We start from the raw sequence: 453,597 nt of genomic DNA on the forward strand, positions 1-453,597 counted from the left end.
AGTTTATGCCTGATGACCATAGCAAGTTGGTACCACTCCTTCCCATCCCGAACAGGACAGTGAAACGACTTTGCGCCGATGATAGTGCGGGTTCCCGTGTGAAAGTAGGTCATCGTCAGGCTCTTACAGTGAAAACCCCGTAGTCGAAAGATTACGGGGTTTTTTATTGGGTGCTTCAAAACGAGGAGCGCCTGCCGCAAGTTGTCAAAGCATTACAGCTGCAAAAATACCGGAAACCCATAAAAAGAGAGCGCTAGGCGCTCTCTTTTTTCATTCGGTGACGGATCTGATGCGCATCAGTAGGGCGCAGCCTGGCCATGCACGAACACCCTCAGCTCGCCATTCTGGAAGGGGACCCATTGCTCGTTCTGGGTCAGAGGGGCGGTGACGATGATGGCGACCTTGTCCTGGGGCGTGGTTTCGCGGGAGAAGTCCACGCTGAGATCCTCGTCGGACAGCTGTGCCTGGGTGAAGGGGTGGCGGCGCTCGACATAGCAGAGGTGGGTGGTCGCATGGGCCCAGAGCGCTTCGCCGTTGGAGAGCAGGAAGTTGAACGTGCCGTGCGGTGCGATCTTGGCAGCCAGCTCGCGCAGGGTGTGGGTCAGCTCTTCGATGCTGGGCACGCCTGCATGGGACTTCCACAGCTCCTGCATGATCCAGCAGAAGGCCCGCTCGCTGTCCGTGTTGCCAATGGGCTGGAAGTGGGCGTGCAGCTTGGGGGCGAAGTTCTTGAGGTCGCCGTTGTGCGCGAAGACCCAGTTGCGTCCCCAGAGCTCGCGCACGAAGGGGTGGCAGTTCTGCAGGCTGACCACGCCTTGGGTGGCCTTGCGGATATGGGCGATGACGTTGGTGCTCTTGATCGGGTATTCGCGGATGAGCTTGGCGATCTGGGAGTCGATGGCGCGTTCGTGATCGACGAAGTGGCGCAGGCCCTTGTCTTCGAAGAAGGCGATGCCCCAGCCGTCGGTGTGGTCGCCGGTATTGCCTGCGCGCTGTGTGAAGCCTGAGAAGCTAAAGCGCACATCGGTGGGCGTGTTGCAGTTCATTCCAAGCAGCTGGCACATGGCTTCGTCATATCTTTCAAGCAAAAAAGCTTTATAGCCTAAGAATCTATGGATGATTTCGTCAATGATGGTGCTGTATGGCAGAGATCGTCAACTGCCGCCAGGCCAGCATGAAAAAAGCAGCCGAAGCTGCTTTGCGCAAGAGGGCTGCGATGGCCTATTCGCGGTCCAGCCAGAGCTTGCCGCCGGTGGCCCAGTCGTGACGCTTGATGTCGGTGATGATGATGTCCACCGATTCGGGCGAGCCGCCCAGTACTTCAACGCTGACGCGGGTGATTTCTTCGACCAGCTTGCGCTTTTGTTCGACGGTACGGCCTTCCATCATTTCGACATGGTAGGTGGGCATGTGCAGGTTTCCTTGCTGGCTTGAGGTTGACAAAGGCCCATCATAAGGGCGTGCGCGGCCGGACTCAGTTCTGCTCCGACCAGAGCTTGCCACCGGTGGCCCAGTTGTGGCGCGGTACGTCGGTGATGATGATGTCTACGGACTCGGGGGCGCTGCCCAGCACCTCGGTGGTCACGCGGGTGATTTCTTCGGCCAGCTTGCGCTTTTGTTCAACGCTGCGGCCTTCAAACAGTTCAATGCGATAGGTGGGCATCAAGGTCTCCTTGCTGATGTGGAATGCCCGAGCTGCAAGGCGGTGAGCGCAGGATCAGGCAGGGTTGGAATCGTCGGCAGCCGGCCGCGCACAGGCTGGGCAGATGCAGGCCTTGCCACGTGCGCCTGTGGGCAGTCGCTCCAGCGCGTCCCGGGAAACCGGGGTCTGCATGCACCAGCAGCTCTGTGGCGGCAGGCCGGCGCTGATGGCGCACTGGTTGGGCTGGCCGCACAGAGGGCAGCGGCTGGCGTCTATGAGGGGATCGGTAGGCATGGCCGCAGTGTAGAAGCCATCCCGCACCGCGAGTGGCGAGGTCAAGAAAAATGCACTCGATGTGCGGACATGGAGTGCATTTTCGATAGCTGCTTGCGTACTTGAATCAATGGATCCAGATAGGAAAACCTTTCAAATCCATTGATATCAAGCGAGAGCAGCTCCTTGTTCAGGAGCGGCCTTGCCCGGCAACAATCAAGCGCCGGCCTTGACCTTCAGGCGCCAGGCGTGCAGCAGAGGCTCGGTGTAGCCGGAAGGCTGTTCCTTGCCCTTGAACACCAGGTCCAGAGCGGCCTGGTAGGCCGCACCATCGGGGTTGGCCACCAGGCTCTTGTAGGCGGCGTCGCCGGCGTTCTGCTCGTCCACGATCTTGGCCATGCGGGCATAGCTGTCGCGCACCATGGCTTCGGTGACGATGCCGTGCTGCAGCCAGTTGGCGATGTGCTGGCTGGAGATGCGCAGCGTGGCGCGGTCTTCCATCAGGCCCACGTTGTGGATGTCGGGCACCTTGGAGCAGCCCACGCCCTGGTCGATCCAGCGCACCACATAGCCCAGGATGCCTTGCACGTTGTTGTCCACTTCCTGCTGCTTTTCCGCATCGCTCCAGTTGGGGTTGGTGGACACGGGCACTTGCAGGATGGCGTTCAGCAGCTCGTCGCACTCGGCGTCGGCGTTGGGGCTTTCCAGACCCTTTTGCACGTCGGCCACATTGATCTGGTGATAGTGCAGGGCGTGCAGGGTGGCGCCAGTGGGCGAGGGCACCCAGGCGGTGTTGGCACCGGCCTTGGGCTGGGCAATCTTCTGCTCCAGCATGGCCTTCATCAGGTCGGGCATGGCCCACATGCCCTTGCCGATCTGGGCGCGGCCGCGCAGGCCCATGTTCAGGCCGACCAGCACGTTGTTCTTTTCATAGGCGGGCAGCCAGGCGCAGGTCTTCATGTCGGCCTTGCGTACCATGGGGCCGGCATACATGGCGGTGTGCATTTCATCGCCAGTGCGGTCCAGGAAGCCGGTGTTGATGAAGGCTACGCGTGCCGGGGCAGCTGCAATGGCGGCCTTCAGATTGGTCGAGGTGCGGCGCTCTTCGTCCATGATGCCGAGCTTGACGGTGTTCTCGGGCAGGCCCAGAACCTGTTCCACGCGGCCGAACAGCTCGTTGGCAAAAGCAGCTTCGGCGGGGCCGTGCATCTTGGGCTTGACGATGTAGACGCTGCCGGTGCGGCTGTTCTTGATGCCGTTGGCACCGTTGCCCTTGATATCGTGGATGGCAATGGCGGTGGTCACCAGCGCGTCCATGATGCCTTCGGGAATTTCCTTCTGCTCGGGGCCCCACAGCACGGCGGGGTTGGTCATCAGGTGGCCCACGTTGCGCACGAACATCAGCGAGCGGCCGTGCAGCTTCACGGGCTTGCCGTCGGCGCCGGTGTATTCGCGGTCGGGGTTCAGACCACGGGTCACGGTTTTGCCGCCCTTTTCAAAGGACTCTGTCAGTGTGCCCTTCAGAATGCCCAGCCAGTTGGCGTAGCCGTTGACCTTGTCTTCGGCATCCACGGCGGCCACGGAGTCTTCCAGATCCAGAATGGTGGACAGGGCGGCTTCGACCACCACATCGGCCACGCCGGCAGCATCGGTGCTGCCGATGGGGGTGGACTTGTTGACGATGATGTCGATGTGGATGCCGTTGTTCTTGAGCAGCACCGACTTGGGAGCCGCAGCATCGCCCTGGTAGCCGATGAACTTGGCCTCTTCCTTCAGGCCGGTCTTGCTACCGTCCTTCAGGGACACGACCAGCTTGCCGCCTTCGACGGCGTAGCCGGTGGAATCCTTGTGCGAGCCCGAGGCGAGCGGCACGGCCTGATCCAGGAAGTTGCGTGCGAACTCGATGACCTTGGCGCCGCGCACGGGGTTGTAGCCCTTGCCCTTCTCAGCACCGCCAGCTTCGCTGATGGCGTCGGTGCCATACAGCGCGTCGTACAGCGAACCCCAGCGGGCGTTGGCGGCGTTCAGGGCGTAACGGGCGTTCAGGATGGGCACCACCAGCTGGGGGCCGGCCTGGATGGCCAGCTCGGCATCCACGTTTTCGGTCGTGGCCTTGGCGTCCTTGGGGGACTCGACCAGATAGCCGATGGTCGTCAGAAACTTGCGGTAGGCCACCATGTCGGTGATGGGGCCGGGGTTGGCTTTGTGCCAGGTATCGAGCTCCGTCTGCAGGCGATCGCGCTCGGCCAGCAGTGCTGCGTTCTTGGGTGCCAGATCAGCCACGATGGCGTCGAAGCCCTTCCAGTAGGTGTCCTGGTCAACGCCCGTGCCAGGCAGCACTTGCGTGTTCACAAAGTTGTACAGCTCGGTGGCGACTTGCAGGCCGTGGACTTGGGTGCGATCAGTCATTGGAAACCTCTGGTTGATGTCTCTGGATTCAGGAGTCGTTGCCCATCACGGGCAGCATGTGGGGAGACTGTATTTGAATTCTTTGAGTACATAAATAGCCTAAATAGTTCAAAACTCATGATGTTTTTATATGGAGTCTGCGGGATTTATGCGTTTTATGCACCTCAGCTGCCAGCCTTCGTCAGTTCTGAGCGGTCTGTGCAACGACTTCAGTGACGGCCGCCCCGGCGGTCGCCCAAAGCGCCGCGCGAAGGCGTTGCAGGATCTCTCCTGAAGCGATAGCTGTGATCGCTCGCCTGGTCTGGCGCAGCAGTGGATTGGACGGTTTTTTCGGGTGCAAGAATCTGTCTTGAAGTGAGTGCATGCCATCAAATGACAGGGCTTTGTCTGTCATAAGTGGATGACCGCGCTCAGAAATGATTCGTTAAGCTTGAAACAAATTGAGCAACTTCCGATATCGGCCAGCCAATCTTTACCAAGGAGCTCCTGATGGCGAATCTGAACGAAAGCCTGCAAGACCTGATGACCCTGGATGGCGCCATGTGCGCGGCAGTGGTCGATTACAACAGCGGCATGCTGCTGGGCAGCATCGGCTCGGGCGTGGACCTGGAGCTGGCTGCAGCGGGCAATACCGAGGTGGTGCGGGCCAAGATGAAGACCATGCAGTCCCTGGGCCTGAACGACAGCATCGAAGACATTCTCATCACCCTGGGCAAGCAATATCACATCCTGCGCCCGGCCGAGAAGATCAACGGCATCTTCATCTACTACGTGCTGGACAACGGCCGCGCCAACCTGGCCTTGGCCAGGCGCAAGGTGTCGGACGTGGAGTCCAGGTTCGTGATGTGACTCAGCCGCTCTGAAGACACGCAACGGGCCTGCGGGCCCGTTTTTGTTTTGCGGTCCGAGCCGGCCTGCTCAGGCTGCGATCAGCGGAGCGCGGAACTGGTAGCCCACCTTCTGCTGTGACTGCAGCGGCACGGCCACGGGGGTTGCCTTTTCGATGCGGCGGCGCAGCCGGTAGATGGTGGCGTGCAGGCTGTTGTCGGACTCGGCTGCGCTGGTGTGGGCCAGCAGGCTGCGAATGTGGTCCCGGCTGACGGTGTCGCCCCGGGCCTGCAAAAAGCACTCCATCAGCATCAGGTCGGTAGCGCCCAGTTCCACGCTCTGGCCGTCGGGCGCGGTCAGCAGGCTGCGGCGGCTGTCCAGCTTCCAGGCGGTGGCCGTACGCGCCGTGGTCATGATGCGCCGGTGCACGGCGCGCACGGCCAGCTCCACCTGTTCGAAGGTCACGGGCTTGGTCAGATACATATCTGCACCGGCGTTGATGACCTCGGCAAACACCTCCGGTCCCAGGCGCCCCGAGACGATGAGCACGCCGGCCTGGGTGCGCTTGCGGATGATGCGCAGCAGCTCGGTGCCGGCCACGCCGGGCAGCATCAGATCCAGCACATAGAAATCGAAGCGATAGGGCGCGTCGTCGGCCAGCAGGTCGCTGCTGTCGCCGTATGCCGTGACATCCACCCCCTGGCTGCGCAGGTGCTGAGCCAGGAATTCGCAGTAATCGGTGTCGTCGTCAACCAGGGCAAGAGTGGCAGGCAGCATAGGCGGCGGACCTTATTCGGCAAGACCTTGGGGAATGACCAGACGCATGACCGTGCCATGCGGGCTGTGCGGCAGAGCTTGCACTGTACCCTGGTGCAACTGCAGGACCGAGCGCACGATGAACAGGCCCAGGCCAGCCCCGGGGCGGCTGTGGCTGTGATGGCCGCGCGCACCTTTTTCGAACAGGTGCGCAAGCAGCTCCTCGGGGATGCCCGGGCCCTGGTCGATGACTTCCAGGATCAGCGCCAGTGGTTCGTCGGACTCGGAGATGCGCAGCTGCACCGGGCTGTCGGTGGGCGCATAGGCCAGGGCGTTGTTGAGCAGATTGCGAATCGTCAGCCGCATCAGTGCCGGGTGCAATTGCACGGTGCGGGGCGTGGTCAGCCATTGCACCTCGATGCGCGGGCGCAGGTCGGCCGCAATATCGTGCAGCACCAGCTTGATCAGCGTGGGTAGATCGGTTTCGCTGGAAGCGCCGGCCTTGCCTCCGGCCGCCAGGATTGTGCCGGCGGCCAGGGTGTTGTCCAGCGTGCCCATCACCTGCTGCAGCACATGTTCGGCGCGCAGCAAGGCCCTGGTGGCCGGCGCGGCATCGGCCATATGCAGGTCTTCTATGGCCTTAAGCGTGGCCTGCATGGCGGCCGAGGCATTGTTCAGCGGCTGGCGGATTTCGTGCGACAGCAGCTGCAGCATCTCGTTGTGCTCGCTGAGCATGGCCGTGCGCCAGTCCAGCAGGGTGCGCAGCCGGTCCAGCTCGCCCGCGTCCTGGCGGTGGCTGCGCAGCTGTTCATGCACGGCCTGCAACTGCTCGCGCTGGCGGGCCATGACTTCGCCGCGCGCATATTCGCGGTCGATGTTGCTGAGCTGCATCAGCACCTCATGTCGGCCCTGGGCATCGGCGGCTCCTGGCGTGAGCTGTATGCGGCGGTGGCGCTGCGCACCGAAGTCGCCGCTGCGGCTGTCGTCGTATTCCTGGCGCAGGCCCCGGGCGGCGGCGGCGAAGCGCTGGCCATGGGTGTGCCAGATGCTGGCGGGCAGCAGGCCCTGCAGCGGCTGGCCGACAGGGCTTGCGCTCTCATCCACCTCCAGCCATTGGCACCAGGCGGGAGTGGCCATGAGCAGCACTCCCTCGGCACTCCAGAGCGCGCAGCCCTGGTTGGAGCGGCCCAGTAGATCGGCCAGTTGGGCAGCAGAAACGGGTGAAAAGCTCATGACGGCGGGCGGCAGCTGATTTGTAAATGTGTTTTGCAAATCATAGGTTTAACGCCTGACGCTGCCCACAAGCTCATGGCGCTGGCGAATAAGCGATATTCCTGCCTCAGGGAAAACGGTAAATTTTGATATAAACATATATAAACATCAAAGATTCACTGGCAACTTGTGACTTCTAAGTAAGATATATCGCACTGAAGTCACATGCGGGACAGGCATGCGGCGCTGATTGATGACTTTTATAGTGATAGCAGTCAGCGCTCTTGTTTAAAGAACTTTCGATAAAAACATTTGAGAAATCAAGACTGCTTGTGCGGTATGTGCTCTTGTATTAATAGTGCACGCTACCGCAGCAGGAGACAACACGGACCAGACAGGAGCAGCGGTCATGGACAAACTCAAGGCATTTGAGTCTTTTGTATCGGTAGCGACCAGGGGCAGCTTGACGGCTGCCGCCAAGGCCGAAGGTGTGGCGCCCGCCATCATGGGGCGCCGTCTGGATGCTCTGGAAGAGCATCTGGGGGTCAAGCTCATGGTGCGCACCACGCGCCGCATCTCGCTGACCCACGAAGGCAGCGCCTTCCTGGAAGATTGCCAGCGCCTGCTCTCCGATGTGTGCAATGCAGAGGCCAGCGTGTCGGCCGGCGGCGTCAAAGCCACGGGCCATCTGCGCATCACGGCGCCCGCCGGTTTCGGCCGCCGCCATGTGGCGCCTCTGGTGCCGCGTTTCCGCGACCTGCACCCCGATGTCACCATCTCGCTGAACCTCAGCGACCGCGTGGTCGACCTGGCGGGCGAGGGTTTCGATTGCGCAGTGCGCGTGGGGGATCTGCCGGACTCGGCCCTGGTCAGCGTGCGCATCGCCGACAACCGCCGTCTGTGCGTGGCCACGCCCGGCTATCTGGAGCGCCGCGGCACGCCCAAGCATCCCAGCGAGCTGACCCAGCATGACTGCCTGACGCTGTCGTCGGATGCCTCGCAGACGCGCGGCTGGGCCTTCCGCATCCCGCATCCTGAAAGCGGCACCAGCGAGGTTGTGCACTTCAAGCCGGGCGGCCCGCTGGACTGCTCCGACGGTCAGGTGCTGCACGACTGGTGCCTGGGTGGCTGGGGCATTGCCTGGCGCAGCACCTGGGAGGTGGAGGCCGAAATCGCTGCCGGTCGCCTCGTGCCCGTGCTGGAAGAGTTTGCGGCGCCGCCCAACGGCATCTTCGTGGTCTTCCCCCAGCGCAAGCACATGCCGCTGCGCGTGCGCATGTGGATCGACTATCTCAAGCACCACTACAACCAGCCGGACTTCTTTCGACTTGGCGTGGATCTCTGAGCGGGCCTGAAACGGTAGACAATGGTCCGGCCGCCGTGGCCCGATCAGGGCCGCTGAACCCGTCCTTTTTTCTACGATGAAGCCATGACCTTTGAAGCTGTTCTTGCCAGCGCCCATCTGCTGGCAATCCTGACCTTGGTGGTGTTTCTGACCAGCCAGGCCGCCCTGTGCCGTGTGGAGTGGATGAATGCCGCCGTGGTGCAGCGTTTGGCCAGACTGGACATGATTTATGGCATTGCCGCCATCGTCCTGCTGCTGACCGGTATTGCGCGCCTGCTCTGGGGCGTCAAGGGCATGGGAGCCTATACGGCCTCGCCGCTGTTCCATCTCAAGATGACGTTGTTCGTCATCGCCTTTTTGCTCTCCCTCAAGCCCACACTGACCTTCCGCCGCTGGAAGAAGACGCTGGATGCGAGCGGTCAGCTGCCGGCGCCCGATGAGATCAAGCAGACCCGCAAATGGGTGATGTGGCAGGGCCATGTGGTGCCGGTGATTGCCGTGGTTGCCATCTTCTGGGCGCGCGGCATGTAGTCTGCGCCAGACCCGGCAAAAGGCAAAGGCCGCTGCAAAGCGGCCTTTTTTCATGTCTGCGGCATTCAGAATGTGCCGCGCAGCGTCAGCATCACATTGCGCGGATCGCCGTAGTGGCTGCTGTTGACCAGGTTGCCGATCGAGGTGTAGTAGCGCTTGTCGAACATATTGTTGAAGTTCAACGAGGCCTGCCACTGTCGGTTGATCTGGTAGCGCACATAGCTGCTCCAGACGGCACGCCCGGGGGCGGTGATGTCCACCGTGCCGATCTTGCGGTAGGAGGCGCTCTGGGTGTTCACGCCACCGCCTAGCGTGAAGGCACTCCAGGCGCCGGGCAGCTGGTAGGTGGTCCACAGGCGCAGCATGTGCTTGGGCGTGTAGGTATTGAAGTCCAGACCCTGGTTGTTGATGTCGCGCTCGTAGGTGTTGCGGTTGAAGGTATAGCCGGCAAACAGGTTCCAGCCGCGGCTGAGCTCGCCGCTGATCTCGGCGTCCAGGCCCTGGCTGCGCACGCGGCCGTCGTCGCTGTAGCAGTAGTAACCGTCGCGGCAGTTCGGGCCCGAGGCCAGATCTTCGGTGGCGCGGTTTTTCTGATCCACGCGATACAGGGCAAAGGCCGTGTTGGCACGACCGCCCAGGATCTCGCCCTTGAGGCCGACCTCATAGGTGGCGCCCTGGATGGGCTTGAGGTTCTGGCCCGCAGCGTTCAGCGACCACTGGGGATTGAAGATATTGGCATAGCTGGCGTAGGCCGACCAGCTGGGGTTGATTGCATAGATCAGGCCGGCAAACGGCATGAAGCGGTTGTTGTCCTGCAGGGTGGACGAAGGGGTGGCGGTGCCCAGCGTGGTGACGGTCGTGTCCCAGATGGTCTTGTAGGAGGCCGCACGGCCGCCGACCACCAGCTTGAGCGGGTCGCTCAGTTGCAGGCGCAGCGCACCATAGGCGCCCAGCTGGCGGGTGGTAGCCAGGCGGTTCTCGGTGTTGGCGTAGCGAATCTCGGCATCGCTGGGCTCGGCCCTGTAGGGGTTGGGTGCGAATACGTCGATGGGGGTGAACGGGGTCTTGGAGCTGTAGTCGGTGTTGACGCGCGTGTGGTTGTAGCTGGCGCCCAGCACCAGCTCGTGCTGGCGGCCGAAAGCCGTGAATTCGCCGGTCAGGTTGGCATCGATGCCCGAGGCTTTCTGGCTGGCATCGGTGATATTGGCCACGGTGCCGCCCAGGCCGGTGGCCGGGTTGACGGCGCGCTGTGAGGAGGCGTACTTGAGATAGACATCTTCCTGCACCTGGATGGCCGAAACCTTGGCGCGCCAATGATCGTTGAACTGGTGCGTCAGGTCGGCGTAGAGGGTTCGGGTGCTGTTGTCCTGGCGGTTCCAGTTGGCGCCCAGGTAGGTGGAGCGCGGCAGGGCGATGTCGCGCCCGTCGCTGTAGCGTGGCAGGCCCGAGATGAAGGGCCTGCCCTTGAAGGATTCGTAGCTGGCGCCGATGCTGACCTGGGTCTGGGGCGATAGGTCGTACTCCAGCGTGCCGTACAGCGTGTTGTTGCGGCGGTTGACGTAGTCGATGAAGGAATGCTCATCCTCCACGTCCAGCACGGCCCGGCCGCGCAGCGTGCCTTCGGCATTCAGCGCGCGGCTGCCATCGACCTGGGCCGCATAGCGGTCCCAGGAGCCGGCCTTGGCCGTGACGCTGACGCCGCCCTCTTTCAGCGGGCGCTTGCGTGCCAGGTTGACGGCACCGCTGGGATCGCCGCCGCCCTGCAGCAGCCCAGCCGAGCCGCGCAGAATCTCGGCACGGTCATAGATGGCGGTGCTGCCGCCGTAATTGCTGGAACGCCCGTACAGGCGCTGCACATTGACCCCGTCGTACTGGAGGGTGGCGATGTCGAAGCCGCGCGAGTAGATGTATTTGCCGCCCTGCGGGCTTTGCAGCAAGGTGATGCCCGTGGTGCTGGCCAGGGCGTCGTAGACCGAGGTGGCGTTCTGCTCGTCCATGAGCTGGCGCGTGACCACGCTGATGGACTGCGGAATGTCCTTCATGGCCTGTTCGCCCTTGCCTATGGTGACGGCGCGGCTGGTGTAGGAGCCCGTCTGTTCCGTGGTGGCATGGCGTTCTGCCTGCGCGGTCACGCGCACTTCTGCCAGGGTCGCGCCACTGCCTTGCTGTGGCTCGGCGGCGGATGCCGGTCTGCCGGCTGGCGCTGCACGCAGACTCCAGTTGCCGCTGGCGGTGTGCACCAGCTCCAGCCCGCTGCCGGCCAGGGCGGCGCGCGCGGCCTGCTCCGCGGTGTAGCTGCCGTGCAGGGCAGGGGCCGTGTGGCCGCGCACCAGCTCGGCATCCAGGCTGAGTTGCTGGCCGTTATCGGCTGCGATGCGTGCCAGGGTGCTGCCCAGGGGCTGGGCCGGCATATCGTAGTGGCGTTGTGCGGTCGGGGATGGGGTCTGGGCCTGGGCACTCATGGCGCAGGCCAGGGCCAGGGCGCTCAGGTGCAGGGAACGGTGGTGCAGCATGCATTGCTTTCGACAAGAGAAACAGGGTGCTCGATCAGGAGCTGTCCATGGCTTGTCGAGCCGCGGAGAAAAAGTGTTCAATTTTTTGCAAGCGGTAACGAGGCAACCGCTGTCTCGAAGGTTTGCTGCCGTTTGAGCGGCTTCACCATCGGGCGATGCGGTTCAGGCTGGCACTACTCGATCATCACCAGTGCACCACCGGAGTAGCTGCGCAGCCGGATGGGCAGGGTCTCGGCGAGTGCCGCCAGGGCGCGGTCGGTGTCCTCCAGTGAATAGGTGCCGTAGACCTGAAGCGCGGCTGCATGCGCCGAGACCCGAATCCATCCGCGACGATAGGCGCGCAGTGCCTGCACGACCTCGCCCAGCGGCAGGTCATGTGCTTCCAGCATGCCCTGCTGCCAGGCCGCCATACTGTTGGGCGCGCTGGCATCGGCCCAGATGCCCTGGGTGTCGAAGCGGGCGCTATGCCCTTCGGCTAGCACTTGCTGCTCACCGCCTGCGGTCGTGATGAGCACGCTGTGCTCCAGCATGCCGACGCTGCTGAACTGCGGATTCAGGCGCACGCTGAAACGCGTGCCTAGGGCGCGTATCTGTCCATGCATGGTTTGCACCACAAAAGCGGGTCCGCCCGGTGCCTGAGGCGCAGCCAGGGCCACCAGCGCCCCCTGGCGCAGAATGACGCGGCGCTGGCCTGCGTCGAATGCCAGATCGGCGGCCGAGCGTGCATCCAGTATCACCGTGCTGCCATCGGGCAGGGTGAATTCACGGCGCTGTCCGGTGTCGGTGCGCAGGCTGGCGCTCCATTGGGCAAGCGGGGTTTGGCGGTCCAGCAGCCAGCCGCAGCCGGCCGTTATGCCGCCCAGGGCAAGGGCACCGCGCAGGATCTTGCGCCGCCGACGCGTGCCGGCCTCGGCGCGGGCCAGGGTCTGACCCAGCAGCTGGCCCATGTGCTCGGTGCCCGAGCTGCGCAAGGGCTGCAGCAGATTCTGCAGCGGTGCTTGCAGCTGCTGCCAGGCCGCCCTGTGGGCGGGGGCGGCTTCCAGCCACTGTTCAAAGCCCCGGTGTTGCTCCTGGCTCATCTGGCCCGAATGCAGGCAGACCAGCCACTCGATGGCGGCCTCGGTGGCCGGATTGAGCGACGGGTTCATACCTGGCCTGCCCTGGCCGGTGCCAGACCGGCCTGCTGATGAAGCTGGGCGATCGCGATGCGGCGAAATGCTTCGGTCATATGGCGGCGCACGGTGCTGTGCGAGATGTCCAGCTGCTCGGCAATGGCGTGATAAGTCAGGCCATCGAGCTGGCTCAGCAAAAAGGTCTGGCGGGCCTTGAGGCTCAGGCCGTCGAGCGCATGGGCAATCGTGTCCAGCGTCTCCAGTAGCAGCGCCCGCTCCTCGGGTGAGGGGGCCAGCTCCGGAGGGCTCTCGCTCAAGGCCTGCAGATAGGCCTGCTCCAGCTCACGCCGCCGCCACAGCGTGAACAGCAGGCGCTTGGCGATCGTGGTCAGAAATGCGCGCGGTTCATCGATGGGCACCGGGTTGGGCGCTGCGACCACGCGCAAGAAGGTCTCGGAAGCCACATCCTGTGCCTCTGCCGTATTGCGCAGCCTGGCCTTCAGTCTTGACAGCAACCAGGCGTGATGGCCGGTAAACAGCTGTTGCGCCTGCTGCATGGGGTCGAGAGAGGGGCGGGGCGTGGGCATGGGCCGCATTCTAGTTTTAAATGAGAATGATTGCCATTTGATTGACCACTTGGTGTTGCTGGCAGGGCATGGGCAGACAGGAGATGCGGATCTGGGCTCGGTGCTCAGGCGCGTGAACCGGCCCTGGAACAAGGGTGTGGCGCCAGCGATTCGGCAGGACTTGAATCCGGCACGTAAAATCCCGCGATGCTCTCCGTCAAACAGGAATTGCTCGCAGCCCTGGCTGCTGAGCTCGAAACACTCTCGCCCGGCGCCGGCGCACGCGCTGCGTTTGAAAACCCCAAAGTGGCAGCCCATGGCGACTTCGCCTGCACGGCGGCCATGCAGCTGGCCAAGCCTCTGAAGGCCAACCCCCGGGCCCTGGGCGAGCAGCTCAAGACCGCACTGGAGGCTACTGCCGCCTTCCAGCAATGGGTGGATGCGATTGAAATTGCAGGCCCGGGATTTCTCAATATCCGCCTCAAGCCTGCTGCCAAGCAGGAGGTGGTGCGCGAGGTGCTGGCGCAGGCCGGGAAGTTCGGCTACCAGGCTGATCGCGGCGAGAACATCCTCGTCGAGTTCGTTTCCGCCAACCCCACCGGCCCTCTGCATGTGGGCCATGGCCGCCAGGCAGCGATCGGCGATGCGATCAGCAATCTGTATTCCACCCAGGGCTGGAAAGTTCACCGCGAGTTCTATTACAACGACGCGGGCGTGCAGATCGACACCCTGACCAAGAGCACCCAGCTGCGTGCCAAGGGTTTCAAGCCCGGTGACGAATGCTGGCCCACCGACAGTGACAACCCGCTGGCCAAGAATTTCTACAACGGCGACTACATTGCCGACATCGCCAAGGCCTTCCTGAACAAGGAAACCATCAAGGCTGATGACCGCGAGTTCACTGCCAATGGCGATGTCGAGGATTACGACAATATTCGCCAGTTCGCCGTGGCCTACCTGCGCAACGAACAGGACAAGGACCTGCAGGCGTTCAACCTGAAGTTCGACGAGTACTACCTGGAGTCCAGCCTCTATGAAAACGGTCATGTCGAGGCAACGGTCAACCGCCTGATCGCCAACGGCAAGACCTATGAGCAGGACGGCGCGCTGTGGCTCAGGTCCACCGACTACGGCGACGACAAAGACCGCGTGATGCGCAAGACCGACGGCGGCTACACCTACTTTGTCCCCGATGTGGCCTATCACATCCAGAAGTTCAAGCGCGGCTTCACCAAGGTGGTGAACATTCAGGGCACGGACCACCATGGCACTATCGCCCGCGTGCGCGCCGGCCTGCAGGCTGCCGATGTGGGCATCCCTGAGGGCTACCCCGACTACGTGCTGCACACCATGGTGCGCGTGGTGCGCAACGGCGAAGAGGTCAAGATCAGCAAGCGCGCCGGCTCGTACGTCACGCTGCGCGATCTGATCGAGTGGACCAGCAAGGACGCCGTGCGTTTCTTCCTGCTCTCGCGCAAGCCCGACACCGAGTACACCTTCGACGTGGATCTGGCCGTGGCCCAGAACAACGACAACCCCGTGTACTACGTGCAGTACGCCCATGCGCGTATCCAGTCCGTTCTGCGTGCCTGGCAGGAAGCCGGCGGTGCCGGCCTGGCGGCACTCAAGGATGTGGATCTGTCCGCGCTGGAAGGCCCGCAGGCCCAGGCCCTGATGCTGCTGCTGGCCAAGTACCCCGAAATGCTGACCGCTGCTGCCGAAGGCAACGCGCCGCACGACGTGACCTTCTACCTGCGCGATCTGGCCTCCAGCTATCACAGCTACTACGATGCCGAGCGCATTCTGGTGGACGACGAAAAGGTCAAGCTTGCACGTCTGGCCCTGGTCGCCGCCACGGCCCAGGTATTGCACAATGGTCTGGCTGTGCTGGGCGTGAGCGCGCCCGAGCGCATGTAATCCCGGTTTTCTGCCTATCGCTCCCTGCGGGTTGTAACGCGCGGGGCGATGGATCTGAGAACGGAACAATCGAAGCAGAAAGCGTTAAGCGACTGATATGAAGAACCAGCAACGCGGTGGAACCATCCTGGGGCTTATCTTTGGCATGGTCATCGGTCTGGCTGCGGCACTGGCCGTGGCCATCTATGTGACCAAGGTACCGGTGCCCTTCCTCAACAAGGGTGGCAACAACACTCAGCGCGATGCGGCTGAGGCCGAGCGCAACAAGAACTGGGACCCCAACGCACCGTTGCAAAGCCGCCAGCCCGCACCGGCGCCGGTGACACCGCCCGTCCCGCCCAGCGATGTGACGGTGACACCGCCCACGCCTGCTGTGCAGCCCACCGCAACCGGCGGAGTCACCACCCCGCCGGCACCCGCCACGCCGGACAAGACGGCCAAGCCCGGATCGGGCGATCCGCTGGGTGATCTGGTCAAGGAGCGCTCTGCGGCCGCCGACAAGGCCGAAAAGGCGCGCGCCGACAAGGAAAAGGCTGCGGCCCAGGCGGCATCGTCCTCGGACTCTGCATTCAACTACTTCGTGCAGGCCGGCGCTTTCCGCGGCCAGAGCGAAGCGGAAGCGCAGCGTGCCAAGCTGGCCATGCTGGGCTGGGAGTCGCGTATCAGCGAGCGTGAGCAAAACGGAATCACCGTTTTCCGTGTGCGCGTGGGACCGTTCAGCAAGCGTGACGACGCCGAGCAGCTCAAGGGCAAGCTCGACGGCGCGGGCGTGGACTCGACCCTGGTGCGCGCGGCGCGATAATCGGCCTTGCGAGGCGTTGTGCAGCCTCTCTCTGTGGTGCCCTCAGGCTGCGGCCCGAGGCGTCCCAGGCAGAGGGTGCGAGATTTAGGACTTTGCTGAACTTTTTGGGGCCGCTGGGCTCTGATACTGCAGACCTGATACAGGAGTTTGTTTAGATGAAACGTCGCGAATTCTCTCTGGCTGCCTCGGCAGCTGCCGCCGGTGCCCTGACTCTGGGCACCTCCTCCAGCTGGGCCCAGGGCGCCGCGCCCAAGGAAGGCAAGGACTACATCAAGCTGGGCAAGCCCGCCAGCGTGAGCGCGCCGGCCGGCAAGGTCGAGGTGATCGAGTTCTTCTGGTACAGCTGCCCGCATTGCAATGCCTTCGAGCCCCAGTTCGAAGCCTGGGCCAAGACCCAGCCCGCCGATGTGGTGGTGCGTCAGGTGCCCGTGGCCTTCAATGCCTCTTTCGTGCCCCAGCAAAAGCTGTACTACGCACTGGAAGGCATGAACCTGCTGCCCCAGCTGAACGCCAAGGTGTTCCGTACCATTCACGTGGACCGCAACCCGCTCAAGAACGACGACGCCATCTTTGACTGGATCGGCAAGCAGGGCGTGGATCTGGCCAAGTTCAAGGAAGTCTACAACTCCTTCACCGTGGCCAACCAGGTGCGCAAGGCCACCCAGCTGCAAAACGAGTATGACGTGGAAGGCGTGCCCGCCATGGGTGTGGCCGGCCGCTATTACACGGACGGCACCAAGGCTGGCAATATGGACAATGTGCTGCGCGTGGTCAATGCACTGATCGCCTCCAGCCGCAAGGCCTGACGCCAGGTTTCAGACGCCAACGACGTTTGATGCCCCGCAAGCCCGCCGTAGCGCGGGCTTTTTTGTGGGTGGTTTTTACGCAAGTTGCAAAAAGGGAATGACTACAATGGATGCAAGAAACGTGCCTTCCATGAAAAAAACACTCCTACCTCTCGCGCTGGCCTGCGCCCTGGCAGCAGCGACCGGCATTGCCCATGCCGAAAAGGCCGACAGCGCCAAGCCCATGAATATCGAGGCGGATGCGCTGCGTCACGACGAGCTGCAGCAGACCAGCGTCTTCACCGGCAATGTGGTGATGACCAAGGGTTCCATCGTGCTGCGCGGCGCCCAGCTTGATGTGCGTCAGGATGCCGAGGGCTATCAGTACGGGGTGATCAAGGCCGAGCCCGGCAAGCGCGCCTTCTTCCGCCAGAAGCGCGACACCGTGGCCGGTCAGCCCGAAGAGTTCATCGAAGGCGAAGGCGAAGTCATCGAATACGACGGCAAGGCCGATATCGTCAAGTTCATCCGCCGTGGCGAGATGCGCCGCTACCGTGGCGGCCAGCTCAGCGACCAGGTCACGGGCTCCATCATCGTCTACAACAACATCACCGACGTCTATACCGTCGATGGCCAGAAGACCAGCGGCGGCCTGCCTAGCTCCTCCGTGGGCCAGGGCGGTCGCGTGCGCGCCATCATGGCGCCCAAGGACGGTACGCCGGGCGCACAGCCCAAGCCCGCCACTCCTGCCACCCAATTGCGCCCGAGCATGACGCTGGGCGGCGAGAAAGCCGACGAGAAGAAATGAGTGAGCCGACCTTCTCCAGCAGCCGCAGCGGCGAGTCCGACAGCCGCCTGGAGGCCAAGCATCTGGCCAAGTCCTATGGCAGCCGCAAGGTGGTCAAGGATGTGTCGCTGTCCGTGCAAAAAGGCGAGGTGGTCGGTCTGCTCGGCCCCAACGGTGCGGGCAAGACCACATCGTTCTACATGATCGTGGGCCTGGTGCGTAGCGACGGCGGCGAGATCTTCATCGACGGCCAGCCGGTGGGCGGCATGCCGATTCACCAGCGCTCGCGCCTGGGCCTGTCCTATCTGCCCCAGGAAGCCTCCATCTTCCGCAAGCTCAGCGTGGAAGACAATGTGCGCGCCGTGCTGGAGCTGCAAAAGGACGAGCAAGGCAAGGCGCTGACGCAGGGCGAGATCGAAAAGCGCCTCACGGGCTTGCTGCAGGAGCTGCGCGTCGAGCATCTGCGCCAGTCGCCGGCGCTGGCGCTGTCCGGCGGTGAACGTCGGCGCGTGGAAATCGCGCGTGCCCTGGCCACGCAGCCGCGCTTCATCCTGCTTGACGAGCCGTTTGCCGGTATCGATCCGATTGCGGTGATCGAGATCCAGCGCATCATCGGCTTTCTCAAGGAGCGCGGCATCGGTGTGCTGATTACCGACCATAACGTGCGCGAGACGCTGGGCATCTGCGACCACGCCTTCATCATCAGCGACGGCCATGTGCTGGCCGAAGGCACGCCCGAGGAGATCGTGGAGAACGCCGATGTGCGCCGCGTCTATCTGGGCGAACATTTCAGAATGTGATGACCCCCACGCTCCCTCACTTTGTGTGGTCGCCGCCTGCAGAAGGGGCCCTGACCGGCTGCGCCGCGGTCTGCCTTGGGGCAGCCCTGCGGCAAACCCACTGCACTGTGCGCGTTTGCAATGATTGTCTGGGAGCCGCGCCTCGATGAAGCCAGGTCTCTCGCTACGCGTTTCGCAGCATTTATCGCTGACGCCGCAGCTGCAGCAATCCATCCAGCTGCTGCAACTCTCCACTCTGGAGCTGGCGCAGGAAGTCGAGCAGATGCTGGTCGACAACCCCTTTCTGGAGCGTGCGGGCGATGAGGCCGAAACTGCGGGAGATGCTCCTGTAGATGTAGCTGCTAGCGCCAATGAATACAGCACTTCAGATGGTATTCATGCTGAAAAAGAAGCATCGCAAGCGCAATTAGCTACTGAAACCGTAGCGGAAACACCGAGCCCTGAAACTCCAGAAACGCTGAACTGGGAGGCCGACGGCATGGACGGCCAGGACGGGGAGTGGGGCGGCGAATCCAGCAGCGAGTGGGAGACGCCCTCGGCCAGCAGCTCCACGCGCAACCGCGATGGCGATGATGAAACCGATGCCATCGATCTGGCGCGCGAGCACCAGAGCCTGACCGACTTTCTCCATCGCCAGGCCTTAAGCCTGCATCTGGGTGCGGCAGACACGGCGGCGCTGCGCTTTCTCATCGAGTCGCTCAGCGACGACGGTTATCTCGAGGATTCCCTGCAGGAGCTGGCGCAGAGCCTGGCCGGCGACGATCTGGAGGAGCGCGAGGAGCTGGAGCAGCACTTTGCCATTGCGCTGAAGCTGCTGCAAAGCCTGGAGCCGGTGGGCGTGGGCGCGCGTGATCTGGCCGAGTGCCTGCAACTGCAGCTGCGCGATCTGATCCGCACGGCCGAGGACGAGGGTACGACCGAGGCGCATATGAGCCGGCTGCTGCTGGCACAGGCCATCTGTTCCCAGCCCATGGACTTGCTGGCGCGGCGCGATCTGCGCAAGCTCACCAGCCTGTGCGGCGCGCGCGAGGAACAGCTGCGCGAGGCCATGGCCCTGATCGCCAGGCTGGAGCCGCGTCCGGGTCGGCGCTTTGTCGACGTGGAGCGCCATATCGTGGTGCCCGATGTCATCGTGCGTCCGGTGCGGGCCGGCTCGGGCCGGTCGGACTTTTCCGTGCAGCTCAACCCCGAGGTCATGCCGCGTCTACGCGTGCACGACATCTATGCCGGCGTGCTGCGTCGCCACAAGAACAGCGACGGTCATGCGGCGCTGCAGCAGCAGCTGCAGGAGGCGCGCTGGTTCATCAAGAACATCCAGCAGCGCTTCGACACCATCTTGCGTGTTTCCGAAGCCATCGTGGAGCGGCAGAAGAACTTCTTTGTGCATGGCGAGCTGGCCATGCGCCCGCTGGTGCTGCGCGATATCGCAGACACGCTGGGCCTGCACGAGTCCACTATCAGCCGCGTGACCACGGCCAAGTACATGGCCACGCCCCAGGGTACTTTCGAGCTCAAGTATTTCTTCGGTTCGGGCCTGGGCACGGAAACCGGTGGCAGTGCCTCCAGCACGGCCGTGCGTGCGCTGATCAAGCAGTTTGTCGATGCCGAAGATGCGAGAAAGCCGCTGTCGGACGCCAAGCTGGCCGACATGCTCAAGGAGCAGGGCATTGAGTGTGCGCGCCGTACTGTCGCCAAATACCGCGAGCAGCTCAAGATACCGACGACCACGCTGCGCAAGGCGCTGTAGCGAATCGCCGCGCGGCTCGGAGCGAAAAAAGGCAAGCGGCCTGATGAAGACCGCTTGCCTTGGGCTGGATGAGCGTCGTCGCTTATGGGGCCAGCGTTGCGGAGTACTTGCCGTTCTGGGCGTTCTTGCTCACCACGACATTGAACATGGCATAGACCGGGTTGTCGCCTGTGGCCGCGCCCAGGGTGACAGACTTGGTGCCCAGCACGCCGTCATCCCAGGATGCAACCTGTACCGTGGCGACTCTGCCGGCGGCTCTGGCGTAGTTGGCGATGGCGACCCGATAGGTGCCTTCCTGCAGTCTTGCTGAATCGCAGGATGCATAGTAGTGCTCAGGTCCGTAGGCGACGGTGTTGTCCACATCGAGATAGCCGCTGGCGCCGCGCATGTAGCGGTAGTAGACATGCGAGCCTCCGGGCTCATAGGTGTGCAGATCGACGTCACCGCTGCCGTCCCAGGTCAGCGTGGTGGTGAAAAAGCCGGATGTCGCTCGCGCCGGCGGGGCCACGAGTGTGGACAGTGCAGTCGTGATGTGGCTCTTCACGCGGTTGGAGATCTCCAGGCCGGGGTTGATGTAAATCTCGAGCAGACCGTGGCCGAGCAGGTCTTTTCCACCATTGATACCGGCAGGACGCTGCTGATAGGCGGGAATGCTGTCCGTGATGTCGGCCACGGTGCCTACGGCGCGCAGACCATTGATGACCAGATCCTTGTCAGCGAGAGTGTGCTCGCCGTTGAGCGTGGGTGAGGCCGGCGCAATATGCACTACCTTCACCGAGCCTACGGCGGCCTTGGGCGCAGCATAGGCATAGGCTGCGTTCGCGAACAGATTGCCCTGGGAGTGGGCGACCAAGAGAATCTTCTTGCCTTCGAGAATCCAGTTGTCGATGCGTGATTGATGCTCCATATAGTTGGCAAGCGTCGGCGGATTGCCCAGCATGGCCGTGAGATAGCGAATGGTTGCCGCGTTGCGCCAGTCGTTGAATCCATTGAGCAACTCTGCGGCCGCCGGCACGGAGTTGGTGATGTTGTCCCACCATGAACCGCCTCCATTCAGGGCTTCGAAGAAGAGCTCCAGGCGGCCTGCCAGCAAACCATCTTGCTCTTGCAGGCGCTGCTCGAAGGTCTCGACAAAATCTTCGAAGCCGTTTGAATAGTTGTACAGGGTTTCATACTTGATCTGATCGCCGCCGGGGGCGCTCTGACCGTGAATGCCTATAAGGACCCCCAAGGCCTGCGCAGCCTGTAGTTTCGTGGTTTGAACACCGTTCAGGAAGGCGAATTCAATACCGGTTTCCCGGCATAGATTCGTATCGGGATTGATGACTTGCGCGCCACCGGTAAGCGGAGCGCTGATGAATACGAGCGACAGCAATAAGCATGTGCATTGTTTGAAAAACTTATTCACAGGTATCTCCCTCTGGCCAAGCGGAGGACGTTCCATCGAGCGCCTTGTTGTATTTGAGATAGGCCAAGAGTCTGTCTTTGGTATTGGCCGTCATTGACTCCAGTTCTTGCCCGACTCTTGCCGGCTGCTTGGAACCTTCCGCTCCATTAAATTTTGAGAATATGCAACTGATTCCGCGAGAAATATCGCGATCAACGGCCTTAACTGCGTTGATGTCCTCGGTGTCGACGAGCAAGGCCTTTTGAAGGGCTTTTGCGGTTTGCAGCACGGCGGCAAGCTGGGCTCCGGTGTACTCGGCTGTCAAAATAGATTCAATATCGTCGCGAACACCGCTGGTATTGCTGTCGGGGCCGCTGATATCAGGGCCACGTTCCAACTTGGGAATCTCTCCGGACGACTCAAGTGCCGCGATTTTTTCAGCAGGAGTTTGAGTGACGCCAGGGCCTGGCGGAGTGCCACCGCCGCCTCCTCCGCCGCCACTGCTGTTACCGTCGCCACCGCCGCAGGCAACGATTGATCCCACGAGGGATGCAATCAATACCATTTTTATGGTTTTTAGCATTGCCACTCTCCTTGACGGATAGTTAATGGCTTTCGCGATTGAAAATGCATAAATTTCACTCCCTGCTGTTGTTTAATAAAAGGCCAATTCCTGTGATTTTTAACAGGTGAAGAAATTTTATCGACCTCCTTTTGAGTAAAATCTCTTATTAAGGGTAAACCCCATTATTGAAATAAGAGAGGTTTACGATTAATCAATACTCATGCCGGCTTGACAATTGTTTTCATGCTTAAAATGCTCTTTGACTGTGAGTAAAGGTTTTTAATGCCATATTTTGTAACCTGAGCTTAATTAATTTGAATTGAGGTTTCTCTAGGTAATGGCGGATATTGAGCGGCAGGCAACCGGCCAGGCATTGGGATGCTTTTGCTGTCTTTTGGACAGGAATACGCACGCTCCATAGGAGCGGAGTTTGAGACGGGATTTTTGAGAGGGTCCGCCGAGAAGGCGAAAAAAAGCCGCTGGACATGCGTCAGCGGCTTTTGGGAGGCTTTGCCTTCAGTGCAGGCCTATTGGGACGGAATCAACCACCAGATAAACCAGGCCAGCACGCCGATCATCAGTCCGAACTTGAGGATCTTGTAGAAGGTCGGATTCCAGTCGCGGAAGGCACGGCGGTACTTGCCCGCATAGAACGAGATCTTGAACAGCTTGCTGATCATGCCGCGCGGGTCGCCTTCGTTGTTGGGCGAACTGGCGGCGGCCACCACATTCTTGCCCAGCCAGTGGTTGAGCCATTGCGCAAAGCCATTGGTCATGGGGCGCTCCACATCGCAAAACAGCACGATGCGGTTGCCTTCGCTGCGGTTCTCTGCCCAGTGCATAAAGGTCTCGTCGAAGATCACGCCTTCGCCTTCACGCCAGCTATAGGGCTGGCCGTCGACCTCGATCATGCAGCGGTCGTCGTTGGGCGCCAGCACGGCCAGGTGATAGCGCAGAGAGCCTGCATAGGGGTCGCGGTGCAGGTTGAGCTTGGCGCCGGGCGGCAGCTCGGCAAACATGGCGGCCTTGACGCTGGGAATCGACTTCACCAGGGCCGTGGTCTTGGGGCACAGCTCCATGGCCGAAGGGTGGGCGTCGCCGTACCACTTGAGGTAGAAGCGCTTCCAGCCGGTCTTGAAGAAGGAGTTGAAGCCTGCGTCGTCGTTGTTGGCAGCAGCCTTGATCTGCATGTTCTTTTGCAGATTGACGGCTTCCTCGCGGATCTCGCGCCAATTGGCCTGCAGCGGCGCCAGTTCGGGAAAGGTGCTGGTGGGCAGATAGGGCGTGCGCGGCACCTTGCTGAACATCAGCATGAAGACGTTGAACGGCGCTGTGAACGTGGAGTGGTCAAACAATTGCTTGACCACCTTGTGGCGCACCTTGCCGCGCAGATGCATGTACAGCCCGCAGCCAAAGAAAAGCAGCACCAGTGCCAGAACGATAATTTTTGCCATAAGGATCAATTTTACCGGGGGCACCCCGGCTGCCACCATGGGGTTCTGTCAAACAGAACCGGGGTAGGGGAATATCAAAAGCAATAGCTGTCGGCACTTGGCTGTCAGGCGCGGCAGCCGGTCGGGATCGATATTCAGGGCAGGGCCAGCACGGCGCAGTTGCAAAGGTCAGCGCTTTCGAAGGCTGTTCTGTCGCCGGCTTTGAGCCCCGGCACGGGGAACAGTCGCACCGTCAGCGGCTTGTTGAGGCGAAAAGCCATGGTGCCCGTATCGCGCATGACGGCGGCGATCTGCTCGGCGCTGCTGTCGCCCGGTACAGGCACGGTATCGAGGCCGATGCCGCAGACGCTGCTGTAGGTCAGCAGGGCGCGGATATCGAATTCGTCATTCAGACTGGCCTGGGCCAGGCCTTGGTCCTCGGTCACGGCCAGCATCAGGCCGCTGAAGCCGATCTGCGTTACGCCGCTTACCGATTTGAAGACGCGGGTCAGCAGTGCCGAGGCTTCCACCGTACCGCTGGCTCCGAAACAGGGCACGCCCAGCAGTTGGTAGACATCGACCATGGAGGCGCAGGACTTGGATGGCGCGGCAGAGGTGTCCATGCCCGCGATATGCCAGCCCTCGGCCAGTTTCACGCCGTCGGCGCAGCGCTGGATGGCAGTCGCGTGTTCGGTCAGCGACTGGCTCAGACGGTCAAAGGCCAGCTTGAGCCAGGCTGAGTGATCGAGCTGCTGGCGCTGAGCTTGTAACGCCTGGAGGTCGGCCACCATGAGGTCTGGCGTTTCCAGACCCAGCACCAGGGCGCCGTGGTGCTGGCCGCGGTGGTAGCTGGCCGGGAAATAGGGAATGCCGGGTGCGCAGTTGAAGTTGACCGTGAAGTTGAAGTTGCCTTCGCCGCGCGGCGTGGTGCGTGCGATTTGCTGAATGGCCTGGACGCTGTGGGCCAGCAAGTCGGTCTGCAGAAAGCCATGTTCATCCAGATCGATATTCACGCAGGCGTTGCACAGGTCGCCATAGGCCGCAATCAGCTGCGGCAGCAGGGCGACTTCCTGCGCATTGCGCGCTTCGCCCACGGCAAAGCGGATGCGGCGTTTGCCGGTGTTGATGGCCTTGAGCGTTTCGGCAATGTGCCGCAGGCCGGCGAGGGCGCTGACTATGCCGCTGACGTCCAGGTATTCGCCGAACGGGTTGCTCACGATGCGGATGGACTGTACCTGGTAGCCCCGCGCTTCGATGGCATCGGCCAAGGCATCGCATTGCTGCTTGGCCTGGGTCAGGCCGGCCTGCCACTGTGCCTTATCGGCGCTCAGGTTGACAAAGGCGGTGACGGTGCGCACGCGCACCAGCGGGTTGAAGCTGATATTCATAGCAGTATCCGTAGGCAGGAGAATGGCTGGCGGCCATTTTGCATCTGAATATGCCGATCAAAGCAAGCGCGTTCCCAGCGGCACCTCCCTGTCGGGTACGCACAGGGCCACGGCTCCCGTGGCATCGTGAAAGCCGGTCACAAGACATTCGCTCATCAAGGGCCCAATCTGCTTCTTCGGAAAGTTGACCACGGCCACCACCAGCCGTCCTATCAGCTCCTCAGGCTGATAGTGAGTGATGATCTGCGCGCTGGACTTGCGCTGGCCCAGCTCGGGCCCCAGGTCTACCAGCAGCTTGTAGGCGGGTTTGCGGGCCTCGGCAAAGACCTCGGCCTGCAGCACGCGGCCCACGCGCAGCTCCACCTTCATAAAGTCGTTCCAGCTGATTTCTTCCATGTCGTCATTCCTCCTTGGCCTGGCATCATGCCTGGGGCCCTGGGTGCATCTGTAGAGCAACGCTTGTCGTGCGCGGGCATCGGAAAAGGCCTAGCGCGTATGCTTATGCCCTGTAAAGCGCACAACAGGCTCCCGTGAGCGTCCGGCGCCTGCGCCGTTGCTGGCGCGCACTGATTTCTATGAACCAACTGCATTTGTTTCTGCCCTGCGCCGCCGGCGTCGAGGGCTTTCTGGCCGACGAGGTCCACGCCATCACCGGCGCCAGCGGGCAGGATCTGCTCGTGGGCCGGGGCGGCGTCATGCTGCGCGGCATGTGGCGCGATGCCATGCTGCTCAATCTGCACAGCCGTCTGGCCCAGCGCGTGCTGATCGAGCTGTCGCACACCATGTACCGCAGCGAGAACGATCTGTACCGTGCCGCCAGCGAGGTGGCCTGGGAGATCTGGTTCAGCCCCAAGGAAACCTTCAAGATCGAGGTCACGGCCCAGCACAGCCCGCTGACCAGCCTGAACTTCGCGGCGCTCAAGGTCAAGGACGCGATTGCCGACCGTTTCCGCGCCAAGCGCAACGGCGTGCGCCCTAGCGTGGAGACCCATCACCCCGATGTGCGTGTGCATCTGCACCTGACGACCGACGGTGCCACCATCTATATCGACACCTCGGGCGAGGCGCTGTTCAAGCGCGGCTGGCGCGAAGACAAGGGCGACGCCCCGCTCAAGGAAACCCTGGCCGCGGCCATGATTGCGGCCTCGGGCTGGAATCCGCATGGCGACAATCCCCAGCCGCTGTACGACCCCTGCTGCGGCAGCGGTACCGTGGTGATCGAGGCTGCACAGATTGCGCGCAAGATCCCGGCGGGCATTCTGCGCCGCTTTGCCTTCGAGAAGCTGATCCCGTTCCAGCGCCATGTCTGGGAAGCCATGCTGGACGAGGCCGAGGCTGCCATCCTGCCCGAGCCTCCCGTGGGCATTTACGGCTCGGACATCGCCTTCCGCATGGTGGACTTTGCCCAGCGCAATGCCGAGCGCGCCGGCGTGGCCGATTCGGTCAGCCTGCGCGGTGGCGATGCGCTGCAGCGCATGCCGCCCAGCGAGCAGCCCGGCATGATGATCCTGAACCCGCCCTATGGGGAGCGTATTGCCGCTGCTGGCGCGTCCGGCCGCAATGCCGCAGAGCGCATGGGCCAGGTCGAACGGGCAGGCCGCGAAACCGCGCAGACCGAGGACGGCGGCGAATTCTTCAACCAACTGGCCAGCCACTGGAAGAAGAACTACAGCGGCTGGAGCGCCTGGATGCTGACGCCCGACCTCAAGCTGCCCAGCAAGATGCGTCTCAAGGAATCGCGCCGCACGCCCATGTGGAACGGCCCCATCGAGTGCCGTCTGTTCTGCTTTGACATGGTCAAGGGATCGACCAAGCCGCGCAAAGCCGCTGATGGCGATGCTCCGGAAGGCCGGGCCCAATGAAGATTGCGCCTCTGCGCTGGCCGGCTTGCAACACCGGCTATGACGGCCCGTTGCCGCGTCCCATGATTCTGGACACCAATGTGGTGCTGGACATGCTGATCTTTGACGACCCGGATATCCCCGTCATCCGCGAGCTGGTCGCCCGTGGCGACGTGCGCTGGATTGCCGACGAAGCCCAGCGCATCGAGCTGGGTCGCGTGCTGCACTACAGCCAGATTGCGCCGCGCGTCAGCTACTACGGCAAGACACCCGAAGGCGTGATGGCCGCTTTTGACGCAGCCGTCGAATATGTGTCCGCGGCACCCAAGATCCGCTTTACCTGCACCGATCCCGACGACCAGCATTTCCTCGATCTGGCCAGCCAGCACAAGGCCTTGCTGGTCAGCAAGGACAGGGCCGTGCTCAAGCAGCGCAAGCGCGTGGCAACGCACTATGGCGCGACGGTTGGCAATGTGGTGGTGATGGACGAGGAAATCGCTGCGCTTGAGGCGTAGTCAGTCAAAAAATCGCATGCCCGCGTAGGGCCGCAAGCGGCATTGCGCCAGGCGGCTTTCCAGCGAACCGACATGGGCTTCGAGCTGGTGGTCGTCCGGGTCCAGAAAGTAGAAGGAATCGCCCTCGCTGCGGTTGCTCTTCCACTCTTGGACACCGCATGACCTGGCATGCTCCACAAAGTGCGCGAAGTCCTGCTGGGCAAGGGTGAATGCGTAGTGGGTGTAGTCAGCGCTGCAGGCCTGGCTTCGCTGTTCGTCTGACGACAGGCACAGCCACAGATCGCCGAGCCCCAGATAGGCGCCCGTATCCCACTGCGCGCGTGGACGAAAGCCCAGTACGCGCACGTAGAAGTCCATGCTGCGCTGGAGGTTCGTAACGGCCAGAGTGAGGTGGTTCAATCCTGAAAGCATGATGGCAATGGGCGGGCATGGCACAAGCCGTTCAGTGTGCCATTGCCCTGCATCAGCTCTGTCCCTGCATGGCGCAGTCCTAGCGGGTCAGCAGGAGTTGAGCACCGTCTGTGTTGCACACGGGGCATCCATAAGCGCCATGGCGCCGCTTCTGCCGGCGTCGGGCCCGCTAAGTCCGTCGCAGTCTGTCAAACCTCGCACTGCACTATGGAGTCCGCAGGCACCGCCGGCCGGATCCAACGATACGCCGGCCCATGGTTGTGGCGGCAGAACCACCCATGGCTGGCCCGGATTTGCGCATGCGGATTAGGATTCATGTCGCAGGGACGACCTTGCCGGGTCATGCGATGCATGGCCTGTATTCCTGCCGGGACGGCCTGGCCATTCAATCTTCAAAGAGGTTTTCTATGGCTTGGGTTTATCTGCTGGTGGCCGGCGTTCTGGAAGTGGTCTGGGCCTTCACCATGAAGCAGTCCCATGGTTTCACCAACCTCAAATACAGCGCCATCACCATCGTGGCGATGATCGCCAGCTTCGGTCTGCTGTCGGTGGCCATGCGCTCGCTGCCCCTGGGCACGGCGTATACGATCTGGACCGGTATCGGTGCCGTGGGCGCATTCCTGGTGGGCGTTACGGTGCTGGGCGAGCAGCTCAGTGCCATGCGCGTGGGAGCAGCGGTCCTGATCGTCAGCGGCCTGGTGCTGATGAAGCTTTCGGCCGGGGAATAAGGCACCGCCCGTACGTGCTGAATCAGCGCTCCATGGCGGCTGGCGTCTCCGGTGTCATCGGGCATTTGCTCAGCCACAGTGCCAATCCCTGCCGGTAGGCGGCCGGGTCCATGGCATCGCTGTGGCGGGGGATATGGTAGGCCTTGCCCTCGGCCGCGAGCCGGGCGCAGGCCACCTTGTAGAAGTCGGGCGTGGCCTGCAGGAGCGCGATCTGCGCCCATTCGAGGCGCTCTCGCGCACCCCGGTCGTGGATCAGCGTGAAGCCTTGATCGTCCAGCTGCAGGCGGTAGCCGCCCTCCAGGCGCCGCAGGCCTGCGCGCACCAGCTTCCGGTGCAGGCCTTGCAGCGGCGCCTGGCGCATGGCTTGGTGCTGACGTAAAGCGCCGAGCAGGCGCGCTGAGTAGCGCTTCCACAGCAGGATGCAGAGAACGGCCGAGACCAGCATGGCGATGATTTTTTCAGGGCTCAGCGGCTGGCCCGGCCGAGCGATGGCCAGCAGGCCGCCGCCCAGGCCCAGGCAGAGCAGCAGCGGGGCAAGCCAGCGCTCCTGCCAGCCCGCCATCCGGGCCTGCAGGGAGGCCTGTTGTCGCGCGTGCTGCTGCATCTCGCGCTGCATCGCGGCCTGCAGCCGGCAGTCGGTGTGGGCCGGGGTGATGGTGAACAGCAGTTCCATGGGCGGTGGTGTCCGGTCTTCTAGGGGCCGCCAGTCTACCGGGGCTGGGCGCCGTCCAGCCTTGCCTGACTGGCGGCTGCAGGTCGCTTACCGCAGCCACCGATGGGGGCGAGCGCGCGGGTTAAGGCGCATGGCGCGACAATAGCGGGATGACATCCTCCACGACGCCCCTGCATCCCGGCGCAGCTTCGGCCCGCAAGGCCCAGCCCAAACTGACCACGCTGGACAAGACCCGCATTGACGACACACGCATCAAGATCGTGCGCCCGCTGCTGACTCCGGCACTGCTGGAGGAGTGGCTGCCCGTGACCGAAGAGGCGCAGCAGCTGGTCGAATCCAGCCGTGCCGCCATTTCGCGCGTGCTGCATGGCCAGGATGACCGGCTGGTGGTGGTGGTCGGACCCTGCTCCATTCACGATCACGACCAAGCCATGGATTACGCGCGCCAGCTCAAGGTCCAGGCCGATGCGCTCAAGGACGATCTGCTGATCGTGATGCGGGTCTACTTCGAGAAGCCGCGCACCACTGTGGGCTGGAAGGGCTATATCAACGATCCTTACCGCGACGGCAGCTTTGCCGTCAACGAAGGGCTGGAGCTGGCACGCCGCCTGCTGCTCGATGTGCTGGCGCTGGGTCTGCCTGCCGGCACGGAATTCCTGGATCTGCTGTCGCCGCAGTTCATCAGCGACCTGGTCAGCTGGGGCGCGATTGGCGCGCGCACCACGGAGAGCCAGAGCCATCGCCAGCTGGCCAGCGGTCTGAGCTGCCCCGTGGGCTTCAAGAACGGCACGGACGGCGGCGTGAAGGTGGCCAGCGATGCCATTCTGGCCGCCCAGTCTTCGCATGCATTCATGGGCATGACCAAGATGGGCCAGAGTGCGATCTTCGAGACGCGCGGCAATCAGGACTGCCACATCATCCTGCGCGGCGGCAAGGCTCCCAACTACGACGCAGCCCATGTCCAGGCCGCGTGCGAAGTGCTGGAAAAAGCCGGTCTGCACCCGCAGGTGATGATCGATTTCTCGCATGCCAACAGCAGCAAGCAGCATCGTCGCCAGATCGATGTATCGGCGGATGTGGCCCAGCAGATTGCCGGCGGCGACATGCGCATTACCGGCGTGATGATCGAAAGCCATCTTCACGAAGGCCGTCAGGACATCGTGGAGGGTGAGGAGCTGCAATATGGCGTCTCGCTCACCGATGCCTGCATCAGCATGGAGCAGACCACCCCGGTGCTGGAGCAACTGGCCGCTGCCGTGTGCGCGCGTCGCCTCAAGGCGGACTGAGGCCGCCAGGACGAGGCTGGATGAGCAAGAGGCGCCGCGGCGCCTCTTGCTCTTTGTGCTTTTCAGGCACCCGGCCTTTCGGATCTAGGGCTGGGCGCCCATGCTTTCAGAGATCCAGCGTCAGCTTGAGCATGTCCTTGTGCTGCACGCCGCGCTCCCACAGTGGGGTGGTGTAGTTCTGCAAAAAGAAGTCGCGCTCGATGTCGGTGACGCGAAAGCCCAGGCGTTGATAGAACAGCAGCTGATCGCCAAAGCTGCCAGTTCCCACGTCCAGCTGCTGCACGCCGCGTTCGCGCATTTCGCGGATGGCTCGCAGCAGCAGGGCCGAGCCTATGCCCTTGCTCTGCCAAGCCGTTGACACGGCCATATTCATCAGCTCCCATCGGTGAAGGCCGTCGCCCTCGGGGATCAACACGCACACGCCGATCAAGGCACCGAGGCCGCTGGGTGTGAACTGCTCCGTCTGGCGCGCTGCAAAGCAGGTGGAGCCGGGCAGGTAGCGCTTGACTCGCTCGCGCGAGGGGTCGGCCAGCAGCAGCAGATGCCAGGGGGCTTCTGCGGGATTCATGGTGGTGATGTGCCAGGCGGCAGGCGTGCCCGGGCCGGACGGCGTAGAGGTCATGCGTGCGCTCCGCTGCGGTGGAAGGCGGGCGCTGCACATTGGCCGGGCTGGATGTCGGCATTCATTCGATGGGACGCAAGCCCGCCCATCTGCTGCAAACCACAATCTCGCGCCATTTCCACTTTCCGACTGCGGGAGTTGTGAGCCCGCCACAAATGTTGTCAACAGGCCATAGCGTAGCAGTCGGCGGGCAAGTTCAGTGACGTACTGGTGAAAAGTACAGCGTTCTGCGGCAATTTTGATGCAGGAATATCGCGAATATTGATCTGCTCAGGCCTAGCAACTGCGTGAGCAAGCACTTCAGGGCAGTGCACTGACGAGCCTGACGCCCTTTGCGCAGGACGGGCTTTGCAAAAACGAAGATAGTGGTTTATACTTAGCCGCAAGGGTTAACCCTTAAGGTTTAACCCGCGAATGACAGTACATGAGATGCGTGCTGTCCATCGCTTGAAGTGCATCTCTTGATTTCATAGAAAGCTCATCATGCGCCAAGCTATCAACTCTCTGATCGAATTCATCCAAGAAGCTCGCGAGTTCCATCTGGATCTGGCCAACCAGTAATCACGCACTGGTTAGAGAAACAGCCGCCGCTCAAGGCGGCTTTTTTTCGTCCCGAAAAAGGTGCTCAGGCCGCCAGCAGGCCCTGTTTCTCTATGAAGGCCACCACCTCGTCCAGACCTTCCAGTGTCTTGAGGTTGGTCATCACAAAGGGCTTGAGACCCTTGGGCGTGGTGCGCTGCTTGATGGTGTCGCTGCGCATGATGTCCAGATTGGCGCCCACATGGGGAGCCAGGTCGGTCTTGTTGATGACGAAGAGATCGCTCTTGGTGATGCCGGGACCGCCCTTGCGCGGAATCTTCTCGCCTGCTGCCACGTCAATCACGTAGATGGTCAGATCCGACAGCTCGGGGCTGAAGGTGGCAGCCAGGTTGTCGCCGCCCGATTCGATGAAGACGATGTCGGCATCGGGGAAGTCCTTGAGCATGCGGTCAATGGCTTCCAGGTTGATGGAGGCATCCTCGCGAATCGCCGTGTGCGGGCAGCCGCCGGTTTCCACACCCATAATGCGCTCGGCGGGCAGGGCGCCGCTGATGGTCAGCAGGCGCTGGTCCTCCTTGGTGTAGATGTCGTTGGTGATGGCGACCAGGTCCCATTTGCCGCGCATGGCCTTGCAGAGCATCTCCAGAATCGTGGTCTTGCCCGAGCCCACGGGCCCGCCTATGCCCACGCGCAGCGGCGGCAGCTTCTTGGTGCGGTTGGGGATATGGTGCAGTGCGGTGGACATGGTGAGTTCTTTAGTGAATGAGAGGGTTGCGATCAGCGGGCCTTGCCGTAGGCACGCTCCACCTTGGCAATGCGCAGCTCGAAATACTGGTACCAGGTGGTGTGGCCTTTTTCCTGGGCGATCTGGTGCTCGGCGTTGTGCTTCCATTGACGGATGGCTTGCTCGCTTTCCCAGTAAGACACGGTGATGCCGAAGCCTTCGGCATCGCGGGTGCTTTCAGCGCCCAGATAGCCTGCCTGCTGGCCGGCCAGCTCCACCATGCGGTCGGCCATCTCGCCATAGCCCTGGTCCGTCTGGGTGCGCAAGGAGGTGAAGATGGCGGCGTAGTACGGTGGATGGGGCGTGGCGGCAAACAGTGCAGACATGGCGGATGGAGGTTCAGCTACGGAAAAGTCGAGAATACTGGTGTTCATGCTGGGCCGAGAGAATGGCCAGCATGGGCGAGAAAGCCTGTCTTGCGCTGTCCGGCAACGCCAGCGCGTATTCGACGGCGGCGGGAATCTCTGAAGTCAGTCGTGCAAGGATGCGCTGGCCGGCGCTCTGGCCCAGGGGCACGGTCTTGATGGCGGCCTGAACCATGTTCTCGGCCCAGCCAAAGGCATAGGCCAGCAGCGCATCACGCGGCGTGGCGCCGGTGCATTGGGCCGCCAACGAGAAGGCGATGGGGTAACTGGCATCCTGCACAGCCAGCCAGTGGACGGAGGCCAGCGGGACTGCTTCGTTGGCGTAGCGGTTTTTCAGCCACTCGGTCAGCGAGCGGCCCATCTGCTCGGTCTGCAAGCGCAGCTCGCTGGTTTCGCGCGTGACTCTTACCCACAGGTTGAGGCTGGCGATGCGCGCCAGATCCTCGCTTTTCCAGGCCGGCATGGCCTGCGCGATCACGGCCATGTCCCCGCGCGACTGGGTCAGATGCAGCTGCTGCACCAGCCAGCTGGCAGCCTCTGCTTCCGTTGTGACCAGCGCCGCATTGATGGCTGCTTCAAGTCCTTCCGAGTAGGAAAAACCGCCGATGGGCAGGGCCGGCGAGGCCAGCCACATCAGCTGCAGAAAGCTCTGCGCGCCAAGAGCCAGCAGTGGCTCAGTGGGCGTGGTCATGCGAGTGTCCATGGCCATGATGATGGTGGCTGTGGCCATCGTTGGTCACATGGCCGCCATAGGCGCCTCCTTCGGGTTCGAAAGGCAGATCGGCTTCGACCACTGTCATGTGCATGCTGCGCAGCATATCGGCCAGCACATGGTCGGGTTCGATTTTCAGATGGTCAGGCTGTAGCTCGATCGGCACATGACGGTTGCCCAGATGGTAGGCCGCGCGCATCAGGTCAAACGGCGTGCCATGCTCGGCGCAAGCCGTGATGTGCAGCACTTTTTGCGGTGCGGCCAGCACGCGGATCAGGCTGCCGTCTTCGGCCACCAGCACATCGCCGCCGCGCACGGCCTGGCCGCGTGGCAGAAAGACGGCCAGTTCGCGACCCTGGCTGTCGGTAGCGGCAAAGCGGCTCTTCTGACGCACGTCCCAGTCCAGTTCCACGGACGCGGCGCGTTTGAGGATGACGGTGGAAAGGCCCTGGCCCTGGAGCAGCAGTTTGTTGGCAGTCAGCATGGTGAATTCACAATGAAATAAAAGGCCCGGACCAGATTGGCGCGCATGTTGCATGTCCTGCGCATCTCAGTGATTTTGATGGACCACTCTTTTGGAAACTTCGACAGAAATGGCAGCCCCGACCTCTTTGCATGATGCGCCTGCTGACTGGCAGGGCTGTGGCGCAGCCTATGTGGCGGTGTATGGCACTTTGCGTGCCGGTGGCATCAACGATATTGCCCGGCTCCAGCCAGGCATCGCCTGTGTCGGCAGGACCCAGCTGACCGGCACTTTGCATGACCTCGGCTGGTACCCGGGCCTGAGCCTGAAAGGCACGCAGACCGTGCTGGCCGAGGTCTACCCCATGGACGCAGCGCTGGAGCAGGCCATGGATCGCATCGAAGGCCTGTGGCCCGAAGACCTGGGCGAATACGCCAAGCGCATTCTGACCCTGCCCGTGATGCTGACCCAGGGCGGTCAGCAGTCCATCACGGTGCTGGTGTACGAGGCCTTGCCCGCCACCGTGAGCGCTGCGCCGCAGCTCGCCGTCAGTGACTGGCTGGCCTGGTTTGAGGGCAAGGGCATGCAGCATCCGGATTCGGAGTTTCAGCTCAACACCGTTCAGAACAGGAAGTAGCGCTGTGCCATGGGCAGACTGACCGCGGGCTCGCAGGTCAGCAGATCGCCATTGGCGCGCACGGCATAGGTCTGCGCATCCACCTCCATATGCGGCGCCAGATCGTTGTGGATCATGTGCTGCTTCTTCACATTGCGTATGCCCTTCACCGCCGACAAGGTCTTGTGCAGCCCGAAGCGCTGGCCGATGCCCGCGGCAAGCCCTGCCTGGGAGACAAAGGTCAGCGAAGTTCTGGCAACCGCCCCGCCAAAGCTTGCAAACATGGGGCGGTAATGCACGGGCTGAGGCGTGGGAATGGAGGCGTTCGGATCGCCCATGGCCGCCATGGCGATGCTGCCGCCCTTGAGGATGCAAAAAGGCTTGACGCCAAAGAAGGCGGGCTTCCAGATCACGATATCGGCCCACTTGCCCACCTCGATGCTGCCCACCTCGTGGCTGATGCCGTGGGCAATGGCCGGATTGATGGTGTATTTGGCGATATAGCGCTTGACGCGGAAGTTGTCGTTGCGCGCGCCGTCCCCACTCAGGGCGCCGCGCTGCAGCTTCATCTTGTGCGCTGTCTGCCACGTGCGCAGTATGACCTCGCCCACGCGGCCCATGGCCTGGCTGTCGGAGCTGAACATGCTGATCGCGCCGATGTCGTGCAGGATGTCCTCGGCCGCAATCGTTTCCTTGCGGATGCGGCTTTCGGCAAAAGCCAGGTCTTCGGCAATGCCGGCATCCAGGTGGTGGCAGACCATGAGCATGTCCACATGCTCGTCCAGCGTGTTGATGGTGTAGGGGCGCGTGGGGTTGGTGGAGCTGGGCAGCACATTGGCCTCGCCCACCACTTTCAGAATGTCGGGCGCATGGCCGCCGCCCGCGCCTTCGGTATGGAAGGTGTGAATGGTGCGGCCCTTGAAGGCTGCCACGGTGTCCTCCACAAAGCCGGACTCGTTGAGCGTGTCGGTGTGGATGGCGACCTGGGTGTCGGTGTCCTCGGCCACATCCAGGCAGTTGCTGATCGCTGCCGGCGTGCTGCCCCAGTCCTCGTGCAGCTTCAGGCCGATGGCGCCGGCACTGATCTGCTCGTGCAGGCCGCCTGGCAGGCTGGCATTGCCCTTGCCCAGAAAACCCAGATTCATGGGGAAAGCGTCGGCGGCCTGCAGCATGCGTTCCATATGCCAGGGGCCTGGCGTGCAGGTGGTGGCGAAGGTGCCGGTGGCCGGGCCGGTACCGCCGCCGATCATGGTGGTCACGCCGCTGGTCAGTGCTTCTTCGATCTGCTGTGGGGCAATGAAATGGATATGGGTGTCGATGCCGCCTGCGGTGACGATATTGCCTTCGCAGGAGATGATCTCCGTGCCCGGGCCGATGATGATGTTCACACCCGGCTGGGTGTCTGGGTTGCCGGCCTTGCCTATGGCCGCGATGCGGCCGTCCCTGAGGCCGATGTCGGCCTTGACGATGCCCCAGTGGTCCAGGATCAGTGCATTGGTCAGCACGGTATCGACCGCGCCGCCTCCGTCGGGCCCTGTGCCCGTCCCGTCGCGTGTGCGCTGGCTTTGCGCCATGCCGTCGCGAATGGTCTTGCCGCCGCCGAACTTCACTTCCTCACCATAGCCGCCAGCGGCCAGGGTGTAGTCTTTTTCGACCTCGACGATGAGTTCGGTATCGGCCAGGCGCAGGCGGTCACCCACGGTGGGGCCAAAGGTTTCTGCGTAGGCTCGTCGGTCCATGGTGGCCATTGAGGAATCTCCGATTCAGGTGTTCAGCGCAGGGACTGCTGCTGGGCTACTGGTGGCAGGGTGGCGGGGCTTGTGCCGAGCAGGTCACGCAATGTGCCCAGTGCCAGGGCCAGCAGCAGAGCGGCGCAGCAGCCGTAGGTAAAGCGGCTCCAGTGCGCGGCGGCGCGGCGGAAAAGCCGGTCCACCAAGGCTGCGCAGACAAAGCACCAGAGCAGGGACGAAGTCATGAATCCCGCGAAGAACAGCCCGTAATCGCTGGCGCCGGGCTGGGTCACTCCCACGGCTCCGAGGGCGCCGCCCATGGCGGCCCAGTAGGCCAGGTTCTGCGGGTTGGTCAGCGACAGGGCCATGCCACGGCGCAGGGCCTGCTTCTGCGTGGCGGCGGCGGTGGCCGAGGTATCGAGTTGGTATTCGGTGCGCCCGGCCTTCCAGCTGTCCCAGGACAGCCAGAGCAGGTAGGCGGTGCCCGCCAGACCAAGCGGCCAGCGCAAGGCGTCGACCTGCATGACCAGACCAATGCCGGCCAGGCCCAGCAAGGCCCAGCTTGCATCGCCCACCAGGGAGCCCAGCTGCACCGCCAGCGCAGGGCGATAGCCGCCGCGCAGACCTTGGCGCACGGTCTCTGCAAACATCGCGCCGGGCGCGGCATTGAACACCAGGCCCAGCACGAAAGCGGAAGCAAACAGCATCAGCATGCCGGTCAGTCCCTGACAACTGCGGGCAACACACCCTGGACCAGACCGCGAAAGCCATAGATCTGGCGCTCGCCGCCGATCTCCACCAGCTCCACCGTGCGCTGCTGGCCCGGCTCGAAGCGCACGGCCATGCCGCTCGCAATATTCAGGCGCATGCCGTGGGCGGCGGCGCGGTCGAAATCCAGACCCGCATTGGTTTCGGCGAAGTGGTAGTGCGAGCCGACCTGAATCGGCCGGTCGCTGGCATTTTTCACCACCAGCGTGAGCGTGCGGCGGCCGGGGTTGAGTGCGTGGCTGCCCTCGTCAAGAATCAGTTCGCCGGGGATCATTTTTCGCCTCCTTGCGCAAAGGCCTTGTGCTGCGCTGTGCCGGGGTGTTTCATATCACGCCAGTTTCGTCAGCATGAAAGCGCCAAGCGCGGCGGTGGCTGCACCGCCGAACCGGGCCGCCCACTGGTGGCGCTGCATGAGGGCATGGCCGAGCACCATGCCTGCGATATGCAGCGTGGCCGAGCCCAGAGCAATGCCCAGCAGTGCGCCGACGGCAGCCAGGCCGCTGTCTCCGGCCAGCTCAAAGCCGTGCGCAGCGCCATGGAAGAAGGCAAACACAGCAGCCAGGGCGGCGGCGGCACCCCAGGGCATTCGTTGCTGAACCAGCACCAGCAGGCCCAGCACCAGCACGGATGCGGCAATCATGGGCTCCACGCCCGGCACCCACAGGCCGGCAAAGCCGGCCACGGCACCCGCCACCAGCAGGGCCACAAAGGCCGCAGGTGCACGCCAGGCCGTGCGCAGGTCGGGCATGGTCAGTGCACTCCAGGCGCCCACGGCCAGCATGGCGGCCAGATGGTCGGCACCGGTAAATGGGTGGGCAAAGGCATGGCCCAGGCTGTCGAGAAAGTGGTGATGGCCGCCAGCATCGGTGCCCATATGGGCGAGAGCGGACAGGGGCAGTGCGGTCGCCGCGGCGGCGGTGGTGGCAAGGAGCTTGTTGAATTTCATAGCTGTCTGCGCTTGATGGGTAATGGTTTGAAGGCTAAAAAACTTGAATTTTCGAGCGCCAGATCAGGCGATGGGTTCGTGCACGGTGACCAGCTTGGTGCCATCGGGGAAGGTGGCCTCGATCTGGATGTCGGGAATCATCTCGGGGATGCCGTCCATCACATCGGCGCGGGTCAGCACGCTGCGGCCTTCACTCATGAGCTGGGCGACGGTCTTGCCGTCGCGTGCACCTTCCATCACGAAGGCGCTGATCAGTGCCACGGCCTCGGGGTAGTTGAGCTTGAGGCCGCGGGCCATGCGCCGCTCGGCCAGCAGGGCCGCAGTGAAGATCAGCAGTTTGTCTTTTTCGCGCGGTGTCAATTCCATCGTCTTCAATCCCTCAGTCAGCTCGCGCAGCCGGTGGCACCGGCAGAACGCGCGCTGGGAGTTTCATGCCCATTTATGTAGCAAGTGCTATGCCAATGGCAAGCCCTTGTTGCCGGTGGATGGAGGCCAGGTTGCTGTGATTCGGCACTTTGTTGGTGCATGGAGACGACGGGTGTGCACCATGGCGTTCCCTTGATGCGGTGGCGGACACTTCTTGGTGCATTGCGGGGCTATGACGGTGCAGTGGGTGGCACGGACCTTGCTTTTCTGGTGCATGTATCAAGGACTGTTGAACAGGAAAGGCATGCCGCTTTTGCGGGCTGCAGCAAGGCAGGGTTTGTTGACCTGGGGATGTGCCGCCCTTTGTACGGGCACAGTGTGGGCGAGAGCGGGTCAGGACGGTGACAAGACACTGCCTGAGATCCAGGTGAGCGCCATGGTCAAGGGACAGGCCCTGGATGAGGCACAACGCGCGTTTTCCGTCACCGAGTTAAGGCGCGACGAAATTCGCGAGCAGCCCAGACAGGATGTGGAATCGCTGTGGAGTGCGGTGCCCGGCATGCATGTCAATCACTACCAGCTCAGCGGTGTGGCCAACGGGCTGGTGCTGCGCGGCTTTGGCGGCGGTGGCCATGGCGGCGATGTGGCCGCTACCCTGGATGGCATCCCGCTCAACGAAGCCATGTCGCATGCCGATGGCTATTTCGATCTCAATGTGGTGGTGCCGCTGGAGCTGGATCAGCTCAATGTCTATCGCGGTCCCGTGTCGGTGCTGCAGGGCAATTACAACCGCGCCGGACTGCTGGAGCTGCGCACGCGGCGCAGCGGCAGCTATACGGAGTTCGATGTCAGCGCCGGTTCGCACGGCATGTTCGATACACAGGTCGCTCTCGGGCGCGAGCTGGAGGGGGGCGATCAGCTCAACCTGGCGGCCCAGCATTCGCGCGGAGATGGAGACCGGCCCAGCTCGGGCTTTGAGCGCAGCACCATCAGCGGCACCTGGAAGCACCATGTGCATGAAAAACTCGATATCTCGCTGTCCGGTCGCTGGCACGAGGCGCGTGGCGACTCGCCCGGCTATCTGACCGAAGCGCAATGGCGGGAGAATCCTCAGGGCAAGGACAGCCGTGTGGTGGGTGATGGTGCCGACAAGCACTTTGGTACGTTGCGCTTGGATGCGCAGTACGCACTCGATGCAGATACCCGTCTGCTGGGGTTTGTCTACGGCACGCAGCAGGATTTTGTGCGCTGGTTCACCCGCCCGCGCAGCGCCACCTGGATGCAGCGCGAGGAGCGCTACGACCGCCGCGTGCTGGGAGCGGGGCTGAATCTCAGCGGCAAGTCCCTTCTTTCGGCGCGCGAGCTGAACTGGATGCTGGGCCTGGAACAGGTGCGCGAGTCCACCGACTATGGCTACTGGGATGGATTGCTCGACCGCCGGCGCACCGGCCCTGCATTGAATGATCGCAATACACGGCTCGGCAACACGGCGATCTACGGCCAGGCTGGCTGGCAGCCCACGGCCTGGTTGCAGACCACGGCGGCCCTGCGCTGGGACCACTTTGACGGCCGCTGCCGTCTGCTGGGGGCGGAGGCCGGTGGCAATGAATGCAATCGCATGCAGGGCCGCAGCCATGCCAGCCCCAAGCTGGGAGCACTGGCGCGGCTCAATGCGCGCACGGCCGTGCGTGCCAGCTGGTCGCAGGGCTTTGCCCTGCCCAGCGACTTTGCCAAATACGCGCTGCGCAACAGTGACCTGCATGCCAATATCTTTCGCCAGAGCGAGCTGGGCGTGGAGTGGAAGCCATCGGTCCATTGGCTGATCGATGCCTCGCTCTACCGCATCAGCTCCAGCGATGAAATACGCAACACGGCACCCGGCGATTATGAAAACCTGGGGGCGACCGTACGCAAGGGCGCCGAGCTGCAGCTGCACTGGCTGCCCAGCCGCAACTGGCATGTGGAATGGGCTTATGGCCACAATCGCTCCGAAGTCACGCAGAACGCGAACGCCGCACTGCTTGGCAGGCGTGTGGTGGCTGTGCCCGAGTACACCAGCACCTTGCATGCGCGTTGGATGCCGCGCAGCGATGTCACCGTGCATGGATTGCTGCGCCATGTGGGCCGCGCGCCCATCAACACCGGCAATACCGAATGGGCAGGCAGCTATCGCTGGCTGGACCTGGGCCTGCAATACCGCTTGCCTGCGAGCCTGGCACGCAATGCCAACCTGAGCCTGTGGCTGCGCAACGCCACCAACACCCGCTATGCCAGTACCACCACCATGATTGCCGGCCAGCGTCTGGTCGCGCCCGGCGCGCCACGCAGCGTGCAGCTGGGCCTGCAGTTTTCCTTGTGATTTTTCGGAGCTTCCATGTCTGTTTGCAGCACACGTAAAAACATCATCGCGCGCATTCTGTGCACCACGGCCGCTGCCTGGTTGCTATGCGCCCATCCGGTCTCTGCTCATAACGTCTGGCTGGAGCCCGATGCGCAGGGCGGATATGTCATGCAGTTTGGCGGTCATGAAGGCCGGACAGAGGCCTTCGACCCGGCCAAGCTGCAGCGTGTGCATGCCTATGACCTGCGCGGCCGTGAAGTGCCCAGCGCCGTGCAGAATGTGCAGGGCGGCATGCGCATCAAGCCCGATGCCAGGGCGGCGCTGATTGCTGTGGAACTCGATAACGGCTATTTCAGCAGTACTGGAGCCGAGGGCGCCATGCTGCCTTTGCCCATGGACCAGAACCCCGGTGCGGTGCGCGGCGTGCATGCGCGCAAGTTCCACAAGACCGTGGTGCGCTGGGGTGCCGTCATGCAAAAGCCGCTGGGTCAGATGTTCGAGGTGGTGCCTCTGCAGGGGCAGTCTCCCCATGCCGGTCAGCCGTTCAGGCTGCAGGTGTTGCTGCATGGCAAGCCGCAGCCTGGCGTCAGACTGTCCTGGGGAGAGAATGGCTCTCCCACGATGACGGATGCGCAGGGTCAGGCGAGCATGACGCCAGTTGTCGGCAGCAATACGTTGCAGGCCATATTGCGTCAGCCGGTGCAGGGCGATCCCAAAACCACCGAGAACAGCTACGAGTATCTGCTGCGCTTTGCCGTGCATTGATGAAGCTGCATTCCGCCAGTTCAAGACCCGTTTCACAGCCTGCCGCCATGACTGATTCCACGCCAGTTGCCCGCCGCACCCGAGAGCAGATTCTTCAAGCCATCCGCGAGGCGGCGATTGCGGAGTTCAGCAGCCATGGTTTCAAGGGCGCATCCACGCAGGCGATCGCAGAAAGAGCGGGTCTGACCAAGCCCCAGCTGCATTACTACATCGAGAGCAAACAGGCCTTGTATGACGAGTTGCTCTATGCGCTGCTGGAGGCCTGGTCGGCGGCATTTGCGTTCGATCCGGCACTCGACGATCCGGCGCAGATCATCGGCAACTATGTGCGGCGCAAGCTGGACTATGCGCTGGACAATCCGGCCCTGTCGCGCATCTTCACCAACGAGGTGCTGGGTGGCGGCTTGCGCCTGCATCAATACTGGCCTGTCGCGCTGAGCTCCACGGCGCAGAAGGTGGATCTGATCAACGCCTGGATTGCGCAGGGCCGCATGCGCAGCCTCGATGCGCGCGTGCTGCTGATGCAGATCTGGGGCATGACACAGCACTATGCGGACTATGCGGTGCAGGCCAGGGTCATGCTGGAGTGCGCCGACGATCAGCCGCTGGATCGCGAGCACATCGCGCGGGAGCTCACCACTTCCGTGCTGCTGAGCTGCGGTCTGGCACCAATTTGAAGACGGTCTGCGCAAGCCTGGTGCAGATGGCAGGGGCGGAGGGCCCGTAGCTCTCCCAGGCGTGTTCTGGCACACCGTTTGCTTAGATTTGACCAGTCGATCAAATCGGATGGTCAATCATGCCCAACACTGCCCCGGATACTCTGGAAACGCCCGTAGAACAAGGCTTTGAGCTGGTATTGCTGCGTCAGGGATTGCGCTTGCCGGTGGAGCCCGGAGAGCGCATCACCGATGTGCTGCAACTGGCCGGTGTGGCCATAGAGACGGTGTGCGAGCAAGGCATTTGCGGTACTTGCGTCACGCGCTGGACGGCCGGTGATCCCGAGCACCATGACCGCTGCCTGACCGACGAGGAGCGCAGCACGCATGTGGCTTTGTGCTGCGCAAGCAATCGCGGCGCAGCTCTGACCCTGGATCTTTGAGGGGCCGTCATGCGAGTGCTTGTGATCTTTTCCCATCCCGTGGAAACCAGCTACCAGGCCGCATTGCATGCCGAGGTGGTGCAGCAGTTGCGCGGCGCCGGGCATGAGGTCGATGACTGCGACCTGTACGCGGAAGAATTCAATCCCGTGATGTCCCGCGAGGAACGCCTGGGCTATCACGAGGTGCCGCAGAACCGACTGCCGGTGCAGCGCTATGTGGACCGTCTGCTGTGGGCCGAGGCGGTGGTCTTCTGCTTCCCGACCTGGTGCTTCGGTCTGCCGGCCATGCTCAAGGGGTTCTTCGACCGCGTGCTGATGCCCGGTGTGGCCTTCGACATCAGCGATCCGCAGAACGTCAAGCCGGCGCTAACCCATCTCAAGCGCATTGCGGCGGTGGTGACTTACGGGCGTCCGCGCTGGACCGCGCTGTTCATGGGCGATCCACCGCGCAAATGCATCACGCGTTATCTGCGCATCCTCACGGGCGGCAAGGCGCGTATCGACTATCACGCCTGCTACCACATGAACGTGGCAACGCCGTCCCGGCTGCAGTCCTTCAAGGCTCATGTCGGCCGGGCCATGCGCCGCTTTGCCTAGGAGAGCTCTCCATGTCCTCACATCTGACACTCTGCAATGCACGGCTGCCGTGCTGGTTGCTCGCAGCCCTGGGGCAGCGCAGCGATATGACGCTGTCGCGCCTGGAGATCGCCAACGGGCGCATTGCGGCCATAGCCGCCGAAGCCCCAGGTCTGCCGCGCAGCTTCGGCTCCCAGGTCTGGGATCTGCAAGGAGCGCTGGTGTTGCCGACCATGGTGGACGCACATCTGCATCTGGACAAGGCATTCACGCTGGAGCGCATGGGGCCGGTGAAGCCGGGCCTGCTGGCCGCGATAGAGGCCATGATGGTGGACAAGCAGAACTGGACGGCGACCGATGTGCGCCGCCGTGCGGGTCAGGGCCTGCAATGGGCCTATGAAGCCGGTGTTTCGCATGCACGCAGTCATTGCGACTGGTGGGAGCCGGACTCGGTGCCCGTGGCCTGGGAAGTGCTGCGCGAGCTGGCGCAGGAGTGGGCGGGGCGCGTGCTGCTCGAGCGCGTCAGCCTGATTCCCCTGCATCTGTATGAGGAACGCGGCATGGCGATGCGTCTGGCCAAGCAGGTGGCGCTCAGTGGCGCGGGCGCCTTGCTCGGCGGCTTTGTCCATTCCACCAACTGGAGCCCGCAGGCCTTGCGCAATCTGCTTGAGGCTGCGCAGCAGCACGGCCTGGACGTGGACCTTCATGTGGATGAGGAACTCAACCCCGCGGCTCAGGGACTGGCCACCACGGCCGCGCTGCTCAAGGAGCTGCGCTTCGAAGCCCGTGTGGTCTGCGGCCATACCTGCGCGCTGGCGGCGCAACCGCTGGAGCAGGCGCTGCGCACGCTGGATGCCGTGGCCGGCACTCCCATCACCATGGTCAGCCTGCCGGTGACGAACCTGCTGCTGCAGGACGCACAAACCGGAGTCACGCCGCGGCAGCGAGGTCTGACGCTGGTCAAGGAGGCCAGGGCGCGCGGCATACCGCTGATGATCTCCAGCGACAACGTGCAGGACCCTTTCTGTCCGCTGGGCAGTTTCGATCCGCTGGAGGCGCTGAGTACTGCAGTCGCGGCCGCGCAGCTGACTTCGGCCTTCGACGAGTGGAGCGACAGTGTCTGTCGCCGCGACTGGCTGGGTCATGGTGTCGGCCGTATGCCGCTGCAGCCAGGCTCGACAGCCGATCTGGTGATCCTTCCTCAGTCCAGCGTCAGCGGCTTTCCCTCCCGCAGCCACCGCCGTGTGGTGATGCGCGAGGGGCGCGTCAGCAACGGCGAGCCGCTGGCTGCCTGGTTCACACCTTGTATTGAACGGAGCGTTGCATGAGCACAGATACCACAGGCATTGCCCAGCCCCTGGCACGTTATGCGGCCTGGCGACGGGCGGGCGACCTGGTGTTCCTGTCGGGCGTGATCGCCGTGGACCCGGGTGCCAATCGCATCGTGCGCGGCTATGCGGACATCCCCGCTGAAGCGGCGGCGTTGATCGGGCGTACCGGTGAATTCAGCACCGACATCAAGGAGGGCCCCATCCTGGCGCAGAGCTGGTGGGTGCTGGACCGCATCCGCCAGACGGTGGAGGCCGCCGGCGGCCAGATGTCGGATGTCTTCAAGCTGGTGCAGTACTTCCGCAATCTGGACCAGTTCCCGCAGTACAGCCGTGTGCGCAAGCTGTTTTTTCCTGGCGAATCACCGGCTTCCACGGTGGTCGAGGTGACGGGCATGTTGCCCACGCCGGACATTCTGATCGAGGTGGAGGCCACGGCCTATCTGCCCTTGCGTTGACCCATTCATCACTCACCCCGGAGAACCCATGCTGCACGGATACACACCTGCCGAGCGCTTTCTGCCCTATCTGAGCTGGACCGAGGTTGCGGCCCTGCCGGACAAGGCCAATACCGTGATCGTGCTGCCTGTGGGCGCCATGGAGCAGCATGGTCCGCATCTGCCCTGCTCGGTGGACGCAACGATTGCGGCGGGTGTGGTCGGCGCCGCCATGGCGCAGTTGCCCGCAGCTGTGCCTGCGTTCGCCATGTCACCCATCGTCTATGGCAAGTCGGAGGAGCACCTGCACTTTCCCGGCACGGTGACCTTGAGCGGCGAAACCCTGCTGGCCACGATCAATGAAATCGGCGAGTCGGTGTATCGCGCAGGGTTTCGAAAGCTGCTGTTCGTCAACGGCCACGGCGGCCAGCCCCAGGTGTTGGAGATCGCGGCGCGCGAGCTGCGACTGCGCCATGGCGACTTCATCGTGGTGCCGAGCTTTACCTGGCGCGTGCCCCATGTCGCAGGCCAGTACCTGTCGAACCTGGAGAAGAAGCTGGCCATGCATGCAGGCCATGCCGAGACCGCGCTGATGCTGGCGCTGGCACCGCAGACCGTGCACATGGAGCGGGCCGTCATCAACTACCCGCCCGTGTTCCCCTCCAGCCTGCTGTCACCCGATGGCCGCCCCGCCTGTGCCTGGACCGCACGGGACTTCGGACCCAGCGGCGTGATCGGTGATCCGACCCCCGCAACCGCCGAGCAGGGGCAGGAGATTCTGCAATCCCTGGCCCGCAGCTGGGCCGCCGCCATTGCCGAGTTGCACGAGCTGCAATGGGCCAGCCGCGACGAAGCCACCTGGGGCCGGGCCCAGCATCAGGGGCATGTGGAGTCTGCCCTGGCCTGACGCCTTTTCACGCCTTGCCTGTTTCAAACCTTCGGAGATCCGCCATGATGAAGACTGCCAAACTCCTCAAACCTCTGACCTGCGCGGCCATGCTGGCATGCGGTCTGAGCGGCCTCGGCCATGCCGAGGAAAAATTCGTCTACATGACCAACTGGTATGCCCAGGCCGAGCATGGCGGCTTCTACCAGGCCGTGGCCACAGGGCTGTACAAAAAGCACGGCCTGGATGTCAGCATCAAGATGGGCGGCCCCCAGGTCAATATCACGCAGATGATGGCCGCCGGTCAGGCCGACTGTGTCATGGGCTCCAGCGATCTGCAGATGGTGCAGATGCGCGAGGGCGGTGTTCCCGTGACCACGGTGGCTGCGGTGTTTCAGAAAGATCCGCAGGTGCTGATCGCTCACGAGGATGTGAAGCGGTTCGAGGATCTCAAGGGCAAGACCATTCTGATCGCCGCCTCCGCGCAGCGTGGCTACTGGCCCTGGCTCAAGGCCAAATATGGTTTCACCGACTCCCAGACCCGGCCCTATACCTTCAATATCCAGCCGTTTCTGGTGGACAAGAATTCGGCCCAGCAAGGCTATCTGACTTCCGAGCCCTTTGCGATTCAGAAGGCCGGCGTCAAGGCGAACACGCTGATGTTCAGCGATCAGGGCTTCCCGGCCTATGCCACCACCATCTCCTGCATGGACAAGACGGTCAAGGAGCGCAGCAAGGCGGTGCAGGCCTTTGTCACCGCCTCCATGGAAGGCTGGAAGAGCTATCTGGCCGATCCCGCGCCGGCCAATGCCCTGATCAAGAAAGACAACCCCAACATGACCGATGAACAGCTGGCCTACAGCGTGGGCAAGCTCAAGGAAATGAATATGGTCGCCGGCGGAGATGCCGCCAGGCTGGGCATCGGCGTGATGACCGATGTGCGGGTCAAGGCCAGCTATGACTTCCTGGTCAGCGCCAAGTTGATCGATCCGGCCAAGGTCAAGCAGGCCGATGCCTACAACCTGAGCCTGATTCAAAACATCAAGGTTCTGCCCTGATGGCATGGGCTGGAAGCAGCAGCGAAAGGTGACTATGAGCGGCTCTGAAATTCCCGCAGCAGCAATTCCCGCAGTGGAGGTGTTGTCTGCAGAGAAAACCTATCCCGGCGGCACGCAGGCCTTGCTGCCCGTCGATCTCCGCATCGAAGAGGGTGAGTTCGTGACCTTGCTCGGCCCCTCGGGCTGCGGCAAGAGCACCTTGCTCAAGATGGTGGCGGGTCTGCTGGAGCCCAGCGACGGCAGACTTCTGCTTTGGCGCAAACCGGTGCCGCAGCTGCATGCCGGCGGCAAGAAGATGGCGTTTGTCTTTCAGCAGCCCACGCTCATGCCCTGGTCCAGCGTGCATACCAATGTGCGGCTGCCGCTGGATCTGGCTGGCGTGCCGCGCGCCGAGGCTGATGCGCGCGTGACTGAGGCACTGCAACTGGTGGGCCTGGCACGCTTTGCCAAGGCCCTGCCGCGCGAGTTGTCCGGAGGCATGCAGATGCGGGTCTCGATTGCCCGCGGCCTGGTGACCGAGCCCGATCTGCTGCTGATGGACGAGCCCTTCGGCGCGCTCGACGAGATCACGCGCCACAAGCTGGACGCGGAGTTGCTGGAGCTTTGGAGCAAGAAGAAGCTGACGGTGATCTTTGTCACCCACTCCATCCATGAGGCCGTCTTTCTGTCCAGCCGGGTGGTGATGATGGCGGCCAGACCGGGACGGGTGGTGGAGGAGTTTCGCATCGATGCTCCCTATCCGCGGCCTGCCGATTTCATGCTCGGCCCCGAGTTCGCCCGCCATGCGCAGCAGTTGCAATCGAGCCTGCTGCGCGCCAGTGCCATTGTGGAGGAGAGTCTGTCATGAGCGCCTTGCCCGCTTCCATTCCCGATGATGCGGCCAGGGCGGCCGACAACAGGCCAGCCGCGACCGGCGCGCGTGCGGCGGCTGCCGCCAAGCCCACTAAGGCGGACACCCCCTGGCTGCTGCAGCCCAGGGTGCAGCGCGTGCTTTTGCCGGCGCTGGTGGGCCTTGTGCTGCTGCTGGTCTGGCAGGCCCTGGTGACGGGGCTGGAGTTGCCGCCTTATCTGGTGCCTTCACCTCTGCTGATGCTGCAGACCCTGATGACGGACTGGGCGGCACTCGGCCTGTCCCTGTGGGTCACCGTCAAGATCACCTTGCTGGCTTTTGCCCTGGCCACCGTGGCGGGCGTGCTGATCAGCTTTTTGTTCGTGCAGAGCAAGCTGATCGAGACGGCCTTGTTTCCCTATGCCGTGCTGCTGCAGGTGACGCCTATCGTGGCAGTCGCTCCGCTGATCATCATCTGGGTCAAGGACCCGGTGCTGTCCATGGTGATCTGTGCGGCGCTGGTGGCGCTGTTTCCCATCATCAGCAACACCACGCTGGGCCTGCGCAGTGTGGAGCCGGATCTGCTGGCCTACTTCAAGCTCAATCGGGCCACGCGCCTACAGGTGCTGATGCGCTTGCGCATTCCCAGTGCCTTGCCCTATTTCTTCGGAGGGCTGCGCATCTCCAGCGGCCTGGCACTGATAGGTGCCGTGGTGGCCGAGTTCGTGGCCGGTACCGGCGGGCAGGGGGCGGGTCTTGCCTACCAGATCCTGCAAGCGGGCTTTCAGCTCAACATCCCGCGCATGTTCGCTGCGCTGCTGCTGATTTCGCTGACCGGCGTGGCGCTGTTCGTGCTCATGGCCTGGTGCACACGCCGGGCGCTGGGCGGCTGGCATGCCAGCGAATCCGGTAGCGACTAGCGCTCTAGCCCTTTCTTCATTTCTGCTCCCGTCATGCCCGCAATGCGCGGCATGTGGGCCGACTCATGCCTTGCATTTTTGCGACACGACCATGAACACCAATCCGATTGCCGAGAACAGCAGCCAGCTGGCCAGCGCTTTGCCTGCGCTGGACTGGATCACCGACTCCCTGAAAGTGTCGCGCCTATCCCAGGATTTTTCCTGGTTCAGTCCGGTTCTGAAGCAGGCCCTGCAGGGTAAGCGCGGGGACATTGCGGTGCGTCCGCGCACCGAGGCCGAGATTGCCCAGGTCGTGGCCCATTGCGCGCGTCGGGGCGTTCCCATCACGCTGCGCGGCAGCGGCACCGGCAATTACGGCCAGAGCACGCCGCTGCACGGCGGCCTGATCCTGGATCTGAGCGGCTACAACAGCCTGTGCTGGGTGCGCGGCAGTGTGGGCCGGGCACAGGCCGGCATACGTCTGGCGGACTTCGACCAGCTGGCGCGCGAGCAGGGGCAGGAGCTGCGCTGGCTGCCGTCCACCTACCGCAGCGCCACCCTGGGTGGCCTGTTCGGCGGAGGCTTCGGCGGCGCAGGCTCCATCACCTATGGGCCGCTCGCCTCTGCGGGCAATGTGCTGGCTGCGCGCGTGATGACGGCGGAGGCCGAGCCGCGCATTCTGGAACTGCGCGGTGCCGACGCCATGCGCCTGCACCATACCTATGGCACGACCGGCATCGTTCTCGAGCTTGAAGTGGCGCTGGCAGATGCCACGAACTGGACGGAATGCATTGCTACGTTCACGGGTTTTGATGAGGCGCTGGGCTTTGCGCAGCAGCTGGGCAATGCGCCTGGCATCCGCAAGAAGGAGCTGAGCCTGATGGCGGCTCCGGTACCGGCCTATTTCACCAGTCTGGCCGAACATCTGCCCCCGGGCTGCCACGCGGTCATTGCGCTGGTGGCACCCGAAGCCGAGGAGGCCATGCAGCTGTTGCTGGAGCGTCACGGCGGCACCCTCAGCTACTGCGAGCGCGGGCGCTGGTCTGCGCAGCCGGCTGCGGGCTACAAGTCGCTGATCGAGTATTGCTGGAACCATACGACCTTGCATGCGCTGAAGCTGGACCGGGAGCTGACTTATCTGCAGACCGGCTACAACCCCGCAAGGTTTGGCGAGCAGCTCAAGGCCTTGCGCAGCGAGCTCGGTGATGAGGTCCTGTTCCATCTGGAGTTTCTGCGCACCAAGGAGGGACTGTTCAACTGCAGCGGGCTGGAGCTGGTGCGCTTCAGCTCGGCCGAGCGGCTCAACGCGATCATGGACATCTATCGCAAGCATGGCGTGCAGATCAACAATCCGCATGTCTATGTGGTGGAAGACGGCAAGGCCAGCAACCAGCTCGATCCCGCGCTGTTGCAGACCAAGGCCGATCTCGACCCGCTGAACCTGCTCAATCCCGGCAAGCTGCGCAGCGCAGCGCTGCCGGCCTGCATTCAGGCCGACTGAGGCGTTCATGCACTTCAATAGTGCCTGCGGATCGGCGCGGTCTGCATCTGGTGCACGGGGCACTGCAATGGTGCTCGCTGACGGCCGTTGCTGAGCGCAGGAAGACGCATTCGGCCCGTGCCTGCCCCAAAAGAGGCAGCGGCGCCGATTCCGGTGGCTTCCTGGCCATGCTGCGAGGGACTGGCACGGTAATTGCACTTCAGGTTCTGCGGTCAATGTGACCGAACAAAACCTCCTGGGAGTGCTGAAATGAATCGTCGCGGAACCCTCACAACACTGGCCGCATCCATGGCTCTGGGCCTGGGATTGACTTCTCAGGTGCTGGCTGCAGACACCATCAAGGTGGGTGTGTTGCACAGCCTCTCGGGCACCATGGCCATCTCCGAGACCGTGCTCAAGGACACGGTGCTGATGGCCATCGACGACATCAATGCCAAGGGCGGCGTGATGGGCAAGAAGCTGGAGCCCGTGGTGGTGGACCCGGCCTCCAACTGGCCGCTGTTTGCCGAAAAAGCCAAGCAGCTGATCACCCAGGACAAGGTGGCCGTGGTCTTCGGCTGCTGGACCAGCGTGTCGCGCAAATCCGTGCTGCCGGTGTTCGAGCAGAACAACGGCCTGCTGTTCTACCCCGTGCAGTACGAGGGCGAGGAACTCTCCAAGAACGTCTTCTACACCGGTGCCGCGCCCAACCAGCAGGCGATTCCCGCTGTCGAGTACCTGATGAGCAAAGAAGGCGGCGGTGCCAAGCGCTTTGTGCTGCTGGGCACGGACTATGTGTACCCGCGCACCACCAACAAGATTCTGCGTGCCTTCCTCAAGTCCAAGGGCGTGAAGGATTCCGACATCATGGAAACCTACACTCCCTTCGGCCACAGCGACTACCAGACCATCGTGGCCGATGTGAAGAAGTTCTCCACCGGTGGCAAGACCGCCGTGATCTCCACCATCAACGGCGACTCCAATGTGCCCTTCTACAAGGAGCTGGGCAATGCCGGCCTCAAGGCCAAGGATGTACCGGTCGTGGCCTTCAGCGTGGGTGAGGAAGAGCTGCGTGGTGTGGACACCAAGCCTCTGGTCGGTCACCTGGCGGCATGGAACTACTTCATGAGCGTGAAGAACCCGACCAACACGGCCTTCATCAAGCAGTGGGGCGATTACGCCAAGGCCAAGAACATCGCCGGGCACAAGGACAAGCCGCTGACCAACGACCCGATGGAAGCCACCTGGGTCGGCATCCACATGTGGAAGCAGGCCGTGGAGAAAGCCAAGAGCACGGATACCGACAAGGTGATCGCCGCCATGGCCGGCCAGACCTTTACAGCACCCAGCGGCTTCACCCTGAAGATGGACGAGAAGAATCACCATCTGCACAAGCCCGTGATGGTCGGCGAGATCAAGGCAGACGGCCAGTTCAGCGTGGTCTGGAAGACCAAGGGCCCGATCAAGGCCCAGCCCTGGAGCCCGTATATCGAAGGTAACGACAAGAAGAAGGATGAGCCCAACGGCAAGAGCTCCTGATTCGCTCCCTCGGACTGGAGAGGTCTGGTGGGCTCTCCAGTCCTGAAGAGATAGCTGTTTGCCCTTTATTGACAAGGGCTGCAGCGCTAGAAACCTGAAATTCCTATGAACATACTGCGCAAGTCATTGAGGCTGGCATTGGCCGCCGGGCTGGGCTCGTTGCTGAGCTTTGCCAGTCACGCACTGACGACCGAACAGGCCTATGCCATGGCTGCGGCAGACGACTCCGAGCAGCGCGTGCTGGCGATCAATCAGGCCGTGCTGGCGCCGGATGCACAGACCGACGGTGGTCGCCTGTCGGCCTATCTGGGCGCGCTCGCCAACGATGAAGTGCGCGTGTCTCAGGGCAAGGTCTATGTGATGAGCGGCGACGCGGTCACCGACCCGGTGACCGGCCAGGCCGCCCAACTCCCGGCGGATGCCGAGGAGGTCGTCAGCAACAATTACCTGCGCTCGGTCATCGATACGGCGCAGGCCGCGCTGGCGTTGGGCAGCAGCGATGTGCAGGCGCGCCGCAAGGCCGCCGAGCAACTGGCCTCCGAGCCTGATGCCGGGCGGCTTCCCCTGATCGAAAAAGCGCTGGCTGCCGAGCAGGACGGGCAGGTCAGAGCCCTGCTGGAGCGCAGCCAGGCTGCCAGCCTGCTGGGCAGCGACGAGGTGCAGCAGCGTCTGAAGGCTGTGGAGCAGCTGTCGCGCCAGCAGACGCCGGAGACGCAGCTGCTGTTGAACCAGCGTCTGTCCGAAGAGTCCGATCCCGGTGTGCAAAGAGCCATCAAGGCCGCGCTGGCCGGCATTGCGGAAGGCCTGGCCTGGGGCGACAGGCTGGGGGCGATCTTCAGCGGCATCAGCCTGGGCTCGGTGCTGCTGCTGGCGGCGCTGGGTCTGGCTATCACTTATGGCCTGATGGGCGTCATCAATATGGCGCACGGCGAGCTGATCATGATCGGAGCCTATGCGACCTATCTGGTGCAGGTCGCATTCCAGCGCTGGCTGCCCGAGGCCTGGTTTGGCTGGTATCTGGTGGTGGCCGTTCCCGTGGCCTTTCTGGCCTCGGCGCTGGTTGGTGCGGTGCTGGAGCGCGGCGTGATCCGCTTTCTCTACGGTCGCCCGCTGGAGACCCTGCTGGCCACCTTCGGCATCAGCCTGGTGCTGCAGCAAACCGTGCGCAGCCTTTTCGGGGCGCAGAACGTGGGCGTGGAAAACCCCGTCTGGATGAGCGGCGGGATCGCGCTGCTGCCCAATCTGACCCTGCCCTGGAATCGCATCGCCATCATCGTCTTTGCGTTCGCCGTGCTGGCGGGCGTGGCCTTCATGATCGCCAGAACGCGGCTGGGCCTGTTCGTGCGCGGCGTGACGCAGAACCGCGCCATGGCTTCCTGTGTGGGCGTCAACACGGCACGCACTGACACCTATGCGTTTGCACTGGGCTCCGGTATCGCCGGTCTTGCAGGCTGCGCCTTGAGCCAGATCGGCAATGTGGGCCCGGATCTGGGGCAGAACTACATCGTGGACAGTTTCCTGGTGGTGGTGCTGGGCGGTGTGGGGCAGCTGGCGGGCACCGTCTATGCGGCTCTGGGACTGGGCGTGCTCAGCAAGCTGCTGGAAGGCTGGACCGGGGCCGTGCTGGCCAAGATCGCCGTGCTGCTGTTCATCGTGGTCTTCATTCAAAAGCGTCCGCAAGGCATCTTTGCCTTGAAGGGCCGCAGTGCGGAAACATGACCCCCCTGAGTCGCTTCGCGCCTTCCCCCTCAAGGGGGACGACAGCCCCGCTGCGGGGCAGCGCGGCCGGCGTAGGCCCTTGCTCGCTGTTCCTTGCGAAGGCTGGCTTTCTCAAACATTGCGTTCTGGACCGGAGCTATGAGCGTGTCAAACTCTTCATCCCCTGCATCCGCACCACCGCTGGTGCTTCCTGCTCCTGAGTCCTTGCTCAGCGGCAAGGGCTGGACGGCATTTCTGCTGGCCCTGACCATGGTCTGCGCCGTGGCTCCCGCACTCAATCTGTGGGTGCCCGAGGACAGTGCGCTGCACCTCTCCGACTACATGCTGGGCCTGCTGGGCAAGTTCATGTGCTATGCCATCTGCGCGCTGGCGATTGACCTGATCTGGGGCTATACCGGCATCCTGAGCCTGGGCCACGGCCTGTTCTTCGCACTGGGCGGCTATGTGATGGGCATGTACCTGATGCGCGAGGCCGCAGGCCCCGATGCGTTGCCCGCCTTCATGGGCTTTCTGGACTGGAAGGAGCTGCCTTGGCACTGGGCGCTGTCGGGCAGCTTTGCCGCCACCGTGCTGCTGGTGTTTCTGGTGCCGGGCCTGATCGGCGGGCTGTTCGGCTACTTCGCCTTTCGCTCGCGCATCAAGGGCGTGTATTTCTCGATCATCACCCAGGCCCTGACCTATGCCGCCATGCTGCTGTTCTTCCGCAACGAGACCGGCTTTGGCGGCAACAACGGCTTCACGGGTTTCAAGACCCTGCTGGGTTTTTCCGTCAACTCGCAAGCCATGCATGTGCTGCTGTTCGCGTTGTCGGGTCTGGCGCTGCTGGGCTGCTTTCTGTTCTCGCGCTGGCTGATGCGCAGCAAGTACGGGCGCGTGCTGCAGGCCGTGCGCGATGCCGAATCGCGCACCATGTTCTGTGGCTATAACCCGCTGCCCTACAAGCTGTCGATCTGGGTCATCTCGGCCATGATGTGCGGCCTGGCAGGCGCGCTCTATGTGCCCCAGGTGGGCATCATCAACCCCAGCGAGATGAGCGTGGGCAATTCCATCGAAATGGCGGTGTGGACAGCCGTGGGCGGACGTGCCTCGCTGGTCGGCCCCATCATCGGTGCGTTTGCCGTCAATGGCGGCAAGAGCTGGCTCACCGTGGCCGCACCCGAATACTGGCTGTACGTGCTGGGTGCGCTGTTCATCGTCGTGACGCTGTTCATGCCGGGAGGACTGATCCGGCTGCCGCAGCAGTTTCGCCAGTGGCGTGAGAAGCGCAAGGCGCAGGCCCCGGCGCCGTTGAACCAGACTGCAGCCACAGCTGCCCAAACCGCTGCCGAGCCGGCTTCTGCCGATGCCATCGAAGGAGTGCGCGCATGACCCCCGATCTGATGCAGGAAGGCGAGCAGCGCCTGGCTTCCTACCAGCAGCGCGAAGCCGCGCTGCGCACCGAATCTGGCGGTCGCAATGCCAGTCTGGCGCGCCCCGTGATTGCAGGCGAAGTGGATGTGACCCATGGCCGAATCCTCTATCTCGAAGACGTGCATGTGAGCTTCGACGGCTTCAAGGCCATCAACGGTCTGAGTCTCGATATCGCGCCCGGCGAGCTGCGCTGCATCATCGGCCCCAATGGCGCGGGCAAGACCACGATGATGGACATCATCACCGGCAAGACCCGACCCGACAGCGGCACGGTGTTCTTCGGCTCCACCATCGATCTGCTGCGCTACAAGGAACCCGAGATTGCGGCCATGGGCATTGGCCGCAAGTTCCAGAAGCCCACGGTGTTCGAGCAGCTCAGCGTGTTCGAGAACCTGGAGCTGGCGCTCAAGACCCACAAGGGCATTGCCTCCTCCATGCTGTTCAAGCTCAACGGCGCGCAGAAGGACCGCATTGCCGAGGTGCTGCACACCATTCATCTGGCAGGCAGCGTAACGCGCCAAGCCGGGCTGCTCAGTCACGGACAGAAGCAGTGGCTGGAGATCGGCATGCTGCTGGTGCAGGAGCCCAAGCTGCTGTTGCTCGACGAGCCTGTGGCCGGCATGACAGACGAGGAAACGGTGCGCACGGCCGAGCTGTTTCTGACGCTCAAGGGCAAGCATTCGCTGATGGTGGTGGAGCACGACATGAGCTTTATCGACACCATCAGCGAGAAGGTCACGGTGCTTTGCGATGGCTCGGTACTGGCCGAGGGAACGCTGGCCGAGGTCCAGGGCGACGAGCGCGTGATCGAGGTGTACCTTGGTCGATGACCCCCTGAGACACTTTGCCTGGGCGGCCCCGCGCCTTCCCCCTCTCTCTACGCGCTTCGCGCTAAGGGAGGGGGACGACTGCTTCGGTGCGCGGCGGCGCTTCCTCGCTGTCTCGTTGATTGGACAGCGCCAGTTTCAAACGTCATGCGCTCCGCGGATAGTCAAATTAGATAGCTGCTTGCGCAAGCTGCGTAAGCGTTTGAGGTCGAAAATGCTTAAAGTTCAGAACCTGCATCAGTACTACGGCGGCTCGCACATCCTGCGTGACGTGAATTTCACGGCCGAGATCGGCAAGGTCACGGTGCTGCTGGGCCGCAACGGCGTGGGCAAGACCACCTTGCTCAAAAGCCTGATGGGGCTGGTTCCCATCAGAAGCGGAGGTATTGAATGGCAGGGCCGCGATATCGCGCGCAGGACGCCCTATGAGCGCGCGCGCAGCGGCATCGGCTATGTGCCCCAGGGGCGCGAAATCTTCTCGCGCCTGTCGGTGGAAGACAATCTGCGCATGGGTCTGTCCTATTGTTCGGCAGGCACCCGGATTCCGGGCGAGCTGTACGAGCTGTTCCCCGTGCTCAAGCAGATGCTGCACCGCCGTGGCGGCGATCTCTCGGGCGGGCAGCAGCAGCAGCTGGCCATTGCGCGCGCGCTGGCGCCGCAGCCCAAGATCCTGATCCTGGATGAGCCCACCGAGGGCATACAGCCCAGCATCATCAAGGACATCGGCCGCGTGATCCGCATGCTGGCCAATCGCGGCGACATGGCCATCCTGCTGTGCGAGCAGTACTACGACTTTGCCGAGGAGCTGGCCGATCACTATGTGGTGATGGAGCGCGGCGAGGTGATCGCGTCGGGCCCGGGCAGCGAGATGCAGGAGAAGAATGTGCGCTCGCTGGTGGCGATTTGAATATCGGGCGAAGAAAAAAAGGTGCCGCAAGCGGCACCCCAAAGCCTCAGGCCATGCCCGGAGGACAACTCATTTCGTCAATACGCTGCGCCGTGCGCGGCCAGCACCGGATTGCCCTGTATGGCAGTGCTGGAGCGGCCGTCCGCACCTCGGGGTACTTCGCCCACCAGCGTGGTGCGGTAGAGCTGGCGATCGAACTCCAGCGCAAAGATATCCTGTGGCGCCACATGGGCCGTGGAGCGGTTGTCCCAGAAGGCCAGCGAGCCGGTTTCCCACTTGAAGCGCACGGTGAACTCGCTGCTGACGGCGTGCTCCCAAAGCAGCTCCAGCAGCACGCGCGATTCGCGGGTGGAGAGTTCCACGATGGACTTGAGAAAGCCGGGGCTGATGTAGAGCACCTTCTCGCCGGTCTCGGGATGAATCGTGACCAGCGGGTGTTCGCTGATCAGGGTGTTGTCGCGCACCAGATCCAGATATTCCTGCGATGCCGTGGCTCCCTGCGGGGCGCTGAAGCGGTGCTCGCCACGCAGGCCCTGCAAGAAGGCCTGCAGCGGTTTGGAGAGCGCTTCGTAGGCAGCGGCGAGATTGGTCCATTGCGTGTCGCCGCCATAGGGCGGAATCGTCACGCCGCGCAGAATCGATGCGGCAGGCGGGTTGTGTGCGGCCGTCACATCGGCATGCCAGCCGGTCCAGGGGCGCTGCTCGGCCTGGCCGCTGTGGCGGTTGGCCTTGCGGTGCTTGGCAATCGAATACAGCTCGGGAAAACCTTCGACATGACCGAAGACGGGGTGGCCGGGCGTCAGCTCGCCAAACTGGCGCGAAAAGGCGATCTGCTGCTCGTGGCTGAGGTGCTGGTCGCGAAAGAAGATAACCTTCCAGCGCAGCAATGCCGAGCGGATGGTGTGCACTTCGGCGGCACTCAAGGCCTGCTTCAGATTGACGCCGCTGATCAGCGCGCCGATATGCGCCGACTGCGGCGTGATACGGATATGCGGAGTGATGTTGCTTGCGGAGCTCAGGCGTTCGTCCAGATGCTGCAGCGGAGCGTGGGGCAGGGGCATGTTCATGGTTTTTCCTGATGAGAGCGAGGCTTCAACGGGCCTGGGCAACACGGGAGGCGCTGGCCGGCAGCAGGCCCATCTCGGTGAGAAGCGCATGGCTGCGTTCGACCTGTGCACTCAGGGCGCGGGCGGTGTCCTGCGGGCCAAGGAAGATGGGCTCCCACTGGTTCAGCGCCGCAAACTCTTTCCATTCCCGGGTTTCGGAAACCTTGCGCAGCGCGTTCACCCAATACGCCTGTTGCGCGGTGCTGGCACCGGGTGCCGTCATCACGCCCTGAAACGAATCGCTGACATAGTCGATGCCTTGCTCCTTCCAGGTGGGCGACTGGGTGAACACGCCTTCAAGCCGCTTGTCGGCGGCAATCGCCAGCACGCGCACGCGGCCCGACTGCAGATAGGGCAGCAGGTTCGGCGTGGTGGCCGAAACCACATCGAGATGGCCGCCGGCCAGCGCCACCATGGATTCGGCGGAGGACTTGTAGGGCACGATGCGCAGCTTCTGGATATTCACGCCGCCCTGCTGCAAGGGCTGGGCCACGCCCAGATGGATGTGATTGCCCAAGGTGGTGGCAATGCCGATGGAGTATTTCTCGGGGTCCTTGCGCAGCTGGGCGATCAGGTCCTGGGCATTGCGCAGCGGCGAATCCGCACGCACGACCACCGTGGTGAACTCGCGCAGCAAGGTCACCAGCGGCGTGCCTTTCTGCAGGTGTGCGGGCAGGGCATTCTGCGCCAGGCTGTTTCCGTAGCTGGTGCTCAGCGTCATCAGCGTATGGGCGTCGCCAGGGTGGCGGTGCAGGCTTTCCAGCGCGGCGATCGCATGCGCGCCGGACTTGTTGCTGACCACGAACTGCGGTGCATAGCCATCGCGTGCCAGCAGCTCGGTGAGCTTGCGTGCCGCCTGATCCAGCGCCGCGCCAGCTCCGCTGGGGACAATGAATTCCGTGGACTTGCTGGGCTTCCAGGCCGGTGCCGCTGCACCGCCGGATTGCGCGGCAACAGGGCCGGTTGCCAGCGTGCAGCACAGCACCGCCATCGATGTCAGCCATGAGGCCAGAGTGCGATGCAGGCGGGAATGAGTTACGGTACTGGCCGACATGAATGCTCCTGAAATCAATCGCCATGCGCTTTTCGGGCTGGCGTGCTGAAGACTGTAGAAGCGTGCCAGCCTTGCAACAACGAATGAATTTTCATGAGTTAGTAAGCAAAAGAGCTGAGCTACCCGGGCCTGAGCGGCAGGCCTGCTTGAAGAGGCAAGAAAGACAATGACCTGGCATGCGCAACTGGCGCTGAACTATTCCCTGCAGGCCGGCAAGACCTCGGTGCATTTCGCGCACGATGGTCCGCTGCGCGTTCTCAAAAGTCTGTATCCCGAGGGGCCGGCCATCTGCCACAACGTGCTGGTGCACCCGCCGGGCGGGCTGGTGGGCGGCGATGTGCTGGACATTGATGTCCATGTCGCAGAAGGTGCGCATGCGCTGGTCACCACACCTGGTGCCACGCGCTTTTACAAAAGCAACGGCAAGCAGGCCATGCAGCGCACCCGGCTGCGCCTGGACCCCGGTGCAAGGCTGGAGTGGCTGCCGCTGGAGGCAATTGCGTACAACGCCTGCGATGCCGTCAACCACCTGGAGTTCGAGCTTGCCGAGGACGCGCAGCTGCTGACCTGGGATGTGACGGCACTGGGCCTGCCGCTGGCCGCCCAGCCCTATGAGTCCGGCAGGTTCGAGCAGCACATCGAATGGCCGGGCCGGTTCCTGGAGCGCGGCGTGGTCAACGCGCAGGATGAGCTGCTGCTCAACGGCGATCTGGGGCTGGCCGGGCATCGATGCCTGGGCAGTCTGATCTTTGCCAGCGGCTCACCGATTGCGCGCCATCAGCGCGAGGCTTTGCTGGAAGGCACGCAGGGGCTGCTTGCCAAGGCCGCCCCGGCAGTGTTGAGCGGGGTCACTGCGCCCAATGAAAACATGCTGATTCTGCGCAGTGCATCACCTGTGGTTGAGCCTGTGATGATGCTGTGGAAAACCGTGTGGAGTTTCTGGAGGAAAGAACTCTGGGGTCTGCAGGGGGGCGCTCCCAGGATCTGGTCCATGTGATCGCTGTTAGGCGGGCCCCGGCTCCGTTTCAACGCACCAGCTGCTTTCTGCATCGGGCCAGCTCGGCCTGGGTCCAGTTCAGGCGCTCGCGCAGCTGGGAGCAAGCCGCACCGGCGTTCTGCGGATCGCGTTCCGTGCAGTGCTCTTCGACCATGGATATCAGGGTGCGCGTGTGGCGGTTCTGCTCCAGGGCGCAGGCGCGCGTGCCCGCTTCGGCTCGCGTTCCGCCTTGCGCGCGCGTGCCGGGCAGCACGGCCGTCCAGCCCCGGTTGTGCCAGGGAGAGAAGGAGGTTGAAGGCTTGACCTCTATGCCGCCCACGCGCCCTTCAAGGCCGGGAAATGTGGACAGCATGGCGGCTGCCACCAGGGCCGGGTCGCTCATGCGGCCCAGGGCCGTATCGCAGTCCATGACATCGGGATTCAGGCCCGGCGGCAACAGCCTCAGCACGCCATAGATGCGGGTGGCATCGGTCTCCAGCTCCTTGACGCTGCGCCCGTTGAGGCCCGGCACCAGGCCCATGCCGACCAGCTGGTAGTGCGTGTCGCGCAGTGCGGTACCGGGGGCGGTGTGGATCTCGACCTTGCCCGCGGCCCGGCCCGCGAACATGAGCAGCCTGAAGGCATCCGTGGAGAACAGCGCCTGCACCTCCAGATGGCAGCGGGCAGGTGCGGCGGTGCGCAGCACGCTTGACAAGTCCTTGGCAGCGTCGCGATGGACCAGCATGGCGGTGCGCGGCAGCATCTCCACGGCTATCCGCTCCTTGGCCAGGCTTACGGTTGCCGGCACGCTGGCGTCAATCGAGCTGGCTGTGGGAAATTGCGCCAGTGCCATGAAGCCATGCTGCATCGCGGACAGCCGGTCGCTGCTGACGATGCCACCTGTGGCGATCTCCAGGTGCCCGTTCTCGAAGCGGTAGTGGCTGGGTACTTCGTCGGTTTCGGTGTAGCTGCCATGGCGGGTGGAGACCCGGTAGCGGATATCGCGCCCGCCCATCTCCATGAAGGAGCTCAGCGTCTCCAGCAAGGCCTGGCGTGTGGCGGCATCGTCCTGACGCAGCGTGATCTCCACGCGTGTGGAGCCATAGCCCAGCAGTTTGCCGAACGCATGCTGCATGACAGCCTGGTTCGGAAAGGTGATAACCGCTCCCACCAATCCCGCGAGGGCCGCCACGCCGCCCAGCAGCAGCGGCCAGGTCGAGCGCTCGTCAGCGCGAGTGCCAGCCATGGTGCTCCAGATGGCTTGAGCACCATGGCCCAGCCAGCTGGTGAGTACGAAGGCGATGAGCGCCACAGCCGGTGCCCACACAAGAATCAGCAGTATTTGCAACAGGCCCATATGGGCAGTGATTCTAGGCACAAGCCATATTTGGCCTGGCGGCGGTAGCCGGCCAGGTGCTGTCCGCCAGGTGCTGTCCGCCTGGAACTGCCCGCCCGGGACGCTACAGCGCCAGAACGATTCTGGACTCCTGCGTCCTGGCGCGCGAGCAGCAGCTCATCATCTTGGTGCAGGCCGTGCGCTCGGCACGGGTCAGCACCATGTCGCGATGATCGATATCGCCTTCCAGCACTGGCACCTCGCAGGAGCCGCACAGGCCTTCGCGGCAGTCGCACTCGATATCGATATTGGCGCTGCGCAGCGCATCGAGCAGGGTTTCATCGTTGCGCACTTGCAGCGTGATGCCGGATTCGCGCAACTCGACTTCAAAGCCGTGCTCCTTGTCCGGGTCCAGCGCGCCTAGAGTGCTGGAGAAATGCTCCACGCGCAGGCTGTCCTCAGGCCAGTGCTGGCAGGCCTCAGCCAGCCCGTCGAGCATGCGCTGCGGACCGCAGGCATAGATCTGTGCGCCGGGCCTGACCTGGTTCAGCAGCGCCTGATAATCGGCTCGCCGGCCTTCTGCGCCCACATAGATCTGCAGACGCTCGCAATGCCGTGCCTGCAATGCAGTAAGCAGCGCCATGCGCTCGCGCTGACTGCAGCTGTAGTGAATTTCATAGGGGATGCCCAAGGTCTGGGCGCGCGCTGCCATGGCCGCAACCGGCGTGATGCCTATGCCGCCGGCGACGAGAATCAGCTGCTGCGCGCTTTCGTCGAGCTTGAAGTGATTGCGCGGGCCGCGCATCTGCACCTTCATGCCGGCCTGCAGCGCACCATGTACCCAGGCCGAGCCGCCACGGCTTTGCTCCTCGCGCAGCACGGCGATCTCGTAGGTATCCGCTTGCTGCGGGTCGCCGCATAGCGAGTACTGGCGCGAGATGCCGGTGTCGCCGCAGTGCAGGTCGATATGCGAGCCCGGGGTCCAGCGCGGCAGGTCGCGCCCGTCGGGCGCCTTCAGGCGCACGCGCAGCACGTCCTGCGCAATCAGCTCGGTGCTTTCCACCAGCATGCTGCGGCTGACGCCGCCTTGCGAGGATTCGCCGATGCGCACGGGCTGCTGCTCGGCCAGCACGGCGGGATTGCCGCGCTCGGGGTTGCGGTTCACATCCCATTGCACCCACAGGTGTTCGGGGCCGCGGAACGAGGTGTTGGGCACATAGGTGAAGCGTTGCTCGGCCAGCTGCATGTGAGGCAGGCGGCGCGTGAATTCCTCAAGGAAGATCTGCATTTCCATGCGCGCCAGATTCTTGCCCATGCACTGGTGGGAGCCGTAGCCGAAGGTCAGGTGATCGCTGGCATTGTCTCGGTGGATGTCGAACAGGTCGGCATCGACAAAATGCTGCTCGTCGTGGTTGGCCGAAGAGGTGACGATGAGCAGCTTGCTGCCGGCCGGAATGGCCTGTCCGCCGATCACCACATCCTTGGTGGCCAGGCGCCGCCAGGCGGCCACTGAGCCGTTGTGACGCAGGCATTCCTCCACGGCGTTGGGGATCAGCGAGGGATCGGCGCAGATTTCCTGCCAGACCTTGGGGTGCTGCAGCAGCAGCTTGACCGCATTGGCCGTGGCGTTGGCCGTGGTCTCGTGGGCGGCGACGAGGCCGGCCATCATCATGGAGTGCAGATAGGAATCGGTGACGACTTCGGGCAGCTCTTTTTGCTTGCGAATGCCGTACTGCATCCAGCCCTCGGCGTCGGGATTTGCACGCATCTTGTCGAGAATCCGGCCCGCGTGCTGCCAGAAGTTGCCCACGGCATGAGCCACGGCAAGCTGCTCCTCGGCCTGGGGCCGTCCCCAGGTGTTGACGGTGTGGGCGATGCTGTACTGGCGCAGCGTGTCCATATCGTCTGCGGGCACGCCCAGAAAATGCATGGCCACCGTCAGCGGTACTTCCCACAACATCTGATCGACGAGATCGGCACGGCCGTCATCGATGAAACGGTCCACATATTCGCGGGCCAGCTGACGCACCATGGGCTCGTGGTGCTTGAGCTCCTCGGGCGTGAAGGGCTGCATCAACGCGCGGCGGCGCGGCATGTGGGCGGGCTCGTCCTCGTTGACCAGAGTGCGGTTCAGTGCAAAGCCATAGCTGGCGAGCACGGCATTGGCCTCATCGCCTGTCGGCGTGATCTTCTCCAGTGCGATCGAGGGGCTGAAGGTCAGGTTGTCGCGGAAGATGGCCTTGATGTCGTCAAAGCGAGTGACCACCCAGTAGCCCAGCTGCGGGCTGTAGAACACCGGCTCCTGCTCGCGTGCCCAGCGCACATATTCGGGCGGGTCCTGCTGGTAGCCGTCGGCAAAGGGATCGAAGCTGGCGGCCCCGTGGCTGATGGGGCAGCCCGTAGGGCCGTTCTGGCCGCTGGGCTTGCCGAACTGGCTGTGATCGATGGGGCAACGGCTGGGGGTGGAAACGGTCATGGCTCGCTCGCAAACGCAAAGAGGCAGGAGATGGCTTGCGCCATCGAACGAGAGCGCAGAGGCGGCCTGCCGCCAGCCTCTGCGGCATGGATCAGCGGGGCAATCAGTCCAGCGTGATGTTCAGATCCTTGATCAGCTTTTGCCAGCGTGTGCTTTCGCTGTGGATCAGCGCCTGGAACTGCTCGGGCGTGTTGCCCACCGGCTCAACGCCGAAGTCGATGAGCTTTTGCTTGACAGCAGGCTCGTTGATGGCGGCGACCACCTGCTTGTTCAGCGCCGTGACGACATTGGCCGGTGTCTTGGCCGGGGCCACCATGCCGACCAGGGCCGCAGCCTGCACGCCGGGCAGGCCCAGCTCGCCGAAGGTGGGCACATCGGGCAGCTGGGGCAGACGCGTTGCATTGGCCACGGCCAGGGGGCGCACCTTGCCGCCCTTGATGAAGCCGGCGCCGGCGGCCAGGTCCACCATCATCACGGGAATCTGACCGCCCGCCACATCGGCCAGCGCCGGAGCCGCACCGCGATAGGGCGCATGGGCGAGCTTGAGGCCGGCCTCGGACTTCAGCAGTTCCATGGCCAGGTGATGGGGGCTGCCCGCGCCGGCGGAGCCATAGTTCACGCCCTCGGCGCTGGCCTTGGCGGCAGCAATGAACTCCTTGGCGGTCTTGGCCTTCTCGGCGGGGCCGGCCACCAGAATCATGGGAAAGCGACCCATGAGCGTGACGGGCATGAGGTCCTTGCCGGGGTTGTAGCTCAGGCTCTTGTAGAGCACCGGGTTGAAGATCAGCGTGCCGTTGTCGGCCGACAGCACCGTATAGCCGTCGGCCGCTGCGCGCGCGGTCTCCGAGGCGCCGATGGCCGTGTTGCCGCCCGGGCGGTTGTCCACGACGATGGGTTGATGGGCCTGGGCGCCCCAGGCCTGGCCTATGGTGCGAGCCAGGAAGTCCGAGCCGCCGCCCGCGGCGTAGGGCACGATCCAGCGCACGCTCTTGCTCGGGAACTTGTCCTGGGCCATTACGGTGCCGGGGGCTGCGGCCAGCCAGAGCATGCTGGTGGCCAGAACCGAGGCGGTGAAGAGGCGTTTTTTCATTGGGGGTGTCTCCTGGGCTGTGGTGTTGTTTGCCTGCGGGTTAACCAAGCTTCACTCCGCCTGCGGTTCCGCTTTAATACGGAAATTGTTTTGCGTAATTTTTATACGCATTGCGTAAATTGAGCCCAAGGGATTTCCATGACTTGAGTCATGAATTTGACTCAGAATGCCGATCCAAGCCCTGCCATCAATCGCTACAGACATGAAAAAAGACAAGAAGACTGCGGACGCCGTGCTGCCGACCACTGCAGTGCAAGCGCCGCGCGCCACAAAGCTGCGCCAGTCTGGCGCTGCCGCAGAAGCCGCGGACGGGCGCGAGCGTCGCCAGCGCGTGCAGGCCGCAGAGACCTGTCTGGCCGTGCTCAAGGCGCTGGCTGGTCTGGGCGGGCGTGCCAGCCTCACGGCCATCGGTACTGCCGTCGATGAAAGCCCGGCCAAGGTGCATCGCTATCTGGCCAGCCTCATGGCCGAGGGTCTGGTGGAGCAGGACCGTGGCGGCACCCAGTACGCGCTGGGGCGCGAGGCCATCCATATCGGCCTGGCCGCGATGCGCCAGAACGATCCGGTGCGCATGGCCGAGCCCGCTTTGCAGCATTTGCGCGAGTCCCTGCAGGTCACGAGCTTTGTAGCGGTGATGGGCAATATGGGCCCCACCATCGTGCGCTTCGAGGAGCCCAGCCTGCCCATCACCGTCAATGTGCGCGTGGGCTCGGTCATGTCCATGCTGTGGTCGGCCACGGGGCGCGCATTCTTTGCCTTCATGGAGCCGCAGCCCGAGGTCGAGGCGCTGCTGGCGCGTGAGCTGGGTGCCGCCAACCCCGAGCATCGCCGTCTGCTGCATGCCAGCAAGCCCCTGGAGCAACTGCGCAGCGAGATTCGCGCAGCCGGCTGTGCAGCGATCCGGGATCTGAATCTGCCCGGCATCAGCGCCGTGGCTGCGCCCTTGTTCGACTACAACGGCCATGTGGTGGCCGTGCTCTGCGCGCTGGGTGCCAGCGGCGGCTTCGACCCTGATCCGCAGGGCAGGATTGCCCAGGCCGTGTGCGAGCAGGCACGCGCCATAAGCGCTTCGCTGGGCTACCGGGCCTAGGCCTAGGTCAGCTCCACCGGCGCCCCTAGGCGCTGGGACAGCGCACGCGCCTGGGCCTGCAGCTTGCGGGCCGGCAGACCGTCGGGGTCCAGCGTCAGCGTGACCGAAGGGCCGATGGCGGCAATCGCCAGCACCAACTGGCCGAAGCCGTCGAACACCGGTACGGCCAGCGCGCTCACGCCCGACAGCAGCTGGTTCTCGACCACGCTCAGATGGCTGGCGCGGATGATTTCCAGCTCCCGGGCGAAGTCCGGCTCTTCGAGGCTGTGGCCTTCGGCCGCCAGCAGCGGCGCGATCCGCTGCGGCGCACCGAAGGCCGCGAAGATCTTGCCCGTGGCCGTGTGGCGCAGCGAGGCCGGCGTGCCGTGGCGCATGGCCACATAAACATGGGTCGGGCCTTCCTCGACGCGGATGATGGTCGGTCCCTGGCCGCTCCACATGGACACCGACACGGTGTAGCCCACCTCCTGCGCGAGGGCGGGCAGCTCGGCAATCGCCATGCGCACGGGGTCGGCCTGTTGCAGGCTGATCAGCCCCATCTGTATGGCCAGCGGACCCAGGCCGTAGTGGCCGCTGACGCGATCCTGTTCCATCAGGCCCAGCTTGCAAAAGCTCACCAGATAGGGGTGGGCCTTGGCGGCCGTCATCTCGGCCTCGCGCGCCAGATCCTTGAGCGCCATGCGCCGGCCCGTGCGCGCCAGCACCTTGAGCAGCTGGCCGCCGACCTCCACGCTCTGTATGCCGCGCGGTGCGCGCGTGGGCTCGTCGTCACAGGAGTCGAGTGGCAAGCGGGCGTCGGTCGAAGAGGTGTTGGCGTGAGGCATGACGGCATTGTGACGGGGGAATGGCGGTTGGAAATCCTCCAGGGTTTTTCACTATGACAAATCAATTGTGCAATGTTGAATTTATATCTAGCATTCAGAAATTCGATAAAGATGAATGCATTTGTTTAAAACAAAGAGACTGCAACGATGAGCACAAAGACCTTTGCCTCCGCCGCCGACCTCGAAGTCAAGAAGGTGAGCTTCGACAAGCTCTCCGAACATGCCTATGCCTACACTGCCGAAGGCGACCCCAATACCGGCATCATCATCGGCGACGATGCCGTGATGGTCATCGATACCCAGGCCACGCCCGTCATGGCCGAGGACGTGATCCGCCGCATCCGCGAGGTCACGGACAAGCCCATCAAATACGTCACGCTGTCGCATTACCACGCGGTGCGCGTGCTGGGTGCCTCGGCCTACGGCGCCGAGCACATCATTGCCAGCCAGGACACCTACGACCTCATCGTCGAGCGCGGCGAGCAGGACAAGGCCAGCGAGATCGGCCGCTTTCCGCGCCTGTTCCAGAACGTCGAGAGCGTGCCCGAGGGCATGACCTGGCCGACCATGACCTTCACCGGCAAGATGACGCTGTGGCTGGGCAAGCTCGAGGTGCAGATCCTGCAGCTGGGGCGCGGCCACACCAAGGGCGATACCGTGGTCTGGCTGCCCCAGGACAAGGTGTTGTTCAGCGGCGATCTGGTTGAGTTCGATGCCACGCCCTATGCCGGCGACGCCTACTTCCAGGACTGGCCGCAGACGCTGGACGCCATCGCCGCCCTCCAGCCCGAAAAGCTGGTGCCCGGCCGCGGTGCGGCGCTGCAGAATGCGGCCGAAGTGCAGGCCGGCCTGGCGGGCACGCGCAACTTCATCAGCGACCTGTGGGCCGAGGTCAAGGCCGGCGCCGATGCCAAGAAGGACCTGCGCAAGGTCTACGAGGCAGCCTTTGCCAAGCTGCAGCCCAAATACGGCCATTGGGTGATCTTCAACCACTGCATGCCCTTCGACGTGACGCGCGCCTATGACGAGGCATCGGGCCATGCCGACCCGCGCATCTGGACTGCCGAGCGCGACCGCGAGATGTGGCTGGCGCTGGAAGGCTGATCGCCCCCGGGCCGCCCGGCTGGCAGTCTCCTGCGCTTAGCGCGGCGGTCTGCTGCGAGGCTATCTAAAACAGGAGCTGCTTGAGCTTTGAATGCAATGAATTCAAATAGAAAAGACATTGAATTCTTTGACTGACAAGCGGAAGTAGCTATCAAAAGAACAGAGTTTGAATCCGGCCGCAAAGAGCCGGAGGGGCGGCTTTTGCCCCAGGAAACAGATCCACGCTTTTCAAGGTTTGCGCACCGATGAACGCCATGTCCAACCCAGCCATTGCTCCTGACGCTCTGCGCGGCAGCGCCGCCGATATCCAGTCCATCCAGATTCCCTATCGGCGGCATGCGGACCAGGATGCCGATGCGCCGGCTCGCCACCCCGTGGTTGTCGTCGGCGCCGGGCCTGTGGGCTTGTCTCTGGCCATCGATCTGGCGCAGCGCGGTCAGCCGGTGGTGGTGCTCGACAACGATTGCAAGCTGTCCACGGGATCGCGCGCCATCTGCTTTTCCAAGCGCACGCTTGAGATCTGGGATCGCCTGGGCGTGGGTCAGCCCATGGTGGACAAGGGCGTCTCCTGGAATCTGGGCAAGGTGTTTGCCAGGGATCAGTCGCTCTACCAGTTCGATCTGCTGCCCGAGGCCGGCCACGAGCGCCCGGCCTTCATCAATCTGCAGCAGTACTACGCCGAAGCCTATCTGGTCGAACGCGCACTGCAGCTGCCGCTGATCGATCTGCGCTGGCACAACAAGGTCACGGCGCTGGCGCCGCGCGCCGATGGGGCGGAGCTGACAGTGGAAACGCCCGAGGGCGACTACCGGATCGACGCCCAGTGGGTGCTGGCCTGCGACGGCTCGCGCTCGCCCTTGCGCGGACTGCTGGGCCAGGAAAGCCATGGCCGCATCTTCCGCGACCGCTTTCTGATTGCCGATGTGAAGATGCATGCGGATTTCCCGACCGAGCGCTGGTTCTGGTTCGATCCGCCGTTTCATCCGGGCCAGAGCGTGCTGCTGCACCGCCAGCCCGACGATGTCTGGCGCATTGACTTCCAGCTGGGCTGGGAGGCCGATCCCGAGGAGGAGAAAAAGCCCGAGAACATCCTGCCGCGCATCCGCGCATTGCTGGGCAAGGACGCGGACTTCGAGCTTGAATGGGCCAGCGTCTACACCTTTGCCTGCCTGCGCATGGACCGTTTTGTCCACGGTCGCGTGGTCTTCGCAGGCGACAGCGCGCACGGCGTCTCGCCCTTTGGCGCGCGAGGCGCCAACAGCGGTGTGCAGGATGCTGAAAACCTGGCCTGGAAGCTCGACCGCGTGCTGCGCGGCCAGGCCGACTCTGGGCTGATCGCGACCTACGGCGCAGAGCGCGAATACGCGGCCGACGAGAACATCTGCAACTCCACGCGTGCCACCGACTTCATCACACCTAAGAGCGAGATCAGCCGCCTGTTTCGCGATGCGGCGCTGGAGCTGGCGCGCGAGCACGAGTTTGCGCGGCGCATCGTCAACAGCGGGCGTCTGTCGGTGCCGGCCACGCTGCATCACTCGCCGCTCAACACACCGGACAGCGAGGCGTTCGCGGGTTCGCAACTGCCCGGCGCCGTGCTCAGCGACGCGCCCATGCGCCGCCCCGGCGACAGCCAGACCACATGGCTGCTGCGCGCACTGGGCCCTGACTTCACGCTGCTGCATTTCGGTCCCATGCCGACCTGGGCGCGCGAGCTGACTGGTGTGCTCAATCTCTCGATAGCCGCCGAGGGCGATGTGCATGCCGACCAGGCCGATCTGCTGGATGCGCAGGGTCTGGCCGCACAGCGTCTGGATGCGCGCCCCGGCACCAGCTATCTGCTGCGCCCCGATCAGCATGTCTGCGCGCGCTGGCGCTGTCCCGACGAAGCCGCCGTGCGTGCCGCGCTGCAGCGTGCCGGCGGCTGACATGACGGCACCACCTGAGGCGCTGCACGTCTTCCCCCCTCGCGAGGGGGACGACAGCCTCGCTGTCTCTGGTGGAGTTCGCACCCAGAGGATTTCCCTTTTTTCAGGAGACTGCCATGCTGCTGTCCACCCTCCCGAACCTGCAGGCCTGCGACGATTTCTATGAAGCCCTGATCGCCACGCATCAGGGCCTGGAAACGGCGCAAAGCCACGCCCTCAATGCTCGCCTGGTGCTGCTGCTGGCCAATCACATTGGCCATCAGGAGACCTTGCTGCATGCGCTCGAACTGGCCCGTGCCAGCGCAGGATTCGCTCCTGCCAGCGCAGACCCGGCCGAGCGCGGTGCCGTGACGCCGGTTGCCCCGGTACACGCTGTCGCTTGAGAAGCAGCGCGCCGCCGCTCTGGCGGCAGCTGCGCCATCCCCTAAAGGCCCCGTCACCAAAATCTATTCCAGGGGCCATGAATCAAGGAGACAAGGATGATGCAACGCAAACAGTTTCTGGCCGCACTGGCCTGCTCGACGTTGGCCTGGGCTGCAGGGCCGGCCGCCATGGCCCAGGAAAAGCCACTGGAATGGGTCATCGGCTACGCCGCAGGCGGGGGCTCCGACGTGGTGGCCCGCGTGATTGCGGAATCCATGGGCCGCAATCTGGAGCGGCCCATCGTCATCAATAACAAGCCCGGTGCCGGCACCAATATCGCGGCCGAGTACAGCGCGCGCTCGCATGACTATGGCAACCTGATGTTCACGGCCGACTTCGCCACGCTGGCGGCCAACCCGTTTCTGTTCCGCAAGCTCAACTACAACGCCGAGAAGGACTTCAAGCCCGTGGGCATGCTGGTGCGCTTTCCCATGCTGCTGGTTGTCAACAACGATGTGCCGGTCAGCAATCTGACCGAGTTTGTCGCCTGGGCCAAGCAGCAGAAGGCTGGCGTGAGCTGGGGCTCGGCCGGACTGGGCAGCCCCCATCACCTGGTCGGGGAATTGTTCCGCGAAGAAGTGGGCCTGGGCAATATGACCCATGTTCCCTACCGCGGTGCCGCGCCCGCAGTGCAGGATGTGATCGGCGGCCAGATTCCCGCCATGTGGGCCGACAGCGCCACCATTGTTCCCTTCCTAGGCGAGAAAAAGCTCAAGGCCATAGGCGTGGCCAGCCCGGCCCGCATCGATGTGCTGCCCAAGGTTGCCACCTTGCAGGAGCAAGGCCTCAAGGGCTTCGAGGGCTATGCCTGGCAGGGCATCGTCGTGCCCAAGGGCAGCTCGGCCGAGGTGGTCAAGAAGTTCAGCCAGTCGCTGCAGTTTGCACTGGCCGACACGCGAACCAAAGCCCGTCTGGCAGCCATGGGGGTCGAACCCATGCCCGGCAGCTCCGAGCAGATGGAGAAATTCGTGAGCACCGAGCGCAGCAAATGGGGTCGCGTGATCACGGCCAACAACATCAAGCTCGATTGAGATACGGACTCGATGAGTCGGAGCCTGGATGACGGACAGGCACGGGCGCTGCGGGATATGCGTTTTTGCAGATGCAGCGCCGTGCCAGCCGTGGCAGACTGCGGCCCATGTCCGAGCCCACTCTTCTCGTTGCCGACGATCATCCGCTGTTTCGCGCAGCGTTGATCCAGGTGCTGCACGACCGCTTCCCGCAATCCCGCATTGTGGAGGCGGCCAGCGCCCAGACCCTGGGCGCAGCGATGCAGGAGCATCCCGAGATCGAGCTGGTGCTGCTGGATCTGGCCATGCCCGGCGCAAGGGGCTTTTCGTCGTTGCTGCATCTGCGTGGCGAATATGCGCAGGTGCCGGTGATCATCATCTCGTCCAACGACGATCCGCGAATCATCCGCCGCGCCCAGCAGTTCGGGGCGGCGGGTTTTATCTCCAAGTCTGCGGCTGCAGACGATATGAGTGCCGCCATTGACGAGGTGCTTAACGGCGATATCAGCTTCCCGTCCATGGTGGCCGAGCGCTCGGAGGCCGATGCGGCCCTGGCCGCTCGTCTGGCCCAGCTCACGCCCCAGCAGTTTCGCGTGCTGCTGTGCATTGCCGACGGGCTACTCAACAAGCAGATCGCGCACGAACTGGGCCTGGCTGAGAACACGGTCAAGGTCCATGTGACGGCGATTCTCAAGAAGCTCGAATGCTATTCACGCACTCAGGCGGCCGTGTTGGTCAAGAGTCTGGAAAACGATCACGAGGTCTGATTGCCCAGACGCTTCAAGCTTTTTTGATAGCTTGCCGCGCTTTGAGGGCAAGGATTTGAGGGCTGCCGCATGGCATGCCTTGGCATCGGCAGCCGGGGTGAGCCTGCATCGACGCGAGCGCAGTCTCATGCTGTGCCGATGCGTCCCCCCAGGGATGACAGCACCGCAGGCGCTATCAATCGGTGCATGGGTTTGACGGGCAGCATGTAGAGGCGCCCCAGTGTGTTCTTGACATGCACAACGGTGGTGACGGTGATGATGGCTTCACGGGAGCCGATGTCGTTCTGGCGATGGATGCTGAGCACGACACTCAGGTGCTTGTCGTCGTCGCCGATCAGGGCTTCATCAAAGGTGTTCTCGAATACCGTGAAGATGCCGACCCGATCGCCCAACCGGTAGTTGGCTGCGGTCTTGCCGGGCGTCAAGGCCGACAGGCTGCCCAGATCCTTGAGCCCCACCAGGCCACCTGCCAGATTGCGCGCGCGCATGCAGACTTCTATCCAGCGCGGCGTTTTGCGCGCGGCGAGCAGGAAGTGGTCCAGCGCCGAAAGGCCGGTTGCGTCCGAGGCGATGCTCCAGGAGTCGTGAAAGCTGGCCCCGGCCAGTCGTTCGGCGATGCGGCTGCCGGGCGGAACGGCGGATTCAACGGGATGATGGTGCATGCGGTCTGGCCTGAGTGGCGTGAGCTGCGGGCCGGAAATACCGCAGAGGCTGCAGCAGCATATCGAAGAATCCGCCGCTCGGCTTGCACAGCCACGGCGTGCAGGCCGGCACCTATCCTGAAGTCATAGCGAGAGTGCAATGCGCTGAAAGCGCCGCTGCTGGAAATGACTTTGTTTCTCAGGCGCTGCCGCCATCTCGTCCGCGCAAGAATGTCTGGCTCATCAGCGCTCGCAGCGCCGGCGGCCTTACCGGTTTGGCGAGAAAGCCCCAGCCGCGTTCGGCTGCCTGGCGGCGCAGGGTGCTGTCGCCTTCTGCGGTCAGCAGGATGACGGGAGGCTGCCGGCCCCAGCGCTCGCAGAGCTGGGCGTAGACATCGGGGCCGTAGAGCTGGCCCAGGTGCACATCGAGCAGCACCAGTTGCGGGGCATTGCCGGGCGCGGCATAGGTCAGGGCTTCGGGGGCATTGGCGGCCAGCGGCACATCGCAGCCCCAGCGTTCCAGCAAGGCGCAGGTGGCGTCGCGGGTGGCGGGATCGTCCTCCACATACCAGACCGTGCCGCCCTGCAGCGGACTGTCCACGCGAGCGCTGGGAGATGGCTCCTGGGAGACCGGTGTCAATGCTGCGGCCTGGCCCAGTGGCACCTTGACCCAGAAGACGCTTCCCTTGCCCAGGGTGGAGCGCAGGCCGATCTCATGGTCCAGCAATCTGCCCAGGCGCTCCACGATGGCCAGGCCCAGGCCGGTGCCGCGGTCGTCGGCGTGGCCTTCGTCGAGGCGGCGGAATTCCTCGAAGATTTCCTTTTGCAGGCTCTGGGGAATGCCCGGCCCCTGGTCATGCACCTCGATAAGCACCTGGTCGCCCTGGCGGCGACAGCCCACGACGATACGGCCCTTGCGCGTATAGCGGATGGCGTTGGAGACAAAGTTCTGCAGTATGCGACGCAGCAGGGCCTCGTCGCTGCGCACGATCAGCCGGCTGGGCATGCAGTGCAGACTCAGGCCCTCGTTCTCGGCCTGCAGCGCAAAATTGTTGTGCACCACTTCCAGCAAGGAGCTGAGCGCGAAATCGCGCACACGGACTTCGAGCTGCCCCGATTCCATGCGCGAGATATCGAGCAGGCTGGTGAGGATGGCGTCCTGCGAGGCCAGGGCCTTGTCCACCCGCTGGGCCAGCTGGCGGCCCGCATCATCGTGCAGATAGGTGGGCAGCAGGCTGGTGAAGATGCGTGCCGCATTCAGCGGCTGCAGCAGGTCATGCACGGCCGAGGCGACAAAGCGGGTCTTGTAGCGATTGGCGCGCTCGGCTTCCTGTTTGGCCTTGGCCAGGTCCCGCGTGCGATCGGCAATGCGCTTTTCCAGCGTATCGGCCAGATTGCGCAGCTCGCGCGCCGTGTTCTTGTAGCTGGTGATGTCGGCATAACTGGTGACAAAGCCGCCGTCGGGCAAGGGGTTACCGCGGATCTCCAGCACCGTGCCGTCGCCCTTGGCGCTTTCGTGCAGATGGGGGCTGCCGCTGCGCAGGTGTTCCAGGCGGCGCTGTATGGCTTGCTCCACATTGCCCTTGCCCAGCAGGCCGCGCCGGGCGTTGTGGCGTATCAGGGCCTCGATGGGCTGGCCCACATGCATCAGCTCTGGCGGGTAGCGGAACAGCTCCACATAGCGTGAGTTCCAGGCCACCAGCCGCAGCTGCGGGTCCACCACCACCACGCCTTGCGGCAGATGCTGCAGGCTGCGCGAAAGCCCTGTGTCGGCCTGCTTGGCGGCCTGGACAATGCCGTCCTGTGCGGTGCGCAGCTCCTGCGCATGCTGGTGCAGCACGGTCTCCAGTTCCTTGCGGCTGCGCTGTCTCAGGGCCGCCAGGCGCTGGCGCTGGCGGATATAGAGCACCAGCAGCGATGCGGCCAGCCACAGGCCGCCAGCGGCCACTGCCGCCCAGTGGCTGGTCGTCTGGCTATGGACGATGTCGTGCAGCAGGTGCAGCTGCCATTGGCTTTCGGGGAGCTCCATGCGCAGCCAGAGCATGGGGTCGACCAGTGGCGGCTGGCTGAAGTGAGCCAGCATGCCGATGCCCGCAGGCTGGCGGCTGGTGCGATAGCCGAGCGGCATCAGGGCCTGGCCTGCGTATTGGTGTGTGTCCCGCACCTCCCGCTCGTCGCTGGCGGACAGCGGCTCCAGCAGGCGGTAGCGCCATTCGTCGCGGTTGGAGAGAAAGACCACGCCATGCTCGTCCGAGGCGAAGACGATGTCGGGCGACTGACTCCACTCGCCTTCGAGTTCCTGAAACAGGATCTTGATGGCGATGAGCCCAAGCACCGAGCCGTCTTCATCATGGATGGCCTGGGAAAGAAAGTAGCCGGGCAGCCCAGTGGTCATGCCTATGCCGTAGAAGCGGCCGCTGCCCCGGCTCAGCGCCTGGGTCACATAGGGGCGAAAGCTGTAGTCCTCGCCCACGTTGCTGTGCGAGTCGCGCCAGTTGCTGGCGGCCAGGGCCTTGCCCGTTTTGTCGATGAGAGTCAGCGTGGAAGCCTGGCTGGCGCCGTTGGCCTGCTCCAGCTTGTGGTTGAGCCTGTCTACCTCGGCGGCGCTGAGTGGGTGGCTGAGCGCGCTCTTGAGTTCGGCATCGAGCGCAAGCACCTCCGGCAGGGTGCGGTAGCGATCCACGCGCTGCACCATGGCCTGGGCATAGAGCGTGAGCTGGCGCTGCACGCTCTCGCTTTCATCATGCAAAGAGGTCTGCAGCGCGACGCGACTGGCCGCCCACATGCTCAGCAGCATGCCGCTGAGCACGATGACAAGGGTCAAAAACAGTCGGTTTCGGGCAAGGTTTCGCGCAAGACGCATGACGAGGGCGGGTGATCAAGGAGCCCAGTGTGGCTCTGGAGCAGGTTCAGTGCGGATTTTGGCGCCTAGGGATTTCCCTAAGTTGGTGCATGCTCTCCCTAGGAGCGCTTCTCGACCTAATACCAATGGGTTATCGGCACAAAAAGGGCGCGGGAGTACAAACGGCAGCAATTCGGCGCACCACGGTGGTGCGCCCGCAATTTTGGAGATGCAGCGTGCACACTCTGCCCACAGAATCCGCTCCGCGCGAGCACTTGCCGTTCTACCGTCAGCTCTACTTCCAGGTGGTGTTCGCCATCATCGTGGGCGTGCTGCTGGGGCACTTCGAACCCGCCTATGGCGAGGCCATGAAGCCTTTTGGCGATGCCTTCATCAAGCTCATCAAGATGATCATCGCGCCGGTGATCTTCCTGACCATCGTCACAGGCATTGCCAGCATGACGCACCTGAGCGCCGTGGGTCGTGTGTTCGGCAAGGCCATGGCGTACTTCCTGACCTTCTCCACACTGGCGCTGGTCGTGGGCCTGATCGTGGCCAATGTCATGCAGCCCGGTGCCGGCATGCACATCAACCCCGCCGATCTGGACCAGACAGCCGTCAAGGGCTATGTGGCCAAGTCGCACGAGATGACGCTGACCGGCTTCGTCATGGACATCATCCCCAAGACGCTGATCAGTCCGTTCGTGGGTGACAACATCTTGCAGGTGCTGCTGGTGGCGGTGCTGTTCGGCGTGTCCCTGGCCATGGTCGGCGAGGCCGGCAAGCCCGTGCTGAACTTCTTTGAAGCCCTGACCAAGCCCGTGTTCAAGCTGGTCAACATCGTGATGAAGTTCGCCCCCATCGGCGCGTTTGGTGCCATGGCCTTCACCATCGGCAAGTTCGGCCTGGGCTCGCTGGTCAATCTGGCCGAGTTGGTGCTGACCTTCTACATCACCTCGGCTCTGTTCGTGCTGGTGATCCTGGGTGCAGTGGCGCGCTTTTGCGGCTTCTCTGTGCTCAAGCTGATCAAGTACCTCAAGGACGAACTGCTGCTGGTTCTGGGTACATCGTCTTCCGAGTCGGCACTGCCTTCGCTGATGCACAAGATGGAAAAGGCCGGCTGCAGCAAGTCCGTCGTCGGTCTGGTCGTGCCTACCGGCTACTCCTTCAACCTGGACGGCACCAATATCTACATGACGCTGGCTGCGCTGTTCATTGCCCAGGCGACCGATACGCATCTGACCCTGGGCCACCAGATCGCGCTGTTGCTGGTTGCCATGCTGTCGTCCAAGGGCGCGGCGGGCGTGACGGGTGCTGGCTTCATCACGCTGGCAGCCACCCTGGCCGTGGTGCCCGAGGTGCCCGTGGCCGGCATGGCACTGATTCTGGGTGTGGACCGCTTCATGTCCGAATGCCGTTCCCTGACCAACTTCATCGGTAACGCCGTCGCCACCGTGGTGGTTTCCAAGTGGGAAAACGCGCTGGATCACGAAAAGCTGGATGCGGCGCTGGCTGGCAAGGAAGAAAACGAGGCGGTGTCCGCTCACGCCTGAGAGAGCACAGGCCTCATGCCAAAAAGCCTCGACCATCAGGTCGGGGCTTTTTTCATGGGTTTCAGACTTTAGGCTCGGCCGGGGAAGGTGCTGGTAGCTATCGCTCTTATGGCATTCAAGGGGAGAGCGAGGTCGCTGTCAGCAAGTCATGGGCAGCCAGCACGCGCAAGGTGTCGCGCCCCAGGCGCTTGCTGCGGGGCAGAAAGCGCACCCAGCTCAGTTTGTTGACGGTGCGCTCCAGCACCTGGCGGGTCTCGGCGGGAAGTTGCTGCACAAACTGCTGCCAGGCCTCGCGGGCCGGCTCCAGCGCACCTGCCTGTTGCAGAAACAGCGCCGTGGACTGGGCGTAGTTGAGCGCATCGCGCGCCATGCAGACGGCTTGCGGCAAATGGGCCGCAGGGTCGTCTTCAAAGTCGATGAAGCCTATGACGCCGTCGGCGCAGACCACCATATTGCGCGCCACGGCCTGGCTCAGCACCTCGCCGCGGGCATGTGCCTGCTGTATGGCCTCCAGGCCTTTTAGCCAGAGCTCCAGCGTGGGCTGTGCGCCCCGAGCAATCGCTTCTTCGATGGCATTGCTCAGCGATGGAGCCTCTTCACCCGGGCGCCCCAGGTGACGCATCACAAAGGCCTGATCGGTCGTAGCCAGCACCTGAGGTACGCGCAGCCCCTTGGCCTTGAAACTGCGCAGGCGGCGCACCTCGGTTTGCAGGGATTCGGGTCCGCCGGGGTTGGGCACGGGCTGCAGCACGGAGGCTCTGAACAGCTTGGCCAGCGTGCTCAGCAGCCAGTAGTTGAGGGCCGGGTTGCCCTTGTTGGCGCGCTTGACCCAAAGGGTTTCATGCGCCAGTTCATAGCGCATGATGCTGTGAGGCTGGTCCAGATGCTCGCGCAGGAATGCCTGGTAATCGATGGCGTTCTGCGCAGAGGGCATCTGCTCTGGGGCGGAAATATCCTGAGATGGCACGGCGTGGGGTCTGTCGGGCGCGGGGCTCTGGCTTCTCAGGTCCAGATGCCGCTGCGCTGGGGAAAAGCTTGCGATTGTGCCGCGTTGTCGGCACTGCCCGCAGCAGATGGGCGCAACACAGGCTCATGCAGAGGCTGAAAGCTCTGGGCCGTGGCCAGCGGCCAGTAGTTCTGGAAGACCTTGTGCTGGCGCTCCAGGCTCTTGAGCAGGCAGCCTGGCTCCACGCGCAGTATCAGGTTGGACAGCAGGCTGACCTGGGTGTCGTCCAGCCGGCGCACGATATGGTGGGCCGTGATCTCGTTGGGATGCCTGAGACCGGCGGCCTGCACCAGCTCCTGCAGCGCATGCAGAGTGTTGCGGTGAAAGTTGGCGACGCGCGTGGCCTTGTCGGGCACGACCAGCGCCTGCTGGCGCACGGCATCTTGCGTGGTGACGCCCGTGGGGCAGGTGCCGGTGTGGCAGCTCTGGGCCTGGATACAGCCCAGCGCCATCATGAAGCCGCGCCCCGAATTGCACCAGTCGGCACCCAGGGCCATCATGCGGGCAATGTCGAAGGCGGTGATGACCTTGCCGGCCGCGCCGATCTTGATGCGCTGGCGCAGGTTCACGCCCAGCAGGGTGTTGTGCACCAGCAGCAAGCCTTCCTGCAGCGGCACACCCACATGGTCGACAAACTCCACAGGGGCTGCACCCGTTCCGCCTTCGGCCCCGTCGACAACAATGAAGTCGGGCGTGATATTGGTTTCCAGCATGGCCTTGACCATGGCAAACCATTCCCAGGGATGACCGACGCAGAACTTGAAGCCCGTGGGCTTGCCGCCGGAAAGACGACGCAGCCTGGCGATGAACTGCATCAGCTCCACAGGGGTGGAAAATGCGCTGTGGCTGGACGGTGAGATGCAGTCCACGCCAATCGGTATACCGCGTGCTGCTGCAATTTCGGGAGTGACCTTGGCGCCGGGAAGCATGCCGCCATGACCGGGCTTGGCGCCCTGGCTGAGCTTGACCTCGATCATCTTGACTTGCGGATCGGTGGCGTTGGCGATGAATTTCTCTTCGCTGAACGTGCCGTCCGCATTGCGGCAGCCGAAATAGCCCGAAGCCACTTCCCAGATCAGATCGCCGCCATGCATGCGGTGGTACTGGCTGATCGAGCCTTCTCCCGTATCGTGGATGAAGCCGCCCATCTTTGCTCCCTGGTTGAGCGCCTGGATGGCATTGCCCGATAGCGCGCCAAAGCTCATGGCAGAGATGTTGAAGACGCTGGCGTGATAGGGGCGGGTGCAGGGGTCAACCCCTTCGGCCGGTTGCTCCTGCGTGCCGCCAATCCAGAGACGAAAGTCATGCGAGCTGAGCTTGGTGGGTTGCAGGGAATGGTTGACCCACTCATAGCCCTGCTGACTGACATCGAGCTGGGTGCCGAATGGCCGGTTGTCGACCTGGCCCTTGGCGCGCTGATAGACCAGCGAGCGCTGGGCTCGAGAGAAAGGCTGGGCCTCGGTATCGCCTTCGATGAAGTACTGGCGAATCTCGGGGCGTATGAATTCGAAGATGAAGCGCAAATGGCCCATGACGGGGTAGTTGCGCAAGATGGCATGCTGTTTCTGCAGCAGGTCCCAGATGCCCAGCAGCACCAGCAGGGTCGACGCAATCAGCCACCCAAGCCCCTTGCCTGCCGTCGTCAGCGTGTACAGCGAGATCGCCAGCACGAGCGCAGAAATGAAGAGGGCGCCATAGCGCAGGGGCAGACTATTGAAGAAGCGATGCACTGCAGATACTCCCATGGCAGGGTGTGTTGATGGCGGCCCGCTAAAATTCAGCCTGTACGGGGGCATCCGTCCTGGATGCTTTCTCCCCTTGATCCATCGCCCGGCCCTGCACTTCGATAGTGATGAAATGGTTCCGGGCCATCATAAAAGCCTTTCCCTATGCAAGAACAAGCACCTAACTCCGCAGCAGAAGACGCGGCCCTCGCCGACATGCCCGAGGGCGCACTGAGCAATGATCAGCTCGAAGAGCTGGACGCGCTGCTCGACGAGCTGCGCACCCGTGGCGACGAAATTCCCCAGTGGGAATTCTGTGACGGTTTCCTGACCGCTCTGGTCTGCACACGTCGCCCCATCGCCGCCGCCGAATACATGCCCATGCTCCTGGGCGATGGCGAAGCCCTGCAAGTGGCCGAAGGCCAGCCGCTGCCCAAGCTGGAAGCCTTCAAGGACGAGGCCCAGCAGGCTCGTTTCATGGAGCTGTTCGAGCTGCGCCTGGCCGAAGTGCGCGAGCAGCTGGATGCCGACATCAAGTCGCTGGCCGATGACGCGGCCTTCCAGCCCGAGGCTCTGGACACGCGTGGCGCCATCGCCATCCTCCCCGAAGCCGAACAGGCCGAACTGGCCGGCGAAGAAGTGCCGTCGTTCTCGCAGGTCTGGGCGCTGGGCTTTATGTTCGTGGTGGAAAACTGGGCCGATGAATGGGCGGCACCCCGCGACAAGGACGCGGCCCAGTTGCTGGACGCGGCCATGGAGTTCATCGTCAACCTGACCGAAGACGACACGGACGAGCCGGCTCTGAACCTGTATGACGAAGCAGGCCCTGCCTCGACCAGCCAGGAGCGTGTGGATGCCTTTGGCGAAGCCATCTGGGCCGTGTACGACCTGTACCGTCTGTGGAAGAGCATGGGTCCACGCCAGGAAACCATCGTCAAGGGCGAGCAGCCCGGCCGTAACGACCCTTGCCCCTGCGGTAGCGGCAAGAAGTTCAAGAAATGCCACGGGGCTTGACCAGAGCGTCCCCCTGAAGGCCCTTTGCAGGGCCGCAGCGTCCCCTGCAGGGCGGCTTGCTGGCTGCTCCGGCTTGGTCGCTGCTGCGATGAAGAGGCTTTCTATAAAGCGTCTCGGTTGTGGGGCCCAAACACAAAGGCTGCGTGATATTTGCGCAGCCATTGGCGTGTAGTGTGAGTTAGTGGGATAGATGACGCATTTAGGTGAGCGCATACGGGCCAGGCGACAAGCGCTGGGTTTGAGTCAAGGACGGCTGGCGCAGATGGCGGATGTCACTGCATCCGCCATTTCGCAGATCGAGTCGGGAGCCATTCGCACTCTCAAGAATGACACCCTGGCAAGACTGGCTATCGCCCTGCAGACCACGGCACTGGAGTTGATGGCCGGTCTGCATTCTGAAACCCTGTCGCTTCCCAACGATGAACAGCGCTTGCTCGACTGCTATAGAAAACTGCAGCCACCGCTGCAGGATATCGCTCTCAAACTGATTAAAGCTCTGCAGTGATTTCCGAGTCGCTGTATTGAGCGATCTCTTTTGTTTCAAAAAGGCCTGATAACCACAGGCCTTTTTGTTTTTTCATTTAAGAACAAGGGTTAACCCGATTATTAAATGTAGGATGAAATCCAATAGCCTGTAGGAAATGAATGAAGATTGCGTAGATTGAACCGGAAGCCACACGTGAGGGATTCGTCAGAAAAATTACAGATGATCTCTTCCGTCCTGTGAAGTGATTGTTTTTATTGGATTTTTTGGTGCGGGAGTGCTTGCTTACCCGAGGATTGAAATTGCTGAGGGCTATGCTGCGTATTTGTTGATAGCTATTTCAAATATTTCAAGATGTTTCTTGCTTCGTAAGATGGACTCCGCGGTGGTCGAAAACAGCCACAGCGATCTACAAACCTGATTGTTGAAGGAGCTAGTCATGAAAGACCAAATCATCAAATTCTGGCGTGATGAAGAAGGTGCAACGGCGATTGAGTACGGCCTGATCGCGGGGTTGATTGCCGCTGTCATTGTGGGTGCTGTTACCGGCCTTGGAACTCAGATTAGAACGCTCTTGAATAATATTCTTACTGCGATCGGAGGAACAGCCGCAACATGAGCATGTTATTTCTGGCATGGCTGTGCATTTCGGCAGTCTGTGATGCCAGATATAGAAAATGTTTCAATTATTTATCTGTTTCAGGATTAGGGTTGGCATTTATTACTGCTTTCCTTTTTCCTGAAGCAAGCCCCGTTAAGATTTCTGTTGAGGGTGCTTTTCTTGGTTGTTTTTTTGCATTTTCAGTTCTCTTGGTGTTTTATTTCTTTGGGATGATGGCTGCCGGAGATGTGAAGTTCGCGGTAGCACTTGGTGCTTGGCTGGGTTGGGAATTGTTATTGCTTGTCTGGGCGTTGAGTTGCGGTTTTGCGGTGGCTCATGGATTCATTGTTCGAAGTCATTTGAAGTATTTTTTCTCTGCAGCTATAGATTGGAACGACGGTACTCAAAAAAACAAGAGACGGTTCATTCCATATGTGACCTATCTCTCCATGGCAACAGTGATTGTTCTGATGCTGAATAAATAGCAAGAGGAAAGGAGGGGATCATGCAATTCAAAAGACAGCAAGGTGCAGCAGCCATTGAATTTGCCATTCTCTTTCCCATCTTCTTTCTGATCTTCTACGCCATCATCACCTATGGCCTGATTTTTGCCGCACAGCAGACCTTGACCTTGGCAGCCGCCGAAGGGGCAAGAGCCGCAGTGCGATATCCCTCCGCTCCCACGGGCGCCGCGATGACCAAGACCGCCCAGTTGCAGGCACGTTTGACTGCAGCCTGTGCCACTGCGGCCTTGGCGACGGATTGGCTTTCCAGAATGGGTGCAGGCTTGGGTTCTGCGGGCTGCAGCGCGGGTGTCAGCGATGCTGCGGGCTTGCATGCCACGCCTGGTCTCTGTGGTACAGGCTCAGCATCTTTCACTGCCTCCAACGATGCCAGCTTGGTGAACTGCGTGACCATGCAGGTGAACTACAACTATGCCTCTGCGCCGCTGATCCCAAGGTTGCTGGGGCCTGTGTTGAGCTTGCCCACTCCCAATCTCTTGCGGGGGAGAGCTGTCGCACAAATAAGCTTGATTGACTGAAAACGATAAAGCCTTGCTCTTTGAGGCCCAGTAAGAAGAGGGAATTTATGGTGAATGTCGCAAAGATCGCGGTCGGGGTTTTGCTGGCAGTGGCATTGGCTCTGGGTGTTTATGGGTGGATGCTTGCCAGGGCTCCTCAGGCACCGGACCCTCAGGCTCAAGCTTCTGCCAGCAACAGCCAACCCAATGCCAGCCTGAGCGTGGTGGTGGCTGCGCAGGCCATTCCCGCGGGTCAGGCACTCAAGGCCGAGGATCTGCAGCTCATGCAGTTGCCGGCCAAGCCCGATGGTGCATATGTGGAGGTTCAGGCCGCCATTGGCTCCGTTCCTGCGGTGGACATTCCAAAGGGTGCACCCGTGCTCCAAGGGCAAATGGTCACCGGCCTGGCGCTCAAGTTGTCGGAGGGGGAGCGTGCGGTCGCGGTCAAGGTCGATGAAAGCATTGGCGCTGGTAATCGCATCAGACCCGGTGACTTTGTCGATGTGTTCTTTGCACTGCGGCGCGACGGCAATGAAATTGACCAGAGCCAGGCGCGTTTGCTGCTGTCGCGCAAGCGCGTGCTGGCCTACGGTTCGGCTTCGGTGGATGCTCTGAGCTCGCCGGAGAAAACAGAGGGCAAGCAGCAGGCCAATGCTCCCGACAGCGCCAGAACTGCAGTGCTTGCGGTACCGGTGGCCGAGGTCAATCAGTTGCTGCTGGGAGGCTCCAATGGCAGTCTGCTGCTGGCACTGCGCAATCCCACGGACATGACCGAGCCGGATAGCGAGAAGTTTGCTCCACTGCCTGGTGTATTGACCGTCGCCATGACCAAGGGATCCGTTGCAGTTCCGTTGGAAGGCGCTGACGCAGCGCAGGCGGGTGTGGCCATGAGCAGCCTGGCCGGTTCCGCAGGCACTTCGGCAGCGCGCATGAGTGTGGCCAAGCCCATGACAGCCGGGGTGACCAAGCCTGCCGTGGCGCGCACGCGCACCGCTTCCGCGGACTCTTCCCTGCCCGTTGAATTCGTGCGTGGCGCCAACTCCCAAACCGTGCGGTATTGAGCTATGAATAACAAGACTTTTTTGATTTCGCCCCGCACCCTGTCAATGAAGCCGCTGTATCTGCTCTGCAGCCTGTCTTTGAGTGCAGTCACTGTCCCGGCCATTGCGCAGCAAGTGCCCACTGTGAGCGAAAACAGAGCGCAGCAAGCAACAGCAGCCAGGGAAATCAAGCTCGTGATGGGCGCTCAGCATGAGTTGAATCTGCCTGGCGGTGTGGAACGCATTGCAATCGGTGACGACACGATTGCGGCGGTGCATATCAAGCGTGCGGGCAAGGGGGCTGCCGCCAAGATCCTGCTGAGCCCGCTCAAGCCTGGCAGTACATCGTTCATGGTCTGGCCGCGTGGTGAAGCGCAGGCGCAGACCTATATGCTCAACGTGCAGCAGCGCGTGGAACTGCGCACGGCCAAGGCCTCCAGCCTGATAGAGCAGCAATTTGCCGGTGAGCTGGCGAGCGCGCAGTCCGCCGACAAGGCCAAGACCGTCGATCTCTCCAGCGTTCAGCTCAAGAGCAATGTGGTGCAGGTCGATGTCAAGGTGGTCGAGTTCAACAAGACTCAGATGAAGAAGGTGGGTCTCAATCTGTTCAGCACGTCCCCCAACAGCTCGGGCTTCAGCTTTGGCATTTTTGGACGCGGCTCCTATGGCGCAAGCGGTGGGAGCTCCACGACGGGCGCGACCGCCAATCCTTTGACTCAGGCCTTCAACTTGCTGATGCAGTTCGACAAGGCAGGCATCGGTGTCAATATAGGCATGCTCGAAGGCAATAATCTGGCGCGGGTGCTGGCGGCACCGACCCTGGTGGCATTGTCTGGTCAGAGCGCCAACTTTCTGTCGGGCGGCGAAGTGCCGGTTCCCGTGCCAGCGGGCACGGGCATGGTGGCGATTCAGTACAAGCCTTACGGCATCGGCTTGACGGTCTCTCCCACGGTGCTGTCCAACGATCGCATCGTGCTCAAGGTGGCGCCCGAGGCCAGCGAACTGGACTATGCCAACACCATTGTTCTGAACAGCGCGACCATTCCGTCCATCACCACACGCCGTGCCGACACGACGGTGGAGCTGGGCGACGGCGAAAGCTTTGTGATTGGTGGCCTGGTCAGCCGCAACACCACATCAGGCACCGACAAGGTTCCTTTGCTGGGCGATATCCCGATTCTGGGCGTGCTGTTCAAGCGTCAGGAGTTTCAGCAAAAGGAGAGCGAACTGGCGATTGTGGTGACGCCACGTCTTGTCAAGCCGCTGGCTCGCGATGTGAATGTGGAGCCGCTGCTGCCAGGGCGCACCGAGCAGCGTGATCCTGCGGTGTGGGGTCCATGGGTGGCGGGCGGTCTGTCGTCCAGCGTGGCGCCGGGCTTCTCGCGCTGACTACCAGAGTAGAGACATGAATATGCGCATGGACTCATCCCAGCTCAATACCGCGCAGCCAGGGGCGGTGAGCGGCAATGCACGCGTGGTGCTGGTGACGCAGTCCTCATCGCACGCTTTCTGGCTGGCGAGTGCTCTGGGCAGCGATGCGGAAGTGATACCGGTGGCCGGCGATCTGGCAACGCTTCACACTGCGATTTCGGCGTCGGGGCTTGGCGTGGTGGTGGTGGATTTCTCGGCTCCCATGACGGACGCCGCCGTCGCCCTGGTCAGCGATCTGCGCGCCAGTTTCCCTGGTGTGGTGATCATGGGATCCGGCTCTGCTGCCGAGCCCACTTCAATGCGTGCGGCTCTGCGCTGCGGCGTGGTTGAATTTATTGACTGGGATGCGTCCGAAGGCGAGGCCAATGCGGCCATCAGGCATCAGATGCATGCACGCAGTCAGCTGCCTGCGGCGGTGGCGCTGGAGCCGCAAACTAAAGGTTTCTCCCTGCCTTTGCTGGGAGCCCGTGTAGGGATGGGTGTGACTACGCTGGCAACGCATCTGGCCGTGATGTTCCAGGAAATGCATGCCTATGACGTGCGAGGCACCAAGAATAGAAAGCAGGTTGCCAGGCCTTTTGGCGCAAGTCAGTTGCCGCTGGAAGAGTCCGCACATGCGGCGTTGCTGGATCTGGGCCTGCCTGCACGCGATGGCTTGCTGTATCTGGGTATCGCGGGTGACTTCAGTTTTGTGGATGCGGTTCAGAATACGCGCCGCCTGGACGCTACATTGATTGAATCGGCCTTTGCCAAGCACTCCACGGGCACTGTGACTCTGGCTTGGCCCTCCGATCTGGGCATGCTGCGCGAAGTCAGTCCAGCCGCTGCAGCGGGCGTAGTCAACACGCTAAAGAGCCTGCTTGGGGTGCAGGTGATTGATCTGGGTGGCATGGCGCAGGCAGATTTTCTGGCGCCGTTGCTGCGCGAGAGCGGACAGGGATGGGTGATTTGTGACCAGTCGCTTGGAGGCATTGTGTCTACGGCGCAGATGCTCAAGGAACTCGATGCCAAGGGCGTGAATCGCGGCATGCTCAAGCTGGTGCTCAACCGCTTCAATGCGCAAGCCGGCCTGCCCGCCAAAGAGGTCGCACAGCGCCTTGGTCTGGAATTGCTGCACGTGGTTCCGGATCGGTCCACGGTTTTGCTGAATGCGGCCAGCTGCGGCCAGCTGTTGTCGCAATCGTTGCGCGGTGATCCCTATGTGACCTGTGTCAGAAGCATGGCCAGAGCATTGCTGAGCGGAGCGCTTGCGGCCGACAAGGTCGCGGCGCCGGCGTCGGGCGTTCTCGGGCAATGGGCCAAGCGATGGAGGAAAGGCGAATGAGCATGGACATCGTTTTCGCCGAAAAAAGCAGTCATTTTTCGGACTCCAAGCAGCTGCTGCTGATCAAGAATGTCGCACACGAGCATTTGCTGACGCGTGTGGAGGAACTGGGGGCGGTGTTTGCCAAATGGTCAACCAGTCGTGTGCGCCAGTTTGTGCATCAGGAGCTTGAGCAGTTTGTGCGTCAGCAGCGCTTTCCCGTCAACGACGAGGAGGTGCAATGGATTGCGCAGGCCCTGAACAAGGAACTGTCGGGGCTGGGGCCACTTGACGATCTGATGGCCGACCCGGAGGTCGAGGACATTCTGATCAACGGCTATCAGCGCGTCTTTGTCTCGCGAAAGGGCATTTTGCAGCAGGAGGCCCTGCACTTCACCGACAACGCCCATGTGCTGCGCATCGTGCGCCGCATCATCTCCCCGCTGGGCCGCCGCCTTGATGAATCCACGCCCATGGTCGATGCGCGTTTGCCGGACGGCGGGCGTATCAATGTGGTGATAGAGCCGCTGTCGCTGGACGGGCCGGCGGTTTCGATACGCAAGTTTCGCAATGATCCGCTGCGGGTTCAGGATCTGGTCGATTTCGGCACCATGGACGAAGGCATGGCCCGCCTGCTGGAGCTGGCGGTGCGCGAGCGCTGCAATATCCTCATAAGCGGCGGCACCAGTTGCGGCAAGACCTCCATGCTCAATGCGATTGCAGGCTTCATCCCCGGCAATGAGCGGGTGGTGACGATTGAGGATACAGCCGAGCTGACACTGCCTCATCCGCATGTGGTACGCATGGAAAGCCGCCCCGGTGGTTTTGAAGGCGCCGGAGTGGTTTCCATACGGGATCTGCTGCGCAACAGCTTGCGCATGCGCCCGGATCGCATTGTGGTGGGCGAGGTGCGCGGTGCGGAAGTGCTGGAGATGCTACAGGCCATGAATACCGGTCACGACGGCTCCATGGCCACGATCCACGCCAGTTCTCCTCGGGAGTGTCTGCACCGCATGGAGATGCTTGCGGGCTTTGCGGGTTTTCAGGGCAGCGAGGTCAGCCTGCGCCGCCAGATTGCCAATGCGCTCGATTTCATCGTGCAGATCAGCCGCCTGCCCAATGGCAAGCGGCGCATCACATCTATCACCGAAGTCACAGGCATCATCGATAGCGTGATTGCCACCCAGGAGCTCTATCGCCACGAGTTGCTGCCGCAGCCCGACGGGGAGGATCTGGAGCGCTGGACCACGCTGGGCATGGTGCCGCATACGCCCAAGCTGGCGCGCTATCGTGCGGTGCTGCAGCACGCGGGTGGCAACGGCGCAAACCATGCGGGGCTGCGCCATGGCTAGCCATGCATTCCTACTCCTGAGTCTGGCGCTGCTGATTGCTGCAGCCGCCATGGGGCTGTGGATGCTTGTCGGCCGGCAGCAGAGGACGCACCGTATGACCAGGCATCTGGAGCAGAGCCTGGAGAAGAGTGCCGCCGCTGCGGCCGGGTTTGCCGCCAAGGATGCAGCGGCATCGGCTTTTGATGGTTCGGTAGCGGATGCTTTGCTGGGCAATGAGAGAAGAACAGGCTGGCCGGTTCCCGCAATCTTGTTGGGGACTGTGGGTGCCAGACTTTTCTATGGCGGGCTGGTCCTGATTGCTGCGACGTTTCTGGCCGTTGGTCTTGCGGTCGGCTGGCTGGCGGCCAGTGCCGCGCTGGTGCTGCTGGGGATTGGCTTTTTCTTTTGGCTTTACTCGCGGGCTCAGAAGTTTCGCGCCAGGCTCACGCAGCAGCTGCCTGGTTTTCTCGACAACACGGTGCGCTTGGTGACGATTGGAAACTCCGTTCAGGCGGCCTTCCAGATGGCAGCGGCCAGCACCAAAGACCCTTTGCAGTCGGTCATGGAAAAAGCCGCCAGTCTGGCTCGTGCGGGTATGGATCTGGAGAATGCGGTGGCCCATGTGGCCAGGCAGACAAGGCTGGATGAGTTGCACCTACTGGCAGCCATCTTGCGCATCAGCGTGCGTTATGGAGGCCGGGTCGATCTGCTGCTGGAGCGTGTGGCCCACTTCATGCGTGACCGCGAGCAGGCCGAGCAGGACCTGTCTGCCATGACGGCCGAAACGCGCATGTCCGCCTGGGTGTTGAGCCTGCTGCCGGTGGCCGTGTGTTGTCTGATCATTTCTTTCAATGCGAGCTATTTCCTGAATATGTGGAATGACGCCGGTGGCCGCAACATCATCTGGGCGGCGGCGGCTCTGCAGGTCTTTGGTGTTGTGTTGCTCTACCGCATGGCCAAGCTCGATGAGGGGGCTGACTGATGGAGACATCCCGTCTTTTGCTGATGCTGAGCGTGGCGTTTCTGGCCCTGGCTGCGCTGATAGGTGCGGTTTTGATTGCCTACGCACATCAGCGCCGTGAACGCAGCAGCAAGGTGGTTCAGGATGCGCTGAGCCGCAGCGGTGCTGCTGCGGCGAGCGCGACAGCAGTGCCTTCCAAGCCTGCAGATCTGCTGCGCTCGCTTAATGGCGATGGCGACCTGCCTGCGCACTGGCTCAATACCTCGTTGGGCAAGTCATTGGTTGCACAGGAAGACCGCATTTTGCTGAGCAAATGCGGCTGGGGATCGACTCGCGCACAGCTGCAATATCTGTTAGCACGCTGCGTGGTTTCCGTATTGCTTTTACTGCTGGCTGCCTTTGTTTTTTCGGGCAGCAAGCATTTTCTGCTTTACCTGTTTGCAGCATTCACCATAGGCTTTCTGCTTCCCAAATGGGTGCTGCGCAGCGTGGCGCGCCGCCGCAGGGCCAGCGTCGCCCGCGAGCTGCCTTTGCTCGTCGACTTGCTGGGCTTGCTGCAAGGCACGGGCATGAGCCTGGATCAGACTCTGCAGGTGATTGGCTCCGATTTCGGCAATGTCATGCCCGTACTCTCCAAGGAAATACAGCTGGCCAACCAGCAATACAGCCGAGGCAGCACACGCGAGCGTTCCTTTGCCCGCATGAGCGAGGTCTATCAGAGCGACAACTTGACCAATCTGACATCGCTGATGATTCAGATCGACAGATACGGCGGAGCCGTGCAGGAGCCGCTGCGCATTTTTGGCGAACGTCTGCGCGAGGAGCGCAAGGCCAAGATGAAGGAGTTGATAGGAAAGATCTCGGTCAAGATGACGGGCGTCATGGTCCTGACGCTGCTGCCGGCCCTGATCATCGTTACTGCCGGACCCGGCTTTCTGGCCGTGATGAAGGCATTGGGGGGGATAAACAAATGAAAAAAGAAAGCCGATATCTGATGCTGCCATTGGCGGCTACAACCATGGCCCTGCTGTCGGGCTGCTCCAGCATGGGCAATCTGCTGGGGCAGAGCCAGCCCGTGCTGTCGCCCGCGGCCAAGGCCGCGGCAGACAGGCCGCTGGAGAAGGAGGCGGTGGTCGACACGCAGGACACCTACCTCTCTCTGGTCAAACAGATGCAGTCCAAGTCGCTCTGGTATGCCTCCATCGCGCACCTGGACGCACTGGACAAACAATGGGGCGCTTCCAGCGATTCGCGGCTGCTGCGCGCCGATGCATTGCGTCAGGTGGGGCAGCTCAGTGCAGCCATCCCCATCTACCAGGGCCTGCTGGGCAGTGCCAAGGATGGGGCCGCACGCTACGGCCTGGGCCGTGTGGCCGCAGAGCAGGGCGACTTTCGCAGTGCCGCACAGCAGATGGAGCAGGCGCGCATGAGCAACCCTGTGGATTCGCGCTTGTTGACCGATCTGGGCTATGCCTATCTGCGTGCGCATGATCTGAACGCAGCGCGCATTCCGCTGATGCAGGCGGCGCAGCTCAACCCCGAGGATGCGCAGGTCAACGTCAATCTGAGCCTGTTCATGATGGTCAGCGGCCAGAACGCGCAGGCCGAGGAATTCATGCGCCAGCGCAAGCTGGACGCACAGACCCAGCAACTGGTCAAGGAGCAGGCCGGGGAGTGGTCGAGGACTGCAAGCCTGGCAGCAGCAAAGCCTGCCGCAGCTGCGACCGGAAAGGTCGTCAACCTCTCCCGTCCGGAAGTGAAGACTGCAACCGAGGCCGTGGCCAGCTCCGGGAAATCCGCCGAAGCGCCGGAGCCTGCTGCGGTGCAGGAGGTACCCGCCGCAAAAAAGCCCGTACCGGAGCCTGAAGCTGCAAAGGCTCCGGTAGTGGTAGTCAAGGCAGCGGAGTCTGTGCCATCTCGTACCGCTTCGTTGCCGTTGCTGCTGCCCCAAGCGCAGCCCATGGTGGCGCGGAATGTGGAGCGGGCGCCCAGCGGTGGTCAGTGGATGGTCTCTGGCGGCAGCTTTGATGCAGGAAGACCGCGTCACCCCGGTCAGGGAGCGAGCCAGTTTGTGCCGGCGGCTCAGCAAACCTATGCCTACGCGCCGCCTGTGCCTATGCAGGCAATAGCTGCTCCTGTCGATGTAGCGGCTACCGCTCCATTGGAAAGGATTTCAGAGTCAAAGCAGTCTGAAGCATCCATATTTAAAGCGCAATCAGCTCCTGCATCGATAGCGATAGTGGCGCCGCCGCTGGAGGCGGCCGTGGCGACGGCTTCTCAGTCCGCGAAGCAGGAGACGCCCAAGCCTGCACAGCCTCTGCTTACCGAGGCGATGCCCGCAAAACCGCAGCAGACGCAGCCAGAGTCGGCTTCGCAAGCCGAGCCTGCGGTGCAGCCCGTGATCGCGCGCCAGCCTGTGCGCCCGACAAGATCGATGCCGGAGGCTGCGGTGGTGATGGCGGCAGCACATCCTGCCGCCGTTCGCCAGGCCGGTGAATCCGGTGGCAAGCAGGCCGTGCAAGCCATGCTGCCCCAGCGCACCGCGGCGGGCGGCTTGTTTTTCGAGACCCCCGATGAAGATGCCGGCAGCAAGCCTGCAGCTTCTGCCAAGAAGAGTGCGCCCGAGCGTGCCTGGCCCTGAACCTTCAAGGAGTCCCCATGAATACGCAGACAGCATTCACCCAACGGGCCCGCGCATTCACCCTGGCGTTGATGGGACTGGGCACGGCCTCGGTCGCCATGGCGCAGGCCGGCAGCAGTACCGGCGCCGGCACGGGAGTGACCAATATGAGTGCGCCTCGAAGTGCGGCAGCGATGCCCGCAGCACCTGCACAGGCAGCAGTGACGCAGACACCAGCTCCCGGCAATGCTTCCCTGACACCACCGGCAAGCAATCGGGTAGGCGACGCCTCCAGCTATCTGCTGGCATTGCAGGCCAGCGGCCAGTATGCATCGCGCAATGCCTATCCCGTGACAAGCGATGTGGCACAGCGTACCTATCAGCGCTATCTGGAGAGCTTTACCCACAAGATCCCGGAAAGCACGGAAACACAGGTGAGCAGTAAAACCGGCGGCAACCGCTAGGCGGCCACAGAGGTTCTCTGCATGCAGTCTTTTGCCAAAGGCCTGAGCCGTGCTCGCATGCGTCGCCAATCGGGTTCCGTAGCGACGCTGGGGGCGCTGTGGCTGATGATTGCCGTGATCTGCCTGGCAACCATCGATATCGGCAATGTGTTCTGGCAGAAGCGTGAGCTGCAGAAGATCGCCGATCTGGCGGCGCTGGCGGGGGCCCAGGGCGAAACCCCGGCAGACTGCCAGGCGAATGCGGCTCGTATCGCGACCTTGAACGGGATGACGGGTGCGCCGCAGGTTGAATGCGGGAACTGGACCCCAAGTCCCGGGGTGGCCGATACCAGGACCTATTTTGTGAATGGGGCCAGCCCCTTGAATGCTTCCCGTGTGACCGTTGCCCGAACGGTGCCGTATTTGTTCCTGTTTTCAGTGACTGCTGCGAATGGCCGTCAGGTCGAAGCCGTTGCAACCGCGGCGCGAAGCAGGCCGTTGGCACAGCTGAGAATCAGAAGCACCTTGCTTGTCATCGACGATAAGAAATCGGCCATTTTGAATCCGATCATTGGCGGTTTGCTGGGGGGGAATTTGAATATTCAGGCAGTGGGCTGGAACGGTCTGGCCAATGCCCATGTTTCCCTGCTCGATTTCTTCAAGGAATTGGGTGGAAAAAAAGGACTCATAGATATCAATGCGACCGTGATTGATTACGAGAAGATATTGGATGCGCCTATTTCGGCTCTCGATGTGGTCAACGTCATGCTGACGCTTTTCCAAAGGCCGATTTCCAATGGAGACTCAGCCTCCGCAGTCAATGCAGCGATTACTGCACTGAATGCCGTGATTGCCGCCAATATATCCAATGTGCAGATCACACTTAGACAAATATTGAACGTCAGTTCAGGCTTGCCGGAAGCTGCACTGCAGACGCAATTGAACGCCTTGAACATCATCCAGTTGCTGGCTCAGGTTTCAGGACAGAAGAACGGAGTGGCTGTCAAGGGAAATGCACTGGATATTCCTGGAGTGGCTGGCGTAAAGCTCAACCTGAAGGTGATTGAGCCGCCTCAGGCATCGGTGATTGCCGCATTGCCCACCACCAGCGCATCCTCTTATGCCAACGCTGCAGTAGCGGTGAAAACCGCCCAGATTCAAGCACTGATATCGGTAGATCTCAAGGTGCTGGACGGCTTGTCCGGGCTTGTCAATGCATTGGGAGGTTTGATTGGCTTGCTGACCAGTGTCTCGCCTCAGCTGACAACGTTGCCCACCCGGTTTGATGTGCAGGTCGAAGGGGTTGGGGCGCAGGCCTGGGTGGAGAATGGTCAATGCTTGCCCACCAGGAGGATGAGGGTCCATGCCGAAACCTCGGTGGCCAAGATCCGGTTCGGGCGGTTCGGCAACTCTGCTGATGAGGCATTCACGAACGCCTTCAGCAAGAACCCATCGAGCTATCTGCAGCCCTTCAAGATTATCGATATAGGTCGCCAACTCCTACTCTCCCCAAGAGAGGCTGGCTATTATGGGGGGATAGGGTTGAAGATTGACTCCTCGGAGGCCTTGAAAGATTCCAAGATCTTCGATTTGAGCGCGCCCGACAGCCTGCTGTCCTTGAACAGCAACAATGAAGCATTTCAGAAATTCAGCATGAAGGGTTTGATAGCCAGCTTGCAGGGACTGTTTGGTAACAACAAGATCGAAGTCATTCAGCCTCCGTCCGGCAGTGATCTTCTGGCCGGGTTGCTGGATCTTGTGACCAAGCTGGTTGCGGAAATTCTCAAAACACTGTCTACAGTGATTGCGCAAATCCTGGCGCCTCTACTGGACCCCGTCTTGAATCAGCTCCTGGGACTTCTCGGGATCGATCTGGCACAGGCCGAGTTGGAGGGGCGCATGGACTGCGGAACGGTTGCGCTGGTCTATTAGTGGCAATCAATGCAGGTTTGCAAGAACCGTCTTCAAGATGTGGGACGTCGTTTCCAGACGAATCCAGGCCCGTGATCCCTGCAGATTCAGTCGCATGCTGTAGATCGATTGGCCCAGACACCACCCCACCCACACCGTCCCCACAGGCTTTTCGGCAGAGCCTCCGCTCGGGCCCGCAACCCCCGTCACGGCAATGCTGACCTGGGCGCGTGAATGGCGGATGGCGCCCTCGGCCATGGCACGCACGACTTCTTCGCTGACGGCGCCGTGCCTGGCGATCAGCTCGGCGGGCACGCCCAGCATCTCGGTCTTGGCCTCGTTGGAATAGGTCACGAAACCACGCTCGAACCATTGGCTGGAACCTGCGAGATCGGTGCAGGCCGCGGCAATCATGCCGCCGGTGCAGCTTTCGGCGGTGGCCAGCATCCAGCCTTTTTCGGTCAGCCTGGCGGCCAGTTGTCGCACCAGCTCTTCGATGCTGCTTGCTTGTGTACTCATCGTCTCCTCCATGGCTTGGGCCGTTAGAAGAAATGTCGCCAAATGGCGATCACCAGCAGGGTGCAGAAGGCGGCTACCAGGTCATCCCACATGATTCCCCAGCCGCCGCGCGGGCCGAAGCCTTTGAACAGGCGGTCGGCCCATTTGACGGGCTGGGGTTTGACGGCATCAAAAAAGCGGAACAGCGCAAAGCAGGTCAGCTGCCCCCAGAAGCCCATGGGCATGCTCAGCCACAGAACAATCCACATGGCGACCACTTCGTCCCAGACGATATGGCCGGGGTCGGCCACGCGCATATGCTTTGCGGTGACGGTGCAGGCCCACCAGCCTACGGGAATGCTGGCGGCAATCAGCCAGCCGATCTGTGCCGGGCTCAGCCACATCGCCAGCACCAGATAGGCCAGCCATGCCCACAGGCTGCCCACCGTGCCGGGGGCGACGCGGGGCAGGCCGGAGCCAAAGCCCAGCGCAATCAAATGGGCCGGATGCTGCAGCATGAACTTCACGCTGGGGTGGGCGATTCCCGCCGCACTCATGCCGGGGCGTGCTTTGTTATTGATAGCTGCTTGCGCACTATCCACATGCGCTGCGGCGCTATCTGATAGATCATCCGTCATGGCGTGATGATACGCGCTGCCTTACTGCAGGCCGGTGATGGGCTGGTTTTCGGGGAAGCGGATCTGGTGCGTGGCCTGGAACTGGGCCGTGCTGCGGGCGGCCAGATTCTGCTCCCAGGCAATCATGCCGTTTTGCGCGTTCCAGCTGGTGGTGGCGGGCGGCGGGCTGTATTGCGACTGCACCTTGATCTGCTCATTGCGCGAAACAGGGGCCGAGTCCAGCACCTGCAGCGCAATGGACTGGTTGTGGCGGTTTTCCACGGCATAGCTGCGCACGATGCTGCGCTCGGTCTTGCTGCTGGCCCAGCCGCCGCTGCCGGTGTGGCTTTGCGCAGGCAGGCGGCGCACCACGACGTTGTCATCGCGACCAAAAGACAGTCCCTGCGCCAGCGCCTGGGCGTTGCCAAAGTCCAGCCTGCCATTGCCAACCAGTGCGTCGTCGCGCAGCAGCGCCACCGGGCCTGCCGGCCAGATGCCTGGCGGAGCCTGCAGCGTGGCAATCAGATAGGCCGCCTCTTCCATGGCCGGCGCGGTGCGGGTCAGCAAGTTGGTCGCCAGATTTTCCTGACCTAGCGACAGCGTGATGCGCTCGGCGCTGGAGGGTACGCTGATCTTGTACGGCACGATGAATTGCGTGCTGTAGGCCGTGTTGATGCTGGAGACATCGAGCACCGGCAAGTCCGGGGCTGCTGCCACTTCGCGCATGGCGCCGGCACTGCTGCGCGCCATCATGGCGACGGGGGCTGGTGCCGGAGCGGCGGGGGGCATCGGCTGGGCAATATCCACCGTCCAGGGGCGCGGCATGGCACCCTGGGAGCTGCGGCCAGGCTGTCCAGTGGACAGGCGCAGGCGCACATTGCTCCAGTCTTCGCCACTGGCCTGCACCACCAGGGCCTGGCGCTCCAGCTGCACCTGCTGTCTGGCAGTGTTCAGCTGCGCACGGTAGCTGGGCTGCCAGCTGGGGCCGCGCACCTGGTAGCTGAGGCGCACATTGGCCGCGCGTGCGCTGGCCAGTTGCACGCTGACTTTCATGACCTGAGACTGCTCGGAGCCCGTGCGGTCTCGTTCCTGACGCAGGGGCTGCAGCTGTGCCAGCAGGTCCTGTTTCTGGCGCTGAATCTGGTGGGCACGCAGGCTGTTGTCGCGGCTGGTCTGGCGCAGGACCTGGCTGGTGCCGGCGATCTGCGCGGGGCTGATTCTGGCTTCGTCGCCAGGCTTGCTCATGCCCTGCAGAAAATCGCCCACCAGCCTGGCGGCGCTTTCTTCGGCCTCGATGTTCGCGAGCTGATCCTCAAGGCTGCGAATCTGCTGATCCAGCGGGCTGGTGCATTCGTTGGCAGCCATCTGCCTGGACTGCATCAGGGTCTTGATTTCACCCACGCGCACGCCTTCGTCGCCGCTGATCTGCAGGCTCTGTGTGTCCACGCTGGCGGGCAGGCATTCAAAGCTGAGCAGGCGGGTCTGGGCTTCGATGCGTGCCTCGCGCTGTACGGCGGCGATGCCGGGATAGAGCGTGACCTCGGTGATAGGCGCGCGATTGCCCGAGACACTGAGGCTGCTGGCGTCGGCCAGGGCGAGCCCGGGCAAAGCAGCGGCAAAACAGACCATGGACACAGGCAGAAGACGGCTTGAACGCATTGGCAGCTCTTTTGGGCAGTGGACAGGGACATGACTTACGCAAAACGGGTTCAGGCAAGAAGACTGCCTCAGCAGGCAGGCCCTTGTTGCATTCCTGTTTGCGTAAGTCCTAAGAACGTGTTCACGATCTCTACGCAGCCGCGTTAGAGCGCAATCGGAATGAGTTCGAAGCGATGGCTCGCCGCTTGCACCGGGGTGCAAGCAAGAGTCAGCGCGCAGCAAATCGCCCGATTGCGCTCCAACCCTTGGGGACAATGTCTTTGCGGGCGGTCTGCGGCGTTGCGAATCCTCGCAATAGCACGGCTATTGCTGCGGTATCGCGCCTTGCATCCCATCCCGCAAAGCCTCTGTCGCGGCACGAGGAAATCGTGAACACGTTCTAAGGGCTTGAGCTTAACCCAGGCGGTTTCCTATCCCTTTCCTGGCGCCTCTTGCGCCCAGACCGCGTTCCTTGCGTTCATCCGCCGAAGTGGTCGAAGGACTTCCAGCGGTTTTGCAGCAGCGCGCCGTCCGCTCCGATCACCCGCAGACCCGGCTCGGCATCGATGCGGCCTATGCGATGCACCGGTGTGCCGCTGGCAGCGCCTGCTGCCAGTACGTCGGCATGCCGGGCTGCGGGGGCGGTAAAGCACAGCTCGTAGTCATCGCCGCCGGCCAGCGTGCATTGCTGCTGCAGTCTTGCATCCAGTTGCCATGCACTGCCTGACGCGTAGGCGGCAGCCGCCATCAAGGGCGTGACGCAGCGGCTGTCTACCGTGGCGCCGACGCTGGACAGCTCCAGGATATGGCCGAGATCGCCGAGCAGGCCGTCGCTGACATCCAGCGCGCTGCTGGCAATGCCGCGCAGCGCAAGGCCCAGCGTCACGCGCGGCGTCGGTGCTTCCAGCCTCTGGCGGGCCTGCTGTAGCAGCTCGGCAGACAAGGGCGCATGTCCCAGCATGGCCTCCAGTGCCAGGCGTGCATCGCCCAGATTGCCGCTGACCCAGATCTCATCGCCAGCCTTGGCGCCGCTGCGCAGCAAGGCCTGGCCGGCAGGGACTTCGCCGAACACGGTAATGCAGATATTGAGCGGGCCGCCCGTGGTGTCGCCGCCAATGAGTTCACAGTCATGGGCATCGGCCAGGGTCAGCAGGCCGGCCGCAAACTCGCTGATCCAGGCTTCGTCGGCGCGGGGCAGGGACAGGGCCAGCGTGAACGCCAGGGGCCTGGCACCGCTGGCGGCCAGATCGCTGAGGTTGACGGCCAGAGCCTTGTGACCGAGCAGGCGCGGGTTCACATCGGCAAAGAAGTGGCGGCCCTCGACCAGCATGTCGCTGGAGATGGCCAGCTGCATGCCAGGGGCCGGGGCCAGCAGCGCGCAATCGTCGCCCACGCCAAGGGCGGCGCGACGCACGGGGCGCTGGAAATAGCGGCGGATCAGATCGAATTCACCCATGAGGTCTCTGGCCGCCCGCAATGCTGCGGCCTGGTGGGCCGCTGGTCAGCGGCGGTTGAAGGTCAAGGCCAGAAAAAGCTCAGCGGCCTGCGCCAGAAGCGCTGGCGTATGGCCTTGTAGATGCGTGATCGGTCCACGCCGCTGACGTTGTGGGCACGCAGCGCAACTCGGAAAGCCAGGTAAAAGCTCACCCCCACGTTCAGCGCCGCATTGAAGGGCAGCATGGCCACGGCCCACCACAGCAGGTCGTCATGCAGCACCTCCCAGCCCAGCGATGCCACGGCCACGCCGATCTGGCCCGTGGACAGGGTGACGTGGCGAACCTCCAGACCCAGGCCGAAGAAGGCCGCAAATGCAGGCACCAGCCCCAGCATGAAGCCCAGCGAGATATTGGATGCCAGGCTGGAGACATTCTTGCGCAAGAAGCGCGCCCAGCGATCTGCGCGAGCCTTGCCCAGAAAGCGGGTGATGCCGGGGTTGTAGCGAATCACCGAATCGATATTGCGCAGCACAAACCAGTTTTCCGCACCGCCGGCAATCAGGCTGCTGACAAACAGCAGCACGCCGGTAAAGGCGGCGAAGAGTACGGACGGCCCCAGCAGACTCAGCGAGTCCAGCACCTGGCGTGCATGCGGGGTGCTCAGCGCCTGATGACCGACCAGATAGGCATAGCCCAGCGACAGCAGCAGCGCCCCCGGAAAGACGATGAGCACGTTGCCCAGAATGGCGGCCACCTGGGAGCGCACCAGATGGGCGACTTCATCGACGAACTCCTGGATGGAGTCATCGCTCTGAATGTCCTTGAGTTTGGCCGCCATGGCCGGCGCCGTCATGGCCGGCTGCTTGGTGGCCACCGTGAAGTGCAGCATCTGGATCAGCACAAAGCTGATGGCGTAGTTGAAGCCCGCAGCCAGTCCCGCCCAGAAGACGGACAGGCCCAGCGCATACAGCGCAAACTTGGCCAGCGTGGTGAAGGCCATCACCAGGCCGCCGCCCGCGGCCTTGGCCACCATCTTGCGGTACTCGCTGCCGTCGCGGGTGATGTAGTGCTCGCCGGTTTCGGCGCTGCGCTCGGCCACCTTGGCGGCCAGCAAGGATGAGTTGGTGGACATCAGCGCGCGCACGCTGCGCCGCTCTATGCCCACGGCCACCAGGTTGGACAGCAGCTCTGACGTCTCGTAGGCACGGTCTTCGGCCAGCAGGCAGTCGAGCAGGCGGCGAATGCGCAGAATGCGCGCACGCACCTGGCGCAGGCGGAAGATCAGGCCGACGGAAATGCCTTCGGCCTCGACATAGGAGTACACCGATGACACGGCGGCGCGGCAGGCTTCAAGCCGCTCGCGCAACTGCGCTGCAGCGGCGTCGCGCCTGTCGGTGGTACGCAGCGGCAGCATGACTTCCACGCGCAGGTTTTCCACATCGTGGATCAGCGCATGAAACGGCTTTTCCTCGCGTGCCTGCTCGCTCATGCGCAGACGCAGCTCGGGGGCAAATCCGGTGGAGAGAATCTGGCCCGCGCAATAGGTGATGGCATCCAGCAGATTGCGCTCCCAGAAGCTCACGCCTTCGTCCTGCTGCTGCGGGGTCAGCAAGGTAGTGATGCGGGCCATGAGCTGGCTGTCCAGCGCATGCAGCCAGCGGGCGTCGAAGCGGTCGGGAAAGACCAGCATGAACAGCTCGGAGGCATCCTCGGTCTCGGGCGTGCTGGGCAGCAGCTTGTAGCGCAGGCGCTCGGCCACTTCGCTGGCCATGGCGGTGCGCGGGGCAAAGCCGAAATCGGCCAGCAGGGCGGTGATGTCCACCGTCTCCATCAGCGTCTGGCTCCAGCGGCGCAGCCGGGCTAGGGTTTCGGGGTCGGCCTCGAAGGCCTCCACGACCTGTTTCACACGCTGCACGGCACCTTCGACAGAAGGCTCGGCCGCGCGAATCCATTCGGCCAGATAAATCAGCCACAGATGGCGTTGTGCAAGGCCTGCATCGGGGTCAAGGGAGGCCAGCAGGCCGGGCAGATCAAGAGTGCTTTTCTTCATGCAAATGTGGGGCAGGCCTCAGTGCAGAACGCGCTTCTCGGGCATGGGCATGGGGTCGCCGGACTCGTTCATCTGCAATACGAAGAGCGGAATCTCGCATTCGAAGGTCTCGCCCTCGTGATTCACGCAGAGATAGCTTCCCCGCATGGTGCCCGAGGGCGTACGCAGCTGGCAGCCGCTGCTGTACTCGAAGGACTCACCAGGCTGCAGCAGCGGCTGTCGCCCCACCACGCCCAGGCCTTTGACCTCTTCGACATGGCCCAGCTCGTTGGTGATGATCCAGTGCCGCGCAATCAGCTGCGCCGGCACCTCACCCGTGTTGGTGACGGTAATGGTGTAGGAAAACACATAGACGCCGGCGGCCGGGGCGGATTGCTCGGGCAGGTAGGCGGGCTGGACTTGGACCAGAAACTCATTCATCGGCATGAGCTAATGGTAACTGCGACAATTGCAATCCATGAGCCCCACCTACCGTATTGCCCCCTCCATCCTGTCAGCCGACTTCGCCCGTCTGGGTGAAGAAGTGCGTAATGTCATTGCGGCCGGCGCCGACTGGATCCACTTTGACGTGATGGACAACCATTACGTGCCGAATCTGACCTTCGGCCCCATGATCTGTCAGGCTTTGAAGCCCCATTCGGTGACACCCGATGGCAAGCCCGTGCCCATCGACGTGCATCTGATGGTGCAGCCCGTGGACGACCTTGCCACGGCCTTTGCCAAGGCGGGTGCGGACTACATCAGCTTTCACCCCGATGCCTCGCAGCATGTGCACCGCAGCATCCAGAACATCAAAAGCCATGGCTGCAAGGCCGGCCTGGTGTTCAACCCTGCCACGCCGCTGGACGTGCTGGACTGGGTGATCGAGGACATCGACCTGATCCTCTTGATGAGCGTGAACCCCGGTTTCGGCGGTCAAAGCTTTATTGATAGCACGCTGCGTAAGGTGGAAGCTGCTCGCAAGCGTATTGAAGCCAGTGGCAAGGATATCCGCCTGGAAGTGGATGGCGGCATCAAGGAAGCCAATATCCGCGCCGTGGCCGATGCCGGTGCCGATACCTTTGTGGCTGGCAGCGCCATTTTCGGCAAGCCGGATTACAAGGCTGTCATCGACACCATGCGCAAGAATCTGGCCTGACTCCCGCTTAAGGCGCTGCGACCCGCAGCACCTTCGCACCGGGGTGGCGAGGCCGCCCAGGCTTGGTTTCCTGCCCTGACTTCGGCTGCGCTCGATACACGAGCGCGGCTTTTGGAGTCGGGGCATGAAAGTTTTAGTGTTTTTGGCTGCAAGCCCAATATTGAAATGCGCATGCAGCTATTGAGTTGATAGTTGTATGAAGCTGAATCTGCCTGCTCCCGCCGCCGCCCTGGAACTGGATGCCGTGATGGTCGACCTCGATGGCACCATGGTGAACACGCTGGGTGACTTTGCCGAAGCGCTCAACCGCATGCTGGCCGATCTGCAACTGCCGGCCATAGCGCCGCAGATCATCGAGAACATGGTGGGTAAGGGCAGCGAACATCTGATCCGCTCCGTGCTGGCGCATGTAGAGGCACCGGACATCGATGCCCTGTATCCCCGGGCCTGGCAGCGTTATGAGAACCATTACCTGGCCATCAACGGCCAGTTTGCCGATGTCTATCCGGGTGTGGCCGAAGGTCTGCAGGCACTTCAGTCCCTGGGTCTGCGCATGGCCTGCCTGACCAACAAGCCCCTGTCCTTTGCTCAACCCCTGCTGGCCGCCAAGGGGCTGGACGGCTTTTTCGACTGTGTGTTCGGGGGCGACTCCTTCGCGCGCAAGAAGCCCGACCCCATGCCACTGGTCGAGACCTGCAAGGCTCTGGGCAGCGAACCTGCGCGCACGTTGATGGTGGGCGACTCCAGCAACGATGCCCAGGCCGCCCATGCAGCAGGCTGTCCCGTGGTGCTGATGACCTATGGCTACAACCACGGAGAGCCCATCACGGCGGTCGAGGCCAGGGCCCATCTGGATTCTCTGGCGCAACTTGCAGTGTGATGCTGTCTGTTGGTCTGTATATCTGGCAAGAAAGAGTGCGGATAAGCATATTTGCTAGAGTCATCGGCTTTGTTTGAACCAATGTCGGCTCGTGCATCGCCTTGCAGCCGGCAGAGAACGAAGGGGGACTCACGCCACATGCACGGACTGCACCTGACTGCCGACCTTTACCAATGCGCAGGCTGCGAGCGCTACATGCTCGATGCCGATGCCATCGCCGGGCTTTGCCGCGAACAGACTGCGGCCTCGGGACTGACCCTGGTGGATGACACCTGGGTGAAGTTTCCGCCCTATGAAGGCCAGCCCGGCGGGGTAACGGGTACGGTGCTGCTGGCGGAGTCTCATCTGGCCATACATACCTGGCCCGAGACGGGCAGTGTCACTATCGACGTCTATGTGTGCAATTTTTCGGCCGACAACTCGGGCAAGGCCCGCAGGCTGATGGAAGGCGTGATCGACGCTTTCGCGCCCCGAAAGGTGTTGCGCCAACAATTGATGCGCGGCGACATCGGCATGGCGCAGCCGGCAGACCGTGATGTGGACCCTGTACCCGAGCCCGAATCCGGCTGGGCCATGGAGCAGCTCACGCCCCATGCGCGCTTTGGTTACCGCGCCACGGCGCTGCAGACGCAGCAGACCCCGTATCAGAAGCTGGAGCTGCTGCAGACGCCGCAGTTCGGCAAGGTGCTGCGTCTGGATGATTGCTTCATGACCTCCGAGGGCGAGGAGTTTTTCTATCACGAGGCTCTGGTGCACCCGGCGGCCATGGTCCACCCCGCGCCGCGCAAGGCCCTGATTCTGGGAGGCGGCGATGGCGGGGCCGCGGAGGAACTGCTCAAGCACCCGAGTATCGAGCGCGTGGTGCTGGCCGAGCTGGATGAGGCCGTGGTGCAGTTCTCACGCCAGCATCTGCAAGCCGTGCATCGCGGCGCACTCGATGATGCCCGTGTCGAGGTCTGCATAGGCGACGGTCTGGCCCTGATGGAGGCAACCGATGAGCGCTTCGATCTGGCGCTGATGGATCTGACCGATCCAGACACCCCGGCCAGCGCCTTGTATGCGCCTGACTCGCTGGCACGCATGAAGCGTGTGCTGGCGCCGGGCGGCGCGCTGGTGCTGCATCTGGGTAGCCCCGTCTTCCACGGCCCGCAGGTGGCCGAGCTGGTACGCAGCCTGCGTCAGCAGTTTGCCGTGGTGCGTTGCTACGGCCTCTACATTCCGCTTTACGGTGCTTACTGGGGGTTGGCCGTGGCCTCCGATGAGCTCGATCCGCTGGAGCTGAAGGCGCAGCAGCTGGCCGAGCGCCTCAGGCAGCGCAAGGTGCAGGATCTGCAGTACTACAACGAGCAGGTGCACGGCGCGCTGTTTGCGCTGCCCAACTATTACCGCGAGCTGCTCAAGTGAGTCAGCCAGTCTCGCCCAGCAGCGCTTTCTTGAGCTGCTGATCGGCGGGCTTGGGGCCCAGCCAGATGCCCAGCAGGGCGTTGAAGAATTCGGGCTCCTTGAAGGCATCGCCCTGTGGCTGGCCCTTGACGGTCACGATGGTGCCCTGGCCGGGAAGCCAGTCCACCATGAAGTTCTCGCCCGCGAGCAGCTTTTTGTGCTGGGTGAAGATCTCGCTCATGCGCATCACCCCCGGAATCAGCTTGGAGAAGGCTGCCCGCTCCATATTGTCTTCCATGCCGCGTGAGAACAGCTTGCCCAGCTCGGCCGAATCGATATCGCGCAGCATGGTCACGCTGATGCGCTTGGGCCCGGGGAGGGCAGCGATTTCCTGCAGGCTGCGCGCCGGCTTTTCCAGATACAGGCCTGCGGTATAGACCTTGAAAACGGCCTTGTAGCGGGTGCCTGCGCCATTGAGCTGCAGGGCCTGACCCTGCAACTGCAAGCTGGGTGCGTAGTTCACACCATGCAACTTGACGGGTTCAGTCGGGCGCTCCTGAGCATGGGTGGCGAAGCTGGCAAGCGCAGCGGCCAGCAGCAAAGCCTGTGGCCAACGTAAGCTGGGCATGAATGTCTCCTCGTGTTGGTTGTTCCAGGCCGCTCTGCAGGTGGCCTTGAATTGCGAACGGTCGTGCATATTTGTGTCTGCCAGATTTCGTCGCAATAAGGACTGTCCCCAGCATGGGGCTTTGAGATGGGTCTTTCCCCGGGTATCTGTATTGCGGAGAAATTCCGCAGTTCATGCGCTACACTGTCCGGCATCATGTTCATTCATCGCACGTTCAATGCAGGTTGTGGAGACCGGGGAGCCTGGCCCTGGCGTAAGCCTGCACATCTGAACTGCTGAAGCACCCGGCACGAGCCCGGCGTGCACCCCGCGGCCCCATGCGTTGCATACTTCGGGCCAATTGGAATGAACCGGCGCATCCTCTCTTCAAACGCGTCATCTGCCCCGTAATCAATCCGTGCAGATGCACCATGCGCCATGACTCCCGGAGCTTCTCCCGTGATCACGGAACTGGAATTCAAATCGCTTGCGGCCCAAGGCTATAACCGCATCCCCCTGCTGATCGAGGCCTTTGCCGACCTCGAAACCCCGCTGTCCCTCTATCTCAAGCTGGCCCATGCCAATGGCGACGGCAAGTACAGCTTCTTGCTGGAATCCGTCGTCGGCGGCGAGCGCTTCGGTCGCTACAGCTTCATCGGCCTGCCGGCACGCAGCTTTGTGCGTGCATCGGGCTTCGGTGACCATGCCAGGACCGAGGTCGTGACCGACGGCAAGGTGGTGGAGACTGCCGGCGGCAATCCGCTGGACTTCATCGCGGCCTATCAGCAGCGCTTCAAGGTGGCCGTCACGCCCGGCATGCCGCGTTTTTGCGGCGGTCTGGCCGGCTATTTCGGCTATGACGCCGTGCGCTACATCGAGAAAAAGCTGGAGAGCAGCTGCCCGCCCGACAGCCTGGGCACGCCCGACATCATGCTGCTGCAGTGCGAAGAGGTCGCCGTCATCGACAACCTCTCGGGCAAGCTCTACCTCATCGTCTACGCCAACCCTGGTGAGGCCGAAGCCTATACCCGCGCCAAGAAGCGACTGCGCCAGCTCAAGGACCAGCTGCGCTATTCGGTCAGCGCGCCGCAGATTCGTGCCGGCGAGAGCTATCCCGCAGAGCGCAGCTTCGACAAGCAGGACTATCTGGACGCCGTGCAAAAGGCCAAGGAGCTGATCGCGGCAGGCGACTTCATGCAGGTGCAGGTGGGCCAGCGCATTCACAAGCGTTTCACGGCCTCGCCACTGTCGCTGTACCGCGCGCTGCGCTCGCTCAACCCCAGCCCCTATATGTACTTCTACCATTTCGGAGATTTCCATGTGGTGGGGGCCAGCCCGGAGATTCTGGTGCGCCAGGAGCGCACGCCCGACGGCCAGAAGGTCACGATTCGCCCCCTCGCCGGCACCCGTCCGCGCGGCAATACGGTGGAGGCCGACAAGGCCACCGAGCAGGAGCTGATCGCCGACCCCAAGGAGCGTGCCGAGCATGTGATGCTGATCGACCTGGCGCGCAACGATATCGGCCGCATTGCCAGGACCGGCAGCGTCAAGGTGACCGAAGCCTTTGCCGTGGAGCGCTACAGCCATGTCATGCATATCGTGAGCAATGTGGAAGGCATCTTGCAGGACGGCATGGACAATATGGATGTCTTCAAGGCCACCTTCCCCGCCGGCACGCTGACGGGCGCTCCCAAGGTGCATGCCATGGAAGTCATCGACCGGCTCGAGCCCGGCAAGCGCGGCATCTACGGCGGTGCCTGCGGCTATCTGAGCTTTGCCGGTGACATGGATCTGGCGATTGCGATCCGTACCGGCGTCATCAAGGACAACGTGCTCTATGTGCAGGCCGCTGCCGGCGTGGTGGCCGACTCCGTGCCCGAGCTGGAGTGGAGAGAGACCGAGCACAAGGCCCGCGCCCTGCTGCGCGCCGCAGAACTGGTTGAGGAAGGTCTGGAATGAAAAACGACTACCCCCTGAGGCGCTGCGCACCTTCCCCCTTGAAGGGGGACGACGGCCTTTGCTGCGGGGCGGCCCTTGCTGGCCGTCTCCTGCAAGGCGCTGCAACAGCTTTGAGTGCAGTGACTGACCTGCCACGCGATGGAGAAATGCAATGAATCGTTCCATTGAGAAGGTGCAGCACTGCACCACCATGGAAGATGTGCGCCGCAATGTGAATGCGCTCGACGATGTACTCGTGCCGCTGCTGGTCACCCGCATCGGCTATATGCAGCAGGCAGCGCGCATCAAGGCAGACGTGGGCCAGGTGCGCGATGAGGCGCGCATCGAAGCCATCGTCAGCCGCGTGCGTGAGCGCACGGCGCAGGAGGGCGGCCAGCCCGATGTGATGGAGACCGTCTATCGCGCGCTGATGGAAGCCTGCATCGACTACGAACACCAGGAATTTGCGCGTCTGCGTGAATCCAAGAAATCAGGGGAGTAAGACCATGAAACTGCTGATGGTCGATAACTACGACAGTTTTACCTACAACATCGTCCAGTACTTTGGCGAGCTGGGTGCGCAGGTGACCGTGGTGCGCAATGACGAAACCACAGTGGCCGAAGTCGAGGCGCTGATTGCGCGCGAAGGCATCGAGCGGTTGGTGATCTCGCCCGGCCCCTGCTCGCCCAACGAGGCGGGCATCTCGGTGGCGGCGATCAAACATTTCGCGGGCAAGCTGCCGATTCTGGGTGTCTGCCTGGGTCACCAGAGCATTGGTGCGGCCTTTGGCGGCGACATCATTCGGGCGGGCCAGCAGATGCATGGCAAGACCAGCGTGATCAGCACCGACCAGAAGGGCGTGTTTGCCGACCTGCCCAGGCAGTTCACGGTCAACCGCTATCACTCTCTGGTCATAGACCGGAACACGTTGCCCGAGTGCCTTGAAATCACGGCGACCAGCGAAGATGGTGAAATCCAGGGGGTGCGCCACCGCGAGCTGGCCATCGAGGGCGTGCAGTTCCACCCCGAGAGCATTCTGACCGAGCATGGTCATGCCATGCTGAAGAACTTTCTCGAGCAGAAGTAACCGCTGATTAATTGATAGCTGCTAGCGTATGTCAATGCTTGATTTCAGAATGAAAACAATGGGAAATCAAGTATTCGTATGCGCAAGCAGCTCCCAAAAACATAGAGAGATATGGCAATGATCACTCCCCAGGAAGCGCTGCAGCGAACCATCGAGCATCGTGAAATCTTCCATGACGAAATGCTGCATCTGATGCGCATGATCATGCGTGGCGAGCTCTCGCCCGTGATGACGGCCTCCATCATCACCGGCCTGCGTGTGAAGAAGGAAACCATTGGCGAGATCTCGGCTGCGGCCGAGGTGATGCGCGAGTTCTCCAACAAGGTGAATGTGCACGACAAGAGGAATCTGGTCGATATCGTCGGCACCGGCGGCGACGGCGCCAACACCTTCAACATCTCGACCTGCTCGACCTTTGTGATTGCGGCGGCGGGCGGCAAGGTGAGCAAGCATGGCGGGCGCAGCGTCAGCAGCAAGTCGGGCAGCGCCGATGCCATGGAGGCGCTGGGCGTCAACATCAACCTCAACGCCGCGCAGATCGCCGATTGCATACGCGATGTGGGCATAGGCTTCATGTTTGCGCCCAACCATCATCCGGCCATGAAGAACGTGGCCCCCGTGCGCAAGGAACTGGGCGTGCGCACCATCTTCAACATCCTGGGCCCGCTTACCAACCCGGCATCCGCGCCCAATATCCTGATGGGCGTGTTCCACGAAGACCTGGTCGGCATCCAGGTGCGCGCCTTGCAGCGCCTGGGCGCCGAACATGCACTGGTCGTTTACGGCCGCGATGGCCTGGACGAAATCAGCCTGGGCGCGGGCACGCTGGTCGGCGAGCTCAAGGACGGCGTGGTGCGCGAGTATGAAGTCCATCCCGAGGACTTTGGCCTGCGCATGGCGGGTACGCGCTCGCTCAAGGTCGAGAACCCCGAGGAGTCCAAGGCCATGCTGATGGGCGTGCTGCAGGGGGAGCAAGGCCCGGCACGCGATATCGTCTGTCTCAACTCCGGCGCTGCCCTGTATGCCGCCAATGTGGCTGGTTCGATCGAAGAGGGTCTGGAGCGTGCGCAGAAGGCCATTGACAGCGGCGCGGCGCTTGCCAAGCTCCAGGAGCTGGTGGCCTATTCGCAAAAACTGGGCCAGGCAGCAGCATGAGCCTGCTGGATGCGCCCATCTGGAGCGATCCCGGCACCTGGATCGTGCTGGGCGTCTCCCTGCTGTTCATCGTGGTGGGCTTAAGCATGCACCGCGTCATCATGAAGGTATTGCGCGCCGCCACCAACAAGGAAAACCATGTCTGACATTCTGAAGAAAATCTGCGACGTCAAGGTCCAGGAAGTTGCTGCTGCCAAGAAGGCCGTGCCGTTTGCCGAGATGCGCCGCGATGCGGAAAGCCGTGTCTCCACGCGCGATTTCGTTGGCGCCATCCGCGCCAAGATCGCCAAGGGACAGGCCGGCGTGATCGCCGAAGTCAAGAAGGCCAGCCCCAGCAAGGGCGTGATTCGAGCCGATTTCGATCCTGCCGATATCGCCCAGAGCTATATGGTGGGCGACGGCAAGATCAGTGCTGCCTGCCTGTCGGTGCTGACCGATCGCCAGTTCTTCCAGGGACAGCCCGACTATCTCAAGCAGGCCCGCGCGAGCACGCTGCTGCCGGTGCTGCGCAAGGACTTCATGGTCGACCCCTATCAGATCTACGAATCGCGGGTGATGGGCGCCGACTGCGTGCTCTTGATCGCCGCCTGTCTGGACGATGCGCAGATGGCCGAGATGGAGCAGATTGCGCACAGCCTGGACATGGATGTGCTGGTGGAAGTGCATGACGCCGAGGAACTGCAGCGCGCTCTCAAGCTTAAGACGCCACTGGTGGGCATCAACAACCGCAATCTGCGCAGCTTCGAGGTCGATATCCAGACCACGATTGCGCTCAAGAAGGATGTGCCCGCCGATCGCCTGCTGGTGACCGAGTCCGGCATCCTGAACCGGGACGATGTGAAGACCCTGCGTGAAGCTGGCGTTGACGCCTTCCTGGTGGGAGAGGCCTTCATGCGTGCCCGTGAGCCGGGCGAGGCCCTCGCCCAGCTGTTTCAGTAAGCAGCAGGCGGCTGCGCAGTTTCAGCGCAGCACCTGCACGTCGGCATCCAGAAAATAGCCGGCGCCACGCTTGGTCTTGAGCAGCGTGGGCGAGCGACCCGACGTTTCGACCTTGCGGCGCAGGCGCAGCATCTGCACGTCGATGGCACGGTCGAAGACCGTGTCTTCGGCCTGCGTCATGTCCATGATCTGTTCACGGCTCATGATTTGCTTGGGGCGCTTGAGCAGGGCCAGCAGCAGTGCGAACTCGCTCTTTGTGAGCCCCACTTCGTGGCCGGCGGCGCTGATCAGGCTGCGCGTGCGCAGGCGCAACTCCCAGCCGGCAAACCTGAAACCCTGGGGGTTGAGGCTGAAGGCCGGGCGGGCATAGGAGAAGAAGGCCTGCGCGGCAGAGACTGGCAAGTGACTGGCAGAAGACGTGTGCATGAAAAACTCCCTGTGAGCCCGAACTGCCGAGCGGTCCGCTGTGTTGGAGTCGATTTTTTGCAAAATGTCAGAATGTGTCACTCACTGAAATCAGGTATTTTGGGTCCCCGATAGCAGCCAAGCCTGCAGGAACTCCTTTGGGGCGGTCGTGGAAGTTGAGAAAATCAAGGCATGAACCTCACCAGCCAGAGCACAGTTGCTAACACCGCAGCGCCTACCCAGTTGACGAGTGCAGATCCGCAGGACTGGCCAGTCTCGTCAGGTTGGCAAACCGTTGTCGACACCTTTTTTGCGGGAAATACCGGCCAGAAGCTGCTGCAGTTCCTGCAGCAAAGGCTGGATGCCGGTGCGGTGATCTTTCCCCCCAAGCCTCTGAGGGCACTGGAGCTGACCGCATCGCAGGATGTGCGGGTCGTGATCCTCGGGCAGGACCCCTATCACGGGCGTGGCCAAGCCGAAGGGCTGGCATTCTCGGTCGCTCCCGGGGTGCGTGTTCCGCCTTCGCTGCAGAACATTTTCAAGGAAATGCAGCGCGAGCTGGGGACGCCGTTTCCGGCTTTCCCCCTGCCCGGTGGCAGTCTGGTGGGCTGGGCCCAGCACGGTGTGCTGCTGCTCAACACCAGTCTGACGGTGGAAGAGGGGCAGGCCGCAAGCCATGCCAAAAAGGGCTGGGAAGAGCTGACCGATGCCATCATTCGCCAAGTGGCCGAGCAGGGGCGGCCCACGGTCTTCATGCTCTGGGGCTCGCACGCTCAGTCCAAGCGGGTGTTCATTCCCCAGGATAGAGGCCATCTGGTGCTGATGAGCAACCACCCTTCGCCGCTATCGGCCCTGAGGCCGCCTGTGCCCTTTATCGGTAACGGACACTTCGGCAAGGCCAGGGAATTCAGGCTCAGGCACGGCTATTGAGAGGCTCGCTCTTCGGGGCTCAGCGTTTTTCCCGGATACCCAGCCAGACGCCCATCAGGCCGCTGAGCGTCACCACCGCCATGCCGATCAGCGATGTGCTGTCGGGAAGCTGTCCGAAAAACAGCCAGCCCATCAGCATGGCGAAGCCGATCTGGCTGTAGAGAAACGGGGCAACAGTCGCAGGCGTGGCGTGGGTATATGCCTGCAGCAGCATCAGGTGGCCGACGCCGCTGCAAAGCCCCATCACGGCCGCCGCCGCGTAGATCTGCCAGTGATCGATGGGTTGCCATACCAGGCCGACCAGCGGCGTGGTCAGCAGTATCGGCAGCCAGGTGGAGTAGAGCTGGGTGGTCGGAGGCGAGTCCAGGCGCGACAGGCGGCTTCCCAGCACCTGGTAGGTGGTGCCGGATATCAGCAGACCCACGGGCCACAGAGCGGCCAGGCCGAGGGCCTGTCCATCGTTTTCCGGCCGAACGATGGCGATCACGGCCAGCAGACCGATTACCAGCAGCGCCCAGCGGGCAGGGCTGACCTGTTCCTTGAAGAAGAGTGCCGATGCGACCACGATGAACAGCGGGGCCGCAGCCCAGATGGCCGTGAAATTGGCCAGGGGCATGTTCTGTATGCAGAAAAAGGCACATACCGTGGTCAGCAGCCCAGAGATCGCTCGCAGCAGCTGAAACTTCAGGTTCCGGGTTTTCAGTGCCGACAGGCCATGCCGGGGCAAAACCAGCACACTGGTGACAAAGGCCTGAGCCATGAAGCGCAGCCACAGCACCATGAGTACCGGAAGCAGCTTGCCGCTGAACTTGGTGGCGCTATCCAGAACCGCAAATAGCGCACAGGCGAATATGGTGAGCAGAACACCGCGGATGGCAGACTGCGCTGACGGAGAAAGTGTGGGAGAGAGCCAGCGAGGGGGCATGTCCGTAGCGATTTGCGACAAAGAAGCGAGGAATTCTAGGGGGATGAGGCGTCCTGCCTGCGTTGCGGTGCCCAAAAAAATGCCCGCACTGTCGGGTGCGGGCATGGGGTGGGCGGCGAGGGCTACCAGGGCATGGCGTTACGAATACGTGCAATTTTCTCGGCCTGTTCGGGCGAGGACTCTTTGGCGGTGCGCAGCGCCTGCCGGATGAAGACAAACAGCAGCAGCAGGAAACCGGTGCCAACGGCCGCACCAATGGCCAGCATGGGCTTCTTGGGCTTGATGGAGCGCTCGGGCAGGGTCGGCATCTGGATCACATCATCGTTGTCCAGACCGCCGAGGCGACGCTCCATGTCCAGAATCCCCTTCTGGCGATTGCTATTGGCGGTCAGTAGTTCGCCATAGAGGCGGCTGGTGGCTTCGGTGACACTTTTCCCGGAGGAGAGGTTGGCGGAGGTGTCATGCTCGAGCTTGAGCGACTCCTCCAGGCGCGTTTTCTCGGAAGCCAGTTGCACTTCCAGCTGCTTTTTTTCCAGACCGCGTGGCTTGCTCAGGGGAAACAGGGTGTCCAGCAGCGCCTGGTTGAGCTTTTGAGCCGCTTCGGGCGACTTGGCCTGCGTTGCAATATTCAGCAGCTTGTCCTGCTTGCCGACATTGACCGTGATGCGCTTGCTGAGCTTTTTATAGATCTCTTCCTTGGTCAGGCCATCGTCCAGACCCGCCACGGGAGCAATCTGGTGCAGCACGTCTGCAGACATGGCCAGGCTGGCGGCCATGGGGGCGGTAAAGCTGGAGCCGGCACGCTCCACCTGAACCGATGCGCTGCTTTCGTAGGTTTTGGGGATCACCAGACCGATACCATAGGCTGCGATGCCCGCCAGCAGCGGACCGAAAATCAGAATCTTCCAGTTTTCCGCGAGAGTGACCAACAGATCCAGCAGGTCCAACTCTTCATCTTGTGGGGTTTGAACTTCCATTGATTTTTCTAAATGACTAAATAAATAAGCACTTTGACAAAACGATGAAATCTACCACTAAGAAAAGATTGGACCCAGTGTTTCTGTAACTCCTTATGCCAGGAGCCGGCGCAGCGGCTCCAATATGTTGCAGATCAGCGCTGGCGCTCCAGCAGCATGGAGTCTCCATAGCTGAAGAAGCGGTAGTGCTGGGCAATCGCATGCTGGTACATGGCCATGATGTGCTCGTAGCCCGCAAACGCGCTGACCAGCATCATCAGCGTGCTTTTGGGCAGATGGAAGTTGGTAATCAGCATGTCCACCACCTGGTACTGAAAGCCCGGGGTGATGAAGATGCTGGTGTCGCCGGTGATGTTGCCGTACTTGGCCCAGGACTCCAGCGTGCGCACCGTGGTGGTGCCCACGGCAATGATGCGGCCGCCGCGCTGGCGGCAGCGCTCCATGGCGGCCAAGGTGGGCAGGGGAATGTCGTACCACTCGCTGTGCATGGTGTGGTCGGCAAGGCTTTCGGTCTTGACGGGCTGGAAGGTGCCGGCACCCACATGCAGGGTGAGGCTGGCGCGCTCCACGCCCTTGGCTTGCAGGGCCGCGAGCACGGTCTCGTCGAAATGCAGGGCGGCGGTCGGTGCGGCCACGGCGCCGGGGTGGGCCGCGAACACGGTCTGGTAGCGCTCGCTGTCTTCCTTTTCATCAGGATCATGCTCGGCGTTCTGCTGGCGCTCGATATAGGGCGGCAGCGGCAGATGGCCGAACTGCTCCAGCAACTCATAGGGCGACTCGCCCTGGTTGCCCTTGAAGGAAAGATGGAACAGCGGCCCATTCTCGTCCGGCCAGCGGCCCAGCAGCGTGGCTTCGAAACCGCCATTCCTGAGGCCGCCGCAAAGATGGATCTTGGCACCAGGCAAGGGCTTCTTGCTCACGCGCATATGGGCCACGACTTCGTTGTTCTGCAGCACGCGCTCGACCAGCAGTTCGATCTTGCCGCCGCTGGCTTTTTCGCCGAAGACGCGTGCCTTGATGACCTTGGTGTCGTTGAAGACCAGTAGGTCGCCGGGCTGCAGCAGATCGGGCAGTTCGCGAAAGATCCGGTCGGTGGCGGGGAGGCTGCGGCCATCAAGCAGGCGCGAGGCGCTGCGAACGGCGGTGGGATGCTGGGCAATCAGGGATTCGGGCAGGTCGAAGTCGAAATCGCTGAGTGTGAATTCACGGGTGCTGGAAGACATGCGGTGCTTGAGGGCCGTACGAGGCCCGTTCCAAGTTCAATCAAACAAGTGGGCGATTGTCGCAAATCGCCATTAGGGCTGCCGGCTTCAGGGCTGAGCAGCAGCTGGGGTCCAGAGCTCGTTGAGATTCCTGAAGGGCCAGTCGGCGGGGTCTTCGCGCCCGACGATGCTGTCGTTGGCATGGGGGCAGGCCAAGTCGAGAATCTCGGGCGTGATGCGGCGCTGCTGGTTGAGGCAGTAAAAGCGCCGTACCTTAGGAGTCAGCAGGCAGTTTGGCGAGACATCCAGCACCACGGCAAGATGCTGAGACTGCAGCCGTACCAGCGAGCCCAGCGGGTAGATGCCCACCGTCTGGACGAACTGCTCGAAGATGGCCTTGTCGAAGTGGTGGGGCGCCCATTGCGCCATGCGCTGCAGCGCGATGGCCGGGTGCCAGCCTTGCTTGTAGGGGCGATCCGAGGTGATGGCGTCATAGACATCGCAGACGGCCGTCATGCGTGCCATCAGACTGATGTCTTCCTGCTTCAGTCCGTCGGGATAGCCCGTGCCGTCGACTTTCTCATGATGATGCAGGCAGGCATCGGTGACGGCATCGTCCAGGCCCTGAGGCAGCAGGAGGTCGTAGCCCCAGCGAGGGTGGGACCTCATGATGACCCATTCCTCGGCATCCAGCGCCCCTGGCTTGTTGAGAACATCCAGGGGTACTTTGCTCTTGCCGATGTCGTGCAGCAGGCCCGCGACGCCCGCCAGATGCACCTGGTGTTCGTCCAGGCCCATGCGGCGCGCCAGACCTATCATCAGGGCGCATACCGCGATGCTGTGCATATAGGAGTAGTTGTCCGCAGTCTTCAGGCGCGCCAGGCTGATCAGGGCATGGGGGTTGCGCTTGATCGACTCCGCCATCTCGTCGACCAGTTGGCCTGAGGCCGGCAGGTCCAGCGGACGGCCCAGGCGAACGTCCCTGAACATGGTCTTCAGCACATCGCGCGCCTGCTCGATGATCTGGCGGGCCTGCTGCAACTCCACGCTGGTTCTGGTAAGCCGTGCCGGCGAACTCGGCGCCGCTTCATCGCATGGCGACTCGGAGACCTCGACCGGCGTGATGTCGGGGGCGATGTCGACGCCTCTGCCAGTGTCTATCCACACCTGGCGGATGGTGGTGGCAAGCAGGCGCTCCAGATCCCTGGGCTGTTCGAGCAGGAGGCTGGTTCGCAAAAAGGGATGCTCCATCCACGAGCCACAGAACTCGTGCACGAACATTCCTGGGCGGAGATGCTCGACATCAACTCGCTTCAACATGGATTTCTACTGAAACACAAAGTAACAACCTGGAATGGTAGCGATTTTGCGCTTTCTGCGCTGGCGGGCAGTTGTTTGCAAACCTTAATATGCTGTATATACATACATTGCTTTCCCTGTTGCGGGGAGTGTAGCCAAGGAGTCCTATTTGTCTGTGTCAAAAAAGCCTGCTGCCGAGCCCAAGTCTGCTGCCAAGCGCGCTGGCAGCCGTGCTGGCACTCGTGAAAAAAAGGCGGGCACGGATCTGGATGCCGCTCCCAAAAAGACCCTCAGCCCTGCGCAGCAGGCGCTGTTGAAGATGGGGCTGACACGCGATATCGACCTGGCTTTGCACCTGCCGCTGCGCTATGAGGACGAAACCCGCATCGTGCCGTTGAAGAACGCGCGCGATGGCGAGACGGTGCAGATTGAGGCCACGGTCACGCACAGCGAGGTGCAGTTGCGCCCGCGACGCATGCTCAAGGTCGCCGTGGATGATGGCAGCGGCACCTGTCTGCTGACCTTCTTCAGCTTCTACCCGTCGCAGCAAAAGACCATGGTGCCGGGCGCGCGCCTGCGCATTCGCGGCGAGGTCAAGGGCGGTTTCTGGGGGCGGCAGATGATGCACCCTGCGTTCCGGGTGGCGGGCGGAGAGCTGCCCACGGCGCTGACACCGGTCTATCCCGCCAGCGCAAGCCTGCCCCAGGCCTATCTGCGCCGGGCCATTGCTTCGGCGCTGCTGCGTGCCGATCTGTCCGAGACCCTGCCTCCGGAGGAGTCGCCTCCCATTGCGCAGTTCTATGGTCAGAATGGGCTTCAGCCTGCATATGACTTGCGCAATGCGCTCACTTTTCTGCATCACCCAACACCCGATGTGGCGCTGGTCACGCTGGAGGACCATTCCCATCCGGCCTGGCAAAGGCTCAAGGCCGAAGAGCTGCTGGCCCAGCAACTGTCCCAGTACGAGGCCAAGCGCGAGCGCGCCCGCTTGCGCGCGCCCGTGCTCAGGCCGCAGGCCGGGATGGCGGATCTGACCCAGCAGTTTCTGGCGCAGCTGCCGTTTGGCCTGACGGGCGCGCAGCAGCGCGTGGTGGGCGAGATTCGGGCCGATATGGAGCGCCGCATCCCCATGCACCGTTTGCTGCAGGGCGATGTGGGCTCTGGCAAGACGGTGGTGGCGGCCTTGTCTGCAGTGGCCTGCATCGAGGCTGGCTGGCAATGCGCATTGATGGCGCCGACCGAGATTCTGGCCGAGCAGCACTTCGGCAAGTTGGTCGGCTGGCTGGAGCCGATTCTGGCGCCGCTGGGCAAAAAGGTCGCCTGGCTGGCGGGGGCTCAGAAAAAGAAGGAGCGCGCCGCGATGCTGGCGCTGGTGGAGAGCGGCGAGGCGGCGCTGGTCGTGGGCACCCATGCCGTGATTCAGGAGCAGGTCCAGTTCAAGAACCTGGCCCTGGCCGTGATCGACGAGCAGCATCGTTTTGGCGTGGCCCAGCGTCTGGCGCTGCGGCAAAAGCTGGCAGCCACGGGCATGGAGCCGCATTTGCTGATGATGAGCGCCACGCCGATCCCTCGAACCCTGGCCATGAGCTATTACGCCGACCTCGATGTATCCACCATCGACGAGCTGCCGCCAGGGCGCACGCCCATCGTCACCAAGCTGATCTCGGACAGCCGAAAGGATGAGGTGATCGAGCGCATCGGCGCCCAGGTCGCCAGCGGGCGCCAGGTCTACTGGGTCTGCCCGCTGATCGAGGAAAGCGAGGCGCTGGATCTGTCGAATGCCACGGCCACCCATGAATATTTGAGCGAAATGCTGCCCGGTGTCATGGTGGGCCTGCTGCACTCGCGCATGCCCACGGCAGAGAAAAAGGCCGTAATGGAGCTGTTTTCGGCCGGCGTCATGGGTGTGTTGGTGTCCACCACCGTGATTGAAGTCGGCGTGGACGTGCCCAATGCCTCGCTGATGGTCATCGAGCACTCGGAGCGCTTCGGCCTGTCGCAGCTGCACCAGCTGCGTGGCCGTGTGGGGCGAGGCGCCGCGGCTTCGGCCTGCGTGCTGCTGTATTCGGTCAATGACAACGGGCGCCTGTCCGATACCGGCAAGGAGCGCCTGCGGGCCATGGCCGAGACGAATGACGGTTTCGAGATCGCGAGGCGGGATCTGGAAATTCGCGGCCCGGGCGAGTTTCTCGGCGCCCGGCAGTCCGGCTCCCCCATGTTGCGCTTTGCCGATCTGGAGCAGGATGTGCTGCTGCTGGACTGGGCGCGCGAGCTGGCACCGCTTATGCTTGAGCAATTTCCTGCGCTGGCGGCACGCCATGTCAGCCGCTGGCTGGGTGGCAAGGCCGAGTATCTGAAGGCCTGAAGTACCGAAAATTGCGTTTGTAGACGTAAATAGTTACGTTTCTGCAGGAATATATGTAATCTTTTGCCTTGGTAATATGTGATTGAATGCAAAAACAGGATGAATCAATGCTGTTATTGATGATCCGAAAGATCCACTCTCTATGACTCTTACCGAATTGAAGTACATCGTGGCCGTTGCGCGGGAGAAGCACTTTGGCCGCGCAGCCGAAGCCTGCTATGTGTCCCAGCCTACGCTGTCCGTGGCGATCAAGAAGCTGGAGGAAGAGCTGGATGTCAAGATTTTCGAGCGCAGTGCCGGCGAAGTCTCGGTCACCTCGCTGGGCGAGGAGATCGTGCGCCAGGCGCAAAGCGTGCTGGAGCAGGCCAACGAGATCAAGGAAATCGCCAAGCGCGGCAAGGACCCGCTGTCCGGCGTTCTGACCCTGGGCGTGATCTACACCATCGGCCCCTATCTGCTCCCCGATCTGGTGCGCAACTCCATCAATATGACGCCGCAGATGCCGCTGATGCTGCAGGAGAACTTCACCGTCAAGCTGCTGGAGATGCTGCGCACGGGCGAGATTGACTGCGCCATCATGGCCGAGCCCTTCCCGGATACCGGCCTGGCACTGGCGCCGCTGTACGACGAGCCCTTCATGGCCGCAGTGCCCAGCACCCACCCGCTGGCGCAGAAGAAGAGCCTGTCGACCACGGATCTCAAGAACGAGACCATGCTGCTGCTGGGCGCGGGTCACTGCTTCCGCGACCATGTGCTCGAGGTCTGCCCTGAATTCGCACGCTATGCCAGCAACTCCGAAGGCATTCGCCGCACCTTCGAAGGCTCCTCGCTGGAGACCATCAAATACATGGTGGCTGCCGGCATGGGCGTGACCCTGGTGCCACGCCTGTCTGTGCCCGAGGATGCGCTGGCTCCCATCGAGCGCCGTCGCCGCGCCGATGAACCTCATATTCGCTATCTTCCGATTCATGAGGAAGACGGCATTGCGCCGCCCACCCGCCGTGTGGTACTGGCCTGGCGGCGCAGCTTCACGCGCTACGAGGCGATTGCCGCATTGCGCAACGCCGTCTACGCCTGCCCGCTGCCGGGAGTGCAGCGTCTGTCGCAGTAAGCGAGGCTTCAGAAGCTCCAAGAGGGCGGGATCCGGATTCGTTAAACCCGAAAGGTGAGTGCATGACCAAGCAAGGCAAGGACAAATCGCAGAAACCAAAGTCGGACGCCGCGCCGCCGGTGCCAGCCGGCATCCATATCGGCATCAGCGACGAGGACCGCGCCGCCATCGCCAAGGGGCTGTCGGCGCTGCTGGCCGACACCTATACGCTGTACCTGGCCACGCACAACTTCCACTGGAACGTCACGGGGCCCATGTTCAACACGCTGCACACCATGTTCATGGCGCAGTACACCGAGCTGTGGAATGCCGTCGATCCCGTGGCCGAGCGCATTCGTGCACTGGGCCACCATGCGCCTGGCTCCTATGCCCAGTTCGGCAAGCTCACCAGCCTGCCAGACGCACCGGCCCAGCCGCCCAAGGCCCTGGAGATGGTGCGCATCCTGGTGCAGGGCCACGAGGCCGTGGCGCGCACGGCTCGCCAGCTGTTTCCCCGTGCCGACAAGGCTGGCGATGAGCCTACGGCCGATCTGCTGACCCAGCGTCTGGCCGTGCACGAGCAGACGGCCTGGATGTTGCGCTCCCTGCTCGAAGAGTGAGCCGCGCCGCGGCAACTGCCCGGTCCGGCCATAGTTTCAGTTTCGCTTAAGCCCTGGCGGGTTAGCCTCTGGAGGCCCGTCAGGGCTTTTTCGCTTTTTGATGTTGAAAGGAATGGGCGTGCTTGCTGTGGTGGAATCCGTGGTCTTGCTGGTGCAGTGGGTGGACGGACACACCATCTGGATGTTGCTGCTGCTGCTGCTGCTGCTGCTGCTGCTGCTGCTGCTGCTGTTGCTGTTGCTGTTGCTGGCTGCGGCCTGCATGCTGCGCTGGCGTGCGCAGGGCCGGGCCGCGTGGCTGTGGCAGGACCACAGTACGGATCTCAGGCCTGGTGGCAACTGGCTGCTGGCGGTGGCGGGGTTGGCTGCCACTGCTTTGGCCCTGCTGGTCGTCGCCGTGCAGCAGTCCCAGCCCCTTCAGCCGCCGCAGGGGTTGATGGCCCTGGACCTGAAGCTGCAGAACGCGGTGAGTGCTGGCCTGCCGCCCAGTCTGCAGCCCCTGGTGCGGGGCTGGACCATGCTCGGGGATTTGCGCGTCATGGGACTGCTGAGCCTGGTTTTGGGCCTGTGGCTGCTGTGGCGACGCCAGGGCCTGCAACTGCTGAGCTGGGTGGTGGCTGTGGCCGGCACGGGACTGTGGGTGCGCTTCCTCAAGGTGACCCTGCAGCGCGAGCGTCCACTGGACGGTCTGGTGCATGAGGCCGGCTTCAGCTTTCCCAGCGGTCACAGCGCAGGCACGGCCGCGATTTTCGGCATGCTGGCCTGGCTGGTCGCTCGTCGACTGCCACCGCGCTGGCGGGCCTGGGTCTTTGCGGCGGCAGTGCTGCTGGCCCTGAGCACGGGCTTGAGCCGCGTGTTGCTGTCCGTGCACCATGCCAGCGATGTGCTGGCGGGGCTGTGTCTGGGATTGGGCTGGACGGCTCTGGTACTCTGGCTGACAGACCGTGTCGAGCATGGGGGTGGCGCCCTCAGGGCGGTGCAGGCCGAGGCACAATTGCCGCTGCGCTGACCGCGGCCTGGGGGCCCGGTCGTGATTTCCTGCCTTCCGGAACCCCTTTCATGTCCGCCTCCATTCCTGCTTCGCCGCGCTCCAAGCTGTCGCTGTATCTGGATCTGATCCGCTTCAACCGTCCCGCAGGCTGGCTGGTACTGGTCTGGCCCACGCTGGTGGCGCTGTGGGTGGCCGGTCAGGGCTTTCCGGGCTGGCATCTGCTGGTGGTCTTTGTGCTGGGCACGGTGCTGATGCGCAGCGCGGGCTGCACCATCAACGATATTGCCGATCGCGACTTCGACAGGCATGTGAAACGCACCACCCAGCGCCCCATCACCAGCGGCCAGATCTCGGTCAGGGAAGCCGCCATGGTTGGCCTGGTGCTCACGCTGGTGGCCTTCGGCCTGGTGCTGTCCACGCGCTGGGAGGCCGTGGCCTGGTCGGTACCCGCCGTGTTGTTCACGATTCTCTATCCGTTCACCAAGCGCTTTTTTGCCATGCCACAGGCCTTTCTGGGCATTGCCTTCAATTTCGGCATCGTGATTGCGTTTGCTGCGGTAACGGGCGAGGTCAGTGCCACGGCCTGGACGCTGTGGCTGGCCAATATGTTTCTGGTGCTGGCCTATGACACCGAATACGCCATGGTGGACCGCGATGACGATCTCAAGATCGGCATGAAGACCTCGGCCATCACCCTGGGCCGCTTCGATGTCACGGCCATCATGCTGTTCTTTGCCCTGTGCTGGGGTCTGATCGCCTGGGTGCTGGCTCCCTATCAGCTGGGCTGGCCCTTCTGGCTGGGCATGGGTGTGGCAGCAGCCCAGATCGTCTGGCATTTCAGCCTGATCAAGAACCGTACGCGCGAAGGCTGCTTTGTCGCCTTCAGCAAGAGCCACTGGATTGGCGCTGCCATCTTTGCGGGCGTGGCGCTTGGGTTTGCGTTGAAATAGTCCTGTTTCGATAGCTCGAATCGCTTGATTGATAAGCGATTGAGGCCTGATTGACTCAAAAAAACCGGCCTCGGCCGGTTTTCTTTATTTGCCGAACTCGGCGGCCAGCTCCTGTGCGCGAATCTGGGCCTTGCGCATGGCTTCGATGAAATGCTCAGGCAGCTTCTGCTCCTGCATATGGGTGATGGCAGCATAAGTGGTGCCGCCCTTGCTGGTCACGCGCTGGCGCAGCACTTCGGCACTCTCGCTGGAGCGTGCCGCCAGTTCCGAGCCGCCCGCAAACGTGGCCACGGCCAGCTTGTAGCTTTGCTCGGCGCTGAGGCCCATGTCGACGCCCGCCTGGGTCATGGCTTCGAGGAACAGGAATACATAGGCCGGGCCGGAGCCGGAGATGGCCGTCACGGCATCCAGATGCGCTTCCTGGTCTACCCAGGTGAGTTCGCCGGTGCTGCCGATCACGGTCTCGATCAGGGCCTTGCCCTGGGCATCGACCTCGGGACGGGCGAACAGGCCCGTCATGCCCTTGCCGACCAGGGCCGGGGTATTGGGCATGGCGCGCACGATGCGGCGGGTGCCGGTCCAGGCCGCGATACTGTCGGTGGTGATGCCGGCAGCTACGCTCAGGTGCAGGGCGTTGCGGGTGTGGGTGGCAACGGGAGCGGCCGCCTCCTTGAAGCTCTGGGGCTTGACGGCCCAGACCACCAGCTGGGCGCTTTGCAGGGCCTCTGTGGCGGCGGGCAGGGCGTCGACGCCGAAGCTGGTCTTCAGCGCAGCACGCGTGGCTTCAAAAGGCTCGACCACGGTGATGCTGCTGGCCGGAACGCCCTGGCGGATCAGGCCACCGATGATGGCGCTGGCCATATTGCCGCCGCCGATAAAGGCGATGGGAGGGAAGACGGTGATCGAGTGGTCGGTCTGGCTCATGATGGTTCGATTCGCTTTGCGATGGAGCAAGTGGGCAAGCCTGTATTCGGATTTCAGGCGCAAACCGGCACTATAAACCTGCGCCGCAGTGGCCGGGCTCCTCGCTCAGGGCGACGAACTGGGTGACTTCGGCGGGGTTGAAGTTGTTGTCGCTGACCAGCAGCAGCACGCGTCGGCCATCGGGCAGCGGCGGCCCCCAACTCATGCCCTCCAGGTTGTCCACGGATTGCAGGCCTGCATCCGCCAGATCCAGCAGCAACTTCTTGTCGGCGGGCCGGTAGCTGCCCGGCTGCAGCCGGTCCTGGCCCAGCGTGTCGCTGCTGGCGTCGGCGCGGGTGCTGATGCGGTAGATGCGGGCGCCGAAGCGCAGCGGCGGTGCAAATGAGCGCTCGAGCACCAGCAGGTGCTCGGGGCCATCGGCCAGCACATCGCTGATGCCGTTGATGGCACGGTGCTGCAGCCACAGGCCGGCGGGCAGGGCGTCGGGCAGATAGGCCATCTGGCGCACGGGCTGCTGCGTGCCCATGTCATAGGCGGTGATGCGTACCGGGCCGCCGGGCTGCTCCGTGGAGGGCAGGGAGCCGTCTTGTTTGAGCGCCGCCTCCATGGCCAGCCAGAGCGTTGAGCCATCTTCGCTCAGCGCCATGCCTTCGAGCGTGAAGTTGCTGCGCGGCCCTTGAGTCTTGCTGGCCGGTTGGAGCAGCTCGGGCGGCAGCGGCCATTCGCGCTGCCAGCGCCCGTCCGTGCCCGATTGCAGCAGCTGCGGGCCGAATCCGCGTGCGAAGTCGCCCTCGCTGCTCCAAAGCAGGGACTGTCCTCCAGGCAGCATGCGCAGGGCTTCCGCGTCGGGCGTCGCGATGCCGGGCAGGGGCTGGCGGTGGCTGGGGTAGGGGGCCTGGGCGGGGCTGAGCAGCGGCTGCGCATTGTGCAGCCTGACCTGATGCAGGCCGCTGGCATCGTAGTCGATGCGGGCCGTGTAAAAGCGCGCAGACCCCAGGGCGGAGCGGTCGTCGCTGACCAGGTAATACAGATTGCTGCCAGGGTCGTAGTCGATCGAGGACAGGCCGCCCACCACCGTACCGGCAAACAGCTTGTCATGCGGCCAGCGGATCTCGCCCAGCAGAGACCAGGGGCGGGCCTGGGGCGTGCTGCAGATGCGATGGGGTGTAAGCGACGCCGTCGTGCAGGCAGCGAGGCTGGCGCAGATCAACGAGAGGCTCCAAAGCCGTAGCTGTCGTGGATTGTTCACATTTGTGCCTGGTACTTTTGGCTGATCGCTTTCTAAGATGCTCAGCGGCATTGTTTCGTGCCGCACGGTGCGGCACGGGCAACGCTCATCGGAAATAGGGAGCAATCATGGCATCCAATGTCAAAAAATGGTCGGCGGAGTTTCTGGGTACTTTCTGGTTGACCTTTGGCGGTTGCGGCAGCGCGGTGCTGGCAGCTGCCTTTCCTGAAGTGGGCATCGGCCTGCTGGGCGTGTCCTTTGCCTTCGGTCTGACGGTGCTGACGGGGGCCTATGCCTTCGGTCCGGTCTCCGGCGGCCACTTCAACCCGGCGGTTTCCGTCGGTCTGGCGGTGGCCGGGCGCTTTCGCTTTGCCGAGCTGCCCGGCTACATCATTGCCCAGATCCTGGGCGCCATCGTGGCGGCAGCCATGCTCTACTTCATTGCCAGCGGCAAGGCTGGTGCCCATGTGACCGATCTGGCCACCAATGGCTATGGCGAGCATTCGCCGGGCAAGTTCAATATGGCTGCGGCGCTGGTGACCGAAGTCGTGCTCACCGCCGTGTTTCTGCTGGTGATCCTGGGCTCCACCACCAAGAAGGCTGCCGTGGGCTTTGCGGGCATGAGCATCGGCCTGTGCCTGACGCTGATCCACCTGATCTCCATTCCCGTGACCAATACCTCGGTCAACCCCGCCCGCAGTACCGGCCCGGCGCTGTTCGGTCCTGCCATCGCGCTGGAGCAACTGTGGCTGTTCTGGCTGGCTCCCATCGTGGGCGCCATCATCGGTGCCGTGATCCACAAGGCGCTGCTGGGTGACGAAGACTGAGCGCTGCGGCTATCGTGGCCCAAGGGAAAAGGGATGCCCTGGCATCCCTTTTCTGATGGTTCTTTGAGGGGCGGACGCTTGCCAGGCCAGCGCCCAGTGCAGCGGCCTTACTGCGCTGTGGTCTGGCGCACGGCCTGTTCCCAGCGCTGCATCAGCTCGTCGGCGCGGTCCTTGCCCAGCGTGGGCAGGAAGCGGCGCTCGGCCTTCCACAAGGCCGACAGCTCCTCGGTGCTCTGATAGACGCCGCTGGACAGGCCGGCCAGATAGGCCGCGCCCAGGGCCGTGGTTTCCACGCAGGCCGGACGTACCACGGGAATGCCAAGCAGGTCGGCCTGGAACTGCATCAGCAGATTGTTCACGCAGGCGCCGCCGTCCACACGCAGCTCGCTGACCGGCGTGCCGCCCGTGGCCACGGCGTCGCGGCTCATGGCGCCGAGCAGGGCAGCACTCTGGTAGGCAATGGATTCCAGGGCCGCACGCGCGATATGGGCCATCGTCGTGCCGCGTGTCAGACCGGTGATGGTGCCGCGCGCATCGGGTTTCCAGTAGGGGGCGCCCAGGCCGGTAAAGGCCGGCACCAGCATCACGCCGCCGCTGTCGGGCACGCTTTCGGCCAGTTGCTGCACCTGGCCGCTGTGCTCGATGGCCTGCAGGCCGTCGCGCAGCCACTGCACCACGGCTCCGCCGACAAAGACGCTGCCTTCCAGCGCAAACTGGGGCTGGCTGCTTGCCTGGGCGGCCGATGTGGTCAGCAGACCGTTACTCGAGGTCTGGAAGCTGCTGCCCGTATGCATGAGCATGAAGCAACCCGTGCCGTAGGTGTTCTTGGCCATGCCCGCGTCGAAGCAGGCCTGGCCGAACAGCGCGCTTTGCTGGTCGCCGGCCACCCCGCCGATATTGATGGAGCCGCCCAGCACCTCGCCCGCCGTCTGGCCGAAATCGGCCGCTGAGGGCAGGACTTCGGGCATCAGGCCCGCAGGAATGTCGAGCAGGGCCAGCAGATCGGCATCCCACTGGTTGCTGTGCACATTGAATAGCATGGTGCGGCTGGCGTTGCTCACATCGGTGACATGGCGCTTGCCGCCCGTCAGCTGCCATATCAGCCAGCAATCCACCGTGCCGAAGGCCAGCTCGCCGGCTTGCGCCGCGGCGCGTGCGCCGGGCACATGGTCCAGCAGCCATCTGAGCTTGGTGCCTGAAAAATAGGCATCGATGCGCAGGCCGGTTTTGCGCAGAATGGTGTCGCTGTGACCGGCTTCGCGCAGCTGCACGCAGGTGGTTTCGGCGCGGCGGTCTTGCCAGACGATGCCGTGGTGAATGGGAGCGCCGGTCTTGCGGTTCCAGACGATGGTGGTCTCGCGCTGGTTGGTAATGCCCACCGAGCGGATATCGGTGGCCTTGAGGCTCGCCTTGGCCAGCGCCTCCTTGGCGGTGGTCAGCTGGGTGCGCCAGATCTCGCGCGGGTCATGCTCCACCCAGCCCGGCTGCGGGTAGATCTGCGGCAGCTCCAGCTGGGCCGATGCCACGATGCGGCCTTGCGTGTCGAAGACGATGGAGCGGGAACTAGAGGTGCCCTGGTCCAGGGCGAGCAGATAGGTTGTCATGGGTTGTCCGTGGTTCAGAGGGGGAGCACAAAGCGCGCCATTTCGGCCTGCTCGCTCCAGCCCTGGCGGGAATAGAAGCCGCGCACATAGGAAGGGCGCTCGCGGTTGTTGACCAGCCAGATACGCAGGCAGTGGCGCTCGCGCGCAGCCTGTGTGGCCGCATCCAGCAGCTGCTGGCCCAGGCCGGCACCGCGTGCTGCTTCTGCGACAAACAACTCGCTCACATAGGCCTCCCAGCCCTGCTGCACGGCGACCGGCAGCCAGTGCACGGCGCAGTAGCCGTGAATGCGGTGCTGGCCGTCTTGTGCCACCAGCATCAGAGAGCGCTCCGGCCCGGTCTGCAGCTCGTCCAGCAGCGCTTGCACGGCCTCGGTGTTCTGGGCGGCGGAATGGGTTTCATAGGCCTTGAACCAGCCTATGTCGTGCAGCAGCCCGGCAATGCCTGCTGCATCTTCGGGCAGCGCAGGGCGGATCAGATAGGGGGCTGCGTTCATTGGGCGATGGTGCATTGCACCTCGGCATCGCGCAACAGGGCATCGAAGGGGGCGGAGGGCGGCACGTCGGTGAACAGGCGGTCGATCTGGTTCAGGCGGGCCAGCTCCACCATGGCCTGGCGGCTGAACTTGCTGTGGTCGGCCGCCAGCCAGACTTCGCGCGACTGGCCGATGATGGTCTGGGCCACCTTGACCTCGCGCAGGTCGAAGTCGCGCAGACTGCCGTCCGACTCGATGGCCGAGATGCCGATCACGGCAATGTCCACCTTGAACTGGCGCATGAAGTCCACGGCAGCCTCGCCCACGATGCCGCGGTCGCGGGTGCGGACCACGCCGCCCGCGACGATGACTTCGCAGTCGGCATTGCTGCTGAGGATGGCTGCGACATTGAGATTGTTGGTGATGACGCGCAGCCCCTTGTGCTGCAGCAGGGCCTGGGCTACTGCTTCGGTGGTAGTGCCGATGTTGAGAATCAGCGAGCAGCCGTTGGGAATGGCCTCGGCGATGGCGCGTGCGATGCGCATCTTGCCTTCGGCATGCAATACCTGGCGCTGGGTATGGGCCAGATTTTCCACGGTGGCGCTGGGCACGCGCACGCCGCCATGAAAGCGCACCAGCAAGCCGGCATCGGCCAGCTTCTGGATGTCGCGGCGCACGGTCTGCAGCGTGACGCCGAGGATTTCGGCCAGTTGCTCTACCGAGGTGGATTGGCGGGCGCGGACTTCTTCGACAAGCTGCAACTGGCGGGGATTGCTGTTCATGACTGGTGACTGGTTATATAGGTGCTATTGGCGCATGGACGCGCTGCAGGCGAATAGCTCTACAGGCGAGAGCGCCGGCCGCAGCGGGCAGTGCAGGGATTGTGAGCGAATCCAAACGAACCTCTAATAGGGTGATTTTCTATGGAATTGCCCGGTAAAAAACAAAAATGAATCCACGCCGAGTCTGAAGTCTGACAGCAAGCTGCGGTGATATGTCATCGTGGCGAGTTGTTGCAACAGTAACAATGGGCGCAGCAAGAAGCATGCAGTTCATGCATGGAGAGTGTGCAAGCGCGCCGATTGCCGGTGTCGCGGTCCGGCCCTAGTGGTGGCTGACCAGTGACTTTGTCTTGAATCGCGCTAAAACGAATCGATATTTTCGGGCTGTCACCCACGGAAAGCGAAAAAGAGCGAAAATATTCGATCTGAAATTTGTTCTTTGCTGTGTGCCTCCCATCCGTGATGGAGAGCGGCACGGCGATCACCGCAGAAGTCGTTCCATGAACCAGTCCACTCAACCCTTGGCTACAACGCGTGCACAACTGCTGGAGCGCCTGGCGCAGACCGAAAGCTTCGATCTGGCCATCGTGGGCGGCGGTGCCACGGGGCTGGGCGTGGCGGTGGACGCGGCGGCACGCGGCTTCAAGGTTGTGCTGCTGGAGTCGCTGGACTTCGCCAAGGGCACTTCCTCGCGCGCCACCAAGCTGGTGCACGGCGGCGTGCGCTACCTTGCGCAGGGCAATATCTCCCTGGTGCGCGAAGCGCTGCATGAGCGCACGACCCTGCTGCACAACGCGCCGCATCTGGCCCAGCCTCTGGCCTTTGTGATGCCCTCGTACAAGCTGCTGGACACGCCGTTCTACGGCATCGGCCTCAAGATGTATGACGCTCTGGCCGGCAAGGCCGGCCTGGGGGCGACCGAATTCCTCTCCAGCGCCAAGACCGTGAAATACCTGCCGACCGTGCAGCAAAAAGGTCTCAAGGGCGGGGTCAAGTACTGGGATGGTCAGTTTGATGATGCGCGCCTGGCGCTGGCGCTGGCGCGTACCGCCGCGGCCAAGGGCGCTTTGCTGATCAACTACTGCCCGGCAGAAAAGCTGATCTATGAAAACAACCAGATTGCCGGACTGATCTGCCGCGATGCGGAATCGGGTCGCAACTTCACCGTGCGCGCCAAGTGCGTGGTCAACGCCACGGGGCCCTGGGTGGATCTGTTCCGTCAGCAGGATGCCGAGGCTCAGGGCAAGCCCGTCAAGCCCATGGTTGCGCCCAGCCAGGGCGTGCACGTGGTGGTGGACCGCGAGTTTCTGCCCACGGATCATGCGCTGCTGATCCCCAAGACGGCCGATGGTCGCGTGCTGTTTGCCGTGCCATGGCTGGGCAAGGTGATTCTGGGAACCACCGACACGCCGCGCCACGATCTGGCGCGCGAACCCTTGCCCTTCCCAGAAGAGCTGGATTTCATTCTCGGCGAGGCCGGCAAGTATCTGAATCGCCAGCCCACGCTGGCCGATGTGCGCAGCATGTGGGTGGGCCTGCGCCCCCTGGTCAAGCCGCAGGACGATGATGGCGAGAACACCAAGAAGATCAGCCGCGAGCACACGGTGATGGCCAGCAAGACGGGTCTGGTAACCGTTACCGGCGGCAAATGGACCACGTACCGGGCCATGTCCGAGGATGTGCTGGCCGAATGCTTCCAGATCGGTCGTCTGCCCAGCCGTCCCGCCGGGGTTACCGTGAATCTGCCCCTGGTTGGTGCGCCGGCCGAGGCCGCAGTCACGCACAGCATGAATCAGAGCCAGGGACTGCACTCCTACGGCACGGATGCCGCCGCCGTGGCGGCGTTGCCGGGGGCGCAGAACTGGCTGATGGACGGACTTTCCGAGGCCATGGTGCGCTTTGCCGCCCGCTTCGAGTACGCACGCACCGTCGAGGACATGCTGGCGCGCCGCAGTCGCCTGCTCTTTCTCGATGCCCGCAAGGCGGCCGAGATTGCGCCCCGCGTGGCGGCCATCCTGACCGAGGAGCTGGGGCAGGATGTGCATCTCAACGACTTCCTGGCTCTGACTCGCCAATATCTGCCCGCTCAGGGCTGATCTGTGCGTCTGCTCGGCGGGCGTGGCGTGCGGGCAACAGGCTGTGGTCCGCAACCCTTGCGAAAATGTGAGCTTTAAGCGCTCTCTGTTGTTTGATTTCAGATGAAATATTGTTTGAAATCAATGGTCTAAAGGCGCTTCGCGCTATTGTTTTGGTTGCAAGTGCGAAAGGCCTGTCTGCCAGGCTTGGCGCCAGTGAAATCAGTGCGGGTATTGCGGGCTAAACGCTTGACGCACAAAGGATTTCCTGCGACAATCTCATGCTTCACGTGTAAAAGCGTGGAACTTTCTGCCCAGCGGGAAGCCCTTCGGAATGGTCCGAGGGGTGGACGACGGGCCCAAGACTGACCGGCTGCTTGAACGGCCCTTGAGAAGACTCTGGGGCTGTCGAGCGTTGCTGGAGCAAGTTGGGAATATTGAAATGATCCAAACAGAATCTCGGTTAGAGGTTGCCGACAACACCGGCGCGAAGTCTGTTCAGTGCATTAAGGTGCTGGGCGGTTCTCATCGTCGCTACGCAAGTGTTGGCGACATCATCAAGGTGAGCGTCAAGGAAGCAGCTCCTCGTGGTCGCGTCAAAAAAGGCGAGATCTACAGTGCTGTGGTTGTGCGCACCGCCAAGGGCATCCGTCGTGCAGACGGTTCGCTCGTGAAGTTCGACGGCAATGCCGCCGTGCTGCTGAACGCCAAGCTGGAGCCTATCGGCACCCGCATCTTTGGCCCCGTGACTCGTGAACTGCGTACCGAAAAGTTCATGAAGATCGTGTCGCTGGCCCCTGAAGTTCTCTAAAGGAATAGCACCATGAACAAGATTCGCAAGGGCGACGAAGTTATCGTGCTGACCGGCCGTGACAAGGGCAAGCGTGGCGTGGTTTCTCTGCGCAAGGATGACTCCCACGTGATCGTGGACGGTATCAACCTGGTCAAGAAGCACACCAAGCCTAACCCCATGAAGGGCACCACCGGCGGTATCGTGGAAAAGGCCATGCCTATCCACCAATCCAACGTGGCTATCTTCAATGCAGCGACCGGCAAGGCCGATCGCGTGGGCATCAAGGTGAACGCCGACGGCACACGTGTTCGCGTGTTCAAGTCCAATGGCGCTGAAATCGCCGCCTAAGGAGCAACACATGGCACGACTGCAAAAACTCTATCGCGAAAAGATCGCGGCTGAACTGAAAGAAAAGTTCGGCTACACCTCCGCTATGGAAGTGCCCCGTCTGACCAAGATCACTCTGAACATGGGTGTGAGCGAAGCCGTGGCCGACAAGAAGGTGATGGACAACGCCGTGGCTGACCTGACCAAGATTGCTGGTCAGAAGCCTGTGGTGACCAAGGCCAAGAAGGCTATCGCTGGTTTCAAGATCCGCGAAGGCCAAGCTATCGGCTGCATGGTGACCCTGCGTGGCGTTCAGATGTACGAATTCCTGGACCGTTTCGTGACCGTGGCTCTGCCCCGCGTGCGTGACTTCCGTGGTATCTCGGGTCGCTCGTTCGATGGTCGCGGCAACTACAACGTTGGCGTCAAAGAACAAATCATCTTCCCCGAAATCGAGTACGACAAGGTGGACGCTCTGCGTGGTCTGAACATCAGCATCACGACAACAGCGAAGAACGACGAAGAGTGCAAGGCACTGCTCGCCGCTTTCAAATTCCCCTTCAAGAACTGAGGTGGCGCATGGCTAAAGTAGCAATGATTCAGCGCGAACTGAAGCGCGAAAAGCTGGCAGCCAAGTATGCTGCCAAGTATGCAGAACTGAAGGCAATCGCCGGCGACGTGAAGCGTTCCGACGAAGAGCGCGACGCCGCTCGCCTGGGTCTGCAGAAGCTGCCCCGTAACTCGAACCCCACTCGCCAGCGTAACCGTTGCGAGATCACTGGCCGTCCTCGCGGTACCTTCCGCCAATTCGGTCTGGGTCGCGCCAAGGTGCGTGAATTGGCCTTTGCTGGCGACATCCCCGGTGTCACCAAGGCCAGCTGGTAAGCAAGCAGGAGAGATTAAACATGAGCATGAGTGATCCCATCGCTGACTTGCTGACCCGCATCCGCAATGCACAACTGGTCTCCAAGGCCACTGTGTCGGCTCCTTCCTCCAAGGTCAAGGTTGCCATCGCACAAGTGCTGAAGGAAGAAGGCTATATCGACGGCTTCGAAGTGAAGTCCGAAGGTGGCAAGTCCGAACTCGAAATTACCCTGAAGTACTACGCCGGTCGCCCTGTGATCGAACGTATCGAACGTGTGAGCCGTCCCGGCCTGCGCGTCTACAAGGGTCGTCACGCAATCCCTCAGGTCCAAAACGGCCTGGGTGTGGCCATCGTCACTACTCCCAAGGGCGTGATGACCGATCGCAAAGCACGTGCTGCCGGTATCGGCGGTGAAGTGCTGTGCTATGTGGCCTAACGGACATTAAGGAGAAATACTGAAATGTCTCGCGTAGCAAAAGCTATTGTGACCATCCCCGCTGGTGTGGATGTGTCCATCAACGCTGAATCCATCAAGGTCAAGGGCAAGGGCGGCGATCTGTCGCTGGCTCTGAACCGCCTGGTGGCCATCGGCAACAACGACGGCAAGCTGTCCTTTGCTCCCGCCAACGATTCCCGTGAAGCTGACGCTCTGGCCGGTACTTTCCGCCAGCTGGTCAACAACATGGTCAAGGGCGTGACTGAAGGCTTCGAGAAGAAGCTGACGCTGATTGGCGTGGGCTACAAGGCCGCTGCACAAGGTTCCAAGCTGAACCTGGCTGTGGGCTTCTCGCACCCCGTCAACTTCGAGATGCCTGCCGGCATCACTGTCGCTACCCCCACTCCGACTGAAATCGTGATCAAGGGTGCTGACCGTCAAGTGGTCGGTCAATTGGCTGCTGAGATCCGTGCCGTTCGTCCTCCCGAGCCTTACAAGGGCAAGGGCATTCGCTATGCGAATGAGAAGGTCGTGATCAAAGAGACCAAGAAGAAGTAAGGAGCTGCATGATGTTGAACAAGAAAGAGCAGCGTCTGCGCCGTGCCCGTCAGACTCGCATCCGCATTGCCCAGCAAGGCGTTGCACGTCTGAGCGTGAACCGCACCAACCTCCATATCTACGCCTCCGTGGTTTCGGAAGACGGCACTACCGTGCTGGCTTCGGCCTCCACTGCAGAAGTCGAAGTGCGTTCGCAACTCGGCGCCGCTGGCAAGGGTGGCAACGTGGCCGCCGCCACGCTGATCGGCAAGCGCATTGCTGAGAAGGCTAAGGCTGCTGGCGTTGAGAAAGTGGCTTTCGACCGCGCCGGTTTTGCATACCACGGCCGCGTGAAGGCTTTGGCAGAAGCCGCTCGCGAAGCGGGCCTGCAGTTCTAAGCGGAGCGGATACAAATGGCTAAATTTTCCCCCAAAGTGCAAGACGAAGGTCGTGACGACGGTCTGCGCGAAAAAATGATCGCGGTCAACCGCGTCACCAAGGTTGTGAAGGGTGGTCGTATTCTCGGCTTCGCTGCACTGACCGTGGTTGGCGACGGTGACGGTCGCGTTGGCATGGGTAAGGGCAAGTCCAAGGAAGTGCCTGCTGCCGTGCAAAAAGCGATGGAAGAATGCCGTCGCAACCTGATGAAGGTTGCACTGAAGAGCGGCACCATTCACCACTCGGTGAAGGGCCATCACGGCGCTGCCAAGGTCGAACTGCACCCAGCTCCCAAGGGTACCGGCATCATCGCTGGCGGCCCCATGCGCGCTGTTTTTGAAGTGGTGGGTATCACCGACATCGTGGCCAAGAGCCACGGTTCGTCGAACCCCTACAACATGGTTCGCGCAACTTTCGACGCTTTGAAGAACTCCACGACCCCTGCGAACGTGGCAGCAAAGCGCGGCAAGTCGGTCGAAGACATCTTCACCGCCTGATCGGAGTCCAGCACATGACAACACAACAAACTGTCAAGATTCAGCTGGTTCGTAGCCCCATCGGCACCAAAGAGTCGCACCGTGCGACTGTGCGTGGCCTGGGTCTGCGCAAGCTGAACAGCGTCAGCGAACTGCAGGACACTCCTGAAGTGCGCGGCATGATTAACAAGATCGCCTACTTGGTGAAGGTTCTCTGAAAGGATTGATGATGGAACTCAATAGCATCAAGCCTGCAGACGGCGCCAAGCACGCCAAGCGTCGCGTGGGTCGCGGTATCGGTTCTGGTCTGGGTAAGACCGCCGGTCGCGGTCACAAGGGTCAGAAGTCGCGTTCGGGTGGCTACCACAAGGTGGGCTTCGAAGGCGGTCAAATGCCTCTGCAGCGTCGCCTGCCCAAGCGTGGCTTCAAGTCGCATCTGCTGAAGTTCAATGCAGAAGTGACCCTGTCCGAGCTGGATAAGCTCGGCCTGGCCGAAGTCGATCTGGCTGCTCTGAAGCAAGCCGGTCTGGTTGGTTCTATCGCTAAGGTCGTAAAGATCATCAAGAGCGGTGAACTGACTAAGGCTGTCAAGCTCAACGGTATCGGCGCTACTGCCGGTGCCAAGGCTGCCATCGAAGCTGCCGGTGGCAGCATCGCCTGATTAAAGTTCTGAAAGAAGACATCCGTGGCTACTAGCGCAGCTCAAATTGCAAAGACTGGAAAATTCGGCGACCTGCGTCGTCGTCTGGTTTTTCTGTTGCTTGCGCTGGTCGTATACCGTATCGGGGCGCATATCCCCGTTCCGGGCATCGACCCAGCGCAGCTGCAGCAGCTGTTCTCTGGCCAGCAGGGCGGCATTCTCAATCTGTTCAACATGTTCTCGGGTGGAGCGCTCTCGCGCTTCACAGTGTTCGCACTGGGGATCATGCCGTACATCTCGGCATCGATCATCATGCAGCTCATGACCTACGTGGTCCCGACATTCGAGCAGATGAAAAAGGAAGGTGAAGCGGGTCGTCGCAAGATTACCCAGTACACCCGCTACGGCACTCTGGGCCTGGCGCTGTTTCAGTCCTTGGGAATTGCTGTTGCCCTGGAAAGCTCCGCAGGCTTGGTTCTGAACCCTGGTTTTGGCTTCCGCATGACTGCGGTCGTCAGTCTCACGGCCGGTACCTTGTTCCTGATGTGGCTTGGTGAACAGATCACGGAACGTGGTCTGGGCAACGGTATCTCGATACTGATTTTTGGCGGTATCGCCGCAGGCCTGCCGAGTTCTATCGGTGGTCTGCTGGAACTGGTGCGCACCGGTGCCATGAGCATTCTGGCGGCAATCTTCATTGTTCTCGTTGTGGCAGCCGTGACGTATTTCGTCGTGTATGTCGAACGAGGTCAACGCAAGATCTTGGTGAATTACGCACGCCGACAAGTCGGCAACAAGGTGTACGGTGGTCAGTCTTCGCACTTGCCACTGAAGCTGAACATGGCAGGTGTGATTCCTCCCATCTTCGCTTCATCGATCATCTTGCTGCCCGCTACGGTGGTGAATTGGTTCAGTGCAGGAGAATCCATGCGCTGGCTGAAGGATATTGCGAGCACGTTGACCCCTGGTCAGCCAATCTATGTCATCCTTTATGCTGCCGCGATCATTTTCTTCTGCTTCTTCTATACGGCCCTGGTTTTCAACAGCCGGGAAACTGCCGACAATCTGAAGAAGAGTGGCGCTTTCATCCCCGGGATTCGTCCTGGCGAACAGACAGCCCGCTACATTGACAAGATTCTGGTTCGCCTGACCCTGGCTGGCGCGATCTACATTACCTTCGTGTGCTTGTTGCCCGAATTCCTGATCCTGAAGTACAACGTTCCGTTCTACTTCGGTGGTACATCGTTGCTGATCATTGTGGTCGTGACAATGGACTTCATGGCGCAAGTGCAGAACTACGTGATGTCGCAGCAATACGAGTCGCTCCTGAAAAAAGCGAACTTTAAGGCTGGTATTTGATGACAAGGCTGCCCAAGGGGGCAGCCTGCCAAAAGTTAGTAGACGCCCATCGATCTATCGCGGGCATTGTTTCCCGGTCGATAGGCCGATAGTGGATGGAAAGTTTTAGGAGAAAAGAATGAGAGTTTCGGCTTCGGTCAAGAAAATCTGCCGTAACTGCAAGATCATCCGCCGCAAAGGTGTTGTGCGCGTGATCTGCACTGACCAGCGCCACAAGCAGCGCCAAGGTTGATTGAAAGCATTAGAGGACTAATATGGCACGTATTGCTGGCATTAACATCCCGCCGCACAAGCATGCTGAAATCGGCCTGACTGCCATCTTCGGCATCGGTCGCACTACAGCTCGCAAAATCTGCGAAGCATGCGGTATCGAGTATTCCAAGAAGGTCAAGGACCTGACGGACGCTGATCTGGAAAAGATCCGTGACTTCCTGAATCCCATGACTCTGGAAGGTGATCTGCGTCGCGAAACCACCATGAACATCAAGCGTTTGATGGACATCGGTTGCTACCGCGGTTTCCGTCATCGTCGCGGCCTGCCCATGCGCGGTCAACGTACCCGCACGAACGCTCGTACTCGCAAGGGTCCGCGCAAGGGTGCAGCGGCTCTGAAGAAATAAGAGATTGAAAGATCATTATGGCTAAGTCTCCCGCAAACAACGCAGCTGCTCGCGTTCGCAAGAAGGTCCGTAAGAATATTTCTGACGGTATCGCGCACGTGCACGCTTCGTTCAACAACACGATCATCACCATCACCGACCGTCAAGGCAACGCTCTGTCGTGGGCTTCGTCGGGTGGCCAGGGCTTCAAGGGTTCGCGTAAGTCGACTCCCTTTGCTGCTCAGGTTGCTTCGGAAGTGGCCGGTCGTGCTGCTATCGAACAGGGCATCAAGAACCTGGAAGTCGAAATCAAGGGTCCCGGTCCAGGCCGTGAATCCTCGGTTCGCGCCCTGGGTGCTCTGGGTATCCGCATCACTTCCATCTCGGACGTGACACCGGTTCCCCACAACGGCTGCCGCCCTCAAAAGCGTCGTCGTATCTAATTTTTTACCAAGCCCACCGCCGCCCAGGTGCATTTGCATCGCGGGCGGCTCCCGTGTTTGCGCACGGTAGATGACACAAAGGAAATCAAGTGGCACGCTATATTGGCCCCAAGGCAAAACTCTCCCGCCGCGAAGGTACTGATCTGTTCCTGAAGAGCGCTCGTCGCTCCATCGCAGACAAGGCTAAGTTCGACACCAAGCCTGGTCAGCATGGCCGCACTTCCGGTCAGCGCACTTCCGACTACGGTCTGCAACTGCGCGAAAAGCAGAAGGTCAAGCGCATGTACGGCGTGCTGGAGAAGCAATTCCGCCGCTACTTCGAAGCAGCTGATCGCAAGCGTGGCAACACTGGTGCCAACCTGCTGTCCCTGCTGGAATCGCGTCTGGACAACGTCGTGTACCGCATGGGCTTCGGCTCCACTCGCGCTGAAGCACGTCAGCTGGTCTCGCACAAGGCTATCACCGTGAACGGCCAGTCCGTGAACATTCCTTCCTACTCCGTGAAGGAAGGCGACGTGGTTGCCCTGCGTGAAAAGTCCAAGAAGCAAGCTCGCGTGGTCGAAGCTCTGCAACTGGCTGCTCAAGTGGGCTTCCCCGCATGGGTGGAAGTGTCTGCTGACAAGGCTGAAGGTACTTTCAAGAAGTCTCCTGACCGCGATGAGTTCGCAGCTGACATCAACGAATCCCTGATCGTTGAGTTGTACTCGCGTTAATCTTTAGCAGCGACATTTCTGTAACCGTCCCCACGGCGCGAGGCATCGCGCCGTGGGTGCTTCACCAGCCTTACCGGTGTAACGAGCCGAGGGTATTGAGAGGAAGTCTGCATGCAAACGAATTTGCTGAAGCCCAAGACAATCAATGTCGAGCAACTTGGTCACAACCGTGCCAAGGTTGTTCTGGAGCCGTTCGAGCGTGGCTACGGTCATACGCTGGGCAATGCCCTGCGCCGTGTTCTGCTCTCCTCCATGGTGGGTTACGCAGCGACGGAAGTGACGATTGCTGGAGTGCTGCATGAGTACTCCTCCATCGACGGTGTCCAGGAAGATGTGACGAACATCCTGCTGAACCTCAAGGGTGTGGTGTTCAAGCTGCACAATCGTGACGAAGTCACCCTGAGCCTGCGCAAGGATGGCGAAGGTGTTGTCACTGCCCGTGACATTCAGACCCCCCACGACGTAGAAATCGTCAACCCTGATCATGTGATTGCTCATCTGTCGCAAGGCGGCAAGCTGGACATGCAGATCAAGGTGGAAAAGGGCCGCGGCTATGTGCCCGGCAACGTGCGCCGCTACGGTGACGAATCGACCAAGTCGATCGGCCGTATCGTGCTCGACGCTTCGTTCTCGCCCGTCAAGCGCGTGAGCTACGCTGTCGAATCCGCACGTGTGGAACAGCGTACCGATCTGGACAAGCTGGTTCTGGAAATCGAAACCAACGGTGCCATCACCGCTGAAGACGCAGTGCGCGCATCCGCCAAGATCCTGGTGGAGCAGCTGGCAGTGTTTGCCCAGCTCGACGGTGGCGATATCGCCAGCGTGTTCGACGCTCCTGCCGGTGGCCGCGGTGCTGCGACCTCGTTCGATCCCATCCTGCTGCGTCCCGTGGACGAGCTCGAGCTCACCGTGCGTTCTGCCAACTGCCTCAAGGCAGAGAACATCTACTACATCGGTGACCTCATCCAGCGTACCGAAAACGAGCTGCTCAAGACTCCCAACCTGGGTCGTAAGTCGCTCAACGAGATCAAGGAAGTTCTGGCTTCCCGCGGTCTGACGCTGGGCATGAAGCTCGAGAACTGGCCACCAGCTGGCCTGGAAAAGCGTTAATCGCTACAATAGAGGACTTTGCTGAAATCGATCGGTTTTGGCAAAGTCCAAGTGCCTCGGGCAGTACCTGATACGGCTGCCTGATTTAATTTAAAAAAGATCTCCGGATAAAAACGGGGAGCAAAGGAAAAGCACCATGCGTCACGGCAACGGCCTCCGCAAACTGAACCGCACTTCTGCACACCGCAAGGCAATGCTGCAGAACATGATGAACTCGCTGATCGAGCACGAAGCTATCAAGACCACGGTCCCCAAGGCCAAGGAACTGCGTCGCGTCATCGAGCCCATGATCACTCTGGCCAAGGTTGACACCGTGGCTAACCGCCGTCTGGCTTTTGACCGTCTGCGCGACCGCGACAGCGTGACCAAGCTGTTCAACGTGCTGGGTCCCCGCAACGCTCAGCGTCCCGGCGGCTACACACGTATCCTGAAGATGGGCTTCCGCGTGGGCGACAACGCTCCCATGGCCTATGTGGAACTGGTTGAGCGCGCTGAAGAAGCCGCTGCAGCAGCTGAATAAGCCCGAGCAGGCTGCAAAGCCTGCTATAATTTGGAAATACCGCGCGATGGAGCAGTCTGGTAGCTCGTTGGGCTCATAACCCAAAGGTCGGAGGTTCAAATCCTTCTCGCGCAACCAAATTAAAAAAGGTCACGACATTGTCGTGACCTTTTTTTTGTCCATTTTCTCCATGGGCCAGAAGGCTGCACCCGCCTTAACTCGTCATACCCCTGACTGCGTGCCTGAGCGACGGCGCAGATGCTCGCGTACGCGGTCGGCGATCACCTGGGCGATTTCCGGACTGAGCACCTCGCTGATATGCAGCACCTCGGTGTAGTGCAGATAGAGCAGACCGCGCAAGGTCCGGAATGCCGTCTCATGCATGGCCCCGCAGATGCCGACATCGTTGGCCAGCACACGCTCCACGGCACCGGGCTCAAGCAGCCGGATCTTGCAGATAGCGGCCTGATGCAGGATCTCCAGGTCTATTTCCTCAAGGCGGTTTTCCCATTCATCGGGCAAGAATCGGTTCGCTGGCATGTAGGGTGGCTCTCCTGCTCAATCCATGGACATCTGTCCCAGACCCGGATGCTGGCATACCAGGGGCCTGGCCGTCGGTTTTGCCTCCACAAGTCTTGATGCTGATCAAATGCCGGCAAGGTGAACGTCGGCCTGGGGACGAGGCCGTGCGGCACTGCATCATGATGCCAGTCTGCGACCCGAGCACCAATGCCCGTCCGTGTCTCCTGGATTTCTCCGAGCTGAGGTATGGTGTCGCGATGCGCTGCAGGTAAAGAAAAGGACTTGTATGTTCGAGAAAATCGTCTCGATGTTCCGCTACCTCAAAGCGGCCGTGCCGTTTCGGCTGGTGCCTGCATTGATTGCCACCCTGGTGCTGGTCGGTCTGCTGCTGACGCCGGTGCCAGCTGGGCTGGATACCAAGGCATGGCAGCTGGTGGCCATCTTTCTGACGACCATCGTGGCGATCATTCTCAAGGTCATGCCCATTGGCGTGATGGCTCTGATGGCGATTGTCATCGTGTCGCTGTCCCAGGTGACCTCCAGTTCCTCCAAGGGTGCGATCACGGATGCGCTGAGCAGCTTTGCGAACCCCCTGATCTGGCTGATCGTGGTGGCGGTTCTGATCTCGCGTGGCCTCAAGAAGACAGGGCTCGGCAACCGCATCGGCCTGCTGTTCATTGCGCTGATGGGCAAGCGCACCATAGGCATAGGTTACGGACTTGCGATCTGTGAGCTGGTACTGGCCCCGTTCACCCCCAGCAACACGGCGCGCGGCGGCGGCATCGTGCATCCGATCATGAAGTCCATTGCCAATGCCTTCGAGTCGGACCCGGCCAAGGGAACGCAAGGCAAAGTCGGGACCTATCTGGCACTAGTCAACTACCACTCCAACCCGATCACCTCGGCCATGTTCCTGACCGCAACGGCGCCCAATCCCCTGGTGGTGGACCTGGTGGCCAAGGCCACGGGCCAGTCTCTGCATCTGAGCTGGACAAGTTGGGCGCTGTACATGCTGCTGCCAGGCCTGCTGTGTCTGCTGTTGATGCCGCTGGCGGTCTATCTGCTGTCGCCTCCCGAGCTCAAGGCGACGCCCAATGCCGTGGAGTATGCTCGTGCCGAGATGGCCCGCATGGGCCCGCTGTCGGGCAAGGAGCGGGTGATGCTCGGGACTTTCGGCATGATGCTGCTGCTGTGGGCGAATGTGCCGCAGATGCTGTTCGGTCCGGCCTTCATGCTGGACCCGACCGTGGTGGCTTTTCTCGGTTTGTTCGCCTTGATCATCACTGGGACCATCGACTGGGATGACGTGCTGTCCGAAAAAAGTGCCTGGGACACCCTGATCTGGTTCGGTGCCCTGGTGATGCTGGCCGAGCAGCTCAACAAGCTAGGGGTGGTCGCCTGGTTTGCCGAAGGCCTGAAGAATGCCATCGTCGCCAGCGGCCTGGACTGGCTGCCTGTGGCCGCCATTCTGGTGGGCGTCTTCGTCTTCTCGCACTATCTGTTTGCCAGCACCACCGCCCATATCAGCGCCATGATGCTGGCCTTTCTGACCGTGGGTGCGCAACTGATCCCAGCCGACTACGTCGTGCCCTTCATGCTGATGATGACGGCCGGTTCGGCCATCATGATGACGTTGACGCACTACGCGACCGGAACATCGCCCATCATCTTCGGCAGCGGCTATGTGACTTTGGGTGTCTGGTGGCGCGTAGGTGCTGTCATGTGCGTGCTGGAACTACTGATCTTCGCTGTCGTCGGCGCTGCCTGGTGGAAGCTGCTGGGGCTGTGGTGACCTACGGCCTCAGGTGGCCATATCCAGAGGCTCGCCCAGCGACAGCATGAGCCGGTTGGCCCAGTTGAAGAAGGCCGTGCCGTGAATCGCATCGGAGATGGCAGTATCGTCGAGCCCGGCGGCGCGCAGCGCATCGATATGACTGGACTCCAGCGCGGGCGGCGTCTGCGTCAAGGCCACGGCGGCGGCGACGATGGCGTTCCAGCGCGGACCCAGATCGCTGCCCGGGCCTTCATCGAGCAGGCGCTGCACATCGGCTGCGCGTTGCGAGAAATGCGAGGCAAAGCGTGCATGTACCGAAGCGCAGTAGATGCAGCCGTTGGTGCGTGAGGTTGCTGCTGCTGCCAGTTCACGCTCGGCGCGCGGCAGGCCTGCGTCTGGGTTGTAGAAGATGTCCTTGTCGGTGCGCGTGCGTGCTCCGAGCGTGTCGGGGTCGCGCGCCAGCAGCCGGAAATAGGGTGAACGCGCGCGCGCCGCATCCACCAGCCCCGCATGGTGGCGCTCGCTCAGCTCGCTCTCCTCCAGCGGAGCTATCCATGGTTGCCAGTCGAGCTGCTTCTGGGTGAAGACCTGGGGGGAGGTGTTGTGCGTGGTGGTCATGGCTGGGCTTGCAGGGCGAGGGTGGAAGATTCCGTGGTGACTGCAGCTCGTACGCCAAGCACGCGCAGCCCCGCCACGAGGCGGATCTGGAAGGACAGGAAAGAGGCGAGCTGGGACAGGATGACGATATCGGTCTCGCTCCAGCCAGCCTGCTGTAGCGCCAGCAAGGTCTGCGCACTCGCATCGCGTGGGTGGTAGGCCAGCAGATGGGCATGGGCCAACGCGGCGCTCAGGCGCGGGCCCAGCAAAGCCGCATGCGCCGGGTCCACGGCGTAGCTGGGGCCGCTCTGGTCCTCGCGGCTCAAGGGGCCGGCCGGATAGATCCCGTAGGGGCCGTGCGGGCCGCTGCCGGCCTGCAGGCTGGCAGCGCGCCCGCGCACCACTTCCGAGCTCACGGCATCGGCCAGATCGGCATCCTCGGCCGCCAGGGCGCGTGTGTAGAAGGCCGTGCTGCGTGGCTCGCCGTGCAGGCCTGCCGTGAAGGCTGCCAGCGTCAGGCGCTCGCGCAGGGGGACGGTTCCTGCAACGGGCTCGGCGGGGGTGAACAGCGCGGCAAAGCTTTGCTGGGCCTGTGTGCGAGCCTCGCTGCGGTGGCGGCGCACCTGATCCAGCGTGCTGCCGGCAGCGATATCGGCGAGATGGTCGATCACATCTTCGGGAAAGCGGGTCTGTGCGGTATTGCTCATGGTCATGCGGCTTGAAGCAGTTCGGTCCGGACTGGGGGTTGGGAAGCGCCGGCGAGGGCCCCGCTGCGGCGCCAGCCCAGAGCCGGCGCCACGACGGCTACCGTCAGCTCGATGGAGCGCAGAATGGCCTGATGTGGTGGGTCGATTGAGTGGACCTGGAACACGATGTCGCTGGCTTGCGCCAGCGCCGTGTCGGCTTTGAGCGAGGCGATCACCTCCTCGGGCGTGCCCACATGCACGTCATAGGCTTCAATGAGCTGCTGCAGCGGCGCCTGCGGATCGACGCGCGGTGCCCATTGCGTGGACGCGGATGAGGCCAGGGCGGCATGACGCTGGGCCGAACGGCGCAGACCGGCCTCGGCCCATTCCAGCGCCTGCTCGCGCCTGTCGGCAACCAGCAGCGTGCGCGAGGCCAGGATGCGCGGTGCGCGTCCTGCGGGCAGGGCCGCGAGATGGGCTTCGATGATGGGGTTCTGTATCTCGGACAGCGTGGCCCGGGGCCGGCCTTCGGGTCGGGGCTGGGTGCGCGAGAGCATCAAGCCGTCCCCGTTGGCGCCGGCGCGTGCCCCGCCCTCGACCGAGAACGTGGCCTGCCAGACGCGTTCCAGCAGGTGCGGGGCTGCGGGGTACAGGCGCACGCCGCCTGCCAGCTCGCGCCCGGCCCAGGCATCCCTCAGCACGGCGAAGTTGCGCGCAAAGACTGCGCCGCGCTCGCTGCCTGTGACGCCGAAGGCCTCGAAGGACTCCGCCGTGCCGCCCGTGCCCAGGCCCACTTCGAGGCGACCGTTCGACAGCAGGTCCAGCACGGCCGCATCCTCGGCCACGCGCAGCGCGTTTTCCAGTGGCAGCGTGACCACGCCAGTGCCCAGACGGATGCGCTGCGTGCGGGCCGCCACATGCGAGAGAAAGACAAAGGGCGAGGGCAGGCCGCCCTCGCTTTCATGGAAATGATGCTGGGCGATCCAGGCCGAGTCGAAGCCCTGGGCTTCGGCATGGGCGATCTGCTCGGTGACCAGACGGTAGCGTTCGCCGGCCGGCACCTCATCGAGCAGGCGGCTGAAGAAGCCCAGGCGTGGGGCAGGGCGCACGCGAGCAAGAGTGTCAGGCGGTGTGGGGGACAAAATCAATGCTCCTTTTGCCGGGAATGGCGTCCATGAGTTCGCGCGTGTAGTCGCTGGTGGGGCGCAGGAACACGTCCTCGACGCTGCCTGCGTCCACCACCTTGCCTGCGCGCAGCACCGACACCGTGTCGGCGATCTGGCGCACCACGGCAAGGTCGTGCGAGATGAAGAGATAGCTCAGGCCCAGGTCCTGCTGCAGTTGCGCGAGCAGGGCGAGGATCTGGGCCTGCACGGTCACGTCCAGGGCCGAAACGGCCTCGTCCAGCACCACCACCTCCGGTTGCAGCACCAGGGCGCGTGCAATCGCCACGCGCTGGCGCTGGCCGCCCGAGAGCGCATGCGGGCGCCGCTCAAGCACGGCGGCCGGCAGGCCCACGCGTTCCAGCATGCCCAGCACGCGCTGGCGGCGCTCCTGGGGCGGCAGCGGCTCGAAGTTGAGCAGCGGCTCCTCGATGATGTCGAAGACACGCTGGCGCGGGTCCAGCGAGCTGAACGGGTTCTGGTAGACCAGCTGGACCTTGCGCCGCAGCTGGCGCAGGGCCTCGCCGCGCAGGCCCGTGAGTTCGGCTCCGGCGATGCGGATGCGACCCGATGTAGGGCGTGCCAGGCCCACGATGTCGCGTATGGTGGTGGTCTTGCCCGAGCCCGACTCGCCGACGATGGCGTGCGTGTAGCCCCGGCGCACGCGTAGAGACACGCCGTCCACGGCGCGGAAAACGCCGCGCCCCTGGCCGGGGGCGTGGAAGTCGTGAACCAGGTCATCGACCTCGATGGCCCAGTCTTGGGCAGCGGCCGCCGCCGATGGCGCAGTGCGACGAGGGGCGGGCGTGAGCGAGGGAGCATCAGACAGCAAGCGGCGCGTATAGGCGCTTTGCGGATTGCGCAGAAGCTCCAGTGTCGGGCCTTGTTCCTGGATGCGGCCGCCCTGCATGACGATGAGGCGATGCGCACGGTCTGCCGCCACGCCCAGGTCGTGGGTGACCAGCAGCACGGCGGTGCCGGTTTCGCGGCGCAGCTCGTCGATCAGATCCAGGATGCGCCGCTGCACGGTGACATCTAGCGCGCTGGTGGGCTCGTCGGCGATGATCAGCGCAGGCCGCAGCGCGATGGCGATGGCGATCAGCACGCGCTGGCGCATGCCGCCCGACAGCTCGTGCGGATACTGGCGTGCGCGCAGGGCGGGCTGTGACAGGCCCACGCGTGTCAGCAGGTCGATCACGCGCGCCTCGATGGCGGAGCGGTCGCGTAGGCCGTGAATGCGCAGGATTTCGCCGACCTGGTCGCCCACGGTGCGCACGGGGTTGAGCGAGGTGGTCGGATCCTGGGGCACAAGGCTGATCACGCGGCCGCGAATGCTGTTCCAGCGCGCGGCGCTCCAGTCGGAGACCTCGGTGCCCTGCAGCCGGATGCTGCCTTGCTCGCGGCGCCCGTTGTCGGCCAGCAGTCCGATCACGGCCTGGGCCGTTGTGGTCTTGCCCGAGCCCGATTCGCCGACCAGGGCCACAACCTCGCCGGGCGCCACGGAAAACGACAGGCCGTGGACCACGCGCTGCTCCTGGCCGCTGTGGTCGCGGTAGGCGATGACCAGGTCCTGGACTTCGAGCAGCGGAGCTACAGCAGAGGCAGGGATGGCCGCGGCGGGGCGGTCTTGCAGCAGGGCGCTCATGCCGGCCTCCGTGCGAAGGAGGCGCCGATGCGGTTGGCGGCCAGTACCACGGCCACCACGACCAGGCCCGGCGCCGTGGTCAGCCACCAGGCGGTGGCGATGTAGTTGCGCCCTTCGGCGATCAGCAGACCCCATTCAGGCGTGGGCGGCGGCGCGCCGTAGCCCAGAAAACCCAGCGTGGAAATCGACAGGATGGCCGAGCCGAACTGCAGTGCGGCCAGGGCCACCACCGAGGTCAGCGAGTTGGGCAGAACATGGCGCCACAGCACGGCGGCAAAGCGTCCGCCGCTGCCGAAGGCCGCCTCCACATAGTCGGAGCGCCGCACGCGTACCACTTCGGAGCGCACCAGGCGCGCGAAGCCGGCCACGGATGCCACCCCCACGGCGATGGCCGCATTGATGGTGCCAAAGCCCAGCAAGATGATGATGGTCAGCGACAGCAGCAGCGAGGGCACGGCCAGCAGCACGTCGACGAAGCGCATCAGCGCATCATCGACGCGGCCGCCCGTGGCACCGGCCAGCAGACCGATCAGCGTGCCCGCCACCAGGCCCACGGCCACGGCCAGGAAAGCACCCGACAAGGAGTGCACCGAGCCATGCATCACGCGGGCCCAGAGATCACGACCCAGCGCATCCGTGCCTAGCCAGTGCGCGAGGCCGGGCTCCAGCAGCTGCTGGCCGGCCTGGCCGACGACGGGGTTCTGATGGGCAAACCAGCCCGGAACCAGGGCCCACAGCGCGGCGGTGGCAATCACCAGCCAGGCCAGGGCCAGCGTGGGCGACAGGCGTCCGAGCCTTTGCAGATCGATCAGGACGGGGCGCAGGCTTTTTGCGGCCAGTGCCGGCGGGGGCACCAGCCTGGGCGCTGCGGTCGAGGCGACGCCGGATGCCTGTGGCTTGGGAATGGCGGTCGAGACGGCGGTGTTCATGCCCGGTTCTCCACAGAATGACGCAAACGAGGATCGAGCAGCGGGTAGAGCAGGTCCACGGCGAGGTTGATGAGCACGAAGGCGGCGGCCGAGACCACGACCACGGCCTGGAGCACAGCCGTGTCCTGGTTGCCCACGGCCTGCTGGGTCAGCGTGCCAAGGCCGTTGAGGCCGAACACGGCCTCGGTGACCACGGCGCCGGCCAACAGCTCGCCGAACAGCACGCCGGCAATCGTCAAGGTCGGCAGCAAGGCATTGCGCGCCACATGGTGCAGCAGCACCCAGGCGCGAGAAGCGCCCTTGGCACGCGCCACGGCCACGAAGGGCTGTGCCAGCACGGTGTCGATGTTGCGCAGCAGGATCTGGGCCAGTGGCGCCGAAATGGGGACGGCCAGCGTCAGCGTGGGAAGGACCAGGCCTTCCCAGGGGCCAGGATTGATGACGGGAATCCATCCCAGACGGAAGGACAGGACCTGGATCAGCATGATGCCCAGCCAGAAAACCGGCACGGAGACGAAGACCGAGGGCAGGGCTTGCAGGGCATTGCGCAGCCAGGCCAGAGGCGCGAGGCTGGCCGCGGCCGCCAGACCGATGGCCAGCAGCGCCGCCGTGGAAAAGCCCAGGGCCGCCAGGCGCAGCGTGGGCGGCAGACTGGTGGCCAGGCCCTGGCTCACGGGTACGCCTGCCTGCAGCGAGTAGCCGAAATGGCCCGTGAGGAACTGAGCCAGCGTGTGCAGGTATTGCTGCCAGACGGGCTGGTCGGCGCCATAGGCGGCCCGGATGTCGGCGATCTCCTGCGGGCCCAGGCCCAGCTCGGGGTTCAGGAACTTGATCAGTACGGCATCGCCCGGCAGCAGTTGCAGCAGGATGAAAGAGGCCGTGAAAGCCGCCCACAGCACCAGGGCGGCCTGTGCGATGCGGCCAAGCAGATAGCGGCGTGGCATGGGTGCGCCTCCTTGATCGGTGCGCACTCAGCGCTTGGCCAGCCAGGTGCTGTAGAAGCTGGGGCGGCCCACGGCCTCGAAGCCCACCTCACGCACCCAGGTCGCACCCGCGAAGGCCTGGGGCTCCTCGAAGATCGGGATCACATAGGCCTGATCGATCAGATAGTTCTGCACATCGCCGGTCAGCGCCAGGCGCCGGTTGGCATCGGTCTCGGCCGCTATGGCATCGAACAGGCGGTTGAGCTTGCCGTCCTCGAAGGACTTGACCTTCTGGCTCACACCGCCTTTTTGCAGCAGCACATTGCGGTTGCTCGGGTAGTAGTTGCTCTTGATCACGTCGGGATCGGCGCGGCCCACCATGCCCGGCAGTACGCCGGTCTTGTCGGGGTCCAGCGTGTCCACCGTGCGGCTGCCCGAGTCTCCGGCCAGCACATTGAGCTTGATGCCCAGCCTGGCCCATTGCTGGGCCACGAGCTGCAGGGTTTCCTTGTTCTGCGGCTGGGGCAGGGATTCGTAGGTCGAGAGCACGAAGTCCTGGCCGTTCTTCTGGCGCAGGCCGTTGGCGCCCAGGCTCCAGCCGGCCTCGTCGAGCAATTGCCTGGCTTTGGCCTCGTCAAAGACCAGCTTGGCCGACAGGTCCACATAGCCTGCTGCCGTGGAGGCGATCACCGAACGTGCCTGCGGGTAGCGCGGCGAGAAGAGGGTTTCGACGATCTCCTTGGTATTGGTGCCATGCAAGAGGGCCTGGCGCACCTTGAGATCGGCCACCAGGGCGTTGTCGGGGCGGATGGCGATGCTGTTGTTCACGCCACGCGTGGAAGGCGCGTAGATGCTGAACTTCTGCTGCTCCACGCGCTTTTCGTCATAGGCCTGGACCTGGCGGATGAAGCCAGCCTGGCCGGCCAGCAGTGCGCCTATGCGCACGCTGTCCTCGGGCGTGACGATGAACTTGACTTCATCCAGGCGTGCACGGCCCTGGTGGGCCAGCTTGGCCGGGCCCCAGCTGTAGTCCTTGCGCGCCTTGAGCACCAGTTCCTTGCCCAGGGTCTCGCTGGCCACCACGAAGGGGCCCGAACCTATGATGCGCGTGGCATCGCCAAGCTCCTCGAATGGACGATCCAGCGTGGCCGGCGAGACCAGGCCCGAGCCGATCACTGAAGTGCCCTGGAGAAAGCCCGGCGAGGGTTTCTTGAAGAAGAATTTCACGGTCAGCGGATCGACGACTTCGCTGCGTTCGTAATTGTTGATGACCTCGGAAACCGGCTGCTTGAGCGCCTTGTTGCCCAGACCGTAGGTATCGAAGTTGCGCGCTACGGCGGCCGCGTCCAGCGGCGATCCGTCCGAGAAACTCACGCCGGAGCGCAGCTTGAAGCTGTACTCGGTGGCATCGGCGTTCACGGTCCAGGACTCGGCGATCCAGGGCTGGATCTCCAGCGTCTCGGGGTCCTGGTAGGTCAGCTTGTCCGTGATCTGGTTGAGCACGCCGCCGTTGGGATAGAAGCCGCCGGCAGGCGGATAGAGATTGGTGTGTGCCTGTTGTTCGAGGTAGACCAGGGTGCCGCCCTGGACCGGTTCCGCCGAGGCGCCGGCCTGGGCCGTGCCGGATTGCCTGGAGCAGCCGGCCAGCAGCATGCTGCCCGTCAGTACCGCCACTGCGGCCCATAGGGCGCGGCGTCGGGCCGGTCTGTTTGCCGGCTGTTTTGTCGATAGATCCGTCTGCGAAGGGAAAAGCACGTTCATACCTCGTCGCCACATGGCGTTGAAAACTCAGGTTCCGGGCGCATCGCCGTAGCGACCGACCGGATTCATGGTTCTCATGCTATCGATGCCAAATATTCGTGTTCATATATTGAGTAGCATCGTTATTCGAAAAACAACTAAGCGGTGCGAGGCCGCATATTTGCAAAGCGCATAAGCGCAGACGAATTCCTTTGTTGGCCCGGCAGGCCGCTCTCACAACAATGGCCTGGCATTCCCTTATCGAAAGCCCGCTCATGAGTCATCTCAACGAATATCTTTCCGAAAAACGCGCAGCCGTGCTGGCACGCAGCGCCGCCATTGCGGCGGGCACGGCCCAGGCCGCCAGACTCAAGGCCAGCGTGCGTGCCGAGGGCGCAGCGGCGTGCGCCGCCTGCGCATCCGAGAGCACCAGGTCATCAGCGACAGCCCGCCCGATTTCGCGGGCTACAACCTCGGCCCGAGCTCGCCCGAACTGCAGTTGGGCGTGCTGGGCACCTGCGTGACCCATATCTTTCTGATCCAGGCGGCCGAGCGTCAGGTGCCGCTGGAGAGCCTCGAAGTCGAGGTCACGGGCGTCATCGACCCGCGCGGCGGCAAGCCCGGCCATGAGGCGACGCCGATCTGGCCGCACGATATCGGCTATACCGTGCATATCGATTCGCCGGCCAGCCGCGCCGAGATCGATGCGCTGTTCGAGGCCGTGGAGCGAACCTGCCCCATCCTCAACTTGCTGCGCAACCCCCAGTCCATCCGCGCCGAAGTGCGCCATACCGACTCCAGCGCGCCCGAGCGCCTGGCGGCCTGAGAACCTTTTGGAAAGACTTTTGCATGAGCCTGCCACTCGACCATATCGTCATCGCGGTCCAGGACCTGGAGCGCACGATTGCCGACTATCAGTCCCTGGGTTTCAACGTGCTGCGCGGCGGCGAGCACCCGGGCCGCTCCACACACAACGCCCTGGTGGTCTTTGCCGACGGCGTCTATTTCGAACTCATTGCCTGGCGTGCGCCCGCGACCGAGGAGCGCTGGTGGCAGCAGTTGCAGCAGCACGGCGAGGGGCTGGTCGACTTTGCGCTGCTGCCCTCCGAGACCGGCGCCGTGGTGGCTGCGGCCCAGGCGCGCGGCCTGGGCTATGAAGCGCCTTATGAGGGCGGACGTCTGCGTCCCGACGGAGAGCAGCTGCGCTGGCGCAATGCACGCGCCCACAGCCAGGATCTGCCGTTTCTGTGTGGCGACCTGACGCCGCGCGTGTTGCGCGTGCCCGAAGGCCAGGCCCGCGTGCATCCCAATGGAGCGACCGGCGTGGCCCGCCTGGAAGTGGCGGTCAAGGACCTGCGGGCCAGCCTGGCGCGCTGGCGGGCATTGCTCGGCGAAGGCGTGGATGTCGGCGCGCTGCGGGTCTCGACCGACGGCAGCACGCAGGAGGTATCGCTGGGTCTGGGCACCACCGAGCTGGTGCTGGCCGCACCCGTACAGGCCGCGGGCCCTCTGGCTCAAAGACTGGCCACGCGCGGCGAAGGCCCTTATGCCATTGTGCTGTCGGTGCAGCAGCAGGCAGCAGCAGGGGGACTGGACGAAGTTGCCACCCACGGGGTGCGCATTGAATTGGCACTGCATTCCGGCAGCGAGCTGGAAACCGCCGCCGCCTAGGCCCAATAATGGGGCGCTAGAATAGCGCCCCCGCTGACACCCATGCCCACTCCGGTGGGCGTTTTCGTTGCGGCCGCGTCAGCCTTTGCGGGCCGGCGCGGTGCAGCGCCGCCTTTCATGACCACAGCTCTCACGCCTGCCACTCTGGGCATCGATTTCGGAACCTCCAACTCTGCTGCTGCCTATCGCCTGCCTGGCAAGGCCGCCAGTCTGCTGCCGCTGGAAGGCGCTGCCACCGGCATGCCCACGGCACTGTTCTTCAATACCGAAGAGCACAGCACGCATTTCGGCCGCGATGCCATGCAGCAGTATCTGGCGGGTGAGGAAGGGCGTCTGATGCGTTCGCTCAAAAGTCTGCTGGGCAGCAGTCTGTTGCTGGAAAAGACTGCGGTGCACGAGCAGCTCGTGAGCTACCAGGACATCATTGCGATCTTTCTCAAGCGCGTGGCCGATCAGGCACGCCGGGCGCTGGACGGCCGTCTGCCGGAGCGGGTGGTGCTGGGGCGCCCTGTGCATTTTGTCGACGAGCACCCGGAGCGAGACCGCCAGGCGCAGGATGCCCTGGCCGCTGCGGCGCGCGCCGCCGGCCTGGGTGAAGTCAGCTTTCAGCTGGAGCCGATTGCGGCGGCACTGGACTACGAGCAGCGCCTGGGTGAGGAACAGCTGGTGCTGGTGGTCGATATCGGCGGCGGCACGTCGGACTTCACGGTGGTGCGTCTCGGTCCGCAACAGGCCGGGCATGTCGACCGTAGTCAGGACATTCTGGCCACCACCGGCGTGCATATCGGCGGCACGGATTTCGACCATCGTCTCAATGTGGCCCAGGTCATGCCATTGCTGGGCTACAAGCACATCGGCCCCAGCGGGCGCGAGGTACCCAGCAGCGTGTTCTTCGATCTATCCACCTGGCACCTGATCCAGTGGCTGTACACGGCCAAGGCCCTGGCTTCGGCGCGCGGTCTCAAGAGCGATTACAGCGATCAGCAATTGCACCAGCGCCTGATGAAGGTGCTGGAATGGCGTGAAGGCCATAGGCTGGCCGATGCGGTGGAGCAGGCCAAGATTGCGGCTTCGCAAAGCCATGCGGCCTCGGCTATTGCTCTGGACTGGCTGGAGCCAGACTTGCCCGCGGCCATTTCCCCGGAGGTTCTGCAGGAGCAGTTGCAGGCTTTGCTGCTGCAGGTGGTCGAATGTGCGCAGGACTGTGTGCGCCAGGCCGGCGTGGCGGCACCAGACGCCATCTATCTGACCGGCGGCTCGTCGGCACTGCGCACCCTGCGCGATGCGCTGCGCGTCGCTTTCCCCGATGTGCCGCAGGTCGAAGGCGACCTGTTTGGTGGGGTGGCAACCGGTCTGGCCTACGCTTGAGTCGCAACGAGGTTTCCCCCAAGGGGGCTGCGGTGTAGCCCTTGCCAGGCGTCTCTGGTTTGTGCCGCGCGCGGTTTGACGTGCCTATTCCTCTTCGGCGGCCCGCTTGAGTTCCAGCGCCCGGTCGTAGAGCGTGTTGCGGCTGGCCCCGGTGATTTCAGCGGCCAGCTTCACGGCCGTCTTGGTCGGCAACTCGGCCAGCAGCAGCTTGAGCACGCGCTCGGCCTCGCCCGACTCCTGCTGCACCGCCACGGGGTGCAGCACGATGGCGAACTCGCCCTTGACACGCTGTGGCGAGGCCTGCAGCCAGGCAGCCAGCTCGTGGGCCGGCATGCTGGCGATGTCTTCAAACTGCTTGGTGATCTCGCGCGCCAGCGTGACGCGACGCTCGCCCAGCAGGGCCAGAGCCTGGGCCAGCTCGATGATGCGGTGCGGGGCTTCCAGCAGCACTGTGCAACGCGGCTGGTCGGCCAGCTTTTGCACGGCGGCCAGTCGTTCGGCATTCTTGGTGGGCAGGAAGCCGGCAAACACAAAACCGCTTTCGCCTTGCGCCGGCGTGACGGCACCAGCCACGCTTATGGCCGATGTCACGCTGCTGGCGCCGGGCAGCGGAATGCTGCGCAGACCCACTGCCTGCAGCGCCGCGCACAGGCGCGCGCCCGGGTCGCTGACGCCGGGCGTGCCTGCATCGCTGACATAGGCGATGCGCTGGCCTTGCTGCAGACGCTCGATCACCTGCTGGGCGGCTTCTGCCTCGTTGTGCTGATGCACGGCCAGCAACTGGCTGCCGGGGCGCTCGAGCCCATAGCTGCGCAGCAGGCCCTGGGTGTGGCGCGTGTCTTCGCAGGCGATGCAGTCCACGATCTGCAGCACATGCAGCGAGCGCAGGCTGATGTCGGCCAGATTGCCAATCGGCGTCGCCACCACATACAGGGCTCCCTGCGGATAATGCTGGGAAGCGGCCGCGTCATGTGCGGCAGTCAGTGCAGAGGCGAAAGAGGTAGTCAATGGATTTCCTTGGAAAGCGGCCCAAGCCGGCGCAAAGCACAACCGCACGCGGGCAGCAGGCCGAGGATGCCGCGTTGGCCCATTTGCAGGCGCGGGGCCTGAAGCTTGTCGAGCGCAATTATCGGACGCCGGGCCGTGGTGGTGGTGAAATCGACCTGATCCTGCGTGACCGCGACGGGTCTTTGGTGTTCGTCGAAGTCCGCAGCCGCAACACCGAGCGCTTCGGCGGTGCCGGCGCCAGCATCGGCCACGTCAAGCAGCAGCGCATTGTGCTGGCCGCCAGACACTATCTGATGAGGCTTGCGGCAGCGCCGCCATGCCGCTTCGATGTGGTGCTGGTCGACAGCTCCGGGAACCAGATGCGCATCGAGTGGCTCCAAGCGGCATTCGAGGCGCTTTAGTCGCCGCGTCATAGTTGTGCGCAACACTGATGCGCAAATAACGGTTTGCTACCAAAGAGATAACAGGTGGCGGGTATCATCGGGCCTCCATGCTAGAGCAACGAATTCAACAGCATTTCATCGACAGTGCCGACCTGAAGTACCAGGCCGCCCAGGCGCTGAGCCAACCTATTGCTTCTGCCGTACAGGCCATGCTGGCCTGCGTGACGGGCGGCGGCAAGGTGCTGGCCTGCGGTACGGGCGTCTCAGCCAGCGATGCCCAGTTATTTGCCTCCCTGTGCGTGACAGGGTTCGAACGCGATCGTCCCGAGCTGGCGGCCGTGGCCCTGACGTCTGATGGCGGCCTGCTGGGCAGCGTGGGAGCCACGGGCTCCGGCGGCAATGCCAGCCAGTATCTGGCGCGCCAGGTGCGAGCGCTGGGGCAACCCGGCGACCTGCTGCTGCTCATGTCGGTGACCGGCAACGACATGGCCGTGCAGGAAGCCCTGGAGGCCGCTCACGAACGCGACATGATGGCCGTGGTGCTGACGGGCCGCACCGGCGGCAATCTGGCCACCACCGTGCGCGAGACCGATGTACTGATCTGCGTGCCCCACGACCGTGCGGCGCGCGTGCGTGAAACCCATACCTTGATCCTGCACTGTCTGGCCGACGGTGTGGACTCTCAACTGCTTGGTGACCAGGAGATACCTTTATGAAGTTAAAGTGGACCCGTGTTGCATGTGCAGCCCTGACCGTTGCCGCTCTGGGCGGTGCCTTGAGCGGCTGCGTGGCTCTGGTGGGCGGCGGTGCCGCCGTGGCAGGCATGTCGGCAGTGGACAGGCGCACTACCGGCACACAGGTTGAGGACCAGGGCATCGAGCTGCGTGCTGGCAATCGCATCAGCGAGGTGATGGGCGAGAAGGCCCGCGTCAGCGCTACCAGCTACAACCGTGTGGTGCTGCTGACCGGTCAGGCCGGCAATGCGACGGACAAGGCGACCATCGAGAAGCTGGTGCGCGAGCAGGCCACCGTGCGCGAGGTCTACAACGAGATTGAGGTCGTGCCTTTCACGGCAACACTGGGCCAGCGCTCTCAGGACTCTCTGATCACGACCAAGGTCAAGGCCAGCCTGGTCAATGCCAAGGACATTTCATCCTCGGCTATCAAGGTCGTGACCGAGAACAACGTGGTCTATCTGATGGGCATAGTCACGCCGCGCGAATCCAAGCGTGCAGCCGAGATCGCTCGTGGCGTCAACGATGTGAGCAAGGTTGTGCGCCTGTTCGAAGTCATCTCCGAAGAGGAACTGGCCGCTTCGACATCCAGGGCTGCACCGGTGGTCGAAGACCGCTCCAGCATGAACTGAAGCGGAGCTACAGGCATGAAAAAAGCCGGACTCAGGTCCGGCTTTTTTCATGGGCCGACGCTCAGCGCAGGCGCTGTATCAGGCTGGAGGTATCCCAGCGACTGCCGCCCATGGCCTGTACATCGGCATAGAACTGGTCCACCAGCGCGGTGACGGGCAGGCGTGCACCATTGCGCTGGGCTTCGGCCAGAACCAGTCCCAGATCCTTGCGCATCCAGTCCACGGCAAAGCCAAAGTCGAACTTGCCCACGGCCATGGTTTTGCCGCGATTGTCCATCTGCCAGCTCTGGGCGGCGCCCTTGCCGATCACGTCGAGGACCTTTTCCACGTCCAGGTCGGCACGCAGACCAAAGGCAATGGCTTCGGACAGCCCCTGGACCAGACCCGCAATGCAGATCTGATTGACCATCTTGGTCAGCTGGCCGTTGCCGCATGCGCCCATATGGGTAAAGGCGCGCGAGAAGGCATCGGCCACCGGTGCCACCTGGTTGAAAACCTCCTGATCACCGCCGCACATGACGGTGAGCTGGCCGTTGACCGCTCCGGCCTGACCGCCCGATACCGGAGCGTCCATGAAGTGCAGGCCGTGCTGGCGGGCCTGTGCATACAGCTCGCGCGCCACCTGCGCCGAGGCCGTGGTGTGATCGACAAAGATGGCCCCTGGCTCCATGCCGGCGAAAGCACCGTCGTCTCCCAGCGCAATCGAGCGCAGGTCGTCGTCGTTGCCCACGCAGCAAAAGACCATGCGTGCGCCCTTGACGGCTTCGCGGGGCGTGGCCGCATGGTGGCCGCCGACAAATTCCTCGACCCAGGCTTCGGCCTTGGTGATCGTGCGGTTGTAGACCGTGACCTGATGGCCTGCGGCAGCCAGATGCCCGGCCATGGGGGAACCCATGACACCCAGACCCAGAAAGGCCACGGGCGTGGAAGTGCAGGGTGCGTAGCTGCGGGAGGCGATGGTGGCTGTGCTCATGAAATCCTCTAAGACTTGGTGCGGAACAGTTCGATCATGGTAGCGCCGCAGTGCATGGCCGTGGCGGAGAGCAGGGTCCTGGGCGGCCCTGCCGCCCCCCGGCAAAGCCAGCGCTCCACCTGTGGGAGGAGATGCCGGCGCCTTGGGTTCAGACGATGGTCAGATGTTCGGTGCCGGCTGCGAGGTCCAGAGTCCGGGCGCGCTGGCTGTTGAGCTTGATCTGCAGACGCAGGTCGTTGACCGAGTCTGCATTGCGCAGCGCATCTTCGTAGGTGATGAGATTGGATTCGAACAGGTCGAACAGCGCCTGGTCAAAGGTCTGCATGCCGATATTGCGGCTTTTCTTCATGATCTCCTTGATCTCGACGACCTCGCCCTTGAAGATCAGGTCGGCAATCAGCGGAGAATTGAGCATCACCTCGATGGCGGCGACACGGCCCTTGCTGTCCTGCTTGGGAATCAGACGCTGGGAGATGATGGCCCGCAGGTTCAGCGACACATCCATCAGCAGCTGTGGACGGCGTTCTTCGGGGAAGAAGTTGACGATGCGATCCAGCGCCTGGTTGGCACTGTTGGCATGCAGCGTGGCCAGACACAGATGACCGGTTTCCGAGAACGCAATCGCGTGCTCCATGGTTTCACGATCGCGGATTTCGCCCATCAAAATCACATCGGGAGCTTGGCGCAGCGTATTTTTGAGCGCCGCTTCCCAGCTTTCGGTATCCAGCCCCACCTCGCGTTGCGTGACTACGCAGTTCTTGTGCGGGTGCACGAATTCCACGGGGTCTTCCACCGTGATGATGTGGCCGAAGGAGTTTTCGTTGCGCCAGTCCACCATGGCAGCCAGCGTGGTGGACTTGCCCGAGCCCGTCGCGCCCACCAGAATGCACAGGCCGCGCTTGGTCATGGTCACTTCCTTGAGCACCTGCGGCACGCCCAGACCGTCAATCGTGGGCAGGGTGGTGGGAATGGTACGCAGCACCATGCCGACCTTGCCCTGCTGCATGAAAGCATTGACACGGAAGCGACCCACGCCGGCCGGCGAGATGGCGAAGTTGCACTCCTTGGTGTGCTCGAAGTCCGCCACCTGCCTGTCGTTCATGATGGAGCGAGCCAGGGCCAGCGTATGCAGCTGGCTCAGCGGCTGGGGCGAGACCTTGGTGACCTTGCCGTCAATCTTGATGGCGGGCGGAAACTCCGCCGTGATGAACAGGTCGCTGCCGTTGCGGCTGACCATGAGCTTGAGCAGATCGTTGATGAATTTACTGGCCTGATCGCGTTCCATGATCGTTCCTTGAGGCAGCGTCAAAATTGGCAGAGCCCAAGTGAGAGACGCCGAGCAAGAGCCGCCTCGCGGCGAGGGCGTCGTCCCCCTGGGGGGAAGCGGCAAAGCCGCTCAGGGGGGAGGCATCATCCAGGAAAATTCTCTGGAATCTTCGCCTTGCTGCGCGCTTCGGCCGGGCTGATGAGGTTGCGGCGCACCAGATCGGTCAGGTTCTGGTCCAGGGTCTGCATGCCCATGTTCTGGCTGGTCTGGATGGTGGAGTACATCTGTGCCACCTTGGCCTCGCGGATCAGATTGCGGATAGCGGGCGTGCCCAGCATGATCTCGTGCGCGGCCACACGGCCCTGGCCGTCCTTGGTCTTGCACAGCGTCTGCGAGATCACGGCCTGCAGCGACTCGGAGAGCATGGCGCGCACCATTTCCTTTTCCTCGGCCGGGAACACGTCGATGATACGGTCGATGGTCTTGGCCGCTGACGAGGTGTGCAGCGTGCCGAACACCAGGTGACCGGTTTCGGCCGCTGTCATGGCCAGGCGGATGGTTTCCAGGTCCCGCATTTCGCCGACCAGGATCGCGTCCGGATCTTCACGCAGCGCGGATTTCAGGGCTGCTGCGAACGACAGCGTCATGGGGCCGACTTCGCGCTGGTTGATCAGGCATTTCTTGGACTCGTGCACGAATTCGATGGGGTCTTCCACCGTCAGGATGTGGCCGTACTCGGTCTCGTTGAGATAGTTGACCATGGCCGCCAGCGTGGTGGACTTGCCCGAGCCCGTAGGGCCGGTCACCAGCACCAGGCCGCGCGGCTTCAGGGCCAGGTCGGAGAAGATCTTGGGGGCGTTGAGCTGTTCCAGCGTCAGGATCTTGCTGGGAATGGTACGGAACACGGCCGCCGCGCCGCGGTTCTGGTTGAAGGCGTTGACACGAAACCGGGCCAGACCTTCAATCTCGAACGAAAAGTCCACTTCCAGAAACTCTTCGTACTGCTTGCGCTGGGCATCGCTCATGATGTCGTAGACCATGGCGTGCACGGTCTTGTGGTCCAGCGGATCGATGTTGATGCGACGCACATCGCCGTGGACGCGAATCATGGGGGGCAGGCCTGCCGACAAATGCAAGTCCGAAGCCTTGTTCTTGACACTGAATGCCAGCAATTGCGTGATATCCACGGAGATCCCTCTCTGGTTTGGTACTCTGGCGCCAATTATGACGACGATTGAAAACAATCTGGGGCAGATTCATGCCCGCATTGCAGCCGCTTGCGCCAGTGCAAGCCGGCCAGTGACATCGGTGCAACTGCTGGCCGTTTCCAAGACCTTCGGCGCGGATGCGGTGCGCGAGGCAATGCTGGCCGGCCAGCGCAGCTTTGGCGAGAACTATATCCAGGAGGCCGTGGAGAAAATTACCGCCGTGCGCGCCATGCAGCTGCAGGGCGCCGAGACGCTGCAATGGCATTGCATAGGCCCTATCCAGAGTAATAAGACGCGGCTGGTGGCCGAGAATTTCGATTGGGCCCAGACCGTGGACCGGCTCAAGATCGCCGAGCGTCTTTCGGCCCAGCGTCCCCAGGGCATGGCACGGCTCAATGTCTGCATCCAGGTCAATGTGGATGGCGGGGCTACCAAGTCCGGTGTCGTGGCCGAGCAAGCGCTCGAGCTGGCCGAAGCCATGGTGAAACTGCCCAATCTGCAGCTGCGCGGCATCATGAGCATTCCCGACGACACTCCTGATTTCGAAGCGCAATGCGCAGTCCATAAAAGGGCTGCATCCATTTTTGATGCCATAAAGTCCAGCGGGCTCGTGGGGCTGGAGCATTTCGACACGCTGTCCATGGGCATGACCGGCGATCTGGAAGCCGCCGTGGCAGCAGGCAGCACCATGGTGCGCGTGGGCAGCGGAATATTTGGAAGGCGTACCTACGGTACGCCCACCCCCTGAGCCGCTACGCGGCTCCCCCCTCTCTCTCTACGCGCTGCGCGCTATGGGAGGGGGACGACAGCTTCGCGGCGGGACGGCCCTTGCTTGCTGTCTCTGGTGTGGGGCCACGCCCGCTGCAAGCTCGGTGACAGAGTCGAAGGCCCGTCCTCATTTTTACGGCCGTTTCATCTGGCATTCGGTCGCTAGATCGAGCTGCTGGGCGGAATAGACAGCGTCGGTTCTGAAACCGTAGTTCGTGCCTTCCCAGCCGGTCTTGACCAGCTTGCCGTCCACGGGAGCGATGGTGTTGACGACCTGGGGCAGCAGCAACTGATGGTCCTTGCCGCGCATCTTGACGGGGCCGAAGACGGTGTCCATGGACATGTCCTCCATGGCCTTGGCAATTTTCACGGGCTCGTTGGACTGGGCCTTGGCCATGGCAGCGGCCAGCATGCGCGGCACCAGGTCCATGCGCGGGGCCAGAAAGTCCTGGTTCATCCTGGCCTTGTACTCCCTGGCCCGGGCATCGGCCTGGGCGCGGTCGGCCATGCCAGGGTGCCATTCTGCGACCCAGGTCACCTGGCCTATCTTTGCCTGGGAAATCGAGGTCACGGTGCCCGGAAAGCCGCCTGCGCTGTGGTTGAAGTAGCGCAGGTTGTAGCCTGAGTCGCCGGCCGACTTGAGCAGCAGGGCCAGATCCTGGCCCCAGTTGCCGGTGATGACCGAATCGGTGCCGACCTCCCTGATCTTGGCCACATAGGGCGCAAAGTCCTTGATGCGACCCATGGGGTGCAAGGTCTCGCCCACGAACTGTACATCCGGTCTTGCCTTGCCGACCATGCTGCGGCCGAAGCTGGCCCATTGCTTGCCATGGGCATAGTCCTGGTTGAGCAGAAAGACTTTGTGGATCTCGGGCTGGGTCTTGATGTAGTTGGCGATGGCCTGCATGCGCATGGCCGTGTTGGCGTCGAACATGAAATGCCAGAAGCTGCAGGACTTGCCGGTCAGCTCGGGATCGATGGAGCTGTGGTTGAGTATCAGCACCTCCTTGCCCGGATTGCGCTGGTTGTAGCGCGCCGCCGCCTGCACCAGCGCCGTGACCACCGAGGAGCCCGAGCCCCCCGTCACCACCACGCGTGCGCCCTGGTCTATGGCGGCCTGCAGCGCGCTCTGGCTTTCCTGGGCCGAGAGCTTGCTGTCGAACTGCAGCAGCTGGAACCTGGCGCCGTTGTAGAGGCCGCCCTTGGCGTTCACGTCATCGACGGCATAGAGCACGTGGTTGCGCATGACTTCCCCCACATTGGCAAACGGGCCGGAGAGAGGGTCGATGAACGCGATCTTGAACGGCTCCGCCGTCTGGGCGGATACGGTGCCGGCACAAAGGCCGGCGGCCAGCGCAAGGGCTGAGAAGCGAACTGACATGGTTTTGTCTCCAGGGAGTTGGAATTGCGCCTTGGCCTTCGAGGCTCTCAGCTGGCGCTGTTGGTGGTGGATGAAGCGCTCTTGCGGCGCCTGGGGGGCGAAGGGGTCTGCGCTGCTGGCGCCGGTGCGGCCCTGGCCGCACGCTTTCGCGCAGGGGCCGCCGCAGTGCGCAGGCCCAGCACGCGCGAGGCCAGATCGGTGAGCTCGACCACCATCTCGGCTGGGCCCAGCTTGCCACCAGGCTGATACCAGTTGTAGAGAAAGCCGGGCAGGCTGCAGGCCGCCTGGGCGGTGATGCGGGTGTCGCGGAAATCGAAATGCCCGCTGGCGCGGCCTTCGTCGAGCAGGGCGCAGAACTGCTTGTAGAACTGCTGGGCCACATTGCGTGACGCCTTGAGATAGGCGGGGCTGAAGGCCTGCGGCTCGCGATAGGGGAAGAAGCCCGCCGGGTAGTGCGCAATGGTCGCAGCGATCAGTCGCTGAAGGCCGTCGATGGCTTTTTCATGCGCGGGGCGCGGGTCGTCGGCTGCAAAGTCCAGCACCGTGAAGCAGGCCTCGGTCGGTGCCCAGCACAGGGTCTCGAAGATCTCCTGCTTGTTGCGAAAGTAGTAGTAGACAAAGGGCTTGGTCACGCCCAGCGCCTGCACGATCTGCTCGATGGTGGTGTTGGCATAGCCATAACGGTCGAACAGGGCTTCGGCGGCCTTGAGAATGCGCTCGCGCTTTTCGTCGGAGCCGGCGGTGGGCAGGCGCTGGCGGCCGCGCGGCGCCACGGGCGCAGCCGGCTTTTTCTCGGTCTTTCTGGTCGTGGCGGGCATGAGGGTTTGCGTGTGTCGCATTCGTTATACCAATGGGTAGCATTGTTCTACCGGCAGGTATACATTGACAAGACGCCGAGCAGCAGATTGCCCTAAGGCAATCCCTGAGAAAGCTCTAAGAACGTGTTGACGATCTCTACGCAGCCGCGTTGGAGTGCAATCGGGATGAGTTCGAAGCGATGGTCCGCCGCTTGCACCGGGGTGCAAGCAAGGGCCAGCGCGCAGAAGGCGTCCGATTTCACCCCAACCCTTCGGGACAGCGGCTTTGCGGGCGGTCTGCGTTGTTGCAAATCCTCGCAATAGCATGGCTATTGCTGCGGTGTTGCGCCTAGCAGCCCATCCCGCAAAGCCGCTGTCGCGGCGCGAGGAGATCGTCAACAGGTTCTCAAGTGGCGCCGCTGTTCGGTCCATACGAGACACCCAGGAGACAACCATGGCTGAATCCGAGACCCTCATTCCCTTGCATGAGGCCTTGCGCCGCAATGCGCGCCTGCATCCCGAGCGCGATGCCTATATCTGGTACGGACAGCACATCAGCTGGCGCCAGGTGGATGAGGCCAGCGATGCCGTGGCCGCGCATCTGCAACAACTGGGCGTGAAGCCCGGCGAGCCAGTCGCCCTGTTCATGAACAACTGTCCGCAGTACATCATTGCGCACTACGCGGTGCAGAAGATCGCTGCCATCGTCTGTCCCTGCGGGCCGCTGAACAAGGAGCATGAACTCGAATATCAGCTCAACGATCTGCAGGCCAGGGTCATCATCGCGGCCGATGTGCTGCTGCCCGTGGTCGACAAGGTGCGCGGCAGCACCGCGCTGCAGCATGTGATGGCCGTGCGCTACGGCGACTGGCTGCCCGCCAGCGCCACGCTGCCCCTGCCTGCCGAACTGCAGGTCCCCGTGCAGCCGCTGCCCGGCAATGTGACCTCCTTCTGGGATCTCATGCACAGCGGTGCCAGGCCCGCGCCAGTCGACGTGGGCATGGACGAGGTGGCGCTGATGACCTATACCTCGGGGACTACGGGCCTGCCCAAGGGTGCCATGCTGAGTTTTGGCGCGGCAGCCTACAAGACGGCCGGCGCGTCCCGGGTGACCGGGGTCAGCGCCGAGGATGTGTTGCTGGCTGTGGCCCCGCTTTATCACATCGCCGGCATGTCCATGGGGGTGAACATGCCCGTGCATTCGGGGGCGACCTGCGTGCTGCTGCATCGCTTCGATCCGCTGGCCGTGGCGCAGGCGCTGGAGCGCTACCGCGTCAGCTGGTGGTACAGCATCGCGCCCATGAATGTGGCGCTGATGCAGGTGCCCGGCGTGGAGAAGATGGATTTCAGCGCGCTGCGCCGTAACACCGTCACCAGCTTCGGCATCACATATACCGAGGATCTGGCGCAGCAGTGGCGCAGGTTCGCACCCAATGCCATCTCCAGCGAGGCGGCCTACGGCCTGTCCGAAACCCACACCATGGATACCTTCATGCCGGGCGATGCCATTCGCTGGGGCACCCATGGCAAGCCAGCGCCAGGCAACGAAATCCGGGTGATAGATCCGGAGACCGGCGCGCCACTGGCCGCAGGCGAGGTAGGCGAGATCATCATTCGCGGCCCGGGCAACTTCAAGGGCTACTGGAACAAGCCCGAGGCCACGGCCAAGACGCTCAAGAACGGCTGGGTGCATACCGGCGACATGGGCAAATTCGATGCGGACGGCTATCTGACCTTCATTGGCCGCTTCAAGGAAATGATCAAAGTCTCGGGCTACAGCGTCTTCCCCGAAGAGGTGGAGACGATTCTGATTAAGCATCCGGCCATCGCCCAGGCTGCCGTGATCGGTGTTGCCGACGCCCAGAAAGGCGAGGTCGTGCGCGCCTTCATCGTGCGCAAGCCGGGGCAAAGCCTGGAGGCGGACGGGCTGCTGGCCTGGAGCAAGGAAAACATGGCCAGCTACAAGGCTCCGCGCGAGGTGCGCTTCATCGATGCCTTGCCGGCCACAGGCGCAGGCAAGGTGTTGCGCAGATTGCTCAGAGACATCCCCTGAATCTTTGTGCCAAAAGTGGGTAAACCCCTTGGTTGGTGAGTGCCAGAAGCTATTCAAACGAGAGTCCTATGTTCAAGAAAGTCCTGATCGCCAACCGCGGTGAAATCGCGCTGCGCATCATCCGAGCGCTGCAGGAGCTGGGCATTGCCAGCCTGGCGGTGTACGCCGCCGATGATGCGGCGGCTCCGCATGTGCAGGCTGCTGACGAGGCGCAGGCACTGGGCGCCAGCGGCCCGGCGGCCTATCTCGATGGTGCGCATCTGCTGCGGATCGCGCAGCAGCACGGTTGCGATGCGCTGCACCCGGGCTATGGCTTTCTCAGCGAGAACGCAGACTTTGCACGCGCCTGTGCGGCAGCGGGATTGCGCTATATCGGTCCGACGCCCGAGCAGCTGGCGCTGCTTGGCGACAAGGCCAGAGCCCGTGCGCTGGCGCAGCAATGCGGCGTGCCCCTGATGCCCGGCAGCACCGAGGCCGTGACGCTGGAGCAGGCACAGCAGTTCTTCGCGCGGCAGCAGGCCGACGGAGCCAGCGGCATCATGATCAAGGCCATTGGCGGCGGCGGCGGGCGCGGCATGCGTGCGGTCACCGAGGCTGCCGAGGTGGCGGCCGCCTACCAGCGTTGCCGCAGCGAGGCACAGGCAGCCTTCGGCGTGGATGGCGTCTATGTCGAGCGGCTGATGAGCGGCGCGCGTCATATTGAGATTCAGCTGCTGGGCGACGGCAGCGAATGGCCGATGGCGTTGGGCGAGCGCGAATGCACGCTGCAGCGGCGCTTCCAGAAGCTGGTGGAGATTGCACCCAGCCCCAGCCTGACGCAGCCGCTGCGCGAGCGCATCACAGAGGATGCGCTGCGCATGGCAGCCAGGCTGCGCTACGAAAGCCTGGGCACGTTCGAGTTTCTGGTCGATCTGCAGTCCGAGTCCCTGCCCTATGTGTTCATCGAGGCCAATCCGCGTCTGCAGGTGGAGCACACGATTACCGAAGAGGTCTTTGGCGTCGATCTGGTGCAGGCCCAGATCCGCATTGCGGCGGGCGAGCACTTTGCCGACCTGGGCCTGAATGTGAATGCCCCGCCCCGGCCCCGCGGCTATGCCATGCAGTGGCGCATCAATGCCGAAACCCTGGATGCCCAGGGCAACTCCCGCCCCGGCGGTGGCCGCATTGTCGAGCTGCACTGGCCGCAAGGGCCGGGCATACGCCTGGACGGTCATGCGCGGCAGGGGGGCAGTCCGTCGCCGCACTACGACACCTTGCTGGCCAAGCTCGTCGTGCACAGCCACACGCCGCGTTTCGAGGATGTGCTGCGCCGCTCCCGGCGCGCGCTGGCCGACTGCCGCATTGCGGGCCTGGCCACCAATCTGCCGCTGCTGCAGGCTCTGGCCCTGCGGCCCGAGATGCTGGAGCAGACCGTGCACACGCGCTGGCTCGAAGAGGTCCTGCCGCAGCTGGTGGATGCTACAGAAAAGATATCTTCAAGCGCAAGTCATGCAATGAGTTCAGATTCTTTTTATTCTGAAAGCAAGGTAATTCAAGCGCAGCAAGCTCCTGAAAATGCAGTGCTGGCTCCCATGCCCGCCAGGGTCGTGCAGTGGTCTGTTGCTGTGGGCGAGACGGTGGCCAAGGGCGCCGAACTGGGCATTCTCGAAGCCATGAAGATGCAGCATGTGCTGTTTGCGCAGGCTGCGGGCCGGGTCCAGGCGCTGCTGGCGGAGGCCGGCAGCTACGTGGCGGAGGGCCAGGCCTTGCTGGTGCTCGCGCCCGTTCAGGGCGAGGCCGCGCTTGCCGAGGTGGCGGCGCAGCGGCAGGACCCGGACCACATCCGGGCCGATCTGCAGCGCGTCAAGGACCGCCATGCCTTCACGCTCGATGCAGCACGACCCGAGGCCATGGCCAGGCGCCATGCCCAGGGCAGCCGCAGCGCACGCGAGAACATTGCCGATCTCTGTGATGAAGGCAGCTTCATCGAATACGGAGCGCTGGCGATTGCCGCGCAGACACGCAGACGCAACCTCGATGATCTGGTGGCCAACACGCCGGCCGACGGCATGGTGACAGGCATGGGCTCCATCAATGCCGCGCAGTTCGGCGCGGAACGGTCGCGCGCCGTGGTCATGTCCTATGACGCCACGGTGCTGGCGGGCACCCAGGGCGCGCGCAATCACGCCAAGACCGACCGCATGCTGGGCATCGCGCTGCAGCAGAAGCTGCCCGTGGTGCTGTTTGCCGAAGGCGGCGGCGGCAGGCCCGGCGATACCGACACCCCCGTGGTCGCGGGCCTGCATGTGCATACCTTCGCGGCCTATGCGGCGCTTTCGGGTCAGGTGCCCGTGGTGGGCATCACCCACGGCCGCTGCTTTGCAGGCAATGCCGCGCTGCTGGGTTGCAGCGATGTGATCATCGCCACGCGCAGCAGCAATATCGGCATGGGCGGACCGGCCATGATCGAGGGCGGTGGCCTGGGTGTCTTCCGGCCCGAGGAGGTCGGCCCCGCCAGCGTGCAGCATGCGAATGGCGTGATCGACATCCTGGTCGACGACGAGGCCCAGGCCGTGGCCGCGGCCAGGCACTATCTGTCCTTCTTCCAGGGGCGCATCGACCAATGGTCCGAGCCCGACCAGCGCCTGCTGCGCCAGGTCGTGCCCGAGAACCGCCTGCGTGTCTACGATACCCGCGCCGCTATGGCCGGGCTGGTGGACGAGGGCAGCCTGCTGATGCTGAGAACCGGTTTCGGCGCCGGCATCCACACGGCGCTGGCGCGCATCGAGGGACGGCCCGTGGGGCTGATGGCCAACAACCCGGGCCATCTGGGCGGCGCCATCGATGCCGATGCGGCCGACAAGGCGGCGCGTTTCATGCAGCTGTGCAATGCCCACGGCATCGCCATCGTCAGCCTGGTCGACACGCCCGGCTTCATGGTGGGGCCGGAGATCGAGAAAACCGCCCAGGTGCGTCATGTCAGCCGGCTGTTCGTCATGGCAGCGAAGCTGCGCGTTCCGTACTTCAGCGTGGTGCTGCGCAAGGGCTATGGTCTGGGCGCCATGGGCATGACGGCGGGTAGCTTTCATGCGCCCATCTTCAATGTGGCCTGGCCCACGGGCGAGTTCGGCGCCATGGGTCTGGAGGGCGCGGTTCGGCTGGGCTTTCGCAAGGAGCTCGAAGCCCTGCCCGAGGGCGCGCAGCGCGAGGCGCTGTTTGAGAAGCTGCTGGCCCAGCAATACGCACATGGCGAGGCCATGCACATGGCGGCCACGCTGGAAGTCGATGCCGTCATCGACCCCGCGGAGACCCGCGCCTGGCTGGTGCGCGGCCTGGCCGGTGCGCGCCTGCGCGAGGAAGGCAGCCGCTTCGTGGACACATGGTAAACGCTGATGGAGGTTTCGCATTTGCAGCGTTTAATCGGCCGGAATCTTCGATGTGCAAAGCGCTTGCAGCTCATGTTTTTGATATGAGCTGCATACGCAAAACTATATTCCGGCTCATGCTAAGCTGAATGTCTTGCACCTGCGCCCCGGCGGCCCCGGGGTGTTTTTGACTGCTCAGATTTTGCGATTGGAGATACCCCATGCCCGGACTTTTGCCCGACGTCGACCCCGATGGCCTGCTTGAATTCTCGGTGGTCTACACCGACCGAGCGCTCAACCACATGTCCAAGAAGTTCGTGGGTGTGATGCAGGACATCCTGGGCATGCTCAAAGATGTCTATCACGCCAACACGGCCGTGCTGATTCCGGGCAGCGGCACTTTCGGCATGGAAGCCGTGGCTCGCCAGTTCGCCAACCGCGAGCGGGTGCTGATCGTGCGCAACGGCTGGTTCAGCTACCGCTGGACGCAGATCTTCGATGCGGATGCCGGCCTGGGCGGCGGCTCCGTGGTCTGCAAGGCGCGCAAGCAGGGCGAGGGCAGCCAGGACCCCTGGGCGCCATGTCCGGCAGCGGATGTGGCCGAGACCATTCGTGTGGAGCGTCCCAAGGTGGTTTTTGCCCCGCATGTGGAAACGGCCAGCGGCATCATGCTGCCCGACGAATACCTGCGCACCGTCGCCGACGCCGCACATGAGGTCGGCGCGCTGTTTGTGCTCGATTGCGTGGCCTCCGGCGCCATGTGGGTCGATATGGAAAAAACCGGCGTGGACGTGCTGATCTCGGCGCCGCAAAAGGGCTGGAGCAGCTCGCCTTGCTGCGCCATGGTCATGCTCTCGGCGCGTGCCCGCGAGGCCATTGAGCACACGCAAAGCTCCAGTTTCTCCTGCGACCTGAAAAAGTGGATGCAGATTGCCGAGGGCTACGAAAAAGGCCAGCATGCCTATCACACCACGATGCCCACGGATGCGCTGCTGCGCCTGCGTGACGTGATGCTGGAGACGCGCGAGTACGGCTTTGCCAAGGTGCGCGAAGAGCAGATGGAGCTGGGGCGCAAGGTGCGCGAGCTGCTGCAGTCGCGCGGCTTTCCCAGCGTGGCCGCCGAGGGCTACAAGGCTCCCGGCGTGGTCGTGAGCTACACCACGGACGCGGAAATACAGAGCGGCCGCGCCTTTCTCAAGGTCGGCCTGCAGACCGCCTCGGGCGTGCCGCTGCAATGCGATGAAGGCCCGGACTTCAAGACCTTCCGCATCGGCCTGTTCGGCCTGGACAAATGGCATGACTCGGATCGCTCCGTAGCGCATCTGTCCAAGGCGCTGGACGATATCGGCATTGCCCGGATCTGAGCCAAGGTGGCCGGCAGTATTGCTGCCGTGACATTTTTCGACCCGACTTCGTACTAAAGTCGGGTTTTGTTCATTCAGTGCATCCGATATGAAAAAAGTAATCTCCGTGATCGGGCTTGTATGGGCCATGGGTGCTGGCGCAGTGGTTCATGCTGCGCCGGTCACCACCGCCAGCGGGCTGGTCTATGAAAGCCAGGTCGAAGGCACGGGCCCCAGCCCCAAGGCGACGGACACCGTCAAGGTGCATTACCGCGGCTACTTCCCCGATACCGGCAAGGAGTTCGACAGCTCCTATGCCCGCAAGCAGCCCATCGAGTTCCCGCTCAATGGCGTGATCCCCTGCTGGACCGAGGGCGTGCAGAAGATGAAGGTCGGCGGCAAGGCCAAGTTCACCTGCCCGCCAGCCATTGCCTATGGCACACGCGGCGCGGGCCGGGCCGTGCCACCCAATGCCACGCTGAACTTCGACGTGGAGCTGCTGGGCATCCAGGGCCGCTGATCAAGGCCTGTCTATCTCCAGCCGCTTGGCCAGGCGCTGCAGATTGGCTCGATCGAGCTGCAGCTCGCGCGCTGCAGAGGCCCAGCTGCCCCGGTGGCGGGCCAGGCTGGCGCTGACCAGCTGGCGCTCATAGGCGCTGACGGCGGCGCGCAGGCCAGCCTCGGGCGCCGCTGCCGGAGTGGCCAGGTCGTTGGCGGCCGCAGCCTGTTCGGCGGCAGGCGCCTCGGTCCGCTCCCAGAGATCGGCAGGCCCCAGCGTCACGATGCGCAGCCTGGCACCGGCGCGGCTGGCGCTGCCGTCATGGCGGCTCAGGGCTCTGAGCACGGCGCGGCTGATGCAGTGCTCAAGCTCGCGTACATTGCCGCTCCAGCTGCGATTGAGCAAGGCCGCCTGTGCGGCCGCATCCAGGCGCAGGCCGCCCAGCCTGAGTCTGGAGCGGTTCTCTTCGAGGAAATAGCCCGCCAGCTGCAGCACGTCGCTGTCGCGCTCGCGCAGCGGCGGCACATTGAGCGGATAGACGTTGAGGCGGTGATAGAAGTCCGCGCGCATGCGCCCGGCGCCGACTTCCGCAGCCAGGTCGCGGTTGGTGGCGGCGATCACGCGCACATCCACATGATGCTCCCGGTCCGAGCCCAGGCGCTGCAGCTGGCCGCTTTGCAGCACACGCAGCAGCTTGGCCTGCACGGGCAGCGAGAGTTCTCCGACCTCGTCCAGAAACAGCGTGCCCTGATGCGCCTGCTCGAACTTGCCGCTGCGCTCGGTCAGCGCTCCGGTGAAGGCCCCGCGCACATGACCGAACAGCTCGCTCTCGACCAGGTTGTCCGGCAGGGCCGCGCAGTTGATGCTGATCATGGGCTTGTCGGCCCGGCCCGACTGCGCATGCACGGCCTGGGCTACCAGCTCCTTGCCGGTACCGGTTTCGCCGGTGATGAGCACGCAAAGATCGCTGGCGGCGACCAGGGCAATGTCTTTCTGCAGCTGGCGCATGACGGGGCTTGCGCCCTGCAGTCCGCGCTCTGGCGGCGCGCTTGGGCTGGTCGAGCCGGCGGCGCCGCGCGCGAGCTGCGACAGTTGGTGCACGCGCTCTGCCGTGGCCACGGTGGCCGCAGCCAGATTGCTGAAGGCCTGCAGCATGGCCAGCGCCGCAGGGTCGGCAAAGCGGCCCGGCTCCATTGCATCCAGCGTCAGCAGGCCCCAGGGCAGGCCGCCCAGCTGCAGCACGCAGCCCATGCAGTCATGCACATGCAGCTCGGTGATGGCCTGGCCCTTGTGCGCCACCAGCCCGTCATAGGGGTCGGGCAGGGGGCTGTCGGGCTCGAAGCGCATGGCCTGGCCGGCCGCCAGCAGCTGGGCAAAGCGCGGATGCTCGGCCAGGCGAAAGCGTCGGCCCAGCGTGTCCGGCATCAGGCCGTCGATCGCCATGGGGCGCAGCCATTCGCCTTCGAGCTTCAGCAGGGCGACGGCATCGGCGGGCAGCAGATTGCGCAGCGCGGCCAGCAGACGGCGCAGGCGTTCGCGCTCGGGCAGGTCCTGGGCCAGATCGGCGATCAGCGGGCTGACGGCGTTGAGAATATGGGAGGTTGTCATAACGACAGCGTTCGGTGTCAATAAGACATCAATTGAGCAATGTCATATTGACGCATATTTCTGCAAGCCATTGTTTTGCAGTGGTATTGAGGCTGGCACGCTGCTTGCACTGACTGGTGCAAGCCTTGCAGCTGGCAAGGCAGCAACCAGGAGATTTGCATGCTTACCGAACGTCAACGCGAGATCGTCAAGGCCACCGTGCCGCTGCTGGAAACCGGCGGCGAGGCGCTGATCACGCATTTCTACCAGACCATGCTGGGCGAATACCCAGAGGTGCGCCCGCTGTTCAACCAGGCACACCAGCAAAGCGGTGCCCAGCCGCGTGCTCTGGCGCACAGCGTGCTGATGTATGCCAAGAACATCGACCGTCTGGAAAACCTGGGCAATCTGCCCGCCCAGATCATCAACAAGCATGTGGCGCTGCAGGTGCAGGCCGAGCATTACCCCATCGTGGGTGCCTGCCTGCTGCGCGCCATTCGTGAAGTGCTGGGTGCCGAGATTGCCACGGATGAGGTGATCGCCGCCTGGGCTGCGGCCTATCAGCAGCTGGCCGATATCCTGATCGCGGCCGAGCGCAGCGCCTACGAGCAGACGGCGGCGGCCGAAGGCGGCTGGCGAGGTGCGCGCGCCTTCAGACTGGTGCAAAAGCAGGCCGAATCGGCCGAGATCACCTCGTTCTATCTGGAGCCGGCGGACGGCGGCGCGGTGATTGCCCATCAGCCCGGTCAGTACATCGGCCTGCGCGTGGTGGTCGACGGCCTGGAGCAGCGCCGCAACTATTCGCTGTCGGCACCTGCCAACGGCAAGAGCTATCGCATCAGCGTCAAGCGCGAGGCCGGCGGCAAGGTCTCCAGCCATCTGCACGACCAACTGCAAGTGGGCGATACGCTGGAGCTGTTCCCGCCCGCCGGTCATTTCACGCTGCAGGCCAATGCCAAGCCCCTGGTGCTGATCAGCGGCGGTGTGGGCATCACGCCCACGCTGCCAATGCTGCAGGCGGCACTGCCGACGGGCCGAGAGATCACCTTTATCCACTGCGCGCGCGATCGCGGCGTGCATGCCTTTCGCGAGAAGATTGATGCACTGGCCCGCAGCCATGAGCAGCTCACGCGCCGCTATTGCTACGACCAGGCGGATGCCGGCGACGAGGTCGATGCCCAGGGCCTGCTGAGCACCGACCAACTGGCCCAGTGGCTGCCCGCGTCGCGCGATGCCGATGTCTACTTCCTGGGGCCGCGCGGCTTCATGCGCAGCGTCAAGCAGTCGCTGCGTGAGCTGGGCGTGCCCGACGCCCAGGTGCACTACGAGTTCTTCGGCCCGGCCGAAGCCCTGGCTTGATTGAGTGAATGCTCATTAAAAAAGAGCTGTTAGCGCATGTTATTAATAGGTTTCAGTGCTGAAAGCATTTGAAATCCTTGTAAATAAATCGCAAACAGCTCTTTTTATTGGAGCGCGGCCCGAGTCGAAGTCGGCAGGTCAGTGCCCTGCCACCCCGCAGCGAGGCCGTGGAGGGCGGGGCCGCCCAGGCGCGCAAAGCGCCTCAGGGGTTCAACGGTAATACGCTTCGACCGTGCCCTTGAGCTTGATCAGCAGGGGCTTGCCCTTGCGGTCCAGGGTCTTGCCGGCGGGAACCTTGACCCAGCCTTCGCTGACGCAGTATTCCTCGACGTCAAAGCGATCCTTGCCGTTGAAGCGGATGCCGATATCGTGCTCGAACACGGCGGCCACATGGTGGGGGCTGCGAGGGTCAACGGACAGATGGTCGGGCAGTTCGGGGCGGGTGGCTTCGGTCATGATTTCTCGAGAGTCAGGGAATACAGGAGCGCTATTTTCGGTGCAATTGCAAAAGCCTGCCGTCTGTTGCTGCAATGGCGCAGCGCAAGCCATGCGCGGCCATCGGGGCCGCAGGCATAGGCGAGCCGGCCCGACTCGCCTATGCTTGCGCCATGCTCACCGAAGAACAACGCCTGTCCCTGCAGCGCGCCAAGCGGCTGCCGCTGATTTTGCTGCTGCTGGTGACGGCCGGCTTCATCGCCACGGCGCTGGCAGGCTCGCGCTGGGGACTGGAGGGCCAGGCCGTGCCGCTGTGGCTGGTGTGTCTGCGGGCCATCTGCGAGGCCGCCATGGTGGGGGCGCTGGCCGACTGGTTTGCGGTCTCGGCGCTGTTTCGCCATATTCCGCTGCCGCTGGTGGGGCGACACACGGCCATCATCCCGCGCAACAAGGATCGCATAGGGAACAACCTGGCCACTTTCGTGCGCGACAAGTTTCTCGATGCGCCCTCGCTGGTAGCGCTGATCGAACGCAACAATCCGGCCCAGGCACTGGCCGACTGGCTGATGGCTCCCGCCAACAGCCAGTTGCTGGGCAAGCAGGTGGCGCGGCTGGCACTAGCCGCGCTGGAGATGGTGCAGGACAAGCAGGTCGAGAAGTTTCTGACCCAGTCGCTCAAGGCTGTGATGCAGCATGTGGATCTGTCGCGTGCGGCGGCATCGCTGCTGTCGGGGCTGACGGCGGGCGGGCGCCATCAGGAGGTGCTCGACGATGTGCTGGCGCGCATCAGCCGCGTGCTGCGCCAGGAGCAGACCCATGTGATGATCGCGCAGACCATCGTGGTCTGGCTCAAGCGAGAGCACCCGATCAAGGAAAAAATGCTGCCCACGGACTGGCTCAGCGACAAGGGCGCCAGCGTGATTGCCAGCGCTCTCGACAGCCTGCTGCAGGACGTGGCCCAGAACCCCGGCCACCGTTTGCGCCAAGCCTTCGACAACTCGATACAGCGCCTGATCGACGGTCTGCAGAACGATCCTGTCTACGCCGAGCGTGTGGAAAAGCTGCGCAACTATTTGCTGCATGACGAGAAGCTGGCCGTCTACCTGCGCGAGCTATGGGCAGGCTGGCGCGCACGGCTGGAGCGCGATCTGGCCGACGAGAATTCGGCCATGGCGCGGCGCGCCGCCGTGATGGGGCGCTGGCTGGGCCAGGCGCTGGCGCATGACGAGGCACTGCGCATCTCCATGAACGAGCGCCTCAAGCGCTGGGCGACGACGCTGGCGCCTGATGTCTCGCAGTTCATCGCCCGTCATATTGCCGACACGGTGCAGCGCTGGGATGCCGAACAGCTGGCCACGTTGATCGAGGCGCATATCGGCAAGGATCTGCAGTACATACGCATCAACGGCACGCTGGTGGGCGGGGCCATCGGCTTGCTGCTGTTTCTGATCTCGCATGCTGCTGCCCTGTGGCGCAGCATGCTGGCCTGGCTGGGCTAAGGCCTTTTCGCGACCAGGCCGCGCATGGCGCTGCCAGGCGATGCTGGCTTGAGGTCGTGCCAAAGTACTTAACAGTAAAAATTCTCTGGAAGGCCTGTTGGCTGTAGTTATAATGAGAACTATTCGCAACAAGAGGACCTTGCTGCAATCTTCGACCCAGCCAGGCATGCCCATTGAATGGCCGCATGCCGCCATGCCCCGCTGCATGGTGCAGCCAAGACGATCTCATGCGCAGATCGTGATTGCCTTCTTCATCACTCCAACAGCGCGAATGCTTCGCTGACCGGCACCTGCTTTCCGTGGCCCTGGCCATGGGGCGCAGCCTCGCCTGGTCGATGTGCCTTTTTTTTTCCGAACTCATCATGCAAATTCATGCAGCCGCTGCTGCAGGCTTCGCCACGACCTGCGCCTCTTCATCTTCCCGTTCTCTGATCACCGTCCGCCGGTCGCTGCGCCCCATGTTGGGTATGGCGCTGGCGGCTGCCGGCCTGCTGACCCACGGGCTGACGGCGGCGCAGGAAAAATCGCTGGAGACGGTGGTGGTGACAGCCTCGGGCTTCGAGCAGGAGATCAAGGATGCGCCGGCATCGATTTCCGTCATCACGCGCGAAGAGCTGGAAAAAGGCAGCTACAACAATCTGCATGATGCGCTGCGCGATGTGCCCGGCGTGAATCTGGTGCCTTCGGACAACAATTCCAACGACATCAGCCTGCGCGGCATGGGCGTGAACTACACCCTGATCCTGGTGGACGGCAAGCGCACTAATACCCGCGAAACCCAGGCCAACGGCTCCACCGGCACCGACCAGAGCTGGGTGCCGCCGCTGGAGGCGATCGAGCGCATCGAGGTGGTGCGCGGCCCCATGTCCTCGCTCTACGGCTCGGATGCCATGGGCGGCGTGATCAACATCATCACGCGCAAGGTGGCTAAACAGTGGATGGGCTCCATCCGCACCGAGGCCACGCTGCAGGAGCGCTCGTCCTCGGGCAATATCTACCAGAGCAATTTCTATCTGTCCGGCCCCATACAGACCGATCTGCTGGGCCTGAGCATCTACGGCAACTACAACAAGCGCGGCGAGGACAACATCCTCAACGGCTACAACGACTACGACAACCGCGCGCTCAACGTCAAGCTGGCGCTGACGCCCAACAAGGACCACGACATCATTGCCGAGCTGGGTACGGGTAAGCAGCACTACACCTCGACGCCGGGCAAGACGCTGGCGGCCACGGCTGCACTCAGCGACCGCAAGTTCGAGCGCGATAACTTCTCGCTGCAGCATAAGGGACGCTGGGGCTGGGCATCTTCGGACACCTATCTGCAGCAGGAGAAGACGCGCAACCTTTCGCGCGACATGACCATCAAGAACACGGTCTTCAACAGCAGCTGGGTGGCGCCGCTGGGGGCCAGCCATCTGATGACCACGGGCGTGAGCTACAACGAGCAGGATCTGACGGACACCACCACCAACACCTTGCCCAATGCCAGCCGCACCAGCATCAACCGCAGCCAGTGGGCCGTGTTTGCCGAGGACGAATGGCGTCTGCACCAGGACTTCGCACTGACCGGCGGCCTGCGCTACGACCATGACAGCCAGGCCGGCGGCCAGGTCAGCCCGCGCCTGTATGGCGTGTGGAATCTGGCCCCGCAGTGGACAGTCAAGGGTGGCGTCTCCACGGGCTTTCGTGCACCGTCGCTGCGTCAGACCGTGGGTGACTGGGGCCAGAGCAGCCGTGGCGGCAATATCTACGGCAACCCCGATCTGAAGCCCGAAACCTCGCTGACCAAGGAAATCGGCGTGCTCTACGACAGCGGCACGGGCACCACGGCAGGACTGACGGTGTTCGACAACGAGTTCGAGGACAAGATCACCCGCGTGGCCTGCCCCAGCTGCGGCCCGCTCAACAGCTCTGGCCGCGTGCCCACCACGAACATCAATGTGGACAACGCCATCACGCGTGGCCTGGAGGCTTCGCTGGGCACCCAACTGAGCAAGACGCTGCGCCTGAAGACCAACTACACCTTCACCAAGTCCGAGCAAAAGAGCGGCGAGTTTGCAGGCATGCCGCTGAACCAGCTGCCACGCCATCTGTTCAATGTCTCGCTGGACTGGAGCCCCACGGGCCAGCTCAACGGCTGGCTCAAGGCTTCCTACCGCGGTGAGGAAAGCGCGCCCACGGGCGGAGCGTCCTCGGGCAGCTTCACCCAGAAGAGCTACACCATGCTGGATCTGGGCGGCTCCTACAAAGTCAACAAGACCGTCACGCTGTACGCAGGCATCTACAACCTGCTGGACAAGCAGGTCATCTATGACGGCGTGAATTACGACACCGTGCTCGACGGTCGCCGCTACTGGCTGGGCATGAACGTCAAGTTCTGATCCTGGTCATCGCAGCCCGTTGCTGCAATGCGCGGCAACGGGCTGCTGGTCTTTCTTCTGTTTTCGCTTTTCAAGGTACTTCATGCAAGCACTGACCAGCCGCCGCGCCACCACCGTGGCCCTGCTGATGATGGCCGGCGCCGCCTGGGCGCAAACGCCGCAGGCCCTGTCGTTTACGGCCCAGCCCTCCCGCATCCAGGTCGAGCATGCCCGGGGGGTGATCGAGCTGTCCCAGGCTCCCCGGCGCGTGGTGGTGTACGACCTGGCTTCGCTGGACACCATGCAGGCGCTCAAGCTGCCGGTGACGGGCGTGCCCAAGGCCCATTTCCCCGCCTATCTGACCGGCTATGCCGATGCCCGCTACCAGGTGGCGGGCTCGCTGTTCGAGCCTGACTACGAGGCGCTGAGCCGCATCCGCCCCGATCTGATCGTGGTGGCCGGCCGCTCGGCCGGCAAATACGAAACGCTGAGCCGTATCGCGCCCACGCTGGACCTGAGCACCTCGGGCCAGGATTTGCTCGGCGATATGCAGCGCAATGTGACCGCACTGGCCAGCCTGTGGGGCAAGCAGGCGCAGGGCGCGCAGCTCATGCAGCAGGTGCGCAGCGACGTGGAAGCCACCCGCGCTGCCGCGGCCAAGGCCGCGCCAGGCCTGCTGGTGCTGGCCGTCAACCGGAATATGAGCGGGCAGACGCCGGGTTCGCGCTTCGGTCTGCTGCATGACGTGCTGGGCATCAAGCCAGCCCTGCCCGCAGATCCGGCGCAGGCGCGCGGCATTGTGCTGAAGATGGAAGATATCGCCAGGATTGACCCCGAATGGCTGTTCGTGATCGACCGCAATGCGGGCACGGGCAGCACCAAGGACAAGGACGGCAAGCCGGTCGTGCCGTCGCGTGAGCTGTTCGACAACGACACCATCAAGAACACCCGTGCAGGCCGCAAGCAGCAGCTGGTGTTCGTCGATCCGCAGCTCTGGTATTTGCTGGGCAGCAGCGGCCCCCAGGCCATGCGGGCCAATGCGCAGCAGGTTCGCACCGCACTCCAACGCCAGGCTTTTTGAGAGAGAATCAATCTAATAGCTGCTTTCGCCAATGAATAAAGGGTTTCAATGCATAAAAGCATTGAAACCCTTTGTTATTAAGCGCAGCAAGCTATCAAAAGTATCAGGCAGCGGGCTCCGAAGGCTCGGACGGCAGCAGCTGCTTGCCAATCAGCTGCCAGGCCTTGGCGGCATCGGCCTGGCCGGCGAACAGATGGCAGCTGGCGGCCGTCATGGCGATGCGGCCATTCTCGGGTTCCAGGTCAAAGGCCAGCTCGCATTGCGCAGCGGCGTTGGCCCACATGACCAGCGCGTTCTTGTTCTCTTCCTTCTGCAAGGCATGGGCCTCGGCCATCCAGGCCTGTGCCAGGCGAAAGGCGGCTTCCGGTTCGTTCATATCGGCCTTGTGCGCCAGATAGAACTCCTTGCCGGCAGCCTGCCAGAATGCGCGGGCTTGCTCGAAGTCCTGCGTGGCAATCTTCTGGGCCTGCTGCACCAGCGCGTTGCCGGCCTGCAGATGGGCCTGATAGGTGGATGCGTCTTGATCTTGGGACATGGCGCTTATTGTCCTCATTGCCTGGCCTCGCGCAGCGCGACCGCGCGCATCTCCCCTGGACGGCCCCGGGGCATTGCCGGCGCCTGCAGGCAGGCTTGCCGCTAGTAGCGGAAGTCCAGCTGATGCGGGCCCTTGCCGATCTCTGCCGTTTGGGTCTTGCTTACGCCCTCCCTGGTGGTGGCGGTGATCTTGTAGCTGCCGGCAGGCAGCTGGACCAGGCAGACCGGGCCGTTGGCCGTGAAGCGGCTGCTGTCCTTGGCTGAGCTGACCTCGACCGCCACATTGGCCAGATAGGCACCGTCCTTTTGCGCAAATAGCAGCGACAGCGGGTAGTTCTTCATCGCGGCGCGCATGAGCGTGGATTCGTCCTCGCCTATGCCGCCGCAGCTATAGCGCAGCGCACCGGCCTGCTGCATATCGGGAATCCGGCCCTGAGCCAGAGCGGGCAGGCCGAGACCGGCACTGGCGGCCAGAACCAGGCAGGCGGCGTTTCTCAAGCAATGCATGGTGTTTCCTTTCAGCGATACACGGTCGGCCATCTTGCGGCCTGAGCGCGCAGCTCCATGTCATCCCTGCTCGGTGCTGCGTGTGGGCCTCATCGGCTTTTACGCCCGGTTGCCGGATGAAACAGGCGCCCGTGCTTGTGCATCCTGGCCCGCAGGCAGGCTCAGTCCGATGCTGGTAACAGAGCGGTCGGAGTGCGCAAACGCCTGTCCGCCATGCATGCGCGCGATCGCGGCCACGATGGACAGGCCCAGGCCGTGGTTGCGATCGGCCTGGCTGCGGGCTGCGTCCGAGCGATAGAAGCGGTCAAACAGCCTGGGCAGATGTTCTGCGGCAATGGCCTGGCCCTGGTTCTGCACCGCCAGCCTGACCTGGCCGGCCTGCGGCATGCTGATCTGTATCTCTATGCAGCTGCCTGGCGTGGCATAGCGCGTGGCATTGCCCAGCAGATTGGACAGCGCCCGGCGCAGCAATCGCGCATCGACCTGGGCCTGTGCATCGCCCTGCACCCGCACCTGCAGATCGGCCTCCTGCAGCGCGGCCTCGTGGTAGTCCACCACTTCGTCCGCGAGGCTGGCCAGGCTGGCCACCTGAATGCGGTGCGCGCTTTCGCCGCGATCGGCGTGAGATAGAAACAGCATGTCCGCCACGATGCCTGCCATGCGCTGCAGATCCTCCAGATTGGAAGCCAGGATGTCGCGCAGCTCGCCCGCATCGCGGGGCTTGCGCAGAGCCAGCTCGCAGCTGCTGATGAGCGTGGTCAGAGGGGTGTTGAGCTCATGGGCCACATCGGCGTTGAAGGCCTCCATCTGGCGGTAGGCCACGGCCAGCCGCTCCAGCAGCGCGTTGAACTGGGCAATCAGCGGACGCAGCTCCTGGGGCTGGTTGCTGTCGTCGAGTCTGGTCTGCCAGTCATGGCTCAGATCCTTGGCGCCCAGTTGCCGGGTCTGCTCCACCAGCGAATGCAGAGGCGCCAGCCCGCGGCGCACCAGCCAAGCGCTGAACATCGACACCAGCAGCGCGCCGCTGACGGCAGCCAGGCCCAGAATCCAGGCCAGCTGGCGCAGCAGGGCGTCGTCGGGGCGGCGGTCCAGCATCAGCAGTACCTGCACGACCTGCTGCTCCTGCTGATCCACATGGGCTGGCAGCACTACGCTGAAGCTGCGCCGGGCGCTGTGAACATCGTCGAGGGGCTGGTGCAGTTTCTCGAACAGCAGCGTGCCGTCGGCATAGCTGACGCGGATCGACATATCCTCGTGGCCTGTGAGGAAGTCGGACAGCATGTGCTGCATGCTGGACGCGGAGCGATTGGCACGCGCCTGTTGCAGAAGATGGGTGACCGTGACCTGCTTTTGCTCCAGGCTTTCCTGCTGGCGCTGTGCCAGGGCCAGCCAGCTGCCCCAGTAAACGGCCACGCAGACCAGGCCCAGGCCCAGCATGGTCTGCAGGGCCAGCGAGCGTGACAGCCGCCGGCTCAGGTTCGGGATCCGGGCTGCGCGGGAAGGAGCGGAATCAGCGGTCATGGTGGCTGCTATGCTGGACGATTGATTGTTTGTGGAGGAAGAAGCCATGAGTCCTGCCAATGCCATCCTGAACCACCATGCCTTCTTGCAGGAGATGTACGAGGACAGCTATTTCCCCGAGGAACTGGTGCGCAAGGGTGAGGATATTCTGCGAGAACTTTGTCTGCAGATCGAGCAGCAAAAGCCGCAGAGTCTGGAGCAGCTGTATCGCTTGAGCCATGCGGCGACCGAGCGCTTCAACGATCTGCAGCAGGAGTTCGAAGAGCAGGGCAGCGAGATTGAGACGGCGGCACGTGAATGCATTGCGGCTGATTTCGAGGCCATTGCCAGGGCTTATGGATTTGCGGAGGCGGATGTGGAGGAGCTGATCGCTCCACGCGAATGGTAGGCTCCGGGGCTCAAGCCTCGGGGCGCAGCTCCAGCACATAGCCCATGCCGCGTACCGTGTGCAGCAGGGGCAGCTCGAAGGGGGCGTCGAGCTTGAGGCGCAGGCGGCGCACGGCGACCTCGACGACATTGGTTTCGCTGTCGAAGTTCATGTCCCAGACCTGGGAAGCCAGTTCGGTGCGCGATAGCACTTCACCCTGTCGCCGCAGCAGCAGACTCAGCAGATTGAATTCCTTGGCCGTCAGGTCCAGCCGCTGTCCCGCACGCGTGGCGCGGTGGCGCAGCAGATCCAGCTCCAGATCGGCCATGCGCAGTACCGTGGCCTCGGGCGTGGCCTGGGCCTGAAGGCCGCGGCGCAGCAACGCATGAATGCGGGCCACCAGTTCCGAAAATGCGAAAGGCTTGACCAGATAGTCGTCGGCGCCTGCCTGCAGGCCTTTGACGCGGTCTTCCACCTGGGCACGGGCCGTGAGCATGAGCACTGGCGTCTGGCGCGACTGGCGCAGGGCGGCCAGCACGGCCAGACCGTCGATGCCGGGCAGCATGCCGTCCAGAATAATGAGGTCGTAGGGCTGCTCGGTGGCCAGGTGCAGGCCGTCGATGCCGTTGTGCGCGGTATCGACCACAAAGCCTTCCTCGCCAAGGCCTTTTTGCAGGTACTCGGCGAGCTTGGTTTCGTCTTCGATGACTAGAAGCTTCATGCCGCAGATTGTCGAGCAAGTCGGCAGCTGGCGAAGATGACAAATTTGTCATCTTGAGGTCAGAACCCTGTGGGGGCCGCCACGCTAGATTTGCTCCGCCTGTAAAGGACTGCCGACCCAGGGGCTGGCATGCAGGCGGAGCATCACCATGACATTCATTACCAAGGCGGCCGCTGCGTTGCTGGGCAGCGGCCTGGGCCTTTTCGTGCCCAGCACCTGGGCGCAGCAGTCTGCGCTCGTCACGGCAGCGGCCGCCTCACCCATCAGCCTGCAGGCCGCGCTGGCACTGGCCATGGAGCGCAACCCCGGTCTGCGTGCGGCAGCCCAGGCCCTGGCGGCCAGCGAAGGGGCATTGATACAGAGCCGTGCCAGACCCAATCCCGAGCTGGCCTATTCGCAGGAAGACACGCGCCGCGAAACCCGCTCCATGACGCTGCAGTGGAACCAGTCCATAGAGATCGGCGGCAAGCGCGAGGCGCGCATGAAGGCGGCCGAACATGGCCGGGAGCTGGCCCGGGCCGAGCTGGAGGCCGCCCAGGCCGGCTTGCGTGCCGATGTGCGCACGGCTTTTGCCAATGTGCTGGCCGGCCAGCAACGCGTGCAGCTGCATCAGAAGACGCTGGAGATCGCCAGCAGTGCCCGCGATGCGGCGGCCAAGCGCGTGCAGGCGGGCAAGGTGGCGCCGCTGGAGGAAACCAAGGCCCGTGTGGCCGAGAGCAGTGCCGAGCTGGCGCTGGCCCAGGCGCGCTCCGGTCTGCGTGTGGCGCGTCAGCAACTGGCAGCGCTATGGGGTGCGCAGCCTGCGGCATTTGGCAGCGCGGTAGGTGAGCTGGCGCAGCTGCCCGTGCTGCCCGATGAAGGCCTGATGCTGCAAAGGCTGGAGCATTCGCCGCAGATGCTGCGGGCGCAGCAGGCCGTCTTTCAGGCCAGGTCCGTCGCAGAGCTCGAGCGTGCCAAGCGCCTGCCCGATCCCAGCGTGAGTCTGGGCATGAAGCGTGCGCAGGAAGTGGGCCGCAATCAGCTGGTGGTGGGCATCTCGGTGCCGCTGCCGATTCTGGACAGCAACCGCGGCAATCAGCTGCAGGCGCTGCGTCTGGCCGACAAGGCAGAGGACGAACTGCTGGCCACGCGCCAGCAGATGCATGCGCTGCTGCTGCAGCAGCGCGAGCAGTTGCAGACCAGTCGTGCCCAGGCCGAGCAGCTGACGCAGCAGGTCTTGCCGGCGGCCGAATCGGCCTATGAAGTCGCTGCCAAGGGCTTTGCCCTGGGCAAGTTCAGCTATCTGGAAGTGCTGGATGCCCAGCGCACGCTGGCCGAGGCACGCAGCCTCTATCTGGAGCAACTGGTGGCCACCCATCAGGCAGCCGCCGACATCACCCGCCAACTGGGCGATGTGCCCGGTCTTGAGTAAGAACACGCATCATGAATTCCAACTCCCCAAAGTCCCGCCGCACGGCGATTGCGATTGCCGTCATTCTGGCGCTGGGTGCGGCCGCAGCGGCAGCCATTGTCTACGGCACCCGGCCAGCGACCGTGGCCGTGGAAGGCCATGAACATGGCGCTGCAGAAAAAGGCCATTCCCATGAAGAAAAAGAGCATGACCACGACAGCGAAGCCGGGCATGCCGAGCAGAGCCCGGACAAGGGCAAAGCCGCTGCCGAGGCCGACCATGCCGATGAGGAAGAAGGCCTGCTCAAGCTCGATACCGAGCGGGCCAGGGCGGCGGGCGTGAGCCTGGCCGAGGCCGGCCCTGCATTGATTGCCGGCACGCTGCAGCTGCCCGGCGAGATTCGCTTCAACGAGGACAGGACGGCCCATGTGGTGCCCCGTGTGGCGGGCGTGGCCGAGAGCGTGGCAGCCAATCTGGGACAGGTGGTGAAAAAGGGCCAGTTGCTGGCCACCCTGACCAGCCCTGCGGTATCCGAGCAGCGCAGCGAGCTGATGGCGGCGCAAAAGCGCCTGGCGCTGGCACGCACCACCTATCAGCGCGAAAAGCAGCTGTGGCAGGAAAAGATCTCGGCAGAGCAGGACTATCTGCAGGCTCAGCAGGCACTGCGCGAGGCCGAGATCGCGTCCGCCAATGCGCAGCAGAAGCTGGCCGCGATCGGAGCCGGATCGGGCTCTGCCGGCGCTTTGAACCGCTTCGAGCTGCGCGCGCCCTTCGACGGCGTGGTGGTGGAAAAGCACCTTGCCGTGGGCGAAGCCGTGCAGGACAGCACGGCCGTGTTCACCATCTCCGATCTGCGTTCGGTCTGGGCTGAAATGAAGGTCGCGGCCAGCGACCTGCCCTTTGTGCGCGTGGGCGAAAAGGCCACGGTGCACGCGACGGCCTTCGAGTCCAGGGCGACGGGTGTCGTGGCCTATGTGGGGGCGTTGATCGGGCAGGAAACCCGTACGGCACCCGCGCGCATCACTCTGGACAACCCGGACGGCATCTGGCGCCCGGGCCTGTTTGTGAATGTGGACCTGACGGCCTCGGGTCAGCAGGCGGCAGTGGCGGTGGCCAATGCGGCCGTCCAGAAGATCGACGGCGACAAGTCCGTGGTGTTTGTGCCGGTGGAGGGCGGCTTCAAGGCTCAGGCCGTGAAGTTGGGCAAGACCGACGGCCAGAACACCGAAGTGCTGCAGGGCCTGAGCGCAGGCCAGCGCTATGTGAAGGACGGGGCCTTCGTGCTCAAGTCCGAGCTGGGCAAGGCCACGGCCGAGCATGTGCACTGATTAGCCACCCCCTGAGGCGCGGCGCGCCTTCCCGTTGCACGGTGCCCCCAAGGGGGACGACACCCTCGCCTGGGCGGCCCCGCCGCGAGGCGGCTCTTGCTCGGTGTCTCTGGTTTGGATTGCGCCAGTGTGACAGGGCAGATGAAGATATTTGGAGTTTGAATGTTTGAGCGCATCATCCGCTTTGCCATTGCCCAGCGCTGGCTGGTCATGCTGGCCACGCTGGCCCTGGTGGGCCTGGGTATCTACAACTACCAGCGCCTGCCCATCGATGCCGTACCCGACATCACCAATGTGCAGGTGCAGATCAATACCTCGGCGCCCGGCTATTCGCCGCTGGAGACCGAGCAGCGCGTCACCTTCCCCATCGAGACCTTGATGGCCGGCCTGCCGGGGATGGACCAGACGCGCTCGCTCTCGCGCTACGGTCTGTCCCAGGTGACCGTGGTGTTCAAGGACGGCACGGACATCTACTTCGCGCGCCAGCTGGTGAACGAGCGCATGCAGCAGGCTCGCGATGCGTTGCCGGCGGGCGTGGCACCCGCGCTGGGGCCTATTTCCACGGGACTGGGCGAGATCTACCTGTGGACCGTGGAGGCCGATGACGGTGCCACCAAGCCTGACGGATCGCCCTATACGTCCATGGATCTGCGCGAGATCCAGGACTGGGTCATCAAGCCCCAGCTGCGCAATGTGGCGGGCGTGACCGAGATCAACTCCATCGGCGGCTTTGCCAAGGAATACCTGGTGGCACCGCAGCCGCAAAAGCTCGCGGCCTATGGTTTCACGCTGGCCGATATCGTTGCGGCGCTGGAGCGCAACAACGCCAATGTGGGCGCCGGCTATATCGAGCGCCAGGGCGAGCAGTACCTGATCCGCGCACCGGGGCAGGTGGGCGGCATTGCCGATATTCGCGAAGTCATCGTGGGCTCGGCGCAAGGCCAGCCCATCCGCGTGCGCGATCTGGCCGATGTGGGCCTGGGCCGCGAGCTGCGCACTGGTGCGGCCACGGACAACGGCCGCGAAGTGGTGCTGGGGACGGTGTTCATGCTGATTGGCGAGAACAGCCGTGCCGTGGCCCAGGCCGTGCACGAGCGCATGCAGGTGATCAACAAAAGCCTGCCGCCCGGCGTGAAGGCCGTGACGGTCTACGACCGCACCAACCTGGTGGACAAGGCAATTGCCACGGTCAAGAAGAACCTGATCGAAGGCGCGGCGCTGGTGGTGGCGATCCTGTTCCTGTTCCTGGGCAATCTGCGTGCCGCGCTGATCACGGCGCTCATCATTCCGCTTTCCATGCTGTTCACGTTCACGGGCATGGTGCAGATGCGCGTCAGCGCCAATCTGATGAGTCTGGGGGCTCTGGACTTCGGCATCATCATCGACGGCGCGGTGGTGATCGTGGAGAACTGCGTGCGCCGTCTGGCCCATGCCCAGGCGGCAGCAGGCCGGCCGCTGACCCGCAGCGAACGCTTCGAGGAGGTGTTTGCGGCAGCCCGCGAGGCCCGGCGCCCGCTGCTGTTCGGCCAGCTCATCATCATGGTGGTGTATCTGCCCATCTTTGCGCTCACCGGTGTGGAAGGAAAGATGTTCCACCCGATGGCGTTGACGGTGGTGATCGCGCTGCTGGGTGCCATGCTGCTGTCCATCACCTTCATTCCAGCTGCGATTGCGCTGTTCATGGGCGACAAGGTGGCCGAGAAGGAAAACCGCCTCATGGGCTGGGCGCGCCGTGCCTATGCACCGGTGCTGGACAAGGTCATGCATGCGCCGGCCGTGGTGCTGACGGCGGCAGCTGTCATCGTCGCGCTGAGCCTGTTGCTGGCCACACGCATGGGCAGCGAATTCGCGCCCAATCTCAACGAAGGCGACTTTGCGATCCAGGCGCTGCGCATACCGGGCACCAGCCTCACGCAGTCGGTGCAGATGCAGATGCAGCTCGAGAGCGAGCTCAAGAAGCGGTTCCCCGAGATCGAGCGCGTGTTTGCGCGTACCGGAACAGCCGAGATCGCGTCGGACCCGATGCCGCCCAATATCTCGGACGGCTACATCATGCTCAAGCCGCGCGAGCAATGGCCCGATCCGGCGCGCTCGCGCGACGATCTGCTGAGCGCCGTGCAGGAGGCCGTGGAAGGGATTCCAGGCAGCAACTACGAGTTCTCGCAGCCGATCCAGCTGCGCTTCAACGAGCTGATCTCGGGCGTGCGCAGCGACGTGGCCGTCAAGATCTTCGGCGATGACATGGCGCAGCTGGAGAAGTCCGCGCAGGCCGTGGCCGCCATGCTGCAGAAGATCCCCGGTGCCTCCGAGGTCAAGGTCGAGCAGACCACGGGCCTGCCCATGCTCACCGTGCAGATCGATCGCGAGAAAGCCTCGCGCTACGGCCTGAACATGGGCGATGTGCAAGACGCCATCAGCACGGCTTTTGGCGGACGCGAGGCCGGCACGGTATTCGAGGGCGACAGACGTTTCGCCATCCGGGTGCGCCTGCCCGAGGCCATGCGCAGCGATGTGGACGGCATAGGCCGCCTGCCGATCGCGCTGCCGCGCGGCGGCGACGGGCGTCTGGGCTTTGTGCCCTTGTCATCCGTGGCGACGGTGGAGCTGGCGCCGGGGCCCAACCAGGTCAGTCGCGAGGACGGCAAGCGCCGCATCGTGGTCAGCGCCAATGTGCGCGGCCGCGATATCGGCTCCTTCGTGGCCCAGGCCCAGCAGGAGCTCGAAGGCATTGCGCTGCCGGCCGGCTACTGGACGCGCTGGGGCGGAACCTTCGAGAACCTGGAGTCCGCACGCAAGCGCCTGATGATCGTGGTGCCCGTGGCGCTGGCGCTGGTGTTCACGCTGCTGTTTGCGATGTTCGGCAACGTGCGCGACGGTCTCATCGTCTTCACCGGCATTCCGTTTGCCCTGACGGGCGGTATTGCAGCGTTGTGGCTGCGCGGTATTCCGCTGTTCATTTCGGCGGCCATCGGCTTTATCGCGCTATGCGGTGTGGCCGTGCTCAACGGCCTGGTCATGATCTCCTATATCCGCAGCTTGCGTGAGCAGGGCATGGGTCTGGAGCAGGCCGTGACCGAAGGGGCACTCACGCGCCTGCGTCCCGTGCTGATGACGGCCCTGGTGGCATCGCTGGGCTTTGTGCCCATGGCGATTGCCACGGGCACCGGGGCCGAGGTGCAGCGCCCGCTGGCCACGGTGGTGATTGGCGGCATTCTCTCGTCCACGGTGCTGACCTTGCTGGTGCTGCCGTTGCTGTATCGGCTGGGATACGGAAAGCGGCAATAGCCGCGCAAGCGCCAGCGTTCTGACTGGCGTTGCGATGTTTTTTTCAGAGGGCCGACGCGGGTGCGTCGGCCCTTTTTGCATGGCGCTTCGCGCTGAAGAGGGCTCGCGAACTCCGGGCGCTGGCGCGATGCGAGGAAACGGACTGAAACACGGACGTCATCGGGATGACATGAGCTTTTCCTAGATTCTTGCCGGTCGAAACCTGTCGACATCAAAGCGAAAGACTCCATGCAAAACAAGCGTTTGATCAAGGCGCTGGCGCTCGCCTTTCTGACGGCCGCCACGCTGGCCGCCTGTGGTGGCAGCGATGACAGCCCGCCTGCTCCCACGACCCCGACCAATCCCACGAACCCCACGAACCCCACCGAGCCGGCCAAGCCGGAGATGCGCTGTGCTCCCTGAGCGCGGTGACAGACAAGGCTTCACCATGATTTCGCGACGCAATCTTTTGCAGGCCGGCAAGAACGCCGCCTTTTCCGCTGCCGCACTGGCCGCCTTTCCTCCCAGCATCCGCCGTGCGCTGGCCATTCCGGCCAACAATGTCACGGGCACGGTCATGGACGTGCAGCATGTGGTGATCCTGATGCAGGAAAACCGCTCCTTCGATCAGTACTTCGGCACACTCAAGGGGGTGCGCGGCTTTGGCGACCGCATGACCATTCCCGTTCCCAACGGCCGCAAGGTCTGGCAGCAGGAGCGATCCAACGGCACGGTGATCACGCCCTATCACCTGGACGGCACGGCCAACAATGCGCAGCGCGTTTCCGGCACCCCCCATTCCTGGCTGGACAGTCAGCAGGCCTGGGACAACGGCCGCATGTCGCGCTGGCCCGTGGCCAAGACGGACACCTCCATGGGCTATTTCAAGGAGCAGGAGCTGCCCTATCAGTTCGCGCTGGCCAATGCCTTCACGATCTGCGATGCCTACCACTGCGCCATGCATACCGGCACCGACGCCAACCGTTCATTCCACATGACGGGTACCAACGGTGCCATGCCCCAGAACGTGGCTTTCGTGAATAACGAGTGGGATGCCATCAATGGCGTGTCCAGCGATGCCACGACCGGCTATACATGGAAGACCTATGCGGAGCGGCTGCAGGAAGCCGGAGTGAGCTGGATCAGCTACCAGAACATGCCTGACGAGTGGGGCGACAACATGCTGGGCGCGTTCCAGAGCTTTCGGCGCGCCAATCTGGCTTCGGGCTTTCCTGTCTCCAGCGGCGGCGCGCCCAATGCGCCGTATACCAGCACCGGCCAGGCCTTGCCCTACCATGCCTATGATGCGGCCAGCGACGACGCGGCCAACCCGCTGTACAAAGGCGTGGCCAACACCTTGCCCGGCAACAAGCCAGAGGAATACCTGGACGCCTTCAAGCGCGATATCCGCGAAGGCAAGCTGCCCCAGGTGTCCTGGGTCAACGCACCGTCCATCTATTGCGAGCACCCCGGCCCATCCAGCCCGGTGCAGGGCGCCTGGTTTCTGCAGGAGGTGCTGGACGCGCTGACGGCCAATCCCGAGGTCTGGAGCAAGACCGTGCTGCTGGTCAACTTCGATGAGAACGATGGCTACTTCGACCATATGCCTTCGCCCTCGGCACCATCGCAGAACGCCGACAAGACCTACGCAGGCAAGACCACGCTGCCGGAGGCTGACCTGCAGGCCGAATACTTCACGCATGGCGCACCAGCCGGCAGCAGTAGCCAGCCCGCCCCCGATGGTCGTGTCTATGGCCCCGGGCCGCGCGTTCCGCTGTATGTGATCTCGCCCTGGAGCCGTGGCGGCTGGGTCAATTCGCAGGTGTTCGACCATACCTCGGTACTGCGCTTTCTAGAGGCCCGCTTTGGCGTGAAGGAGCCCAATATCAGCCCGTACCGCCGGGCGGTTTGCGGCGACCTTCTGAGCAGCTTCAACTTCAAGACGCCGAACAACGAGACCCTGCCCGTGCTGGCCGGTCGCTCCACCCGCGATGTCGCCGACAAGCTGCGTGCCGACCAGCAAAAGCTGCCCGCCGTGCCCGTGCCGCGCGATATGCAGCTGCCTTTGCAGGCAGGCGGTACACGTCCCTCGCGGGCCTTGCCCTACGAACTGCATACCAGTGCGCGCTGCCAGAGCAACGGCCCGGTGGAGCTGGTGTTTGCCAACACCGGCACGCAGGCCGCCGTCTTCCATGTCTATGACCGCTACAAGCTGGACCGCACGCCGCGCCGCTACATGGTGGAAGCGGGCAAGACGCTGTCCGATACCTGGGATGCCGTGCGCGACAACTTCGGCAAGTACGACCTCTGGGTGCTGGGCCCCAACGGATTCCATCGCCACTTCAAGGGCGACCTGAATCGCCTGGGCAGTGTGCAGGCTGCCCCCGAGGTGCGGGTCTGCTACGACATCGCCAACGGCAATGTCTATGTGGATCTGATGAACAAGGGCGCGCAGGCTGCGGTGTTCACCATCACGCCCATGGCCTACCGCAGCGACGGCCCGTGGACGGTGGAAGTTGGCGCCGCCGCCAGTGCCGAGAGGCACTGGGAGCTGAAGGCCAGCGGCCAGTGGTATGACTTCACCGTGACCTGCGATAGCGATCCGGCGTACTACCGGCGCTTTGCGGGCCGTGTGGAAACCGGTCAGCACACGGTCAGCGACCCAGCCATGGGAGAGGCGTAACTGCCATCCGGTCTGGCATGCTCCATTGGCCCTAATATGGCTGTCTTGTATGACGATGGATGCCTGCCATGACTTTTCCCGTGCTGCACGACCTGGTTGAAGATCTGCGCCATGCCCGGCCCGCACTGTGGGCCGGGCGCAGCGGTGCAGAACACTCCTCGCAGGTCATAGACGCGGCCCAGGTTCAGCAGGCCGTAGAGCGCTTCGAGCGCTTTGCGCCTTTGCTGGCGCGGCTCTTCCCCGAGCTGGAGGGGACTGGCGGGCGCATTGAATCGACGCTGCAACCCGTGCCGCAGATGCAGCAGGCCTTGCAGCTGCCCGAGCAGATGGGCCGACTCTGGCTCAAGGCCGATCACAGCCTGCCGGTGGCCGGCTCCATCAAGGCGCGCGGTGGCGTGCACGAGGTGCTGGAGTACGCAGAGCAGATTGCTTTGCAGCACGGCCTGCTGGCCGATGGCGACTATCTGCAACTGGCCTCCGATGCCGCGCGTGCGGTGTTTGCCAGTTACCAGGTGGCGGTAGGCTCCACGGGCAATCTGGGCCTGTCGATCGGCGTCATGGCCTCGGCCCTGGGCTTCAAGGCAGTGGTCCATATGTCAGCCGATGCCAAGGAGTGGAAAAAGCAGCGTCTGCGCGCGCGTGGCGTGCAGGTGGTGGAGCATGCCGGCGACTATGCCCAGGCCGTGGCTGCGGGCCGCGCGCTGGCCGACCGGGACCCTCACTGTCACTTTGTGGATGACGAGCATTCGCTCTCGCTGCTGCTGGGCTACGCGGCGGCGGCTCCATACCTGGTCGAGCAGCTTGCACAGCACCGGCTTGCCGTGGACGAGACGCATCCCTTGTTTGTCTACCTTCCCTGCGGCGTGGGAGGCGCGCCCGGCGGCGTGGCACTGGGTCTGCAGCAGGCGTTCGGACCGCATGTGCATTGCTTTTTTGCCGAACCCGTGCAGTCGCCCTGCTTCATGGTGGAGATGCTGGCCGGTGCTGCAGCCCTGCCGGGTCTGGGCGCCCATCCGTCGGTCTATGCGCTGGGCCTGAACAACCGGACCGAGGCCGACGGTCTGGCCGTGCCGTGTGCGTCGGAGCTGGCTGCCGACGTGGTGCGTGGCTTTCTCGGCGGCGTCTTCACGGTGGCGGACGAGACCCTGTTTCGCCATCTGTACCTGTTGCAGGACAGCGAGGGGCTGCAGATCGAGCCATCGGCCGCAGCGGGCTTTAGCGGTCCGCGCGCCCTGCTGGAAAGTGCTGCGGGTCAGGACTATCTGCAGCGCCAGAAGCTGCAGGCGCATATGGCGAACGCCACACATATTGTCTGGACCACGGGCGGCCTGTTCGTTCCAGGCGATGAGTACGCCCGGTTTCTGGCGCGCGGGCGCGATCTGACGAGCTGAGCGCCTGCCTGGGTTACTTGGGCCTTGGCGCCATGCCTGCTTCACTCATCAGCACCAGCAAGCTGCGATTGAAGTCCTCCACCACCAGCAGCCGGCCCGCATGGTCGATGCCCATGCCCGTGGGACGGCCGCCGGGGCGCAGACCGGGCTTGGCATCCCAGTTGCTCAGCCACTGAATGGGCTGGCCCGAGGGGCGGCCCTTGCTGTCGCGTGCAAATCCCACGAGGCGCTGGCCCTCGGCCCGCTGTCCGTGCCAGGCCACCAGCAATTGCCCGCCAAAGGCACTGCCAATCGGTGTCGCCAGCATTTGCAGCGGAGCCACATGGGCGGGCCAGAGCATATGCGGTGCCTCGGTCTTGCTGCAGTCGAAGCGCTTTTCATAGCCTTGCGCGTTCTGGCGTGCGCCTATGCAATAAGGCCAGCCATAGTCGGCACCGGCGCGCAGCAGGTTGAGCTCCTCGGGCGGCTGCTTGGGATCGCGGTAGTCGATATTGTTCTCGCCCTGCCAGATCGTGCCCGCCGCCGGGCCATCAGGCAACACGGCCAGCGCCATGGAATTGCGCAGGCCGCTGGCAAAGGGCTTGAATTCCTTGACGCTCTGCGGGCCAGGTTGCAGCACCATGCGCCAGACGGCAGCGCGCGGCATGGCCGCGCTGCGCTCGGGGCAGGGCATGGGTTGTTTCTGGTCTTCACCGCGGCAGGCGTCGGTGGCCGAGCCCATGTTCACGTAGAGGCTGCCGTCCGGCGCAAACGCCAGTTCCTTGAGCAAATGGGCGCCGTCGGCCGGCAAGCCGCTGGCCAGCATCTCGGGCTGAGGTGCCTGGCCGAGTGCGGGCACCGCAGCGCGCCATATCTTGTCGGCCTCGCCGATATAGACCTTGCCGTCCGGCCCGCGCACCATGCCCGAAGGGTAGTTGAGCTTGCTCATCAGAACCCGGGCTTCCACCGCCTTGGCCGTGGTGTTGGCATTGGCGGCAGTGGCCGCGTCAGGAGGCAACCGAAGCTCGATCAGCTGGCCCACATGGGGCATCCAGTTGCCCATGTCCAGCACCCAGATGCGGCCAGGCGCAATCTCCAGCACGCGGCGCGGAAAGCGCAAGCCGTGGGCCTCGTCGGCAATCAGCCCCACGCAGGTGCCGGCGGGGCTGGTGATGGACAGACGCGGATAGATGCCGCATTTGCCGGTGGAGGTGTAGCCACGCGCCTGTGCGGGCTGGGACGCAGCCAGCGTCAGCAGTACCGGGGCCAGCAGCAGGACCAGCGTCTTACCGATGGAAGAGATCATCGAACGGCTCCACAAATGCATTCAGCAGCCGTGATCTTGCCATGGCCGGACCTCAGAATCGCGACAGGTCGGGATGGGCGATCTGGCCGCCGCGCACCAGCATCTTGCCGTACTCTGCGCAGCGGTTGAGCGTGGGAATCACCTTGCCGGGGTTGAGCAGGGACTGCGGATCAAACGCCGCCTTGAGCGCAAACATCTGGGCGTTCTCGGCTGTGGTGAACTGGGTGCACATGCTGTTGAGCTTTTCCACTCCGACACCATGCTCGCCCGTCACCGTGCCGCCCATGGCCACGCTGGTTTCCAGGATGTCGGCGCCGAACAGCTCGCAGCGGTGCAGCTCGTCGGGGTTGTTGGCATCGAACAGGATCAAGGGGTGCAGATTGCCGTCGCCAGCGTGGAACACATTGGCGCAGCGCAGCTGGTACTTCTTCTCCATCTCCTGAATCGCGAGCAGGATGTCGGCAAGGCGCTTGCGTGGAATGGTGGAGTCCATGCACATGTAGTCGGGGCTGATGCGACCGCTGGCGGGAAAGGCATTCTTGCGCCCGCTCCAGAAGCGCAGGCGCTCTTCCTCGCTCTCGCTCACGGTGATGGCCGTGGCTCCGGCGTGGCGCAGCACTTCGCTCATGCGGGCGATCTCTTCTTCCACCTCCTCGGGCGTGCCGTCGCTCTCGCACAGCAAGATGGCTTCCGCGGTGAGGTCATAGCCGGCACGCACAAAGTCTTCCACGGCGGCCGTCATGGGCTTGTCCATCATTTCCAGCCCGGCCGGAATGATGCCGGCTGCGATCACCGCGGCCACTGCGTCGCCGGCTTTGCGTACATCGTCGAAGCTGGCCATGATGCAGCGCGCCAGCTGGGGCTTGGGAACGAGTTTGACCGTGACCTCGGTCACCACGGCCAGCATGCCTTCGCTGCCTATCATGACGGCCAGCAAGTCCAGACCTGGGGTATCGAGTGCATCCGAGCCGAATTCGACGGGCTCGCCTTCGATGCTGAAGCCCTTGACCTTGAGCACGTTGTGCACCGTCAGTCCGTATTTGAGGCAGTGCACGCCGCCCGAGTTCTCGGCCACATTGCCACCGATGGTGCAGGCGATCTGGCTGCTGGGGTCGGGCGCATAGTACAGACCGTAGGGTGCAGCGGCTTCGCTGATGGCAAGGTTGCGCACGCCGCATTGAACCAGGGCCGTGCGGCTGTAGGCATCGACGCCGAGGATTTTGTTGAACTTGGCCAGCGACAGCGTCACGCCCATGGGGTGGGGCATGGCGCCGCCTGAAAGCCCGGTGCCCGCGCCGCGCGCAATGACGGGGGCCGCTATGGCATGGCAGGCCTTGAGTACGGCCTGCACCTGTGCATAAGTCTCGGGCAGGCAGACCAGCAGCGGGCGCTGGCGGTAGGCCGTCAGCCCGTCGCATTCATAGGGTGTGGTGTCTTCGCTCTGATAGAGCAGGGCATGCGCCGGCACATGGGGGCGCAGTGCCGCCAGCACCTCTGCCTGGCGCCTGGCCCGCTCGGACGGCTCGGGCAGGTGATGCGCTGCGTTGGCCGCCGTGCTGGAGGTGGCGACGAGATCGGTGAATGTGCTGGCGGACGTCATGCCTGCAAATGTAGGGGATGCGCCCGCGCCTTGGTGTGAGCTTTATTGCAAAGCTGCTTGAAATGCTTTGCGATGACGGTCATGAAGGCTTTTGAAATGAGAGCATCAACCGCTTTGTGGATAAGCGATTGAGTCGATTTATTCTCTGAAATGACCGCCTGCGTCGATCATGGTCAACCCGACATAGCTGGAGCCGCTGCGTGGCGGCGTGAAGCGCAGGTGCATGGCGCCATAACGAATCTCCCCCATGGCGTCGAGTGCGGCAGTCAGGCTCGCACGCTGATTGGAGGGCGTGGCCTTGCGCAGCGCATCGAGCAGGGTGCGGGTGTTGAGAAAGACTTCCAGCCCCAGGTACGAGGCTGGCGGCATGCCCGGCTGGCTGACGAGTTGCTGGTAGTCCTTGATGGCCGGGATCGCGCCCTTCCAGGGGCTGGGCACCAGGGTGGTGAAGGCGATGCCGCGCGTAGACGACCCCAGCCCCTGCACCACGGCGCGATTGGCCTGGGCGGCCAGGTTGTAGAACGGTGCGGTGACATGGGCCTGCCTGGCCATGGTGATCAGGCCTATGGTGGCCGGAGCGCCTGCCAGCACGATGACGCCCTGGAGATCGGACTGGGCGGCCAGCTGCCTGGCCAGCTCCGGGCTATTGGCGCCCGATGCCTCCACGGCCAGCGTGATGGCGGGTTTGAGGTCCCTGGCTGCAAAGGCGGCCAGGGCAATCTGCAGACTGTCTTTGCCGAAGCCGTCGTTCTGATGAACGATGGCGACTCGTCGCAGGCCTAAGGTCTGCATTTGCTGCAACATGGCCGCAATTTCGGCCTGGGTGCTGGCGCGCAGCGGGTAGACGAATCGGCTTGGCTGCTGGCGCATGCTGCCGGCTCCGGCAATCACGCCCACAAGGGCGGTCTGGCCCTGCTGTATCTCGGGCTGCATGGCGGAGCAGCTGGCCGTTCCCCAGCAGTTGAGCAGGGCCACGGCCCCTTCCTGGATCAGCTGGCGTGCATTGCCGGCGGCGCGCTGCGGCTCGTAGCCATCGTCCAGCACCCTGAGTGTCAGAGGCTTGCCCCCCAGCCCGCCCAGCTTGTTGAACGCCTCCACCTGGGCCTGCATGATGCTCAGCCCTTCCTTGCCGGCCTCGGCCTGCGCACCGGACAGCGGCAGGCTGGCACCTATGGTGACGGGGCCGTCCTGCGCATGCAGGGGCAGGGCGGCAATGCCGGCGGCCAGAAGCCAGGCGCAGCGCATTGGGGTTGGCATAGGTCTCCTCCTCGTTGTTGTGAGCCCATGGTGGGAGGGGGAGCGGACCGGCGATAGAGGGCAACTGCGGCAATGTCTGCGCGCAGCGACGTTACACAGTTTTGACTCGCGTGCGGGATGCAGGCTTGACCTGCATCAGCCCCTGGCCTTGCGTCGTCAGCTGCTTTCCAGCACCCACAGCCGCTTGCTGGCGCGGGTCATGGCGACATAGAGCAGATTGCGCTGCGGGTCGTTCGCATCTGAGGAGAAATGCCTGGCATGGACGAAGGGCACGGCCACATATTCGTATTCATGGCCTTTGCTGCGCTCCACCGTGAGCAGTTGCAGGCTGGGTTTTTCCTGGCGCTGATGCTGCGCAATGCTCGACTGGACCATGAGGCTGAGACGGCCCAGGAATTCATCGACGGAAAGCCCGGCACAGATCCGCGACAGCGCTTGCAGGCTGGCCAGGCATTGGCGCAGCTCGTCCTGGCTGATGGGCGCCTGGGCAAAGAACTGCTGCAGCAGCGGATGCCGGCACAGCTGTCCAGCATCGGCGCACTGCTCGGCGGGCAGTGCCAGCAAGTGGGCGGCGGCAGAGTCCGGTGCGATCTGGACGGCAAGGAAACGGCGCATGGCGCTTTGCCGCCCCATCAGTTCGGCAGCGATGCGCAGGGTGTCGGACTCCGGCGGGGCTTCGCCCAATGCGCTCATGTCGAACAGGCCGTTGGCCAGCAGATCCCGGTCGGGTGGGCTGGCATGGCGCACATAGCGCATCAGGCCTTCGGCGGCGCTGTTCAGAATGCCTTGCGAGAGCCGGGCAGCACCGCTGCAGCCAGGCATGGCCCACAGCATGGCCAGCACCAGGGCGATTTCTCGGCGCTGGTAGAAACGCTGCATGCCTTTGCAGGCATAGTGCACGCCTTCGTGGGCGAACAGCCACTCAAGCCGTATCGAATCTTCGGGCGAGCGCAGGATGACGCGCAGCACGGCGGGCGGGTCCTGCGGTCTGCGGGGCAGACGGCCCACGGCGGCATGGATGTCCAGCAACTGCCGGGCGCAGCCCTCATCATCGCCACGGCGATGTTCGAACCAGGCCGAGGCGTTGCGGTAATGGGCCTCGAACTCCACGCCGAAGAGCCGGTTCAGTTCCTGGCAGATGACGGGGCCGAAGCGATAGGTTGTGTTGAGCGTGGCCTGGCCGGTGCCTGCGGGCAGCTCCTGCAGTATGCGCTGGGCGCTGTCGCCAAAGATGGAGGAAGCGCCCGGCAGAATGTGCTGGTTGAAGTCGCCGACACCGATGAAGCGGCCGTTGCCGCGTGCCAGATGGCGCAGCACCAGCAGCGCGGCCTCGTCCAGGTCCTGCAGTTCGTCGAACAGCACCGCTTCGAAGCGGCCCTGCAGCAGCGCAAAGTCGGCATCGAAGTCCAGTGCGGCCAGCTGGCAGGCCAGCGCGTAGGTGCAGTCGCCGGGCGCATAGAACAGCGGCTCCTGGGTGGGGCCCGCGCGCAGCCGCTCATAGCTGCGCAGCAGCCGGTACAGGCCGTAGTCCAGAGCGTTGTCGCGGCAATATGCCAGCGCTCCGAGGCCGCTGGCGTCGATGTCGAGTTCCAGCATGCGCTGCTTGGCCTGGGCCTCGAAGGCAAGGAAGGCGCTGATGTCCAGCGGGCGTGCGAAATAGTCGGACATCTCGGGGACGTCAAGCTCGGCATGCCGTTCGGCCTCTTGCGACAACGCCTGATGCGCCTGCTGGATGAGCAGGTTCTTCTCAAGGGCAGAGGAGAGCATGAGCACGGGGTCGCCCTGCTCTTCGAGCACCCGGGCGCAAAACTGCTCCAGAGTGAGCAGGTGCAGGCCCTCGAGGCGTTCGGCGGTGAGCCGGTCCAGGCGCGCCTGAATGGCCTTGATACCGGCCTCGGAGTAGGCCAGCATCAGCAGGTTGCGCGCGTCCTGGGTGCGGATCAGGTCGACGGCCTTGATGGCCAGCGTGGTCGTCTTGCCTGTGCCGGCCAGGGCGCGGATGAGCAGCGAGGACACTTCGCTGTTGAGTGCCTGGTTCTGGTCAAGGCCGGGGTACAGCCTGGGCTGCAGGTTCATGCCGTGGGTGCTCCATCTTCGTTATCCATCGCGCGGCCCGTGCAACGGGCTGCGCCGCAGCGAAGCCGACAGGGTACCGCTCAGCCCATGGCCTTGCGCAGCCACTCTGCGAAGGCTGCGCATTCCCAGCGATCCATGATGCCGGTCTTCCAGCACAGATAGTGTGCGTGGGGGCTGGGAGCATCGACATCGAACAGGCGCACCAGTGTGCCGTTTTCCAGCCAGGGGGCACCGAGCTTGTGGCGTACCAGGGCAACCCCCATGCTGGCCGATGCGGCGTCGCACATCAGGCCGATGTCGTTGAACTGGGAGCCTTCGTTGGGTTCGGCCATGTCGAGGCCAGTCGCGGCGAACCAGGTGCGCCAGGGCTCCAGCGGGCTGCGCAGCAGCGGCATGCCTTCCAGGTCGTCCGGGCGCTCGAACGGTCCGTGCTCGCGGATGAAGCTGGGCGAGGCCAGCGGTGTGACGGTATCGCGGGCCAGCTCGATATGCTCCACGTCGGCATAGTGGCCGGCGCCGAAGCGCACCATCAGGTCGGCGTCCTCACCGATCACATCCAGCAGCGGAATCGAAACCTGCAGCGCGATGTCGATTTCGGGATAGGCCTCGGTGAACTGGCGCAGGCGCGGAATCAGGATCACGCGCGCAAACGTGGGAGTGACGGCCAGTTTCAGGCGTCTGCGTCCGGGCGAGGCCGATGCTCCGGGAAAGCGCTGCAAGGCGCCCAGGCCTTCGCGAACATGGGCCAGATAGGAGCTGCCGTCCGTGGTCAGCGAGAAATCCGTGCGGCCGAACAGCCGCGCGCCCAGAATCTGCTCCAGCTGCTTGACCCGGTGGCTGACGGCGCTGGGCGTGACGCACAGCTCCTCCGCCGTCAAGGTGACCGAACGCAGCCGCGCCAGCGCCTCGAAAGTGAGCAGGCACTGTATTGGCGGAATCCGCCTGGCCGTAATGCTGTTCAAGGAGCCGGGGCTGCGGGTCATATGGTCAATCCCAAGCCCAGGGATTTAGCGGAACACCACGGTCTTGTGACCGTTGAGAATGACGCGTCGTTCGCTATGCCATTTCACGGCACGGGCCAGCACCTGGCTCTCGGTGTCGCGGCCGCGGGCCGTCAGGTCTTCCACGGTGTCGGTGTGGTCGGCGCGTGCCACGTCCTGTTCGATGATCGGGCCTTCGTCGAGGTCGGCCGTCACATAGTGGGCGGTGGCACCGATCAGCTTCACGCCGCGATCATGCGCCTGGTAGTAAGGCTTGGCACCCTTGAAGCTGGGCAGGAAGCTGTGGTGGATATTGATGGCGCGACCGGCCAGCTTTTTGCACAGATCGTTGGACAGCACCTGCATGTAGCGGGCCAGCACCACCAGCTCGGCACCTTCTTCCTCGATGATCTCGTACTGGCGCTCTTCGGCCTGGGCCTTGGTCGCGGCAGTCACGGGAATGTGGTGGAAGGGAATGTTGTAGCTGGCCGCCAGTTGATAGAACTCGCGGTGGTTGCTGATGATGGCCTTGATCTCGATGGGCAGCAGACCCGACTTCCAGCGGAACAGCAGATCGTTGAGGCAGTGGCCTTCCTTGCTGACCATGATGACGGTCTTGATGCGCTCGGCCTTGGAGTGCAAACTCCACTGCATTTGATATTGATCAGCTAATTCGGCAACGGATGCCTTCAGCGAGGCGGCGTCTTTGCCATCACAGGCAAACTGCACGCGCATGAAGAACAGGCCGGTTACCGGGTCGTTGTACTGCGCTGCTTCTTCAATATTGCCGCCTTGCTCAAGCAAGAATCCGGAAACGGCATGCACCAGGCCCAGTCGGTCTGGGCAGGATAAAGTCAAAATATAGGCTTGGGTCATAGCTGGGCAATTGTCGCAGCAAGGCGAGGACCCTGCGGACAAAGGAAATTCATGAAAAGCGAGGAGGGGCATTCTGCGCTCACACCCGGGGTGATTGTCGCCCTCTATCTGTGTGCTGGGATGCTGTGGTTGGGGGCCCAGGCAGGTGTGCTCAACTATTTTGATGTATCGCTGAATCGACAGTCGCTGCGTTGGCAGATTGGCCTGTTCATTGTTTGGCTGCTGGCGACCGCGCTGGTCGCACTCTGGTTCATGCAACGCAAGACGCGTGCCGACCAGCGTGGCCGGGAGACTGCACAGGAGCTGGAGCTGGTGGTGCGCCACGCACCGGCTGGCATGGCTCGCGTGCATGTGGGCGGGGCCGAGATTGTCTGGGCCAATGCCAAACTGGCCGGTTGGCTGGGCCGCAGCGTGGAATCGCTGCGCGGCCAGGATTTTCGGGTGCTGGTGCCGGTCCACGACCGGGACGAGGTGGTTCTGCAGCTGCAGCGCCTGCTCGACGGCAGCACCGACTACTTTCAGGTGCTGCGCCAGTGCGTGCATGTCGAAACCGGCAAGGTCACGCCCGTGCTGTGCACCACCAGCCGCGTGGCGGCGTCGGGGGTGGGAGGGCCGGTAGCCCTGGTCTGCGTGCTGCAGGACCTGAGCGAGATGGTGAGCGCGCGCAATGCCATGATGCGCAGCGAGACCATGCTGCGTCTGGCGCTGGAAGGCAGCGGCAATGGTGTGTGGGAATGGGATGCGCTGGAGCAGCGGCTCAACTTCTCCACGGGCATGAGCGCCCTGCTGCGCTACCAGGGTCAGGATCTGGCCCGCGAATTCGATTTCCATCAGCGCCTGCATCCCGAAGATGCGGCAACGACGCGCGCCCAGGCCGAGCAGGCGCTAGAGCAGGGCAGCATGCTGGTGCTGACGGCGCGTCTGCTGTGCTTCGACGGTCTGTACCGCTGGTTCCGCGCACGCGGTCAGGCATACAGGGACGCGAGCGGACGTCTGATACGTATCTCGGGCCTGCTCTCCGATCAGACCGCGAGTCGCGAAGCCGATGAGCGCAGCCGCCTGGCTTCCACCGTGGTGGACAACACCATCGAGGGTGTGGTGGTGACTGATGCAAACAGCCGCATTCTCTCGGTCAACCATGCTTTCACGCGGCTGCTGGGCTTCTCCGAGGCCGAAATGCTGGGCAAGACGCCGCGCATGTTCAAGTCTGGCCGGCATGACAAGGCCTTCTACGATGCCATGTGGGCCAGCATGCATGCCACCGGCCACTGGCAGGGGGAAATCTGGAACAGGCGCAAGAACGGAGAGGTCTTTCCCGAGCGCATGTCGCTGAGCGCGGTCAAGGACGCGAACGACAAGGTTACGCATTACGTCTGCATGTTCACCGACATCTCGGCCGAGAAGGCACGCGAGCAGCAACTGGAGTTCCTGGCCCATCGCGACACCTTGACCGGTCTGCCGAACCGCGCGCAGTTCACGCGCATGCTGGGCGAGACGGTGGCGCTGAGCCAGAGCAACAAGCTCCGCATGGCCGTTCTGCTGTTCAATATCGACCGCTTCAAGGACGTGAACGACAGCTATGGCCACTCCATCGGCGACGAGGTGCTCAGGCATGTGGCAGTGCAGATGCAGGGCGCTTTGCGCCACGGCGACATCATTGGCCGCCTGGCGGGCGATGAAATCTGCGTGGTGGCCCAATCCATATGCGGCCGTGACAGCGCGGTGGACGTAGCCGAGCGCCTGATGGCCGCTGCCGGCCAGCCCTGGACCACGCCGGACGGGCTGTCCGTGGTGGTGAGTGTCAGTGCTGGCATCTGTCTGTACCCCGAGCATGCGCTGACGGCCGGTGATCTGCTGCAGGGTGCCCATGCGGCGGTGTATGGGGCCAAGGCCAGGGGCTCCAATGCCTGGTGCTTCTTCCATGAAAACATGACCCAGGCCGCCCGCGAGCGCCTGGCCATGGAGGCGCGTCTGCGCCGCGCGCTGGACCTCGGTCATATGCGTTTGCACTACCAGCCGCAGATCGATCTGGCGACTGGACGGCTGATGGGGGCGGAAGCCCTGGTGCGCTGGCAGGACCCCGTGGACGGCCTTATCTCTCCTGCCCGCTTCATTCCCGTGGCTGAAAGCTCGGGCGTCATCGGTCCGCTGGGCCTGTGGGTGCTGGGCGAGGCCTGTCGTCAGGGCCAGCAATGGCGTGCCGCAGGCCTGCCCGATCTGACGATTGCGGTCAATGTCTCGCTGCATCAGTTTTTGCTGACCGATATTGCCGGTGCCACGGCCGATGCGCTCAACAAGTCGGGTTTTCCGGCCAGCCTGCTGGAGCTGGAAATCACCGAAAGCGCACTGGCCGAAAAGCCCGAGGAAGCACTGGCCGTGCTCAACCGCCTGCGCGAGCTGGGCCTTCGCCTGGCCATTGATGACTTTGGCACCGGCTATTCGTCGCTGGCGCACCTCAAGCGCTTCCCGCTCGATCTGCTCAAGATCGATCAGGGCTTTATCCGCGACATTCCGCACAGCGCGGACGATATGACCATCAGCAGCTCGGTCATTGCCCTGGGCCATGCCATGGGCCTGAAGGTTCTGGCCGAAGGCGTGGAAACCCAGGAGCAGCTGAACTTCCTGCAGCAAAAAGGCTGTGACTACTTTCAGGGCTATTTCTGCAGCCGGCCCTTGCCGGCCGAGGACTTCACGCGCCTGCTGGAAAAGACCCGCGAGGGTCAGCAGCTGGTGGCTGTCGAGACTGCGGACTGAGGACCAACGGCCCGACAGCAGCCTGTCAGGGCTTGGGCGCGGGCCTGTTTTTCCACTGATCGCGCAGTTGCTGGCATTGATCCTCGGAGGCATTGCCTTCCAGCGTCAGCTGCTTGTCTGCTTTCATCGAGAGAGCAGTCTGCGCTTTGTCTGACTGGGCTATCGCCACTTTTTGCTTGAATTCGGCAGGCAGCCAGGTCGGCACGCCGATATCGCTGCGCACATGGCCACGGCCCGCCACCAGCAGCACGCTTTTGCCAGGCTGGCCCAGTTCGCGCACCGCTGTTTTCGTCACCCTGGCCATGGCTTCGTCGCGGGCCAGCTGAATGCGGGCCATGGGCGCGAACTGCGATTCGGGCAGCAGGCCGCAGTGGCCATCCTTGATGGCGTCGAGTTGCAGCTGCCAGCCTGTGGCCGGCAGGTGTGCGTCGTAGCGGGACTCGCCCATGGCCTGCTTCATCCGGGTGCGCGGCAGATTGCCGCCGAGCACGGGCACGCCGGCTTTCACGGCAGCCATCACCACCGGACCATAGTCCTGCCAGGGCCAGCCGCCCGGGCCGCCGCCCTGGGCCCATTGCAGCGCGGCCTTCACCTCCTCGTCGCTGGCCGATGCCAGCAGACTCCGGGTGCTCCCGCCCTCGGGTGCCATCTCGACCACCAGGGCCGCCAGCCTGCCTTGCGCTGCCAGGTGGCGCACGGTAGCGGCTTCCCACTGGTGATGGGCGATCTGGTCATGCTGCTCGCCGAGCAGGATGACCGGTGTTCCGGCCCACTGGCCCAGTGTCTGCTGCCATTCGGCATCGCTGGTTCGCTGAGCGCTTTGATGGGCGCAGCCGCCCAGCAGCAGGGCGCCGGCAAGAGCCGTCAGGGCCAAAGGATTGAGACGCTGGCGCGGCTGCGCCGCAGAAATGAAAGTCCACATATGAGCTGATTGCATTCGTCTAAGACGGGGCATGGCTTCGTAGCTGTAGATTTCGTACCGGCTTTGCCCACCGAGTTTTGCCGCGATACTGCGGGGCATTGCCCCTGTCGCGCGTCCATTGTCGTGCCTTGCCGGATTCCCGTGCACATGTCCGTATTGCTTCCCCCCGCGTTTCTGGCCCGTGTGGCCGCCACTCTGCTGCTGGCCTGGCTGGCTGCCCAGCTCTGTCTGATGCTGCATACGCCGCTGCCGTGGATGCTGGGGCCGCTGATTTCCATCTCCCTGCTATCGATTGGTGGAGCGCCCACCCAAAGCTGGGCCAGGCTGCGCGATCTGGGGCAGTGGACGATAGGCGGTGCGCTGGGCCTGTATTTCACGCCTGCAGTGACCGAGCTGGTGGCCGGCCTGTGGTGGGCGATTGCGCTGGCCATTGCCTGGGCCTTGCTGCTGGGTTGGGGCTTCGGGCGCTGGCTGTATCGCGTGCAGGCAGCCTCCATGCTGGGGCAACGGGGCATGGACGAAGAGCGCTTGCGCGCCACGACCTATTTCTCGGGCGCGATAGGCGCCGCTTCGGAGATGACGCTGCTGGCAGAGCGCGAGCATGCACGTACCGATCTGGTGGCAGCGGCGCACAGCCTGCGGCTGGTGATAGTCACGGTGAGCATTCCTTTTGCCCTGCAATGGGCGGGGCTGCAGGGAGACCCCAGCCTGACGCTGCCCAGCGTGCGCAATGTGCAATGGCCGGGCTTTGCCTGGCTGGCGCTGGCCACTGGCACGGGGGCACTGCTGATGCTCAAGCTCAGGCGCGCCAACCCCTGGTTTCTCGGTGCACTGGCCGTATCCATGGGCTTGACCATGGCTGGCCTGGAGCTGTCCGCCGTGCCGCAGTGGCTGATGAATGCCGCCCAGTTGGTGATCGGCGTCAGCCTGGGGGTGCGCTTTCGCCGTGAATTCCTGCACACGGCTCCGCGCTGGCTGGGCATGGTGGCGCTCGGGACCGTGGGGCTGATGGCTGTTTGCGCGGGCTTCGCCTGGCTGCTGCACGGTGCCACAGGCCTGCCCTGGGTCACCTTGCTGCTGGGCACATCGCCGGGCGGCATTACCGAGATGGCCATCACCGCCAAGGTGCTGCAACTGGGCGTGCCCGTGGTCACGGCCTTCCAGGTCTGCCGGCTGATTGCCGTGCTGTTGCTGGTGGCGCCGCTGTACCGGTGGTTGAGCAGTGCGCCGCAGAAGGCGCAGCCATAGCCCGCAGCATGCCAAAGCACTGGAAGCTCTGCCTGATCATCGGCGTCTGCGTGGGCCTGCTGCTGGCCGGGCTTTTGATGTGGATGGCCTGGGACCACAACCCCCAATGCGAGATTCACTGCGCAGGGCAGGGCATTGACTGGGGTTACTGGCTGATGCTGGGCGCGGCAGGGTGGCTGCTGGGTTTTGTCGGCTGCATGCTGCCTGCCAGCGTGTTGATGCTGTTGTGCAGAAAGTCGTAGCAGCTCACGATTCCCTAATAGGTGCTGCAGCGTTATTCAGGCATCAAAAAAGCCACTCTTTCGAGTGGCTTTTTGCAAGGTGTTCAGTGAATGATGACCGGCTGCTGGGCCAGGCCCGTGTAGGTGTCGAGAATTTCTTCCACCTCCTCCTCGGTGGGGGCGTCCTGCTGCCAGGCGAGGATCTGTTTCTGGAACATTTCGGCCCAGGAGCCGTCCAGATACACTTCCTTGCCCGAGCGCTTGTCCACGATCTCGAAGCCGTGGCGCGGCAGTTGATGGGCTTGCTGGATCTCGGCCTTGGCTGTGCCTGCCGGAACGTCTGCCTCCATATCGGGACGCAGATGGAGCACCGCAAAGGATTCAGAGTCGTAAAGCATTTGCATGGTGTTCCTCCTTTCACTTCCGTTATGAGCATGCCTGCCATGGATATGGCGACAGGGTGCCGCATTTCAAGGTGGAAATGCCTGCTCTTGGCACTTGAGCACAGTATTCCATGGATTTGACATGGTTGTGGGCAACCGGTTTTCCCAAGCTGTAGTAGGCAAGTCCTTGAGCGCTGCGACAGCGTTCAGCCCGAGCCGGTGCAGGTTGCAGGCCTTGGCTGGGAGGTAAGTGAACGCTTTTGATGCGGTCGCCCTGGGGTTTACGCCAGGAGGCGGTGCTACGGGCTATTGCGGCGCGGGCTGATATTTCTTGAGCTGCAGATCGACAAAGTCATCCTGCCCCTGGCTGAGCTTGATGCGCACGGGCAGGTATTGCATGGCAGGAGCCAGCCAGACCGAGCCGCGCTGGTCGCTGCTGCTTTTGCCGGGCAGTTTGTCCAGGCGCAGCGCCATGACGCTGCCAAAGGGCAGCTCCAGCGCCTCGCTGGCACCCACGCGGAACTGCCAGCGCACCGCTGAGCGTGCGCTGCTGGTGGTCAGTTCTATCAGTGTGCCAGGTGGGTATTTTTCGGGGCCTGCAGCCATCAGGGCCGAAAGCTGCAGAAAGACGCTGAGGCGGTCCTGCACACCGTCGCCAATGGCGGCATCGGTCTGCCCGCCGCTGTAGTGCGCCTTGCCGCTGGCCACGTCAAAGGCTGCAGACTGGGTTTTGCGCCCCTTGTCGCTGAAATTGAGTGGTTGAAGGCCCTTGGGCGTGATCAGCCCCTCGCTGGTCTGGGCGCGCTCGCCCAGCAGGAACATGCTGATCGACTGCCTGGCCTGGTAGTACTGACCGTCATGCTGCCACTGCAGCTGGGCGCCGGCCGAGTATTGAAAACCCTTGACCTGACCCGAGGCATTGAACTCCAGCGTGGCGGAGTTGGGCAGGGTGACGGGCAGCACGGAGCCAGGCGGCAGCGGCGCGCTCCCTGCGGGAGTGACCGCAATGGGGCGGGCCGTGTCTGCTCCATGGGCCTCGGCTGGCTCGGTCGCAGGCTCTGGTGCCGGTTCTGAAGCAGCAGCCTGCTGCTCTGTATTTGCAGCTACTTCTGTTTCAGGAGCTGCTTGCGCTTGTATTTCCTGAGCTGGAGGCGGATTTGGTGCAGGTTCCTGCTCGTCCGGCACGGGAGTGGGCATGGGAGCCGGCGCCGGCGCCCGGGGCGCAACCCGGGGCTTGGGCGCTGGCGGCACAGCCGGTTTGGGTGGGGCAGGCGGGGGCGAGGAAGGAGGGGGCGCCTGCAGCATGCGCGTCTCCATCACGATCTGGGCGTCGGCAGGCCTGTCCGGCGGGCTGGGATTCGGCAGGCCCCAGAGCAGCAGCCCGTGGGCTGCCAGCACCACGCCTGTGATGGGCAGCAGCGCTTTGCGTGCCTGGCTTGCCTGAGGGGTGCGGCCCATGAGCGTGGATCGGAGATTGCGGGTTTCAGTGGCTGGGGTCGGCGCGCCAGCCCAGATCGCTGGAGAGCTGGCGGGCAGCCGCCTGCAGCGGCGCGTCTATGGCTCCACCATAGTCGGGGTCGAAAGTCGCCAGCGAGCCCAGGGTCATCAGACCCAGCACGATATGGCCGGATGCGTCGAAGACCGGCACGCAAAAGGCCACGATGCCCGGCAGCACGGTATCGACCACGCGGGCCGTGCCGCGCGCACGGACCTCGGCCAGCATGTCCGCCACGGCCTCCTCGGTCTGGGGCAGATCCTGGCGTCTGGCCTTGCGGGCTCGTTCGATTTCGGGCTCCAGCAGCGGCGCCGTCATTTCGCGCGGCAGCCAGGCGCCGAAGCAGCGACCCGTGGCCGAGGCCAGCATGGGCATGACGTCGCCCAGGCGCAGGTTGGCGGTGACGGATTGCGCTGACTCCTCCCAATGCACGATGGTCGGGCCATGGTTGCCCCAGACGGCGATGGCCAGCGTGTGATTAAGAGACTCAAGCAGGGCCGGAATGCGCTCGCGCGCCAGACGCACCGGGTCGAGGCGGGCCAGCGATGCCAGGCCGATCTTCAGCGCCGCAGGGCCCAGGTCGTAGCGCGAATTGCGCTCGTCCTGCGCCACCAGACCGATGCGCTGAAAGCTCACCAGATAGCGGTGAGCCTTGGCGGCACTCATGCCGGCGGCAGCGGCGACATCCTTGAGCATCAGCGGTCCGCTGGCCTGTGCCAGCGCCTCGATGAGGGAGAAACCCACTTCGACCGACTGAATCCCTGCGCGTTCCTTTTCCATTGCAATAGAATCGTGTTTTGTTTAGTTAAATCAATTTAACCAATCGTAATTTTGGCTAGCGTTGTCAGGCATTGTGCCAGCACCGCTGCCTTGAGCAGAGGGACAGAGAATGAAACTGGCAACGTACAAGGATGGCTCGCGCGACGGGCAACTGGTCGTGGTCTCGCGTGACCTGAGCCAGGCCTGCTATGCCACCGGCATTGCCAACCGCATGCAACAGGTGCTGGACGACTGGAGCTATATGGCGCCCCAGCTGCAGGATCTGTCCCACGAACTCAATCACGGCAAGGCCCGCCATGCCTTCCCCTTCGATCCCCGGCGCTGCATGGCCCCGCTGCCGCGAGCTTATCAGTGGGCCGATGGCTCGGCCTACATCAACCATGTGGAGCTGGTGCGCAAGGCGCGCAATGCCGAGGTGCCGGCCAACTTCTACACCGATCCGCTGATGTACCAGGGCGGCAGCGATGATTTCATCGGCCCCTGCGACGATGTGATCGTGCCCAGCACGGCCATGGGCATTGACTTCGAGGCCGAGATTGCCGTCGTCACCGGCGATGTGCCCATGGGCACGGATGCAAGAGATGCGCTGGACGGCATCCGTCTGGTCATGCTGGCCAACGACGTGAGTCTGCGCAATCTGATCCCCGCCGAACTGGCCAAGGGCTTCGGTTTCTTCCAGAGCAAGCCCGCTACGGCTTTCAGCCCCGTGGCCGTGACGCTGGACGAGTTGGGCGATGCCTGGAATAGCGGCCGTCTGCATCTGACGCTGCAGAGCACTTGGAACGGCCGCAAGGTCGGCATGTGCGATGCGGGCGAGGAGATGACTTTTCACTTCGGCCAGCTGATCGCCCATATCGCCAAGACCCGCAATGTACGTGCCGGCTCCATCGTGGGAAGCGGCACGGTGAGCAACAAGGGTGTGGAGACCGGCAGCGGCAAGAACAAGCGCACGGAATGGCCCAAGGGCTATAGCTGCATCGCCGAAAAGCGCTGCATAGAAACCATTCAGGACGGTGCGCCCAAGACCGAGTTCATGCAGTTTGGCGACACCATCCGCATCGAGATGAAGGGCAAGGATGGCCAGAGCATCTTCGGCGCCATCGATCAGAACATTGCGCCGCCCGGAAGCAGCAGGGATGACGAGCCGCAGGGCCAGTCCTTGAATGCCTCCGAGGACTGAAGCCGCGACGCAGCAGCCATGCCCATGCCAAGTCTGAATCTGCCTCGCAGCGGGCCCTTCCTGAAGGCCGTGCCGGCCGCGTTGCTCGCACTGTATGCGGGCCTGTCCATGGCGGCAGAGCCCGAAGCAGGCTGCCCGCCCCCCGTCAGCCCGCCCACACAAGCCGAAGTGCAGGCCATGGCTCCCCATATGCAGGACAGGGGTCTGCTCTGGCGCGTGCAGGATGGCGAGCGCACCAGCTGGCTGTACGGCACCTTGCATGTCGGCAAGCGGGAGTGGATGTTGCCCGGTCGCACCATCGTGCGCTCCATGTATGGCGCAGACCTTCTGGCGCTGGAGCTGGATTTGCTCAATCCGCAGGTCATGCAGCAGTTGATCGAAGGTTTCAAGGCCCGTCCCGACGCCCCCGCGCTGCCCGCAGATCTGGAGGCACGGCTGGCGTTGCAGCGAAAGCAGGCCTGTGCCGAGCACCTGAGCGTGGAGCGCCCGGATGCCCAGTTGCTGGGGTTGCTTAGCCAACTGGGGCGCAAGCAGGGGCTGATGGCCGAGTTTGGCGCCGACCTGTTGCTGGCGGGCATGGCCCAGGCGCTGCACAAGCCCGTGCTGGGGCTGGAGTCGGTCCAGACCCAGCTCCAGGAGCTGCTTTCCGACGACCCCGTGGAGGTCCGGGAAAGCGTGCGCGACGGGCTTGAGCAGCTCGAAGATCCCAAGTCCCCCCAAACCCTGCAACAGCTGGCGAACATCTGGGCCAGCGGCAATGAGGAAACGCTGGAGAACTATGCCGATTGGTGTGACTGCATCAAGACCGAGCGTGACCGGCTCAAATACGCGCGCCTGATGGAAGGACGCAATCCTGGCATGGCGCAAGGCATTGCGAATCAGCTCAAACTGGGCAAGACGGTGTTTGCTGCCGTCGGCGCGCTGCACATGGTGGGGCCCATGGGCCTGCCCGAGTTGCTGCGACAAAAAGGCTATCAGGTCGAGCGTGTGAGATTCAAGCCGCCAGCCAAACAGGAATCGGAGTCAAAAGCACTTCAAACCGAATAGAGACAAGCGCAAGCTGCTATCAATTCAAAAAAGCAGGCAGCTTGGCGGGGTCCAAAAATCATTCCACAACCCCTACATCACCCTCAAGGAGACAAACGATGGATCGTCGTCAATTCCTGGCTGCCGCGGCAGCCAGCTCGGCTGCTGCCGCATCCCCCTTTGCCATGGCGCAGGACTGGCCCGCCAACCCCGTGCGCTGGGTCGTGCCCTACCCACCCGGAGGCGGCACCGATGTGCTGGCCCGTACCGTGGCCGAGTCCATGCGCAAGACGCTGAACCAGACCATCGTGGTGGACAACCGTCCCGGCGCCTCGACCAATATCGGCGGCCAGCTCGTTGCCTCGGCCAAGCCCGATGGCTACACCATCATGTCGGCCGACAACGCCATCCTGGCCTTCAACGAACACCTGTTCAGCAAGCTTCCCTTCAGCCCCGACAAGGATTTCACCTATGTGGGCGGCATCAGCCGCTTCCCCATGGCGCTGGTGGTCAACCCCGCATTCGAAGCCAAGGACTTCAAGGAATTCCTGGCCTATGCCAAGGCCAATCCCGGCAAGCTCAACTATGCCTCGCCTGGCAATGGCTCGCCCCACCATCTAGCCATGGAGCTGTTCAAGAACCGCACCGGCACCAGCCTGACCCATATCCCCTACAAGGGCGCCGCGCCCGCGCTGGCCGATGTGATGGGCGGCCAGGTGCCTTGCATGTTCCTGGATCTGGCATCGGGCCTGCCCGTGATTCAGTCCGGCAAGGTGCGCGCCCTGGCCATAGGCACGGCCAAGCGCGTGCCCAATCTTCCCAATGTGCCTACGCTGGCTGAGCTGGGTCTCAAGGATTCCGAGGTCTATGCCTTCCAGGGCATTCTGGGTCCCAAGGGATTGCCGCCAGCCATCGTGCAGCGCCTCAATGCAGACCTGCAAAAAGCGTTCAAGGACCCCGACGTGGTCAAGCGCATGGCCGACTTCGGCATGGAAGCCCTGCCCGGCACGCCCGAGCAGTTCCACCAGCTGGCACGCACCGAAGCCAAGCGTTGGGGTGAGGTCATCAAGACGGCTGGCGTGAAGCTGGACTGATAGTCCCTTCCCTGAGCTTCGCGAGGTACTGGGCATGGCTTGAGCCGTTGCCGCAGACCTCGTCGGCGCGCATCACCACGGCCCTGCCTCCTTGCGTTGCAGGGCCGTTTTCAATAGGGCAGTATGCCCGGCAGCAGTGGACGGCTGAGGCGCTCGCGCCACCATTGCTGGGCCCGTCCACGGGCATCGCTGCGCCAGGCCAGCCAGAAGGTTTCGGGCGGACGCGGCTCTTCCACCGCCAGTTCCACCAGCACTCCGGTCTCCAGCTCCACACGCACGCAGGCGCGCGGCACAAAGCCGTGGCCCAGCCCGGCGGCCTGGCATTCGATCTTGGCCTGCATGCTCGGCACGGTGATGCGCCGCTGGCCGGTGAGCAGGCCCACGGTGCGGTCGGTCAGCGAGCGCGCGCCGTCACCCACCACCACGGCGGTGTGTTCCAGCAGGTCGCTGCGCGCCAGTGGCCGGCCCAGGCGCGCCAGCGGGTGACTGGCCGTCACGCAGAACACGAAATCGAGCTGGCCTACGGCCACGGCCTTGTGGCCGCCGCCCGCAGGGCCTTCGCCTGCCGCCACGATCAGGTCGGCCCGGCCTTCGCGCAAGGCTTCCCAGGTGCCGGTCAGCGTCTCGCTGCCGATGCGCAGACGCGTGCCGCTGTTCAGCGCCTCGAAGGCCTGAATGTCGGCGCCGAAGGCGCTGGTGGGAATCAACGAGTCATGCACCAGGCGCACCTCGGTCTCGAATCCCGTGGCGATCTGGCGCAGCCGAGATTCGAGCTGACGCGCGGCTGCCAGCAGCCAGCGCCCTTCCTTGAGCAGCTCCTCGCCTGCCGGCGTGAGACTGACGCGCGGGCCGTTGCGCACAAACAGGTTCAGGCCCAGCTGTTCCTCGAGCTTGGACACGGCATAGGAGATGGTCGACGGTACTTTGTGCAGGCGCTCTGCCGCACCGGCGAACGAGCCGTGGCGTGCAATGGTGTCCACCAGTTCGATGGCTTCCAGAGAGAGTTTGAGCATATTGGGCGTGCCTAAAAAACAATCATCGAAATTATCGATGATTGAGAGGATTTTCTTTCAGCATAACCGCATATAAGGCCGCGGATACTTCATTCATCGCCACACGGAACGCAGCAAAGAAGGCAGATAGGCCAGCAGCAGGAAGTGTGAACACCATCGATTGTTTAGGAGATAGAAATGCTTGAAGTTCGCCCATCCAACCACCGCGGTCGCGCCAACCATGGCTGGCTCCAATCGCGCCACACCTTCTCCTTCGGCCACTACCGCGACGCCAATCAGCAAGGCTTTTCGGATCTACTGGTCATCAATGACGACCATGTGTCCCCCGGTCAGGGCTTCGGCACCCACGGCCACCGCGACATGGAAATCTTCTCCTACGTGCTCGACGGCGCCCTGGAGCACAAGGACTCCATGGGCACAGGCTCGGTGATCCGTCCTGGCGATGTGCAGATGATGAGCGCCGGCACCGGCGTGGAGCACAGCGAATTCAACCACTCGGCGCAGGACCCGGTGCACTTTCTGCAGATCTGGATCGTGCCCGCCGAACGCGGCGCCGCTCCACGCTATCAGCAGGTCCATGTGGACGATGCCGACAAGCGCGGCCGCCTGCGCCTGATCATCGCCCCCGAAGGCCAGGACGGCACCCTGGCCGTGCGCCAGGACGCCCGGGTCTATGCCGGCCTGTTCGATGGCGCTGAATCCGCCGAACTCGATGTGGGCACCGACCGCCATGTCTATGTGCATGTGGCCCGCGGCAGCCTCAGCGTGAACGGTGAGCGCCTGTCCGAAGGCGACGGCGCCCGCATCCGCAACGCCGGGGCTCTGCGTTTCGAGCGGGGCGAAGACGCCGAGGTGCTGGTCTTTGACCTGCGCCCCCGTGAACTGCCCACCATGTAAGCAACGGTTTTCATTCTGTTTTCTTGTTTCACCCGCAACCTCTCGCTCACCTTTTACTTCGGAGTTTCACCATGACCAACGCCAACGCTTCCATCGCCCGTCCCGTCGCCGTCGCCAAGCCCGGTGCCAAGCTGCTCAACCCCCATGACCACACGCTGATCATGATCGACTTTCAGTCGCAGATGGCTTTTGCCACGCACTCCATCGATCCCGTGCAGCTGCGCTCCAACGCCGCTCTGGTCGCTTCGGCTGCAGCAGGTTTCGGTGCCTCCACCATCCTGACCACGGTGGCGGAAAAAAGCTTCTCCGGCCCCATGTTCGAGGAAGTGACTGCGCCTTTCCCCGGCCAGGCCCTGCTGGACCGCACCTCGATGAACACCTGGGAAGACCAGGCCGTGATCGACAAGGTCAACGAGATCGGCAAGCCCCGCATCGTGCTGGCCGGCCTGTGGACCAGCGTGTGCATCGTCGGCCCGGCCCTGTCGGCCCTGGACCAGGGGTTTGAAGTCTTCGTGATCGCCGATGCCTGTGGCGATATCTCCACCGAAGCGCACAACCGCGCCATGGACCGCATGGTGCAGGCCGGCGCCCAGCCCATCACGTCGCTGCAATACCTGCTGGAAATGCAGCGCGACTGGGCCCGCACCGAGACCTATGACATGACCACGGGCATCGCCAAGAAGCTGGGCGGTGGCTACGGCATCGGCATCACCTACGCCAAGACCATGTTCGGCGCCCACGAAGGCTAAAAAAGCGGCAGGGGCCTGCTGCGCGGCCGTATCCTGCGCCTGTGGTCCTCGCCGTACGAAAGTACGGCTGCGGTCCTCGAGCCCAGCCTTCTTTTTTGCGTTCTCTTCGGCCTTTTTCTCTCTTCTTTGCGTTGCTGACACCCCCCTAGGCACACCATGACCCAGCCCACCACCCCCGACCTGATCCTGTTCAACGGCCGCTTCACCACCCTGGACCGCAGCAACCCTACGGCCACGGCCGTGGCCGTGAGCCAGGGCCGCTTCAGCGCCGTCGGCAGCGACCGCGAAGTCCTGCCTCTGGCCGGCCCGCAGACCAAGCGCATCGATCTGGGCGGGCGCAGTGCGCTGCCCGGGCTCATCGACAACCACCTGCACCTGATCCGCGGTGGCCTGAACTTCAACATGGAGCTGCGCTGGGACGGTGTGAAGAGCCTGGCCGATGCCATGGCCATGCTCAAGGCCCAGGTGGACGTGACGCCTGCCCCCCAATGGGTGCGTGTGGTGGGCGGTTTCACCGAGCACCAGTTCGTGGAAAAGCGCCTGCCCACGCTGGCCGAGCTGAACGCCGTGGCGCCCGACACCCCGGTCTTCATCCTGCACCTGTACGACCGTGCCCTGCTCAACGCCGCCGCCCTGCGCGCCGTGGGCTACACCAAGGACACGCCCGAGCCGCCCGGTGGCCAGATCCTGCGCGACAGCGCCGGCAACCCCACGGGCCTGCTGCTGGCCAAGCCCAATGCGTCCATCCTCTACGCCACGCTGGCCAAGGGCCCCAAGCTGCCGCGTGACTACCAGGTCAATTCCACGCGCCACTTCATGCGTGAACTCAACCGCCTGGGCGTGACCGGCGCCATCGACGCGGGCGGTGGCATGCAGAACTACCCCGACGACTACGACGTGATCCAGGAGCTGGCCGATGCCGACCAGCTCACCATCCGCCTGGCCTACAACCTGTTCACGCAAAAGCCCAAGGAAGAGAAGGACGACTTTCTGCGCTGGACCGCCACCTCGCAGTACAAGCAGGGCACGGACTACTTCCGCCACAACGGCGCGGGCGAGATGCTGGTGTTCTCGGCCGCCGACTTCGAGGACTTCCGCCAGCCCCAGCCCGAGCTGGCACCCGGCATGGAAGGCGAGCTCGAAGAGGTGGTGCGCATCCTGGCCCAGAACCGCTGGCCCTGGCGCATGCACGCCACCTACGACGAGACCATCGACCGCGCCCTCAATGTGTTCGAGAAGGTCAACGAAGACATCCCCCTGGCCGGCCTGAACTGGTTCTTCGACCACGCCGAGACGATTTCCGAAAAGTCCATCGATCGCATTGCTGCCCTGGGCGGCGGTGTGGCTGTGCAGCACCGCATGGCCTACCAGGGCGAGTACTTCGTCGAGCGCTACGGCGCCGCCGCGGCCGAAGCCACGCCCCCGGTCAAGCGCATGCTGGAAAAAGGCGTGAACGTCTCCGCCGGCACCGACGCCACCCGCGTCGCCAGCTACAACCCCTGGGTCTCGCTGTCCTGGCTCGTCACCGGCAAGACCGTGGGCGGCCTGCAGCTCACGCCCCAGCGCAACTGCCTGACCCGTGACCAGGCCCTGCGCATGTGGACCGAAAACGTGACCTGGTTCAGCAACGAACAGGGCAAGAAGGGTCGTATCCAGGTGGGCCAGTTGGCCGATGTGATCGTGCCCGACCGCGACTTCTTCGCCTGCCCCGAGTCCGATATCGCCGACACCTCGGCCCTGCTCACCGTGGTGGGCGGCAAGGTGGTCTACGGCGCCGGCAGCTTCGCCGACTTCGATGAATCGGCGCCGCCCCTGGCCATGCCCGACTGGTCGCCCGTGCGCACCTTCAAGGGCTATGGCGCCTGGGGTGTGCAGGAAGGTGCACCGCTGCAAGCCGTGATGCGCAATGCGGCAGCGAACTGCGGCTGCGCCAGCAACTGCAACATGCACGGCCACGCCCATGCCACGGCCTGGAGCAGCAAGCTGCCCGTGGCCGATCTCAAGGGCTTCTGGGGCGCCCTGGGCTGCGCCTGCTGGGCGGTCTGAGCATGGACGCGCTGCGTTCCACTGCCACCGCACCCTGGGTGCAGTCGCTGGCCCTGCTGTGTCTGTGTGCCGCCTATCTGCAAGGCGGCGTGGACAAGGCCCGCAACTTCCGCGGCGCGGTCGCCGAGATGCGCCAGTTCGGCCTGGCGCCGGCCGCACCCATCGCGGTGGCAACCATCGCGCTGCAGCTGGGCGCGTCGGCGCTGATCGTGTCGGGCTGGTACCGCTGGGCGGGCGCCCTGGCGCTGGCAGCCTTCACCGTGGCCGCGGCCTTTCTGGCCGACCGCTTCTGGGCAGCGCCGCAGGCCGATCGCCAGCGTACTGCCAATGCATTTTTTGAACACTGGGGCCTGGTTGGCGGCATGTTGCTCGTCGCCTGGCACGACCTGGGAGGCCACCGTGCCGGATAACAAAACCACCACCAACAACACCTCGGGCAGCTTCGCGCCGCTCGCCATCCCCGTCTTTGCTGTGCTGTGGGCCGCCACGGTGCTGGGCAATATCGGCAGCTTCATGCGCGATGTGGCCAGCGCCTGGATGGTGACGGAACTCTCGTCCAGCCCAACGGCCGTCGCGCTGATTCAGACGGCGGCCACGCTGCCCGTCTTCCTGCTGGCCATTCCCGCCGGTGTGCTGTCCGACATCCTGGACCGTCGTCGCTTCCTCATCGGCGTGCAGGTGCTGCTGGGCGCCGTGAGCGGCACGCTGCTGGTGCTGGCCCAGACGAACACGCTGACCGTGGAGTATCTCGTGGCCCTGACCTTTGTGGGCGGCATCGGCGCCGCCCTCATGGGCCCGACCTGGCAGTCCATCGTGCCCGAGCTGGTGCCGCGCAGTGAACTCAAGAGCGCCGTGGCGCTGAACTCCCTGGGCATCAACATCGCCCGTGCCATCGGCCCGGCCGCCGGCGGCCTGCTGCTGGCCAGCTTCGGCGCCGCCGCGGCCTACGGTCTCGATGTGCTCAGCTACGTCTTCGTGATCGCCGCCCTGGTCTGGTGGAAGCGCCCCAAGGCCGAGGCCTCGGCGCTCAACGAGCAGTTCTTTGGCGCCTTCCGGGCCGGTGTGCGCTATGCCCGGGCCAGCCGCGAGCTGCATGTGGTGCTGCTGCGCGCTGCGGTCTTTTTCCTGTTCGCCAGCTCGGTCTGGGCCCTGCTGCCCCTGGTGGCACGCCGCATGCTGGGCGGCACGGCCGGTTTCTACGGTGTGATGCTGGGCGCCGTGGGTGCCGGTGCCATCCTGGGCGCCGTGCTGCTGCCCAAGCTGCGCAAGCGACTCGACACCGACGGTTTGGTGTTGCTGGCTTCTGTGGTGACGGCCTTGGTCATGGGCGTGTTGACCCTGGCGCCGCCCAAGTGGGCAGCCGTGGCGCTGATGCTGGTGCTGGGCCTGGGCTGGATCATTGCGCTGACCACGCTCAACGGCGTGGCCCAGGCGGTGTTGCCGAACTGGGTGCGTGGCCGGGGTCTCGCCATCTACCTCATGGTGTTCAACGGCGCCATGGCCCTGGGCAGCCTTGGCTGGGGCCTGATCGCCGGCCAGCTGGGCCTGCCGGTCACGCTGCTGATCGGAGCCGTGGGCCTGGTGCTGGTGTCCCTGGTCTTCCACCGCGTCAAGCTGCCCACCGGCGAAGCCGATCTGCAGCCGTCCAACCACTGGCCTGAGCCTTTGCTGGCCGAACCCCTGGCCCACGACCGTGGTCCGGTCATGATCCAGATCGAGTACCGGATTGCGCATCAAGACCTGGCCGCCTTTTTCCAGGCCATGCAGCAGGTAGCACAGGAGCGCCGTCGCGATGGGGCCTATGCCTGGGGCGTTGCCGAGCACACCGGCGAGCCGGGCCGGGTGATCGAGTGGTTCCTGGTCGAGTCCTGGGCCGAGCATCTGCGCCAGCATGGTCGTGTGTCCAAGGCCGACGCCGATCTGCAGGCCGCCGCTTTGCGCTACCACCAGGGGCCGGACAAGCCCGTGGTCCATCACTTCCTGGCGCTCGATGCGCGCAGCGCCCAGCAGGGAACAGGTTCCCCCGCCCACTGAACTACGCCGGCCTTGCATTACTTACTTGACGGGCTTGGCGGCGCGCACGGCCACGACCTCGATTTCCACATACCAGGCGGGGTTGGCCAGGGCTGCAATCTGGAAGGCCGAGCGTGCGGGCAGGTTGGGCAGGGCGGCCGTGCCAAAGAACTGGGTGTAGCCACGCATGAAGCCGGCAAAGTCCATCTTGTTGCCCTTGGCGGGGTCGGCCACCAGGAGGACTTGCATTTTCACCACATCGCTCATGGTGAGATTCATGCTCTTGAGCTGCTCTTCCAGGCCTTTGAGGGGGCGGAACTACGGTGCTGCCGGGCTCAGAGTTCGCCGGGAGGCACGCTGGCTTCGCTGACCATGACGCGATTGCGTCCGCCACGCTTGGCTGCATAAAGCATGGCATCGGCCTGCTGGAAGACGGCCTTGATATCGGGAGCGCTGTCGGGCCAGTGGGCTACGCCCAGTGAAATGGTGATGTGGCCCACCGGAGGCATCTCCATCTTCTCGACCAGCTGACGCAGTCGCTCGGCGGCATGGACGGCAGCCTCCGGCGCCGTGCCGGGCAGCAGCAGCAGAAACTCCTCGCCACCCACACGGCAGGGCACGTCATCGATACGAGAGACCTCGCGCATGGTGCGCGCGAGCTGCCTGAGCACCTCGTCGCCCGTATCGTGGCCGAAACCGTCGTTGATGCGCTTGAAGTGATCGATGTCGATGGCAATCACCGAGAACGGCAGTGCCTGTTTCTGAAAGGCGGTGATGGCGGCTTCCAGATGGCGGCGATTGCCCAGACCCGTCAGCGGATCGGTGTTTACGTCTTCGCGCAGCTTGGTGATGTTGCGTTGCACCAGGTTCAGGCCCTTGAGCATGGCTTTCTTGAGTTCATAGGACTCGAAATACCATGACTTGACGGCCTGAATGTTCTGCGCGGTTTCGGGCTTGTCCATATCGTGCGCGCCATTGGCCAGCTGGCGCAGCGGGCTGGAAATACGGCGTGCGCTCCACCAGATGATCACCAGCATCACTAGGGCGATGGGCAGGGTCTTGTAGAGCACGGAGCGCATCATCTTGTTGAGCGGGGCCAGCGTGGCCGCCTTGGGGCGCTGGGCCACGATGCCCCAGCCCGAGGCGTGGATCACGGCATAGCCGGCCAGCATTTCCACGCCCTTGCTGTTGACGACGGGAGCCATCCCCGACTCGCCGCGTATGACCGCGTTGATGACATCGTTGTTGATCACCTGATCGCCAACGCGGTGGTTGTCGGGGTGATAGATGATGTGCTTGTTTCTGTCCACCACATAGACATAGGTGCCGTCCTGGTAGAAGTGCGAGCCCAGCAGGGTGTCGAGAATGCTGTCTTCCTTGAGGTAGATGCTGCCGCCCACCGCACCCAGAAATTCGCCCTGACGACCGAAAATGGGCTGCGAGACAAAGACGATGTAGTTTCCGGCAGTGGACATATAGGGCTGGCTGATGACCGGGCCCCGGGTGCTCAAGGTCTGAGTCACCCCGGCACTTTGCAGCGTCTTACCCTTGATCTGCAGAGTTTCTGGGGATGTCGCCAGCACATAGCCCGTGGGGTCGATGATGGTGACGGAGTTGAAGCTCTTGGTCTGAAGGCGCAGACGCGTGGCCTCTTTGGCCAGATAGCCCACGTCATCCATGTGCGCCCCCATCAGGCTGGCGCTGTATTCCAGTTGTTGCAGCGCCGACTGCAGAAAGTCATCCGTGCTTTTGGCCAGCTTGGTCGCGTAGGCGTGGTGACCTTCCAACGTGTTGTCGATCAACTGCTGGCGCTGCACCAGATAGCCGGCGTAGAAGGTGTTGAGAAACGGGATCAGTGCGCTGCAGATGGTCAGGACCAGAATCAGGCGGCGCAGGTCAAGTCGGGTCGGTGCCAGGCGGCGTTGCCAGGGGAGAGATTTCTTCACAGATGATGTCGCGAGAGCAGGGCGGCTCTGCGCTGTACCTGTGTGCTCTGACAGGCTCAGACCCCGGCCGCATATTCATGGAATGCCTGCATTATGGTTCCTCGCGCCGGGGCCCTGCTCACGGTCAACCACCATGCAGCCGTTTCACAGCGACAACTCCTTGAACTTTTCCACCTGCACTGCGCAGTCGTAGAAGCAGGGGGCCCGGCCTATGTCGGTGAGCTGCTGATGCGTCAGCTCGTTCACATTCGTGCCATTGGCTCCCTGCTTGCGCCACCAGATGCCCAGGCCCACCACCACGCCTGCGCGAGCACGGCCGTTGATGGCGGCATGGCAGACATGCTCGCCGCGCCCGTTGAAGACACGCAACGGGTCGCCGTCGGCAATGCCGCGCTCAGTCGCGTCATCGGGATGCATCTCCAGCAGCGGGCGCTCTTCCATGCGAGACAGACTGGCCACATTGGCAAAGCTGCTGTTGAGGAAGTTGCGTGCCGGTGGCGAGATCATGGCCAGCGGGTAGGCGGCCGTGGGCGGTTCGTAGTTGGGCAGATAGTCGGGCAGGGTGTTGATGCCAAGCCTCGCCAGGGCGGGGTTGTCGAATTCGCATTTGCCCGAAGGCGTGGCAAAGCCACCTTCGGCAAATGGCGCATCGGGTAGTGGAATATGGGCAAAGCCCTGTTGCAGAAGGTCTTCGAAATCAATCGCCGTATGTGCAACTGCTGCACGGCATAGAGCTTCGTCGGACTCCGAGAAACATGCTGCCGCAAAAGCGGGGTCCAGCCTGGCCATATGCATGGCCAGATCGCGAAAGATTTGCGCATTGCTGCGTGCCTGGCCCTGGGGGGCAATCGCCGGGCGATTCAGCAGTACGTCGGTATGACCGTAGCTGCCGTGGATGTCCCAATGCTCCAGCTGCGTGGTGGCTGGCAGCACATAGTCGGCATGGTCCGCGGTGTCGGTCATGAAATGCTCGAGAACCACGGTGAACAGGTCTTCGCGCGCAAAGCCCGCTGCCACCTTGGCAGACTCGGGCGCCACGGCGACGGGGTTGCTGTTGTAGACCAGGACGGCTTCCACCTTGGGGCCGAAGCCGGCGCCGCCCTCATGCAGCAGCACATCGCCAATCTGGCTCATGTTCAGTGTGCGTGGGCGACGCTCGCCCAGCAACTGTGGCAGCTGGAGTGCCGTGCGGTTGAACGGTGAGACGCCGGAGGCGGACAGCAGCAGTCCTCCCGCGCGGTGACGCCAGGCGCCAACGAGGGCCGGGAGGCAGGCGACGGCACGTACGGCATTGCCGCCGCCGCGTGCGCGTTGCATGCCGTAATTGAGGCGAATGGCCGCAGGCCTGGTCGTGCCGTAATCGCGTGCCAGGGACTGAATCTGTTCCACGCTCAGGCCGCAGACACTGGCGGCGCGCTCGGGCGGCCACTGCAAGGCTCTGGCCCTGAGTGCCTCCCAGCCCAGGGTGTGTTGCGCGATGTAGTCGTGGTCCAGCCAGTCGTGCACGATCAGCTCGTGCATCAGCGCCAATGCCAGTGCCGCATCGGTGCCAGGCAGAAGCTGCAGATGCTGGTGGCATTTGTCGGCGGTCTCGCTCTTGCGCGGGTCTATGCAGATCAGCTTGGCGCCCTGGCGCTTGGCTTCCTGCGCATAGCGCCAGAAATGCAGATTGCTGGCAATGCTGTTGCTGCCCCAGATCAGGATCAGCTGGCTTTCGGCGAAGAACTCCACGCGCATGCCCAGTTTGCCCCCATAGGTGGCGGTCAGTGCTTCGCTACCGGCGCTGGCGCAGATGGTGCGGTCCAGCAGGCTGGAGCCCAACTGGTGGAAAAAGCGCCGGTCCATGCTTTCGGCCTGCACTAGACCCATGGTGCCGGCATAGCTGTAGGGCAGTATGGCTTCGGGCGCGTGCCGGGCAATCCCGTGCAGGCGCTGGGCAATATCGCTCAGGGCTTCGTCCCAGCTCACGGGAGTGAACTGGCCGCTGCCCTTGGGGCCGCTGCGTCTGAGCGGCTGCAGCACCCGCCCGGAGTGGTAGGTGCGCTCCGTGTACTTGCTGACCTTGGCACAAAGCACGCCGCCTGTATGTCCATGGTCTGCATTGCCTTGGACCTTGGTGGCCGTGCCGTCGACCACCGTGGTGACCAGGGCGCAGGTGTCCGGACAGTCATGCGGGCAGGCGCCGCGTACTTGAACGATGTGAGGCATGTCGTGGGCTCGAAAAATCTGGACCGAATTGCGGCTGAAGACCGTTTTGTGGGCCTATTATGCGGCGCGCATCCCTGCCCAAAAGCCTGAGGTGCAAGACCCCAGAAACGGGCCGATCCAGCCCGTAGCAATGAGTAGCCAGTAGAGAGAGATCGAGAGCAATGCAAGACAAGCGAGTGGAGTGGAGTCGTCGTCAATTCATGAATGCCGCAGCAGCTGTGGCCGCCGGGGGCTTGACCGGCGCCAGTTATGCACAGGATGCGAGCGGGCCCATCGTGCTCGGACAATCCTGCGCGCTGAGCGGCCCCTCGGCACAGTTGGGGACGCAGTTCGCGCAGGGTGCCAAGCTGTACTTCGATCAGCTCAACGCACAGGGCGGCATCGGCCGTCGCCAGGTGGAGCTGCGCACGCTGGACGACGGTTACGAACCCGAACGCTGTGTGGCCAATACCCAGAAGTTCATTGCCGACGATGTGATGGCCTTGTTCGGCTATCTGGGAACGCCCACCAGCATGGCGGCGCTCCCTTTGCTGCAGAAAGCCAGGCTGCCACTGATTGCGCCGCTGACGGGGGCGGCCGGTCTGCGCGAACCCAAACTCGCTCAGGCGGTCTTCAATCTGCGTGCCTCCTATGCCGATGAAACCGCTCTCATGGTCAGGCAGCTGGTCTCGCTGGGACTGCAGAAGATCGCAGTGTTTCACCAGAACGATGCCTATGGTCAATCTGGTCTTGAGGGAGTGACACAGGCGCTGCAAAGTCACGGCCTCAAGCCCGTGGGCGCCGCCACGGTGGAGCGCAACTCCCGGGATGTGGCCAAGGCCGTCAAGACCCTGGTGCCGCTGGGTGCCGATGTGATCGTGCAGGTAGGCACCTATGCAGCCAGTGCCGCCTTTGTGCGAGCAGCACGCCAGGCCGGCTATGGCGGGCAGTTCTACAACGTCTCGTTCGTGGGCACTTCGGCACTGGCGCAGGCACTGGGCAAGGAGGCCGAGGGGGTGGTGGTCACCCAGGTCGTGCCATCGCCGTTCAAGACCTCGCATCCGCTGGCACGCGAGTTTCAAGCCGCCCTGCAGAAAAGCGGTGCGTCGCTGCAACCCGATTACTCGAGCATGGAGGGCTATCTGGCCGCCCGTGTCGTGGGCGAGGCGCTGAAATCCGCCGCTGCCGCTGGCCGGCTGCAGCGCGATGGCCTGGTGACGGCGCTGGAGGCCATGAATGGCCAGCAGGTGGCGGGTTTCCCGATCGCTTTCCGCCCACAGGCCGGCAAGCCGCGTTTTGTCGAGCTGACCATGCTCACGGGCGACGGCAAGGTCCGCGTGTGAGGCTTAGAGGCGTGCAGGGCGCAAGCTCTCTCGCTTTGGGCCATCATGGCATCTTTGCCATTGATGACCCCAAGGAGAGAGCGCATGGCCCTGCTGCCCGAACTTCAAGCAAGCGCCCCTGACATTGCCGCGCTGCGTCGCGATATCCACGCCCACCCTGAGCTGTGTTTTGAGGAAATACGGACCTCGGATCTGGTCGCGGCGAAGCTGGAGCAATGGGGCATAGCGATCCATCGCGGTCTGGGCAAGACCGGTGTGGTGGGCATCATCCATGGCCGCGACGGCGGCAGCAGCGGCCGTGCCATCGGCCTGCGTGCCGATATGGATGCCCTGCCCATGCAGGAGTTCAACACCTTTGACCATGCCAGCCGCCATGCCGGCAAGATGCATGCCTGCGGTCACGACGGCCACACGGCCATGCTGCTGGCGGCGGCGCAATATCTGGCCGCGCATCGCGACAGCTTCGAGGGCACGGTCTACACCATCTTCCAGCCAGCCGAAGAAGGCGGTGGCGGTGCTCGCGAGATGGTCAACGACGGATTGTTCGAGCAGTTCCCCATGCAGTCCGTGTTTGGCATGCACAACTGGCCGGGCATGAAGGCAGGCACCATGGCCGTGGGGGCAGGGCCTGCCATGGCATCCAGCAACGAATTCAAGATCGTGGTGCGTGGCAAGGGCGGCCACGCGGCCATGCCGCATATGGTGGTGGACCCGGTACCCGTGGCGGCCCAGCTCATCATGGCTTTCCAGACCATCGTCAGCCGTAACGTCAAGCCCATTGAGGCGGGCGTGGTGTCGGTCACCATGGTTCATGCTGGCGAGGCTACCAACGTCGTGCCGGACAGCGTGGAACTGCAGGGCACGGTGCGTACCTTCACGCTGGAGGTGCTGGACCTCATCGAGCAGCGCATGCAGCAGATCAGCGAGGCCGTCTGTGCCGCGCATGGCACGCAATGCACGTTCGAGTTCGTGCGCAACTACCCGCCCACCATCAACACCGCCCCCGAGGCCGAGTTTGCGCAGGCAGTGATGCGCGAGATTCTGGGCGATGCCGGGGTGGTGCCGCAAGAGCCATCCATGGGGGCCGAGGACTTTGCCTTCATGCTGCTGGAAAAGCCCGGTGCCTATTGCTTTATCGCCAACGGCGATGGCGATCACCGTGCCCTGGGGCATGGCGGCGGTCCCTGCACCTTGCACAACCCCAGCTACGATTTCAACGATGCGCTGATTCCGCTGGGAGCGACCTTCTGGGTCAAGCTGGCCCAGCGCTGGCTGGCCCAGCCTACGCGCGGTTGAAGTCTTGGACCCGCCGTTGCGGGCTGGGTGGAGGATTTCTTGCACGCCAGACCTCGGGCGGGCAGCCAAAGAGCGTGCCGAACCAGCGTGTGAAGGCGTTGTGGCTGTTTTAGCCCAGCATGGTGACGATCTGGCACACAGGGTAGTCCGGGATGCGCACATAGTGCTGGGCAAGCTCTGAACGAACATCATCCAGCAGCCCGGTAAAGTCCGGCCTTTAACTTCGTGCCCGCGCTGCGCGCAGGACTTCGATCTGGGTCACTGGGTGAGGTTCTGAAGGCTGTCCCTTGCCGCTGGCACAAGGCGGGTCGGGATGCGGCGGATGGGAGGGCGAGTACGCCTAGAAGTACCGCCTGCCCACCGACGTCACAGCACTTTGTGAAATAAAAAGAACGGTCGTTCTAATTTGGTCGATTTTTGGCTACACTGGCCTCGATTACTAAAGCCCAGGAGACCTTTCATGTCCGATTTGAACGCCCGGTTTGAAGAGACCGTCAAGAATTCCACCTCGCTCGGCGAGCGTCCCGACAACGCCACCTTGCTCAAGATCTATGCCCTGTACAAGCAGGCGACCGAGGGCGACAACGAAGCCAAGAAGCCCAGCTTCACCGACATGGTGGCCCGCGCCAAGTGGGATGCCTGGGCCAAGCTGGAAGGCACGACACCGGATGAGGCCAAGCAGCAGTACATCGATCTCATCGAGTCGCTGCGCTGATCGCCGACAAGGCCCCGGGTTCCGGGGCCTTGTTGTTTCAATTCAGGCCGCATCACACTGCGCCAAAGACGGAGGCTGGAAACTGGCACCTCCCCAAGTCAGGGACACCGAGAAAGGGCCGCCCCGCCCGGAAGCTGGCGTCCCCCTTGGGGAAAGCTGCAGAGCTGCTCAGGGGGTCAATACTTGTTCGAGAAATTGGCGCTGATGCGCTGACGCAAATATTCCGCTCCTGTGATGGGCGGATATTTTTTGGCCGGCCCTTCGATCACCGCATCTTCATTGGCCTGGCAGAAGAAGGCCAGGCTGTAGCGGGATCCCTGGTACTCATGTGGCTGCGGATTGCGCACGCGGTGGAAGTTGCTGGGCAACTGGTCGTCGCTCCAGCGCATCAGCATGTCGCCGATATTGCAGGTGATGACGCCATCCACGGGCTTCACGGGCGTCCATTGCTGGGCATCGGCCTCCTTGCCGGGCAGCACCTGCAGCCCACCCTGGCCGGCGCGCTGGAACAACAGCGTCAGGCAGTCGAAGTCCGTATGTGCGCCTGCACGCCACAGGCCGATTTCGTCCTTGAGTGCAGGGTCCACGGCAAAGTAATGCAGCATACGCAGCGTGCTCTGGTAGCTGGGTACGGCGGGGTCATGTGCGCGGGTGAAGAACTCCTCGTCAAAGCCCAGCTTGTAGGCAAAGCAGGACAGCAGCTGCATACCCACCTGCCAGCATTGGTGCTCAAAGGCCAGCGCGGCCTGTTGGAAGCCGGGCAATTCCTGCTCGCTGGGCCACAGGCCCTGCATGCGTGGACGCGTGACCTGATAGGACTCTTTCTGGTCGGGAGTGCGCGTGGAGGGGCGGATCTGCGCCTTGTGCTCCCAGCCTGCGTTGCGCGACAGCGGCCATTGGGCCTTGGTTTCGGGCGGCAGGGCAAATAGCTGTTCGGCTCTGCCGAATGCGGCGTCGATATCAGCCTGGGCGATGCCGTGGCCGGAAACCTGGAAGAAGCCGATTTCCACCGAAGCGCTCCAGATCTGCTCTGCAATCTCCTGCTTGCGCTGCTCGAAGTCGCTGATGTCTATGACGCGAACTTCGCGCGCCGAGGTTTCTGCGCCTTGCCCGCCCATGCGGGCTTCCTTGTCCAGTTCGCCAAGGCTGTAAGAGTGGTTGGTCATGCTCTGCATAGGAATTTCTCTTGCGATGACTTCAGACACCGGCGTTGCCAGTGAAGCTTGCGGTTGCAGGCACCTGAAGTGTGGATACCAGGTGCGGCTGTGTGCCGCACCCACTTCAAGAGCAATGACCCGCGAAGCTGCTGACCGGCGATGGTCAGAGCACCGTGCTGAACGCTTCTACTCTTGATGTGAGTGCAGCAAACAGCGTGCCAGCCATTCACCAGGGCACAGGCGCTCTTGGTTTTGGTGCATGGCTTCAAACTGGTGCACTGCCGCGCATGAATCCATGCATGTGCTGCTCGGGCGTGCACCTTGTTGATACCCGGCAAGCGGAAATCAAAAGCAGGCACGCCAATTGCTAGAAGGTTGAACGAGTAGAAGCGTTCAGCCTGCATCCGTGTGCAGTGCCAGGAAATTGCTCAAGTCCTGCCAGTGGCTGCCGCCGCCGGCATTCCTGTCGCCAGAGACCTGAGAGTTCCCCCATGCAACGTCGCCATTTTCTTGCTGCCCTGCCTCTTTGCGGTGCGCCCTGGGTTCATGCCCAGGGCAAGTCACTGACGCCGCTGAAATTCACGCTGGATTTCCGTGTCAACGGCCAGACGGCTCCTTTCTTTCTGGCGCAGCAAAACGGCTATTACCGCGATGAGGGCCTGGATGTGAGCCTGGATGTGGGGTCGGGCTCGGTGGCCTCCATTACCCGCATTGCCAGCGGCGCCTACCAGCTGGGACTGGGCGATATCAGCTCGCTGATCGAGTTCAATGCGCAGAACGCCGGCACGCCTCGTGTGCAGGCCGTCTATCAGTACTACAACCGCGCCCCCTTTGTGATCATCGGGCGCAAGGACCGGAGCATCACTTCGGACTTTGGAAGTCTCAAGGGCAAGAAGGTGGCCGCAGCGGCGGTGGAGTCCACGCGCCGTGCCTGGCCGATGGTGGCGCGGCGCAAGAACCTACCCGCCGATCTGTTTGCCTGGTCGACAACGGAGTTCTCGGCACGCGACAACGTCATGGTGCGTGGCGATGTGGATGCCGCCACCTATTTCCATGACTCGGCGGTATCGTTGTTTGCGCGTCTCAAGCCCGAGGAGCTTTCTATACTGCGCTACAGCGATGCCGGCGTTCATCTGTATGGCAATGCGATCCTGGCGTCCAGCCAGCTGATTGCCGAGAAGCCGCAGGTCGTGGCCGCTTTCCTGCGCGCCACCAACCGTGCGATTGTGGAATGCCTTGCCAACCCCGCAGCAGGCATTGCAGCCGTGCGCCAGCGCGAGCCGATTCTCGATGAGAAGCTGGAGCTGGAGCGCTGGTCCATCACCGCACAGTATGTGGCAGCGGCAGACACGAAAAGCCATGGACTGGGCGACTTCAGCAAGCGTTTGATGGAGCAGCAGCTGGACAGCGTGGTGCAGACCTTTGCGCTCAAGACCACGCCATCTGCCGACGCACTGTTCAACAGCAGCATGCTGCCCGTCAGGTCGGCGCGCATGCTCAAGGTCTGAGGAGGAAGCAATCATGTCATTGCCTCAAGCCCAGGCCCTGAATGACGCCGATGGCCGTTATTTGCGCGAAGCCATAGCGCTCGCGGATACGGCACGCGAGCGCGGCAACCGGCCCTTCGGCGCGCTGATCGTGGCTGCCGACGGGCGCGTGCTGGCCCAGGCCAGCAATGCCAACGGCGAGAGCGGCGATTGCACGGCCCACGCCGAGCTGTCCGCCATCCGCCTGGCCAGCCCCTTGTATTCAAGAGATGAGCTTGCCGTCGCCACGCTGTACTCGTCTGCCGAGCCCTGCGTGATGTGTGCCGGCGCGATCTTCTGGTCCGCCATCGGCCGGGTGGTCTATGGCATCGATGCCGGGCGGCTGCGCGTGTTCCGTGGCGAGCGGCTCGATCAGAAGGATGCCGAGCTGTCCTGCCGCGATGTGTTTCAGGCCGCTTCGCACGCCATCGAATGCATCGGGCCGGCCTTGATCGAAGAGGCCAGCAGTTCGCACCAGGGCGCCTGGAAGGTTTGAGCCCGGCACCCATTCAACCGCAATTCATTGACATAGAGAGAGGGAAGCCACCATGCAAACCAAGCGCCTGTTCCTGCAATCCGTTCTGGCCCTGGGCAGCTTTGCCAGCGCCACGGCAGCCTTTGCCGCAACGCCCATCAAATTCCAGCTGGACTGGCGTTTCGAAGGACCCGCCGCGCTGTTTCTGCAGCCAGTTGCCAAGGGCTATTTTCAGGCTGCGGGTCTGAATGTGACGGTGGACGCCGGCAGCGGCTCCGGTGGCGCGATTCAGCGCGTGGCATCGGGCTCTTACGACATGGGCTTTGCCGATCTGGCCGCACTCATGGAGTTTCATGCCAACAACCCCGATGTCAAAGACAAGCCCGTGGCCGTGATGATGGTCTACAACAACACGCCGGCCTCGGTCATGGCACTCAAGAAGAGTGCCATTGCCAAGCCTGCGGACCTGACCGGCAAAAAGCTCGGCGCACCGGTGTTTGATGCCGGCCGGCGCGGTTTCCCGCTGTTTGCCAAGGCCAACAAGGTTGGCGATGTGCAATGGACCACCATGGATCCACCGCTGCGCGAGACCATGCTGGTGCGCGGCGATATCGATGCCATTACGGGCTTTACCTTTACTTCGCTGCTGAACCTGGAGGCGCGTGGCGTGAAGGCGGCCGATGTGGCGGTCATGCCGTTTGCCGACAACGGCGTCAAGCTCTATGGCAACGCCATCATCGCCAGCGCCAAGCTGGTGCGCGAGAATCCCGAAGCCGTACGTGCCTTCCTCAAGGCCTTCAGCAAGGGCGCCAAGGAAGTCATGGCCAACCCCGGTGCCGCCATTGCCTATGTGAAGGAGCGCGACGGCATCGTCAACACCGCTCTGGAAACCCGTCGTTTGCAACTCGCGATCGACACCGTGATCAACACCGCCGATGCGCGCGGCGAGGGCTTTGGTCAGGTCAGCCCCACACGCATGGCGCTGATGGCTTCCCAGATCTCTGACGTCTATGCGACCAAGACACGTGTGAACCCCGAGACGCTCTGGAACGGCCGCTTGCTTCCGCCCCTCGCAGATCTCGACGTTTTCCCCAAGAAGTAATTGCTCAATGATTGATAGCTGGATGCGCTTGTATGACAGGCGCTACAGCCTGTTTTTATGAAGTCATCAGATACAGAAGCTGCCCGGCCATTTGTCGAATTCAAAGACGTCTGGCTGGCCTATAACGAAGAGCTGCTGCAGGCCAACCACTTTGCGGTGGAAGGCATCGACCTCACGGTGCAGCGTGGTGAGTTCATCGCCATCGTCGGTCCTTCGGGCTGCGGCAAGTCCACTTTCATGAAGCTCACCACGGGCCTGAAGATGCCGTCCATGGGACGCATCACGGTCGATGGCCAGCGCGTGACAGGGCCGCTCAAGATCTCGGGCATGGCGTTCCAGTCCTCTTCACTGCTGCCCTGGCGCACCACGCTGGACAATGTGCTGCTGCCGCTGGAGATCGTGGAGCCGCACCGCTCGCAGTTCAAGCAAAAGCGCAAGGAATACGAGGCCCGTGCCATCGAGCTGCTGGGCAAGGTCGGACTCGCGGGCTATGAACGCAAATACCCCTGGCAGCTGTCCGGCGGCATGCAGCAGCGCGCCAGTATCTGCCGCGCCCTGATTCACGAGCCGCAGATGCTGCTGCTCGACGAGCCCTTTGGCGCACTTGATGCCTTCACACGCGAAGAGCTGTGGTGCATTTTGCGCGACCTGCAGGCCGAGCAGAAGTTCAATGTGATCCTGGTCACGCATGATCTGCGCGAGAGCGTGTTCCTGGCCGATACCGTCTATGTGATGAGCAAAAGCCCGGGCCGCTTCGTGGTACGCCGCGACATCGACCTGCCGCGCCCGCGCGATCTGGAGGTCACTTACACCCCCGAGTTCTCGGACATCGTCTACGAGCTGCGCGGCCATATTGGCGCCCTGCGCAAAAGCGGCACCGACATCTCTGCAGCCATTCCTCAATAAGGCGCATCATGAAACATAGAAAAACCGCCGAGCGCTGGGCTCCCTGGCTGCTGTTGCTGCTGATCGTCCTGCTCTGGCAGGTCATCTGCTCGGGCTTCGGCGTCTCGGAATTCATCTTCCCCAGCCCCTGGGCCATAGGCCATCAGCTCTATGAGTTTGCGGGCACGATTGCCATGCATGCCTGGCGCACCTATTGGGTGACGATGGCGGGCTTTGCACTGGCGATCGTGGTGGGCGTGCTGCTGGGGTTTCTGATCGGCTCCTCGCGCCTGGCCTATGCGGCGTTCTATCCGCTGATGACGGCATTCAATGCCCTGCCCAAGGCAGCGTTCGTGCCGATTCTGGTGGTCTGGTTCGGCATCGGTGCAGGCCCGGCCATTCTCACGGCCTTTCTGATCAGCTTCTTCCCCATCATGGTCAATATCGCCACGGGTCTGGCCACGCTGGAGCCCGAACTGGAAGATGTGCTGCGCGTGCTGGGAGCCAAGCGCTGGGACGTGCTGATCAAGGTCGGCCTGCCGCGTTCCCTGCCGTATTTCTATGGCTCGCTCAAGGTCGCGATCACGCTGGCCTTTGTCGGCACCACGGTCAGCGAGATGACGGCTGCCAACGAGGGTATCGGCTATCTGCTGGTCTCCGCCGGCTCTTCCATGCAGATGGGTCTGGCCTTTGCAGGGCTGATCGTGGTGGGAGCCATGGCCATGGTGATGTACGAGCTGTTCAATCTGCTGGAAAAGCACACCACGGGCTGGGCGCGCCGCGGCTCTCAGGGCGAGTGATGCGCCGCTGCTGATCGCTGCCAGCGCAACACCTGAAAACGAAAAAGGCCTGCCGGATCGTCCATCCGGCAGGCCTTTTTGTGCTGCGCAGTCAATGCCTAGCTGGCCTTGCGGCAGCTGGCAAATGCATCCAGCGGCTGTTGGTAGGTCGGCGAGGTGACGTCCATCAGGCCCATGACCGTATGGAACAGGTTGTCATGCGAGAGCGGCTGATCCAGTGTCTTGCTCAGGCAGCTCTGATTCAGGCCGGTACGAGCACCCAGCGTTCCCAGCCAGGCAATCATGGGCACATGTTTCTGATCATCGGGTGCCATGGCATAGGGCATGCCATGCAGATAGACACCGAGCTCGCCCAGCGACTCGCCGTGGTCGGACATGTAGAACATGCCGGCTTCAAACTGGCTTTGCTGGGTCTTGAGCCAGTCTATGGTCTGGGCCAGGAAATGGTCGGTATAGCGAATCGAGTTGTCGTAGACATTGACCACGTTTTGCTGCGGGCAGCTGGACAGGGCATTGGTGGCGCATTCGGGCTTGAAGGCCTTGAGGTCCGGGGTGGAGCGTTTGAAGTACTCGGGGCCGTGACTGCCCATCTGGTGCATGACCAGAACCAGGCCCTTGGCGCGGCGCGCAGGGTCCAGCTTGGCGATGCGCTCATCCAGGCCGGCGAGTAGCAGGGCATCCAGGCATTCGCCATCCTGGGCGCACAAGGCCTTGCCGGCAGGCGTGTTCACACTGTCGGCGGTGTCGGCCATGGGGATGCGTTTGCACACGCCTTTGCAGCCGGCCTGGTTGTCCACCCACAGCACGGCCAGTCCGGCGGCCTGCAGCACGTCGAGAAGGTTGTCATGCTCGACCTTGGAGGCGTAAAAGCCTTCTCGGCCCAGGTTGGAGAACATGCAGGGCACCGATTCGCGGGTGCTGGTGCCGCAGGAGCGGGCGTTGCGCCAGCTCAACACATCGCGCTTGGCCAGCTCGGGGTTGGTGTCCCTCTCATAGCCGTTGAGGCTGAAGTTCTTGGCGCGCGCCGTCTCGCCCACCACCAGCACCAGCAGCGGCGGTTTCTGGGCCGCCGCATAGCTGACACCCAGGGCCGCGCCGCCCGTGATGCTGACAAAAGGCCTGGGCTTGTTGATCAGGGGATCCAGTGCCACCGAGGCTGCGGACAGCACGGGGTTGATCGGGTTGATCATGTAGCGCAGCCAAAGATTGTTGCGTACCACCGGGGCCAGATCGCGGTAGGACACGGCCAGGGAGGCTGCTATCAGGGCGATGCCGCCCAGCAGCAGCAAGGCGGTGCGAAGCATGTTGCGCCAGGCGCTGCTGGCGCGTTTGAGCGGGGTTTTCCACAGCCAGATGGCAGGCAGGACGGCGATGATCAGCACCTCTGCCAGCAGCTTGATGCTGAAAAGGTCCGAGCTTTCGCGGGCATCGGTCTGCAGAATGTTGTGGATCATGCCCTTGTCCATCACGGTGCCGTAGCTGACCATGAAGTACTGGGAACTGGCAGCCACCAGCAGCAGTGCAACCCAGAACGGCTTGGTAAAGCGCGGCCAGGCGAACAAGGAGGTCAGCAACAGGCTGGCGCCCAGCACCAGCGGCGCAACCCGTAGGGCCAGCATGAGCAGGCTGCCTTGATAGCCATCCAGAGAGGGCAGGCGCAGCCACAGGGCCCAGTTGGCGGTCAGCGTCAGCCATATGGCCAATGCCAGAGCGATGAACTGAGGTGTGCGAGGTTGAAAAAGGCCCTTGAAAAAGGGTACAGAAACAGAGTCTTGGTTAGCCACGGCAGACGGCAAAAAAAAGGTATCGGATAAGTCTGGCGGGACTTTCTTAAAAAGCGCTGAAGCCTCCTACATGGTTAACCCTTGTAAATAATTGTTTTATGTCAGTCTGAAGTGTTTATTGGCACTGAGTCGCTGTTTTCGCCGCTTCTCCCCATTGGGCGCATAGCCGCAGCTTGCGTTCTTCAGCAGGCAGGACCGACAGGTCGCGCATCTGCGCATAGAAGCTGCGCCAGGTTTCTCGCGTGGCCGGGCCATCGCCGCGCAGCTGCAGCCACCAGCTGGTCATGGCGGGGACCCAGTCATCGTAGGCAGCCAGGGCGCCGAAGCTGGCGTTATTGGCCTGCGCCACCCATTCATCGGTCTGGGCCAGGCGCCGCTCATACTGCTCGCGCAGGGCTGGGCTGGTCAGCAGGGGCTCGTCAGTGGCGATCCATTGCGCTCTGAGCTGTGCATAAGTGCTGCGAAATTCTTCAAAGACCTTGCTTTTGATGGCGGGCAGCGATTGTGTATCAATCGGCTGGGTACCTTCAGTCTCGTAGACCTGTTGCAGGCGTTGACGGGCCTCGCGTGTCAGCTGCTGCCAGTGCTCGCGTCGCTGCAGACCTTGCTGCCAGCGTTGTTGTGTGGCGGCGCTGGCATGACCCTGCAGCCATAAAGGCGTGGCCATGCGTTCCACCGTGGTGGCGAAGGACTCGTTGAAGGCTGTGTCGTTCTTCACATACAGCAGCTGGTGGGCCAGCTCGTGGAACAGCAGACCGGCGAAGTCGCCTTCCTGCCAGGAGGTGAAGGTACTGAGCAGGGGGTCGCCGCCCAGCCAGTTCAGATAGCCAAGCGTGGAGTAGGCCGGCACGCCATAGACGTTGGTCTCCAGCCCCCGGGCCTGAAGCCTGAGCGCTTCTGCCTGCGCGCCTTCCTTGCTGAAATAGCCTCGGTAGGCAATGCAGCCGGTGATGGGAAAGCACCACTGGTGCATTTCCAGGCTGTAGGCCGGGGCTGCCACCACGTTCCAGACTGCAAACGGACGTTGCAGCTGGGCATAGCGGGTGTAGCTGGCGTTGTTGGGCAGGGCCAGCTCCTGGCTGGCAAAGCGGCGCATCTGCTGTGCGGTCTGCAGGCGCTGGCGCAGCGCCGCAGAGGTGCTGTCCTCGCTCAGCCAGTCTTCGACGGGCCGCGCGGCCTGAAGAATCTGCATCTGGCCCTTGAAGCCCTGCCAGTAATAGCCGACGCTGCTGCAACCCGTCAGGCCTGCAATTGCGACGCTAATTCCCAGCAAAGCCCTCAGGCTGACTACACTCATCCTTTTTCTCATTGCGCTTGTCCGCCTGTCTGGTTTCGCTTCATGGATTTTCTAACGCTCGCCATCATTGTCACCACCGTGCTCTACGTGCTCAAGAAGCAGGAGCAGCGCCAGCACACCCAGCTTCTGGCCCAGCATCTGGCACGCTTTCAGATCGAGAAGCTCATGGCCAATCTGATGGAAGGGTATCTGCGTGTCATCGGCGAGAAGGATGCCCAGCGACGTGAACAGATCTGGCCCGTGCTGGCCAATACCGAGAGCAGCCTGGTGAGCCAGTTTCAGCGCTTTGCGGAAGAATTCGCCACCCTGCCGGCCGAGCAGACACGTGCCAGCACCCTGCCGCTGGCGCTGCCCTATATGACCCGTGTTCTGCCCTCGGCCACCATGGATGTGCGTGAGGCCATGAAGCTGCACGCCCAGGCACTGGCGGCTGCCCGAGTGGGTGATGCGGCCGACGAGGAAGAGCGCAAGCGCCTTGCCTTCACCATGACGGCCGAGCTGATGCTGATGCAACACACTTGCCACTGGTTTTGCCGCAGCCGCACCGTTGCCTCCATGCGCTTGCTGGCGCGGCACAAGACGGCCTATGAGCAGGTGCTGCAGTCCGTGGCCCCCGGCACTCTCAAAGCCTACGAAAAGCTGATGCAGGCCAGCAACTGAGGTCTTGTCAGACCCAGGGCCGTTCGGGGTTTGGAGAAGTTTCCCGTCTTGACCCTGCCATAGTCGATGTGAACAATGGTTTTCATGAAAAACCTGTTGAGCACATTGGAGCCGCTGCTAGCAAGACTTCCTGTGACGGCATCGGTAGAACTTCCATCGGGCGAGCGCATCGGGTCCGAACACAGTGCGGTGCAGCTCATTTTTCGCTCCCCCAAGGCCCTGGCGGCGCTGCTGGACGGCCAGATCGGCTCGATCGGCTCGGCCATCGTCGAGGGGTGGGTGGAGGTCAAGGGCAGCTCCCGCGACATCATGGCTGCTGCGGCCGGGCTGCTGCGCGGCGATCCGGTCAGCCACGCGCCCTCATGGCTGGGGCAGACGGTTTCCAAGGCCAGGTCGCTGGCCATGCACACGCTGACGCGCGATGCCGAGCAGATTCAGTTTCACTACGATCTCTCCGACGACTTCTACGCGCTGTGGCTGGATCCGCGCCGCGTCTATTCCTGTGCCTACTACAAGGAACAGGGCATGAGTCTGGCCCAGGCGCAGGAGGCCAAGCTCGATCACATCTGCAAAAAGCTCAAGCTCCAGCCTGGCGAGCGCTTCTGGGACATCGGTTCCGGATGGGGTGGGCTGATCTTCTGGGCGGCAGAGCATTACGATGTTCAGGCCCACGGCATCACGCTGTCGCGCAACCAGTTCGATCATGTGCAGCGCCTGATCGCCGAGAAGGGACTGCAGGGCAAGGTTCAGGTCGAACTGCGCGATTACCGGCAGATGGGTGATGTGGAGCCGTTCGACAAGATCGGCTCGGTCGGCATGTTCGAGCATGTAGGCAGCGCCAATCTGCAGGAATACTTCGACACCATTTACTCCATGCTCAGGCCCGGTGGTCTGGCATTGGTCCACGGCATCACGGCGGGCGGGGTCAGCAATGTGGAGCTGGGCGCCGGCATGGGCGATTTCATCAATCGCTACATCTTTCCCGGTGGCGAGCTCATGCATGTCAGCCGCGTGCTGCATGACCTGGCTGCCAGCGGGCTGGAGATGGTGGACACCGAGAACCTGCGCCCGCACTATGCGCGCACGCTCTGGGCATGGTCGGATGCGCTGGAGGCCCGGCTGGGTGAGGCCCAGGCCCTTTTGCAGGCACAGTATGACGAGGAGAAGGCCGTCAAGGCGCTGCGTGCCTACCGCCTCTATCTGGCGGGGTCGGCCATGGGCTTCGAGCATGGCTGGATTGCGCTGCATCAGATGCTGTGCTGCAAACCCGATGGCGATCTGCGCAGCGGCGCGATGACCGGTGCGCAGAGCGGCTATCCTTTTAACCGCGAATACATCTACCGCTGAAGGAACCGCTCATGCCCTACAAATTCAAATCGCGTGCCACGGCAGACCTCATCATGCTGGACGCCAATGGCCGCAAGCTGCTGGGAATCATCGGCAAGTCGCCCGACGAGGTGCACGGCATCATCACCGTGGAGCAGATTCCGGCCGCCATTGCCGCGCTGGAGGCTGCTGCTGCCGAAGAGACTGCCAGGCGCAAGCAGCTGGAGGATGACGCGCAGGACGAGGATGCGGCGCCTGCAAGCCAGGACAGCGTGGCCCTGGGCCAGCGCATCGTACCTTTTGTCGACATGCTCAGGCGCAGCGCGGCCGACGGCAAGGAAGTTACCTGGTAAGTCCAGCCTCCTTCTGGCCGCACCAACAAAAAAAGCCTGCATCTGCAGGCTTTTTTTGACGAGCTTGCGCCCTATCAGTCGGCGTAGATGCCGGCGGCCTTGATGACCTTGCCCCACTTGGCGATTTCGGATTCCACAAACTTCTTGTGGCCGGCAGGGTTGGTGCGGTCATCCGTGGCAATCACTGCACCCAGGGCTTCCTGGCGCTTGATGAACTCGGGGTCCTTGAGCGACGCCTTCATGGCTTCGTTGATCTTCTGCACCACATCGGCAGGCGTGCCCTTGGGGGCGTACAGACCGTGCCAGATGGTCACGTTGAAGTCCTTCAGGCCCAGGGACTGCAGTGTAGGCAGGTCCTTGAGTGCGGGCGTGGTCAGCGGCTTGGCTGTGGTCACGGCATAGGCCTGAACCTTCTTGGCGGCAATCTGCGAAGTGGTGTTGGTGGTCTGGTCGCACAGCAGGTCCACCTGGTTGCCCATCAGATCGGCAATCGCAGGAGCCGCACCCTTGTAGGGCACAGGCGTCATATCCTGTTGCAGCGAGGCCTGGAACATCAGGCCGCACAGGTGCGAGGCGGAGCCCACGCCGGCGTTGGCCAGATTCACCTTGCCCTGGTTCTTGCTGACCCAGTCCTTGACTTCGGCGAAGTTCTTGGCGGGCAGGGTGGGGCGGCCGATCAGTGTCATGGGCACATCGTTGATGATGCCGGCGTACTCAAAGTCGTTGAGCACGTTGAAGGACAGCTTGCGGTACAGCGTCGGGATGGTGGACATGCCGATATGCGTCAGCAGCAGCGTGTAGCCGTCATTGCGCGCACGTGCGGCCTTGGCCGTGCCAATCGTGCTGCCGGCACCGTCGGCGTTGTCGATGACGATGGTGGCGTTGTTCAGCTGCTTGCGCATGGATTCGGCGAGGTCGCGTGCTACCTTGTCGGTGGGGCCGCCTGCCGTGAAAGGCACGATGATCGTGATCGTCTTGCCAGCTGCTGGGTAGCCGTCGGCATGGCTGCTGATGGCGGCGGTGGCGGCCAGAGCGATGGTGGCGATCTTGAAAATAGTTTTCACAGTGTCTCCCTAAAAATAATGTGCAAGCAGACCAGGACGGTTGGCTTGTCGTGACGTAAAGCCGGATTCTAGGGAGCGCTAATCTGTGGGGTTTTTGTTATTTTCTAAGTGTTATCCCTTGATGGGGCGGGCGATCACATTGCATTTGCGCCAAAGCAAGCCGGTGAGGTGTCGCGAATTGGCGACACCTGCGGCGGAGTTTGCATCAAGCCGTAGCCGTCGCGCAAAAGCCTGACGGCCAGCAGAACTGGCTGTCAGCAACTCTGCGGAGCTTCATTGATAGGAGCGTGCGTCCTCAATCACCTTGCCGTCGTTGGGCAGGCTGCCGGGAGCCACCATCTGCACCTCGCCGCGCAGCTTGGTGACCTCGCGCAAGGCGTCGATCACCTGCAAGGCAAAGCCCGGCGAAGTCTCAGTGGTTTCCACGAGCAGCTGCATCTGGTCGTTGGCCATCTCGCCCGTCACCACCAGTCTGGCCCTGGCGATCTGCGGGAAGCGCTTGACGACCTCGGCCACCTGTTTGGCATGCACGAACATGCCGCGTACCTTGGTGGTCTGGTCGGCGCGGCCCATCCAGCCCTTGATGCGGGCATTGGTGCGACCCGTGGGGCAGCTTCCCGGCAGATAGGCCGAGAGGTCGCCCGTACCGAAGCGGATCAGCGGATAGTCGGGGTTGAGCGTGGTGATGACCAGCTCGCCCACCTCGCCTTCGGCCACGGGGTCGCCGGTGCCAGGGCGCACGATCTCCACGATCACGCCTTCGTCCAGCACCAGGCCTTCGCGGGCACTGGTTTCATAGGCAATCAGGCCCAGATCGGCCGTGCCATAGCTCTGGTAGGCATCGATGCCATGTTCGCGCATCCATTGGCTGAGCGAGGGCGGGAAGGCTTCGCCGCTGACCATGGCCTTGGTCAGGCTGGGCAGCTTCACACCCATCTCCTGGGCCTTTTCCACAATGATTTTCAGAAAGCTGGGCGTGCCCACATAGGCGGCGGGCCGCAGATCGGCCATGGCCTGCACCTGCTGCTCGGTCTGGCCCGTGCCGCCCGCAAACACCGTGCAGCCCAGAGCCTGGGCTCCGGTTTCCATCATCGAGCCCGCGGGCACAAAGTGATAGCTGAAGCAGTTGTGCACCAGCTCGCCCGATCGGAAGCCAGCAGCGTACATGGATCGGGCCATGCGCCAGTAATCGGTGCGACGGCTTTCGGGTTCGTAGATGGGGCCGGGGCTGGCAAACAGCCTGGGCATGTCGTGGCCCAGGCCAATGGCATTGAAACCACCGAAGATCTGGCGCGGGCGCAGCGCGGCCTGGCGTTCCAGCAGTTCGCTCTTGCGGGTGACGGGGAGCTGCGCCAGTGCGCTGCGGTTTGTGATGCTGGTTGCATCCACGCCCTTGAGGATCTCGGCAAACGCAGCCGAGCGCTGCTGGGCATGGGCGATCTGCGCGGGCAATGCAGCCATCAATGTCGCTTCGCGCTCATCAGGGCTGCGTATTTCCAGGGAGTCGTAGAAGTCACTCATGGCAAATCCTGTAGGGAAAATCTGCAAACAAAACGGAAAACAATGGGCGTTAGCTCTGAGAACTGACCTGCACCCAGCGAGAGACAGCGAGCAAGCGCCGCCGCGCAGCGAGGCTGTTGTCCCCCTTGGGGAAGCGGTGCAGCCGCTCAGGGGGTATCCGTTACGCCAGCCAGCGCTTGCGACGCTTGTAGCTTTTCACATCCTTGAAGCTCTTGCGTTCGCCGCCGCCCACGCCCAGGTAGAACTCCTTGACGTCCTCGTTGCTGGCCAGATCCTTGGCGGAGCCGTCCATGACGATGCGTCCGCTCTCCATGATGTAGCCGTAGTCGGCGTACTTGAGCGCCATGTTGGTGTTCTGCTCGGCCAGCAGGAAGGTGACTTTTTCCTTGCTGTTGAGGTCTTTGACGATGTGGAACACCTCGTCCACGATCTGCGGGGCCAGGCCCATGGAGGGCTCGTCGAGCAGCACCATGCGCGGGTTGCTCATCAGCGCGCGGCCAATGGCACACATCTGCTGCTCGCCGCCCGAGGTGTAGGCAGCCTGGCTGGTGCGCCGGGTCTTGAGGCGCGGGAAGTAGTTGTAGACCTTCTCGAGATTGGCGGCAATCTCGCCCTTGTCGGTGCGCGTGTAGCTGCCGGTGAGCAGGTTCTCCTCGATCGTCAGATGGGCAAAGCAGTGACGCCCTTCCATGACCTGTACTACGCCGCGCTTGACGAGTTCGGCCGGCGAGAGGTTGGCGATCTGCTCACCTTCCAGTGTGATGCCGCCCTTGGTGACTTCACCGCGTTCACCCTTGAGCAGATTGGAGATGGCGCGCAGCGTGGTGGTCTTGCCCGCCCCATTGCCGCCCAGCAGCGCCACGATGCTCTGGTGCGGCACTTGCAGAGAGACGCCCTTGAGCACCAGGATCACATGGTTGTAGATGACCTCGATGCCATTGACTTCCACCAGGGGCGTGGCCTGCGGGGAAGTGGAAACTGTGTGCGCGATATCGGTCATGCGTTCACCTGGTAACTCAAAATAGATAGCTGTCTGCGCTTGATGGTTAAGCGTTTGAGGCTGATTTTTCTAAATCCGGTGGCGACAGGGCGGGCCTTGCCGCCCCGCTGCGGGGATGTCCTCCCCTCTCGGGCGCTCAGCGCCCGAGAGGGGCAAGGCGCGAAGCGCCTCAGGGAGTGCAGGTCCTTACCTTGACGTTCTTTTCCTTGGCGTACTTGTCCGCGAATTCCTTGTAGAGCGGATCGACCATGGACTTGTCGGCCTGGTACCAGTCGGAAGTCACCTTGAACTTGGCGCCGTCCCAGGTGGCAATACGCGCCCAGTCGGCACCCAGGTGGTTTTCGCAGCTGGTTTTGAAGGGGCGGATGATCTTGCCGAAGCCCAGCTCGTTCAGGCGTTCCTGCGTCATGTTCAGGTTCTCCAGGCCCCAGCGCACCTGCTCGGGTGTCATGACCTTGCCCTTGCCGAACTTCTCCTGTGCGGTGCGGATGGCTTCGACCTGCAGCATGGAGATCACCATGCCGCGGGTATGTGCCAGCTGACCCAGTTCCTTGGCGTCCTTGGCAGTGCCCTGCCCCTTGTCGTAGAGCATGGACTTGATGTCGCCATGCACCTTGTCGCTTTCGGCCGTGTTGTGGATGGTCACCGTGTTGTAGCCCTTGGCGCCGGCACCGATGTCCTTGACGTCATGGTCGGAGCCACCCCACCACACGGCATACATCTTCTCGCGCGGGTAGCCCGTGGCCTGCGCCTCGCGCACGGCCGTGGGCGTCATCACGCCGGCAGACCACAGCAGCACATAGTCGGGGCGGTTCTGGCGAATCTGCAGCCAGGTGGATTTCTGCTCCACACCGGGCGCGGTCACGGGCAGCTTGATCAGCTCAAAGCCGTCCTTGGCTGCGCGCTTTTCAAGCAGCGGAATGGGTTCCTTGCCATAAGGCGAGTCGTGATAGACGAGGGCAATCTTCTTGCCCTTGAGGCTGCCTTTTTCCTTCTTCAGGATGTCCTGCACGATGGAGTCGGCGGCGGTCCAGTAGTTGCCCAGCAGCGGGAAGTTCCACTCGAAGACCTTGCCGTCCACGGACTGGGACAGGCCATAGCCCGGAGTGACCACCGGCACCTTGTCCCCAGGGGCCTTGTCGGTCACGGCAAAGGTGATGCCGGTGGACTGGGTGTCAAAGCCGGAGGCGCCGCCATCCTTGTTCTTCAGGCGCTCGTAGCATTCCACGCCCTTGGCCGTGTCATAGGCGGTTTCGCACTCCTCGAACTTGATCTTCACACCGTTGATGCCGCCCTTGGCGTTGACCAGCTTGAGGTAATCCTGCTTGCCATCCGCCCATGGAATGCCCAGGGGTGCGAACTGGCCCGTGCGATACACCAGCAGAGGCACGAACTGCTCCTGGGCCTGAGCGGCCGGCGAAGCCATCAAGGCTCCCATGCCTGCAGCAACAGCAGCGGCAGCAATCGCAACTTTCTTGAACATCATCGACTGTCTCCTTGGGTTGTATGGGACGCTGTCCCGGTTGCAGGCACTCTGCGGTGTCTTGAAGAAAAGAATACTGAGGTAGCTCAACGGTCCATGAACCTGCATGATTCGCTGCGCGGCATCGAACAAGGGTTCCGGCTTGCAGCGTTTCAGCAGATGTTTCATGCTCAATGCGGGAACGGCCAGACACGCAGCTTCTGACGGGCCGTGGCCCAGAGCTTGGCCAATCCGTGGGGTTCCACAATCAGGAAGAACACGATGAGCGCACCAAAAATCATGTGCTCGAGATAGGTTGCCGTGGCCGTGGACAGCGGCAGACCGAGCCAGTGGGGCACCTGGTTGAGCAGCAGTGGCAGCAGCACGAAGAAGGCGGCGCCGAAGATGCTGCCCACGACCGAGCCCAGGCCGCCGATGATGATCATGAACAGCAGCTGCAGCGAACGATCCAGGCTGAAGGCAGCGGGTTCCCAGGCGCCCAGATGGACAAAGCCCCAGAGCGCACCGGCCACACCGACGATGAAGCTGCTCACGGCAAAGGCCGAGAGCTTGGCGTAGGTGGGGCGGATACCGATCACTGCAGCCGCCACGTCCATGTCGCGCATGGCCATCCATTCACGTCCTACCGAGCTGCGCACCAGATTCTTGGCGGCCAGACCGAGCAGACACAGGATTGCCAGGCAGAGCAGGTATTTCTCCATGGGTGTGTCGATGGCCCAGCCCAGAATGGCCAGCGGCTTGGCGCTGACGGAGCCGGACGAGGAGTTGTTCGTCACCCAGGCCGCACGGGTCGCCAGCCAGTCCACAAAGAACTGGGCGGCCAGCGTGGCCACGGCCAGATACAGGCCGCGAATGCGCAGGCTGGGCAGGCCGAACACCACGCCGAAGACCATGGCCACCAGGCCGCCGCCAATCAGCGCCACCAGCAAAGGCATGCCTTCGATGCGGGCCTGGAGGTTGTAGGCCGCATAGGCTCCCACGGCCATGAAGGCGGCCGTGCCCAGTGAAATCTGGCCGCAGTAGCCGACGAGGATGTTGAGACCCAGCGCCGCCAGTGACATGATGACAAAGGGAATCAGAATCGCCTGGAAGGTGTAGTCGCTGGCAATGAAGGGGATGGCCAGAAAGGCAAAGGCCAGGATCAGCAAGATGACCCAGCGGTCCTGGGCGACGCCGAAGATCTGCTGGTCTGCCGCATAGCTGGTCTTGAACTGGCCGTTTTCACGATAAAACATCTGTCAGTCCTCCGGCCTTAAACGCGGTCAATGATTTTGTACACATGGGCGCTGCCTTCGGCAGCCAAGTGCAGCAGGTCGCTGCACTTGCAGTCTTCGCGGCGCAAAGACTGCGCCGACTTCGCAAAACTCTTGCTCTCGTATTTCATACGCGATCAATAATTTTGTCGCCGAACAGACCCTGGGGCCGTACCAGCAGGAAGCAAAGCGCCAGGCCATAGGCAAACCAGGTCTCGATGCCGCCGCCCACCATGGGGCCGATGTAGACCTCGGAGAGCTTCTCTCCCACGCCGATGATCAGGCCGCCGATGATGGCGCCGGGCAGCGAGGTCAGGCCACCCAGGATCACCACGGGCAAAGCCTTCAGGGCCACCAGCGACAGCGAATACTGAACGCCCAGCTTGCTGCCCCAGATGATGCCGACGACCAGAGCCACGCCGCCGGCCACCGACCAGACGATGACCCAGATGCGCGACAGCGGAATGCCGATGGACTGCGCGGCCTGGTGATCGTCGGCCACGGCACGCAGGGCGCGCCCGGTCTTGGTTTTCTGAAAGAAGATGCTCAGGCAGATCACCAGAATGGCGGCGATGCAGGCCGCGTACAGGTCTTCCAGGCTGATCATCACGCCGCCCTGAAACAGGCTGTCCATGATGAAGACAGGGTCCTTGGGCATGCCGACGTCAATCTTGTAGACCTCGCTGCCAAAGACCATGGGGCCCAGGCCGTCGAGCAGATAGGCAATGCCCAGCGTGGCCATCAGCAAGGTGATGGGCTCCTGGTTGACCAGATGGCGCAGGGCCAGCCGCTCTATCACCCAGGCAACGCCCACCATCAGCGTCAGAGTAACGACGATGGCCAGCAGGTTGCCGACGATACCGGGCTCCATGCCCAGCCAGCCGGGAATCCACTGTGAAAAGCGCGCCATGGCCAGAGCCGAAAACAGCACCATGGCACCTTGCGCAAAGTTGAAGACGCCCGAGGCCTTGAAGATCAGCACGAAACCGATGGCGATCAGTGCGTACAGCGTGCCCACCATGAGGCCGCCGAACAATGTCTCTAAGAAAAATCCCATGACTGCTCCTTCAGTGGCCAGCGCCCAGATAGGCGCGGATCACGTCTTCGTTGTTGCGTACTTCATCGGGAGCGCCGTCGCCGATCTTCTTGCCGTAGTCCAGCACCACGACACGGTCTGAGATGTCCATGACCACGCCCATATCGTGTTCGATGAGCACGATGGTGGTGCCGAACTCTTCGTTCACGTCGAGGATGAAGCGGCACATGTCCTGCTTCTCTTCCACGTTCATGCCGGCCATGGGCTCGTCCAGCAGCAGCACCTGAGGCTCCATGGCCAGGGCCCGGCCCAGGTCCACGCGCTTTTGCAGGCCGTAGGGCAGCTGGCCCACGGGAGTCTTGCGATAGGCCTGGATTTCGAGGAAGTCGATGATGTGTTCGACGAACTCGCGGTGCTGCATTTCTTCGCGTTGCGCAGGGCCGATACGCAGGGCCTGCATGAGGATGTTGCTCCTGATCTTGAGGTTGCGGCCGGTCATGATGTTGTCGATCACACTCATGCCCTTGAACAGCGCCAGGTTCTGGAAGGTGCGTGCCACACCCATCTCGGCCACCTGGCGGCTGTTCATGTGGCTGAAGGTCTGTCCACGAAAGGTGATGGAGCCCTCGGACGGCGTGTAGACGCCGTTGATGCAGTTGAGCATGGAGCTCTTGCCGGCGCCGTTGGGGCCGATGATGGAGCGGATCTCGTGCTCTTTGACATTGAACGAGATGTCGGTCAATGCCTTGACGCCGCCGAAGCGCAGGCTGATGTTCTTGATATCCAGAATCACGTCGCCGCTGGTTCTTGTAGTCATGAAAATTCCTCTCAGGCGGCAGCCTTGGCCGAAGCCGGGTGGCGCTTGGCGTCGACGATGGTCAGCGTGGCGCTGACGCTGCCCGTGCGACCGTCCTCGAACTTCACCAGGGTCTCGATGAACTGCTGCTGCTTGCCGGTGTAGAGCGCCTCCACCAGCACGCCGTACTTGTCGGCGATGAAGTTGCGGCGCACCTTGCGGGTACGGGTCAGCTCGTCGTCATCGGGGTCCAGCTCCTTGTGCAGCACCAGAAAGCGCGCCACCTGGGTGTCGGCCATGCCGGGTTCGCTGGCCAGATCGGCATTGACCTTGTCTATGCATTCGGCCACCAGCTCCAGCACCTTGGCCTTGCTGGCCAGGTCCACATAGCCGCCATAGGGCAGGCCCTGGCGCTCGGCCCAGTTGCCCACGGCTTCGTAGTCGATGTTGATGAAGGCGCAGACCTCGTCCTTGCCATGACCGAAGCACACGGCCTCCTTGATATGCGGGAAGAACTTGAGCTTGTTTTCTATGTAGTTGGGCGCAAACATGGCACCGCGGCTGGTCTTGCCCACGTCCTTGGCTCGGTCGATGATGCGCAGCTGGCCGTTGGCGTCGATCACTCCGGCATCGCCGGTATGGAAGTAGCCGTTGGCGTCGATGACCTCGGCCGTGGCATCGGGGCGCTTGTAATACTCCTTGAGCACGGACACGCCCTTGACCAGCACCTCGCCGTTGTCGGCAATCTTGAGCTCGATGCCTGGCGCCGCCTGGCCCACGCTGGAGAGTTCCACCTGACGGTCGCGCTGCAGGCAGACATAGGCGCAGGTCTCGGTTTGCCCATAGAGCTGCTTGAGGTTGATGCCTATAGAGCGGAAGAAGCGGAACAGCTCCGGTCCGATGGCGGCACCTGCCGTATAGGCCACGCGAATGCGCGACAGACCCATGGCGTTGCGCAGCGGGCCATAGATGAACAGGCTGCCCAGCTGGTATTTGAGGCGATCCAGGGCTGCGACGTTCTTGCCGTCCAGAATGTCCGAGCCTACGCGGCGCGCCACTTCCATGGCCTTGGCATACATCCACTGCTTGAGCGGCGACGCATCTTCCATGCGGATGGAGACCGAGGTTAGCATGCCTTCGAAAATGCGTGGCGGCGCAAAGTAGTAGCTGGGGCCGATTTCGCGCAAGTCGATGGCGATGGTCGAGGCGGACTCCGGGCAGTTGATGGTGAAGCCCGCCACCAGCCATTGCGCAAACGAGAACAGATGGTCTCCCACCCAGGCCGGCGGCAGATAGCAGATCACATTGTCCGACGCATTCAGACCATCGGTCTGCACGCCGCCGCGGGCGGATTCGCCAAAGCTGGCATGGGTCTGGCACACCCCCTTGGGCTTGCCCGTGGTGCCCGAGGTGTAGAGGATGACTGAGACATCGTCCGGCGAGACTGCCTGGACCATGGCTTCATAGGCTCCCGCGTGCTGCGCATCCCACTCCTTGCCCTTGGCCAGCAGTTCCTCGGTGCTGATGAGTCCTGGCTGCTCGTACTTGCGCAGGCCACGCGGGTCGTCATAGATGATGTGGCGAATGCCTGGCACGCTCTCGCGCACTTCCAGCAGCTTGTCCACCTGCTCCTGGTTTTCGGCGAAGGCAAATGCAATCTCCGCGTCTTCCATCACAAAGCGCATCTCGGCGGCCACGGCATCCTGGTACAACGGAATGGGCACGGCGCCGCAAGCCTGCACGGCCAGAAAGCCCATGTAGACATGGGGCCGGTTGTCGCTGATGAAGGCCAGGTTCTGGCCGCGTTCAAGCCCTAGCGCGCGCAGGCCGCAGGCCATGTGGCGCACGGTCTCGGCGGCTTCACGCCAGCTCCAGCTTTGCCAGATGCCGTATTCCTTCTCGCGCAGGGCGGGCGCGTCGGGGCGTTCTGTCGCGTGCTTGAGCAGCAGTTGCGGGAACGTGGTTGTCATGCCTGATCCTCTTGGTTGGGGGCGGAGCCGCAGCGGCTACCCTTCACGAAAGTCTTGCAGGCATGCTATGGGTGACTTTGACGTCAGGATGTCTGTTTGACGACAATTTGAGGGAAAGTCTGCATAGTGGAAATCCGCTGTAACAAATGCTGCTGAAAATGGCGCATTTGCTGCCTCGTGGAAATCCCGCTGTTGCGCCAGCGCGGCTTTGGCAATGCTGCTGGGCATGAGTCAAGAACTGTCCCTGCACCAAAGGCGGCGCAAGCCTTTGAGCTCAGAACTCGATGGCATTCCCTGGTGGCCTGTCCTGCTACCGCTGGAGCGTGAAAATGTGGCGCGCGTGCTGCTTGTCGGCGATGCCGAGCCCGGTGACTATGTCTGCCGCACCGGTCGCCCGCCTACTTACTGGTTTGGGGTGGTCGACGGCCTGCTCAAGATGAACACCGAAAGCGCCGACGGCGTCAGCATGACGCTGGCCGGGTTGCCGCCCGGCGGCTGGTTCGGCGAAGGCACGGTCATCAAGCGCGAGCCCTATCGCTACAACGTTCAGGCCATCCGCAGGAGCGTGGTGGGCGGTCTGCCCATAGACATGTTCCACTGGCTGCTCGACCACTCCATAGGCTTTAACCGGTTTGTGATGAATCAGCTTAACGAGCGGCTGGGGCAGTTCATCGCGGCGCGCGAGATCGACCGCATGAGCAATCCCGATCTGCGCGTGGCGCGCACCCTGGCCGCCTTGTTCAACCCCTTGCTCTACCCTGGCGTGGGGCAGATTCTGCGTATCACCCAGCAGGAGCTGGCCAATCTGGTTGGCCTGTCGCGCCAGCGTGTGAATGAGGCCTTATCCGTGCTGCAGCGCGAGCGCGTGATTCAGATCGAATATGGCGGCCTGCGCGTGCTGGACCTGGAGGCGCTACGCCACGGCGAGTTCTGCGCATCGCGCAAGGCGCTTGCTTGAGGCCCGTCCTATAACCTAGCCCCGCGCTGGAATTGTGGATAACTCTCGCCTCGCGCCCGCGCGTCGCGAGACAATTACGCCCAAATGTCAGTCAAACCTCCTAAAGAGTCCGGCGCCCCAGGTTCCGGCAAATCCTCCGCGCCCTCCGATGCATCGTCGGCGCGCCCTGTTTTGCGTGCACCGGCCAAGCCTGCCAAGGCGGAAAAGCCGGCGGCGGCTCGTGGCCCCCGGCCCGCAGGCGGCTCCGATCGCGGCCCGCGCAGCGAAGGCCCGCGTGGCGAGCGTGGCGCACGCCCTCAGCGCGAGCGCGACGAGCGCCCTCGCGCTTCCGGTTTTGGTCGCCCCGATGGCGGCCGTCCTGCCCGTGACGACGGCGAACGCCGCGGCGGCTTCTCGCAGCGCGACGAGCGCCGTCCCCGCACTGATCGCGACGAAGGCGGCGAGCGTCGCTTTGGCGGCGGTGATCGAGGTTTCCGCCCCTATGGCGAGTCGCGTGATGGCGATCGCGGTGGCGAGCGCCGCGAGTTCCGTCCCCGTGACGACCGCCGTGATGACCGCCCTCAAGGCGGCCGTGACTTTGGTGACCGTCCACGCTCGTCCGGTTTTGGCCGTCCCGACCAGGGCCGCTTTGAGCGCTCCGAAGGCGCAGAGCGTCGCGAGTTCCGTCCCCGTGACGACCGCCGTGATGACCGTCCGCAAGGCGGCCGTGACTTTGGCGAGCGTCCACGCTCGTCCGGTTTTGGCCGTCCTGACCAGGGCCGTTCTGAGCGCTCCGAAGGCGGCGACCGCCGTGAGTTCCGTCCTCGTGACGGCGAACGTCGTGGTGGTGATCGCTTTGAAGGCCGCCGCGATGAGCGTCCTCAAGGCCGTGACTTTGGTGACCGTCCGCAAAACCGTGGTTTTGGTCGTCCAGACCGCTCCGAAGGTGGCGAACGCCGCGAATACCAACCCCGTGGTGGCGATCGCCCGCAAGGTCGCGACTTTGGTGATCGTCCGCAGAGCCGTGGCTACGGTGACCGTCCCGAAGGCCGCGCCTTTGATCGTGACGACCGTCGCGGTAATGACCGCCACGGTAACGACCGCCGCAATGACGAGCGCCGTGGCGAACGCCGCGACGAGCGTGGTGGAGAGCCTGAAAAGCGTCATATCCCCGGCTCGTTTGTGTCGGAGGCCACACGCCGCCCGACGACCGGCATCCGCACCTACCGTCCCGCTGCCGATGGCTCGGACCGCGCAATTCCCGTCAAGCGTGTACCCGAAGCCGAAGTGCGTCAGGATGACCGTCCCGGTGCTGTGCGCATCAACAAGCGCATTGCCGATATGGGCCTGTGCTCGCGTCGCGAAGCCGACGAGTGGGTGGAAAACGGCTGGGTCACAGTCAACGGCGAAGTCGCAACCATGGGCCAGAACGTGGTGCCTGGTGACAGGATCGAGATCGACCAGAAGGCTCAGGACCGTCAGGACCAGCAGGTCACCATCCTGCTGAACAAGCCCATGGGCTATGTCAGCGGTCAGGCCGAGGACGGCCATGAGCCCGCCGTGGTGCTGATCACCAACGAGAACCGCTGGAACGAAGACCGCAGCAAGACGCGCTTCAACTTCAGCCAGCTCAAGGGCCTGGCTCCCTGCGGTCGTCTGGACATCGACTCCGTGGGTCTGCTGGTGCTGACACAGGATGGCCGCGTGGCGCGCCAGATCATTGGCGAGGACTCGGAGGTCGACAAGGAATACCTGGTGCGCGTGACCTTCGGCGATCGCGATGTGGATGTGCAGTCCGTCTTCCCCGAGGAAAAGCTGGCTCTGCTGCGCCACGGCCTGTCGCTGGACGAGCAACCGCTCAAGCCGGCCCAGGTGGACTGGCAGAACCCCGAGCAGCTGCGCTTTGTGCTGACCGAAGGCAAGAAGCGTCAGATCCGTCGCATGTGCGAGCAGGTCGGCCTCAAGGTCGTGGGCCTCAAGCGTATCCGCATTGGTGGTGTGACCCTGGGCAATCTGCCCACCGGCCAATGGCGCTATCTGGCTGCGCATGAAAACTTCTGACACCCCCTGAGCGGCTCCGCCGCTTCCTCCAAGGGGGACGGGCAGCTTCGCCGTAAGGCGGATTTTGCTCGCTGCCCCTCAGACAAGGGTGACGCTATTTTTTATATGGAAATGGCGTCTATCCCTTTGCTGAAAAGCGCAAGTAGCTATTCTTATTGAATAAGCGCTTGCGCTTTTTTCATGGCGATATGAAAAGGGACCCGGCTCTCAATACAAGACGTTGACAATCACGTTGTCGGTGTATGAGCCGGGCCTGACATTGCCGTTGCTGATGCGCCCGTAGATGTTGATGGGACTTGCGGCGTACGAGCCCGTACCGGTGCCACCGAAGGTATTGCTGTTGCTGACATTGCCCCAAGGCAGGCTGCGTCCGACATCGCGATAGAGCCCGTAGCTGACATAAGTGTCCGGGTTGTTGCTTGCCGTGCCGGCATTGCGCAGTGTGCCTTTGCCATCGGTGGGAGTCGGTGTTCCGCTGGGTTCCAGCGCAATGTTGTAGGGCGTGCTGCTGGTGCAGCGGGCATTCAGGCTGCTGCTGGTGTCAAAGGGGCCTGTAGTCAGCGGATTGATATTGCCAAAATCCATATTGCTGGCGCTGCTGATCTGGATTTGGCAGGTTTTTTGCACCGTTGCCGTGACACTGAATGGCAAGGTGGCCTGGCTCAGCACGACGTTGGCACTGCTGGTGGATTGGCCCAGGCAGGTCACCGTGTTGCTGCTGCCCGTGCGGACAATGATGCTGGCCTGGGTTCCACTGAAATCGCTGCGGTAGGCCCCGGGAATGGTGGTGCTCTGGCCGGAACCGATGCTTGCCGTAAACGGTAAGGTGGCTGATTGGTAGTTGTATGAACCAAAGACGCCATTGACCAGCCAGGCTGACGGGAGTTGCAGCACGATCTGAGGGGGCGACGAGCCCGCCAGGTTGTAGGAGCCCCAGACTGCGCCATCGCTGCGGTAGATCTGGTACTGCAGCGGCGTCAGGTTTCCTGTCGTGCTCATGTTGCGTGCAGCGACCGTTCCACCTGCACTGCCGTCACCAAAATTGATGCAAATGGCCGCATAGATGGAGGTGATTCCTAAGAGGCTAATAGTGGTGTTGTAGCACTGAAAGGAAAGCTGTCCGCTGGTGCTGGCTGGCGCATCAAAGGGCGTAAAGCTGCCGAAATTCACATTCGGCATGCTGAAGGTATTGCACACCACGTTCTGCGCCTTGGCGGTTGTTGGCACAAGCAGCCAGACCATGGAGACGGCCAGAAGGCTGAGAAGCATGCGAACGGTGGTCTGTTTCACCAGGCAGGTAAGGAGTTCCATGGCGCAACCTTTATCGACAGGTGATCGGGCCTATTACGGGAATTTCATTCACGGACTCAGCGGTATCGGGCCAGCGGGCATGGGCAGTGCATTGATTGCCATCGGGCAGGTTGACCGTGATACGGTTGTCGGCAGCCAGTTGCTCGAAGTACACCATGCCGTCATAGCCGACGATGCTGCTGATCGTCGCTGTGTCCCTGCTGTGATCTTGCACGACGGCACGGCTGCCGGTGGCAACGGGCTGACCCGAAGCATCGTGCAGCACGATGCTGGCTGAACGGATGCGCTGCAGATCGAACTTGACCAGTGTTCCTGCCCTGTCTGTCGGGACGATGTTGAGCTCGGGCTGGGGCACTTTGAATTGTGCGGGGAGCTGCATGGGGTCAATGGAAATCTTGTTGTTGCGATAGGCCCCGAGCTGCGTGACCAGCAGCAAGCCTTGCTCGCTGGTCTGCCCTGCAGAATTGTTCTCCCGCCTGATGGGGACGTTTGCAAGTCCATTGGTGCTGACGAGAGCAAAGCCGTCGTAGATGCGACGACTGGCCAGTAGATGCCCGTCCATCAGCACTAGCGATCCAGACGCTCCTGCGGAGGCGCTGCTGATGCCTCGGTTGCTGGCGATGGATGCGTTGGCTTCGAAATGCTGGGCCAGATAATCGGTTCGTGCCTGGCCAGAATTTCCATCGCCGTGCTGGGCGGCAACACTCCAGCCCCAGCCGCCATTGTTGGGGCGGGATTGGCTGGCGTAGGCACTCAACAGGCTCTGCTGGTTCTGGCGGCTGGCCGTGGCGCCCAGGTTGAGCCTGCCATCGAGAAACCAGTTCAAGGCCAGTTGCACATTGCTCTGGCGGCTGTCGTCCAGGTCGTGATTGACACTCAGGCTGATGGCGCCTTGGCCTCCCAGGTTGCGGCTCCACCCTGCAGTGGCATAGCGCTGTGTCTTGTTGCCATAGCTGGACAGGTACAGCAGGCCGATATTGAATGCTCCCAGCTTTTTGTCGTTGTACCCCAGCATGGCGCGCCCGGATGCCTTGGGGCGGACCACGTCATACAAGGACGCCACATCACGGAAGCTGTGGTTGGCGCGCATGCCTTGCAGGGTGGTGAAAAACGATTGGTTGTTCCAGGTGTGTCCCAGCTGGACCAGAGCTCCAGCCTCGCCATCCTTACGGCTGATGGCGCTGGCTGCAGAAAGCACGCCAAAGGCTCCGGCCTGCCAATGCGCACCAGCACCAAGGTTCAGCAAGCCCGAGGTGGCCTCTGCATGCGTGAGCACGGTCAATTGGTTGCTTACGCCTCTGCTCCAGGAGCCGCTGACGACCGGGGCGTGGCCATAGCTAAAGGACTCGTAGCCGTAGTTCTTGCGCACCCAGCCAGCCTCTACAGACCAATCGCTCAAACCCTCTGCCAGCAATTGTGTGCTGCCGTAAAGGCTGTATTGCAAAGTGGTGTTGCGGCCCAAGGCATCGGTCAGAACAATCTGTGCATTTCCCATTCCTGAGATGCCCACCGGCGTGTTCAAAGTGAAGGGGCCCGCATTCACCGTGCCCTGGTATTGCTTGATCCCGTTGATGTACAGCGCAATATCTGACGGCAATGCGCTGGTGCCCATCAGCGCAGGCATGGGTGATGTGATGCGATAAGGCTGCAGTGAGAAATTGCGTGAAATCTGGATGCCGCCAATGCGCGTGGCGCGTGACCAGGGCTGCATGCTGGTCAGCGTGTCGCCGAGGCGAAAGGTCAGCATCTGATTGGGAAAGGACTGGCTGAAGGTCGTATCCAGCCGTACCTGGCGAAATTGATCATGGCTCGTCCCCAACTGGCTGGTGCTCGAAAATTGGGACAGCATGGTCGTCGCGAGCACCTTGTCCGCCATGAAGGCACGCCACTCTGTAATCGCACTTAGCGCGCGCGATCCCTTGCTATCAAAGCCATAGACATCGTAGTTCAGCAGCAGGCCGTGAGAGCTGTGGGAAGGCTGGCCTCGAACGCCGTTGGCGCTAAGCTGGGCGCTGGCCCATTGCAGCTGCGTGAAGGGGATGTTCAGCGTCAAACTCTGCATCGCCATATTGAGCTGAATCTGCAGATCCTCGATGGCATCCAGCTCAATCCATGGATTGCTTGGGTCGGGCGTCTGCGCTGCAGGCGAGGGTAGGGATTCGTTTCTCAGGCCCAGTACGGCAAGCGTGTCCCGGCGCATGGATAAGCGCTTGTCTCGCAGCAAGGCCGGTTGCAGGCCGAAGTCCCGGGTGTTGAGCTGCACGGAGAGCATCAGCTCGATGCCCTCCTCTGTGGAGGCAAGAGATGCCCGAGGCGCAAGCGGCGCGAGATCCGACAGGCGAAAGGGTTGATTGCTGCGCGAGGCTGGCTCGCCCTGTGTCTGGGCCCAGGCACAGGATGTGCCCAGCAAACTCGCTGTGCCAAGGATTAGTGCAGTGTTTCTGCTAAATGCCATGGTGCTCGCGCATGGCACAAGTTCACGGCTGAAGCTTGATCATCTGGGTGTCCGAGTTGATCTGTGCCTGAAAACCTTTGAGAGATTGCGTCCGGGGCACCGCCGCGAGCTTCCATTGCCGGGTGCTTCCGGGGAGCACATAGCCGAGCATGCCGCTGATCAAAGGGCGTGTTTGCCCCTCCGTGGTGACTGCACTGAGATCCGCAAGCTGGGCGCGTACGGAGGCGTGGTTGGTGACACGCACGATCCACTGTCCTGTGGAGTCGTCTTTATGGGCAGACCACTCAAGCTGGGAGCCGATATCTTTGATGGAGTCGTCCGTGGCGTCACCGATAAACACCGGGACGGAGTAGCGCATCAGGAAGTTCATGCCAAAGGTCCGCCTGGAAGGTGTGGGTGTTGGCGGTCTCAGGGCTTCTGGCACTTCGGCCGGCAACTCGTCAACGATGAGCCTATAAGCCGTTTCCGTGCCAATGGCGGGTGCAGCGCCGGTGCGGATGATGCGCACCAGCTGCCTGCCTCCCGCCGGGATCTCCACCACTGGAGGGCTGATCGTGAGCTGAGCGGTGGAGGACATGAGATCTTCCCCGTCTGCTTGTGACCACTTGAAGACCCGAATCTGGGCCGTCAAAGGAGAAGAGTTGGTGTTGCTCAGCCAGATGCCAGCGGCATTGTTGTTGATGGGCATCTGTATAGATGCGGGAGCCACCTGCAGTCCGCCCGCATATGCCAATGGCATGTGACAAAACACGCATGCCGCCAGCGAGGCGACGAAGACCTGTTTTTGAGGCATGAAACGCATGGAATCCCTCCGCAACTTCTCATTTTTTTGATCACCGAACACGGGTCTTGGCGCGCTGCCGTTGCGCCTTGTGCGGGCCAGCGCCTCGTCACGCTCAACTTTTGGTTTTGTGATTCGTGTTGCAAGCGCTTTGTGAAAGCTGCTCGCAAAGCTGTCAACCATGAAGCAACAGGAAAAGGCAACGCTTTGGTCAGTCCTGCGATAACCGGACTCTGCATGCATCCTGCCAAGGCCTTTGAGCTGCTTTTTGCCGTATGTCAGGCTTGATCAGTAGGTCACGGTCACCGTGACTATGTCAGCATAGTTGCCAGGCTCGACATTCCATACCGTGCCTGCCACTGCTGCAGTTGCGACATAGGTTTGTACTGCGCCATTGCCGGTCCCGGTGACGGTATTGCCTCCAGCGCCCGTCTTGTTGCCCCAGGCGCTGCTTGACGGAGAATTGATTTGGTAGGCAATCCTTTGGTCAGCGGTGGGCGAGGCGGCCCCGACCTTGGTCATGGTCCCTGCGCCTGTGGTGTTGGCGTTAGAGGGGGTGAGGCCGATTTCGTAAGGCGTGCTCTTCGAGCACTGCACAGCAATCGACGTGGTTTTGCTCTGGGCTGTAGTGCTTGTGGTGTCTACAGTGTCAAAAACGATATCGGCCGGGTTGGTGGGCGTGACCGAGCAGGCTTTGAGTACCTGGACCTTGACATTGAACGAGCCGGTGACGGTATCGGCAAAAGTGGCAGTGGTGGCTATGCCCAGCAGCATGGCTGCGATGCCTGACAGAACGGGGCGTTGACTACGCATAAAGACTCCTTCAAAGCGAAGAGGGACCTCTGCTGTGCCAACTCAGTGCGTCAAGACAAGATATGGAGAAGGTAGTTGAGAAAACTCATAAATCGCTTCAAGGAAGATTTGACAATCAAAATTCAACTTGAATATTTGAATCTCGCCAAAAACATTCTTGAGAAGAACTGCCTTTTATTTTTTTGCAAAGAGCTGGTGTTTCAAAATTCTCATAAGAATGAAATAGGTTGGCTTGTAGGAAGAAAGCCCGAGCAAATGTAGGAAATTGTAAATTAGCTCTGAATTTGTTTGGGTGAGAGGAAATTCTCGATCTTGCTTTTGATCAACGTTTCCTAGTGATTTGGTTTTTGAAATCCTCTGTTGTCTAAAAATGAATCATGTATTCAAAAGTGATTCTGAAAATCAATATTGAATTCTTCATTTGAATGCGTTGATTGACTATTGGTTTATTTTTTGACGCGTTTGATAGGTTTTCGTCAATGGCACTCATGCAAGCTGAAGGTGCGTCGCAGAAGCTTGAGGCTGTGACGGTCAGACCTCTATGCAACCCGATCGGGCAATGGATACCCGCAGACTGATGACGAGCTCTTGAATTTGCGCACTTCTGCACTACTTGTATAAACGACAGTTTTTGTGTTCAACGACATCCGTACCCCGAGAACGATGACAAAGCAAACCCATTCCTTCCAGGCCGAGGTGGCCCAACTGCTGCACCTGGTCACGCATTCGCTGTATTCCAACCAGGAAATCTTCCTGCGCGAGCTGATCTCCAATGCTTCGGATGCTTGCGACAAGCTGCGCTTTGAAGCGCTGGGTGACGCCAGCCTCTACGGCGATCAGCCCGAGCTGGAAGTGCGCGTGTCCTTTGACAAGGCTGCCCGCACCCTGACCATCACCGATACCGGTATCGGCATGAGCGAGCAGGAAGCCATCGACAATCTGGGCACCATTGCCAAGAGCGGCACCAAGGCTTTCATGGAAAAGCTCAGCGGCGACCAGAAGGCCGACTCGCAACTGATCGGCCAGTTTGGCGTCGGCTTTTACTCGGGCTTCATCGTGGCCGACAAGATCACCGTGGAAACCCGCCGCGCCGGTGCACCTGCTTCTGAGGGCGTGCGCTGGATCAGCGGCGGCACGGGCGACTTCGAGATCGAGCAGATCGAACGCGCCCAGCGCGGCACCAGCATCATCCTGCACCTGCGTGATGACGCCGAGGAATTTCTCAACGGCTACAAGCTCAAGCAGGTCATCTCCAAATACTCCGACCACATCAGCCTGCCCATCCTGATGGAAAAGGAAGAGTGGAAGGAGGGCGAGAACGATCAGCCCGGCGAGATGGTCAAGACCGGCGAATGGGAAACCGTGAACAAGGCCAGCGCCCTGTGGACCCGCGCCAAGAAGGACATCACGGAAGAGCAGTACAAGGAGTTTTACAAGGCCATCAGCCATGACTTCGAGGACCCGCTGACCTGGAGCCACAACCGCGTCGAAGGCAATACCGAGTACACGCAGCTGCTGTACATCCCCGCCAAGGCACCGTTCGACCTGTACCAGCGTGACAAGCACGCCGGCATCAAGCTCTATGTAAAGCGCGTCTTCATCATGGACGATGCAGAGGCGCTGATGCCCCAGTACCTGCGCTTTGTGAAGGGGGTGATCGACTCTGCCGACCTGCCGCTGAACGTGAGCCGCGAGCTGCTGCAGGAAAGCCGCGATGTGCGCCTGATCCGCGACGGCTCGGCCAAGCGCGTGCTTTCGATGCTGGAAGACCTGGCACGCCACGACAGGCATGAAGCGGCAGCTGAGGCTGCGGATGGCGTGCAGGATGTCGTCAGCGAAGAGGACAAGGCCAAGGAAGGCAAGTTCACGCAGTTCTACAACGAGTTCGGCGCCGTGCTCAAGGAAGGTCTGGGCGAGGACTTCGGCAACAAGGAACGCATTGCCAAGCTGCTGCGCTTCGCCACCACCACGCATGAAGGTCTGAACACTTCGTTTGCCGACTACAAGGCACGTATGAAGGAAGGCCAGGACGCGATCTACTACATCACGGCCGACACCTTGGCTGCGGCTAAGAACAGCCCTCAGCTCGAAGTGTTCAAGAAGAAGGGCATTGAAGTCCTGCTGATGACCGATCGCGTCGACGAGTGGGCGCTCAACTATCTGAACGACTTTGACGGCACGCCGCTGCAATCCGTGGCCAAGGGCGCCGTGGATCTGGGCAAGCTGCAGAACGAGGAAGAGAAGAAGGCCGCCGAGGAAGCCGCCGAAGCTTTCAAGCCTGTGCTGGCCAAGCTCAAGGAAGCCCTGAAGGACCGTGCCGAAGACGTGCGCGCTACGAGCCGCCTGGTCGACTCGCCCGCCTGTCTGGTGGTCAGCGACGGCGGCATGAGCCTGCAACTGGCTCGCCTGCTCAAGCAGGCCGGCCAGGCAGCGCCCGAGTCCAAGCCGGTGCTGGAAGTGAACCCCGATCACGCCCTGGTCAAGAAGCTGGACGGCTCCGTCCACTTCAACGATCTGGCCCAGATTCTGTTCGACCAGGCCGTGTTGGCCGAGGGTGGCATGCCCGAGGATCCGGCTGCTTATGTCAAACGTGTGAACGCGCTGCTGGCCTGAGCGGTTCGGTTACCCCGATAAAAATTCCCGCAGGGTGGTGGCTCTGCGGGGATTTTTTATGATTTCTGGCTATATCGCTTATGGGTGGAGCGCTACCAGCTATCAAAATTGATTAACTGCGTGAACGTGCAAGCAGGCTGCGATCCCAGAGCACCATGGCCAGAGTGAGCAATCCCAGCAGGCCGCCCATGAGGCTGGTGCCGGTCCAGCCATAGGTCAGCCAGGCCCACGAGCCCAGTGCCGAGCCGAGGGAGGCGCCGAGAAAGTATGTGGTCATATAGACGGCATTGATGCGCGATCTGGCCTCGGGCGCCAATGCATAGACCACGTTCTGGTTGCTGATGTGCAGGGCCTGCAAGGCACCGTCGACCACCAGCAGACCCAGCAGAAACCACCAGATGCTGCTGCCGCCCAGCCACAGGCACAGCCAGCCCAGCAGCATCAGAATGGCGCCGGCCAGCGTGGCTGACTGCTCCAGTCCCTTGTCTGCCATGCGTCCGGCCACATTGGCCATCAGTGCGCCGGCAATGCCCACGATACCGATCAGGCCGATCATCAGATCCGAGAGTTCAAAGCCAGGCCCGGCCAGTAGCAGCGCCATGGTGGAGAACAGCACGCTCACGGTGGCAAAGCCGGTGCCGCCAATCAGCGCGCGGCTGCGCAGGCGCGGATGCCGTCGCAGCAAGTCCCCCAGGGACTTCATGACTTCGCCATAGCTGACGGGAGCGGCGGGAGCCGCCTTGGGCAGGGCCCGCGCCAGCAGCACGGCCATGAAGGCAGTGCTGATGGCACCGACCCAGTAGACGGTGCTCCAGCCGCCCAGATCGGACAGAATTCCCGCCACGCTGCGCGAGGCCAGAATGCCGATCAGCAGCCCGCTCATGACCAGGCCGACGGCACGCCCGCTGGCGCCAGGCGCGGCAAATGTGGCGGCCATGGGCACCAGGACCTGGGCGGCCACCGAGAACACGCCGGCCATCAGGGTGCCGGCGGCGAGCAGCGCGAAGCTGCCGGCCAGGCCGCTGATGCCCGACAGCAGCATGCCGCAGGCGGCCAGCAGCATCAGGGTCAGAACCAGGCGGCGGCGCTCCAGCATATCGCCCAGCGGCACCAGAAATAGCAGTCCAAGACCATAGGAGACCTGGGCCATGGTCACGGTGCTGGAGGCCTGGGCATCGCTGATCTGCAGATGCTGGACCATGGAGTTGAGCAAGGGCTGGTTGAAATAATTGGCTCCGGCGCACAGGCCGCAGGCCGTGGCCATGAGCAGCAGGGTGGTTCTGGAGAGGACTGTGGTGGCCGCTGCTGTTGTGGTTTTCATAAGGCGCTCAGGTGCAGGGTCAGGCGGGAATGGCGGCTTTGGCGCCCATCGCCATGGGCAGGGCCGCCGTGGCCTCCACCTCGATCAGCATGCCGGGCAGGGCCAGCTTGGGCACGGGAATCAGCGTGCAGGCCGGAAAGCGCGGCCGTTTGTCGCCGGGCTCGCCGCTGCCCCAATGCTCTCTCACGGCGCTTTGCCAGTGCTCGAAGCGCTCCAGCGAATGATCGACGATGAGCACGGTGAGCTTGAGCACATGGCCCATGTCCGCGCCACCGGCGGCCAGGGCGGTCTTGATATTGGCAAGAGCCTGCGTAGCCTGCAGGGCAAAGCTGTCTGGCAGCTCGGCTTGGGCGTTTTCTCCGCCCTGGCCCGAGACGAAGAGCCAGCGCAGCGGCTCCTGGACGGTGACTACATGGGTGTAGCCATTGGGCAGGCTGTCATAGAGACCGGCGGGTTGCAGATAGCGCGGTTGCGGGGCGGGGGCTTGGGCAATGAAACTGGGCTTGGCGTCCATGAAAGTCTTTCAGGCAAGGCGGGTCCGGCAGGGCCCGCCAGCAGCAGGCCTTTGTTCCGGAAGCTGCTGGAATTGTTCAACCTCAACTAAGCTTGAGGTCAAGAGGTTTGTATGACCACACAGGATTGCGGTCATGGCGGCCAGGCAAAGGCAACGGGAAAGTAGCGGGAGATGACTGTGCAGTGTGAAGAGATCGGCGATATGCATGGATGTGGAAGCGGCCTGGTGGTCGAGGCTGAGGGAATGCCGGATCTCAGTGTGGGAGAGGTCGCCAGCCGCAGCGGGGTGGCGGTATCGGCCCTGCATTTCTATGAGAAGCAGGGCTTGATCGAGAGTGCGCGCACTGCGGGCAACCAGCGCCGCTATGCGCGAGCGGTGCTGAGACGGGTGGCCGTGATCAAGGTGGCCCAGCGCATGGGCGTGCCTCTGGCCGAGATTGCGCAGGCACTGGCCCATCTGCCGGCCAACCGCGTGCCCGGCAAGGCCGATTGGAGTCGCCTGTCCTTGCATTGGCAGGCACAGCTCGATGCACGCATTGCCATGCTGACCCAGCTCAGGGATCAGCTTGACTCCTGCATAGGCTGCGGCTGCCTGTCGCTGCAGGCCTGCCCGCTGCGCAACGACCATGACTGTCTGGCGGCGCAAGGGGCCGGTCCGCATTTCAGATAGCCGGGCTTACTGGCGCGGCACGGGCAGCACGCGTGCCCGTGCGCTGATGACGCCCAGCAGTGCCGACAGCAGCCCCAGGCAGGCACAGAAGGCTATCAATGCGCCCGTCAGCCCGATATGGTCGGACAACCAGCCCATGCCCAGGATGGGGACGATGGTGCCAACATAGCCCACGACCAGATAGGTGGAAAGCAGGCCCGTGCGGTTGACGGGCTTGGAGACCTTGTTAACCACGGCCATGCCCGAGAGATTGCACAGCGCATGGCCGCAGGACATGCTCAGCACACTCAGAGCGAACAGCCATGGCGAGCCGACAAACAGATTGAGAACTAGCAGGGCATTGGTCGCCGCCAGGGCGAAGAAGCCGATGATGATCAGTTGCTTGGTGGGGTAGGGCCGAGCGATCAGTTGGATGCCGGCCGATAGAAACAGGATGACGCCGATGGACAGGCCCGAGACCGCAGGTCCGTGCCAGGGCAGCATCTGGGCCATGAAGCTGGGGGCCATGGCAGCAAACAGGCTGAACATGCCGAAGGCGGAAAACGCCGCCATGCAGCCCAGCGCATAGTGGTAGAGAAAAGGCTTGCGCGGCTGGGAGATGCTGGGCAGCACATCTTTCAGCGTCAGGCCGGGTGTGTTGTGGACGGGCGTACTGGCTGCCGGTAGCTGGATCTTGAACAGTGCACGGATGCCCAGAAAGCTCAGTGCGATGGGCGGCAGATAGCTGCTGACCAGGGGGAATGGCACCCATTGCGCCATCAGGCCGCCCACCACGGGACCCAGGCCGAAGCCGAAGGCAATCGTCAGGCTGGTGGTCGCAGCCGCCCGCTGCAGGTCCCCCTTGTTGTTGAGCTGGGTCATGCCTATGGAGGCCGAGGTGGTGATCAGGCCCGAGGCCAGGCCGATGACGAAGCGAGAGGCGCCCAAGCTCCAGGTATTCCAGGACAGGGCCGAGCCGATGACGCCCACGGTCATCACCATCAGTCCCAGGCGCAGCACTTTGAGAAAACCGAAGAGATTGGTCAGACGGCCCAGAAACAGCAGGCTGATCAAGGCGCCCAGCATATAGGTCACGAAAATCTGCGTGATATGGCTGGGCTGCAGCCCCCAGGCCTGCTGATAGAGCGGGTAGAGCGGGCTGGCAAGAGCCGTTCCCATGACGCCGACGCACATGGAAAAGCACACCCAGGCATAGGGACTCAGACGGGATTGCATTGGGAAAGCATGGGTGGGGCAGTCATCCGCATGTCCGGTGTGGGCAAGTCGGCTTGACCTAGAATTATTAAAAATGACTAGTTGGTCAATTTTATGAATTCTAGAAAAGGATTTCAGCGCATGGAGGATGGCGCGGCGGCTGCCCCTTGCGCAGACCCGGATATCGGCACGCAGGCAAAGCGTCAGCGGCGCACGCGTGGCCCGAGTCTCGACAAGACGGCGCAGACGCGTCAGCAGATTGCGGAGGCCGCGCTGGCCGAGTTCGTGGAGTGCGGCGTGGCCCGCAGCACCATGGAGCGCATTGCCTGCCGCGCGCAGGTGGCCAAGGGCACGCTATATCTCTACTACCCATCCAAGGATGAGCTGTTGCGGGGCGTGGTGGAGCACGCACTGCGGCATTCGGCCGTCTATCAGCCGCTCAGGCGCCGCAAGGGCGAAACCGTGCGCGCCTTTCTGCGCCGCAGTCTGCTGCCGACGCTGGAGGCCGTGGACAGCAGCGAGCGCGGCATGCTGGCACGCCTGGTGCTCAGCGAGGCACGGCATGCCCCCGAGCTGGCCAGACTGTACAAAGAGCTGGCTTTTGATGCCTGGCAGAACTATGTGCAGGATCTGCTGGCGCTGGCCGTGAAAGAGGGGGAGCTCAGGACCCGCTCGATCAGCCGCAGTGCCCAGCTGCTGGCCAGCCCGTTCTGGATGGCGCTGGTGCACAACAACCTGCTGGCCTCCGAGGGCTCGCAGAAGCTGGCCCTCAAGCCACTGGTCGAGCTACTGATTGATAACCTTTTTGCGGGCACGGCCGGTGACAATGCGGCTGTCAAACGTCAGTGAGAGTCAGTGAGATGAATTCCATGCCAGTCACCATCAAGCCCGGTCATCACAGAATCCTGAGCGCGGTCTGCGCTGCTGCTCTGGTGCTGGCCTTGCCTGCCTGCGGCTCCGTCGGGGCCGGGGTGGGCGTCGGGATTCCGGTGGGGCCGTTTTCCGTGGGCGTGGGTCTTGGCAGCGGCGGTCTCAGCGCAGGCGTAGGCACGGGTGTCGGGCCTGTCGGTGTAGGCGTAGGCGTCAACCAGCGCGGGCAGGTGCTGGGCAGTGCCGGCGTTGGCGCTTCCACTGGCGTGGGCGGTGCCAGTGTGGGTGTCGGGGTGGGATCCTCTACCGTGCTGCATGATCCCAACCGCCCGCAGGCACCGCAGGCGCAGCCCGCGCCGCCGCCGGCCCCCGCACAGAGTGGCGATGCCGTGCAATGGCGCGATGCACGTGGACAGCTCGTGCCCGAATGCCGTTTGCAGGGGCGCTGCTAGCTCTTTGCAGGCATGGATCGCCCTAGGCGTAGAGCGGCTCCTGCTGCATGGCTTCGATCTGTTCGTTCAGCATGCCCACCTGGCCCTGCCAGTAGTCGGTGCTGCCGAACCAGGGGAAGTTGATGGCAAAGATCGGGTCCTGCCAGCGGCGTGCCAGCCAGGCGCTGTAATGCAGCAGGCGCAGGGTACGCAGCGGCTCGATCAGTGCCAGCTCGCGCCGGTCGAAGCTGCGGAACTGCTCATAGCCTTCGAGCAGTGCCGACAGCTGCTGGGTCTGCTGGCCACGATCGCCCGAGAGCAGCATCCACAGATCCTGCACGGCAGGGCCGCCGCGTGCATCGTCCAGATCGACAAAATGCGGGCCGCCGTGGCCTTCGTCATCCAGCGGCGTCCAGAGAATGTTTCCCGGGTGGCAGTCGCCATGCAGTCGAATCTGCGTCGCAGAATGCAAACCAAAATGGCCTGCAGCACTTAATCCATCTGAAGATGGTGCTATCAATGAGAGAGCTTTGTCGCAGGCCTGCTGCCAGCGGCTGCGCACTTCGAGCGCGACCACCTCATGTTCGAGCAGATAGTGCATGGATTCGTAGCCAAAGCTTTTCAGGTTCAGCGCCGGGCGATGCGTGAAGGGCTGGGCGGCTCCCACGGTGTGGATGCGAGCCAGAAAACGGCCTATCCATTCCAGCACCTCCCAGTCGTCCAGTTCAGGGCGGCGCCCGCCGCGCCAGGGGCTGACGCTGAACAGAAAGCCCGCATGCTCATGCACGGTCTGCCCTTGCAGCACCAGCGGCGCAACCACGGGAACTTCACCGTCCACCAACTCCTGGGAGAAAGCGTGCTCTTCCTCGATCTGGGCACGGCTCCAGCGGCCCGGGCGATAGAACTTGGCGACGACCTTGTCGCCCTCGTCTTGGTGGGCCAGATAGACGCGGTTTTCATAGGAGCTCAATGCTGTCAGTCGCCCGTCCGGCACAAGGCCCGCGCTGCACAGCGCATCGATCACGCAGTCCGGCGTGAGGTCCGCATAGGGGTGAGAAGGGTCTTGTGTATCGCTCATCCCTGCATTGTCAGGCTCAAACAGGCTCTTGCGAACTGGATGGCATGGCACATGCGTGGGCAAAATTGCTTTTGATTTGATAGCTGCTGCCGTTTCTCCGGCGGATGCTAGCGCCCGCAGATCCCGGGAAAACTGACCGGAATGCCGAGCATGTCGCTCGGGCTGGCACACTGCCCGCATGCAAGAGAGCGAAGCACTTTCACAGCCCTGCGAGGACCGGGATTTTGCCGAATGGCATCAAGGCTGCCCCTGGTGTGCCGTCTGGGTGGTGATGCTGCAAGGCCCTGCTCTGGAGTCCGTGCTGCAGCAGGCCAGATCCAGACTTGGTGATGCCCTGCTGCCGCGCCATGCGCGCCAGCCGCATATCACGCTGGCCTATAGAGGTCTGTGCGGGGGAGGGGACGCGCATGCGGCGCGGGAATATGACCGGCTGGCGCTGCGCGCCGATGTCGCCATGCTGCAAAGCCTGCGGCTGCGACCTTTTGCCGTGCAGATTGCGGGTGCTGGCAGCTTTACCACCGTGCCTTATCTGGGTGTAGGCCGGGGGCAGGAATGCCTGCAGCAGCTGCATGCAGCACTGGTGCCTGCAGAGCCCGCGCCGGGTTGGCGCTATGTGCCCCATGTGACCCTGGGCCACTATGCGAGACGTCTGCCGTTGCGAGAGGCTGTGTACAGGTTGCTCGCACTGAACCCGGACTTGCCGGTTTTCGAGGTGAAGCAGCTGGCGCTGGCCCGCTATGCTACGGCCGATATTGCGGGGCCGCTCGCGCTGGAAGGCGTCTTCGAGCTGGACACCGGGCGCTATGTCGCAGCGCCCGGTGCCCTGTGGTCTGAGCCGCTTTAGGCGATGGTCAGCGTCACGCCGATATTGCCGCGTGTGGCGTTGGAGTAGGGGCAGACCTGGTGAGCGGTGTCCACCAGTTTCTGGGCGGCAGCCTTGTCCATGCCGGGCAGGCTGATCTTCATGCGCACAGCGATGCCGAACACTTCGCCCACAGGGCCCAGATCGACTTCCGCATCCACCGACAGATCGGCGGGCAGGGTGATCTTCTGGCGAGCGGCGACGGCCTTCATGGCGCCGATAAAGCATGCGGAGTAACCGGCGGCAAACAGCTGCTCGGGGTTGGTGCCCTTGCCAGCGCCGCCGGGCGAGCTCAGCTGGATGTCCAGGCGGCCATCATCGGTGCGCGAAGCGCCTTCGCGGCCGCCGGTGGTGTGGGCGTGGGCGGTGTACAGAACCTTGTCGAGTTGGGCCATGGTGTCTTCCTTTGCGAGATTGCCCGACAATGCGGGCGGGTGGAGGAAATCGTCAGGTGTGGCTGCGGCGCGGCGCCAGCCGTGCGCGCAGTGTGCCGAGCTGGCTCGTGAGGGCCTGCAGTTCGGGCAGGGTGCACTGCGTCCTCTGAAGCACGCAGGCGGGTATTTTTTCGGCTTCGGCGCGCAGTGCCCGGCCGGTATCCGTGAGGGCGATGCGCACGCGGCGCTCGTCCTGTGCATCGCGCTGGCGTGCCAGCAGGCCTGCGCTTTCCAGTCGCTTGAGCAAGGGCGTCAGCGTGCCTGAATCCAGGTAAAGACGCTCGCCCAGTTCCGAGACCGTGAGCTGGTCGCCTTCCCAGAGCACCAGCATGACCAGGTACTGAGGGTAAGTCAGGCCTATGGCATCCAGCAAGGGTTTGTAGAGCTTGGTCATGGCCAGCGATGCCGAGTACAGCGCAAAGCAGACCTGATTGTCCAGGCGCAGCAGTTCGGAGCTGTCAGGGAAAAGGTTGTCATCGGAGCGCATGGGCTGAATTATTGCAGACAATCAAATTGTGTGCAATTTATTTTTGGATTTAGATCGCCAGGCCGGAGGGGACAGTGCAGAGGTCCGGAGCAATGCAAACAGACTCCGTGTGCGGAGCCTGTCGCAGCGGAAGCTGTCTCGTGCCTAGCGGGCGGTCAGCGCATCGGCCAGCGCCTGGTACATGGGCAGGCTGGTCGGGTCTATGCCCGCATTGCCCGCAATCGGGTGGGAGGCATAGCGCACCACCACCATCTGGGCCTTGGGGTCGATATAGATGGCCTGACCGTGAATGCCGCGCGCCATATAGGCCCCGTTGGGGTTGTGCGAGACCCACCACATATTGCGATACGACCAGCCGGGCAGCGTGGCATAGCCGGCCTTCACAAACTTGGCCGGGTCGGCGCCGCGGCGGATGTCCTGGACCACGGCTCTGGGCAGCACCTGCTGGCCGCTGGCGGCACGGCCTTCGTTGCGCATCAGCTCGCCGAAGCGAGCGAGGTCGCGCAGCGTGGTGTTGAGGCCGCCGCCGCCCGATTCCGTGCCTATGCGATCCACCATGAAGTAGGCGTCCTGCTCGGCTCCGATGCGGCTCCAGATGCGTTCGGACAGCAGCTGGGCCAGAGGCTTGCCGCTGGCGCGGCGCACGATCCAGGCCAGAACCTCGGCGTTGGCCGTCTTGTAGGCAAAGCCCTGGTCATGCTCGCCCTCTTTCTGCAGGGTCTGCAGAAATTCATAGAAGCTCCTGGGGCCGGCATAGTCCTTGCCCTGCGGCATCATGCCGCCGGCACGGGCGTAGTCCCAGACTTCGGCCTTGGGGTCGGCGTAGTTCTCGGAGTACTTCACGCCGATCGTCATGTCCATCACTTGGCGCACCGTGGCGTCGCCATAGGCGGTGTTCTTCATCTCGGGCAGATAGTCGGTCACCGGCGCCTCGGGCTTGATGAGCCCTTCGTGAGCCAGCAGCGCGGCCAGGGTGCCGACAAAGGACTTGGTGACCGACATGGCCAGGTGCGGGCGCTGCGGCTCCAGTGCACCCAGATATTTCTCATAGATCACGCGGCCCTTGTGCATGACCAGAATGCCGTCGGTGTAGTTGCGATCCAGTGCCTGGGCAAAGGTCAGCTCCTCGCCCGTGCCCATGACCTTGAAGCGCACTTGCTCGATGTCGACCGGAGCCGAGCGCAGGGTGCTGGGAGCGCCCGGGCCGCGCCAGACATTGGCCGTGGGCGTGATTTCTCGGATATGCGAGAAGGTCCAGCGTATGCGGGGGAAGGTATTGCCCACGGGGTTGTCGAAGGTGATGAGCTTGTCGGCAGCGGGCGGAAAGCCCTGCATCCAGCCCATGGCCTGCACGCTGGTGCTGGCCGGGTCTGGCAACGCGGGTGCGGCAGCCTGTGCATGGACTGCAGAAACCATAGCTGTCAGCGCAAGCGGCACAAGCGTTTTACGCGTAAAAAACTTCAAACTCATCATCACCTCTTGGACTTGGGATTAACGACCGGTAAAACGGGCTGGGCGTTTCTCGATGAAGGAGCGCATGCCTTCGGCGGCGTCCTCGCTGTTGGCCAGGCGCTGCTGCACCGGGATGAAGTCGGCCACCGCGGCGGCCTGGCCCAGCTCTATGGCCTTGAGGACATTGAGGCGGGTGGCCACCACGGCCTGCGGTGCCTGCGCGGCAATGCGCTCGGCAATGCGAAAAGCCTCGTCCAGTTCCTGCCCAGCGGGTACGACTTTTTGCACAAAGTGGCAGCGCAGGGCCTCGGCCGCGTCGAAGGCGTCGCCGGTCAGCAAATGAAGCATGGCATTGCCCACACCGGCGCGCTCGGGCATGCGCAGCGTGGCGCCGCCCGTGGGCATGATGCAGCGCTGCACTTCCATCTGTGCAAAGCGGCTGCTGTCGGCCGCGACGACGATATCGGCGCCCAGCATCAGCTCTATGCCGACGGTAAAGCAGATGCCTTTGACGGCGGCCACCATGGGCTTGGTGCGGCGGCGGTAGCCGGGCAGGCCATAGTCATGCGGCTCCACGAGGCCGGCAGGGATGGCTTTCTGGCCAGTCTTCATGAATTCGGCAATGACGGGCAGATCCAGCCCCGCCGTGAAATGTTCGCCGAAAGCATGGAGCAGGCCCACGCGCAACTCCGGCTCGTCGTCGAGCCGGGTATAGGCCTCTGCCAGTTGCTGGAACATGGCCGGTGTCCAGCCATTGCGCTTGGCCGGGCGGTTGATGCCGATCAGCAGCACATGGCCGCGGACTTCACAGGAAATGCAGCCCTCGGGCGGAGGGCTGGGATGGTCGATTTGCATGGCAGGTCTCCTGCTGCAACCTTAGACGGCTGTCGCAGCCGCCGCAGTCGCGCACAAGACCTGAAGGCCGGTGATTTAGTAGGTGTAAACACCCTGGCCGGTCTTGCGGCCCAGACGGCCGGCGGCCACCATTTCGCGCAGCAGGAAGCAGGGGCGGTACTTGCTGTCGCCGAATTCCTTGAGGTAGACCTCCATCACGGCCAGGCAGACGTCCAGACCGATCATGTCGGCCAGGGCCAGCGGGCCAATCGGCTGGTTGCAGCCCAGCTTCATGCCGGCGTCGATATCCTCGGCCGATGCCGTGCCTTCGCTGAGCACCTGGAAGGCCTCGTTGATCATGGGCACCAGAATGCGGTTGACCACAAAGCCGGGAGCGTTCTTGACGGTGATGGGCGACTTGCCCAGTTTTTCCGACAGGGCCTTGACCGCATCGTGGGTGGCGTCGCTGGTCTGCAGGCCGCGAATGATCTCCACCAGGGCCATCATGGGCACGGGGTTGAAGAAATGCATGCCGATGAACTTGTCGGCACGCTGGGTGGCGGCCGCCAGCTGGGTGATGGAGATGGACGAGGTGTTGGTGGCAACGATCACGTCCTGTGCCAGCAGGGTATCGAGCTGCTTGAGGATCTTGACCTTGAGCTCGTAGTTCTCGGTGGCGGCTTCGATCACCAGCTGGGCCGACTTCAGATCGTTGTAGCTGGTCGAGGTCTTGATGCGTGCCAGCGCTGCGTTCTTGTCGGCCTCGCTGATCTTTTCCTTCTTGATCAGGCGGTCCAGGCTGCCGGCCACGGTGGCCAGGCCTTTTTGCACGGCGGCGTCGGAGATGTCCACCATCACCACGTCGATGCCCGATACGGCGCAAGCCTGCGCGATGCCGTTGCCCATGGTGCCGGCGCCGATGATGCCTACGGTTTGGATTGCCATCTTTTTTGTCTCCATTCAGATAAGTGCGTTTGAACGGGAAAATGTTATCCCGGTTCTGACCGGGTTTGACCCTAGTCGGGCATGGTTGGCGTGTTAGAACGTGTTTACGATCTCTACGCAGCCGCGTTGGAGTGCAATCGGGATGAGTTCGAAGCGATGGCTCGCCGCTTGCACCGGGGTGCAAGCAAGAGACAGCGTGCAGAAATCGCCCGATTTCGCTCCACCCCTTCGGGGCAGAGGCTTTGCGGGCGGTCTGCGGCGTTGCGAATCCTCGCAATAGCACAGCTATTGCTGCGGTATCGCGCCTAGCATCCCATCCCGCAAAGTCTCTGTCGCGGCACGAGGAGATCGTAAACACGTTCTCACATCACGATGACAGTGTTTTTTCTGCACGACCGTGTTTTTCCGCGTTTCGCCGCTGCAGACCTCTGGTCAGAATTTGCAGCAAAAGGAGTGCGGACATGCGTGACTATCTGGTGGTGGGAGGCGGCTCCGCTGGTGCGGTGCTGGCAGCCAGGCTCAGCGAGAACCCACAGGTCAGCGTGACCTTGCTGGAGGCCGGTGGCGAAGACACAAGCGTGCTGATCCACTGCCCCGCAGGGCTGGCGCTGATGGCCAAGCAGAAAAACTACAACTGGGCCATGAGCACGGTGCCGCAGGCCGGCCTCAATGGTCGGCGGGGCTACCAGCCGCGCGGCAAGGTGATGGGCGGCTCCAGTTCCATCAATGCCATGATCTATCTGCGTGGTCAGCCTGGGGACTATGAATATTGGAGCGCTCAGGGCAATACAGGCTGGGGCTGGAGCGATGTTCTTCCCTATTTTCTGAAGGCCGAGTGCAATACGCGCGGCGCGGATGCGCTGCATGGTGGCAGCGGCCCCTTGCATGTCTCCGATCTCTGCGACCCGAATCCGCTGGCCCAAGCCTTTGTGCGCGCAGGCGTGCAGGCCGGTCATGCGCACAATCCGGACTTCAACGGGGCAGCTCAGGAAGGCGTGGGTCTGTATCAGGTCACGCACCACAAGGGCGAGCGCTGCAGTGCGGGCAAGGCTTATCTGACGCCGGTGCGCGGCAGCCGGTCCAATCTGGAAATCATTACCGCAGCCCAGGTGCGTCGGGTTCTGATGGACGGACGCAAGGCCGTCGGCGTGGAATATGTGCAGGGTGGGCATGTCAGGCAACTGCTCTGCCGACGCGAGGTTCTGCTCTGCGCCGGCGCACTGCAGTCGCCGCAGCTGCTGATGCTCTCGGGCATAGGTCCGGGTGAGCATCTGCAGCAGCTGGGCATTGATGTCGTCCACCACCTGCCTGGCGTGGGCGAGCATCTGCACGACCATCCCGATGTGGTCCAGGTGGTGGATGGCCCGCAGCTCAAGGACAGCTTTGGTATCTCGCTTGCCGGTCTCAGGAATGTCTGGCAGGGCATGGGCCGCTGGCGCCATGAGCGCCGGGGCATGCTGACCAGCAACTTTGCCGAAGCCGGCGGCTTTGTCCGCAGCCGGCCCCAGGAGCCGGTGCCCGATCTGCAGCTGCATTTTGTGGTGGGCAAACTGGTCGACCATGGCCGCAAGACCCTGTTGGGCCATGGCTACTCCTGCCATGTCTGCCTGCTGCAGCCCAAGAGCCGGGGGCGCGTGAGGCTGGCATCTGCCGACGCGGGGACCACGCCGCTCATAGACCCGGCCTTTTTTGCCGATGCCGACGATATGCAGCGCATGGTGAGCGGCGTGCGCCGCATGCGCGACATTCTCGACCAGCCCGCGCTGGCACGTTTCGAGGGGCGGGAGCTGGAGCATTCGGCGAAGGCGCGCAGTGACGAGGAGATTGAGCAGTTCATCCGCCGTTACGCAGACACCATCTATCACCCCGTGGGCAGCTGCCGCATGGGGCCGGGCGCGCAGGATGTGGTCGATGCCCGCTTGCTGGTGCATGGGGTGCAGGGGCTGCGCGTGGTCGATGCCTCGGTCATGCCGCGCATCGTGAGTGGCAACACGAATGCGCCGACCATCATGATTGCCGAGAAGGCGGCCGATCTGATCAAGGCTGCCTGCTGACTCAGGCCAGCGGAGCCAGGTCGGATTCGACAGGGTTCTGGTCGGGCGGAGGAGTCAGGGTGGTGTACTCCACCCGCCCCCGGCCCTGCTTCTTGGCCTGCTGCAAGGCGGTATTGGCGTGGCCGGACAGCTCGTTGAGACTCAGGCCCTTCCAGGCCGCAGGGACCAGGGCGCAACCCGCGCTGAAGTCCAACTCCACCTGCAGCTCGTATTGCGCGCCAATCTGGAGTGTGGATTTGATGCGCGTCAGCAGCGATCTGACGCCCTGCTGGTCTGCATGAATCAGCAGGCAAAAGGACTCTCCCTGCCAGCGGGCCACGACCTCGTCGCCGCGCATCTGCTTTCGCAGCGTGCGTGACATCAGCTGCAAGGCCTCGTCTCCGGTCTGATAGCCATAGCGGCGATTGATGTGCGAGAAATGATCCATGTCGATCAGTATCAAGGCCAGCGGCAGGTCTTCGCGTTGTGCCCGGTTGAGCATGAGGCGGGCCTGGTTGCGGATGGCCTGGCGCAGCGGCAGGCCGGTCAGGCTGTCTTCGGGCTTGTCCGCCTGCTGCCGGCGATGTTCTTCGTCACGCCAGGCCATCATGATCGCTACAAACAGGATGGCGGTGAACAGGGGCACCAGCCAGGACGGCGACAGGCCGGGATCGGGCTCTTGTTCGAAGCTGTAGACCCAATGTGCATGCAGAGCCAGATAGCTGCGGGCGAGCAGGGCTAGGGCTGTGCACAGGCCGATGCCGAAGAACAGATAGCGCCAGGTCCTGGCCGCCGGGGTACGCGGGAACAAGGCCAGGCTGGCCAGCGAGGCAATTGCCAGGCCATAGCAGATGTTGAACCAGACAAGCCGGTAAGGCTGGCTTTGAATCAGTATCAGCTCGCCGGCCAGGGCAAGCAGGCAGAGCACGGCGAGGGCGCGTACCAGCGACTGCCTTCTCGGGCCAAGCCAGCCCTTGAGTGCTTTTTGCAGCTGCCACAGAGCGCTTGCCGAGGCGGCAGTCGCCGCTACCGACAGCAGCGTGTTCCAGGTCAGCGAGGTGGAGCGCGTGGCGCTGAGTACCAGCAGCCATGCCAGGCCTTGCAGCAGCAGGAACTGCTGCGCATTGCGGGCCGCCCGGCTGAGCTGGGGCCCCATGAACCATGGCAGGGAGAAAGCGACCAGCATCAAATTGACGGCGACCATCAATGTCATGGAGAACTGGTCGACCTCGAGCATGGCACGGCCTTACTGGAAGGCCACCTCGTCAAAGCTGCGTAGCTTGCGACTGTGCAGGCGGTCGGAGCCGCCTTCGCGCAGTATGTCCACGGCACGCATGCCGATGCGCAGATGCTGGTCCACGCGCTCGCGATAGAAATGGTTGGCCATGCCGGGCAGCTTGATCTCTCCGTGCAGCGGCTTGTCGCTGACGCACAGCAAGGTGCCATAGGGCACGCGGAAGCGGAAGCCGTTGGCGGCAATGGTGGCCGATTCCATGTCCAGCGCCACGGCGCGGCTCTGGCTGAAGCGGCGCTGGGGCAGGTTGTCGGGCAGTAGCTCCCAGTTGCGGTTGTCGGTGCTGGCCACGGTGCCGGTGCGCATGATGCGCTTGAGATCGGCACGCTCCATCTGCGTCACGTCGGCCACGGCCTGCTGCAGCGCGACCTGGATTTCGGCCAGCGCCGGAATCGGCACCCACAGTGGCAGTTCTTCGTCCAGCACATGGTCTTCGCGCACATAGGCATGGGCCAGCACATAGTCGCCCAACTGCTGGCTGTTGCGCAGACCCGCGCAGTGGCCCAGCATCATCCAGGCATGGGGGCGCAGCACAGCGATATGGTCGGTGATGGTTTTGGCATTGGCCGGGCCCACCCCGATATTGACCATGGTGATGCCGCTGTTGTCCGCGCGCACCAGGTGGTAGCCCGGCATCTGTGGCAGGCGCGGCGGCGCATTTCCGAGTTCGTCGACGGCTTCGGCGGGCAGGCCGGCGCGGCGGGTCACCACATTGCCGGGCTCGACAAAGGCGATGTATTCGCTGTCCTCCTTGGCCATTTCGGCATGGCCCAGACGAATGAATTCGTCGATGTAGAACTGGTAGTTGGTGAACAGCACGAAGTTCTGGAACCAGTCCGGGGCCGTGCCCGTGTAGTGGCGCAGGCGGTGCAGGGAGTAATCCACGCGCGGCGCAGTAAACAGCGACAGAGGCAGGGCCTCGCCGGCCGCCGCGCGCCAGGTGCCGTTGGCGATGCCGTCGTCCATGGACTCCAGATCCGGCAGATCGAACACATCGCGCATCAGCATGCGGCGCTCCGGCGAGAGCGAGCCTTCGATATGGTCGTTGTCGGCGAACGAGAAATGGATGGGAATGGGCTTGTCGCTGAGACCCACTTCGATGGGCACCTGGTGGTGCAGGATCAGCAGGCGCAACTGCTCGCCGAAATAGCTGGCAAACAGGTCGGGCCGGGTCAGCGTGGCCTCATAGGTGCCGGGTCCCTCCACAAAGCCGTAGGTCAGCTTGGTATCGGCTTGCGCCACCGTGGTGGTCTTGATGCGCACAAACGGGTAGTAGGCGTGAATCGGCGCTGCCGGGGTTTCTCCCGCCACGAAGCGCTGCATGGCAGCTCGCAGATGGTCGATCTGCTCGCGGTACAACTGCTGCACATGGGCTAGCGCCTGGAGGGCGTCCGTATGGAACATGCTGCTGTTCTTATGAGAGGGTGTCGGTGTATTCGAAGCCATGCACTATTGTCTTTGTAGCAGTTGACAGTGTTGCGACATCCATGCCGAAGCCTGCTCGGCAGGTAATGGCGCTGACACGAGAAACCCTTGCATCATGGCACAGCCCATCTCTCTGAGCATGTCCAGCTGTTCAGTGCTTTCCACACCCTCGGCCAGAATTTCCAGATGCAGACTCTTGCCCATCTGCACGATGGCATTGACGATGGCAGCGGCATCCGGGTTATGGGGCAGATCGGTCACGAATGAGCGGTCGATCTTGAGCCGGTCTATGGGGTGCTTGCGCAGATAGGCGAGAGACGAGTAGCCGGTGCCGAAATCGTCGATGGCCAGGCCCACCCCCAACGCCTTGAGGGCATGCAGGGTCTGCTGCATCTGGTTGCCCGAGAGCATCAGCGTGGTTTCTGTCACCTCGATATGCAGATAGCAGGCTTCCAGCCCCGTGTCGGCCAGAGCCTGGGCCACTTCCTTGACGACATCGCGCTGGCGGAACTCCTGTGCCGACAGGTTGACGGCGACGGGGATGGCGGGAAAGCCCTGTTGCTGCCAGGCGTGAGCCTGACGGCAGGCCTGATTGAGCACCCAGCGATCCACGGCCGCGATCAGCCCCCGGTTCTCGGCAAAGCCGATGAATTCGTCGGGCGAGACCAGGCCACGGTGCGGGTGCCTCCAGCGCACCAGTGCTTCGAAGCCTGCTAGCTCGCCTGTCTGCATCAGGGTCTGTGGCTGGTAATGCAACTCGAACTCGCCGCGTTCCACGGCGTTGCGCAGCATCTGCTCCTGCATCAGCATGCGTGTTGCGCGGCTCTCAAGCGCCGGCGTGTAGAACTGGGAGAAACTGCGGCCGCGGCTCTTGGCCATCTGCATGGCGGCCTCGGCATTGCTCAGCAGGGATGCCGGGCATTTCCCGTCCTTGGGATACATGGCGACGCCGACACTGACGGAAATCACCAACTGGGTACCCTCTATCAGATAGGGCGCCTCTGTCGTAGCGCGCAGTCGAGCAAGCAGGGCTTCGGTCTCCAGAAGGCTTGGGTTGTCGGGGAGCACGATGACAAAGTCGTCACTGCCGGTGCGGGCCACGATGTCCTGAGTGCCGACGGTGCTTCTAAGCCGCTGCGCCAGCTCGCACAGCAGCAGATCTCCTGCCTGGTGGCTGAGCGAATCGTTCACCGACTTGAACTGGTCCAGGTCCAGCGATAGCACCGCCAGTCGCGATTGATCGCCGGCTGCCCTGGCGATGGCATCGGCCAGCAAATGGTTGAGGCGGGCCCGGTTGGGCAGATGCGTCAGCAGGTCATGCTGGGTCAGATAGTCCATGTGCTGCCGGGTCTGGAGGTTTGCGGTCAGGTCGCGCAGCAGGACGATGCGGTGCCGGTCCTCTTCCCCGGGCATGGTGCTGGCTTCTATCTCCACCGGGACGAGCTGGCCGTTCTTGTGCACGACCACGGACTCAAGACGATCTTCACGCTCGCTACGCATGTTCTGCAGTGCCCGCAGACGCGCCTCGGGCGCCACGTAATCGAGCACCGGCGTGCCGCGCAGCTCGTCGAGCGAGTAGCCAATCAGCCGGGAAAGTGCGTCATTGCCGTCCATGATGACGCCATCGCGGTGCAGCACGATGGCTTCGGTGGTGATGGCTGCGAACTTGCGCATGCGCTCTTCGCTGTCGCGTATCTGCTGCGTCGCCAGATGGTGGTGGCTGACGTCGGTCATCAGCGCCACGACTCCCTTGAGTACGCCCTTTTCCTCATGCGGGCGCAGCACTGCCTCGATGTGCTGCAGTCGGCCGATCTCGGGCTCGACCTGGCGCGTGTAGCGCAGCGTCTGGGTGCTGTCTACCGCCACGGAGTTCAGATAAGGTTCGATCTGTGTCCAGACCGGCTCGCCCACGATGTCGCGCACATCCATGCCCACGATGCTTTGCATGGTGTGACCGAAGTGCTCTGCGTAGCGCGCGTTGGCAAAGCGGCAGGCACGGGTTTCGGCATCAAAATAAGCCAGCATTGCGGGTGCTGTATCGGCCACCAGCCGAAGAATGGCGTCCTCATCCCTCGTTTGCTGTGCTGTCAACGTATCAGGCATGCGCCTCCCTTTTTTCTGGGAGTATTTATATAGGAATCAGGTCGGCCACGACCATGACATGTCCATCATGGAAGGGATTGTGAATTGCTTTTCAGACAACTTGCAAAGACTATTGATGTATCAGAACACTTGGTGATATAGAGGCCCAGGAACCCGAAAATGCTCAAGTCCGACCTCTCAAGCTCTTCAAAATGGCTGCAGCCGCACAACCTGCTGCGCCTGTCCGTGGTGGTGGCGCTGCTCACCATCGTTCTCAAGACCCTGGCCTGGTGGCTGACCGGCTCGGTCGGCCTGCTGTCCGATGCGCTGGAATCTTTCGTGAATCTGGCCGGTGCCATGTTTGCCCTGACCATGGTGACCGTGGCCAAGCGACCGGCGGATACCGAACACCCCTATGGACATTACAAGGCGGAGTACTTCTCGGCCGGCTTCGAAGGCGTGCTGGTCATAGGCGCCAGCCTGGCGATTGCCTGGGCAGCGCTGTCGCGGCTGTGGAACCCGCAGCCCCTGGAGCAGCTGAGCTGGGGCCTGATGCTGTCGCTGCTCAGCACGATCTTCAACGGGCTGCTGGCATGGGTCATGCTGCGCTCCTCGCGCAAATACCGTTCGATGGCGCTGGAGGGCGATGCACGGCATCTGCTCACCGATGTCTGGACTTCGGTGGGCGTGGTGGTCGGCTTGCTGGCTGCGGCCCTGACGGGCTGGCTGTGGGTGGATGCGGTGGTGGCTCTGGCTGTGGCAGTGCATATCTGCGTGCAGGGTGCGCAACTGGTCTGGCAGTCTTCGCAAGGCCTGATGGATCAGGCGCTGGATGCGCCGCAGCGCCTCAGGATAGACACTTTGCTGGACAGCTTCGCCAGGCGCAGCGAAGGCGTGAGCTTTGACAATATCTCCAGCCGCCAGGCGGGGGAGCGCAGCTTTGTGGACTTCCACATGCATGTTCCTGGCCAGTGGAGCGTTCAGAGGGCAGCACAATTGCGCTCCGAGATTGAAGCCGCGCTGCTGCAGGCCATTCCAGGCCTATATGCCCGCATCGAGCTGCTGCCCATGGGCATGAACACGGTCAGTGAAGTGGCCGATGGAGAGCAGGGCGGCGAAGCACAGGGCACGGCCAGGGAAGGTTTGAGTACATGATGAGTGTGATTCAGCGCGTCAAGCAGGCGCGCGTGGAGGTCGACGGCCGCATTACCGGTCAGATCGGCCAGGGTCTGCTGGCGCTGGTCTGTGCCGAGCGCGGCGATACCGAGGCCGAGGCCGACAAGCTGCTGGCCAAGATGCTCAAGCTGCGCATCTTCAGCGACGAGGCCGGCAAGATGAACAAAAGCCTGCAGGACGTTGGCGGAGGGCTGCTGGTAGTCAGCCAGTTCACGCTGGCAGCCGATACCAGGGGGGGAAATCGCCCCAGCTTTACGGCCGCCGCCGCGCCCGACGAAGGCCGGCGCCTCTACGACTACTTTGTGGACCAGGCCAGGCGTGCCCACGCTCAGGTGCAGACCGGTGAGTTTGCCGCCGATATGCAGGTGCATCTGGTCAATGACGGGCCCGTCACCATTCCCATGCGCATGGAGCCGCAGGCCTAGGCAAGGCCGCGCCTGCGAACCCATCCGTCACCACGATTTCAACAAGAGCTGTCCATGAAGCCATCCTGCAAGCCCTCTTTGTCCCTCATCGCCGCCGGCCTGATTCTCGGTCTGGCAGGCGCCAGTCTGCCCATTCAGGCGCAGACCTTGAAGAAGCCCGCGCTGGACGCACTGATCGCATCGTCTGCTGCGACCCCGCCCGAATCCTTCAAGGCCTTTGCGCAGCAGGCCGCCAGGGCCGAGCCTGGCGTGGCGGCAGCCGTGCAGCGCTATACGCGCGGCCAGACGCTGTCGGACGGCGAACTCGCGGATATCGCCCGGTTGCTGGGCGTATATACCCGTCTGACGCAGGAAACTGCGGTACTGGAAAGCCTGCAGCGCATGGTGGCGCTGCCCACGGTGCGCGATCCCAAGGTGCCTCCGCATGAGAGTCCGGCCATCCTGGACTTCGGCAAGCTCGTTGCATCCATGGCCGCCGAGTTCGGGCTGCGCTTTCGCAATGTGGACAACCGCATCTTTGAAGTGACGCTGCCTGCCAATGCGGCGAGCCGTGCCAGCGAGGCCACCGAGTTCGGCATCCTGACCCATGCCGATGTGGTGCCTGTGGTGGCTGCCGAGTGGGTGCTGGATGGCAAGCAGATCAACCCGTTCCAGGTCACCCGCGTGGGTGACCGGCTTTATGGGCGCGGCACGATTGACGACAAGGGCTCCATCGCCACCGTGCTGCATGCGATGAAGGCGGTCAAGGACAGCGGTCTGCCGCTGTCGCGCAGCATTCGCCTGATGATAGAGACCACCGAGGAAACCGGCGGTGATGCCATGAAGTACTACCAGAGCAAGACCTCGCTGCCGCAGTACAACATCGTGCTGGACAGCAAGTACCCGGCCGTGGTCGCTGAAAAGGGCACGGGTGCGCTCAAGGCCTTGTTTGCGGATGTCGCCGTGGATGCCGCCAAGCCCGCCATCACCGCCATGGCCGGTGCCGCCTCGGCCAACTCCATTGCGCAGACGGCCTCCGCCATCGTCTCCGCCACCGATGTGGCTGCGCTGGATCTGATCGCGCAGCGGCTGTCCAAGGACAAGGACGACTTTGTGAGCCGGCACGAGGCGCAGGGGAAGTTCGCCATCGAAGTGCAGCGCGCCGAGGGTACAGTCACGGTCAAGGTCAGCGGCGCATCCGCTCACGGCTCGCGCCCCGAGGAAGGGGTGAATCCCGTGCCGCGCCTGGCGCTGTTCCTGCAGCAGAGCCTGATGCCGGAGCAGGGCGCAGCACTGGTGCAGCCCAATCAGTACAGCCAGGCCGTGCGCTACATCAATGGCGTGTTTGGCCTGGACTATCTGGGCCGGCAGCTGGGCATTGCCTATGCCGATGATTTCATGGGGCCGCTCACGCTGTCGCCCAATCTCATCAAGTCGGCAGACAGCAAACTGGAGGTGACTGCCAATGCGCGCATGCCGCGGGGCAAGACGCCCGAGCAGCTGCGCGCCGAGGTGGAGCAGGGCATTGCCCGCTGGAGCGAGGCGGCCAAGGTGCCGGTCAGCGTGCAGTACACCCAGGGCAACTGGATGGCCCGCGACCCCAAGGGCGCATGGCTGAGCACCCTGCTCAATATCTTTGGCGACACCACGGGACTGGACGCCAAGCCCGTGCCTACCGCAGGCAGCACGACCGCCAAGCTCATGCCCAACGCCATCAACTTCGGCCCGGCCATGCCCGGCAAGAAGTACACGGCCCACAATGCGCTGGAGTACCAGGAGCTGCCGGATCTGCGCACGGACATGCAGATGTTCACCGAGATGCTGGTGCGCATCGGCAATCTGCAGCAGATGCAGTGACGCGCTGAAGGCAAGGCGCAGCCCCGATGGCGGGGCTGGCGCTGCTTACTGCATCACGTTCATGACCGCCAGGGTCATGGTTTCCACGCCGGTCTTGAACGTGGGTTCGGGTTCTGGGGCGAAGAAGGGTGAGTGATTGAAGGGCAGCGGCTTGCCGCCGGGCTGACTGGCCTCGGCCACCTTCTTGGGGTCGTACACGCCCAGGGTGTAGAACATGGATGGCACCCCCTGATTGATGAAGTCCGAGAAATCTTCGCTGGCCGTGATGGGTGAGATGGGGATCACATTGCGGTCGCCGAGTGCGGCCTTGAACAGCTTGACCGTGCGGCCTACCAGTGCCGCGTCATTGACTACGGCATCCGAGCCCTTGACCAGCTTGACCTCGGGTGCAGGAGCGCCCGACATGGCGGCTTCGGCCTTGGCCGTGCGCTCAATGCCTTCGTGCATTTTTGTGCGCACCTCGCTCTTGTAGCTGCGGATTGTTCCGAGCAGCCGCGCCTGGTCGGGAATGATATTGCCCGCGCTGCCCGAGTTGAAGGCGCCCACGGTGACCACACCGAACTCCATGGGATCTTTCTCGCGGCTGATCACGCCCTGTACATCGACCACAAAGCGCGAGGCCATGAGCACGGGGTCAATGCCTTTGTCCGGCATGGAGCCATGGCTGCCACGGCCATGAAACGTGATGTCCAGCGAGTCCGAATTGGAGGTCGCCGGCCCTGCCACATAGCCGACCATGCCGTAGGGCATGGAGCCGGTATGCAGAGCAAAAGCGTAGTCGGGTTTGCCGAATTTCTTGAACAGACCGTCGGCCAGCATGGCCTTGGCACCGGTCACCGTTTCCTCGGACGGCTGGGCCACGAACATCAGCGTGCCCTTCCATTGGTTCTTCAGGCCCAGCAGCGCCTGCGCCGTGCCCAGCCAGCTGGTCATATGCATGTCGTGGCCGCAGCTATGGGCGACAAAGCTCTCCTTGCCGTTGTACTGGGCCTTGGCCTTGCTCGCATAGGGCAGGCCGGTTTTTTCCTCCATCGGCAGGGCGTCCAGCTCGGTGCGCACCATGACGGTGGGGCCCGCGCCATTGCGGTAGATGGCGACCAGACCGGTCTTGCCAATGCCCTCGGTGACCTCAAAGCCCAGCTTGCGCATCTCGGCAGCCAGCTTGGCGGCGGTGCGCGTTTCCTGAAAACCCAGCTCGGGATTGGCATGCAGGTCTTCGTAGATGCTGCGCATCTGCGGATACATCTGGGCGATCAGCTGCTGCAGCTGGGGCTTGAGCGGCTGGGGGTCCAGCTCTGCTGCCTGGGCGGAGCCCAGAGTGACGGCCAGCGCGGCGACGGCGCAGAACTTGCGGGTAAGGCTAGGGTGCATGTGAGGGTCTGTGGTTGGCTTCAAACAGAGGCAGCTCATGGAGAGCGCGCTTTCAGACTAGGAGCATGGCCGGCTTAAATTGAAGAGGGGCAACCCGCAAATGGCACCGTGAATAACGATGGCACAAGGCTTTTGTTGCGCAGGCCCGGGATAATCCGCTCCCATGAATACCTCCACCAGCGCCGCCCAGGCCTCTGATTCCTCCGCTTTCTCGGCGCTGCCCCTGTCACCTGAAATGCTGGCCAATCTCCAGCAGCTCGGCTATGCGCAGATGACGCCCATCCAAGCCGCCAGCCTGCCGCTGACCCTGCAGGGCAAGGACTTGATCGCCCAGGCCAGCACCGGCAGCGGCAAGACGGCTGCCTTCGGCCTGCCCATGGTCGATCGCCTGAACCCGCGCTGGTTTGCCGTCCAGGCCCTGGTGCTGTGCCCCACGCGCGAACTGGCCGACCAGGTCGCCACCGAAATCCGCCGCCTGGCGCGCGCGCAGGACAACATCAAGGTCGTCACCGTCTATGGCGGCGTGCCCTCGCGCAACCAGATCGCCTCGCTGGAAAACGGCGCCCACATCGTCGTCGGCACACCCGGGCGCGTGATGGATCTGATGGAGCGCGGCAAGCTCGACATCGGCAACCTCAAGACCCTGGTGCTGGACGAGGCCGATCGCATGCTGGACATGGGCTTTCTCGGCGATATCGAAACCGTGGTGCGCCAATGCCCGGCGGATCGCCAGACCCTGCTGTTCTCGGCCACCTACCCCGAAGGCATTGCCTCGCTGGCCAGCCGCTTCATGCGCGACCCACAGACCGTCAAGGTCGCGACCCAGCACAGCGCGGGCAAGATAGAGCAGCGCTGGTACGAAGTCGGTGCCCGCGAAAAGGTGGGCACGGCAGCCAGGCTGCTGGCGCACTTCCGCCCCGAATCGAGCATTGCCTTTTGCAATACCAAGCAGCAATGCCGTGATGTGGTGAGCGAGCTGCAGGCCCAGGGCTTCAGCGCCCTGGCCCTGTTCGGCGAGCTGGAGCAGCGCGAGCGCGACGAGGTGCTGGTGCAGTTTGCCAACAAGAGCTGCAGCGTGCTGGTCGCCACCGATGTGGCGGCGCGCGGCCTGGACATCGCCGATCTGTCTGCCGTAATTAATGTGGATGTCACGCCCGACCCCGAGGTCCACATCCACCGTATCGGCCGCACCGGCCGTGGCGATGCCGAAGGGCTGGCGCTGAATCTGGTGTCCATGGACGAGATGGGCAGCGTGGGCAAGATCGAGCAACTGCAAGGCCGTGCTTCGCAGTTCTTCCCCGTGGACGAGCTCACGCCCGCCGCTGGCGGCGGACTGCTGCCGCCCATGATGACCATACAGATCATCGGCGGGCGCAAGGAAAAGATCCGCGCCGGCGACGTGATGGGTGCCATGTGCGCCGACTTCGGCTACAGCCGCGATCAGATCGGCAAGATCAGCGTGAACGACTTTTCCACCTATGTGGCCGTGGACCGCAAGATTGCCTCGGCTGCCTGCGCCAAGCTCAATGCGGGCAAGGTCAAGGGCAAGACCGTGAAAGCCAGGTTGCTGTAAAAATCAGCCCAATTGGCTTCCAGCGCTTGTGTGGCAAGCACTGCGCGCTCACAAAAAAGCCTTCTCGTTGCCGAGAAGGCTTTTTTACTTTGGACGGCGCTTCAGCCTCTGGCGAAGAACAGCCCGGCCATCACCAGCCCCGTGGCCACAATGCCCCAGCGCAGGACATGGGGTGCGATCCTGCGCGCCGCGCGGGCTCCCAGATAGCCGCCCAGGGTGGCGGCAACCATCATGATGAGGGCCAGCTTCCATTCCACAATGCCGCCTACGGCGTAGATCACCACGGCAATCGCCGTCAGCAGGGCCGAGACCAGGTTCTTCAAGCCGTTCATGGCGTTGAGCGAGGTCTGGCCCAGCAGCCCGAACAAGGCCAGTAGCAAAATGCCCAGGCCGCCGTTGAAGTAGCCGCCGTAGATGGCCACGATCAGCATGCCTGCAGCGGCCTTGGCCGCCGATGTGGCGGCGTGGGCGGCATTCTTGCCCGCGGCCCAGGCGCGCAGCTGCGGGCTGAAGGCGAACATGGCGGTGGCGGCCAGCAGCAGCCAGGGCACGACCTTGCGGAAGGTGGCGTCGGGCGTGAACAGCAGCAGCGCCGCGCCGGCGGAGCCGCCGATCAGGGACAGAGCCACCACCTGTTTCATGGACAGGCCTGGCGGGGACTGCATATCGTCCTTGAAGCCCCAGGCGCCCGCGATATAGCCCGGCAGCAGGGCCACGGTGCCCGTGGCATTGGCAATCACGGGCGGCACGCCCGTGAAGACCAGGGCGGGAAGGGTCAGAAAGCTGCCGCCACCGGCGACGGCGTTGAGCGTGCCGGCCGTGAAAGCTGCGGCCAGCAAAAGGGCGAGATGGCCCAGGTTCTCCATGTTCTTGTCTCCTGATTTTCTCTGTCAGCTTTGCGCCTTGTTGTGTGCGCGATCTTAGGCGATGGCCCGTATCGCTTCTTATGCTGTTAATTATTTTTAGAAATAAAAGAATTTAAAAACAGTATTTTGAGGAATAAGGGATTGTTTTGACAATCAACTCCTTAGTTAAGGAGTTTTGCCGTGAATCTGCCCCGTTTCCTCTCCCCCGCTGCTTGGGTCCTGCTGGCCGCAAGCTGTGTGTCGGGCGCAGCCATGGCGCAGCAGCCGGAGTTTCCGGCGCATTCAGTCAAGCTGGTGGTGGCCAACGGCCCCGGCAGCGCTCCGGATCTGCTGGCCCGTCAGGTGGGCAATCTGGTGGGCCGGGACTGGAAGCAGGCCATCGTGGTGGAAAACAAGGGGGCGGCCGGCGGCGTCGCGGCCGTGGATGCCGTGGTCAAGGCCCAGCCCGACGGCTACACCTTGCTGGTCGGCGGCGACAGCGCCATCACCATCATGCCCAATGTGCAGCGCAATCTTCCCTATGACGTCAAGAACGATCTGGTGCCGGTGACCAAGCTGGGCCAGTCCGACTTCGTGCTGGTGGCCAACCCCAGGAAGGGCTTCAAGACCTTGCAGGACTTTGTGGCCTACGCCAAATCCCACCCGGGCAAGATCAACTACGCCTCCTCGGGCACGGGCGGTGCCCAGCATCTGGCCATGGAGCAGTTCAAGCAGCGCGCAGGCTTTTTCGCCACCCACATTCCCTATCGCGGCGGCCCTCAGGGCCTGCAGGATGTGCTGGCCGGCCAGGTCGATGTGATGCTGATTGCGATTGCTCCGGCGCTCACCCAGATCCAGAGCGGCAAGCTCACGGCGCTGGCCGTGTCTGGCCTGCAGCGTCACGCGCTGCTGCCCCAGGTGCAGACCCTGGCCGAGAGCTACAAGGGCTTTGAGGCCGGTGCCTGGTTCGGCCTGTTCGCACCCAAGGGTACGCCGGCTGCCGTGGTCCAGGCCATTGCCCAGGATACCGACAAGGCGCTGAAGGACCCCGAGCTACGCAAGAGCCTGCTGCAGCAGGGCATCACTCCCGTGGGCGAGGGCCAGCAGGTGTTTGCCAGACAGATCAAGACCGAAGATGTGCGCGTGGCCCAGCTGGTGCGCAGTATCGGCCTGAGCGTGGAGTAAGCCCGGTCGGGGTGCTCTCATAAAGAGAGCTGCCTGCGCTGGTCATTCTTGAATGTCAAGGCTAAATGCCTTTGAAATACATGATTGACCTGTGCAGGCAGCTCTGTTTTCAGGAGTCTACGGCACGTGGGCCGTTGCCTGTCCGCTATTTGGCGTAGGGGTCTTCGTAGCCCATTTCCTTCATGATGTCGGTCTCGTAGGCCTCCATCTCTTCGGCGTCTTCCTCGCTGGTCTCGTGGTCCCAGCCCTGGGCATGTAGCGTGCCATGCACCAGCAGATGGGCGTAATGCTCTTCCAGCGTCTTGTTCTGCTCCCGGGCCTCGCGCTCCACCACGGGAGCGCAGAGCACCAGATCGGCCATCACGGTTGGCTCCTGCTGATAGTCGAAGGTCAGCACATTGGTCGCGTAGTCCTTCTGGCGGTACTCGCGGTTGAGCTTGCGGCCTTCCTCGGCATCGACGATGCGCACCGTGATCTCGGCATCCACGGCCAGCGCATGGCGGATCCAGCGCGTGACGCGACTGCGACTGAGCAGTTCGCGGTGGGCGGCCGCCTCGGCGCTGGGGCCGAATTGCAGCGATAGTTGCAGTTGATTCAAGGTCATTTTGGCTTTTAGCCCTTATTTGGTAAGTGCTAGTAGCTATGGATTTTGATTAAAGCTCGTCAGCCGTGGGCAGGGACCGGGCCGTACGCGGGCTGCTGCTGCGGTGCTTGGGCGCCGAAGTGCCTTCGGATACGCGCCCGCGCGCGTCGTAGGCGTCGACGATGCGCGCCACCAGCGGGTGGCGCACCACATCGGCGCTGGTGAAGTGGTTGATGGAGATGCCCTTGACACGCCTGAGCACGCGCTCGGCATCGACCAGGCCGCTGGGCGCACCCTTGGGCAGATCGACCTGGCTGACGTCGCCCGTGACCACGGCCTTGGCGCCAAAGCCGATGCGGGTCAGAAACATCTTCATCTGCTCGGGCGTGGTGTTCTGTGCCTCGTCGAGGATCACGAAGGCATTGTTCAGTGTGCGACCGCGCATGAAGGCCAGCGGCGCGATCTCCAGCGCATTGCGCTCGAAGGCCTTCTGTACCTTCTCGTAACCCATCAGATCGTAGAGCGCGTCGTACAGAGGGCGCAGATAGGGGTCCACCTTCTGCGTCAGGTCGCCGGGCAGAAAGCCCAGACGTTCGCCAGCTTCCACGGCGGGCCGGGTCAGCACGATGCGCTGCACGGCGCTGCGCTCCAGAGCGTCCACGGCGCAGGCCACGGCCAGATAGGTCTTGCCGGTGCCTGCCGGACCGATGCCGAAGCTGATGTCGTGATTGGCGATGTTTTCCAGATACAGGGCCTGGTTGGGCGTGCGGGCGCGCAGATCGGCACGGCGCGTGGTCAGCTGCGGTGCCGTCAGGTCGGCCTCCAGCATCTCGACATCGCCGGCCAGCATCAGCTGCAGCGTGTCTTCGGCGATCACGTAGTCGGCGATTTCATAGAGCGCCTGCAGCAGCTCCAGCGTCTCATTGGCCTTGGCTTTGGGGCCGTCGATCTTGAACTGCTCGTGACGGTGAGCGATCTTGACGCCCAGCGCGACTTCGATGGTACGCAGATGCGCATCCGCCGGGCCGCAGAGATGGGTCAGGCGCGTATTGTTATGGGGAGTGAAGGTATGGCGCAGGATCACGCGGATAATTTCTCAAAAGAATCGCCGCACGGTGCGGCAAAGGAATTCAATGATAGGCAAATTGACGGGAACGCTGCTGGAAAAAAACCCGCCCGAAGTCCTGGTGGACTGCGCTGGCGTGGGCTACGAGGTTCAGGTGCCCATGAGCACCTTCTACAACCTGCCCGCCAATGGCGCCAAGGTGGCCCTGCTGACCCATTTCGTGGTGCGGGAAGATGCCCAGCTGCTGTTCGGCTTCGCAACGGCCCGCGAGCGCCAGACCTTCCGTGAGCTCATCAAGATCACCGGCATCGGTCCGCGCATGGCATTGGCCGTGCTCAGCGGCATGAGCATCGATGATCTCGCGGACGCGGTATCGCAGCAGCAAGCAGGGCGATTGGTCAAGGTGCCGGGCATCGGCAAGAAGACCGCCGAGCGTCTGCTGTTGGAGCTCAAGGGCAAGATCGGTGCGGATACCGGTGCGCAGTCGCTGTTTGCCAACAACAGCGAGCAAAACGATATCCAGCAGGCGCTGATGGCACTGGGCTATTCCGACAAGGAAGCCTCGGCCGCCCTCAAGAAACTCCCACCCGAAGTAGGGGTGAGCGAGGGCATTAAGCTCGCGCTCAAGGCTTTGACCAAATAGCTCCGCTGGCCCGTTGCCAGTGAGTGCGTTCCTGAACGGCAGGAGAACACGATATGCACAGATGGAAACAGGGCAGACGCATTCTCTCTCGATGCGCAAGCCTGATGCTGGTGGTGTTGACGGCTTGCGGCGGTGGCGGGGGTGGAGGCAGTGTTCCGGACCCCGGTCCCGGCCCTGGCGGCGGGAGCGGGACAGGGACCGGGGGCGGCAATGGCGCGATCATTGGCGGCGCGGCAGAGATCAGCACCCCTTCGGGTCCGCCCACGGCCAATGTGCTGGATTCACTGGTCGTGCCGGCCGCCCAGGCTGCGGCGGCGACCAGAAGCGTGGCGGTGGCGTCCGTAGCAGTGCGGCCCAAGGCCGTCAGCCTGACATTGCCGCAGTGGAGCGACGCGCCTTCGCCGGTCATGCCCATGCCCGGCCTGCCCATGCAGATCGGGGCGCCACGCGAGCTGTCTTCGCTGCAGTCCGCAGGCGATATGGCGCGCACGCTGCACTGGTCCGAGACCCCGGAGGGCGGTCAGGTGGCGGCGATCAGCATCACCTCGGCCGGCGCCCATGGCCTGCGGCTGGGCCTGGTGGTCGACGCCATGCCCGATTCCGCCGAGCTCAGGCTGTACCGCAAGGATCGCAGCAAGACCGGGTTCGAGACCACGGGCCAGGCCATCAACGATGCCATTGCACGCAACCGCCGCGCCGACGGCGACACCCGGGCAGCCGGCATCTGGTGGACCCCCGACCTGGGAGCCGACGAGGTCACGCTGGAGATTGCACTGCCTGCAGGAATGCCGACATCGCAGCTGCGCACTGCCATTCCCACGCTCACCCATGCCTATGTCAACCTGGCCCTGCCCACGGAGCTGGAACTGCGCGATGCCTTGGTGCCCAGGAATGTGGGCGATGCAGCGGGTTGCGAACTCGATGCCAGCTGCGCCGATCAGTACGCCACCGAGCGCAATGCCGTGGCGCGCATGACCTATGTGGGCTCCGACAACCGCTACTACTACTGCACGGGTTCCCTGCTGAACAACACGCGACGCGATTTCACGCCGTATTTCCTGTCGGCCAATCACTGCATATCCACACAGGCATCGGCCACCTCGCTGCGCACGGACTGGTTCTTCCGCTCGGCCAGCTGCAACAGCTTCGAGCCTAGTGCCCAGACCACGGCGCTGCAGCGCGGCGCCACTTTGCTGTATGCCACTGCGGCGCACGATGCCACGCTGATGCGGCTCAATGACGCAGCGCCCGCCGGTGCGACGATGGCTGGCTGGGATGCGAGAGGAACTGCGGTGACGGGGACGGCCATCTACGGCTTGCATCACCCACAGGGCGATTTGCTCAAATACAGCGAAGGCCAGGTGCAGAGCTACCGAAACTGCAGTCTGGGCGCTGGCAGCATCACCTGCAACCCAGGCAATGCCCAGAGCGATTTCGTGAATGTCGGCTGGAGCAAGGGAGTGACCGAGGGCGGTAGCAGCGGCTCGGCCATGTTTGTGAGCGGACGCGTGGTGGGCACGCTGTCCGGCGGCAGCAGTTCGTGCACGGTCAGCGGCGGCTCCGACGTCTACAGCCGCTTCGACCGGACCTTCAGCACCCAGATCGGGAACTGGCTGGCGCAGTGATGGAGGGCCGGGTCAGGCCAGGCCGGTCTACTTCCCCTGCAACTGCCTGACGGCTGCCTTGGTCTGCTCGACATGGGCCAGCGGGTCGCTGCTGACAAGGGCGAACTTCACCTTGCCGTCCTGGCCTACCACATAGGAGATGCGGTCGGCCCTGGCCGGGTTGGCTGCAGCCCCTGCGTCATAAGCCTTGATGGTGACGGCCTTCGGGTCCGAGGCCACGGCAAACTGGTCGCGGCAGGCTTCGGTGGAAAAGCGCTTGAGGGTGTCGATATCGTCATGCGACATGCCCACCACCGTGGCTTTCATGGCCGCGAATTGGGGCGTGGCTTCGGCAAAGGCATGAGCTTCCAGCGTGCAGCCCTGGGTGAAGGCCTTGGGGAAGAAGTACAGCACCACCGGCCCCTTCTTGAGCGCTTCGGCCATGTCGAAGTCAAAGGCCTTGCCGGCCACGGCGGCGGGCGTCCTGAAGCCGGGTGCTGCATCGCCGGCCTTGAGTGCGGCCTGGGCAGCGGGGGCTAGCAGGGCGGCAAGCAGCCAAGGGGCGAGCTGATGGATCTTGAACATGGCAAAGCCTTTAAGAACATGTGTGTGGTCTCTACGATGCCATGGATTGTTCGCCATCCCTTATTCGCCCTGCTCTTGTCCGGCCTACTGCATTCTTGCCAGCCCCCTGGCTTGCGTGCTTACTTTGCGCTGCCCAGCGATGCGCGGTACTCCAGTGCATAGGCCAGCTTGCCGGCCTTTTTGCCATCAGCGGGCTTGGGCGTGGACAGGTCGGTATAGGTTGCCGTGCCAAAGGCTGCCATCTGTCCCATCTGTACTGCGTTGTAGCCCGAAGCTCCGATCATCTCCGAGGGATTTGCGGCCAGCATCAGGTTGGATGCATCCTTGATAGCCTGCATATAGCCGCCGTCGGAGCCGTTGCCCGCCTGGCTCAGGTTGTACTGGCTGAGTTTGAAGCTACGCGGCGAGGCCTGCAGCCATTCGCTCCAGTAGAACTCCAGAAACTCGGAAGGATTGACCGGCTTGTTGTAGCCCACTTCGCGGGTGAAGTAGACCAGCGAGCGGAAGGGGTCGTCCTTGAGGCCATTGGACAGGCCCAGCTGGCGCGGCAGATCGGCGGGGGTGATGGACGAGCCGTCAGGCAGCTTGAGCCAGACGAACTTGTTGGCGCGCATGGTGCGCCAGAAGCTGGCGTTGTTGGCGTCCTTGTAGTTGCCCTTGATCATCACCGGCATCTGCACCTGACCACCGGCCAGGCCGTTGGCCACATTGCCGTTGCTGTTGGGGGCTTCCCAGAGGCTGGTGAAGCTGTGATGTCCGTCGGTCAGGAAGAGCTGGCCTTTGGGGCCGACCACTGCTGTCTTCAGCAGGCTCTGGTAGTTGGCGACCTGGGCCTTGCAGGTGAAGCTGCTGCGGTCGTTGAGCTTGGAGTTGGCCGTGATGCCGTTCTTGGCCGTGGAATCCTGGCCGCTGTCCTCGCACAGGTCATCAAAGGCTTTTTGCCATTGCGTGGAGGCCACGCTGCCGGTCGCAGTGTGGGTGTAGCGACCTTGTTTGTAGTAGATCTGGTCGTAGCCGATAGCGGGCTGCGTGGGCAGTGCATCTGCCAGCGTAATCATGACCGGGTCGGTGCTGGCTGCGCTCTTGTCCAGATACTTGGGCAGCACTGCCTGCTCGGGCAAACGCTGGCATGCGCCCAGTGCGCTGGTGTCGGTATCTGCAGGGCCGCTGCTGCCTGCGTAGTAGAAGCTGTTGGCCGAGACCGGAAGCAGCGTGCGCGCCGCACCGTTGCCGCCGGCCCATTGGCCGCCGAACAGACCATTGGCCGCGCTGCCTGTGCCGGACGCCGCATTGGCGCTGAGCTTCAGATCGACGTCGATGGTGTCGGTCTGCAGCAGGCCGTTGCCGATGGAGACATAGTGGCGCATGCTGCGGCCCGTGCCTGCCTGCTCGGGATGTGTGCACAGCCATTCGCCATCCAGCGCCGTGGCGGCCACGGGGGCCGTGGCGGCAGACTGCAAGGTCCAGTTGCCCGAGGTGAAGCTGCCACCCGCAGCGGCGCTGTAGACATCGACGGATATGGCTGCGCCGTCGCTGCGCTTGCCCACCACGGCGCGGCCGATGCGCTGGCCGCCCAGCTCCAGCACCAGGGCGCCGGGATAGGTGGTCTGGTCGGGATCTACCGTCACGCGACCGGTGATGCCGTTGCTGCAGGTGTCGCTTGCGCCCTGGCCGGGGCAGACGCGCACAGCGCCATCATTGGCAATGCGCAACTGGCCCGCGCTGGCGCTGGGTGCGCCGGGCTTGCCAGAGGCGGAATACACAGCCTCATTGCGCAGATAGTTGTAGGTGCCGGCCAGTGCACTGATCTGTGCCGCCCCCTGGTTGGAGGCGGTGAGCACGCCCTGCAGCGATGTCGTCGATGTGGCCGAGGTGTCCAGCAGATTGGGCAAACCGCCAATGTTGCCGGTGACCAGTCCGGTTTCCGCTGCAAAGCGTAGGGTGACGTCGCTCAGACGACTCACCAGAGTGGCGGGGAGATTGCTGCCTGCCACAGCCTGGAATTTCTGGGCCAGGAACTGGCCGTTGGCATCCACGCTGTAGACGCTGGTGATGGCTCCGGCCAGACCAAAGCGCGAATCCACAAAGCGAAGTGTGATCTGCTGGGTGGTGCTGTCCAGACTCAAGGCCACGGTATCGCCAAAGCTCAGCGTGCCCAGGTAGCTGTTGCTGCCTGCAAGGGGCGCCAGTGCTGGAGCGGGTGCGGGCGCAGGAGCGGGCGCTGGTGCGGGGGCCGGGGCTGGTGATCCGTCGCCACCACCGCAGGCCGCGAGGGTTGCCGAGGCCGCAACAAGAACGGAGACTTGGGCGAGGCTGCGAAAGGCAGCGCCAGTTGGCATGGGAGGGTTGAGGCGCATGGAGGGGGCTTCAGGAAGAGTTGGTGGGGATATCGGTGCAAGCGCATCGATGTGTCTGCCGTGCAGAACTGCGCGGGGCGTTTGCGCTGCATTCTGTGAAACATCTGTGACGAAGCTGTGACATGAAGGCGGCGACAACAGCCTGTGCGCAACAGTGCGGTGCCGATGCACGGCACAATTGAGGTCTATGACGATTCATGTGGACGAATTTGCGGCAACGCCATCCCCCAAGCCAGTGCGTGATTCATCGCGTGAAGCAGTGCGCGAGCCAGCGCCACGCGTGGTGTCGGCAGGCAGCGCCTTCATGGGAGAGGATGCGTTGGAGAGGGCTCTGCGCCCCAAGCAGCTCGACGAATATGTGGGCCAGGCCAAGGCGCGCGAGCAGCTCGAGATCTTTATCAGCGCTGCCAAGAAGCGCAGCGAGGCGCTCGATCATGTGCTGTTGTTCGGCCCGCCGGGCCTTGGCAAGACCACGCTGTCCCACATCATCGCGGCGGAGCTGGGCGTGAACCTGCGCCAGACCAGCGGACCGGTGCTGGAAAAACCCAAGGATCTGGCGGCGCTGCTCACCAATCTCGAGCCCAACGATGTTCTGTTCATCGACGAGATTCACCGCCTGAGTCCGGTGGTCGAGGAAATCCTCTATCCGGCGCTGGAGGATTACCAGATCGACATCATGATCGGCGAAGGCCCGGCCGCGCGCTCCATCAAGCTTGACCTGCAGCCCTTCACGCTGGTGGGTGCGACCACGCGCGCCGGCATGCTCACCAATCCGCTGCGTGATCGCTTCGGCATCGTGGCGCGGCTGGAGTTCTACAGCTCAGAGGAGCTCTCGCGCATCGTCAAGCGCAGCGCGGGCTTGCTCAATGCGCCGATTGACGAGGAAGGCTGCTTCGAGATTGCGCGCCGCTCGCGCGGCACGCCGCGCATTGCCAACCGTCTACTGCGCCGCGTGCGCGACTATGCCGACGTCAAGGGCGACGGCCGCATCACGCGCGAGATTGCCGACAAGGCGCTGGCCATGCTCGATGTGGACCCTCAGGGCTTTGACATCATGGACCGCAAGCTGCTCGAGGCCGTGGTGCATCGCTTCGATGGCGGCCCGGTAGGCCTGGATAATATCGCCGCGAGTATCGGCGAGGAGTCGGGCACCATCGAGGATGTGATCGAGCCCTATCTGATCCAGCAGGGCTTTTTGCAGCGCACGCCGCGCGGGCGCATGGCCACGCAGGCTGCCTACCGCCATTTGGGCCTGCAGGCCCCCGCAGACGATTCGGCTGCGTAAGCGCTTCCGCTAAAACCGGCGTGGTCAAGAACTGGCACGGCCAAGGCTAGAGACGCCGAGCAAGAGCCGCCTCGCAGCGAGGGCGTCGTCCCCCTTGGGGGAAGCCGCGTAGCGGCTCAGGGGGTCAATTATTCTGCGGTCCGGCGTTCCAGAAGGCCTGCAGCACGCCGGGCAAGGCTTCGATCTGCGTGACCACCTGGTCCAGCTCCTCGGCATGCACGGCAGTGGCGAACAGCTCGGCCTCGATTTCGGTGTTGTGCGGCGGGATTTCGTGCTTTTCGACTGCGCGCACCGGGTAGTTGGCCGCCTCCAGCAGCTCCTGCATGCCCTCGCGTACATCGGCCTGGGCTTGCTGGCCGCAGATCACGTAGACATAGTAGGTAGCCTCGCTGGCATGCTCGGCCACAGGGTGGCGGTTGATGTAGTTGACCACGGGGCGCAGCAAGGTGTTGCTGGCCAGCACGAACAGGGTGGCAATGCCGGCTTCCGGCAGCAGACCCGCGCCCGCGCAGGCGCCCACGGCGGCCGATCCCCACAGCGTGGCGGCGGTGTTCAGTCCCGTGATGTTGGCGCCTTCCTTCATGATGGCGCCGGCGCCCAGAAAGCCCACGCCCGAGACTACATAGGAGATGACGCGCGTGGCGCCGTCCGCGCCCGAGACGCGCATGGCCAGGTCGACGAACACGGCCGCGCCCACGGCGACCAGGGTATTGGTGCGTAGGCCCGCCGTGCGCTGGCGTATCTGGCGCTCAAGGCCGATGATGCTGCCGCAGACAAAGGCCACGACAAGGCACAGCACCGTGTTCAGCGTGGCGAGCAGATTGAAGTTCTGTAGGGATTGCATGAAGTTCCGATTGTTATTGCTTATGGATAGGTATCTGGGTTCATGAAACATGCGGCCCGGGCTGGCGCGCCTGCCCCGCAGGGCAGATGCGAATCGGCACGGTGCTCACCAGCCGTACTTGCGGATATAGACGCGCTTGAGCAGCGTCGTGAGCACAGCATAGGCCAGCAATATGACGATGAGCCAGGGGAAATAGCCGAGTGGCAGGGCCTGGAGCTTGAAATTCTCGGCCAGCGGTCCCATGGGCAGGAAGATGCCTATGGCCATGATGGCCGCCGTGGCCGCCAGCAAAGGCCAGGAGGCACGGCTTTGCACAAACGGGATCTTCGGCGTGCGGATCATGTGCACGATCAGCGTCTGCGTCAGCAGTCCCACCACGAACCAGCCAGACTGGAACAGGCTTTGGCCTGCAGCTGTGCTGGCATGGAAGACGAACCACATCAGCGCGAAGGTGAGCACGTCGAATAGTGAACTGATGGGGCCGAAGAAGAGCATGAAGCGACCCAGGTCCTGAGGGTTCCAGCGCAGAGGCCGCGCGACCATTTCTTCGTCCACGTTATCGAAAGGAATGGCGATCTGCGACAGATCGTAGAGCAGGTTCTGCATCAGCAGCTGCATGGGCAGCATGGGCAGAAAGGGGATGAAGGCCGAGGCGATCAGCACCGAGAACACGTTGCCGAAATTGGAGCTGGCCGTCATGCGGATGTACTTGAGCATATTGCTGAAGGTGCGACGTCCTTCGAGCACGCCCTGCTCCAGCACCATCAGGCTTTTCTCGAGCAGGATGATGTCAGCCGCCTCGCGGGCGATGTCCACGCCGCTGTCGACGCTGATGCCGATATCGGCAGCGCGCAGCGCGGGCGCGTCGTTGATGCCGTCGCCCATGAAGCCCGTGACATGGCCGTTGGCGCGCAGCGCGTGCACGATGCGCTCCTTGTGAAGCGGCGTCAGGCGGGCGAACAGCAGGTGCGACTCCACGCAGCGGCGCAGCTGCTCCTCGTCCATGGCTTCGATGTCGTTGCCGACAATCGCCTCGTCCACCTGCAGGCCCACGTCGCGGCAGACCTTGCGTGCCACCAGCTCGTTGTCGCCCGTGAGCACCTTGACAGTCACACCGTGCTGCAGCAGCGCAGCAATGGCGGCCTGGGTGGATTCCTTGGGCGGATCGAGAAAGGCCACATAGCCGATCAGGGTCAGTTCGGACTCGTCGGCGATGCCGTAGGTGCTCTTGTCGGGTGGCACTTCCTTCATGGCCACGGCCACCACGCGCAGGCCCTCGCGGTTCAGACCTTCGGTGACGGCGCGCACCTGCTCGCGACGCTGTGGCGTCAGCGCCTGCACGGTCTCGCCGTCTGGCCCGCTGTCCCGGATATGTGTGCAGACCTGCAGGATTTCCTCGACAGCGCCCTTGCAGATCAGCTCATGGTGGTGATTGCGCTCGGCCACCACCACGGACATGCGCCGGCGCTGGAAGTCGAACGGAATTTCGTCGACCTTGCGGTAGTCCTCGTTGACATGCAGCCGCGTGTGCAGCTCCACATGCTCGAGCACGGCGCGGTCCAGCAGGTTCTTGAGCCCGGTCTGGTAGTAGCTGTTGAGGTAGGCGAACTGCAGCACCTCGTCGCTGGGACGGCCTTGTACATCGGTATGGCGCTCCAGCGCGATGCGGTCCTGCGTCAGCGTGCCGGTCTTGTCGGTGCACAGCACATCCATGGCGCCGAAGTTCTGGATCGCATCCAGGCGCTTGACCATCACCTTCTGGCGCGACAGCACCACGGCGCCCTTGGCCAGCGTGGAGGTGACGATCATGGGCAGCATTTCGGGCGTCAGGCCTACAGCTACCGATAACGCGAACAAAAAGGCCTCGCCCCAGTCGCCCTTGGTGTAGCCGTTGATGAACAGCACCACAGGTACCATCACGGCCGCGAAGCGGATCAGCAGCCAGCTGACGCTGTTCACGCCCTGCTCGAAGGCTGTGGCTGTGCGGTCCTGGTGGGTGATGCGCGCTGCCAGTGTGCCGAAATAGGTCTGGTTGCCGGTGGCGACGACCACGGCCATGGCCGAGCCCGAAACCACATTGGTGCCCATGAAGAGCAGGTTGCCGGCTTCCAGCAACTGGCCCGCCTGCAGGGCAGCCAGGGTGCGTGCATCCTTTTCCACGGGCAGCGATTCGCCCGTCATGGCTGCCTGGCTCACGAACAGGTCCTTGGCGGACAGCAGGCGGCAGTCGGCCGGGATCATGTCTCCGGCCGACAGGGCCACGATGTCTCCGGGCACCAACTCGCGCATGGGCAGCTCGGACAGCGAGGCGTCATGGCCGCCGCCGCTGTCGCGAAAGTCTGCGGCCTGTGCATCGCTGTTGCGGCGCACGGTGACGCGGTTGCTGACCAGAGCCTGCAGGCGTGCGGCGGCGCGCCGCGAGCGCCCTTCCTGGACAAAGCGCAGCAGCGTGGACAGCAGCACCATGCAGGCGATGACGATGGTGGCTTTTTCGTCCTCGGTGAGGTAGGAGACCACGGCCAGCAGCGTCAGCAGCAGGTTGAAGGGGTTGCGGTAGCAATGCCACAGGTGCTGCCATGCGGGCAACGGCTTTTCATGCGCGACCTCGTTGGGCCCATGGCGGAGCTGCCGCTGCTGGGCCTGCTCGGGGCTCAGGCCCCGGCTCGATGTGTCCAGCTGCTGCATCAGTGCAGCCACGGGGCTGCAGGCGGCGGATTGCAGGGCCTGTACCTGTGCCGGTGGCACGGTGACGGCGGTGGAGGGACCCCCTGCAGGCATCGGCCGGCGGTCGAAGAGGCCGGCCAGGCGGTGGCTGCGCAAAAAGGCCCGGAACAGGTTTTTGAGGATTTGCATCACGGCCTCCTGTCAGTGCAGTGTCCATGGCTTCTGCGCCTGGCTGGCGCGCAGTGGCTCGTCGAGGCGGCTGCGCTGCTCGCGGGTCAGCAGCGACAGCGCATCGGCGCGCTGGCGGGTGCTCAGATTGGCCATGGCACTGGCCATGAGGGGCGCGGCATGGCGATCGACCAGGTGGCGCAGCACATCGGTGCGGCGCTCGCTCAGTGCCGAGCTCACGGCATGGGTCAGGCCATGGTGGCGGGTGGTGTCATCGAGGCGGGAGGTGGGGCGGCTGCGTTGCAGCACGCGCAGCCAGGCGAGGCGTTGCATGGGCATACTCCTTGGGTGACCCGGGAGCTGCCCGCCGCTGCTACTGCATCAGGCGTCCAGCTCCGGGGTCGGGGTTCCGGTCCCTGCGTGCAGCCCTCAAGGTCACATGCAGGCCAATGGCTTGACAGCGCGCCGCACGGGGCGCGCTGCAAGATCGACTAGGGTCGGGATCCATACGTGTTCCTTGGTTGAGAGTAAGTGAAAAGCGGGCCGGAGTCGGCCCGAGACCGGGTTGTTCAGCGCACGCTGCGGTTGCTCAGATAGCTGCGGATGCGGTGCGTGGGCCAGCTGGTCAGGGCATCAAGCTCCAGCGTCCGTTCCAGCGCTTGCGGCAAGGCTGCCGGTGCGGCGGGCGCTGCCTGGGAAGGCGTGGCGCGGGCGCGCAGCAGCAGAGGGCGCAGCTGGTGCAGAGTGCGGGTCAGGCGATTGCTCATGGCGGTCTCCTCATCGGTTGAGGGAGCGGGCCAGGCGGCAGTGCGGCACAAGCGTTCCGGCGCGGCCACCAACCGGCGGGATGGCGACGCGAGAACTCAGTGATGGGCAGAGCTTGCGAGCTTGAGGCCACTATCCGTGCTGCGCACGGCAGGCCGCCCCGAACGTCGGGAAGCCAAACAGCAAGTTGCGAGGGGCGCGGGGCAAGGGATGCGGGGTGGTCGATGACGACTCCCGATCCGGGGGAGTCTGTCAGTCGGCCAGCTTCGCAGCCATTGCGGCGTGCGATAAATCACTGGTTGAACTGGCACTGTCCACGTGGGGACTCCTGAAATTGCGATCTGCCGATTATCGGCCGAGACCGGCCCCAGGGTCAACCCTAGGTGGCTTTCAGTTGCAATTGCGCCGGGGTCTGGCGGGTTGCGGGCTCGGTCCATTGCCGCACGCAACCCCAGACGATCAGGGCCTGCGCGGCGTAGTAGCTGCCGAGCACGCTCACTGCGGACCAGGGCAGCGGCTGCACAAAACGGTTGATGGCAAGGATGGAGTCGCTGAGCATGAAAAAGCTGGCGCCCAGGGCGCTAAGCAGTGCGGCGCGGCTGCGCAGTTGGCGATAGCGTCCCCAGGCCTGGGCCGCCATCAGGGCGATGACGCCGACATAGGCGGCCACGGGCAGGCGCAGGGCGGCAGGCAGGCCATGGGTCCAGAGAAAGACATACATGGCGGCGCCGATCGCAGCCACCAGCAGCAGTGCGCTGCGATCGGCAAACCAGGTCACATCGAGCTTGAACAGCGCAACGTAGCAGACATGGGCCAGCAAAAAGCTGACCAGACCGGGAATGAACAGACTGGTTGGCAGTTGTCCGTCCAGCATCAGGAAGACATCGCCTGACATTGAGAAAACAATCGCTGCCAGCAGCAGATGGACATGCCTTTTAGGAAGGTTTTGCATCGCTTTAGATGCCTGCATTGCGCAAGAAGCTATGCATATGAGAGCAAAAACCATGGTGGCAGGTTTGAACAGCCAATGCCATGCCTGCAGTCCCAGCGCCGCCGTGGCCGTGGCCAGTGCGCCGCTTTGCAGCATCAGTGCCAGCCACAGGCTGATGCGGCCCTGCATGGCAGCGCCCAAGGCCCATTGCCCGGTGAGCAGTACGCCGAACCAGATCAGGTTGGTGGCCAGTGGCGACTGGTCGGCATGCCAGAGAAAGATCGAGGTGCCCGCAATCAGCGCCGCGAACTGCAGGCCGGCAAACCAGCGCAGCGCCCGGCCCATGGGCGGGGCATAGATGATGCGGTGCTCGTCCAGATCGAAGGCGGGCTTGGGAAAGTGCTGCGCCACATCGGCCGGCCGCCAGCCCGGCGGCTTGAACCAGACGCGGACCTTGTCCAGCCAGCTGCGTGCATGCCAGCTGTCATGGGCCAGCTGGCGGTAGACGCTGAAGTTGGCCCAGAGCGGGTCCCAGCTCTTGAGCAGGCCGCGCGTGCCGTAGACGCAGGGCTCCTCGTCGTCCTCGGTCTTGTAAGTGCCGAAGAGCCGGTCCCAGATGATGAGGATGCCGCCGTAGTTGCGATCCAGATAGCGCTCGTTGACGGCATGGTGCACGCGGTGATTGCTGGGCGCGCAGAACCAGCGGTCAAACCAGCCCAGTTTCTTGACCTGTTCGGTATGCACCCAGAACTGGTAGAGCAGATCGATCAGCCCCACCACGGCAAACACCAGCGGCGGCACGCCGGCCAGGGCCATGGGCAGATAGAAGACCCAGCCCAGCAGTGCACCGGAGCTGGTCTGGCGCAGTGCGGTGGAGAGGTTGTAGGCCTGGCTTTGGTGGTGCACGGCATGGGCGGCCCAGAGCACGCCCACTTCGTGGCCCATGCGATGCAGCCAGTAGTAGCAGAGATCGTAGAACAGCAGGGCCAGCAACCAGCCCGGCAGGCTGAGCCAGAAGGCATCGGCCTCGATCAGCGCTAAGTGGCTGGCCACGGCGGTGTAGATGCCCAGCGTCAGCAGCTTGGTGAAGACGGCGCTGGTCTGGCTCAGGATGCCCAGGTTCAGCGAGCTGATGGCATCGGCCAGCGCGTAGGCATTGCGCCCGCGTCTGAGGCTGATGATCCACTCCACTGCAATCAGTGCGAAAAAGACCGGCGTGGCCAGAACGATGACTTGGCTGGGTGAGAGCATGGGCTCCGATTCTGGAGCGGCCCGGTGTGCTGCGGCTTGGCATGAACCCTAGCGCCCGGCGCTGCAGGCTTCATCAGGTTTCAAGGGTGAATCAGGATTGCTAAGTATTTCCAGTTATGGCAGTCAACAAGGTGCTCTGGGATAATCGGCGGCTTGCCCGTCCGCCGGAGGGCGCACTCAAATTTACCGGCCAGTACAGCGACGCTGCGACGCCGGGATGGGCCTGGAGCCGTCAGCCTGTCTGCTTTCTTGCTGCATGCCCATGTCCACATCCCGCCGCTCCTTTGTTGCCGCCGCCGCCTTGCTGGCTTCAGGTTTTACCGCGCCCGCCGTCTTCGCCGCCGCCGATGCCTGGCCCGCCACCAAGCCCATCACGCTGATCGTGCCGTTCAGCGCCGGTGGCAATGTGGACACCACGGCGCGCCTGATTGGTCAGAAGCTGGGCGAGCGCCTGCACCAGTCCATCGTGGTGGACAACGTGCCCGGCGCCGGCGGTGTGCTCGGGGTGAGCAAGGCCGTCAAGGCCCCGGCCGACGGCTACACCTTGCTCATGGGCTTTGACGGCCCCATCAGCATTGCCCAGTTGGTGAATTCCGCCGTCAAGTACGACGCCGAAAAGGATCTGACACCCGTGGGGCTGACCACCATCGCTCCCGTGGTCGCCGTGGCCCGCCCCGGCCTGCCGGCACACAATCTGAGCGAGTTGATTGCCCTGGCGCGTTCCAAGCCCGGCTCGCTGACCTATGCCACCTCGGGCGTGGGCACCATGCTGCATCTGGCCATGGAAATGCTGCAGGAGCGCGCCAAGATCAAGCTGGTGCATGTGCCCTACCGCGGCGGTGCCCAGATCACCAGCGACGTGATGGGCGGTCAGGTCGATGTGGGCATGCTCACCACCGTGAGCGCCGTGCCCATGATTCAGCAGAAAAAGCTCGAAGGTCTGGGCGTGACATCGGCCAAGCGCATCGATGCCATCCACGCCGTGCCCACCTTTGGCGAGACGGCCGAACTCAAGGGCTTTGACCTCAACACCTGGACAGGGCTGTTCGTGCCCGCCAAGACGCCTCAGGCCGTGGTCACGCGCCTGGCCACCGAGCTCGATGCCGTGCTCAAGATGCCCGATGTGCGCAAGCGCCTGGAAGATGGTGGCGCTACGCCCGGCTCCGGCACCCAGGCCAGCTTTGTCCAGTTCCTGAAGAAGGAAAAAGCCGGCTATGCCCAGATCGTGAAGTCGGCCAACATCCAGGCGGAATAAGCCATGGCCGCGCCTCTGAACCCGGTGCATGCCGAGATCCATCCGCCCGTGCTGCCCGAAGTGGCTGCTGTCGCGGAGGAGATGCTGACCCTGCGCCATGATCTGCATGCCCATCCCGAGTTGGCCTACGAAGAGCATCGCACCGGAGATATCGTGGCCGCCAGGCTGGCCGAATGGGGCTACGAGGTCCATCGCGGCCTGGGCGACACCGGCGTGGTGGGGACGCTGCGCTGCGGCGATCATCCGAATGGCAAGCACATCGGCAAACGTCTTGGCCTGCGCGCCGACATGGATGCGCTGCCGATCCGTGAAGCCACGGGCCTGTCCTATGCCAGTCGTCACGACGGCAAGATGCATGCCTGCGGCCACGACGGGCACACGGCCACGCTGCTGGCCGCAGCAAAGGTGCTGGCCGGGCGCAAGAACCAGCTCCAGGGCACGCTCCATCTGATCTTCCAGCCAGCCGAGGAAGGCCATGGCGGCGCGCAGAAGATGGTGGAGCAGGGGCTTTTCGAGCTGTTTCCCTGCGATGCGCTCTACGCGTTTCACAACGAGCCCGGCTATCCGGCGGGGCAGTTCGGCTTTCGCCCGGGCGTGATGTATTCCAGCTCGGACACAGCCATCATCACCATCCGCGGCAAGGGCGGCCATGGTGCCATGCCTCATGTGGCCGTGGACCCCATCGTCGTGGCCTCGCATCTGGTGCTGGCGCTGCAGACCATTCGTTCGCGCGAGATCGACCCCAACGACATGGCTGTGGTCACCATCGGTGCCATCCATGCGGGCGATGCGCCCAATGTGATTCCGGAAACCTGCGAACTGCGCGTGACCATCCGCGCGCGCTGCCCCGAGGTGCGCCAGCAGCTGCGCGAGCGCATCACAGCCATGGCCCATGCCCAGGCCGCCGTGCACCGCGCCACGGCCGAGGTGGACTACAAATGGCGCTATCCGCCCGTCATGAACGACAAGGCCGCGACGGAGTTAGCCGTCGAGGTGGCGCGCGAATTCCTGGGCGAGGAATGGCTGATTCCCGATCTGCAGCCGCTGCAGGCCAGCGACGACTTCGCCATCATGCTCAACCAGGTCCCCGGCAACTATTTCATCGTCGGCAACGGCATGGGCGAAGGCGGCTGCATGGTACACAACGCGGCCTATGACTTCAACGACAACCTGCTGCCCGTGACGGCCTCGTATTGGGTGAAGCTGGCCGAGAGCTATCTGCGCCGCGACTGAGTTTTGTATGAGTGAAATTGCATCCGTGGTCGATCTTTGCGGCCAGAACCTGCCCGGCTTCGACGCCACGACCGACTACTGGCAAGCCATCGTCACCGAGGCCGAGCTGACCCAGTCACCGCTGCCGCCCTATGCGAAGAGCTACCCGGCCAGACTGCCCGACGGTCGCTATCTGCTGCTGCCGCTGCGCGGCATGCCGACAGCCGATGGCTCGGCACCCGACCGCTGCGTGGCCTCCCTGATTGCCAACCAGGCCTCGATGGAGGTGGTGGAGCAGCTGGCGCTGCACATGGCGCAAGGCGCCGGGGCGCATGATTTCGACGTGGTCATAGGCCTGCCCACGTTGGGCCTGGCCTTCGCGCCGCTGGTGGCGCGCCACCTGGGCCGCAGCCGCTATGTGCCCTTGGGCTATTCGCGCAAATACTGGTATCGCGACGAGCTCTCCGAGCCCGTCAGCTCCATCACCACGCCGGGCAAGGGCAAGCTGCTCTATATCGACCCGAATCAGCTGGGCCTGATTGCCGGCAAGCGCGTGCTGGTGGTGGACGATGCCGTGAGTTCGGGCACGACCATGGTGTCCGGCCTCAAGCTGCTGGAGCGTTGCGGCGCCGAAGTGGCCGCCATTGCCGTGGCCATGCGCCAGGGCACGCAGTGGCAGCAAAAGCTGGTGCGTGCCGATGGCAGCGCCATCCCCGTGGTCGCGGCCTACGACTGCCCGCGCATGGAGCGCCGGGCCGACGGCTGGTGGCCTGAAGGCTCGTAGCAAGAGGACTGCTCGCGCGCATGGCGAAATGACGCAAATATCTAAGTCAAATCGTTCATAAGAAGCGTATTTTTTATTCGTTCTGTTTTCCTTCGGGCTTGCGTACTCTGCGCTTACGCATCCACGAAGGAAAACGTCATGACGAACAGACTTCCGAACAAGACCTCCTCGCGCTCGGTGGCCGTGAAAGCGCGCCTCGACTACCCCGTGATCGACACCGATGTGCATGTCAACGACTACACGCCGGCACTGGAGGACTATGTTCAGCACTACGGCGGCAGCGCCTTGGTGGATGCGCTGCGCAAGGCGCTGGGCGGGCGTTTCGCGACGCGCTCTGCCGAGGGCAGGGACTGGTACCAGCAAAGCCCCGAAGAGCGCCAGTACCACCGTACGCTGCGCTCGCCTTGGTGGGCCCGGGTGACGCGCAACACGCTGGATCTGGCTACCTACACCTTGCCCGATCTGCTCGCCGAGCGGCTTGAGGAGCAGGGGGCGGACTATTCGGTGCTGTTTCCCAACGATGTGCTGGCACCGGCTGGTGCGGGCTGCGAATTCCGTCAGCCGCTGCATCGTGCCATCAATCACTTTCATGCCGACCTGTATCGCAAGCATGCGCACCGGCTGACGCCCGTAGCGGGCATTCCGCTCAATACCCCGCAGGAAGGCATCGAGGAGCTGGAGTTCGCCGTGAAGACACTGGGGCTCAAGGTCATCAATATCGCGGGCGGGGTGCGCAGGCCTATTGCGGCGATTGCGGCCAAATACCCCAAGGCCGAGCACCCCGAGGTGGCACGTCACGCGAGCTACACCGACTTCTACGGCCTGGACAGCCCCTACGACTACGACCCCTTCTGGGCCAAGGTGGTGGAGTTGGGCGTGCCCGTCACCACGCACTACGGCAGCCAGGGCTGGACCGGGCGCCAGTCCATCAGCAACTACATGTTCAACCACATCGGCCACTTTGCCGATGGCTCGCAGGCCTTTGCCAAGGCCTTGTTCTTCGGCGGCGTGACGCGTCGCTTTCCGGGGCTACGCGTGGGCCTGCTCGAAGGCGGGGCCGATTGGGGCTCGCATGTGTACACGCATCTGGTGGATCGCTTTGAAAAGCGCAACCGCCATGCCGTGCAGAACTACAACCCTGCGCATGCCGATGTGGAGTTGCTGGCCGCGCTGTTCGAGCAATACGGCGCCGACCTCACCAAGAGCAGGCCGCTCAACAAAGAGACGCTGCTGCGCGACAGCCTGGGCATCTCGGCGCTGCCGCACAGCCGTGACCCGCTGGGCGACGAACTGGACGATTTCCTGGCCGCCGGCATAGAGAGCGTGGAGGACATCCGCGAGCGCTGGGTCAAACCCTTTTTCTTTGGTGCCGAGGCCGACGACCGCACCGTGGCCGCGGCCTTCAACACCCGGGTGAATCCGCTGGGCGCCAGGATCAACGCCATCTGGTCCTCGGATATCGGCCACTGGGACGTTCCCGATCTGACCGAACCACTGGCCGAGAGCTGGGATCTGGTGGAGCAGGGCGTCATCAGCGCGGAGGACTTCCGCGCGCTGGTGTTCGACAACGCCTACCGCTTCTACACCGAGGCCAGGCCCGACTTCTTCGCGGGCACCGACATCGCCAGCAAGCTGGCTGCGCGCTGAGCTGCCGCGATCTCTCCCTCTCCCGTTTTTTTCCCGTTCCGGCCCCAGAGGGCGGCGCGCCACAAGCGCGGCGCCGGGGCAAGCCTTTGCCTTTGAAAGACTGCAGATGACCCATTCCCTGATTTCCCGGCCCTGGGGCCGTCGTGCCGCCCTGGCGGCCCTGGGCTTGTTGTTTGGCGCCCTGGCCCACGCGGCGTCGCCCCAGGCCATACGCATCGGCGTAGCCACGGCGGGTGGCGGCGAGCCCATCAACTGGGGCGGCTCGCCCGGCGGCGTGGTGCGCGCCAACCAGTGGCTGGAAGAGGCTTTCAAGGACTCCGGCATCAAGGTGGAATGGCTGTTCTTCAAGGGTGCGGGACCGGCCGTGAACGAGGCGCTGTCGAACAAGCAGATCGACTTCGCCTATCAGGGCGACCTGCCCTCTATCGTGGGGCGCGCCAACGGACTCAGGACGCGGGTGCTGGTGACCAGCGGTGCACGCAACAATCTCTATGTGGTCGTGCCGCCGCAGTCGGGCATCCAGCGCATCGAGGAACTGAAGGACCGCAAGGTGGCGATCTTCCGTGGCACCAACGGCCATCTGGTGGCGATCAACGCGCTGCAAAGCGTGGGGCTGGCCGAGCGTGATCTGAAGGCCATCAACCTCGACACGGGAAGCGCCCAGGCGGCCCTGGTCTCCAACGGCGTGGATGCCTCGTTTGGCGGCTACGAGTGGTTCAAGATCCGCGACCAGGGTCTGGCCAGGGTGGTGTATTCCACCCAGGGCAAGGACCCTGCCCTGACACGCCAGGCGGCGCTGCTGGTGCGCGAGGAGTTCGAGAAGGAGCATCCCGAGCAGGTGCAGAAGGTGGTGAACCAGTTCGTGCGCGCATCCAACTGGGCTTCGGACGAGAAGAACCGCAGCGAGCTGTTCCAGCTCTGGGCACGAACGGGTACGCCTGCGGCCTCCTGGGAAGCGGAGTTCGACAAGCAGGCGCTGGCCGTGCGCAATTCGCCGTTGCTCGATGAGTTCATCGTGGCGCGCTACCGCTCCGTGGCCGAGGATGCGGCCAAGCTCAAGCTGATCCGCCGGCCGGTCTCGCTCGACGGCTGGTTCGAGCCACGCTATCTGCAGGCCGCACTCAAGCAGCAGGGGCTGGAAAAGCGCTGGACCGTGTTCGATGCCAAGGGCCAGGTCAAGGTCCGGGGGCAGAACCCTGATGCCAGCCCGGTGGCACTGCGTTGATGCCCATGGCCGATATCCTGATCGATACCGCTGCGGCGCCCCAGCGTCCTGCCGGCCCACCGCTCTGGCAGAGCCTGCTGCGCAGTGCCGAGCCTTTCTTCCTGCCTCTGGGTCTGCTGCTGCTCTGGGCCCTGGGCGCGGCGCGCGGCTGGATCTCGCCCCAGGTGCTGCCATCCCCCCAGTTCGTCTGGGAAACCCTGGCCGAGCTGGCCACGAATGGCGAGCTCTGGACCCATGCCGCAGCCAGCCTGCAGCGTGTGCTGGTGGGCTTTGTGGCGGGCAGTCTGCTGGGTCTGCTGCTGGGCGCGCTCATGGGGCTGTCGCGGTCCGTGGAAGCCTATCTGCTGCCCAGCTTCAATGCGCTGGTGCAGATTCCCGTTTTGGGCTGGATGCCTTTTGTGCTGCTGCTGGTGGGCATAGGCGAGCCGCTCAAGTACATCCTCATCGCCAAGGCCGCCCTGGTGCCCGTCACGCTGGCCACGCTGCAGGGTTTTCGGCAGGCGCCGCAGAACCTGCTGGAGGTGGGCAGCGTCTATGGCTACACGCGTCGTCAGCAGGTGCTGGAGATCGTGCTGCCCACGGCACTGCCCACGCTGTTCACGGGGCTGCGCCTGGGCTTCACCAAGGCCTGGCTGTCGCTGGTGGTGGTGGAACTGGTGGCATCGAGCGAAGGCCTGGGCTACCTCATCGTCTATGGGCGCCAGCTGTTCCAGCTCGATCTGGTCATGGCCGCCGTGATCATCGTCGGCGCTCTGGGCTATCTGATCGACCGCCTGCTCGATGCGGCCGAGGCGCGGCTGGCGGCGCGCAACGGCGTGCGCCCGGTCGTCGAGGGAGGTCTGCTGTGAGCACACCGAACACCCTGTCTTCCGTTACCGCGGTTACCGCGCGCTGGCGCGGCCTCGTGCTGCCTGTGGCGGCCGTGCTGCTGTGGGCGCTGGCGTCACACCTGCGCCTGGTCAACTCGGCGCTGCTGGTGTCGCCACTACAGGTGCTGGGCACAGGCCTGGATCTCGTCACCAGCGGTCAGCTCTGGCTGAATCTGCGGGCCAGCCTGCTGCGCGAGCTGACCGGCTTTGTCATCGGCAGCACGGGCGGTCTGGTGCTGGGCGGGTTGCTGGGGCTGTGGCCGCGCTTCGGCCGTCTCGTGGGGCCCAGTTTCAATACCTTCAAGCAGATCTCGCTGTTTGCCTGGATTCCGCTGATCTCGGTGTGGTTCGGGCTGGGCGATGTGGCCAAGGTGGTCTTTCTCTCGCTCGCGGCCCTGGTGCCCGTGGTGGTCAACACCGTGGACGGCATCCGTAGCACGCCTGCCTCGCTGCTGGAGGTGGCGCGCGTCTACGGCTACACGCGCTGGCAGACCACCTGGCATGTGGTGCTGCCTTCGGCGGCGCCCTCGATCTTCACCGGCATCTACCTGGCGCTGGTCTATTCGTGGCTGGCCACGATAGGGGCCGAATACCTGCTGGTGGCCGGGCGTGGCGTGGGCAATCTGCTCATCGAGGGCAGCGAGCATTTCCGCATGGATCTGGTGCTGTTCGGCATGGTCACCATCGGTTTCGTCGGCTGGCTCATGAATGCCGGTGCCCGTGCGCTCGAACGCGCCCTGGCGCGGCGGCTCGGGCGCTGAGCGTCTTCTCTCTTCTTTCCAGGAAAGCATCTTCCCTATGGCAACGACGACCGCGACAGACGATCTGCACATCCACGTCGCCTCCAAACAGTTCGACCATGCCCAGGCCGCCAGCGGCAGCCTGCAGGTGCTGCAGGACATCGACCTGCAGGTGCGGGCTGGCGAGTTCATCAGCATCGTGGGCGCCAGCGGCTGCGGCAAGTCCACGTTGCTGCGCCTGGTGCTGGGCATCGATGTGGACTACGAGGGCCATATCGCACTGGGCGACGAACGCATCACGGCGCCTGGCCTGGACCGGGGCATCGTCTTCCAGGATCACCGGCTGTTTCCCTGGCTCACGGTGGAGCAGAACATTGCCGTGGGTCTGCGCAACGCCGACCGCAGCGCGGCTGAAAAGCGCGAGCTGATCGCCGAGCACGTGGCGTTGGTGGGCCTGCAGGGCTTCGAGCAATCCTTTCCGCGCCAGATCTCGGGTGGCATGGCGCAGCGCGTGGCCATTGCGCGCGGCCTGGTCAACCGCCCGCGCGTGCTGCTGCTCGACGAGCCCTTCGGCGCGCTCGATGCGCTCACGCGCACGCGCCTGCAGGGCGAGCTGCAGCGCATCTGGCAGCACGAGCGCATCACCATGCTGCTGGTGACCCACGATGTGGAGGAAGCCGTCTTCCTCGGCGACCGTGTGGTGGTCATGCAGCCGCATCCTGGTCGCATCCGGCGCATTGCGCCCGTGGACCTGCCCCATCCGCGTAACCGCAGCGAGCCGGCCTTCCTGCGCATCCGCGATGCGCTGCTGGCCGACTTTCTGGGCCCCGAGCGGCGTGGCCCCAGCGATGTGCCGCCCCCGGCCGAGCCGCGCGCGGCGCACTGGCTGCCCCACGGCGGCCTGCGCTTTGCCTGGTGACTTTCCCCTTCATTGAAAGCCTCTCATGACCACACAGAAAAAGCAGATCAGGCTCGGTGCCTTCCTCATGCAGACCGGCCACCACATCGCAGGCTGGCGCCATCCCGGGGCGCAGGCCGATGCGGGCGTGAACTTTGGCCACTATGCGGCGCTGGCGCAGAAGGCGGAGGCCGCCAAGTTCGATGCGGTATTCCTGGCCGATGGCGTGGCGGTGCGCTCCGACAACGATCAGGCACTGGCCCGCATTGCACGCAGCGACCAGTTCGAGCCGCTGACCCTGCTGTCGGCTCTGGCCGCCGTGACGCAGCGCATCGGCCTGATCGCCACGGCCTCCACGAGCTACCACGAGCCCTACAACCTGGCGCGCAAGTTCGCGTCGCTCGACCAGATTTCGGGCGGCCGCGCGGGCTGGAACCTGGTGACTTCGGCCACCACGGCCGAGGCCCTGAACTTCAACCGCAGCGCGCAGGACGCGCATGGCGACCGCTACCGCCGTGCAGCCGAGTTCCATGACGTGGTCGTGGGCCTTTGGGACAGCTGGGAGGACGACGCCTTTGTGCGCGACAAGGAAAGCGGCATCTACCTCGATCCCGGCAAGCTCCATGCGCTGCACCACCAGGGCGCGCATTTCCAGGTGCGCGGCCCGCTCAATGTGGCGCGCTCGCCCCAGGGCAGGCCGGTGGTGGTGCAGGCCGGAGCCTCGGACGAGGGGCGCGAGCTGGCCGCGCGCACGGCCGAAGTCATCTTTGTGGCGCATCAGACCTTGGAGGAAGGTCAGCGCTTTTACCGCAGCATCAAGTCGCGCGTGCAGCACTACGGCCGCCACCCCGACGATGTGAAGATCATGCCCGGCATCTTCCCCGTCGTGGGCCGCAGCCAGGCCGAGGCTGAAGCCAAGTTCGAACAGCTGCAGTCGCTGATCGACCCGGTGGTCGGGCTGTCGCTGCTGGCGGGCATTGCCGGGGAGCTGGATCTCTCGGCCTATCCGCTGGACGGCCCTTTGCCGGAGCTGCCGCCCACCGAGGGGCCGCAGAGCCGCCAGCGCCTGCTCGTCGATCTGGCGCGGCGCGACGGCCTGAGCATTCGCCAGCTCTATCTGAAGATCGCCGGCGCGCGCGGCCACCAGCAGATCGTGGGCACGCCGCAAACCATTGCCGACCAGCTGCAGCAATGGTTTGAAGAGGGGGCGGCCGATGGCTTCAACATCATGGGGCCGTGGTTTCCGGGCGGGCTCGACGATTTCATCGAACTCGTGCTGCCCGAGCTGCGCCGGCGCGGCCTGTTCCGCACCGAGTACGAGGGCCGTACACTGCGCGAGCACCTGGGCCTGCAAAGGCCGGAGCATCCGCAAGCCTTGCGCCGGCTGCAGGCCTCGCGCAAGATCGCGGCCTGATGCCGTGCCATTTGGCAAATCTCTATCAATAGAAGAGCTGCTCGCGCTTTTCATGCATGAATTTGAGGTCATTTGTGCCTTGAAATCAATGCATGGAATGCGATGCAAGCTCTGTTTTGAATAGCGATCGAAGCCTCTATCAGGTCAGCGCACCGCGTCCGTCCACGGTAAAGATGCGCTCGACCACGCCCTTGAGGCGGCCGCCGCGCACGCCGATCAGATGATCGTGCAGATTGACCGTGGGGTCGCAGTGGCCGGGAATCAGCCACAGCGTCTCGCCGAGGGCGGGCAGCCAGCCGCTATGGTTGCCGGCCTGGGCATCGGGGTGCAGCACGCCATGCTCGTCGCCGCCGTTGGCAAAGCGCAGTGCGTTTTCGGGCGCCAGCGCATGCAGCCGGGGCAGGCCGGAGTCTATGGCATGGGCCTTGTGGCCGGCATCGCAGACGGCGTGATCGCTGCTGAGCGACATGACCTGGGTCTTGACGTAGAGCGCATGCTCGAACAGGGGCTGGGCCGCGTCGCGCTGGTTGGCCGCGTAGTCGGCGTCCATGAAGAGGAAGGAGCCGGGTTGGATTTCGCCATAGATGCCGCTGGCGGCCTCGTTGACCATGGTGCCTGTGCCGGCGCCCGTGATCAGCGGTATGGCCAGGCCGGCGCGGTCGAACTCGTGACGCGTGCGGTTGACGAGCTTGAGCACCTGCTCGATGGCTGCCTTGCGCTCCTCGGCGCCGCGCAGATGCTGGGCGCCGCCGTGATAGGCCTGCAGGCCTGCAAAGCGCAGCACGGGCTGGGCCGCAATCGCCTGTGCCAGCGCCAGGGCGGCTTCGCCGGGCTCTGCGCCGCAGCGGTTCTGGCCGACATTGATTTCCACCAGCACATCCATGGCCGCATCGCTTGCCTGCGCATCCTGCAGGGCTCGCGCCAGCCGCGTGATGCCTTCCTCGCAATCGACGGCCAGGGCCAGCCGGCCGCCCTGGGCATTCAGTGCCTTGGCCAGAGCCGCCACGCGCGCCAGCTTGGTCTGGGCGATGACTTCGTTGCTGATGAAGATATTCGTGATGCCGCCCTGGGCGAGGGCCTCGGCCTCGCTGACTTTCTGCACGCAGTGGCCGCAGGCGCCGGCATGCTCGAGCAGATGGGCGATATGCGCGCTCTTGTGCAGCTTGGCATGCGGGCGCCAGAGCACGCCATGCTGCTGGGCAAAGCGGGCCATGCGCTCGATATTGCGGTCCATGGCGTCCAGGTCTATGACCAGGGCGGGCGTGTCTATGCGTTTGACGGCCTGGCCGACCAGGGTCTGCAGATGCTCAGGAATGTGCTTCATCTCGGCTGCCTTGCTGAAGGTGTGCGGTATCTGCCCAGCCTACCAAAGACAGGCCGTCAGGCGTCCAGAGCAGGCGATTGATGGCGCAGTTGCTCAGCTCCCAGGTGCGGGGCGTCTGGAAGTCCTGGCGCGTGGCCAGGCGGTAGAGCACGTCCATCACGCCGCCATGGGCGACCAGCACGATCTGCTCGCCCTCGTGCTGGCGCGCAATCCGGTCCACCGTGGTGGAGATGCGTTCGCGCAAGGCCTGCAGCGAGTCGCCGCCGCCGGGCGGGGCATAGACCGGATTGCGCGTGCGCCAGAGCTGGGCGTCCTCGGGCTGGGTGGCTTCCACGTCCTTGAAGGTGCGGCCCTGGAAATCGCCGAAGCAGCGCTCGCGCAGACCGGTGGTGGCATGCAGCGGGGCGCCGGATGTGCGGGCAATCGCCTGCGCCGTGGCATGGGCGCGCTGCAGGTCGCTGCTGTAGATGGCGGCAATGCTCTCGTCGGCCAGCGCCTGGGCGGCCTGCTCGGCCTGCCACAGGCCGGTGTCGTTCAAGGGAATATCCAGATGCCCCTGGATGCGTCCATCGACGTTCCAGGTTGTCTCTCCGTGCCGGATGGCAATGATGCGCGTGGCGTGCATGTCTTGGCTCGTTCAGCGTAGGTTGTTTTCTTAGGCAGTCATTGTCTTGCAAACAAAGTCTGCCTGTACCCCGGTCTGTTGTTACAGACTTTTCGACGCTAGGCCTGCATCGAGGTGCCGCCGGCCAGAAAAAAGGCCTGCAACCACGGTTGCAGGCCTTTTGGGCATTGCAGCATCTGCGCTTCAAGCACCGGCTGCCATGTCTTTGGGTGTCAGATCAGCGACTTGGCATTGTCCAGCACAAAGTCGCAGGCCTTTTCCTTGAGGTTGCTCTTGACCTTGTCCAGGCTGAAGCTCTTGCCGTCGGCGCCCGTGACCATGCCCATCAGACCGTTCTGGTAGCCCTGATCCTTGGGCTCTTCCTTCTGGCCCAGTCCCAGCTTGCCCAGCAGCTGATTCTTGACCTGGGCGGCCTTGTCGGCGTTCAGGTAGTTGTTCTTCATGCAGTAGGTGAGGACACCGGCGGCATTGCTGGCCGTGCCGGAGCTCAGATTGCCCAGGCCCAGGGCCGACAGTGCCGAAGAGCCTCCGGAGCCGCCGAGCATGCCGCCCAGGCCCGAGGCGCTGGAGCTGCTCTCGGCCGCGCCGCCGCCCAACTGGCCGCGCAAGGCGTCGCCGAGACCGCCAGCATGGGCGCTGAAGGAGCCCGCGGCCACTGTGGCGCAAAGCAGGGTGGAGAGAGCAAATTTCTTCATGACTTCATCCTTTTCATGGCGAAGGCCCGGGCAGGAGGCCCCGGTTCAAGCCGAGTTGCACGTTAGCACGCGCCAGGCCCGGCAACTGTTGAAGATTGCAAATCAACGTGCAGGTGCCACGCTGGCCGGTGCCGCGGTGGCCGGGGCGGCTGGTGAAACCGATGCGGCGGGCTGTGCAGGAGCTGCCGGCGTGCCGCTGGCCGGCTGGGCTCCTGGCGGCTGGATGACGGTGCGCACATTGCGCTGGCCCTGCGGCGGCTTGGGGAAGCCCGTCAGCGCGGCATCAAACAGAATGCCGAAGATGGCCGGGTCGTCGGTCCATACATCCTGGCGCTGGGCCGAGGTTTCGTAGACGATCTGCTGGGTCTTGATGTCGCGCATGACGATGCTCACGGCGCGGTAATACTCCAGCGGCGGCTCGTTGAACATCATGTTTCCGCCAAAGCCCCAGCCTCGACCGTAGCCCCAGCCGCGGCCATAGCCCATGCCCCAGCCCCAGCGCGGACCCCAGTAGGGGTCGTAATAGGGCCAGCTCGCGTAGTCGCGCGCATAGCGGGCCATGGCGCTGATCTGCACCACCAGGCTGGCGCGCGAGTCATCGCGCGTCAGGCCGACGCGGGCCAGCGCATGCTGGGCCTGGGCTTCCACGGCCGCGAAGTTCACCTGGCCTTGCTGCGAGGGCAGGGTCTCCAGCCGGTAGGTGGCCGGCACAGGGATGGTGTTCAGTGCGGAAAAGCTCTGCACCGTGCTGTTGACCTCGCGCACCGTGCTGCAGCCGGCCAGCAGAGCCGTCGCAGTCAGGGCCACAAGGCCGATCCAGCGTAAGGAGGTTTTGCGCAGGTTCATGATGATTTCTCTGAAAACGACAAAGGCCCATGGGATGGGCCTTTGATTGGACTGCTGGGTCCGGTTTTAGTTCAAAAGTCCGTTCAGGACAGTTGTACCACTTGTACTCCGCCGGGCAGGGCGGCCATGGTTGGCAGCTCTTCATGGTCAAAGGCCATGTCGCCGTTGGGATCGGCAATGCCCGTGGCCTTGGCGTTCTTGAAGTCGTGCAACTGGGGGTCCATCATGTGCGTGGTGACGATGTTGCCCATGGCGCGGAACATGCTCTCGATGCGGCCGGGGAACTTCTTGTCCCACTCGCGCAGCATATTGCCCACGGCCACGCGCTGCAGGCCGTCCTGGCTGCCGCAGAGGTTGCAGGGAATGATGGGGAAGTTCTGGTACTGGGCCCAGCGCGTCGTGTCCTTCTCGGGCACATAGCACAGGGGGCGGATCACCACATGCTTGCCGTCATCGCTGACCAGCTTGGGCGGCATGCCCTTCATGCGGCCACCGTAGAACATATTGAGCATCATGGTCTGCACGATGTCGTCGCGGTGATGGCCCAGGGCCACCTTGGTGCAGCCCAGCTGGTCGGCCACCTTGTACAGAATGGCGCGGCGCAGACGCGAGCACAGACCGCAGGTGGTCTTGCCTTCGGGCACGACGCGCTTGACGACGCTGTAGGTGTCCTGGTTCTCGATGTGGTAGTCCACACCGATGCTCTGGAAGTACTCGGGCAGCACATGCTCGGGGAAGCCGGGCTGCTTCTGGTCCAGGTTCACGGCCACGATGTCGAACTTCACGGGCGCACGCTTTTGCAGCTTGCGCAGAATGTCGAGCAGGGTGTAGCTGTCCTTGCCGCCGGACATGCAGACCATGACCTTGTCGCCTTCCTCGATCATGTTGTAGTCGAGGATGGCTTTGCCCACTTCGCGGCACAGGCGCTTCTCGAGCTTGATCTGTTCGCGCTCGATCTTGATCTTGCCGGGCTTGGCGGCTTCTTCGCCGTTGGCGTTCTCTGCGGCCGCAGCATCGGCGGCTTCTGCCTCTTCGGCAATCCAGGGGTTGTCGTTTACTGCATTCATGGGGTTCACCATTGTCCGGTTTCGATGCGAATGGCTACTTCGCAGTCGTCAAAAATTTCCAGCTTCGCAATTTTCACACGCACGCCGCGCACGCCGGGCAGCTGCAGCAGGCGCTGGGCCAGCTTGCCGATCAGGCTCTCGAGCAGGTTCACATGCTCGGAGGTGCATTCGTCGATGATGATCTGGCGCACCTTGCGGTAGTCCAGCACATGGAGGATGTCGTCATCGCGCGGAGCCAGGGGTTGGGGGCCGAGATTGAGTTCGGCGTCGACCTGGATCGGCTGGGGCTCTTGTTTCTCATGCGCAAGAATCCCCAGGCTGGCGTCAAAGCGCAGGCCGGTGAGCGTGAGAATCTGTTGTCCGGAAGTGGAAGTCATGGGAAAGGGTGTGGCCTCGGTGGGCTCACATCATCGAAAAATCGCGCTCGAAGCGCTGTAAATGTTGGCCGCCGTCCACCAGCATGGTGGTGCCCGTCATGGAGCGGTTTTCCAGTGCAAAGCACACGGCGGCGGCAATGTCCTCGGGCGAGGAGGAGCGTCCCAGCGGGCTCATGGCGTGCAGGGCCTCGAACTTTTCCTGGCTCAGCATATGGCTGGTCAGTGTCAGGCCCGGTGCCACGCCCACCACGCGCACGCGCGGAGCCAGTGCCAGGGCCAGCATGGTGTTGGCGGCTTCCAGAGCCGCCTTGGAGAGGGTGTAGCTCAGGAAATCGGGGTTCTGGTTCCAGAGCTTCTGGTCCAGCACATTGACCACGGCGCCCTGGGCCGACTCTTCGCCTGCCGCCACGCGCTCCTGCACATGGGCGTGCAGAGCCTGGGACAGCAGGATGGGCGCGCCCGTGTTGCTGCGCAGATGCGCTTCCAGCGCCACATAGCTGAAGCTATGGGCATCGTCATGTTCGAACAGCGAGGCGTTATTGACCACGGCGTCGATGCGGCCAAAGCGCTCCACCACACGCGGCACCAGCGAGCGTACTGATTCCTCGTCAAAGAAATCAGCATCAAAAGCGGCGCTATCGCCCGACAGCTCTGCGCAGGAAGCTACGGTTTGCATAGCATGATCGCGGGAGTCGCGGTAGTGCACAGCCACTTGCCAGCCCGCGCGGGCCAGGGCCAGGGCCATGTCACGTCCAAGGCGACGGGCAGAACCGGTCACCAATACTGTGCGTGGTCGAGCGGGTGAGGACATTCGTGGAAAATGCGGGTTGTGACGACAGAACCCTCAAGTTTAACGAGCGCCTTGCAATCCCGCATTGCCAAGGAGATTGCCGCCGTGGGCGGCTGGTTGCCTTTCGACCGTTTCATGGAGCTGGCGCTCTATGCGCCGGGACTGGGCTATTACGCCAATGAAACGGCCAAGTTCGGCACCATGCCGGAGTCGGGGAGCGACTTTGTAACAGCGCCGGAAATTTCAGCTATTTTTGGTCAGCTGGTGGCGTCCCAATTGCGGGAGGCGCTACAAAAAACGAATACCCGCGAGATCTGGGAGTTCGGCGCGGGAACCGGCGCGCTGGCGCTGCAGATCCTCGACGAGCTGGCGGCTCAGGGGGCGTTGCCCGAGCGCTACACCATCGTCGATCTCTCGGGCACGCTGCGTGCGCGGCAGAAGCTGGCGCTGGCCAAGTACGAACATCTAGTGCGCTGGGTGGACGCGCTGCCCGAGACCATGGAAGGCGTGATCATCGGCAACGAGGTGCTGGATGCCATGCCGGTGCAGCTGTTGCAGCGCACCGCAGGCCAATGGCATGAGCGCGGCGTGGTGCTCGGCGCAGGCGGCGATGAAGCGGCCTTTGCGTGGGAGGACCGGCCCACCGAACTGCGTCCGCCTGTGGATATCGGCGGGCCGCATGATTTTCTGACCGAAATCCACCGCCAGGGCGAGGCGTTTATCCACACCCTGGGCGAGCGTCTGACCCGGGGAGCCGCCTTCTTCATCGATTACGGCTTTGGCGAGAGCGAGTACTACCACGAGCAGCGCCATATGGGGACCCTGGTCTGCCACTACCAGCATCAGGTGGACAACGATCCGCTGGTGCTGGTCGGCCTCAAGGACATCACGGCCCACGTCAATTTCACGGGCACGGCCGTGGCGGCCCAGGATGCGGGCTTCGACGTGCTGGGCTATACCAATCAGGCGCACTTTCTCATCAACTGCGGGCTTGCGCCCCGCCTGGATGCGGTCGGCATCAAGGCCCGCTCCATGGCCTCCAAGCTGGTCATGGAGCATGAGATGGGCGAGCTGTTCAAGGTCGTTGCCCTGTCCAAGGGGGTGGAGCCCTGGACGCCGCTGGGCTTTGTGCAGGGCGACCGCACGCACCGTCTATAGACGGCTATAGCGTCTGCGTGCCTGGCGCGCTTACTGCTTTTCGAGCTTGGCGGCCTGGATGATGCTGCCCCAGTGCTTGTACTCGGTGCGCGTGAAGTCGCGGAAGGCGGTCGAGCCGAGCAGGCGGGGCTCACCGCCCAGGGCCGCGACCCTGGCCTTGAACTCGGGGCTGCTGGCCACCTTGAGCGTGGCCGCTTCCAGGCGCTGGACCGCAGCGCGCGGCGTTCCCTTGGGCGCAAGCACGCCGTTCCAGGTGGCGGTGACAAAGGACGGGAAGCCGCTTTCCTTCATGGTTGGAACATTGGGCAGCATCGGCAGGCGCTCGGCCGAGGTCACGGCCAGCGCCTTGAGCTTGCCGCTCTGGATGAAGGGCAGCGCCGGTGTGATGTTCTCGAAGATGAAATCGATCTGCCCACCGATCAAATCGGTGAGCGCTGGAGCGCTGCCCTTGTAGGGGGCGTGGATCAGGTCCAGCTTGGCGGCACTCTTGAGCAGCTCGCCCGACAGATGCACGGTGGAGCCCATGCCCGGCGAACCATAGCTCATGCCGGTGCGGCGCTCACGCGCATGGCTCACCAGCTCGGCCACCGATTTGACCGGCGTTTTCGATTCGTTGACCACCAGTACGTTGGGAATCGATGTCACCAGAGCGATGTACTCGAAGTCGTCCAGGCTTTTCTCGCTGAGATTGCGGTACAGGCTGGGATTGATGGCCTGCGTGCCCGCCGTGCCGAACAGCAGGGTGTAGCCGTCATTGGCGGCGGCCGCGACGCGGCTGGCACCGATGGCTCCGTTGGCGCCGGGGACGTTCTCCACCACGACCGGCTGGCCCAGGGCCTCGGCCAGACCCTGGCCGACCAGGCGCGCCACGACATCGGTGTTGCCACCGGGCGAGAAAGGCACGACCAGTTTGAGCGGGCGATTGGGGAAGCTGTCGGCCGCGGCCGGCAGGGCCAGGCTGGCGCTTAGCAGCGCCGCGGTCAGGAGAAACTGTTTGCGTGAAAAGGTCTGGGGCACGGTATGTCTCGTTGTTTGTAGTTGGCGGGCCGTGACGGCAGACGCATGGGCCCGATCCCTGCATGGCGCAGGGCTTGGACATCATGGGCAGAGGGGGTAATTGAGGTCAATCAATCTTTGGGAAGCATGTCATGCATAAACGGAATGGCTGCCTGACAGCATGGGCGCGCGGGTCGCCAGGACGGCACGCCTCTATACTTGCGGCCTCATGATTCGCTGGTTGATCGTCATTTTTCTGGCCCTGTTGCTTGTCAACGGGTTGCACGGCTGGCTGCAGCGCATAGGGCTGGGGCGTCTGCCCGGCGACTTCCGCTTTCGGCTGTTCGGCAAGGAGTTCTTTCTGCCGGTGGCCAGCACCGTGCTGCTCAGCGTGGTTGCGGCGCTGATTGCCCGCTTTGTGAAGCTCTGAGAACGTAGACAGGTTCAGGCTTGAATCTGCGGGCTTTGGCTGCACATAAGGGCCTGAGCCCGACCTGCGCCCGCCGGCGCAAGCCAGGCATTGCCAAAGAAAGTACGACTTGCGCAAAGCGGGTTCAGGCCAGGCGACTGCCTTGAGAAGCAGGCCGTTGTCGCGTTCCTGTTTGCGTAAATCCTAGAAAGGTTGCCCCGTGTCCGAATCCCTGCACTACGTCTGCCCTCATTGCCACACCACCAATCGCATTGCCAGCGACCAGCTGGGCAATCAGCCCGATTGCGGCAGCTGCCACCAGCCGCTGGTGACGGGTGAGCCCGTGGCCCTGGACAACGACAGCTTTGCGAGGCACACCGGCCGCAGCCAGTTGCCTGTAGTCGTGGATTTCTGGGCTCCCTGGTGCGGCCCCTGCCGCATGATGGCGCCGGCCTTTGCCCAGGCGGCCCAGCAGCTGGCGGGGCAGGCACAGCTGGCCAAGCTCGATACCGAGGCCTATCCACAGGCCGCCGCGCCGCTGGGCATACGCAGCATTCCGACCATGGTGATCTTCAAGGAAGGCCGGGAGCTGGCCCGCATCTCCGGGGCCCTGCCGGCCTCGGAGATCGTGCGCTGGGTGCGCTCGGTGATCTGAGCGGCGGTTTCGCGGGAGCCGGCCCGCTCACCCGGCACCGGTCGGACTCTCAGGCGGCGATGTCCAGCACCACGCGGCCTTCGATCTTGCCCTCGTGCATGCGGGCAAAGATGTCGTTGATGTTTTCCAGCTTGTCGGTGGACACGGTGGCCTTGACCTTGCCCTGGGCGGCAAAGTCCAGCGACTCCTGCAGGTCCAGGCGCGTGCCGACGATGGAGCCGCGTACCGTGATGCCCTTGAGCACCATGGAGAAGATCGGCAGCGGAAAGTCGCCCGGCGGCAGGCCGTTGAGCGAAATCGTGCCGCCGCGACGCACCATGCCCAGAGCCTGCTCGAAAGCCTTGGGGGATACGGCCGTGACCAGCACGCCGTGGGCGCCTTCGATCTCTCTTTGCAGATAGGCCGCCGGGTCGGTGTTCATAGCGTTGACGGTGACCGTGGCGCCCAGCTGGCGCGCCAGAGCGAGCTTGCTGTCATCGATGTCGACGGCAGCGACATTGAAGCCCATGGCCTTGGCATATTGCACGGCCATATGACCCAGGCCGCCGATGCCGGAAATCACTACCCAGTCGCCGGGCTTGGCGTCGGTGACTTTCAGGCCCTTGTAGACCGTGACCCCGGCGCAGAGCACGGGAGCGACGTCGACAAAGCTCACATTCGACGGCAGATGGCCCACATAGTTGGGATCGGCCAGTGCGTAATCGGCAAAGCCGCCGTTGACCGAATAGCCGGTATTGGTCTGAGATTCGCACAAGGTTTCCCAGCCACCTATGCAGTGGCGGCAGAAGCCGCAGGCGCTGTGCAGCCAGGGTACGCCCACGCGATCACCTTCCTTGACATGTCTGACGTTCTTGCCCACTGCGGCCACATAGCCCACGCCCTCGTGGCCGGGGATGAAGGGCGGCTGGGGTTTGACGGGCCAGTCTCCTTCGGCCGCATGCAGATCGGTGTGGCAGACGCCGGAGGCTGCAATCTTGACCAGGATCTGATCGTCTGCCGGTCGGGGAACCGGCATCTCTTCGATCGTGAGCGGTTTCCCGAAGGAACGCACCACGGCGGCTTTCATGGTCTGGGGTAAGGACATCAGAGCACCTCCTTGAAGCAAGAGGGCAAGGCCGCGGCCTGTGGGCCGGACACTTGCCCGTTTAAGAACGTGTTTACGATTTCTACGTGGCCGCGTTGGAGCGCAATCGGGATGAGTTCGAAGCGATGGCTCGCCGCTTGCACCGGGGTGCAAGCAAGAGTCAGCGCACAGAAATCGCCCGATTTCGCTCTAACCCTTCGGGACAGTGTCTTTGCGGGCGGTCTGCGGCGTTGCGAATCCTCGCAATAGCAGAGCTATTGCTGCGGTATCGCGCCTTGCATCCCATCCCGCAAAGCCTCTGTCGCGGCCCGAGGAGATCGTAAGCACGTTCTAAAACCACGCCGGTATGGCATGGATGTTGCAGCGGGTTTCGTGACCCGCTGCATGGCCTTGGCGGAGCGCATCGCCACCGCCGTCTCGTACTGTGCAATGGCTGCAGCATACCTTCTTTGACTTAACTCAAGTCGTGCCCATCCCTGCCTTGCGGACCTCGGTGCGCTGACGGCTAGGCGCCTTCCAGATAGGCGGCGATCGCCTGCTCGCGCGCCTTGCTCACGGCATCGCCAATGGCCTTGCCCTTGAGGCCGCGCTGCGCTGCCGCCTGGGCAACGGGAGCGGTCTCCACGGCAAGTGCTGCCTTCAGGGCATTGCCCAGGCGCTGGCGCTGCGGGTAGGCCGTCTCTTCAAAGCCCAGCCGGCCGCGTGCATCGCATTCGCAGGCCAGCAGTGCTTCTTCGAAGCGCTGGGGCTTGCGGATGGCATCGCAGCGCTCCAGCAGGCGCAGCAGGGCGGCGGCGTTGAGTTCGTTGCTGCGGTGGAGGTTGCCATGTTCGCGCGCCACGACCTCAGCCAGCTCCTTGCAGTCGTTGGGCACGCGCCAGCGCTCGCAGACCTGCAAAAGCAGGCGGGCGCTGCGCTGTTCATGGCCGATATGGCGGGGCAGGACATCGGCAGGCGTGGTGCCTTTGCCGAAGTCATGGCACAGGCAGGCAAAGCGCACGGACAGCGGAGTCTGCAGGCGCGCCGACATGTCCAGCACCATCATGGCATGCACGCCGCAATCGATCTCGGGGTGGTATTCGGCGCGCTGGGGCACGCCCCAGAGTCTGTCGAGTTCGGGCAGCAGCCGGACCAGCGCTCCGCATTCGCGCAGGATGTCGAACATGCGCGAGGGCCGCTCCTCCATCAGGCCACGGCTGATTTCCTGCCACACGCGCTCGGGCACAAGGGCATCGACCTCGCCGGCCGCAACCATCTCGCGCATGAGCTCCATGGTTTCGGGCGCGACGCGGAAATCGGTGAAGCGCGCCGCAAAGCGCGCCAGACGCAGAATGCGCACCGGGTCTTCGCGAAAGGCATCGGTCACATGGCGCAGCACGCGGTCCTTCAGATCCTGCTGACCGTGATAGGGGTCCACAAGGTCCTTAAGCTCGTCCTTGCCTCTCCAGTCCGCGGGAGCGGCGATGGAGTTGATGGTGAGATCGCGCCGCGCCAGGTCTTCTTCCAGCGTCACATCGGCGGCGGTGTGCACCACAAAGCCGCGATAGCCCATGCCGTTCTTGCGCTCGGTGCGCGCCAGCGCGTATTCCTCATGGGTCTGAGGGTGCAGGAATACCGGAAAGTCGCGCCCTACGGGCACGAAGCCGCGCGCGCTCATCTGCTCCGGCGTGGCACCGACCACCACCCAGTCCGTGTCGTTGACGGGCAGGCCCAGCAATGCATCGCGCACCGCGCCGCCTACCTTGAAAACCTTGAATTCACTCATGCTGCAATGGTAGTGGCTGCGCATCGGCCTGCAGATACCGCAATCGCGGGATTTCGGCCTCAGCGCTGCTGGCGATAGGGCTCTTCGAACTGCAGAAAGTCCTGCTCGGCCAGGGCCGCCTGAATCCATTCCTGGGTGGCGGGAAGCTGGGTGACGCGCTGCACATAGGCGCGTACCGGGGCCGAGGTCGGCAGGCCATAGCTGTTGATGCGCATGCAGACCGGCGCAAAAAAGGCATCGGCAATGCTGAACTGGTCGAACAGCATGGGGCCGCTGGCGGCGCTCAGCAGCGGGGTCCAGAGTTCTTCGAGCTGCAGGACATCGCTGCGCAGATCGGCATGCTCCGCCCAGAGCCGGGCACCGGTCTCCTGCAACTGCGCTTCGATATTCATGGGGCAGAAGCTGCGCAGCGCACCGAAGCCGCTGTGCATCTGTGCCACCAGGCTGCGTGCGCGGGCGCGCTGGGCCACGGTCTGCGGCCACAGGTGCTTGTCGGGAAAGCGCTCGGCCAGGTATTCGCAGATGGCCAGGCTGTCCCAGATGGTCAGTCCTTCATCGACCAGCAGCGGCACCTTGCCGGTGGGTGCAAGTGCCAGCGCCTGCAGCTTGAAGCTGGAGTCGGGGGCAAAGCTGTCAAAGCGCAGCGTGAGCTCTTCGAAGCTGATGCCACTTTGGCGCATCAGCACCCAGGGACGCATGGACCAGGATGAGTAATTCTTGTTGCCGATATAGAGCTTCATGGCGGACTCCTGTGTGTATCTGCCGCCGAGCTTATCAAGCTTGGGCCGGGCGGTCTGTGTGTTTTGATTCCACAGTCATGCAGGGGCGCCGCGCCTGATGATGTAATCGCAGCACTATGGCAAATACTTCGACTTCTTCTGCAAACCTGGCCGGCGCTGGTCACCACAAGGGCGCACTGGTGCTGTTCTCGGGCGGCCAGGACTCGACCACCTGCCTGGCCCAGGCCCTGGCCATGTTCGAGCGTGTGGAGACGCTGGGCTTTGACTACGGCCAGCGCCACAGCGTGGAGATGCAGGTGCGCGCCGGCGTGCGAGAGCAGCTGGCCGAGCGCTTTCCCCAGTGGGCGCCGCGTCTGGGCGAGGACCATGTGCTGTCGCTCGACGTGCTCAAGCAGATCGGGGGCTCCTCCCTGACCGAGGACGTGGCTTTTGCCATGCAGGCCGACGGCCTGCCCAACACCTTTGTGCCGGGCCGCAATCTGCTGTTCCTGACGCTGGCCGGCGCGCTGGCCTATCGCCGCGGGCTGACGGTGATCGTCACCGGTGTCTGCGAGACCGATTACTCCGGATACCCCGATTGCCGCGACGACACCATGAAGGCCCAGCAGCTGGCGCTGAACCTGGGCCTGGAGCGTCGGCTGCGCATCGATACGCCGCTGATGTGGCTGGACAAGGCCCAGACCTGGCAACTGGCCCATGATCTGGGCGGCAGCGAGCTGGTGGAGCTGATTCGCACCGAGACCCACACCTGCTACCAGGGCACGCGCGATGTGCTGCACGACTGGGGCTATGGCTGCGGCAGCTGCCCGGCCTGCGAGCTGCGTGCATCGGGCTGGCACAACTGGCGCGCCAGCCAGTCGGCTTGAAATTGATAGCTTCTTGCGCTTGATAAAAAAGGACTTCAGGTCAAAAAGAATCTGAAGTCCTTTTATTGAATGCGGTAGATGCTCCTTAACGAGGAGCATCTATGCCATGGGCCCGATTCAGGCGCTGGGCCGCGTGGCGATCTGGCCGGCCTGAATCTGCGCCGTCATCTGGCTGAGCCAGGCCTGGCTTTCCGGGCGCTCGAACAGAAAGTCCCAGATGGCATCGTGCTGGCGCGCCGTCAGGCTGAGCGGGCCATGGCGACGCATATGGGCTTGCAGCCGCTGCAGCTCTAGCTCGGTCAGCGGCAGCCGCATGATGGTCAGCGGTGGCCGCGGGCGGTAGCTGCGCTGGGGAATGTTCTTGCGGGGACGACTCATGGCAAAGCGAAATAGGAGTTCAGACGGGCCAGACCACGCCGTTGTCGTTGAGGATGGCGTCCAGCGGCAGATCATGCGTCTCGGGCTGGAAGTCATCGACATAGCCATTGGTGTAGCCCAGGCCCACGGTGAAGGGGCGCGGGCTCAGCTCGGCCAGCGTGCGGTCATAGAAGCCGCCACCATAGCCGAGACGGTAGCCTCCGGCCGCATAACCCACGCAGGGGACAAACAGCAGCGTGGGCACCAGCAGTTCGGTATCCTTGGGCTTGGGAATGCCATAGGCGTCCTCCTCCATGGGGCAACCGGGGTACCAGGCGTGAAAACTCAGCGTCTTGCGCTGTTTGTCGATCACCGGCAGCCCAATCCTGCGCCGTTGTGGAGTACCCTGTAGCTCGCCATCTTCCTTCCAGCGATGCAGGGCTGGCAGCGGATCGAATTCACCCTTGATGGGCCAGTAGGCGCCAATCACGGTATCGGGCCGTTCCATCAGCCAAAAGCGCATCACCTGCTGCAGCGCATCGGCGCGTTGCAGGCGATCTGGAAGGTTGAGGCGCAGTTCAATCAACTTGCGGCGTAACGCTGCTTTGTCCATCGGATAATTTCCTCCATGCACTGGCTGAAGATTTTGACACCGCTTTGTGCGGCTTCCCTGTTGACTGTAGCTGCTCCTTTTGCGCAGGCACAGAACCCGGGCGACGCCGTGTTGCTGGACATGCAAAAAGCATTCCGCAGCCGCAATCAGACGGCGCTGACCCAGCTCCTGCCCCAGGCTGCCGGTCACCCCCTCGAACCTTGGGCCGCTTACTGGGAACTCAAGAACCGCCTGGAGACCGCATCGCCCGATGAAATCCAGGGCTTTCTGAACCGTTACGCCGGCACCTACCAGGAAGACCGCTTGCGCAACGACTGGCTGCTGCTGCTGGGCAAGCAGCGCGACTGGAGCACCTTCAGCCAGGTCTATCCCAAGTTCCGCATGCGCGATGACAAGTCCGTCACCTGCTATGCGCTGCTGGCCGACGCCCTGCAAGGCCGGGGCGCACCCAATGTGGGCCAGCAGGTACGCGATCTGTGGATGGCGCAAAAAGATGCCGATGACGGATGCACCACCGCCGCCGGCCAGCTGTATGCGAGCAAGCTGATCACCGACGCCGATGTCTGGCGCCGTGCCCGCGTGGCCACCGAAGCCAATCGCCAGAAGGCCGCCCGTGATGCGGTGGCCATCGTCGCCCCCGAAGCGGCCGACCAGGTGGCGCAGGTATTTGCTTCGCCCGCCAAATACCTGTCAGGCCAGAGCAAGGCGCGCGGTCGCGAGCGCAAGGAGCTGGCCCTGCTGGCGCTGATTCGCATGGCGGCCAGCGACCCCGATGCGGCCGCCACCCAGATCGACGGCGGCTGGGGCGCCCAGCTCAATGGTGAGGAGCGTAACTGGGCCTGGGCCGTGGCCGGCAAGCAGGCCGCCTTCAAGCTCTCGCCCGATGCCAACAACTACTTCGGCAAGGTGCGCCGCAACGAAGACCTGAGCGACGACCTGCTGGGCTGGAAGGCCCGTGCCGCGTTGCGCGCCGGCGACTGGAAAGCCGTGCGCCGTGCCATCGACGCCATGGGGCCGGAGCGCACCGACCCGACCTGGGCCTACTGGAAGGCCAGGGCCATGCTGGCAGGTCGCCCCAATGCAGAGGAAAAGGCTGAAGCCCGGCAGTTGCTCGAAGACACGGCCGGCAACGGCAGCTTCTACGAGCAGCTGGCACTGGAGGAGATCGGCCAGCGCATCACGGTGCCGCCTGCACCGGCACCGCTGACAGCGCAGGAAAAGGCGGCTGCGCGCAGCAACCCGGGCCTCAATCGCGGCCTGTATGCCATAGGCATGGGGCTGCGCAGCGAAGGCGTGCGCGAGTGGAACTACTCCACCAATCTGCACCAGCCCGGCGGCATGGAAGATCGCGAACTGTATGCGGCGGCCGATCTGGCCTGCGAGCGCCAGGTCTGGGATCGCTGCATCAACACCAGCGAACGCACCAAGACCTTTGCCGACTGGAAGCAGCGCTTTCCCATGCCTTATCACGACACGGTGCTGGCCAAGTCGCGCAATATCGGGCTGGATCCGGCCTATGTCTACGGCCTGATCCGCCAGGAAAGCCGTTTCATCATGGACGCGCGCTCGGGCGTGGGCGCCTCGGGGCTGATGCAGGTGATGCCGGCCACGGCGCGCTGGACGGCCAGGAAGATCGGCATGACGGGCTTCACGCCCGACATGATCAACGACCGCGACACCAATATCACCATCGGCACCTCCTACCTCAAGCTGGCGCTGGACGACTTCGAGGGCTCGATGGCGCTGGCGGCCGCAGGCTATAACGCCGGCCCGGGCCGCCCGCGCAACTGGCGCAACGGGCCCACGCTGGACGCCGCCATCTGGGCCGAAAACGTGCCCTTCAGCGAGACCCGCGACTATGTGAAGAAGGTGCTCTCCAACACCACCAGCTATGCGGCGCTGATCACCGGCCAGCCGCAGTCGCTCAAAAGCCGTCTGGGCACTATAGGCCCGCGTCCGGCCAATGATCCCGAAACCATGAAGGACCTGCCGTAAGCATCGGCAGTGCGAGCGGACGGCTCGCCGATTCACCGCCTGCAGCGCTCTGCCCGAAAGGGTCGGGGCGCTTTTTTCATGGCGTTCCGGCTTTCGAGAAACCGGCCATATTGCCCGGGCGTGCCGGAGCGCGCGCGAAATACCACGCAAAGTTTGATGTAGGTAAATAACCTACAAACAGATGGCGAATGAGACTGGTTTGCGTTTACAAAAAATACATAATTGCAACCGTCAAAGCCCATAACGCTACATACAACCTCGGCTTTGTCTCCCTCAAGCTGCCTGCCAGCTGCCAAGAAGGCCTCACGGGCCACCGCTTTCTACCCCTGTTTGTGAACGACCTGCCCCCAGGGCAGGCCGAGGAGTCATCATGTCCAACGCCGCTATCAGCCGCGCCCGCCGCATTGGCTGGCAACCCCGTTTACTGGCCCTGGCCGCTGCCGCCACCTGCGCCAGCACTGCCGCTTTTGCGCAAGCCAGGGAGTCCACCATGGAGGAGGTGGTGGTCTCGGCCTCCGGCTTCGAGCAAGAGTTGAAGAATGCTCCGGCCTCCATCTCCGTCGTGACGCGCCAGGAGCTGGAGACCAAGAACTTCCGCGATCTGGCCGAAGCCCTGCAGGGCGTGGAGGGCATCGACGTGATGGGCGGCACCGGCAAGACCGGCGGCCTCGATATCAGCATCCGCGGCATGCCCAGCGACTACACGCTGATCCTGATCGACGGGCGCCGCCAGAACGTGGCTGGCGATGTCACGCCCAACGGCTTCGGCGCGGCACTGACCAGTTTCATGCCGCCGATCTCGGCCATCGAACGTATCGAGGTCATTCGCGGCCCCATGTCCACGCTCTACGGTTCGGACGCCATGGGCGGCGTGATCAACATCATCACGCGCAAGGTCAGCAAGGAATGGGGCGGCGAGGTCAGCGTGGGCATGGGCCTGCCGCAGGACAGCGAATGGGGTAACCAGTACCGCGGCAACTTCTATGTCAACGGTCCCATCAAGCAGGATCTGCTGGGTCTGGCCGTGCGCGGCAGCACCTATAGCCGCGACGCTTCCGACTGGGTGCTGGCACCCGGCGCGGCCCAGCCAGCCGGTGCGCGCAACCCCGCGCCAGCGCAAAGCCGCCAGCACAATCTGGGTGCCCGCCTGACGCTGACGCCCAACCGCTATCACGATATCTGGCTGGATGTGGACCAGGGCCGCACCTGGTACAACAACGAAGATGGCCGCCTGGGCAATCGCGATGCGGAAGCGCCACGCAATCCGCCCGGTTACAAGGATGCGCTGCGTTTCAACCGCGATCAGGTCACCATCGGCCATACGGGACGTCTGGGCTTCGGCACGCTGGAAAGCAGCCTGATGCATACCGAAACCGAGACCATCGGCCGCACGATTCCCGGCGCGGCCGTGCCGACCAACGACCCACGCCGTGGCGCAGACCGCGAACTCAAGACCACCAATCTGGTGCTGGACAGCAAGCTGGTGGCGCCCGTGGGTGATGCTCACATGCTGACCGTGGGCGGCCAGTTCTGGGATGCCAAGCTCAAGGACGGCCTGCTGCCGCAAAGCCACAAGCAGACGATGTGGTCGCTGTTCGTGGAAGACGAATGGCGTCTGCGCCAGGGCCTGACTGCCACGCTGGGTGGCCGCTATGACCACCATGACGCCTTTGGCGGCCAGTTCAGCCCGCGCGCCTACCTGGTATGGGATGCGACGACGAACTGGACCTTCAAGGGCGGCGTGAGCCAGGGCTTCAAGGCACCGCGCCTGAACCAGCTGATCGACGGCGTCAGCGGGGTCAGCGGCCAGGGCACGACCATCAATATCGGGAATCCCAATCTCAAGCCCGAGACCAGCACCAATGTGGAACTGTCGGCCCTGTTCGACAACAAGGCGGGCTGGACCAGCTCGGCCACCTTCTTCCACAACGATGTCAAGGACAAGATTGCCTCGGGCGGTTCCTGCGCCACGGCAGCCATCTCCAGCTGCGCCTACAACCCCACGGCCGATTACGCCATCAATGTGGACAAAGCCAAGACCTGGGGTCTGGAGCTGAGCAGCCGCGTCCAGCTGGCCAAGGATTGGGCCGTCAAGGCCGGCTACACCTGGACCAACAGCGAGGTCATCGAAGGCGGCCGCAAGAACGGTCAGCTGGCCAACACCGCCAAGCATATTGCCAGCGCCCAGCTGGACTGGACGCCGACCGGCCAGTGGCGCCTTTGGGCGCGCGGCGAGTACCGCAGCAAGAGCCCGCGCTTCAGCGGCTCCTACGACAATCTGAGCAACGCCAACAAGGCCGTGTTTGATGCCGTGGGCGATATCAAGGGCTATGCGCTGTTCCATCTGGGCGGCAGCTATCAGGTCAACAAGAGCCTGAGCCTGAATGCCAGCATCTTCAATCTGTTCGACAAGGACTTCCGCAAGTACCAGCAGGTCAGCGTCAACGGCACGCCGACCTGGGTGAACAACTACTTCCAGGGCGGCTCCTCGGTGTCCGGCGTGACCCAGGCCGGCCGTACCTTCTGGATCACGGCGAACATGAAGTTCTGAGGCTGAGCGCTTCAGCTGCGGCAGGAGCTTCTGAATCAGGAGCTGTCAGCGCATTTTTTCCCTGGGTTTCAAACTGTTTTAAGTCTGAAACTGCGGATGAAGAAGCGCAGGCAGCTCCTGTTTTCATATCCTTGATTATTGTTTACACTTCTTTACAAATACTGGTTCTGCGCATGGCAGATCCATACCGAGTGAGGGGGAGGTCGCAATGTCAGCAGCAAGAAGCCGCGTGCTCATCGCCACGCTGGGACTGGTCTGGGCCGGTGCCCTGATGGCACAGCCCGTCTACAAATGGGTGGATGCGCAGGGGCAGACGCATTACGGCTCGCAACTGCCGCCGCAGCAGGTGGATGCTGCGCAGGTCAAGGTCTCGCCCAATGGCAGTTCGGGTGCGGGCGCGGGGCGCTTTGGTGAAGGAGCCGAGGCACGCAATCCCGACGGCACGAAGAAGCTGCCCAAGGGCGCTCAGGAAATGGTCGACGGTCTGGCCCAGGGCCTGAGAAAGGTCGACGGCAAGGAAGTGGCGCTGAATTGCTCGCTGGCGGTGGACAACATCCGCAGCCAGATCGAGACCATGCTGGAAAACGGCCAGAAAAACCTCAGGGGCGGCTATATCACCCAGGCCCAGTACGACAGCTCGGCGGGCAACTTCGTAAAGCTGCGCTCCCAGGCCACGGTCAGCGACTGCAAGGCCGCCACGGGCCGCTCGCGTGATATGTACCAGTGCATGACCAGCATGCACAACCACCTGGTCGGCTGCGCCGAAAAGCACCGGCCCTGAGCGGTCCGGTGGGTCTCAGGTCTCGGCCCACATGCGCAGCAGGTTGTGATAGTGGCCGGTCAGACTGACGCTCTCCTCGGTTTCGCCGAATTTTCCGCGCAGGCTGGTAATGGCCTGGTCCATCTCGAACAGCAGGGCCCGGCGCGCGTCGTCGCGCACCATGCTCTGGGCCCAGAAGAAGGAGCAGACCCGCTCGCCGCGCGTCACGGGCTCGACCCGGTGTAGGCTGGTGGAGGGGTAGAGAATCAGGTCGCCCGCAGGCAGCTTGACCTCGTGCGTGCCGTAGGTGTCGACCACGACCAGCTCGCCGCCCTCGTAGTCCTCGGGCTCGCAGAGAAACAGGGTGCAGGACACATCGGTGCGTAGCCACTGCTCGGAGCCCGCGACGCGGCGTGCCGCGCCGTCCACATGCAGGCCGTAGGTCTCGCTGTCGCTGTAGCGGTTGAACAGCGGCGGCATTGTGCGCGCAGGCAGGGCGGCGCTGAAGAACAGCGGGCTGGCTGCCAGCGCCTGCAAGATGATGCTGCCCTGCTCCTGGGCCACGAGCGAGTGCTCGGGCAGCTGCCGGTTGCGCTTGACCTGGGCGCCCTGGCTGCCCACGGTGGCGCGGCCGTCGACCCAGTCGGCGGCATCGATGGCGGCACGCATGCTGGCGACCTGCTCGCGGCTCAGGACCTGGGGGATATGCAGCATCATTTTTTGAATTTCCTCGGACGGGAAAGCCCCGCAGTTGCGAGGCTGAAAGCGTAAAAAGAGGGTGCAGCCTTTGAGCTGGCATGGCCCAAGCCAGAGACATCAAGCAAGGGCCGCCCCGCAGCGAAGATGTCGTCCCCCTCCGGCGCTCAGCGCCAGAGAGGGGGAAGGCGCGGAGCGCCTCAGGGGGGGAACTTCCAATCAGAACTTGAAGTTTGCCGTCAGGCGGGCCGAGCGTGCAATACCGGGGAAGTAGCGGTAGCCGCTCTTGTTGATGGCCGCGACATAGTCCTTGTCGAACAGATTGAAGACATTGAGCTGGATGTCCAGATTCTTGTTCACGCGGTAGCTGGCCATGGCATCGAACACCCAGTAGGAGTCCGTGTGGTTGGGCGTGCCCACGGCACCGTCGGTGCCGCGCTTGAGGCCGCCCGCATAGCGCGCGCCGCCGCCGACCGTCAGGCCGAAGGGCAACTGGTAGGTGCTCCAAAGGCTGAAGGCATTCTTGGGCGTATAGGTCAGGCCGTTGCTGGCGTCGGCTGCCACCAGGGCGCCGGTGTCGACCTTGGTGTTCTGCACGGTGTAGCCCGCGCTCACGCCCCAGGCCTTGTTGATCTGGCCGATCACGCCCAGTTCCAGGCCCTGCACGATCTTCTTGCCGGTCTGGCCCACGGTGCCGTCAGAGTTGGTGACGATTTCATTGGTTACCTCGGTACGGAACAGCGCGCCGCTGAGCATCAGATTCTTTTCTGCCAGCTCCCATTTGCTGCCCAGCTCCAGCGTCTTGGCCTTTTGCGGGTCCATATTGGGGTTGGCGGCATTGTTCACCGCGGCCGACAGCGCAAAGTTGCTGCCGCCCGGCGGCTGCTGCGAGAGCGCGTAGTTCAGATAGACGCTGCCATTGGGAGCGGGCTTGTAGAGCAGGCCGGCCTTCCAGCTCAGCAAGGTGCCGGATTTGCTCAGACCGTCGGACGTGGTGGGCACCACGGTGCCCACAGGGTTGCTGCCGCAGGGCTGGGTGGTCGAAGTGGCCGTGCAGACCGCCATGGCGTTGTACGAGGTCTTGTAGCGGTCCAGACGCAGGCCCAGATTGGCCTGCCACTGGTCGTTGAACTTCAGCGTGTCGAAGGCATACAGCGCCACGGTGTCGGTCTTGCCCTTGCTGTCGGCGCCGTTGCGCTGGTAGTCGGGCAGCAAGATGCTGGAGTCCGGGTTGTAGACGCTGACGGCGGGCACCGTGCCCTTGGTAGCCAGGCCGTAGTTGGTCTGTTCCTCGCGCGTCAGCTCCAGGCCCAGGCTTAGATCATGCTGCACGCTGCCGGTGGCAAGGCTGGTGCTCAGATTGGTCTGGTTGGTCAGGATGCGGTTGACCTGATCCTTGGTATTGATGTTGCGCGACATGGTCCAGGTGGACGGATCGTTGGCATTGGGCGTGACCAGCTGGGTGCTGCCGGCCATGAAGGCGGTCAGCAGATAGTCCTGCTTGGTCTCGCCCCAGCGCGTGGTGTTGCGCAGCTTGGTGGTGGCGGAGAAATCATGCTCCACCTTCAGCGTGGCCATGGTGGCCGTCACATCGTCGTGATCGGAGGCCGTGCCGTAGAAGTTCTTGCTGTTGACGCGCGCCGCGCCGCTCAGGTAGCCGCGCTTGGCGGGGTCCGGCGAGGTGTAGCCGGGCAGGCCCATGGTCAGCACGCCGCCGTCGGGCACATTGCTCTGCTTGATGTGCAGCAGGTTCACGAACACGCGGGTGGGCGAGTTCAGGCCGAAAGCAAACGAGGGCGCAATGCCCCAGCGGTTGTTCTCGATGCCGTTGCGGCCCGCCACATTGGCGTCCTGCGCCATGGCGTTCAGGCGCACGGCCGTGCCGGTCTCGGCATTGACGACGCGATTCAGGTCGATGCTGGCACGCTTGTAGCTTGCCGAACCCAGGCCCAGCGAGCCGCCGAAGCTGTTGTTCAGATTGGCCTGCTTGCTCACCAGATTGATAGCGCCGGTGGGGGCGCTGCGGCCGTAGTCGGTGCCGGCCGGACCCTTGGTGACTTCGACCTGATCGATGTTGAACATATCGCGCGAGATCGAGCCGATGTCGCGCACGCCGTCCACGTAGATGCTGCTGGAGCTGTCGAAGCCACGCATATAGACGGCGTCGCCCGTGCTGGTGTTGCCGTTCTCGCCTGCGTAGAAGGTGCCGGCGCCGGGCACATTGCGCAGCGCCTCGGTCAGCGTGGTGGCGCCTTGCTCCTGCAGCAGCTGCTCCTTGATGACGTTGACGGTCTGGGTGGTGTTGACCAGCGGCTGGGTGAACTTGGGCGAAGACAGCTGGCCGGGCGTGTAGCCGGTGTCGGCATTGCCTTCCACCTTGACTTCCTTGAGTGCGGTTTCCGCAGACTGGGCCATTGCTGGCATTGCCAGGGTGGCACCTGCCAGCACAGTGGCGCAGGCGACCAGACCGGCGGAGGAAGGCAAGCGACCCGCGGAATGCTTGCGGCTTTGGATATAGATGTTGGATTGAGCCATGTTGAAAGGACTGGAAGTGAAGACAGTTGGCTGGCGGGTATGGGCTGTCTGCACTTGTGATGCGGCCGCAGACGCCGGAGGGCGTGCTGGCGGAGTCCTGGCTGGCTAAGGCGTACTCGGGTACGGATGCTGCAAATGATAATGATTCTTAATGTAACTTTGCGAAAGTTTACGGAGAATCCTGTCTGACGTTGTTGCACAGCAACATGGTCGGGATAGGCGGGCGCTCGCTTCACTTCGGATATGAGAGCGGCTACCGCCTTTCATACCTGCATTTCAAGATACTGGAGCAATGAAATCGTTGAGCAGCATGCGCTGGCTGCTTCCTTTTTTGGGAGTCCTTACGGCCGCGTAGCCTGGGCGCCGTCCAGTGCCTGCCGTAGCAGTTCTTGCAGCAATGCCTGCTGGGCTGCTGGCATGGCGCTGAGCAGCTCGGTGGCGATCTGCTCGCGCCGGTGTCTGAGCTGATCGAACAGCTGCTGTCCCCGGGCGCTGAGCTGCAGGCAGCGCACGCGCTTGTCGGCTTCGCTGGCCGAGCGCTCCAGCCAGCCCTTGTCCTGCAACTGGGCCAGGGTGCGCGCCATCTGGGCCTTGTCGGTGTGGCTGTGCTCGACCAGTTCCTTTTGCGTGATGCCGGGGTGGCGACCGGTGTGCATGAGGATGCGGAATTCGTTGAAGGTCAGCCCCGGTTGCACCGCTTCAAGCGACTCAAGCAGGCGCGCGCGAAACAGGTGCAGCAGATCGTGCAGCACCTCGAACACATCGGCGGCGATGGATGAACTCATGGTGGGAAAGGTTGTTTGTTGACTTAGTCAACTTATTGATGGATATTTCGTGGACTTTATCAACTTAATGAAAATCATGTCCAACACCGAGACAGTGTCCATCATGCAGCGTGTACGCCACGAATTCCGCTCGCGCCATGTGCAGTTGCTGGCGCGCGAGCAGCTCAGCCCCGGCTTTATACGCCTGACCGTGGGTGGCCCCGAACTGGCAGGCTTTGTCAGCGCGGGCTTTGACGACCATACCAAGCTCATCCTGCCCCAGGCCGGGATGGACAGGCCCAATCTGCCGCGGATGGTCGACGGCCGCCCCCATATCGATGGCGAGCGCCCTACCATGCGCGACTACACGCCGCTGAACTACGACGCGGCCCGCAACACACTGCAGCTGGAGTTTGCCGAGCATGGCTCGGGCCCCGCCGTGGAATGGGCGCGCACAGCCCCCATTGGCCAGTGGCTGGGTCTGGCCGGCCCGCGCGGCAGCCTGGTCGTGCCCGCCGATTTGGACTGGCATGTGCTGCTGGGCGATGAAAGCGCCATGCCCGCCATGGAGCGCCGCCTGGCGGAACTGCCGGCCGGCAGCCGTGCCATCGTGCGGGTGCAGATCGGCAATCAGCTCGATCAACGCAACTGGAGCAGTGCTGCGCAGCTGGATCTGCAATGGGTGGAGTCCCTGGCCGCTGCCGTCGATGCGCTGGAGCTGCCAGAAGGCGATGGCTTTGTCTGGGCGGCGGGCGAGAGTCGTGCCATGGCCGATCTGCGCAAGCGCATTCTGGCCAAGCCCGGCGCCAATCCCAAGCGCATGCGGATTGCTTCCTACTGGAAGCAGGGAGAGGCCGCCCACCACGAGGAACTGAGCGCGAACGACTGAGGAGGCCATCAGCCTTCGCGATTCGCAGCCCTGGGGCGCGGAGCACTCAACGCTCCCAGTGCTGCCATCGTGTATCACTGACGCGCTTCACTTGCCGCACGTCACTGCTCGTACGTTATGCAGTCTGCGTCAGCGGTTGAGCAGCACGGGAGCATCGGCGGCATCGCGCCGCAGCTCGGCTGCGCCGCTGGCCACCAGGCTCTCGATCAGGCTATCCAGCCATTGCTGTGCCGTTTGCGCGCCAAAGTAGCTCTGGTGCAGAGTGCCGAAATAGGGAGTGGCATGAACCCAGTTCTGCAGCTCATGCACCCTGATGCTTTGCCACTCCAGCAGCTTGTATTTGAGCAGCACCTTGGCGGCATAGCTGGCATGGCGTTCCGGCGCCTGGACAAAGCCGGCCAGCCGTTTGCGGGCAATGCCCAGAGCCGTCTGCACATCGCCAAACAAGCCGCCGTGTCCGGGCACGACAAGGCTGGGCTCCAGGCGCTCGATCACGTCCAGGGTCGCGGCGACCTCGTCAAAGGCGGCAATGCCTTCGATTTCGGGGAAGACCACGCCAAAGCCGTTCTCCCACAGCGCATCGGCAGAGATCAGGATGCGGCTGTCGGGCTCGAACAGAATCACCGAATGCGGATCATGGCCGGGGGCTGCATGGATCTGCCAGTCGCGCCCCGACAGGCGCACGGTGCTGCCGGGCTGCAGCAGGCCAGTGATGGCAAAGCGTGGGCATTCCTGGCCTGTGGGGGCATAGCTGAGGGCGGCTTCGTCCCAGTTGCGCACCTGCTCGGCCTGGCCCGGTGCGATCAAGGTCTGCACCTGTGGATAAGCTTGCTGCAGCGCTGCATTGCCGCCGCAATGGTCGCTGTGCAGATGGGTGTTGAGAATGCGCGCCAGCGGCTGACCGGCCAGCGTGCTTTCGATCAGCGCCAGGGTTTGCGCGCTATGCGCGACATAGCCGGTGTCGATGACGGCGGCGCCTTCGGCATCGCCGGCCTGCGCGGCAAAGACGATGTTGTTGGCCGACAGCCAGCCGCGCTCCAGCACGGTCATGCCGGGCGGCAGTGGGACATGCATTGCCGGGGATCCATTCATCGGGCTGGTCTCCTGTGCGGTGCTTTGTGTTTTGCACAAGCCTAGCAGACCGCTCATCACGCAGCTGTCGCGCGGGCGAGCTGCTCAATGCTGCTCAGTGCGATTGGGCCGAAGACAGGATGTTGCGGCGGATCACCACGGGCTTGCCGCCAAAGCGCTGCTTGGACAGCCAGTGCGCCAGGGCTGAATCAAGATGCGTGGCATGGCCCGGGAACCAGTCCACCAGGGCCCGGGTCAGATCGCGGCAGAGCGCGATATTGCCTTCGGCGAGCTTGATGCGGACTTCGGCCACGGACTTGAGCACGGCCGCATGTTCGTCGATATGGCAGTCGCGTGGCGGGAAGCCGGTGCTCAGCATCCACTGGTCTTCTTCGGCAAAGTGGTGCTGCAGATGGCTTTCCATGGCTTGCAGAAGGCCGGGCAACTGCTCGTCGCCGGCGCATTCGAGCCGGCCTGCCAGCTGCACGAACTCCTCGTGAATCTCGTCCATGGCGCCGTGGCCCATCAGCAGTGCGTCGCTCCAGGCCAGGGTGGGTGTCTCTCTCATAGTGGTCTTCTTGTTGTCAGGCAGGGCCTGCTGTGGAAGATCCATTATGCAAGGGCCGCGCAATGGGACCGGCCAAAGAAAAAGCCTCTTGAACCGAAATTCAAGAGGCTTTGTCTGGTGCGCGATACATGGATCGAACATGTGACCCCTGCCGTGTGAAGGCAGTGCTCTACCGCTGAGCTAATCGCGCTTTAACTGGTGGGTGATACATGGATCGAACATGTGACCCCTGCCGTGTGAAGGCAGTGCTCTACCGCTGAGCTAATCACCCGAAGACCGCAATTCTAGCAGCAACTTTGGCGCCCTTCGGGAAAACTCGTAAATTTTCTGAAAAAAGTCAGTTCGAGCGCAGTTCGCGCCGCAGGATCTTGCCCACATTGGTCTTGGGCAGTTCGTCGCGGAATTCGATATGGCGTGGCCGCTTGTAGCCCGTCAGCTGCTCCTGGCAGTAGCGCATGACACGGTCTTCGGTCAGCGATGGGTCGCTGCGCACCACATAGACCTTGATGGATTCGCCCTGCTGATCGTCCTTGACGCCCACGGCGGCGCATTCGAGCACGCCGGGACACATGGAGATGACGTTTTCCAGCTCGTTCGGATAGACGTTGAAGCCGCTGACCACCATCATGTCCTTTTTGCGGTCGATGATGCGGGTGTAGCCCTCGTCGTCCAGCACGCCGATATCGCCGGTGCGCATATAGCCGTCGGCCGTGAAGGCCTTGGCAGTTTCTGCCGGCTGGTTGTAGTAGCCCTGCATGACGTTGGGGCCCTTGATGCACAGCTCGCCCGCCTGGCCGTTGGGCAGGTTGTGGCCTTCATCGTCCTTGATGGCGACCGAGATGCTGGGCAGCGGCAGGCCGATGGTGCCGGTGAACTCCTTGTTGGTCACCGGATTGTTCGTGCCGATGGCACAGGTCTCGCTCATGCCCCAGCCTTCGATCATGGCGCAGCCCGTGGTCTGCTGCCACTGGCGTGCCGTGCCTTCGGATGCGGCCATGCCGCCGGCTTGGGAGATGAACAGCTGGGAGAAATCGAGCTGGCGGAACTCGGGGTTGTGGAGCAGTGCGTTGAACAAGGTGTTCACGGCCGGCAGCACGTGGAAGGGGCGCTTCTTGAGCACCTTGACGAATTTCGGGATATCGCGCGGATTGGGGATCAGGCTCAGGCTGCCGCCCAGTCGCATGGCGAACAGGCTCACGGTGAGCGCGAAGATGTGATAGAGCGGCAAGGCCGCGACGATATGGGTTTCGTTGGCCTTGACCCGGCCTTCCAGTGCAGGGGTGAACCAGGTATGGGCCTGCAGCGTGGCGGCGACGATGTTGCGATGGGTCAGCACCGCGCCCTTGGACAGGCCCGTGGTGCCGCCTGTGTATTGCAAAAAGGCCACCGAGTCCAGCGTGGCCGTGCTGGCAACGAGCTTGCGCCCGGCGCCCTCGGCCAGGGCCTTGTTGAACAGGGTGACCTGGCGTTGCGGGCCTGTGCTGCCAGGAGCCGCGCCAAGGGGCAGATCGAAGGCCGGCACCATCTTGGCCAGATGGCGCACGGCAAAAGTGATCCAGCTGCCATACAGACCGCCGAGCAAATCGCCCATGCTGGTCAGGCAGATATGGCGTATATGGCTGCGCTCCAGCACCTGGGCCAAGGTACGGGCAAAGTTCTCCAGAATGATGATGGCCGTGGCGCCCGAGTCCTTGAGCTGATGCTCGAGCTCGCGCGCGGTGTAGAGCGGGTTGACGTTGACGCAGGTAAAGCCCGCACGCAGCACGCCGGCCATGCTGACTGCGAACTGCGGCACATTGGGAAGCATGATGGCCACGCGCGCCCCTGGCTCCAGGCCCAGGCTCTGCAGCCAGGCCCCCATCTGTGCGGAGAACCTGTCCAGCTCGGCATAGCTCATCCAGCGGTCCATGCAGACCGAGAACGGACGCTCTGCATGCTGTGTAAAGGCTTCTTCGAGCAGGTGCACCAGCGAGCGGTACTGCCCGGGCTGCACATCGTGAGGCACATTGGGTGGATAGTTCTTGAACCAGGGAGCGGCAGCGTCCATAGAAGAGTTACCTTGCAGAAGCCGCTCGTCGTCCTGGGACGCGGGCGGCGGGTTGAACAAAGGGGCCAGCATGCAAAACCTGCGCTGCGGCTGATTCTGCGGATGAGGTCTGCCAGGGTCTACGGGGGCTTGTCCTAGGCGTTGGTCGCCATGCTTGCTACGCTGCGCATGAGGAGGTGCCGATTTGAATACCTGGTTCTGGCGCTGTGTGGTGGTGGGCAGCTGGCTGGCACTGCTGCTCTGGTGCAGTTATTGGTGGCCGCACTCGGCTGCCGTGGCCTTGCTGGGCGCGATGCTGATTGCGGGCGGAGCCGGGCTGCAGCTGGGCACGCAGATGCTGATGATGCGGGCGGTGCTGCGCAGTCGGGGCTTTCCGCTGCCGCCTGCCATGGTCGCGCTGCGGGCCTGGCTGTCGGAGTGGCGCTGGGCTTGGCGGCTGTTTGGCTGGCAGATTCCTTTTCGCGAACATGCCGAGCCCGATGGAACGGCTGAGAAGCAAGCGCAGGTGGGCATGGTGCTGGTGCACGGCTATTTCTGCAACCGCGGCGTGTGGGCCGTCTGGCTGCGCGCGCTCAAGGCTCGCGGAATCCCCAGCGTGGCCATGACGCTGGAGCCCGCGCATGGCAGTCCTGTCGATGCCATGGTGGATGATCTCGACAGATGTGTGAAGGAGATCGTCCAGCGCACGCATCGCGCGCCGCTTCTGGTCGCGCACAGTATGGGCGGTCTGGTGGTGCGTGCCTGGCTCAAGCGCCTCGATGTCGATGAGCGTGCGCGCTATGCAGCCCATGTGGTCACGGTGGCCACGCCGCATGGTGGCGCCTGGCTGGCGCGGTTTGCGCAGCGCCTGCCAGCCGTCGACATGCGTGAGGGCAGCGATTGGTTGCAGCGGCTGGGGCCGCCGCCCCAGGACGTGTCGTTCAGCTGCTGGTGTAGCAGCAGCGACAACATCGTCTTTCCTCCCGACCTGGCGATCCTGCCGAATGCGCAGTGTCATCAGGTCGACGATGCAGCACATATGCAGCTGCTGTTTGACCCGCGGGTCTGGCAGCACTGCCTGCAGTTGCAGGCGCAACTGCAGGGGCGACCGCAGGGGCGTTATCAGGCTGCCGAGGCAGGTGCCTCCGCAGCCGGTGCCGGGGCACGGGCCTGCGGGTCCTGAATCAGGTGGATGTCGGTGGCGGAAACCAGGGCGATCTTCTGCTCCGCGCAGCGCTGCAGCAGGCCGAACAGCAGGTCGCTGCGCGTGCTGTAGACATTGCGCGAACTGGAGACATGGCCGAAGCTGGTGATGTTGACCACGCTGCCGTTGATGGAGTCCACATACATGGAAGGAGCGGGGGTGCTCAGCACGGCCTCATGCTCGGCATACAGTCCCAGCAGCACCTCGCGCAGCTTGACGATATCGGTGTTCAGCGGCACCGAGAACGCGATCGAGATGCGGCCCAGTGCACCGTCCATGGTCAGGTTCTGGACGGACTTGGTGATGAACTCCGAGTTGGGCACGATGACGGTGGATTTGTCATCGGTCTGGATCTCCGTGGCGCGCACGCTGATGCGGCGGATATCGCCGACCTGGTCGCCGATGCGCACGCGGTCGCCCAGCTTCACGGGGCGCTCGGCCAGCAGAATCAGGCCTGAGACAAAGTTCTGCGTGATGGCCTGCAGACCAAAGCCGATGCCGACGGACAGGGCGCTGGCCAGCAGAGCCACTTTTTCAAAGCCAATGCCCAGGGCTGCCAGCGTCCACAGGCCGGACAACAGAATGCCCGTGTAACGGGCCACGGTGCTGATGGAGTTGCGTGCGCCTATGTCCAGCTCGGTCTTGGGCAGAAAGGTCTCCACCAGCCAGTGCTGCAAGGCGCCAAACAGCGTCAGCCCCGCCACCAGCACCAGCAGGCCGCGCAAGATGGTCATTGGGCGCAGGAAGGAGTCGCCCACGGGCAGGCCGTTGGTCAGCGTATCGGCCAGCACGATCAGGCTGCTGGAGTTGCCGAAGGGAGCGATCAGCGCCATCAGCCCCAGCAGCAGCAGGCAGACACGCGTGAAGGCCGACAGCAGAACGCCGACCTGCTCCAGGCGCGACTGCTTGAGGCCCGTGCCGGCAGCGAAGCCCTGGCCAATACGGCTATCGCTTGAGCACAGCCAGGTAAAAAGGTCGTCGGCAAACTTCATCAGCAGCGAGGTGGCCAGAACCACCACCGTGATCCAGACCATCTGCGTGGCCGCGAAGACCGAAAAGTTCAGATAGCCGATCAGCGCCGCGATCAGTGCGGCCAGCACCGTCAGATGCCCGCCCAGCCAGGCCAGCATCAGCCAGCGGCTGGTCGTCGCAGGGCGATAGTCGTCGCCATGATGGGCGGCTTTTTCGCGCTCGGCCATCTGCTGGCGCTTGCGCTGCCTGTTGATGACCACCAGCACCGACATGATGAGCACGGCATAGATCAGTGCAATCAGTCCGTCCAGAGCCACGCTGCTGACGGCACTGGTACGCGCGGCTATGTCCACCGCGTTGAGCATCATGGAGAACCAGGTCAGGCCGGCGGCTCCCCAGGCAAAGCGTGTGAGCGCCGGGGCGGCGATGTCGTCGATATTGAGCAGTCGCCAGGTGGGGCGCTTGGGCACCAGCAGGCTGGCGCTGACGGAGAGGAAAAAGGCCGCGACAAATGAGGATTGAATCCAGGCGTCGGCCACGGTTTGCAGGCGCGGCGCAATCGCGTCTATGGAGCGCAGGCTTTCGATGAATACCAGGCTGGCCAGGCCGGGCAGTGCCGTGCCCACTACCAGCATCCAGACAGCCAGACCCGTGCGGCGCAGCCGTCCGTTGGGGGCGTGGTCGGAAGACGCAAATTTGCGGCCCGCATAGCGCAGGCCGATACGCAGCGGAAACATCACGAACAGTGCCAGGGCAATGCCGGTCAGCGTGGCTGACCAGCCATGTTCGGAAATGGCGGCGTTGAAGCTGGTACGGCCCTGGCGTGTCAGGGCAGCAATGCGCTGCAGATCGGTCGGCAGATGCTCGGCAAACTGTTTCCACAGCGAAGGTGACAGCGGGGATGCCACCTTGCGCGCGATCTGCGCGTTGAACTGCTGGGTGCGGATCTTCTCGATGCTGTCCGTGGTCTGCTTGGCCTCCATGGACAGCAGCTTGCCGCGCTTGAGTGCGGAGTCCAGCTCGCTGCGCTGTTGGGCCAGATCCTTGCGTTGCAGGCTCAGCTCCGGCGATTCCTCGCTGCCTTCGGCCACCGGCCCCAACTGGGCAATGCGGGCATCGATCTGTTTGAGCAGCGGCTCCAGCGCCGTGACGGCGTTGTCGGCATCGCGTTTGGACTGCAGGGCTTTTTCGGATAGGGCCTGCAGCGTTTCGGAGGTGTCGGCGTCATCGAGCGACTGGCGTACTTTATCCAGCGTGGTCGATGCCTGTTGAATCTGGGCGATGGAGGTGGTCTGGATATCGCCGTTGGCAGGCAGCTCGGCCGCGACGGCCAGACCTATGCAAAGTTGGAGCGCTAAAAGCCAGCGCAGCAGTTGGTTGCAGCGGTAATGCATTGTGAAGAAGTGAGTGGGCGGCAGTTTGCCTCTGGCGCTCACTATAGGTGCAATGCAGCGGGCAGGGTTTCAGGGCGCAGCCGGGCCAAACAGGGCTTGCAGCCCCGGTTTTTCGCATGGCTTGCTATTGGAAATGGAGCTGCATGCGCTTTACTGAAAAGGGACGGGGCCGAATTTTCGTTAGAAAATTCGGCGCATGGATTCGCGCTTGCCAGGGGCCGTGCCGGTATACATCCGCTGACTAAATCAGCTGTTCGCCGGGCAGCAGTTCCTTGGCGCCAATGGTGGGCAGCTGGCGCAGCTGCTCGTACAACGGTGCAAAGTCGGTATCGGCCAGGTTCAGCAGATGGGGCATGTCGTCGATCACGAAATAGGTCTGCTGATAGGTGTCGATCTTGTAGAGCGTGCGCATGGTGCGCTCCAACTGCAGCGGCAGGCGATGTGGCTGCGGGCTGTTGACGCTGTACTCCAGCTCGCCCACGGAGCTCAGAATGCCGGCGCCATAGGCGCGCACGCCGCCGTTTTCACGGATCAGGCCGAATTCCACCGTGTACCAGTACAGGCGCGACAGCATCTCGCAGACGCCGAGCTCGGCGGCCTTGAGGCCGCCCTGACCGTAGGCCTGGATGAAATCGGCCATGACGGGGTTGAACAGCAGCGGCACATGGCCGAAGAGATCGTGAAAGATATCGGGCTCGACGATGTATTCGAACTCCTCGGGCTTGCGTATCCAGTCGGTGACCGGGAATTTGCGCTGGGCCAGCAGCGAGAAGAATGGCACCTCGGGAATCAGGCCCGGAACGCCCACGATCTCCCATCCCGTGGCCTTGAATAGTCGCTCGTTGACTTCCTCGAAGCGCGGGATGCGCTCCTTGGCTCCCAGCGAAGGCAGGGCATCGATGAAATGCTGGCTGGCGCGGCCCGGCAGCAGCGCAGATTGACGCTCGTAGAGCCGATGGTAGGTGTCATGCTCGGCCTTGGTATAGGCAGCATAGTCCTGCGTGCAGGTGTAGTCGGCATGGGCCCGTGTGTAGTCGCCGCGTGGCGGTCGATCGGACTGGCCATAGACGACGGGCGCCGCACCTATGTTGCCGGTCGTGGCGGTGCTGCTCTGGATGTTGTTCATGAGGCACTCCCTGAGATGAGGGGTCGCGAAGGCTGCGGCCGGAGCTCGTGGCCCGGGCGCAGCAGGAAAGAGGAGTGGCGAGCCGGAAGCCGGCTCAGTGCATCTGTATTTGGGCGCGTTTGACGAACTGCCCGTAACGGGCGTGCTCGGCCTGCACCAGGCGGGCAAAGTCCTGCAGGCGCAGGTCGTCGCGCACCACGCCCATGGCATCGAAATACTGCTGCACCTCGGGTCTTTGCAGCGTCTGGCCAAACGCATCCGACCAGCGTCTGGCCTGGCTGTCCGTGATGCCTGCGGTGGCAAAGATGCCGAACCAGGTGGTCAGATTCATGCCCTTGATGCTGTCGTCCAGGCTGGGAACCTCCGGCAGAGCCGGCAGCGGCGAGCGCCAGGTCACGCCAATGGCCTTGAGTCTGCCGGCGCGCAGATGGGGCAGGGCAGAGGCAATATTGTCGAACATCAGATCGGCCGTGCCTTCGAGCAGAGCCGACAGGGCTGGTCTGGCGCCGCCGAACGGCAGATGCTGCAGCGGCACCTGGGTCAGCGACTGGAACCATTGGCCCGCGATATGGCCGATGCTGCCATTGCCTGCCGACGCATAGCGCAGTGCTTGCCGGTGCTTGGACATGAAACGCAGCAGATCTTCGGGCGAATAGATGCGCCACTGCATGGCCAGCTCGCTGCGCATGACCAGCACATGGGGCATGCGGGCCACCAGTGTCAGCGGCTGAAAGTCGCGCAGCGGATCGTAGGGCAGCTGGGGGTTGAGCCAGGGCAGGATGGCATGTGTGGCCACGGCACCCATCAGCAGCATGGGCTCGCGCGCTCCCGCTCTGGCCACCATGGCGGCGCCCGTGGCGCCCCCCTCGCCCGGGACATTGAGCACATTGATGTTGCCCAGGGCCGTGGTTTCCTGCGTCAGCTTGCGCGCCGCACGGTCCAGCGGGCCGCCCGCTGTATAGGGTACGACCAGGGAGAGTTCGTTGCGGCTGCGGCTGGAATTCGAAGGCAGAGCGCTCGCATCCCTGGCCGCATGCGCGCTGTTGGCGATCAGAGCGGTCGCAGATGCCACCGCCAGCGACAAGGCCTGACGGCGGGAAAGGTGCGAGGTACCGGAAGGCGCATCCATCCCCGGTGTTCTGCAGTCCTCTGGGGCTGTAGCGGGGAGCTGATGGGGTCGCGGCACTTGATCCTTCCGGGCGTTGAAGCTGGCTGCGACGGCCCACGTCAGACGTGAATGCGGCAGTGCAGCATGACGGAAAGTATAGGGACGGAAACCGATCGCCACATGGTCCGTTTGACGGAGTGGTAACCATTGGTATCTTTTTGATGGAAGGCGTAGCGCCGGGGCTCGCACCGGCCGTGCTGCCAGCAGCCGGAAGGGGCAGATGCAGGCCGGGAGGGCGCATGGTCGGCTCCGTTGTGGCTCAGGTCTTGAGCACGCCGCGGCGCATCTGGTCGAGCTCCATGGTCTCGAACAGGGCCTTGAAATTGCCCTCGCCAAAGCCGCTATTGCCCTTGCGCTGGATGAATTCGAAGAAGATGGGGCCCAGCTGGTTTTCGCTGAAGATCTGCAGCAGCAGTTCGCCGGGCTGGCCGTCCACCAGGATATTGCGCGCCAGCAGTTCGGGAATGGGTTCCTGCAGGTCCGGAATGCGCTTGGGCAGCAGCTCGTAATAGGTCTCGCTGGTGTTCAGCAGCTTGATGCCGTTCATCTGCAGGCCGTCCACGGTGTCGTAGAGATTGGTCGAGCCCAGCGCGATGTGCTGTATGCCTTCGCCGTGGTACATGTCCAGATATTCCTGGATCTGGCCGGCCTTGTCGTTGCCTTCCTCGTTGATGGGAATGCGGATCTTGCCGCAGGGGCTGGTCATGGCCTTGCTCTTGACGCCTGTGGCCTGGCCTTCGATGTCGAAGTAGCGGATCTCGCGGAAGTTGAAGATGCGCTCGTAGAACTCTGCCAGCTCGGCCATGCGGCCACGGTAGACGTTGTTGGTCAGGTGGTCGATATAGGTCAGGCCCAGGCCCTCGGGGTGCAGATCGGCACCGGGCAGGGGCTCGAAGTCCACGTCGAAGAAGCTGATATTGCCCAGGTCCCCGTCCTTGGCGCCATTCTTGCCGCGCCATTTGTCAATGAAATAGATCAGGGAGTCGCCAATGCCCTTGATGGCGGGAATGCTCAGTTCCCCGGGGGCGGCCTGTTGGGCATAGCCCCAGGCACCCAGTGAAGTGGCGCGCTCGTAGGCGTACTTGGCGTCATTGACGCGCACGGCGATGGCACAGACGCTGGGACCGTGCAGACGCGCGAAGCGCTGGGCAAAGCTGTCGGGCTCGGCATTGATGATGAAGTTGATCTCGCCCTGGCGATACAGGGTCACGTTCTTGCGGCGGTGCTTGGCGATGGCCTGAAAGCCCATGCGCTCAAACAGCTGACCCATGGCCACGGGATCGGGTGCAGCGTATTCGACGAATTCGAAACCGTCCGTTCCCATGGGGTTGTCCCAGGTCTGGAATGTGCTGGCGTTGCTTTGGGTCAGTGGGGCGTTCATGGCAGAGGTCTCCATCGGGTAGGGGCACAACACATGAAGAACAGGTGTCGACGATGGATTCACTGTAGGACAGGCAACTGGCAAGCTTCATGCAAAAATGCCTTGGCGGCAAACCTGTTGATGCATGAAAATTGCGCAAGAATTTGATTTCATGCAATTTAAATGGTTATCAAGGGTTAACCATTAAGAAAAACTGCGCTGTTTTTATAATCTGTCGCCATGAGTCCCATGCACACCATCGACAAACTGGATAAGGCGATTTTGCGCCGATTGCAGGCCAATGGCCGAGAAACTTATGACGTCATCGGGGAGCAGGTCGGCCTTTCGCCCAGCGCCGTGCTACGCCGAGTCAAGCGGCTGGAGGAAAACGGTGTCATCGACCGCTATGTGGCCCTGGTACAGCCCGAGACCGTGGGCCTGGGTCTGACGGCCTATATCAATGTGCGTCTGGAAAAATACACCGAAACCAGCAAGCGCAATCCCATGGACGTGTTCCGCGCCAGCGTTCAGACCTGGCCCGAGGTGGTGGAGTGTGTCTCCCTCACTGGCGAGATGGACTATCTGCTGCGGGTGGTGGTGGCGGACATGCAGCATTACAGTCGTTTCATCATGGACACGCTGCTCAAACACCCCAGCGTGCAGGACTGCAAAACCAGCTTTGTCATGGACCGGGTCAAGGTCACGACGGCCGTGCCGCTCTAAGCCTTTAGAGAGGTCCTTCATACGGACCATGGCCTAGCCGGAAATAGACGCTAAGGTGTTGAATTAACGCAAAATCCTTACAAGATTGTTGCAATGCAATATGGTACTTGTGAAGATTCGGGTTTTTACCTATATTTCAGGCTATGAACCTCCCCAAAGACTGGTTGACATCGCCCTGGCAGGCTGGCTCCGGCTGGCTGCGAGACATGGGCAAGTCCCATGGCGCCGAGCGTCGCTCGCCGTCCTTGGTCCCCATCCGTTCGCTGAGTCCGCGCCATCGCGATCGCATCATCAAGCATCTGCTCAAGCTGGATGCGCGTGATCGCTATCTGCGCTTTGGCTATGCGGCCAACGACGAGCAGGTGCGTCGCTATGTCGAGCAGCTCGACTTCGAGCGCGACGATATCTTCGGCATCTTCAACCGCCGTCTGGAATTGATCTCCATGGCGCATCTGGCCTTTGCCGGCCACCCCGAGCATGAGAAATGCGCGGAATTCGGCGTCTCCGTGCTCAAGAGTGCACGCGGCAAGGGGCTGGGTGCACGTCTGTTCGCGCGTGCAGTGCTGCATGCACGCAGCAAGAACGTGAGCATGATGTTCATCCATGCGCTGTCCGAGAACACGGCCATGCTCAAGATTGCGCGCAACGCGGGTGCCACCGTCAAGCGAGAAGGCTCGGAGTCCGAAGCCTATCTGGAGCTGCCGCCTGCCGACTTCGAGACCCATGTCAGCGACCTGGTGACCGAGCATCTGGGCGAGATGGACTATCAGCTCAAGAAGCAGGCTGTCAATTTCTGGACTTTTCTGGCCGGTGTGCAGGAAGTGCGCAAGGGTGTGCAGGAAGGCCGCCATAAATCAGGCGAGTAAGTCGGTTTCTGAAGCTGGCGACGCTGCAGCCCAATAAAGACAACTGCAAGCAGCTATCAAAATAGCTTTTACTGAGCGCCCTCGGTGACAGCTATTCATGGCTTTTGTGAGCTAGCAAGCCGTCTGTCAACACAATCCGTTATTCTTGGGGACTTGTTTGACTACCGCACGTCCTGCACTCCAAGACAGTGTCTGACCCCCATCCTGCGCGACTTCCCGAGAAGGAAGACAAGCGAAGCTTCCTGCAAAAGGTGGCTGAGTTCATTCATCCGGCACCGGAATCTCCCGATGAACTGATCGAAACCCTGGCAGAAGCCGAAGACAACCAGGTCATCGGCACCGAGTCCCGCGTCATGCTGGAACGCGTGATTCGCATGGCCGACATGAGCGCCGGAGAAGTCATGGTGGCCGCGCCACGCATGGATCTCATCAATATCGACGCTCCATACGAAGAAATCCTGCACCAGGTTCTCACCACGGCGCATTCGCGCTTTCCGGTCTACCAGGGCGAGCGCGAGAACATCATTGGCATTCTCATGGCCAAGGATTTGCTCAAGTTGCAGCGTTCTCCCACCCTGAACATTCGTGCTCTGGTGCGGCCCGCCGTCTTCGTGCCCGAGAGCAAGGGCCTGAACGATCTGCTGCGCGAGTTCCGCGCCAATCGCAATCATCTGGCGGTGGTCATCGACGAGTTTGGCCGCGTCGCCGGTCTGGTGACGATTGAGGACGTGCTGGAAGAAATCGTCGGCGAGATCGAGGACGAGTTCGACATCCCCGAGGACGAGGGCGATATCTTTGCGCTTGCCGACAACAGCTACCGCGTGGCGGGCGATGCCAGCATCGAGCATGTGAGCGAGGAGTTCGAAACCGCGCTGCATGCCAGTGACCCCGATGCCGAGTTCGACACCATCGGGGGCCTCATCGCGCACGAAATCGGACATATGCCCAAGCGCGGCGAGCAAGTTCACCTGGGCGGACTGGAGTTCACCGTGCTCCATACCAAGGGCGGCGCGGTGCGCTGGTTCAAGGTGGTGCGAGATCCTTCGCCGGACAGCCTTGTTCGCAACTGATTGCGACTTGCGCAAATCCGGGGCAGGCCTGGTGTGATGCCGGTGGAAATACCGGTTGTACCTCTTGGTGTGCACAAGTCCTGGCCATACCTCGTATGCTTGAATTCACCCAACCACCCGGTTGGGTGTTTTGCTCTTGCCAGCCGATTCCTATGACCACCTCTGCCCCCACCGTTCAGACTGCTGCTGCCAAGCCTCATGGCTGGATGAGCGCGCTGTTACTAGTCCTTGCAGGCGGCCTGCAGGCTCTTTCGCTGGCCTGGCCCTGGGCTCGTGGTCAGGGCGACGGCTGGCTGAGCCTGGTTGGAGGCTATGGTCGTCCGCTGTGGTGGCTGCAGATTCTGTCGCTGGCGGTGCTGGTTCATGCGCTGCTGGCCGCCCGCTCCGCGGCCCAGGCGGCAGGACGGGCCTGGCTGTTTGGCACGGCATGGCTTGTGGCGACCTTCTGGTGGCTGTTTATCTCCATGCACACCTATGGCGGATTGGCTGCGCCACTGGCCGTAGCTGCCGTGTTGGCGCTGGCGGGCTTTCTGGGTGGCTATTACGCCGTGGCAGCATGGTGTTTCAAGCGCTTGGCGCAGGTTCCGGCCGCGCTATCGACCCTGGTTTTCGCGGCACTGTGGACGCTGGCTGAACTCGCGCGCGGCTGGCTCTGGACCGGTTTCCCCTGGGGTGCCGCCGGCTATGCCCATGTGGAAGGCCCGCTGGCCGTGCTGCCGCGCTGGATTGGCGTCTATGGCACGGGCTTTGTGGCAGCCTGGGCTGCGGCCTGGTTGGCGCTGCTGGTCTGGCGCGCGCAGACCAGGGTCGTGGTGATTAAGTCAGTGCCAGCCCTGGCATCCGCATTGGCTCTGGGCCTGGTATGGGGCGGGCTGTGGTGGTCGCACGACAGCGCCGTTGCCGCGCCCGGCCAGCAGCCCGGCATGAGCGTGGAGCTTCTGCAGGGCAATATTCCCCAGGATGAGAAGTTCGAACTGGGCTCGGGCGTGGTGGTCGCACTGCGCTGGTATGCCCAGCAGCTGCATGACGCCAGTGCTCAGTTGGTGGTGGCGCCCGAGACCGCCATTCCGCTGCTGCCTCAGCAGCTTCCCGAGGGCTATCTGGATTTTGTGCGTGCACCTTTTGTCGCCAAGGACTCCAGCCGCGCGGCCCTGGTGGGGCTGCCGCTGGGCAACTGGGACAAGGGCTTTACCAATACGGTCGAAGGCTGGCTGCCCGGGCAGACCCAGGCCTATCAGTACGACAAGCATCACCTGGTGCCGTTTGGCGAGTTCATCCCTCCCATGTTCCGCTGGTTCACCGAGCTCATGAACATTCCGCTGGGCGACTTCAATCGCGGCGCACTGGGCCAGCCTTCCATGAGTTGGGCAGGCGAGCGCCTGTCGCCCAATATCTGCTACGAGGATTTGTTCGGCGAAGAGCTGGCGGCCCACTTTGGCAATGCGGCGACGGCACCTACGGTGCTGGTCAACCTGAGCAATATCGGCTGGTTTGGGGACTCCGTGGCCATTGATCAGCATCTGTCCATCAGCCGTATGCGTGCGCTGGAGTTCGAGCGCCCCATGTTGCGCGCAACGAACACCGGGGCCACGGTGGTGATCGATCACAGGGGGCAAGTGGTGAAAGCACTGGCACCGTTCGAACGCGCAGTATTGCAGGGCCGGGTTCAGGGGCGCGATGGCCTGACGCCTTATGCCCGCTGGGTACATGCCCTGGGCCTGCTGCCCTTGACGCTGCTGTGCCTGGCGCTTTGCGCGCTGGCCTGGTGGTCATCGAAAAGGCAGAGGAAGGCGTAGTGGCGCGCACGGAATAAGCCACGCTGACATCAGCGGCTGTGGCATTTGTGGCAGAGTCTTGGGCCTGAAAACGGGTATTGTGTCCCGGGTAGGGCTGCGAGCCTTGATAATCCCCGGTTGTACCGCCCTCAGTGGGCGCGCGCAGCGGGCGCGGGTCCCGTCACCCAAATATAGAGTAACAGGTAGCTTGCACAGGCTGCCGCGGAGCAATTGAGAGAATGGCTGAATCTTTTTCCTACGAACAACTGATCGCGTCCGGCGAAGGCAAGCTGTTTGGTGCCGATAGCGGACGTCTGCCCCTGCCTCCCATGCTGATGTTTGATCGCATCACACATATCTCCGAGGACGGCGGTGCCCACGGTCTGGGCAAGATTGTTGCGGAACTGGACGTCAGGCCTGATCTGTGGTTCTTTGATTGCCACTTTCAGGGCGACCCTGTCATGCCCGGCTGCCTGGGCCTGGACGCCATGTGGCAGCTGATCGGTTTTTACCTGACCTGGCTGCGCCTGCCGGGTCGTGGTCGCGCCCTGGGTGCAGGTGAAGTCAAGTTCACCGGTGAAGTAGGCCCCGATGTCAAACTCGTGACATATGAAATTGATATCAAGCGAGTGATCAAGCGCAAGCTGAACATGGCCATCGGCGATGCACGCCTGCTGGCCGACGGTAAGGAAATTTACGTGGCCAATGACCTGCGCGTGGGTCTGTTCCTGCGTGAAGGTGATGCCAAGGGAACGGCAGCATGAGCAAGAAGCGGGTAGTGATCACCGGCGCGGGCATTGTCTCGTGCATCGGCAATGACCTGGCAACGGTGGAGGCCTCGCTGCGCGAGGGCAAGAGCGGCATCAAGGCCATGCCCCAGTTCACGGAGCTGGGCATGCGCTCGCAGGTGGCAGGCATTCCCGAGATCGATATCGAGGCGCGCATCGACCGCAAGCAGCTGCGCTTCATGGGCGATGCTGCTGCCTATTCGCAGATCGCTCTCGAAGACGCGATCAAGCAAGCCGGTCTCACGCCCGAACAGGTGAGCAACCCGCGCACCGGTCTGATCATGGGCTCGGGCGGCGGCTCGCCGGCCAATCAGATTGAGGCAGCCGATACGCTGCGTGAAAAAGGTATCCGCCGCGTGGGCCCGTATCAGGTCACACGCTGCATGAGCTCCACGGTTTCGGCCTGCCTGGCAACCAACTTCAAGGTCAAGGGCATCAACTACTCCATCACCTCGGCCTGCTCCACTTCGGCCCATTGCATCGGTGCTGCGGCCCAGCAGATCGCCTGGGGCATGCAGGATGTGATGTTTGCCGGCGGCGGCGAAGAGCTGTCCTGGGGCATGTCGCTGCTGTTCGACGGCATGGGTGCCATGTCCAGCAAGTACAACGAGACGCCAGAGAAGGCCTCGCGTGCCTACGATGCCAACCGTGACGGCTTCGTGATCGCCGGCGGCGGCGGTGCGGTGGTGCTCGAAAGCCTGGACCATGCGCTGGCACGCGGTGCCAACATCCTGGCCGAAGTGGTTGGCTTTGGTGCCACCAGTGATGGCGAGGACATGGTCGCACCCTCGGGCGACGGCGCCATCGCCTGCATGAAGCAGGCCATGGAAACCGTGGATGCGCCCATCGACTACATCAACACCCACGGTACATCGACCCCCGTGGGTGATATGCAGGAAGTGCGTGCCATGCGCGAGCTGTTTGGTGACCAGGTGCCCGCATTCTCGTCCACCAAGTCGCTGACCGGCCATTCGCTGGGCGCGACTGGTGTGCAGGAAGCGATTTACTGCCTGATCATGCTGAACAAGGGCTTTATCGCCGGCTCGGTGAACGTGGACACGCCCGACCCGCTGCTGGGCGACATGCCTCTGGTCACCCAGACCCGCGATGCCGAGCTCAAGACCGTGCTGTCCAACAGCTTTGGCTTTGGCGGCACCAATGCCTCCCTGGTGCTCAAGCGCTGGGAAGGCCAGTAAGCTGGCAGCCTTGAATCGCAAGCCCGCTTGGCCTTGAGGTAAGCGGGCTTTTTTCTGTCATCGACTACCGTCTCTCCCATGAAGATCGCAATTCTTGACCGTGATGGCACCCTGAACCAATGGGGTGCCCAAGGCTTCATTGGACGGCCTGATGAATGGGTTGCAGTCCCCAGTGCGCTGGAGGCGGTTTCGCGCCTGAACCGTGCCGGCTGGCATGTGGTGGTCGCCACCAATCAGCCGGGGCTGGGCCGCGGCTTGTTCGATGTGATCGAACTCAATGCCGTGCATGCCAAGATGCACCGGGAGATGGCCGCTGTTGGCGCGCGCGTGGAAGCCGTGTTTTTTTGCCCGCATGCTCCCGATGAAGACTGCCAGTGCCGCAAACCCGGCGCAGCGCTGTTTGAGCAGATTGCCGATCGCTACGGTGCGGAAGGCCATGAGATCTGGGCCATTGGCAGCGGTGTCGAGCATTTGCAGGCGGGCCAGGCCATGGGTGCCCATCTGGTGTTTGTTGAGTCCACCGCCCGGCCCGAGTGCAGCAGCGATGCCGATCTGCCCGAGGGCAGCGAGCGCTACCCTGATCTGGAAGCCGTGGTGAATAGGCTGCTGCCGCTGGGAGGCGATGAGGATGCTCAGCCCCTGGATTCGGCACCCGCCTCGCACTGATTTCAGGTTTCAGGTCAAAATAGATTCAACTGCTTGAAACAGCAGCGCAAGCTGCTATGTTTCTTGTCGATAACCGTGCCAATTCCATGGGCCAGGCTACCGGTCTGCGCTCACGTTCTTCGATTGCTGTCATGTCCCTGATTCGCTCTGTCCTCCACATGCTGTGGATGGCCATTACCGTCATTCCCTACACTTTCGCGGTGCTGCTGGCCAAGTGGACCAGCGGCTCGTCAACCAAGGCTTACAGCGCTGCACGCGCCTGGCTCAAACTTTCGGTGGACAGCGCCCGTGTGATCATGGGGGTGCGGTATCAGGTGCAGGGTATGGAAAACCTGCCTGCGGATCCCAAGCAAGGAGTGGTGCTGCTGGTCAAGCACCAGTCTACCTACGAGACCTTTCTGATGCCTGCCATCATGCCGCGTCCGCTGGCCTATGTGTTCAAGAAAGAGTTGCTGAAGGTGCCGTTCTTTGGCTGGTCCATCGGCGCACTGGACATGATTCACATCGACCGTGCCCAGCGCTCGCGCGCCTTTCACAAGGTGGTGGAGCAGGGCAAGCGCCTGCTCGATCAAGGCATCTGGGTCATCATGTTTCCCGAAGGCACACGTGTCAATCGCGGCGAAGTTGGGGAGTACAAGACCGGCGCGACGCGTCTGGCCATCATGACGGGCGTGCCTGTGGTGCCGATTGCCGTTACCTCAGCCAAGTGCTGGCCGCGCAAGGCCTTCATCAAAAAGCCTGGCGTGGTGGATGTGTCCATCGGCAAGCCCATTGCTTCAGTGGGTCGCAAGCATGATGAACTGATGGCCGAGGTCGAGGCCTGGATCGAGTCTGAAATGCAGCGCCTGGATCCAGAGGCCTACCGTAAATAAAGCAAAACTGCCCATGTCCACAGGCGATAGCTTGCAGCAAGCTTGGCAATGGTTGGTGCCGCCTGTGGTGGGGGATGGGCGGGGCGGGTTGATGCCGCGCAGGCGCCGACCCATCGGCCCTGAGGCCGCCGCACAGCGTTCGGAGCAGGCCGAACTGGAATTAGAGAAGAATCAGCTTCTAACGCCTGCCAGTGTTCCGGTGGATGCTATTGATCTGAAAAAGAATGAGCCCGCCACATTCCTGGTGCATCCGGCGGCCAGCCACAGTGCCCGCCTGCAAGGCAGTGACGTGGCTTATCTGTTGCGCCGTTCGGCGCGCCGCAGCATCGGCTTCAGCGTAGGCCAGCAAGGTCTTGAAGTTACTGCTCCGCAATGGGTGGCCATGCCCGAGATCGAATCAGCGCTGCAGACCAAGGCAGGCTGGATTGTGCGCAAGCTGCAGGAGGCCGGTCAGCGACAGCAGATCAAGCAGGAGGCACGCATTCTCTGGCAGGACGGGGGCGTGCTGGACTATCTGGGGCAGCCCATGAGCTTGCGGCTGACAGGAGGAGGATCAGCTCTGTTGGCTACTCGCCAGACGCATCGAGAGCAGGGGGCCGATGGTTCGCAGAGTCTGCATCTGCCCTTGTCAGCGCAGGCTCCGGCGGCTCAGGTGCGCGCAGCCGTTCAGGCCTGGATACTGCGCGAGGCACGCAGCTATTTCACGGCTCGCATGCTGCAGCATGCGGCCGCCATGGACGTGCGCTGGAATGCGCTGCGCCTGACAAGTGCCAGCACACGCTGGGGCAGCGCCAACAGCAGCGGGATCATTCGTCTGAACTGGCGGCTGATGCAGCACAACCCGCAAATCATCGACTATGTGGTGGTGCATGAACTCGCGCATCTGCACCATATGGACCATAGCCCACAATTCTGGGCGGTGGTGGCACAGGTTCTGCCCGACTGGAAGCAGTTGCGCAGAGCATTGAGAGACAGGCCTCTGCCCGTCTGGGAATAGCGGCAACGACAAGACAAGGAATGAAATGAGTAACACGACCCCCATTCAACCCGCTGCCGGCTATGCGGGCGATGTGCCTGCAGAACTGGCCTGGCAATGGCTGCAGGCTGGCGAGGCGGTTCTGGTCGATGTGCGCACCGACGCCGAGCGTGAGTGGGTGGGCAAGGTGCCGGGCGCTGTCGCTGTGGCCTGGAAGCAATGGCCTGGCATGGCTGCCAATCCGAACTTTGATGCCGAGCTGCGAGCAGCAGTCCCCGAGGGCAAAAAGGTAGTGTTGCTCTGCCGCAGCGGTGTGCGCTCCGTTGCGGCGGCCCAGCGCGCAGCAGGTCTGGGGATCGAGGCCTACAACATTCTTGAGGGTTTCGAAGGCGATGTGGATGCCAGTGGCCAGCGCGGCCGGCTCGGAGGCTGGCGCAAGCGCGGCCTGCCCTGGCATCAGTAAAGCGCAGGGCTTGGTCGGCAGCTTCTAGGCTGAAAGATAGCCGTTGGGGTTCTGGCTTTGCCAGCGCCATGTGTCGGCGCACATGGTGTCCAGATCATGCTCGGCTTGCCAGCCCAGGGTTTTGAGGGCGTGGTCGGGGTTGGCATAGCAGCTGGCCACATCTCCGGGGCGCCGGTCTGTGATCGCATAAGGCAGGGCTTTGCCGCAGGCTTTTTCGAAGGCATGCAGCACCTCGAGCACACTGTAACCATTGCCTGTACCCAGGTTGACGGTTAGCAGCTCTGGCTTTGCCAGACCGGCCAGTTTTTCGAGTGCCTTGACGTGACCTCGCGCCAGATCGACCACGTGGATGTAGTCACGCACGCCCGTGCCATCCACGGTGTTGTAGTCACCACCGAAGATCTGCAGTTTTTCACGGCGGCCCACTGCGACCTGTGCCACAAAAGGTAGCAGGTTATTGGGAATGTCTGAGGGGTCTTCACCAATCAGGCCGCTGTCATGGGCGCCAATGGGATTGAAGTAACGAAGCACGGCCAGTGACCATTGGGAATCGGAGTGGTGGAGGTCAGACAGAATCTCTTCCACCATCAGTTTGCTGCGGCCATAAGGATTGGTGGCCGAAGTGGGATGAACTTCATTGAGTGGCAGGTATTGCGGCGATCCATAGACTGTTGCCGAAGAGCTGAACACCAGATTTTGCACACCGTGCTTTTTCATGGCGCGCAGCAGCACCAGGGTGCCATTTACGTTGTTGTCGTAGTAGTCCATCGGCTGACTAACGGATTCGCCCACGGCCTTTTTGCCGGCAAAGTGCACGACGCTGTCAATGCCATGTTCCCACAATGCCTGCTCGAGTGCCGCCTGATCGCGTACATCGCCATTGACCACCGCGATGGCGCGTCCAGTGATTTGCTCCACGCGGCGGATGGCTTCAGGGTGGCTGTTGCTGAAGTTGTCGAAAATCACGACGTCATGGCCGTGACTGATCAGTTCGATGGCGGTGTGGCTGCCGATATAGCCGGCGCCGCCTGTGAGCAGAGTTTTCATAAGCCGCAGTCTAGCTTTGTCATGAATGAAAAAAGCGCTCATTCGAGCGCTTTTGTGCATGACAGCATATGTAGGGTCGTATTTACAGCGCCGGGATACGCAGCTTCTGGCCGGGATAGATCCTGTCCGGGTTGCTGAGCATGGGCTTGTTGGCTTCAAAAATCACGTTGTACTTGTTAGCGTCACCATAGTACTTCTTGGAGATGGCCGACAGCGTGTCGCCGCGCACCACATCGTGGTACTGGGCTTCTGGCTCGGGGTTGGTGACCGTCATCAGGTTGTCCACGGACTGGACATTGGCCACATTGCCGCAGCACAGCGTCACTTTTTCCTTGATGGCCTGAGTGGGGGCGGTCCCATTGACCGTCACCTTGCCTTGGGAGCCATCGAACTGAACCTGCAGATCGGATACGCCAAGATTCTGGGTATTGATATAGCTGGCGATCGCTTGAGCCGCCTTGGCATTCAAGTCTTCGGCCGGTGCCGCCGCATGTGCGTCGCTGCCGCCAAACAATTTTTCTCCGGCTTCCTTGATGAAACTGAACAGACCCATGGTTTCGACTCCTCAAAAGTAGTGGAAGAAAGCGGATCACTTTAACGGGAAATCGAAATGAATCCTTGCAGGATATGGACTGAGCGCTTTCTTTGACAATTTCCTGCCCGCTTGTAATGAATGTGACAAGAGGCTGTCTGGCACGGGGAAAAGTGCTGATAATCCGCCGCATGACATTTTTGGCCATAGACATTGGCAACACCCGTTTGAAGTGGGCCATGTATGAAGATCATCGCCCGGGTGCCGCCTTGCTGGCCCATGGAGCGGAGTTCCTGGAACATATCGAGCGCCTGGCAGAAGGTGCCTGGGCAGGCTTGCCGGTTCCTGAGCGCATGCTGGGCTGCGTGGTTGCCGGCGAGACGGCAAGGCGCAGGGTGCACGAGCAGATCGAACTCATGCTGGGTTGGAGTCTCGAGCCTCAGTGGGTCGTTCCTTCCGTTGCAGAAGCTGGCGTTACCAATGGCTACGACCATCCCTCCAGGCTCGGGGCGGATCGCTGGGTGGCCATGATTGGTGCGCGTCACCACATGTTGCAATTGGGCGATGCCATGCCTTTGATCACGGTTATGGTGGGCACCGCAGTGACGGTCGATGCCATGGACGCACAAGGCCGTTTTCTCGGCGGACTGATCATTCCCGGGCATGGCATCATGCTTAGAGCCCTGGAGGGGGGGACGGCGGGCCTGCATGTGCCGACTGGTGAAGTCCGATGCTTTCCCAAGAACACCAGCGATGCGCTGACCAGTGGTGGCACTTATGCCATCGCCGGTGCCGTGGAGCGCATGTACCAGCATCTGGCGGAGCACTGCGGTGCAGAGCCCATGTGCATTATGGCGGGCGGCGCCGGCTGGAAAATGTCTCCCAGCATGACCAGGCCTTTTGAGCTGATCAACAACCTGATCTTTGATGGCCTGCTGGTGATGGCTGAAAAGCGCTGGGCTTGAGTGCATTGCTACCTGCGATGATTCGAATTTTGATTTGAGGCTGTTTCCATGATTTTTGTAACTGGCGGTGCAGGCTTTATCGGCGCCAATTTTGTTCTCGACTGGCTGGCGCATGGGGATGAGCCCGTGGTCAATATCGACAAGCTGACCTATGCGGGCAATCTGGAGAATCTGGCGAGCCTGAAGGGCGATGCCCGCCATGTGTTTGTGCAGGCCGATATTGGCGATAGCGCAAAGCTTGAGCAATTGCTGGCGCTGCACCAGCCTCGCGCCGTGCTGAACTTTGCGGCCGAGTCGCATGTGGACCGCTCCATCCATGGTCCTGAAGATTTCATCCAGACCAATGTGGTGGGCACTTTCCGCCTGCTGGAGGCGGTGCGCGCCTACTGGAATGGTCTGGAAGGCGAGGCCAAGGCCGGCTTCCGCTTTCTGCATGTCTCCACCGACGAGGTCTATGGCACGCTGGCGCCTACGGACCCCGCGTTTACCGAAGAGCACAATTACGAGCCCAACAGCCCGTACTCGGCCAGCAAGGCGGCATCGGACCATCTGGTGCGGGCTTGGCATCACACCTATGGCCTGCCGGTGTTGACAACCAATTGCAGCAATAACTACGGTCCGCTGCATTTCCCCGAAAAGCTGATCCCGCTGGTCATTGTCAATGCGCTGGCAGGCAAGCCGCTGCCCATCTATGGAGACGGCATGCAGGTGCGTGACTGGCTGTATGTGCGCGACCATTGCAGCGCCATCCGCCGCGTTCTCGAGGCCGGCCAGCTGGGCGAGACCTATAACGTGGGCGGCTGGAACGAGAAGGCCAATATCGATATCGCCAAGACCGTGTGCAGCTTGCTCGACGAGCTGCGCCCGCGCGCCGATGGCAAGACTTATGCCGAGCAGATCACCTATGTGACCGACCGTCCCGGCCATGATCGCCGCTATGCGATCGATGCACGCAAGCTCGAGCGCGAGCTGGGCTGGAAGCCTGCCGAGACCTTCGAGACCGGCATTCGCAAGACCGTGCAATGGTATCTGGCCAACCCCGAGTGGGTGGTCCATGTGCAGTCCGGCGCCTACCGTGCCTGGGTGCAAAAACAGTACACCGGCGAGGCTTAGACATGAAGCTGCTACTGCTGGGCAAGAACGGCCAGGTCGGCTGGGAGCTGCTGCGCAGTCTAGCCCCTTTGGGCGAGTTGATTGCGTTGGACCACCAGAGCGTGAATATGGATGGAAGTGCGCTGTGCGGTGATGCCAGCGATCTGCAGACGCTGGCGCAGACCATTCGCAGCGTGCGCCCGGATGTGATCGTCAATGCCGCAGCGCATACGGCAGTGGACAAAGCCGAGAGCGAGCCGGATCTGGCCCTGCGCTTGAATGCCGAAGCCCCCGAAGTCATGGCGCAGGAGGCTAAAAGCCTGGGCGCCCTGCTGGTGCACTACAGCACCGACTATGTCTTCGACGGCTCTGGCAGTGCGGCACGCAAAGAAGGTGATGCGACGGGGCCGCTGTCGGTCTATGGCCGTACCAAGCTGGAGAGCGAGCAGCGGATTGCGGCCACGCATTGCCGTCATCTGATTTTTCGCACCAGCTGGGTCTATGCCGCGCGTGGCGGCAACTTTGCCAAGACCATGCTGCGCCTGGCACAGGAGCGTGAAGCGCTCAGCGTGATCAACGATCAATGGGGCGCGCCGACCGGCGCCGATCTGATCGCCGATGTCACGGCCCATGCCGTGCGCCATGTGAGCGCTCATGAAGGCGATGGCGGTCTCTACCATCTGGTCGCGGCAGGAGAAACCAACTGGTATGCCTATGCCAGACATGTGATCGAGCGCGCTCAGAACCTGCGCCCTGATCTGGACTGGAAGGTGCAGAGCATTGCCGCTGTGCCGACCACGGCTTTCCCGACACCGGCCGTGCGACCCTTGAACTCGCGTCTGGATACACAAAAGCTTCAAGCTGCCATGCAACTGCATCTGCCCGCATGGCAGCATGGAGTGGAGCGCATGCTGCGCGAGATTCTCTAATTTTCAAAACCTCGCTTCAAACGCTTATCGGTAAAGCGCTGGAAGCTATCTATTGATTCAACATGACGACAAAGCGCAAAGGCATTATTCTGGCTGGCGGCTCCGGCACCCGTCTGCACCCCGCCACTCTGGCCATCAGCAAGCAGCTGCTGCCCATCTACGACAAACCCATGATCTACTACCCGCTGAGCACGCTGATGCTGGCGGGTATCCGGGACATTCTGATCATCAGCACGCCGCAGGACACGCCGCGCTTCGAGCAACTGCTGGGCGATGGCAGCCAGTGGGGCCTGAACCTTCAATATGAGGTGCAGCCCAGCCCGGATGGCCTGGCTCAGGCCTTTCTGATTGGCGAGAAATTCATTGATGGTGCACCTAGCGCACTGGTGCTGGGTGACAATATTTTTTATGGTCATGATTTCCCGCGCCTGTTAAAGGATGCGGACGCCAAGGAGGACGGTGCGACGGTATTTGCTTATCACGTGCAAGATCCCGAGCGTTATGGCGTTGCTGAATTCGATGCCAAGGGACAGGTGCTCTCTCTGGAGGAGAAGCCTGTGGTTGCGAAGTCCAACTATGCCGTCACAGGGCTGTACTTTTACGATGCTGGTGTGGTGGAACTTGCCAAGTCTGTTAAGCCATCGCCAAGAGGTGAACTGGAAATCACGGACCTGAACAAGATTTATCTTGCGGGTGGCGCCTTGAATGTGCAAGTGATGCGCCGTGGTTATGCGTGGCTGGATACCGGTACGCATGATAGTTTGCTCGAGGCAGGCCAGTTCATTGCAACCCTGGAACAAAGGCAGGGTCTGAAGGTTTCTTGCCCTGAGGAAATAGCTTTTCGTTCGGGCTGGATTGATGCTCTGCAAATGGAAAAACTGGCGCAGCCACTTTTAAAAAATGGATATGGGAAATATTTGATGCACTGCTTGAATAGTGTCCTATGAAAGTAACTGAACTGAAGCTTTCTGGACTCATGCTTATTGAGCCTCGATTGTTTCTTGATGATCGCGGATTTTTTTTCGAAAGCTTCAGTCAACGGGAGTTCGAGGCCGAAACAGGCTCCCGGGTTGGCTTTGTGCAAGACAATCACAGCCGGAGCTTTCGAGGAGTATTGAGGGGCCTGCATTATCAAATGCCTTTATCCTCCCAAGGAAAGCTGGTGCGGGTCGTACGAGGTTCAGTCTGGGATGTCGCTGTAGATATCCGGAAAAGCTCAAAAACTTTTGGCCAATGGGTTGGCCAGTTGTTGACAGAAGAAAATCATTTGCAGCTATGGATCCCTCCGGGGTTTGCGCATGGATTTGTGACTCTTAGCGATTCTGCAGAATATCTGTATAAGACAACGGGCTACTATGACCGCAGCTCAGAGCGTGGGATAGCTTGGAACGACCCCGACATAGCCATTGCATGGCCACAGCTCGATATCGCTTTTTCTTTGTCCGAAAAGGACAGGAATCAGCCCGCATTCAAGCAGGCTGAACTATTCGCTTAAGTCTGATTTGATGCAGCCATCTGCAGAAATGGCTGAATCAGCTGCGCATCACATCGCTCGCGCAGGCAGTAAAGGTATTCGGGCAGGCAAGGCACCTCGCCTTTCAGATCAAGCACGACAAGGTCCGGGTGGGCCGATGCTTCGTGCCGCGCAAAAATGCTGATGCCCATCTGGCGGATCACGGCTTCGCGTATGGATTCGCGGCTGGCAATTTCCAGAATCCGCTGTGGGCTGACTTGGACGGCTTCCAGCATCTGCTCGGTCATCTGCCGGGTCATGGAGCCACGCTCGCGCAGGATCAACGTGTTCTTTGCCAGATCCCTGATATCGACGGCCTTCTGCCCGGCCAGCGCATGCTGCCGGTGCACGACCAGTGCCAGTGGGTCGCGCCCAAGCTCCAGGCGCAGCAGGCGCGGATCGGTGTCCAGATGCGAAGAGGTTGCCAGATCCACCTGGTACTCAGCTAGCGCTTGAATCATCTGGCGCGAATTGCCATTGACGATGCTGACTTCCACGAGCGCATATTGCTGCTGATAGCGCTTGACGATGTCCAGCACATAGTAGGGCGCGGTGGCACCTATGCGCAGCTGGCCCTGGTTGACATGGCCTGATTGGCGCAGCGCCGATTCGATCTGGGCTGACTGCAGCAGCAGCTTTTCTATTTCTGGCAGCAGTTTCAGGCCCGCATCGGTGATGGCCAGCCTTCCGCTCTGGCGCGTGAACAACTCGACTTCATATTGCTCCTCCAAGGCCTTGATCTGCGCCGTGACCGTGGGCTGGCTCAGCCCCAGCTGGCGAGCTGCCTGGGTGATGCTGCCGAGGCGGGCGACCCAGAAGAAGGATTTGAGCTGTGTGGCAAACATGACAAGGTCTTCAAGAAAACGGTACCCGGATTTCACCATGAACGCTGCGAACAGCAATGTGCAAGAGTTGCTTTGATTTCAATAGCCTCTTGCGCTTATATACGGTTGTATTTAAATGGCTTTCTATAGGAATATGAGGCAAATAAAGCGCAATATGCTTTTGAATCAATAGCGTCCCGATAGCGGACGCCAGTGCTGCGTGCTGACTACAAAGTTTGCTGATGACATCCTTGGCAGATTTCAGTTCTGTGACACCAGCATTTCATAGTGAGTTTCTACAGTTCCCTCATGCCGCAAATGACCGCGTCGGTCAGGCGGCAAAGATCAATCCAAGGGACTGTTATCCATGCGTCACGCTTCTGTACCCGCCACTCGCCGCTTCATTTTGAGCACCTTTGCCACGGCCCTGTTGGGCCTGGCTTGCGCAGCTCATGCCAGGACCGATCTGCTGGTGTATTCGGCCCTGGAGGCCGACCAGATCAAGGCCTACAAGGCGGCTTTTGAAAAAGCCCATCCCGACATCGAGCTGAAGTTCGTGCGTGACAGCACGGGCATCATCACTGCGCGCCTGCTGGCCGAGAAAGCCAACCCTCAGGCCGATGTGATCTGGGGCGTGGCAGCCACCTCGCTGATGTTGCTGGACAAGCAAGGCATGCTGCAGCCCTATGCGCCCAGGAACCTGGCCAAGGTGCGCTCCACCATGCGCGATGCGGCAGCCACGCCGACCTGGGTGGGCATGGATCTGTGGTCGTCGGCCGTCTGCTTCAACACCGTGGAAGGAGAAAAACGCAAGCTGCCCACGCCTGCCAGCTGGGCCGACCTGACCAGGCCCGAGTTCAAGGGCGCGATCACTATGCCCCACCCGGCGTCCAGCGGCACGGGCTATCTGATGGTGGCCGCGTGGCTGCAGATGATGGGCGAGGACAAGGGCTGGGCCTATATGGATGCGCTGCACCAGAACATCGGCGTCTACACGCACAGCGGCTCCAAGCCCTGCCGCCAGGCCGGCGCGGGCGAGTTCCCCGTGGGCCTGAGCTTTGAATACCGGGCCAACAAGACCAAGAAGGATGGTGCGCCCATCGACATCGTCTTCCCCCGGGAAGGCCTGGGCTGGGATGTGGAAGCCACGGCCATTCTGAAGACCAGCAAAAAGCAGGACGCTGCCAAGGCTCTGGCCGACTGGGCGGTGACGCCTGATGCCAACAAGCTCTACGCAGCCAACTTTGCCGTGCTGGCCCTTCCCGAGGCCCAGGAAAAGCACGAGTTCATTCCGGCCGATCTGGAAAAGCGCCTGGCCAGGAACGACTTCAACTGGGCAGCGGCTAACCGCGATCGTATCTTGGCCGAATGGTCACGTCGGTACGAAGCCAAAGCGGAAAAAAAGTAATCACCCCCTGAGCGGCATTGCCGCTTCCCCCTCTCTGGCGCTGCGCGCCGGAGGGGGACACTGCCCTCGCTGCGGGGCGGCCCTTGTTCGGCAGTTCTGAACTGGGTCAGCGCCAGTTCTACGCAGCAGGTCTCTGGAATTTTTTGCACGTTGAAAGTGATTGCAGATGCTGCGCATAGACCATATTGCCAAGCAGTACAAGGAAACGCCGGTGCTGTGCGACATTGACCTGTTGGTGGAGGTCGGCGAGTTCGTTAGCCTGCTGGGCCCTTCGGGCTGCGGCAAGACCACGCTGCTGCGCATTCTGTGCGGCATCGAGCAGGCCGACGCGGGCCGTATTCTGTTTCAGGGCGAGGACATCACGCGCTGGCCCGCCGCGCGCCGGGGCTTTGGCGTGGTGTTCCAAAGCTACGCACTGTTTCCGAACCTGACGGCGACCCAGAATGTGGCTTTCGGCCTCAAGGGCCAGCCTGCGGCGCAAGTGCAGGCCCGGGTGCAGGAGATGCTGGCTCTGGTAAGCCTGGGTGCGCAGGCGCAGCGCTATCCGGCGCAGTTGTCGGGTGGTCAGCAGCAGCGCATTGCGCTGGCCCGCGCACTGGCGCCGCGCCCGCGCCTGCTGTTGCTGGACGAGCCGCTGTCTGCGTTGGATGCCCAGGTGCGCACCGAGCTGCGCAGCGAAATCCGCCAACTGCAACGCCAGCTGGGCATTGCCTGCGTGATGGTCACGCATGACCAGGAAGAAGCGCTTTCCATGGCCGACCGCGTGGTGCTGATGCACCAGGGGCGGATCGAGCAGCAGGGCTCGCCCGAGCAGCTCTATGCTCGACCCGTCAGCCACTTTGCGGCCGGTTTTGTGGGGCGCATGAACTTGCTTCCTGCCGTGGCCGAGTCGTGCGATGCGGTGCGCGTGGGCGAGGGGCGGCTTGAATGCTGCACTGCCTGCTTTGAGGCCGGTGATGCCTTGCTGGTGGGCGTGAGGCCCGAAAGCGTGGTGCTGCACCCGGCCCAGCCCGCAGCACTGCCCAATCTGTTCCGGGCGCGGGTGGTCGAGACCTCGTTCCTGGGCTCGCTGGTCCTGGTGCGCGTGTTCAGCCCCACGCTGCAATGCCAGATCGATGTGCAATGGCCGCTGCGCCATGATGCGCGCCTGCCCGACTGGCTGCAGGGCGAGGTGCTGGTGGAGTTGCCGGCCGCTGCGCTGCAGTCGCTGGCAGCGCCAGAGATTCTGCGAAAGGCGGCATGAGTATGGATGCCTCTTCTTCTGCGCTGCCCGTGCGGAGCTATGCGCCCGCAGCAGCATCACGCCAGCAGCAAGGCAGCGGCCCCGCGGCGCCACGGCAAACACGCTTTTTTCATTGGGAAAAGCTGTGGCTGGGCCTGTCGGTGCTGGGCCTGCTGGGTGCGCTGCTGGTGGCCATTGCACTGCCTGTGGGAGCGTTGCTGGGGCACAGTTTTGTGTCGGCCGATGGCAGGTTCTCGGGCCTGGCCCAGTACCTTGCCTATGCTCAAACGCCGGGCGTAGGCCAGTCGCTGTTCAACAGCCTGTGGCTGTCGGCCGTCAGCAGCACCTTGTGTGTGGCCCTGGCCTATGGCTATGCCTATGGTGTGATGCGCAGCTGCATGCCGCTGGCCAGGTTCTTTCGCGCCATCGCCCTGGTGCCGCTGCTGGCGCCGTCGCTGCTCATGGCCATCAGCCTGATCTATCTTTTTGGCGCCCAGGGTCTGCTCAAGAGCTGGTTAGCGGGCGGTACGGCCTACGGCCCGTTTGGCATCATTCTTGGCTCGGTGCTGTGGACGTTTCCGCATGCGCTGATGATTCTGTGCACCACGCTGGCCTCGGGCGATGCGCGCCTGTATGAGGCCGCCGCCACGCTGGGCGCGGGCCGCTGGCGCAGCTTCTGTCAGGTCACGCTGCCAGCCAGCCGTTATGGGCTGATGATTGCCTGGATTGTGGTGTTCGTTCTGGTGGTCACCGACTTTGGTGTGCCCAAGGTGATTGGCGGCAACACGCAGATGCTGGCCACCGATATCTACAAGCAGGTGATTGGCCAGCAAAACCTGTCCATGGGTGCCGTGGTGGCCATGCTGCTGCTGTTGCCTGCGGGCCTGGCCTTTGCGGCAGAGCGCCATTTGCGGGCCCGGCAGGCCGCTGCCATGAGCGTGCGGGCCGTGCCTCTGGTGCCGCAGCCCTGTGCGCCGCTTGACCGCGCGCTGCTGGTGTATTGCAGCCTGATGGCTTTGGCGCTGCTGGCGGTGATGGGAGTGGCCGTGCTGGCATCCCTGGTCAGCTTCTGGCCCTACAACTTGAGCCTGAACTTCAAGCACTACCAGTTCGACATGATGGATGGCGGTGGCTGGGCCAGTTACGCCAACTCGCTGACCATGGCCGTGGCCACAGCAGTGATCGGTGCGTTGCTGAGCTTTCTGAGCGCTTATCTGGTGGCCAGGCCCACGGGCTGGAGTCGTGCGCGCCAGTGGTTGCATGCGGTGGCCACGCTGCCCATGGCGGTGCCGGGGCTGGCGCTCGGTCTGGGCTATATCCTGTTCTTCAATGCCGGCAGCAATCCGCTGCACTTTCTGTACGGATCCATGGGCATTCTGGTGCTGTGCTCGGTGGCGCATTTTTTCTCGGTGGCGCACATCACCCAGCTCACGGCCTTGCAACAACTGGACGCTGAGTACGAACGCGTGGCCGATTCCATGGGCGTGCCGTTCTGGACGCTGCTGTGGCGCGTGCACCTGCCTGTGTGCCTGCCTGCGGTAATGCAGGTGGCGGGCTACTTCTTCGTGAATGCCATGACTACGGTGTCGGCAGTGGTCTTCTTGTACTCGCCCGAAACCACTCTGGCCTCGGTGGCCGTGCTGGCCATGGATGACGCGGGCGATATCGCTCCCGCCGCCGCCATGGCCACGCTGATCTTTGCGACTGCAGCCGCCGGTCGCCTGCTGATTGCGCTGCTCGATGCCTGGCTGCAGCGGCGTACCCAGCACTGGCGTCAGCGCTGAGGACTTTCTCCACATCACTTGATTCTCCGAACGTCTCTCGCTGTATCGCCTTGGCGCTGCGGCAGGGACTTGGCTTGTCTGCTTTTTCTGTAACGCTATGAAAAACTACGATCTGATCGTCGTCGGCGCCGGCATTGTCGGCCTGGCCCATGCCTATACTGCGGCCAGGCGCGGCCGCTCCGTGCTGGTGATAGAGCGCGACGGTGCCTGCCTGGGCGCCTCGATTCGCAACTTCGGCTTTGTCACCATCACGGGGCAGCGCGCCGGCTCCCATTGGCGGCGCGCCATACGCTCACGCGATGTCTGGGCCGATATAGCCCCCAAGGCCGGTATCGATGTCGTTCATGCCGGTCTGTGGCTGACGGCGCGCCGTCCTGCTGCCGCAGCAGTGCTTGAAGCCTTTATGCGCACCGAAATGGGCGCAGGTTGTGAACTACTGACGCCAGCTCAGGCCGCAGCGCGCCATTCGGCGCTGCGCACCGACGGGCTGCAATCTGTGCTCTACAGCCCGCATGAGATGCGTGTGGAGTCGCGCACCGCGATCCCGCAACTGGCCCTATGGCTGCAGCAATCGCTGGGCGTGGATTTCCGCTTCAGCGAGACTGTGACCGAAGTGGCTGCGCCCCGCGTCGCTACCTCGCGAGGCATCCACCACGCAGAGCGCGTAGTGGTCTGCAATAACGCCGATCCGGGCGGTTTGTTTGCGAGTGAATGGACTGACAACAAGGTGCAGCTCTGCCAACTGCAGATGCTGCGCGTCAAGCCGCAAGCAGGCTTCAAGCTTGAAGGATCGGTCATGGGTGACCTGAGTATGGTGCGCTACGAAGGCTATAGCGCGCTGCCCGAGGCCGCTGCATTGCGCGCCGAGCTGGAGCACGAGGAGGCCGAAAGCCTGAAGCACGGCATCCACCTGATTGCCGTGCAAAGCGCTGATGGTTCGCTGGTGGTGGGCGATTCGCACCACTACGGCCCGGCGCCACAGCCCTTTGCCAGCGAGGCGGTCGATCAGCTCATGCTGCGCCATATGAACGAGGCATTGCATCTCGACAACGCCCAGGTCGTGGAGCGCTGGACGGGCATCTACCCTTCCAGTGCCGAAGCCCCTTGTTTTGTCAAAGCGCCCGATGCAGCGACGCGCGTTGTGGCCGTGACCAGCGGCTCGGGCGCGAGCACGGCTTTTGGGCTGGCCGAGGAAGTTTGGATGGCCTGGTAACTGCTACGGATCGAGTAGCTGCTAGCGCTTGCAGGTTGTCATATTTCAAGAAAATGAAATCTGAAGCTATATATGTCAAGCGCAAGCAGCTATCAAATAATGAGCGTTACTGCTGCACAAACAGCGGTGCAATCAGCACCAACAGCAAGATCACGGCCAGTACGGCAAACATGATCTTGACCCAGCTGTAAGGCCGCTCGCCTGCAATCTGGCCGGTATAGCCATTGGCAACGATCTGGTAGGTCTTGCTGCCATAGGTGTAACCGACCAGCCAGACCGGTACCAGCGTGTGCTTGAAGCTGCGGCCCGAGTATTGGCGCTGGACCTGCAGATTGCGCTGCGTGTCGCCCGGCACCTCGCGCGAGCACATGCTGCGCAGCTGGCTGTCCATGTCTTCCTCGTTGATCCTGGCGGCCTTGGAGAGGTCCACCTGGTAGCGCTCCACCGTCCAGCCTCGCACGAACTCCGGGCTGTAGGGCTTGAGGTCGGTGGTGGTCGGGAAGGGCTCCACCTGGCGCAGCAGATGGGCCTGCACGCCCACTGTGCCTGGCACCAGCTCATCGTCGAAGAAATGCTGCAGGCTGCCCGATGCCGGCTCCCAGCGCACATGCTGGACTTGGCGGGTCTGCAGATTGCCGTTGCCGTCGCGATAGGACTCGGTGGTGTAGTAGTAATAGCCGGCCTCTGCCCACCACTGGGCGCTGGCATGGGCGTCAAAGGTCCAGTAGGGCAGATAGACGCCGTGCAGCGTGTCCGTCAGCGCGGCGCTCTTGAGCTTGCTGGGGGCAAACCAGCGGCTGCGATACCACTGGCGGATCTTGTCGCGAATCTGGCCGTCGCTGATCTTGAACGGCAGAATGCTCTGCGGAGTGATGGCGTCGCTGCGCTCCTCATGGGCGACGATGGCCGGCGAGCCGCAGAAGTCGCAGCGCTGGGCCACGTTCTTGCCGAGAAACACCGAGATGGCACGGCAGTTCTGGCACTGCACCTCATAGCGCTCGTCCGAGCCCCAGCCGCGACCGCTGGCCGGGTTGCGCAAGGCCTCGGCCAGATCCTGCTCCACCACGGCACGTCCCAGCTCTGGCTGTGTCTGCTCGCTCCAGGGAACGACGGTGCCGCAGTAAGGGCATTTGAGCGACTGAGCCTTGGCATTCCACTCCAGATTGCCGCCGCATTCGGGGCAGACATGCTTGCCCACCATGGAGGGGGGCGCCGTCTCGGAGACAGGGGTGAATGCAGATCCGGAAGAGCGAGGGGAAGAAGCGGGTGTGACCACGGCAAAAAAGGGTTCAGGCAGCAGCAGCGACGGGATGGGTTTCGTAGAAGGTCACGCAGTTGCCATCTTCGTCGAGAAGACTGAATTCCTGGGTACCCCAGGGCTGCTGGCGCAGACCGCCATTGGGGTGAACCGCATTTTCGGCGAGACACTGCGCATGCAGAGCGGCAATCCCAACCACCTGGATGCGGCAGCTGGTCTGCCTGGGAATCTCCGGGTCCTGGCAGGCCCAGAAGTGCAGCTCCAGCCCGCCCAGCGAGACGATGCCGTACTCGCCGGGCTGGGCGTGGACGGTTCTGGCGCCCAGCACGCGGGCGTAGAAAGCCACGGTGCGCTCCATGTCCAGCGATGCCAGCACTGGAGTGGTGCTGATGAAAACCGGTTTGTGTTCATTCATGACGTGCACCTGAGGCCATGGATTGCGGATCAGCCGCGCAGGAATTCGTCCAGCGCAGCCTGGGCGATGCGCCACTGGCTGCCGATCTGACGTGCCTTGAGGTTGCCGGCCTGGATTTCGGCCAGCACATCGGCCTCGGCCACGCCCAGCACCTGGGCCGCCTGGGCGGGAGTCAGCACCTGCAGTCCGGCCGCGGCCGGGGCTGCAGGCGTCTGGGCGGCTTGGGCTGCAGCCGGCGAAAAGGGGTCTGCCACTGCAGCGGCAGGCGTGCCTGCCGCACCGCCGCCCTGCATGCCCTTCATCATTTCCTGAGCCATGCCGAAGCCCATGGCCATGGTGGCCGGAATGGTGGCTGCGGCAGCGCCTTCGCCGCCGTTGGCCATGGCCTGGCCCATCTGGTACTTCACATAGTCGTTGAGGTTGCCGATGGCGCCCATGCTGGAGCGCTTGTCGATGGCCTGCTCCACCTCGGGCGGCACGGAAACGTTTTCCAGCAGGAAGCTGGTGATTTCCAGGCCGTATTTCTCGCTGACGGCCGGGTTGATGAGCTGCAGCAGCGCGTCGCCTAGCTCGCTGTAGCGCTGGGCCACGTCGAGTGCCGGCACCTGGGCCTTGGCCAGGGCTTCGGAGAAGATGCTGACAATGCGCGAGCGCATGGTGTCGGCAAACTCGTCGATGCGGAAGTTCTGGTCCGTGCCTGCCACTTCCTTGAGGAACAGGGCGGCGTTGGTGATGCGGAAGTCATAGGTACCGAAGGCGCGCAGACGGATCACGCCAAAGTCCTTGTCGCGCATCATGATGGGGTTGGAGGTGCCCCATTTGTTGCCCGTGAACAAGCGCGTGTTGATGTAGTAGACATCGCACTTGAAGGGCGAGTTGAAGCCGTACTTCCAGCCGCGCAGCGTGGACAGGATCGGGATGTTCTGCGTGGTCAGCAGATAGCGGCCCGGATTGAACAGGTCTGCGAACTGGCCTTCGGAGACGAACTGCACCTGCTGCGACTCACGCACGATGAGCTGGGCGCCGTTCTTGATTTCCTTGTCTTCATCGGGCCAGCGATACGACAGTGTGTCGCGCGAATCATCGGTCCACTCGATGATTTCGATCAGTTGCTTGGTGATGATTTTCATGAAATCCATGACGTGCTCCGAAAGAGGATGACGGGAAAGGAATCATTCTAGGAGGCAAACCGCAGCGGCCGGTTCCGGGAAGCATGGCAGTTGCGCGGAAATTGTTAAAAAGTGAGCGCACAGCGCTCGCTATCCAATGGTTTCAACACCGATTGATGCTGTATTCGCCTATTCACGAGCGGTAAGCGCTAGCGTTTTAATTTTCCACATTTTGAAATCACCGGCTGGAGCCCTTTCGTGAAAATGCCGGCTGTGGGGCCGCGCAGACAGACTACGTCCGGGATCAGTGGCGCAGACTTAGAATCTACCGCTTATGCGGTCGATACCGCTCAGAACACCTCTTAATGAAGATGCCGCCCGCAATCGCCAGTGATTGCAGACGCGCGAACGTATACAAGTCATGCTGACCTTCCAACAAATCATTCTGAAACTGCAGTCCTACTGGGCCGAACAGGGCTGTGCATTGCTCCAGCCCTATGACATGGAAGTCGGCGCCGGCACATCGCACACCGCGACCTTTCTGCGCGCCATCGGCCCCGAGCCCTGGAAGGCCGCCTATGTGCAGCCCAGCCGTCGCCCCAAGGACGGTCGCTACGGCGAGAACCCCAACCGCCTGCAGCACTACTACCAGTTCCAGGTGGTGCTCAAGCCCGCACCCGACAATATTCTCGAGCTCTACCTGGGATCGCTCGAAGCCCTGGGCTTCGATCTGAAGAAGAACGACATCCGCTTTGTCGAGGACGACTGGGAAAACCCCACGCTGGGCGCCTGGGGCCTTGGCTGGGAAGTCTGGCTCAACGGCATGGAAGTGACCCAGTTCACCTATTTCCAGCAAGTGGCCGGCATCGACTGCAAGCCCGCCACCGGCGAGATCACCTACGGTCTGGAACGCTTGGCCATGTATCTACAGGGCAAGGAATCGGTGTACGACCTGGTCTATACCGACGGCCTGTCCTATGGCGACGTGTTCCACCAGAACGAGGTGGAGCAGTCCACCTACAACTTCGAGCATTCGAATGCCGAGTTCCTGTTCAGCGCCTTTGCAGCCCATGAAGGCACGGCCAACCAGCTGATCGACGCCCAGCTGGCACTGCCCGCCTATGAGCAGGTGCTCAAGGCCGCCCATACCTTCAACCTGCTGGACGCCCGTGGCGCCATCTCGGTGACCGAGCGCGCTGCCTATATCGGCCGCATCCGCAATCTGGCCCGCGCCGTGGGCAAGAGCTATCTGGACAGCCGCGCGCGCCTGGGCTTCCCCATGGCGCCCAAGGCCCATGCCGACGAGGTGCTGGCCGAGCTGGCCAAGGCCGCAGAGCAGGCAGCCAAGAAAGCCGCATAAGCGGCTTCAGGCTTCATTCCGACCCATATCCCAAAATTTCAGCGGCCAGCCTGGATCTAGCAAGCGCTGGCAGCTATCAAGATCATCATGAACGCATCGAATCTACTGGTTGAACTGTTTGTCGAAGAGCTGCCTCCCAAGGCGCTGCAAAAGCTCGGCGATGCTTTTGCCGCTGTCATCTTCGAGCAGCTCAAGGCCCAGGGACTGCTGGCATCGACCGAGTCGCGCCTGACGGCCTACGCGTCACCCCGCCGCCTGGCCGTGCACATCACCGAAGTGCTGCCCCAGGCCGAAGACAAGGCTGTCTCGCAAAAGCTGATGCCTGTCTCCGTGGCGCTCGATGCCGAGGGCAAGCCCACGGCTGCACTGCTGAAAAAGCTGGCGGCACTGGGTGCCGACGAATCCGCCGTGGCTGCTCTGAAGCGCCAGGGCGAAGGCAAGGCCGAAGCCCTGTTCTACGAATCCACGGCCAAGGGCGTGCTGCTGACCGATGGCGTGCAAAAGGCGTTGGATGAAGCACTGGCCAAGCTGCCCATCCCCAAGGTCATGCGCTACCAGTTGCAGGACGGCTGGACCAGCGTGCACTTTGTGCGCCCGGCCCACGGTCTGGTCGTGCTGCATGGCACTCAGGTGCTGATCGGCGTGAAGGCCTTGGGCCTGACGGCCGGTGCCGCCACCCATGGTCACCGCTTTGAAGCCGCTGTGGACCCCGTGGTCATCCAGAACGCCGACAGCTATGCCGAGCAACTGCGCGAAGAGGGCGCCGTGATCGCCAGCTTCACCGAGCGCCGTGCCGATATTGCCCGTCAGTTGCAGGCCGCTGCCGAGCGCATTGGCGGCGACGTGCGCCCCATTGACGACCCGGCCCTGCTGGACGAGGTGACGGCCCTGGTGGAGCGCCCCAATGTGCTGGTCTGCGAATTCGAGAAGGAGTTCCTGGCCGTGCCCCAGGAATGCCTGATCCTGACCATGAAGGCCAATCAGAAGTACTTCCCACTGCTGGACGCCAGCGGCAAGCTGACCCACCAGTTCCTGATCGTCAGCAACATCCAGCCCCAGGACGCTTCGGCCGTGGTCGGCGGCAACGAGCGTGTGGTGCGCCCCCGTCTGGCGGACGCCAAGTTCTTCTTTGACCAGGACCGCAAAAAGACCCTGGCCAGCCGCGTAGAGCAACTGGACAAAGTGGTCTATCACAACAAGCTGGGCACGCAGGGCGAGCGCATCGCGCGCGTACGCGCCATCGCCAAGAGCATTGCCCAGCAACTGGGCAACTCCGAGCTGGGCCGTCTGGCCGACCAGGCTGCCATGCTGGCCAAGACCGATCTGGTCACCGACATGGTGGGCGAGTTCCCCGAGCTGCAAGGCATCATGGGCCGCTACTACGCTCAGAACGACGGCCTGGATGTGGCCGTGGCCGATGCCATCGAAGACCACTACAAGCCCCGCTTCGCCGGCGACGAACTGCCGCGCGGCGATGTCGGCGTGATCGTGGCCCTGGCCGACAAGCTAGAAACCCTGGTCGGCATGTTCGGTATCGGCAACCTGCCCACCGGCGACCGCGATCCCTTCGCCCTGCGCCGCCATGCGTTGGGCGTGATCCGCATGCTGGTCGAAAAGGACCTGGAGCTGGATCTGGAGACCCTGCTGGTCAGCACCTTGCCCGCCTTTGGCGACAAGATCCAGGACGCCACGCCTCAGTTGGTCGAATTTATCTACGACCGCCTGGCCAATATGTTCCGTGAACAAGGCTATAGCGCCCAGGAAGTGGAAGCCGTGCTGGCCCTGCAGCCCCAGCGCCTGTCCGACGTGCAAAAGCGCCTGGAAGCCGTGCGTGCCTTTGCGACCCTGCCCGAAGCTCCTGCCCTGGCCGCAGCCAACAAGCGCGTGGGCAATATCCTGAAGAAGGCCGAAACCGAGGTTCAGCCGCAGGTGAACGACGCGCTGCTGGTGGAGCAGGCTGAGAAGGAACTGTATGCGGTGTTGCAGCAGGTGGCGCCCAAAGCTCAGCAACAGTTTGCAGCAGGTGATTACACCGCCAGCCTGCAAACCCTGGCAGCATTGCGTGCTTCGGTCGATGCGTTCTTCGAACAGGTCATGGTCAATGCCGACGATCCGGCGCTCAAGGCCAATCGACTGGGTTTGTTGGCCGCCTTACATGAGACGGTAAACCGGGTTGCGGATCTTTCGCGATTGGCAATGTAAGCAAGATACAGAACAGCTCTTACGCAGTGGGCAATCTTTCTGATTTTGCAGGCAGAAAGTGGGTCCTCTGTGCATCAGTGAACGGTAACTCGTTTCGCAAAGCCTATTTGTCACTGTCATGACGCTAGAAAAAAGTATGTCTGCTTAGTGCGAATCAGGAATGGCTTTGAATCATCGTTTTTTAACTAGGCCCACTGCATGTCACTCATTCACTGGACTCATTTCCCCCCGCTGGGCGACGATCGGGGCTCTTTGGTTGCATTAGAGGGCAAAAAAACCGTCCCTTTTGCCATCCAGCGTGTGTATTACCTGTTTGGTACCAAGTCGGGTGTTTCTCGTGGCTTTCACGCTCACAAAAAGCTGCAACAAGTGGCTGTTTGCGTGACAGGCCGCTGTCGCATGGTGTTGGACGATGGCAAAGAGCGCGAAGAAGTGTGGCTGGATTCGCCCACCACAGGTCTGCTGATCGGCAATATGATTTGGCGAGAGATGCACGACTTTAGCCCTGACTGCGTATTGCTGGTTTTGGCGAGCGAGCATTATGACGAGGCGGATTACATTCGAAATTATGAAGATTTCATAAGGTTTTCCAGAAAATGACCGTCTCGATTCATCCTCTGTCAGATGTAAAATCCACGGCGATTGGTAAAAACACTCGTATATGGCAATATTCTGTAATTTTTGCAAATGCACAACTGGGTGAGGGCTGTAATATCTGCGCTCATACTCTGGTTGAGTCTGATGTGATCATTGGCAACAATGTGACAGTTAAATCTGGTGTTTATATTTGGGATGGGACCCGCATTGAGGATAATGTGTTTCTAGGTCCAAACGCGACGCTAACCAATGATCCAATGCCACGTTCAAAACAGTATCCAGAAAGATTTTCGGGGATCACTCTGAAAAGAGGATGCAGCATTGGTGCCAATGCAACAATCCTTCCTGGTATTACGATTGGTGAAAATTCCATGGTTGGTGCTGGTGCTGTCGTCACCAAAGATGTTCCAGCCAATACTGTTGTGGCTGGCAATCCTGCAAAAATTATTCGTTATCTGAAATGACCCCCTTTCTTGACCTTCAAGCTATTAATGCACAATACCGTGCTGAGTTGATTGCTGCCTGTACCCGTGTCATTGACTCCGGCTGGTACATTGGTGGCAAAGAACTCAGCCAGTTTGAGCAGGAGTTCTCCGCGTATTGTGGCAGCGGGCATTGCATTGGGGTGGCCAATGGCCTGGATGCACTTATCCTCACCTTGCGTGCCTGGTTGGAAATGGGGCGCTTGCAGCCCGGCGATGAAGTTATTGTGCCTGCCAATACCTATATCGCCAGTATTCTCGCCATCAGTGCCAATGGCTTGACCCCGGTTCTGGTAGAGCCCAACGCTGCCAGCTTCAACCTCTGCCCTGTCAATGCGAGGGCCGCAATTACAAACAAGACCCGTGTAATCTTGCCCGTGCATCTCTATGGCCAGTTGGCTGATATGCCCGCCATCATGGCTCTGGCACACGAGTATGGTCTATTGGTTTTGGAGGATGCAGCTCAGGCTCATGGGGCAGCCATTGGAGGCAAAAAGGCTGGTAGCTGGGGCGATGCCGCAGGCTTTAGCTTTTATCCTGGAAAAAACTTGGGTGCCCTGGGCGATGCTGGTGCCATCACCACTCATGATGCCGATCTGGCGCAAACACTGCGAGCCCTGCGCAACTATGGAAGCCATGACAAGTACAAGAACCTGTTCAAGGGGGTAAATAGCCGCTTGGACGAAATCCAGGCTGCCATGCTGCGTATCAAGCTGCAGCATTTGGATCTGGAAACGCAAAATCGGCGAATGATTGCGCGTGTTTATCTTGAAAATATCCGTAATCCTGCTGTCAAATTGCCGCAGCTTACAAGCGACGAGCAGCATGTATGGCATTTGTTCGTCGTTCGCACGAGCCAACGCGATGTTCTACAAAAATATCTGGCGGAACAAGGCATTCAAACGCTGGTTCACTATCCGATCCCGCCACATCAGCAGCAGGCTTATCAAGAGTGGAATGCACGAAGCTATCCATTGACGGAAGGCTTGCACCAAGAAGTAATCAGCTTGCCTATGGGGCCAACGCTCAGCCAGTTGGAGGCACTGCGAGTGGTTGCTGCGGTAAATGACTTTACCCCCACATGACACTGATCAAAACAAGTTTGCTCAATGCCATTGCGGTGGTAATAAAGATGCTCACAATGTTGGGCATCAATAAAATACTTGCGGTTTATGTTGGCCCCTCAGGCTATGCGGCATTAGGACAATTCCAAAATGCGGTGCAGATGATTACCACATTTGCTAGTGGGGCAGTTAATACCGGAGTTACGAAATACACAGCGGAATATTTTCAAGATCAAGATAAGCAAATTTCGCTCTGGAGAACTGCCGGAACAATATCTATTGTAGGCACCCTGGTTAGCTCCATATTGATAATATCTTTCAGCAAATTCTTAGCTGAATGGTTTTTAAAAGACAAGAATTTCTATAGTGTTTTTATCTATTTTTCTTTGACATTGGTTTTTTTTGTTTTCAACTCGCTGTTCATGGCTATTATTAATGGGAAAAAAGAAATTTTTCATTATGTCGTAGCTAATATTTCCGGAAGCCTCTTTTCACTGGTTATTACTGGAATTTTGGTAAATAGGTTTGGAATTTATGGTGCATTAGTATCGTTAGCTGTGTACCAGTCATTTTCTTTTTTTGTGACTTTTTTCATTATATGTAGAAGAAAATGGTTTCACATTAGCTATATATTAGGGAGGGTCGACAAAGGAATCGCTATAAATTTGTCGAAGTTCACCGCAATGGCTTTGGTCTCTGCCGTATGCGTTCCACTTAGTCATATATTTATAAGAGATTATTTGGGAAAGTCTTTAGGTGCCGATGCTGCTGGATTCTGGGAGGCGATGTGGCGATTGAGTGGCGCGTACTTGTTGCTAGTAACGACTACGTTGAGTGTTTATTATCTTCCTAAACTTTCTGAGCTATCATCGACCTCCCGAATAAGAAATGAAATTCTTTATGGATTTAAGCTGATTGTCCCGCTGGCTGCAATTTCAGGATTTATTATTTATCTTTTAAGAGAATTTATAATTCAGTTCTTGTTCACGAAGAATTTTTTGCCAATGAGTGAGCTTTTCGCGTGGCAAATGTTTGGCGATGCTTTGAAGATCTGTTCATGGGTAATTTCCTACTTGATGCTGAGTAAAGCAATGGTGAGAATTTATATATGTACAGAAATTATGTTTTCTATTTTTTTCTATATTCTTGTCTATCTTTTTGTTGAGTATTTTGGATTGAAAGGTGCCGCAATGGCTCATGCGGCAAATTACGGGGTTTACCTGCTGGTAATGTATAAATTGGTGTTTGCTGAGTTAAGGAAAGATGCTGCGCAATGATCCCATCAATAACCGTTGCTGTCATCGCATTTAATTCTGAAAAGACAATTGAAGAGACACTCAATAGCATTGCTGCGCAGAATTTTCCGCTTGAGAAGGTTGAGCTCATTATTTCCGATGATCACTCGACCGATGGGACATTGGATATTGTTCTGAAATGGGCTAAAGCGCACAAGGATTTATTCTCTGAATTCATTGTTATTGAGAGCTCAATGAATCATGGAGTATCAGCAAATTTTAATAGAGCGGCAAAAAAAGCAACTGGTGATTGGTTTAAGGTGATTGCTGCCGATGATTTACTGAAGGAGGATTGTTTATCAAGGAATATCGCTTTTATCAAAGCTAATCCTGACGCAAAAATTGTGTTTTCCGGGATGCTCAAGTTCTTTGGATCAATTGAGAACAGTGTCGAGTTGCCATTCGATGTGGACTTCTTTGCGAGAAACGCGAAGAATCAGAATGAAATTCTGAAAGATGGCTGTCATATTTATGCGCCAACATCTTTTATTAAGAGAAAGTCTTTGAGAGATGTCGGGTATGCGGATGAACGCTTTCCCATGCTCGAAGACTATCCGCTTTGGTATAAGTTGACGAAAAATGGCGAAAAACTTCACGCATATAAGGAGCCTACTGTTTACTATAGAGCTGGCGATAGCTTATCTCAGCAATCAACTCGAATTGGCAGTATTTCTTATATTTCATCACTATATTCGTTTCAGAGAACTTGTATTTGGCCTGATCTTTCGAAGCGTGATTTTCTTAAAAAATGGGATGATTTCATTCTTTATAAAGAAAAGTTCATTGGAATAAAATTTTTTAGAAATAAAAGAGAAGCGCCATATAAAATTTTCAGGGGTGTATTGTTTATTTTTAGACCCCATAGAATTTATACATATCTATCAAGATTTTTGAGAAAAGAATATGTTTGAATTCTTTTTGATTTCTATTCTATTTTTATTTTCACTGCTTCTTCTTAATCGGCGTGTTCGAATTTTGTCAACTCGGCCATCTGTGCTGGGTTTTACCATAATCATCACTGTACTTGTACAAATTATTCCAGGAATAATTCTGGTTTCTTTGTTTGAGTATCCAATGAGTTACGGAGTTCATGATTCTATTTCTGCGAGTACGAGGATTTTTACCTTGTGGTATACGCTAGGATCTCTGGCTATACTATTTTTTTCTTTATGGGTGGTAACTCTATTCGTTGATCTGGATGTTGACTTCTCAAAAGCGCTAGCAAATAGGCAGATTGCTTATGTGGTTTTTCTTCTTGCGCTTTTGGTTATCTTCATAAAAATTGCCTCTGTAGGTGATATTCCCTTACTGACGGCATTAAGAGGCGATGGAGAGTTGGCAGCTCTGCAAAAGGCGAGAATCCTTCGAGGAGATGTCGGGGCAGGTGGATTCGTAATTGGTTATTTATTTGTTTATTTTCCATATGTCGCTCTGGTGTATCTATTTTTGGCCAGAAGCCAGAAAAAGGTGGAGCGATGGTTGTTTCTGGCATATTTGGTGCTGATTGCATTTTATTCTCTATACGATCTTCAAAAATATAAATTTGGTTTCCTGGTATTGATGCTGATGCTTCTAAGAATATATTTCTACGGGATGAATACGTGGAGAATTTTCCTTGCTTCTGTATTGATAATAATTTCGTTATTCCTTTCTTTCTATTTGTTAGGTGATTTGCCGCTTAATGAAATATTAAATGCAATCGCCTCGAGGCTATTTATTGGCCAAATGGAGGGTTCATATATGATCTATGAATCTCTGGTTCCGGACTTTTCTAGACTATTTTACGGGATGCCAATGGCATTCTTGTTTGGCGATCGTTCCGTGATGGATCCCGCAGCTGAAGTTATTGGTATATTTTTCCCTGATGCTGGAGAGGCGTGGGTTAATTCAAATACTTATGTTCTAGCGCATGCGTGGAGTATTTTTGGATTATCCGCAATTTTTATAATGCCATTGATCGTTGCAGGAAATGTCATGGTGTTCGCATTTCTTCGGAATGTTTTTTCTAGATTTATTGGTGGATTATCTTTTTCGATTTATTTTGTGTTGATAATGACTCTGCAGCTGAATAATGATTTTTCTTTTTTCTTGTATTTTAAGTCTATAGTGGCATTTTGTGTCCTGGGTGTTTTTTCTGTAGCTCTTATTTCATTTGCAAGAGTATTTAAAAATAGATTAAGGAGACAGCAATGAATATTTTAAATATTGTTGGTAACGATATTGAGCTGGGAAACGGTATTGGTAGACTTATTCCTGAAATGATTCAGATGCAGAATAAGTATTCTGAAAAAATTGATTCAAGCCTTTTGTTGCTGAAAAAGCAGAATGTAGATTTTGATTTCAAATATTATTTCTTTGATAATGTAAATCTAAAACCTGACTTTTATCAAAAATTTGATTTGATTATTTTTCATGGTGTGTACTTTTGGGACTTCTTGGCAATAGCTTCTTTGCTTAAAAAGAATAAAATTCCCTATTGTATAAAGCCTCATTCGAGCTTTATGCGAATTGCCCAAGAAAAATCGTGGCTGAAGAAGGCGGTAGCTAATTTTTTATTTTTTGATAAATTTATAAATCACTCTAATGGAATAATTTATACAAATAAGGATGAAGAAGTTAACTCGAAGTTTTATGGAGTTAAGAAATTTATAGAAGCTAATGGAATAGATTTTCCTTACGAAGATCCAGTGCGTGATGTTAATCAGTGTGAAAATAAGAAGAGGTTTATCTATCTTTCAAGAATTGATTTTAACCATAAGGGCATTGACGTATTGCTTGATGCACTGAAGATTCTGCATACAAGGGGCTTTTCAGATCAGTATGAATTTAGATTCTATGGGAAAGGAAGCTTGGAAGATGAGCGGAGACTAGAGCAATCCTTGAAAGGGATAGGGAGCCCTTCTTTGAGGTTCTACGGTCCTTGCTATGGTGAAGAAAAAATCGCAGCCTTTAAGGAAAGTGATGTTTTCGTCCTAACGTCAAGATATGAAGGTTTTCCCATGGCACTATTGGAAGCTATGCACCAGAGACTTCCATGCTTGGTAACTCCTGGAACTAATATTTCAGAGATAGTAGCTAATTTTGATGTTGGCTGGTTGGTAGATTTTAAGGCTGAAAAGATTGCAGATGGGTTTGAAAAGATAATAAAAGAATCGCATGCTAAAATTTTGAAAAAAGGGGAGAATGCGAGAGCCTATGTCATCAATAAACATGATTGGAAAACTCTGATTGGAGAGTCAGAATATACCTATCAGAATATTATTCAAGGAGGTTCCTCTTGAAAACAGTCATGTTATTTGGTGGTGCTGGATTTATTGGAAAGAATATAGCGAAAACGCTTTTGAATTTAAACTTCAAAGTTGTTATATTTGATCGAAGTGATCCAAAAATTGAGCATGAGCGGTTGGTATATGTAAATGGATCTCTCGGGGATTTGGATGCTTTGAGGGATGCTCTCAAAGAACATTCAGTTCTTGAATTTGTCTACTTGGTCAATAATATACCTGTTAATGCAGGTGGTGTGAATATTGATGATTTGCTGGAGATAAATAAAAAATCTATTGAGATAATTTATCAATATGTGAATAGATTGGTTTTTTTCTCATCGGGTGGCAGGGTTTATGGTCAAGGTAGTCTTGCTCACAGTGAGGAAGATGCATTGATTCCAATATGCGCATATGGAACGTCTAAGGTTATTCTGGAAGAATTCATATTGAATTTGTCGACTAAGAATAATAAGAAGACCTTAATTTTAAGGCCATCAAATCCATACGGGCCTTATCAGAATATATACGGAAACCAAGGGCTTATTTCTATAATTCTCGGAAATATAATTTCCGGAAAAAAAATAGAAATTTGGGGAAGTGGGGATGAGGTCAGAGACTATATTTATATTGATGACTTATGCCTGATGTTTTTGAATTTATTTTTGGCAGAAGACTTGCCTCATCATATCTATAATATTGGATCAGGACGAGGGTCTAGCACTAATCAGATTGTCGACATCTGTGTTGCTCTGAATGACAGCTTTAAGCCAGATATTGTTCATAAAGAAGCCACTAATCTTGTAAGAAAAAACATATTAAATATAAATCGTTATACGTCTATTTTTTCTGAACCAGAATTCATTCCCATCGATAGAGGTATTAAGGAATACTATAATTTCCTTTTGCGTATGAAAAATTTATGAAATATCAAAATGTCTTTTGATAATATTTCTAGACCGTTGGTGTCGGTTATTACACCTGCATTTAATTCTGAAAACTATATCAATGAAGCGATAGATTCAGTCTTGTCCCAAACCTACAAAGAGATAGAGCTAATTGTAGTGGACGACTGTTCATCAGATAGAACTCAGTCAATTGTTGAAGAGTATATTCGACTTGACGATAGGGTTAAATATATACGGATGCAAAGTAACTGTGGAGTTGCGGAAGCTAGAAATAATGGAATCAGACTAGCCCGTGGGCGATTTATAGCTTTTCTCGATAGTGACGACATTTGGTACCCTGAAAAGATAGAGCGACAAGTAAAATTTATGCAGGAGAAGAGCGTTTCATTGACTTTTTGCGCATACGAAAAAATAAATGAGCATGGCGTTGTATTTGGAGAAGTTTCTGTCCCTGCTAAAGTTGGATATTCTCAGCTTTTGAAGACTTGCGTTATTGGATGCCTGACAGCTATGTATGATGTAAATAAACTTGGAAAAGTTTATATGCCGCTCAACACGCGTAGAGAAGATTTTGCCACCTGGCTGTCAATACTTAAAAAGATCGATTATGCATTTGGATCTCAAGAAGTCTTGGCGAAATACAGGGTTTACTCTTTGCAAAGCTCTTCAAAGAAGATGAAGATGGCTGCCGAGAATTGGAATCTGTACCGGAATATTGAAAAATTGGGTTTCTTGAAATCTGCCTATTACTTCTCTCACTATGCTGTAAAAGGACTTTGCAGAACAAGGTTCCCGAAATTGGCCAAATTCATGGGTTTTCTGGATTGACATTAATTGCCGGGTTGTGGATTAATTAAGTTATCTTTGAAGCCATTCTTATTTCTAAAGAGATTTTTCTTCGCCTGCTTCTTTCTTGTTTCAATGACTGTTTCTATAGAGACTGGCGCTATTGCATAAGAGTGGCTAACACCACTTCGTCATAGTCCCTCGCAGAGCAGTTATGCTTGCGGCCCTCATGGCAAGACGACCCGTTAGCAAAGAACTGTGGCGACAGCTACAACCCTTGATCCCCGCCTTCGTGCCTTCTGCCAAAGACGGTGCGCGCAAGCTCGTGATCAGCGACGAAGCCGCTCTCAACGGCATCCTGTTCGTGCTGCAAACACGCATCCCATGGATGACCTTCCCCAACCCCTTGGATACTACGGCAGCGGCATGACCTGCTGGCGGCGCCTGCGCGACTGGAATGTCGCTGGTGTCTGGGAGCAGTTGCACCAGGCCATGCTGATCCGCTTGCGTGAACATAATCTGATCGATTGGAGCCGGGCCAGCATTGATGGCTCCTCGGTACCATGCCCCCGGGAGCCAGGAAACGGGCCCCAACCCTATGGACAGAGGCAAGCTCGGCTCCAAACGACACATCGTCGTAGATGCCAGAGCCATCCCAATGGTGATCTTGGTCAGCGGCGCGAACCGGCATGACTCCAAGACGTTCGAGACGTGCATGGACGCGATTCCTGCGATTGCAGGCTTGTCAGCGCGTCCCCGTAAAAGACCGGCTGCGCGCCGACAAAGGCTACGACTACAAGCGTTGCCGAACCCACTGAGGCGGCGCGGGGCATCATGGGCCGGATTGCCAGACGAGGCGTGGCGTTGAGAGCAGCCAGCGGCTGGGCAAGCACCGGTGGATGGTGGAGAGGACGCACAGCTGGTTTGCAGGCTTTGGCAAGCTGCGAATCCGCTTTGAACGACGGCTGGATATCCACGAAGCGCTGCTGACATTGGCAGCAGCGATCATCTGCGCACGCTTCGTGGATAGGTGGTGTTAGCCAGTCTTAGATAGGCACTTCAACATTCCAGACGTGAAATCAAAGATGCAATGAACAGTTCAGACTGTGGATTCAACTGGTCAACGCAACACAATGACCGCATCTGGCGCAAGGAGTGTTGGCATGAAGCAAAGACCGCGGATTTACTACACCGAAGCTCAGAAGACCCTGATGTGGGATCGCTGGAAAGCTGGCGATACCCTGCACGAGATCGGCAAGCTGTTTGAGCGACCGCACACCGCGATTCACAACATCCTGAATGCGACAGGGGGCATCCGGCCACCAGCAAGGCATCGGCCGCGTTTGGCCCTGTCTCTGGCTGAGCGCGAGGAGATATCGCGCAGGCTGGCCGCAGGATGAATCCATCCGCTGCGTTGCCAGGAGCATCCACCATCAGTCGAGAACTCATGCGCAATGGCGGCAAAACCTGCTACCGAGCTCCAAAAGCAGATGAGGCAGCCTGGCAGCGAGCGCACCGCCCAAAGACGTGCAAGTTGGCCTGCAATCCTGCGTTGGCGCAGATCATGGCGGGTAAATTGCAGAGTCAATGGTCACCTGAGCAAATAGCAGGATGGCTCAAACGAACTTACCCGGGTGCAAAGGATATGCAGGTGTCTCACGAAGCCATCTATCGCACGCTCTTCGTTCAAACACGCGGAGCCTTGAAGAAGGAGCTTCTGGAGCATTTGCGACGCACCCGGGGGATGCGTCGCTCACGCTACTACACCAGAAGACCCCCATCTATGGCAGGATCGTCGATGCCGTGCCCATCAGCGAGCGTCCAGGCTGCATAGAGGATCGGGCAGTGCCGGGGCATTGGGAGGGCGATCTGCTGTTTGGCGATGCCTACAGCCAGATTGCAACTTTTGGTGGAGCGGCGCACGCGCTACGTGATGCTGGCCAGGCATGCACAGACCTTGCCACAAGAGCTCTATCGCTCCTTGACCTGGGATCGAGGATCGGAGATGGCGGGACACAAGCGATTCACGGTGGCCACCGACATCCAGGTCTACTTCTGCGATCCGCAAAACCCATGGCAGCGCGGAACGAACGAGAACACCAACGGGCTACTCAGGCAGTACCTGCCCAAGGGCATCGACATCTCTGGCTACTTACTCGCAAGATGAATTGGATGCGATTGCAAGAAAATTAAACTAGCGGCCCAGGAAGACCTTGGGGTACAGAACCCCGGCTGAGATGTTTTTAACGAATGTGTTGCATCCATCGGTTGAATCCACAACCAGAAGCAGGCAAGCTAGGGTGTTGCATTGTGAGTCGCAAGACATCACGAGATTTGAATGGAGCCCTGCTGCGCGTTTTGTTTCTGGGGGCGCACACCTCGTGCCTAACCCCGCCTATAGATGTGCAGTCTGTTCCTCGTTTCAAGCACTTGGATCGTCTTGGTAGATAGGTCAGTCAAAAGTTAATGATCAGCGCTTGCCTTGACGGGAAGCCCCTGTAATGAAAAACGCTGATTCGCATATGTCAGACCTGCCCAGAATACAGTTCTATCTTGGAGGAATCCAACGAAAATATGCCAGCTTGCTATAAAACGTTAGGTAACACACTACGCTGATGACAAAGCAGCCGCCTGTCAGCCATTTGTTCTGGTAGGTGAATACTGCCATAAGACAGGGCGCAGCCGCATACATCCAAAGGAAAGGCGAGGTTAAGCCATTTTGTATTGGTTTGGAAAAGCCGGAAAACACTTTCTTGGCCCAGCGCTTATTAGCCAGCATGTGCAGATGTACGCCATCCGGCTGGCTTGGGTGGTAGCCTTCTCGAATCGTCTTCCTCACAAAGCTGAAGCCAACTTCAATAATGGGGTAGGAGCAGATCAACAGACTGGTCCACGGAGAAACGGAGGCATTGCGCTCGGGTAGTAAAACCGAAATCCATGCCAGCATGAAGCCCAAAAAGTAGGCTCCGCCGTCACCCAGAAAAATCTTACCTGCAGGCCAGTTAACCGCAAAAAATCCCGCGACAGCACCTGCAATGATGAGGCAGGTGAAGGCCAATGGAATATCACCGACCTGGCGTGCAATAAAGCCAAAAGCCGCGAGCATGATGATGGCCGTGCCTGCCGTCAGGCCGTTGAAGCCGTCAATGATATTGATGGCATTGGCTACTCCACCTACAGCAAAGGCAGTGAATATGACTGAAATTAGGGTGAAGCCTAAAAGCCAGTCCATACCCCAGATATCTACGTGTGTCAGAGAGGTGCCTGTAATACCCCATCCCAGCACACCGGAGGCCATGGTGGCGAGCAGACGTACCTTAACCGAGACTTTCTTTGTGACGTCTTCCATTAGGCCGAAAACAAAGGCAGGTATGCCTGCAAGCAAGATGGAGCCGAGAATGGCGCGTTTTTCGGCGGCTGCCTCTCCATGACTGGAGGCCGCATAGCCTACGAAAACTCCAATGGCAATTGCGATACCACCAATTCGAGGCGTAGGGTTTGTATGGAATTTTTGCAAGCCGTCTGTGGTATCCATTGACAGACTTCCATGCCATTTTTTGGTGGTCACCAGCAACACGCAGGTAATAAACGAAGCCAAACCTGCAAGAAACGCGTCATACCTGAATAACTCTTGAACAGAGAAAATTATCGAATTCATGGAGTGAGTGGATGTGGAATCGTTTTATGTTTTATATCGAAGGTAGCTGACTCGGGGAAGTTGGCATCTTGCTCGTCTCCAAGAGCATTTGCGGCACAATGCAGCCCATCTGACTTGAACATTGTCCCACGGGACAGAGCCTTGATCTATGACCACCATTGACCCCACCACCCAGATCGCACCCCGCGACAAAGCTGAAATCCTGGCGCAAGCGCTGCCCTATATCCGCAAGTTCCATGGCAAGACCATGGTCATCAAGTATGGCGGCAACGCCATGACCGATCCTGCCTTGCAGGCCGACTTTGCGGAAGATGTGGTGTTGCTCAAGCTGGTGGGGATTAACCCTGTGGTGGTTCATGGTGGTGGACCTCAGATCGAAGCGGCGCTGGGCCGTCTTGGCAAGAAGGGGGAATTCATTCAGGGCATGCGTGTCACGGATGAAGAAACCATGGAAGTGGTGGAGTGGGTGCTGGCTGGCGAGGTTCAGCAGGACATCGTGGGTCTGATCCATCAGGCGGGTGGCAAGGCCGTGGGCCTGACGGGGCGTGATGGCGGCTTGATTCGTGCCAAGAAGCTCAAGATGCTGGACAACAAGGATCCGAGCATCGAGCACGATGTGGGTCAGGTGGGTGATATCGTTGCCATCGACCCCAGCGTGGTGAAGGCGCTGCAGGACGATGCGTTCATTCCGGTGATCAGCCCTATCGGTTTTGGTGAAGAGAACGAAAGTTACAACATCAATGCCGACGTGGTTGCAAGCAAACTCGCAACAGTGTTGCAAGCTGAAAAGCTGGTGCTTTTAACCAACACTCCGGGTGTGCTGGACAAGGCGGGCAATCTGCTGACGGATCTGACGGCGCGCGAGATTGATGGCCTGTTTGCCGACGGCACGATTTCCGGCGGGATGTTGCCCAAGATTGCCGGCGCCCTGGACGCTGCCAAGGCCGGCGTGAATGCGGTGCACATCATCGATGGACGCGTGCCGCACTCCATGCTGCTGGAAATCCTGACCGACCAGGCTTATGGCACGATGATCCGCAGCCATTGACGAGCCTGTCTGGCCCTGACATGTGGTTGCTCTTCTCGAGTGACTTTTCACATATGGCGTTAACATCGCCGCAGGGCTTTCCCGGGCGGAGCCGTGCTCGAGACTCTGCCGCAAGCCGCCTTTGGGCGGCTTTTGTTTTTGAGCGAGGTAGGACTTTATGCGTTTGCTTCTGGTGGAAGATGATGTGATGGTGGCCAGCGGTATCAAGCTGGGTCTTTCCGATGCCGGTTATGCCGTGGACTGGGTGGGCAGCGCCGAGCGCGCGCTGGAGGTGCTGGCCCAGGAGGCGTTTGATGTGGCGGTGATCGATATCGGCCTGCCTGGCATCAATGGCCTGGAGCTGACGCGCCGCCTGCGCAGCAGCGATGTGGAGAGCAAGGCCATGCCGGTGCTGATTCTCACGGCGCGCGACGCGCTGCAGGATCGGGTGCAGGGCCTGGACTGGGGTGCCGACGACTATATGGTCAAGCCTTTCGAGCTGCCCGAGCTGCTGGCGCGCCTGCGTGCGCTCATGCGCCGCTCCCAGGCGGCGACTTCGGCAGTGCTGAACTTCGGCTGCATCGAACTGGATACGGCGGGTCGCCGCGCCGGCGCACGTCAGTTGCCGCAGGAAGGTGAAACCGAAGGCAAGCTGCTGCCCATCGATTTGGGGCCGCGTGAATGGACGGTGCTGGAGTATCTGTTGCTCAATGCTCCCAAGCCCGCCAGCAAGGAAAAGCTGCTGCAGGCCCTGACCGGCTGGGACCGTGAAATCACGCCCAATGCCGTGGAAGTTTATGTGTCCCGCCTGCGCAGCAAACTGGAGCCGCATGGCGTGGCCCTGCGTTCCATTCGCGGCTTCGGTTATCGGCTGGAGCTGATGCCCGAATCTGTTTGATTCTCTATTTGATAGCTGCTTGCGCTTGATTGATATGGGATTTGGTTATTTATATAGCTGAACTGGTTATTAATGAGGCGCTTGCAGCTATGAAAATAGAATACTCAAAGTTTCATTCAATAAGCATTAATGACCGCCAATCTGCGTTTTCGGCTGCTGGTTCTGCTTTTGGTGCCGCTGATGCTGCTGGCGGCCATGGGCGGCTGGTTCAGCTACAGCGCCGCGGACGAGGCGTCCACCCAGCATGACCAGCGTTTGCTGCGCCTGCTCCCGGCTCTGGCCGACTCGGTGCTCGCGCCTTCGATTGCGGACGGCACGCCGCCGCTGGTGTCGCTGACGCCCAGTGTTGAAGATTTTTTGCGCAATCAGGGCGACGAAGCCGGCTATGCCGTGGGCGATCTGCAAGGCAATGTGGTGGCTGGTGATGCCTGGATCAGCTTCGATGTGCCGGGGACCGGCACGGCGGAATTCCATAGCCAGGAGCATGACGGGGTGACCTATCGCGTTGCCGTGCTCAAGGCCGAAACCTATGGCGCCGGCGAAATGGTCGTCATGCTGGCCGACAGCAGCGATGTGCGTCAGCAATGGGTGCGCCAGCTGCTGATGCATGTGCTGCTGCCCAATCTGCTACTGATCGCGGGCGCGGCCGTGGCCATTTACTGGTCGGTGAGTCGGGCCTTCAAGCCGCTGCACAAGCTGACCCAGGCGGTGGAGCGCCGCTCGCCGCGCGATCTGAGCCCGATTGACGAGCAGACCTCGCCGGCCGAGGTGCGTCCCCTGGTACGCTCGCTCAACCGCCTGTTCTCCCTGGTCAATGCGCAGGCCGAAGGCCAGCGCCGTTTCGTCGCCGATGCCGCTCATCAGCTGCGCACGCCGCTGGCGGCCCTGCAGACCCAGGTGGAAGCCTGGGCCCTGAGCGGGCAGGAGGCCAGGCGCCTAGCCAAGCGCACGGGGGAGCCGGCGCAGGTCGTGCTCACGGTGGAGCAGATCGAGCAATTGCGTGATGCAACGCGGCGCACCTCGCAGCTGGCGCGTCAGTTGCTGGCCCTGTCGCGTGCCGATGCGCGCAATGCCGAGGTGCAGCCGCTGCAGGAGGTGGATCTCAAGGAGCTCTGCGAGAGCATGCTCGAGACTTTCATCGATCGCGCTTCGATCAAGGAGCTGGACTTTGGTCTGGAGGTCGAGCCGGCATCGGTCTGGGGCCATAGCTGGTTGTTGCGCGAGCTGGTTTCCAACCTGGTGGAAAACGCCATCAAGTACACGCCTCGAGGCGGCAGCGTCACCTTGCGCTGCGGCCTGCGCTCCCGGCCCGTGGGCACGGACGACGCCATCTTGCTGCAGATGGCGGGTGTGCAGCAATGGGCTTTTGTAGAGGTTGACGATGACGGACCTGGCGTGCCCGAGGAAGAGCGTAGCCAGATTACCCAGCGCTTTTATCGCGCACAGGGCGTGGTCGAAGAGGGAACCGGTTTGGGCCTCGCAATTGCGGACGAAATAACGCAATTGCATCAAGGTGTACTGAGTTTTGCAGATGGAAGTTTCGGTAAAGGCTTATTAGTAAGGCTTGAAATTCCGGTTCAATCAGTTTCAGAAGGCATTCAAACGGTATCTGAAGCTCTCAAAGGTTAATTTCTCGGTTACGCTTGCGTGTTGGTGAGAGCGGGGGTGAAAGTTGGGGTGGAGACCGCAAGCCTGCTGTTTATTAAGGTTGGTTTGACGCACCTGACGCCTGCCGGTAAGGATAGTCGTGTGCTTAACAGTGCAACTGGCTGTGAGAAAATTGCTAATAAATACTGAGTCGCCTATGTCTGAGTCTGAAGTCCTGTCGCCTGTTTCCAATATTGAAAATCCCGCGGAGGACAGTCCTGCCGCTCCCGCCATGGCTCCCGCGCGCAAGCGCCCCAAGCCCGGCGAACGCCGCGAGCAAATCCTGCAGGCACTGGCTTCCATGCTGGAAAAGCCGGGTGCTGATCGCATTACCACGGCAGCCCTGGCCGCCCATTTGAGCGTGAGCGAGGCGGCGCTGTACCGCCACTTCGCCAGCAAGGCCCAGATGTTCGAAGGCCTGATCGAGTTCATCGAGCAGTCCGTCTTTACACTGGTGCAGCAGATCGTGGGCCGCGATGTGCCCGAGGCTGCGCATGACCCGATCACGGGCGTGCGCAATGCCAACCGCGTGGTGGCATTGTTGCTGCAGTTCGGCGAAAAGAATCCAGGCATGGTGCGCGTGATGGTCGGCGACGCCATTGTTTTCGAGCACGAGCGTCTGCAGACTCGCATGAACCAGTTCTTCGACCGTATCGAGTCCACCTTGCGTCAATGCCTGCGTCCCGCGGCCGGCGCCATGGGTTCTGCTGCACCGACGGCCGAGGCATCGGTCGCGGCCAGTGTGCTGACTTCATTTGCGCTGGGCCGTCTGCAGCGCTATGCCCGCTCGGGCTTTCGCCGCCTGCCTACCGAGCATCTGGATGCCAGCCTGGCCATGATGGTCGTGGTCTGAGTCCTTCCCGGGCACTTCCTCAAGAACGCCGCAGTCCTCGGACTGGCGGCGTTTTTTGTTGCGTCTTGAGGGGTGAGAGCTGGCGAAAACCTAGCGAGAAAAAGCCTAAGTATTTACCCTTGACGAAGTCAAAACAGGCTGGAAACTGTGCAAAATAGAACGAACGTTCGTTTTATTGAGAGTTTCATGGCCTCGTCTCCCGTTTCCCGTTCTTCCACTTCTCCCGCAGTCAGGGATGCGGCGCATAGGGCCGGCCGTTCGGGGCAGCACGGGGAGGCCGGGACTGCGAAGACTAGCGCAAAGTCTCGCAAGCTGCACGCTCCCGCGCAAGCTGCGGTTAGCCCCAGTAAGGCCGCCGAGGCTGCAGCCGCCCGGTCAGCGGGCCGCTCGCTCGCCAAAGGTCAGCAGACCAAGGCCACGATTGTGGAGGCGGCGCTCAATCTGGCAACCCATATCGGCCTGGAAGGCCTGTCGATTGGCGCGATTGCCGAACTCACGGGAATGAGCAAATCGGGCGTGTTTGCTCATTTCGGCTCGCGTGAGGAACTGCAGATATCCGTGGTGCACGAGTACCACGACCGTTTCGAGCAGGAAGTCTTCTACCCCGCCATCGAGGCGCCGCGCGGCATTCCGCGTCTGCGCGAGCTGTTCGGCAACTGGATGAAGCGCACCTCCATGGAGATCGATTCCGGCTGTATCTATATCAGCGGGGCGGTGGAGTTCGATGACCGCACGGGGCCGGTGCGTGATGCGCTGGCCGAGTCCGTCAGCACCTGGCTGGCCGCCATGCGTCGCACCATCGTGCAAAGCCAGGAATGCGGCGATCTGCGTGCCGATGCCGATGCCAGTCAGTTGCTGTTCGAGATTCACGGCCTGATTCTGGCCCTGCACTACGAAGCCCGCTTTCTGCACAGCGAAGGCTCGATCGAGCGGGCCCATGCAGGCTTCAACAATATTCTGGCGCGCTATGCCAGCGAGCCGCCGGCCGCCTGAGGCCGTCCGCAACCCGCGTCAGCTCACAACCCAAAAGCAAACCGTTCAACGCGCAACCATCACAGGAGACGACCCATGCCCAGCTACAACCCGCCACTGCGTGACATGCAATTCCTCATGCACGAGGTCTTCAAGGTCACCGAGACCTACCAGCAGATTCCCAAGTACGCGGAGGTCGATGCCGACACCATCAACGCGGTGGTGGAGGAGGCGGGCAAATTTGCGGCCAATGTCGCGTTTCCCCTGAATATCTCCGGCGATGAAGAGGGCTGCACGCTGAACAAGGAGACCCACGAGGTCACCACGCCCAAGGGGTTCAAGCAGGCCTATGCGCAGTTCATCGAAGGTGGCTGGCCTGCTCTGTCCTGCGATCCGGAGTATGGCGGCCAGGGCCTGCCCTTCGTGCTCAATTCGGCGCTGTATGAAATGCTCAACAGCGCCAACCAGGCCTGGACCATGTATCCCGGCCTGTCGCATGGCGCCTATGAGGCCCTGCATGCCTACGGCACGCCGGAGCAGAAGAAGACCTACCTGGGCAAGCTGACGAGCGGCGAGTGGACCGGCACCATGTGCCTGACCGAGCCCCATTGCGGCACCGACCTGGGCATGCTGCGCACCAAGGCCGAACCTCAGGCAGACGGCAGCTACAAGATCACCGGCAACAAGATTTTCATCTCGGCCGGCGAGCATGACTTCACCAGCAACATCGTGCACCTAGTGCTGGCGCGTCTGCCCGATGCGCCCCCCGGCTCCAAGGGCATCAGCCTGTTCGTGGTGCCCAAGTTCAAGGTCAATGCCGATGGCTCGCTGGGCGAGCGCAATCCCATCTTCTGCGGTGCGCTGGAGCACAAGATGGGCATTCACGGCAATGCCACGGCCCAGATCAATATCGACGGTGCCATCGGCACCCTGGTGGGCGAGCCCAACAAGGGTTTGCAGGCCATGTTCGTGATGATGAACGCGGCCCGTCTGGGCGTGGGCAACCAGTCGCTGGGGCTGACCGAAGTGGCCTACCAGAATGCGCTGGCCTATGCCAAGGACCGCCTGCAGATGCGTAGCCTGTCGGGCGTGAAGGCCAAGGACAAGCCGGCCGACCCCATCATCGTCCACCCCGATGTGCGCCGCATGCTGCTCACGGCCAAGGCCTATGCTGAAGGTGGTCGCGCGCTGTCCACCTTCTGTGGTCTGCTGCTGGACAAGGAACTGCACCATCCTGACGAGAAGGTGCGCAAGGACAGCGGCGAGCTGGTGGCATTGCTGACGCCCATCGTCAAGGCCTTCATCACCGACAACGGCTGGACGGCGACGACGCTGAGCCAGCAGGTCTTTGGCGGCCACGGCTTCATCAAGGAATGGGGCATGGAGCAGTTTGTGCGCGATGCGCGCATCAACATGATCTATGAAGGCACGAACGGCATCCAGGCGCTGGATCTGCTGGGTCGCAAGATTCTGGGCAACCAGGGTGCGACGCTCAAGAAGTTCGGCAAGCTGATCGCCCAGCTGGTGGAGGAGGAAGGCGTCAACGAGAAGATGAGCGAGTTCATCACGCCCATTGCCGTGCTGGGCGAGCAGATGACCAAGTTCACCACCGAGATCGGTTTCAAGGGCATGCAGAACCCCGACGAAGTCGGCGCCGCCGCCGTGGACTATCTGCGTGTGGCCGGCCATCTGGTCTTTGGCTACCTGTTTGCCCGCATGGCCCAGGTGGCGCTGCGCGAGATCGCGGCCGGCAATGCGGATCCCTTCTACCTGGGCAAGCTGCAGACTGCGCGCTTTTACTTCGCCAAGCTGTTCCCCGAGACGGCGACGCTGATGCGCACGGCTCGTGCCGGCAGCCAGTCGCTGATGGATAGTGACGCGGCCCTGGCCTGATGCTGCGCAGGCGCATGCTGTATTGCTATTGAAAAAGTAGCTGCATGCGCCTATTCATCCCTTGTTTTGAATATAAAGGACTCGGAAATGAAGAAGATCAAAGCGGTAGCAGCTCTTGTATTGGTAGCGGGCGGCATGTCCGCAGCCTGGGCGCAGATGTCGCCCGTAGGCACCTGGCGCAGCATGGATGAAAAGGAAAACACGCCCAAGGCGCAGGTGAAGATCACCGAGGCCGGCGGCGTGGTCACAGGAAAGGTCGAGGCCCTGCTGCGCAAGGGCGCGGACCCGAATGCGCTGTGCACCGAGTGCAAGGACGAGCTCAAGGACAAGCCCGTGGTGGGCATGACGCTGATCAGCGGCGTCAAGAAGGTCGAAGGCAAGGAGGTCTGGGAAGGCGGCAGGATTCTCGATCCCGAAAACGGCAAGACCTATGCCGTGCGCCTGACGCCCATCGACGAAGGCCAGAAGCTGGAAGTGCGTGGCTCCATCGGTCCTTTCTGGCGTACCCAGACCTGGATCCGCGTTCAGTAAATCTCAAGACTCAAACAGCCAGCGCTGACGCCGATGGTGCGGCAGCTGGCCCTCAATGGAACATTGCTCATGTCCCGATTCAATGTGAAAAAAGTCGCCGTGCTGGGCGCGGGCGTGATGGGCGCGCAGATCGCCGCCCATCTGGTCAACGTCAAGGTGCCGGTCATTTTGTTTGACCTGCCCGCCAAGGAAGGCTCCAAGAGCGGCATTGCAGAGCGTGCCATTGCCAATCTGAAAAAGCTCAAGCCATCGCCGATCGGCGTGGCCGACGATGTGGAGCTGATCCAACCGGCCAACTACGAAGAGCATATGAAGCTGCTCAAGGGCTGCGATCTGGTGATCGAGGCCATCGCCGAGCGCATGGACTGGAAGTTGGACCTGTATCACAAGATCGCGCCCTTTGTCGCCAAGCATGCGCTGCTGGCGTCCAATACCTCGGGCCTGTCGATCACCAAGCTGTCCGAGGCCTTGCCCGACGCCATCAAGCCGCGCTTTTGCGGTATCCACTTCTTCAACCCGCCGCGCTATATGCAGCTGGTGGAGCTGATCAACACGCCCACCACGCAGGCCGAGGTGCTGAACCAGCTCGAAGCCTTTGTCACCAGCACGCTGGGCAAGGGCGTGGTGCGCGCGCACGACACGCCCAACTTCATCGCCAACCGCATCGGCATCGCCGGCATGCTTTCCACGATGAAGGAGGTCGAGAACTTCGGCCTGTCCTTCGACGTGGTGGACGACCTCACGGGCAAGAAGCTGGGCCGCGCTTCCTCGGGCACCTTCCGCACTGCCGACGTGGTGGGCCTGGACACCATGGCCCATGTCGTCAAGACGCTGCAGGACAATCTGAGCCTGGAGACCGACCCCTTCTACGGCAGCTTCGGCACGCCGCCCGTGCTGGCCAAGCTGATCGAGCTGGGCAACCTGGGCCAGAAGACCAAGAAGGGCTTCTACAAAAAGGTCGGCCGTGACATCTTCCAGTTCGAGCTCGACAGCGAGGACTACATTCCCGCAGGCGGCAAGGCCGACGAGGTTTACGGCCGCATGCTCAAAAAGCCCGCTGCAGAGCGCCTGAAGCTGCTGCGCAATGCCGAAGGCAAGGAGGGGCAGTTCCTCTGGGCCATTTTGCGCAACAGCTTCCACTATGCCGCCGTGCATCTGCAATCCATTGCCGACTGCGCACGCGATGTGGACCAGGCCATGCGCTGGGGCTTCGGTATGAAGCAGGGCCCCTTCGAGCTGTGGCAGGAAGCCGGCTGGCTGGAGGTGGCCAGGATGGTCCAGGAGGACATCGACGCCGGCAAGGCGCTGTGCAAGGCTCCGCTGCCTCAATGGGTCTTCGAAGGTCCGGTGGCCGAGGCCGGCGGAGTGCACACCGGCAATGGCTCGTGGAGCCCTGCGCAGAACAGGTTCGTGCCGCGCCGTGTGCTGCCCGTGTACGAGCGCCAGCTCTTCCCCGAGAAGCTGCTGGGTGAAACCGATCTGCCCGACTGGCAGACGGCTGGCACGACGATTGCCGAAACCAGGGCGCTGCGCACCTGGACGCTGGACGGCAAGGTCTTGATCGCCAGCATCAAGAACAAGATGCACGCCATCAGCCCCGAAGTCATGGAGGGTCTGATGGAGGCGGTTGATACGGCCGAGAGCGACTTCGACGCCATGGTCATCTGGTCCGGCGATGCGCCCTTCAGCGTGGGCGCCGACCTGGAGGCCACCATGCCTGCCTTTGTGATCGGTGGAGCGGACGCCATCGAGAGCGTCGAGCAGGAGCTGCAGAACCTGATGCTGCGCCTGCGTTATGCACAGGTGCCCGTGGTGTCTGCCATTCACGGGCTGGCGCTGGGTGGCGGCTGCGAGATGGCGGTGTACTCGGCACGTCGCGTGGCCCATATGGAAAGCTATATCGGCCTGGTGGAGGTCGGCGTGGGTCTGGTTCCCGGGGCCGGCGGCCTGACCTATATCGCCCGCCGCGCTGCCGAAAATGCCGCCACCAGCACCGGCAAGGATTTGCTGCCCTTCCTGACCGAAGGCTTCACGGCTGCGGCCATGGCCAAGGTGGGGACCAGCGCGCTGGAGTCGCGCAAGCTCGGATATCTGCTGGACAGCGACATCGTCGTGGCCCACAAGGACGAGGTGCTGTTTGTCGCCATCAACGAAGCCAAGGCCATGGCGGCCGGCGGCTGGCGTGCGCCGCACAAGCGCAGCTTCCCCGTGGCGGGCCGCAGCGGCCAGGCCACGATCAAGGGTTCGCTGGTCAATATGCGCGACGGCGGCTTCATCAGCGAGTTCGACCAGCATATTGCGGGCCTGATCGCCAATGTGGTCTGCGGCGGCGATGTCGATGCCGGAACGTTGGTGGATGAGGCCTATCTGATGAGCCTGGAGCGCAAGGCTTTCTGCCATCTGATTGCTCACCCCAAGACCCATGAACGAATCCTGGGCATGTTGAACACCGGCAAGCCGGTTCGCAACTGATTTGATATGAGCATCCCCCTGAGTCGCTGCGCGCCTTCCCCCCTTCTCTCGCGTTGCGGGAAGGGGGACGCCAGCAACGCTGCGGGGCGGCCCTTGCTCGCTGGCTGCTGGTATGCGCCGCGAAGTCATTGAAGCCTCGCACACAGGTTAAAGAGCTAAGAGACAACCAAGGAATTTGGTCATGAAACAAGTACAAGACGCCTATATCGTTGCGGCCACGCGCACTCCCATCGGGCGCTCGCACAAGGGCTTTTTCCGCAACTACCGTCCCGACGATCTGCTGGCCACCACGCTCAAGGCGGCGCTGGCCCAGGTGCCTGGACTGGACCCCAAGGCGATTGAGGACATTGTCTGCGGTTGCGCGATTCCCGAAGCCCAGCAGGGCCTGAACGTGGCGCGTATCGGTGCCGTGCTGGCAGGACTGCCCACCAGCATCGGCGGCATCACCGTCAACCGTTTCTGCGCCTCCGGTCTGTCGGCCGTTGCCATGGCGGCGGATCGTATCCGCGTCGGTGAAGCCGATGTGATGGTTGCTGCCGGTGTGGAGAGCATGAGCATGGTGCCCATGATGGGCAATGCGCCCAGCCTCTCGCCCAGCATCTTCGAGCGCGATGGCGATGTGGGCATTGCCTACGGTATGGGCTTGACGGCAGAGAAGGTGGCTCAGCAGTGGAAGGTCTCGCGCGAGGCGCAGGATGCGTTTGCACTCGAATCGCACCGCCGCGCGATCGCCGCGCAGCAGGCCGGCGAGTTCGCTGCCGAGATCACGCCGATCGAAGTCACCGACCGTACGCTGAATATCGCCACAGGCGAAACCGTGGCCAGCACGCGCACCGTGAGTCTGGACGAAGGCCCGCGCCCCGATACCAGCCTGGAAGGCCTGGCCAAGCTGCGCACCGTGTTTGCGGCGCGCGGCACGGTCACTGCGGGCAATAGCTCGCAGACCAGCGACGGAGCGGGTGCTTTGATCATTGCCAGCGGCGATGCTGTCAAGCGTTTTGGCCTGACGCCGCTGGCGCGCTTTGTCAGCTATGCCAGCAAGGGCGTGCCGCCCGCCATCATGGGCATTGGCCCCATCGAGGCCATTCCCGCCGCGCTGCGCTATGCAGGTCTCAAGCAGGACGATATCGACTGGTACGAGCTCAACGAGGCTTTCGCGGCCCAGTCCCTGGCCGTCATCAATACCCTGGGTCTGGACCAGAGCAAGGTCAACCCCATGGGCGGTGCGATTGCACTGGGCCATCCCCTGGGGGCAACCGGTGCCATACGTGCCGCCACCGTGGTGCATGCGCTGCAACGCAAGCAGCTCAAGTACGGCATGGTGACCATGTGCGTGGGCATGGGTCAGGGCGCGGCAGGCATCTTCGAGCGCGTCTGAACGCCGCAGCCGCCATGCATACCGCCCAGTCGCAAGCCTCTGTGTCGGTTCCGCTGCAAGCTGCCGTGCAATGGACGGAGATGGCCTTGCCCATCTCCGTGGGTTCGGCCCATCTGGCGCTGCGCCAGTGTCAGCCCAGGGCGGCAGCGCCGCTGGCGCAGGTGGTGGTGGCTGGCGCCATGGGCGTGCAGCAAAGCTATTACCAGGCCTTTGCCCGATGGCTCGCGGAGCAGGGCTATGGCGTCACCACCTTCGACTACCGCGGCCATGGCCTGTCGCTGCAGGTGCCGCTGCGCGACGCCAGGGCCGACCTGCTGGACTGGGCCAAGGACTGCGAGCTGGTGGCAGCGCAGCTCAAGCAGCAGTTTCCCCAGCAGCCGCTGATCTGGATCGGCCATAGCGTGGGCTCGCAACTGCCGGGGCTGGCTTCCATCCCCCTGCCGATCAACGGCTTGCTGTCCGTGGGCAGCGGCAGCGGCTACTGGCGCGATAACGCGGCGCCTACCCGGCGCATGATCAGGCTGTTCTGGTGGGGTGTCGCCCCGCTGGTCACGGCCTTGTATGGCGCGTTTCCCGGACGCAAGCTGGGCATTGTGGGCGATCTGCCGGCAGGCGTGATCTGGCAATGGCGTCGCTGGTGCCTGAATCCTCTGTACGCCATGGGGGTGGAGGGGCGCTGGGCGGCCGAGGCCTATGCAGCAGCCCACTACCCCTTGCATGCGCTGTATTTCGAGGACGACGAAATGATGTCGCTGGCCAGCGTGCAAGCGCTGGTGGACTGGTACAAGAGTGCACCCAGCACGCTGGAGCGTGTGGACCCGGGGCTGGCTCCGGCCGGACGCATAGGCCATCTGGGGTATTTCAAGGAAGAGATGCGCGAACTGCTGTGGCAGCCCCTGCTGCCTTTGCTGCAGAGCTGGCGCGAGGGTGATCGCGGCCCAGGCAAACCCTTGTTCGGGCCGCATGAGTCACCTGTTTGACGGCTTTCATTCCCGCCCTTGGGCAACACTGCCAATCATGAGCACAGACCTCCACCCCTTTGATCGTGCCGTAGCGCTGACTGCTACGGGAGTGCCCAATCAGTACCAGGGCGCGGCGTCGCCCGATTACTGGAATATGGTCGGACCTTATGGCGGCATCACGGCGGCCAGCCTGGTGCAGGCCATTCAGCAGCACCCGCAGTGCCTGGGCGATCCGCTGTCCATCACCGTCAACTATGCGGCAGCCGTGGGGCCGGGTGCTTTCGAGATCGACGCCAACCCGGTGCGGACCAACCGCTCCACCCAGCACTGGCTGCTGACGATCACCCAGCCTGACGCCCAGGGTCAGCCGCAGATCGTGACCACGGCCACGGCCGTGACTGCGGTACGCCGCCAGACCTGGAGCGTCAGCGATATGCCCATGCCCGAGGTCCGGGCTGCTGCCGAGGTCGAGCGCGTGCCGCCGCTGTTCAAGGCCTCCGAGTGGCTGACCCGCTACGAGATGCGATTTGTGGACGGCATCCTGCCGCGTGAGGAGGACGGTGCCGAGCGCGACAGTCTGACGCGGCTGTGGGTGAGAGACAATCCGCCGCGTCCGCTGGATTTCGCGTCGCTGGCTGCGGTCTCCGACGTGTTCTTTCCGCGGGCGTGGCTGCGCCGCTCCAAGCGCGTGCCGGCGGGCACGGTGTCCATCACGGTCTACTTCCATGCAGGACGCGATGAGCTGGCTGCGACAGGCGACGGATTGCTGCTGGCGCAGGCGCGCGGGCAGGAGTTCCGCAACGGCTTTTTCGACCAGACGGCCCAGCTGTGGAGCCAGTCCGGCCAGATGCTGGCGACCAGCCACCAGATTGTTTACTACAAGGAATAGCGCGCCGAGACCGGCAAGCTGTTCACATCATTCACAAGGCAAGACCATGAGCAATACCGAGGATAGCCAGGACATCCTGGTACACACCGAAGAGGGCGTGTGCACCATCACCTTCAACCGCGCGGCGAAGAAGAACTCCTTCACCGAGGCCATGTACACCCAGATGGCGGATGCACTGGCGGCCGCCAAGGTCGACGCAGGCGTGCGCGTGGTGGTGTTTCAGGGCGACATCGCCATCTTCAGCGCAGGCAATGATATTGCGGACTTCCTGAAGCAGGCCGCCACCCCCAATGCCATGGGAGCCGATGCCCCCGTATGGCGTTTCCTGCAGGAAGTCTCGGCCTTTCCCAAGCCGCTGATTGCTGCGGTCTGCGGTCCGGCCGTGGGCATCGGCACCACGCTGCTGCTGCACTGCGATCTGGTCTATGCCGGCGACAACGCCGCGTTCTCGCTGCCCTTCATCAACCTGGGCGTATGCCCCGAAGCCGCATCCAGCCTGCTTCTGCCCCAAATGCTGGGCTACCACCGCGCCGCCGAGGCCTTGCTGCTGGGCGAGCCCTTCATGGCGGAAGCCGCACTGGAAGTGGGTCTGATCAATCGCGTGGTGCCGCCCAGCGAATGCAATGCCGTGGCGCAGGCGCAGGCCAGAAAACTGGCGCGCAAACCCCTGTCCTCGCTGATCGAGACCAAGCGCCTCATGAAGGGCGGCCAGGCCAAGGCAGTGGGCGAGCGTATTGTGGAAGAGGGCGCGGTCTTCGCTCGCATGCTGCGCGAGCCCGCGGCCAAGGAAGCCCTGACAGCCTTCATGGAAAAACGCCACCCTGACTTCAGCCAGTGCTGAAGTCAGGCATTGCGGCAGCAAGGCGAGCGCAGCGATGGGTGGCGGTTTTACTCAACGCGCCACCCTGATTCCGGCAGGTGTCGAATCCAGGTCAGCTTCGCCGGTCTGCACCTGTGCCGATCTGAAAATCGCCCCTTGTCGGGCGATTTTTCTTTGACCAATTTTTCAGGGTTGCCTATGACATCCAGGTCCGTACCGTCCCGCAATTCAGCTCGGGAGGCTGTAGAGTCCGTTCAGTTCGAGCCTGAGTTCATCTGCGGCTTGCGCGAGATCTTTGAAACGCGCGTGGCCTTCAACCAGACGATCGGTCTGAAAATCGGAGAGATCACGCCCACGCTGGTGCAGGGGCATATCGCCATGCGACCTGATCTGATCGGACATTCGGCCTACCAACGCATTCATGGCGGTGTGATCAGCGCCGGCCTCGATTCCATGGGCGGGCTGGCTGTGATGGCGGCCATTGCGGCCAAGCATATGGACGATACGCCCGCGCAAAGACTGCATCGGTTTTCCCGGCTGGGAACGATCGATCTGCGTGTGGACTATATGCGCCCCGGCATCGGCAAGGAGTTTCTGCTCACCGCCAGAGTGCTGCGACTGGGCTCTCGGGTGGCGAATACCCAGATGGAGTTTCTGTCCGTGGACGGCGAGTTGCTGTCTACCGGCACGGCCGCCTATATCGTCTCTTGACGCTGTTCAGAAAAGAGAGCGTCTGGCGCTTGCGAAATATGGGGTAGAGATCGAAATGCGTAAAAACAAGGCAAGTGAATGCTTGCCCGGATGCAGCAAGATCTTTCATTGTGTGAGATCAGGCAATGCATGCAAGTAACTGAAACTTGTGAAAGCTTTGCTTACCGTTATTGCGAGATAAGGGCAAATGTTGCTGCTTATGCTGCATAGGATGGCGTTTTCTGACTAGGAGATTCCTGCCATGGCTGTGCAAAACCCGTTCTTCGGCAAACGTGAAAACGATAGCTTTCCTCCACGCAATTCCGTCACCGGGCTTTCGACAGCGAATGCCACAGCGACATCGGGTGCCAGCTCCTTGAGCAGTGCAGGCCTTGGCACGGCGCCTTCCAGCTCCATGCGCGCCTCGGCGGCCCCTGCTGCGCCTGTGGCAGAGGAAACCGGTGGCAGCAAGCTTACCGTCGGCCCGAACATCAAGCTCAAGGGCGTGGAGATCACGGATTGCGACACCCTGGTTGTGGAAGGAACGGTCGAGGCGACCATGAATTCCCGCGTCATCAAGATCGCCGAGCAGGGTGCTTTTCATGGCACGGCCGAGATCGATATCGCAGAAATCCACGGCAAGTTCGACGGCTCGCTCACCGTCCGTGAAAAGCTGGTGATCTATGGCTCCGGCAAGGTCAGCGGCAAGATCCGCTATGGCAAGGTGGTAATCGAAGAGGGCGGGGAGCTGACGGGGCAGATCGAGGCCGGAACCAGCTCCAGCAACAGCAGTGCTGCCAGCACCTCCGCTTCGGCCTGGAACAAGAGCAGTGCCGCCAGCACCAGCAGCCAGGCGGCGGCTGCGGCCAGCAGCAGTGAAACCACGGGTAGCGCTGCAGTCGCCTGAATCTCTGCGCACAGCCCATGAAAAAAGCGACCTTCAGAGGTCGCTTTTTTCATGCTCGATGGCGTGGATCAGCTCTTGGCGGCCGCCTGAGCCTCGATTTTTTCGCGCCAGGCGCGCGTCTGCTCAGTATCCGGCAGAGACTGGGGCTTGCCGGTGGCATCAATGGCCACATAGGTAAGACGGGCTTCGGTCACCTTCACATATTTGCCCTGGTCGGAAAAACGCTCGGCAAAGACCTCCACATCCACGGCGACCGAAGTGCGGCCTACATGCTGCACGCCAGCGTAAAAGGACAGAATGTCGCCCACGCGCACGGGTTGCTTGAAGATGAATTCGTTGACGGCCACGGTCACCATGCGGGTATGGCTGATACGCTGCGGCAGCACCGAGCCGGCCAGGTCCACCTGCGCCATGACCCAGCCACCGAAGATGTCGCCATTGGCATTGACATCGGCAGGCATGGGCACGACTTTGAGAACCAGTTCCTTGTCGGCGGGCAGGGCAACGCTGGGAAGGTCGGGCGAACGGGGGGGCATGGAAATCTGTGACACGAATGGAAAGATGGAATTGTCCCTCAACATCGGGTTTCTACCATGTTGACGGGAGAAAGCCACTAACGACGGTTCGGGCAAGTAAGTAGGGGGTAACTATGGGACGGTGTTTGTGGTGGATCTGTGGATGCCTGAGTGTCATGCTGACGGCCTGCAGCAGCCATCCGGTAAAAGCCCCAATGTCGGGGAGCGGCGACGTGTCATCCACAACGCCGCTCAAGCCACTTGTACAGGCCGTACAGCCATCTTGCCATCCGGAGCCCTTGACCGGTGCAGCGGCACTGGCGGGGCCGTTCACCGAGCTGTCTCCGCGGCAGGCCTTGCAGGCCGGTGCACTGAATGCGCGTGTCTGCTGGGCTGGCGGGTTGCGCACCCTAAGAACGTGTTGACGATCTCCTCGCGCCACGACAGTGGCTTTGCGGGATGGGATGCAAGGCGCGATACCGCAGCAATAGCTGTGCTATTGCGAGGATTCGTAACGCCGCAGACCGCCCCTGACCGGGCGTCCGCAAAGTCCCTGTCCCGAAGGGTTGGAGCGAAATCGGGCGATTTCTGTGCGCTGTCTCTTGCTTGCACCCTAGTGCAAGCTGCGAGCCATCGCTTCGAACTCATCCCGATTGCGCTCCAACGCGGCTGCGTAGAGATCGTCAACACGTTCTAAAGGCCGTCAGCGAGCAGCGCGATTGCATGGTTCTGCTGCTTGCAGGGTTCAGCGAACAGGGCTTTCTGTCCTGGCCGCGCGAGGCCAGCTTCTTCAAGGCCTGCGGTGCTGGCCCGTATGACAGAGAGTTGCTGCAGCCCTTCACCCTGGTCTGGGTGAGCGCAAAAGTGACGGGACAGGCAGAATTCGCAGGTACCCAGATTCCCGTTATAGAAATAGACGCCCTCTACCGCGGCTCCGACTGCCAGCAGGGCGACACAGCCCCACAATGCGTTCACAGTTACCTGCAACCCCTGAAGAAGCCGCAATAGCGGCAAACCAGTCAGACGGCGCCACGCTGCGTCGCCTCTTTCCCTATATCTGGCGCTACAAATGGCATGCGCTGGCAGCGCTGGTGTTCATGATCTGCGCCAAGCTGGCCAATGTGGGCGTGCCCATCTTGCTCAAGCATCTGGTCGATGCGCTGGATATCAAGCCCGGGCAGGCGCAGGCCGTGCTGGTGGTCCCCGTGGGCCTGCTGGCGGCCTATGGATTGCTGCGTTTTTCCTCCACCATGTTCACCGAGCTGCGGGATCTGGTCTTTTCCAAGGCCACGCAGGGGGCATCGCGCTCGATCGCGCTGTCGACCTTCGAGCATCTGCATGCCCTGAGCCTGCGTTTTCATCTGGAGCGTCAGACCGGTGGTATGACGCGCGACATCGAGCGCGGCGTGCGCAGCACCGAGTCGCTGATCTCGTATTCGCTCTACTCCATACTGCCCACGCTGATTGAAATGGCCCTAGTGCTAGGCATTCTGGCCGTGCGTTTCGACATCTGGTTTGCCGTCATCACCCTGGCAGCGCTGGTGTTCTATATCGGCTTCACGGTCACCGTGACGGAATGGCGCACCCGCTTCAGAAAAGAGGCCAATGCCCAGGAGTCGGCGGCCCATACCAAGGCCATTGATTCGTTGCTGAACTACGAGACCGTCAAGTACTTCAACAACGAGCAGTTCGAATCCGCACGCTATGACGAGAACCTTGAAAACCTGCGCCGCGTGCGGCTCAAGAGCCAGACCACGCTGTCCATGCTCAACTGCGGCCAGCAGCTCATCATCGGCGCTGCGTTGGTGGCCATTCTGTGGCGGGCGACGCAGGGCGTGGTCGACGGCAGGCTGACGCTGGGCGATCTGGTCATGATCAACGCCTTCATGATTCAGCTCTATATCCCGCTGAATTTCCTGGGCGTCATCTACCGCGAGATCAAGCAGAGCCTGACCGACCTGAACCGCATGTTCACCCTCATGGACAAGGAGCGAGAAGTGTCCGATGCGCCTGGCGCTCAGCCCTTGCAGATCGACAATCCGCCGCCCGAAGTGCGATTTGAGAACGTGCAGTTCGCCTACGATAGCGCGCGCCCCATCCTGCACGATGTGAGCTTCACCATTCCTGCAGGCAAGACCGTGGCCGTGGTCGGTCCCTCTGGTTCGGGCAAGAGCACGCTGGCGCGTCTGCTGTTTCGCTTCTATGACGTGCAGGGCGGTCATGTGCGCATTGCCGGGCAGGACATCCGCACGGTGACCCAGAGCAGCGTGCGGCACTGCGTGGGCATCGTTCCGCAGGACACGGTGCTGTTCAACGACACGGTGGCCTACAACATTGCCTATGGGCAACCGGGCGCCACGCAGGAGCAGGTGGTTGCAGCGGCCAAGGCCGCACGCATCCATGACTTCATCGAGCGCACGCCCCAGGGCTATGCCACGCGAGTGGGCGAGCGCGGCCTCAAGCTCTCGGGCGGTGAAAAGCAGCGTGTGGCCATCGCGCGCACCCTGCTCAAGAATCCGCCGATTCTGATCTTCGACGAAGCAACTTCGGCACTGGACAGCGCCAACGAGCGCGCCATCCAGAACGAGCTGCGCAGCGCGGCGCAGGGCAAGACCTCTCTGGTCATTGCCCACCGCCTGTCTACCGTGGTCGACGCGCATGAAATCCTGGTCATGGACAGCGGCCGAATCATCGAGCGCGGCACGCACGAGGAGCTGCTGGCCGCCGGAGGGCGTTACTCCAGCATGTGGAATATGCAGCTCAACCAGGCGGAGTCAACGGAGATTCCTGCCTGAGTGCGGACAACTTTGCCAGACGTTTGATAAGCCACCTTCGAGTGGCTTTTTTTTTGACTGCTTTGCTTTTATGTATACATGTAGTTAGGTGTTTACCCTTGATTTTGCAATTAAATCGCTGTTTTTTGATTTTTATGTATACATTTCTTCCGTCTGCCAAAAACTAAATACCCCGCGAGACATGCCACCCTCCCTTGCCACCGCTGCTGCAGCGGAAGAAAACCATTCCCAGGTCGTGAAGGCGCAGCTGCAGCTGCGTGAAATGATTCTTGCCGGCGAGATGGCAGCCGGCGAGCGCATCTCCGAGCTGGTGCTGGCAGAGCGTCTGGGCATCTCCCGTACTCCCATACGTGCAGCACTGATGCGGCTTGAGCAGGAGGGCATGCTGGAAGCCACGGCTGGCGGGCGCGGCTACAAGGTGCGCGTGCTGTCCGAGGCCGATGTGTCGGACGCCATCGAGCTGCGCGGCACGCTGGAAGGCCTGGCGGCGCGCATGGCGGCCGAGCGCGGGGTGGATGAAGCCCTGCTGGCGCGGGCCACGCGCTGTCTGGATGCCATCGACCGTGTGCTGGATGCCCAGAACTGGGGCGACGAAGCGTTTTCCGCCTATGTGGCCCTGAACTCCGAATTTCACGACATCCTGCTGGAGATGTCGGGCAGCAGCTTCATGCAGCGCGAGCTGGAGCGGGTCAAGCGCCTGCCCTTTGCCTCCCCCTCGGGCTTTGTGGTGGCCGACTCCGAGTCTCCGCGCGCGCTTCGCAGCCTGATTCTGGCGCAGGAGCAGCACCGTGAAGTGATTGACGCCATCGAGCACCGCGAAGGCGCGCGTGCCGAGGCGCTGATGAAAGAGCACTCGCGCATTGCGCGGCGCAATCTGCGCGAAGCCATGCGCTCGCCCGAGACCACGCGCGTACCCGGTGCGCAACTGATTCGCGCTAGCCGTTGACGGCCGGTCTGCTGCGCCGCAGGCTGCGCCCGGATCCAACCCCCGACCGATAAATACAAGGAGACATCCACGATGAACCATCAGGCACAAGCCATTTATCCCCGCAACACTTGGTATGTGGCGGCCACCGCAGCCGAGGTCACGGACAAGCCGCTGGGGCGCCAGATCTGTGGTGAGCGCATGGTTTTCTATCGCGCCCTGGAAGGCAAGATGGCCGCTGTCGAAGACTTCTGTCCGCATCGCGGAGCTCCGCTGTCGCTGGGCCGCGTCTGCGAAGGCAAGCTGGTCTGCGGCTATCACGGACTGGAGATGGGCTGCGACGGCAAGACGGTTGCCATGCCCGGCCAGCGCGTGCGCGGTTTTCCTGCCATCAAGAGCTATCCGGTGGAAGAGCGTTATGGCTTTGTCTGGGTATGGCCGGGCGACAAGGATGCGGCCGATGCAGCGCTGATCCCGGATCTCCAATGGCATGACAACCCCGAGTGGGCCTATGACGGCGGCCTGTTCCACATCAAGGCCGACTATCGCCTGATGGTCGACAATCTCATGGACCTGACCCATGAGACCTATGTGCATGCCAGCAGCATCGGTCAGGCCGAGATCGACGAGACGCCCTGCAAGACTGAAGTCATAGGCGACAGCGAAGTGGTCACCAGCCGCTTCATGGAGAACATCGAGGCGCCCCCGTTCTGGAAGATGGCTCTGCGCAGCAATGGTCTGGCCGATGACGTGCCTGTGGACCGCTGGCAGGTCTGTCGCTTCACCCCTCCCAGCCATGTGCTGATCGAAGTCGGTGTGGCACATACCGGCAAGGGCGGTTATGACGCAGCGGACGAGCACAAGGTCTACAGCATGGTGGTGGACTTCATCACGCCCGAGACCGACGGCAGCATGTGGTACTTCTGGGGCATGGCGCGCAAGTTCAATCCCGGCGATGCATCGGTGACGGCGGCCATCAAGCAGGGCCAGCACAAGATCTTCAGCGAAGACCTGGAGATGCTGGAGCTGCAGCAGCGCAATCTCGAGGACTATCCGCAGCGTCAACTGCTCAAGCTCAATATCGATGCCGGCGGCGTGCAGTCGCGCAAGATCATCGAGCGCCTGATCGACGAGGAGAAAAACGAGTCGCGCGTTGCGGCGCTGGCTTGAGCGGCGGCAGGTAGGGGCAGATCATGTATGTGGATGGAGTAATCTTGCAGCTCCCCGAATCGGAGTCAGCGCTGTCCATAGTCAGCGCTGCCCTTGCTACGCTGCTGCATGGAATCACCCACCACACCCAACCCACTTTCCCTGGATCTCTACGACCAGCCAGGTCATCTGATTCGACGAGCCCAGCAGATTGCTGCGCTGCTGTTTCGAGAAGTGCTGGGACCCGATGTGACGCCGGTTCAATACGCCATCCTGCGCATGCTGCAGGAGTCTCCCGGCATCGACCAGGTGACGCTGGCGCGTCTTGTCGCACTGGACAACTCGACCACGGCCGATATCGCTGCGCGTCTGGAAAGCAAAGGCTGGATTCATCGCGAGCTGCTGCCAAGGCGTCAGCGCCGTTTGAGTCTGACCACCGAGGGCGAAGCCATGCTGGCCGCGTTTGTGCCCAATGTCTACGAGCTGCAGCAGCGCATGCTTTCCGCGCTGGAGCCCGAGGAGCAGGCGGAGTTCAAGCGTCTGCTGCGCAAGTTCGTGCAGTTGCACGACAGCACTGAAGTCGGCGAGCAAGCGGTGATCAACGACTAGCAGCCCGTTCTGGCGCTGCGGCTCCACCACGATCAAGCCGGCCAGCGCCGGCGGTGAACCGGCACGACTAAGGAATTCACTTGTGCTGGATCAAGAGTTCATTCAGTAAACTGAATGTGATTCAGTATACTGAATCAATGATAAAAAACAAGGAGACAACGATGGAACAGGATTTGCGTGCGCATCTGGACCAGCGGCCGATGACGACCTTCCAATGGTCGGTCATCGCGGTATGCATGGCCCTGAACATGATCGATGGCTTTGACGTGCTGGTGATGGCCTTCACGGCATCGGCGGTGTCTGGGCACTGGAAGCTCAGCGGCTCGGAGCTGGGCTTTTTGCTCAGTGCCGGCCTCTTCGGCATGGCCGCAGGTTCTTTGCTGCTGGCGCCCATGGCCGACAAGCTGGGGCGCCGTCCCATGATCCTGCTGTGCCTGGCCGTGTCCGGGCTGGGCATGCTGGCTTCGGCCTGGAGCCAGACACCGACGCAGCTTGCGGTGCTGCGCGTGATCACGGGCCTGGGCGTGGGCGGCATTCTGGCCTGCAGCAACGTGATTGCCAGCGAATATGCCTCGCTGCGCTGGCGCAGTCTGGCGGTCACGCTGCAATCGACCGGCTATGCGCTGGGCGCAACCATCGGCGGCAGCATTGCGGTCTGGCTGCTGGCCCACCATGGCTGGCGCTCCGTCTTCATGTTCGGCGGTTGCTCCACGCTGGCGGTGCTGGTTCTGGCCTGGTTTGCCTTGCCGGAGTCCATGGACTTTCTGCTGGTCAAGCGGCCCGCCAATGCGTTGCAGCGTCTCAATGTACTGATCCGCAAGATGGGCCTGCCCGCACTGGGCTCCCTGCCTCAGGCCGTGGTGGCAGGCAGCGGTGAAAGCAAGCGCATGGGGCCTTTGCAGCTGCTGTCTCCCAAACTGCTGCGCCCCACGGTGCTGGTCTGGCTGTCCTTCTTCTCGGTGATGTTCGGCTTCTATTTCGTGATGAGCTGGACTCCCAAGCTGCTGGCGGCCTCGGGCCTGACGCCCGAGCAGGGCGTAACCACGGGCGTGCTGCTGAGCCTGGGCGGCATCCTGGGCGCGACCTTGCTGGGCCTGCTGGCGGCGCGCTTTGCGATTCACCGTGCGCTGGCGGTCTTCATGCTGGTGACGGCAGTGTTGCTGTGCTTTCTGGTGGGCAGCTCCGGTGCGCTGTGGATGTCGTACACGCTGGCCTTCCTGATTGGCGTGTTCGTGAACGCCTGCGTGGCCGGCCTCTATGCGATTGCGCCAGTGGTTTACGGCAGCGATGTGCGCGCCACCGGTGTGGGCTGGGGCATCGGCATCGGCCGCATCGGTGCGATCGTGTCGCCGCTGGTGGCGGGCGGCCTGCTGGATGCGGCCTGGTCGCCCGATCAGCTGTACCTGGGTTATGGCATGGCGTTTGTCCTGGCTGCCGTCATCGTGTCCATGCACCGCATTGCCGGCCCGCAGGTCGCGCACCGGCGTGCTGCTTCCGAAACAGTGGCCGCTCATTGACCAGGGAGACTTCAATGAACCAGATTTCTCACACTCTGAGCGCAGCCGCGCCGGCCTTTCCGCTGGATCAATGGTATGTGGCGGGCTTTGCCTGGGAACTGAAGGACCAGCCGGTGGCGCGCACCTTGCTGGGTCAGCCGGTGGTCCTGTTCCGCACGGAAGATGGCCGGGTCGCGGCGCTTGAGGATCGCTGCTGCCACCGCGAGCTGCCGCTGTCCTGCGGCACGGTGGAGGCTGCGGGTCTGCGCTGCGGCTACCATGGCCTGCTCTTCAGCCATGAGGGGCAGTGCCTGGAAATACCGGGCCAGGAACGGATTCCGGCCAAGGCCTGCGTGAAGTCCTTCGAGCTGCGCGAGCGCGACCAGATCCTCTGGATCTGGATGGGCGCGACGCCGGATTCAGTGCCGGGCTCCGAGCCGCCGGCCTATGCCGTGCACAGCGACCCGCAATATCGTTTTGGCGGCGGCGTGTACCACTACGACGCTCCGTATCAGCTGATTCACGACAACCTGCTGGACCTGAGCCATCTGGGCTATGTGCACCTCAAGACCATCGGCGGCAACGCCCGCGTGCATATGAACGCAGATCTCAAGGTCAGCCAGGACGGGGACAGCGTGAGGGTGGTGCGCTGGATGCCGGATTCGGACCCTCCGCCTACTTATGCACAGGCCTGGCCTTTTCAGGGCCGCATCGACCGCTGGCAGGAAGTGGAGTTTCATCCCTCGCATGTGCGTATCTGGACCGGTGCCATGGATGCGGGCCAGGACAGACTGGACAACCCGGCGCGCGAAGGATTCCATATGCGCGGCTTTCACGGCGTGACGCCGGAGACGGAGACCAGCGCGCATTACTTCTGGACGATTGCGACCAATCCGCATCCGCAGATGCAGGACACCACACAGCTGGTGATTGATCAGACGGCTGCCACCTTCGAGGAAGACAAGGTGGTCATCGAAGCCCAGTTCCGCAACCAGCAACGGTTTGGTTCACGCGCCGTGGTGGATATCCACGTGGATGTGGGGCCCAACCGCGCGCGGCGCGTGATTGAGCGGTTGCGCCGGGCCGGCGCGCAAGCCTCGCAGGCGGTGGCCTAGCGACGCACAAGCAAAAGAGAAGAACCCGAGATGAAGACTGAAACCACGTTCGAGGTGCGCATTGCGCACAAGCAGGAGCAGGCAGCTGGTATCTGCAGCCTGGAGTTGCGGGCTCTGGAAGGCGCCAGTCTGGCACCGTTCAGCGCTGGCTCGCACATCGATGTGCACCTGCCCGGAGGGCTGGTGCGCCAGTATTCGCTGAGCAACGATCCCGCCGAGCTGGATCGCTATGTGATTGCCGTGCTGCGCGAGCCCGCCTCGCGCGGTGGCTCGGCCGCTGTGCACGAGCAGCTGCAGGCCGGCCAGCAGATTACCATCAGCCACCCGCGCAACCATTTCGAGCTGCATGCACCGGCCCGCAAGCATTTGCTGCTGGCAGGCGGCATAGGCATCACGCCGATTCTGGCCATGGCGCGCAAGCTGGCGCGTGACGGTGCGGAGTTCGCCTTGCACTACTGTGGCCGCTCGCGCGAGCGCATGGCGTTTGCCCAGACCATCGAGACTGCGCAATGGGCTGACAAGGCACAGATCCATGTGGATGACGTGAATGGAAAGTCGTCGCTGGGTTTGAGCGAATTGCTGCAGCAAAGAGAGCAGGGTCAGCATCTGTATGTTTGCGGACCCAAGGGCTTCATGGACGCCGTGCTCGACACGGCGCGAGAGGTCGGCTGGCCTGCCGAGCAGCTGCACTACGAGTTCTTTGCCGCTGAAGTGGAGCACCGCGCCGACGACGAAAGCTTTGAGGTGGAGGTCGCCAGCAGCGGCCAGGTGGTGCGCGTCACGCCGGCGCAGACAGTGGTGCAGGCGCTGGAGTCCATAGGCGTCTGCGTTCAGACCTCGTGCGAACAGGGCGTCTGCGGCACCTGCCTGACGCGCGTCATCTCGGGCCAGCCTGATCACCGCGATATGTATCTGACCGAAGACGAGCAAGCGGCCAACGACCAGTTCCTGCCTTGCTGCTCGCGTGCCAGGTCCGGCCGTCTGGTGCTGGATCTGTGACCCGCGGATTGGGCAGGCTTTGACCATGCGCGGGCAGGGCTAGCGTAGCCTGCTCAAAATAGGCGTTTTCCATGAAAGCGCCGCGTTCCTGCCATGAAGCCTGCCCTGCTAGTTCTGAATCTCCAGGTCCCCGCCCATCTGCAGCAGATGGAGCAGACCTTTGCCGACTTTGATGTGATCTATGCGCCTGATGCCGATCAGGCCGAGGCCGCAATCGCCGCCCACGGCGCGCGCGTTAAATGCGTGTGCACGATTGGTGCGACGGGTCTGTCGGCCGCGCAGATGAAGCGCATGCCCGGGCTTTCGCTGGTCTGCGCCATGGGCGCGGGCTACGAGAACATCGATGTGGCCCATGCCAAGGCGCACGGGATTGCCGTCGGCAACGGTGTGGGCACCAACGACGACTGCGTGGCCGACCACGCCATGGGCCTGCTGATCGCCGCGGTGCGCGGCATCGTCAAGCTGGACAAGGCCACGCGCGCCGGCATCTGGCGCTCGGCCCTGCCGCTGCCGGCCAATGTCTCGGGCAAGCGCCTGGGCATCGTGGGTCTGGGCCAGATCGGCGCCAAGATCGCCAGGCGCGCGGCCGCCTTCGACATGCCCGTCGGCTATCACAACCGCAAGCCGCGCGAGGGTGTCGAGCACCAGTACTTCGACGATCTGCTGGCGCTGGCTGCCTGGGCCGATGTGCTGTTGGTGGCCACGCCGGGTGGCGCGGGCACGCGCCATCTGATCAATGCCGAGGTGCTCGATGCGCTGGGCGAAAAAGGCGTGCTGGTGAATATCGCGCGCGGCTCGGTGGTCGATACCGCAGCGCTGGCCGACGCCGTGCGTGCAGGCCGTCTGGCCGGTGCCGGACTGGATGTCTACGAAAGCGAGCCGCAGCCGCCGCAGGAGCTGATCGATCTGGACGCCGTGGTGCTGACGCCCCATGTGGGCGGCTGGTCGCCCGAGGCCGTGCAGAACTCGGTGGACCGCTTCATCGCCAATATGCGCTGCCATCTGGATGGCAAGCCCTTGGTTTCGCCGATCTGAGTGCTATTGAATTGAAAGCTGCTTGCGCTTGATTTTTAGGGATTCCAGATAATTTCTTTATTGAAATCATTTGGTAATAAGCGCTATCAGCTTCGATATGCATAGCAATAAAAAATCCCGCGCAGATCGCTCTGGCGGGGATTTTTACTATCTGCGGCGCCATGAAGCTGGCGCGGACCAAACCAGTGACACCAAGCAAGGGCCACCCCGCAGCGAGGGTGTCGCCCCCCTTCCCGAAGAGAGAGGGGGACGCCGCGTAGCGGCTCAGGGGGGAGCTTATTTCTGGCTGGCAGCAATGGCCTTTTCGGCCTTGTCGACCAGCGGTGCGCCGATCTGGCTCTTCCACTTGTCGTAGACGGGGCGGGTGGCCTTGACAAAGGCTTCGCGCTCGGCAGCGTTAGGCGTGGTCACCGTTACGCCGAGGCCGGCGAGGTCCTTGAGCAGAGGCTTGTCGGCCTCGACCAGGCCCTTGCGTGCAATGGCGATTTCTTCCTTGGCAGCATCCAGCGCGGCCTGCTTGACGATGGCCTGGTCGGCAGGCGTCCAGCTGGCCCAGACGTCCTTGTTGACGACGAAGATCAGCGGGTCGTTCATATAGCCCCACATGGTCAGATGCTTCTGACCCACGGACTGCAGCTTGGCCGCCATGTACACGCCGATGGGGTTCTCCTGGCCGTCCACGGCGCCGCTGGCCATGGCTGGCTGGGCATCGGCCCAGCTCATCTGCGTGGGGTTGGCGCCCAGGGCCGTGAAGGTGTCCAGGAACAGAGGCGAGCCCACGACGCGGATCTTCATGCCCTTGAGGTCGGCAGGCGTCTTGATGGCGTGCTTGGAGTTGGAGATTTCGCGGTAGCCGTTCTCACCCCAGGCCAGAGGCACGACGCCGCCTTTTTCCAGGGTCTTGAAGATTTCCTGGCCCACTTCGCCCTGGGTCACGGCATCCACGGCCTTGAAGTTGGGGAAGAGGAAGGGCATGGAGAACAGGTTCAGCGACTTGACCTGGGGCGACCAGTTGATGGTCGAGCCCACGGCCATGTCGATCACGCCCTGGCGCAGCGCAGAGAACTCACGCGTCTGGTCGCCCTGCACCAGCGAGGTGCCGGGGTAGAGCTTGATGTTGATGCGGCCCTGGGTGCGTTCGCGCACCTTGTCGGCCCACAGCTCGCCACCCTTGCCCCAGGGGAAGGCCGTGCCCAGCACCAGAGACATGCGGTATTCGCTCTTGTACTTGGCCTGGGCCATGGCCATGGGCGATGCAAAAGCCAGTGCGGCGGCTGTCGCCACGGCGGATGCGAGGAAGGTACGAAGTTTCATTTGGTTTGTCTCCCTTTTAGAAACGAAAAAATGCTTTGCTTGTTAGATGCATTGCACATTGAATAAGCACGGCCCATCTCAGCAGACACCGCGCAAGGGCCGCCCCGCCGCGCTGGTGTCGTCCCCTCCCGAAGAGAGAGGGGAAGCGGCAAAGCCGCTCAGGGGTGCTAGTACCCCATCTTTGCGGGCAGCCACAGAGCGAGCTGCGGGAAGGCAATGACCAGAATCATCACGACGAACATGGACAGCAGCATCCAGCCGACCCAGCGCACGGTGGACTCCATGCGCACGCCGGCGATGCGGCAGCTGACCATCAGGTTCACGGCCAGCGGCGGCGTGAACTGGCCCAGTGCCACCTTGAGCGTGAGGATCACGCCAAACCAGACGGGGTCCCACTGGTAGTGATTCATGATGGGCAGCAGCAGCGGCACAAAGATCAGGAAGATCGAGATGCCGTCCAGGAACATGCCCACGGTGATCAGCAGCAGGATCAGCAGACCCAGCACGCCGTATTCGCCGAGACCGGAATTCACGATGGCATTGGCCACCGGATCGATCACGCCCAGGGTGGACAGCGAGAAGGCAAAAATACCGGCCAGCGACACCACCAGCAGGATCACGGCCGACAGCTCGCCCGCTTCGCGCAGAATCGGAAAGAGGTCGCGCACGCCGATGGTGCGGTGAATCACCATGCCGACGAACAGCCCGTAGAACACGGCAACCACGGCGGCCTCGGTGGGGGTGAACCAGCCCATGCGCATGCCGCCCAGGATCAGCACCGGAGCTGCCAGACCCCAGGAGGCTTCGCGCAGACTCTTCCAGAACGGCGGGCGGGGCATGGAGGCTTCGAGCGCGCCCATCTTGTGCTTGCGCGACATCCACACGGCGGGAATGATGAGCGCGATACCCGCCAGCACGCCGGGAATCATGCCGGCCGCGAAAAGGGCCGGTACCGAAGCGCCTGGCACCAGCACCGAGTAGATGATGAAAGCCACCGAGGGCGGAATCAGAATGTCCGTCGCTGCGGCCGCTCCGACCACGCTGGCCGAGAAGCTCTTGGGATAGCCCGCGCGGCTCATGGCGGCAATCATCACGCCGCCCACGGCCGCCGCATTGGCCGGCCCGGAGCCGGAGATGCCGCCCAGGAACATGGCCACGGCAATTGCCACCAGCGGCAGCATGCCAGGGCCGCGGCCCACGATGGCCACGGCAAAGTTCACCAGCCTCAGGGCAACGCCCGAGCGATCGAAGATGGAGCCCACGAGCACGAACATGGGAATGGCCAGCAGCGGATATTTGCCCAGCCCGGCATAGAAATTCTGCGGCACGGCCAGCAGGCCGAACCACTGCGTATCGGCATTGGCCAGGGCAATCGCGGCCGCCCCGGCCAGACCGAGGGCCGCACCGATGGGCACGCCGATGAACATCAGGCCCAGAAAGGCCACAAACAGCAAGGTGGCGATCATGCGATCTCCTTGCTGTGGTCTTTTTCCACGGGCTCGTCAGGGAAGGCACCGGGCTTGCCCTGGCGGATGAACAGGCCGATGGCGCGCAGTGTGATCAGGGCCGAGACTACGGGTAGCCAGATCGAATACCACCACTGCGGCACGCCGATGCCGGGCGAGGTTTCCTCGAAGCGGAAGTCGTCCCAGACCACGCGCACGCTGAGCACGGCAATGATGGCAAACAGCAGCGCCACCATCAGCGAGCCGAAACGGGCCAGGGCCTTGCGGCGCTGGACGGAGCCGCTGTCCGAGAAGAATTCGATGCGGATATGCTGATTGCGCGCCACGGCGGCAGAGCCTGCGACCAGGGCCAGCAAGATCATCAGAAAGACCGAGATTTCCTCGGTCCAGGCGAAGGAGGAGTTGGTGAAATAGCGCACCAGCACATTGGCAAAGGTGATCAAGGCCAGAGCGGCCATGATGATCACGGTCAGCCAGTCTTCAATGCGCAGGGAGCGAGGCTCGTCCGGGCGCGCGCCGGTATCGGCGCCACCATCGGTCTCGGGAGGAGTGGAGGACATGAACGCGGAAAGTCAGAAAAACACACAGGGGTCAGGGCAGCTCGCCTGAATGGCGTGATCCGCGCGCACTCGATGAAAATGCCCTTATGTTCACGACTTGCGCAAAACGGGTTCAGGCAGGACGATTGCCTCAGGAGGCAGGCCGTCGTTGCATTCTTGTTGGCGCAAGTCCTTATGTTGTTCCTTGACCTTCACGGCGTTGTGCACCGGGATGGCTTGGAGCGAGTAGACACACCGGATAGATGTGAGCAAATATTATCAAGGTATCTATGTCGCATGGCTTACGTCGTGCAGCAGGCATTACCCTAGGGTCTGACGAGCACGGTGGGCTTGGCGCCGAGTCCGTGCTGCGTCCCGTTTAGCAGCCAACAAGGATTACCTCCGTTGCACAGCTTTGGTGCAGGGCAGCGGATAATGAGAGTCTATGGAAACCAAATGGCTTGAAGATTTTGTCAGCCTTGCTGAAACCCGCAGTTTCAGCCGCTCGGCCCAGCTGCGCCATGTGACGCAGCCTGCGTTCTCGCGCCGCATCCAGGCACTGGAGGCCTGGGCGGGCACGGATCTGGTCGACAGAAGCTCGTACCCGACGCGACTGACGCCAGCAGGCAAGACCATGTACGAGCAGGCGCTGGAGATTCTGCAGTCCCTGCAGAGCACCCGGACCATGCTGCGTGCCCACGTCAGTGCCGGCAAGGGCATGGTGGGCTTTGCCGTGCCGCATACACTGGCGTTCACGTTCTTCCCGAACTGGGTGTCGGCCGTGCATGAGAAGTTCGGCCCTTTCCGCAGCCGTCTGTTCGCCCTCAATGTGCACGATGCGGTGATGCGCCTCGTGGAAGGCGGCTGCGATCTGCTGATCGCCTACTACCACTCTTCTCAGCCTTTCCAGCTGGACCCTGCGCGCTATGAAATGGTGAGCCTGGGGCATGAGGTGCTGGCTCCCTACTCCAAGCCCGACGAGAACGGCAACCCCATCTTTGCGCTGCCCGGCCGCCAGGGCCAGCCGCTGCCATACCTGGGCTATGCCGCCGGCGCCTATCTGGGCCGCGTGACGGAGCTGATCCTCAAGGAGGCGTCCGAGGCCGTGCACCTCGAGCGAGTCTATGAAACCGATATGGCCGAAGGCCTCAAGGCCATGGCGCTTGAAGGGCATGGCGTGGCCTTTTTGCCCTATAGCGCGGTGCGTGGCGAGCTGGAGTCCGGCCGCTTGGTGCGTGCCGTGCCCGAGGGCGTGACCGGTTTCCAGATGGATATGGAAGTGCGGGCCTATCGGGAGAAACCCACGGGCGATGCGCCCCAGGGAGGAGCTGCCGCGCTCTGGAACTTCCTCAAGGAGCAGGGCGAGATTGCAGGTGGCGAGGTCAAGGCTGTGTAACCCGGCCGAGTGTTGTTTTTCTTCCAAAAGGGCCAATTGGCCCTTTTCTTGCTTGTGTGACTAGGTTTTAGTGATTTTGGGCGTTTTACTGGTGGAAACCCTAATGTTATGCATCGGGTAAATACTGAATATGCAAGTTGCGCATAAGGATTTTTGCCATCGGCATTGGCTTGTGAAATCACGAAAGCATTAGAGTTCGCAGCTTGCACAAAAAGAGGTGCTGCTTTGCAACACAAGATTGAGGCGGTGAGTAGGTGGTTGCCTTCCTGAATTCCCTACGGGAAAAGTCTTAGAAATGATTGCAATTCAGCCATCTTCATGACTGCACAATGTGTGCGGTACATTTGTTAACGCAACCTGTCCACCCTCACAAAGGGCGATGCGTTAAGGAGTGGCAAGCGTTTTTGGTCCTTACCAATAGGAGATCCGTATGAAGAAGCATTTGTTGGCCATCGCCGTAACCGCACTGGCAACTGGCACCGTGTTTGCACAGGCCAATGACACCCTGGCCAAGATCAAGTCCACCGGCAGCGTCACTCTGGGCGTGCGTGAGTCGTCCGGCCTGGGCTATACGCTGGGCAATGGCAAATATGTGGGCTTCCATACCGAAATGGGTGAGCGCATCCTCAAGGACATCCAGAAGCAACTGGGCCTGACCGCGCTGGAAGTGAAGTACCAGCCCGTGACCTCGCAAAACCGTATTCCTCTGGTGCAGAACGGCACCGTGGACATCGAGTGCGGCTCCACCACCAACAACACGGCTCGTCAGAAGGACGCAGCCTTTGCCTTCACCACCTATGTGGAAGAAGTGCGCATCGCCACCCGTGCCAACTCGGGCATCACCGGCATCAAGGACCTGAACGGCAAGACCATCGTGACCACGACGGGCACGACTTCCGTGCAGACCCTGCGCAAGAACAAGCGCGCCGACGGCCTGACCTTCAAGGAAGTCATGGGCAAGGACCACGCCGACAGCTTCCTGATGCTGGAAACCGGCCGTGCCGACGCCTTCATCATGGACGGCTCCATCCTGGCCGCCAACATCTCCAAGTCCAAGGCCCCCAACGATTACAAGATCGTGGGTGAAGTGCTGTCAGTGGAACCCATCGCCTGCATGATGCGCAAGGACGATCCCGCCTTCAAGAAGGCCGTGGACGAATCCATCGTGCGTCAGATCAAGGATGGCTCCCTGACCAAGCTGTACGACAAGTGGTTCCTGCAGCCCATTCCTCCCAACAACGTGAAGGTGGGTCTGCCACTGTCGGCTGCCACCAAGGATGCGTGGGCTCACCCCAACGACAAGCCCATGGAAGCTTACGAAGTCAAGTAATCCCGCCCAATAGGTGTACCGCCCCTTCTGCCAAGCGGTTAGAAGGGGCTTTTTTGTTGCGAGGGCCGGTGTGAGCGTTTGCCCTCATAAACCAAGAATGAAAGAGGTGCTCGTATGAGTTGGGATTGGCAGGTGTTCTGTGAGGACACCATTACCCAAGAGGTCGGGCAGAGTTGTTTTGGCAAGAACGGTGACATCACCTATCTGGACTGGATGATGTCGGCCTGGGGTTGGACCGTGGCGGTGGCTTTGCTGTCGCTGGTCATTGCTCTGGTGCTGGGCGCAGTCATTGGTACCTTGCGTACCTTGCCCGACCGTCCGTGGATCGTGCGCCTGGGCAATGCCTGGGTGGAGTTGTTCCGCAATATTCCCTTGCTGGTCCAGGTGTTCATCTGGTATCACGTGGTTCCGGCCATCTTCCCTGCAATGAAGTCCCTGCCGGGCTTTGTGCTGGTGGTGTTTGCCATCGGTTTCTTCACCTCGGCGCGTATTGCCGAGCAGGTGCGATCCGGTATTCAGGCCCTGCCGCGAGGCCAGCGCTACGCCGGTATGGCCGTGGGTTTCACGACCTTCCAGACCTACCGCTATGTGCTGCTGCCGATGGCGTTTCGCATCATCATCCCGCCGCTGACCAGCGAGGCCATGAACGTGTTCAAGAACTCGTCCGTGGCATTTGCCGTGTCCGTGGCCGAGCTGACCATGTTCGCCATGCAGGCACAGGAAGAAACGGCGCGCGGCGTCGAGATCTATCTGGCTGTCACGGGTCTGTATGTGATTTCTGCCTTCATCATCAACCGCATCATGGCCTTCATCGAGAAGCGTTCTCGCGTTCCCGGCCTGATTGCAGCCAGCGGTGGAGGCCACTGATATGAATCTCAACCTCGACTGGTCGTTTTTCTCGTTGGAACTGTTCAGCAACTTTGTGCTGAAGGGGCTGTATTTCAGCGTGTTCCTGACCGTGGTTGCCACGCTGGGCGGCATCTTCTTCGGCACCTTGCTGGCGCTGATGCGCCTGTCGGGCAAGAAGTGGCTGGAGCTGCCAGCCACCATCTATGTCAACGGCATGCGCTCCATCCCGCTGGTGATGGTGATCCTGTGGTTCTTCCTGCTGATGCCCATGCTGATCGGCAAGCCCATCGGCGCGGAGACTTCGGCCATCATCACCTTCGTGGCCTTCGAAGCCGCATATTTCTCTGAAATCATGCGTGCCGGCATCCAGTCCATTCCACGTGGACAGGTGTTTGCGGGCCAGGCACTGGGCATGACCTATGGTCAGAACATGCGTCTGGTGGTGCTGCCTCAGGCCTTCCGCAACATGCTGCCCGTGCTGCTGACTCAGACCATCATCCTGTTCCAGGATACTTCGCTGGTCTATGCGATCGGCGCCTACGACATGCTCAAGGGCTTCGAAATTGCCGGCAAGAACTATGGCCGACCCATCGAGTCCTATCTGGCGGCTGCCGTGACCTATTTTGTGATCTGCTTTGCACTGTCTTGGTTCGTCAAGCGTCTGCACAAGAAGATCGCCATCATCCGTTAAGCCGGCTCCCTTTGAGGAATTGCAATGATTGAACTCAAGAACGTTTCCAAGTGGTACGGCAGCTTTCAGGTGCTGTCCGATTGCTCCACCAATATCAACAAGGGCGAGGTGGTGGTGGTGTGCGGCCCTTCGGGCTCTGGCAAGTCCACGCTGATCAAGACCATCAATGCGTTGGAGCCCTTCCAGAAGGGCGAGATCTTTGTGGACGGCACGGCCGTACACGATCCCAAGACCGATCTGCCCAAGCTGCGCAGCCGCGTGGGCATGGTGTTCCAGCACTTTGAGCTGTTCCCCCATCTGTCGGTGACGGAAAACCTGACCATCGCGCAGATGAAGGTGCTGGGCCGCAGCGCGGCCGATGCCAAGACTCGTGGCCTCAAGATGCTGGACCGCGTGGGCCTGACCGCTCACAAGGACAAGTTCCCCGGTCAGCTCTCCGGTGGCCAGCAGCAGCGCGTGGCCATTGCGCGCGCTCTGTCCATGGACCCCATCGTGATGCTGTTCGACGAACCCACTTCGGCGCTGGATCCGGAAATGGTGGGCGAAGTGCTGGACGTGATGATGGGCTTGGCCAACGAAGGCATGACCATGATGTGCGTGACCCACGAAATGGGTTTTGCACGCAAGGTGGCCAGCCGTGTGATCTTCATGGACGTGGGCGGCAAGATTCTGGAAGACTGCAGCAAGGAAGAGTTCTTCGGCCACCCCGAAAACCGCCAGCCGCGTACCAAGGAGTTTCTCAACAAGATCCTGCAGCATTGATGCCGCAGGCAGGCCAAAAAAGGCGCTCTTTGGAGCGCCTTTTTTCATGGCTTCGGGCCGGACTCAGACTGAGTCGATCAGCATTGCAGCACGCCGCGGGGCTCGCGCATCAGCGTGCTCTGACCAAACAGGCTTTGCACCAGATCCACCACCAGCTCCGCCGTCTGGTTGCGCAGATCCAGTGCCGGATTCAGTTCTACGATGTCCAGCGATGCAAGGCGGCCGGTGTCGGCAATCATTTCCATGCACAACTGGGCCTCGCGGTAGGTGGGGCCGCCGCGTACCGGCGTTCCCGTGCCGGGGGCAATATCGGGGTCCAGGAAGTCCACGTCGAAACTCAGATGCAGATGGATGTCCCTGTCGTTGCGCCCCAGCAGGCTGACCAGGGCGCGGCGCATCACTTCACGCATGCCCAGCTCGTCGATGGCGCGCATGTCGTAGACCTCCAGTCCCAGCTCGCGGATCATGTGCTTTTCGCTTTCGTCCACGCTGCGTAGCCCGATCTGGCAGAACGATGAAGCGGGCAGGGCGGGAGTTGCCCCGGACAGCGCAGTCAGCTGCGCCGGCCCCAGCCCGCAGAGGCTTGACACCGGCATGCCGTGCAGATTGCCCGTGGGCGAACTGTCGGGGGTGTTGCAGTCCGAATGGGCATCCAGCCAGAGCACGCGCAGCTGCTTGCCCGTGGTGCGGCAATGGCGGGCCACGGCGCTGATGGAGCCCGTGGCCAGCGTGTGGTCGCCGCCCAGCAGGATGGGCAGGCGGTTTTGCTGCAGCACCTGCAGTACCGCGTCATGGGCGATCTGGTTCCAGCTCAGGCATTCGGCCAGATTGCGCAGGCCCTGGGCATCGCGCGCGCCACGCGGATTGCTGGGGCCGGCCAGGTTGCCCAGATCGCTGACCTGCACGCCCAGTCGTTCAAGGGCCGGACCGAGCTGGGCCACGCGCAGGGCGTCGGGCCCCATGGCGGCGCCCAGGCGTGAGGCGCCGACATCGGTGGGAAGACCTATCAGTGTGGACGAAGTGTGTGTCATAAGCCGCTCCGCTTCAGGCCGTTCTGCGCGCTGCAAGATTGATGATCTGAGGACTGGCTGCCTGTCTCACCATGGCAAACAAGTCCTTGGGGTCGGCGAGTTCGGGCACCAGCTCGATCTGCGACAGCAGGCCCGCCTCGCCTGCCAGGCGTTGCATGGTGCGTAGCGCCGAGTAGTCCTCCAGCGCGAAGCCCACGGAGTCGAACAAGGTGATCTGGGCGTCCGATGTCCGGCCCGGCGCCAGCTTCTGCAGCACGCGCCACAGCTCGGTCACCGCAAAGTCGGCCGGCATCTGTTGCAGCTCGCCTTCGACGCGCGTCTGAGGCTCGTACTCGACGAAGACCTGCGCACGCTGCAGGGCGCTGGCATCGAACTCCGTCTTGCCGGGGCAGTCGCCGCCCACGGCATTGATATGCATGCCGGGCTCCAGCAGATGGCCGGGGATGATGGTGGCGCGGGTCTTGTCGGCGGTGGCGGTGGTCACGATGTCGGTGCCGGCCACGGCGTCTCGCACGCTGGTGCAGACAATGGCCGTGGCGCAGAAGCCAGGCAGGAACGGCTGCAGGTTGCGCAGCAGCTTTTGCGAGGCGGCCGGGTCGATGTCGAACAGGCGCAGCTCGCGCACGCCCAGCAGTTCCATGAAGGCCAGTGCCTGAAATTCGCTTTGCGAGCCATTGCCGATCAGCGCCATGCTGCGGTTACCTGCGCGTGCCAGATGGCGCGCGGCCATGGCCGATGTGGCAGCGGTGCGCAAGGCCGTGGTCAGCGTCAGCTCGCTGACAAAGCGCGGCATGCCGGTGGCGACATCGGCCAGCGCGCCGAAAGCCATCACCGTGGGCAGGCCCAGGCGGGGATTGTGCGGATGGCCATTGACGTATTTGAAGGCGTAGTCCCGTGCATCAGCCACAGGCATCAGCTCGATCACGCCGCTGGCCGAATGGGCGGCCGTACGCGCGCTTTTGTCGAAGTCCTGCCAGCGGCCGAAGTCGGCCTCCAGGGCTTCGCTGACCAGGCGCAGCACCTGGGTGATGCCGATGCGCGCGACCAGCCGGGCAGCGTCGCTGGCGCTGAGAAAGTCGGTGCGCAATGGTGTGCCGGCCAGAGCTTGAGGAACAGACATAAGACCTCCTCCTTGGCTTCATTTTTGAGGATTTTTGCGCCAAATGCCAGAGAGAAGAGCCTGCGGTCGCCGTGGGAGCACTGCTCTTGCGGGGTCGGGTACCGCCTTGCCGCCAGGGAAGATGGGACAATATCGGCCATGACTCAGACCATCACGATTACCCGCCCCGATGATTGGCACTTGCATGTGCGCGATGGCGATGCCATGCGCTGCGTGGTGCCGCACACTGCCCGCCAGATGGGCCGTGCCATCATCATGCCCAACCTCAAGCCCCCGGTCACCACGGCGGAGATGGCAGCGGACTACCGCGCCCGCATTCTGTCGGCAGTGCCTGCAGGCAGCCGGTTCCAGCCGCTGATGACGCTGTATCTGACGGACAACCTGGGCCCCGAGGAAATCGTGCGAGCCAAGGCGGCCGGCGTGGTGGCCTGCAAGCTGTACCCCGCAGGTGCCACGACCAATTCTGACCATGGCGTGACCGATCTGCGCAAGATCTACCCGACGCTGCAGGCCATGCAGCGCGAAGGTCTGGTGCTGCTGGTGCACGGTGAAGTGACCGATCAGAGCATCGACCTGTTCGACCGCGAGGCCGTGTTCATCGAGCAGCAACTCAAGCCCCTGCGCAAGGATTTCCCCGAGCTCAAGATCGTCATGGAGCATGTGACGACCAAGGAAGCCGCCGAGTACGTGGCCGCAGCCGACGATTTCCTGGCGGCCACCATCACGCCCCAGCATTTGCTGTTCAACCGCAATGCCATCTTCCTGGGCGGCGTGCGCCCGCACTTCTATTGCCTGCCGGTCCTCAAGCGCGAAACCCATCGCCTGGCGCTGGTGCAGGCCGCCACTAGCGGCAGCAGCAAGTTCTTCCTGGGCACGGACAGTGCTCCCCATGCCGCGCACCTGAAGGAAGCCGCGACCGGCTGCGCCGGCTGCTACAGCGCCCACGCCGCCATCGAGATGTATGCCGAGGTGTTTGACGGCGTTGGCGCCCTGGACAAGCTGGAAGCCTTTGCTTCCTTCAACGGCGCTGATTTCTACGGCCTGCCCCGCAACACCGACACCATCACCCTGGTCAAGGAAAGCTGGACACCTCCCGTGAGCTTTGAATACGGCGAAGGTGCGCAGCTCAAGCCTCTGCGCTTTGGCGAAGCCTTGCCCTGGAAGATGCTGGATTAAAAACAGTAGCTTCAAGCGCCTGTATTCACTTGAATCAAAGGTGTTTTCGGTCTGAAATCAAGAAAGGAGTTGCGCAAGCTGCTCCTTTTTTAATTTGGCTTTAGGCAAGGCCTCGGTTAGGCTTGGCCAAACAGCGCTCAGGAGATTGCATGCCCAACGATGTCCAGCCCAAGATTGCCTTGCTGATCGATGCGGACAACGCGCCCGCGGAGATGATTGACGAGATATTGACCGAGCTGTCCACCTTCGGCCTGATCAATATCCGCCGTGCCTATGGCAACTGGACCAAGGCCGGTCTGCATGGCTGGCAGGGCAAGCTGCTCGAATATGCCGTGCGGCCCATGCAGCAGTTCGATTACTCCAAGGGCAAGAACGCTACCGACATGGCCATGACGGTGGATGCCATGGAGCTGCTCTACACCGAAAAGCCCGATGCCTTCGGCATCGTCTCGTCGGATGCCGACTTCACCCCGCTGGTCATGCATCTGCGCGCCAAGGGCGCTGCTGTCTATGGATTCGGGGCGGAGCAGACGCCCAAGGCTTTCGTCAATGCCTGCTCGCGCTTTCTGTATTTCGATGCGCTCAAGGAGCTGGGCGACGGCATTGTCAGCCGCAGCGAACGCCGCGAGGCTCTGGAAGCAGAAGCCTTGCCGCGTGCCGTTCCCGCAGCAAGCCAGCCGCAGGGATCGAACCCCAACCCCGGCAATGGCCGGGTGGCTGGCGGCACCGGTGTGGCCGCACCGGCCTGCACCACGCTGCGCGTGCCCTCGCATATGCTCAAGGAAGACAGGCAGCTCATCGCCATGTTGCGCGATGCCGTCAAGGCCACCCAGGACGAGGCCGGCTGGGCACGTGTGGCGGCGGTGGGCACGCATATCGGCAACAAGCTGTCGTTTGATGCACGCAACTATGGCTATGCCTCGCTGACCAAGCTCATGGCCGCGACCCAGGTGTTCGAGCTGCGCGACGAAGGCACGGCCCGCGTCGCGGTGCGCGATTTGCGTGGTCTGCAGCCTTGACGCAGCCCACTGCAATGCAGACGTTGGATTGGGCCATTGACTGGCAGGTGCCCTGGCTGGCCCCGCTGCAGGCGTTGGGCCGCCAGGTGCATGACCGAGTGCTGGACGGTGCCGGCGTGGCCCGGGCCTTGCAGGAGGTGGCTGCCGCCCACGGACTGCTGCCGGGCTGGCAGTTTGTCGATCAGCTGCAGCTGCCTGCCGGTCAGGCCTATGAGGCATTTATCCACAGCCGGCGCTGCATTCCCACCCGCGACAATCTGCATGATTTCTTCAACGGCCTGATCTGGCTGCACTGGCCGCTGCTCAAGCGGCGGCTCAATGCATTGCAGGCGGCCGAGATAGCGCGCCAGGGCGTGGGGGCGCGGCGCGGGCGTCTGCGCGACTCGATCACGGTGCTGGACGAGAACGGCGGCCTGTTGCTGGCGCCTCAGGCGCTGTGCGATGCGCTGCGCGACAGGCGCTGGCAGGAGCTGTTCGTGGACCGGCGGGCGCTGTGGGAGCAGGCCTGCTTCCTGCCCATAGGCCATGCGCTGCTGGAAAAATTGGTCCAGCCGCGCAAGGCCATCACGGCGCATGTGATCTGCGTGCCGACGCAGCAGGCGCCGTGCCTGGCGTCGCCGGCCGAGGCCGATGGCTGGTTGTGCGAACAGCTGCGCACACAGTCTTGCAATCTGGCCGACAAACCCTATCTACCAATTCCCATATTGGGAATCCCGGACTGGTGCCTGCAAAACCAGAACTTTTCCTTCTATGATGACTCTCTAGTTTTCCGAGCCCCACGTACCGCACAAACAACACAACAACGGGTACCGCCAGAAAGAGAACTGGCTTGATGCGCATTCGCCCTGCACAGGCGGTGCCTCAAGGGTTCTGGTCATTTTGTCCCCTGTGTGGAGTACACCCTCGATGAAACGTATTGCCTTATTTCTACTGACCAATATCGCCGTGGTGGCGGTATTGGGCATCGTCGCCAGCTTGCTGGGCGTCAACCGCTACCTCACTGCCAACGGCCTCAATCTGGGCGCCCTGCTGGGCTTTGCCTTCATCATGGGTTTTGGCGGTGCCATCATCTCGCTGCTGATCTCCAAACCCATGGCCAAGTGGACATCGGGCGTGCAGGTCATCAACGAGCCGCGCAATGCCGATGAGGCCTGGATCGTCAACACCGTGCGCGGCTTTGCCGAGAAGGCCGGCATCGGCATGCCCGAAGTCGGCATCTATGAGGGCGAGCCCAACGCCTTTGCGACCGGCGCCTTCAAGAACTCGGCCCTGGTGGCGGTGTCCACGGGGCTGCTCGAAGGCATGACCCGCGAAGAGGTCGAGGCCGTGATCGGCCACGAAGTGGCCCACATCGCCAATGGCGACATGGTGACCATGACGCTGATCCAGGGCGTGATGAACACCTTTGTGGTCTTCCTCTCGCGTGTGATCGGCTATGCGGTCGATTCCTTTCTGCGCCGCAACGACGAGCAAAGCTCGGGCCCCGGCATCGGCTACATGATCACCACCGTGGTGCTGGATATCTTGCTGGGCTTTGTCGCCGCCATCATCGTGGCCTGGTTCTCGCGCCAGCGCGAGTTCCGTGCCGACGCGGGCGCCGCACAGCTCATGGGTCGCAAGCAGCCCATGATGAATGCGCTGGCCCGCCTGGGCGGTATGCATCCGGGCGAGCTGCCCAAGAGCGTGGCAGCCATGGGCATTGCCGGCGGCATCGGCCAGCTGTTCTCCACCCACCCGCCCATCGAGCAGCGCATTGCTGCACTGCAAAACGCTCGCTAAGCGTACACATGTGTAAACGGCAGTAGCCGGTCTTTACCGCTGCTTCACAAGCCCCTGTCAACAACCGGCAGGGGCTTTTGCGTTGTAAGAGCATATACATGTCCCCGGACTTTCAGGAGTTGTGATGTCCCTCATCTCTCAAACCATGACCCGCCGCCTGCTGCCGGCCTTGCTGCTCGGCGGCTCGGCCGCCCTGCTTACGGGCTGTGTGGTGGCCCCGGCCTATCCGGCTTATGGAACCGAGGTGGTTACGGGCGATGTCTATGCACCCATGGCCCCGCCTCCCCTGATCAACGAGGTGATCCCGGTGGCTCCCTCGCCGGCCTATGTCTGGATCGGTGGCTCCTGGGGCTGGGGCGGCGGACGCTACAACTGGCGTCCCGGTCGCTGGGCCATGCCGCCACGTCCCGGCTACGGCTGGCATGAAGGGGGCTGGAACCATGGTCCTGGTGGCTGGCATCATGGCGGTGGTCATTGGGGGCCGCGCCGCTGAGGGCGTCCGCTAGGTGACAAGAGATGGCATAAGCCCGCTAGGCGGGCCATGTCGGCATCGCTAGAGTCGGATGCAGGAGGTTTGCCGTGAGTCCTGCTCTTGTCACCCGCCGCGAAGGCGCTGTTCTCGTTCTCTCCAACAACAATCAGGCCGCGCGCAATGCGCTGTCGCCCGAGTATTACCACGCGGTCATGGAAGCGTTGCGTGCGGCCGGCACCGATGCCTCGGTGGCTGCCGTGATCCTCACGGGCGAGGGCGGTCATTTCTGCGCTGGCGGCGATCTGAACCAGCTGGCGACGCGGCGCGAGATGCCGCTGGCCGAACGCCGTCTCAGGCTCGAGGATCTCAACCATCTGATGCGTGCCATACGCGACTGCCCCAAGCCCGTTATCGCGGCGGTGGAAGGCGCGGCTGCGGGTGCAGGCCTGTCTCTGGCCATGGCTTGCGACATGCTGGTGGCGGCAAGGTCGGCGGTTTTCTCGGTGGCCTATGTGAAGGTCGGCCTCACCCCCGACGGTGGTGCGACGTCTTTTCTGGCCGAGTTCATGTCCCGTCAGTTACTGACCGAGCTCTGCCTGACGGGCGAGCGCATCAGCGGCGAGCGCATGCATGCGTATGGCTGCGTCAACCGTTTGGCGGAGCCGGGCCAGGCCTTGGCCCAAGCACTGGAACTCGCGCGGCAACTGGCCCAGGGGCCGGAGGTCGCGACCGCACGTATCAAGGCACTGTGCCGGGTGGCTCACACCCACAGCCTGGAGCAGCAGCTGGCGCTGGAGGCTGACTACATGGTCGAGGCCCAGGGCAGCGAGGAGTCCCGCGAAGGCATTGCGGCCTTTCTGGAAAAGCGTGCGCCCGACTTTGCCAGGCTGCGCGGAGCCTGACAGGGCGCTCCTGGCGACCTAGCGAACCGTGTAGTTGAGCTGGAACATCACGCCGGCATTACCCAGCACATTGATCTGGGCTCCCCAGTTCCGATTGAAGTCATAGCCCACGGCCGGAATGGCCGTGATGCCCCAGCCATGCCGGTTGTTGAACGGGATCTTCTTGTTGTACGGAAACTTGTAGCCGTGAATGATGCCGCCCGTGACCTTGAAGAAAAGGCCTGGCACGCTGTCAAACGGCCTGAAGCGCCATCCGTAGTAAGCGTACTGGCTGGGCTGACCGAATGAATTCTTGAAATAAGCAAAGCCCGCGATATGGCGCTCGTCCAGTTCCTTTTCGGCCTGGATCAGCCAGACATAGGCATGCTTTTGTTCGTCAGGCTCGAAATCGTTTTCCTTTTTGGCATCGGAGAAATGCCAGTCCAGGGGGGCGTAGCCAAACATCCAGCCCGACAGCGCAGAGGGCTTGTTGGCGGCAGCGTCTGCCGCAGCAGTGGAGTCACTGGTTTGTGCACTGGCACTGGCGGCAGCCAGCCAGCAGGCCAGTCCCAGGGTTACAGAGGCAGGGGCGAGTCGCGTAGGTTTCATGGTGACGCTTGGCGGGCGATGAAGCCCTCAGCGTACCGATGTCAAGCCTGGCGCAATGTCAGTCAGCGTCCAAAAACTTGTAAGAACCATGACCTCCGGTGTGCTCGCGCCCCTCAAAGGCAGCCAGCCGCAGGGCTTGCATGCCTGGGGAGCAACGAGAGGCAGGCGGTTTACAGGGCGCCGCCCGAGCCGCGTGCGCCCGAGGAGGGGACTGCCACGCCGAGAATCGCCGCCGCCACGGCCTCGCCGACCTTGATGCCGTCCACACCGGCCGACAGAATGCCGCCCGCGTAACTGGCACCCTCACCGGCCGGGTACAGACCGCGCGTGTTGTCGCTCTGGAAGTCGGCGCCGCGGCCGATCTTGACCGGGGACGAGGTTCGGGTTTCCACACCGGTCAGCACGGCATCCTTCATGTCGTAGCCGCGAATCTTCTTGCCAAAGGCGGGCAGGGCTTCGCGCATGGCTTCGATCGCATAGGCGGGCAGGGCCTGGTGCAGATCGCCGAGGCTGATGCCGGGCTTGTAGGAGGGCTGAACTTCGCCAAATTCGGTGGATGGCTTGCCAGTCACAAAGTCGCCCACGAGCTGGCCGGGTGCACTGTAGTTCTGGCCGCCGAGCACATAGGCTTTGGACTCCAGCTGGCGCTGCAGCACAATGCCGGAGAGCGGGTGATGCTCGCCTTTTTGCAGCTTTTCGACGCCAAAGGTCTTGCCGTCGAAGGCCCAGGCAAAGCTCTCGGCGTCTTGCGGGTAGTCCTCGGGGCTGATGGCGCAGACCATGCCCGCATTGGCATTGCGCTCGGCGCGCGAATACTGGCTCATGCCGTTGGTGACGACGCGCCCGGGTTCGCTGGTCGCGGCCACCACGGTGCCGCCCGGGCACATGCAGAAGCTGTAGACGGCGCGGCCGTTTTTGGCATGGTGCACCAGCTTGTAGTCGGCAGCGCCCAGCAGCGGATGGCCGGCATCCTTGCCCCAGCGGGCGCGGTCGATCACGCTTTGCGGATGTTCGATGCGGAATCCCACGGAGAAGGGCTTGGCCTCCATGGCCACGCCGCGCTCGTAGAACATGGCAAAAGTGTCGCGCGAGCTGTGGCCCAGCGCCATCACGGCATGATGGGTGGGCAGTGCATAGCTTTGGCCCGTGGCCTGGTCGAGCACTTGCAGGCCGACCAACTGGCGTTGGCCGTCAACCTCTTCGATCTGCACATCAGTCACGCGCTGCTCGAAGCGGATTTCGCCGCCCAGGCGCACGATTTCCTCGCGAATGCCTTCGACCAGCTTGACCAGCTTGAAAGTGCCGATGTGGGGGTGAGCCGCGTAGAGAATTTCGGGCGGAGCACCATAGGTCACGAACTCGGTCAGTACCTTGCGGCCCAGATGGCGCGGGTCCTTGATCTGGCTGTAGAGCTTGCCGTCTGAGAAGGTGCCGGCGCCGCCTTCGCCATACTGCACATTGGACTCGGGCGTCAGCTCGCGTTTGCGCCACAGGCGCCAGGTGTCCTTGGTGCGCTCGCGCACGGTCTTGCCGCGCTCCAGCACGATGGGCCTGAAGCCCATCTGGGCCAGCACCAGCCCGGCAAACATGCCGCAGGGGCCAAAGCCTACGACCACGGGGCGCTCGTCCAGATCGGCCGGGGCATGGCCCACGGGCTGCCAGCTCATGTCTGGCGTCGGGTTGACATGGGGATGGTCGGCAAACTGCGTCAGCAGCGCGGCCTCACGGCCCTCGTCGGCCAGCGTGATATCGACGATGTAGACGGCCAGCAACTCGGCCTTGCGCGCATCGAAGCTGCGCTTGTGCACATGCAGCTTGGCAATGGCGGAGGATGGAATGCCCAGACGCTCGGCCGCGAGCCGGGTGAGCTGGTCCGTGGGCTGATATTCGGTGTGGTTCTCGGGGTGGTATTCAACCGCCGAGAGAGGGAGTTTGAGTTCTGCGATCCGGATCATGGCTTGTACCTATCAAGCAAGGGTCTGGATGGTAAGCCAAAGCCTTTGGGCCGGCTTGGCGCGGGCGGGGTGACCTTGGCGTTTGATCGGTGAAACCATCAAAAACCGTAGCGCATGGCGCTTTACAGAAAAGGCATGAAGAGCATTTTTGTATAGCATCGGTAAAGATGAGGTAGTCGCTGGCTGCGTTGGCGGCTGTGGCGCTAGCATGGCGCGATTCACAGACGAGTCCTTATCGCCCATGACCCAGCCGCACTCCTCATCCGAAACGCTTGTACCGGCCGCGTGCACAACCTCGCGCAGAAGCTGGCTGCGGCAATCCGCAGCCCTGCTGGGGGCACTGCCCTTCATGCCATTGCCCGGTCGTGCCGCGCCCGCCGCAATCGGTTCGGCAGCAGCGCCGGCCACGGCCAGCGCGGCGAAAGCCGCTGCTCCCTGGCTCGGCGGCGGTACCAAGGCCATCACCGCTGCCGTGCGCGGCATCAATCCATTTGCTGCCGCCGGGCTGGCGGGCGGTTGTCGTCTGACCTGCGAGGCCACCATCGGCCCTTGCCACACGCTGTCGCCCGAGCGCATGGATGTCAGCGATGGCTGGGATGGCCTGCCGCTGCATATGCAGATTCGCGTGGTCAACGAGCGCTGCGAGCCGGTGCCGGGCACGATTGTGGAGATCTGGCATACCAATCACACGGGCGGATACTCGGGCCAGATTCACCGCATGTGCAACAACGATGCCGCCGATGTGAACAAGCAGTTCTTTCGCGGCTATCAGCGCACCGACGGCAATGGCGTGGCGCGCTTCGACAGCTGCTACCCCGGCTGGTATCGCGGCCGTGCCGTGCATGTGCACTTTCGCATTCTGCAAGGCAGCTACGACCCGGCAGACAGCGCTGCATCGTGGCTGACCAGCCAGTTGTTGTTCAGCGATGCGCTCAACAGCGAGATCTTTGCGCAGGCGCTGCTCTACAAGGACAAGGGCCAGCCCGATACCCGCCTGGATGTGGACAACGTGGTCGGGCAGGAGCCGGACAAGATGCCTTATGTCTTCGATGTGCAGAACCTGGGCGGGGTTATGCTGGCATCGAAGACCGTGGTGGTGCGCAGCGACAGTGCCGACAAGCTCTGCCAGGTCAAGGGCTCCATGCCGCCAGGCGGCCCGGGTGGGCCAGGAGGTCCGGGGCGGCCCGGCGGCATGCGGCCGCCGCGCCCGGGCATGATGCCGCCACCTCCGCCCGGCACCTGAGCCAGGCTTCAGATCACCAGTCTGGAGTAGCCGATTCCGGCCGCTTTTTCCACGCGGATCTGCGCTGGAATACGCTCCTTGAGCGCTTCCACATGGCTGATGACGCCAATCATCTTGCCGCTAGCGTTGAGTGCGTCTAGCGTGGCCAGGGCGATCTCCAGCGTGTCGCCATCCAGCGTGCCGAAGCCTTCGTCCAGGAATAGCGAGTCAATCGAGGTCTTGCTGCTGACCAGATCCGACAGTGCCAGCGCCAGTGCCAGGCTGACGAGAAAGGCCTCGCCGCCCGAAAGCGTGCGCGTGTCGCGAGCCACATCGCCCTGCCAGCCGTCCACGATGTCCAGTTCCAGTTCGCCCGTGGGCTTGCGCCGCAGCAGATAGCGGCCGTGCAGGCGCTCCAGGTGCCGGTTGGCCAGATGCAGCAGATGGTCTAGCGTCAGCCCCTGGGCAAACTTGCGGAACTTGTCCCCTTTGGCGGAGCCGATCAGGCTGTCCAGGTGTTGCCAGAGATCGCTGTCCTGTTCCTGCTCGGCGATCCGGGCCAGCAGGGCTTGCTGGCCCGCGCGGCGCTGGTCGTCGTCCGCCAGGCGGGCGCGGTGCGCGCCCAGTTGTTCGGCCTGCTGGGAACGTTCTGCCTCCAGTTGCGTGATCTGATCGCTGATGCTCTCCGGCGTTTCGGCGCTGAGCGCCTGTGCCTGCAGCTCGGCCAGGCGCTGGCTGGCGTCGGCCTGCAAGGTGGCCGCGCGTTGTGCTGCGCTCTGAAGCTGGTTGCTCAAGGCCAGCAGGCCTTGCTGCTCGGCATCGGACAGCAGGGCTGCGCTGTACTGCGCTTCGTCGCAGAAGGGGCTGGCCTGCAGCGCCTGCTGCCATTCGGCCTGGGTCTGCTGCGTCGATTGCTGCAGTTGCTCGAGGGTGGCTTGTGCCTGGCTTGCCTGACCTTGCAGCGTGGCCAGTTGCTGCGCAGTCTGCTCGAGCAGGATTTTGCAGTCTTGCAGCGTGGCGGCGGGTGGCGCTGCACTGGCGCTGGCGTCGGGGGGCAGATCGGGCAGGGCCTGGCTGCGTTGCTGCCAGTGATCGGCATCCTCTGCGGCCTGCACGACCTGGCGCTGCAGCAGATCGATCTGCTGGGTCAGCTCTTGCATTGCCTGTTGCTGGCGCTGCCATTGTTGCCATTCCTGCTGGCGCGCAGTCAGCCAGTCTGTCGTGTCCGGGCCATCGGGCAATGCATGGCCTGCCTTCTGCAGGGCATGCTGCAAGCGGGTCTGCAGGTCGCTGGCCTGCTGCTCCAGGGCTTGCAGTGCCTGGGCGGTCTGCTCCTGCTGGCTCAGATTGCTCTGCAGAGACTGCCGGGTGCTGGCCTGTGCATGCTCGACCTGCTGCTGCTGTTGCAAGGCAGCCTGGCAGGCATCTTTGGCCTGTTGCAGCTGGCGTTCGGCGGCCTCGGCATCGGCCATGTTCTGCTGCAGCCGCGCAATCTGCTGCCCGGCTTCAGCGCAAGCGGTGCGCAGTGCCTCGGGCTTTTGCCATGCAGCCTCATCCAGCGGCACTGGGCTCTGCGCGCGTAAGTCAGCCCAGCGTGCCAGCCATTTCTCGATCTGCTGGGCAATGACCTGATGCTGCTCCTGCTGCTGGTGCCGCTGGCCCTGGGCAGTGGCCAGCGCGGTGTTCAACTGCTCGCCCTGGCGCTGCAGCAACTCGAGTTCGCTCTGCGCTTGCTGCAGTGCGGCGGCAGTGGCCGATACATCCAGCGCCGCGTACTCGGTGATGGCTGGGTGCTCGTGCGATCCGCACAGCGGGCAGGCATCGTCGGGCTGCAGCGCGGCGCGGTGGTCTTGCAGGCTTTGGATGAGGCGCTCCTGGTCAAGCAGGGCTTGCTTGTCGTTCACCTTGTCCTTGAGCGCCTTGTATTGCGCACGCAGGTCATCGCGTTGCGCAAGCTGCTCCTGGATGCGGGCTTCAACGGCGCTCAGCGCCTGCGCATTACGCTGCTGCTGTGCATCCAGGGGCTGTCGCAGCGCAGCGTGCTCCTGCAATTGCTGCCAGTGATGCAGCTGGCGCTGGGCGTTTTGCCAGTGGCTGCGCAGCTGAGGCAGGTTGCCATGCATGGCCAGCTGCTGCTGCAGGTCTTGTTCAGCGGTCTGTTGCTGTTGCAGCGCCAGGGCGACTTGCCGTGTCGACTGCGTGCCATGCTGTGTCTGCGCCTCGGCTTGCTGCTGAAGCTGCAGGGCGACTTGCTGCAACTGCATTGCCTGCGCTTTTGTCTGAACGGCTTGCAGCTGCAGTTGCTGAGCTTGCTGCAGCTGCTCGCGCCAGCCGCTGAGGTTTTCACCCAGCAGGGCGTGGCTGGCATGGGCCTGTTGCCATGCCGTCAAGTCGGCCTGCCGGGCCTGTGCAGACTCGAGCTGCAGCCGTGACTGCTGCAGCCGATCGCCAGCCAGTTGCCGGGCCTGTTGGTGTTGCTGCCATTGCGTGCCCTGGGCTTGCAGCCGCAGCGCATGCAGCTGGTGCAGCTGTGCAACTTGTGCGCTTTGCTGTTCTTGCGCCTGCTGCCAGCGCTGATGCACGGGCTGGATTGCCTGTGCAGGACCATGGGCCTGCAGGCGCAGCAAATCGTGGGCGGCATCAGTCAGCGCTTGCTGGGCGTTGGCTTGTGCATTGCGCGCCTGCTCCACGCCCTCCATGGCCTGCATGGTCTGTGCCTGCCAGCGTTGCACGGTTTGCAGCTGCTGGTGGCGTGTCTGCAGATCCGTCAAGCCGGTCTGCAGCAGCGCGACCTGGGACAGCAGCTGCTCGCGCGTGCCGGCATCCAGCAGCTGCATGCCCTGGGCCTGGGCCTGCTGCTTTTCCAGGGCCTGACGCGCGTCGCGCGCGCGTGCAAAGACGCTCTCCGAGATGCGTCCGTAGATATCGGTGCCGGTCAGCTCTTCCAGCAGCTCGGCACGCTCATTGGCCGTGGCCTGCAGGAAGGCGGCAAAGCCTCCCTGGGCCAGCAGCATGGACTTGGTGAAGCGTGCAAAGTCCAGCCCGGTGATCTCGGCGATGCGCCGAGTTTTGTCCTTGACGTGCGTGGTGAGTATGCTGCCGTCCGCCACCAGTGCCAGCTCCACCCTGGGCGCTTGCAGGGCTGCGTCGGGCTTGCCGCGCGCGCGGCGCTGGCTCCAGAAGGCGCGGTAGGCCACGCCTTTGACCTCGAACTCCACCTCGGCTTCGCATTCGCCGGTGTGGCGCGTCATGATGTCGTTGCTGCCGCTGATGCTGTCGAGCCGCGGCGTCTGGTGGTAGAGCGCCAGGCAGATGGCATCGAGCAGCGTGGACTTGCCCGCGCCCGTGGGGCCGGTGATGGCAAACAGACCGTTGTCGGCAAAGGGGGCGGCGGTGAAGTCGATGCTCCAGTCGCCCTTGAGCGAGTTCAGGTTCTTCAGCCGCAGTTTGAGAATTCTCATGCGACAGCTCCCGGCTGCTCATGGAGACCGTGCAGCACCTGTTGATAGCGCTCGGTCAGCGCCGATTGCAGTCGCGGCTCCAGGCTCTCTTGGGCCAGTCGGCGTGCAAACACATCAAGCGGGGTGAGTTCATCCAGCGACTCGCGGGCCTCGCCGGACAGCTGTGCCGCAGCCTGACCGCGCTGACGCTTGATGCGCAGAATCTCCACGGGCAGTGACTCGGCCATGGCTTGCACGCGCGCCATGAGGTCGGAGAGATAGTCGTCTTCCTGTACCGTCACCTCCAGCCAGACTGGCCGATCGGCTTGTGCCTGGGTCGAGGCAGATTCCAGCAAGGCCGGCATCTGGGCCAGGCTGCCGGTGATGGAGGCCATGGGCTGGAACACCGGCACGGGCAGGGGGGTGACGGTCTGCAGTCCGTCGGCATTCAGATCCACCAGCAGTACCTGCTTGGTCTGCCTGGCTTCGTCAAATCCCAGCGCGATAGGAGAGCCGCTGTAGCGAATGTGATCGAGTCCGCCGACAAGCTGCGGCTTGTGGATATGGCCAAGAGCGATGTAGCAGGCCGGCGGGAAAGCATTGGTCGGAAAGGCCTCCAGTGCGCCCACATAGATTTCACGTACCGATTCATTGCTGCTGGCACCCACCGTGGTCAGATGGCCGGTGGCAATGATGGGCAGCCGCTCGCCCTGGCTGGCCTGCATCGCCTGTTGCTGTTGCAGGGCGGCGGCGTACACGCGCTGGTAGGTGGACGCAATCGCGGTTTGCAGTGCCTGCTGCTTGTCCTGAGCGCTTTGCCCGGCCTGGCTTTGCTGCACATCACGAGGGCGGATAAAGGGCAGGGCGCAGACGATGCAGCCTGGTTTGCGGGCTGTGCCGCGCAGCGGCAGCGTGACCACATGCCGGGCCTCGTCGCCGGTCGAGCTGACCACCTGGGCGCCCAGGTAGCTCAGCAGCTCGCGGCTTTCATCGAGCACGCTGACCGAGTCATGATTGCCGGCCAGCAGCAGCAAGGCCGCACCTGCATCGTGCAGGCCCACGATGAGCTGGTTGTACAGCTCGCGTGCATAGCTGGGTGGGGCTCCGGTGTCGAAGATGTCGCCGGCGATCAGCACGGCATCCACGGCATGGGTCTGGACTTGGGTGAGCAACCAGTCGATCAGGGCCTGATGCTCGGCCTGACGGCTGCGGCCCATGAAGTGCTGGCCCAGATGCCAGTCGGAGGTATGGAGAAGACGCATGCCGCGATGGTATGCCAGCCAGCCCCCGTGTTACTCGCTGTCCAGCCGTTCTTGCGATAGCTCCTGCCCGAACAAGGCGTGGCCTTTGGCCCAGCCGCCACCCCAGATCAGATCCATGGCCTCGGCCAGGGCTTCCAGGCGTAGTTCGTCGAGGTCCGAACGCGCATGCTCTGTCTGAAACAGGCGGTAGAGCGCGGCCTGGGTCATGCCTTCATCCCTGAGTGCCTGGGCCAGCGTCGCCAAAGGCGGTGGCGGCTGGTCTGGCCGCAGAGCTGCCTGCAGGCGTCGCGCGGGCATCATCTCAGCGCCTGCCAGCGCGCTTGGCCGTCCAGTAGCTGAATTCCTCTTTGCCCACCTCATAGTCCAGCTCCTGCAGCCTGGCCTGCAGGTTCTCCTGCACATCGGCCACGGCACGGTTGTAGATGCTGGGGCCTATTTCCGCGAGAAAGAAATTCAGCAGGGCACCCGATTGCATATTGCCTATGGGCTCGTCCATGTTTTCGCGGAAATAGCGTTCTATGGAGGCAATGGCCTGCTGCTGTGCGTGTTTGGGGAGTTCTATGCTCATCGATCAAGCGTTCCTGTAAATTTCTGGCGCTTCAAGCGTCTGATGGACAAGGATTATTGTGGCGTATCGATGTCTCATCGGCTCCAGAGCGAGCGGTGTTGCAAGTCGATGCATTTCTGGCCGCCTTCGCTGCCGCAACCACCTGTTTCTGTGCGGCCTGGCATGCGGACTTTCATGGATGGGCCGCGGGCTCGGCGCTCTTGTTCAGGCAGGCCGCTACGTCGCCTCGCAGCTGGCGATGGGCCGGGGTGTACCTGATTCTGGCTGCCGGCTCTGGTGCATGCCAGCATGCAGATATTGCTGCATCGCGTGCACTTATCATGTGCATGTGCTCGTATTGATGCAGGTGGGTGGCATGAATACCATGGCCTCTTCATCATTGCCAAGGAAAAGCCATGGCTCTCGCCATTCGAATCTACAACGCAGGTGCGCCCGAAGTGATGCAGCTCGAAGCGCTGGATCTGCCATCGCCGGGGCCGGGCGAGGTTCTGCTCGAGCAGACCGCCATCGGCGTCAATCCTCTGGATGTCAGCCAGCGCAAGGGCCTGGTGCCGATTGCATTGCCTTCGGGGTTGGGCCTGGAGGGGGCGGGGGTCGTGGCTGCAGTGGGGGCCGGAGTCTCGGCCCTGAAAGTGGGCGATCGTGTCGGCTATGCCACAGGCCCTCTGGGCGCCTATGCCAGTGCGCGCCTGTTCCCTGCCGATCGCCTGATCAGGCTCCCGGACGCACTCGGGGATGACGCTGCCGCGTCGGTCCTGTTCAAGGGCATCACGGCCCAGTATCTGCTCAAGACCACGGGCCAGGTGAGGCAGGGCAGCCGCGTGCTGATCTATGGCGCTGCGGGGGCGCTGGGGCAGCTGATGTGCACCTGGGCAAAGCACCTGGGAGCCCAGGTACTGGGCGTCGTTTCCAAGCCGGCCAGCGTGGAGCGCGCCAAGGCGGCGGGCTGCGACCAGGTCTTTGTCTTCGAGGCGCAGTCGCTGCCATCCCAGGTGATGCAGGCCACGCAGGGGCACATGGCGGACGTGGTTTACGACCCCATCGGAAAAGACACCTTCTCCGCATCGCTGGACTGCCTGCGGCCCAGAGGGCTGATGGTGTCGTTTGGTGCCACCTCGGGCCTGCCGCCGGCCGTCGAGCCGGGAGTGCTCAATGCCAAAGGCTCGCTGTTTCTGACCCGCCCTTCACTGGCTGCACATACGGCAACGATAGAGGAATACCAGAGCCGCGCGCAGGACGTGCTGGATGCCATTGCCGCCGGCATACTCAGGCCCCAGGTCTGGAAAAGCTACGCGCTCAAGGATGCAGCCGCGGCGCACGCGGATCTGGAGCAAGGCCGCTCGCAAGGATCGATCATCCTCACTCCCTGAATCGCCACGGACACCATGGACATACTCGACAGCCAGCGCACGGACGAGCTCGCCACGCTGCTCGCACTGGCAGAGCAGGGTTCATTTGCCGCTGCGGGACGGTCTCTCGGGCGTCATCCTTCGGTGCTTTCCAAGCGCATGCAGGCTCTCGAGCGAAGACTGGGTGTGCGGCTGGTGGAGCGCACCACGCGTCAGCTGCATTTCACCAGCGAAGGCCTGCGGCTGGTGGAGAAGGTGCGTCAGGCCAGTGACCTGATTCGGGAGGCGGAGCAGGAAGCGGCGCAGGGTGCTCAGGAAACGCGAGGACGCCTGCGCCTGTCCATACCTGCTTCGATGGGGCGGCGCTGGATCAGTCCCATGTTGGCCGAGTTTTCCCTGGCCTATCCGGAGGTCGTGCTCGAAGTGGAGTACAGCGACCGCATCGTGGACATCGTGGGAGAGCGTTTTGATGCAGCCATACGCATCGGTCATCTGTCGGACAGCAGGCTGGTGGCCACGCGGCTGTGCGACCAGTACCGCCTTCTGTGTGCATCCTCGAGCTATCTTGAGCGCCATGAAGCGCCAGACAGGCCTGCAGATCTCGTCCGTCACAACTGCCTGGGCTACACCGGTCTGCTGGATTTTCCACAATGGACGCTGGTTCGGTCCGCAGGAAAGAGGGTGGCCAAGGTCGCTGAATCGGTGCGCGTCAGCGGTTCCATGCTCAGCAACGACAATGAAGCTCTGCTTCATGCGGCTCTCAAAGGTGTGGGCATCATCGCCGGCAGCGACTGGCACCTCGTGCCCTCCATCCATACCGGAGAGCTCGTCCGCATATTGCCTCAATGGACGTTGGGGGAAGCCGGCGGCATCCACCTGGTGCGCCCATCGGGGCAGTACAACACGGGCGCCATGAAGGCGTTCAAGCAATGGATGACCGATGCTTTTGCGGGAGTGCCCTGGCGGCCCGCAGACCGCTGAGGAAGCCTGCCTTTCCCGCTGCTCCAGGGCGATGAGGACGGACCGCACAAGGCCTGGGCGCGGTTGCGGCGCAAGGGCTAGGTGCCGCTCTTGCTTCCCAGCCAGGCCGCGCTATTGAGAAAGAAGCGTACCAGCTCGCTCTGGCGGCGGGCGCCGGTCTTGGAAAAGATGGAACGCAGGTGAGCTCTTGCGGTATTGAGGCGGATGCCCAGCGCTTTGGCAGCCTCCTCCAGTGTCAGGCCATGGGTCAGCTGGATCACCAGCGCGGTCTCCGCCGACGTGAGCTGAAACAGCTGCTGGGCCAGATGCGCGGACGGATCGGCCTTGCCATCGGTGTTGCGCATGAACACCGCGACGCAGGGACGACTCTTGGCCTCTGCTTTTTCATCCGAGGAAATGCTCTGTACGACAAGCCCCCAGTTGAGCTGACCCGAAGGACGCGCAATCGAGATGCCTTCGGTCATGACCGAGGTCGATGTCCGCGAGGACAGCAAGGCATCCTTGATCAGGCGCTGGAGCTTGCGGTTGTCGCTCGCATATTCAGCCTCCAGCATGCCGCCGGAGATCCGGATGCCGTCCTGAGCATCGAGAATACCTTTGGCCGCAGGATTGCTTTCCAGCAACTGGCCATTCTGGTCCAGGATGACGACACCGACCATCAGGCGCGCCGTGACGCTGCTGTACAGCGACATGACCTGGCGGTCATGGTGCAGCGCCAGATGCATGTTCAGCGCACGGCGGATATGCGGCATGATCATGCGCCCCAGATCCAGATCCCTCTGGCTGAAGGCGGGTTCCGACTCGGGACGCGTTATCCGCAGGCCGTAGACGCTGCCATCGGTGGTCACGATATCGGCAGCCATCACATGGAAAATATTGTGCACACGGCACCAGTCCTTGTAATAGACGCTGCTGCGCCATTCGCTTTCGGACATCAGGTCCGGAATGGTCTTGAATTGCTCCTTGGGCATGCCAAGAAACGGACTGTGCTCGCTGTAGACATCATGTGTGAGCAAGTCCTTGAGCCCACCCGACGCGGTGACCACCAGGCCGATATTGTCGCCCTCGGTCTGGCGGATGATCAGCACGGCAAAATTGCTGCGCATATGCGTGCGAATCACTTCCAGACAAGAAACCCAGGCTTCCGGCAGGGAAGCCGCGTCATAGAGGTGATTGATGAATTCGCTGAAACGCTCCGCGCTGATCAGCTCTTCGGTCGCCGGGCTCTGAATGGCGGATAGCGGACCATCCTTGATTGCAAAGCTTGTGGAAGCTTGCGCGTAATCGATGGGTTTCAGTTTGCCGTAGGTGGGGCTCATTGCGTTGACCTCTTGCTGGATCGCATTATCAACGTCTCATTGCCCGGCTTCGATTCACAAGACTTCATCCCTGGTGCATGCAGCTGGCTGCCCCCGGACTGCGGCTTATTCGGATGCACCGGCCAGGTTTTGCTGGCCACCTCGCCGCGACAACCCGGGAGTCGTCAACTTCAGGCACCAAGCCGGCTGCGCTGCTGTATCCAATGCAGCAGGCAGACCGGCTCGTCAGCTTACTGCACTGCCTCGTCCTGGTCGGCCAGAAAGCCGCCGCTCTGGTGCGCCCAAAGCTTGGCGTAGATGCCGCCGCGCTGCAGCAGTTGCTGGTGCGTGCCTTCCTCCACGATATGGCCTTCGTTCATCACGATCAGGCGATCCATGGCCGCGATGGTGGACAGGCGGTGGGCAATGGCGATCACGGTCTTGCCGTCCATCAGCGAATCCAGGCTTTCCTGGATGGCGGCTTCCACCTCGCTGTCCAGCGCGCTGGTGGCTTCGTCGAGCAGCAAAATGGGCGCGTCCTTGAGCATCACGCGTGCAATCGCCACGCGCTGGCGCTGGCCGCCCGAGAGCTTGACGCCGCGCTCGCCGACCTGTGCGTCGTAGCCGCTGCGGCCCTTGAGGTCGGTCAGCGTGGCGATGAAGTCCGACGCCTCTGCCTTGTCGGCTGCTGCGTGCATCTCGGCTTCGCTGGCGTCCGGGCGACCATAGAGGATGTTGTCGCGCATGGAGCGGTGCAGCAGCGAAGTGTCTTGCGTCACCATGCCGATGGCGCTGCGCAGGCTGTCCTGCGTCACGCTGCGGATGTCCTGACCGTCGATGGTGATGCGCCCGCTTTGTGGCTCGTGAAAGCGCAGCAGCAGATTGACCAGCGTGGACTTGCCCGCGCCCGAACGGCCGATCAGGCCGATGCGTTCGCCGGGACGGATGTGCAGGTTCAGATGGTCCAGCACCTTTTTGCCGTCCGCCTTGTAGCCAAAGCTCACATCCTCGAAGGCAATCGCCCCATGGGTGACCTGCAGCGGCTTGGCCGAGGGAGCATCGACGATGGTGCGCGGCTTGGTCAGCGTGGTGATGCCGTCCTGGATGGTGCCCACGTTCTCGAACAGGCCCGTCATCTGCCACATCACCCAGTGCGAGTAGCCCATCAGCCGCAGCGCCATGGCAATCACGGCCGCCACCACGCCGGCAGAGGCCTGACCCTGCGTCCACAGATACAGCGCCATGCCGCCGCTGCCCAGCAGCAGCAGGGCAATCATCAGGTGGTTGGTGATCTCGAACAGGCTGACCAGACGCATCTGCGCATAGCCCGTGGCCTTGAAGGCCTCCATGGCATTGCGCGCGTATTCGGCTTCGCGGCGCGTGTGGGCAAACAGCTTGACGGTGGCGATATTGGTATAGGCATCGGTGACGCGGCCCGTCATCATGGAGCGCGCATCGGCTTGCTCCTTGCCGATCTGGCCCAGGCGCGGCACGAAATAGAAGCAGGCAGCGGCATAGGCGAAGAACCACAGCGCAAACGGAATCATGAGCCGCCACTCGAAGCTGGCGGCCAGGATCAGAATGCCGATCATGTAGACGCCCACGCCCACAAACACGTCCACCACCATGAACACCACTTCCCGCACCGACAGCGCGGTCTGCATGATCTTGGTGGTGATGCGGCCGGCAAACTCGTCCGCATAAAAGGACATGCTCTGGCCCAGCATCAGCTTGTGGAACACCCAGCGCAGCCGCATCGGGAAGTTGATGGCCAGCACCTGGTGCATCACGGTGGTGTGCAGGGCCAGCAGCGCCACGCTGCCAAGCAGGATGGCGGCAATGCCCAGCACCGTGGCCTGTTGTTCGGCCCAGAAGTTGGCGGGCGAGACCGTGCCCAGCCAGTCCACCACGCGGCCCATGATGGCGAACAGCACCGCTTCGTAGGCGGCCAGCAGGGCCGAGGTCAGGGTCATCAGACCAATCCAGCCGCGCATGCCCTGGGTACAGGCCCAGACAAAGGCAAAGAATCCCTTGGGCGGAACCTTGGGCTCCTGGCCGGGATAAGGGGCTACCTGTTTTTCAAAAAATCGGAACAAGATGGAAATACTCCCGTGTCATGCTTGTGGCATATCTTGTCCCCATGGTAGGGGAGTGCCCTGGTTTGGTGTCAAGCGGACTCGATGACCGCTTGACCCATGGGCCATTGGTATAGGCCGACGACCGTGCGGCGAACTCGGGCTATGCGCGAGGTGCGCGACAGGCATGAAAAACGCCGCATATTGTGCGGCGTGGCAGGAAAGCGCGCGGCGCGATTAGGCGTTGGGCAGGAAGCCTTCCACCGACAGATAGCGCTCGCCCGTGTCGTAGGCAAAGCCCAGCACCTTGGCACTGGGCGGCAGCTCGGGCAGCTTCTGGGCAATGGCGGCCAGCGTGGCGCCCGAGGAGATGCCGACCAGCAGGCCTTCCTCGCGAGCGGCGCGGCGTGCGTATTCGCGTGCGGGCTCGGCCTCCACCTGAATCACGCCGTCGAGCAGGCTGACGTCCAGATTCTTGGGCACAAAGCCGGCGCCAATACCCTGGATGGGGTGGGGCGCGGGCTGACCGCCGGAGATCACGGGCGATGCCGCGGGCTCCACTGCATAGACCTTGAGGTTGGGGAACTTGGCCTTGAGGACCTTGGCCACGCCGGATAGGTGACCGCCCGTGCCCACGCCGGTGATGAAGGCGTCGATGCCGTCGGGGAAGTCGCGCAGGATCTCCTGGGCTGTGGTGGCCTCATGCACGGCCACGTTGGCGGGGTTCTCGAACTGCTGGGGAATCCAGGAGCCGGGCGTCTGGGCGGCCAGTTCCTGGGCGCGGGCGATGGCGCCCTTCATGCCTTTTTCCTTGGGCGTCAGGTCAAAGGATGCGCCATAGGCCAGCATCAGGCGGCGGCGCTCGATGCTCATGCTCTCGGGCATGACCAGGATCAGCTTGTAGCCCTTGACGGCCGCGACCAGGGCCAGGCCCACGCCGGTGTTGCCGCTGGTGGGCTCGATGATGACGCCACCGGGTTTGAGCGCGCCGGATTTCTCGGCGTCCTCCACCATGGACAGGGCAATACGATCCTTGATGGAGCCGCCCGGGTTGCTGCGCTCGGACTTGATCCAGACGTTGGTATTGCTGCCGAACAGACGGTTGATGTGAATGACGGGCGTGTCGCCAATCGTTTGCAGAATGTTGTCAGCTCTCATCGGACCTCCGCGAATAAGGGATGGTGGGACAGTGGATCGCAGCGCAGGTTGTCTGCGCAGACACAGAGCATTGTGCACGCAAGCGTTCTGCGAATGGGCTATATCGATATGACCCGAAAAGTGGGCATGGCAGCGGGCGGTGATTAACATCGGCCCATGAATCTACGGTTTCTGGAAACCTTTGTGCTGCTGGCCGAGCTGCGCAACTTCCGCATGACGGCCGAGCGGCTGTTCACCACACAGGCGGCCGTCTCCAGTCGCATCGCCACGCTGGAGCAGGAGTTCGGCGTGCGCCTGTTCGACCGTGGCGTGCGCGAGGTCACGCTCACGGCCGACGGCGCCAAGGCCCTGGTGCATGCCGAGCGCATGCTCAGGCTGATGCGCGAGATGCGCGAGGACATGCTGGACAAGCAGGCCTATGCGGGCGTGATCCGCATCGGCGCCATCGAATCCATCGTGCACAGCTGGTTCCCCGACTTTCTCGCGCTGCTGCAGCAGCGCTATCCGCGCCTGCAGGTGGAGATCGCCTGCGACACCACCATTCATATGTCGGAGCAGCTGCTCAAAGGCCAGCTCGATGTCTCGCTGCAGGCCAAGCCCGTGTCCGGCGGTGCCATTGCCAATCTGTCGCTGGGCGAGTTCGCCATGGCCTGGGTGGGCAGCCCCAAGCTGGGCATAGGTGACGAGACCCTGAGCCTGGCCGAGCTGGCGGCTTTTCCCATCATGAGCTTTGCGCGCGGCTCCGAGCCGTATGCGGTGATCGAGCAGCTGTTCAGCGCCGAAGGCAATGCCTCGCCGCACATGAACTGCATTGCCTCGGTGGCGACCATGATCCGTGTGGTCTGCGACGGTCTGGGCGTGGCGGCCGTGCCGCCGGCCATCATCCAGCGCGAGCTGGCCGAGCAGCGCCTGCGCCTGCTGCGCGTGGATCGTGAGTTTCCTTCGCTGCCGCTGATGGCCTGCTGGCGCAACGATCACCAGAACCCGCTGGCCGAAACCGTGGTGCGCGCCGCCGAAGAGGTGGCCACGGCGTTTGCGCTGAACCATGGCCAGGCCGTGGCGCGGCTGCCGGGCGCCCGTCTGGCAGGGGACGCATAAAGCGCAGGAGCAGGCACAAATGGTGCCGGCGCCAATGCCTGCCGAGCTTGGGGGTGTCCCTCATACTGAACAAAAAAGGAGCTGCTACCGCTTGTTGCCTATCGATTTCAGAGTGTTTTCTGTCTGAAATCGATTGCAGTCAAGCGCTAGCAGCTCCTATTTTTTTTTGCTCTGCAATCAAGCCTGGGCGAGCAGGTTCTCCACCGCCAATGCCACCGACAGCAGGCGTTGGTCCTGACCGGCCGTGCCGGCCAGGCTCAGGCCCACGGGCGCTTCGCCCGCGCGGTGGCAGGGCAGGGACACCGCGCAGCCGTCGAGGAAGTTGATCAGTGTGGGATTGCGCAGCATCAGCCCGTTGGCCGCGAAATAGGCTTCGTCGCTGGCCTGCAGCTCGGCAATCTTGGGCGCGATCACGGGCACCGTGGGCATGAGCATCAGGTCGTGATCGGCCATCTGCGCCTGGACCCGGGCAATCCACTGCTGGCGGAGCGCCAGCAACTCGATATAGTCGGCCGCACTGATGTCCTTGCCGCGCAGAATGCGTGTGCCCACGCGCGGATCGTATTCGGCCAGGCGGCCGGCGCCGTCGATATGGCTGCGGTGCCAGGCCCAGGCCTCGGCGGCGGTGAAGCCGCCCTTGGCATTGATCTGCGCAAGCTCGGAGAAGGGTGGCACCACGGCCTCGGTGATCTGCACGCCGGCCGCGTACAGCAGCGACAGCGCGCGCTGCCAGGCCGCGGCCACGGCGCTGTCCATGCCGTCCAGCACCACATTCGTGGGCGCCAGCAGGCGCAGGCCCTGCAGCGAGGCCGCGCGCAGTTCGCCATGCGATTGGCCCGACAGCACCGCGTCCAGCGCGGCGCAGCAGCGCACGCTGGGCGCCAGCGGTCCGATGGAGTCCAGATTGGCCGACAGCGGCAGCACGCCCTGCATGGGCACGCGGCGCGCCGTGGGCTTGAAGCCGGTCAGGCCGCACAGTGCCGAGGGAATGCGCACCGAGCCGCCTGTGTCCGAGCCGATGGCGGCCAGCGCCATGCCGTCGGTCACCGAGATGGCCGCGCCCGAGGACGAGCCACCGGGAATGCGGCCGCCGTCAATGTCACGCTGCCAGGGATTGCGCGGCGTGCCGTAGTGCGGATTCAGCCCCAGGCCCGAGTAGGCGAACTCGGTCATATTGGTCGTGCCCACGATGACCGCGCCCGCGCGGCGCAGGCGCTGCACGACTTCGGCCGTCTGCGTGGCGGGTGCGGCATCGGCCAGCAGCCTGGAGCCGCCCAGCGTGGGGTGGCCCGCGATGTCGAACAGATCCTTGACCGAGATGGGCAGACCTTCGAGGGGCGAGCGTGCCAGGCCAGCCGCGCGCAGCACATCGCTGGCGCGGGCTTCGGCCAGGGCCTGCTCGGGCAGCAGGCGCGTGAAAACGCGCGGGCCTTCGCCTTGCGTGGCGCGCTCCAGTGCCTGCTCGGCCAGTTGCACGGCGCTGGTCTGGCCTTGGGCCAGGCGCTCGGAGACCTGGCCCAGGCGGGGGGAAACTGAAGTCATGGGTAGCTCCGTGTTCAGGCGACGATGTCCAGCAGCTCGCTGCGGTAGCGGTGGCGGATGCTGCGCTGGCTGCGTGGGTCATACAGCTCCATGGCGAACTGCGTGGCAGGGCGGATGCCGCCGATGGCGGCCATGGTGCCGCAGGTCATGCCGCTGCCTTCGGGCAGCTGGCTCTGGCCACCGGTGTAGCCCGCGATCAGGTCCTGGGGTGTGCGCAGGCTGGCCAGCGTGCCTTCCTGGTACAGCACTTCGCGGCCGTCCTCCACGATCCAGGAGCGCAGGATCAGCTCGTCCCAGTGGCCGGCCACATCGGCGAAGCGCCAGGCCTGTGTGGCCACGGGCTTGATGCAGGCCTGCTTGGAGAAGGCCACGCTATAGGCTTCGAGCTTGCGATCGGTGTGGTCCGAGGCCAAGCTCACGAACATCTCGCCGTCATGGCTGAAGACGAAGACCTCGGCCTCGCCCGAGGAGTCCGGGCCGAGTACCTGCAGCGTGCTGCTCTGGCTCAGCTGGTTGCTGGCGATGCGGTAGTACAGCGGCACGGCGCTGGGGCGCGGAATGCCGAGCGCGGCCAGTTCCTCGATGTGGTGCTCGATGGCCGCATGGTCGCGTCCGGCCCAGCCGGCGACGATCAGGGTGTCGAAGATGGGGGCCAGGGTCTGGCCTTCGGGGGTGGTGAATTGCAGTTGCATGGCGGAAAGCTCAAAAAGGGGAGAGCGGGGCTTTGGGCCCCGCATGGCGGCGCTGCGCAGGCAGCGTCAGGAGGTCACTGCTTCTTGACGAAGAGCACGACCAGGAAGGCGGCGAGGAACTCCAGCGCGGCCACGAAGTACAGCCCCGAGGACAGCGAGCCGGTGCTGGTCTTGAGCGCGCCGATCATGTAGGGCGCCACAAAGCCGGCCAGGTTGCCAACGGAGTTGATGAGGGCAATGCCGCCGGCGGCCGCCGTGCCGGCCAGAAAGGCCGAGGGAATGGACCAGAACACGGGGAAGGCGGCGAGGATGCCGACGGAGGCCAGCGTCAGCGCGCACAGGGCCAGCACGGCGTTGTGCAGGAACATGCCGGTCAGGATCAGGCCTGCTGCGGCGATCAAGGCGGCGATGGCGCTGTGCATGCGGCGCTCGCCGGTCTTGTCCGAATGCATGCCGTTCCAGACCATGGCCAGCGTGCCGGCGAGAAACGGAATGGCCGAGATCAGACCAATCTGGAGATTGTTCTGGATGCCGATCTCCTTGATGATGGACGGCGACCAGAAAGCGATCGTGGCGTTGCCGCTGACGATGCAGAAGTACACGGCGGCACACAGCCAGACGCGGTAGTTGCGGCAGGCGTCGGCGAAGGAATGCTGCTTGTGGCCTTGTTGGCTTTCCTCGGCCACGGCGGCGCTGACGGCGCGCTGCTCGGCAGCGCTCAGCCACTTGGCGTTCTCGGGCTTCTCGGGCAGCCAGGCCAGCACGAAGAAGCCGGCGATCACCGAGGGAATGCCTTCAAGGATGAACAGCCATTGCCAGTTGGCCAGATGGCCCACGTCCTGCATGCCGTTCATGATGGCGCCTGCGATCGGGCCGCCCACGGCGCCGGCGATGGCGAACGAGGTCATGAACAGGCCGTTGATGCGGGCGCGGTGGCGGGCCGGGAACCAGTAGGTCAGATACAGCACCACGCCGGGGAAGAAGCCCGCCTCGACCACGCCCAGGATAAAGCGCAGCACATAGAACATGGTGGGCGTGGTCACATAGGCCATGGCCATGGACGCCAGGCCCCAGAGGATTGTGATGCGCGCCAGCGTCTTGCGTGCGCCGATCTTCTCCAGCAGCAGGTTGCTGGGCACTTCGAACAGGAAGTAGCCGATGAAGAAGATGCCGGCGCCCAGGCCGTAGACAGCCTCGCTGAACTGCAGGTCCTGCAGCATCTGCAACTTGGCGAAGCCGACGTTGACGCGGTCTATCCAGGCCAGGACAAAGAGAAAGACCAGAAAGGGGATCAGGCGCCAGGTGATCTTGCGGTAGGTGGCGTCCATGTCGGGGTGCGCGTGCGCACCGGCATGGCCGGCAAGAGGGTGGGTGGCGGAAGCCGGGCTGCTCATGGGGAGTCTCCTGTATGCGAAAGTGCAGCGGGCACATGGGGCGCTTTTGCTGGCGCTCCTGTGTGTCTTGGAACATTGGAATGCGGCGCGGGCCGGTGTTCCTGTGGCGGCAGTATCGAAAGGCAGCGAGGGGCTGTCCAACAAGAAATTCTGAGCGGCCCTGAATGCAAATTCTTATGAGCAGAGGTGGTGCGGGCTGTGCACCGGCATGAGGCAGGCGTGCACCGATAAGGCGCGGGAAAACCCTAGGATTCATGAGCGCCGGATCGCGCTGCCGGGCGGCTCAAAACCCCGGTCTGCGCCCGGTGCCAGAGATTGCTGATTGATTCATATCAAGCCCTGGGGAGATGGTGTTTCCCCTTGGGCCTGCAATCGGGAACAATGGGGCAAAGTCTGTTTGAGGGAGGACTGCTCTTGCTCACGTTCAACACAATTCTGGTGCTGCTGGGGGTCTGTTGCGTAGGCCTGCTGGTCGGCTTTTCCTGGCGCGAGCAGCGCTGGGGCCCCTGGGTCATGCTGGTGTTCGTGGTGAGTCTGCTGTCGCTGATGAGCTACGCGATTCTCAATCTGCTGCTTTAGCACCGCAGGCCAGGGAAGGCCGCGCGCGCAGCGGGGCCTTCCAGAGCTCGGCCAGCAGCAGACCGGCAATCGTCATGATGCCGCCCACGGCGTGGTAGCCCGCCAGGGGCTCGTTCAGGGCGAATGCTGCGATCAGGGCGGTGAAGACCGGGATCAGATTGAAGAACATGCTCGATCGCCCGGGCCCCAGCGTCTGCACGGCCTTCATCCACAGCAGCGGCGCGGCGATGGAGGCCATGATGCCGGCATAGCCCACCAGTGGCAGGTTGCTGGCGTCAAGCCCGGTCTTGGGCGAGAAGAGATACAGCGGAAACTGCACGACCACGGCAACCAGCACCTGCAGATACAGCAGTTGCACCGTGGCCAGGCGCGGCATGGGCCAGCGCTTGAGCAGGATGTTGTAGACCGCATAGGCCAGCATGGCCAGGAACATCATGGCGTCGCCCAGGTTCAGGCCCTCGGAAGCCAGATGGCTGAGCCGGCCCGATGAAACCACCAGCGCAACTCCCAGAATCGCCAGCAATGAGCCCCAGATGCCGCCATGCGTCAGCGGCTGGCCCAGCATGAACACGGCCAGGGCCAGCACCAGCATGGGCGTGAGCGATCCGATGATGCCCATGTGCGTGGCCGTGGTGAAGTGGGCGGCGTAGTAGGCCAGGCTTTGGTAGATGACCATGCCCAGCACACCCAGCACGGCGATCCTTGGCAGCAGGGGCTTGATGTCGGCGCGCTGGCGCCAGATCGAGGGCAGGACGAAGGGTGTGAACAGCACGGCGGCCACCAGCCAGCGGAAGAACCCGATCTCGGCCGCGCTGATGCTGTCTGCGGCCAGCTTGCTGACCACGGTGTTGACCGACCAGATCAGCACCGCGCCCAGTGGTAATAGGTATGCACCCATATGAAACTCCTTGAGGTGCTTATGATGCGCTTGACGTATTTGAAGCGCATTGCTGATTTCAGACATTTCATAACTCAAGCCGGACGAACCCATGCCCGCCTCTGCCCCGACTCCCGGCCCGGCCGCCAAACGGTACGCCGTACAGATACTGGACACCGACACAGTGCCTGGCAGCTACTACTTTCGCTATGACGAGTTCGGCGAACACAGTGAGGCTCCGCCGCACAGCCACCGCTGGGGGCATCTGAACTATGCGGCCCACGGCAGCCTGAACATGGATGTGCCCAGCGGCCATATCCTGTGCCCGCCGCAGCACGGGGTATGGATTCCGCCGGGCGTGGTGCACAGCTGCTATCTGCAGCATGCGGTGCAGTACCGCTCCGTCTATCTGGCCCCCGATCTGTGTGCGGACCTGCCGCAGACGGCGGGCTGCATGCGCCTGGGACCTATCGTCAAAGCCGTGCTGGCGGACTTCGGCGCCAGGGGCGTGCAGATCCCGGTGACGGACGCCGATCTGCGGTTGGCCCGGGTGGTGCATGACCAGTTGCGAGCCACGCCGCTGGAGCTGAGCTTTCTGCCCGTGGCCCGGCATCCCGCGCTGGTGCAGGTGCTGGATGCCATGCAGTCGCGCCCCGACGACCACCGCAGTCTGGCCGAATGGGCCGAGACCGTGCACATGACGGAACGAACCCTGGCCCGCCACTGCCAGCGCGAACTGGGCATGAGTCTGGGGGAATGGCGCCAGCGCATGCGCTATCTGCAGGCCATCGACGCGCTGGAGGCCGGCCATACCGTGCAGCGCATCGCCTACGACATGGGTTACAGCACGCCATCGGCCTTTATTGCGATGTTCCAGCGCGAATCAGGCCTGCCGCCCGAGCAGTTCAGACGCGAGTTCTGTGCAAGTTCTTTATGAACGCGGGATAATGCGCGCCGTGAAGTGCGCCAGACCGCCGCTGGTACTAGCCGAAAGGCCAACGCTTGCGTTGGGTCGAAAGACCGTACTGGAGGAACGTCCGGACTGCATAGGGCGGCGTAGCAGCTAACAGCTGTCCACCGTGAGGTGAGGATCAGAGCAACAGAGACGAGTCTGGCAGGAGTGCCGCAAGGCAGACCAACCAGGGTGAAACGGGCAATCTCTACGCGCAGCAATACCAAGTAGGCACACGTTGACGGGGCCCCCGGAGTGTGCGGGTAGGTAGCACCGAGCCATCAGGCGACTGATGGCCAAGATTAATGGCGGTCACATGGCGGGCAACCGTTGTGCACAGAATCCGGCTTATCGGCGCACTTCACACCTTCTTCCTCGGCCGGACACAGCCCGGCGAATCCACAGCATTCACTCCACCATCAGCGCGAACAGCTGATGGCGGTGGTGGATATCGAGCCGCGCAAAGGCGCGGTTGCGATAGGTCTTGATCGTGGCTGCGCTCAATCCGAGATCGGCCGCAATGCCGTCCTGGGTCATGCCGCGCAGCAGGCGCAGGCAGACCTCGAGCTCGCGCGCCGTCAGACCCGGTGCCAGCTCCCGCAGTCGAGCCGGCCACCGCGCATCTCCGGCATCCATGTCTGCCGTCAGCGCCAGGTGCTTGTGCGTCAGAGCCATCAGGGCGCTGGACAGGTCCGCGAAGTCGCTCAGGTGCCGGTCTGCAAAGGGTTTCTGGTGCGCATGGCGATAGAGGTTGACGGCAAACACCGAGCCGTCGGCACCGGGCTCGGCAATCGAGATGCGCTCTGCCACGCCATGCGCGTCATACACGCACTGGCGATGCAATGGCGTGACCTCGTTGGCCTGCACATGGACCAGATTGCGGGCGCCTGGCGTCCGCACATGTCCGGGCCATTCCTGGCCCCAGCTTCTGTCTTCGTGCTGGGGTCCCGAGAGATAGGCGCTCCAGCACTGGCGCGTGGTGTCCGCAACGCCCTGGGAGGCCGAGAGAAACAGCCGCGGCCGGCAGCTGCCGATGCGATACACCGACAGCGAGGCCGTGGGCGCGATGGCGCTCAGCTGCTCCAGCGCGGCCTGGGCAAAACAGCTCTGTCCCAGATGCTCCACCAGACCGGCCAACAAGGCGCTGGCCTGGGCCATGCCGCTGGCCTGGGCCATATCACCGGCCGGCATGGCGTCAGTCGTAGAAGGTAGCGTCCAGGTTCTCATCGGTGTGTCTTGGCGTGGGCTGTCATCTTCTTGGGGGACAGCGAATTCTTCAACAGTGCTTACGCTCATGTCCCTGTGCTTAGACATCGCAAGGAGAGCAATGCTGTCGCCAAACCATGATTTCCAGATTGCCGCTCCAGGGCTGCGCCACTTTGCCGAATTTCGCGTGCAGGTAGGGCCGGCGCAGGAGGTGGGCGAAACGACACGCGGCTTGCGGCGTGTGATTCCCATCGTCGGCGGCCAGGTGCAGGGAGAGGACTGGTCGGCTCGGGTGCTGCCGGGCGGGGCCGACTTCCAGCTGCTGGTCAGCGAGGAAGTGGCCGAGCTAGACGCGCGCTATGTCATCGAAACCGACGGCGGCGATCTGATCTATGTGAGCAACCATGCCTTGCGCACCGGGCCGGCCGAGCTCATGCAGCGTCTGCGCCGCGGCGAGACGGTCGACCCCTCGGCGATCTACTTTCGCTGTGCGCCCCGCTTTGAAACGGCCTCCAAGCGCTTTGCCTGGCTGGGGCAGCGCCTGTTTGTGGGGGCGGGAGCGCGCTTTCCGGAGCAGGTCGTCATGCGATTTTTCGAAGTGCTGTGAAACAGCATCGCAACAAGGAGACAAGACATGAAAGTACTGCAAGCCAAGAACCTGCCCGGACCCGCTTTAGAACGTGTTCACGATCTCTACGCAGACGCGTTGGAGCGCAATCGGGATGAGTTCGAAGCGATGGCTCGCCGCTTGCACCGGGGTGCAAGCAAGAGTCAGCGCGCAGCAAATCGCCCGATTGCGCTCCAACCCTGCGGGACAGTGTCTTTGCGGGCGGTCTGCGGCGTTGCGAATCCTCGCAATAGCGCGGCTATTGCTGCGGTATCGCGCCTTGCATCCCATCCCGCAAAGCCTCTGTCGCGGCACGAGGAAATCGTGAACACGTTCTTAGCACGGGCCCGGCGACGTCGGCTGATGGCCCTGGCACTGCTGGCCGGCGGCAGTGCAGCCCTGGGCGTCGCTCAGGCACAGACGGCTTATCCGAGCAAGACGGTGCGCATGATTGTGGGCTTTCCGGCGGGCACGGGACCCGATGTAGTGGCCCGCCTGCTGGCTCAGAAGCTCTCTGAAGCATGGGGCGGCGTGGGCGTGGTCGTGGACAACAAGCCCGGTGCCGCCGGCCTGATCGCAGCCAGCGAGGCGGCGCGCGCGCCGGCCGACGGCTACACCATCATGCTGGCCGAGACGGGACAGCTCAGCATCGCGCCCAATACCTATCAACGGCTTGCCTACCAGCCGCGCAAGGATTTTGCCCCCGTCAGCCAGGTGGTGAGTTCCGACTTCGTGCTGCTGGTCAATCCCGAAAAGGTCAAGGCGCGCAACGTCAGGGACTTTGTGGCCTGGACCCGGCAGCAAAACGGTTTGTTCATGGCCACTTTCGGAGCGGGCACGCCGGGGCATTTCGGGGCCTATATGTTTGGCGATGCCGTGCAGTCCAAACCCGAGGTGGTGCACTACAAGAGCACTTCGGATGCCTTGAGCGGCATTTTCAGCGGCGATGTGCAGGGCGTGTTCGCTTCTTCCGGCATGGCGATCCCGCAGGTGCGTGCCGGCAAGTTGGTGGCCCTGGGAAGCACGGGCAGCGCGCGTGTGGAGCAACTGCCCGAGCTGCCGACCATGAAGGAGCAGGGCTTTGGCAACCTGGAGTTCAGCTCCTGGTTCGGCATCGTGGCACCCGCCAGGACTCCCGCGGAGGTGGTGATTAAGCTCAATGCCGATCTGCTCAAGGTCCTGCAATCAAGTGACGGCAGGGCGCGGCTGCAGGAGGCCGGCTTCAGGGTCACGGGCACCAGCGCGCAGCAGTTTGCCGACATCATTGCAGCCGATACCGTCAAATGGGGCAAGGCGGTGGCAGCGACGGGCTTCAAGGCGGATTGAGCGGACCGAAGCGCGCCGCAGCCGAGTCTGGTTGGCGGCACGCGAAGGTCGATCCGCTCAGAACCTTTCCCAGGGCATCAGATAGCGCCACTGTCCCTCGGGCACTTTGGCCAGCGAGACGCGGCCAAGGCGCAGCCGGCGCATGCTGACCACCGCCAGGCCGATGGCGGCGCACATCTTCTCGATCTCTTCGGGTGCAATGCCCTTGAGAGCGAAGCGCAGATGGTTGTCGCTTTGCCAGCTCACATGGCAGGGGGGCATGCGGCGATGGCCGTTGCCGCCGGGAATGGGCAGACCTTCGTACAGGATCTCCAGGCCATCTTCAATGATCTGGCCCTCCACGCCGACGATGATTTCCTGCTCCAGCCACATGCCTTCCTCGGCCAGCTTGCGTGCCACGCGCTTGTCCTGGGTGTAGACGATAAGACCGCTGGCAGGCAGCGGAATCGTCAGAAACGACTCCAGATTCCTGAAGTGATGGTCCAGCACCAGCTGAGGCATGGGCGTGTCCAGCTTGGCCTTGGTGTCTTCGCTCAGCAGCGAATGCGCGCTGCGCACGCGGCCATAGGCCTTGCCCTGGGTCATGCCCGCGGGCTTGTTCATGAGGATGGTGACGGGCGGAATGGCTTCAGGCTTGGCATCCTTGCGCAGGATCACTACCTGGTCGGGGCGCACACGGGTTTCGGGCACTTGCACCACTTTGCCATCCACCTGGACATTGCCCGCGACGATATGGAGCTCGGCCTCGCGACGCGAGCATTGTTCTTGCTCCGCCAGGCGCTTGGCCAGGCGGATGCTTTCTTGTTCAGGCAGGGATTCAGACATGGCGAGAGCTTAATGCTCCGGCCATGTCCTAGTTGTCCACAGGTCTAGCACGGCTCGTGCGGCGTGCTATCGGCCCAGGCAGAGCTTCTGGATGCGCTCCACATGGGCCAGCAGCGATTGCTGGGCCACGGGCCATAGCGCTTGCGGCGTGTCGGCATAGGCAATCGCCACCCAGTCCTGAATGCTGCCGTCCGGTTTGGTGCGCATGGCCTGGTGCACCTTGGCCTCGCGCGCCAGGCGGTGGGCCTTGAGACGTGTGATCTGATGCTGCGCAAAGCCCAGCACATAGCCGTGGGCGGGCAGGATGTAGCGAATGTCGTACTCCAGACACAGGGAGTGCAGCCGGTCCAGTGAATCGAGGTAATCGATCATGTTGCCGTCCGGCGGGCTGATGACGGTGGTGCTGCCATTGAGGATGTGGTCACCACTGAATAGCAGTGCGTCCTCCTCCAGCAGAAAGCACAGGTGGTTGGCCGCGTGGCCGGGCGTGAAGATGGCTTGCAGCGTATGCGTGATTTCGCCTTCTGCCCCATGTCCACTAAGCGTAATGCGCTCTCCGTCCTGCAGCGTCACCTCGGGCCTGAAGCGGCTGTTGGCACGTGCCGTGGGCGCAGACGGCAGGCCCATGATGGGAGGGCTGGCATGGCCGGAGAGCAGGACCATGGCCTGCAGCGGCGCGGCACCCGGCGAGTGATCGGGGTGGGAATGAGTGCAGACGATGTAGCGGATATCGCCGCCGGCGGCATCGTGCAGTCGCTGCAGATGTTCGGCATCGTTCGGTCCGGGGTCGATGGCGATATAGCCGGTATGCGCATCGCCGACCAGGTAGCTGTTGGTGCCTGGGCCGGTCATCATGCCGGAGTTGGGGGCCGTCAGACGCATCAGGTTCTTGCGCAGCGGCACGGCTTTTTCAAACTGCCAGTCGAGATGGTGGGCGGCCTGGCCGTCGGGGTGGACCATCTCCAGCTCGCCGTAGGCCGTATCGGTTTCCAGCTGTCTGGTGTCCTGTCCCTTGAGATAGCCCGCACGGGGGTGGGCGTGCCACAGCGGCTTTTCGCTCTGCAGGGCATCGAGCACGGCCTGCGTGTCGGCATAGCCCGTCAGGCGCTGCAAGGTGCGCTGGGTGGGGAAGAGGATGAACAATTCCTTTTCCTCGAAGCGCTGCAGGGCTTGCTGGGGGCGAATCCAGGTGGGTTCGAACTGCTCGGTCTCGTCGGCTACCGCCGTCTGGCCCTCGGGCATGCGGGCCACGAAAAACGGCACGTTGAAGCGCTTTGGCAAGTTCAGCGGCGCCGTCCAGTGGGCCAGATACCAGAGCTGATCCACGGCTAGGCTCCAGCCGCGTGCGCGGCATTGCTCGTACAGCGATGCCTTGCGGTCCAGTTGCTCGACTTCGGCCGCAGACACGGGCCGGCCGGCCTGGTCATAGGCCAGCAGGATGCCCAGCTCCTCAAACGTCTCGCGAATGCCTGCCAATGCCTGCGTGATGCGGCCGGTGCCGGCAATCTCCGCCATGGAGGGACGAACCCGCGCCAACGCATGATTGGCAGGGGCTGCGTCCTGATCCTCGAGGCCTCCGCCGGGGAACACATAGGCATTGGCAAAAATACCTTGATCGGCGCGTCGCGTCATCAGCACTTCGAAACCGTTGCCGTCGGCGCAGTCGCGCAGCAACAGCAAGGTCGAGGCGTCACGCGTGGGCACCGGTTCGCGCTGGGGCAGAAGGAGCTGGCTGGGACGGGGCTGGCTGGTTGATGTCATGAGGTCACATTATGCGAAGTCGCAGGCTTCGTGCCTGTCACGCCCGGACTAGTTGTGCACTACAGCACCCGAATCGGGGAAAGCACTGAGAGCAAACGCCCGAGGATGTCTTGCATTTAGTTATTTGAAATAACAATAATGATGCAAAAGGAATGGTTATGACTCATAAAGAAATTGCAGTTGAGTTCCGTGGCGAAGCCGAACAGGTTGCCGTCATTCGCCTGATGCGCGCTGCCAAGCGCAACGCCTTGTCCGATGGACTGGTGCTGGGTCTGCGCGATGTGTTCATGAATCTGCCCACCAGCGTGCGAGCGGCCGTGGTGGATGGCGATGGCCCGCATTTCTGCGCCGGCCTGGATCTGAGCGAGCTCAGCGAGCGCGATGCGGCCCAGGGCGTTCTGCATTCGCGCATGTGGCATGAGGCCTTGCGTCAGGTGCAGTTCGGTGCGGTGCCCGTGGTTGCTGCCCTGCATGGCGCCGTGGTGGGCGGTGGTCTGGAACTGGCCAGTGCCTGTCATATCCGTGTGGCCGACAGCAGCACCTTCTATGCCTTGCCCGAAGGCTCGCGCGGCATTTTTGTCGGCGGCGGCGGCTCTGTGCGCATCCCGCG

The 453,597-nt window shown here is 62.5% G+C and carries 414 protein-coding genes, 3 tRNA genes, 1 rRNA gene, 1 other RNA gene and 5 pseudogenes (1 of these 424 only partly in view); 244 read left to right on the top strand and 180 right to left on the bottom strand.

Annotated elements, in window-relative coordinates; all coding sequences use genetic code 11:
• Positions 1 to 8: 8 nt before the first annotated feature.
• Positions 9 to 121 (top strand): 5S ribosomal RNA (gene rrf, locus F3J24_RS05625).
• A 175-nt stretch (positions 122 to 296) separates the two neighbouring features.
• On the opposite strand, the gene F3J24_RS05630 is transcribed toward rrf, so the two are convergent.
• From F3J24_RS05630 to F3J24_RS05650, 5 genes are all read right to left on the bottom strand, one after another.
• Positions 297 to 1,064: a class II glutamine amidotransferase gene (locus F3J24_RS05630; RefSeq protein ID WP_043003847.1), complete on the bottom strand. Its 768-nt coding sequence runs from the start codon at positions 1,062 to 1,064 to the stop codon at positions 297 to 299.
• 157 nt (positions 1,065 to 1,221) lie between these two features.
• Positions 1,222 to 1,410 (bottom strand): 4-oxalocrotonate tautomerase, encoded by a 189-nt coding sequence (locus tag F3J24_RS05635; RefSeq protein ID WP_003060524.1) that lies wholly within the window; start codon positions 1,408 to 1,410, stop codon positions 1,222 to 1,224.
• Positions 1,411 to 1,474: 64 nt separating this feature from the next.
• Positions 1,475 to 1,663 carry a 4-oxalocrotonate tautomerase gene (locus tag F3J24_RS05640; protein ID WP_167003519.1) on the bottom strand — a complete coding sequence of 63 codons (189 nt, stop codon included), beginning with the start codon at positions 1,661 to 1,663 and terminating at the stop codon, positions 1,475 to 1,477.
• Between the two features lie 54 nt (positions 1,664 to 1,717).
• Positions 1,718 to 1,936, bottom strand: coding sequence for a cysteine-rich CWC family protein (locus F3J24_RS05645; protein ID WP_167003521.1), 219 nt, complete (start codon positions 1,934 to 1,936; stop codon positions 1,718 to 1,720).
• A 195-nt stretch (positions 1,937 to 2,131) separates the two neighbouring features.
• Positions 2,132 to 4,324, bottom strand: coding sequence for a malate synthase G (locus tag F3J24_RS05650; protein ID WP_167003523.1), 2,193 nt, complete (start codon positions 4,322 to 4,324; stop codon positions 2,132 to 2,134).
• Positions 4,325 to 4,813: 489 nt separating this feature from the next.
• Here F3J24_RS05650 and F3J24_RS05660 point away from each other — a divergent pair, with 489 nt between their 5' ends.
• Positions 4,814 to 5,173, top strand: a complete 360-nt coding sequence (locus F3J24_RS05660) for a hypothetical protein (RefSeq protein WP_003060530.1) — start codon at positions 4,814 to 4,816, stop codon at positions 5,171 to 5,173.
• Positions 5,174 to 5,242: 69 nt separating this feature from the next.
• Here F3J24_RS05660 and F3J24_RS05665 read toward each other — a convergent pair whose 3' ends face one another.
• Positions 5,243 to 5,929, bottom strand: coding sequence for a response regulator transcription factor (locus F3J24_RS05665; RefSeq protein ID WP_167003527.1), 687 nt, complete (start codon positions 5,927 to 5,929; stop codon positions 5,243 to 5,245).
• A gap of 12 nt (positions 5,930 to 5,941) precedes the next feature.
• The gene (locus F3J24_RS05670; RefSeq protein ID WP_167003529.1) at positions 5,942 to 7,141 is read right to left on the bottom strand and encodes a sensor histidine kinase KdpD; all 1,200 of its coding nucleotides are present in this window, start codon (positions 7,139 to 7,141) and stop codon (positions 5,942 to 5,944) included.
• A gap of 388 nt (positions 7,142 to 7,529) precedes the next feature.
• Between F3J24_RS05670 and F3J24_RS05675 the strand changes: the two genes are divergently transcribed.
• Entirely contained in the window at positions 7,530 to 8,465 is a 936-nt protein-coding gene (locus F3J24_RS05675; protein ID WP_003060536.1) for a LysR family transcriptional regulator, read from the top strand.
• An 84-nt stretch (positions 8,466 to 8,549) separates the two neighbouring features.
• Positions 8,550 to 8,996, top strand: coding sequence for a DUF2214 family protein (locus F3J24_RS05680; protein WP_167003531.1), 447 nt, complete (start codon positions 8,550 to 8,552; stop codon positions 8,994 to 8,996).
• A gap of 65 nt (positions 8,997 to 9,061) precedes the next feature.
• Here F3J24_RS05680 and F3J24_RS05685 read toward each other — a convergent pair whose 3' ends face one another.
• The 3 genes from F3J24_RS05685 to F3J24_RS05695 form a co-directional block, all read right to left on the bottom strand.
• Positions 9,062 to 11,509 carry a TonB-dependent siderophore receptor gene (locus F3J24_RS05685; protein ID WP_240154268.1) on the bottom strand — a complete coding sequence of 816 codons (2,448 nt, stop codon included), beginning with the start codon at positions 11,507 to 11,509 and terminating at the stop codon, positions 9,062 to 9,064.
• Between the two features lie 173 nt (positions 11,510 to 11,682).
• Entirely contained in the window at positions 11,683 to 12,657 is a 975-nt protein-coding gene (locus F3J24_RS05690; protein WP_167003533.1) for a FecR domain-containing protein, read from the bottom strand.
• Positions 12,654 to 13,217 (bottom strand): sigma-70 family RNA polymerase sigma factor, encoded by a 564-nt coding sequence (locus F3J24_RS05695; protein ID WP_167003535.1) that lies wholly within the window; start codon positions 13,215 to 13,217, stop codon positions 12,654 to 12,656. Before F3J24_RS05695 ends, F3J24_RS05690 begins: the two co-directional genes overlap by 4 nt.
• A 177-nt stretch (positions 13,218 to 13,394) precedes the next feature.
• On the opposite strand from F3J24_RS05695, the gene argS reads away from it, so the two are divergent.
• The 6 genes from argS (at position 13,395) to F3J24_RS05725 (ending at position 20,025) form a co-directional block, all read left to right on the top strand.
• Positions 13,395 to 15,104, top strand: coding sequence for an arginine--tRNA ligase (gene argS, locus F3J24_RS05700; RefSeq protein ID WP_167003537.1), 1,710 nt, complete (start codon positions 13,395 to 13,397; stop codon positions 15,102 to 15,104).
• Positions 15,105 to 15,201: 97 nt separating this feature from the next.
• Positions 15,202 to 15,906, top strand: coding sequence for an SPOR domain-containing protein (locus F3J24_RS05705; protein WP_167003539.1), 705 nt, complete (start codon positions 15,202 to 15,204; stop codon positions 15,904 to 15,906).
• 155 nt (positions 15,907 to 16,061) lie between these two features.
• The gene (locus tag F3J24_RS05710; RefSeq protein ID WP_167003541.1) at positions 16,062 to 16,712 is read left to right on the top strand and encodes a thiol:disulfide interchange protein DsbA/DsbL; all 651 of its coding nucleotides are present in this window, start codon (positions 16,062 to 16,064) and stop codon (positions 16,710 to 16,712) included.
• Between the two features lie 130 nt (positions 16,713 to 16,842).
• Positions 16,843 to 17,499, top strand: a complete 657-nt coding sequence (gene lptA, locus F3J24_RS05715) for a lipopolysaccharide transport periplasmic protein LptA (protein ID WP_043004026.1) — start codon at positions 16,843 to 16,845, stop codon at positions 17,497 to 17,499.
• The gene (lptB, locus tag F3J24_RS05720; RefSeq protein ID WP_003060565.1) at positions 17,496 to 18,278 is read left to right on the top strand and encodes an LPS export ABC transporter ATP-binding protein; all 783 of its coding nucleotides are present in this window, start codon (positions 17,496 to 17,498) and stop codon (positions 18,276 to 18,278) included. The genes lptA and lptB overlap by 4 nt, the downstream gene beginning before the upstream one ends.
• 145 nt (positions 18,279 to 18,423) lie before the next feature.
• Positions 18,424 to 20,025, top strand: a complete 1,602-nt coding sequence (locus tag F3J24_RS05725) for an RNA polymerase factor sigma-54 (RefSeq protein WP_167003543.1) — start codon at positions 18,424 to 18,426, stop codon at positions 20,023 to 20,025.
• Between the two features lie 82 nt (positions 20,026 to 20,107).
• Here the strand turns inward: F3J24_RS05725 and F3J24_RS24910 are convergent, their stop codons facing one another.
• The 5 genes from F3J24_RS24910 to F3J24_RS05750 all read right to left on the bottom strand — a co-directional run bounded on the left by F3J24_RS24910 (position 20,108) and on the right by F3J24_RS05750 (position 25,194).
• Positions 20,108 to 21,400 (bottom strand): hypothetical protein, encoded by a 1,293-nt coding sequence (locus tag F3J24_RS24910; RefSeq protein WP_240154269.1) that lies wholly within the window; start codon positions 21,398 to 21,400, stop codon positions 20,108 to 20,110.
• Positions 21,401 to 21,425: 25 nt separating this feature from the next.
• Positions 21,426 to 21,995, bottom strand: a complete 570-nt coding sequence (locus F3J24_RS05735) for a hypothetical protein (protein ID WP_167003545.1) — start codon at positions 21,993 to 21,995, stop codon at positions 21,426 to 21,428.
• 509 nt (positions 21,996 to 22,504) lie between these two features.
• Entirely contained in the window at positions 22,505 to 23,431 is a 927-nt protein-coding gene (locus F3J24_RS05740; protein WP_167003547.1) for an aspartyl/asparaginyl beta-hydroxylase domain-containing protein, read from the bottom strand.
• Between the two features lie 134 nt (positions 23,432 to 23,565).
• Positions 23,566 to 24,798 (bottom strand): DUF711 family protein, encoded by a 1,233-nt coding sequence (locus F3J24_RS05745; protein ID WP_167003549.1) that lies wholly within the window; start codon positions 24,796 to 24,798, stop codon positions 23,566 to 23,568.
• A 57-nt stretch (positions 24,799 to 24,855) separates the two neighbouring features.
• A complete protein-coding gene (locus tag F3J24_RS05750; RefSeq protein ID WP_167003551.1) occupies positions 24,856 to 25,194 on the bottom strand; it encodes a tRNA-binding protein in 339 nt (112 codons plus the stop codon).
• 179 nt (positions 25,195 to 25,373) lie between these two features.
• Between F3J24_RS05750 and F3J24_RS05755 the strand changes: the two genes are divergently transcribed.
• A complete protein-coding gene (locus tag F3J24_RS05755; RefSeq protein WP_167003553.1) occupies positions 25,374 to 26,660 on the top strand; it encodes a class I SAM-dependent RNA methyltransferase in 1,287 nt (428 codons plus the stop codon).
• Positions 26,657 to 27,154 carry a putative toxin-antitoxin system toxin component, PIN family gene (locus tag F3J24_RS05760; RefSeq protein ID WP_167003555.1) on the top strand — a complete coding sequence of 166 codons (498 nt, stop codon included), beginning with the start codon at positions 26,657 to 26,659 and terminating at the stop codon, positions 27,152 to 27,154. The genes F3J24_RS05755 and F3J24_RS05760 overlap by 4 nt, the downstream gene beginning before the upstream one ends.
• Here the strand turns inward: F3J24_RS05760 and fos are convergent, their stop codons facing one another.
• Positions 27,155 to 27,565, bottom strand: a complete 411-nt coding sequence (gene fos / locus F3J24_RS05765; protein ID WP_167003557.1) for a fosfomycin resistance glutathione transferase — start codon at positions 27,563 to 27,565, stop codon at positions 27,155 to 27,157.
• 407 nt (positions 27,566 to 27,972) lie between these two features.
• Between fos and F3J24_RS05770 the strand changes: the two genes are divergently transcribed.
• The gene (locus F3J24_RS05770) at positions 27,973 to 28,293 is read left to right on the top strand and encodes a multidrug efflux SMR transporter (protein ID WP_003080957.1); all 321 of its coding nucleotides are present in this window, start codon (positions 27,973 to 27,975) and stop codon (positions 28,291 to 28,293) included.
• Positions 28,294 to 28,315: 22 nt separating this feature from the next.
• Here F3J24_RS05770 and F3J24_RS05775 read toward each other — a convergent pair whose 3' ends face one another.
• Positions 28,316 to 28,966, bottom strand: a complete 651-nt coding sequence (locus F3J24_RS05775) for a hypothetical protein (RefSeq protein ID WP_167003559.1) — start codon at positions 28,964 to 28,966, stop codon at positions 28,316 to 28,318.
• 149 nt (positions 28,967 to 29,115) lie between these two features.
• On the opposite strand from F3J24_RS05775, the gene F3J24_RS05780 reads away from it, so the two are divergent.
• Positions 29,116 to 30,252 (top strand): 3-deoxy-7-phosphoheptulonate synthase, encoded by a 1,137-nt coding sequence (locus F3J24_RS05780; protein ID WP_240154270.1) that lies wholly within the window; start codon positions 29,116 to 29,118, stop codon positions 30,250 to 30,252.
• Positions 30,253 to 30,358: 106 nt separating this feature from the next.
• Here the strand turns inward: F3J24_RS05780 and F3J24_RS05785 are convergent, their stop codons facing one another.
• From F3J24_RS05785 to ureE, 5 genes and pseudogenes are all read right to left on the bottom strand, one after another.
• Positions 30,359 to 30,874: an N-acetyltransferase gene (locus tag F3J24_RS05785; protein ID WP_167003561.1), complete on the bottom strand. Its 516-nt coding sequence runs from the start codon at positions 30,872 to 30,874 to the stop codon at positions 30,359 to 30,361.
• 625 nt (positions 30,875 to 31,499) lie between these two features.
• Positions 31,500 to 32,159: an urease accessory protein UreG gene (gene ureG, locus F3J24_RS05790; RefSeq protein ID WP_003068221.1), complete on the bottom strand. Its 660-nt coding sequence runs from the start codon at positions 32,157 to 32,159 to the stop codon at positions 31,500 to 31,502.
• 32 nt (positions 32,160 to 32,191) lie between these two features.
• On the bottom strand, positions 32,192 to 32,524 hold the full coding sequence (locus tag F3J24_RS05795; protein WP_167003563.1) for an antibiotic biosynthesis monooxygenase: 333 nt from the start codon (positions 32,522 to 32,524) through the stop codon (positions 32,192 to 32,194).
• A gap of 13 nt (positions 32,525 to 32,537) precedes the next feature.
• Complete coding sequence (locus F3J24_RS05800; RefSeq protein WP_167005215.1) at positions 32,538 to 33,254, bottom strand: urease accessory protein UreF; 717 nt, start codon at positions 33,252 to 33,254, stop codon at positions 32,538 to 32,540.
• Positions 33,241 to 33,759, bottom strand: a pseudogene (gene ureE, locus F3J24_RS05805) (urease accessory protein UreE); the annotation flags it as partial. The gene F3J24_RS05800 and the pseudogene ureE, both read right to left, overlap by 14 nt.
• A gap of 109 nt (positions 33,760 to 33,868) precedes the next feature.
• Between ureE and F3J24_RS05810 the strand changes: the two are divergent.
• Entirely contained in the window at positions 33,869 to 34,375 is a 507-nt protein-coding gene (locus F3J24_RS05810) for a gamma-glutamylcyclotransferase (protein ID WP_167003568.1), read from the top strand.
• Here F3J24_RS05810 and ureC read toward each other — a convergent pair.
• The 5 genes from ureC to F3J24_RS05835 form a co-directional block, all read right to left on the bottom strand.
• Positions 34,360 to 36,102, bottom strand: a complete 1,743-nt coding sequence (gene ureC / locus F3J24_RS05815; protein WP_167003570.1) for an urease subunit alpha — start codon at positions 36,100 to 36,102, stop codon at positions 34,360 to 34,362. The two genes, F3J24_RS05810 and ureC, sit on opposite strands and share 16 nt — an antisense overlap.
• Before the next feature lie 23 nt (positions 36,103 to 36,125).
• Positions 36,126 to 36,797, bottom strand: coding sequence for a LysE family transporter (locus F3J24_RS05820; RefSeq protein WP_167003572.1), 672 nt, complete (start codon positions 36,795 to 36,797; stop codon positions 36,126 to 36,128).
• Positions 36,798 to 36,802: 5 nt separating this feature from the next.
• On the bottom strand, positions 36,803 to 37,126 hold the full coding sequence (locus F3J24_RS05825) for an urease subunit beta (RefSeq protein ID WP_167003574.1): 324 nt from the start codon (positions 37,124 to 37,126) through the stop codon (positions 36,803 to 36,805).
• Between the two features lie 54 nt (positions 37,127 to 37,180).
• Positions 37,181 to 37,798, bottom strand: coding sequence for a HupE/UreJ family protein (locus tag F3J24_RS05830; protein WP_167003576.1), 618 nt, complete (start codon positions 37,796 to 37,798; stop codon positions 37,181 to 37,183).
• Between the two features lie 63 nt (positions 37,799 to 37,861).
• Entirely contained in the window at positions 37,862 to 38,164 is a 303-nt protein-coding gene (locus F3J24_RS05835; protein WP_167003578.1) for an urease subunit gamma, read from the bottom strand.
• 436 nt (positions 38,165 to 38,600) lie between these two features.
• Between F3J24_RS05835 and F3J24_RS05840 the strand changes: the two genes are divergently transcribed.
• The 17 genes from F3J24_RS05840 to urtE all read left to right on the top strand — a co-directional run bounded on the left by F3J24_RS05840 (position 38,601) and on the right by urtE (position 56,264).
• A complete protein-coding gene (locus F3J24_RS05840) occupies positions 38,601 to 40,523 on the top strand; it encodes a TonB-dependent receptor (RefSeq protein WP_240154271.1) in 1,923 nt (640 codons plus the stop codon).
• A gap of 15 nt (positions 40,524 to 40,538) precedes the next feature.
• A complete protein-coding gene (locus tag F3J24_RS05845) occupies positions 40,539 to 41,270 on the top strand; it encodes a DUF4198 domain-containing protein (RefSeq protein WP_167003582.1) in 732 nt (243 codons plus the stop codon).
• 47 nt (positions 41,271 to 41,317) lie between these two features.
• On the top strand, positions 41,318 to 41,947 hold the full coding sequence (locus tag F3J24_RS05850; protein WP_167003584.1) for a TetR family transcriptional regulator C-terminal domain-containing protein: 630 nt from the start codon (positions 41,318 to 41,320) through the stop codon (positions 41,945 to 41,947).
• 119 nt (positions 41,948 to 42,066) lie between these two features.
• Positions 42,067 to 42,369 (top strand): 2Fe-2S iron-sulfur cluster binding domain-containing protein, encoded by a 303-nt coding sequence (locus F3J24_RS05855; protein ID WP_167003586.1) that lies wholly within the window; start codon positions 42,067 to 42,069, stop codon positions 42,367 to 42,369.
• Between the two features lie 9 nt (positions 42,370 to 42,378).
• On the top strand, positions 42,379 to 42,966 hold the full coding sequence (locus F3J24_RS05860) for an NAD(P)H-dependent oxidoreductase (RefSeq protein ID WP_167003588.1): 588 nt from the start codon (positions 42,379 to 42,381) through the stop codon (positions 42,964 to 42,966).
• 11 nt (positions 42,967 to 42,977) lie between these two features.
• Positions 42,978 to 44,273, top strand: coding sequence for an amidohydrolase family protein (locus tag F3J24_RS05865; protein ID WP_167003590.1), 1,296 nt, complete (start codon positions 42,978 to 42,980; stop codon positions 44,271 to 44,273).
• Positions 44,270 to 44,731 (top strand): RidA family protein, encoded by a 462-nt coding sequence (locus tag F3J24_RS05870; protein ID WP_003080988.1) that lies wholly within the window; start codon positions 44,270 to 44,272, stop codon positions 44,729 to 44,731. Before F3J24_RS05865 ends, F3J24_RS05870 begins: the two co-directional genes overlap by 4 nt.
• Before the next feature lie 28 nt (positions 44,732 to 44,759).
• Complete coding sequence (locus F3J24_RS05875) at positions 44,760 to 45,617, top strand: creatininase family protein (RefSeq protein ID WP_167003592.1); 858 nt, start codon at positions 44,760 to 44,762, stop codon at positions 45,615 to 45,617.
• A gap of 44 nt (positions 45,618 to 45,661) precedes the next feature.
• Positions 45,662 to 46,654, top strand: a complete 993-nt coding sequence (locus F3J24_RS05880; RefSeq protein ID WP_167003594.1) for an ABC transporter substrate-binding protein — start codon at positions 45,662 to 45,664, stop codon at positions 46,652 to 46,654.
• 34 nt (positions 46,655 to 46,688) lie between these two features.
• Entirely contained in the window at positions 46,689 to 47,501 is an 813-nt protein-coding gene (locus F3J24_RS05885) for an ABC transporter ATP-binding protein (RefSeq protein ID WP_167003596.1), read from the top strand.
• Positions 47,498 to 48,403: an ABC transporter permease gene (locus tag F3J24_RS05890; protein WP_167003598.1), complete on the top strand. Its 906-nt coding sequence runs from the start codon at positions 47,498 to 47,500 to the stop codon at positions 48,401 to 48,403. Before F3J24_RS05885 ends, F3J24_RS05890 begins: the two co-directional genes overlap by 4 nt.
• Before the next feature lie 91 nt (positions 48,404 to 48,494).
• Complete coding sequence (locus tag F3J24_RS05895; RefSeq protein ID WP_167003600.1) at positions 48,495 to 49,883, top strand: FAD-binding oxidoreductase; 1,389 nt, start codon at positions 48,495 to 48,497, stop codon at positions 49,881 to 49,883.
• A 249-nt stretch (positions 49,884 to 50,132) separates the two neighbouring features.
• Positions 50,133 to 51,401, top strand: coding sequence for an urea ABC transporter substrate-binding protein (gene urtA, locus F3J24_RS05900; RefSeq protein ID WP_003060644.1), 1,269 nt, complete (start codon positions 50,133 to 50,135; stop codon positions 51,399 to 51,401).
• Between the two features lie 105 nt (positions 51,402 to 51,506).
• A complete protein-coding gene (gene urtB, locus F3J24_RS05905) occupies positions 51,507 to 53,120 on the top strand; it encodes an urea ABC transporter permease subunit UrtB (protein ID WP_167003602.1) in 1,614 nt (537 codons plus the stop codon).
• A gap of 138 nt (positions 53,121 to 53,258) precedes the next feature.
• Positions 53,259 to 54,488, top strand: a complete 1,230-nt coding sequence (urtC, locus tag F3J24_RS05910) for an urea ABC transporter permease subunit UrtC (RefSeq protein WP_205244641.1) — start codon at positions 53,259 to 53,261, stop codon at positions 54,486 to 54,488.
• A complete protein-coding gene (urtD, locus tag F3J24_RS05915; protein ID WP_167003604.1) occupies positions 54,485 to 55,360 on the top strand; it encodes an urea ABC transporter ATP-binding protein UrtD in 876 nt (291 codons plus the stop codon). Before urtC ends, urtD begins: the two co-directional genes overlap by 4 nt.
• A gap of 211 nt (positions 55,361 to 55,571) precedes the next feature.
• A complete protein-coding gene (urtE, locus tag F3J24_RS05920) occupies positions 55,572 to 56,264 on the top strand; it encodes an urea ABC transporter ATP-binding subunit UrtE (RefSeq protein WP_034373974.1) in 693 nt (230 codons plus the stop codon).
• Between the two features lie 77 nt (positions 56,265 to 56,341).
• Here urtE and F3J24_RS05925 read toward each other — a convergent pair whose 3' ends face one another.
• The gene (locus F3J24_RS05925; RefSeq protein WP_167003606.1) at positions 56,342 to 57,331 is read right to left on the bottom strand and encodes a TauD/TfdA family dioxygenase; all 990 of its coding nucleotides are present in this window, start codon (positions 57,329 to 57,331) and stop codon (positions 56,342 to 56,344) included.
• A gap of 25 nt (positions 57,332 to 57,356) precedes the next feature.
• The gene (locus F3J24_RS05930) at positions 57,357 to 58,424 is read right to left on the bottom strand and encodes a tripartite tricarboxylate transporter substrate binding protein (RefSeq protein ID WP_240154272.1); all 1,068 of its coding nucleotides are present in this window, start codon (positions 58,422 to 58,424) and stop codon (positions 57,357 to 57,359) included.
• 166 nt (positions 58,425 to 58,590) lie between these two features.
• Between F3J24_RS05930 and F3J24_RS05935 the strand changes: the two genes are divergently transcribed.
• Positions 58,591 to 59,421, top strand: coding sequence for an urease accessory protein UreD (locus F3J24_RS05935; protein WP_167003608.1), 831 nt, complete (start codon positions 58,591 to 58,593; stop codon positions 59,419 to 59,421).
• A gap of 28 nt (positions 59,422 to 59,449) precedes the next feature.
• Here F3J24_RS05935 and F3J24_RS05940 read toward each other — a convergent pair whose 3' ends face one another.
• The 3 genes from F3J24_RS05940 to F3J24_RS05950 all read right to left on the bottom strand — a co-directional run bounded on the left by F3J24_RS05940 (position 59,450) and on the right by F3J24_RS05950 (position 64,302).
• Complete coding sequence (locus tag F3J24_RS05940; protein ID WP_167003611.1) at positions 59,450 to 60,757, bottom strand: hypothetical protein; 1,308 nt, start codon at positions 60,755 to 60,757, stop codon at positions 59,450 to 59,452.
• A gap of 103 nt (positions 60,758 to 60,860) precedes the next feature.
• Positions 60,861 to 63,212 carry a cytochrome P450/oxidoreductase gene (locus F3J24_RS05945; RefSeq protein ID WP_167003613.1) on the bottom strand — a complete coding sequence of 784 codons (2,352 nt, stop codon included), beginning with the start codon at positions 63,210 to 63,212 and terminating at the stop codon, positions 60,861 to 60,863.
• Between the two features lie 103 nt (positions 63,213 to 63,315).
• Positions 63,316 to 64,302, bottom strand: coding sequence for a tripartite tricarboxylate transporter substrate binding protein (locus F3J24_RS05950; protein WP_167003615.1), 987 nt, complete (start codon positions 64,300 to 64,302; stop codon positions 63,316 to 63,318).
• 202 nt (positions 64,303 to 64,504) lie between these two features.
• Between F3J24_RS05950 and F3J24_RS05955 the strand changes: the two genes are divergently transcribed.
• Positions 64,505 to 65,392: an IclR family transcriptional regulator gene (locus F3J24_RS05955; protein WP_205244642.1), complete on the top strand. Its 888-nt coding sequence runs from the start codon at positions 64,505 to 64,507 to the stop codon at positions 65,390 to 65,392.
• A gap of 2 nt (positions 65,393 to 65,394) precedes the next feature.
• Here F3J24_RS05955 and F3J24_RS05960 read toward each other — a convergent pair whose 3' ends face one another.
• A complete protein-coding gene (locus F3J24_RS05960; protein WP_167003618.1) occupies positions 65,395 to 66,216 on the bottom strand; it encodes an IclR family transcriptional regulator in 822 nt (273 codons plus the stop codon).
• A gap of 147 nt (positions 66,217 to 66,363) precedes the next feature.
• Here F3J24_RS05960 and F3J24_RS05965 point away from each other — a divergent pair, with 147 nt between their 5' ends.
• The 5 genes from F3J24_RS05965 (at position 66,364) to F3J24_RS05985 (ending at position 71,445) form a co-directional block, all read left to right on the top strand.
• The gene (locus tag F3J24_RS05965) at positions 66,364 to 67,320 is read left to right on the top strand and encodes an MBL fold metallo-hydrolase (RefSeq protein ID WP_167003620.1); all 957 of its coding nucleotides are present in this window, start codon (positions 66,364 to 66,366) and stop codon (positions 67,318 to 67,320) included.
• A gap of 254 nt (positions 67,321 to 67,574) precedes the next feature.
• Positions 67,575 to 69,245, top strand: coding sequence for an FAD-dependent oxidoreductase (locus F3J24_RS05970; RefSeq protein WP_167003622.1), 1,671 nt, complete (start codon positions 67,575 to 67,577; stop codon positions 69,243 to 69,245).
• Positions 69,246 to 69,361: 116 nt separating this feature from the next.
• Complete coding sequence (locus F3J24_RS05975) at positions 69,362 to 69,628, top strand: DUF2783 domain-containing protein (protein ID WP_167003624.1); 267 nt, start codon at positions 69,362 to 69,364, stop codon at positions 69,626 to 69,628.
• A gap of 96 nt (positions 69,629 to 69,724) precedes the next feature.
• Entirely contained in the window at positions 69,725 to 70,699 is a 975-nt protein-coding gene (locus tag F3J24_RS05980; protein WP_205244643.1) for a tripartite tricarboxylate transporter substrate binding protein, read from the top strand.
• A gap of 107 nt (positions 70,700 to 70,806) precedes the next feature.
• Positions 70,807 to 71,445: a response regulator transcription factor gene (locus F3J24_RS05985; protein WP_167003626.1), complete on the top strand. Its 639-nt coding sequence runs from the start codon at positions 70,807 to 70,809 to the stop codon at positions 71,443 to 71,445.
• A 125-nt stretch (positions 71,446 to 71,570) separates the two neighbouring features.
• Here F3J24_RS05985 and F3J24_RS05990 read toward each other — a convergent pair whose 3' ends face one another.
• Complete coding sequence (locus F3J24_RS05990) at positions 71,571 to 72,107, bottom strand: DUF2867 domain-containing protein (protein WP_167003628.1); 537 nt, start codon at positions 72,105 to 72,107, stop codon at positions 71,571 to 71,573.
• Between the two features lie 178 nt (positions 72,108 to 72,285).
• A complete protein-coding gene (locus tag F3J24_RS05995; protein ID WP_167003630.1) occupies positions 72,286 to 74,949 on the bottom strand; it encodes a PAS-domain containing protein in 2,664 nt (887 codons plus the stop codon).
• 215 nt (positions 74,950 to 75,164) lie between these two features.
• Here F3J24_RS05995 and F3J24_RS06000 point away from each other — a divergent pair, with 215 nt between their 5' ends.
• On the top strand, positions 75,165 to 76,481 hold the full coding sequence (locus tag F3J24_RS06000; RefSeq protein ID WP_167003632.1) for a dicarboxylate/amino acid:cation symporter: 1,317 nt from the start codon (positions 75,165 to 75,167) through the stop codon (positions 76,479 to 76,481).
• A 115-nt stretch (positions 76,482 to 76,596) separates the two neighbouring features.
• Here the strand turns inward: F3J24_RS06000 and F3J24_RS06005 are convergent, their stop codons facing one another.
• The gene (locus F3J24_RS06005; protein WP_167003634.1) at positions 76,597 to 77,415 is read right to left on the bottom strand and encodes an RIO1 family regulatory kinase/ATPase; all 819 of its coding nucleotides are present in this window, start codon (positions 77,413 to 77,415) and stop codon (positions 76,597 to 76,599) included.
• A 68-nt stretch (positions 77,416 to 77,483) separates the two neighbouring features.
• Positions 77,484 to 79,232, bottom strand: coding sequence for an FMN-binding glutamate synthase family protein (locus F3J24_RS06010; protein WP_167003636.1), 1,749 nt, complete (start codon positions 79,230 to 79,232; stop codon positions 77,484 to 77,486).
• Positions 79,233 to 79,427: 195 nt separating this feature from the next.
• Here F3J24_RS06010 and F3J24_RS06015 point away from each other — a divergent pair, with 195 nt between their 5' ends.
• The 14 genes from F3J24_RS06015 (at position 79,428) to F3J24_RS06080 (ending at position 93,392) form a co-directional block, all read left to right on the top strand.
• Positions 79,428 to 80,225, top strand: coding sequence for a YecA family protein (locus F3J24_RS06015; RefSeq protein ID WP_029158538.1), 798 nt, complete (start codon positions 79,428 to 79,430; stop codon positions 80,223 to 80,225).
• Positions 80,226 to 80,415: 190 nt separating this feature from the next.
• Positions 80,416 to 80,730 (top strand): helix-turn-helix domain-containing protein, encoded by a 315-nt coding sequence (locus F3J24_RS06020; RefSeq protein WP_003060697.1) that lies wholly within the window; start codon positions 80,416 to 80,418, stop codon positions 80,728 to 80,730.
• 418 nt (positions 80,731 to 81,148) lie between these two features.
• A complete protein-coding gene (locus F3J24_RS06025) occupies positions 81,149 to 81,328 on the top strand; it encodes a Flp family type IVb pilin (protein WP_167003638.1) in 180 nt (59 codons plus the stop codon).
• On the top strand, positions 81,325 to 81,795 hold the full coding sequence (locus F3J24_RS06030; RefSeq protein WP_167003640.1) for a prepilin peptidase: 471 nt from the start codon (positions 81,325 to 81,327) through the stop codon (positions 81,793 to 81,795). The genes F3J24_RS06025 and F3J24_RS06030 overlap by 4 nt, the downstream gene beginning before the upstream one ends.
• Positions 81,796 to 81,815: 20 nt before the next feature.
• Positions 81,816 to 82,352, top strand: a complete 537-nt coding sequence (locus tag F3J24_RS06035) for a TadE/TadG family type IV pilus assembly protein (protein WP_167003642.1) — start codon at positions 81,816 to 81,818, stop codon at positions 82,350 to 82,352.
• 47 nt (positions 82,353 to 82,399) lie between these two features.
• Entirely contained in the window at positions 82,400 to 83,392 is a 993-nt protein-coding gene (gene cpaB, locus F3J24_RS06040) for a Flp pilus assembly protein CpaB (RefSeq protein ID WP_167003644.1), read from the top strand.
• A 3-nt stretch (positions 83,393 to 83,395) separates the two neighbouring features.
• A complete protein-coding gene (locus F3J24_RS06045; RefSeq protein ID WP_167003646.1) occupies positions 83,396 to 84,760 on the top strand; it encodes a pilus assembly protein N-terminal domain-containing protein in 1,365 nt (454 codons plus the stop codon).
• Between the two features lie 28 nt (positions 84,761 to 84,788).
• A complete protein-coding gene (locus F3J24_RS06050; RefSeq protein ID WP_240154273.1) occupies positions 84,789 to 86,126 on the top strand; it encodes a histidine kinase in 1,338 nt (445 codons plus the stop codon).
• Positions 86,123 to 87,457, top strand: a complete 1,335-nt coding sequence (locus tag F3J24_RS06055; protein WP_043003903.1) for a CpaF family protein — start codon at positions 86,123 to 86,125, stop codon at positions 87,455 to 87,457. The genes F3J24_RS06050 and F3J24_RS06055 overlap by 4 nt, the downstream gene beginning before the upstream one ends.
• Positions 87,450 to 88,418 (top strand): type II secretion system F family protein, encoded by a 969-nt coding sequence (locus F3J24_RS06060; RefSeq protein ID WP_167003648.1) that lies wholly within the window; start codon positions 87,450 to 87,452, stop codon positions 88,416 to 88,418. The genes F3J24_RS06055 and F3J24_RS06060 overlap by 8 nt, the downstream gene beginning before the upstream one ends.
• Positions 88,418 to 89,371 (top strand): type II secretion system F family protein, encoded by a 954-nt coding sequence (locus tag F3J24_RS06065; protein ID WP_167003650.1) that lies wholly within the window; start codon positions 88,418 to 88,420, stop codon positions 89,369 to 89,371. Before F3J24_RS06060 ends, F3J24_RS06065 begins: the two co-directional genes overlap by 1 nt.
• Positions 89,368 to 91,038 (top strand): tetratricopeptide repeat protein, encoded by a 1,671-nt coding sequence (locus F3J24_RS06070; protein ID WP_167003652.1) that lies wholly within the window; start codon positions 89,368 to 89,370, stop codon positions 91,036 to 91,038. Before F3J24_RS06065 ends, F3J24_RS06070 begins: the two co-directional genes overlap by 4 nt.
• Positions 91,039 to 91,055: 17 nt before the next feature.
• The gene (locus F3J24_RS06075) at positions 91,056 to 91,481 is read left to right on the top strand and encodes a DUF3613 domain-containing protein (RefSeq protein ID WP_167003654.1); all 426 of its coding nucleotides are present in this window, start codon (positions 91,056 to 91,058) and stop codon (positions 91,479 to 91,481) included.
• Between the two features lie 21 nt (positions 91,482 to 91,502).
• A complete protein-coding gene (locus tag F3J24_RS06080; protein ID WP_167003656.1) occupies positions 91,503 to 93,392 on the top strand; it encodes a TadG family pilus assembly protein in 1,890 nt (629 codons plus the stop codon).
• A 6-nt stretch (positions 93,393 to 93,398) separates the two neighbouring features.
• Here the strand turns inward: F3J24_RS06080 and F3J24_RS06085 are convergent, their stop codons facing one another.
• The 6 genes from F3J24_RS06085 to apaG form a co-directional block, all read right to left on the bottom strand.
• Positions 93,399 to 93,890: a CinA family protein gene (locus F3J24_RS06085; protein WP_167003658.1), complete on the bottom strand. Its 492-nt coding sequence runs from the start codon at positions 93,888 to 93,890 to the stop codon at positions 93,399 to 93,401.
• A 23-nt stretch (positions 93,891 to 93,913) separates the two neighbouring features.
• A complete protein-coding gene (locus tag F3J24_RS06090; protein ID WP_167003660.1) occupies positions 93,914 to 94,507 on the bottom strand; it encodes a phosphatidylglycerophosphatase A in 594 nt (197 codons plus the stop codon).
• Positions 94,508 to 94,528: 21 nt separating this feature from the next.
• Positions 94,529 to 96,145 (bottom strand): mucoidy inhibitor MuiA family protein, encoded by a 1,617-nt coding sequence (locus F3J24_RS06095; RefSeq protein ID WP_167003662.1) that lies wholly within the window; start codon positions 96,143 to 96,145, stop codon positions 94,529 to 94,531.
• 457 nt (positions 96,146 to 96,602) lie between these two features.
• On the bottom strand, positions 96,603 to 97,580 hold the full coding sequence (gene thiL, locus F3J24_RS06100; RefSeq protein ID WP_167003664.1) for a thiamine-phosphate kinase: 978 nt from the start codon (positions 97,578 to 97,580) through the stop codon (positions 96,603 to 96,605).
• A gap of 62 nt (positions 97,581 to 97,642) precedes the next feature.
• Positions 97,643 to 99,610: a site-specific recombinase gene (locus F3J24_RS06105; protein ID WP_167003667.1), complete on the bottom strand. Its 1,968-nt coding sequence runs from the start codon at positions 99,608 to 99,610 to the stop codon at positions 97,643 to 97,645.
• An 18-nt stretch (positions 99,611 to 99,628) separates the two neighbouring features.
• Entirely contained in the window at positions 99,629 to 100,036 is a 408-nt protein-coding gene (gene apaG, locus F3J24_RS06110; RefSeq protein ID WP_167003669.1) for a Co2+/Mg2+ efflux protein ApaG, read from the bottom strand.
• 31 nt (positions 100,037 to 100,067) lie between these two features.
• Between apaG and rpe the strand changes: the two genes are divergently transcribed.
• The 3 genes from rpe (at position 100,068) to speE (ending at position 103,032) form a co-directional block, all read left to right on the top strand.
• A complete protein-coding gene (rpe, locus tag F3J24_RS06115; protein ID WP_050872514.1) occupies positions 100,068 to 100,748 on the top strand; it encodes a ribulose-phosphate 3-epimerase in 681 nt (226 codons plus the stop codon).
• Between the two features lie 196 nt (positions 100,749 to 100,944).
• Positions 100,945 to 101,628, top strand: a complete 684-nt coding sequence (gene gph / locus F3J24_RS06120; RefSeq protein ID WP_167003671.1) for a phosphoglycolate phosphatase — start codon at positions 100,945 to 100,947, stop codon at positions 101,626 to 101,628.
• Between the two features lie 138 nt (positions 101,629 to 101,766).
• The gene (gene speE / locus F3J24_RS06125; RefSeq protein WP_167003673.1) at positions 101,767 to 103,032 is read left to right on the top strand and encodes a polyamine aminopropyltransferase; all 1,266 of its coding nucleotides are present in this window, start codon (positions 101,767 to 101,769) and stop codon (positions 103,030 to 103,032) included.
• Position 103,033: 1 nt separating this feature from the next.
• On the opposite strand, the gene F3J24_RS06130 is transcribed toward speE, so the two are convergent.
• Entirely contained in the window at positions 103,034 to 103,639 is a 606-nt protein-coding gene (locus F3J24_RS06130; protein WP_167003675.1) for a chalcone isomerase family protein, read from the bottom strand.
• A 438-nt stretch (positions 103,640 to 104,077) separates the two neighbouring features.
• On the opposite strand from F3J24_RS06130, the gene trpE reads away from it, so the two are divergent.
• The 6 genes from trpE (at position 104,078) to trpC (ending at position 108,738) form a co-directional block, all read left to right on the top strand.
• Positions 104,078 to 105,577 (top strand): anthranilate synthase component I, encoded by a 1,500-nt coding sequence (gene trpE, locus F3J24_RS06135; protein ID WP_167005231.1) that lies wholly within the window; start codon positions 104,078 to 104,080, stop codon positions 105,575 to 105,577.
• 151 nt (positions 105,578 to 105,728) lie between these two features.
• Positions 105,729 to 106,058: a chorismate mutase gene (locus F3J24_RS06140; protein ID WP_167003677.1), complete on the top strand. Its 330-nt coding sequence runs from the start codon at positions 105,729 to 105,731 to the stop codon at positions 106,056 to 106,058.
• Positions 106,059 to 106,062: 4 nt separating this feature from the next.
• Positions 106,063 to 106,644: an aminodeoxychorismate/anthranilate synthase component II gene (locus F3J24_RS06145; RefSeq protein WP_019043149.1), complete on the top strand. Its 582-nt coding sequence runs from the start codon at positions 106,063 to 106,065 to the stop codon at positions 106,642 to 106,644.
• Between the two features lie 111 nt (positions 106,645 to 106,755).
• Positions 106,756 to 107,799, top strand: coding sequence for an anthranilate phosphoribosyltransferase (gene trpD / locus F3J24_RS06150; RefSeq protein WP_167003680.1), 1,044 nt, complete (start codon positions 106,756 to 106,758; stop codon positions 107,797 to 107,799).
• Positions 107,796 to 107,945, top strand: coding sequence for a hypothetical protein (locus F3J24_RS06155; RefSeq protein ID WP_167003682.1), 150 nt, complete (start codon positions 107,796 to 107,798; stop codon positions 107,943 to 107,945). The genes trpD and F3J24_RS06155 overlap by 4 nt, the downstream gene beginning before the upstream one ends.
• Positions 107,938 to 108,738, top strand: a complete 801-nt coding sequence (gene trpC / locus F3J24_RS06160) for an indole-3-glycerol phosphate synthase TrpC (RefSeq protein ID WP_167003683.1) — start codon at positions 107,938 to 107,940, stop codon at positions 108,736 to 108,738. The genes F3J24_RS06155 and trpC overlap by 8 nt, the downstream gene beginning before the upstream one ends.
• 21 nt (positions 108,739 to 108,759) lie before the next feature.
• Here trpC and F3J24_RS06165 read toward each other — a convergent pair whose 3' ends face one another.
• Positions 108,760 to 109,164, bottom strand: a complete 405-nt coding sequence (locus tag F3J24_RS06165; RefSeq protein WP_167003685.1) for a winged helix-turn-helix domain-containing protein — start codon at positions 109,162 to 109,164, stop codon at positions 108,760 to 108,762.
• A gap of 171 nt (positions 109,165 to 109,335) precedes the next feature.
• On the opposite strand from F3J24_RS06165, the gene F3J24_RS06170 reads away from it, so the two are divergent.
• On the top strand, positions 109,336 to 110,073 hold the full coding sequence (locus F3J24_RS06170; RefSeq protein WP_167003687.1) for a uracil-DNA glycosylase: 738 nt from the start codon (positions 109,336 to 109,338) through the stop codon (positions 110,071 to 110,073).
• A 19-nt stretch (positions 110,074 to 110,092) separates the two neighbouring features.
• Here F3J24_RS06170 and F3J24_RS06175 read toward each other — a convergent pair whose 3' ends face one another.
• The 4 genes from F3J24_RS06175 to F3J24_RS06190 all read right to left on the bottom strand — a co-directional run bounded on the left by F3J24_RS06175 (position 110,093) and on the right by F3J24_RS06190 (position 114,497).
• On the bottom strand, positions 110,093 to 110,998 hold the full coding sequence (locus tag F3J24_RS06175; RefSeq protein ID WP_167003689.1) for a DMT family transporter: 906 nt from the start codon (positions 110,996 to 110,998) through the stop codon (positions 110,093 to 110,095).
• A gap of 122 nt (positions 110,999 to 111,120) precedes the next feature.
• A complete protein-coding gene (locus tag F3J24_RS06180; RefSeq protein WP_167003692.1) occupies positions 111,121 to 111,975 on the bottom strand; it encodes a Wzz/FepE/Etk N-terminal domain-containing protein in 855 nt (284 codons plus the stop codon).
• A 134-nt stretch (positions 111,976 to 112,109) separates the two neighbouring features.
• Positions 112,110 to 113,198 carry a tRNA preQ1(34) S-adenosylmethionine ribosyltransferase-isomerase QueA gene (queA, locus tag F3J24_RS06185; RefSeq protein WP_167003694.1) on the bottom strand — a complete coding sequence of 363 codons (1,089 nt, stop codon included), beginning with the start codon at positions 113,196 to 113,198 and terminating at the stop codon, positions 112,110 to 112,112.
• A gap of 87 nt (positions 113,199 to 113,285) precedes the next feature.
• A complete protein-coding gene (locus F3J24_RS06190) occupies positions 113,286 to 114,497 on the bottom strand; it encodes an HD-GYP domain-containing protein (protein ID WP_167003696.1) in 1,212 nt (403 codons plus the stop codon).
• Between the two features lie 244 nt (positions 114,498 to 114,741).
• On the opposite strand from F3J24_RS06190, the gene recG reads away from it, so the two are divergent.
• The 5 genes from recG to ubiA all read left to right on the top strand — a co-directional run bounded on the left by recG (position 114,742) and on the right by ubiA (position 120,489).
• Positions 114,742 to 116,841: an ATP-dependent DNA helicase RecG gene (recG, locus tag F3J24_RS06195; RefSeq protein ID WP_240154295.1), complete on the top strand. Its 2,100-nt coding sequence runs from the start codon at positions 114,742 to 114,744 to the stop codon at positions 116,839 to 116,841.
• Positions 116,842 to 116,983: 142 nt separating this feature from the next.
• Complete coding sequence (locus tag F3J24_RS06200; RefSeq protein WP_003050465.1) at positions 116,984 to 117,952, top strand: LysR substrate-binding domain-containing protein; 969 nt, start codon at positions 116,984 to 116,986, stop codon at positions 117,950 to 117,952.
• Between the two features lie 62 nt (positions 117,953 to 118,014).
• Entirely contained in the window at positions 118,015 to 118,551 is a 537-nt protein-coding gene (locus F3J24_RS06205; protein ID WP_167003700.1) for a Dps family protein, read from the top strand.
• 112 nt (positions 118,552 to 118,663) lie between these two features.
• Positions 118,664 to 119,557: a phosphatase PAP2 family protein gene (locus F3J24_RS06210; RefSeq protein WP_240154274.1), complete on the top strand. Its 894-nt coding sequence runs from the start codon at positions 118,664 to 118,666 to the stop codon at positions 119,555 to 119,557.
• A 50-nt stretch (positions 119,558 to 119,607) separates the two neighbouring features.
• Positions 119,608 to 120,489 (top strand): 4-hydroxybenzoate octaprenyltransferase, encoded by an 882-nt coding sequence (gene ubiA / locus F3J24_RS06215; protein WP_167003704.1) that lies wholly within the window; start codon positions 119,608 to 119,610, stop codon positions 120,487 to 120,489.
• Positions 120,490 to 120,573: 84 nt separating this feature from the next.
• On the opposite strand, the gene proC is transcribed toward ubiA, so the two are convergent.
• Both proC and F3J24_RS06225 read right to left on the bottom strand, forming a co-directional pair.
• Positions 120,574 to 121,413 (bottom strand): pyrroline-5-carboxylate reductase, encoded by an 840-nt coding sequence (gene proC, locus F3J24_RS06220; protein WP_167003706.1) that lies wholly within the window; start codon positions 121,411 to 121,413, stop codon positions 120,574 to 120,576.
• Positions 121,414 to 121,483: 70 nt separating this feature from the next.
• On the bottom strand, positions 121,484 to 122,662 hold the full coding sequence (locus tag F3J24_RS06225; RefSeq protein ID WP_167003708.1) for an esterase-like activity of phytase family protein: 1,179 nt from the start codon (positions 122,660 to 122,662) through the stop codon (positions 121,484 to 121,486).
• 107 nt (positions 122,663 to 122,769) lie between these two features.
• On the opposite strand from F3J24_RS06225, the gene aqpZ reads away from it, so the two are divergent.
• Positions 122,770 to 123,468 carry an aquaporin Z gene (gene aqpZ, locus F3J24_RS06230; protein WP_167003710.1) on the top strand — a complete coding sequence of 233 codons (699 nt, stop codon included), beginning with the start codon at positions 122,770 to 122,772 and terminating at the stop codon, positions 123,466 to 123,468.
• 107 nt (positions 123,469 to 123,575) lie between these two features.
• On the opposite strand, the gene glpK is transcribed toward aqpZ, so the two are convergent.
• Genes glpK through F3J24_RS06245 form a run of 3 tightly spaced genes read right to left on the bottom strand, consistent with a single transcriptional unit; the run spans position 123,576 to position 126,327 of the window.
• A complete protein-coding gene (gene glpK, locus F3J24_RS06235; protein ID WP_167003712.1) occupies positions 123,576 to 125,072 on the bottom strand; it encodes a glycerol kinase GlpK in 1,497 nt (498 codons plus the stop codon).
• 14 nt (positions 125,073 to 125,086) lie between these two features.
• Complete coding sequence (locus tag F3J24_RS06240; protein ID WP_167003713.1) at positions 125,087 to 125,566, bottom strand: GNAT family N-acetyltransferase; 480 nt, start codon at positions 125,564 to 125,566, stop codon at positions 125,087 to 125,089.
• The gene (locus F3J24_RS06245; RefSeq protein WP_034373828.1) at positions 125,563 to 126,327 is read right to left on the bottom strand and encodes a DeoR/GlpR family DNA-binding transcription regulator; all 765 of its coding nucleotides are present in this window, start codon (positions 126,325 to 126,327) and stop codon (positions 125,563 to 125,565) included. The genes F3J24_RS06240 and F3J24_RS06245 overlap by 4 nt, the downstream gene beginning before the upstream one ends.
• Before the next feature lie 500 nt (positions 126,328 to 126,827).
• On the opposite strand from F3J24_RS06245, the gene F3J24_RS06250 reads away from it, so the two are divergent.
• The 19 genes from F3J24_RS06250 to F3J24_RS06340 all read left to right on the top strand — a co-directional run bounded on the left by F3J24_RS06250 (position 126,828) and on the right by F3J24_RS06340 (position 137,775).
• Positions 126,828 to 128,423, top strand: coding sequence for a glycerol-3-phosphate dehydrogenase/oxidase (locus F3J24_RS06250; RefSeq protein WP_167003715.1), 1,596 nt, complete (start codon positions 126,828 to 126,830; stop codon positions 128,421 to 128,423).
• 421 nt (positions 128,424 to 128,844) lie between these two features.
• Positions 128,845 to 129,213 carry a 50S ribosomal protein L14 gene (rplN, locus tag F3J24_RS06255; RefSeq protein WP_003050500.1) on the top strand — a complete coding sequence of 123 codons (369 nt, stop codon included), beginning with the start codon at positions 128,845 to 128,847 and terminating at the stop codon, positions 129,211 to 129,213.
• A gap of 12 nt (positions 129,214 to 129,225) precedes the next feature.
• Positions 129,226 to 129,543: a 50S ribosomal protein L24 gene (rplX, locus tag F3J24_RS06260; RefSeq protein WP_003050504.1), complete on the top strand. Its 318-nt coding sequence runs from the start codon at positions 129,226 to 129,228 to the stop codon at positions 129,541 to 129,543.
• Positions 129,544 to 129,553: 10 nt separating this feature from the next.
• On the top strand, positions 129,554 to 130,093 hold the full coding sequence (rplE, locus tag F3J24_RS06265) for a 50S ribosomal protein L5 (RefSeq protein WP_003050507.1): 540 nt from the start codon (positions 129,554 to 129,556) through the stop codon (positions 130,091 to 130,093).
• 8 nt (positions 130,094 to 130,101) lie between these two features.
• Positions 130,102 to 130,407 carry a 30S ribosomal protein S14 gene (rpsN, locus tag F3J24_RS06270; RefSeq protein WP_003050509.1) on the top strand — a complete coding sequence of 102 codons (306 nt, stop codon included), beginning with the start codon at positions 130,102 to 130,104 and terminating at the stop codon, positions 130,405 to 130,407.
• A gap of 20 nt (positions 130,408 to 130,427) precedes the next feature.
• On the top strand, positions 130,428 to 130,823 hold the full coding sequence (gene rpsH, locus F3J24_RS06275) for a 30S ribosomal protein S8 (protein WP_003050510.1): 396 nt from the start codon (positions 130,428 to 130,430) through the stop codon (positions 130,821 to 130,823).
• 24 nt (positions 130,824 to 130,847) lie between these two features.
• Positions 130,848 to 131,381, top strand: a complete 534-nt coding sequence (rplF, locus tag F3J24_RS06280) for a 50S ribosomal protein L6 (protein ID WP_003050512.1) — start codon at positions 130,848 to 130,850, stop codon at positions 131,379 to 131,381.
• An 11-nt stretch (positions 131,382 to 131,392) separates the two neighbouring features.
• On the top strand, positions 131,393 to 131,758 hold the full coding sequence (gene rplR / locus F3J24_RS06285) for a 50S ribosomal protein L18 (RefSeq protein ID WP_003050513.1): 366 nt from the start codon (positions 131,393 to 131,395) through the stop codon (positions 131,756 to 131,758).
• Positions 131,759 to 131,773: 15 nt separating this feature from the next.
• Entirely contained in the window at positions 131,774 to 132,295 is a 522-nt protein-coding gene (rpsE, locus tag F3J24_RS06290) for a 30S ribosomal protein S5 (protein ID WP_003050515.1), read from the top strand.
• A gap of 14 nt (positions 132,296 to 132,309) precedes the next feature.
• Positions 132,310 to 132,492 carry a 50S ribosomal protein L30 gene (gene rpmD, locus F3J24_RS06295; protein ID WP_003050517.1) on the top strand — a complete coding sequence of 61 codons (183 nt, stop codon included), beginning with the start codon at positions 132,310 to 132,312 and terminating at the stop codon, positions 132,490 to 132,492.
• A gap of 11 nt (positions 132,493 to 132,503) precedes the next feature.
• On the top strand, positions 132,504 to 132,935 hold the full coding sequence (gene rplO / locus F3J24_RS06300) for a 50S ribosomal protein L15 (protein WP_003050519.1): 432 nt from the start codon (positions 132,504 to 132,506) through the stop codon (positions 132,933 to 132,935).
• Between the two features lie 24 nt (positions 132,936 to 132,959).
• Positions 132,960 to 134,273 (top strand): preprotein translocase subunit SecY, encoded by a 1,314-nt coding sequence (gene secY, locus F3J24_RS06305; protein WP_003050520.1) that lies wholly within the window; start codon positions 132,960 to 132,962, stop codon positions 134,271 to 134,273.
• A gap of 118 nt (positions 134,274 to 134,391) precedes the next feature.
• Complete coding sequence (gene rpmJ / locus F3J24_RS06310) at positions 134,392 to 134,505, top strand: 50S ribosomal protein L36 (protein ID WP_003050535.1); 114 nt, start codon at positions 134,392 to 134,394, stop codon at positions 134,503 to 134,505.
• Between the two features lie 22 nt (positions 134,506 to 134,527).
• On the top strand, positions 134,528 to 134,893 hold the full coding sequence (rpsM, locus tag F3J24_RS06315) for a 30S ribosomal protein S13 (RefSeq protein ID WP_003050537.1): 366 nt from the start codon (positions 134,528 to 134,530) through the stop codon (positions 134,891 to 134,893).
• A 17-nt stretch (positions 134,894 to 134,910) separates the two neighbouring features.
• Positions 134,911 to 135,315, top strand: a complete 405-nt coding sequence (gene rpsK / locus F3J24_RS06320; protein WP_003050538.1) for a 30S ribosomal protein S11 — start codon at positions 134,911 to 134,913, stop codon at positions 135,313 to 135,315.
• Positions 135,316 to 135,404: 89 nt separating this feature from the next.
• Positions 135,405 to 136,028 (top strand): 30S ribosomal protein S4, encoded by a 624-nt coding sequence (gene rpsD, locus F3J24_RS06325; protein WP_003050540.1) that lies wholly within the window; start codon positions 135,405 to 135,407, stop codon positions 136,026 to 136,028.
• 111 nt (positions 136,029 to 136,139) lie between these two features.
• Positions 136,140 to 137,138: a DNA-directed RNA polymerase subunit alpha gene (rpoA, locus tag F3J24_RS06330; protein ID WP_003050542.1), complete on the top strand. Its 999-nt coding sequence runs from the start codon at positions 136,140 to 136,142 to the stop codon at positions 137,136 to 137,138.
• A 136-nt stretch (positions 137,139 to 137,274) separates the two neighbouring features.
• Positions 137,275 to 137,658: a 50S ribosomal protein L17 gene (rplQ, locus tag F3J24_RS06335; protein WP_003050544.1), complete on the top strand. Its 384-nt coding sequence runs from the start codon at positions 137,275 to 137,277 to the stop codon at positions 137,656 to 137,658.
• 40 nt (positions 137,659 to 137,698) lie between these two features.
• A tRNA-Met gene (locus F3J24_RS06340) sits at positions 137,699 to 137,775 on the top strand.
• Positions 137,776 to 137,859: 84 nt separating this feature from the next.
• On the opposite strand, the gene F3J24_RS06345 is transcribed toward F3J24_RS06340, so the two are convergent.
• Positions 137,860 to 138,177, bottom strand: a complete 318-nt coding sequence (locus F3J24_RS06345; RefSeq protein WP_167003717.1) for a hypothetical protein — start codon at positions 138,175 to 138,177, stop codon at positions 137,860 to 137,862.
• A gap of 268 nt (positions 138,178 to 138,445) precedes the next feature.
• On the opposite strand from F3J24_RS06345, the gene F3J24_RS06350 reads away from it, so the two are divergent.
• Positions 138,446 to 139,951, top strand: a complete 1,506-nt coding sequence (locus F3J24_RS06350; protein WP_167003719.1) for a DASS family sodium-coupled anion symporter — start codon at positions 138,446 to 138,448, stop codon at positions 139,949 to 139,951.
• A 9-nt stretch (positions 139,952 to 139,960) separates the two neighbouring features.
• On the opposite strand, the gene F3J24_RS06355 is transcribed toward F3J24_RS06350, so the two are convergent.
• From F3J24_RS06355 to F3J24_RS06385, 7 genes are read right to left on the bottom strand one after another with little or no spacing between them, the layout of a single operon-like run.
• Positions 139,961 to 140,551: an alkylhydroperoxidase domain protein gene (locus tag F3J24_RS06355; protein WP_167003721.1), complete on the bottom strand. Its 591-nt coding sequence runs from the start codon at positions 140,549 to 140,551 to the stop codon at positions 139,961 to 139,963.
• Positions 140,548 to 141,243 carry a CMD domain protein gene (locus tag F3J24_RS06360; protein WP_167003723.1) on the bottom strand — a complete coding sequence of 232 codons (696 nt, stop codon included), beginning with the start codon at positions 141,241 to 141,243 and terminating at the stop codon, positions 140,548 to 140,550. Before F3J24_RS06360 ends, F3J24_RS06355 begins: the two co-directional genes overlap by 4 nt.
• Positions 141,240 to 142,358, bottom strand: coding sequence for a putative FMN-dependent luciferase-like monooxygenase (locus F3J24_RS06365; protein ID WP_167003725.1), 1,119 nt, complete (start codon positions 142,356 to 142,358; stop codon positions 141,240 to 141,242). The genes F3J24_RS06360 and F3J24_RS06365 overlap by 4 nt, the downstream gene beginning before the upstream one ends.
• Entirely contained in the window at positions 142,339 to 144,024 is a 1,686-nt protein-coding gene (locus tag F3J24_RS06370) for an ABC transporter ATP-binding protein (RefSeq protein WP_167003728.1), read from the bottom strand. The genes F3J24_RS06365 and F3J24_RS06370 overlap by 20 nt, the downstream gene beginning before the upstream one ends.
• Positions 144,021 to 144,953 (bottom strand): ABC transporter permease, encoded by a 933-nt coding sequence (locus F3J24_RS06375; RefSeq protein ID WP_167003730.1) that lies wholly within the window; start codon positions 144,951 to 144,953, stop codon positions 144,021 to 144,023. Before F3J24_RS06375 ends, F3J24_RS06370 begins: the two co-directional genes overlap by 4 nt.
• A complete protein-coding gene (locus F3J24_RS06380; protein ID WP_167003732.1) occupies positions 144,950 to 145,897 on the bottom strand; it encodes an ABC transporter permease in 948 nt (315 codons plus the stop codon). The genes F3J24_RS06375 and F3J24_RS06380 overlap by 4 nt, the downstream gene beginning before the upstream one ends.
• A 27-nt stretch (positions 145,898 to 145,924) precedes the next feature.
• Positions 145,925 to 147,637, bottom strand: a complete 1,713-nt coding sequence (locus tag F3J24_RS06385; protein ID WP_167003734.1) for a TIGR04028 family ABC transporter substrate-binding protein — start codon at positions 147,635 to 147,637, stop codon at positions 145,925 to 145,927.
• 221 nt (positions 147,638 to 147,858) lie between these two features.
• On the opposite strand from F3J24_RS06385, the pseudogene F3J24_RS06390 reads away from it, so the two are divergent.
• The 3 genes and pseudogenes from F3J24_RS06390 (at position 147,859) to F3J24_RS06400 (ending at position 150,655) form a co-directional block, all read left to right on the top strand.
• A pseudogene (locus tag F3J24_RS06390) lies at positions 147,859 to 148,442 on the top strand (OsmC family protein).
• Positions 148,443 to 148,465: 23 nt separating this feature from the next.
• Positions 148,466 to 149,287: a VOC family protein gene (locus tag F3J24_RS06395; RefSeq protein WP_167003736.1), complete on the top strand. Its 822-nt coding sequence runs from the start codon at positions 148,466 to 148,468 to the stop codon at positions 149,285 to 149,287.
• Positions 149,288 to 149,404: 117 nt separating this feature from the next.
• Positions 149,405 to 150,655, top strand: a complete 1,251-nt coding sequence (locus F3J24_RS06400; RefSeq protein ID WP_167003738.1) for an Hsp70 family protein — start codon at positions 149,405 to 149,407, stop codon at positions 150,653 to 150,655.
• 84 nt (positions 150,656 to 150,739) lie between these two features.
• Here F3J24_RS06400 and rsmI read toward each other — a convergent pair whose 3' ends face one another.
• Complete coding sequence (gene rsmI, locus F3J24_RS06405) at positions 150,740 to 151,663, bottom strand: 16S rRNA (cytidine(1402)-2'-O)-methyltransferase (protein WP_167003740.1); 924 nt, start codon at positions 151,661 to 151,663, stop codon at positions 150,740 to 150,742.
• On the opposite strand from rsmI, the gene F3J24_RS06410 reads away from it, so the two are divergent.
• From F3J24_RS06410 to F3J24_RS06420, 3 genes are all read left to right on the top strand, one after another.
• Complete coding sequence (locus tag F3J24_RS06410) at positions 151,663 to 152,064, top strand: YraN family protein (RefSeq protein ID WP_167003742.1); 402 nt, start codon at positions 151,663 to 151,665, stop codon at positions 152,062 to 152,064. The genes rsmI and F3J24_RS06410 overlap by 1 nt on opposite strands.
• A gap of 89 nt (positions 152,065 to 152,153) precedes the next feature.
• Positions 152,154 to 152,762: an SIS domain-containing protein gene (locus F3J24_RS06415; protein ID WP_167003744.1), complete on the top strand. Its 609-nt coding sequence runs from the start codon at positions 152,154 to 152,156 to the stop codon at positions 152,760 to 152,762.
• Complete coding sequence (locus F3J24_RS06420; protein WP_003050576.1) at positions 152,759 to 153,412, top strand: BON domain-containing protein; 654 nt, start codon at positions 152,759 to 152,761, stop codon at positions 153,410 to 153,412. Before F3J24_RS06415 ends, F3J24_RS06420 begins: the two co-directional genes overlap by 4 nt.
• 61 nt (positions 153,413 to 153,473) lie before the next feature.
• On the opposite strand, the gene F3J24_RS06425 is transcribed toward F3J24_RS06420, so the two are convergent.
• The 3 genes from F3J24_RS06425 to F3J24_RS06435 all read right to left on the bottom strand — a co-directional run bounded on the left by F3J24_RS06425 (position 153,474) and on the right by F3J24_RS06435 (position 156,839).
• Positions 153,474 to 154,385, bottom strand: a complete 912-nt coding sequence (locus tag F3J24_RS06425; RefSeq protein ID WP_167003746.1) for an NAD(P)-dependent oxidoreductase — start codon at positions 154,383 to 154,385, stop codon at positions 153,474 to 153,476.
• A gap of 148 nt (positions 154,386 to 154,533) precedes the next feature.
• Entirely contained in the window at positions 154,534 to 155,670 is a 1,137-nt protein-coding gene (locus F3J24_RS06430; protein ID WP_167003749.1) for a PilT/PilU family type 4a pilus ATPase, read from the bottom strand.
• A 125-nt stretch (positions 155,671 to 155,795) separates the two neighbouring features.
• Positions 155,796 to 156,839 carry a type IV pilus twitching motility protein PilT gene (locus F3J24_RS06435; RefSeq protein ID WP_003050584.1) on the bottom strand — a complete coding sequence of 348 codons (1,044 nt, stop codon included), beginning with the start codon at positions 156,837 to 156,839 and terminating at the stop codon, positions 155,796 to 155,798.
• Between the two features lie 37 nt (positions 156,840 to 156,876).
• Between F3J24_RS06435 and F3J24_RS06440 the strand changes: the two genes are divergently transcribed.
• Positions 156,877 to 157,608 carry a YggS family pyridoxal phosphate-dependent enzyme gene (locus F3J24_RS06440; protein WP_167003751.1) on the top strand — a complete coding sequence of 244 codons (732 nt, stop codon included), beginning with the start codon at positions 156,877 to 156,879 and terminating at the stop codon, positions 157,606 to 157,608.
• 153 nt (positions 157,609 to 157,761) lie between these two features.
• Here the strand turns inward: F3J24_RS06440 and F3J24_RS06445 are convergent, their stop codons facing one another.
• Positions 157,762 to 159,009, bottom strand: a complete 1,248-nt coding sequence (locus tag F3J24_RS06445; RefSeq protein WP_167003753.1) for a branched-chain amino acid ABC transporter substrate-binding protein — start codon at positions 159,007 to 159,009, stop codon at positions 157,762 to 157,764.
• 47 nt (positions 159,010 to 159,056) lie between these two features.
• Entirely contained in the window at positions 159,057 to 159,827 is a 771-nt protein-coding gene (locus F3J24_RS06450; RefSeq protein WP_167003755.1) for a TetR/AcrR family transcriptional regulator, read from the bottom strand.
• Between the two features lie 433 nt (positions 159,828 to 160,260).
• Here F3J24_RS06450 and F3J24_RS06455 point away from each other — a divergent pair, with 433 nt between their 5' ends.
• The 4 genes from F3J24_RS06455 (at position 160,261) to F3J24_RS06470 (ending at position 167,066) form a co-directional block, all read left to right on the top strand.
• The gene (locus F3J24_RS06455) at positions 160,261 to 161,859 is read left to right on the top strand and encodes an AMP-binding protein (RefSeq protein WP_167003757.1); all 1,599 of its coding nucleotides are present in this window, start codon (positions 160,261 to 160,263) and stop codon (positions 161,857 to 161,859) included.
• A 68-nt stretch (positions 161,860 to 161,927) separates the two neighbouring features.
• Positions 161,928 to 165,224, top strand: coding sequence for a carboxyl transferase domain-containing protein (locus F3J24_RS06460; protein ID WP_167003759.1), 3,297 nt, complete (start codon positions 161,928 to 161,930; stop codon positions 165,222 to 165,224).
• A 200-nt stretch (positions 165,225 to 165,424) separates the two neighbouring features.
• Positions 165,425 to 166,567 carry an aminotransferase class V-fold PLP-dependent enzyme gene (locus tag F3J24_RS06465; RefSeq protein ID WP_167003761.1) on the top strand — a complete coding sequence of 381 codons (1,143 nt, stop codon included), beginning with the start codon at positions 165,425 to 165,427 and terminating at the stop codon, positions 166,565 to 166,567.
• Between the two features lie 88 nt (positions 166,568 to 166,655).
• Positions 166,656 to 167,066, top strand: a complete 411-nt coding sequence (locus tag F3J24_RS06470) for an FKBP-type peptidyl-prolyl cis-trans isomerase (RefSeq protein WP_167003763.1) — start codon at positions 166,656 to 166,658, stop codon at positions 167,064 to 167,066.
• Here the strand turns inward: F3J24_RS06470 and norR are convergent, their stop codons facing one another.
• Positions 167,067 to 168,653 (bottom strand): nitric oxide reductase transcriptional regulator NorR, encoded by a 1,587-nt coding sequence (gene norR / locus F3J24_RS06475; protein ID WP_167003765.1) that lies wholly within the window; start codon positions 168,651 to 168,653, stop codon positions 167,067 to 167,069.
• Positions 168,654 to 168,812: 159 nt separating this feature from the next.
• On the opposite strand from norR, the gene hmpA reads away from it, so the two are divergent.
• On the top strand, positions 168,813 to 169,991 hold the full coding sequence (gene hmpA, locus F3J24_RS06480; RefSeq protein ID WP_167003767.1) for an NO-inducible flavohemoprotein: 1,179 nt from the start codon (positions 168,813 to 168,815) through the stop codon (positions 169,989 to 169,991).
• A gap of 210 nt (positions 169,992 to 170,201) precedes the next feature.
• On the opposite strand, the gene F3J24_RS06485 is transcribed toward hmpA, so the two are convergent.
• Complete coding sequence (locus F3J24_RS06485; protein ID WP_003050615.1) at positions 170,202 to 170,447, bottom strand: DUF3297 family protein; 246 nt, start codon at positions 170,445 to 170,447, stop codon at positions 170,202 to 170,204.
• A gap of 152 nt (positions 170,448 to 170,599) precedes the next feature.
• Between F3J24_RS06485 and F3J24_RS06490 the strand changes: the two genes are divergently transcribed.
• The 3 genes from F3J24_RS06490 to F3J24_RS06500 all read left to right on the top strand — a co-directional run bounded on the left by F3J24_RS06490 (position 170,600) and on the right by F3J24_RS06500 (position 175,369).
• Positions 170,600 to 171,925: a DUF445 domain-containing protein gene (locus tag F3J24_RS06490; RefSeq protein WP_167003769.1), complete on the top strand. Its 1,326-nt coding sequence runs from the start codon at positions 170,600 to 170,602 to the stop codon at positions 171,923 to 171,925.
• 362 nt (positions 171,926 to 172,287) lie between these two features.
• Positions 172,288 to 174,309, top strand: a complete 2,022-nt coding sequence (locus F3J24_RS06495; RefSeq protein WP_167003771.1) for a ligand-gated channel protein — start codon at positions 172,288 to 172,290, stop codon at positions 174,307 to 174,309.
• Positions 174,310 to 174,391: 82 nt separating this feature from the next.
• Positions 174,392 to 175,369, top strand: a complete 978-nt coding sequence (locus tag F3J24_RS06500) for a siderophore ABC transporter substrate-binding protein (RefSeq protein WP_167003772.1) — start codon at positions 174,392 to 174,394, stop codon at positions 175,367 to 175,369.
• 103 nt (positions 175,370 to 175,472) lie between these two features.
• On the opposite strand, the gene F3J24_RS06505 is transcribed toward F3J24_RS06500, so the two are convergent.
• The 3 genes from F3J24_RS06505 to F3J24_RS06515 form a co-directional block, all read right to left on the bottom strand.
• A complete protein-coding gene (locus F3J24_RS06505) occupies positions 175,473 to 175,904 on the bottom strand; it encodes a hypothetical protein (RefSeq protein WP_167003775.1) in 432 nt (143 codons plus the stop codon).
• Between the two features lie 101 nt (positions 175,905 to 176,005).
• Positions 176,006 to 176,410: a hypothetical protein gene (locus tag F3J24_RS06510; protein WP_240154275.1), complete on the bottom strand. Its 405-nt coding sequence runs from the start codon at positions 176,408 to 176,410 to the stop codon at positions 176,006 to 176,008.
• 99 nt (positions 176,411 to 176,509) lie between these two features.
• The gene (locus F3J24_RS06515; RefSeq protein ID WP_167003780.1) at positions 176,510 to 177,931 is read right to left on the bottom strand and encodes a heavy metal sensor histidine kinase; all 1,422 of its coding nucleotides are present in this window, start codon (positions 177,929 to 177,931) and stop codon (positions 176,510 to 176,512) included.
• A 46-nt stretch (positions 177,932 to 177,977) separates the two neighbouring features.
• Here F3J24_RS06515 and F3J24_RS06520 point away from each other — a divergent pair, with 46 nt between their 5' ends.
• Positions 177,978 to 178,319: a DUF5713 family protein gene (locus F3J24_RS06520; protein ID WP_167003782.1), complete on the top strand. Its 342-nt coding sequence runs from the start codon at positions 177,978 to 177,980 to the stop codon at positions 178,317 to 178,319.
• Positions 178,320 to 178,329: 10 nt separating this feature from the next.
• Here F3J24_RS06520 and F3J24_RS06525 read toward each other — a convergent pair whose 3' ends face one another.
• The gene (locus F3J24_RS06525) at positions 178,330 to 179,019 is read right to left on the bottom strand and encodes a heavy metal response regulator transcription factor (protein ID WP_167003784.1); all 690 of its coding nucleotides are present in this window, start codon (positions 179,017 to 179,019) and stop codon (positions 178,330 to 178,332) included.
• 148 nt (positions 179,020 to 179,167) lie between these two features.
• On the opposite strand from F3J24_RS06525, the gene F3J24_RS06530 reads away from it, so the two are divergent.
• The 6 genes from F3J24_RS06530 (at position 179,168) to F3J24_RS06555 (ending at position 189,075) form a co-directional block, all read left to right on the top strand.
• Entirely contained in the window at positions 179,168 to 180,430 is a 1,263-nt protein-coding gene (locus tag F3J24_RS06530; protein ID WP_167003785.1) for a TolC family protein, read from the top strand.
• Positions 180,431 to 180,441: 11 nt separating this feature from the next.
• Complete coding sequence (locus tag F3J24_RS06535) at positions 180,442 to 181,737, top strand: efflux RND transporter periplasmic adaptor subunit (RefSeq protein WP_167003787.1); 1,296 nt, start codon at positions 180,442 to 180,444, stop codon at positions 181,735 to 181,737.
• A 162-nt stretch (positions 181,738 to 181,899) separates the two neighbouring features.
• A complete protein-coding gene (locus tag F3J24_RS06540) occupies positions 181,900 to 185,022 on the top strand; it encodes an efflux RND transporter permease subunit (RefSeq protein WP_167003789.1) in 3,123 nt (1,040 codons plus the stop codon).
• A gap of 228 nt (positions 185,023 to 185,250) precedes the next feature.
• Positions 185,251 to 185,424 carry a hypothetical protein gene (locus F3J24_RS06545; protein WP_167003791.1) on the top strand — a complete coding sequence of 58 codons (174 nt, stop codon included), beginning with the start codon at positions 185,251 to 185,253 and terminating at the stop codon, positions 185,422 to 185,424.
• Between the two features lie 25 nt (positions 185,425 to 185,449).
• Positions 185,450 to 187,684, top strand: coding sequence for a phosphocholine-specific phospholipase C (locus F3J24_RS06550; protein ID WP_205244647.1), 2,235 nt, complete (start codon positions 185,450 to 185,452; stop codon positions 187,682 to 187,684).
• 59 nt (positions 187,685 to 187,743) lie between these two features.
• Positions 187,744 to 189,075: a D-serine ammonia-lyase gene (locus F3J24_RS06555; RefSeq protein WP_167003795.1), complete on the top strand. Its 1,332-nt coding sequence runs from the start codon at positions 187,744 to 187,746 to the stop codon at positions 189,073 to 189,075.
• A 13-nt stretch (positions 189,076 to 189,088) separates the two neighbouring features.
• On the opposite strand, the gene F3J24_RS06560 is transcribed toward F3J24_RS06555, so the two are convergent.
• The 6 genes from F3J24_RS06560 to purU form a co-directional block, all read right to left on the bottom strand.
• A complete protein-coding gene (locus tag F3J24_RS06560; protein WP_167003797.1) occupies positions 189,089 to 190,360 on the bottom strand; it encodes a sorbosone dehydrogenase family protein in 1,272 nt (423 codons plus the stop codon).
• A 52-nt stretch (positions 190,361 to 190,412) separates the two neighbouring features.
• On the bottom strand, positions 190,413 to 191,960 hold the full coding sequence (locus tag F3J24_RS06565) for an FAD-linked oxidase C-terminal domain-containing protein (protein WP_167003799.1): 1,548 nt from the start codon (positions 191,958 to 191,960) through the stop codon (positions 190,413 to 190,415).
• A gap of 138 nt (positions 191,961 to 192,098) precedes the next feature.
• Positions 192,099 to 193,217 (bottom strand): ABC transporter substrate-binding protein, encoded by a 1,119-nt coding sequence (locus tag F3J24_RS06570; protein ID WP_167003801.1) that lies wholly within the window; start codon positions 193,215 to 193,217, stop codon positions 192,099 to 192,101.
• A gap of 156 nt (positions 193,218 to 193,373) precedes the next feature.
• A complete protein-coding gene (locus F3J24_RS06575; protein ID WP_167003803.1) occupies positions 193,374 to 195,293 on the bottom strand; it encodes a UvrD-helicase domain-containing protein in 1,920 nt (639 codons plus the stop codon).
• A gap of 80 nt (positions 195,294 to 195,373) precedes the next feature.
• Entirely contained in the window at positions 195,374 to 196,276 is a 903-nt protein-coding gene (locus tag F3J24_RS06580) for a LysR substrate-binding domain-containing protein (protein WP_167003805.1), read from the bottom strand.
• 24 nt (positions 196,277 to 196,300) lie between these two features.
• Positions 196,301 to 197,149 (bottom strand): formyltetrahydrofolate deformylase, encoded by an 849-nt coding sequence (gene purU / locus F3J24_RS06585; RefSeq protein ID WP_149354610.1) that lies wholly within the window; start codon positions 197,147 to 197,149, stop codon positions 196,301 to 196,303.
• Between the two features lie 51 nt (positions 197,150 to 197,200).
• On the opposite strand from purU, the gene F3J24_RS06590 reads away from it, so the two are divergent.
• On the top strand, positions 197,201 to 199,903 hold the full coding sequence (locus tag F3J24_RS06590) for a GGDEF and EAL domain-containing protein (protein ID WP_167003807.1): 2,703 nt from the start codon (positions 197,201 to 197,203) through the stop codon (positions 199,901 to 199,903).
• A gap of 25 nt (positions 199,904 to 199,928) precedes the next feature.
• Here F3J24_RS06590 and F3J24_RS06595 read toward each other — a convergent pair whose 3' ends face one another.
• Complete coding sequence (locus F3J24_RS06595; RefSeq protein WP_167003809.1) at positions 199,929 to 200,825, bottom strand: ChaN family lipoprotein; 897 nt, start codon at positions 200,823 to 200,825, stop codon at positions 199,929 to 199,931.
• 147 nt (positions 200,826 to 200,972) lie between these two features.
• Here F3J24_RS06595 and F3J24_RS06600 point away from each other — a divergent pair, with 147 nt between their 5' ends.
• On the top strand, positions 200,973 to 202,073 hold the full coding sequence (locus tag F3J24_RS06600; protein WP_167003811.1) for an AbrB family transcriptional regulator: 1,101 nt from the start codon (positions 200,973 to 200,975) through the stop codon (positions 202,071 to 202,073).
• Between the two features lie 8 nt (positions 202,074 to 202,081).
• On the top strand, positions 202,082 to 202,315 hold the full coding sequence (locus F3J24_RS06605; RefSeq protein WP_167003812.1) for a hypothetical protein: 234 nt from the start codon (positions 202,082 to 202,084) through the stop codon (positions 202,313 to 202,315).
• 83 nt (positions 202,316 to 202,398) lie between these two features.
• Here the strand turns inward: F3J24_RS06605 and F3J24_RS06610 are convergent, their stop codons facing one another.
• The 3 genes from F3J24_RS06610 to F3J24_RS06620 all read right to left on the bottom strand — a co-directional run bounded on the left by F3J24_RS06610 (position 202,399) and on the right by F3J24_RS06620 (position 204,952).
• Positions 202,399 to 202,698, bottom strand: a complete 300-nt coding sequence (locus F3J24_RS06610) for a DUF3567 domain-containing protein (protein WP_003050692.1) — start codon at positions 202,696 to 202,698, stop codon at positions 202,399 to 202,401.
• A gap of 285 nt (positions 202,699 to 202,983) precedes the next feature.
• Complete coding sequence (locus tag F3J24_RS06615; protein ID WP_167003814.1) at positions 202,984 to 204,135, bottom strand: DUF3108 domain-containing protein; 1,152 nt, start codon at positions 204,133 to 204,135, stop codon at positions 202,984 to 202,986.
• Between the two features lie 25 nt (positions 204,136 to 204,160).
• Complete coding sequence (locus F3J24_RS06620) at positions 204,161 to 204,952, bottom strand: IclR family transcriptional regulator (RefSeq protein WP_167003816.1); 792 nt, start codon at positions 204,950 to 204,952, stop codon at positions 204,161 to 204,163.
• Between the two features lie 109 nt (positions 204,953 to 205,061).
• On the opposite strand from F3J24_RS06620, the gene F3J24_RS06625 reads away from it, so the two are divergent.
• The 3 genes from F3J24_RS06625 to F3J24_RS06635 all read left to right on the top strand — a co-directional run bounded on the left by F3J24_RS06625 (position 205,062) and on the right by F3J24_RS06635 (position 208,252).
• Positions 205,062 to 206,132, top strand: coding sequence for a fumarylacetoacetate hydrolase family protein (locus F3J24_RS06625; protein WP_167003818.1), 1,071 nt, complete (start codon positions 205,062 to 205,064; stop codon positions 206,130 to 206,132).
• 18 nt (positions 206,133 to 206,150) lie between these two features.
• Complete coding sequence (locus F3J24_RS06630; RefSeq protein WP_167003820.1) at positions 206,151 to 207,179, top strand: TraB/GumN family protein; 1,029 nt, start codon at positions 206,151 to 206,153, stop codon at positions 207,177 to 207,179.
• A gap of 98 nt (positions 207,180 to 207,277) precedes the next feature.
• Complete coding sequence (locus F3J24_RS06635; RefSeq protein WP_167003822.1) at positions 207,278 to 208,252, top strand: tripartite tricarboxylate transporter substrate binding protein; 975 nt, start codon at positions 207,278 to 207,280, stop codon at positions 208,250 to 208,252.
• A gap of 110 nt (positions 208,253 to 208,362) precedes the next feature.
• On the opposite strand, the gene F3J24_RS06640 is transcribed toward F3J24_RS06635, so the two are convergent.
• Positions 208,363 to 209,265 carry a LysR family transcriptional regulator gene (locus F3J24_RS06640; protein ID WP_003050708.1) on the bottom strand — a complete coding sequence of 301 codons (903 nt, stop codon included), beginning with the start codon at positions 209,263 to 209,265 and terminating at the stop codon, positions 208,363 to 208,365.
• A gap of 177 nt (positions 209,266 to 209,442) precedes the next feature.
• Here F3J24_RS06640 and F3J24_RS06645 point away from each other — a divergent pair, with 177 nt between their 5' ends.
• The 5 genes from F3J24_RS06645 (at position 209,443) to F3J24_RS06665 (ending at position 214,991) form a co-directional block, all read left to right on the top strand.
• Positions 209,443 to 210,162 (top strand): pirin family protein, encoded by a 720-nt coding sequence (locus tag F3J24_RS06645; RefSeq protein ID WP_167003824.1) that lies wholly within the window; start codon positions 209,443 to 209,445, stop codon positions 210,160 to 210,162.
• Between the two features lie 71 nt (positions 210,163 to 210,233).
• On the top strand, positions 210,234 to 210,911 hold the full coding sequence (locus F3J24_RS06650; RefSeq protein WP_167003826.1) for an isochorismatase family protein: 678 nt from the start codon (positions 210,234 to 210,236) through the stop codon (positions 210,909 to 210,911).
• 156 nt (positions 210,912 to 211,067) lie between these two features.
• Positions 211,068 to 212,957: an amidohydrolase gene (locus F3J24_RS06655; protein WP_167003829.1), complete on the top strand. Its 1,890-nt coding sequence runs from the start codon at positions 211,068 to 211,070 to the stop codon at positions 212,955 to 212,957.
• A gap of 2 nt (positions 212,958 to 212,959) precedes the next feature.
• Positions 212,960 to 213,367, top strand: coding sequence for a DoxX family protein (locus F3J24_RS06660; protein WP_167003831.1), 408 nt, complete (start codon positions 212,960 to 212,962; stop codon positions 213,365 to 213,367).
• On the top strand, positions 213,357 to 214,991 hold the full coding sequence (locus tag F3J24_RS06665; protein ID WP_167003833.1) for an MFS transporter: 1,635 nt from the start codon (positions 213,357 to 213,359) through the stop codon (positions 214,989 to 214,991). Before F3J24_RS06660 ends, F3J24_RS06665 begins: the two co-directional genes overlap by 11 nt.
• A 21-nt stretch (positions 214,992 to 215,012) precedes the next feature.
• On the opposite strand, the pseudogene F3J24_RS06670 reads toward F3J24_RS06665, so the two are convergent.
• The 3 genes and pseudogenes from F3J24_RS06670 to F3J24_RS06680 form a co-directional block, all read right to left on the bottom strand.
• A pseudogene (locus tag F3J24_RS06670) lies at positions 215,013 to 215,279 on the bottom strand (Rid family hydrolase); the annotation flags it as partial.
• 26 nt (positions 215,280 to 215,305) lie between these two features.
• The gene (locus F3J24_RS06675; protein ID WP_167003835.1) at positions 215,306 to 216,916 is read right to left on the bottom strand and encodes a sensor domain-containing diguanylate cyclase; all 1,611 of its coding nucleotides are present in this window, start codon (positions 216,914 to 216,916) and stop codon (positions 215,306 to 215,308) included.
• Positions 216,917 to 217,060: 144 nt separating this feature from the next.
• Positions 217,061 to 219,124, bottom strand: a complete 2,064-nt coding sequence (locus tag F3J24_RS06680) for a molybdopterin-dependent oxidoreductase (protein ID WP_167003837.1) — start codon at positions 219,122 to 219,124, stop codon at positions 217,061 to 217,063.
• 161 nt (positions 219,125 to 219,285) lie between these two features.
• On the opposite strand from F3J24_RS06680, the gene F3J24_RS06685 reads away from it, so the two are divergent.
• The 3 genes from F3J24_RS06685 (at position 219,286) to F3J24_RS06700 (ending at position 222,457) form a co-directional block, all read left to right on the top strand.
• Entirely contained in the window at positions 219,286 to 220,446 is a 1,161-nt protein-coding gene (locus F3J24_RS06685) for an ABC transporter substrate-binding protein (protein WP_167003839.1), read from the top strand.
• 84 nt (positions 220,447 to 220,530) lie between these two features.
• Positions 220,531 to 221,742: a M20 aminoacylase family protein gene (locus F3J24_RS06690; protein WP_167003842.1), complete on the top strand. Its 1,212-nt coding sequence runs from the start codon at positions 220,531 to 220,533 to the stop codon at positions 221,740 to 221,742.
• A 460-nt stretch (positions 221,743 to 222,202) separates the two neighbouring features.
• Positions 222,203 to 222,457, top strand: coding sequence for an acyl-CoA-binding protein (locus tag F3J24_RS06700; protein WP_003050754.1), 255 nt, complete (start codon positions 222,203 to 222,205; stop codon positions 222,455 to 222,457).
• Between the two features lie 176 nt (positions 222,458 to 222,633).
• Here the strand turns inward: F3J24_RS06700 and F3J24_RS06705 are convergent, their stop codons facing one another.
• The gene (locus F3J24_RS06705) at positions 222,634 to 223,632 is read right to left on the bottom strand and encodes an isopenicillin N synthase family oxygenase (protein WP_167003845.1); all 999 of its coding nucleotides are present in this window, start codon (positions 223,630 to 223,632) and stop codon (positions 222,634 to 222,636) included.
• A gap of 473 nt (positions 223,633 to 224,105) precedes the next feature.
• On the opposite strand from F3J24_RS06705, the gene F3J24_RS06710 reads away from it, so the two are divergent.
• From F3J24_RS06710 to F3J24_RS06730, 5 genes are read left to right on the top strand one after another with little or no spacing between them, the layout of a single operon-like run.
• On the top strand, positions 224,106 to 225,122 hold the full coding sequence (locus tag F3J24_RS06710) for an ABC transporter substrate-binding protein (RefSeq protein WP_167003848.1): 1,017 nt from the start codon (positions 224,106 to 224,108) through the stop codon (positions 225,120 to 225,122).
• Between the two features lie 13 nt (positions 225,123 to 225,135).
• The gene (locus F3J24_RS06715) at positions 225,136 to 225,636 is read left to right on the top strand and encodes a nucleoside deaminase (RefSeq protein ID WP_167003850.1); all 501 of its coding nucleotides are present in this window, start codon (positions 225,136 to 225,138) and stop codon (positions 225,634 to 225,636) included.
• A gap of 52 nt (positions 225,637 to 225,688) precedes the next feature.
• Positions 225,689 to 226,717, top strand: a complete 1,029-nt coding sequence (locus F3J24_RS06720; protein WP_167003853.1) for an ABC transporter substrate-binding protein — start codon at positions 225,689 to 225,691, stop codon at positions 226,715 to 226,717.
• Positions 226,718 to 226,774: 57 nt separating this feature from the next.
• On the top strand, positions 226,775 to 227,623 hold the full coding sequence (locus F3J24_RS06725; protein WP_167003855.1) for an ABC transporter ATP-binding protein: 849 nt from the start codon (positions 226,775 to 226,777) through the stop codon (positions 227,621 to 227,623).
• A gap of 8 nt (positions 227,624 to 227,631) precedes the next feature.
• Positions 227,632 to 228,402, top strand: a complete 771-nt coding sequence (locus F3J24_RS06730; RefSeq protein WP_167003858.1) for an ABC transporter permease — start codon at positions 227,632 to 227,634, stop codon at positions 228,400 to 228,402.
• A 98-nt stretch (positions 228,403 to 228,500) separates the two neighbouring features.
• Here F3J24_RS06730 and F3J24_RS06735 read toward each other — a convergent pair whose 3' ends face one another.
• The gene (locus F3J24_RS06735; protein ID WP_167003860.1) at positions 228,501 to 230,198 is read right to left on the bottom strand and encodes a phosphoethanolamine transferase; all 1,698 of its coding nucleotides are present in this window, start codon (positions 230,196 to 230,198) and stop codon (positions 228,501 to 228,503) included.
• Between the two features lie 103 nt (positions 230,199 to 230,301).
• Positions 230,302 to 231,483, bottom strand: a complete 1,182-nt coding sequence (locus tag F3J24_RS06740) for an aminopeptidase (RefSeq protein ID WP_167003863.1) — start codon at positions 231,481 to 231,483, stop codon at positions 230,302 to 230,304.
• A gap of 42 nt (positions 231,484 to 231,525) precedes the next feature.
• On the opposite strand from F3J24_RS06740, the gene F3J24_RS06745 reads away from it, so the two are divergent.
• The 3 genes from F3J24_RS06745 to F3J24_RS06755 all read left to right on the top strand — a co-directional run bounded on the left by F3J24_RS06745 (position 231,526) and on the right by F3J24_RS06755 (position 233,822).
• On the top strand, positions 231,526 to 232,143 hold the full coding sequence (locus F3J24_RS06745; protein ID WP_167003865.1) for a hypothetical protein: 618 nt from the start codon (positions 231,526 to 231,528) through the stop codon (positions 232,141 to 232,143).
• A 75-nt stretch (positions 232,144 to 232,218) separates the two neighbouring features.
• Complete coding sequence (locus F3J24_RS06750) at positions 232,219 to 233,490, top strand: cyclopropane-fatty-acyl-phospholipid synthase family protein (protein WP_167003868.1); 1,272 nt, start codon at positions 232,219 to 232,221, stop codon at positions 233,488 to 233,490.
• An 11-nt stretch (positions 233,491 to 233,501) separates the two neighbouring features.
• Positions 233,502 to 233,822 (top strand): DUF1840 domain-containing protein, encoded by a 321-nt coding sequence (locus F3J24_RS06755; protein ID WP_167003871.1) that lies wholly within the window; start codon positions 233,502 to 233,504, stop codon positions 233,820 to 233,822.
• Positions 233,823 to 233,896: 74 nt separating this feature from the next.
• On the opposite strand, the gene F3J24_RS06760 is transcribed toward F3J24_RS06755, so the two are convergent.
• The 8 genes from F3J24_RS06760 to F3J24_RS06795 form a co-directional block, all read right to left on the bottom strand.
• Positions 233,897 to 234,886, bottom strand: a complete 990-nt coding sequence (locus F3J24_RS06760) for a tripartite tricarboxylate transporter substrate-binding protein (RefSeq protein ID WP_167003873.1) — start codon at positions 234,884 to 234,886, stop codon at positions 233,897 to 233,899.
• A gap of 273 nt (positions 234,887 to 235,159) precedes the next feature.
• Positions 235,160 to 236,407 carry a phenylacetate--CoA ligase family protein gene (locus F3J24_RS06765; RefSeq protein WP_167003876.1) on the bottom strand — a complete coding sequence of 416 codons (1,248 nt, stop codon included), beginning with the start codon at positions 236,405 to 236,407 and terminating at the stop codon, positions 235,160 to 235,162.
• Between the two features lie 160 nt (positions 236,408 to 236,567).
• Positions 236,568 to 237,407, bottom strand: a complete 840-nt coding sequence (locus F3J24_RS06770) for an ABC transporter ATP-binding protein (protein ID WP_167003879.1) — start codon at positions 237,405 to 237,407, stop codon at positions 236,568 to 236,570.
• A gap of 169 nt (positions 237,408 to 237,576) precedes the next feature.
• Positions 237,577 to 238,893, bottom strand: a complete 1,317-nt coding sequence (locus F3J24_RS06775; protein WP_003050782.1) for an ABC transporter substrate-binding protein — start codon at positions 238,891 to 238,893, stop codon at positions 237,577 to 237,579.
• 167 nt (positions 238,894 to 239,060) lie between these two features.
• The gene (locus tag F3J24_RS06780) at positions 239,061 to 240,125 is read right to left on the bottom strand and encodes a branched-chain amino acid ABC transporter permease (protein WP_003050783.1); all 1,065 of its coding nucleotides are present in this window, start codon (positions 240,123 to 240,125) and stop codon (positions 239,061 to 239,063) included.
• A gap of 145 nt (positions 240,126 to 240,270) precedes the next feature.
• Positions 240,271 to 241,200 carry a branched-chain amino acid ABC transporter permease gene (locus F3J24_RS06785; RefSeq protein WP_167003883.1) on the bottom strand — a complete coding sequence of 310 codons (930 nt, stop codon included), beginning with the start codon at positions 241,198 to 241,200 and terminating at the stop codon, positions 240,271 to 240,273.
• Between the two features lie 10 nt (positions 241,201 to 241,210).
• Positions 241,211 to 241,996 (bottom strand): ABC transporter ATP-binding protein, encoded by a 786-nt coding sequence (locus F3J24_RS06790; protein ID WP_003050788.1) that lies wholly within the window; start codon positions 241,994 to 241,996, stop codon positions 241,211 to 241,213.
• Positions 241,997 to 242,007: 11 nt separating this feature from the next.
• A complete protein-coding gene (locus F3J24_RS06795; RefSeq protein WP_167003886.1) occupies positions 242,008 to 243,945 on the bottom strand; it encodes a long-chain fatty acid--CoA ligase in 1,938 nt (645 codons plus the stop codon).
• A gap of 226 nt (positions 243,946 to 244,171) precedes the next feature.
• Here F3J24_RS06795 and F3J24_RS06800 point away from each other — a divergent pair, with 226 nt between their 5' ends.
• Together F3J24_RS06800 and F3J24_RS24820 are read left to right on the top strand one after the other, a co-directional pair.
• A complete protein-coding gene (locus tag F3J24_RS06800) occupies positions 244,172 to 244,903 on the top strand; it encodes a Crp/Fnr family transcriptional regulator (RefSeq protein ID WP_029158367.1) in 732 nt (243 codons plus the stop codon).
• An 84-nt stretch (positions 244,904 to 244,987) separates the two neighbouring features.
• Entirely contained in the window at positions 244,988 to 246,943 is a 1,956-nt protein-coding gene (locus F3J24_RS24820) for a pseudouridine synthase (RefSeq protein WP_205244648.1), read from the top strand.
• Between the two features lie 207 nt (positions 246,944 to 247,150).
• On the opposite strand, the gene F3J24_RS06810 is transcribed toward F3J24_RS24820, so the two are convergent.
• The 4 genes from F3J24_RS06810 to F3J24_RS06825 all read right to left on the bottom strand — a co-directional run bounded on the left by F3J24_RS06810 (position 247,151) and on the right by F3J24_RS06825 (position 252,303).
• Positions 247,151 to 248,254 (bottom strand): spore coat U domain-containing protein, encoded by a 1,104-nt coding sequence (locus tag F3J24_RS06810; RefSeq protein WP_167003888.1) that lies wholly within the window; start codon positions 248,252 to 248,254, stop codon positions 247,151 to 247,153.
• Positions 248,255 to 248,264: 10 nt separating this feature from the next.
• Positions 248,265 to 250,664, bottom strand: coding sequence for a fimbria/pilus outer membrane usher protein (locus F3J24_RS06815; protein ID WP_167003891.1), 2,400 nt, complete (start codon positions 250,662 to 250,664; stop codon positions 248,265 to 248,267).
• Between the two features lie 67 nt (positions 250,665 to 250,731).
• Positions 250,732 to 251,673, bottom strand: coding sequence for a molecular chaperone (locus F3J24_RS06820; RefSeq protein ID WP_167003895.1), 942 nt, complete (start codon positions 251,671 to 251,673; stop codon positions 250,732 to 250,734).
• Between the two features lie 105 nt (positions 251,674 to 251,778).
• Positions 251,779 to 252,303 carry a spore coat protein U domain-containing protein gene (locus F3J24_RS06825; protein WP_167003897.1) on the bottom strand — a complete coding sequence of 175 codons (525 nt, stop codon included), beginning with the start codon at positions 252,301 to 252,303 and terminating at the stop codon, positions 251,779 to 251,781.
• A 663-nt stretch (positions 252,304 to 252,966) separates the two neighbouring features.
• Between F3J24_RS06825 and htpG the strand changes: the two genes are divergently transcribed.
• Positions 252,967 to 254,916, top strand: a complete 1,950-nt coding sequence (htpG, locus tag F3J24_RS06830) for a molecular chaperone HtpG (protein ID WP_167003900.1) — start codon at positions 252,967 to 252,969, stop codon at positions 254,914 to 254,916.
• A gap of 112 nt (positions 254,917 to 255,028) precedes the next feature.
• Here htpG and F3J24_RS06835 read toward each other — a convergent pair whose 3' ends face one another.
• Both F3J24_RS06835 and F3J24_RS06840 read right to left on the bottom strand, forming a co-directional pair.
• Positions 255,029 to 256,237, bottom strand: a complete 1,209-nt coding sequence (locus tag F3J24_RS06835) for an MFS transporter (RefSeq protein ID WP_167003903.1) — start codon at positions 256,235 to 256,237, stop codon at positions 255,029 to 255,031.
• 19 nt (positions 256,238 to 256,256) lie between these two features.
• Positions 256,257 to 256,751 (bottom strand): RidA family protein, encoded by a 495-nt coding sequence (locus tag F3J24_RS06840; protein ID WP_167003906.1) that lies wholly within the window; start codon positions 256,749 to 256,751, stop codon positions 256,257 to 256,259.
• Between the two features lie 171 nt (positions 256,752 to 256,922).
• Here F3J24_RS06840 and soxR point away from each other — a divergent pair, with 171 nt between their 5' ends.
• Positions 256,923 to 257,420, top strand: coding sequence for a redox-sensitive transcriptional activator SoxR (gene soxR / locus F3J24_RS06845; RefSeq protein ID WP_370527723.1), 498 nt, complete (start codon positions 256,923 to 256,925; stop codon positions 257,418 to 257,420).
• A 6-nt stretch (positions 257,421 to 257,426) separates the two neighbouring features.
• On the opposite strand, the gene F3J24_RS06850 is transcribed toward soxR, so the two are convergent.
• Positions 257,427 to 258,635, bottom strand: a complete 1,209-nt coding sequence (locus F3J24_RS06850) for an MFS transporter (protein ID WP_167003909.1) — start codon at positions 258,633 to 258,635, stop codon at positions 257,427 to 257,429.
• A 93-nt stretch (positions 258,636 to 258,728) separates the two neighbouring features.
• Between F3J24_RS06850 and F3J24_RS06855 the strand changes: the two genes are divergently transcribed.
• Both F3J24_RS06855 and F3J24_RS06860 read left to right on the top strand, forming a co-directional pair.
• A complete protein-coding gene (locus F3J24_RS06855; protein ID WP_240154278.1) occupies positions 258,729 to 259,463 on the top strand; it encodes a TetR/AcrR family transcriptional regulator in 735 nt (244 codons plus the stop codon).
• Positions 259,464 to 259,474: 11 nt separating this feature from the next.
• A complete protein-coding gene (locus F3J24_RS06860) occupies positions 259,475 to 259,936 on the top strand; it encodes a hypothetical protein (protein ID WP_205244649.1) in 462 nt (153 codons plus the stop codon).
• 22 nt (positions 259,937 to 259,958) lie between these two features.
• Here the strand turns inward: F3J24_RS06860 and F3J24_RS06865 are convergent, their stop codons facing one another.
• Positions 259,959 to 260,993, bottom strand: a complete 1,035-nt coding sequence (locus F3J24_RS06865; protein WP_167003912.1) for a serine/threonine protein kinase — start codon at positions 260,991 to 260,993, stop codon at positions 259,959 to 259,961.
• A 178-nt stretch (positions 260,994 to 261,171) separates the two neighbouring features.
• Between F3J24_RS06865 and F3J24_RS06870 the strand changes: the two genes are divergently transcribed.
• Complete coding sequence (locus F3J24_RS06870) at positions 261,172 to 261,837, top strand: 2'-5' RNA ligase family protein (protein WP_167003916.1); 666 nt, start codon at positions 261,172 to 261,174, stop codon at positions 261,835 to 261,837.
• On the opposite strand, the gene F3J24_RS06875 is transcribed toward F3J24_RS06870, so the two are convergent.
• The 5 genes from F3J24_RS06875 to F3J24_RS06895 form a co-directional block, all read right to left on the bottom strand.
• Positions 261,834 to 262,250 (bottom strand): organic hydroperoxide resistance protein, encoded by a 417-nt coding sequence (locus tag F3J24_RS06875; RefSeq protein ID WP_167003919.1) that lies wholly within the window; start codon positions 262,248 to 262,250, stop codon positions 261,834 to 261,836. The two genes, F3J24_RS06870 and F3J24_RS06875, sit on opposite strands and share 4 nt — an antisense overlap.
• Positions 262,251 to 262,302: 52 nt before the next feature.
• Entirely contained in the window at positions 262,303 to 262,776 is a 474-nt protein-coding gene (locus F3J24_RS06880) for a MarR family winged helix-turn-helix transcriptional regulator (protein ID WP_167003921.1), read from the bottom strand.
• Positions 262,777 to 262,920: 144 nt separating this feature from the next.
• Positions 262,921 to 264,246, bottom strand: a complete 1,326-nt coding sequence (locus F3J24_RS06885) for a serine hydrolase (protein ID WP_205244650.1) — start codon at positions 264,244 to 264,246, stop codon at positions 262,921 to 262,923.
• Between the two features lie 21 nt (positions 264,247 to 264,267).
• Positions 264,268 to 265,083, bottom strand: coding sequence for a crotonase/enoyl-CoA hydratase family protein (locus F3J24_RS06890; protein ID WP_167003924.1), 816 nt, complete (start codon positions 265,081 to 265,083; stop codon positions 264,268 to 264,270).
• A gap of 75 nt (positions 265,084 to 265,158) precedes the next feature.
• Positions 265,159 to 266,007 carry a 3-hydroxybutyryl-CoA dehydrogenase gene (locus F3J24_RS06895; protein WP_167003927.1) on the bottom strand — a complete coding sequence of 283 codons (849 nt, stop codon included), beginning with the start codon at positions 266,005 to 266,007 and terminating at the stop codon, positions 265,159 to 265,161.
• A 461-nt stretch (positions 266,008 to 266,468) separates the two neighbouring features.
• Between F3J24_RS06895 and F3J24_RS06900 the strand changes: the two genes are divergently transcribed.
• Entirely contained in the window at positions 266,469 to 268,061 is a 1,593-nt protein-coding gene (locus F3J24_RS06900; protein ID WP_167003930.1) for a GMC family oxidoreductase, read from the top strand.
• Between the two features lies 1 nt (position 268,062).
• Here F3J24_RS06900 and F3J24_RS06905 read toward each other — a convergent pair whose 3' ends face one another.
• The 3 genes from F3J24_RS06905 to F3J24_RS06915 are packed head-to-tail and all read right to left on the bottom strand — an operon-like array spanning position 268,063 to position 272,862.
• A complete protein-coding gene (locus F3J24_RS06905) occupies positions 268,063 to 269,277 on the bottom strand; it encodes a diguanylate cyclase (RefSeq protein ID WP_167003933.1) in 1,215 nt (404 codons plus the stop codon).
• Positions 269,278 to 269,286: 9 nt separating this feature from the next.
• On the bottom strand, positions 269,287 to 270,738 hold the full coding sequence (locus F3J24_RS06910; protein WP_034399332.1) for an AMP nucleosidase: 1,452 nt from the start codon (positions 270,736 to 270,738) through the stop codon (positions 269,287 to 269,289).
• 45 nt (positions 270,739 to 270,783) lie between these two features.
• Positions 270,784 to 272,862, bottom strand: a complete 2,079-nt coding sequence (locus tag F3J24_RS06915; protein ID WP_167003936.1) for a bifunctional diguanylate cyclase/phosphodiesterase — start codon at positions 272,860 to 272,862, stop codon at positions 270,784 to 270,786.
• Positions 272,863 to 273,021: 159 nt separating this feature from the next.
• Between F3J24_RS06915 and F3J24_RS06920 the strand changes: the two genes are divergently transcribed.
• Genes F3J24_RS06920 through F3J24_RS06930 form a run of 3 tightly spaced genes read left to right on the top strand, consistent with a single transcriptional unit; the run spans position 273,022 to position 276,278 of the window.
• Positions 273,022 to 273,996, top strand: coding sequence for a cation diffusion facilitator family transporter (locus tag F3J24_RS06920; protein ID WP_167003940.1), 975 nt, complete (start codon positions 273,022 to 273,024; stop codon positions 273,994 to 273,996).
• Positions 273,993 to 274,442 carry a D-aminoacyl-tRNA deacylase gene (gene dtd / locus F3J24_RS06925; protein ID WP_167003945.1) on the top strand — a complete coding sequence of 150 codons (450 nt, stop codon included), beginning with the start codon at positions 273,993 to 273,995 and terminating at the stop codon, positions 274,440 to 274,442. Before F3J24_RS06920 ends, dtd begins: the two co-directional genes overlap by 4 nt.
• A gap of 54 nt (positions 274,443 to 274,496) precedes the next feature.
• Positions 274,497 to 276,278 (top strand): dipeptidase, encoded by a 1,782-nt coding sequence (locus tag F3J24_RS06930; protein WP_167003948.1) that lies wholly within the window; start codon positions 274,497 to 274,499, stop codon positions 276,276 to 276,278.
• A gap of 45 nt (positions 276,279 to 276,323) precedes the next feature.
• On the opposite strand, the gene F3J24_RS06935 is transcribed toward F3J24_RS06930, so the two are convergent.
• On the bottom strand, positions 276,324 to 277,649 hold the full coding sequence (locus F3J24_RS06935) for an amidohydrolase (RefSeq protein ID WP_167003951.1): 1,326 nt from the start codon (positions 277,647 to 277,649) through the stop codon (positions 276,324 to 276,326).
• Between the two features lie 163 nt (positions 277,650 to 277,812).
• Here F3J24_RS06935 and dbpA point away from each other — a divergent pair, with 163 nt between their 5' ends.
• Entirely contained in the window at positions 277,813 to 279,222 is a 1,410-nt protein-coding gene (gene dbpA, locus F3J24_RS06940; RefSeq protein ID WP_167003955.1) for an ATP-dependent RNA helicase DbpA, read from the top strand.
• Positions 279,223 to 279,323: 101 nt separating this feature from the next.
• On the opposite strand, the gene F3J24_RS06945 is transcribed toward dbpA, so the two are convergent.
• Complete coding sequence (locus tag F3J24_RS06945; protein ID WP_167003986.1) at positions 279,324 to 280,088, bottom strand: sulfite exporter TauE/SafE family protein; 765 nt, start codon at positions 280,086 to 280,088, stop codon at positions 279,324 to 279,326.
• 180 nt (positions 280,089 to 280,268) lie between these two features.
• Here F3J24_RS06945 and F3J24_RS06950 point away from each other — a divergent pair, with 180 nt between their 5' ends.
• Positions 280,269 to 281,252 carry a tripartite tricarboxylate transporter substrate-binding protein gene (locus F3J24_RS06950; RefSeq protein WP_167003989.1) on the top strand — a complete coding sequence of 328 codons (984 nt, stop codon included), beginning with the start codon at positions 280,269 to 280,271 and terminating at the stop codon, positions 281,250 to 281,252.
• Positions 281,253 to 281,397: 145 nt separating this feature from the next.
• Here F3J24_RS06950 and ybeY read toward each other — a convergent pair whose 3' ends face one another.
• On the bottom strand, positions 281,398 to 281,856 hold the full coding sequence (ybeY, locus tag F3J24_RS06955) for an rRNA maturation RNase YbeY (protein WP_167003992.1): 459 nt from the start codon (positions 281,854 to 281,856) through the stop codon (positions 281,398 to 281,400).
• Positions 281,857 to 281,905: 49 nt separating this feature from the next.
• The gene (locus F3J24_RS06960; protein ID WP_043006009.1) at positions 281,906 to 282,919 is read right to left on the bottom strand and encodes a PhoH family protein; all 1,014 of its coding nucleotides are present in this window, start codon (positions 282,917 to 282,919) and stop codon (positions 281,906 to 281,908) included.
• Positions 282,920 to 282,968: 49 nt separating this feature from the next.
• Between F3J24_RS06960 and ruvA the strand changes: the two genes are divergently transcribed.
• Positions 282,969 to 283,544: a Holliday junction branch migration protein RuvA gene (gene ruvA / locus F3J24_RS06965; protein WP_003050853.1), complete on the top strand. Its 576-nt coding sequence runs from the start codon at positions 282,969 to 282,971 to the stop codon at positions 283,542 to 283,544.
• Positions 283,545 to 283,597: 53 nt separating this feature from the next.
• Positions 283,598 to 285,169: a serine protease gene (locus F3J24_RS06970; RefSeq protein ID WP_167003996.1), complete on the top strand. Its 1,572-nt coding sequence runs from the start codon at positions 283,598 to 283,600 to the stop codon at positions 285,167 to 285,169.
• A 27-nt stretch (positions 285,170 to 285,196) separates the two neighbouring features.
• On the opposite strand, the gene F3J24_RS06975 is transcribed toward F3J24_RS06970, so the two are convergent.
• Positions 285,197 to 285,733 carry a peroxiredoxin gene (locus F3J24_RS06975; protein ID WP_043375352.1) on the bottom strand — a complete coding sequence of 179 codons (537 nt, stop codon included), beginning with the start codon at positions 285,731 to 285,733 and terminating at the stop codon, positions 285,197 to 285,199.
• A gap of 119 nt (positions 285,734 to 285,852) precedes the next feature.
• The gene (locus F3J24_RS06980; protein WP_167003999.1) at positions 285,853 to 288,090 is read right to left on the bottom strand and encodes a ParB/Srx family N-terminal domain-containing protein; all 2,238 of its coding nucleotides are present in this window, start codon (positions 288,088 to 288,090) and stop codon (positions 285,853 to 285,855) included.
• A gap of 187 nt (positions 288,091 to 288,277) precedes the next feature.
• Between F3J24_RS06980 and ruvB the strand changes: the two genes are divergently transcribed.
• Positions 288,278 to 289,375 carry a Holliday junction branch migration DNA helicase RuvB gene (ruvB, locus tag F3J24_RS06985; protein WP_167004002.1) on the top strand — a complete coding sequence of 366 codons (1,098 nt, stop codon included), beginning with the start codon at positions 288,278 to 288,280 and terminating at the stop codon, positions 289,373 to 289,375.
• A gap of 124 nt (positions 289,376 to 289,499) precedes the next feature.
• On the opposite strand, the gene F3J24_RS06990 is transcribed toward ruvB, so the two are convergent.
• The 5 genes from F3J24_RS06990 to F3J24_RS07010 all read right to left on the bottom strand — a co-directional run bounded on the left by F3J24_RS06990 (position 289,500) and on the right by F3J24_RS07010 (position 295,998).
• The gene (locus F3J24_RS06990) at positions 289,500 to 290,219 is read right to left on the bottom strand and encodes an MgtC/SapB family protein (protein ID WP_003050868.1); all 720 of its coding nucleotides are present in this window, start codon (positions 290,217 to 290,219) and stop codon (positions 289,500 to 289,502) included.
• 105 nt (positions 290,220 to 290,324) lie between these two features.
• Entirely contained in the window at positions 290,325 to 293,072 is a 2,748-nt protein-coding gene (mgtA, locus tag F3J24_RS06995; RefSeq protein ID WP_167004005.1) for a magnesium-translocating P-type ATPase, read from the bottom strand.
• Positions 293,073 to 293,084: 12 nt separating this feature from the next.
• The gene (locus tag F3J24_RS07000) at positions 293,085 to 293,384 is read right to left on the bottom strand and encodes a hypothetical protein (protein ID WP_167004009.1); all 300 of its coding nucleotides are present in this window, start codon (positions 293,382 to 293,384) and stop codon (positions 293,085 to 293,087) included.
• A 236-nt stretch (positions 293,385 to 293,620) separates the two neighbouring features.
• On the bottom strand, positions 293,621 to 293,818 hold the full coding sequence (locus F3J24_RS07005; RefSeq protein WP_167004012.1) for a hypothetical protein: 198 nt from the start codon (positions 293,816 to 293,818) through the stop codon (positions 293,621 to 293,623).
• A gap of 377 nt (positions 293,819 to 294,195) precedes the next feature.
• Positions 294,196 to 295,998: a lysoplasmalogenase family protein gene (locus F3J24_RS07010; protein WP_167004016.1), complete on the bottom strand. Its 1,803-nt coding sequence runs from the start codon at positions 295,996 to 295,998 to the stop codon at positions 294,196 to 294,198.
• Positions 295,999 to 296,260: 262 nt separating this feature from the next.
• Here F3J24_RS07010 and F3J24_RS07015 point away from each other — a divergent pair, with 262 nt between their 5' ends.
• From F3J24_RS07015 to F3J24_RS07055, 9 genes are all read left to right on the top strand, one after another.
• Positions 296,261 to 297,253, top strand: coding sequence for a tripartite tricarboxylate transporter substrate binding protein (locus tag F3J24_RS07015; RefSeq protein WP_205244651.1), 993 nt, complete (start codon positions 296,261 to 296,263; stop codon positions 297,251 to 297,253).
• Between the two features lie 3 nt (positions 297,254 to 297,256).
• Positions 297,257 to 298,486, top strand: a complete 1,230-nt coding sequence (locus F3J24_RS07020) for a M20 aminoacylase family protein (protein ID WP_167004021.1) — start codon at positions 297,257 to 297,259, stop codon at positions 298,484 to 298,486.
• Between the two features lie 7 nt (positions 298,487 to 298,493).
• Positions 298,494 to 299,249 (top strand): phosphoribosyltransferase, encoded by a 756-nt coding sequence (locus F3J24_RS07025; RefSeq protein WP_167004024.1) that lies wholly within the window; start codon positions 298,494 to 298,496, stop codon positions 299,247 to 299,249.
• A gap of 138 nt (positions 299,250 to 299,387) precedes the next feature.
• Entirely contained in the window at positions 299,388 to 300,896 is a 1,509-nt protein-coding gene (locus F3J24_RS07030; protein WP_167004027.1) for an amidohydrolase family protein, read from the top strand.
• A 106-nt stretch (positions 300,897 to 301,002) separates the two neighbouring features.
• On the top strand, positions 301,003 to 302,121 hold the full coding sequence (locus tag F3J24_RS07035) for an ABC transporter substrate-binding protein (RefSeq protein WP_167004030.1): 1,119 nt from the start codon (positions 301,003 to 301,005) through the stop codon (positions 302,119 to 302,121).
• Positions 302,121 to 302,969 carry an ABC transporter permease gene (locus F3J24_RS07040; RefSeq protein ID WP_167004034.1) on the top strand — a complete coding sequence of 283 codons (849 nt, stop codon included), beginning with the start codon at positions 302,121 to 302,123 and terminating at the stop codon, positions 302,967 to 302,969. Before F3J24_RS07035 ends, F3J24_RS07040 begins: the two co-directional genes overlap by 1 nt.
• Complete coding sequence (locus tag F3J24_RS07045; RefSeq protein ID WP_167004037.1) at positions 302,966 to 303,751, top strand: ABC transporter permease; 786 nt, start codon at positions 302,966 to 302,968, stop codon at positions 303,749 to 303,751. The genes F3J24_RS07040 and F3J24_RS07045 overlap by 4 nt, the downstream gene beginning before the upstream one ends.
• Before the next feature lie 37 nt (positions 303,752 to 303,788).
• On the top strand, positions 303,789 to 304,649 hold the full coding sequence (locus F3J24_RS07050) for an ABC transporter ATP-binding protein (protein ID WP_167004040.1): 861 nt from the start codon (positions 303,789 to 303,791) through the stop codon (positions 304,647 to 304,649).
• Between the two features lie 25 nt (positions 304,650 to 304,674).
• A complete protein-coding gene (locus F3J24_RS07055; RefSeq protein ID WP_167004043.1) occupies positions 304,675 to 306,042 on the top strand; it encodes an LLM class flavin-dependent oxidoreductase in 1,368 nt (455 codons plus the stop codon).
• Between the two features lie 139 nt (positions 306,043 to 306,181).
• On the opposite strand, the gene F3J24_RS07060 is transcribed toward F3J24_RS07055, so the two are convergent.
• The 7 genes from F3J24_RS07060 to F3J24_RS07090 form a co-directional block, all read right to left on the bottom strand.
• The gene (locus tag F3J24_RS07060) at positions 306,182 to 307,366 is read right to left on the bottom strand and encodes a DSD1 family PLP-dependent enzyme (protein ID WP_167004046.1); all 1,185 of its coding nucleotides are present in this window, start codon (positions 307,364 to 307,366) and stop codon (positions 306,182 to 306,184) included.
• A complete protein-coding gene (locus F3J24_RS07065) occupies positions 307,350 to 307,991 on the bottom strand; it encodes a histidine phosphatase family protein (RefSeq protein ID WP_167004051.1) in 642 nt (213 codons plus the stop codon). Before F3J24_RS07065 ends, F3J24_RS07060 begins: the two co-directional genes overlap by 17 nt.
• Positions 307,992 to 308,203: 212 nt before the next feature.
• Positions 308,204 to 308,686, bottom strand: a complete 483-nt coding sequence (locus F3J24_RS07070; protein ID WP_167004053.1) for a DUF2501 domain-containing protein — start codon at positions 308,684 to 308,686, stop codon at positions 308,204 to 308,206.
• Between the two features lie 102 nt (positions 308,687 to 308,788).
• Positions 308,789 to 309,532, bottom strand: coding sequence for a DUF4136 domain-containing protein (locus F3J24_RS07075; protein ID WP_167004056.1), 744 nt, complete (start codon positions 309,530 to 309,532; stop codon positions 308,789 to 308,791).
• An 83-nt stretch (positions 309,533 to 309,615) separates the two neighbouring features.
• On the bottom strand, positions 309,616 to 310,611 hold the full coding sequence (ttcA, locus tag F3J24_RS07080; protein ID WP_167004059.1) for a tRNA 2-thiocytidine(32) synthetase TtcA: 996 nt from the start codon (positions 310,609 to 310,611) through the stop codon (positions 309,616 to 309,618).
• A complete protein-coding gene (locus tag F3J24_RS07085; RefSeq protein WP_003050921.1) occupies positions 310,605 to 310,976 on the bottom strand; it encodes a dihydroneopterin aldolase in 372 nt (123 codons plus the stop codon). Before F3J24_RS07085 ends, ttcA begins: the two co-directional genes overlap by 7 nt.
• A 25-nt stretch (positions 310,977 to 311,001) precedes the next feature.
• Complete coding sequence (locus F3J24_RS07090; RefSeq protein WP_167004062.1) at positions 311,002 to 311,787, bottom strand: SDR family oxidoreductase; 786 nt, start codon at positions 311,785 to 311,787, stop codon at positions 311,002 to 311,004.
• A gap of 9 nt (positions 311,788 to 311,796) precedes the next feature.
• Here F3J24_RS07090 and F3J24_RS07095 point away from each other — a divergent pair, with 9 nt between their 5' ends.
• Entirely contained in the window at positions 311,797 to 312,924 is a 1,128-nt protein-coding gene (locus tag F3J24_RS07095; RefSeq protein ID WP_205244652.1) for a class I SAM-dependent methyltransferase, read from the top strand.
• A gap of 30 nt (positions 312,925 to 312,954) precedes the next feature.
• On the opposite strand, the gene F3J24_RS07100 is transcribed toward F3J24_RS07095, so the two are convergent.
• The gene (locus tag F3J24_RS07100; protein WP_167004065.1) at positions 312,955 to 313,941 is read right to left on the bottom strand and encodes a tripartite tricarboxylate transporter substrate binding protein; all 987 of its coding nucleotides are present in this window, start codon (positions 313,939 to 313,941) and stop codon (positions 312,955 to 312,957) included.
• 208 nt (positions 313,942 to 314,149) lie between these two features.
• Here F3J24_RS07100 and F3J24_RS07105 point away from each other — a divergent pair, with 208 nt between their 5' ends.
• Complete coding sequence (locus F3J24_RS07105) at positions 314,150 to 314,350, top strand: DUF2905 domain-containing protein (protein WP_012839950.1); 201 nt, start codon at positions 314,150 to 314,152, stop codon at positions 314,348 to 314,350.
• A gap of 199 nt (positions 314,351 to 314,549) precedes the next feature.
• A complete protein-coding gene (trxC, locus tag F3J24_RS07110; RefSeq protein ID WP_167004068.1) occupies positions 314,550 to 314,984 on the top strand; it encodes a thioredoxin TrxC in 435 nt (144 codons plus the stop codon).
• A 49-nt stretch (positions 314,985 to 315,033) separates the two neighbouring features.
• Here trxC and adhP read toward each other — a convergent pair whose 3' ends face one another.
• The 3 genes from adhP to F3J24_RS07125 form a co-directional block, all read right to left on the bottom strand.
• The gene (gene adhP / locus F3J24_RS07115; protein WP_167004071.1) at positions 315,034 to 316,068 is read right to left on the bottom strand and encodes an alcohol dehydrogenase AdhP; all 1,035 of its coding nucleotides are present in this window, start codon (positions 316,066 to 316,068) and stop codon (positions 315,034 to 315,036) included.
• Positions 316,069 to 316,573: 505 nt separating this feature from the next.
• Positions 316,574 to 317,833 carry a multifunctional CCA addition/repair protein gene (locus F3J24_RS07120; RefSeq protein WP_167004074.1) on the bottom strand — a complete coding sequence of 420 codons (1,260 nt, stop codon included), beginning with the start codon at positions 317,831 to 317,833 and terminating at the stop codon, positions 316,574 to 316,576.
• 59 nt (positions 317,834 to 317,892) lie between these two features.
• Positions 317,893 to 318,573, bottom strand: coding sequence for a glutathione S-transferase family protein (locus F3J24_RS07125; RefSeq protein WP_167004077.1), 681 nt, complete (start codon positions 318,571 to 318,573; stop codon positions 317,893 to 317,895).
• Between the two features lie 116 nt (positions 318,574 to 318,689).
• Between F3J24_RS07125 and queC the strand changes: the two genes are divergently transcribed.
• Entirely contained in the window at positions 318,690 to 319,439 is a 750-nt protein-coding gene (queC, locus tag F3J24_RS07130) for a 7-cyano-7-deazaguanine synthase QueC (protein WP_167004080.1), read from the top strand.
• A gap of 117 nt (positions 319,440 to 319,556) precedes the next feature.
• Here queC and F3J24_RS07135 read toward each other — a convergent pair whose 3' ends face one another.
• A complete protein-coding gene (locus tag F3J24_RS07135; RefSeq protein WP_167004083.1) occupies positions 319,557 to 319,817 on the bottom strand; it encodes a hypothetical protein in 261 nt (86 codons plus the stop codon).
• 19 nt (positions 319,818 to 319,836) lie between these two features.
• Entirely contained in the window at positions 319,837 to 320,409 is a 573-nt protein-coding gene (locus F3J24_RS07140; protein WP_019044041.1) for a 5-formyltetrahydrofolate cyclo-ligase, read from the bottom strand.
• A 15-nt stretch (positions 320,410 to 320,424) separates the two neighbouring features.
• On the opposite strand from F3J24_RS07140, the gene F3J24_RS07145 reads away from it, so the two are divergent.
• The 3 genes from F3J24_RS07145 (at position 320,425) to F3J24_RS07155 (ending at position 325,736) form a co-directional block, all read left to right on the top strand.
• The gene (locus F3J24_RS07145; RefSeq protein WP_167004086.1) at positions 320,425 to 322,404 is read left to right on the top strand and encodes a lytic transglycosylase domain-containing protein; all 1,980 of its coding nucleotides are present in this window, start codon (positions 320,425 to 320,427) and stop codon (positions 322,402 to 322,404) included.
• Positions 322,405 to 322,774: 370 nt separating this feature from the next.
• Complete coding sequence (locus tag F3J24_RS07150; RefSeq protein ID WP_167004090.1) at positions 322,775 to 324,955, top strand: TonB-dependent receptor domain-containing protein; 2,181 nt, start codon at positions 322,775 to 322,777, stop codon at positions 324,953 to 324,955.
• Between the two features lie 208 nt (positions 324,956 to 325,163).
• Positions 325,164 to 325,736: a DUF4124 domain-containing protein gene (locus F3J24_RS07155; protein WP_167004093.1), complete on the top strand. Its 573-nt coding sequence runs from the start codon at positions 325,164 to 325,166 to the stop codon at positions 325,734 to 325,736.
• A gap of 15 nt (positions 325,737 to 325,751) precedes the next feature.
• Here F3J24_RS07155 and F3J24_RS07160 read toward each other — a convergent pair whose 3' ends face one another.
• The 3 genes from F3J24_RS07160 to F3J24_RS07170 form a co-directional block, all read right to left on the bottom strand.
• Entirely contained in the window at positions 325,752 to 326,432 is a 681-nt protein-coding gene (locus F3J24_RS07160) for a Fe2+-dependent dioxygenase (RefSeq protein WP_167004096.1), read from the bottom strand.
• Positions 326,433 to 326,630: 198 nt separating this feature from the next.
• Complete coding sequence (locus tag F3J24_RS07165) at positions 326,631 to 328,946, bottom strand: catecholate siderophore receptor Fiu (protein WP_167004100.1); 2,316 nt, start codon at positions 328,944 to 328,946, stop codon at positions 326,631 to 326,633.
• 341 nt (positions 328,947 to 329,287) lie between these two features.
• On the bottom strand, positions 329,288 to 329,731 hold the full coding sequence (locus F3J24_RS07170; RefSeq protein WP_167004104.1) for a MarR family winged helix-turn-helix transcriptional regulator: 444 nt from the start codon (positions 329,729 to 329,731) through the stop codon (positions 329,288 to 329,290).
• 67 nt (positions 329,732 to 329,798) lie between these two features.
• On the opposite strand from F3J24_RS07170, the gene F3J24_RS07175 reads away from it, so the two are divergent.
• The gene (locus F3J24_RS07175) at positions 329,799 to 330,599 is read left to right on the top strand and encodes a siderophore-interacting protein (protein WP_167004109.1); all 801 of its coding nucleotides are present in this window, start codon (positions 329,799 to 329,801) and stop codon (positions 330,597 to 330,599) included.
• Between the two features lie 129 nt (positions 330,600 to 330,728).
• Here F3J24_RS07175 and F3J24_RS07180 read toward each other — a convergent pair whose 3' ends face one another.
• The 5 genes from F3J24_RS07180 to F3J24_RS07200 form a co-directional block, all read right to left on the bottom strand.
• Positions 330,729 to 331,691: an MBL fold metallo-hydrolase gene (locus F3J24_RS07180; RefSeq protein WP_167004112.1), complete on the bottom strand. Its 963-nt coding sequence runs from the start codon at positions 331,689 to 331,691 to the stop codon at positions 330,729 to 330,731.
• 94 nt (positions 331,692 to 331,785) lie between these two features.
• Positions 331,786 to 332,238 (bottom strand): bacteriohemerythrin, encoded by a 453-nt coding sequence (locus F3J24_RS07185; protein ID WP_167004115.1) that lies wholly within the window; start codon positions 332,236 to 332,238, stop codon positions 331,786 to 331,788.
• A gap of 115 nt (positions 332,239 to 332,353) precedes the next feature.
• Positions 332,354 to 332,428, bottom strand: a tRNA-Val gene (locus F3J24_RS07190).
• 6 nt (positions 332,429 to 332,434) lie between these two features.
• Positions 332,435 to 332,509, bottom strand: a tRNA-Val gene (locus tag F3J24_RS07195).
• A gap of 66 nt (positions 332,510 to 332,575) precedes the next feature.
• Positions 332,576 to 334,285: an AMP-binding protein gene (locus tag F3J24_RS07200; RefSeq protein WP_167005253.1), complete on the bottom strand. Its 1,710-nt coding sequence runs from the start codon at positions 334,283 to 334,285 to the stop codon at positions 332,576 to 332,578.
• A gap of 184 nt (positions 334,286 to 334,469) precedes the next feature.
• Here F3J24_RS07200 and F3J24_RS07205 point away from each other — a divergent pair, with 184 nt between their 5' ends.
• Positions 334,470 to 335,447: an alpha/beta fold hydrolase gene (locus F3J24_RS07205; protein WP_167004118.1), complete on the top strand. Its 978-nt coding sequence runs from the start codon at positions 334,470 to 334,472 to the stop codon at positions 335,445 to 335,447.
• Here the strand turns inward: F3J24_RS07205 and F3J24_RS07210 are convergent.
• The 4 genes from F3J24_RS07210 to hppD form a co-directional block, all read right to left on the bottom strand.
• A complete protein-coding gene (locus F3J24_RS07210; protein WP_167004122.1) occupies positions 335,387 to 337,834 on the bottom strand; it encodes a DUF3772 domain-containing protein in 2,448 nt (815 codons plus the stop codon). The genes F3J24_RS07205 and F3J24_RS07210 overlap by 61 nt on opposite strands.
• A gap of 241 nt (positions 337,835 to 338,075) precedes the next feature.
• Positions 338,076 to 338,960, bottom strand: coding sequence for a phenylalanine 4-monooxygenase (gene phhA / locus F3J24_RS07215; protein WP_167004125.1), 885 nt, complete (start codon positions 338,958 to 338,960; stop codon positions 338,076 to 338,078).
• A gap of 94 nt (positions 338,961 to 339,054) precedes the next feature.
• On the bottom strand, positions 339,055 to 340,089 hold the full coding sequence (locus F3J24_RS07220) for a tripartite tricarboxylate transporter substrate binding protein (RefSeq protein WP_167004128.1): 1,035 nt from the start codon (positions 340,087 to 340,089) through the stop codon (positions 339,055 to 339,057).
• A 298-nt stretch (positions 340,090 to 340,387) separates the two neighbouring features.
• A complete protein-coding gene (hppD, locus tag F3J24_RS07225) occupies positions 340,388 to 341,509 on the bottom strand; it encodes a 4-hydroxyphenylpyruvate dioxygenase (protein ID WP_167004131.1) in 1,122 nt (373 codons plus the stop codon).
• Between the two features lie 219 nt (positions 341,510 to 341,728).
• Here hppD and F3J24_RS07230 point away from each other — a divergent pair, with 219 nt between their 5' ends.
• The 10 genes from F3J24_RS07230 to F3J24_RS07275 all read left to right on the top strand — a co-directional run bounded on the left by F3J24_RS07230 (position 341,729) and on the right by F3J24_RS07275 (position 350,883).
• Positions 341,729 to 342,211 (top strand): Lrp/AsnC family transcriptional regulator, encoded by a 483-nt coding sequence (locus tag F3J24_RS07230; protein WP_003050977.1) that lies wholly within the window; start codon positions 341,729 to 341,731, stop codon positions 342,209 to 342,211.
• A gap of 143 nt (positions 342,212 to 342,354) precedes the next feature.
• The gene (locus F3J24_RS07235; RefSeq protein ID WP_019044035.1) at positions 342,355 to 343,077 is read left to right on the top strand and encodes a GNAT family N-acetyltransferase; all 723 of its coding nucleotides are present in this window, start codon (positions 342,355 to 342,357) and stop codon (positions 343,075 to 343,077) included.
• Positions 343,078 to 343,265: 188 nt separating this feature from the next.
• Entirely contained in the window at positions 343,266 to 344,147 is an 882-nt protein-coding gene (locus F3J24_RS07240; RefSeq protein ID WP_003050982.1) for an HlyC/CorC family transporter, read from the top strand.
• A 206-nt stretch (positions 344,148 to 344,353) separates the two neighbouring features.
• Positions 344,354 to 345,943, top strand: a complete 1,590-nt coding sequence (lnt, locus tag F3J24_RS07245) for an apolipoprotein N-acyltransferase (protein WP_370527726.1) — start codon at positions 344,354 to 344,356, stop codon at positions 345,941 to 345,943.
• Positions 345,944 to 346,161: 218 nt separating this feature from the next.
• Entirely contained in the window at positions 346,162 to 346,686 is a 525-nt protein-coding gene (gene fabA, locus F3J24_RS07250; RefSeq protein WP_003050986.1) for a 3-hydroxyacyl-[acyl-carrier-protein] dehydratase FabA, read from the top strand.
• A complete protein-coding gene (gene fabB, locus F3J24_RS07255; RefSeq protein WP_114863304.1) occupies positions 346,683 to 347,906 on the top strand; it encodes a beta-ketoacyl-ACP synthase I in 1,224 nt (407 codons plus the stop codon). The genes fabA and fabB overlap by 4 nt, the downstream gene beginning before the upstream one ends.
• Positions 347,907 to 347,984: 78 nt before the next feature.
• Positions 347,985 to 348,572, top strand: a complete 588-nt coding sequence (locus F3J24_RS07260) for an HAD-IIIA family hydrolase (protein ID WP_167004136.1) — start codon at positions 347,985 to 347,987, stop codon at positions 348,570 to 348,572.
• 131 nt (positions 348,573 to 348,703) lie between these two features.
• The gene (locus F3J24_RS07265; protein WP_167005256.1) at positions 348,704 to 349,444 is read left to right on the top strand and encodes a 1-acyl-sn-glycerol-3-phosphate acyltransferase; all 741 of its coding nucleotides are present in this window, start codon (positions 348,704 to 348,706) and stop codon (positions 349,442 to 349,444) included.
• Positions 349,445 to 349,457: 13 nt separating this feature from the next.
• Positions 349,458 to 350,441 (top strand): M48 family metallopeptidase, encoded by a 984-nt coding sequence (locus F3J24_RS07270; protein WP_167004138.1) that lies wholly within the window; start codon positions 349,458 to 349,460, stop codon positions 350,439 to 350,441.
• Positions 350,442 to 350,466: 25 nt separating this feature from the next.
• A complete protein-coding gene (locus tag F3J24_RS07275; RefSeq protein WP_167004140.1) occupies positions 350,467 to 350,883 on the top strand; it encodes a rhodanese-like domain-containing protein in 417 nt (138 codons plus the stop codon).
• Positions 350,884 to 350,907: 24 nt separating this feature from the next.
• Here the strand turns inward: F3J24_RS07275 and galE are convergent, their stop codons facing one another.
• Both galE and lysM read right to left on the bottom strand, forming a co-directional pair.
• Positions 350,908 to 351,930 carry a UDP-glucose 4-epimerase GalE gene (galE, locus tag F3J24_RS07280; protein WP_167004143.1) on the bottom strand — a complete coding sequence of 341 codons (1,023 nt, stop codon included), beginning with the start codon at positions 351,928 to 351,930 and terminating at the stop codon, positions 350,908 to 350,910.
• Between the two features lie 82 nt (positions 351,931 to 352,012).
• Positions 352,013 to 352,483, bottom strand: coding sequence for a peptidoglycan-binding protein LysM (lysM, locus tag F3J24_RS07285; RefSeq protein WP_167004146.1), 471 nt, complete (start codon positions 352,481 to 352,483; stop codon positions 352,013 to 352,015).
• A gap of 170 nt (positions 352,484 to 352,653) precedes the next feature.
• Here lysM and F3J24_RS07290 point away from each other — a divergent pair, with 170 nt between their 5' ends.
• The 5 genes from F3J24_RS07290 to rfbC all read left to right on the top strand — a co-directional run bounded on the left by F3J24_RS07290 (position 352,654) and on the right by rfbC (position 356,943).
• Positions 352,654 to 353,427, top strand: a complete 774-nt coding sequence (locus F3J24_RS07290) for a type III pantothenate kinase (RefSeq protein ID WP_167004149.1) — start codon at positions 352,654 to 352,656, stop codon at positions 353,425 to 353,427.
• Between the two features lie 48 nt (positions 353,428 to 353,475).
• Positions 353,476 to 354,540 (top strand): dTDP-glucose 4,6-dehydratase, encoded by a 1,065-nt coding sequence (gene rfbB / locus F3J24_RS07295; RefSeq protein ID WP_167004152.1) that lies wholly within the window; start codon positions 353,476 to 353,478, stop codon positions 354,538 to 354,540.
• A gap of 2 nt (positions 354,541 to 354,542) precedes the next feature.
• Positions 354,543 to 355,448: a dTDP-4-dehydrorhamnose reductase gene (gene rfbD, locus F3J24_RS07300; protein ID WP_167004155.1), complete on the top strand. Its 906-nt coding sequence runs from the start codon at positions 354,543 to 354,545 to the stop codon at positions 355,446 to 355,448.
• A gap of 62 nt (positions 355,449 to 355,510) precedes the next feature.
• Complete coding sequence (gene rfbA / locus F3J24_RS07305) at positions 355,511 to 356,395, top strand: glucose-1-phosphate thymidylyltransferase RfbA (RefSeq protein WP_167004158.1); 885 nt, start codon at positions 355,511 to 355,513, stop codon at positions 356,393 to 356,395.
• Entirely contained in the window at positions 356,392 to 356,943 is a 552-nt protein-coding gene (gene rfbC / locus F3J24_RS07310; protein ID WP_167004161.1) for a dTDP-4-dehydrorhamnose 3,5-epimerase, read from the top strand. The genes rfbA and rfbC overlap by 4 nt, the downstream gene beginning before the upstream one ends.
• Here rfbC and F3J24_RS07315 read toward each other — a convergent pair.
• On the bottom strand, positions 356,940 to 357,806 hold the full coding sequence (locus F3J24_RS07315) for a LysR substrate-binding domain-containing protein (RefSeq protein WP_167004164.1): 867 nt from the start codon (positions 357,804 to 357,806) through the stop codon (positions 356,940 to 356,942). The two genes, rfbC and F3J24_RS07315, sit on opposite strands and share 4 nt — an antisense overlap.
• A 346-nt stretch (positions 357,807 to 358,152) precedes the next feature.
• Between F3J24_RS07315 and F3J24_RS07320 the strand changes: the two genes are divergently transcribed.
• The 4 genes from F3J24_RS07320 (at position 358,153) to F3J24_RS07335 (ending at position 363,412) form a co-directional block, all read left to right on the top strand.
• The gene (locus F3J24_RS07320) at positions 358,153 to 359,193 is read left to right on the top strand and encodes a putative 2-aminoethylphosphonate ABC transporter substrate-binding protein (protein ID WP_167004167.1); all 1,041 of its coding nucleotides are present in this window, start codon (positions 358,153 to 358,155) and stop codon (positions 359,191 to 359,193) included.
• Positions 359,194 to 359,359: 166 nt separating this feature from the next.
• A complete protein-coding gene (locus F3J24_RS07325; protein WP_167004170.1) occupies positions 359,360 to 360,436 on the top strand; it encodes an ABC transporter ATP-binding protein in 1,077 nt (358 codons plus the stop codon).
• A 2-nt stretch (positions 360,437 to 360,438) separates the two neighbouring features.
• Positions 360,439 to 362,199, top strand: coding sequence for a putative 2-aminoethylphosphonate ABC transporter permease subunit (locus F3J24_RS07330; RefSeq protein ID WP_167004173.1), 1,761 nt, complete (start codon positions 360,439 to 360,441; stop codon positions 362,197 to 362,199).
• A gap of 97 nt (positions 362,200 to 362,296) precedes the next feature.
• Entirely contained in the window at positions 362,297 to 363,412 is a 1,116-nt protein-coding gene (locus tag F3J24_RS07335) for a TIGR03364 family FAD-dependent oxidoreductase (protein ID WP_167004176.1), read from the top strand.
• A 106-nt stretch (positions 363,413 to 363,518) separates the two neighbouring features.
• Here F3J24_RS07335 and F3J24_RS07340 read toward each other — a convergent pair whose 3' ends face one another.
• The 3 genes from F3J24_RS07340 to F3J24_RS07350 form a co-directional block, all read right to left on the bottom strand.
• Positions 363,519 to 364,613, bottom strand: coding sequence for a TFIIB-type zinc ribbon-containing protein (locus F3J24_RS07340; protein WP_167005259.1), 1,095 nt, complete (start codon positions 364,611 to 364,613; stop codon positions 363,519 to 363,521).
• Positions 364,614 to 364,701: 88 nt separating this feature from the next.
• Entirely contained in the window at positions 364,702 to 365,085 is a 384-nt protein-coding gene (locus tag F3J24_RS07345; RefSeq protein ID WP_043006820.1) for a VOC family protein, read from the bottom strand.
• 29 nt (positions 365,086 to 365,114) lie between these two features.
• Positions 365,115 to 366,224, bottom strand: a complete 1,110-nt coding sequence (locus F3J24_RS07350; protein ID WP_167004179.1) for an SPFH and helix-turn-helix domain-containing protein — start codon at positions 366,222 to 366,224, stop codon at positions 365,115 to 365,117.
• 391 nt (positions 366,225 to 366,615) lie between these two features.
• Here F3J24_RS07350 and glyQ point away from each other — a divergent pair, with 391 nt between their 5' ends.
• The 13 genes and pseudogenes from glyQ to F3J24_RS07415 all read left to right on the top strand — a co-directional run.
• A complete protein-coding gene (gene glyQ, locus F3J24_RS07355) occupies positions 366,616 to 367,554 on the top strand; it encodes a glycine--tRNA ligase subunit alpha (RefSeq protein ID WP_003068041.1) in 939 nt (312 codons plus the stop codon).
• An 87-nt stretch (positions 367,555 to 367,641) separates the two neighbouring features.
• Positions 367,642 to 369,756 (top strand): glycine--tRNA ligase subunit beta, encoded by a 2,115-nt coding sequence (gene glyS / locus F3J24_RS07360; RefSeq protein ID WP_167004182.1) that lies wholly within the window; start codon positions 367,642 to 367,644, stop codon positions 369,754 to 369,756.
• Positions 369,757 to 369,954: 198 nt separating this feature from the next.
• Positions 369,955 to 370,356 (top strand): FdtA/QdtA family cupin domain-containing protein, encoded by a 402-nt coding sequence (locus tag F3J24_RS07365; protein ID WP_167004185.1) that lies wholly within the window; start codon positions 369,955 to 369,957, stop codon positions 370,354 to 370,356.
• Positions 370,353 to 370,817: an acyltransferase gene (locus tag F3J24_RS07370; RefSeq protein ID WP_080758084.1), complete on the top strand. Its 465-nt coding sequence runs from the start codon at positions 370,353 to 370,355 to the stop codon at positions 370,815 to 370,817. Before F3J24_RS07365 ends, F3J24_RS07370 begins: the two co-directional genes overlap by 4 nt.
• The gene (locus F3J24_RS07375; RefSeq protein WP_167004188.1) at positions 370,814 to 371,920 is read left to right on the top strand and encodes a DegT/DnrJ/EryC1/StrS aminotransferase family protein; all 1,107 of its coding nucleotides are present in this window, start codon (positions 370,814 to 370,816) and stop codon (positions 371,918 to 371,920) included. The genes F3J24_RS07370 and F3J24_RS07375 overlap by 4 nt, the downstream gene beginning before the upstream one ends.
• Positions 371,917 to 373,176, top strand: coding sequence for an O-antigen translocase (locus tag F3J24_RS07380; protein WP_167004191.1), 1,260 nt, complete (start codon positions 371,917 to 371,919; stop codon positions 373,174 to 373,176). The genes F3J24_RS07375 and F3J24_RS07380 overlap by 4 nt, the downstream gene beginning before the upstream one ends.
• A complete protein-coding gene (locus F3J24_RS07385; RefSeq protein ID WP_167004194.1) occupies positions 373,173 to 374,105 on the top strand; it encodes a glycosyltransferase in 933 nt (310 codons plus the stop codon). Before F3J24_RS07380 ends, F3J24_RS07385 begins: the two co-directional genes overlap by 4 nt.
• Complete coding sequence (locus F3J24_RS07390) at positions 374,098 to 375,387, top strand: hypothetical protein (RefSeq protein WP_167004197.1); 1,290 nt, start codon at positions 374,098 to 374,100, stop codon at positions 375,385 to 375,387. Before F3J24_RS07385 ends, F3J24_RS07390 begins: the two co-directional genes overlap by 8 nt.
• On the top strand, positions 375,384 to 376,475 hold the full coding sequence (locus F3J24_RS07395; RefSeq protein WP_167004200.1) for a glycosyltransferase: 1,092 nt from the start codon (positions 375,384 to 375,386) through the stop codon (positions 376,473 to 376,475). Before F3J24_RS07390 ends, F3J24_RS07395 begins: the two co-directional genes overlap by 4 nt.
• Positions 376,472 to 377,383 (top strand): NAD-dependent epimerase/dehydratase family protein, encoded by a 912-nt coding sequence (locus tag F3J24_RS07400; RefSeq protein WP_167004203.1) that lies wholly within the window; start codon positions 376,472 to 376,474, stop codon positions 377,381 to 377,383. Before F3J24_RS07395 ends, F3J24_RS07400 begins: the two co-directional genes overlap by 4 nt.
• Positions 377,384 to 377,392: 9 nt before the next feature.
• Entirely contained in the window at positions 377,393 to 378,193 is an 801-nt protein-coding gene (locus tag F3J24_RS07405) for a glycosyltransferase family 2 protein (RefSeq protein WP_167004206.1), read from the top strand.
• Between the two features lie 187 nt (positions 378,194 to 378,380).
• Positions 378,381 to 379,191, top strand: a pseudogene (locus tag F3J24_RS07410) (IS5 family transposase).
• A gap of 123 nt (positions 379,192 to 379,314) precedes the next feature.
• A pseudogene (locus F3J24_RS07415) lies at positions 379,315 to 380,346 on the top strand (IS30 family transposase); the annotation flags it as partial.
• Between the two features lie 353 nt (positions 380,347 to 380,699).
• Here the strand turns inward: F3J24_RS07415 and F3J24_RS07420 are convergent.
• Positions 380,700 to 381,809: a glycosyltransferase gene (locus tag F3J24_RS07420; protein WP_167004209.1), complete on the bottom strand. Its 1,110-nt coding sequence runs from the start codon at positions 381,807 to 381,809 to the stop codon at positions 380,700 to 380,702.
• 148 nt (positions 381,810 to 381,957) lie between these two features.
• Here F3J24_RS07420 and argB point away from each other — a divergent pair, with 148 nt between their 5' ends.
• The 14 genes from argB to F3J24_RS07490 all read left to right on the top strand — a co-directional run bounded on the left by argB (position 381,958) and on the right by F3J24_RS07490 (position 397,748).
• Positions 381,958 to 382,857: an acetylglutamate kinase gene (argB, locus tag F3J24_RS07425; protein ID WP_167004212.1), complete on the top strand. Its 900-nt coding sequence runs from the start codon at positions 381,958 to 381,960 to the stop codon at positions 382,855 to 382,857.
• 157 nt (positions 382,858 to 383,014) lie between these two features.
• Positions 383,015 to 383,734: a response regulator transcription factor gene (locus F3J24_RS07430; protein WP_003068054.1), complete on the top strand. Its 720-nt coding sequence runs from the start codon at positions 383,015 to 383,017 to the stop codon at positions 383,732 to 383,734.
• Between the two features lie 129 nt (positions 383,735 to 383,863).
• Positions 383,864 to 385,363, top strand: coding sequence for a sensor histidine kinase (locus F3J24_RS07435; RefSeq protein ID WP_167004214.1), 1,500 nt, complete (start codon positions 383,864 to 383,866; stop codon positions 385,361 to 385,363).
• A 175-nt stretch (positions 385,364 to 385,538) separates the two neighbouring features.
• On the top strand, positions 385,539 to 386,234 hold the full coding sequence (gene slmA, locus F3J24_RS07440) for a nucleoid occlusion factor SlmA (protein WP_019044025.1): 696 nt from the start codon (positions 385,539 to 385,541) through the stop codon (positions 386,232 to 386,234).
• A 186-nt stretch (positions 386,235 to 386,420) separates the two neighbouring features.
• Positions 386,421 to 387,227, top strand: coding sequence for a TetR/AcrR family transcriptional regulator (locus F3J24_RS07445; RefSeq protein WP_167004217.1), 807 nt, complete (start codon positions 386,421 to 386,423; stop codon positions 387,225 to 387,227).
• 75 nt (positions 387,228 to 387,302) lie between these two features.
• A complete protein-coding gene (locus tag F3J24_RS07450; protein ID WP_167004220.1) occupies positions 387,303 to 389,099 on the top strand; it encodes an acyl-CoA dehydrogenase C-terminal domain-containing protein in 1,797 nt (598 codons plus the stop codon).
• A gap of 87 nt (positions 389,100 to 389,186) precedes the next feature.
• Positions 389,187 to 389,630: a DUF2147 domain-containing protein gene (locus F3J24_RS07455; protein ID WP_167004224.1), complete on the top strand. Its 444-nt coding sequence runs from the start codon at positions 389,187 to 389,189 to the stop codon at positions 389,628 to 389,630.
• 69 nt (positions 389,631 to 389,699) lie between these two features.
• Entirely contained in the window at positions 389,700 to 392,102 is a 2,403-nt protein-coding gene (locus F3J24_RS07460; RefSeq protein WP_167004227.1) for a 3-hydroxyacyl-CoA dehydrogenase/enoyl-CoA hydratase family protein, read from the top strand.
• Between the two features lie 181 nt (positions 392,103 to 392,283).
• Complete coding sequence (locus F3J24_RS07465) at positions 392,284 to 393,480, top strand: acetyl-CoA C-acyltransferase (RefSeq protein WP_003081295.1); 1,197 nt, start codon at positions 392,284 to 392,286, stop codon at positions 393,478 to 393,480.
• A gap of 14 nt (positions 393,481 to 393,494) precedes the next feature.
• Complete coding sequence (locus F3J24_RS07470; protein ID WP_167004230.1) at positions 393,495 to 394,460, top strand: alpha/beta fold hydrolase; 966 nt, start codon at positions 393,495 to 393,497, stop codon at positions 394,458 to 394,460.
• A gap of 37 nt (positions 394,461 to 394,497) precedes the next feature.
• A complete protein-coding gene (locus tag F3J24_RS07475; protein ID WP_167004236.1) occupies positions 394,498 to 395,331 on the top strand; it encodes an acyl-CoA thioesterase II in 834 nt (277 codons plus the stop codon).
• 46 nt (positions 395,332 to 395,377) lie between these two features.
• Positions 395,378 to 396,172, top strand: coding sequence for an enoyl-CoA hydratase (locus F3J24_RS07480; protein WP_167004242.1), 795 nt, complete (start codon positions 395,378 to 395,380; stop codon positions 396,170 to 396,172).
• A gap of 177 nt (positions 396,173 to 396,349) precedes the next feature.
• A complete protein-coding gene (locus F3J24_RS07485; protein ID WP_167004247.1) occupies positions 396,350 to 396,862 on the top strand; it encodes a thioesterase family protein in 513 nt (170 codons plus the stop codon).
• Between the two features lie 241 nt (positions 396,863 to 397,103).
• Positions 397,104 to 397,748 (top strand): polymer-forming cytoskeletal protein, encoded by a 645-nt coding sequence (locus F3J24_RS07490; RefSeq protein ID WP_167004253.1) that lies wholly within the window; start codon positions 397,104 to 397,106, stop codon positions 397,746 to 397,748.
• Positions 397,749 to 397,816: 68 nt separating this feature from the next.
• Here the strand turns inward: F3J24_RS07490 and F3J24_RS07495 are convergent, their stop codons facing one another.
• Entirely contained in the window at positions 397,817 to 398,284 is a 468-nt protein-coding gene (locus tag F3J24_RS07495; protein WP_167004256.1) for an acyl-CoA thioesterase, read from the bottom strand.
• Between the two features lie 702 nt (positions 398,285 to 398,986).
• Between F3J24_RS07495 and F3J24_RS07500 the strand changes: the two genes are divergently transcribed.
• From F3J24_RS07500 to F3J24_RS07540, 9 genes are all read left to right on the top strand, one after another.
• Entirely contained in the window at positions 398,987 to 399,271 is a 285-nt protein-coding gene (locus tag F3J24_RS07500) for a hypothetical protein (RefSeq protein ID WP_167004258.1), read from the top strand.
• A complete protein-coding gene (locus F3J24_RS07505) occupies positions 399,229 to 401,058 on the top strand; it encodes an ABC transporter ATP-binding protein/permease (protein ID WP_167004260.1) in 1,830 nt (609 codons plus the stop codon). The genes F3J24_RS07500 and F3J24_RS07505 overlap by 43 nt, the downstream gene beginning before the upstream one ends.
• A gap of 181 nt (positions 401,059 to 401,239) precedes the next feature.
• Entirely contained in the window at positions 401,240 to 402,004 is a 765-nt protein-coding gene (locus F3J24_RS07510) for a GntR family transcriptional regulator (protein WP_167004262.1), read from the top strand.
• Between the two features lie 72 nt (positions 402,005 to 402,076).
• A complete protein-coding gene (locus F3J24_RS07515; protein ID WP_167004264.1) occupies positions 402,077 to 403,153 on the top strand; it encodes an aromatic ring-hydroxylating dioxygenase subunit alpha in 1,077 nt (358 codons plus the stop codon).
• 108 nt (positions 403,154 to 403,261) lie between these two features.
• Positions 403,262 to 403,741, top strand: a complete 480-nt coding sequence (locus tag F3J24_RS07520) for a MarR family winged helix-turn-helix transcriptional regulator (RefSeq protein ID WP_167004266.1) — start codon at positions 403,262 to 403,264, stop codon at positions 403,739 to 403,741.
• Between the two features lie 161 nt (positions 403,742 to 403,902).
• A complete protein-coding gene (locus tag F3J24_RS07525; RefSeq protein WP_240154279.1) occupies positions 403,903 to 405,258 on the top strand; it encodes an MFS transporter in 1,356 nt (451 codons plus the stop codon).
• A 14-nt stretch (positions 405,259 to 405,272) separates the two neighbouring features.
• Positions 405,273 to 406,352, top strand: coding sequence for a Rieske 2Fe-2S domain-containing protein (locus F3J24_RS07530; protein WP_167004271.1), 1,080 nt, complete (start codon positions 405,273 to 405,275; stop codon positions 406,350 to 406,352).
• A gap of 30 nt (positions 406,353 to 406,382) precedes the next feature.
• A complete protein-coding gene (locus F3J24_RS07535) occupies positions 406,383 to 407,351 on the top strand; it encodes a PDR/VanB family oxidoreductase (RefSeq protein ID WP_167004273.1) in 969 nt (322 codons plus the stop codon).
• Positions 407,352 to 407,444: 93 nt separating this feature from the next.
• A complete protein-coding gene (locus F3J24_RS07540; RefSeq protein WP_167004276.1) occupies positions 407,445 to 408,386 on the top strand; it encodes a 2-hydroxyacid dehydrogenase in 942 nt (313 codons plus the stop codon).
• A 276-nt stretch (positions 408,387 to 408,662) separates the two neighbouring features.
• Here the strand turns inward: F3J24_RS07540 and F3J24_RS07545 are convergent, their stop codons facing one another.
• The 3 genes from F3J24_RS07545 to F3J24_RS07555 all read right to left on the bottom strand — a co-directional run bounded on the left by F3J24_RS07545 (position 408,663) and on the right by F3J24_RS07555 (position 411,726).
• Positions 408,663 to 409,700, bottom strand: a complete 1,038-nt coding sequence (locus F3J24_RS07545) for a DctP family TRAP transporter solute-binding subunit (RefSeq protein WP_043008642.1) — start codon at positions 409,698 to 409,700, stop codon at positions 408,663 to 408,665.
• 167 nt (positions 409,701 to 409,867) lie between these two features.
• Positions 409,868 to 411,166 (bottom strand): TRAP transporter large permease, encoded by a 1,299-nt coding sequence (locus tag F3J24_RS07550; RefSeq protein ID WP_043008640.1) that lies wholly within the window; start codon positions 411,164 to 411,166, stop codon positions 409,868 to 409,870.
• Positions 411,163 to 411,726, bottom strand: coding sequence for a TRAP transporter small permease (locus F3J24_RS07555; RefSeq protein ID WP_043008638.1), 564 nt, complete (start codon positions 411,724 to 411,726; stop codon positions 411,163 to 411,165). Before F3J24_RS07555 ends, F3J24_RS07550 begins: the two co-directional genes overlap by 4 nt.
• 424 nt (positions 411,727 to 412,150) lie before the next feature.
• Here F3J24_RS07555 and F3J24_RS07560 point away from each other — a divergent pair, with 424 nt between their 5' ends.
• The 5 genes from F3J24_RS07560 to F3J24_RS07580 all read left to right on the top strand — a co-directional run bounded on the left by F3J24_RS07560 (position 412,151) and on the right by F3J24_RS07580 (position 416,733).
• A complete protein-coding gene (locus tag F3J24_RS07560) occupies positions 412,151 to 413,101 on the top strand; it encodes a LysR family transcriptional regulator (RefSeq protein WP_167004279.1) in 951 nt (316 codons plus the stop codon).
• Between the two features lie 430 nt (positions 413,102 to 413,531).
• The gene (locus F3J24_RS07565; RefSeq protein WP_003051113.1) at positions 413,532 to 414,431 is read left to right on the top strand and encodes a transporter substrate-binding domain-containing protein; all 900 of its coding nucleotides are present in this window, start codon (positions 413,532 to 413,534) and stop codon (positions 414,429 to 414,431) included.
• Between the two features lie 114 nt (positions 414,432 to 414,545).
• Positions 414,546 to 415,298, top strand: a complete 753-nt coding sequence (locus F3J24_RS07570; RefSeq protein ID WP_043008634.1) for an amino acid ABC transporter permease — start codon at positions 414,546 to 414,548, stop codon at positions 415,296 to 415,298.
• Between the two features lies 1 nt (position 415,299).
• On the top strand, positions 415,300 to 415,971 hold the full coding sequence (locus F3J24_RS07575; RefSeq protein WP_043008631.1) for an amino acid ABC transporter permease: 672 nt from the start codon (positions 415,300 to 415,302) through the stop codon (positions 415,969 to 415,971).
• 24 nt (positions 415,972 to 415,995) lie between these two features.
• Entirely contained in the window at positions 415,996 to 416,733 is a 738-nt protein-coding gene (locus tag F3J24_RS07580) for an amino acid ABC transporter ATP-binding protein (RefSeq protein WP_003051120.1), read from the top strand.
• 77 nt (positions 416,734 to 416,810) lie between these two features.
• Here F3J24_RS07580 and rocF read toward each other — a convergent pair whose 3' ends face one another.
• On the bottom strand, positions 416,811 to 417,764 hold the full coding sequence (gene rocF / locus F3J24_RS07585) for an arginase (protein ID WP_167004282.1): 954 nt from the start codon (positions 417,762 to 417,764) through the stop codon (positions 416,811 to 416,813).
• A gap of 13 nt (positions 417,765 to 417,777) precedes the next feature.
• Complete coding sequence (locus F3J24_RS07590; RefSeq protein ID WP_167004285.1) at positions 417,778 to 418,884, bottom strand: ornithine cyclodeaminase; 1,107 nt, start codon at positions 418,882 to 418,884, stop codon at positions 417,778 to 417,780.
• 129 nt (positions 418,885 to 419,013) lie between these two features.
• Here F3J24_RS07590 and pyrC point away from each other — a divergent pair, with 129 nt between their 5' ends.
• The 6 genes from pyrC (at position 419,014) to F3J24_RS07620 (ending at position 424,232) form a co-directional block, all read left to right on the top strand.
• On the top strand, positions 419,014 to 420,060 hold the full coding sequence (pyrC, locus tag F3J24_RS07595; protein ID WP_043008166.1) for a dihydroorotase: 1,047 nt from the start codon (positions 419,014 to 419,016) through the stop codon (positions 420,058 to 420,060).
• A 149-nt stretch (positions 420,061 to 420,209) separates the two neighbouring features.
• Entirely contained in the window at positions 420,210 to 421,079 is an 870-nt protein-coding gene (locus F3J24_RS07600) for an NYN domain-containing protein (RefSeq protein ID WP_167004288.1), read from the top strand.
• Positions 421,080 to 421,093: 14 nt separating this feature from the next.
• Positions 421,094 to 421,912: a DUF3025 domain-containing protein gene (locus F3J24_RS07605; RefSeq protein WP_205244653.1), complete on the top strand. Its 819-nt coding sequence runs from the start codon at positions 421,094 to 421,096 to the stop codon at positions 421,910 to 421,912.
• Positions 421,913 to 421,985: 73 nt separating this feature from the next.
• Positions 421,986 to 422,858, top strand: a complete 873-nt coding sequence (gene htpX, locus F3J24_RS07610; protein ID WP_003051126.1) for a protease HtpX — start codon at positions 421,986 to 421,988, stop codon at positions 422,856 to 422,858.
• A 124-nt stretch (positions 422,859 to 422,982) separates the two neighbouring features.
• Positions 422,983 to 423,351, top strand: coding sequence for a YXWGXW repeat-containing protein (locus F3J24_RS07615; RefSeq protein ID WP_167004291.1), 369 nt, complete (start codon positions 422,983 to 422,985; stop codon positions 423,349 to 423,351).
• Positions 423,352 to 423,437: 86 nt separating this feature from the next.
• Positions 423,438 to 424,232 carry an oxepin-CoA hydrolase, alternative type gene (locus tag F3J24_RS07620; RefSeq protein WP_167004294.1) on the top strand — a complete coding sequence of 265 codons (795 nt, stop codon included), beginning with the start codon at positions 423,438 to 423,440 and terminating at the stop codon, positions 424,230 to 424,232.
• 18 nt (positions 424,233 to 424,250) lie between these two features.
• Here the strand turns inward: F3J24_RS07620 and F3J24_RS07625 are convergent, their stop codons facing one another.
• Together F3J24_RS07625 and F3J24_RS07630 are read right to left on the bottom strand one after the other, a co-directional pair.
• Complete coding sequence (locus tag F3J24_RS07625) at positions 424,251 to 424,820, bottom strand: hypothetical protein (RefSeq protein ID WP_167004297.1); 570 nt, start codon at positions 424,818 to 424,820, stop codon at positions 424,251 to 424,253.
• A gap of 170 nt (positions 424,821 to 424,990) precedes the next feature.
• Positions 424,991 to 426,775 (bottom strand): NAD(P)/FAD-dependent oxidoreductase, encoded by a 1,785-nt coding sequence (locus F3J24_RS07630; RefSeq protein WP_167004300.1) that lies wholly within the window; start codon positions 426,773 to 426,775, stop codon positions 424,991 to 424,993.
• A 208-nt stretch (positions 426,776 to 426,983) separates the two neighbouring features.
• On the opposite strand from F3J24_RS07630, the gene F3J24_RS07635 reads away from it, so the two are divergent.
• Positions 426,984 to 428,018, top strand: a complete 1,035-nt coding sequence (locus F3J24_RS07635) for an intradiol ring-cleavage dioxygenase (protein ID WP_167004303.1) — start codon at positions 426,984 to 426,986, stop codon at positions 428,016 to 428,018.
• A gap of 8 nt (positions 428,019 to 428,026) precedes the next feature.
• On the opposite strand, the gene F3J24_RS07640 is transcribed toward F3J24_RS07635, so the two are convergent.
• The 4 genes from F3J24_RS07640 to F3J24_RS07655 are packed head-to-tail and all read right to left on the bottom strand — an operon-like array spanning position 428,027 to position 433,267.
• Complete coding sequence (locus F3J24_RS07640) at positions 428,027 to 431,458, bottom strand: AAA family ATPase (RefSeq protein WP_167004306.1); 3,432 nt, start codon at positions 431,456 to 431,458, stop codon at positions 428,027 to 428,029.
• Entirely contained in the window at positions 431,455 to 432,699 is a 1,245-nt protein-coding gene (sbcD, locus tag F3J24_RS07645; RefSeq protein WP_167004310.1) for an exonuclease subunit SbcD, read from the bottom strand. The genes F3J24_RS07640 and sbcD overlap by 4 nt, the downstream gene beginning before the upstream one ends.
• Positions 432,700 to 432,729: 30 nt before the next feature.
• Entirely contained in the window at positions 432,730 to 432,996 is a 267-nt protein-coding gene (locus F3J24_RS07650; protein ID WP_240154280.1) for a hypothetical protein, read from the bottom strand.
• A 4-nt stretch (positions 432,997 to 433,000) separates the two neighbouring features.
• Positions 433,001 to 433,267 (bottom strand): DUF2164 domain-containing protein, encoded by a 267-nt coding sequence (locus tag F3J24_RS07655; protein ID WP_043375203.1) that lies wholly within the window; start codon positions 433,265 to 433,267, stop codon positions 433,001 to 433,003.
• A gap of 395 nt (positions 433,268 to 433,662) precedes the next feature.
• Between F3J24_RS07655 and F3J24_RS07660 the strand changes: the two genes are divergently transcribed.
• A complete protein-coding gene (locus F3J24_RS07660; RefSeq protein ID WP_167004316.1) occupies positions 433,663 to 434,637 on the top strand; it encodes a quinone oxidoreductase in 975 nt (324 codons plus the stop codon).
• A gap of 15 nt (positions 434,638 to 434,652) precedes the next feature.
• Positions 434,653 to 435,597 carry a LysR family transcriptional regulator gene (locus tag F3J24_RS07665; protein WP_167004320.1) on the top strand — a complete coding sequence of 315 codons (945 nt, stop codon included), beginning with the start codon at positions 434,653 to 434,655 and terminating at the stop codon, positions 435,595 to 435,597.
• Between the two features lie 77 nt (positions 435,598 to 435,674).
• On the opposite strand, the gene F3J24_RS07670 is transcribed toward F3J24_RS07665, so the two are convergent.
• The 3 genes from F3J24_RS07670 to cysK all read right to left on the bottom strand — a co-directional run bounded on the left by F3J24_RS07670 (position 435,675) and on the right by cysK (position 440,128).
• Positions 435,675 to 436,916: a LuxR family transcriptional regulator gene (locus F3J24_RS07670; protein WP_167004323.1), complete on the bottom strand. Its 1,242-nt coding sequence runs from the start codon at positions 436,914 to 436,916 to the stop codon at positions 435,675 to 435,677.
• Between the two features lie 230 nt (positions 436,917 to 437,146).
• Positions 437,147 to 438,991, bottom strand: a complete 1,845-nt coding sequence (locus F3J24_RS07675) for an ABC transporter ATP-binding protein (RefSeq protein ID WP_167004326.1) — start codon at positions 438,989 to 438,991, stop codon at positions 437,147 to 437,149.
• 216 nt (positions 438,992 to 439,207) lie between these two features.
• Positions 439,208 to 440,128, bottom strand: a complete 921-nt coding sequence (gene cysK, locus F3J24_RS07680) for a cysteine synthase A (protein ID WP_114863234.1) — start codon at positions 440,126 to 440,128, stop codon at positions 439,208 to 439,210.
• A 156-nt stretch (positions 440,129 to 440,284) separates the two neighbouring features.
• On the opposite strand from cysK, the gene F3J24_RS07685 reads away from it, so the two are divergent.
• Positions 440,285 to 441,226 carry a LysR family transcriptional regulator gene (locus tag F3J24_RS07685; protein ID WP_167004329.1) on the top strand — a complete coding sequence of 314 codons (942 nt, stop codon included), beginning with the start codon at positions 440,285 to 440,287 and terminating at the stop codon, positions 441,224 to 441,226.
• Positions 441,227 to 441,403: 177 nt separating this feature from the next.
• Here F3J24_RS07685 and F3J24_RS07690 read toward each other — a convergent pair whose 3' ends face one another.
• The 3 genes from F3J24_RS07690 to F3J24_RS07700 form a co-directional block, all read right to left on the bottom strand.
• Positions 441,404 to 442,768, bottom strand: a complete 1,365-nt coding sequence (locus F3J24_RS07690) for an amidase (RefSeq protein ID WP_167004332.1) — start codon at positions 442,766 to 442,768, stop codon at positions 441,404 to 441,406.
• Between the two features lie 14 nt (positions 442,769 to 442,782).
• Positions 442,783 to 443,460 (bottom strand): DUF2848 domain-containing protein, encoded by a 678-nt coding sequence (locus F3J24_RS07695; RefSeq protein WP_034377128.1) that lies wholly within the window; start codon positions 443,458 to 443,460, stop codon positions 442,783 to 442,785.
• A gap of 74 nt (positions 443,461 to 443,534) precedes the next feature.
• Entirely contained in the window at positions 443,535 to 444,854 is a 1,320-nt protein-coding gene (locus F3J24_RS07700) for an MFS transporter (RefSeq protein ID WP_167004335.1), read from the bottom strand.
• Positions 444,855 to 445,268: 414 nt separating this feature from the next.
• Between F3J24_RS07700 and F3J24_RS07705 the strand changes: the two genes are divergently transcribed.
• Entirely contained in the window at positions 445,269 to 445,433 is a 165-nt protein-coding gene (locus F3J24_RS07705) for a hypothetical protein (RefSeq protein WP_223305621.1), read from the top strand.
• Here the strand turns inward: F3J24_RS07705 and F3J24_RS07710 are convergent.
• Positions 445,417 to 446,331: a DMT family transporter gene (locus F3J24_RS07710; RefSeq protein ID WP_167004338.1), complete on the bottom strand. Its 915-nt coding sequence runs from the start codon at positions 446,329 to 446,331 to the stop codon at positions 445,417 to 445,419. The genes F3J24_RS07705 and F3J24_RS07710 overlap by 17 nt on opposite strands.
• Before the next feature lie 91 nt (positions 446,332 to 446,422).
• Between F3J24_RS07710 and F3J24_RS07715 the strand changes: the two genes are divergently transcribed.
• Together F3J24_RS07715 and rnpB are read left to right on the top strand one after the other, a co-directional pair.
• The gene (locus F3J24_RS07715; protein ID WP_167004341.1) at positions 446,423 to 447,247 is read left to right on the top strand and encodes a helix-turn-helix domain-containing protein; all 825 of its coding nucleotides are present in this window, start codon (positions 446,423 to 446,425) and stop codon (positions 447,245 to 447,247) included.
• Between the two features lie 21 nt (positions 447,248 to 447,268).
• An RNA gene (gene rnpB / locus F3J24_RS07720) (RNase P RNA component class A) lies at positions 447,269 to 447,629 on the top strand.
• Between the two features lie 41 nt (positions 447,630 to 447,670).
• Here rnpB and F3J24_RS07725 read toward each other — a convergent pair.
• Positions 447,671 to 448,453, bottom strand: a complete 783-nt coding sequence (locus F3J24_RS07725) for a LuxR family transcriptional regulator (RefSeq protein WP_167004344.1) — start codon at positions 448,451 to 448,453, stop codon at positions 447,671 to 447,673.
• Between the two features lie 136 nt (positions 448,454 to 448,589).
• On the opposite strand from F3J24_RS07725, the gene F3J24_RS07730 reads away from it, so the two are divergent.
• Both F3J24_RS07730 and F3J24_RS07735 read left to right on the top strand, forming a co-directional pair.
• Entirely contained in the window at positions 448,590 to 449,075 is a 486-nt protein-coding gene (locus F3J24_RS07730) for a DUF3237 domain-containing protein (protein ID WP_167004347.1), read from the top strand.
• 324 nt (positions 449,076 to 449,399) lie between these two features.
• A complete protein-coding gene (locus F3J24_RS07735; RefSeq protein ID WP_167005265.1) occupies positions 449,400 to 450,401 on the top strand; it encodes a tripartite tricarboxylate transporter substrate binding protein in 1,002 nt (333 codons plus the stop codon).
• Between the two features lie 57 nt (positions 450,402 to 450,458).
• Here F3J24_RS07735 and F3J24_RS07740 read toward each other — a convergent pair whose 3' ends face one another.
• Positions 450,459 to 451,226 (bottom strand): pseudouridine synthase, encoded by a 768-nt coding sequence (locus tag F3J24_RS07740; protein WP_167004350.1) that lies wholly within the window; start codon positions 451,224 to 451,226, stop codon positions 450,459 to 450,461.
• A gap of 66 nt (positions 451,227 to 451,292) precedes the next feature.
• Positions 451,293 to 452,987: an MBL fold metallo-hydrolase gene (locus tag F3J24_RS07745; protein ID WP_167004353.1), complete on the bottom strand. Its 1,695-nt coding sequence runs from the start codon at positions 452,985 to 452,987 to the stop codon at positions 451,293 to 451,295.
• A gap of 158 nt (positions 452,988 to 453,145) precedes the next feature.
• Between F3J24_RS07745 and F3J24_RS07750 the strand changes: the two genes are divergently transcribed.
• Positions 453,146 to 453,597 carry the 5' portion of a crotonase/enoyl-CoA hydratase family protein gene (locus tag F3J24_RS07750; RefSeq protein WP_167004356.1) on the top strand. The gene runs 331 nt beyond the window's last position, so only the first 452 of its 783 coding nucleotides appear in the window; the start codon lies at positions 453,146 to 453,148; its stop codon lies off the right edge, out of view.

It is taken from the genome of Comamonas sp. Tr-654, from assembly GCF_011752915.1.
Taxonomy (GTDB): domain Bacteria; phylum Pseudomonadota; class Gammaproteobacteria; order Burkholderiales; family Burkholderiaceae_C; genus Comamonas.

Coding starts and splice junctions, on each gene's coding strand:
- F3J24_RS05630 (WP_043003847.1), bottom strand. CDS start 1,064: ATGTGCCAGCTGCTTGGAATGAACTGCAACACGCCCACCGATGTGCGC.
- F3J24_RS05635 (WP_003060524.1), bottom strand. CDS start 1,410: ATGCCCACCTACCATGTCGAAATGATGGAAGGCCGTACCGTCGAACAA.
- F3J24_RS05640 (WP_167003519.1), bottom strand. CDS start 1,663: ATGCCCACCTATCGCATTGAACTGTTTGAAGGCCGCAGCGTTGAACAA.
- F3J24_RS05645 (WP_167003521.1), bottom strand. CDS start 1,936: ATGCCTACCGATCCCCTCATAGACGCCAGCCGCTGCCCTCTGTGCGGC.
- F3J24_RS05650 (WP_167003523.1), bottom strand. CDS start 4,324: ATGACTGATCGCACCCAAGTCCACGGCCTGCAAGTCGCCACCGAGCTG.
- F3J24_RS05660 (WP_003060530.1), top strand. CDS start 4,814: ATGGCGAATCTGAACGAAAGCCTGCAAGACCTGATGACCCTGGATGGC.
- F3J24_RS05665 (WP_167003527.1), bottom strand. CDS start 5,929: ATGCTGCCTGCCACTCTTGCCCTGGTTGACGACGACACCGATTACTGC.
- F3J24_RS05670 (WP_167003529.1), bottom strand. CDS start 7,141: ATGAGCTTTTCACCCGTTTCTGCTGCCCAACTGGCCGATCTACTGGGC.
- F3J24_RS05675 (WP_003060536.1), top strand. CDS start 7,530: ATGGACAAACTCAAGGCATTTGAGTCTTTTGTATCGGTAGCGACCAGG.
- F3J24_RS05680 (WP_167003531.1), top strand. CDS start 8,550: ATGACCTTTGAAGCTGTTCTTGCCAGCGCCCATCTGCTGGCAATCCTG.
- F3J24_RS05685 (WP_240154268.1), bottom strand. CDS start 11,509: ATGCTGCACCACCGTTCCCTGCACCTGAGCGCCCTGGCCCTGGCCTGC.
- F3J24_RS05690 (WP_167003533.1), bottom strand. CDS start 12,657: ATGAACCCGTCGCTCAATCCGGCCACCGAGGCCGCCATCGAGTGGCTG.
- F3J24_RS05695 (WP_167003535.1), bottom strand. CDS start 13,217: ATGCGGCCCATGCCCACGCCCCGCCCCTCTCTCGACCCCATGCAGCAG.
- argS (WP_167003537.1), top strand. CDS start 13,395: ATGCTCTCCGTCAAACAGGAATTGCTCGCAGCCCTGGCTGCTGAGCTC.
- F3J24_RS05705 (WP_167003539.1), top strand. CDS start 15,202: ATGAAGAACCAGCAACGCGGTGGAACCATCCTGGGGCTTATCTTTGGC.
- F3J24_RS05710 (WP_167003541.1), top strand. CDS start 16,062: ATGAAACGTCGCGAATTCTCTCTGGCTGCCTCGGCAGCTGCCGCCGGT.
- lptA (WP_043004026.1), top strand. CDS start 16,843: ATGAAAAAAACACTCCTACCTCTCGCGCTGGCCTGCGCCCTGGCAGCA.
- lptB (WP_003060565.1), top strand. CDS start 17,496: ATGAGTGAGCCGACCTTCTCCAGCAGCCGCAGCGGCGAGTCCGACAGC.
- F3J24_RS05725 (WP_167003543.1), top strand. CDS start 18,424: ATGAAGCCAGGTCTCTCGCTACGCGTTTCGCAGCATTTATCGCTGACG.
- F3J24_RS05735 (WP_167003545.1), bottom strand. CDS start 21,995: ATGCTAAAAACCATAAAAATGGTATTGATTGCATCCCTCGTGGGATCA.
- F3J24_RS05740 (WP_167003547.1), bottom strand. CDS start 23,431: ATGGCAAAAATTATCGTTCTGGCACTGGTGCTGCTTTTCTTTGGCTGC.
- F3J24_RS05745 (WP_167003549.1), bottom strand. CDS start 24,798: ATGAATATCAGCTTCAACCCGCTGGTGCGCGTGCGCACCGTCACCGCC.
- F3J24_RS05750 (WP_167003551.1), bottom strand. CDS start 25,194: ATGGAAGAAATCAGCTGGAACGACTTTATGAAGGTGGAGCTGCGCGTG.
- F3J24_RS05755 (WP_167003553.1), top strand. CDS start 25,374: ATGAACCAACTGCATTTGTTTCTGCCCTGCGCCGCCGGCGTCGAGGGC.
- F3J24_RS05760 (WP_167003555.1), top strand. CDS start 26,657: ATGAAGATTGCGCCTCTGCGCTGGCCGGCTTGCAACACCGGCTATGAC.
- fos (WP_167003557.1), bottom strand. CDS start 27,565: ATGCTTTCAGGATTGAACCACCTCACTCTGGCCGTTACGAACCTCCAG.
- F3J24_RS05770 (WP_003080957.1), top strand. CDS start 27,973: ATGGCTTGGGTTTATCTGCTGGTGGCCGGCGTTCTGGAAGTGGTCTGG.
- F3J24_RS05775 (WP_167003559.1), bottom strand. CDS start 28,966: ATGGAACTGCTGTTCACCATCACCCCGGCCCACACCGACTGCCGGCTG.
- F3J24_RS05780 (WP_240154270.1), top strand. CDS start 29,116: ATGACATCCTCCACGACGCCCCTGCATCCCGGCGCAGCTTCGGCCCGC.
- F3J24_RS05785 (WP_167003561.1), bottom strand. CDS start 30,874: ATGACCTCTACGCCGTCCGGCCCGGGCACGCCTGCCGCCTGGCACATC.
- ureG (WP_003068221.1), bottom strand. CDS start 32,159: ATGTCCACCGCACTGCACCATATCCCCAACCGCACCAAGAAGCTGCCG.
- F3J24_RS05795 (WP_167003563.1), bottom strand. CDS start 32,524: ATGTCTGCACTGTTTGCCGCCACGCCCCATCCACCGTACTACGCCGCC.
- F3J24_RS05800 (WP_167005215.1), bottom strand. CDS start 33,254: ATGACCACGCCCACTGAGCCACTGCTGGCTCTTGGCGCGCAGAGCTTT.
- F3J24_RS05810 (WP_167003568.1), top strand. CDS start 33,869: ATGGCAGCCCCGACCTCTTTGCATGATGCGCCTGCTGACTGGCAGGGC.
- ureC (WP_167003570.1), bottom strand. CDS start 36,102: ATGGCCACCATGGACCGACGAGCCTACGCAGAAACCTTTGGCCCCACC.
- F3J24_RS05820 (WP_167003572.1), bottom strand. CDS start 36,797: ATGCTGATGCTGTTTGCTTCCGCTTTCGTGCTGGGCCTGGTGTTCAAT.
- F3J24_RS05825 (WP_167003574.1), bottom strand. CDS start 37,126: ATGATCCCCGGCGAACTGATTCTTGACGAGGGCAGCCACGCACTCAAC.
- F3J24_RS05830 (WP_167003576.1), bottom strand. CDS start 37,798: ATGAAATTCAACAAGCTCCTTGCCACCACCGCCGCCGCGGCGACCGCA.
- F3J24_RS05835 (WP_167003578.1), bottom strand. CDS start 38,164: ATGGAATTGACACCGCGCGAAAAAGACAAACTGCTGATCTTCACTGCG.
- F3J24_RS05840 (WP_240154271.1), top strand. CDS start 38,601: ATGGTCAAGGGACAGGCCCTGGATGAGGCACAACGCGCGTTTTCCGTC.
- F3J24_RS05845 (WP_167003582.1), top strand. CDS start 40,539: ATGTCTGTTTGCAGCACACGTAAAAACATCATCGCGCGCATTCTGTGC.
- F3J24_RS05850 (WP_167003584.1), top strand. CDS start 41,318: ATGACTGATTCCACGCCAGTTGCCCGCCGCACCCGAGAGCAGATTCTT.
- F3J24_RS05855 (WP_167003586.1), top strand. CDS start 42,067: ATGCCCAACACTGCCCCGGATACTCTGGAAACGCCCGTAGAACAAGGC.
- F3J24_RS05860 (WP_167003588.1), top strand. CDS start 42,379: ATGCGAGTGCTTGTGATCTTTTCCCATCCCGTGGAAACCAGCTACCAG.
- F3J24_RS05865 (WP_167003590.1), top strand. CDS start 42,978: ATGTCCTCACATCTGACACTCTGCAATGCACGGCTGCCGTGCTGGTTG.
- F3J24_RS05870 (WP_003080988.1), top strand. CDS start 44,270: ATGAGCACAGATACCACAGGCATTGCCCAGCCCCTGGCACGTTATGCG.
- F3J24_RS05875 (WP_167003592.1), top strand. CDS start 44,760: ATGCTGCACGGATACACACCTGCCGAGCGCTTTCTGCCCTATCTGAGC.
- F3J24_RS05880 (WP_167003594.1), top strand. CDS start 45,662: ATGATGAAGACTGCCAAACTCCTCAAACCTCTGACCTGCGCGGCCATG.
- F3J24_RS05885 (WP_167003596.1), top strand. CDS start 46,689: ATGAGCGGCTCTGAAATTCCCGCAGCAGCAATTCCCGCAGTGGAGGTG.
- F3J24_RS05890 (WP_167003598.1), top strand. CDS start 47,498: ATGAGCGCCTTGCCCGCTTCCATTCCCGATGATGCGGCCAGGGCGGCC.
- F3J24_RS05895 (WP_167003600.1), top strand. CDS start 48,495: ATGAACACCAATCCGATTGCCGAGAACAGCAGCCAGCTGGCCAGCGCT.
- urtA (WP_003060644.1), top strand. CDS start 50,133: ATGAATCGTCGCGGAACCCTCACAACACTGGCCGCATCCATGGCTCTG.
- urtB (WP_167003602.1), top strand. CDS start 51,507: ATGAACATACTGCGCAAGTCATTGAGGCTGGCATTGGCCGCCGGGCTG.
- urtC (WP_205244641.1), top strand. CDS start 53,259: ATGAGCGTGTCAAACTCTTCATCCCCTGCATCCGCACCACCGCTGGTG.
- urtD (WP_167003604.1), top strand. CDS start 54,485: ATGACCCCCGATCTGATGCAGGAAGGCGAGCAGCGCCTGGCTTCCTAC.
- urtE (WP_034373974.1), top strand. CDS start 55,572: ATGCTTAAAGTTCAGAACCTGCATCAGTACTACGGCGGCTCGCACATC.
- F3J24_RS05925 (WP_167003606.1), bottom strand. CDS start 57,331: ATGAACATGCCCCTGCCCCACGCTCCGCTGCAGCATCTGGACGAACGC.
- F3J24_RS05930 (WP_240154272.1), bottom strand. CDS start 58,424: ATGTCGGCCAGTACCGTAACTCATTCCCGCCTGCATCGCACTCTGGCC.
- F3J24_RS05935 (WP_167003608.1), top strand. CDS start 58,591: ATGACCTGGCATGCGCAACTGGCGCTGAACTATTCCCTGCAGGCCGGC.
- F3J24_RS05940 (WP_167003611.1), bottom strand. CDS start 60,757: ATGGGCCTGTTGCAAATACTGCTGATTCTTGTGTGGGCACCGGCTGTG.
- F3J24_RS05945 (WP_167003613.1), bottom strand. CDS start 63,212: ATGACCGTTTCCACCCCCAGCCGTTGCCCCATCGATCACAGCCAGTTC.
- F3J24_RS05950 (WP_167003615.1), bottom strand. CDS start 64,302: ATGAAAAAACGCCTCTTCACCGCCTCGGTTCTGGCCACCAGCATGCTC.
- F3J24_RS05955 (WP_205244642.1), top strand. CDS start 64,505: ATGAAAAAAGACAAGAAGACTGCGGACGCCGTGCTGCCGACCACTGCA.
- F3J24_RS05960 (WP_167003618.1), bottom strand. CDS start 66,216: ATGCCTCACGCCAACACCTCTTCGACCGACGCCCGCTTGCCACTCGAC.
- F3J24_RS05965 (WP_167003620.1), top strand. CDS start 66,364: ATGAGCACAAAGACCTTTGCCTCCGCCGCCGACCTCGAAGTCAAGAAG.
- F3J24_RS05970 (WP_167003622.1), top strand. CDS start 67,575: ATGTCCAACCCAGCCATTGCTCCTGACGCTCTGCGCGGCAGCGCCGCC.
- F3J24_RS05975 (WP_167003624.1), top strand. CDS start 69,362: ATGCTGCTGTCCACCCTCCCGAACCTGCAGGCCTGCGACGATTTCTAT.
- F3J24_RS05980 (WP_205244643.1), top strand. CDS start 69,725: ATGATGCAACGCAAACAGTTTCTGGCCGCACTGGCCTGCTCGACGTTG.
- F3J24_RS05985 (WP_167003626.1), top strand. CDS start 70,807: ATGTCCGAGCCCACTCTTCTCGTTGCCGACGATCATCCGCTGTTTCGC.
- F3J24_RS05990 (WP_167003628.1), bottom strand. CDS start 72,107: ATGCACCATCATCCCGTTGAATCCGCCGTTCCGCCCGGCAGCCGCATC.
- F3J24_RS05995 (WP_167003630.1), bottom strand. CDS start 74,949: ATGCGTCTTGCGCGAAACCTTGCCCGAAACCGACTGTTTTTGACCCTT.
- F3J24_RS06005 (WP_167003634.1), bottom strand. CDS start 77,415: ATGCCCTCTGCGCAGAACGCCATCGATTACCAGGCATTCCTGCGCGAG.
- F3J24_RS06010 (WP_167003636.1), bottom strand. CDS start 79,232: ATGGGAGTATCTGCAGTGCATCGCTTCTTCAATAGTCTGCCCCTGCGC.
- F3J24_RS06015 (WP_029158538.1), top strand. CDS start 79,428: ATGCCCGAGGGCGCACTGAGCAATGATCAGCTCGAAGAGCTGGACGCG.
- F3J24_RS06020 (WP_003060697.1), top strand. CDS start 80,416: ATGACGCATTTAGGTGAGCGCATACGGGCCAGGCGACAAGCGCTGGGT.
- F3J24_RS06025 (WP_167003638.1), top strand. CDS start 81,149: ATGAAAGACCAAATCATCAAATTCTGGCGTGATGAAGAAGGTGCAACG.
- F3J24_RS06030 (WP_167003640.1), top strand. CDS start 81,325: ATGAGCATGTTATTTCTGGCATGGCTGTGCATTTCGGCAGTCTGTGAT.
- F3J24_RS06035 (WP_167003642.1), top strand. CDS start 81,816: ATGCAATTCAAAAGACAGCAAGGTGCAGCAGCCATTGAATTTGCCATT.
- cpaB (WP_167003644.1), top strand. CDS start 82,400: ATGGTGAATGTCGCAAAGATCGCGGTCGGGGTTTTGCTGGCAGTGGCA.
- F3J24_RS06045 (WP_167003646.1), top strand. CDS start 83,396: ATGAATAACAAGACTTTTTTGATTTCGCCCCGCACCCTGTCAATGAAG.
- F3J24_RS06050 (WP_240154273.1), top strand. CDS start 84,789: ATGGACTCATCCCAGCTCAATACCGCGCAGCCAGGGGCGGTGAGCGGC.
- F3J24_RS06055 (WP_043003903.1), top strand. CDS start 86,123: ATGAGCATGGACATCGTTTTCGCCGAAAAAAGCAGTCATTTTTCGGAC.
- F3J24_RS06060 (WP_167003648.1), top strand. CDS start 87,450: ATGGCTAGCCATGCATTCCTACTCCTGAGTCTGGCGCTGCTGATTGCT.
- F3J24_RS06065 (WP_167003650.1), top strand. CDS start 88,418: ATGGAGACATCCCGTCTTTTGCTGATGCTGAGCGTGGCGTTTCTGGCC.
- F3J24_RS06070 (WP_167003652.1), top strand. CDS start 89,368: ATGAAAAAAGAAAGCCGATATCTGATGCTGCCATTGGCGGCTACAACC.
- F3J24_RS06075 (WP_167003654.1), top strand. CDS start 91,056: ATGAATACGCAGACAGCATTCACCCAACGGGCCCGCGCATTCACCCTG.
- F3J24_RS06080 (WP_167003656.1), top strand. CDS start 91,503: ATGCAGTCTTTTGCCAAAGGCCTGAGCCGTGCTCGCATGCGTCGCCAA.
- F3J24_RS06085 (WP_167003658.1), bottom strand. CDS start 93,890: ATGAGTACACAAGCAAGCAGCATCGAAGAGCTGGTGCGACAACTGGCC.
- F3J24_RS06090 (WP_167003660.1), bottom strand. CDS start 94,507: ATGACGGATGATCTATCAGATAGCGCCGCAGCGCATGTGGATAGTGCG.
- F3J24_RS06095 (WP_167003662.1), bottom strand. CDS start 96,145: ATGCGTTCAAGCCGTCTTCTGCCTGTGTCCATGGTCTGTTTTGCCGCT.
- thiL (WP_167003664.1), bottom strand. CDS start 97,580: ATGGGTGAATTCGATCTGATCCGCCGCTATTTCCAGCGCCCCGTGCGT.
- F3J24_RS06105 (WP_167003667.1), bottom strand. CDS start 99,610: ATGAAGAAAAGCACTCTTGATCTGCCCGGCCTGCTGGCCTCCCTTGAC.
- apaG (WP_167003669.1), bottom strand. CDS start 100,036: ATGCCGATGAATGAGTTTCTGGTCCAAGTCCAGCCCGCCTACCTGCCC.
- rpe (WP_050872514.1), top strand. CDS start 100,068: ATGAGCCCCACCTACCGTATTGCCCCCTCCATCCTGTCAGCCGACTTC.
- gph (WP_167003671.1), top strand. CDS start 100,945: ATGAAGCTGAATCTGCCTGCTCCCGCCGCCGCCCTGGAACTGGATGCC.
- speE (WP_167003673.1), top strand. CDS start 101,767: ATGCACGGACTGCACCTGACTGCCGACCTTTACCAATGCGCAGGCTGC.
- F3J24_RS06130 (WP_167003675.1), bottom strand. CDS start 103,639: ATGCCCAGCTTACGTTGGCCACAGGCTTTGCTGCTGGCCGCTGCGCTT.
- F3J24_RS06140 (WP_167003677.1), top strand. CDS start 105,729: ATGAATCGTTCCATTGAGAAGGTGCAGCACTGCACCACCATGGAAGAT.
- F3J24_RS06145 (WP_019043149.1), top strand. CDS start 106,063: ATGAAACTGCTGATGGTCGATAACTACGACAGTTTTACCTACAACATC.
- trpD (WP_167003680.1), top strand. CDS start 106,756: ATGGCAATGATCACTCCCCAGGAAGCGCTGCAGCGAACCATCGAGCAT.
- F3J24_RS06155 (WP_167003682.1), top strand. CDS start 107,796: ATGAGCCTGCTGGATGCGCCCATCTGGAGCGATCCCGGCACCTGGATC.
- trpC (WP_167003683.1), top strand. CDS start 107,938: ATGTCTGACATTCTGAAGAAAATCTGCGACGTCAAGGTCCAGGAAGTT.
- F3J24_RS06165 (WP_167003685.1), bottom strand. CDS start 109,164: ATGCACACGTCTTCTGCCAGTCACTTGCCAGTCTCTGCCGCGCAGGCC.
- F3J24_RS06170 (WP_167003687.1), top strand. CDS start 109,336: ATGAACCTCACCAGCCAGAGCACAGTTGCTAACACCGCAGCGCCTACC.
- F3J24_RS06175 (WP_167003689.1), bottom strand. CDS start 110,998: ATGCCCCCTCGCTGGCTCTCTCCCACACTTTCTCCGTCAGCGCAGTCT.
- F3J24_RS06180 (WP_167003692.1), bottom strand. CDS start 111,975: ATGGAAGTTCAAACCCCACAAGATGAAGAGTTGGACCTGCTGGATCTG.
- queA (WP_167003694.1), bottom strand. CDS start 113,198: ATGTCTTCCAGCACCCGTGAATTCACACTCAGCGATTTCGACTTCGAC.
- F3J24_RS06190 (WP_167003696.1), bottom strand. CDS start 114,497: ATGTTGAAGCGAGTTGATGTCGAGCATCTCCGCCCAGGAATGTTCGTG.
- F3J24_RS06200 (WP_003050465.1), top strand. CDS start 116,984: ATGACTCTTACCGAATTGAAGTACATCGTGGCCGTTGCGCGGGAGAAG.
- F3J24_RS06205 (WP_167003700.1), top strand. CDS start 118,015: ATGACCAAGCAAGGCAAGGACAAATCGCAGAAACCAAAGTCGGACGCC.
- F3J24_RS06210 (WP_240154274.1), top strand. CDS start 118,664: ATGGGCGTGCTTGCTGTGGTGGAATCCGTGGTCTTGCTGGTGCAGTGG.
- ubiA (WP_167003704.1), top strand. CDS start 119,608: ATGTCCGCCTCCATTCCTGCTTCGCCGCGCTCCAAGCTGTCGCTGTAT.
- proC (WP_167003706.1), bottom strand. CDS start 121,413: ATGAGCCAGACCGACCACTCGATCACCGTCTTCCCTCCCATCGCCTTT.
- aqpZ (WP_167003710.1), top strand. CDS start 122,770: ATGGCATCCAATGTCAAAAAATGGTCGGCGGAGTTTCTGGGTACTTTC.
- glpK (WP_167003712.1), bottom strand. CDS start 125,072: ATGACAACCTATCTGCTCGCCCTGGACCAGGGCACCTCTAGTTCCCGC.
- F3J24_RS06240 (WP_167003713.1), bottom strand. CDS start 125,566: ATGAACGCAGCCCCCTATCTGATCCGCCCTGCGCTGCCCGAAGATGCA.
- F3J24_RS06245 (WP_034373828.1), bottom strand. CDS start 126,327: ATGAACAGCAATCCCCGCCAGTTGCAGCTTGTCGAAGAAGTCCGCGCC.
- F3J24_RS06250 (WP_167003715.1), top strand. CDS start 126,828: ATGAACCAGTCCACTCAACCCTTGGCTACAACGCGTGCACAACTGCTG.
- rplN (WP_003050500.1), top strand. CDS start 128,845: ATGATCCAAACAGAATCTCGGTTAGAGGTTGCCGACAACACCGGCGCG.
- rplX (WP_003050504.1), top strand. CDS start 129,226: ATGAACAAGATTCGCAAGGGCGACGAAGTTATCGTGCTGACCGGCCGT.
- rplE (WP_003050507.1), top strand. CDS start 129,554: ATGGCACGACTGCAAAAACTCTATCGCGAAAAGATCGCGGCTGAACTG.
- rpsN (WP_003050509.1), top strand. CDS start 130,102: ATGGCTAAAGTAGCAATGATTCAGCGCGAACTGAAGCGCGAAAAGCTG.
- rpsH (WP_003050510.1), top strand. CDS start 130,428: ATGAGCATGAGTGATCCCATCGCTGACTTGCTGACCCGCATCCGCAAT.
- rplF (WP_003050512.1), top strand. CDS start 130,848: ATGTCTCGCGTAGCAAAAGCTATTGTGACCATCCCCGCTGGTGTGGAT.
- rplR (WP_003050513.1), top strand. CDS start 131,393: ATGTTGAACAAGAAAGAGCAGCGTCTGCGCCGTGCCCGTCAGACTCGC.
- rpsE (WP_003050515.1), top strand. CDS start 131,774: ATGGCTAAATTTTCCCCCAAAGTGCAAGACGAAGGTCGTGACGACGGT.
- rpmD (WP_003050517.1), top strand. CDS start 132,310: ATGACAACACAACAAACTGTCAAGATTCAGCTGGTTCGTAGCCCCATC.
- rplO (WP_003050519.1), top strand. CDS start 132,504: ATGGAACTCAATAGCATCAAGCCTGCAGACGGCGCCAAGCACGCCAAG.
- rpmJ (WP_003050535.1), top strand. CDS start 134,392: ATGAGAGTTTCGGCTTCGGTCAAGAAAATCTGCCGTAACTGCAAGATC.
- rpsM (WP_003050537.1), top strand. CDS start 134,528: ATGGCACGTATTGCTGGCATTAACATCCCGCCGCACAAGCATGCTGAA.
- rpsK (WP_003050538.1), top strand. CDS start 134,911: ATGGCTAAGTCTCCCGCAAACAACGCAGCTGCTCGCGTTCGCAAGAAG.
- rpoA (WP_003050542.1), top strand. CDS start 136,140: ATGCAAACGAATTTGCTGAAGCCCAAGACAATCAATGTCGAGCAACTT.
- rplQ (WP_003050544.1), top strand. CDS start 137,275: ATGCGTCACGGCAACGGCCTCCGCAAACTGAACCGCACTTCTGCACAC.
- F3J24_RS06345 (WP_167003717.1), bottom strand. CDS start 138,177: ATGCCAGCGAACCGATTCTTGCCCGATGAATGGGAAAACCGCCTTGAG.
- F3J24_RS06350 (WP_167003719.1), top strand. CDS start 138,446: ATGTTCGAGAAAATCGTCTCGATGTTCCGCTACCTCAAAGCGGCCGTG.
- F3J24_RS06355 (WP_167003721.1), bottom strand. CDS start 140,551: ATGACCACCACGCACAACACCTCCCCCCAGGTCTTCACCCAGAAGCAG.
- F3J24_RS06360 (WP_167003723.1), bottom strand. CDS start 141,243: ATGACCATGAGCAATACCGCACAGACCCGCTTTCCCGAAGATGTGATC.
- F3J24_RS06370 (WP_167003728.1), bottom strand. CDS start 144,024: ATGAGCGCCCTGCTGCAAGACCGCCCCGCCGCGGCCATCCCTGCCTCT.
- F3J24_RS06375 (WP_167003730.1), bottom strand. CDS start 144,953: ATGAACACCGCCGTCTCGACCGCCATTCCCAAGCCACAGGCATCCGGC.
- F3J24_RS06380 (WP_167003732.1), bottom strand. CDS start 145,897: ATGCCACGCCGCTATCTGCTTGGCCGCATCGCACAGGCCGCCCTGGTG.
- F3J24_RS06385 (WP_167003734.1), bottom strand. CDS start 147,637: ATGAACGTGCTTTTCCCTTCGCAGACGGATCTATCGACAAAACAGCCG.
- F3J24_RS06395 (WP_167003736.1), top strand. CDS start 148,466: ATGAGCCTGCCACTCGACCATATCGTCATCGCGGTCCAGGACCTGGAG.
- F3J24_RS06400 (WP_167003738.1), top strand. CDS start 149,405: ATGACCACAGCTCTCACGCCTGCCACTCTGGGCATCGATTTCGGAACC.
- F3J24_RS06410 (WP_167003742.1), top strand. CDS start 151,663: ATGGATTTCCTTGGAAAGCGGCCCAAGCCGGCGCAAAGCACAACCGCA.
- F3J24_RS06415 (WP_167003744.1), top strand. CDS start 152,154: ATGCTAGAGCAACGAATTCAACAGCATTTCATCGACAGTGCCGACCTG.
- F3J24_RS06420 (WP_003050576.1), top strand. CDS start 152,759: ATGAAGTTAAAGTGGACCCGTGTTGCATGTGCAGCCCTGACCGTTGCC.
- F3J24_RS06425 (WP_167003746.1), bottom strand. CDS start 154,385: ATGAGCACAGCCACCATCGCCTCCCGCAGCTACGCACCCTGCACTTCC.
- F3J24_RS06430 (WP_167003749.1), bottom strand. CDS start 155,670: ATGGAACGCGATCAGGCCAGTAAATTCATCAACGATCTGCTCAAGCTC.
- F3J24_RS06440 (WP_167003751.1), top strand. CDS start 156,877: ATGACGACGATTGAAAACAATCTGGGGCAGATTCATGCCCGCATTGCA.
- F3J24_RS06445 (WP_167003753.1), bottom strand. CDS start 159,009: ATGTCAGTTCGCTTCTCAGCCCTTGCGCTGGCCGCCGGCCTTTGTGCC.
- F3J24_RS06450 (WP_167003755.1), bottom strand. CDS start 159,827: ATGCCCGCCACGACCAGAAAGACCGAGAAAAAGCCGGCTGCGCCCGTG.
- F3J24_RS06455 (WP_167003757.1), top strand. CDS start 160,261: ATGGCTGAATCCGAGACCCTCATTCCCTTGCATGAGGCCTTGCGCCGC.
- F3J24_RS06460 (WP_167003759.1), top strand. CDS start 161,928: ATGTTCAAGAAAGTCCTGATCGCCAACCGCGGTGAAATCGCGCTGCGC.
- F3J24_RS06465 (WP_167003761.1), top strand. CDS start 165,425: ATGCCCGGACTTTTGCCCGACGTCGACCCCGATGGCCTGCTTGAATTC.
- F3J24_RS06470 (WP_167003763.1), top strand. CDS start 166,656: ATGAAAAAAGTAATCTCCGTGATCGGGCTTGTATGGGCCATGGGTGCT.
- norR (WP_167003765.1), bottom strand. CDS start 168,653: ATGACAACCTCCCATATTCTCAACGCCGTCAGCCCGCTGATCGCCGAT.
- hmpA (WP_167003767.1), top strand. CDS start 168,813: ATGCTTACCGAACGTCAACGCGAGATCGTCAAGGCCACCGTGCCGCTG.
- F3J24_RS06485 (WP_003050615.1), bottom strand. CDS start 170,447: ATGACCGAAGCCACCCGCCCCGAACTGCCCGACCATCTGTCCGTTGAC.
- F3J24_RS06490 (WP_167003769.1), top strand. CDS start 170,600: ATGCTCACCGAAGAACAACGCCTGTCCCTGCAGCGCGCCAAGCGGCTG.
- F3J24_RS06495 (WP_167003771.1), top strand. CDS start 172,288: ATGCAAATTCATGCAGCCGCTGCTGCAGGCTTCGCCACGACCTGCGCC.
- F3J24_RS06500 (WP_167003772.1), top strand. CDS start 174,392: ATGCAAGCACTGACCAGCCGCCGCGCCACCACCGTGGCCCTGCTGATG.
- F3J24_RS06505 (WP_167003775.1), bottom strand. CDS start 175,904: ATGTCCCAAGATCAAGACGCATCCACCTATCAGGCCCATCTGCAGGCC.
- F3J24_RS06510 (WP_240154275.1), bottom strand. CDS start 176,410: ATGCATTGCTTGAGAAACGCCGCCTGCCTGGTTCTGGCCGCCAGTGCC.
- F3J24_RS06515 (WP_167003780.1), bottom strand. CDS start 177,931: ATGACCGCTGATTCCGCTCCTTCCCGCGCAGCCCGGATCCCGAACCTG.
- F3J24_RS06520 (WP_167003782.1), top strand. CDS start 177,978: ATGAGTCCTGCCAATGCCATCCTGAACCACCATGCCTTCTTGCAGGAG.
- F3J24_RS06525 (WP_167003784.1), bottom strand. CDS start 179,019: ATGAAGCTTCTAGTCATCGAAGACGAAACCAAGCTCGCCGAGTACCTG.
- F3J24_RS06530 (WP_167003785.1), top strand. CDS start 179,168: ATGACATTCATTACCAAGGCGGCCGCTGCGTTGCTGGGCAGCGGCCTG.
- F3J24_RS06535 (WP_167003787.1), top strand. CDS start 180,442: ATGAATTCCAACTCCCCAAAGTCCCGCCGCACGGCGATTGCGATTGCC.
- F3J24_RS06540 (WP_167003789.1), top strand. CDS start 181,900: ATGTTTGAGCGCATCATCCGCTTTGCCATTGCCCAGCGCTGGCTGGTC.
- F3J24_RS06545 (WP_167003791.1), top strand. CDS start 185,251: ATGCAAAACAAGCGTTTGATCAAGGCGCTGGCGCTCGCCTTTCTGACG.
- F3J24_RS06550 (WP_205244647.1), top strand. CDS start 185,450: ATGATTTCGCGACGCAATCTTTTGCAGGCCGGCAAGAACGCCGCCTTT.
- F3J24_RS06555 (WP_167003795.1), top strand. CDS start 187,744: ATGCCTGCCATGACTTTTCCCGTGCTGCACGACCTGGTTGAAGATCTG.
- F3J24_RS06560 (WP_167003797.1), bottom strand. CDS start 190,360: ATGATCTCTTCCATCGGTAAGACGCTGGTCCTGCTGCTGGCCCCGGTA.
- F3J24_RS06565 (WP_167003799.1), bottom strand. CDS start 191,960: ATGACGTCCGCCAGCACATTCACCGATCTCGTCGCCACCTCCAGCACG.
- F3J24_RS06570 (WP_167003801.1), bottom strand. CDS start 193,217: ATGCCAACCCCAATGCGCTGCGCCTGGCTTCTGGCCGCCGGCATTGCC.
- F3J24_RS06575 (WP_167003803.1), bottom strand. CDS start 195,293: ATGAACCTGCAGCCCAGGCTGTACCCCGGCCTTGACCAGAACCAGGCA.
- F3J24_RS06580 (WP_167003805.1), bottom strand. CDS start 196,276: ATGACCCGCAGCCCCGGCTCCTTGAACAGCATTACGGCCAGGCGGATT.
- purU (WP_149354610.1), bottom strand. CDS start 197,149: ATGACCCAAGCCTATATTTTGACTTTATCCTGCCCAGACCGACTGGGC.
- F3J24_RS06590 (WP_167003807.1), top strand. CDS start 197,201: ATGAAAAGCGAGGAGGGGCATTCTGCGCTCACACCCGGGGTGATTGTC.
- F3J24_RS06595 (WP_167003809.1), bottom strand. CDS start 200,825: ATGTGGACTTTCATTTCTGCGGCGCAGCCGCGCCAGCGTCTCAATCCT.
- F3J24_RS06600 (WP_167003811.1), top strand. CDS start 200,973: ATGTCCGTATTGCTTCCCCCCGCGTTTCTGGCCCGTGTGGCCGCCACT.
- F3J24_RS06605 (WP_167003812.1), top strand. CDS start 202,082: ATGCCAAAGCACTGGAAGCTCTGCCTGATCATCGGCGTCTGCGTGGGC.
- F3J24_RS06610 (WP_003050692.1), bottom strand. CDS start 202,698: ATGCAAATGCTTTACGACTCTGAATCCTTTGCGGTGCTCCATCTGCGT.
- F3J24_RS06615 (WP_167003814.1), bottom strand. CDS start 204,135: ATGGGCCGCACCCCTCAGGCAAGCCAGGCACGCAAAGCGCTGCTGCCC.
- F3J24_RS06620 (WP_167003816.1), bottom strand. CDS start 204,952: ATGGAAAAGGAACGCGCAGGGATTCAGTCGGTCGAAGTGGGTTTCTCC.
- F3J24_RS06625 (WP_167003818.1), top strand. CDS start 205,062: ATGAAACTGGCAACGTACAAGGATGGCTCGCGCGACGGGCAACTGGTC.
- F3J24_RS06630 (WP_167003820.1), top strand. CDS start 206,151: ATGCCCATGCCAAGTCTGAATCTGCCTCGCAGCGGGCCCTTCCTGAAG.
- F3J24_RS06635 (WP_167003822.1), top strand. CDS start 207,278: ATGGATCGTCGTCAATTCCTGGCTGCCGCGGCAGCCAGCTCGGCTGCT.
- F3J24_RS06640 (WP_003050708.1), bottom strand. CDS start 209,265: ATGCTCAAACTCTCTCTGGAAGCCATCGAACTGGTGGACACCATTGCA.
- F3J24_RS06645 (WP_167003824.1), top strand. CDS start 209,443: ATGCTTGAAGTTCGCCCATCCAACCACCGCGGTCGCGCCAACCATGGC.
- F3J24_RS06650 (WP_167003826.1), top strand. CDS start 210,234: ATGACCAACGCCAACGCTTCCATCGCCCGTCCCGTCGCCGTCGCCAAG.
- F3J24_RS06655 (WP_167003829.1), top strand. CDS start 211,068: ATGACCCAGCCCACCACCCCCGACCTGATCCTGTTCAACGGCCGCTTC.
- F3J24_RS06660 (WP_167003831.1), top strand. CDS start 212,960: ATGGACGCGCTGCGTTCCACTGCCACCGCACCCTGGGTGCAGTCGCTG.
- F3J24_RS06680 (WP_167003837.1), bottom strand. CDS start 219,124: ATGCCTCACATCGTTCAAGTACGCGGCGCCTGCCCGCATGACTGTCCG.
- F3J24_RS06685 (WP_167003839.1), top strand. CDS start 219,286: ATGCAAGACAAGCGAGTGGAGTGGAGTCGTCGTCAATTCATGAATGCC.
- F3J24_RS06690 (WP_167003842.1), top strand. CDS start 220,531: ATGGCCCTGCTGCCCGAACTTCAAGCAAGCGCCCCTGACATTGCCGCG.
- F3J24_RS06700 (WP_003050754.1), top strand. CDS start 222,203: ATGTCCGATTTGAACGCCCGGTTTGAAGAGACCGTCAAGAATTCCACC.
- F3J24_RS06705 (WP_167003845.1), bottom strand. CDS start 223,632: ATGCAGAGCATGACCAACCACTCTTACAGCCTTGGCGAACTGGACAAG.
- F3J24_RS06710 (WP_167003848.1), top strand. CDS start 224,106: ATGCAACGTCGCCATTTTCTTGCTGCCCTGCCTCTTTGCGGTGCGCCC.
- F3J24_RS06715 (WP_167003850.1), top strand. CDS start 225,136: ATGTCATTGCCTCAAGCCCAGGCCCTGAATGACGCCGATGGCCGTTAT.
- F3J24_RS06720 (WP_167003853.1), top strand. CDS start 225,689: ATGCAAACCAAGCGCCTGTTCCTGCAATCCGTTCTGGCCCTGGGCAGC.
- F3J24_RS06725 (WP_167003855.1), top strand. CDS start 226,775: ATGAAGTCATCAGATACAGAAGCTGCCCGGCCATTTGTCGAATTCAAA.
- F3J24_RS06730 (WP_167003858.1), top strand. CDS start 227,632: ATGAAACATAGAAAAACCGCCGAGCGCTGGGCTCCCTGGCTGCTGTTG.
- F3J24_RS06740 (WP_167003863.1), bottom strand. CDS start 231,483: ATGAGTGTAGTCAGCCTGAGGGCTTTGCTGGGAATTAGCGTCGCAATT.
- F3J24_RS06745 (WP_167003865.1), top strand. CDS start 231,526: ATGGATTTTCTAACGCTCGCCATCATTGTCACCACCGTGCTCTACGTG.
- F3J24_RS06750 (WP_167003868.1), top strand. CDS start 232,219: ATGGTTTTCATGAAAAACCTGTTGAGCACATTGGAGCCGCTGCTAGCA.
- F3J24_RS06755 (WP_167003871.1), top strand. CDS start 233,502: ATGCCCTACAAATTCAAATCGCGTGCCACGGCAGACCTCATCATGCTG.
- F3J24_RS06765 (WP_167003876.1), bottom strand. CDS start 236,407: ATGAGTGACTTCTACGACTCCCTGGAAATACGCAGCCCTGATGAGCGC.
- F3J24_RS06770 (WP_167003879.1), bottom strand. CDS start 237,407: ATGACCGATATCGCGCACACAGTTTCCACTTCCCCGCAGGCCACGCCC.
- F3J24_RS06775 (WP_003050782.1), bottom strand. CDS start 238,893: ATGATGTTCAAGAAAGTTGCGATTGCTGCCGCTGCTGTTGCTGCAGGC.
- F3J24_RS06780 (WP_003050783.1), bottom strand. CDS start 240,125: ATGTTTTATCGTGAAAACGGCCAGTTCAAGACCAGCTATGCGGCAGAC.
- F3J24_RS06785 (WP_167003883.1), bottom strand. CDS start 241,200: ATGGGATTTTTCTTAGAGACATTGTTCGGCGGCCTCATGGTGGGCACG.
- F3J24_RS06790 (WP_003050788.1), bottom strand. CDS start 241,996: ATGACTACAAGAACCAGCGGCGACGTGATTCTGGATATCAAGAACATC.
- F3J24_RS06795 (WP_167003886.1), bottom strand. CDS start 243,945: ATGACAACCACGTTCCCGCAACTGCTGCTCAAGCACGCGACAGAACGC.
- F3J24_RS06800 (WP_029158367.1), top strand. CDS start 244,172: ATGAGTCAAGAACTGTCCCTGCACCAAAGGCGGCGCAAGCCTTTGAGC.
- F3J24_RS24820 (WP_205244648.1), top strand. CDS start 244,988: ATGTCAGTCAAACCTCCTAAAGAGTCCGGCGCCCCAGGTTCCGGCAAA.
- F3J24_RS06810 (WP_167003888.1), bottom strand. CDS start 248,254: ATGGAACTCCTTACCTGCCTGGTGAAACAGACCACCGTTCGCATGCTT.
- F3J24_RS06820 (WP_167003895.1), bottom strand. CDS start 251,673: ATGGTTGACAGCTTTGCGAGCAGCTTTCACAAAGCGCTTGCAACACGA.
- F3J24_RS06825 (WP_167003897.1), bottom strand. CDS start 252,303: ATGCGTAGTCAACGCCCCGTTCTGTCAGGCATCGCAGCCATGCTGCTG.
- htpG (WP_167003900.1), top strand. CDS start 252,967: ATGACAAAGCAAACCCATTCCTTCCAGGCCGAGGTGGCCCAACTGCTG.
- F3J24_RS06835 (WP_167003903.1), bottom strand. CDS start 256,237: ATGAAAACCACAACAGCAGCGGCCACCACAGTCCTCTCCAGAACCACC.
- F3J24_RS06840 (WP_167003906.1), bottom strand. CDS start 256,751: ATGGACGCCAAGCCCAGTTTCATTGCCCAAGCCCCCGCCCCGCAACCG.
- soxR (WP_370527723.1), top strand. CDS start 256,923: ATGACTGTGCAGTGTGAAGAGATCGGCGATATGCATGGATGTGGAAGC.
- F3J24_RS06850 (WP_167003909.1), bottom strand. CDS start 258,635: ATGCAATCCCGTCTGAGTCCCTATGCCTGGGTGTGCTTTTCCATGTGC.
- F3J24_RS06855 (WP_240154278.1), top strand. CDS start 258,729: ATGAATTCTAGAAAAGGATTTCAGCGCATGGAGGATGGCGCGGCGGCT.
- F3J24_RS06860 (WP_205244649.1), top strand. CDS start 259,475: ATGAATTCCATGCCAGTCACCATCAAGCCCGGTCATCACAGAATCCTG.
- F3J24_RS06865 (WP_167003912.1), bottom strand. CDS start 260,993: ATGAGCGATACACAAGACCCTTCTCACCCCTATGCGGACCTCACGCCG.
- F3J24_RS06870 (WP_167003916.1), top strand. CDS start 261,172: ATGCAAGAGAGCGAAGCACTTTCACAGCCCTGCGAGGACCGGGATTTT.
- F3J24_RS06875 (WP_167003919.1), bottom strand. CDS start 262,250: ATGGCCCAACTCGACAAGGTTCTGTACACCGCCCACGCCCACACCACC.
- F3J24_RS06880 (WP_167003921.1), bottom strand. CDS start 262,776: ATGCGCTCCGATGACAACCTTTTCCCTGACAGCTCCGAACTGCTGCGC.
- F3J24_RS06885 (WP_205244650.1), bottom strand. CDS start 264,246: ATGAGTTTGAAGTTTTTTACGCGTAAAACGCTTGTGCCGCTTGCGCTG.
- F3J24_RS06890 (WP_167003924.1), bottom strand. CDS start 265,083: ATGCAAATCGACCATCCCAGCCCTCCGCCCGAGGGCTGCATTTCCTGT.
- F3J24_RS06895 (WP_167003927.1), bottom strand. CDS start 266,007: ATGGCAATCCAAACCGTAGGCATCATCGGCGCCGGCACCATGGGCAAC.
- F3J24_RS06900 (WP_167003930.1), top strand. CDS start 266,469: ATGCGTGACTATCTGGTGGTGGGAGGCGGCTCCGCTGGTGCGGTGCTG.
- F3J24_RS06905 (WP_167003933.1), bottom strand. CDS start 269,277: ATGCTCGAGGTCGACCAGTTCTCCATGACATTGATGGTCGCCGTCAAT.
- F3J24_RS06910 (WP_034399332.1), bottom strand. CDS start 270,738: ATGTTCCATACGGACGCCCTCCAGGCGCTAGCCCATGTGCAGCAGTTG.
- F3J24_RS06915 (WP_167003936.1), bottom strand. CDS start 272,862: ATGCCTGATACGTTGACAGCACAGCAAACGAGGGATGAGGACGCCATT.
- F3J24_RS06920 (WP_167003940.1), top strand. CDS start 273,022: ATGCTCAAGTCCGACCTCTCAAGCTCTTCAAAATGGCTGCAGCCGCAC.
- dtd (WP_167003945.1), top strand. CDS start 273,993: ATGATGAGTGTGATTCAGCGCGTCAAGCAGGCGCGCGTGGAGGTCGAC.
- F3J24_RS06930 (WP_167003948.1), top strand. CDS start 274,497: ATGAAGCCATCCTGCAAGCCCTCTTTGTCCCTCATCGCCGCCGGCCTG.
- F3J24_RS06935 (WP_167003951.1), bottom strand. CDS start 277,649: ATGCACCCTAGCCTTACCCGCAAGTTCTGCGCCGTCGCCGCGCTGGCC.
- dbpA (WP_167003955.1), top strand. CDS start 277,813: ATGAATACCTCCACCAGCGCCGCCCAGGCCTCTGATTCCTCCGCTTTC.
- F3J24_RS06945 (WP_167003986.1), bottom strand. CDS start 280,088: ATGGAGAACCTGGGCCATCTCGCCCTTTTGCTGGCCGCAGCTTTCACG.
- ybeY (WP_167003992.1), bottom strand. CDS start 281,856: ATGACCTTGAATCAACTGCAACTATCGCTGCAATTCGGCCCCAGCGCC.
- ruvA (WP_003050853.1), top strand. CDS start 282,969: ATGATAGGCAAATTGACGGGAACGCTGCTGGAAAAAAACCCGCCCGAA.
- F3J24_RS06970 (WP_167003996.1), top strand. CDS start 283,598: ATGCACAGATGGAAACAGGGCAGACGCATTCTCTCTCGATGCGCAAGC.
- F3J24_RS06975 (WP_043375352.1), bottom strand. CDS start 285,733: ATGTTCAAGATCCATCAGCTCGCCCCTTGGCTGCTTGCCGCCCTGCTA.
- F3J24_RS06980 (WP_167003999.1), bottom strand. CDS start 288,090: ATGCGCCTCAACCCTCCCATGCCAACTGGCGCTGCCTTTCGCAGCCTC.
- ruvB (WP_167004002.1), top strand. CDS start 288,278: ATGACGATTCATGTGGACGAATTTGCGGCAACGCCATCCCCCAAGCCA.
- F3J24_RS06990 (WP_003050868.1), bottom strand. CDS start 290,219: ATGCAATCCCTACAGAACTTCAATCTGCTCGCCACGCTGAACACGGTG.
- mgtA (WP_167004005.1), bottom strand. CDS start 293,072: ATGCAAATCCTCAAAAACCTGTTCCGGGCCTTTTTGCGCAGCCACCGC.
- F3J24_RS07000 (WP_167004009.1), bottom strand. CDS start 293,384: ATGCAACGCCTCGCCTGGCTGCGCGTGCTGCAACGCAGCCGCCCCACC.
- F3J24_RS07005 (WP_167004012.1), bottom strand. CDS start 293,818: ATGAGCAATCGCCTGACCCGCACTCTGCACCAGCTGCGCCCTCTGCTG.
- F3J24_RS07010 (WP_167004016.1), bottom strand. CDS start 295,998: ATGCTCTCACCCAGCCAAGTCATCGTTCTGGCCACGCCGGTCTTTTTC.
- F3J24_RS07015 (WP_205244651.1), top strand. CDS start 296,261: ATGTCCACATCCCGCCGCTCCTTTGTTGCCGCCGCCGCCTTGCTGGCT.
- F3J24_RS07020 (WP_167004021.1), top strand. CDS start 297,257: ATGGCCGCGCCTCTGAACCCGGTGCATGCCGAGATCCATCCGCCCGTG.
- F3J24_RS07025 (WP_167004024.1), top strand. CDS start 298,494: ATGAGTGAAATTGCATCCGTGGTCGATCTTTGCGGCCAGAACCTGCCC.
- F3J24_RS07030 (WP_167004027.1), top strand. CDS start 299,388: ATGACGAACAGACTTCCGAACAAGACCTCCTCGCGCTCGGTGGCCGTG.
- F3J24_RS07035 (WP_167004030.1), top strand. CDS start 301,003: ATGACCCATTCCCTGATTTCCCGGCCCTGGGGCCGTCGTGCCGCCCTG.
- F3J24_RS07040 (WP_167004034.1), top strand. CDS start 302,121: ATGCCCATGGCCGATATCCTGATCGATACCGCTGCGGCGCCCCAGCGT.
- F3J24_RS07050 (WP_167004040.1), top strand. CDS start 303,789: ATGGCAACGACGACCGCGACAGACGATCTGCACATCCACGTCGCCTCC.
- F3J24_RS07055 (WP_167004043.1), top strand. CDS start 304,675: ATGACCACACAGAAAAAGCAGATCAGGCTCGGTGCCTTCCTCATGCAG.
- F3J24_RS07060 (WP_167004046.1), bottom strand. CDS start 307,366: ATGAAGCACATTCCTGAGCATCTGCAGACCCTGGTCGGCCAGGCCGTC.
- F3J24_RS07065 (WP_167004051.1), bottom strand. CDS start 307,991: ATGCACGCCACGCGCATCATTGCCATCCGGCACGGAGAGACAACCTGG.
- F3J24_RS07070 (WP_167004053.1), bottom strand. CDS start 308,686: ATGAAGAAATTTGCTCTCTCCACCCTGCTTTGCGCCACAGTGGCCGCG.
- F3J24_RS07075 (WP_167004056.1), bottom strand. CDS start 309,532: ATGAACCTGCGCAAAACCTCCTTACGCTGGATCGGCCTTGTGGCCCTG.
- ttcA (WP_167004059.1), bottom strand. CDS start 310,611: ATGGTGAACCCCATGAATGCAGTAAACGACAACCCCTGGATTGCCGAA.
- F3J24_RS07085 (WP_003050921.1), bottom strand. CDS start 310,976: ATGACTTCCACTTCCGGACAACAGATTCTCACGCTCACCGGCCTGCGC.
- F3J24_RS07090 (WP_167004062.1), bottom strand. CDS start 311,787: ATGTCCTCACCCGCTCGACCACGCACAGTATTGGTGACCGGTTCTGCC.
- F3J24_RS07095 (WP_205244652.1), top strand. CDS start 311,797: ATGCGGGTTGTGACGACAGAACCCTCAAGTTTAACGAGCGCCTTGCAA.
- F3J24_RS07105 (WP_012839950.1), top strand. CDS start 314,150: ATGATTCGCTGGTTGATCGTCATTTTTCTGGCCCTGTTGCTTGTCAAC.
- adhP (WP_167004071.1), bottom strand. CDS start 316,068: ATGTCCTTACCCCAGACCATGAAAGCCGCCGTGGTGCGTTCCTTCGGG.
- F3J24_RS07120 (WP_167004074.1), bottom strand. CDS start 317,833: ATGAGTGAATTCAAGGTTTTCAAGGTAGGCGGCGCGGTGCGCGATGCA.
- F3J24_RS07125 (WP_167004077.1), bottom strand. CDS start 318,573: ATGAAGCTCTATATCGGCAACAAGAATTACTCATCCTGGTCCATGCGT.
- queC (WP_167004080.1), top strand. CDS start 318,690: ATGGCAAATACTTCGACTTCTTCTGCAAACCTGGCCGGCGCTGGTCAC.
- F3J24_RS07135 (WP_167004083.1), bottom strand. CDS start 319,817: ATGAGTCGTCCCCGCAAGAACATTCCCCAGCGCAGCTACCGCCCGCGG.
- F3J24_RS07140 (WP_019044041.1), bottom strand. CDS start 320,409: ATGGACAAAGCAGCGTTACGCCGCAAGTTGATTGAACTGCGCCTCAAC.
- F3J24_RS07145 (WP_167004086.1), top strand. CDS start 320,425: ATGCACTGGCTGAAGATTTTGACACCGCTTTGTGCGGCTTCCCTGTTG.
- F3J24_RS07150 (WP_167004090.1), top strand. CDS start 322,775: ATGTCCAACGCCGCTATCAGCCGCGCCCGCCGCATTGGCTGGCAACCC.
- F3J24_RS07155 (WP_167004093.1), top strand. CDS start 325,164: ATGTCAGCAGCAAGAAGCCGCGTGCTCATCGCCACGCTGGGACTGGTC.
- F3J24_RS07160 (WP_167004096.1), bottom strand. CDS start 326,432: ATGATGCTGCATATCCCCCAGGTCCTGAGCCGCGAGCAGGTCGCCAGC.
- F3J24_RS07165 (WP_167004100.1), bottom strand. CDS start 328,946: ATGGCTCAATCCAACATCTATATCCAAAGCCGCAAGCATTCCGCGGGT.
- F3J24_RS07170 (WP_167004104.1), bottom strand. CDS start 329,731: ATGAGTTCATCCATCGCCGCCGATGTGTTCGAGGTGCTGCACGATCTG.
- F3J24_RS07175 (WP_167004109.1), top strand. CDS start 329,799: ATGAAAATCATGTCCAACACCGAGACAGTGTCCATCATGCAGCGTGTA.
- F3J24_RS07180 (WP_167004112.1), bottom strand. CDS start 331,691: ATGAATGGATCCCCGGCAATGCATGTCCCACTGCCGCCCGGCATGACC.
- F3J24_RS07185 (WP_167004115.1), bottom strand. CDS start 332,238: ATGAGAGAGACACCCACCCTGGCCTGGAGCGACGCACTGCTGATGGGC.
- F3J24_RS07200 (WP_167005253.1), bottom strand. CDS start 334,285: ATGGACGCTGCCGCTCCCTGGTTCAAGAACTATCCACCCAATGTGCCT.
- F3J24_RS07210 (WP_167004122.1), bottom strand. CDS start 337,834: ATGCATTACCGCTGCAACCAACTGCTGCGCTGGCTTTTAGCGCTCCAA.
- phhA (WP_167004125.1), bottom strand. CDS start 338,960: ATGAACAACATCCAGAGCAGCACCGCCACGACCGGCAACATAGGTGCG.
- F3J24_RS07220 (WP_167004128.1), bottom strand. CDS start 340,089: ATGGATGCGCCTTCCGGTACCTCGCACCTTTCCCGCCGTCAGGCCTTG.
- hppD (WP_167004131.1), bottom strand. CDS start 341,509: ATGAACGCCCCACTGACCCAAAGCAACGCCAGCACATTCCAGACCTGG.
- F3J24_RS07230 (WP_003050977.1), top strand. CDS start 341,729: ATGAGTCCCATGCACACCATCGACAAACTGGATAAGGCGATTTTGCGC.
- F3J24_RS07235 (WP_019044035.1), top strand. CDS start 342,355: ATGAACCTCCCCAAAGACTGGTTGACATCGCCCTGGCAGGCTGGCTCC.
- lnt (WP_370527726.1), top strand. CDS start 344,354: ATGAGCGCGCTGTTACTAGTCCTTGCAGGCGGCCTGCAGGCTCTTTCG.
- fabA (WP_003050986.1), top strand. CDS start 346,162: ATGGCTGAATCTTTTTCCTACGAACAACTGATCGCGTCCGGCGAAGGC.
- fabB (WP_114863304.1), top strand. CDS start 346,683: ATGAGCAAGAAGCGGGTAGTGATCACCGGCGCGGGCATTGTCTCGTGC.
- F3J24_RS07260 (WP_167004136.1), top strand. CDS start 347,985: ATGAAGATCGCAATTCTTGACCGTGATGGCACCCTGAACCAATGGGGT.
- F3J24_RS07265 (WP_167005256.1), top strand. CDS start 348,704: ATGTCCCTGATTCGCTCTGTCCTCCACATGCTGTGGATGGCCATTACC.
- F3J24_RS07270 (WP_167004138.1), top strand. CDS start 349,458: ATGTCCACAGGCGATAGCTTGCAGCAAGCTTGGCAATGGTTGGTGCCG.
- F3J24_RS07275 (WP_167004140.1), top strand. CDS start 350,467: ATGAGTAACACGACCCCCATTCAACCCGCTGCCGGCTATGCGGGCGAT.
- galE (WP_167004143.1), bottom strand. CDS start 351,930: ATGAAAACTCTGCTCACAGGCGGCGCCGGCTATATCGGCAGCCACACC.
- lysM (WP_167004146.1), bottom strand. CDS start 352,483: ATGGGTCTGTTCAGTTTCATCAAGGAAGCCGGAGAAAAATTGTTTGGC.
- F3J24_RS07290 (WP_167004149.1), top strand. CDS start 352,654: ATGACATTTTTGGCCATAGACATTGGCAACACCCGTTTGAAGTGGGCC.
- rfbB (WP_167004152.1), top strand. CDS start 353,476: ATGATTTTTGTAACTGGCGGTGCAGGCTTTATCGGCGCCAATTTTGTT.
- rfbD (WP_167004155.1), top strand. CDS start 354,543: ATGAAGCTGCTACTGCTGGGCAAGAACGGCCAGGTCGGCTGGGAGCTG.
- rfbA (WP_167004158.1), top strand. CDS start 355,511: ATGACGACAAAGCGCAAAGGCATTATTCTGGCTGGCGGCTCCGGCACC.
- rfbC (WP_167004161.1), top strand. CDS start 356,392: ATGAAAGTAACTGAACTGAAGCTTTCTGGACTCATGCTTATTGAGCCT.
- F3J24_RS07315 (WP_167004164.1), bottom strand. CDS start 357,806: ATGTTTGCCACACAGCTCAAATCCTTCTTCTGGGTCGCCCGCCTCGGC.
- F3J24_RS07320 (WP_167004167.1), top strand. CDS start 358,153: ATGCGTCACGCTTCTGTACCCGCCACTCGCCGCTTCATTTTGAGCACC.
- F3J24_RS07325 (WP_167004170.1), top strand. CDS start 359,360: ATGCTGCGCATAGACCATATTGCCAAGCAGTACAAGGAAACGCCGGTG.
- F3J24_RS07330 (WP_167004173.1), top strand. CDS start 360,439: ATGGATGCCTCTTCTTCTGCGCTGCCCGTGCGGAGCTATGCGCCCGCA.
- F3J24_RS07335 (WP_167004176.1), top strand. CDS start 362,297: ATGAAAAACTACGATCTGATCGTCGTCGGCGCCGGCATTGTCGGCCTG.
- F3J24_RS07340 (WP_167005259.1), bottom strand. CDS start 364,613: ATGGTGGGCAAGCATGTCTGCCCCGAATGCGGCGGCAATCTGGAGTGG.
- F3J24_RS07345 (WP_043006820.1), bottom strand. CDS start 365,085: ATGAATGAACACAAACCGGTTTTCATCAGCACCACTCCAGTGCTGGCA.
- F3J24_RS07350 (WP_167004179.1), bottom strand. CDS start 366,224: ATGGATTTCATGAAAATCATCACCAAGCAACTGATCGAAATCATCGAG.
- glyQ (WP_003068041.1), top strand. CDS start 366,616: ATGCTGACCTTCCAACAAATCATTCTGAAACTGCAGTCCTACTGGGCC.
- glyS (WP_167004182.1), top strand. CDS start 367,642: ATGAACGCATCGAATCTACTGGTTGAACTGTTTGTCGAAGAGCTGCCT.
- F3J24_RS07365 (WP_167004185.1), top strand. CDS start 369,955: ATGTCACTCATTCACTGGACTCATTTCCCCCCGCTGGGCGACGATCGG.
- F3J24_RS07370 (WP_080758084.1), top strand. CDS start 370,353: ATGACCGTCTCGATTCATCCTCTGTCAGATGTAAAATCCACGGCGATT.
- F3J24_RS07375 (WP_167004188.1), top strand. CDS start 370,814: ATGACCCCCTTTCTTGACCTTCAAGCTATTAATGCACAATACCGTGCT.
- F3J24_RS07380 (WP_167004191.1), top strand. CDS start 371,917: ATGACACTGATCAAAACAAGTTTGCTCAATGCCATTGCGGTGGTAATA.
- F3J24_RS07385 (WP_167004194.1), top strand. CDS start 373,173: ATGATCCCATCAATAACCGTTGCTGTCATCGCATTTAATTCTGAAAAG.
- F3J24_RS07390 (WP_167004197.1), top strand. CDS start 374,098: ATGTTTGAATTCTTTTTGATTTCTATTCTATTTTTATTTTCACTGCTT.
- F3J24_RS07395 (WP_167004200.1), top strand. CDS start 375,384: ATGAATATTTTAAATATTGTTGGTAACGATATTGAGCTGGGAAACGGT.
- F3J24_RS07405 (WP_167004206.1), top strand. CDS start 377,393: ATGTCTTTTGATAATATTTCTAGACCGTTGGTGTCGGTTATTACACCT.
- F3J24_RS07420 (WP_167004209.1), bottom strand. CDS start 381,809: ATGAATTCGATAATTTTCTCTGTTCAAGAGTTATTCAGGTATGACGCG.
- argB (WP_167004212.1), top strand. CDS start 381,958: ATGACCACCATTGACCCCACCACCCAGATCGCACCCCGCGACAAAGCT.
- F3J24_RS07430 (WP_003068054.1), top strand. CDS start 383,015: ATGCGTTTGCTTCTGGTGGAAGATGATGTGATGGTGGCCAGCGGTATC.
- F3J24_RS07435 (WP_167004214.1), top strand. CDS start 383,864: ATGACCGCCAATCTGCGTTTTCGGCTGCTGGTTCTGCTTTTGGTGCCG.
- slmA (WP_019044025.1), top strand. CDS start 385,539: ATGTCTGAGTCTGAAGTCCTGTCGCCTGTTTCCAATATTGAAAATCCC.
- F3J24_RS07445 (WP_167004217.1), top strand. CDS start 386,421: ATGGCCTCGTCTCCCGTTTCCCGTTCTTCCACTTCTCCCGCAGTCAGG.
- F3J24_RS07450 (WP_167004220.1), top strand. CDS start 387,303: ATGCCCAGCTACAACCCGCCACTGCGTGACATGCAATTCCTCATGCAC.
- F3J24_RS07455 (WP_167004224.1), top strand. CDS start 389,187: ATGAAGAAGATCAAAGCGGTAGCAGCTCTTGTATTGGTAGCGGGCGGC.
- F3J24_RS07460 (WP_167004227.1), top strand. CDS start 389,700: ATGTCCCGATTCAATGTGAAAAAAGTCGCCGTGCTGGGCGCGGGCGTG.
- F3J24_RS07465 (WP_003081295.1), top strand. CDS start 392,284: ATGAAACAAGTACAAGACGCCTATATCGTTGCGGCCACGCGCACTCCC.
- F3J24_RS07470 (WP_167004230.1), top strand. CDS start 393,495: ATGCATACCGCCCAGTCGCAAGCCTCTGTGTCGGTTCCGCTGCAAGCT.
- F3J24_RS07475 (WP_167004236.1), top strand. CDS start 394,498: ATGAGCACAGACCTCCACCCCTTTGATCGTGCCGTAGCGCTGACTGCT.
- F3J24_RS07480 (WP_167004242.1), top strand. CDS start 395,378: ATGAGCAATACCGAGGATAGCCAGGACATCCTGGTACACACCGAAGAG.
- F3J24_RS07485 (WP_167004247.1), top strand. CDS start 396,350: ATGACATCCAGGTCCGTACCGTCCCGCAATTCAGCTCGGGAGGCTGTA.
- F3J24_RS07490 (WP_167004253.1), top strand. CDS start 397,104: ATGGCTGTGCAAAACCCGTTCTTCGGCAAACGTGAAAACGATAGCTTT.
- F3J24_RS07495 (WP_167004256.1), bottom strand. CDS start 398,284: ATGCCCCCCCGTTCGCCCGACCTTCCCAGCGTTGCCCTGCCCGCCGAC.
- F3J24_RS07500 (WP_167004258.1), top strand. CDS start 398,987: ATGGTTCTGCTGCTTGCAGGGTTCAGCGAACAGGGCTTTCTGTCCTGG.
- F3J24_RS07505 (WP_167004260.1), top strand. CDS start 399,229: ATGCGTTCACAGTTACCTGCAACCCCTGAAGAAGCCGCAATAGCGGCA.
- F3J24_RS07510 (WP_167004262.1), top strand. CDS start 401,240: ATGCCACCCTCCCTTGCCACCGCTGCTGCAGCGGAAGAAAACCATTCC.
- F3J24_RS07515 (WP_167004264.1), top strand. CDS start 402,077: ATGAACCATCAGGCACAAGCCATTTATCCCCGCAACACTTGGTATGTG.
- F3J24_RS07520 (WP_167004266.1), top strand. CDS start 403,262: ATGGAATCACCCACCACACCCAACCCACTTTCCCTGGATCTCTACGAC.
- F3J24_RS07525 (WP_240154279.1), top strand. CDS start 403,903: ATGGAACAGGATTTGCGTGCGCATCTGGACCAGCGGCCGATGACGACC.
- F3J24_RS07530 (WP_167004271.1), top strand. CDS start 405,273: ATGAACCAGATTTCTCACACTCTGAGCGCAGCCGCGCCGGCCTTTCCG.
- F3J24_RS07535 (WP_167004273.1), top strand. CDS start 406,383: ATGAAGACTGAAACCACGTTCGAGGTGCGCATTGCGCACAAGCAGGAG.
- F3J24_RS07540 (WP_167004276.1), top strand. CDS start 407,445: ATGAAGCCTGCCCTGCTAGTTCTGAATCTCCAGGTCCCCGCCCATCTG.
- F3J24_RS07545 (WP_043008642.1), bottom strand. CDS start 409,700: ATGAAACTTCGTACCTTCCTCGCATCCGCCGTGGCGACAGCCGCCGCA.
- F3J24_RS07550 (WP_043008640.1), bottom strand. CDS start 411,166: ATGATCGCCACCTTGCTGTTTGTGGCCTTTCTGGGCCTGATGTTCATC.
- F3J24_RS07555 (WP_043008638.1), bottom strand. CDS start 411,726: ATGTCCTCCACTCCTCCCGAGACCGATGGTGGCGCCGATACCGGCGCG.
- F3J24_RS07560 (WP_167004279.1), top strand. CDS start 412,151: ATGGAAACCAAATGGCTTGAAGATTTTGTCAGCCTTGCTGAAACCCGC.
- F3J24_RS07565 (WP_003051113.1), top strand. CDS start 413,532: ATGAAGAAGCATTTGTTGGCCATCGCCGTAACCGCACTGGCAACTGGC.
- F3J24_RS07570 (WP_043008634.1), top strand. CDS start 414,546: ATGAGTTGGGATTGGCAGGTGTTCTGTGAGGACACCATTACCCAAGAG.
- F3J24_RS07575 (WP_043008631.1), top strand. CDS start 415,300: ATGAATCTCAACCTCGACTGGTCGTTTTTCTCGTTGGAACTGTTCAGC.
- F3J24_RS07580 (WP_003051120.1), top strand. CDS start 415,996: ATGATTGAACTCAAGAACGTTTCCAAGTGGTACGGCAGCTTTCAGGTG.
- rocF (WP_167004282.1), bottom strand. CDS start 417,764: ATGACACACACTTCGTCCACACTGATAGGTCTTCCCACCGATGTCGGC.
- F3J24_RS07590 (WP_167004285.1), bottom strand. CDS start 418,884: ATGTCTGTTCCTCAAGCTCTGGCCGGCACACCATTGCGCACCGACTTT.
- F3J24_RS07600 (WP_167004288.1), top strand. CDS start 420,210: ATGCCCAACGATGTCCAGCCCAAGATTGCCTTGCTGATCGATGCGGAC.
- F3J24_RS07605 (WP_205244653.1), top strand. CDS start 421,094: ATGCAGACGTTGGATTGGGCCATTGACTGGCAGGTGCCCTGGCTGGCC.
- htpX (WP_003051126.1), top strand. CDS start 421,986: ATGAAACGTATTGCCTTATTTCTACTGACCAATATCGCCGTGGTGGCG.
- F3J24_RS07615 (WP_167004291.1), top strand. CDS start 422,983: ATGTCCCTCATCTCTCAAACCATGACCCGCCGCCTGCTGCCGGCCTTG.
- F3J24_RS07625 (WP_167004297.1), bottom strand. CDS start 424,820: ATGAAACCTACGCGACTCGCCCCTGCCTCTGTAACCCTGGGACTGGCC.
- F3J24_RS07630 (WP_167004300.1), bottom strand. CDS start 426,775: ATGATCCGGATCGCAGAACTCAAACTCCCTCTCTCGGCGGTTGAATAC.
- F3J24_RS07635 (WP_167004303.1), top strand. CDS start 426,984: ATGGCGCGATTCACAGACGAGTCCTTATCGCCCATGACCCAGCCGCAC.
- F3J24_RS07640 (WP_167004306.1), bottom strand. CDS start 431,458: ATGAGAATTCTCAAACTGCGGCTGAAGAACCTGAACTCGCTCAAGGGC.
- sbcD (WP_167004310.1), bottom strand. CDS start 432,699: ATGCGTCTTCTCCATACCTCCGACTGGCATCTGGGCCAGCACTTCATG.
- F3J24_RS07650 (WP_240154280.1), bottom strand. CDS start 432,996: ATGCCCGCGCGACGCCTGCAGGCAGCTCTGCGGCCAGACCAGCCGCCA.
- F3J24_RS07655 (WP_043375203.1), bottom strand. CDS start 433,267: ATGAGCATAGAACTCCCCAAACACGCACAGCAGCAGGCCATTGCCTCC.
- F3J24_RS07660 (WP_167004316.1), top strand. CDS start 433,663: ATGGCTCTCGCCATTCGAATCTACAACGCAGGTGCGCCCGAAGTGATG.
- F3J24_RS07665 (WP_167004320.1), top strand. CDS start 434,653: ATGGACATACTCGACAGCCAGCGCACGGACGAGCTCGCCACGCTGCTC.
- F3J24_RS07670 (WP_167004323.1), bottom strand. CDS start 436,916: ATGAGCCCCACCTACGGCAAACTGAAACCCATCGATTACGCGCAAGCT.
- cysK (WP_114863234.1), bottom strand. CDS start 440,128: ATGAGAGCTGACAACATTCTGCAAACGATTGGCGACACGCCCGTCATT.
- F3J24_RS07685 (WP_167004329.1), top strand. CDS start 440,285: ATGAATCTACGGTTTCTGGAAACCTTTGTGCTGCTGGCCGAGCTGCGC.
- F3J24_RS07690 (WP_167004332.1), bottom strand. CDS start 442,768: ATGACTTCAGTTTCCCCCCGCCTGGGCCAGGTCTCCGAGCGCCTGGCC.
- F3J24_RS07695 (WP_034377128.1), bottom strand. CDS start 443,460: ATGCAACTGCAATTCACCACCCCCGAAGGCCAGACCCTGGCCCCCATC.
- F3J24_RS07700 (WP_167004335.1), bottom strand. CDS start 444,854: ATGAGCAGCCCGGCTTCCGCCACCCACCCTCTTGCCGGCCATGCCGGT.
- F3J24_RS07710 (WP_167004338.1), bottom strand. CDS start 446,331: ATGGGTGCATACCTATTACCACTGGGCGCGGTGCTGATCTGGTCGGTC.
- F3J24_RS07715 (WP_167004341.1), top strand. CDS start 446,423: ATGCCCGCCTCTGCCCCGACTCCCGGCCCGGCCGCCAAACGGTACGCC.
- F3J24_RS07725 (WP_167004344.1), bottom strand. CDS start 448,453: ATGCCGGCCGGTGATATGGCCCAGGCCAGCGGCATGGCCCAGGCCAGC.
- F3J24_RS07730 (WP_167004347.1), top strand. CDS start 448,590: ATGCTGTCGCCAAACCATGATTTCCAGATTGCCGCTCCAGGGCTGCGC.
- F3J24_RS07740 (WP_167004350.1), bottom strand. CDS start 451,226: ATGTCTGAATCCCTGCCTGAACAAGAAAGCATCCGCCTGGCCAAGCGC.
- F3J24_RS07745 (WP_167004353.1), bottom strand. CDS start 452,987: ATGACATCAACCAGCCAGCCCCGTCCCAGCCAGCTCCTTCTGCCCCAG.